Source organism: Dermacoccus sp. PAMC28757, from assembly GCF_014302635.1.
Classification (GTDB): Bacteria; Actinomycetota; Actinomycetes; order Actinomycetales; family Dermatophilaceae; genus Dermacoccus; species Dermacoccus abyssi.
On sequence record NZ_CP060292.1, the window covers coordinates 734,516 to 1,182,526 of the forward strand.

General features: G+C 68.5%; 432 protein-coding genes, 4 tRNA genes, 3 rRNA genes, 1 other RNA gene, 9 pseudogenes and 1 riboswitch (2 of these 450 only partly in view). Of the genes and pseudogenes, 242 read left to right on the forward strand and 207 right to left on the reverse strand.

Features of this window, described 5'->3' with window-relative positions; translation table 11 throughout:
• Positions 1-7, forward strand: the end of a protein-coding gene (locus H7F30_RS03540) for an SDR family NAD(P)-dependent oxidoreductase (protein ID WP_187036755.1). It extends 782 nt beyond the left edge of the window; 7 of the gene's 789 nt are visible here — the last part of the coding sequence; its start codon lies off the left edge, out of view; its stop codon occupies positions 5-7.
• Between the two features lie 1,396 nt (positions 8-1,403).
• Here the strand turns inward: H7F30_RS03540 and H7F30_RS15090 are convergent.
• Positions 1,404-2,204 carry a VOC family protein gene (locus tag H7F30_RS15090; protein ID WP_370562922.1) on the reverse strand — a complete coding sequence of 267 codons (801 nt, stop codon included), beginning with the start codon at positions 2,202-2,204 and terminating at the stop codon, positions 1,404-1,406.
• Between the two features lie 143 nt (positions 2,205-2,347).
• Here H7F30_RS15090 and H7F30_RS03550 point away from each other — a divergent pair, with 143 nt between their 5' ends.
• Positions 2,348-3,490 (forward strand): IS30 family transposase, encoded by a 1,143-nt coding sequence (locus H7F30_RS03550; RefSeq protein WP_187036759.1) that lies wholly within the window; start codon positions 2,348-2,350, stop codon positions 3,488-3,490.
• 59 nt (positions 3,491-3,549) lie between these two features.
• Positions 3,550-4,035: a DUF3995 domain-containing protein gene (locus H7F30_RS03555; protein WP_187036760.1), complete on the forward strand. Its 486-nt coding sequence runs from the start codon at positions 3,550-3,552 to the stop codon at positions 4,033-4,035.
• Positions 4,036-4,047: 12 nt separating this feature from the next.
• Here H7F30_RS03555 and H7F30_RS03560 read toward each other — a convergent pair whose 3' ends face one another.
• Together H7F30_RS03560 and H7F30_RS03565 are read right to left on the reverse strand one after the other, a co-directional pair.
• Positions 4,048-4,650 (reverse strand): alpha/beta fold hydrolase, encoded by a 603-nt coding sequence (locus tag H7F30_RS03560; RefSeq protein WP_255465004.1) that lies wholly within the window; start codon positions 4,648-4,650, stop codon positions 4,048-4,050.
• 42 nt (positions 4,651-4,692) lie between these two features.
• Positions 4,693-5,271, reverse strand: coding sequence for a hypothetical protein (locus H7F30_RS03565; RefSeq protein ID WP_187036764.1), 579 nt, complete (start codon positions 5,269-5,271; stop codon positions 4,693-4,695).
• 406 nt (positions 5,272-5,677) lie between these two features.
• Between H7F30_RS03565 and H7F30_RS03570 the strand changes: the two genes are divergently transcribed.
• Positions 5,678-5,926 (forward strand): hypothetical protein, encoded by a 249-nt coding sequence (locus H7F30_RS03570; protein ID WP_187036767.1) that lies wholly within the window; start codon positions 5,678-5,680, stop codon positions 5,924-5,926.
• A 75-nt stretch (positions 5,927-6,001) separates the two neighbouring features.
• Here the strand turns inward: H7F30_RS03570 and H7F30_RS03575 are convergent, their stop codons facing one another.
• A complete protein-coding gene (locus H7F30_RS03575) occupies positions 6,002-6,208 on the reverse strand; it encodes a hypothetical protein (protein WP_187036769.1) in 207 nt (68 codons plus the stop codon).
• 106 nt (positions 6,209-6,314) lie between these two features.
• Between H7F30_RS03575 and H7F30_RS03580 the strand changes: the two genes are divergently transcribed.
• A complete protein-coding gene (locus H7F30_RS03580; RefSeq protein WP_187036771.1) occupies positions 6,315-6,719 on the forward strand; it encodes a VOC family protein in 405 nt (134 codons plus the stop codon).
• Between the two features lie 396 nt (positions 6,720-7,115).
• Here H7F30_RS03580 and H7F30_RS03585 read toward each other — a convergent pair whose 3' ends face one another.
• Together H7F30_RS03585 and H7F30_RS03590 are read right to left on the reverse strand one after the other, a co-directional pair.
• Positions 7,116-8,258: an IS30 family transposase gene (locus tag H7F30_RS03585; RefSeq protein WP_187036759.1), complete on the reverse strand. Its 1,143-nt coding sequence runs from the start codon at positions 8,256-8,258 to the stop codon at positions 7,116-7,118.
• A 61-nt stretch (positions 8,259-8,319) separates the two neighbouring features.
• On the reverse strand, positions 8,320-8,832 hold the full coding sequence (locus tag H7F30_RS03590) for a MarR family winged helix-turn-helix transcriptional regulator (protein WP_255464945.1): 513 nt from the start codon (positions 8,830-8,832) through the stop codon (positions 8,320-8,322).
• A 75-nt stretch (positions 8,833-8,907) separates the two neighbouring features.
• On the opposite strand from H7F30_RS03590, the gene H7F30_RS03595 reads away from it, so the two are divergent.
• Both H7F30_RS03595 and H7F30_RS03600 read left to right on the forward strand, forming a co-directional pair.
• A complete protein-coding gene (locus tag H7F30_RS03595) occupies positions 8,908-9,807 on the forward strand; it encodes an EamA family transporter (RefSeq protein ID WP_187036772.1) in 900 nt (299 codons plus the stop codon).
• Entirely contained in the window at positions 9,804-10,124 is a 321-nt protein-coding gene (locus H7F30_RS03600) for an NAD(P)H-binding protein (protein ID WP_187036774.1), read from the forward strand. The genes H7F30_RS03595 and H7F30_RS03600 overlap by 4 nt, the downstream gene beginning before the upstream one ends.
• Here the strand turns inward: H7F30_RS03600 and H7F30_RS03605 are convergent.
• Positions 10,090-10,239 (reverse strand): hypothetical protein, encoded by a 150-nt coding sequence (locus H7F30_RS03605; RefSeq protein ID WP_187038132.1) that lies wholly within the window; start codon positions 10,237-10,239, stop codon positions 10,090-10,092. The two genes, H7F30_RS03600 and H7F30_RS03605, sit on opposite strands and share 35 nt — an antisense overlap.
• A 4-nt stretch (positions 10,240-10,243) precedes the next feature.
• On the reverse strand, positions 10,244-11,698 hold the full coding sequence (locus H7F30_RS03610) for an MFS transporter (RefSeq protein WP_187036776.1): 1,455 nt from the start codon (positions 11,696-11,698) through the stop codon (positions 10,244-10,246).
• Between the two features lie 62 nt (positions 11,699-11,760).
• Here H7F30_RS03610 and H7F30_RS03615 point away from each other — a divergent pair, with 62 nt between their 5' ends.
• Entirely contained in the window at positions 11,761-12,771 is a 1,011-nt protein-coding gene (locus H7F30_RS03615) for a YafY family protein (protein ID WP_187036777.1), read from the forward strand.
• 193 nt (positions 12,772-12,964) lie between these two features.
• Here H7F30_RS03615 and H7F30_RS14770 read toward each other — a convergent pair whose 3' ends face one another.
• The 3 genes from H7F30_RS14770 to H7F30_RS03625 form a co-directional block, all read right to left on the reverse strand.
• Positions 12,965-13,156, reverse strand: a complete 192-nt coding sequence (locus H7F30_RS14770) for a hypothetical protein (protein ID WP_222617842.1) — start codon at positions 13,154-13,156, stop codon at positions 12,965-12,967.
• Positions 13,146-13,391, reverse strand: a complete 246-nt coding sequence (locus tag H7F30_RS15095; RefSeq protein ID WP_370563173.1) for an SRPBCC family protein — start codon at positions 13,389-13,391, stop codon at positions 13,146-13,148. The genes H7F30_RS14770 and H7F30_RS15095 overlap by 11 nt, the downstream gene beginning before the upstream one ends.
• Positions 13,392-13,527: 136 nt before the next feature.
• Positions 13,528-14,550, reverse strand: a complete 1,023-nt coding sequence (locus tag H7F30_RS03625; RefSeq protein ID WP_255464946.1) for an SDR family oxidoreductase — start codon at positions 14,548-14,550, stop codon at positions 13,528-13,530.
• A 419-nt stretch (positions 14,551-14,969) separates the two neighbouring features.
• Between H7F30_RS03625 and H7F30_RS03630 the strand changes: the two genes are divergently transcribed.
• The 5 genes from H7F30_RS03630 to H7F30_RS03650 all read left to right on the forward strand — a co-directional run bounded on the left by H7F30_RS03630 (position 14,970) and on the right by H7F30_RS03650 (position 20,330).
• Positions 14,970-16,604: a nuclease-related domain-containing DEAD/DEAH box helicase gene (locus H7F30_RS03630; protein ID WP_187036779.1), complete on the forward strand. Its 1,635-nt coding sequence runs from the start codon at positions 14,970-14,972 to the stop codon at positions 16,602-16,604.
• A gap of 106 nt (positions 16,605-16,710) precedes the next feature.
• Positions 16,711-17,373 (forward strand): HEAT repeat domain-containing protein, encoded by a 663-nt coding sequence (locus H7F30_RS03635; RefSeq protein ID WP_222617844.1) that lies wholly within the window; start codon positions 16,711-16,713, stop codon positions 17,371-17,373.
• A gap of 132 nt (positions 17,374-17,505) precedes the next feature.
• Complete coding sequence (putP, locus tag H7F30_RS03640; protein WP_047310901.1) at positions 17,506-19,044, forward strand: sodium/proline symporter PutP; 1,539 nt, start codon at positions 17,506-17,508, stop codon at positions 19,042-19,044.
• 97 nt (positions 19,045-19,141) lie between these two features.
• The gene (locus H7F30_RS03645; protein ID WP_187036781.1) at positions 19,142-19,777 is read left to right on the forward strand and encodes a maleylpyruvate isomerase family mycothiol-dependent enzyme; all 636 of its coding nucleotides are present in this window, start codon (positions 19,142-19,144) and stop codon (positions 19,775-19,777) included.
• Between the two features lie 178 nt (positions 19,778-19,955).
• Positions 19,956-20,330, forward strand: coding sequence for an ectoine synthase (locus H7F30_RS03650; protein WP_118913605.1), 375 nt, complete (start codon positions 19,956-19,958; stop codon positions 20,328-20,330).
• 97 nt (positions 20,331-20,427) lie between these two features.
• Here H7F30_RS03650 and H7F30_RS03655 read toward each other — a convergent pair whose 3' ends face one another.
• Together H7F30_RS03655 and H7F30_RS03660 are read right to left on the reverse strand one after the other, a co-directional pair.
• A complete protein-coding gene (locus tag H7F30_RS03655; RefSeq protein WP_047310904.1) occupies positions 20,428-20,859 on the reverse strand; it encodes a pyrimidine dimer DNA glycosylase/endonuclease V in 432 nt (143 codons plus the stop codon).
• 40 nt (positions 20,860-20,899) lie between these two features.
• Positions 20,900-22,069, reverse strand: a complete 1,170-nt coding sequence (locus H7F30_RS03660) for a magnesium and cobalt transport protein CorA (RefSeq protein WP_082128684.1) — start codon at positions 22,067-22,069, stop codon at positions 20,900-20,902.
• 114 nt (positions 22,070-22,183) lie between these two features.
• Between H7F30_RS03660 and H7F30_RS03665 the strand changes: the two genes are divergently transcribed.
• Complete coding sequence (locus tag H7F30_RS03665) at positions 22,184-22,645, forward strand: phage tail protein (protein ID WP_187036783.1); 462 nt, start codon at positions 22,184-22,186, stop codon at positions 22,643-22,645.
• 124 nt (positions 22,646-22,769) lie between these two features.
• Positions 22,770-23,060: pseudogene (locus H7F30_RS03670) on the forward strand (3-hexulose-6-phosphate synthase); the annotation flags it as partial.
• A 579-nt stretch (positions 23,061-23,639) separates the two neighbouring features.
• On the opposite strand, the gene H7F30_RS03675 reads toward H7F30_RS03670, so the two are convergent.
• Positions 23,640-24,833: an alcohol dehydrogenase catalytic domain-containing protein gene (locus H7F30_RS03675; protein WP_047311246.1), complete on the reverse strand. Its 1,194-nt coding sequence runs from the start codon at positions 24,831-24,833 to the stop codon at positions 23,640-23,642.
• A gap of 225 nt (positions 24,834-25,058) precedes the next feature.
• On the opposite strand from H7F30_RS03675, the gene H7F30_RS03680 reads away from it, so the two are divergent.
• The 4 genes from H7F30_RS03680 (at position 25,059) to asnB (ending at position 30,727) form a co-directional block, all read left to right on the forward strand.
• Positions 25,059-27,737: an excinuclease ABC subunit UvrA gene (locus tag H7F30_RS03680; RefSeq protein ID WP_187036785.1), complete on the forward strand. Its 2,679-nt coding sequence runs from the start codon at positions 25,059-25,061 to the stop codon at positions 27,735-27,737.
• Between the two features lie 483 nt (positions 27,738-28,220).
• Complete coding sequence (locus tag H7F30_RS03685; RefSeq protein ID WP_187036787.1) at positions 28,221-28,769, forward strand: type 1 glutamine amidotransferase domain-containing protein; 549 nt, start codon at positions 28,221-28,223, stop codon at positions 28,767-28,769.
• Positions 28,770-28,776: 7 nt separating this feature from the next.
• A complete protein-coding gene (locus H7F30_RS03690) occupies positions 28,777-29,088 on the forward strand; it encodes a putative quinol monooxygenase (protein ID WP_047310908.1) in 312 nt (103 codons plus the stop codon).
• 136 nt (positions 29,089-29,224) lie between these two features.
• Positions 29,225-30,727, forward strand: a complete 1,503-nt coding sequence (gene asnB / locus H7F30_RS03695) for an asparagine synthase (glutamine-hydrolyzing) (protein WP_187036789.1) — start codon at positions 29,225-29,227, stop codon at positions 30,725-30,727.
• 28 nt (positions 30,728-30,755) lie between these two features.
• Here asnB and H7F30_RS03700 read toward each other — a convergent pair whose 3' ends face one another.
• On the reverse strand, positions 30,756-30,977 hold the full coding sequence (locus H7F30_RS03700; RefSeq protein ID WP_187036791.1) for a hypothetical protein: 222 nt from the start codon (positions 30,975-30,977) through the stop codon (positions 30,756-30,758).
• Positions 30,978-31,210: 233 nt separating this feature from the next.
• Between H7F30_RS03700 and H7F30_RS03705 the strand changes: the two genes are divergently transcribed.
• Entirely contained in the window at positions 31,211-32,482 is a 1,272-nt protein-coding gene (locus H7F30_RS03705) for an FAD-binding oxidoreductase (RefSeq protein ID WP_255464947.1), read from the forward strand.
• 68 nt (positions 32,483-32,550) lie between these two features.
• Here the strand turns inward: H7F30_RS03705 and H7F30_RS03710 are convergent, their stop codons facing one another.
• The 3 genes from H7F30_RS03710 to H7F30_RS03720 form a co-directional block, all read right to left on the reverse strand.
• The gene (locus H7F30_RS03710; RefSeq protein ID WP_187036793.1) at positions 32,551-33,606 is read right to left on the reverse strand and encodes an acyl-CoA dehydrogenase family protein; all 1,056 of its coding nucleotides are present in this window, start codon (positions 33,604-33,606) and stop codon (positions 32,551-32,553) included.
• Positions 33,607-33,609: 3 nt separating this feature from the next.
• Positions 33,610-34,773, reverse strand: coding sequence for an acyl-CoA dehydrogenase family protein (locus H7F30_RS03715; RefSeq protein ID WP_187036795.1), 1,164 nt, complete (start codon positions 34,771-34,773; stop codon positions 33,610-33,612).
• 160 nt (positions 34,774-34,933) lie between these two features.
• Positions 34,934-36,484 (reverse strand): MDR family MFS transporter, encoded by a 1,551-nt coding sequence (locus H7F30_RS03720; protein ID WP_187036797.1) that lies wholly within the window; start codon positions 36,482-36,484, stop codon positions 34,934-34,936.
• Positions 36,485-36,714: 230 nt separating this feature from the next.
• On the opposite strand from H7F30_RS03720, the gene H7F30_RS03725 reads away from it, so the two are divergent.
• The 3 genes from H7F30_RS03725 to H7F30_RS03735 all read left to right on the forward strand — a co-directional run bounded on the left by H7F30_RS03725 (position 36,715) and on the right by H7F30_RS03735 (position 38,977).
• Entirely contained in the window at positions 36,715-38,148 is a 1,434-nt protein-coding gene (locus H7F30_RS03725) for an LssY C-terminal domain-containing protein (protein ID WP_370562932.1), read from the forward strand.
• A 56-nt stretch (positions 38,149-38,204) separates the two neighbouring features.
• On the forward strand, positions 38,205-38,375 hold the full coding sequence (locus H7F30_RS03730) for a hypothetical protein (protein ID WP_187036799.1): 171 nt from the start codon (positions 38,205-38,207) through the stop codon (positions 38,373-38,375).
• Positions 38,376-38,545: 170 nt separating this feature from the next.
• On the forward strand, positions 38,546-38,977 hold the full coding sequence (locus tag H7F30_RS03735) for a universal stress protein (RefSeq protein WP_187036801.1): 432 nt from the start codon (positions 38,546-38,548) through the stop codon (positions 38,975-38,977).
• A 127-nt stretch (positions 38,978-39,104) separates the two neighbouring features.
• Here H7F30_RS03735 and H7F30_RS03740 read toward each other — a convergent pair whose 3' ends face one another.
• From H7F30_RS03740 to H7F30_RS03755, 4 genes are all read right to left on the reverse strand, one after another.
• Complete coding sequence (locus H7F30_RS03740) at positions 39,105-40,535, reverse strand: MFS transporter (protein ID WP_231579520.1); 1,431 nt, start codon at positions 40,533-40,535, stop codon at positions 39,105-39,107.
• Between the two features lie 167 nt (positions 40,536-40,702).
• Positions 40,703-41,557: an SDR family oxidoreductase gene (locus H7F30_RS03745; RefSeq protein WP_129665827.1), complete on the reverse strand. Its 855-nt coding sequence runs from the start codon at positions 41,555-41,557 to the stop codon at positions 40,703-40,705.
• 94 nt (positions 41,558-41,651) lie between these two features.
• Entirely contained in the window at positions 41,652-42,302 is a 651-nt protein-coding gene (locus H7F30_RS03750) for a bifunctional 2-polyprenyl-6-hydroxyphenol methylase/3-demethylubiquinol 3-O-methyltransferase UbiG (RefSeq protein ID WP_187036802.1), read from the reverse strand.
• A gap of 7 nt (positions 42,303-42,309) precedes the next feature.
• Positions 42,310-43,083, reverse strand: coding sequence for a GTPase domain-containing protein (locus H7F30_RS03755; RefSeq protein WP_187036804.1), 774 nt, complete (start codon positions 43,081-43,083; stop codon positions 42,310-42,312).
• Between the two features lie 154 nt (positions 43,084-43,237).
• Between H7F30_RS03755 and H7F30_RS03760 the strand changes: the two genes are divergently transcribed.
• Both H7F30_RS03760 and H7F30_RS03765 read left to right on the forward strand, forming a co-directional pair.
• Positions 43,238-43,438 carry a hypothetical protein gene (locus H7F30_RS03760; protein WP_047310919.1) on the forward strand — a complete coding sequence of 67 codons (201 nt, stop codon included), beginning with the start codon at positions 43,238-43,240 and terminating at the stop codon, positions 43,436-43,438.
• 98 nt (positions 43,439-43,536) lie between these two features.
• Entirely contained in the window at positions 43,537-43,863 is a 327-nt protein-coding gene (locus tag H7F30_RS03765; RefSeq protein WP_047310920.1) for a DUF3072 domain-containing protein, read from the forward strand.
• Positions 43,864-43,870: 7 nt separating this feature from the next.
• On the opposite strand, the gene H7F30_RS03770 is transcribed toward H7F30_RS03765, so the two are convergent.
• Entirely contained in the window at positions 43,871-44,527 is a 657-nt protein-coding gene (locus tag H7F30_RS03770; RefSeq protein WP_187036806.1) for an FMN-binding negative transcriptional regulator, read from the reverse strand.
• Positions 44,528-44,582: 55 nt separating this feature from the next.
• Between H7F30_RS03770 and H7F30_RS03775 the strand changes: the two genes are divergently transcribed.
• Together H7F30_RS03775 and H7F30_RS15100 are read left to right on the forward strand one after the other, a co-directional pair.
• Complete coding sequence (locus H7F30_RS03775) at positions 44,583-45,368, forward strand: alpha/beta fold hydrolase (protein ID WP_118913620.1); 786 nt, start codon at positions 44,583-44,585, stop codon at positions 45,366-45,368.
• 173 nt (positions 45,369-45,541) lie between these two features.
• A complete protein-coding gene (locus H7F30_RS15100; protein WP_370562937.1) occupies positions 45,542-45,790 on the forward strand; it encodes a hypothetical protein in 249 nt (82 codons plus the stop codon).
• A 55-nt stretch (positions 45,791-45,845) separates the two neighbouring features.
• Here H7F30_RS15100 and H7F30_RS03785 read toward each other — a convergent pair whose 3' ends face one another.
• On the reverse strand, positions 45,846-46,025 hold the full coding sequence (locus H7F30_RS03785; RefSeq protein ID WP_187036808.1) for a hypothetical protein: 180 nt from the start codon (positions 46,023-46,025) through the stop codon (positions 45,846-45,848).
• Positions 46,026-46,166: 141 nt separating this feature from the next.
• On the opposite strand from H7F30_RS03785, the gene H7F30_RS03790 reads away from it, so the two are divergent.
• A complete protein-coding gene (locus H7F30_RS03790) occupies positions 46,167-46,766 on the forward strand; it encodes a DUF1648 domain-containing protein (RefSeq protein WP_118913591.1) in 600 nt (199 codons plus the stop codon).
• Positions 46,767-46,822: 56 nt separating this feature from the next.
• On the forward strand, positions 46,823-47,662 hold the full coding sequence (locus H7F30_RS03795; RefSeq protein WP_187036810.1) for an alpha/beta fold hydrolase: 840 nt from the start codon (positions 46,823-46,825) through the stop codon (positions 47,660-47,662).
• On the opposite strand, the gene H7F30_RS03800 is transcribed toward H7F30_RS03795, so the two are convergent.
• Together H7F30_RS03800 and H7F30_RS03805 are read right to left on the reverse strand one after the other, a co-directional pair.
• A complete protein-coding gene (locus H7F30_RS03800) occupies positions 47,663-48,079 on the reverse strand; it encodes a GNAT family N-acetyltransferase (RefSeq protein WP_187036812.1) in 417 nt (138 codons plus the stop codon).
• Positions 48,080-48,124: 45 nt separating this feature from the next.
• Complete coding sequence (locus H7F30_RS03805) at positions 48,125-49,045, reverse strand: DUF2797 domain-containing protein (protein ID WP_187036814.1); 921 nt, start codon at positions 49,043-49,045, stop codon at positions 48,125-48,127.
• 205 nt (positions 49,046-49,250) lie between these two features.
• Here H7F30_RS03805 and H7F30_RS03810 point away from each other — a divergent pair, with 205 nt between their 5' ends.
• The 3 genes from H7F30_RS03810 (at position 49,251) to H7F30_RS03820 (ending at position 52,609) form a co-directional block, all read left to right on the forward strand.
• Positions 49,251-49,934 carry a type 1 glutamine amidotransferase domain-containing protein gene (locus tag H7F30_RS03810; RefSeq protein WP_187036816.1) on the forward strand — a complete coding sequence of 228 codons (684 nt, stop codon included), beginning with the start codon at positions 49,251-49,253 and terminating at the stop codon, positions 49,932-49,934.
• A gap of 157 nt (positions 49,935-50,091) precedes the next feature.
• Positions 50,092-50,511 carry a DUF6157 family protein gene (locus H7F30_RS03815; protein WP_118913589.1) on the forward strand — a complete coding sequence of 140 codons (420 nt, stop codon included), beginning with the start codon at positions 50,092-50,094 and terminating at the stop codon, positions 50,509-50,511.
• Positions 50,512-50,701: 190 nt separating this feature from the next.
• Complete coding sequence (locus tag H7F30_RS03820; RefSeq protein WP_129665847.1) at positions 50,702-52,609, forward strand: BCCT family transporter; 1,908 nt, start codon at positions 50,702-50,704, stop codon at positions 52,607-52,609.
• A gap of 79 nt (positions 52,610-52,688) precedes the next feature.
• On the opposite strand, the gene H7F30_RS03825 is transcribed toward H7F30_RS03820, so the two are convergent.
• From H7F30_RS03825 to H7F30_RS03835, 3 genes and pseudogenes are all read right to left on the reverse strand, one after another.
• Entirely contained in the window at positions 52,689-54,092 is a 1,404-nt protein-coding gene (locus H7F30_RS03825; RefSeq protein ID WP_187036818.1) for an NAD(P)/FAD-dependent oxidoreductase, read from the reverse strand.
• 5 nt (positions 54,093-54,097) lie between these two features.
• Positions 54,098-54,430 (reverse strand): annotated as a pseudogene (locus tag H7F30_RS03830) (GNAT family N-acetyltransferase); the annotation flags it as partial.
• Positions 54,431-54,463: 33 nt separating this feature from the next.
• A complete protein-coding gene (locus H7F30_RS03835) occupies positions 54,464-55,417 on the reverse strand; it encodes a pirin family protein (protein WP_187036822.1) in 954 nt (317 codons plus the stop codon).
• A 267-nt stretch (positions 55,418-55,684) separates the two neighbouring features.
• On the opposite strand from H7F30_RS03835, the gene H7F30_RS03840 reads away from it, so the two are divergent.
• On the forward strand, positions 55,685-56,152 hold the full coding sequence (locus H7F30_RS03840; RefSeq protein WP_187036825.1) for a carboxymuconolactone decarboxylase family protein: 468 nt from the start codon (positions 55,685-55,687) through the stop codon (positions 56,150-56,152).
• Here the strand turns inward: H7F30_RS03840 and H7F30_RS03845 are convergent.
• The 3 genes from H7F30_RS03845 to H7F30_RS03855 form a co-directional block, all read right to left on the reverse strand.
• Positions 56,103-57,503 carry a cytosine permease gene (locus H7F30_RS03845; RefSeq protein ID WP_222617845.1) on the reverse strand — a complete coding sequence of 467 codons (1,401 nt, stop codon included), beginning with the start codon at positions 57,501-57,503 and terminating at the stop codon, positions 56,103-56,105. The two genes, H7F30_RS03840 and H7F30_RS03845, sit on opposite strands and share 50 nt — an antisense overlap.
• A 232-nt stretch (positions 57,504-57,735) precedes the next feature.
• Positions 57,736-58,752 carry a glutathione S-transferase family protein gene (locus H7F30_RS03850; protein ID WP_187036829.1) on the reverse strand — a complete coding sequence of 339 codons (1,017 nt, stop codon included), beginning with the start codon at positions 58,750-58,752 and terminating at the stop codon, positions 57,736-57,738.
• Positions 58,753-58,829: 77 nt separating this feature from the next.
• Positions 58,830-59,093: a metal-sensitive transcriptional regulator gene (locus tag H7F30_RS03855; protein WP_047310930.1), complete on the reverse strand. Its 264-nt coding sequence runs from the start codon at positions 59,091-59,093 to the stop codon at positions 58,830-58,832.
• A 283-nt stretch (positions 59,094-59,376) separates the two neighbouring features.
• Between H7F30_RS03855 and H7F30_RS03860 the strand changes: the two genes are divergently transcribed.
• From H7F30_RS03860 to H7F30_RS03885, 6 genes are all read left to right on the forward strand, one after another.
• Complete coding sequence (locus tag H7F30_RS03860; protein WP_187036831.1) at positions 59,377-60,732, forward strand: rhodanese-like domain-containing protein; 1,356 nt, start codon at positions 59,377-59,379, stop codon at positions 60,730-60,732.
• A gap of 5 nt (positions 60,733-60,737) precedes the next feature.
• A complete protein-coding gene (locus H7F30_RS03865; RefSeq protein WP_187036833.1) occupies positions 60,738-61,535 on the forward strand; it encodes a sulfite exporter TauE/SafE family protein in 798 nt (265 codons plus the stop codon).
• 24 nt (positions 61,536-61,559) lie between these two features.
• Positions 61,560-62,120 carry a rhodanese-like domain-containing protein gene (locus tag H7F30_RS03870; protein ID WP_047310932.1) on the forward strand — a complete coding sequence of 187 codons (561 nt, stop codon included), beginning with the start codon at positions 61,560-61,562 and terminating at the stop codon, positions 62,118-62,120.
• Between the two features lie 37 nt (positions 62,121-62,157).
• On the forward strand, positions 62,158-63,177 hold the full coding sequence (locus H7F30_RS03875; protein WP_187036835.1) for an FAD-dependent oxidoreductase: 1,020 nt from the start codon (positions 62,158-62,160) through the stop codon (positions 63,175-63,177).
• A 147-nt stretch (positions 63,178-63,324) separates the two neighbouring features.
• Positions 63,325-64,695 (forward strand): NAD-dependent succinate-semialdehyde dehydrogenase, encoded by a 1,371-nt coding sequence (locus H7F30_RS03880; RefSeq protein WP_187036837.1) that lies wholly within the window; start codon positions 63,325-63,327, stop codon positions 64,693-64,695.
• Between the two features lie 46 nt (positions 64,696-64,741).
• Entirely contained in the window at positions 64,742-65,626 is an 885-nt protein-coding gene (locus H7F30_RS03885) for an SDR family NAD(P)-dependent oxidoreductase (protein WP_187036839.1), read from the forward strand.
• 147 nt (positions 65,627-65,773) lie between these two features.
• On the opposite strand, the gene H7F30_RS03890 is transcribed toward H7F30_RS03885, so the two are convergent.
• The 3 genes from H7F30_RS03890 to H7F30_RS03900 form a co-directional block, all read right to left on the reverse strand.
• On the reverse strand, positions 65,774-65,917 hold the full coding sequence (locus tag H7F30_RS03890; RefSeq protein WP_182434735.1) for a hypothetical protein: 144 nt from the start codon (positions 65,915-65,917) through the stop codon (positions 65,774-65,776).
• Between the two features lie 80 nt (positions 65,918-65,997).
• Positions 65,998-66,306: a hypothetical protein gene (locus H7F30_RS03895; RefSeq protein WP_187036841.1), complete on the reverse strand. Its 309-nt coding sequence runs from the start codon at positions 66,304-66,306 to the stop codon at positions 65,998-66,000.
• Between the two features lie 166 nt (positions 66,307-66,472).
• Positions 66,473-67,042, reverse strand: coding sequence for a dihydrofolate reductase family protein (locus H7F30_RS03900; protein ID WP_187036843.1), 570 nt, complete (start codon positions 67,040-67,042; stop codon positions 66,473-66,475).
• Positions 67,043-67,129: 87 nt separating this feature from the next.
• On the opposite strand from H7F30_RS03900, the gene H7F30_RS03905 reads away from it, so the two are divergent.
• The 9 genes from H7F30_RS03905 (at position 67,130) to H7F30_RS03945 (ending at position 76,939) form a co-directional block, all read left to right on the forward strand.
• Complete coding sequence (locus H7F30_RS03905) at positions 67,130-67,675, forward strand: hypothetical protein (RefSeq protein ID WP_187036845.1); 546 nt, start codon at positions 67,130-67,132, stop codon at positions 67,673-67,675.
• A 101-nt stretch (positions 67,676-67,776) separates the two neighbouring features.
• Positions 67,777-68,394, forward strand: coding sequence for a copper chaperone PCu(A)C (locus tag H7F30_RS03910; RefSeq protein WP_187036847.1), 618 nt, complete (start codon positions 67,777-67,779; stop codon positions 68,392-68,394).
• Positions 68,395-68,458: 64 nt separating this feature from the next.
• Positions 68,459-69,709: a Dyp-type peroxidase gene (locus H7F30_RS03915; protein WP_187036849.1), complete on the forward strand. Its 1,251-nt coding sequence runs from the start codon at positions 68,459-68,461 to the stop codon at positions 69,707-69,709.
• Between the two features lie 212 nt (positions 69,710-69,921).
• Positions 69,922-71,667, forward strand: coding sequence for a pyruvate dehydrogenase (locus tag H7F30_RS03920; RefSeq protein ID WP_187036851.1), 1,746 nt, complete (start codon positions 69,922-69,924; stop codon positions 71,665-71,667).
• Positions 71,668-71,756: 89 nt separating this feature from the next.
• The gene (locus H7F30_RS03925) at positions 71,757-73,043 is read left to right on the forward strand and encodes an ABC transporter permease (RefSeq protein ID WP_129665881.1); all 1,287 of its coding nucleotides are present in this window, start codon (positions 71,757-71,759) and stop codon (positions 73,041-73,043) included.
• Positions 73,044-73,120: 77 nt separating this feature from the next.
• The gene (locus tag H7F30_RS03930; RefSeq protein ID WP_187036853.1) at positions 73,121-73,786 is read left to right on the forward strand and encodes a DedA family protein; all 666 of its coding nucleotides are present in this window, start codon (positions 73,121-73,123) and stop codon (positions 73,784-73,786) included.
• 164 nt (positions 73,787-73,950) lie between these two features.
• Entirely contained in the window at positions 73,951-74,481 is a 531-nt protein-coding gene (locus tag H7F30_RS03935; RefSeq protein ID WP_187036855.1) for a hypothetical protein, read from the forward strand.
• Positions 74,482-74,520: 39 nt separating this feature from the next.
• Positions 74,521-75,525, forward strand: coding sequence for a methylenetetrahydrofolate reductase (locus H7F30_RS03940; RefSeq protein WP_222617846.1), 1,005 nt, complete (start codon positions 74,521-74,523; stop codon positions 75,523-75,525).
• 121 nt (positions 75,526-75,646) lie between these two features.
• Entirely contained in the window at positions 75,647-76,939 is a 1,293-nt protein-coding gene (locus tag H7F30_RS03945) for a lipase family protein (RefSeq protein ID WP_187036858.1), read from the forward strand.
• Between the two features lie 69 nt (positions 76,940-77,008).
• Here H7F30_RS03945 and H7F30_RS03950 read toward each other — a convergent pair whose 3' ends face one another.
• The 10 genes from H7F30_RS03950 to H7F30_RS03995 form a co-directional block, all read right to left on the reverse strand.
• The gene (locus H7F30_RS03950; RefSeq protein ID WP_187036860.1) at positions 77,009-77,392 is read right to left on the reverse strand and encodes a hypothetical protein; all 384 of its coding nucleotides are present in this window, start codon (positions 77,390-77,392) and stop codon (positions 77,009-77,011) included.
• Between the two features lie 118 nt (positions 77,393-77,510).
• Positions 77,511-77,672, reverse strand: coding sequence for a hypothetical protein (locus tag H7F30_RS03955; RefSeq protein WP_165357948.1), 162 nt, complete (start codon positions 77,670-77,672; stop codon positions 77,511-77,513).
• Positions 77,669-78,940: a threonine/serine exporter family protein gene (locus H7F30_RS03960; protein ID WP_222617847.1), complete on the reverse strand. Its 1,272-nt coding sequence runs from the start codon at positions 78,938-78,940 to the stop codon at positions 77,669-77,671. The genes H7F30_RS03955 and H7F30_RS03960 overlap by 4 nt, the downstream gene beginning before the upstream one ends.
• Positions 78,941-79,050: 110 nt before the next feature.
• Positions 79,051-79,953 (reverse strand): amidohydrolase family protein, encoded by a 903-nt coding sequence (locus H7F30_RS03965; protein ID WP_187036862.1) that lies wholly within the window; start codon positions 79,951-79,953, stop codon positions 79,051-79,053.
• A gap of 27 nt (positions 79,954-79,980) precedes the next feature.
• Positions 79,981-80,799, reverse strand: a complete 819-nt coding sequence (locus H7F30_RS03970; protein ID WP_255464948.1) for an FAD:protein FMN transferase — start codon at positions 80,797-80,799, stop codon at positions 79,981-79,983.
• Positions 80,796-81,314 (reverse strand): FMN-binding protein, encoded by a 519-nt coding sequence (locus tag H7F30_RS03975; protein WP_187036864.1) that lies wholly within the window; start codon positions 81,312-81,314, stop codon positions 80,796-80,798. The genes H7F30_RS03970 and H7F30_RS03975 overlap by 4 nt, the downstream gene beginning before the upstream one ends.
• 20 nt (positions 81,315-81,334) lie before the next feature.
• A complete protein-coding gene (locus H7F30_RS03980; RefSeq protein ID WP_187036867.1) occupies positions 81,335-82,789 on the reverse strand; it encodes a ferric reductase-like transmembrane domain-containing protein in 1,455 nt (484 codons plus the stop codon).
• 184 nt (positions 82,790-82,973) lie between these two features.
• Positions 82,974-83,705, reverse strand: coding sequence for a DsbA family oxidoreductase (locus tag H7F30_RS03985; RefSeq protein WP_187036869.1), 732 nt, complete (start codon positions 83,703-83,705; stop codon positions 82,974-82,976).
• Between the two features lie 129 nt (positions 83,706-83,834).
• Positions 83,835-84,572 carry an ABC transporter permease gene (locus tag H7F30_RS03990; RefSeq protein ID WP_187036871.1) on the reverse strand — a complete coding sequence of 246 codons (738 nt, stop codon included), beginning with the start codon at positions 84,570-84,572 and terminating at the stop codon, positions 83,835-83,837.
• Entirely contained in the window at positions 84,569-85,306 is a 738-nt protein-coding gene (locus H7F30_RS03995; protein ID WP_006945069.1) for an ABC transporter ATP-binding protein, read from the reverse strand. The genes H7F30_RS03990 and H7F30_RS03995 overlap by 4 nt, the downstream gene beginning before the upstream one ends.
• Before the next feature lie 39 nt (positions 85,307-85,345).
• Between H7F30_RS03995 and H7F30_RS04000 the strand changes: the two genes are divergently transcribed.
• The 3 genes and pseudogenes from H7F30_RS04000 to H7F30_RS14865 all read left to right on the forward strand — a co-directional run bounded on the left by H7F30_RS04000 (position 85,346) and on the right by H7F30_RS14865 (position 86,619).
• Entirely contained in the window at positions 85,346-85,939 is a 594-nt protein-coding gene (locus tag H7F30_RS04000) for a TetR/AcrR family transcriptional regulator (RefSeq protein WP_222617848.1), read from the forward strand.
• A 126-nt stretch (positions 85,940-86,065) separates the two neighbouring features.
• A pseudogene (locus H7F30_RS14860) lies at positions 86,066-86,128 on the forward strand (hypothetical protein); the annotation flags it as partial.
• Between the two features lie 20 nt (positions 86,129-86,148).
• Positions 86,149-86,619, forward strand: a complete 471-nt coding sequence (locus tag H7F30_RS14865) for a DMT family transporter (RefSeq protein WP_006945022.1) — start codon at positions 86,149-86,151, stop codon at positions 86,617-86,619.
• 392 nt (positions 86,620-87,011) lie between these two features.
• Here the strand turns inward: H7F30_RS14865 and H7F30_RS04010 are convergent, their stop codons facing one another.
• Genes H7F30_RS04010 through H7F30_RS04020 form a run of 3 tightly spaced genes read right to left on the reverse strand, consistent with a single transcriptional unit; the run spans position 87,012 to position 89,740 of the window.
• The gene (locus H7F30_RS04010) at positions 87,012-88,280 is read right to left on the reverse strand and encodes a hydroxyacid-oxoacid transhydrogenase (RefSeq protein WP_187036873.1); all 1,269 of its coding nucleotides are present in this window, start codon (positions 88,278-88,280) and stop codon (positions 87,012-87,014) included.
• Positions 88,281-88,335: 55 nt separating this feature from the next.
• Positions 88,336-88,773 (reverse strand): VOC family protein, encoded by a 438-nt coding sequence (locus H7F30_RS04015; protein WP_187036875.1) that lies wholly within the window; start codon positions 88,771-88,773, stop codon positions 88,336-88,338.
• 31 nt (positions 88,774-88,804) lie between these two features.
• Positions 88,805-89,740: a hypothetical protein gene (locus H7F30_RS04020; protein WP_187036877.1), complete on the reverse strand. Its 936-nt coding sequence runs from the start codon at positions 89,738-89,740 to the stop codon at positions 88,805-88,807.
• A 130-nt stretch (positions 89,741-89,870) separates the two neighbouring features.
• On the opposite strand from H7F30_RS04020, the gene H7F30_RS04025 reads away from it, so the two are divergent.
• Both H7F30_RS04025 and H7F30_RS04030 read left to right on the forward strand, forming a co-directional pair.
• Positions 89,871-91,241 (forward strand): hypothetical protein, encoded by a 1,371-nt coding sequence (locus H7F30_RS04025; RefSeq protein WP_187036879.1) that lies wholly within the window; start codon positions 89,871-89,873, stop codon positions 91,239-91,241.
• A gap of 62 nt (positions 91,242-91,303) precedes the next feature.
• Positions 91,304-91,993 carry an HAD family hydrolase gene (locus H7F30_RS04030; RefSeq protein WP_187036881.1) on the forward strand — a complete coding sequence of 230 codons (690 nt, stop codon included), beginning with the start codon at positions 91,304-91,306 and terminating at the stop codon, positions 91,991-91,993.
• A 3-nt stretch (positions 91,994-91,996) separates the two neighbouring features.
• On the opposite strand, the gene H7F30_RS04035 is transcribed toward H7F30_RS04030, so the two are convergent.
• On the reverse strand, positions 91,997-92,239 hold the full coding sequence (locus H7F30_RS04035) for a hypothetical protein (RefSeq protein ID WP_187036884.1): 243 nt from the start codon (positions 92,237-92,239) through the stop codon (positions 91,997-91,999).
• A gap of 175 nt (positions 92,240-92,414) precedes the next feature.
• Here H7F30_RS04035 and H7F30_RS04040 point away from each other — a divergent pair.
• Together H7F30_RS04040 and H7F30_RS04045 are read left to right on the forward strand one after the other, a co-directional pair.
• A pseudogene (locus H7F30_RS04040) lies at positions 92,415-93,773 on the forward strand (amino acid permease).
• 56 nt (positions 93,774-93,829) lie between these two features.
• Entirely contained in the window at positions 93,830-94,354 is a 525-nt protein-coding gene (locus tag H7F30_RS04045; protein ID WP_187036886.1) for a DUF1697 domain-containing protein, read from the forward strand.
• On the opposite strand, the gene H7F30_RS04050 is transcribed toward H7F30_RS04045, so the two are convergent.
• The gene (locus H7F30_RS04050; protein ID WP_187036889.1) at positions 94,345-95,727 is read right to left on the reverse strand and encodes a threonine/serine exporter ThrE family protein; all 1,383 of its coding nucleotides are present in this window, start codon (positions 95,725-95,727) and stop codon (positions 94,345-94,347) included. The two genes, H7F30_RS04045 and H7F30_RS04050, sit on opposite strands and share 10 nt — an antisense overlap.
• Positions 95,728-95,873: 146 nt before the next feature.
• Between H7F30_RS04050 and H7F30_RS04055 the strand changes: the two genes are divergently transcribed.
• Positions 95,874-96,473, forward strand: a complete 600-nt coding sequence (locus H7F30_RS04055; protein ID WP_187036891.1) for a TIGR00730 family Rossman fold protein — start codon at positions 95,874-95,876, stop codon at positions 96,471-96,473.
• A 26-nt stretch (positions 96,474-96,499) separates the two neighbouring features.
• On the forward strand, positions 96,500-97,444 hold the full coding sequence (locus H7F30_RS04060; protein ID WP_187036894.1) for an AAA family ATPase: 945 nt from the start codon (positions 96,500-96,502) through the stop codon (positions 97,442-97,444).
• Positions 97,445-97,494: 50 nt separating this feature from the next.
• Here H7F30_RS04060 and H7F30_RS14870 read toward each other — a convergent pair whose 3' ends face one another.
• From H7F30_RS14870 to H7F30_RS04075, 3 genes are all read right to left on the reverse strand, one after another.
• On the reverse strand, positions 97,495-98,919 hold the full coding sequence (locus tag H7F30_RS14870) for a GH25 family lysozyme (RefSeq protein WP_255464949.1): 1,425 nt from the start codon (positions 98,917-98,919) through the stop codon (positions 97,495-97,497).
• Positions 98,920-99,144: 225 nt separating this feature from the next.
• Positions 99,145-101,415, reverse strand: coding sequence for a hypothetical protein (locus H7F30_RS04070; protein WP_222617849.1), 2,271 nt, complete (start codon positions 101,413-101,415; stop codon positions 99,145-99,147).
• Between the two features lie 116 nt (positions 101,416-101,531).
• Positions 101,532-101,960 carry a hypothetical protein gene (locus H7F30_RS04075; protein ID WP_129665917.1) on the reverse strand — a complete coding sequence of 143 codons (429 nt, stop codon included), beginning with the start codon at positions 101,958-101,960 and terminating at the stop codon, positions 101,532-101,534.
• 138 nt (positions 101,961-102,098) lie between these two features.
• Between H7F30_RS04075 and H7F30_RS04080 the strand changes: the two genes are divergently transcribed.
• Both H7F30_RS04080 and H7F30_RS04085 read left to right on the forward strand, forming a co-directional pair.
• Positions 102,099-102,488, forward strand: coding sequence for a VOC family protein (locus H7F30_RS04080; protein ID WP_187036898.1), 390 nt, complete (start codon positions 102,099-102,101; stop codon positions 102,486-102,488).
• 32 nt (positions 102,489-102,520) lie between these two features.
• On the forward strand, positions 102,521-103,147 hold the full coding sequence (locus H7F30_RS04085) for a GNAT family N-acetyltransferase (protein ID WP_187036900.1): 627 nt from the start codon (positions 102,521-102,523) through the stop codon (positions 103,145-103,147).
• Here H7F30_RS04085 and H7F30_RS04090 read toward each other — a convergent pair.
• From H7F30_RS04090 to H7F30_RS04135, 10 genes are all read right to left on the reverse strand, one after another.
• Positions 103,129-104,856, reverse strand: coding sequence for an NAD-binding protein (locus tag H7F30_RS04090; protein WP_187036901.1), 1,728 nt, complete (start codon positions 104,854-104,856; stop codon positions 103,129-103,131). The two genes, H7F30_RS04085 and H7F30_RS04090, sit on opposite strands and share 19 nt — an antisense overlap.
• Positions 104,857-104,869: 13 nt before the next feature.
• Positions 104,870-105,247, reverse strand: coding sequence for a DUF6394 family protein (locus H7F30_RS04095; protein ID WP_187036904.1), 378 nt, complete (start codon positions 105,245-105,247; stop codon positions 104,870-104,872).
• 85 nt (positions 105,248-105,332) lie between these two features.
• Positions 105,333-107,123, reverse strand: a complete 1,791-nt coding sequence (locus H7F30_RS04100) for a DNA integrity scanning protein DisA nucleotide-binding domain protein (RefSeq protein ID WP_187036906.1) — start codon at positions 107,121-107,123, stop codon at positions 105,333-105,335.
• 183 nt (positions 107,124-107,306) lie between these two features.
• Positions 107,307-108,071 carry an antitoxin gene (locus H7F30_RS04105; RefSeq protein ID WP_187036907.1) on the reverse strand — a complete coding sequence of 255 codons (765 nt, stop codon included), beginning with the start codon at positions 108,069-108,071 and terminating at the stop codon, positions 107,307-107,309.
• Positions 108,072-108,334: 263 nt separating this feature from the next.
• Entirely contained in the window at positions 108,335-108,841 is a 507-nt protein-coding gene (locus H7F30_RS04110; protein WP_052946920.1) for a low molecular weight protein-tyrosine-phosphatase, read from the reverse strand.
• The gene (locus H7F30_RS04115) at positions 108,841-109,932 is read right to left on the reverse strand and encodes an LLM class flavin-dependent oxidoreductase (RefSeq protein ID WP_255464950.1); all 1,092 of its coding nucleotides are present in this window, start codon (positions 109,930-109,932) and stop codon (positions 108,841-108,843) included. Before H7F30_RS04115 ends, H7F30_RS04110 begins: the two co-directional genes overlap by 1 nt.
• Positions 109,933-109,976: 44 nt before the next feature.
• Positions 109,977-110,852: an SGNH/GDSL hydrolase family protein gene (locus H7F30_RS04120; protein WP_187036911.1), complete on the reverse strand. Its 876-nt coding sequence runs from the start codon at positions 110,850-110,852 to the stop codon at positions 109,977-109,979.
• Positions 110,853-111,176: 324 nt separating this feature from the next.
• Entirely contained in the window at positions 111,177-112,757 is a 1,581-nt protein-coding gene (locus H7F30_RS04125) for an SDR family NAD(P)-dependent oxidoreductase (protein WP_187037839.1), read from the reverse strand.
• Between the two features lie 139 nt (positions 112,758-112,896).
• Positions 112,897-113,646, reverse strand: a complete 750-nt coding sequence (locus tag H7F30_RS04130) for a response regulator transcription factor (RefSeq protein ID WP_255464951.1) — start codon at positions 113,644-113,646, stop codon at positions 112,897-112,899.
• A complete protein-coding gene (locus tag H7F30_RS04135; RefSeq protein ID WP_187036913.1) occupies positions 113,634-114,872 on the reverse strand; it encodes a sensor histidine kinase in 1,239 nt (412 codons plus the stop codon). Before H7F30_RS04135 ends, H7F30_RS04130 begins: the two co-directional genes overlap by 13 nt.
• A gap of 144 nt (positions 114,873-115,016) precedes the next feature.
• Here H7F30_RS04135 and H7F30_RS04140 point away from each other — a divergent pair, with 144 nt between their 5' ends.
• Positions 115,017-116,099, forward strand: a complete 1,083-nt coding sequence (locus H7F30_RS04140) for a CPBP family intramembrane glutamic endopeptidase (protein WP_187036914.1) — start codon at positions 115,017-115,019, stop codon at positions 116,097-116,099.
• Between the two features lie 126 nt (positions 116,100-116,225).
• Here H7F30_RS04140 and H7F30_RS04145 read toward each other — a convergent pair whose 3' ends face one another.
• A complete protein-coding gene (locus H7F30_RS04145) occupies positions 116,226-117,107 on the reverse strand; it encodes a Dyp-type peroxidase (protein WP_187036916.1) in 882 nt (293 codons plus the stop codon).
• Between the two features lie 210 nt (positions 117,108-117,317).
• Here H7F30_RS04145 and thiM point away from each other — a divergent pair, with 210 nt between their 5' ends.
• From thiM to thiD, 3 genes are read left to right on the forward strand one after another with little or no spacing between them, the layout of a single operon-like run.
• Positions 117,318-118,154, forward strand: a complete 837-nt coding sequence (gene thiM / locus H7F30_RS04150) for a hydroxyethylthiazole kinase (protein WP_187036918.1) — start codon at positions 117,318-117,320, stop codon at positions 118,152-118,154.
• A complete protein-coding gene (gene thiE, locus H7F30_RS04155) occupies positions 118,151-118,906 on the forward strand; it encodes a thiamine phosphate synthase (RefSeq protein ID WP_187036920.1) in 756 nt (251 codons plus the stop codon). The genes thiM and thiE overlap by 4 nt, the downstream gene beginning before the upstream one ends.
• A complete protein-coding gene (thiD, locus tag H7F30_RS04160) occupies positions 118,903-119,712 on the forward strand; it encodes a bifunctional hydroxymethylpyrimidine kinase/phosphomethylpyrimidine kinase (protein WP_187036922.1) in 810 nt (269 codons plus the stop codon). The genes thiE and thiD overlap by 4 nt, the downstream gene beginning before the upstream one ends.
• Positions 119,713-119,775: 63 nt before the next feature.
• Here the strand turns inward: thiD and H7F30_RS04165 are convergent, their stop codons facing one another.
• From H7F30_RS04165 to H7F30_RS04175, 3 genes are all read right to left on the reverse strand, one after another.
• A complete protein-coding gene (locus H7F30_RS04165; protein ID WP_187036923.1) occupies positions 119,776-121,374 on the reverse strand; it encodes a peptide MFS transporter in 1,599 nt (532 codons plus the stop codon).
• 95 nt (positions 121,375-121,469) lie between these two features.
• Positions 121,470-122,060, reverse strand: a complete 591-nt coding sequence (locus H7F30_RS04170) for a hypothetical protein (RefSeq protein WP_147362655.1) — start codon at positions 122,058-122,060, stop codon at positions 121,470-121,472.
• 100 nt (positions 122,061-122,160) lie between these two features.
• Positions 122,161-122,760, reverse strand: a complete 600-nt coding sequence (locus tag H7F30_RS04175) for a LysE/ArgO family amino acid transporter (protein WP_187036925.1) — start codon at positions 122,758-122,760, stop codon at positions 122,161-122,163.
• Between the two features lie 84 nt (positions 122,761-122,844).
• On the opposite strand from H7F30_RS04175, the gene H7F30_RS04180 reads away from it, so the two are divergent.
• Positions 122,845-123,732, forward strand: a complete 888-nt coding sequence (locus H7F30_RS04180; protein ID WP_129665947.1) for an ArgP/LysG family DNA-binding transcriptional regulator — start codon at positions 122,845-122,847, stop codon at positions 123,730-123,732.
• A gap of 209 nt (positions 123,733-123,941) precedes the next feature.
• Here the strand turns inward: H7F30_RS04180 and H7F30_RS04185 are convergent, their stop codons facing one another.
• The 4 genes from H7F30_RS04185 to H7F30_RS04200 all read right to left on the reverse strand — a co-directional run bounded on the left by H7F30_RS04185 (position 123,942) and on the right by H7F30_RS04200 (position 127,012).
• A complete protein-coding gene (locus H7F30_RS04185; RefSeq protein WP_187036927.1) occupies positions 123,942-124,994 on the reverse strand; it encodes a nitronate monooxygenase in 1,053 nt (350 codons plus the stop codon).
• 21 nt (positions 124,995-125,015) lie between these two features.
• Positions 125,016-125,246 carry a hypothetical protein gene (locus H7F30_RS04190; RefSeq protein WP_047310965.1) on the reverse strand — a complete coding sequence of 77 codons (231 nt, stop codon included), beginning with the start codon at positions 125,244-125,246 and terminating at the stop codon, positions 125,016-125,018.
• A 114-nt stretch (positions 125,247-125,360) separates the two neighbouring features.
• On the reverse strand, positions 125,361-126,599 hold the full coding sequence (locus H7F30_RS04195) for an MFS transporter (RefSeq protein WP_187036930.1): 1,239 nt from the start codon (positions 126,597-126,599) through the stop codon (positions 125,361-125,363).
• On the reverse strand, positions 126,599-127,012 hold the full coding sequence (locus H7F30_RS04200) for a DUF3592 domain-containing protein (protein ID WP_165357951.1): 414 nt from the start codon (positions 127,010-127,012) through the stop codon (positions 126,599-126,601). The genes H7F30_RS04195 and H7F30_RS04200 overlap by 1 nt, the downstream gene beginning before the upstream one ends.
• Positions 127,013-127,152: 140 nt before the next feature.
• Between H7F30_RS04200 and H7F30_RS04205 the strand changes: the two genes are divergently transcribed.
• Together H7F30_RS04205 and H7F30_RS04210 are read left to right on the forward strand one after the other, a co-directional pair.
• Positions 127,153-127,422 (forward strand): hypothetical protein, encoded by a 270-nt coding sequence (locus H7F30_RS04205; protein ID WP_187036932.1) that lies wholly within the window; start codon positions 127,153-127,155, stop codon positions 127,420-127,422.
• Between the two features lie 514 nt (positions 127,423-127,936).
• Positions 127,937-129,184 (forward strand): glycosyltransferase family 87 protein, encoded by a 1,248-nt coding sequence (locus tag H7F30_RS04210; protein WP_187036934.1) that lies wholly within the window; start codon positions 127,937-127,939, stop codon positions 129,182-129,184.
• Here the strand turns inward: H7F30_RS04210 and H7F30_RS04215 are convergent.
• The 3 genes and pseudogenes from H7F30_RS04215 to H7F30_RS04225 all read right to left on the reverse strand — a co-directional run.
• Complete coding sequence (locus H7F30_RS04215; protein ID WP_187036936.1) at positions 129,105-129,602, reverse strand: VOC family protein; 498 nt, start codon at positions 129,600-129,602, stop codon at positions 129,105-129,107. The genes H7F30_RS04210 and H7F30_RS04215 overlap by 80 nt on opposite strands.
• A gap of 66 nt (positions 129,603-129,668) precedes the next feature.
• Positions 129,669-129,968, reverse strand: coding sequence for a hypothetical protein (locus tag H7F30_RS14780; RefSeq protein ID WP_222617850.1), 300 nt, complete (start codon positions 129,966-129,968; stop codon positions 129,669-129,671).
• Between the two features lie 593 nt (positions 129,969-130,561).
• Positions 130,562-130,777 (reverse strand): annotated as a pseudogene (locus H7F30_RS04225) (IS1380 family transposase); the annotation flags it as partial.
• 140 nt (positions 130,778-130,917) lie between these two features.
• Here H7F30_RS04225 and H7F30_RS04230 point away from each other — a divergent pair.
• Positions 130,918-131,241, forward strand: a complete 324-nt coding sequence (locus H7F30_RS04230; protein ID WP_187036938.1) for a hypothetical protein — start codon at positions 130,918-130,920, stop codon at positions 131,239-131,241.
• Between the two features lie 692 nt (positions 131,242-131,933).
• On the opposite strand, the gene H7F30_RS04235 is transcribed toward H7F30_RS04230, so the two are convergent.
• The 4 genes from H7F30_RS04235 to H7F30_RS04250 all read right to left on the reverse strand — a co-directional run bounded on the left by H7F30_RS04235 (position 131,934) and on the right by H7F30_RS04250 (position 135,614).
• Entirely contained in the window at positions 131,934-133,004 is a 1,071-nt protein-coding gene (locus tag H7F30_RS04235) for an alkene reductase (RefSeq protein WP_187036940.1), read from the reverse strand.
• A gap of 5 nt (positions 133,005-133,009) precedes the next feature.
• On the reverse strand, positions 133,010-133,450 hold the full coding sequence (locus tag H7F30_RS04240; RefSeq protein WP_187036942.1) for a hypothetical protein: 441 nt from the start codon (positions 133,448-133,450) through the stop codon (positions 133,010-133,012).
• Positions 133,447-133,986, reverse strand: coding sequence for a TraM recognition domain-containing protein (locus H7F30_RS04245; RefSeq protein WP_222617851.1), 540 nt, complete (start codon positions 133,984-133,986; stop codon positions 133,447-133,449). The genes H7F30_RS04240 and H7F30_RS04245 overlap by 4 nt, the downstream gene beginning before the upstream one ends.
• A gap of 191 nt (positions 133,987-134,177) precedes the next feature.
• Entirely contained in the window at positions 134,178-135,614 is a 1,437-nt protein-coding gene (locus H7F30_RS04250; protein ID WP_187036944.1) for an IS1380 family transposase, read from the reverse strand.
• A 129-nt stretch (positions 135,615-135,743) separates the two neighbouring features.
• Here H7F30_RS04250 and H7F30_RS04255 point away from each other — a divergent pair, with 129 nt between their 5' ends.
• Positions 135,744-136,853, forward strand: a complete 1,110-nt coding sequence (locus H7F30_RS04255) for a hypothetical protein (protein WP_222617852.1) — start codon at positions 135,744-135,746, stop codon at positions 136,851-136,853.
• A 1,112-nt stretch (positions 136,854-137,965) separates the two neighbouring features.
• Here the strand turns inward: H7F30_RS04255 and H7F30_RS04265 are convergent.
• Together H7F30_RS04265 and H7F30_RS04270 are read right to left on the reverse strand one after the other, a co-directional pair.
• Positions 137,966-139,009, reverse strand: coding sequence for an IS30 family transposase (locus H7F30_RS04265; protein ID WP_187036951.1), 1,044 nt, complete (start codon positions 139,007-139,009; stop codon positions 137,966-137,968).
• A 210-nt stretch (positions 139,010-139,219) separates the two neighbouring features.
• Positions 139,220-139,687 (reverse strand): hypothetical protein, encoded by a 468-nt coding sequence (locus tag H7F30_RS04270; protein ID WP_129665965.1) that lies wholly within the window; start codon positions 139,685-139,687, stop codon positions 139,220-139,222.
• A 649-nt stretch (positions 139,688-140,336) separates the two neighbouring features.
• Here H7F30_RS04270 and H7F30_RS04275 point away from each other — a divergent pair.
• Positions 140,337-141,188: a PIG-L deacetylase family protein gene (locus H7F30_RS04275; RefSeq protein WP_187036953.1), complete on the forward strand. Its 852-nt coding sequence runs from the start codon at positions 140,337-140,339 to the stop codon at positions 141,186-141,188.
• Positions 141,189-141,342: 154 nt separating this feature from the next.
• Here the strand turns inward: H7F30_RS04275 and H7F30_RS04280 are convergent, their stop codons facing one another.
• On the reverse strand, positions 141,343-141,882 hold the full coding sequence (locus tag H7F30_RS04280; protein ID WP_187036955.1) for an N-acetyltransferase: 540 nt from the start codon (positions 141,880-141,882) through the stop codon (positions 141,343-141,345).
• 288 nt (positions 141,883-142,170) lie between these two features.
• Between H7F30_RS04280 and H7F30_RS04285 the strand changes: the two genes are divergently transcribed.
• The 4 genes from H7F30_RS04285 to H7F30_RS04300 are packed head-to-tail and all read left to right on the forward strand — an operon-like array spanning position 142,171 to position 145,888.
• Positions 142,171-142,812, forward strand: coding sequence for an ABC transporter permease (locus tag H7F30_RS04285; RefSeq protein WP_047310972.1), 642 nt, complete (start codon positions 142,171-142,173; stop codon positions 142,810-142,812).
• The gene (locus H7F30_RS04290) at positions 142,805-144,148 is read left to right on the forward strand and encodes an ATP-binding cassette domain-containing protein (protein ID WP_338067329.1); all 1,344 of its coding nucleotides are present in this window, start codon (positions 142,805-142,807) and stop codon (positions 144,146-144,148) included. The genes H7F30_RS04285 and H7F30_RS04290 overlap by 8 nt, the downstream gene beginning before the upstream one ends.
• Positions 144,145-144,885, forward strand: coding sequence for an ABC transporter permease (locus H7F30_RS04295; RefSeq protein WP_047310973.1), 741 nt, complete (start codon positions 144,145-144,147; stop codon positions 144,883-144,885). Before H7F30_RS04290 ends, H7F30_RS04295 begins: the two co-directional genes overlap by 4 nt.
• Before the next feature lie 4 nt (positions 144,886-144,889).
• Entirely contained in the window at positions 144,890-145,888 is a 999-nt protein-coding gene (locus H7F30_RS04300; protein ID WP_187036958.1) for a glycine betaine ABC transporter substrate-binding protein, read from the forward strand.
• Between the two features lie 122 nt (positions 145,889-146,010).
• Here the strand turns inward: H7F30_RS04300 and H7F30_RS04305 are convergent, their stop codons facing one another.
• Positions 146,011-146,340, reverse strand: a complete 330-nt coding sequence (locus H7F30_RS04305; protein WP_187036960.1) for a helix-turn-helix transcriptional regulator — start codon at positions 146,338-146,340, stop codon at positions 146,011-146,013.
• A gap of 58 nt (positions 146,341-146,398) precedes the next feature.
• Between H7F30_RS04305 and arsB the strand changes: the two genes are divergently transcribed.
• Both arsB and H7F30_RS04315 read left to right on the forward strand, forming a co-directional pair.
• Positions 146,399-147,496: an ACR3 family arsenite efflux transporter gene (gene arsB / locus H7F30_RS04310; protein ID WP_187037844.1), complete on the forward strand. Its 1,098-nt coding sequence runs from the start codon at positions 146,399-146,401 to the stop codon at positions 147,494-147,496.
• Entirely contained in the window at positions 147,493-147,912 is a 420-nt protein-coding gene (locus H7F30_RS04315) for a low molecular weight phosphatase family protein (RefSeq protein WP_187036962.1), read from the forward strand. Before arsB ends, H7F30_RS04315 begins: the two co-directional genes overlap by 4 nt.
• A 95-nt stretch (positions 147,913-148,007) precedes the next feature.
• Here H7F30_RS04315 and H7F30_RS04320 read toward each other — a convergent pair whose 3' ends face one another.
• Positions 148,008-149,696, reverse strand: coding sequence for a VWA domain-containing protein (locus tag H7F30_RS04320; RefSeq protein ID WP_187036964.1), 1,689 nt, complete (start codon positions 149,694-149,696; stop codon positions 148,008-148,010).
• Positions 149,689-150,636, reverse strand: a complete 948-nt coding sequence (locus tag H7F30_RS04325) for a MoxR family ATPase (protein WP_187036966.1) — start codon at positions 150,634-150,636, stop codon at positions 149,689-149,691. Before H7F30_RS04325 ends, H7F30_RS04320 begins: the two co-directional genes overlap by 8 nt.
• Before the next feature lie 216 nt (positions 150,637-150,852).
• Here H7F30_RS04325 and H7F30_RS04330 point away from each other — a divergent pair, with 216 nt between their 5' ends.
• Positions 150,853-151,914: a hypothetical protein gene (locus H7F30_RS04330; RefSeq protein WP_255464952.1), complete on the forward strand. Its 1,062-nt coding sequence runs from the start codon at positions 150,853-150,855 to the stop codon at positions 151,912-151,914.
• A gap of 77 nt (positions 151,915-151,991) precedes the next feature.
• Here H7F30_RS04330 and H7F30_RS04335 read toward each other — a convergent pair whose 3' ends face one another.
• The 5 genes from H7F30_RS04335 to H7F30_RS04355 form a co-directional block, all read right to left on the reverse strand.
• Complete coding sequence (locus tag H7F30_RS04335) at positions 151,992-152,381, reverse strand: hypothetical protein (protein ID WP_187036970.1); 390 nt, start codon at positions 152,379-152,381, stop codon at positions 151,992-151,994.
• Positions 152,382-152,662: 281 nt separating this feature from the next.
• Positions 152,663-154,834 (reverse strand): malate synthase G, encoded by a 2,172-nt coding sequence (locus H7F30_RS04340; protein WP_187036972.1) that lies wholly within the window; start codon positions 154,832-154,834, stop codon positions 152,663-152,665.
• Between the two features lie 97 nt (positions 154,835-154,931).
• A complete protein-coding gene (locus H7F30_RS04345) occupies positions 154,932-155,867 on the reverse strand; it encodes an alpha/beta hydrolase (protein ID WP_187036974.1) in 936 nt (311 codons plus the stop codon).
• 62 nt (positions 155,868-155,929) lie between these two features.
• Positions 155,930-157,216 carry a threonine ammonia-lyase IlvA gene (ilvA, locus tag H7F30_RS04350; protein WP_187037846.1) on the reverse strand — a complete coding sequence of 429 codons (1,287 nt, stop codon included), beginning with the start codon at positions 157,214-157,216 and terminating at the stop codon, positions 155,930-155,932.
• Positions 157,217-157,247: 31 nt separating this feature from the next.
• A complete protein-coding gene (locus tag H7F30_RS04355) occupies positions 157,248-157,409 on the reverse strand; it encodes a hypothetical protein (protein ID WP_182434808.1) in 162 nt (53 codons plus the stop codon).
• A gap of 163 nt (positions 157,410-157,572) precedes the next feature.
• Here H7F30_RS04355 and H7F30_RS04360 point away from each other — a divergent pair, with 163 nt between their 5' ends.
• Positions 157,573-158,640 (forward strand): hypothetical protein, encoded by a 1,068-nt coding sequence (locus H7F30_RS04360; protein ID WP_187036976.1) that lies wholly within the window; start codon positions 157,573-157,575, stop codon positions 158,638-158,640.
• 115 nt (positions 158,641-158,755) lie between these two features.
• Here H7F30_RS04360 and H7F30_RS15105 read toward each other — a convergent pair.
• From H7F30_RS15105 to H7F30_RS04375, 3 genes and pseudogenes are all read right to left on the reverse strand, one after another.
• Positions 158,756-160,170: pseudogene (locus H7F30_RS15105) on the reverse strand (catalase).
• Between the two features lie 197 nt (positions 160,171-160,367).
• Positions 160,368-160,826 (reverse strand): Fur family transcriptional regulator, encoded by a 459-nt coding sequence (locus H7F30_RS04370; RefSeq protein ID WP_187036978.1) that lies wholly within the window; start codon positions 160,824-160,826, stop codon positions 160,368-160,370.
• Between the two features lie 58 nt (positions 160,827-160,884).
• The gene (locus tag H7F30_RS04375; RefSeq protein WP_187036980.1) at positions 160,885-162,831 is read right to left on the reverse strand and encodes an alpha-amylase family protein; all 1,947 of its coding nucleotides are present in this window, start codon (positions 162,829-162,831) and stop codon (positions 160,885-160,887) included.
• Positions 162,832-163,143: 312 nt separating this feature from the next.
• Here H7F30_RS04375 and H7F30_RS04380 point away from each other — a divergent pair, with 312 nt between their 5' ends.
• Positions 163,144-164,142 carry a TerC/Alx family metal homeostasis membrane protein gene (locus H7F30_RS04380; protein WP_187036982.1) on the forward strand — a complete coding sequence of 333 codons (999 nt, stop codon included), beginning with the start codon at positions 163,144-163,146 and terminating at the stop codon, positions 164,140-164,142.
• 227 nt (positions 164,143-164,369) lie between these two features.
• On the opposite strand, the gene H7F30_RS04385 is transcribed toward H7F30_RS04380, so the two are convergent.
• Positions 164,370-166,160 (reverse strand): DUF2075 domain-containing protein, encoded by a 1,791-nt coding sequence (locus H7F30_RS04385; protein WP_187036984.1) that lies wholly within the window; start codon positions 166,158-166,160, stop codon positions 164,370-164,372.
• A gap of 280 nt (positions 166,161-166,440) precedes the next feature.
• On the opposite strand from H7F30_RS04385, the gene H7F30_RS04390 reads away from it, so the two are divergent.
• Positions 166,441-167,301, forward strand: coding sequence for a CaiB/BaiF CoA-transferase family protein (locus H7F30_RS04390; protein ID WP_187036987.1), 861 nt, complete (start codon positions 166,441-166,443; stop codon positions 167,299-167,301).
• Between the two features lie 21 nt (positions 167,302-167,322).
• Here H7F30_RS04390 and H7F30_RS04395 read toward each other — a convergent pair whose 3' ends face one another.
• The 4 genes from H7F30_RS04395 to H7F30_RS04410 are packed head-to-tail and all read right to left on the reverse strand — an operon-like array spanning position 167,323 to position 171,023.
• Positions 167,323-167,946 (reverse strand): class I SAM-dependent methyltransferase, encoded by a 624-nt coding sequence (locus tag H7F30_RS04395; RefSeq protein ID WP_222617853.1) that lies wholly within the window; start codon positions 167,944-167,946, stop codon positions 167,323-167,325.
• Positions 167,943-169,073 (reverse strand): prenyltransferase, encoded by a 1,131-nt coding sequence (locus H7F30_RS04400; RefSeq protein ID WP_187036989.1) that lies wholly within the window; start codon positions 169,071-169,073, stop codon positions 167,943-167,945. The genes H7F30_RS04395 and H7F30_RS04400 overlap by 4 nt, the downstream gene beginning before the upstream one ends.
• Positions 169,073-169,792 carry a class I SAM-dependent methyltransferase gene (locus H7F30_RS04405; RefSeq protein WP_187036991.1) on the reverse strand — a complete coding sequence of 240 codons (720 nt, stop codon included), beginning with the start codon at positions 169,790-169,792 and terminating at the stop codon, positions 169,073-169,075. Before H7F30_RS04405 ends, H7F30_RS04400 begins: the two co-directional genes overlap by 1 nt.
• Positions 169,779-171,023, reverse strand: a complete 1,245-nt coding sequence (locus H7F30_RS04410) for a glycosyltransferase family 4 protein (protein WP_187036993.1) — start codon at positions 171,021-171,023, stop codon at positions 169,779-169,781. The genes H7F30_RS04405 and H7F30_RS04410 overlap by 14 nt, the downstream gene beginning before the upstream one ends.
• 247 nt (positions 171,024-171,270) lie before the next feature.
• Here H7F30_RS04410 and H7F30_RS04415 point away from each other — a divergent pair, with 247 nt between their 5' ends.
• The 3 genes from H7F30_RS04415 (at position 171,271) to H7F30_RS04425 (ending at position 174,070) form a co-directional block, all read left to right on the forward strand.
• Complete coding sequence (locus tag H7F30_RS04415; RefSeq protein WP_187037850.1) at positions 171,271-172,596, forward strand: MFS transporter; 1,326 nt, start codon at positions 171,271-171,273, stop codon at positions 172,594-172,596.
• Positions 172,580-173,713 carry a CaiB/BaiF CoA-transferase family protein gene (locus H7F30_RS04420; protein ID WP_255464953.1) on the forward strand — a complete coding sequence of 378 codons (1,134 nt, stop codon included), beginning with the start codon at positions 172,580-172,582 and terminating at the stop codon, positions 173,711-173,713. The genes H7F30_RS04415 and H7F30_RS04420 overlap by 17 nt, the downstream gene beginning before the upstream one ends.
• Positions 173,714-173,917: 204 nt before the next feature.
• Positions 173,918-174,070, forward strand: coding sequence for a hypothetical protein (locus tag H7F30_RS04425; protein WP_187036997.1), 153 nt, complete (start codon positions 173,918-173,920; stop codon positions 174,068-174,070).
• Between the two features lie 20 nt (positions 174,071-174,090).
• Here the strand turns inward: H7F30_RS04425 and H7F30_RS04430 are convergent, their stop codons facing one another.
• Positions 174,091-175,188 carry a permease gene (locus H7F30_RS04430; protein ID WP_255464954.1) on the reverse strand — a complete coding sequence of 366 codons (1,098 nt, stop codon included), beginning with the start codon at positions 175,186-175,188 and terminating at the stop codon, positions 174,091-174,093.
• A gap of 209 nt (positions 175,189-175,397) precedes the next feature.
• Between H7F30_RS04430 and trxA the strand changes: the two genes are divergently transcribed.
• Genes trxA through H7F30_RS04445 form a run of 3 tightly spaced genes read left to right on the forward strand, consistent with a single transcriptional unit; the run spans position 175,398 to position 177,359 of the window.
• Positions 175,398-175,817 carry a thioredoxin gene (gene trxA / locus H7F30_RS04435; protein ID WP_187036999.1) on the forward strand — a complete coding sequence of 140 codons (420 nt, stop codon included), beginning with the start codon at positions 175,398-175,400 and terminating at the stop codon, positions 175,815-175,817.
• 5 nt (positions 175,818-175,822) lie between these two features.
• Entirely contained in the window at positions 175,823-176,386 is a 564-nt protein-coding gene (locus tag H7F30_RS04440; RefSeq protein WP_222617854.1) for a hypothetical protein, read from the forward strand.
• A 19-nt stretch (positions 176,387-176,405) separates the two neighbouring features.
• Positions 176,406-177,359: an aldo/keto reductase gene (locus H7F30_RS04445; RefSeq protein WP_222617855.1), complete on the forward strand. Its 954-nt coding sequence runs from the start codon at positions 176,406-176,408 to the stop codon at positions 177,357-177,359.
• A gap of 74 nt (positions 177,360-177,433) precedes the next feature.
• Here H7F30_RS04445 and H7F30_RS04450 read toward each other — a convergent pair whose 3' ends face one another.
• Both H7F30_RS04450 and H7F30_RS04455 read right to left on the reverse strand, forming a co-directional pair.
• On the reverse strand, positions 177,434-178,093 hold the full coding sequence (locus tag H7F30_RS04450; protein WP_187037002.1) for a response regulator transcription factor: 660 nt from the start codon (positions 178,091-178,093) through the stop codon (positions 177,434-177,436).
• Positions 178,094-178,127: 34 nt separating this feature from the next.
• Positions 178,128-179,450 (reverse strand): sensor histidine kinase, encoded by a 1,323-nt coding sequence (locus H7F30_RS04455; RefSeq protein WP_187037004.1) that lies wholly within the window; start codon positions 179,448-179,450, stop codon positions 178,128-178,130.
• Between the two features lie 154 nt (positions 179,451-179,604).
• On the opposite strand from H7F30_RS04455, the gene H7F30_RS04460 reads away from it, so the two are divergent.
• Both H7F30_RS04460 and H7F30_RS04465 read left to right on the forward strand, forming a co-directional pair.
• Positions 179,605-180,747 carry a Gfo/Idh/MocA family protein gene (locus H7F30_RS04460; protein WP_187037006.1) on the forward strand — a complete coding sequence of 381 codons (1,143 nt, stop codon included), beginning with the start codon at positions 179,605-179,607 and terminating at the stop codon, positions 180,745-180,747.
• Between the two features lie 98 nt (positions 180,748-180,845).
• Positions 180,846-183,197, forward strand: coding sequence for an excinuclease ABC subunit UvrA (locus tag H7F30_RS04465; protein WP_187037008.1), 2,352 nt, complete (start codon positions 180,846-180,848; stop codon positions 183,195-183,197).
• 188 nt (positions 183,198-183,385) lie between these two features.
• Here H7F30_RS04465 and H7F30_RS04470 read toward each other — a convergent pair whose 3' ends face one another.
• The 5 genes from H7F30_RS04470 to H7F30_RS04490 are packed head-to-tail and all read right to left on the reverse strand — an operon-like array spanning position 183,386 to position 190,019.
• On the reverse strand, positions 183,386-184,234 hold the full coding sequence (locus tag H7F30_RS04470) for an endo alpha-1,4 polygalactosaminidase (RefSeq protein WP_187037010.1): 849 nt from the start codon (positions 184,232-184,234) through the stop codon (positions 183,386-183,388).
• Positions 184,231-184,923, reverse strand: coding sequence for a spherulation-specific family 4 protein (locus tag H7F30_RS04475; RefSeq protein ID WP_160126260.1), 693 nt, complete (start codon positions 184,921-184,923; stop codon positions 184,231-184,233). Before H7F30_RS04475 ends, H7F30_RS04470 begins: the two co-directional genes overlap by 4 nt.
• A gap of 5 nt (positions 184,924-184,928) precedes the next feature.
• A complete protein-coding gene (locus tag H7F30_RS04480) occupies positions 184,929-186,257 on the reverse strand; it encodes a hypothetical protein (RefSeq protein WP_187037011.1) in 1,329 nt (442 codons plus the stop codon).
• Positions 186,248-187,798 carry a GT4 family glycosyltransferase PelF gene (gene pelF, locus H7F30_RS04485; protein ID WP_187037014.1) on the reverse strand — a complete coding sequence of 517 codons (1,551 nt, stop codon included), beginning with the start codon at positions 187,796-187,798 and terminating at the stop codon, positions 186,248-186,250. The genes H7F30_RS04480 and pelF overlap by 10 nt, the downstream gene beginning before the upstream one ends.
• A 13-nt stretch (positions 187,799-187,811) precedes the next feature.
• Complete coding sequence (locus H7F30_RS04490) at positions 187,812-190,019, reverse strand: hypothetical protein (protein WP_187037016.1); 2,208 nt, start codon at positions 190,017-190,019, stop codon at positions 187,812-187,814.
• Between the two features lie 515 nt (positions 190,020-190,534).
• Here H7F30_RS04490 and H7F30_RS04495 point away from each other — a divergent pair.
• Together H7F30_RS04495 and H7F30_RS04500 are read left to right on the forward strand one after the other, a co-directional pair.
• Entirely contained in the window at positions 190,535-190,999 is a 465-nt protein-coding gene (locus tag H7F30_RS04495) for a cysteine dioxygenase (protein WP_187037018.1), read from the forward strand.
• 59 nt (positions 191,000-191,058) lie between these two features.
• Positions 191,059-191,880 carry a crotonase/enoyl-CoA hydratase family protein gene (locus tag H7F30_RS04500; protein ID WP_187037020.1) on the forward strand — a complete coding sequence of 274 codons (822 nt, stop codon included), beginning with the start codon at positions 191,059-191,061 and terminating at the stop codon, positions 191,878-191,880.
• 94 nt (positions 191,881-191,974) lie between these two features.
• On the opposite strand, the gene H7F30_RS04505 is transcribed toward H7F30_RS04500, so the two are convergent.
• Both H7F30_RS04505 and H7F30_RS04510 read right to left on the reverse strand, forming a co-directional pair.
• Positions 191,975-193,648 carry a formate--tetrahydrofolate ligase gene (locus H7F30_RS04505; RefSeq protein ID WP_187037022.1) on the reverse strand — a complete coding sequence of 558 codons (1,674 nt, stop codon included), beginning with the start codon at positions 193,646-193,648 and terminating at the stop codon, positions 191,975-191,977.
• A gap of 81 nt (positions 193,649-193,729) precedes the next feature.
• On the reverse strand, positions 193,730-194,302 hold the full coding sequence (locus H7F30_RS04510; protein ID WP_187037024.1) for an NUDIX hydrolase: 573 nt from the start codon (positions 194,300-194,302) through the stop codon (positions 193,730-193,732).
• Positions 194,303-194,400: 98 nt separating this feature from the next.
• Here H7F30_RS04510 and H7F30_RS04515 point away from each other — a divergent pair, with 98 nt between their 5' ends.
• Complete coding sequence (locus H7F30_RS04515) at positions 194,401-196,446, forward strand: NAD(+) synthase (RefSeq protein WP_187037027.1); 2,046 nt, start codon at positions 194,401-194,403, stop codon at positions 196,444-196,446.
• Between the two features lie 96 nt (positions 196,447-196,542).
• On the opposite strand, the gene H7F30_RS04520 is transcribed toward H7F30_RS04515, so the two are convergent.
• Entirely contained in the window at positions 196,543-197,388 is an 846-nt protein-coding gene (locus H7F30_RS04520; RefSeq protein WP_187037029.1) for a siderophore-interacting protein, read from the reverse strand.
• Positions 197,389-197,541: 153 nt separating this feature from the next.
• On the opposite strand from H7F30_RS04520, the gene H7F30_RS04525 reads away from it, so the two are divergent.
• From H7F30_RS04525 to H7F30_RS04550, 6 genes are all read left to right on the forward strand, one after another.
• On the forward strand, positions 197,542-198,582 hold the full coding sequence (locus tag H7F30_RS04525) for an iron-siderophore ABC transporter substrate-binding protein (RefSeq protein ID WP_187037030.1): 1,041 nt from the start codon (positions 197,542-197,544) through the stop codon (positions 198,580-198,582).
• Between the two features lie 82 nt (positions 198,583-198,664).
• The gene (locus tag H7F30_RS04530; protein WP_255464955.1) at positions 198,665-199,669 is read left to right on the forward strand and encodes an iron ABC transporter permease; all 1,005 of its coding nucleotides are present in this window, start codon (positions 198,665-198,667) and stop codon (positions 199,667-199,669) included.
• Positions 199,666-200,742, forward strand: a complete 1,077-nt coding sequence (locus H7F30_RS04535; RefSeq protein ID WP_255464956.1) for an iron chelate uptake ABC transporter family permease subunit — start codon at positions 199,666-199,668, stop codon at positions 200,740-200,742. Before H7F30_RS04530 ends, H7F30_RS04535 begins: the two co-directional genes overlap by 4 nt.
• Entirely contained in the window at positions 200,739-201,527 is a 789-nt protein-coding gene (locus H7F30_RS04540; protein WP_187037034.1) for an ABC transporter ATP-binding protein, read from the forward strand. The genes H7F30_RS04535 and H7F30_RS04540 overlap by 4 nt, the downstream gene beginning before the upstream one ends.
• Positions 201,528-201,567: 40 nt before the next feature.
• Complete coding sequence (locus H7F30_RS04545) at positions 201,568-202,353, forward strand: hypothetical protein (protein ID WP_187037036.1); 786 nt, start codon at positions 201,568-201,570, stop codon at positions 202,351-202,353.
• A complete protein-coding gene (locus H7F30_RS04550; RefSeq protein ID WP_231579528.1) occupies positions 202,343-202,726 on the forward strand; it encodes a metallopeptidase family protein in 384 nt (127 codons plus the stop codon). Before H7F30_RS04545 ends, H7F30_RS04550 begins: the two co-directional genes overlap by 11 nt.
• A gap of 6 nt (positions 202,727-202,732) precedes the next feature.
• Here the strand turns inward: H7F30_RS04550 and H7F30_RS04555 are convergent, their stop codons facing one another.
• On the reverse strand, positions 202,733-203,398 hold the full coding sequence (locus tag H7F30_RS04555) for a 4'-phosphopantetheinyl transferase superfamily protein (RefSeq protein ID WP_052946891.1): 666 nt from the start codon (positions 203,396-203,398) through the stop codon (positions 202,733-202,735).
• Between the two features lie 110 nt (positions 203,399-203,508).
• On the opposite strand from H7F30_RS04555, the gene H7F30_RS04560 reads away from it, so the two are divergent.
• Together H7F30_RS04560 and H7F30_RS04565 are read left to right on the forward strand one after the other, a co-directional pair.
• Complete coding sequence (locus H7F30_RS04560; protein ID WP_255465007.1) at positions 203,509-206,850, forward strand: DEAD/DEAH box helicase; 3,342 nt, start codon at positions 203,509-203,511, stop codon at positions 206,848-206,850.
• 51 nt (positions 206,851-206,901) lie between these two features.
• On the forward strand, positions 206,902-207,645 hold the full coding sequence (locus H7F30_RS04565) for a trans-aconitate 2-methyltransferase (RefSeq protein ID WP_187037040.1): 744 nt from the start codon (positions 206,902-206,904) through the stop codon (positions 207,643-207,645).
• 3 nt (positions 207,646-207,648) lie between these two features.
• On the opposite strand, the gene H7F30_RS04570 is transcribed toward H7F30_RS04565, so the two are convergent.
• Positions 207,649-207,999, reverse strand: coding sequence for a DUF2200 domain-containing protein (locus tag H7F30_RS04570; protein WP_187037042.1), 351 nt, complete (start codon positions 207,997-207,999; stop codon positions 207,649-207,651).
• 59 nt (positions 208,000-208,058) lie between these two features.
• Here H7F30_RS04570 and H7F30_RS04575 point away from each other — a divergent pair, with 59 nt between their 5' ends.
• From H7F30_RS04575 to rrf, 5 genes are all read left to right on the forward strand, one after another.
• Complete coding sequence (locus tag H7F30_RS04575) at positions 208,059-209,126, forward strand: SDR family NAD(P)-dependent oxidoreductase (protein ID WP_222617856.1); 1,068 nt, start codon at positions 208,059-208,061, stop codon at positions 209,124-209,126.
• A complete protein-coding gene (locus H7F30_RS04580; RefSeq protein WP_118914704.1) occupies positions 209,126-209,791 on the forward strand; it encodes a response regulator transcription factor in 666 nt (221 codons plus the stop codon). The genes H7F30_RS04575 and H7F30_RS04580 overlap by 1 nt, the downstream gene beginning before the upstream one ends.
• A gap of 530 nt (positions 209,792-210,321) precedes the next feature.
• A 16S ribosomal RNA gene (locus H7F30_RS04585) occupies positions 210,322-211,844 on the forward strand.
• Between the two features lie 385 nt (positions 211,845-212,229).
• Positions 212,230-215,334 (forward strand): 23S ribosomal RNA (locus H7F30_RS04590).
• A gap of 87 nt (positions 215,335-215,421) precedes the next feature.
• Positions 215,422-215,539: ribosomal RNA gene (rrf, locus tag H7F30_RS04595) — 5S ribosomal RNA — on the forward strand.
• Together the 16S, 23S and 5S rRNA genes form the textbook arrangement of a ribosomal RNA operon.
• 264 nt (positions 215,540-215,803) lie before the next feature.
• Here the strand turns inward: rrf and H7F30_RS04600 are convergent.
• On the reverse strand, positions 215,804-216,838 hold the full coding sequence (locus H7F30_RS04600; protein ID WP_222617857.1) for a LacI family DNA-binding transcriptional regulator: 1,035 nt from the start codon (positions 216,836-216,838) through the stop codon (positions 215,804-215,806).
• A 212-nt stretch (positions 216,839-217,050) separates the two neighbouring features.
• On the opposite strand from H7F30_RS04600, the gene H7F30_RS04605 reads away from it, so the two are divergent.
• Positions 217,051-218,793, forward strand: a complete 1,743-nt coding sequence (locus H7F30_RS04605; RefSeq protein WP_255464957.1) for a long-chain-acyl-CoA synthetase — start codon at positions 217,051-217,053, stop codon at positions 218,791-218,793.
• On the opposite strand, the gene H7F30_RS04610 is transcribed toward H7F30_RS04605, so the two are convergent.
• The 4 genes from H7F30_RS04610 to H7F30_RS04625 form a co-directional block, all read right to left on the reverse strand.
• Positions 218,784-220,379, reverse strand: coding sequence for a fatty acyl-CoA synthetase (locus tag H7F30_RS04610; RefSeq protein WP_047313013.1), 1,596 nt, complete (start codon positions 220,377-220,379; stop codon positions 218,784-218,786). The genes H7F30_RS04605 and H7F30_RS04610 overlap by 10 nt on opposite strands.
• 80 nt (positions 220,380-220,459) lie before the next feature.
• Positions 220,460-221,134: a leucine efflux protein LeuE gene (gene leuE, locus H7F30_RS04615; protein WP_187037045.1), complete on the reverse strand. Its 675-nt coding sequence runs from the start codon at positions 221,132-221,134 to the stop codon at positions 220,460-220,462.
• Positions 221,131-221,637 carry an acyl-CoA thioesterase gene (locus tag H7F30_RS04620; protein WP_118914264.1) on the reverse strand — a complete coding sequence of 169 codons (507 nt, stop codon included), beginning with the start codon at positions 221,635-221,637 and terminating at the stop codon, positions 221,131-221,133. The genes leuE and H7F30_RS04620 overlap by 4 nt, the downstream gene beginning before the upstream one ends.
• Before the next feature lie 50 nt (positions 221,638-221,687).
• The gene (locus H7F30_RS04625; protein ID WP_118914266.1) at positions 221,688-222,527 is read right to left on the reverse strand and encodes a histidine phosphatase family protein; all 840 of its coding nucleotides are present in this window, start codon (positions 222,525-222,527) and stop codon (positions 221,688-221,690) included.
• Between the two features lie 48 nt (positions 222,528-222,575).
• On the opposite strand from H7F30_RS04625, the gene H7F30_RS04630 reads away from it, so the two are divergent.
• Positions 222,576-223,469: an alpha/beta fold hydrolase gene (locus tag H7F30_RS04630; RefSeq protein ID WP_129666930.1), complete on the forward strand. Its 894-nt coding sequence runs from the start codon at positions 222,576-222,578 to the stop codon at positions 223,467-223,469.
• Between the two features lie 244 nt (positions 223,470-223,713).
• Positions 223,714-224,043: a hypothetical protein gene (locus H7F30_RS04635; protein ID WP_187037047.1), complete on the forward strand. Its 330-nt coding sequence runs from the start codon at positions 223,714-223,716 to the stop codon at positions 224,041-224,043.
• Between the two features lie 92 nt (positions 224,044-224,135).
• Here H7F30_RS04635 and H7F30_RS04640 read toward each other — a convergent pair whose 3' ends face one another.
• A complete protein-coding gene (locus H7F30_RS04640) occupies positions 224,136-224,873 on the reverse strand; it encodes a transglycosylase family protein (RefSeq protein WP_187037049.1) in 738 nt (245 codons plus the stop codon).
• A 287-nt stretch (positions 224,874-225,160) separates the two neighbouring features.
• Here H7F30_RS04640 and H7F30_RS04645 point away from each other — a divergent pair, with 287 nt between their 5' ends.
• A complete protein-coding gene (locus H7F30_RS04645; protein ID WP_187037051.1) occupies positions 225,161-225,877 on the forward strand; it encodes a response regulator transcription factor in 717 nt (238 codons plus the stop codon).
• 10 nt (positions 225,878-225,887) lie between these two features.
• On the opposite strand, the gene H7F30_RS04650 is transcribed toward H7F30_RS04645, so the two are convergent.
• The 6 genes from H7F30_RS04650 to rraA form a co-directional block, all read right to left on the reverse strand.
• A complete protein-coding gene (locus H7F30_RS04650) occupies positions 225,888-226,178 on the reverse strand; it encodes a transglycosylase family protein (RefSeq protein WP_187037053.1) in 291 nt (96 codons plus the stop codon).
• A 283-nt stretch (positions 226,179-226,461) separates the two neighbouring features.
• The gene (locus H7F30_RS04655; protein WP_187037055.1) at positions 226,462-227,106 is read right to left on the reverse strand and encodes a hypothetical protein; all 645 of its coding nucleotides are present in this window, start codon (positions 227,104-227,106) and stop codon (positions 226,462-226,464) included.
• 119 nt (positions 227,107-227,225) lie between these two features.
• A complete protein-coding gene (locus tag H7F30_RS04660; protein ID WP_187037056.1) occupies positions 227,226-228,482 on the reverse strand; it encodes an acyl-CoA desaturase in 1,257 nt (418 codons plus the stop codon).
• Between the two features lie 14 nt (positions 228,483-228,496).
• Positions 228,497-229,579 carry a ferredoxin reductase gene (locus H7F30_RS04665; RefSeq protein ID WP_129666794.1) on the reverse strand — a complete coding sequence of 361 codons (1,083 nt, stop codon included), beginning with the start codon at positions 229,577-229,579 and terminating at the stop codon, positions 228,497-228,499.
• A gap of 88 nt (positions 229,580-229,667) precedes the next feature.
• On the reverse strand, positions 229,668-230,873 hold the full coding sequence (locus tag H7F30_RS04670; RefSeq protein WP_129666716.1) for a hypothetical protein: 1,206 nt from the start codon (positions 230,871-230,873) through the stop codon (positions 229,668-229,670).
• Between the two features lie 81 nt (positions 230,874-230,954).
• The gene (gene rraA, locus H7F30_RS04675; protein ID WP_187037058.1) at positions 230,955-231,470 is read right to left on the reverse strand and encodes a ribonuclease E activity regulator RraA; all 516 of its coding nucleotides are present in this window, start codon (positions 231,468-231,470) and stop codon (positions 230,955-230,957) included.
• A gap of 98 nt (positions 231,471-231,568) precedes the next feature.
• Here rraA and H7F30_RS04680 point away from each other — a divergent pair, with 98 nt between their 5' ends.
• Positions 231,569-232,462 (forward strand): hypothetical protein, encoded by an 894-nt coding sequence (locus H7F30_RS04680; protein ID WP_187037060.1) that lies wholly within the window; start codon positions 231,569-231,571, stop codon positions 232,460-232,462.
• 13 nt (positions 232,463-232,475) lie between these two features.
• Here H7F30_RS04680 and H7F30_RS04685 read toward each other — a convergent pair whose 3' ends face one another.
• The 3 genes from H7F30_RS04685 to H7F30_RS04695 all read right to left on the reverse strand — a co-directional run bounded on the left by H7F30_RS04685 (position 232,476) and on the right by H7F30_RS04695 (position 235,123).
• Positions 232,476-233,207: an AraC family transcriptional regulator gene (locus H7F30_RS04685; RefSeq protein WP_047312554.1), complete on the reverse strand. Its 732-nt coding sequence runs from the start codon at positions 233,205-233,207 to the stop codon at positions 232,476-232,478.
• 96 nt (positions 233,208-233,303) lie between these two features.
• The gene (locus H7F30_RS04690; RefSeq protein ID WP_187037062.1) at positions 233,304-233,960 is read right to left on the reverse strand and encodes a response regulator transcription factor; all 657 of its coding nucleotides are present in this window, start codon (positions 233,958-233,960) and stop codon (positions 233,304-233,306) included.
• On the reverse strand, positions 233,957-235,123 hold the full coding sequence (locus H7F30_RS04695) for a sensor histidine kinase (protein WP_187037064.1): 1,167 nt from the start codon (positions 235,121-235,123) through the stop codon (positions 233,957-233,959). The genes H7F30_RS04690 and H7F30_RS04695 overlap by 4 nt, the downstream gene beginning before the upstream one ends.
• Before the next feature lie 49 nt (positions 235,124-235,172).
• Here H7F30_RS04695 and H7F30_RS04700 point away from each other — a divergent pair, with 49 nt between their 5' ends.
• From H7F30_RS04700 to H7F30_RS04710, 3 genes are all read left to right on the forward strand, one after another.
• Positions 235,173-235,952: a GAP family protein gene (locus H7F30_RS04700; RefSeq protein WP_187037066.1), complete on the forward strand. Its 780-nt coding sequence runs from the start codon at positions 235,173-235,175 to the stop codon at positions 235,950-235,952.
• A gap of 98 nt (positions 235,953-236,050) precedes the next feature.
• Positions 236,051-239,659, forward strand: coding sequence for a proline dehydrogenase family protein (locus H7F30_RS04705; RefSeq protein ID WP_187037068.1), 3,609 nt, complete (start codon positions 236,051-236,053; stop codon positions 239,657-239,659).
• A gap of 142 nt (positions 239,660-239,801) precedes the next feature.
• Entirely contained in the window at positions 239,802-240,350 is a 549-nt protein-coding gene (locus H7F30_RS04710) for an LURP-one-related/scramblase family protein (protein WP_187037070.1), read from the forward strand.
• A 57-nt stretch (positions 240,351-240,407) separates the two neighbouring features.
• On the opposite strand, the gene arfB is transcribed toward H7F30_RS04710, so the two are convergent.
• Both arfB and H7F30_RS04720 read right to left on the reverse strand, forming a co-directional pair.
• A complete protein-coding gene (arfB, locus tag H7F30_RS04715) occupies positions 240,408-240,848 on the reverse strand; it encodes an alternative ribosome rescue aminoacyl-tRNA hydrolase ArfB (RefSeq protein WP_047312551.1) in 441 nt (146 codons plus the stop codon).
• A gap of 8 nt (positions 240,849-240,856) precedes the next feature.
• The gene (locus H7F30_RS04720) at positions 240,857-241,297 is read right to left on the reverse strand and encodes a MarR family winged helix-turn-helix transcriptional regulator (protein ID WP_047312550.1); all 441 of its coding nucleotides are present in this window, start codon (positions 241,295-241,297) and stop codon (positions 240,857-240,859) included.
• 110 nt (positions 241,298-241,407) lie between these two features.
• Between H7F30_RS04720 and H7F30_RS04725 the strand changes: the two genes are divergently transcribed.
• Complete coding sequence (locus H7F30_RS04725; RefSeq protein ID WP_187037072.1) at positions 241,408-242,583, forward strand: MFS transporter; 1,176 nt, start codon at positions 241,408-241,410, stop codon at positions 242,581-242,583.
• A gap of 14 nt (positions 242,584-242,597) precedes the next feature.
• Here H7F30_RS04725 and H7F30_RS04730 read toward each other — a convergent pair whose 3' ends face one another.
• Positions 242,598-244,094 carry a serine/threonine-protein kinase gene (locus tag H7F30_RS04730; RefSeq protein WP_187037074.1) on the reverse strand — a complete coding sequence of 499 codons (1,497 nt, stop codon included), beginning with the start codon at positions 244,092-244,094 and terminating at the stop codon, positions 242,598-242,600.
• 77 nt (positions 244,095-244,171) lie between these two features.
• On the opposite strand from H7F30_RS04730, the gene H7F30_RS04735 reads away from it, so the two are divergent.
• The 4 genes from H7F30_RS04735 (at position 244,172) to H7F30_RS04750 (ending at position 246,443) form a co-directional block, all read left to right on the forward strand.
• Entirely contained in the window at positions 244,172-244,462 is a 291-nt protein-coding gene (locus H7F30_RS04735) for a YciI family protein (protein WP_187037076.1), read from the forward strand.
• Positions 244,462-244,842, forward strand: coding sequence for a DUF488 domain-containing protein (locus H7F30_RS04740; RefSeq protein ID WP_187037078.1), 381 nt, complete (start codon positions 244,462-244,464; stop codon positions 244,840-244,842). The genes H7F30_RS04735 and H7F30_RS04740 overlap by 1 nt, the downstream gene beginning before the upstream one ends.
• Positions 244,839-245,864 (forward strand): alpha/beta fold hydrolase, encoded by a 1,026-nt coding sequence (locus tag H7F30_RS04745; RefSeq protein ID WP_187037080.1) that lies wholly within the window; start codon positions 244,839-244,841, stop codon positions 245,862-245,864. The genes H7F30_RS04740 and H7F30_RS04745 overlap by 4 nt, the downstream gene beginning before the upstream one ends.
• 75 nt (positions 245,865-245,939) lie before the next feature.
• Positions 245,940-246,443, forward strand: a complete 504-nt coding sequence (locus H7F30_RS04750) for a hypothetical protein (RefSeq protein ID WP_187037082.1) — start codon at positions 245,940-245,942, stop codon at positions 246,441-246,443.
• 44 nt (positions 246,444-246,487) lie between these two features.
• Here H7F30_RS04750 and H7F30_RS04755 read toward each other — a convergent pair whose 3' ends face one another.
• On the reverse strand, positions 246,488-247,210 hold the full coding sequence (locus H7F30_RS04755) for a hypothetical protein (RefSeq protein WP_187037084.1): 723 nt from the start codon (positions 247,208-247,210) through the stop codon (positions 246,488-246,490).
• A gap of 67 nt (positions 247,211-247,277) precedes the next feature.
• Here H7F30_RS04755 and H7F30_RS04760 point away from each other — a divergent pair, with 67 nt between their 5' ends.
• Positions 247,278-248,051: a polyprenol monophosphomannose synthase gene (locus H7F30_RS04760; RefSeq protein ID WP_187037086.1), complete on the forward strand. Its 774-nt coding sequence runs from the start codon at positions 247,278-247,280 to the stop codon at positions 248,049-248,051.
• A gap of 37 nt (positions 248,052-248,088) precedes the next feature.
• On the opposite strand, the gene H7F30_RS04765 is transcribed toward H7F30_RS04760, so the two are convergent.
• Complete coding sequence (locus H7F30_RS04765; RefSeq protein WP_052947117.1) at positions 248,089-248,601, reverse strand: GtrA family protein; 513 nt, start codon at positions 248,599-248,601, stop codon at positions 248,089-248,091.
• Positions 248,602-248,705: 104 nt separating this feature from the next.
• Here H7F30_RS04765 and H7F30_RS04770 point away from each other — a divergent pair, with 104 nt between their 5' ends.
• The 3 genes and pseudogenes from H7F30_RS04770 (at position 248,706) to H7F30_RS14875 (ending at position 250,952) form a co-directional block, all read left to right on the forward strand.
• Positions 248,706-250,385, forward strand: coding sequence for an FAD-binding dehydrogenase (locus H7F30_RS04770; protein ID WP_187037088.1), 1,680 nt, complete (start codon positions 248,706-248,708; stop codon positions 250,383-250,385).
• Positions 250,386-250,622: 237 nt separating this feature from the next.
• Positions 250,623-250,730, forward strand: a pseudogene (locus tag H7F30_RS15000) (TetR family transcriptional regulator); the annotation flags it as partial.
• A gap of 33 nt (positions 250,731-250,763) precedes the next feature.
• On the forward strand, positions 250,764-250,952 hold the full coding sequence (locus H7F30_RS14875) for a hypothetical protein (RefSeq protein WP_255464959.1): 189 nt from the start codon (positions 250,764-250,766) through the stop codon (positions 250,950-250,952).
• On the opposite strand, the gene H7F30_RS04780 is transcribed toward H7F30_RS14875, so the two are convergent.
• Positions 250,935-252,242 (reverse strand): ISL3 family transposase, encoded by a 1,308-nt coding sequence (locus H7F30_RS04780; protein WP_074045819.1) that lies wholly within the window; start codon positions 252,240-252,242, stop codon positions 250,935-250,937. The two genes, H7F30_RS14875 and H7F30_RS04780, sit on opposite strands and share 18 nt — an antisense overlap.
• 335 nt (positions 252,243-252,577) lie before the next feature.
• Here H7F30_RS04780 and H7F30_RS04785 point away from each other — a divergent pair, with 335 nt between their 5' ends.
• Positions 252,578-253,720, forward strand: a complete 1,143-nt coding sequence (locus tag H7F30_RS04785; RefSeq protein ID WP_187037090.1) for an AI-2E family transporter — start codon at positions 252,578-252,580, stop codon at positions 253,718-253,720.
• Entirely contained in the window at positions 253,717-254,223 is a 507-nt protein-coding gene (locus H7F30_RS04790; RefSeq protein WP_047312541.1) for an NUDIX hydrolase, read from the forward strand. The genes H7F30_RS04785 and H7F30_RS04790 overlap by 4 nt, the downstream gene beginning before the upstream one ends.
• A gap of 36 nt (positions 254,224-254,259) precedes the next feature.
• Here the strand turns inward: H7F30_RS04790 and H7F30_RS04795 are convergent, their stop codons facing one another.
• Both H7F30_RS04795 and H7F30_RS04800 read right to left on the reverse strand, forming a co-directional pair.
• A complete protein-coding gene (locus H7F30_RS04795) occupies positions 254,260-254,892 on the reverse strand; it encodes a response regulator transcription factor (protein ID WP_118914318.1) in 633 nt (210 codons plus the stop codon).
• Positions 254,889-256,178, reverse strand: coding sequence for a sensor histidine kinase (locus H7F30_RS04800; protein ID WP_187037092.1), 1,290 nt, complete (start codon positions 256,176-256,178; stop codon positions 254,889-254,891). Before H7F30_RS04800 ends, H7F30_RS04795 begins: the two co-directional genes overlap by 4 nt.
• A gap of 146 nt (positions 256,179-256,324) precedes the next feature.
• Here H7F30_RS04800 and H7F30_RS04805 point away from each other — a divergent pair, with 146 nt between their 5' ends.
• The 3 genes from H7F30_RS04805 (at position 256,325) to H7F30_RS04815 (ending at position 258,539) form a co-directional block, all read left to right on the forward strand.
• Positions 256,325-257,401 (forward strand): FtsX-like permease family protein, encoded by a 1,077-nt coding sequence (locus H7F30_RS04805; RefSeq protein ID WP_187037094.1) that lies wholly within the window; start codon positions 256,325-256,327, stop codon positions 257,399-257,401.
• Positions 257,398-258,087, forward strand: a complete 690-nt coding sequence (locus tag H7F30_RS04810) for an ABC transporter ATP-binding protein (protein ID WP_187037097.1) — start codon at positions 257,398-257,400, stop codon at positions 258,085-258,087. Before H7F30_RS04805 ends, H7F30_RS04810 begins: the two co-directional genes overlap by 4 nt.
• Before the next feature lie 128 nt (positions 258,088-258,215).
• Positions 258,216-258,539 (forward strand): ASCH domain-containing protein, encoded by a 324-nt coding sequence (locus tag H7F30_RS04815; protein ID WP_187037099.1) that lies wholly within the window; start codon positions 258,216-258,218, stop codon positions 258,537-258,539.
• A gap of 4 nt (positions 258,540-258,543) precedes the next feature.
• Here the strand turns inward: H7F30_RS04815 and H7F30_RS04820 are convergent, their stop codons facing one another.
• The 6 genes from H7F30_RS04820 to H7F30_RS04845 all read right to left on the reverse strand — a co-directional run bounded on the left by H7F30_RS04820 (position 258,544) and on the right by H7F30_RS04845 (position 265,862).
• Complete coding sequence (locus H7F30_RS04820) at positions 258,544-260,331, reverse strand: FUSC family protein (RefSeq protein WP_187037101.1); 1,788 nt, start codon at positions 260,329-260,331, stop codon at positions 258,544-258,546.
• Positions 260,332-260,449: 118 nt separating this feature from the next.
• Positions 260,450-260,977 (reverse strand): PadR family transcriptional regulator, encoded by a 528-nt coding sequence (locus H7F30_RS04825; protein WP_187037103.1) that lies wholly within the window; start codon positions 260,975-260,977, stop codon positions 260,450-260,452.
• 10 nt (positions 260,978-260,987) lie between these two features.
• The gene (locus tag H7F30_RS04830; protein WP_187037105.1) at positions 260,988-263,645 is read right to left on the reverse strand and encodes an ABC transporter permease; all 2,658 of its coding nucleotides are present in this window, start codon (positions 263,643-263,645) and stop codon (positions 260,988-260,990) included.
• 1 nt (position 263,646) lies between these two features.
• Positions 263,647-263,952 (reverse strand): hypothetical protein, encoded by a 306-nt coding sequence (locus H7F30_RS04835; RefSeq protein ID WP_187037108.1) that lies wholly within the window; start codon positions 263,950-263,952, stop codon positions 263,647-263,649.
• Positions 263,949-264,671, reverse strand: a complete 723-nt coding sequence (locus H7F30_RS04840) for an ABC transporter ATP-binding protein (RefSeq protein ID WP_187037110.1) — start codon at positions 264,669-264,671, stop codon at positions 263,949-263,951. The genes H7F30_RS04835 and H7F30_RS04840 overlap by 4 nt, the downstream gene beginning before the upstream one ends.
• A gap of 213 nt (positions 264,672-264,884) precedes the next feature.
• Positions 264,885-265,862, reverse strand: coding sequence for an NAD(P)H-quinone oxidoreductase (locus H7F30_RS04845; RefSeq protein WP_187037112.1), 978 nt, complete (start codon positions 265,860-265,862; stop codon positions 264,885-264,887).
• Between the two features lie 101 nt (positions 265,863-265,963).
• Here H7F30_RS04845 and H7F30_RS04850 point away from each other — a divergent pair, with 101 nt between their 5' ends.
• The gene (locus H7F30_RS04850; protein WP_047312532.1) at positions 265,964-266,473 is read left to right on the forward strand and encodes a ferritin; all 510 of its coding nucleotides are present in this window, start codon (positions 265,964-265,966) and stop codon (positions 266,471-266,473) included.
• A gap of 84 nt (positions 266,474-266,557) precedes the next feature.
• On the opposite strand, the gene H7F30_RS04855 is transcribed toward H7F30_RS04850, so the two are convergent.
• The 4 genes from H7F30_RS04855 to H7F30_RS04870 all read right to left on the reverse strand — a co-directional run bounded on the left by H7F30_RS04855 (position 266,558) and on the right by H7F30_RS04870 (position 268,906).
• The gene (locus H7F30_RS04855) at positions 266,558-267,139 is read right to left on the reverse strand and encodes a TetR/AcrR family transcriptional regulator (RefSeq protein ID WP_187037114.1); all 582 of its coding nucleotides are present in this window, start codon (positions 267,137-267,139) and stop codon (positions 266,558-266,560) included.
• A 790-nt stretch (positions 267,140-267,929) separates the two neighbouring features.
• A tRNA-Ser gene (locus H7F30_RS04860) sits at positions 267,930-268,019 on the reverse strand.
• Between the two features lie 81 nt (positions 268,020-268,100).
• Complete coding sequence (locus tag H7F30_RS04865; RefSeq protein ID WP_187037116.1) at positions 268,101-268,616, reverse strand: LytR C-terminal domain-containing protein; 516 nt, start codon at positions 268,614-268,616, stop codon at positions 268,101-268,103.
• Positions 268,613-268,906 (reverse strand): type II toxin-antitoxin system VapB family antitoxin, encoded by a 294-nt coding sequence (locus tag H7F30_RS04870; protein ID WP_047312530.1) that lies wholly within the window; start codon positions 268,904-268,906, stop codon positions 268,613-268,615. Before H7F30_RS04870 ends, H7F30_RS04865 begins: the two co-directional genes overlap by 4 nt.
• Positions 268,907-268,967: 61 nt before the next feature.
• On the opposite strand from H7F30_RS04870, the gene H7F30_RS04875 reads away from it, so the two are divergent.
• Positions 268,968-270,512, forward strand: coding sequence for a helicase HerA-like domain-containing protein (locus tag H7F30_RS04875; protein WP_187037117.1), 1,545 nt, complete (start codon positions 268,968-268,970; stop codon positions 270,510-270,512).
• A 92-nt stretch (positions 270,513-270,604) separates the two neighbouring features.
• On the opposite strand, the gene H7F30_RS04880 is transcribed toward H7F30_RS04875, so the two are convergent.
• Positions 270,605-271,411: a LytR C-terminal domain-containing protein gene (locus H7F30_RS04880; protein ID WP_187037120.1), complete on the reverse strand. Its 807-nt coding sequence runs from the start codon at positions 271,409-271,411 to the stop codon at positions 270,605-270,607.
• A gap of 146 nt (positions 271,412-271,557) precedes the next feature.
• Here H7F30_RS04880 and H7F30_RS04885 point away from each other — a divergent pair.
• Both H7F30_RS04885 and H7F30_RS04890 read left to right on the forward strand, forming a co-directional pair.
• Positions 271,558-271,647: transfer RNA gene (locus tag H7F30_RS04885), tRNA-Ser, on the forward strand.
• 106 nt (positions 271,648-271,753) lie between these two features.
• A complete protein-coding gene (locus H7F30_RS04890; RefSeq protein WP_187037122.1) occupies positions 271,754-273,091 on the forward strand; it encodes an MFS transporter in 1,338 nt (445 codons plus the stop codon).
• Positions 273,092-273,156: 65 nt separating this feature from the next.
• Here H7F30_RS04890 and ffs read toward each other — a convergent pair.
• Positions 273,157-273,255: signal recognition particle sRNA small type (gene ffs / locus H7F30_RS04895), an RNA gene on the reverse strand.
• A 133-nt stretch (positions 273,256-273,388) separates the two neighbouring features.
• On the opposite strand from ffs, the gene H7F30_RS04900 reads away from it, so the two are divergent.
• The 7 genes from H7F30_RS04900 to H7F30_RS04930 all read left to right on the forward strand — a co-directional run bounded on the left by H7F30_RS04900 (position 273,389) and on the right by H7F30_RS04930 (position 282,083).
• Positions 273,389-276,313, forward strand: coding sequence for a DNA polymerase III subunit gamma and tau (locus H7F30_RS04900; RefSeq protein WP_222617858.1), 2,925 nt, complete (start codon positions 273,389-273,391; stop codon positions 276,311-276,313).
• A 71-nt stretch (positions 276,314-276,384) separates the two neighbouring features.
• A complete protein-coding gene (locus H7F30_RS04905; protein WP_187037124.1) occupies positions 276,385-276,993 on the forward strand; it encodes a hypothetical protein in 609 nt (202 codons plus the stop codon).
• An 11-nt stretch (positions 276,994-277,004) separates the two neighbouring features.
• Complete coding sequence (gene recR / locus H7F30_RS04910) at positions 277,005-277,601, forward strand: recombination mediator RecR (RefSeq protein WP_047312527.1); 597 nt, start codon at positions 277,005-277,007, stop codon at positions 277,599-277,601.
• Between the two features lie 184 nt (positions 277,602-277,785).
• Positions 277,786-278,499, forward strand: coding sequence for an MBL fold metallo-hydrolase (locus tag H7F30_RS04915; protein ID WP_187037127.1), 714 nt, complete (start codon positions 277,786-277,788; stop codon positions 278,497-278,499).
• Between the two features lie 74 nt (positions 278,500-278,573).
• Positions 278,574-279,839, forward strand: coding sequence for an aspartate kinase (locus H7F30_RS04920; protein ID WP_118914340.1), 1,266 nt, complete (start codon positions 278,574-278,576; stop codon positions 279,837-279,839).
• A gap of 53 nt (positions 279,840-279,892) precedes the next feature.
• Complete coding sequence (locus tag H7F30_RS04925) at positions 279,893-280,936, forward strand: aspartate-semialdehyde dehydrogenase (protein ID WP_187037129.1); 1,044 nt, start codon at positions 279,893-279,895, stop codon at positions 280,934-280,936.
• Between the two features lie 31 nt (positions 280,937-280,967).
• Positions 280,968-282,083, forward strand: a complete 1,116-nt coding sequence (locus H7F30_RS04930; protein ID WP_222617859.1) for an aspartate-semialdehyde dehydrogenase — start codon at positions 280,968-280,970, stop codon at positions 282,081-282,083.
• A gap of 27 nt (positions 282,084-282,110) precedes the next feature.
• Here H7F30_RS04930 and H7F30_RS04935 read toward each other — a convergent pair whose 3' ends face one another.
• A complete protein-coding gene (locus H7F30_RS04935) occupies positions 282,111-282,515 on the reverse strand; it encodes a hypothetical protein (protein ID WP_187037134.1) in 405 nt (134 codons plus the stop codon).
• On the reverse strand, positions 282,512-282,895 hold the full coding sequence (locus H7F30_RS04940) for a hypothetical protein (protein ID WP_129664815.1): 384 nt from the start codon (positions 282,893-282,895) through the stop codon (positions 282,512-282,514). The genes H7F30_RS04935 and H7F30_RS04940 overlap by 4 nt, the downstream gene beginning before the upstream one ends.
• Positions 282,896-283,036: 141 nt before the next feature.
• On the opposite strand from H7F30_RS04940, the pseudogene H7F30_RS14880 reads away from it, so the two are divergent.
• The 3 genes and pseudogenes from H7F30_RS14880 to H7F30_RS04950 all read left to right on the forward strand — a co-directional run.
• Positions 283,037-283,810: pseudogene (locus H7F30_RS14880) on the forward strand (transporter substrate-binding domain-containing protein); the annotation flags it as partial.
• A gap of 66 nt (positions 283,811-283,876) precedes the next feature.
• Positions 283,877-284,500, forward strand: coding sequence for an amino acid ABC transporter permease (locus H7F30_RS14885; RefSeq protein WP_047312645.1), 624 nt, complete (start codon positions 283,877-283,879; stop codon positions 284,498-284,500).
• On the forward strand, positions 284,497-285,309 hold the full coding sequence (locus tag H7F30_RS04950) for an amino acid ABC transporter ATP-binding protein (protein WP_187037136.1): 813 nt from the start codon (positions 284,497-284,499) through the stop codon (positions 285,307-285,309). Before H7F30_RS14885 ends, H7F30_RS04950 begins: the two co-directional genes overlap by 4 nt.
• 73 nt (positions 285,310-285,382) lie before the next feature.
• On the opposite strand, the gene H7F30_RS04955 is transcribed toward H7F30_RS04950, so the two are convergent.
• On the reverse strand, positions 285,383-286,021 hold the full coding sequence (locus H7F30_RS04955) for a DsbA family protein (protein ID WP_187037138.1): 639 nt from the start codon (positions 286,019-286,021) through the stop codon (positions 285,383-285,385).
• 124 nt (positions 286,022-286,145) lie between these two features.
• Positions 286,146-287,327 carry an acyl-CoA dehydrogenase family protein gene (locus H7F30_RS04960; RefSeq protein ID WP_118915027.1) on the reverse strand — a complete coding sequence of 394 codons (1,182 nt, stop codon included), beginning with the start codon at positions 287,325-287,327 and terminating at the stop codon, positions 286,146-286,148.
• 103 nt (positions 287,328-287,430) lie between these two features.
• Between H7F30_RS04960 and H7F30_RS04965 the strand changes: the two genes are divergently transcribed.
• The 5 genes from H7F30_RS04965 (at position 287,431) to H7F30_RS04985 (ending at position 293,150) form a co-directional block, all read left to right on the forward strand.
• The gene (locus H7F30_RS04965; RefSeq protein WP_205744875.1) at positions 287,431-288,207 is read left to right on the forward strand and encodes a PaaX family transcriptional regulator C-terminal domain-containing protein; all 777 of its coding nucleotides are present in this window, start codon (positions 287,431-287,433) and stop codon (positions 288,205-288,207) included.
• An 18-nt stretch (positions 288,208-288,225) separates the two neighbouring features.
• Positions 288,226-289,854, forward strand: a complete 1,629-nt coding sequence (locus tag H7F30_RS04970) for an acyl-CoA dehydrogenase family protein (protein WP_187037141.1) — start codon at positions 288,226-288,228, stop codon at positions 289,852-289,854.
• 16 nt (positions 289,855-289,870) lie between these two features.
• A complete protein-coding gene (locus H7F30_RS04975; RefSeq protein WP_187037143.1) occupies positions 289,871-290,680 on the forward strand; it encodes a nitrilase-related carbon-nitrogen hydrolase in 810 nt (269 codons plus the stop codon).
• 127 nt (positions 290,681-290,807) lie between these two features.
• Entirely contained in the window at positions 290,808-292,496 is a 1,689-nt protein-coding gene (locus H7F30_RS04980; protein WP_187037144.1) for an NAD(P)/FAD-dependent oxidoreductase, read from the forward strand.
• 81 nt (positions 292,497-292,577) lie between these two features.
• Positions 292,578-293,150: a helix-turn-helix domain-containing protein gene (locus H7F30_RS04985; protein ID WP_047312513.1), complete on the forward strand. Its 573-nt coding sequence runs from the start codon at positions 292,578-292,580 to the stop codon at positions 293,148-293,150.
• A gap of 102 nt (positions 293,151-293,252) precedes the next feature.
• Here the strand turns inward: H7F30_RS04985 and H7F30_RS04990 are convergent, their stop codons facing one another.
• Positions 293,253-293,702 (reverse strand): hypothetical protein, encoded by a 450-nt coding sequence (locus H7F30_RS04990; protein WP_187037146.1) that lies wholly within the window; start codon positions 293,700-293,702, stop codon positions 293,253-293,255.
• 71 nt (positions 293,703-293,773) lie between these two features.
• Positions 293,774-295,264: a sodium:solute symporter gene (locus H7F30_RS04995; RefSeq protein WP_187037859.1), complete on the reverse strand. Its 1,491-nt coding sequence runs from the start codon at positions 295,262-295,264 to the stop codon at positions 293,774-293,776.
• A 247-nt stretch (positions 295,265-295,511) separates the two neighbouring features.
• On the opposite strand from H7F30_RS04995, the gene speB reads away from it, so the two are divergent.
• Together speB and H7F30_RS05005 are read left to right on the forward strand one after the other, a co-directional pair.
• Positions 295,512-296,534, forward strand: coding sequence for an agmatinase (speB, locus tag H7F30_RS05000; protein WP_187037148.1), 1,023 nt, complete (start codon positions 295,512-295,514; stop codon positions 296,532-296,534).
• Positions 296,531-298,267, forward strand: a complete 1,737-nt coding sequence (locus H7F30_RS05005) for a thiamine pyrophosphate-binding protein (RefSeq protein WP_187037150.1) — start codon at positions 296,531-296,533, stop codon at positions 298,265-298,267. The genes speB and H7F30_RS05005 overlap by 4 nt, the downstream gene beginning before the upstream one ends.
• Positions 298,268-298,675: 408 nt before the next feature.
• On the opposite strand, the gene H7F30_RS05010 is transcribed toward H7F30_RS05005, so the two are convergent.
• From H7F30_RS05010 to gabT, 3 genes are all read right to left on the reverse strand, one after another.
• Positions 298,676-300,085 (reverse strand): NAD-dependent succinate-semialdehyde dehydrogenase, encoded by a 1,410-nt coding sequence (locus H7F30_RS05010; RefSeq protein ID WP_187037152.1) that lies wholly within the window; start codon positions 300,083-300,085, stop codon positions 298,676-298,678.
• Positions 300,085-301,542, reverse strand: coding sequence for an NAD-dependent succinate-semialdehyde dehydrogenase (locus H7F30_RS05015; protein ID WP_187037154.1), 1,458 nt, complete (start codon positions 301,540-301,542; stop codon positions 300,085-300,087). The genes H7F30_RS05010 and H7F30_RS05015 overlap by 1 nt, the downstream gene beginning before the upstream one ends.
• Before the next feature lie 78 nt (positions 301,543-301,620).
• Positions 301,621-302,967 carry a 4-aminobutyrate--2-oxoglutarate transaminase gene (gene gabT / locus H7F30_RS05020; RefSeq protein WP_187037156.1) on the reverse strand — a complete coding sequence of 449 codons (1,347 nt, stop codon included), beginning with the start codon at positions 302,965-302,967 and terminating at the stop codon, positions 301,621-301,623.
• Positions 302,968-303,139: 172 nt separating this feature from the next.
• Between gabT and H7F30_RS05025 the strand changes: the two genes are divergently transcribed.
• Complete coding sequence (locus H7F30_RS05025) at positions 303,140-304,024, forward strand: LysR family transcriptional regulator (RefSeq protein WP_129664839.1); 885 nt, start codon at positions 303,140-303,142, stop codon at positions 304,022-304,024.
• Here H7F30_RS05025 and H7F30_RS05030 read toward each other — a convergent pair.
• Positions 303,993-305,612 carry an FAD-dependent oxidoreductase gene (locus tag H7F30_RS05030; protein WP_187037158.1) on the reverse strand — a complete coding sequence of 540 codons (1,620 nt, stop codon included), beginning with the start codon at positions 305,610-305,612 and terminating at the stop codon, positions 303,993-303,995. The two genes, H7F30_RS05025 and H7F30_RS05030, sit on opposite strands and share 32 nt — an antisense overlap.
• 6 nt (positions 305,613-305,618) lie before the next feature.
• Positions 305,619-306,536: a diiron oxygenase gene (locus H7F30_RS05035; protein WP_187037160.1), complete on the reverse strand. Its 918-nt coding sequence runs from the start codon at positions 306,534-306,536 to the stop codon at positions 305,619-305,621.
• A gap of 147 nt (positions 306,537-306,683) precedes the next feature.
• Between H7F30_RS05035 and H7F30_RS05040 the strand changes: the two genes are divergently transcribed.
• Positions 306,684-306,757: transfer RNA gene (locus H7F30_RS05040), tRNA-Pro, on the forward strand.
• Positions 306,758-306,825: 68 nt separating this feature from the next.
• Here H7F30_RS05040 and H7F30_RS05045 read toward each other — a convergent pair.
• On the reverse strand, positions 306,826-308,379 hold the full coding sequence (locus H7F30_RS05045; RefSeq protein ID WP_187037162.1) for a glycerol-3-phosphate dehydrogenase/oxidase: 1,554 nt from the start codon (positions 308,377-308,379) through the stop codon (positions 306,826-306,828).
• On the reverse strand, positions 308,376-308,966 hold the full coding sequence (locus tag H7F30_RS05050) for a TetR/AcrR family transcriptional regulator (protein ID WP_187037164.1): 591 nt from the start codon (positions 308,964-308,966) through the stop codon (positions 308,376-308,378). Before H7F30_RS05050 ends, H7F30_RS05045 begins: the two co-directional genes overlap by 4 nt.
• 63 nt (positions 308,967-309,029) lie before the next feature.
• Between H7F30_RS05050 and H7F30_RS05055 the strand changes: the two genes are divergently transcribed.
• On the forward strand, positions 309,030-310,736 hold the full coding sequence (locus H7F30_RS05055) for an FAD-binding oxidoreductase (protein WP_187037166.1): 1,707 nt from the start codon (positions 309,030-309,032) through the stop codon (positions 310,734-310,736).
• 4 nt (positions 310,737-310,740) lie between these two features.
• Positions 310,741-311,643, forward strand: a complete 903-nt coding sequence (locus tag H7F30_RS05060) for a diacylglycerol kinase family protein (protein WP_187037169.1) — start codon at positions 310,741-310,743, stop codon at positions 311,641-311,643.
• Here the strand turns inward: H7F30_RS05060 and H7F30_RS05070 are convergent.
• Positions 311,621-312,763 carry a metallophosphoesterase gene (locus H7F30_RS05070; RefSeq protein ID WP_255464962.1) on the reverse strand — a complete coding sequence of 381 codons (1,143 nt, stop codon included), beginning with the start codon at positions 312,761-312,763 and terminating at the stop codon, positions 311,621-311,623. The genes H7F30_RS05060 and H7F30_RS05070 overlap by 23 nt on opposite strands.
• A 36-nt stretch (positions 312,764-312,799) precedes the next feature.
• On the opposite strand from H7F30_RS05070, the gene H7F30_RS05075 reads away from it, so the two are divergent.
• Positions 312,800-313,255, forward strand: coding sequence for a GatB/YqeY domain-containing protein (locus tag H7F30_RS05075; protein WP_047312495.1), 456 nt, complete (start codon positions 312,800-312,802; stop codon positions 313,253-313,255).
• A 65-nt stretch (positions 313,256-313,320) separates the two neighbouring features.
• On the opposite strand, the gene H7F30_RS05080 is transcribed toward H7F30_RS05075, so the two are convergent.
• Positions 313,321-313,650: a WhiB family transcriptional regulator gene (locus H7F30_RS05080; RefSeq protein WP_187037171.1), complete on the reverse strand. Its 330-nt coding sequence runs from the start codon at positions 313,648-313,650 to the stop codon at positions 313,321-313,323.
• Positions 313,651-313,861: 211 nt separating this feature from the next.
• On the opposite strand from H7F30_RS05080, the gene H7F30_RS05085 reads away from it, so the two are divergent.
• The 5 genes from H7F30_RS05085 (at position 313,862) to H7F30_RS05105 (ending at position 318,621) form a co-directional block, all read left to right on the forward strand.
• Positions 313,862-316,225: a transglycosylase domain-containing protein gene (locus H7F30_RS05085; protein ID WP_187037173.1), complete on the forward strand. Its 2,364-nt coding sequence runs from the start codon at positions 313,862-313,864 to the stop codon at positions 316,223-316,225.
• Between the two features lie 81 nt (positions 316,226-316,306).
• On the forward strand, positions 316,307-316,462 hold the full coding sequence (locus H7F30_RS05090; protein ID WP_118914533.1) for a DUF4177 domain-containing protein: 156 nt from the start codon (positions 316,307-316,309) through the stop codon (positions 316,460-316,462).
• Between the two features lie 4 nt (positions 316,463-316,466).
• Positions 316,467-316,931, forward strand: coding sequence for a RidA family protein (locus H7F30_RS05095; protein ID WP_187037175.1), 465 nt, complete (start codon positions 316,467-316,469; stop codon positions 316,929-316,931).
• The gene (locus tag H7F30_RS05100) at positions 316,931-317,791 is read left to right on the forward strand and encodes an NUDIX hydrolase (RefSeq protein ID WP_187037176.1); all 861 of its coding nucleotides are present in this window, start codon (positions 316,931-316,933) and stop codon (positions 317,789-317,791) included. Before H7F30_RS05095 ends, H7F30_RS05100 begins: the two co-directional genes overlap by 1 nt.
• Positions 317,788-318,621, forward strand: coding sequence for an MBL fold metallo-hydrolase (locus H7F30_RS05105; protein WP_187037178.1), 834 nt, complete (start codon positions 317,788-317,790; stop codon positions 318,619-318,621). The genes H7F30_RS05100 and H7F30_RS05105 overlap by 4 nt, the downstream gene beginning before the upstream one ends.
• 80 nt (positions 318,622-318,701) lie before the next feature.
• Here H7F30_RS05105 and H7F30_RS05110 read toward each other — a convergent pair whose 3' ends face one another.
• Positions 318,702-319,379, reverse strand: a complete 678-nt coding sequence (locus H7F30_RS05110; RefSeq protein ID WP_047312491.1) for a Crp/Fnr family transcriptional regulator — start codon at positions 319,377-319,379, stop codon at positions 318,702-318,704.
• Between the two features lie 129 nt (positions 319,380-319,508).
• On the opposite strand from H7F30_RS05110, the gene nth reads away from it, so the two are divergent.
• Entirely contained in the window at positions 319,509-320,381 is an 873-nt protein-coding gene (gene nth, locus H7F30_RS05115) for an endonuclease III (RefSeq protein WP_187037180.1), read from the forward strand.
• Positions 320,378-321,031: a CoA pyrophosphatase gene (locus H7F30_RS05120; protein WP_187037182.1), complete on the forward strand. Its 654-nt coding sequence runs from the start codon at positions 320,378-320,380 to the stop codon at positions 321,029-321,031. The genes nth and H7F30_RS05120 overlap by 4 nt, the downstream gene beginning before the upstream one ends.
• An 88-nt stretch (positions 321,032-321,119) precedes the next feature.
• On the opposite strand, the gene H7F30_RS05125 is transcribed toward H7F30_RS05120, so the two are convergent.
• The 3 genes from H7F30_RS05125 to acs form a co-directional block, all read right to left on the reverse strand.
• Positions 321,120-321,524 carry a phage holin family protein gene (locus H7F30_RS05125; protein WP_047312490.1) on the reverse strand — a complete coding sequence of 135 codons (405 nt, stop codon included), beginning with the start codon at positions 321,522-321,524 and terminating at the stop codon, positions 321,120-321,122.
• A 135-nt stretch (positions 321,525-321,659) separates the two neighbouring features.
• Positions 321,660-323,036 (reverse strand): Na+/H+ antiporter NhaA, encoded by a 1,377-nt coding sequence (gene nhaA / locus H7F30_RS05130; RefSeq protein WP_255464964.1) that lies wholly within the window; start codon positions 323,034-323,036, stop codon positions 321,660-321,662.
• A 169-nt stretch (positions 323,037-323,205) separates the two neighbouring features.
• Entirely contained in the window at positions 323,206-325,152 is a 1,947-nt protein-coding gene (gene acs, locus H7F30_RS05135; RefSeq protein WP_187037184.1) for an acetate--CoA ligase, read from the reverse strand.
• Positions 325,153-325,306: 154 nt separating this feature from the next.
• Here acs and H7F30_RS05140 point away from each other — a divergent pair, with 154 nt between their 5' ends.
• The 8 genes from H7F30_RS05140 to H7F30_RS05175 all read left to right on the forward strand — a co-directional run bounded on the left by H7F30_RS05140 (position 325,307) and on the right by H7F30_RS05175 (position 330,885).
• Positions 325,307-326,149, forward strand: a complete 843-nt coding sequence (locus tag H7F30_RS05140; protein ID WP_129664887.1) for a Fic family protein — start codon at positions 325,307-325,309, stop codon at positions 326,147-326,149.
• A 381-nt stretch (positions 326,150-326,530) separates the two neighbouring features.
• Positions 326,531-327,337, forward strand: coding sequence for a hypothetical protein (locus H7F30_RS05145; RefSeq protein ID WP_187037185.1), 807 nt, complete (start codon positions 326,531-326,533; stop codon positions 327,335-327,337).
• Complete coding sequence (locus H7F30_RS05150; RefSeq protein ID WP_231579604.1) at positions 327,328-328,452, forward strand: TadA family conjugal transfer-associated ATPase; 1,125 nt, start codon at positions 327,328-327,330, stop codon at positions 328,450-328,452. Before H7F30_RS05145 ends, H7F30_RS05150 begins: the two co-directional genes overlap by 10 nt.
• On the forward strand, positions 328,449-329,150 hold the full coding sequence (locus tag H7F30_RS05155) for a type II secretion system F family protein (protein ID WP_187037188.1): 702 nt from the start codon (positions 328,449-328,451) through the stop codon (positions 329,148-329,150). The genes H7F30_RS05150 and H7F30_RS05155 overlap by 4 nt, the downstream gene beginning before the upstream one ends.
• A 119-nt stretch (positions 329,151-329,269) precedes the next feature.
• Positions 329,270-329,689, forward strand: coding sequence for a type II secretion system F family protein (locus tag H7F30_RS05160; protein WP_129664893.1), 420 nt, complete (start codon positions 329,270-329,272; stop codon positions 329,687-329,689).
• 95 nt (positions 329,690-329,784) lie between these two features.
• Positions 329,785-329,997 (forward strand): DUF4244 domain-containing protein, encoded by a 213-nt coding sequence (locus H7F30_RS05165; protein ID WP_052947104.1) that lies wholly within the window; start codon positions 329,785-329,787, stop codon positions 329,995-329,997.
• A 61-nt stretch (positions 329,998-330,058) separates the two neighbouring features.
• Positions 330,059-330,415, forward strand: a complete 357-nt coding sequence (locus tag H7F30_RS05170) for a TadE family type IV pilus minor pilin (protein ID WP_156170382.1) — start codon at positions 330,059-330,061, stop codon at positions 330,413-330,415.
• A gap of 134 nt (positions 330,416-330,549) precedes the next feature.
• Positions 330,550-330,885 (forward strand): Rv3654c family TadE-like protein, encoded by a 336-nt coding sequence (locus H7F30_RS05175; RefSeq protein ID WP_255465009.1) that lies wholly within the window; start codon positions 330,550-330,552, stop codon positions 330,883-330,885.
• Between the two features lie 112 nt (positions 330,886-330,997).
• Here the strand turns inward: H7F30_RS05175 and H7F30_RS05180 are convergent, their stop codons facing one another.
• Positions 330,998-333,415: a DEAD/DEAH box helicase gene (locus tag H7F30_RS05180; RefSeq protein WP_187037195.1), complete on the reverse strand. Its 2,418-nt coding sequence runs from the start codon at positions 333,413-333,415 to the stop codon at positions 330,998-331,000.
• Positions 333,416-333,535: 120 nt separating this feature from the next.
• On the opposite strand from H7F30_RS05180, the gene H7F30_RS05185 reads away from it, so the two are divergent.
• Both H7F30_RS05185 and H7F30_RS05190 read left to right on the forward strand, forming a co-directional pair.
• The gene (locus H7F30_RS05185) at positions 333,536-333,880 is read left to right on the forward strand and encodes an STAS domain-containing protein (protein ID WP_047312485.1); all 345 of its coding nucleotides are present in this window, start codon (positions 333,536-333,538) and stop codon (positions 333,878-333,880) included.
• Positions 333,881-333,924: 44 nt separating this feature from the next.
• A complete protein-coding gene (locus tag H7F30_RS05190) occupies positions 333,925-335,445 on the forward strand; it encodes a methyltransferase (RefSeq protein WP_187037197.1) in 1,521 nt (506 codons plus the stop codon).
• 84 nt (positions 335,446-335,529) lie between these two features.
• On the opposite strand, the gene H7F30_RS05195 is transcribed toward H7F30_RS05190, so the two are convergent.
• Together H7F30_RS05195 and H7F30_RS05200 are read right to left on the reverse strand one after the other, a co-directional pair.
• A complete protein-coding gene (locus tag H7F30_RS05195) occupies positions 335,530-336,186 on the reverse strand; it encodes a hypothetical protein (protein WP_187037199.1) in 657 nt (218 codons plus the stop codon).
• Positions 336,187-336,403: 217 nt separating this feature from the next.
• Entirely contained in the window at positions 336,404-337,219 is an 816-nt protein-coding gene (locus H7F30_RS05200) for a dioxygenase (RefSeq protein WP_187037201.1), read from the reverse strand.
• A gap of 175 nt (positions 337,220-337,394) precedes the next feature.
• Between H7F30_RS05200 and topA the strand changes: the two genes are divergently transcribed.
• Positions 337,395-340,220 (forward strand): type I DNA topoisomerase, encoded by a 2,826-nt coding sequence (gene topA / locus H7F30_RS05205; protein WP_187037203.1) that lies wholly within the window; start codon positions 337,395-337,397, stop codon positions 340,218-340,220.
• Positions 340,221-340,292: 72 nt separating this feature from the next.
• Here the strand turns inward: topA and H7F30_RS05210 are convergent, their stop codons facing one another.
• A complete protein-coding gene (locus H7F30_RS05210) occupies positions 340,293-340,853 on the reverse strand; it encodes a dienelactone hydrolase family protein (RefSeq protein ID WP_187037205.1) in 561 nt (186 codons plus the stop codon).
• Between the two features lie 56 nt (positions 340,854-340,909).
• Here H7F30_RS05210 and H7F30_RS05215 point away from each other — a divergent pair, with 56 nt between their 5' ends.
• From H7F30_RS05215 to H7F30_RS05245, 7 genes are all read left to right on the forward strand, one after another.
• Positions 340,910-341,479, forward strand: a complete 570-nt coding sequence (locus H7F30_RS05215; protein WP_187037206.1) for a hypothetical protein — start codon at positions 340,910-340,912, stop codon at positions 341,477-341,479.
• Positions 341,480-341,667: 188 nt separating this feature from the next.
• Positions 341,668-342,273, forward strand: a complete 606-nt coding sequence (locus H7F30_RS05220) for a hypothetical protein (protein WP_187037208.1) — start codon at positions 341,668-341,670, stop codon at positions 342,271-342,273.
• Positions 342,274-342,326: 53 nt separating this feature from the next.
• The gene (locus H7F30_RS05225) at positions 342,327-343,118 is read left to right on the forward strand and encodes a MerR family transcriptional regulator (protein ID WP_187037210.1); all 792 of its coding nucleotides are present in this window, start codon (positions 342,327-342,329) and stop codon (positions 343,116-343,118) included.
• A 194-nt stretch (positions 343,119-343,312) separates the two neighbouring features.
• A complete protein-coding gene (gene tmk / locus H7F30_RS05230) occupies positions 343,313-344,014 on the forward strand; it encodes a dTMP kinase (protein ID WP_187037212.1) in 702 nt (233 codons plus the stop codon).
• On the forward strand, positions 344,011-345,195 hold the full coding sequence (locus H7F30_RS05235) for a DNA polymerase III subunit delta' (protein WP_187037213.1): 1,185 nt from the start codon (positions 344,011-344,013) through the stop codon (positions 345,193-345,195). Before tmk ends, H7F30_RS05235 begins: the two co-directional genes overlap by 4 nt.
• Positions 345,196-345,212: 17 nt before the next feature.
• Positions 345,213-346,766 carry an alpha/beta hydrolase gene (locus H7F30_RS05240; protein ID WP_187037216.1) on the forward strand — a complete coding sequence of 518 codons (1,554 nt, stop codon included), beginning with the start codon at positions 345,213-345,215 and terminating at the stop codon, positions 346,764-346,766.
• Between the two features lie 136 nt (positions 346,767-346,902).
• Positions 346,903-346,976 (forward strand) — tRNA-Thr (locus tag H7F30_RS05245).
• 79 nt (positions 346,977-347,055) lie between these two features.
• On the opposite strand, the gene H7F30_RS05250 is transcribed toward H7F30_RS05245, so the two are convergent.
• The 4 genes from H7F30_RS05250 to H7F30_RS05265 all read right to left on the reverse strand — a co-directional run bounded on the left by H7F30_RS05250 (position 347,056) and on the right by H7F30_RS05265 (position 351,305).
• On the reverse strand, positions 347,056-347,715 hold the full coding sequence (locus H7F30_RS05250; protein ID WP_187037218.1) for a LysE family translocator: 660 nt from the start codon (positions 347,713-347,715) through the stop codon (positions 347,056-347,058).
• 19 nt (positions 347,716-347,734) lie between these two features.
• Positions 347,735-348,280, reverse strand: coding sequence for a helix-turn-helix domain-containing protein (locus H7F30_RS05255; RefSeq protein WP_187037222.1), 546 nt, complete (start codon positions 348,278-348,280; stop codon positions 347,735-347,737).
• Positions 348,281-348,438: 158 nt separating this feature from the next.
• On the reverse strand, positions 348,439-350,157 hold the full coding sequence (locus H7F30_RS05260; protein WP_187037223.1) for an AMP-binding protein: 1,719 nt from the start codon (positions 350,155-350,157) through the stop codon (positions 348,439-348,441).
• 149 nt (positions 350,158-350,306) lie between these two features.
• A complete protein-coding gene (locus H7F30_RS05265) occupies positions 350,307-351,305 on the reverse strand; it encodes a bile acid:sodium symporter family protein (protein ID WP_156170380.1) in 999 nt (332 codons plus the stop codon).
• Positions 351,306-351,444: 139 nt separating this feature from the next.
• Between H7F30_RS05265 and H7F30_RS05270 the strand changes: the two genes are divergently transcribed.
• The gene (locus H7F30_RS05270) at positions 351,445-352,794 is read left to right on the forward strand and encodes a nitrate/nitrite transporter (RefSeq protein ID WP_187037225.1); all 1,350 of its coding nucleotides are present in this window, start codon (positions 351,445-351,447) and stop codon (positions 352,792-352,794) included.
• Positions 352,795-352,831: 37 nt separating this feature from the next.
• Here the strand turns inward: H7F30_RS05270 and H7F30_RS05275 are convergent, their stop codons facing one another.
• The 3 genes from H7F30_RS05275 to H7F30_RS05285 all read right to left on the reverse strand — a co-directional run bounded on the left by H7F30_RS05275 (position 352,832) and on the right by H7F30_RS05285 (position 356,104).
• The gene (locus H7F30_RS05275; protein ID WP_255464965.1) at positions 352,832-354,001 is read right to left on the reverse strand and encodes an MFS transporter; all 1,170 of its coding nucleotides are present in this window, start codon (positions 353,999-354,001) and stop codon (positions 352,832-352,834) included.
• A gap of 155 nt (positions 354,002-354,156) precedes the next feature.
• A complete protein-coding gene (locus tag H7F30_RS05280) occupies positions 354,157-355,344 on the reverse strand; it encodes a CapA family protein (RefSeq protein ID WP_187037227.1) in 1,188 nt (395 codons plus the stop codon).
• A 169-nt stretch (positions 355,345-355,513) separates the two neighbouring features.
• Complete coding sequence (locus tag H7F30_RS05285) at positions 355,514-356,104, reverse strand: inorganic diphosphatase (RefSeq protein WP_187037229.1); 591 nt, start codon at positions 356,102-356,104, stop codon at positions 355,514-355,516.
• A gap of 83 nt (positions 356,105-356,187) precedes the next feature.
• On the opposite strand from H7F30_RS05285, the gene dacB reads away from it, so the two are divergent.
• A complete protein-coding gene (gene dacB, locus H7F30_RS05290; RefSeq protein ID WP_187037232.1) occupies positions 356,188-357,588 on the forward strand; it encodes a D-alanyl-D-alanine carboxypeptidase/D-alanyl-D-alanine-endopeptidase in 1,401 nt (466 codons plus the stop codon).
• Between the two features lie 36 nt (positions 357,589-357,624).
• Here the strand turns inward: dacB and H7F30_RS05295 are convergent, their stop codons facing one another.
• Positions 357,625-358,701: a hypothetical protein gene (locus H7F30_RS05295; protein WP_187037233.1), complete on the reverse strand. Its 1,077-nt coding sequence runs from the start codon at positions 358,699-358,701 to the stop codon at positions 357,625-357,627.
• 173 nt (positions 358,702-358,874) lie between these two features.
• On the opposite strand from H7F30_RS05295, the gene H7F30_RS05300 reads away from it, so the two are divergent.
• From H7F30_RS05300 to H7F30_RS05335, 8 genes are all read left to right on the forward strand, one after another.
• Entirely contained in the window at positions 358,875-359,930 is a 1,056-nt protein-coding gene (locus H7F30_RS05300; protein ID WP_187037236.1) for a zinc-dependent metalloprotease, read from the forward strand.
• A 10-nt stretch (positions 359,931-359,940) separates the two neighbouring features.
• Positions 359,941-361,008, forward strand: coding sequence for a tRNA lysidine(34) synthetase TilS (tilS, locus tag H7F30_RS05305; protein ID WP_187037238.1), 1,068 nt, complete (start codon positions 359,941-359,943; stop codon positions 361,006-361,008).
• A 65-nt stretch (positions 361,009-361,073) separates the two neighbouring features.
• The gene (gene hpt, locus H7F30_RS05310; RefSeq protein WP_047312626.1) at positions 361,074-361,625 is read left to right on the forward strand and encodes a hypoxanthine phosphoribosyltransferase; all 552 of its coding nucleotides are present in this window, start codon (positions 361,074-361,076) and stop codon (positions 361,623-361,625) included.
• Positions 361,626-361,754: 129 nt separating this feature from the next.
• The gene (ftsH, locus tag H7F30_RS05315; RefSeq protein ID WP_129664950.1) at positions 361,755-363,797 is read left to right on the forward strand and encodes an ATP-dependent zinc metalloprotease FtsH; all 2,043 of its coding nucleotides are present in this window, start codon (positions 361,755-361,757) and stop codon (positions 363,795-363,797) included.
• Positions 363,790-364,383: a GTP cyclohydrolase I FolE gene (gene folE / locus H7F30_RS05320; protein WP_187037240.1), complete on the forward strand. Its 594-nt coding sequence runs from the start codon at positions 363,790-363,792 to the stop codon at positions 364,381-364,383. Before ftsH ends, folE begins: the two co-directional genes overlap by 8 nt.
• Positions 364,384-364,388: 5 nt before the next feature.
• Positions 364,389-365,288, forward strand: coding sequence for a dihydropteroate synthase (gene folP, locus H7F30_RS05325; protein ID WP_255465010.1), 900 nt, complete (start codon positions 364,389-364,391; stop codon positions 365,286-365,288).
• Positions 365,289-365,312: 24 nt separating this feature from the next.
• A complete protein-coding gene (gene folK, locus H7F30_RS05330; RefSeq protein ID WP_187037242.1) occupies positions 365,313-366,284 on the forward strand; it encodes a 2-amino-4-hydroxy-6-hydroxymethyldihydropteridine diphosphokinase in 972 nt (323 codons plus the stop codon).
• A complete protein-coding gene (locus tag H7F30_RS05335; protein ID WP_187037244.1) occupies positions 366,281-366,814 on the forward strand; it encodes a DUF3180 domain-containing protein in 534 nt (177 codons plus the stop codon). The genes folK and H7F30_RS05335 overlap by 4 nt, the downstream gene beginning before the upstream one ends.
• 206 nt (positions 366,815-367,020) lie before the next feature.
• Here the strand turns inward: H7F30_RS05335 and H7F30_RS05340 are convergent, their stop codons facing one another.
• From H7F30_RS05340 to H7F30_RS05350, 3 genes are all read right to left on the reverse strand, one after another.
• Positions 367,021-367,887, reverse strand: coding sequence for a DUF6801 domain-containing protein (locus tag H7F30_RS05340; protein WP_187037246.1), 867 nt, complete (start codon positions 367,885-367,887; stop codon positions 367,021-367,023).
• 432 nt (positions 367,888-368,319) lie between these two features.
• Positions 368,320-369,486 (reverse strand): NADH-quinone oxidoreductase subunit D, encoded by a 1,167-nt coding sequence (locus H7F30_RS05345; RefSeq protein ID WP_118915078.1) that lies wholly within the window; start codon positions 369,484-369,486, stop codon positions 368,320-368,322.
• 254 nt (positions 369,487-369,740) lie between these two features.
• Positions 369,741-370,862 carry a DMT family transporter gene (locus H7F30_RS05350; protein WP_187037248.1) on the reverse strand — a complete coding sequence of 374 codons (1,122 nt, stop codon included), beginning with the start codon at positions 370,860-370,862 and terminating at the stop codon, positions 369,741-369,743.
• 81 nt (positions 370,863-370,943) lie between these two features.
• On the opposite strand from H7F30_RS05350, the gene H7F30_RS05355 reads away from it, so the two are divergent.
• Positions 370,944-371,489 carry a CGNR zinc finger domain-containing protein gene (locus H7F30_RS05355; RefSeq protein WP_047312464.1) on the forward strand — a complete coding sequence of 182 codons (546 nt, stop codon included), beginning with the start codon at positions 370,944-370,946 and terminating at the stop codon, positions 371,487-371,489.
• A 13-nt stretch (positions 371,490-371,502) separates the two neighbouring features.
• Here H7F30_RS05355 and H7F30_RS05360 read toward each other — a convergent pair whose 3' ends face one another.
• Positions 371,503-372,537 (reverse strand): SAM-dependent methyltransferase, encoded by a 1,035-nt coding sequence (locus H7F30_RS05360; RefSeq protein ID WP_255464966.1) that lies wholly within the window; start codon positions 372,535-372,537, stop codon positions 371,503-371,505.
• A gap of 78 nt (positions 372,538-372,615) precedes the next feature.
• Here H7F30_RS05360 and H7F30_RS05365 point away from each other — a divergent pair, with 78 nt between their 5' ends.
• The 5 genes from H7F30_RS05365 to H7F30_RS05385 all read left to right on the forward strand — a co-directional run bounded on the left by H7F30_RS05365 (position 372,616) and on the right by H7F30_RS05385 (position 375,821).
• Positions 372,616-373,179: an AAA family ATPase gene (locus H7F30_RS05365; protein WP_187037252.1), complete on the forward strand. Its 564-nt coding sequence runs from the start codon at positions 372,616-372,618 to the stop codon at positions 373,177-373,179.
• A gap of 88 nt (positions 373,180-373,267) precedes the next feature.
• Entirely contained in the window at positions 373,268-374,206 is a 939-nt protein-coding gene (locus H7F30_RS05370) for a Rossmann-like and DUF2520 domain-containing protein (RefSeq protein WP_187037868.1), read from the forward strand.
• Positions 374,203-375,057, forward strand: coding sequence for a pantoate--beta-alanine ligase (gene panC / locus H7F30_RS05375; protein ID WP_047312460.1), 855 nt, complete (start codon positions 374,203-374,205; stop codon positions 375,055-375,057). Before H7F30_RS05370 ends, panC begins: the two co-directional genes overlap by 4 nt.
• A gap of 83 nt (positions 375,058-375,140) precedes the next feature.
• On the forward strand, positions 375,141-375,404 hold the full coding sequence (locus tag H7F30_RS05380) for a hypothetical protein (RefSeq protein ID WP_047312459.1): 264 nt from the start codon (positions 375,141-375,143) through the stop codon (positions 375,402-375,404).
• 96 nt (positions 375,405-375,500) lie between these two features.
• Positions 375,501-375,821 (forward strand): Lsr2 family protein, encoded by a 321-nt coding sequence (locus tag H7F30_RS05385; RefSeq protein ID WP_047312620.1) that lies wholly within the window; start codon positions 375,501-375,503, stop codon positions 375,819-375,821.
• A 65-nt stretch (positions 375,822-375,886) separates the two neighbouring features.
• Here H7F30_RS05385 and ligD (H7F30_RS05390) read toward each other — a convergent pair whose 3' ends face one another.
• Both ligD (H7F30_RS05390) and ligD (H7F30_RS05395) read right to left on the reverse strand, forming a co-directional pair.
• Positions 375,887-376,768, reverse strand: a complete 882-nt coding sequence (ligD, locus tag H7F30_RS05390; protein WP_047312619.1) for a non-homologous end-joining DNA ligase — start codon at positions 376,766-376,768, stop codon at positions 375,887-375,889.
• Positions 376,761-377,708, reverse strand: coding sequence for a non-homologous end-joining DNA ligase (gene ligD / locus H7F30_RS05395; protein ID WP_187037254.1), 948 nt, complete (start codon positions 377,706-377,708; stop codon positions 376,761-376,763). The genes ligD (H7F30_RS05390) and ligD (H7F30_RS05395) overlap by 8 nt, the downstream gene beginning before the upstream one ends.
• 56 nt (positions 377,709-377,764) lie before the next feature.
• Between ligD (H7F30_RS05395) and H7F30_RS05400 the strand changes: the two genes are divergently transcribed.
• Positions 377,765-378,556, forward strand: coding sequence for a Ku protein (locus tag H7F30_RS05400; RefSeq protein ID WP_187037256.1), 792 nt, complete (start codon positions 377,765-377,767; stop codon positions 378,554-378,556).
• A gap of 27 nt (positions 378,557-378,583) precedes the next feature.
• Here H7F30_RS05400 and H7F30_RS05405 read toward each other — a convergent pair whose 3' ends face one another.
• A complete protein-coding gene (locus tag H7F30_RS05405) occupies positions 378,584-379,756 on the reverse strand; it encodes a hypothetical protein (RefSeq protein ID WP_187037258.1) in 1,173 nt (390 codons plus the stop codon).
• Positions 379,757-379,998: 242 nt separating this feature from the next.
• Between H7F30_RS05405 and H7F30_RS05410 the strand changes: the two genes are divergently transcribed.
• The gene (locus tag H7F30_RS05410) at positions 379,999-382,620 is read left to right on the forward strand and encodes an ATP-dependent Clp protease ATP-binding subunit (protein ID WP_129664972.1); all 2,622 of its coding nucleotides are present in this window, start codon (positions 379,999-380,001) and stop codon (positions 382,618-382,620) included.
• A gap of 85 nt (positions 382,621-382,705) precedes the next feature.
• Here H7F30_RS05410 and H7F30_RS05415 read toward each other — a convergent pair whose 3' ends face one another.
• Positions 382,706-383,611 carry a ketopantoate reductase family protein gene (locus tag H7F30_RS05415; protein WP_187037260.1) on the reverse strand — a complete coding sequence of 302 codons (906 nt, stop codon included), beginning with the start codon at positions 383,609-383,611 and terminating at the stop codon, positions 382,706-382,708.
• 90 nt (positions 383,612-383,701) lie between these two features.
• Between H7F30_RS05415 and H7F30_RS05420 the strand changes: the two genes are divergently transcribed.
• The gene (locus H7F30_RS05420; protein WP_118915065.1) at positions 383,702-384,202 is read left to right on the forward strand and encodes an amino-acid N-acetyltransferase; all 501 of its coding nucleotides are present in this window, start codon (positions 383,702-383,704) and stop codon (positions 384,200-384,202) included.
• 63 nt (positions 384,203-384,265) lie between these two features.
• Here H7F30_RS05420 and H7F30_RS05425 read toward each other — a convergent pair whose 3' ends face one another.
• The gene (locus tag H7F30_RS05425) at positions 384,266-384,634 is read right to left on the reverse strand and encodes a hypothetical protein (RefSeq protein ID WP_118915063.1); all 369 of its coding nucleotides are present in this window, start codon (positions 384,632-384,634) and stop codon (positions 384,266-384,268) included.
• A gap of 686 nt (positions 384,635-385,320) precedes the next feature.
• Between H7F30_RS05425 and H7F30_RS05430 the strand changes: the two genes are divergently transcribed.
• Both H7F30_RS05430 and H7F30_RS05435 read left to right on the forward strand, forming a co-directional pair.
• Positions 385,321-386,763 carry a gluconate:H+ symporter gene (locus H7F30_RS05430; RefSeq protein WP_187037262.1) on the forward strand — a complete coding sequence of 481 codons (1,443 nt, stop codon included), beginning with the start codon at positions 385,321-385,323 and terminating at the stop codon, positions 386,761-386,763.
• Between the two features lie 23 nt (positions 386,764-386,786).
• Positions 386,787-387,323: a gluconokinase gene (locus tag H7F30_RS05435; protein WP_187037264.1), complete on the forward strand. Its 537-nt coding sequence runs from the start codon at positions 386,787-386,789 to the stop codon at positions 387,321-387,323.
• Between the two features lie 74 nt (positions 387,324-387,397).
• Here the strand turns inward: H7F30_RS05435 and H7F30_RS05440 are convergent, their stop codons facing one another.
• The 5 genes from H7F30_RS05440 to H7F30_RS05460 form a co-directional block, all read right to left on the reverse strand.
• Positions 387,398-388,270 (reverse strand): A/G-specific adenine glycosylase, encoded by an 873-nt coding sequence (locus H7F30_RS05440; protein ID WP_240730164.1) that lies wholly within the window; start codon positions 388,268-388,270, stop codon positions 387,398-387,400.
• A gap of 4 nt (positions 388,271-388,274) precedes the next feature.
• Positions 388,275-389,354 (reverse strand): DNA integrity scanning diadenylate cyclase DisA, encoded by a 1,080-nt coding sequence (disA, locus tag H7F30_RS05445; RefSeq protein ID WP_187037266.1) that lies wholly within the window; start codon positions 389,352-389,354, stop codon positions 388,275-388,277.
• Between the two features lie 118 nt (positions 389,355-389,472).
• Positions 389,473-390,318, reverse strand: coding sequence for a CoA ester lyase (locus H7F30_RS05450; RefSeq protein ID WP_047312448.1), 846 nt, complete (start codon positions 390,316-390,318; stop codon positions 389,473-389,475).
• Between the two features lie 141 nt (positions 390,319-390,459).
• A complete protein-coding gene (radA, locus tag H7F30_RS05455; protein ID WP_187037268.1) occupies positions 390,460-391,878 on the reverse strand; it encodes a DNA repair protein RadA in 1,419 nt (472 codons plus the stop codon).
• Positions 391,879-392,135: 257 nt separating this feature from the next.
• Positions 392,136-392,981: a hypothetical protein gene (locus tag H7F30_RS05460; protein ID WP_187037271.1), complete on the reverse strand. Its 846-nt coding sequence runs from the start codon at positions 392,979-392,981 to the stop codon at positions 392,136-392,138.
• 148 nt (positions 392,982-393,129) lie between these two features.
• On the opposite strand from H7F30_RS05460, the gene H7F30_RS05465 reads away from it, so the two are divergent.
• From H7F30_RS05465 to H7F30_RS05535, 15 genes are all read left to right on the forward strand, one after another.
• On the forward strand, positions 393,130-394,005 hold the full coding sequence (locus tag H7F30_RS05465; protein WP_187037273.1) for a hypothetical protein: 876 nt from the start codon (positions 393,130-393,132) through the stop codon (positions 394,003-394,005).
• Positions 394,006-394,024: 19 nt separating this feature from the next.
• Positions 394,025-394,948: a Ppx/GppA phosphatase family protein gene (locus tag H7F30_RS05470; protein ID WP_047312443.1), complete on the forward strand. Its 924-nt coding sequence runs from the start codon at positions 394,025-394,027 to the stop codon at positions 394,946-394,948.
• Positions 394,948-395,763, forward strand: coding sequence for a sugar phosphate isomerase/epimerase (locus H7F30_RS05475; RefSeq protein WP_182434773.1), 816 nt, complete (start codon positions 394,948-394,950; stop codon positions 395,761-395,763). The genes H7F30_RS05470 and H7F30_RS05475 overlap by 1 nt, the downstream gene beginning before the upstream one ends.
• Positions 395,764-395,834: 71 nt before the next feature.
• On the forward strand, positions 395,835-396,749 hold the full coding sequence (locus H7F30_RS05480) for a hypothetical protein (RefSeq protein ID WP_187037275.1): 915 nt from the start codon (positions 395,835-395,837) through the stop codon (positions 396,747-396,749).
• A gap of 5 nt (positions 396,750-396,754) precedes the next feature.
• Complete coding sequence (gene proC, locus H7F30_RS05485) at positions 396,755-397,549, forward strand: pyrroline-5-carboxylate reductase (protein WP_187037277.1); 795 nt, start codon at positions 396,755-396,757, stop codon at positions 397,547-397,549.
• A gap of 116 nt (positions 397,550-397,665) precedes the next feature.
• Positions 397,666-398,223 (forward strand): N-acetyltransferase, encoded by a 558-nt coding sequence (locus H7F30_RS05490; RefSeq protein WP_047312616.1) that lies wholly within the window; start codon positions 397,666-397,668, stop codon positions 398,221-398,223.
• A gap of 5 nt (positions 398,224-398,228) precedes the next feature.
• Positions 398,229-399,425, forward strand: coding sequence for an acetoin utilization protein AcuC (locus H7F30_RS05495; RefSeq protein WP_187037278.1), 1,197 nt, complete (start codon positions 398,229-398,231; stop codon positions 399,423-399,425).
• Positions 399,426-399,790: 365 nt separating this feature from the next.
• Positions 399,791-399,889 (forward strand): 30S ribosomal protein bS22, encoded by a 99-nt coding sequence (locus H7F30_RS05500; RefSeq protein WP_003792170.1) that lies wholly within the window; start codon positions 399,791-399,793, stop codon positions 399,887-399,889.
• Positions 399,890-400,053: 164 nt separating this feature from the next.
• Positions 400,054-400,296: a glutaredoxin family protein gene (locus H7F30_RS05505; RefSeq protein WP_369798813.1), complete on the forward strand. Its 243-nt coding sequence runs from the start codon at positions 400,054-400,056 to the stop codon at positions 400,294-400,296.
• A 182-nt stretch (positions 400,297-400,478) separates the two neighbouring features.
• A complete protein-coding gene (locus tag H7F30_RS05510) occupies positions 400,479-401,159 on the forward strand; it encodes a redox-sensing transcriptional repressor Rex (protein ID WP_047312437.1) in 681 nt (226 codons plus the stop codon).
• A complete protein-coding gene (locus tag H7F30_RS05515; RefSeq protein ID WP_187037280.1) occupies positions 401,156-402,460 on the forward strand; it encodes a glutamyl-tRNA reductase in 1,305 nt (434 codons plus the stop codon). Before H7F30_RS05510 ends, H7F30_RS05515 begins: the two co-directional genes overlap by 4 nt.
• Complete coding sequence (gene hemC, locus H7F30_RS05520; protein ID WP_129665007.1) at positions 402,457-403,452, forward strand: hydroxymethylbilane synthase; 996 nt, start codon at positions 402,457-402,459, stop codon at positions 403,450-403,452. Before H7F30_RS05515 ends, hemC begins: the two co-directional genes overlap by 4 nt.
• 80 nt (positions 403,453-403,532) lie before the next feature.
• Positions 403,533-405,086, forward strand: coding sequence for a uroporphyrinogen-III synthase (locus H7F30_RS05525; protein ID WP_231579606.1), 1,554 nt, complete (start codon positions 403,533-403,535; stop codon positions 405,084-405,086).
• Complete coding sequence (gene hemB, locus H7F30_RS05530) at positions 405,086-406,063, forward strand: porphobilinogen synthase (RefSeq protein ID WP_187037282.1); 978 nt, start codon at positions 405,086-405,088, stop codon at positions 406,061-406,063. Before H7F30_RS05525 ends, hemB begins: the two co-directional genes overlap by 1 nt.
• Positions 406,064-406,247: 184 nt before the next feature.
• A complete protein-coding gene (locus H7F30_RS05535; RefSeq protein WP_187037284.1) occupies positions 406,248-407,228 on the forward strand; it encodes an endonuclease domain-containing protein in 981 nt (326 codons plus the stop codon).
• 84 nt (positions 407,229-407,312) lie between these two features.
• On the opposite strand, the gene H7F30_RS05540 is transcribed toward H7F30_RS05535, so the two are convergent.
• Positions 407,313-408,527, reverse strand: coding sequence for a PLP-dependent aspartate aminotransferase family protein (locus tag H7F30_RS05540; protein WP_187037870.1), 1,215 nt, complete (start codon positions 408,525-408,527; stop codon positions 407,313-407,315).
• 94 nt (positions 408,528-408,621) lie between these two features.
• Here H7F30_RS05540 and H7F30_RS05545 point away from each other — a divergent pair, with 94 nt between their 5' ends.
• Positions 408,622-409,149 (forward strand): Lrp/AsnC family transcriptional regulator, encoded by a 528-nt coding sequence (locus H7F30_RS05545; RefSeq protein ID WP_255464967.1) that lies wholly within the window; start codon positions 408,622-408,624, stop codon positions 409,147-409,149.
• Positions 409,150-409,251: 102 nt separating this feature from the next.
• Here the strand turns inward: H7F30_RS05545 and H7F30_RS05550 are convergent, their stop codons facing one another.
• Positions 409,252-409,782: a YceI family protein gene (locus H7F30_RS05550; RefSeq protein ID WP_187037286.1), complete on the reverse strand. Its 531-nt coding sequence runs from the start codon at positions 409,780-409,782 to the stop codon at positions 409,252-409,254.
• 212 nt (positions 409,783-409,994) lie between these two features.
• Between H7F30_RS05550 and H7F30_RS05555 the strand changes: the two genes are divergently transcribed.
• Genes H7F30_RS05555 through H7F30_RS05590 form a run of 8 tightly spaced genes read left to right on the forward strand, consistent with a single transcriptional unit; the run spans position 409,995 to position 416,928 of the window.
• Positions 409,995-410,459: a MarR family winged helix-turn-helix transcriptional regulator gene (locus H7F30_RS05555; protein ID WP_187037287.1), complete on the forward strand. Its 465-nt coding sequence runs from the start codon at positions 409,995-409,997 to the stop codon at positions 410,457-410,459.
• 45 nt (positions 410,460-410,504) lie between these two features.
• Positions 410,505-411,833: a glutamate-1-semialdehyde 2,1-aminomutase gene (hemL, locus tag H7F30_RS05560; RefSeq protein ID WP_187037289.1), complete on the forward strand. Its 1,329-nt coding sequence runs from the start codon at positions 410,505-410,507 to the stop codon at positions 411,831-411,833.
• Positions 411,834-411,835: 2 nt separating this feature from the next.
• A complete protein-coding gene (locus H7F30_RS05565; protein WP_129665019.1) occupies positions 411,836-412,522 on the forward strand; it encodes a histidine phosphatase family protein in 687 nt (228 codons plus the stop codon).
• Positions 412,522-413,136 (forward strand): TlpA disulfide reductase family protein, encoded by a 615-nt coding sequence (locus H7F30_RS05570; protein ID WP_047312427.1) that lies wholly within the window; start codon positions 412,522-412,524, stop codon positions 413,134-413,136. The genes H7F30_RS05565 and H7F30_RS05570 overlap by 1 nt, the downstream gene beginning before the upstream one ends.
• Entirely contained in the window at positions 413,133-413,900 is a 768-nt protein-coding gene (locus H7F30_RS05575) for a cytochrome c biogenesis CcdA family protein (protein ID WP_082128883.1), read from the forward strand. Before H7F30_RS05570 ends, H7F30_RS05575 begins: the two co-directional genes overlap by 4 nt.
• A complete protein-coding gene (locus tag H7F30_RS05580) occupies positions 413,900-415,612 on the forward strand; it encodes a cytochrome c biogenesis protein ResB (RefSeq protein ID WP_255464968.1) in 1,713 nt (570 codons plus the stop codon). Before H7F30_RS05575 ends, H7F30_RS05580 begins: the two co-directional genes overlap by 1 nt.
• Positions 415,612-416,679 (forward strand): c-type cytochrome biogenesis protein CcsB, encoded by a 1,068-nt coding sequence (gene ccsB, locus H7F30_RS05585; protein ID WP_118914205.1) that lies wholly within the window; start codon positions 415,612-415,614, stop codon positions 416,677-416,679. Before H7F30_RS05580 ends, ccsB begins: the two co-directional genes overlap by 1 nt.
• A gap of 3 nt (positions 416,680-416,682) precedes the next feature.
• The gene (locus H7F30_RS05590; RefSeq protein ID WP_047312426.1) at positions 416,683-416,928 is read left to right on the forward strand and encodes a DUF4229 domain-containing protein; all 246 of its coding nucleotides are present in this window, start codon (positions 416,683-416,685) and stop codon (positions 416,926-416,928) included.
• 21 nt (positions 416,929-416,949) lie between these two features.
• On the opposite strand, the gene H7F30_RS05595 is transcribed toward H7F30_RS05590, so the two are convergent.
• The gene (locus H7F30_RS05595) at positions 416,950-417,522 is read right to left on the reverse strand and encodes a vitamin K epoxide reductase family protein (protein WP_047312425.1); all 573 of its coding nucleotides are present in this window, start codon (positions 417,520-417,522) and stop codon (positions 416,950-416,952) included.
• Positions 417,519-418,175 (reverse strand): thioredoxin domain-containing protein, encoded by a 657-nt coding sequence (locus tag H7F30_RS05600; protein WP_047312424.1) that lies wholly within the window; start codon positions 418,173-418,175, stop codon positions 417,519-417,521. The genes H7F30_RS05595 and H7F30_RS05600 overlap by 4 nt, the downstream gene beginning before the upstream one ends.
• 76 nt (positions 418,176-418,251) lie before the next feature.
• Here H7F30_RS05600 and H7F30_RS05605 point away from each other — a divergent pair, with 76 nt between their 5' ends.
• The 3 genes from H7F30_RS05605 to H7F30_RS05615 all read left to right on the forward strand — a co-directional run bounded on the left by H7F30_RS05605 (position 418,252) and on the right by H7F30_RS05615 (position 420,339).
• Entirely contained in the window at positions 418,252-418,635 is a 384-nt protein-coding gene (locus tag H7F30_RS05605) for an ArsR/SmtB family transcription factor (protein ID WP_370563046.1), read from the forward strand.
• Between the two features lies 1 nt (position 418,636).
• On the forward strand, positions 418,637-419,557 hold the full coding sequence (locus H7F30_RS05610) for a cation diffusion facilitator family transporter (RefSeq protein WP_047312422.1): 921 nt from the start codon (positions 418,637-418,639) through the stop codon (positions 419,555-419,557).
• A gap of 65 nt (positions 419,558-419,622) precedes the next feature.
• A complete protein-coding gene (locus tag H7F30_RS05615; RefSeq protein WP_240730167.1) occupies positions 419,623-420,339 on the forward strand; it encodes a cation diffusion facilitator family transporter in 717 nt (238 codons plus the stop codon).
• A 72-nt stretch (positions 420,340-420,411) separates the two neighbouring features.
• Here the strand turns inward: H7F30_RS05615 and H7F30_RS05620 are convergent, their stop codons facing one another.
• Both H7F30_RS05620 and H7F30_RS05625 read right to left on the reverse strand, forming a co-directional pair.
• On the reverse strand, positions 420,412-421,296 hold the full coding sequence (locus H7F30_RS05620; RefSeq protein ID WP_118914204.1) for a 1,4-dihydroxy-2-naphthoate polyprenyltransferase: 885 nt from the start codon (positions 421,294-421,296) through the stop codon (positions 420,412-420,414).
• Positions 421,297-421,338: 42 nt separating this feature from the next.
• Positions 421,339-422,538 carry an AMP-binding protein gene (locus tag H7F30_RS05625; protein WP_187037290.1) on the reverse strand — a complete coding sequence of 400 codons (1,200 nt, stop codon included), beginning with the start codon at positions 422,536-422,538 and terminating at the stop codon, positions 421,339-421,341.
• A gap of 325 nt (positions 422,539-422,863) precedes the next feature.
• Between H7F30_RS05625 and H7F30_RS05630 the strand changes: the two genes are divergently transcribed.
• The 5 genes from H7F30_RS05630 (at position 422,864) to H7F30_RS05650 (ending at position 426,448) form a co-directional block, all read left to right on the forward strand.
• Positions 422,864-423,607, forward strand: a complete 744-nt coding sequence (locus tag H7F30_RS05630) for an SDR family NAD(P)-dependent oxidoreductase (protein ID WP_047312419.1) — start codon at positions 422,864-422,866, stop codon at positions 423,605-423,607.
• Positions 423,608-423,776: 169 nt separating this feature from the next.
• Positions 423,777-424,703: a DMT family transporter gene (locus H7F30_RS05635; protein WP_255464969.1), complete on the forward strand. Its 927-nt coding sequence runs from the start codon at positions 423,777-423,779 to the stop codon at positions 424,701-424,703.
• A 37-nt stretch (positions 424,704-424,740) separates the two neighbouring features.
• Entirely contained in the window at positions 424,741-425,700 is a 960-nt protein-coding gene (locus H7F30_RS05640; protein WP_187037292.1) for a 1,4-dihydroxy-2-naphthoyl-CoA synthase, read from the forward strand.
• A 71-nt stretch (positions 425,701-425,771) separates the two neighbouring features.
• Complete coding sequence (locus tag H7F30_RS05645; protein WP_129665027.1) at positions 425,772-426,122, forward strand: multidrug efflux SMR transporter; 351 nt, start codon at positions 425,772-425,774, stop codon at positions 426,120-426,122.
• On the forward strand, positions 426,119-426,448 hold the full coding sequence (locus H7F30_RS05650) for a multidrug efflux SMR transporter (protein ID WP_047312415.1): 330 nt from the start codon (positions 426,119-426,121) through the stop codon (positions 426,446-426,448). The genes H7F30_RS05645 and H7F30_RS05650 overlap by 4 nt, the downstream gene beginning before the upstream one ends.
• Here H7F30_RS05650 and H7F30_RS05655 read toward each other — a convergent pair.
• Together H7F30_RS05655 and H7F30_RS05660 are read right to left on the reverse strand one after the other, a co-directional pair.
• A pseudogene (locus H7F30_RS05655) lies at positions 426,417-427,117 on the reverse strand (SDR family NAD(P)-dependent oxidoreductase). The gene H7F30_RS05650 and the pseudogene H7F30_RS05655 sit on opposite strands and share 32 nt — an antisense overlap.
• A 16-nt stretch (positions 427,118-427,133) precedes the next feature.
• A complete protein-coding gene (locus H7F30_RS05660; RefSeq protein ID WP_187037294.1) occupies positions 427,134-427,637 on the reverse strand; it encodes a DUF4188 domain-containing protein in 504 nt (167 codons plus the stop codon).
• A gap of 64 nt (positions 427,638-427,701) precedes the next feature.
• Between H7F30_RS05660 and H7F30_RS05665 the strand changes: the two genes are divergently transcribed.
• Positions 427,702-428,280: a TetR/AcrR family transcriptional regulator gene (locus tag H7F30_RS05665; RefSeq protein ID WP_187037296.1), complete on the forward strand. Its 579-nt coding sequence runs from the start codon at positions 427,702-427,704 to the stop codon at positions 428,278-428,280.
• A 6-nt stretch (positions 428,281-428,286) separates the two neighbouring features.
• Here H7F30_RS05665 and H7F30_RS05670 read toward each other — a convergent pair whose 3' ends face one another.
• Complete coding sequence (locus H7F30_RS05670) at positions 428,287-428,736, reverse strand: SRPBCC family protein (protein ID WP_187037298.1); 450 nt, start codon at positions 428,734-428,736, stop codon at positions 428,287-428,289.
• 157 nt (positions 428,737-428,893) lie between these two features.
• Between H7F30_RS05670 and H7F30_RS05675 the strand changes: the two genes are divergently transcribed.
• The 3 genes from H7F30_RS05675 (at position 428,894) to H7F30_RS05685 (ending at position 431,101) form a co-directional block, all read left to right on the forward strand.
• Positions 428,894-429,256, forward strand: a complete 363-nt coding sequence (locus H7F30_RS05675; protein ID WP_129665039.1) for a TraR/DksA family transcriptional regulator — start codon at positions 428,894-428,896, stop codon at positions 429,254-429,256.
• 79 nt (positions 429,257-429,335) lie between these two features.
• Positions 429,336-430,340, forward strand: coding sequence for an o-succinylbenzoate synthase (locus tag H7F30_RS05680; protein WP_187037301.1), 1,005 nt, complete (start codon positions 429,336-429,338; stop codon positions 430,338-430,340).
• A gap of 83 nt (positions 430,341-430,423) precedes the next feature.
• Positions 430,424-431,101: an SDR family oxidoreductase gene (locus H7F30_RS05685; protein WP_187037303.1), complete on the forward strand. Its 678-nt coding sequence runs from the start codon at positions 430,424-430,426 to the stop codon at positions 431,099-431,101.
• Between the two features lie 88 nt (positions 431,102-431,189).
• Here the strand turns inward: H7F30_RS05685 and H7F30_RS05690 are convergent, their stop codons facing one another.
• Together H7F30_RS05690 and H7F30_RS05695 are read right to left on the reverse strand one after the other, a co-directional pair.
• A complete protein-coding gene (locus H7F30_RS05690; protein ID WP_129665061.1) occupies positions 431,190-431,957 on the reverse strand; it encodes an inositol monophosphatase in 768 nt (255 codons plus the stop codon).
• 165 nt (positions 431,958-432,122) lie between these two features.
• Positions 432,123-432,803, reverse strand: coding sequence for a DedA family protein (locus H7F30_RS05695; RefSeq protein WP_047312407.1), 681 nt, complete (start codon positions 432,801-432,803; stop codon positions 432,123-432,125).
• Positions 432,804-432,871: 68 nt separating this feature from the next.
• Here H7F30_RS05695 and H7F30_RS05700 point away from each other — a divergent pair, with 68 nt between their 5' ends.
• Both H7F30_RS05700 and fbaA read left to right on the forward strand, forming a co-directional pair.
• Complete coding sequence (locus H7F30_RS05700; protein ID WP_187037305.1) at positions 432,872-433,612, forward strand: TrmH family RNA methyltransferase; 741 nt, start codon at positions 432,872-432,874, stop codon at positions 433,610-433,612.
• Positions 433,613-433,721: 109 nt separating this feature from the next.
• Positions 433,722-434,813 (forward strand): class II fructose-bisphosphate aldolase, encoded by a 1,092-nt coding sequence (gene fbaA, locus H7F30_RS05705; protein WP_255464971.1) that lies wholly within the window; start codon positions 433,722-433,724, stop codon positions 434,811-434,813.
• 79 nt (positions 434,814-434,892) lie between these two features.
• Here fbaA and H7F30_RS05710 read toward each other — a convergent pair whose 3' ends face one another.
• The 5 genes from H7F30_RS05710 to H7F30_RS05730 form a co-directional block, all read right to left on the reverse strand.
• Positions 434,893-435,711, reverse strand: coding sequence for an energy-coupling factor ABC transporter ATP-binding protein (locus H7F30_RS05710; protein WP_187037309.1), 819 nt, complete (start codon positions 435,709-435,711; stop codon positions 434,893-434,895).
• Positions 435,708-436,487 carry a cobalt ECF transporter T component CbiQ gene (gene cbiQ, locus H7F30_RS05715; protein ID WP_187037311.1) on the reverse strand — a complete coding sequence of 260 codons (780 nt, stop codon included), beginning with the start codon at positions 436,485-436,487 and terminating at the stop codon, positions 435,708-435,710. The genes H7F30_RS05710 and cbiQ overlap by 4 nt, the downstream gene beginning before the upstream one ends.
• A 2-nt stretch (positions 436,488-436,489) precedes the next feature.
• Positions 436,490-436,858 carry an energy-coupling factor ABC transporter substrate-binding protein gene (locus H7F30_RS05720; RefSeq protein ID WP_187037313.1) on the reverse strand — a complete coding sequence of 123 codons (369 nt, stop codon included), beginning with the start codon at positions 436,856-436,858 and terminating at the stop codon, positions 436,490-436,492.
• On the reverse strand, positions 436,855-437,601 hold the full coding sequence (locus tag H7F30_RS05725; protein ID WP_187037315.1) for an energy-coupling factor ABC transporter permease: 747 nt from the start codon (positions 437,599-437,601) through the stop codon (positions 436,855-436,857). Before H7F30_RS05725 ends, H7F30_RS05720 begins: the two co-directional genes overlap by 4 nt.
• Before the next feature lie 48 nt (positions 437,602-437,649).
• Positions 437,650-437,716, reverse strand: a riboswitch (cobalamin riboswitch).
• A gap of 66 nt (positions 437,717-437,782) precedes the next feature.
• Positions 437,783-440,266: a phosphoketolase gene (locus H7F30_RS05730; protein WP_047312402.1), complete on the reverse strand. Its 2,484-nt coding sequence runs from the start codon at positions 440,264-440,266 to the stop codon at positions 437,783-437,785.
• Between the two features lie 159 nt (positions 440,267-440,425).
• On the opposite strand from H7F30_RS05730, the gene H7F30_RS05735 reads away from it, so the two are divergent.
• From H7F30_RS05735 to lysS, 7 genes are all read left to right on the forward strand, one after another.
• Positions 440,426-440,827, forward strand: coding sequence for a DUF3151 domain-containing protein (locus H7F30_RS05735; RefSeq protein WP_047312401.1), 402 nt, complete (start codon positions 440,426-440,428; stop codon positions 440,825-440,827).
• 252 nt (positions 440,828-441,079) lie between these two features.
• Positions 441,080-442,060, forward strand: a complete 981-nt coding sequence (locus H7F30_RS05740) for a response regulator transcription factor (RefSeq protein WP_047312400.1) — start codon at positions 441,080-441,082, stop codon at positions 442,058-442,060.
• A 154-nt stretch (positions 442,061-442,214) separates the two neighbouring features.
• The gene (locus H7F30_RS05745) at positions 442,215-443,498 is read left to right on the forward strand and encodes an adenylosuccinate synthase (protein ID WP_187037317.1); all 1,284 of its coding nucleotides are present in this window, start codon (positions 442,215-442,217) and stop codon (positions 443,496-443,498) included.
• Between the two features lie 506 nt (positions 443,499-444,004).
• Entirely contained in the window at positions 444,005-444,229 is a 225-nt protein-coding gene (locus H7F30_RS05750; protein ID WP_187037318.1) for a hypothetical protein, read from the forward strand.
• Between the two features lie 98 nt (positions 444,230-444,327).
• Positions 444,328-444,996, forward strand: coding sequence for a TetR/AcrR family transcriptional regulator (locus H7F30_RS05755; protein ID WP_187037320.1), 669 nt, complete (start codon positions 444,328-444,330; stop codon positions 444,994-444,996).
• A 9-nt stretch (positions 444,997-445,005) separates the two neighbouring features.
• A complete protein-coding gene (locus tag H7F30_RS05760; protein WP_187037322.1) occupies positions 445,006-445,515 on the forward strand; it encodes a DUF402 domain-containing protein in 510 nt (169 codons plus the stop codon).
• Positions 445,516-445,699: 184 nt separating this feature from the next.
• On the forward strand, positions 445,700-447,493 hold the full coding sequence (gene lysS, locus H7F30_RS05765) for a lysine--tRNA ligase (RefSeq protein WP_187037880.1): 1,794 nt from the start codon (positions 445,700-445,702) through the stop codon (positions 447,491-447,493).
• Positions 447,494-447,551: 58 nt separating this feature from the next.
• Here the strand turns inward: lysS and H7F30_RS05770 are convergent, their stop codons facing one another.
• Positions 447,552-448,011 carry the 3' portion of a polysaccharide deacetylase family protein gene (locus H7F30_RS05770; RefSeq protein ID WP_187037324.1) on the reverse strand. Its footprint extends 956 nt past the window's final position, so the window shows 460 of its 1,416 coding nt (coding positions 957-1,416); the start codon falls outside the window, past its right edge; the stop codon is at positions 447,552-447,554.

The window sequence follows — 448,011 nt, forward strand, 5'->3', positions numbered from 1 at the left end:
CGTCTAGCCGAAACGATCAGATACGCGGATCGACGGAGCTGGCGTTTCGACGGAGACGATCCGTTCGAGCCGACTGCTTTCATCGCACGAGTTGCCTGAACGCTTCCAGAGCCGGTCTGAGTCGACTTTGCGCAGGCGGGTGGCTCCGGGCCCGGCTGTGCAATGTTCGAGGCGTGTCGTGTGCAAAGTACGGCGCATCTCGACAAGACCGATGCCTCGGGATTGGGCCCGCTGGAGGCGATGTACACCATTGGTATCAACTACCCGATTCCCGATGAACACTCTGCCGGTCTGCGGTATCACGGGGCCGCCAAGATCATCTCGGCAATGCGGCACCACGAACAGATCGAAGCAACCGCGGTCAGCGAACGACAGGCATTAGAGGCCGGACGGTTGTCGCGACAGCCGTGCGCGCCCCGAGCATGCATCCCGTCAATTTCCGTGATCTCACTCACCTTATCGACGCCACCAGCCTCCGCATGGCCACCTACGGAGCCAGCGAGGGAGTGCTCATCGACATCCCCACGACACCAGAGGAAGCCCTCGTCTCCACGGCCGCCGCATGGACCCTGAACGCTGCCGTTCTTCTCCACTCACATGACGCCACCGATGATCAGCGCACTCAATTGAGTCTTGACGCCGGAACCACCATTCGCGTCCTTCCCGCACTCGCTCTCACAAATCGCCCTCGCCGCCCACGAATGACCGCTCTCACCGTCACCACCGCTGCCAGGGCAGCTTTCTCCAGCGGGGACCTGCAGTGTCCAAGGACGCTCGGCTCGTCGCTGCACAATCACATGACGCTTACAACACCACACCCACTCCTATCAACAGCGCAGCCGTCGAAAGAATCCGCGCAAACCTGATGGATGGCCTCGCTCTCACGCCTGGCAGCACTCTCGTCATCACTGACACCGATAACCCCACAGCAACAACCGTCGCCGCTCTCACAGCACTCGCCGCTGGCGCAACAGTCAGCTTTGATCCAGCCGACGCGGCGACACCCATAAACACGCCCGGAAGCACCTCGTCGTGTTCAATGGTTACCGCCCCTGCCTCGACTCAGCTCGGAGTGCAACCAGAGGCAAGGTAAGGCCCTCCCGAACCTCAATCCATCTACTATCTACTCTTCAACCGACCCTGAGGTAAGCAGGGACCTGGCAAGACAACACTCGTCCATCGAGCCGCCGGCTGGTCCACGAAGCGGTACTGACGCGTGCAAACAACTTGGCAGCTGACTACCGAGTTCAGAACGCCAACGTCCGGATCTTCCTGTTGATCATCGAGCAGCCCAGCCTGCGCCGCACTGTCCACTCCACGTGCGGGCTTCACCTCCGGCGACTCGTCACCCTCTGGCGGACCAACACTGCGGCGAGGTCGGCCAAGAGCGTGCACGTGAGGCGTTATTGGACCAACAGGCAGAAAGGGTGTCCGGCGGGATCTGCCATCACAAATAGCGGCTCGGAGTCGTCCCGCGATCGATCCCAGAGAACGCGAGCTCCCAGTTCTTCGGCGCGGACCCGATGCCGGTGGAGCGAGGCCACGGAGGGAACGCGGAAGTCCATGTGCATCTGCATGGGCACTTCTTCGGAAGGCCAGGTTGGCTGCCTGGTGTCTAGCTTCCTCTGAACCGCTAGAACGCGCTGACCAGAGGGAGTGACGAGAACGAGCCAATCGGCACTGTCTTTCCCTGACTCATCCGGCGGTTCATCTCCGTCACGGTAGCGAAGACCGAGCAGTCGCCTGTAGAACTCCGCGAGGCCGCGGCAATCGCGCGCATCGAGCGCCGTGTGCAGCAATGTTGGAAAGTCATCCATCGTGGAAACGCTTTCTATGTCGGCCCTGCTGTCCGAAGTATTCCAGACTGTGTTGCCCACCTGCGAGGTCGTGGCACCTGAGCAGGCGCAGGTGCGCGAGCACGTCGCGCTGGAGCGGGCCAGCTTCCGGGAACGCACGTCGCATTGGGTGCAGGACCAGCGGGCGGCCCTGGCGGTATGCCACGAGTGCGCATGCCGCTGGTGGGACGGTCTCTCTGCGGGCGAACGAGGCATGCGCCTGCAGCGGCTGGGCGCTGAATTCGAGGCCCTGAGTGTGTGTGGCAGCAACAAGCCCACAAGCGGCATCTCGAGGAACGCCGGGCGGGGTGTACCCCACCCCGCGCAAGTGGGAACCCACTCAGATGCGTACCTTTCACCACCGCGCATCTAGGGATATTCCTACTCACACAGTCGAGAGCTCAGATCAGGCGGGTCATCATCGAACCGGCAGGCAGCCCTAGCGGTGTAGCAGAAACCTTGGCGGATTCAACCGGTCAACGCACCACCACCGATAGGGGATCGTGGGTGTCATGGCCGGGTTGTCGAACGAGCAGCAGGAGAACGTCTGGGCGTTGTGGGCGAAGGGTGAGTCGGTCAGGCTCATCGCCCGCACGATCGGCGTCAGCCAAACCCCAGTCCGGACGCTGCTGCGCCGCCATGGCGGAGTGAAGCCGCCGCCGCGCGCCCGGAACCGGCGGCACCTGTCGCTGAGTGAACGTGAAGAGATCTCCCGCGGCCTCGCCGCCGGCTTATCGTGCCGTGTCATCGCCGCTCGGCTGGGACGGCATCACACGAGCATCAGCCGCGAAGTCGCCCGCCACGGCGGCCCCGGCACCTATCGCGCGGCCAGCGCTGACGCGGGCGCGTGGCGCAACGCGCGCCGCCCGAAACCCTCACGCCTCCACCGCGACCCGGCGCTGTCGAGCCTAGTCGCGGCGAAGCTGGAACGAGGGTGGTCACCCACCCAGATCGCCCACTGGCTACGGCGCGAACAGCAGGATTCGTTGTCGCACGAGTCGATCTACCACGCCCTGTACACCGGCCAGATCCGTGCGCCACGACAGGGAAGCCTCCTGCGATCAGGGCGATCCCTGCGCCACGCGCGCGTCGCGAAACCCCGACAACGCCGCGGCGTGTTGCGGAACATGGCATCCATCCACGATCGACCCACCAGCGTCGAAGACCGGGCCGAAGTCGGCCATTGGGAAGGTGACCTCATCATGGGCCAGCGCCCGTCCGCCGTGGCCACCCTCGTCGAACGCTCCACCCGCCTGGTGCGCGTCGTCGCCCTGCCCGACGGGTATAAGGCTGACGCCGTCAGGGACGCTCTCATCGAGAATCTCGCCGACGTGCCGCCGCAGTTTCGTCGGTCGTTGACGTGGGATCGCGGCAGGGAAATGGCCTTCCACGACCAGGTGACGCACGCCCTGGGCATGCAAGTGTTCTTCTGTGACGCCCGTTCGCCATGGCAGCGCGGCACGAACGAAAACACGAACCGGTTGCTGCGTCAGTACCTCGCGAAGAACGCCGACCTACGCTCCTTCACCCAGACCGACCTCGACACCATCGCGACGCGCATCAACGAACGGCCCCGCAAGGTCCTCGGCTGGGCCTCATCCCACGACGCCTTCACCGATAGCCTGAACACCATCAATGGTGCGTTGACCGGTTGAATCCGCCTTCGTTTGAGCTACACAGTCGGAGCGACTCTCGCACAGATACGGTTACGAGCGTGACCGAACCCGCAGCAGGCCGCCGCCACCGAGTGCCTGGCTGGTTTTCTCTGGCCGCTGTCGCCGGAACACTTCACACTGCCATCACCTTCTACTGGGCGCTTGGCGGGAAGGCGCTGCTTTGGACCATGGGTGAGAGCTTTATCGCGAAGTTCTCCGATGTCATGTGGGTGCTGTTCCCCCTGGCCATAGCCAAGGGGCTGGGGGCCTTCGCGCCGATCTGGCTAGTGCGGCGTGGCTGGCCCTTGCGCCGTCTAAGCCTGTTCGTGTGCTGGACGGGAAGCGCAGTGCTCATCGCATGGGGCGGGGCGAACACCCTCGTAGGCAATGCTGTTCTGCTTCGAGCGATCCACCCCAGCGGAGGATTCGATCGGTCGACGATGGTCGGTCACGCCTGGATCTGGGATCCGCTTTTCTTGGTGTGGGGCCTGGGTCTCGCGGTCGGGATGTGGGTCACTCGTGGAGACTCTGCCCCTGTGCGATAACGGTCGTTTGAGCTACACCAGCAGGAACGAGCCCAACACCGATGCGAGCTGATGCGGGTTCTCTTCAGCCATGTGGTGGCCCGACTCGATCACGGCCGTTCGAGGTGACTGCTCACACCAGGACTCCCAGATAGCACCTGGGTCTGCGTAGAGGTCTTCCATGTCGTCGTCGCGTGACCAGGCGACGAGGGTGGGGCAGGCGATGCGTCGGCCGGCGTCACGGTCAGCTTCGTCATGGCCGCGGTCGACGTGCAGGCCGGCGCGGTAGTCCTCGAGCATGGCCCGCACAGTTGCGGGGCTACTGATAGCGGCGACCATGTCGTCGTAGTTCTCTTGCCCCATGCGCCGAGCATCAGGGCGATACCAGGCCATCGGGTCTGCGGTGATCACACGTTCAGCTTGCTCGGTGGCGAAGAAGAACCAGTGCCACCACAATTCGGCGAAGCGAGCATCCGCGCGCTCCAGCGCCTCCACGATGGGGACACAGTCAAGGACGGCAAGTTTCTCCACCTGCCTGGGGTGATCGAGTGCCGTGCGGTAGGCGACGTAGCTGCCCCGGTCGTGACCGACGACGCTAAAGCGTTCATGCCCTAGCTGTTGCATGAGACTGGCGATGTCGCCTGGGAAAAGGGGTTTGAGGTGGCCGCGCTCAGGATGTCAGGACGGCGGAGCTGTTCCTGGGTCTGGCGTTTCACCACGCCGGGTGAGCTGGCCCTGGTTCCAGCGAGCACCGAAGGCGACAAGAGCGGTCATGGCGAGTCCGGCGAGAACAGCGAAACCTGCTCCCCATGGCGCTCCGACAGCTAGAGCGAGGATGAGGCCGATGGCTCCCAGTACGGCCATAGCTCCACCGAGGCGGAGGAAGAACGGGGCGTTGAAGGCATGGCTGAAGGGGAGGAAGTGCAGCCCGACAGCGAGAGCTACCAGGGCGGGGGTGGCGGCCTCGTGACGGGAGGAGGTCAGGACTCGACTTCCCAGCACGATGAGCAGAACCATTCCGAGGCATGCCAGGCCGTAAATCAACCCGGCACGTGGCCGTGGAGCGCGCAGGTTGTTCAACGGTTTGGGACGGATCCACACGTTCCAGATCGCTAGAGCGAGCAGGGCGGCCCACGCGAGGATCGCTGACCATGAAGCGGCTGCCGTCAGGGCAGCCTGATTGACCCAGACGAACACTGCGCCGCCGATAAGTCCGATGCTCGACCCGAGACGGTAGGCAGTGTGGGTGGAATGCATGGGCCGACAGTAACCGGTCAGCCCTGGGGACACGACTGGTAGCCCAGACGAAGGTTTGTGAGCCATCCACTCCGTACCGTGGCGTGCATCTGGGGTGTGAGTGTTAACGGTAGTTGGCGCTGTTCTGGTAGCAGAGCACGCCGGGGTGGTTGTGGCAGCTTGGTTTGGCCCCGTTGTGACGGCCTGATCTGGCCCCGCGTGCGACTTGCCGGGGTGTTGACGGTCTGAACTCGAGCGCGGCCTCATACGGCTCACCAGACTGAAGCAAGGGGTGTAACTCAAGGTTCGTTTGAGCCACATGATTCGCTGTCTGGCCGCCGCATCTAGGCGTTCGCCATGGCAGATTGCCGAGCGACCCGTGCGATGGTTGAAGTGGAAGCGATGTCCACCAGGCAGGAGCAACCCCATGAGCGAGCACCTCGCCAACCTCAAGCACAAGGTCTTCGGTGACCACAGGGACAAGACCACCGCGATCCATGAGGCGGGCTTCGAGAACGAAGCAGCTGCAGCTGAGTGGGCTGACAGCATCACCACCGAGCCACTGGCCGAGGTGACCGAGCCGGCGCTGATCAAACAGATCCGTGAAGCTCGCCCTGACCTCACTCTCGCGACGGCGAGCTACATCGCCCAACGCGCCAAGGCCCGAGCCGCCTGACAACTCGGCACCGCAGCGCGGCTAAAACGGCGGTGCCAGGTACTGCCCGACGTGGTGCACAACCCCTCGTTTGAGCTACCCCTGTCGGACGGCTTCGACGATGATGACGCAGGCAAGAACGGCGTAGACCGTGGCCGCAAGGTAGTTCAACGCGGCGCTAGCTCGCGGACTGCTAGTGAATCGCTCATGAAAAGTGCCTGCGAGAGCACCGATGGTGCTGTAGAGCACGAACTCGGTGCACACGTTGTCTGTGCCGAGCAGGGCCATCTGCGCTGTCGCCAAGCTGCTGTAGCTCCAAAGACTGTTTGAGCTGCACGACGCCGGGAGCCCTACCCCGTTCAGGCGGAGTCTCCTCGCTGCCCATGTCCTGCGATGACACAGTGGACTCATGGGTAAATCGGGTTTCCCACGACTACTGCACCCCACCGTCGACGCCGTCAACGTACGAGACGTCGCAGTCTTCTACGGCGAACTGCTGGGCCTTAACCATGACGCCGACGTTGCCGACGGTGAGCCGCAGTGGGTCGAACTCGTCGACTCGGCGGGAGCTGTCCGGCTGGCCGTGCAGCGTGTCGATTCCCTCACCCGGACCACCTGGCCTTCGCCAGACGTTCCGATGCAACTGCATCTTGAGTTCATCGTCGATTCTCGCGACGAGTTGTTGCGTCACGTGGAACGTGCGTGCGCTCTTGGGGCCATAGTGCTCATGGATCGTTCCGATGAAAGAGACGAACAGGTCTTCGTGCTGGCCGATCCAGCCGGCCACCCGTTCTGTCTGCTCTCTCGCGTCTAGCTGTACTGACCGGGGACGTTGATCGAGTCCCCTGCATGTGAGGCATCTCGGTTCCCAAGGAGCCCCTCCAGGACTGTCAGCTCGTCGGGGGTCAGGGCATGGAAGAAGGCATCACGCCCCTGGCGCAGGCGGGGCTGCAGTGGGTGGGTGCTCAGACGTATGGTCGAGGCCGTTGGACGGTCGGAGTGGTGAGCGCGGATCTCGAGCCTTGGCGTGTTGAACGACGCTTTGCTTTGTACCGGCGGGTGCCGGCTGAGGATGTCTCACGTGTCATGGCTGATCTGGCCAACAATGCCGAGTCGGGACGATTGCGGATCCCGCCTCGTAAGCGCCTGCGCAGGCAATGAAGCCGGGCGTGCCGCGTGACAATCCGGCGTAGCCAAAACGGTGGCGGATTCAACCGGTCAACGCACCATTGATGGTGTTCAGGCTATCGGTGAAGGCGTCGTGGGATGAGGCCCAGCCGAGGACCTTGCGGGGCCGTTCGTTGATGCGCGTCGCGATGGTGTCGAGGTCGGTCTGGGTGAAGGAGCGTAGGTCGGCGTTCTTCGCGAGGTACTGACGCAGCAGGCGGTTCGTGTTTTCGTTCGTGCCGCGCTGCCATGGCGAACGGGCGTCACAGAAGAACACTTGCATGCCCAGGGCGTGCGTCACCTGGTCGTGGAAGGCCATTTCCCTGCCGCGATCCCACGTCAACGACCGACGAAACTGCGGCGGCACGTCGGCGAGATTCTCGATGAGAGCGTCCCTGACGGCGTCAGCCTTATACCCGTCGGGCAGGGCGACGACGCGCACCAGGCGGGTGGAGCGTTCGACGAGGGTGGCCACGGCGGACGGGCGCTGGCCCATGATGAGGTCACCTTCCCAATGGCCGACTTCGGCCCGGTCTTCGACGCTGGTGGGTCGATCGTGGATGGATGCCATGTTCCGCAACACGCCGCGGCGTTGTCGGGGTTTCGCGACGCGCGCGTGGCGCAGGGATCGCCCTGATCGCAGGAGGCTTCCCTGTCGTGGCGCACGGATCTGGCCGGTGTACAGGGCGTGGTAGATCGACTCGTGCGACAACGAATCCTGCTGTTCGCGCCGTAGCCAGTGGGCGATCTGGGTGGGTGACCACCCTCGTTCCAGCTTCGCCGCGACTAGGCTCGACAGCGCCGGGTCGCGGTGGAGGCGTGAGGGTTTCGGGCGGCGCGCGTTGCGCCACGCGCCCGCGTCAGCGCTGGCCGCGCGATAGGTGCCGGGGCCGCCGTGGCGGGCGACTTCGCGGCTGATGCTCGTGTGATGCCGTCCCAGCCGAGCGGCGATGACACGGCACGATAAGCCGGCGGCGAGGCCGCGGGAGATCTCTTCACGTTCACTCAGCGACAGGTGCCGCCGGTTCCGGGCGCGCGGCGGCGGCTTCACTCCGCCATGGCGGCGCAGCAGCGTCCGGACTGGGGTTTGGCTGACGCCGATCGTGCGGGCGATGAGCCTGACCGACTCACCCTTCGCCCACAACGCCCAGACGTTCTCCTGCTGCTCGTTCGACAACCCGGCCATGACACCCACGATCCCCTATCGGTGGTGGTGCGTTGACCGGTTGAATCCGCCTTCGTTTGGGCTACACCTGTGAGGTCGGATCGAGCAGGAGCTGTCGCAGGAGCGAGCTGAGTTCCTCGCGCTGGCCCGCACTGAGGCTCGACAAGAGGTTTTCCTCGTTGGCGACGTGTTCGAGGAGGGCTTCATCGATGAGGGTCTTTCCCGTCTCTGTCAGGCAGATGCGCACCGAACGCCGGCTGTCAGGATCCGCCTCCCGCGAGATCAGCCCCTTGGCAACGAGGCGATCGGCTCGGTTCGTCATGGCTCCTGCGGTAATCATCGCCTGCGCAGCCAGTTCCCCCGCGCTCAACCCTGCACCCTCAGGGTCCGCCCGGCGCAGAGTGGCAAGGACATCGAACTCGCCCGGCTGTAGGTCGAACTGGGCGAAGACGCGCTGGAGCTGCCGATCATAAATGCGGGCCAGGCGTCCCAGCCTGCCGATCACGCCCATCGCGCTGACATCGAGGTCGGGGCGCACCTGCCCCCACTGGTCGATGATCCGATCCACGGCGTCCACCATCAGCCAACCCTTCAACGTTGAAGTATGCGCCCGGCTAGGTTAGCGTGGAGGAGTGTTCAACGTTAAAACGTTTTACGTGAAGGCATTTTCATGGGTTGGTTGAAAACGACCGCAGTGACCGCGATGGCACCAGCGATCTGGGGGACGACGTACATCGTCACCTCCCAACTTCTGCCGCCTGGCCATCCCTTGTTCGCATCGCTGGTGCGTGCCCTGCCGGCCGGTTTGATCGCGAGCCTCATTGCGCGTTCGGTGCCAACGGGCGGGTGGTGGTGGAAGAGTTGCGTGCTCGGGGTGCTCAACATGGGCGTGTTCTTTCCGTTACTGTTTGTCGCTGCGTACCGATTGCCAGGTGGCGTCGCCGCAACGCTCGGAGCGGGCCAACCCTTGATCGTCGCAATCCTCGCCGTCGCCCTACTCGGTGAAAGGCTCTCGTGGTGGCGCATCACCTGGGGCGTGGTGGGCCTCGCGGGTGTCGCTCTGGTCGTTCTGCGCTCATCCGCACGACTGGACGGGATCGGCGTCGCGGCCGGCCTCTTAAGCGCCGCGTCGATGGCCCTCGGCGTCACGCTGAGCAAGAAGTGGGGCCGCCCGAACTCAGTGCCAGCACTGGGCATCGCCGGATGGCAACTCACCGCGGGCGGCCTGTTCCTCCTGCCCCTCACGTTCATCTTGGAAGGAATGCCGCCAACACCCGATGCCCGCGCGGTCACCGGATACGCATGGCTCGGCCTGGTCGGCGGCTTGATCTCTTACGCCCTGTGGTTCCGGGGAATCGGACTGCTACCCGTCACCTCGGTAGCCATCATGGGCCTGGCCTCGCCGCTGGTCGCCGCCGCACTCGGCATGGCCTTTCTGCACCAAGCCCTCACCGGTTTACAGCTACTGGGGTTCGCTCTCGCCCTGACAGCCATGGTCGCAAGCCAGATCCCGCCAGAACGCCTCTTCCGAATTCGTCAATCCTACTCGGATCAAGGAGAACCCGCATGAACATCGCCATCCTCGGGGCCACCGGAATGGCTGGCTCCCGCCTCAACCTTGAAGCCATGCGTCGCGGACACGACGTCACCGCCTACGCCCGCAACAACCACGCCGTCGCGGAACGCTCGTACGACGTCGTCGCAGTCGAGGCAACTAGTCCAGCGGCGATGGAGCGCCTCGCACGCGACCACGACGTCCTCGTTCTCGCAACGCGGCCACACCCAGGAGAAGAAACTGACGCGGCCCTTGTCGCGACGACAGTGCTCGACGCCGCCTACGCCGGGCGGCGCGTCATCCCGATCCCGAGACCCCGGTCACCACGGTGAGCTGCTTCTTCGCGATGTTGACGTCGATATCGCGCAGGTTGTTCGTGCGGGCGCCGCGCACCCTGATGACGCCGCTGTCCGACATGGGCTGCTCCTGGTGGGTCTTGGGGGTCATCGGTTCAGTCCTGGTGGGTCGCTGCGGTCTTGGGCAGTGCGAGCATCGCGACGGCCGCAAGCAGGTAGGTGGCGACCTGCCAGGGCATCGCCTGGGCCAGTGCGTGAGCGAACAGCTCGGCCGGTGGGGTCGCTGTGCCGGCGCTTGAGGTGGCGTTGAAGAAGACGGTGGCGAGGACGGCGACGCCGACCGCTCCGCCGATCTGGTTGACGGTGGACAGCACCCCGCCGGCGGCGCCGGCGCGGCGGCCGGGAACGCCGGCCAGGACGACGTTGACCAGGATCGGCGCGGCCAGTCCCAGGCCGAGGCCGCCGAGGAACATGGCGGCGGCGAGGGGCCAGTAGCCGGGGGTGGCGCCGTCGCGGACGAGCCACCACAGCAGCCCCTGCGACGCGGCCAGAGTCAGCGACCCGGTGACGAGCAGGGCTCGCCCGGCCCTCGCGGCGAGGGCGACACCCGCACCGGAGGTGAGCATCGAGCCTAGGGCGTAGGGCAGGATCACCAGGCCCGTGTCCCAGGCCGAGCGGCCGGTTCCGGCCTGCAGGTAGATCGACAGGACGAGGAAGAACGAGGCGAGGCCACCGAAGAACAGCACCGACGCGCCCAGGCCGGCGACGAAGGGTCGGACCTTCAGCAGGTCGGGGGCGAGCACAGGCTCGCCGCCGCGGCGTGCGAGGGCGCTCTCGAAGCGCAGGAACCCGGCCAGGACGAGCACGCCGGCGCCGAGCAGAGCCCAGCCCCAGGTGGGCCAGCCCCAGTCGCGGCCCTGGACGAGGGGCAGCAGAACCAGCAGCACCCCGACGGAAGCGAGCAGGGCACCAGCGACGTCCAGGCGAGAGCGGGCCGCAGCGCGGGACTCGGGCAGGACCCGCCAACCCAGGACGAGCGCGACCAAGGCGACGGGGATGTTGATCCAGAAGATCGTGCGCCAGCCCAGGCCCGCCAGGTCGGCGTCGACCAGTGCTCCGCCGATCAGGGGTCCGGCGACTGAGGCCAGGCCCTGGACGGCGCCGTAGGCGCCGAAGGCCTTGGCCATCGCTGCTGGCTCGAAGGAGGAGCGGATGATCCCGAAGACCTGCGGGATCATGAACCCGCCCGCGAGTCCCTGGAGTGCCCGCACGGCGATGAGCGCACCTGCGGTCGGGGCGAGGGCGCATGCGGCCGACGCGACGGCGAAGGCGGTCAGGGCGGCCAGGAACACTCGGCGTCGTCCGTAGTCGTCACCGATACGCCCACCGGTGATCAGGCCGGAGCCGAGCGCCAGCGTGTACGCGGCGAGCATCCACTGCAGTTGCGCCGGCGACGCGTGCAGATCCGCTGCGATGTGCGGGGCCGCGACCGTGACGATGGTGACGTCGAGCAGGTCCATGAACGAGGCGAACAGCACGACTAGCAGCGCGAGCGAGGCCGCCCGGCCGCCGACCCGAGCATCCGCTGCGGTGTCTTGAGGAGAAGTCATGGCCTCACCGTGCCGTCGGTTCAGGACACCGAATGACCACAACTAGCGCCATGCTGGGGGGCATGGCCAATACCTCCGCCCGCATCTTGCGGCTGCTGTCACTGCTCGAGGCGCGCGTCGAGTGGTCAGGTGGCGAGCTCGCCGAACGGCTCGCGGTGTCGGCGCGGACCGTGCGCCGCGATATCGACACGCTGCGCGAGCTCGGCTACCCCGTCGAGTCCGTGACCGGTCCCGGCGGTGGCTACCGGCTCGGCGCCACCGGCAAGCTCCCGCCCCTGGTGCTGGACGACGACCAGGCCATCGCCATCGCGCTGGCCCTGCAGACCGCACCGGCGACCGTGACCGGAATCGACGACGCCGTCGCCAGGGCGCTGACGACCCTGCGCCAGGTCATGCCCGCGCGGCTGCGCGCCGCCAGCGAGGCCTTCGAGGTCACCGCATTGCGCAACTATTGGGAGTTCTCGGCGCCACCCATAGACGTCGCCACACTGCAGGCAGTCGGGTCCACGATCCGCACGAGCTCCTGCCTGCGGTTCGACTACGCCGACCCCGACGGGCGGGTCCCCGCGCCGGGCGACGCCGACTTCCGACCGCCCCACGACGTCGAGCCCCACCACCTCGTCGTGTGGGCCGGCCGCTGGTACCTCGTCGCCCGCGACCGCAACCACGCCACCTGGGGCACCTACCGGGTCGACCGGATCCGACCCAAGACCCCCGCCGGCCGCCCCTTCGCCCCCGCCCCTCTCGACCCCGAGGCCCTGAACCGGCTCGTCGTGCAGAACCCCGACCGAGGTGACACCCCCGGCCAGTGGCAGTGCGTCGGCACCGCAACGCTCGCGCTGCCCGCGAACGTCGTCGCCCGCTGGGCCCCCGGCGGGTCCGTCGTCACTCCCATCGACCGACATTCCTGCCGCCTGACGATCGGGGGGTGGTCCTGGGCCGGAGTCGCCGGCCTCTTCATCACCTTCGACACAGACCTCACGAATGTCGAGCCGTCCCAATTATGCGACGCCTTCGCGACCATCCGACGACGCCTGGAAAACGCCCCGCCGACGGGCCTACGCCAACAATGACCAGCACACACACCCAGCCCGAAGGGCCAGGGTTGTCCGTATCCTCTCGCACGAGGACGTCGTTGGCTCGCGCATAGCCGGTCGACCAACATCCGCGGTCAATACATCTAGCCGAAGCGATCGGACACGCTGATCGACGGAGCTGGCCGTTTCGATGGAGACGATCCGTTCGCGTTGCCCGTCGCACGATTGATCAACGCCGCCCGGCAGAAAGGCTAGAAGACGCCCCCTTCTGCCAAGACCTGTTGTCGAGCTGGGCCAGCAGCTGTTCGTGCGTGCGCCAGAAGATGTCTGGGGCCTTCTTGGCTTCCTTGATCCACAGCGGCCCCTGCATGGTTTCCTCGGTCCAGATGTGAGTGCCTTCGCGCTTGGAGTCAGTATCCATGCGTGGTAGCAGCGCGACTCGTCGGAGGCCTTGGGAAGGCGTACCAGGCGAGGCGATAGCGCTCGGTATCGAACTCATGGACGACACAGCGCATGTCCTGCCCTGCGAGGGTCGTCTCGAACTTCGTCCCCTCAGAGAGAGTCGCGCCGCCGTCTTCGAGACTCACTTCTTCGACCGAAGGGTAGAAGTTCGGCCACTTCGAGGTTTCGGTGAATGTGGCCCACACCTGTTCGATGCCGGCTGCACCTCAAGCTCATTCGTGAAGTGGATGGGTGAACGGTTGGGCAGCATCTCCTCGGGCCAGTCGATGACTTCAAACACGCTTCCCCCTGGTGGTTTACCTCGTTGAGGTGGTTGGTCTTGCCGGATGGTCAGGCGATGCGTGCGCCGCCGTCGACGTGGATGGTCTCGCCGGTTACGAACGACCCTTCGAGCAGCCACAGGACGGCACGTGCGATGTCGTCGTTCCGCCCTACTCGGCCGACCAGGGTCGCGCGCCCGGAGTCCTCGAGAAATTCGTGCTTCGCGTTGTCTCCCATCGCATCCCAGCTGCCGGAATCGATGATGCCGGGCGAGATCGCGTTGACCCTGATGGGAGCGAGCTCCTTTGCGAGATGCGTGACGGCGTAGGTGACCGCCCCGTTCGTGATGCCCATGACGGCGTATCCGGGCGACGGGTTCCACGCGGCGACGCCGGAGAACAGCAGAAGGCTGCCGTCGGGGCGAAGCGTCTTGGCTGCATGCTTCGCCAGCACCATCGGACCGATCACCTTGGCCTCGAAGGCGGAGACGACATGGTCGTGGTCGAGCTGCGAGACCGGCACGTTGTGATGCGCAGACGCGGTGGTGACGATGTGATCGAGTGGTCCGACCTCGTCCAGAGCGCGCACGATGCTGTCTTCGTTGGTGATGTCGATGCTGACAGCTCGCGCTCCGGGGATCCGCTCAGCGGCCTCGCGCGCTTTCACCAGGTCGCGAGCACCGATGACAGGTGTTGCGCCTGCTTCGTGGATGGCGTTCGCGATGGCGAACCCGATATCGCGCGCACCGCCGATGATGAGGATGTTCTGGCTGGCCAGGGGCAGGGTGGTACTCATGGGGTTCTCCCTTGCGTTGCGGTAATGAGACGCGTTATGCGGGGACCAGATGTGGCGACGCTCGCGCGCGTCCAGTCGCAGGGTGGCATACGCAAGGGCCAACCCCGCTGCGGTCATCATAGCGCCGACGATGTTGGCCGAGGCGTACCCGAAACCGGCCCCGATGGCGGCGCCAGCGAGCCACGCAGCCAATGGGTTTCCGAAGTTGAACGCGCCGATATTGATCGCCGAAGTCAGGGTCGGCGCATCAGAAGCGCGATCGAGGACGACCGTCTGCAGCGGAGGGATCGCTGCCATGCCCAGAGCGCCGATGACGAAGACGAGGACGACGGCCGGTCAGTACAAGTCGTACCGATCAGACACGCTGATCGACGGAGCTGGCATTTCGACGCAGACGATCCGTTCGAGCCGACTGCTTCCATCGCACGGGGTGCCTGAACGCTTCCAGGGCCGGTCTGCCTCGACTTTGCGCAAGCGGGTGGCTCCGGGCCCGACTGTGCGATGTTCGAGGCGTGTCGTGTGCAAAGTACGGCGCATCTCGACACGTGAAAAGGTCAGGTTGTGCGTGATGTTTCGTGCACAACCTGACCTTTCGGCGTCAGCCAACCCATCGGCCGGTTCAGCGTGAACTCCGCCCACCGCGTCAGCGCGTCGGTGAGACTGGTTGTCGGGACGCGCCGTGCCGGGCGTCCGCCCCGACGACGCCCGAGGTGACGATGACGACGCCGACGTTCACCACCGAATCCGAACGCCACGTCTGGCAGACGTTGACCGATGCGATGCCGCCCGACTGGCAGGTCGTCGCCAACGTGCGCCTCATGACGGAGCGGCGCGACCACGAGGTCGATCTCGTCGTCCTCATCCCAGACGCGGGCATCGTCGTTGCCGAAGTCAAGGGCGGCAGCGTCTACTACGAGGACGGTGGCTGGTGGCTCACCTCCGGTGGGCAGACACGCAGCATCGATCCCATGGGCCAGGTCTCCGACGGCCTCTACGAACTGCGGCGCTATGTCGAGGAGGACCCGCGGTGGTCCGGCGGCCGCGTGCGCTGGACGAAGGCGCTCACCGCTCCGTACACCGACTTCGCCGACGACTTCGCCGCCCCTGAGAGCCCGCGCTGGGCCGTCCACGGCCGCCGAGACATGGACGACCTCCCCGCTCGGCTCGAAGCAGCCGCGCGCAAGGGCGACCTGGCCGTGCCGAGCGCGGCGCAGTGTGACCTCCTCCGCGAGATCCTCGCGGGACGCAGCCTTCCCGTGCGTGACGTCGTCGCCCTCGCCGCCGAACACGAAGCGCGCGCCGAACGACTCACCGCCGAGCAGGCCACTCTGCTCAAGGTGACGCGCCTGCTCAACCGCGTCGAAGTTCGGGGTGGTGCCGGTAGTGGCAAGACCGTGCTCGCCCTCGCCCAAGCGCGCGAACTCGCGCGCGGCAGCGCCGAATCGCCCGCGCAGCGCGTCGCCCTCGTCTGTTACTCGATCGGCCTCGCCGCCCACTTCAAGCGGCTCACGGAGACCTGGCCGCGACGCCAGCGTCCCGCGTTCGTCGGCACCTTCGAGGAGCTCGGACGCTACTGCGGTATCGAGGAGTTCGGCGCTCGCGACAACCCCGACTTCTGGGAGCGCGAGCTGCCGGAACAGATCGCCGCAAAGGCCGCCGAGTTGCCCGACGGTAAGAGGTTCGACTCCTTCGTCGTCGACGAGGCGCAGGACTTCGCCGACCTGTGGTGGCAGCCCGTCGTCGCGCTCCTACGCGACCCCGACCAGGGCGGCCTCTACGTCTACTCCGACGAGAACCAGCGAGTCTTCGATCGCTTCGGTCGCCCGCCGATGGCGCTCGTTCCACTCGTTCTTGACCGCAACCTACGCAACACCAAACAGATCGCCGAGGCGTTCCGTCCCCTCGCGCCGGCGCGCATGTACGCCGGCGGCGACTCCGGGCCCGACGTGGAACTCGTCCGGTGCACGTCGGACGAGGCGATCAATGCCGCGGACGACGTCGTCGACAGCCTCTTCGAGGACGGTTGGGAGGCGACCGACATCGCGTTGCTCACCACCGGTCGGCGCCACCCCGTCCAGGTCGAACAGCAGGAATCGCTCGGCCAGGAAGGGTATTGGCGTTCGTTCTGGGACGGCGACGACGTCTTCTACGGCCACGTGCTCGGCTGCAAGGGGCTCGAGCGTCGCGTCGTCATCCTGTGCGTCAACGAGAAGGTCGGCCAGGAACGCGCCCGCGAACGCCTTTACGTCGGCATGTCACGTGCAACGGAGCAGCTCATCGTCGTCGGCGACCCGGACGTCATCGCCGAGATCGGCGGCCCAGGCGTCGCGGCGCGGCTCGGGTGCGGCTGATTGATCGCGAAAGTGTCAGGTTGTGCGTGATATTTCGTGCACAACCTGACGTTTCTGCGTCACTCGCCGGTGGGATCGTCGGCCGCGTTCGTGTCTACTGGGTCGCGTGAGTTCAGCCGAAGAGCACGATTACGCCGCCAGCATCGCCCGGGCGCTCGAGTCGCAGGACGAGTCGCTGCGACTGCGCGCAGCCCTCGCGGCGGGCACCCACCCGCATCCGAGCCTCGTCGAGCCCCTCGTGCGCCGGTGCGGAGTCGAACCCGACTTCTTCGTCCGCGAGAACCTCTCCTGGGCGCTCACGCGCCTGCCGGCCGACGACGTCCTGCCGCGCCTGCAGCGTGAACTCACGTCGAAGAACCTCTTCGCGCGCACCCAGGCCGTCCACACCCTGTCGAAGATCGGCGACCGCCGTGCCTGGCCGTGGATCACCGCCGACCTCCTCCACGACCCCGACGACGACCTCGCCCGCACCGCCTGGCGCGCCGCGGCTGCCCTCGTGCCCGACGACGAGGTGAGCGCCCTCGCCGACGAGCTCGTCAAGGAACTCGGCCGCGGTGACGACGGCGTCCGCATGGCCCTGAGCGTCGCGTTGCTCGGCCTCGGCGAGCCTGCCGTCACGCCCGTTCAAGCCGCCATGAAAAGCCCTGAGTCCGCCGTCGCGGAGCACGCCCGCGCCACGGAACTGATGCGCACGCGCCCCGACCTCGCCTTCGCCGGGGCCCTCGAGGAGGCCAAACGCATCATCGCCATGGGCGGCGCGACGGGCTGATTCACCCCTCGAGGCGCATAGGCTCACCCAACGGGCTTATAACGATTCGCCCTTTCGGGCGTGTGAAGTGTGATCTGCGCCATGACGCCTGGTTCTCTGTGAGAGTTCGTTTCTGCCTCATGAGAGATCCCCATGGACACCACGTACAAAATCATCGCGCTGACGATCTATTTCGGCGCGATGCTGGCCATCGGCCTGTTCGCCTTCCGCCGCACCAACGACGGTGACGACTACATGCTCGGCGGCCGTCGCCTCGGGCCGTTCACCGCGGCCATGTCCGCCGGAGCCTCGGACATGTCCGGCTGGCTCCTCATGGGCCTGCCGGGCGCGCTCTACATGAGCGGCCTCGTCGAGTCGTGGATCGCCATCGGCCTGCTCATCGGTGCGGCCGTCAACTGGCTGTTCATCGCCCCGCGCCTTCGTGAGTACACGGCTCTGGCGAAGAACTCCATCACCATCCCGAGCTTCTTCGAGAATCGTGTGGACGACCGTAGCCGCGCCCTGCGCGTCGCCGCGGGCCTCGTCACGCTCGTTTTCTTCACGTTCTACGTGGCTTCCGGCATGGTCGCCGGCGGCACGTACTTCGAGTCGACGTTCGGTGGCAACTACATGCTCGGCATGTTCCTCGTCGCCGGCGTGACGCTCGCGTACACCCTGTTCGGCGGCTTCCTCGGCGCCACCTACACCGACATGGTGCAGGGCCTCATCATGCTCGCGTCGCTCATCCTCGTTCCGCTCATCGCGATGTTCGCTGTCGGGGGCCCGGGCGAGATGTTCGACACCGTCAGCCAGATCAAGCCCGAGTTCACCTCCCTGACGGCGTCCGCCACCTTCATCGGTGTCGTCTCGTCGCTCGCGTGGGGCCTCGGCTACTTCGGTCAGCCGCACATCATCGTGCGCTTCATGGCGCTGCGCAGCTCGAAGGACGCCAAGGTCGGCACCGTCATCGGTATCGGCTGGATGCTCCTGTGCGTCCTCGGCGCGATCTTCACGGCGCTCGCGGGCCTCGCATACTTCCAGAAGCACAAGGACGCGCACCTCACCGACACGAAGAAGGGTGAGACCGTCTTCCTCGACCTCGCCCAGCAGGTGTTCCACCCGGCCGTCGCGGGCTTCCTGCTCGCCGCCGTGCTCGCCGCCATCATGTCGACGATCTCGAGCCAGCTCGTCGTCACGAGTTCCGCGCTCGTCGAGGACCTTGCCGGCATCCGTCAGAGCCGTCCGATGACGGCGAACCAGCAGCTGTGGGCCGGTCGCGCCGGCGTAGGCATCGTTGCCGTCGTCGCGATGCTGCTCGCGATGCAGCGCAACGACTCGATCCTCGAGCTCGTCGCGTTCGCGTGGGCCGGCTTCGGTTCGGCGTTCGGTCCTCTCGTTCTGCTGTCGCTGTTCTGGCGCCGCCTCAATCGTCAGGGCGCCCTCGCGGGCCTCGTGACGGGTGCGGTCGTCTCCTTCGTCTGGGGCAAGTTCGAGCTCGACACCAAGTGGGGCCTGTTCGGCGACCAGCACCTCTACGAGATGGTGCCGGGCTTCCTCCTCGGCCTGCTCGCGGCCATCGTCGTCTCGCTCGTGACGCCGGCGCCGTCCAAGGAGGTCACCGACACCTACGACGAGATGCTGCGTCTGCACCGCTCGCCGCGTACGGACGAGGAACTGGCCGCCAAGGCCTGACCCGTTCCGTTACGAATCGATCGGCGCGCAACCTGCATCGGGTTGCGCGCCCATCGGCGTCAACGGGGATGTCGGAGTCAGCCGGTAGGTTGCTCGCATGAGTGACATCTGGAGTCGTGTCCATGACGAGCGTCGGGCGCTCATCGCCGACCTCGCAGGTCTGCCCGCGCAGGCCTGGGAGCAGCCGTCGCTCGCGGCCGGGTGGACGATCCACGACGTGGCGGCTCACCTCGTCGACAATGCGAGGACGACCCCGCTGCGGCTGGTCGTCGCCATGGCCAAGGCGCGGTTCGACTTCGACCGGCAGAACGCGAACGGCGTCGCTGCTGCGAAGGGTTCGTCGCCGGAGGAGACGCTCCAGAGGTTGCGTGACGTCGCCTCCCGGCGTTCCGGACCGCCCGCGCCGAAGGCGAGCCGCCTCGTCGAGGAGATCGCGCACGGAGAGGACATCCGACGCCCTTTGGGTATCGAGCGTGACTATCCCGTCGCGTCCGTTCTCGACGCGCTGGACTATCAACTGCATACCCCGCAGCGCTTCGACGGGGCCAAGGAGTTGTTGGGTGACGTTCGGTTGGTCGCCACGGACGCAGACTTCTCCGCTGGCGACGGGCCGGTCGTCGAAGGCTCTGCGCTCGACCTGCTCATGGTGGCGACGGGCCGGGCACCTCGCACGGAGGGGTTGAGTGGTGCGGGTGTTGCGCGCCTCGTGGAGTTGGGCCGCGCGACAGCCTGACGAAGGCGAAGGGGCATCATGCCAAACGTCAACCAATATTGCCAATCGGCTGGGGTTCTGCCGCCGAGCTTGGCATGGTGGAACGCGAGCACGAACTTTCACCGGCCCTGCCAGCGCGCCGAAGCGGCTTGCGCGAGAGCTTGATTTCCTGCGGGGCTGACGACCCGAGGAGGAATGAATGTTCACGCGCTCCATGGAAGAAGTCGAAGCCGTCGAGTGGGGAAGTGGCACGAGCCACCGCCTCGTCACCGAGGGCGACAAGATGGGCTACGCGATCGCCCGCACCCTCGTGCGTGCAGGCACCGAGTCGAAGCTCGAGTACCGCAACCACCTCGAATCCTGTTACTGCATCTCGGGTTCGGGCAACGTCGAGGACACGAACGGCAACGTCTACGAGATCACGCCGGGCACGGTCTACGTCCTCGACAACCACGACCCGCACTACCTGCGGGCCTCCGAGCACGAGGACATGGAACTGCTCAGCATCTTCAACCCGCCGATCACCGGCAACGAGAAGCACACGCTCAGCCCTGACGGGTTCAGCTCCTACTGATCGGAGCCAGCGGACGTCGGACTCGGCGTTCGCTGACGAGGGCGAGCACCTCACCGCCGCGCAGCCGCGCGGGTGCGGTGCTCGTTCTCGTTCGGCGTCAGCGAACTTCCCAGGGCTCGACGTCGCCGGGCACGACGTCGAACAGCGGGTGCGGTTTTGGGCGCGCGGTGACGACGACCGCCTCGAACCACTCCGGGTCGCGAGTCTCGACCTTCGCGCGCAGGTGCTGCCACTCGTAGTCGAGTTGGCCGGCGGTGACGCTCAGGCGGAGGCCCTCATCGGCGGGGCGTGACACGCGGGAACGGTCGAACGAATAGCCGCGGGCATCGGCGTCGTCGGCGAGGGCGTGCAGGTAGGTCGCGATGGCGACGAGCGGGTCGTCGGTCGCCCGAAACCGTTGCAGCTGAGGGTGATGCGTGTATCCGCGCGTTCCACCGGCGAGCACCTTCTGCGCGAGCAGCGCCTCGCGCCAACCGGCCACGAGCGCGCGACGATCGAGCTGGGAGGGGTGCAGGCTCCACAGGCGCACGGCTACTCCTGCCGCCAGGTGAGCCGCGGCGACGCGGGCGTCACAGCCAGTCCTTGCGCTTGAACATGAGCCACATGACGGTCGAAACGGTCGCCATGAGCAGCAGCGCGAACGGGTAGCCGAAGAACCAATGGAGTTCTGGCATCTTGTCGAAGTTCATGCCGTAGATGCCGGCGACGATCGTCGGTGCGAAGAGGATGGCGGCCCATGACGAGGCCTTCTTCACTTCGTCGGCCTGCGTGTTGGCCACCTCGGCGAGCCGCTTCATGTCGTCGTTCTGCACCTGCGCGACGAGGATCGCGTTGAGCTGCAGGATCTCCGAGAGCGATTGGCGGAAGCCGTCGGAACGTTCGATGACGCTCGTGACGTGGTCGTGGACGTCACGCATGAGCGCGATGATCTCGGGGTCGGTGCCGTACTGCTCTGCGCCGCGCTCGAGGCCGGCAAGCACGCGGTGCAGCGGCTTCACGGCGCGCTGCAGCTCCATGACCTCCTGCGAGAGCTCATAGATGCGGCGCGACACGTTGGGATCGGACTCGAAAACCTGCGTCTCGATCTCGTCGATGTCGTTCTCGAGCCCGGAGAGCACCGGCGCGTAACCGTCGACGACGAAGTCGAGCAGGCCGTAGAGAATCGCCTGCGGGCCGGCCGCGAGAAGGTGCCGGTTCTTCTCGAAGCGCTGACGCACGGCACCGAGCTCGGGCTGCGCGGTGTGGCGGACGGTGATGACGAAGTCGGGCCCGATGAAGGCGTGCACCTCGCCGAACTTCACGGTTTCCGACGTGTCGTCGTAGGTGGCGGGGCGCAGGACGACGAAGAGGGCGCCGCCGTAGCGTTCCGCCTTCGGCCGCTGGTGCGCGACGATCGCGTCCTCGACGGCGAGAGGGTGCAGGTCGAAGATCTCCGCGACGGTCTGGACCTGGCGTGCGGTGGGGTGCGTCATGCCGATCCAGGCGACGGGGTTGCCGCGCCGGTCGGGCTTGCGCAGATGCTCGAAGGTCTCGCGGATCGAGGCCGGCTCCGCGAGCGTGTAGCCGTCGTCGTAGATGGTGCTCTGCACGATCGTCGACTCGGGCGGACGCTCGTCTTCGTCACGTACGGGTTCGAAGGGCGTGTTGTCGCGTTCGGTGCGCAGGGGCGTGCCGGTCTGCTCCGTGCGCAGGACGGCGAGCGGCCCCGCGGTGATCGGCTTTCCTCGCCAAGTGGGCATGAGGTGAATCGTAGTGCGCGCCCAACGTTCGAGTTCTCGGCGCTGCGCGTCGTCGGTGGCGCGGAAGGCGGGGTGGGTACCCTCGGCGCAATTGGAACTACGCGAGGAGTGGGTGTGGGTCAGGTCGTCGATTTCGTCGAGGTGTCGACCGAGGGGCTCGAGTCGTCGCCCGTCGCCGAGGCACTCGCGGGGCTGCGCGCCAACGAGGCGCGCTACGTCAACACGAAGTACAAGACGACGTTCGTCGTCGAGAAGGCTTCGGACGCAACAGAACTGCTGGAATGGGTGACGCGCATCCTCAAGGAGGAGCGCGACATCGTCATCGCGTCGCCCGCGCTCGAGGTGAGTGAGAACGACGTCGACGGCATCACATGGGTGCACGTGTTCTACGAGTCGGGTCTGTCGATCAAAGTGCTCTACACGCGTGAGGACGGCGGAAAGCGCGCCGTCGGGTTCAAGCTCAGCCAGGGCATGGAGGTGCCCGAGGAGCTCTCGAGCTTCAAGTTCGCGCGCCAGAAGTCGAAGCTGGCCGGCGAGATCCGCGGGTCGTACTTCGTCATCAAGGGCGAGTACTGATCCCAGCTGTCCACGTTTGCTGCGGTTGGTGACGTTCCGCCGTCACCAACCGCAGCAAACGTAGACACTCACCGCACGTCAGTGCTTCGTCTTGCCTCCGCTCGAGAGGACGAACTGCTGCTGGGGCGTGTCCGACAAGGCCGCACGGGCCCGAGAGGTCGTCGCCCTCTGCGCCGTCTTCGTGGAGATGCACGCCGGCCTCGATGAGCAGGCGGAGGACGGCTACAGCCTCGACGCCCTGCTCGCCGCCGGCGCGGCCGCCGGAGTTTCGTTCTCCGTCGCCGGCGGCGTCAGCGCGGACTCCGTCGAGGCCGTCCAGCGGGCGGGGGCAGACGTGGCCGTCGCGGGCAGCGCCATCTACAGCGCATCGGACGTCGCCGGCGCGGCCGCCGCCATCCGCTCCGCCATCAGGTGACCACCGCCCACCGCATCCCGTGGTGAGGGGCAGGTGACGGCACGCCCGGACCCTTTCCCCTCCCACCGGGTGCGGTGGACGCAGAAGCGCTCGATCCGCGTCATGGTGATCGTGATGTGCCGGGCGGCGCCGCGGCGCATCCCGACGGCCCCGCCGTGGGCGATGTCGCTGCGGTCCCCTCGGACCTTCTCCGCGCCGGACCCGTGGTGGACCGGCGCTCGTCCGCGTGACACCCCCGCTGGAGCTGCCCGCCAGGACCGGCGCCGGTGACACCGGTCCCTCCGCGACGTGCCCGAGCCGACGGCCCTGGCACCAGTGATCGTCCCCCCTCGCCCCGCGATGCGATCCGAATCGGGGGGTGAGGGGCGTCAGGAGCGTTGCAGCGACCTGCCCCCGTCTTCCCCGATCACACCCTCTACGCACTCGTCACCGCCGCTGAAGCTCCGGCATGCTGGCCCCACCGGCCAGGCCCGCCCCGGGCATCGTCCAGGACGGGATCGGCGAAGGATCCGTGCACAGAGCCGGCCCGCGACCGCCGCTGGAGCGACGATCGCGTGCCGGGTGCATGACGGCCCGGGATCAGGCGGGGATCATGCCGTGGGGATCGATGATGAACTTCTCCGAGACACCGGTATCGAACTTCGCGTAGGCGTCGGGGGCCTCGTCGAGGCTGATGACCTTGGTGTTGAGCATGTCGCTGAGGTAGGGCATGCGGTCCCACAGGATCGACATCATCAGCTCACGGTTGTAGTGCATGATCGGGGCCTGGCCGCCGGAGATCCGAGGCGACTTGATCCACGCCTTGCCGAAGTCGAGCGGGTAGGTGCCCTCCTGCTCGGCCTTGGACGAGGCCAGCGGGTCGGGGCCGTAGACGCCGACGATGCCGGTGGCACCGCCTGCGCGGGTGGCGTCCATGACCTGGTTGATGGCGTGTGCGGGGCTCATGTCCTTGGCCTCACTGCCGATCCCGTGGGCTTCGTTGCCGACGTAGTCGACGGCGCAGTCCACCATGGGTTCGCCGAGGATGGCCTCGATCTGATCGGTCAGCGGCACGTCCTGGTTGAGGTCGATGGTCTCGCAGCCGTTGTTCTTCATCAGGTCCAGCCGGTCCTGGTGGTAGTCACCGACGATGATGCAGGAAGCGCCCAGGAGGCGGGCTGCTGCGGCGCCACAGCGTCCCACAGGTCCGGCGCCGGCGATGTAGACGGTCGAGCCGGGCTTCGCCCCGGCTTCCATGAGGCCGTGGAACGCGGTGGGCAGGATGTCCGAGAGCAGGGCGAGGTCACGGATCTTCTCCATGGCCTGGTCCTTGTCCGGGAAGCGGAGCAGCTGGAAGTCGGCGTAGGGGACGAACAGGTACTCCGCCTGCCCACCCTGGAAGTCGCCCAGGTTGAACCCGTAGGCGCCGCAGGACACGTCGGGGTTCACGGTCTCGCACACCTCGGTGTGGCGGGCACGACAGTTGCGGCATCGGCCGCAGGCGACGTTGAAGGGAACCGAGACCAGGTCGCCCTCGGAGAGGAATTCGACGTCGGAGCCGATCTCAACGACCTCGCCGGTCATCTCGTGCCCCATCACCATGCCCTGGGGTACGGGGAAGGAACCGCGGTAGATGTGCAGGTCGGAGCCGCAGATGTTGGTGGCGACGATCTTGAGGATGACGCCGTGCGGGGCGCTCCTCCCGTTCGGCATCTCGAGCTTCGGGAAGTCGAGGGTCTCGACGCGCATGTCCTTGACGTTCTGGAACACGACGGCGCGGTTGCTGCTTGCCATGACGTTCTCCTCCAGTTGGGGATGGCCCGGTCGCGGAAGTGCCACGGTCATTTGGATGCCCGTCGTCCGCGACCTCGGCTCGTTTCGAGCATAGGACAGACGGAGCCCCGTGCTCCACCCTGGCGCCTGCCGCCGCTGCGGCGACAGGCGCCACGGGCAGGTGGGCCGTGGAGGACGGGGCCGTGCTCCGACCGATGGGTGGAACGCGTTGCTAGTGTCGCCGGCATGGTCGAAGCGCGCAGGTCCGCACCGTCGGACTCCACACCTGTTCAACCCGACGTGCAGGTTCTCGGCGCACGCGAGCACAACCTCCAGGACATCGACCTCACGGTGCCCCGCGACGCACTGGTGGTGTTCACCGGGGTCTCCGGCTCGGGGAAGTCGTCTCTGGCGTTCGGAACCCTGTTCGCGGAGTCCCAGCGCCGTTATCTCGAGTCCGTCGCCCCCTACGCCCGTCGCCTCATCGACCAGGCAGGCGTCCCGGACGTCGATTCCATCACGGGCATGCCGCCGGCCGTCGCTCTTCAGCAGCAGCGCGGGGGCCGCAGCGCGCGGTCCTCAGTAGGCAGCATCACCACGCTCTCGTCACTGGTGCGCATGCTCTACTCCCGGGCCGGCCACTACCCCGATGACCAGCCGATGCTCTACGCCGAGGACTTCTCCGCCAACACCGTGCAGGGCGCATGCCCGGAGTGCCACGGCATCGGCCGGGTGTACGAGGTCACCGAGGACACGATGGTGCCGGACCCCTCACTGACGATCCGCGAGCGGGCCATCGCCTCCTGGCCGACGGCCTGGCACGGTCATCAGCTGCGCGATGTGCTCGTCGCGCTCGGCTACGACGTCGATGTGCCCTGGAAGGACCTGCCGAAGGAGGATCGGGACTGGATCCTCTACACGGACGAGACGCCGTACGTCCCGGTCCACTCGCGGCTCACGCTCTCCGAGGCGCAGGCCGCGACCGCGGCAGGCGTGGAACCGAGCTACTCGGGCACCTTCGTCGGAGCTCGTCGGTACGTCCTGGACACGTTCGCGAACACCAAGAGCGAATCGATGAAACGGCGCGTGGCGCAGTTCCTCACGGTTGCTCCCTGCCCTGCCTGCCATGGGAAGCGGCTGAAGCCGGAGGCCCTGTCCGTGACGTTCGACGGCCTCGACATCGCCGATCTCTCCGCTCTGCCCCTCGCGGAGCTCTCGACGCTGATCGACCGGGCGGTCGAACGGGCCACCAGCGCTCTCGACAGGGCCGATTCGGCGGGCAGCACCGGTGGCCGGGCTGCCCGACGCGACGCCGGGCAGCGGGCCGACTCCGCGGGATCAGCGCCCGCGGCCGCCGACGGCGTGATCCCGGCGCCTGACCGCTCGGTCGAGAAGCTGGCAGCGACAGCGCGATTGGGCGCGGAACTCGTCAACAGACTGCGGCCGATCATCGATCTCGGTCTGGGGTACCTGTCCTTGGACCGCACCACACCCACGCTCTCCGGCGGGGAGCTGCAGCGACTGCGACTCGCGACCCAGCTGACCTCCGAGCTGTTCGGTGTGGTCTATGTGCTCGATGAGCCGTCCGCTGGGCTTCATCCGCAGGACGTCAACGCGCTGCTCGGCATCCTCGACGGGCTCAAGCGCCGGGGCAACAGCCTGTTCGTGGTGGAGCATTCGGTGGACGTGATGCGGCACGCCGACTGGCTGGTCGACATCGGGCCCGGCGCGGGTGAGCGCGGCGGCCGCGTCGTCTACAGCGGGCCCTACGAAGGGCTCGCCGAGGTGGAGGAGTCCGTCACCCGCGGATACGTCTTCGGGGGCAGTGGCCTGCCCCACCGGACGCCTCGCGAGCCGCAGGGATGGCTGAAGCTCGAGCACGTCACGCGCAACAACCTGCGCGACGTGTCGATCTCCTTCCCGCTCGGGGTGTTCACCGCCGTCACCGGAGTGTCGGGATCAGGCAAGTCCAGCCTGGTCAGCCAGGCCCTCCCCGCGCTGCTCGACGAACGGCATGGACGAGCTGACCAGGCGGAGGACGCTGACGCCGCCGAAGGGGACGAGCTCCTGCTGTCGGACGAGCCCGACGAGCTTGAGGGAGAGATCCGCGGCGACGTCGACGGGGTGCGCCGCGTCGTGAGCATCGACCAGAAGCCCATCGGGCGCACCCCGCGCTCGAACGTCGCCACCTACACGGGCCTGTTCGACCACGTGCGGCGGAGGTTCGCGGAGACGCCCGAGGCTCGCGCTCGCGGGTACAAAGCGGGCACGTTCTCCTTCAACGTCACCGGCGGTCGCTGCCCGACCTGCAAGGGCGAGGGATCCGTCATGGTGGAGCTGCTCTTCCTCCCCTCGGTCTACACCGAGTGCCCCGACTGCCACGGCACCCGCTACCAGTCCAGCACGTTGGAGATCGCCTGGCGCGGCCGCAACATCGCGGAGATCCTCGCCATGAGCGTCGAGGAGGCCCACGACTTCTTCCACGGCGAGTTCGACATCATGCGGTCGCTCGCGGCGCTGGTCGACGTCGGCCTCGGGTATCTCCGTCTCGGACAGCCGGCCACCGAGTTGTCCGGAGGTGAGGCGCAGCGGGTGAAGCTCGCCTCCGAGCTCCAACGATCCCAGCGCGGGGACACCCTCTACGTCCTCGACGAGCCGACGTCCGGGCTGCACAGCGCCGATTCCGATCGGCTCGTGACGCATCTCCAGGCCCTCGTGGACGCAGGCAACACCGTCGTCGCGGTCGAGCTCGACATGCGCATCGTCGCCGTGGCGGACCACGTCATCGACCTCGGGCCCGGGGCGGGGGACGATGGCGGCACGGTGGTCGCCTCAGGCACGCCCGCGCAGGTCGCCTCGTCCGGAGCCGGTGCGTCGGCACCGTACCTTGAGGCCGCGCTCCGGGAGGCCGCCTCCCGGACGTGAGCGTCGGACGGCTGCGACGGGGTCGATGACCTCGTCGCAGGGAGCGCATCGGACGAACAGGCTGCGTCGCCTGATCGGCGACCCTCGAACGACGCTGAACGGACGTCCTGCGGCGTCGTCGACGTCCTCGTGCCCCGACGTCCCGGCGTCCCGGCGTCCCGGATGAGATGGCCACGGGCGCCCCGTCGCTGACGTACGAGGTCTACACTGGCTGACGGGCCAGACGCTCACATTCGGCCAGGCCCCGGTGAAGAAGCCCCACCCTCGATGGCGGAACGTCAGCGACGACCTCCGGGCCGAAGGTTCTTCTCCGTCCCCCACCACCCGGCCCGAGAATCGGCAGCCACCACCTGCCGGTACCTCGATGAGCGCAACGACGACTGCACCCGAGTCGTCCTGCACCCGAACCACGCCGCCCGGTACGGACGGCGTGCGGCTCGCCCCCACGGGCGAGCCGTCATCTCTCGCAGAACGGAGCAGAACATGGCAGACGAATTGCATGGCAAGCGGATCGCGATCCTGGCCGCGGACGGCGTCGAGCGCGTGGAGCTCGAGCAGCCGCGACAGGCGCTTCAGGACGCCGGGGCCACGACCGTGCTGCTCTCGCTGCACGATGGCGAGATCAAGGCCCGCGAGAATGACCTGGACGAGGCCGGAACGTCCTCGGTCGACGCCCTGGTGAAGTCCGCCTCGGCCGACGAGTACGACGCCCTGCTGCTTCCCGGCGGCACAGTCAACCCCGATCAGCTGCGCATGGACGCCGACGCCGTCGGATTCGTGCGCGACATCATGGTCGCCGACAAGCCGGTCGCCGCGATCTGCCACGGACCGTGGACGCTGGTCGAGGCCGGTGTCGCGAAGGGTCGGACGCTGACCTCGTACCCGAGCATCCGCACCGACCTGCGCAATGCCGGAGCGAACGTCGTCGACGAAGAGGTGGCGCGCGACGGGAACCTGATCACCAGCCGCTCGCCCGAGGATCTCCCGGCCTTCAACGCCGCGATGGTCGAGCTGTTCAGCCAGGAGAAGTGAGGAAAACATGGTCAACGTTGCATTGTCGGTCGTCGTTCACGCCAAGCCGGGGAAGGAGCAGGACGTCGCGGACTTCCTCCGCAGCGCCCGCCCCATCGTCGAGCAGGAGGAGGGGACGCAGGCCTGGTTCGCCCTGCAGTTCGACGCATCGACCTTCGGGATCTTCGACGTGTTCCCCGACGACGAGGCCCGCCAGACCCACCTCTCGGGTGGCGTCGGTCAGGCACTCGCTGCGCAGGGAGCTGATCTGTTCAGCACCGAGCCGAGCATCCAGAACGTCGACGTGATCGCGTACAAGCTGCCCGGCGAGACCGCCTAGAGCATCAGCGTCGATTAACGATCTGGCCGCGATATCGCGGCCAGATCGCTATTTCTGCACCAGTCGCCCGGGCCACCTTGGGCGACCCACCGCAACGCGGCGCCGGGCAGCCCGCGGCTGCCTAGACTCACGGAGTATGTGCGGCATCGTGGCGATCCATGACCCAACCGGTCCGAACGAACAGATCGGGCGCGAGATGCTGGCCCGCATCCGCCACCGCGGCCCCGACGGCGTCGGCGAACACCTCGCCGGCTCCATCTGGCTGGGCCACGTGCGCCTCTCCATCGTCGACCTCGCGGACGGAGACCAGCCGCTCGGCCCGGCCGACGGCTTCTGGGCCGTCGTGAACGGCGAGATCTACAACCACCGCGAACTGCGCAAGGTCGAGGGCCTGCACTTCCGCCGCGACGCCACGGACTCCGACTCCGAGGCCGCCCTCGCGGCCGCCGTCGACGGTGACCTGGAGGCGCTCGCGGCCCTGCGCGGCATGTACGCCTTCGTCGTCGCGCACCCCGACGGGCGCGTCATCGCCGTCCGCGACCCGCTCGGCGTCAAGCCGCTCTACTGGGCGCACTTCGGCGGCGCGGTCTACTTCGCCTCCGAACTCGCGGCGTTCCCCGAGTCGATGCGCGGCGCCGTCGAGGACTTCCCACCCGGCTTCCGCTGGACGCCCGACGAAGGCCTCGTGCGCTTCCGTGAACTCCACATCGGCGGCGAGTTCGTCGCGTCGAAGGACGAGGCCCGCACCGCCATCCGCGACACCCTCGTCACCGCAGTGCGCCGCCGCATGATGGCGGACGTCCCGGTCGGCGTCTTCCTCTCCGGCGGCCTCGACTCGAGCCTCGTCGCAGCCATCATGGCGCGCTACGCCGATGACGTGCCCGGCCCGATTCACTCGTTCGCCGCGGGCACGGCGGGCAGCTCCGACCTCGCGGCCGCACGCCGCGTCGCCGAGCACCTCGGCCTCACCCACCACGAGCGCATCTACGACGCCGACGAAGTGGTGGCCGTCCTGCCCGAAGTCGTCACGTCGATCGAGTCCTACGAGCCGTCCCTCGTGCGCAGCGCCGTGCCCAACTACCTCCTCGCGGAGACGACCGCCGAGACCGTCAAGGTCGTGCTCACCGGCGAGGGCGCCGACGAACTGTTCGCCGGCTACGCGCACTACCGCGACATCGACGAGGCCCACGACCTCGCCGACGAACTGCGTCGCGGCATCAGCGGCCTGCACAACCTCAACCTCCAGCGCTGCGACCGCGTGTCGATGGCGCACGGCCTCGAAGCGCGCGTGCCCTTCCTCGACCGCGACCTCGTCAACCTCGCGGGCCGCATTCCGATCGAGTGGCGCCTGCCCGGAGAGCTCGGCCAGGAGAAGGCGCTCCTGCGCGAGGCGTTCACCGGCTGGCTCCCCGAGGATCTGCTGTGGCGGCCCAAGGAGCAGTTCGGTGACGGCAGTGGCACCGCTGACGTCATGACCGAACGCGCGGCCCACCTCGTGCGCGAGGACGACTGGGCCGACGAACGCGTCGCCGGCCTGCCTGCGCCGCGTACCCGCGAAGAACTCGCTTACCAGCGGATGTTCGCGACGCGCCTCGCCGGAGTGAACTCGCACGTCCTGGGCCGGTTCGCGACGGCGTGACGCGTGGCGCGTGGTGCGAAGCCCCGACTCACCGTGAGTAGCGGACTGCGGCGTCGGTGTAGCGATACCCGATAAGGAACTCGGTGATGATGACCCCGTTCGGGTAGTCCACGAGGACCTCGTCGGAGTACGCGTCCGCCTCGTCCGCGGTGGCGAAAACCCCGAGCACTGTGTTGTGAGGGGACTCGTCGTGCTGGACGATCCAGACGGAATCCGGCTTGCGTCCGGTCGGCCCGGTCGGTCTGCGCATGCTCGTCATGGTGGCACGCCGATGGCGGCGTAACACCGGCGAGCGCCCCACCCTGCGGGGTTCGATCCTGCGGTGGAAGCCACCCGATCCCTCCGTACTGAACGGTAGGTGCTCCGTGGGCGGCACCATGGCCTGAAGAGGTCGCTCGAGCACGCGAGTGACCTCCGGACGTCACGCACACACACCCGTGAGGCGTCAACCAACAGCTTCGACAACAAGGGGAGTTGGCTCAGTTGGCAACGGAATCCGCACACCGACCGGTCGAGAGCGCCGTCGTCGTCGGCGCTGGCATGGTGGGCCTGGCCACGGCGTGGCACCTTCAGGAACACGGTGTCGAGGTCACCGTCCTCGATCGCTCCGGGGTGGCCGCCGGCAGTTCGTGGGGCAACGCCGGCTGGATCTCCCCGGGCCTGTGTGTGCCGCTTTCCGACCCGTCGGTGCTCAACTACGGCCTCAAGTCGCTGCTTGATCCAGACTCGCCGCTCTACGTCCCGTTCAAGCCGGATCCGTCGCTCGCTCGCTTTCTCCTCGGCTTCGCGCGCCGATGCACGACGGGTCAGTGGAAGCGGACGATGGCCGCCTTCGTGCCACTCAACCAGCGCGCCATCGGCGCCTACGACACCCTCGAACGCGGTGGTGTGCAGGCGACCTCGCACGAGGCGCCGATCGTCGCCGCCTTCAAGAACCCGGATGACGCCGCGGGCCTCGAGCACGAGTTCGACATGATCCGCGGCGCCGGGCTCGACCTCGAGACGGAAGAGACGAGCCCTGACGTCCTGCGCCGCACGGTGCCGATCATCAGCGAGCACGTGCAGCGCGCGGTGAGCATTCGCGGGCAGCGCTTCATCAACCCCGGCGAGTACGCCCAAGCTGTGGCGGACGCCGTCACCGCCCGTGGCGGGCGTGTCATCACGGGCGCCAACGTGCGCGCTTTCCAGCACGTGCGCGAAGGCGTGCGCGTCGACCTGACCGCGGGTGAGCCGTTCACTGCTGACGTCGTTGTGGTCGCCACGGGCGCGTGGCTCCCGGAGCTGACGGCGGGCTTCGGTGTGAAGGTTCCCGTGCGCGCCGGACGCGGGTACAGCTTCAAGCTGCCCATCACCGACCCGGCAGCTCGCCCGGTCGCTCACCCCATCTACTTCCCGTACGAGCGCATCGCGTGCACGCCGATCGACGACGGCCTGCGTGTCGGCGGCACGATGGAGTTCTGCGACACGGACGACCCGCTCCACGTGGGCCGCGCCGACGCCATAGCCCGCAGTGGCCGCGACCTGCTCACCGGCGTCGACTGGGAGGCGCGCGACGACCTGTGGTGCGGCAACCGGCCCGTGCCGCTCGACGGCCTGCCGCTTGTCGGAGCGACCCGGGTGCCGGGCATCTACGTCAACGGCGGGCACGGCATGTGGGGTATCACGCTCGGCCCGCTCTCAGGCGAACTTCTCGCCGAACAGATCGTCACCGGACGCGTTGCCGACGAACTGCGTCCGCTCGACCCGCTGCGCTGACCACTCCGGACAGCCGAACGCGAAAAACGGTCCGCACCGAACCGGTGCGGACCGTTTCACGTGAAACGTCAGATGACGTCGACCGACTCGTGGTCGCCCACGCCCTGCGCGAGACGTGCGAGGTGGTAGCGGGTGTCACCGAAGGTGCGCTCGATCGATGCGAGGCGTGACGTGTAGTGACCGACTGCGTACTCGGCCGTCATGCCGATGCCGCCGTGCAACTGGATGGCCTCCTGCCCGACGAGGCGCCCGTAGGTGCCCACGAGATACTTCGCGCGGGAGACCGCGTCGACGTCGACCTCCTCGGCCAGCGCCATGGCGGCGAACAGCACGGCGCTGCGCGTCAGCTCGACGCCGACGTACATGTCGGCCGCGCGCTGCGTCAGCGCCTGGAACGTCATGAGCGGCACCCCGAACTGCTTGCGCGTCTTGAGGTACTCCACCGTCATGCCGAGGGCGGCTTCCATCGCGCCGATCGCCTCGCCCGACTGAGCGACGTTCCCCAGCGCCAGTGCGGCGTCGAGTACCTCGCGACCGCCGAGGCGAACGGCTGAGGCGCCGTCGAACGTCGCGACGGCCCGGTCGACCGAAGGCGCCTCCACGATGTAGATGCCGAGTTCGCCGTCAGCCAGCGCGGTCGTGACGACCGCATGTGCCTCGCTGAGATCGGTGTTGCCGACGCCGACGCCGCTCAGCGTGACGCCGTCACCCGAGCCCGTCGCCGTGCGCGTCGGCTGATCGGGCGCCCAGACGCCGCCCTTCTCACCGAAGGCGGTGAGAACAACCTTCTCGCCGCCGATGACATCGGCCAGCAGGTCGCTCCCCGCGGCGTCGAGCGCAGCCGCCGCAGCCATGGCGTCGGCGTACGGCAGAGCGACCCGGGCCTTGCCCAGCTCCGACGCGGCGAGAGCGACCTCGATCGACGAGGCGCCGAAACCGCCCGCGTCCTCGCTGAACGGCAGGCCGAGCAGGCCCATCTCCGCCATGCGCGACCACCCGGTGGGGTCGAACGGCTGCGGGCCCGTGGGGGCGCCGTTGCCGTCGTCCTTCGGCGTGAGGCTCGAGGCCATGTCGCGCACGGCCGAGGCCAGCGCGCGCTGTTCTTCGTTCGGCTTGAAATCCATGAGTCAGCCCCTCAGTCCGAGAATGCCGCCGGAGATGATGTTGCGCTGGACCTCGTTCGATCCCGAGTAGATCGAGGCCTTGCGGAAGTTGAGGTAGCGCGGCAGCGTCTCTCCACCCCAATCACCCGTGTGCCAGGTGAGCGCTTCGACGCCGGCGACGTCGACCATGAGCTCGAAGACCTCCTGCTGCAGTTCGCTTCCGCGCAGCTTGAGGATGGACGACGCCGGGTCGGGCCGGCCGTCACGCGAGTCGCCGGCGACGCGCAGCACCGTCAGCTCCAGGGCCATGACCTCGGCCTCGAGTTCGGCGAAGCGTGCGGCGAGCAGCGGGTCGTCGAGGGCGGTGCCGTTCGGCGAGCGGGTCTCGCGGGCGTGCTGCTTCGCCTGGGCGAGAGCGGCCTTGATCGAGCCGACGGGCGCGGCGGACGTGCGCTCGTTTCCGAGGAGGAACTTCGCGTAGTCCCAGCCCTTGTTCTCCTGGCCGACGAGCTGGTCGGCGGGCACGCGCACGTTGTCGAAGAACACCTCGTTGACCTCGACGCCGCCGTCGATCAGCTTGATAGGACGGACCGTCAGGCCCTCGCTCTTCATGTCGATGAGCAGGAACGAGATGCCCTTCTGCGGCTTGTCGGCCTTCGGGTCGGTGCGCACGAGCGTGAAGATCCAGTCACCGTACTGCCCGAGCGTCGTCCACGTCTTCTGACCGTTGACGACCCACTCGTCACCCTCTCGCACCGCCGTGGTGCGCAGCGACGCGAGGTCGGAACCCGAGTCCGGCTCGGAGAAGCCCTGGGACCACCAGATCTCGAGGCTCTTCGTCTTCGGGAGGAAACGCTCCTTCAGCTCCTGGGAGCCGAACGCCGCGATGACCGGCCCGACCATGTTGATGTTGAACGGCAGCGGGCTCGGCAGCCCGGCGCGCTGCAGCTCGGAGCGGTAGATGTGCAGTTGCAGCTCGTCCCAGCCGCGGCCACCCCACTCTTCGGGCCACTGTGGGGCGGCGAGGTTGTGCTCGTCGAGGAACTTCTGCGATTCACGCAGGATCTCGGGGACGGCTTCTCCGTCCTTCATGTAGCTGTTCTTGAGGTGGTCCGGCACCTCGTTCTCGAAGAACGCGCGCAATTCGTCCTGCAGCGCGACGTCCTCCTCGCTCAGTTTTCGCTCCACGGTGACTCCCTGGTGTGTTCGAGGCGAAAGGCGAACCTTCCCCATCCATGTCTACACCGTTGTTGAGCAATGCTCAATAAGCCGTCTGCGGCCTGGAACGCGAAAGCGGCCCGGAGCGTCCGTGACGGACGTTCCGGGCCGCTCGTGCGAGCGCTTCGGCTCAGTGCCCCATGGCAGGTTCGGCCGGCTTCTTGACGAAGAAGGTGAGCGCGACGGCGAGGCAGCAGATACCCGCGGCCGCCCACATCGCGAGCGAAACGCCACCGGAAACTGCGTCGGCCTGGTTCTCGCCCGCTTTCGCGAGCGACTCGGCGCGTGACGTCATCACTGTGACGGCGAGGGCCGTTCCGGCGCCGGCGGCCACCTGCTGCAGGGTGCCGAGGATCGACGAGCCGTGCGAGTACAGGTGACCCGGCAGCGAACCGAGACCCGCGGTGAACAGCGGCGTGAACATGAGCGCGAGGCCCAAGCTGAGCAGCGGGTGGATGAACAGGTAGACCCACCACTCGGCGTGCGGGGCGACGAGCCCGCCGAGCCCGGTGGCGACGACGACGATCATCGCGCCCGGTGTGACGAGGGGCTTCGGCCCGACCTTGTCGTAGAGGCGCCCGATACGGGGGCCGAGCAGACCCATCATGAGCCCACCGGGCATCATGACGAGGCCCGCCTCGAGCACGCTGAGGCCGCGGGTGGCCTGCAGCCACAGGGGCAGCAGGATCATCGTGCCCATCATCGCGAGCATCGCGATGCACATGACGGCGACCGCGATGCCGAAGCCGGGCGAGGCGAGGGCACGCAGGTCCATGAGGGGCGCGCCGCCGTTACGGGCCAGGCGCAGCTGACGCCACACGAGCACGGCGATGCATGCGGCGCCGACGATGACGGCCACCCAGGGGTCGACGACGGGCTCGGCGCCCGGCGTGTGCCCGCCGAACTGGCTCATGCCGTAGATGAGGCCGCCGAAGCCGACCGCTGCGAACGGGATCGAGATGAAGTCGAGCGTTCCGCCCGCCTGCGGTCCACTGCGCGGCATGAGGCGGAAACCGATGACGCCGCACACAACGGCGAGCGGCAGCACGAGGAGGAACAGCCAACGCCACGAGGCGAACTGGAGGATGAGCCCCGACGTCGTCGGGCCCAGGGCTGGTGCCACCGAGATGGCGAGCGAGACGTTGCCCATCGTGCGGCCGCGCTCGGCGAGCGGCACGATCGTCATGACCGTCGTCATGAGCAGCGGCATCATGATGGCCGTACCCGTCGCCTGCACGATGCGCCCGACGAGGATGACCCCGAAGTTCGGCGCGATCGCGGCGAGCAACGTGCCCAGCGCGAACGAGATCATGGCCGCGGCGAACACGGCGCGGCGTTCGAAGCGCTGCAGCATCCAGCCGGTCGTCGGGATGACGACGGCCATCGTCAGCATGAACGCCGTCGAGAGCCACTGCGCGGCGTGGGCCGTGACGTGGAGCGACGACATGAGCTGCGGAATCGCGTTGACCATGATTGTCTCGTTGAGGATGACGATGAAGGTGGCCACGGTGAGGATGCGCAGCACGAGCTTGTAGTCACCCACCGGCTCGGGGGCGCCGGGCGCGCTCACCGCGTCGCTCTCGGCGGCGTGCTCGGAGAACTCGTCGCTGGTGGCGGCCGGCGGCACGGGGGTGGGGATCTCGTCGGTTGCGGTTGCCGATGGCGTGGGGGTTTCGGGCATACGGGTGCTCCGGCATCGTGGAGGGTGGATTCCGGCGAAGGTGACGAGCGTCGAGGTCCGGAGAAAAGTCGGGCTTCATACTCTACGGTGAAGCGCGCCGACACAGCGAACGATTTTCGCGCCGCGGTGTGTGGTCTTCGTCGCGCCCCCACGAAACGGTTCCCTCACCGGACGGCTCGACGCCGCCCGTCGTCGACCCGGCAGACTGGGCGCAGTCGAAGGGACGAGGTGTGAGCACCGACCGCATGACGTGGGCCAGCCGGGGACGGCGAAAGCCGGTCTACCGCCACCCCGACAAGATCGAGCGCAGCGGACGCCATCTGGGGCGTGCGTGGGTGGAGAACGTCTTCTTCGTCCTCGTCATGCTGCTGTCGTTCGGCTTCGCCGTCCTGCTCCTGCTCGAGGTGCGCTGGTCGTGGTCGCTGCTGCTGTTCCTCGTCCTGTTCTGGGTCGTCATGGCTTACCTCGCGCTGCCGCGACTGCAGCGTGTGCTCACGTCGATCTACGTTCCCGACTACTTCATCGGCCGCAGCCGCACGAGTGACGGCCTGCTCGGCGATCCGCTCAACCTCGCCGTCATGGGCAGCGAGGAGCAGATCCACGAGGCGATGACGCGTGCGGGTTGGACGCGCGCCGACCCCGTCACGCTCGCCTCGAGCGCCCGGATCGTGTACTCCTCGCTCGCCCGACGCAGCTATGCCGCGGCGCCCGTGAGCCCGCTCGTCCTGTTCAACAAGACGCAGGCTTTCGCCTACCAGCAGGAGGTCGAGGGCAACCCGTCGCAGCGCCACCACGTGCGGTTCTGGCCGACGCCGGAGGGTTGGCTGCTGCCCGGCGGCACGCGCGTCGACTGGTTGGCTTCGGGTACGTACGACCGCGCGGTTGGTCTGTCGCTGTTCACACTCCAGGTGACGCACAAGATCGACCGCAACATCGACGTCGAGCGCGACTACGTCATCGGCACGGTGCTCCACGCCGTCGAGGAAGCCGACGTCCACGTCATCGAGAACTTCTCCACGGGGTACCACTCGCGCAACGGCGGCGGCGATGCCGTTCAGACCGACGGCAACCTGCCGACCCTGCACCTCGAGAAGGTGGAGGTGGCGCCCGAAGCCGGGGGATCGGTGGATGCGGTGTCGTCCGGCGCCACGAGGGTGCAGACATCCACTCCAGGCGACCGAACTCTCGAGGCGACCAACAGCGACAGCGCTCGCGACGTGCTGACGGAGGTCGGTCGACGGCCCATCCCGGTCGTCGCGGCCTTCGTCCTGACGGTGGCATCGGCGCTCCTGGCCATGGTCGGGTTGTTGTGGCGCGACCACGAGGCGCTCGGTGACAGCGGCCCGGACGTCATCAACGGGGTGCCCGTTGGTGTTTCCGAGACGACAGCGCTGTGGATCAGCGTGCTCGCCTACGCGCCCATCCTCTGGCTCGCGTGGCGCACGTTCCGAGGCGGCCTGTGGGCGCGGCTGACGATGATCGCGCTCGTCACGGCGTCCCAGGCGTGGCAGATGTGGCAGTACCTGCAAGGTGGACGCCCCACGATGACGGCGTTGCTCGGCCTCAGCATTGACCTGCTCATCGTCTACGCGCTCACGAGCCTTGCGTCGCGGGAGTGGGCGGAGACGGGGCGTGCCGCGTCCGAGGGCGTGTCCAGCGACTGAGTCCCCACCCCTACGAGGGCTGGCCGCCGTCGACCGACAGTGGCTAGATTCGAACCATGAGTGACAACGAGAACGAGACCTTCAAGCCCGACGTCGACCAGCAGGATGGCGGCCCCGGCGCACAGACCGGCGGCGACGGCGGCGAGTACAACGACACGGCCAGCGGCGGCCAGTCCGACGCCGGCAGCAAGGACGAGGGCCAGCACGGCGACGCCGACAACGCCTGATTCACCGCACGAGGGGCCACCGAGCAACGCGCTCGGTGGCCCCTCGTGCGTCGGGGGAGCCGCAGGCAGCGAGCAGGCTGGTTACGCGACTCACCGGGCCGAAGGTCCCTGAGCCTTCGGGGTGGCTGCGCCTAGCGTGGGAAGTGATCCTTCGAAGAAAGGCAGTCGCCATGTCAGAGCAGGAGCTTCGCCCCATCGTCGTCGGATTCGACGGCTCCGAGCCCTCCCACCGCGCACTCGCGTGGGCCACACGGCAGGGGCAGGTCACCGGCGCGCCGGTCGAGGTGTTGACGACGTGGCAGTGGCCGACCAACTACGGCTACGCGATGGCCTTCGAAACCACGTACCGCCCGGACGACGTGGCCCGCGAAATGGTGGCGGAGGTCGTGCGCAAGGCTGCGTCGGAGCACCGTGACGTGACGTTCTTCGCGCACATCGTCGAGGGCGAGCCGCGCAACGTTCTCGTCGACCGTTCCTCCGAGGCCGAGATGCTCGTGCTCGGATGCCGCGGCCACGGTGAACTCACCGGCATGCTGCTGGGCTCCGTGAGCGGCTACTGCGTCACGCACGCCCACTGCCCGGTGCTCGTCGTCCGCGACTGAGACCCTGGCCCCGACGACCGTCGGCCCCTGATCCGGTGGTCCGCCTCTTCCTGGGGGAGAGGCGGGCCACCGATGTTGAGCGCTGAGTGCGGCATGCGTGCCGCGTTCACCGCTCAACATCGCACGCTCAGGCGGCGGCCTCGGCGCGCTCGCGCTTGCGGTCGTACATGCAGAACGCGGTGGCCACGACGATGAGCACCATGATGAGGCCCATCGAGATGCGGAACGACGTGGGCCACGCCGTGCCACCCTCCGTCAGCGTGAACAGCACGCCGGGGATGAGCGCCGTGCCGACGGCCGTGCCGACGCGCTGACCGAGCGACAGCACACCGCCCGCGACGCCGCCGAACTTGGGGTCGACGGCATTGAGCGTCAGCGTCTGGTTGGGGGCGATCGTCATGCCCTGGCTGACGCCGATGAGCGTCAGCGGCACCGCGAATGCCCAGTACGGCAGGGAACCGGACTCGACGGGCCCCGCCACGAGAACGACGCCGAGCACCGCAATGAACGCGACGACGAAGCCCGCGATGACGAGGCGACGCCCGAGCGTCATGACGTAGCGCCCGGCGATCTGCGAGGAGACGGCGGCGCCCACGGACGAGGGCAGCCCGACGATCGACGACTCGAACGCCGAGTGGTGCAGGTGCATCTGCAGGTAGAGCGGGATGAGGATCCAGATGCTCGTCATGCCCATGAAGAACGCCGTGACGATGAGGATGCCGTTGCGGAACGACTCGGCACGGAAGATGTCGAGGTCGACCATCGGCGGGCGTCCACGGCCCTTGTACCGCTTCTCCCAGACGACGAACGCCGCCACGAGCGCGAGGCCCACCGGCAGGAGCGCCCAGACGGCAGCCCCGGCACCGCGCTCCATGAACGGCAGCATGATGACGAGCACCGCGACGGCGAGCAGCACGGTGCCGACAGGGTCGAGGTCGAGCTTCTGATCGGGTCGACGACGGTCGTTGGGCACCCAGCGCAGGCCGAGGAGGAGCGACGCGAGGCCGAGCGGCACGTTGATGAAGAACATCCAGCGCCAGCCGGCGTCGTTGCCGAGGATCTGGATGAGCAGACCACCGATGACCGGTCCGACGGCGGTGGCGACAGCGACCGTCGTCGCCATGAGAGCGAACGCCTTCGCGCGCTCCTGGCCGCGGAAGTGCTGCTGGATGAGCCCGATGGCCTGCGGGTTGACGAGGCCCGAACCGAGGCCCTGTACGACACGGGCGATGTTGAGGACGACGATGTCCTGCGCCAGGCCGGCCATGAGCGAGCCGAGCGTGAACAGTGCGATGCCGACGAGGAGCATGCGGCGCCGGCCGATGACGTCGCCGGCGCGGCCCGACGGCACGAGGAGGACGCCGAAGGCCAGTGCGTAACCGGAGATGACCCACTGCAGGCCACCCGAACTCGCGCCGGTGGACTCGCCGATCGCCGGGAGCGCGACGTTGATGACCGAGATGGCGACGAGCGCCATGAAGAGGGGGATGAGGAGCACCGTCAGGAGCCGACGGGGCCTGACCTCGGGGGTTTGTTCGGTCGTCCGTTCGGTGCTCACCGAACGACTGTACGCCCGCCCTCGTGCCGGTCTCTAGCAGACGTGGGCACGATCACTTTTCCGCGTGGTTCCGGGGGTTCCGGGCCACTTCAGGGATGAGATTCGCCCCGGCACACGACCGACCGCGAAGGGCGGATCGCGCACCGGGGCGAATCGAAGGGAGGCCGTCAGACGGCCGCGCGCACGACCTCCGTGATCGTCGTCGGTGCGTGACCCATGAGCTCCTCGAGGGCGTTCGAGTCGGTGTGCATCTCACCGGCGGCGATCGAACGGTCCACGCGTGCCTGGATGTTCGGCCACGTGGCGTCTTGGCCGTCGCTCGTCATGGTGGCGACGAGTTCGTCGGCGCTGACGACGCGGTGCACCACCGTCGTACCCGTGGCCTCGGTGATGGCCTCCGCCAGCTCGGTGAGCGTGAAGGCAGGGCCGCCCAGTTCGAACGTGCGCGACTCGGCGCCCGCGGAGCGCAGGGCGCCCACAGCGGCAGCGGCGAAGTCTGCGCGTGCCGCAGCGGAGATCGGGGCGTCGTCGGTGGCGCTGAGGATCTCGCCGGTGGCGAGGTACTGCGGCAGCTGCGTCGTGTAGTTCTCCGAGTACCAGGCGTTGCGCAGGACGGTGTGCGCGACGCCGCTGGCGGCAAGGACCTTCTCCGTCGCGATGTGCTCGTCGACGAGGGGGTTGCTCGAGGCGTCCGCGTTGAGGATCGAGGTGTAGACGATGTGAGCGACGCCGGCGTCCCTGGCCGCTTCGATGACGTTGGTGTGCTGCTCGACGCGCGCGCCGACGGCGTCGCCGGAGATGAGCAGAAGCCGCTCGACACCCTCGAGCGCCGTGCGCAGCGCGGCCGGGTCGGCGTAGTCGGCCTCGCGGACGGTGACGCCCTGCTCGGCGAGGCTCGCAGCCTTGGCGGGGTTACGGACGACGGCGACAACCTCGTCCGGTGCGGTGCCGCTCTCGAGGAGGTCGGCGACGACGAGGCGGCCGAGCGCTCCGGTGGCGCCGGTAATGGCGAGGGTGGTCATGGCAGGTCCTTTCCACGGGCGGATACTGCACATGCAACAGCGCCCCCACGCGGATGCTTCCGAGGCGCCGCCCGAGGACCAGCAGGTGGACGCGTCAGGGCTGCCGAACCGCGCGTACTACGGCGTCGACCCCGCCCATCTGGTCGTCGCGGCGGCGGTTCTCCAGGGTGACGATCTCCCACTCGTCGCCTCGTAGCGCGGCGCCCGCCTCGTCGATGCTCACCTGGTGCTGCCCTGCGGCACGGGTGGGTTCGCCCGTGGCCGGATCAACGCTCTGGTGGCCGACCATGAAGAGCGTCCCGCCGGGTGCGACGCCGCTGGCGAGGCGCGTGATCATCTCGGCCATGTCGCCGGCGCAGTGGACGTAGAGGCACAGGACGACGTCGTGCGCCCAGGGCTCGGGTGCCCAGACGCCGAGGTCCGCCTCGACCCACGTGATGCGCTCGGCGATGTCGGCCCCAGCCGCTGCGGCGGCGCGGCGTCCGAAGTCGAGTGCCGCGGGTGCGAAGTCGACGGCCGTCACGGCGCAACCGTGGGTGGCGAGCCACAGCGCCTCCGCACCGTGGCCCGCGCCGGCGTCGAGCACCGACAGCTCACCGTCAGAGCGTCGATCGGTGAAGAGCGCTTCGAGCTCGCCGGTCACGTAGGGGCTCGGCGGCTTGGTGGTGAGCATGTCGGCATGGGTGGCCATGACCTGCTGCCAACGTTGCTCCCAGCCGTCGCGGTCGAACGAGGGGTCGCTCATGCGTCGATCAGACGTGGCCGCTGAGCTGCGCCATGCGCGCTTCGAGGGTGACGAGCAGCGAATCGAGCTCCTTGGAGTTCTCGGCACTGACGGGCAACACGTCGACGGAGATCTTCGCGCCGCCTGCGAGGGCGCGCAGTTCGTCGAGCTTCGCGGCGAAGGGCGAACCGCTGCCGGGAGAGTAGTAGCGCACCGCCTCCTCCAGCCGGTCAGGGTAGAGATCGGCCTTCGTCACGGCGATGACGACCCACACGGGGCGCTCGCGACGCACCGCCATGGCGGCGATGCGGTGCGCGGTGATCGTCCAGTCCTCGAGCTCGGCCGCGAGCTGCTCCTCGACGCTCCGCTCCGGCGCACTACCGCTGACGCCGCCGCTGCGTCGGGGCGTGGCGTGGCCGTAGGCGACGACGTGGATGACCCCGTCAACGGGTGCCTCGTAGAAGACCTCGTCGAGGGCCGTCAGGCGCGTCGCCGCGTTGTCACCCGGCACCACGCGGAAGCGGAAACCCTTGAGTCGCGCGGATTTGGACGTACGGCGCTCCATCGTCGCCGACCCGTTCTCGGTGACGGCCTCCGGCGTCGTGCGTCGAGCAAGCCGGTCGACGAGACGTGTCTTGCCGACACCCGTCATGCCGGTGACGGCGACGGTCGGATAACGGCGGTGCAGCAGGGTCGACAACTTCTCCGGTGCCGTGGACACCGCGGTGAGAGCGCTTCCGGCGATGCTCGTGCCGATGGCGGCCTTGCCGGAGCCGCTCACGGCCTTTCCGATGGTATTCACGTTCTACCTCGCGTGACGTCGATGTACATCGGGGTCAACCTTACGGACGTCACCTGCGTACTCGTGCACGTCAGCGCGGCCACCGCGACAGCAGGGGACGAAACTCCCTCCAAGGGGTGGGGGTGCGAAGGGTTGTGCCGGTTAACGTGGGGGCATGACACGCGATGACATTCACGAAGCAGCCGAGAACGACGAGCCCAAGGGCGAGAAGCCGGGCTCCGGTGCCGAGCGTTCCGAGGGCGGGAGCGGGCTGAGCGGTTCCGACGCCGGCGCCGACGCCGTGCCCGAGAACACGACGGGTGGCACGAGCCCGCGCACGCCCAACCAGAGCGACTCGCCGAAGACCGCGAACTGAGCGCGCCGACCGGCGGGTAATGGCGTCGCGGCGCGCTCCCAGGGGTGAAATCCGTTGGGGGGTACCGGTTGTCGGAGGGCGTTGCTAGTGTCGCGAACATGACCGACATGAATGCACAGCAGCCGCCCACCGACCCCGACAGTGCCGCGGCGCAGGACGCTGGCGCCGCGCGTGAGCCGTCCGGCGCCCAGGGTGGCGCAGAGACGATCGGCGCCACGCCGAACAGCGACGCGGGCCGCAACGACGCGCTTCAGCGTGACCCGCAGGAGTGGGCCACGGGTGACGAGCCCATGACCGAGGCGCAGAAGTCGTACCTCGACACGCTGGCCAAGGAATCCGGCGAGCAGCTTCCGGCCGACCTCACGAAGGCCGAGGCGAGCGAGCACATCGATCGCCTGCAGGGTAAGAGCAACCGCGTCGACTGAGGTCGGCTCACTCCTCTCGCCGGGGCGGGTTCGTCATCGCCTCGGCGAGCTCGTCGTGCGCGTGTCCCTCTGACTCGCGCACGACGCCGTCCCGCGCGCCGAGCCGATCGGCGTCGGTGCGGTGCGAGCCCACCTTGAAACGGCCCTCGAAGCGTTCGATCGGCAGCGAGATGCCGACGATCTTCCCCAGCATCTCGTCGATGTAGTTGCCCGGCGCCTGGCCCATCCGCCACGGCTCTTCGCGCCCAGCCTCCATGACGCCGGTGAGTCGGGCAACGACGCCGCGCACCCACTTCGGGTCGTCGTGGACGACGAGTGTGCCCCACGCGTGGGCGACGAGATAGTTCCACGTCGGCACGACGCGGTGATGCTCCGCCTTGCTCGGGTACCAGGTCGGTGAGATGTAGTGCTCGCCGCCGCCGAACGTCGCGAGGCTCGTACCGACGTGGTGGCCGTCCTCCCACAGCGGATTCGCGCGAGCAACGTGGCCGATGAGCGTCTTGCCGCTCGGCGCATCGGCGTCGTCGACCACGAGCAGTGGCACGAGGTCAGCCTGCGGCGTCATGCCGTCGTGGGTGACGAGGGTGGCGAGGGGATGCTTCGCGACGAAGTCCACGAGGACGGCGACGTCGTCGACCCGGTCGTGGGCGGGGTTGTAGGCCATGCAGCGACCTTCTCAGGTGGACACGCTGCAGCCTCGCCGCCGTACCGTGACGATCATGAACATCGTTCGACACGGCCGCGGCACCCCGATCGTCCTGCTCCATGGCTTCGAGGCCGACCACCGCCTCGTCCTCTCCCTGGAGAGTGCCTTGCGCGCAGTACCGGGATGGCGCCGTCTGTACCCGGACCTGCCGGGTTTCGGGCGTACACCGATCGGCGACGTGGCGAGCACGGACGACGTCGTCGCCGAGGTGCTCGACCTCGTCGACGACGAGTTGGCCGGTGAGCAGTTCGCCATCCTCGGTGATTCCTTCGGCGGCATGGTGGCTCGCGCGGTGGCCCATCGACGGCGCGACAGGGTGCTCGGACTCGGACTGCTTGCGAGCGTGTTCGTCGCTGACGCGAGCGCTCGCGTGGTGCCGGAACGTGTCGTGCTCCACGAGGACACGGACGCCGTCGCCGTTGCAGGCGATTCGGCTGATGACTACGCGGACATCGCCGTCGTCCAGACGCGAGGGAACGCCGAAGCCTTCGTCGAGTTCGCCGCCCCGGGCGCGGAACTGGCCGACGGCGAGGCGATGAAGAAACTCTCGGAGAACTACCGGTTGAGCTGGGATCCTGAGGACTCCGAGCCGTTCACGCAGCCTTCCCTCATCATCACCGGGCGGCAGGATCACATCGTCGGCTACCGCGATGCCCTGAACAGGCTCGAGCACTACCCGCGCGCCACCTTCGTCACCCTCGACGAGGCGGGCCACAACGCTCACCTCGACCAGGACGCCCTCGTGGGCGCCCTCGTCGCGGACTGGCTGAGGCGGATGCGGCCCTACGACAAGCGCTGACGGCTGCGGCCTCACTAGGGTGAACCGCATGCGCAGCGTCCACCTGAGTACCGTCGTCCACCGCGACCCGCAGGTGGTCTACGCCTTCGCGCGCGACAGTCGAGAATCTGCCGCGGTGGGCGGCCGGGTTGGCCTCGTCCGAGGTTCATGCGGGCGAACGGGATGGCGAACTCGTGGCCGAATCCCCCATGGGTACAGTGCGGTTCACGTTCGTACCGGAGAATGCGTTCGGTGTGCTCGACCACGACGTCACGCTGCCGGACGGAACCGTGGTCCACAATCCACTGCGCGTGCTCGCCCACCCCGACGGGGCCGAGGTGGTCTTCACCCTGCGTCAGGCGGCGCTGACGACCGCAGAGCTCGACCGTGACGCCGCGATGGTCGAGGCCGACCTCGAGCGGCTGCGGTCCCTGCTGGAATGAAGAAGTCGGGGGTGTGTCGCGACCGACACACCCCCGACCCCTCATCGTCCGAGCGTCAGGACGCGCTCGGCTTGTCACCTTCCCACTCGCCCTCGTGGCCCTTCTCGCACCGGTACGTCCAGGGCTCGTCGGGGAGCTCCTGGCCGGCAGAGGAGCGCTTCGACGTGAACTGGGCGATCGGAGCCGAGCATTGGGGGCAGGTGCTGGGAACGTGCGGGGCAGCGTGATTCGTCATGGCACTACCTTCGAAGTATTCCCGCGCCGGCGCAAGACTTCAGGGCGTGCAGTCGCGTCGTCATCGAGGCGGGCCGAACGATCCCGGAACTCCGTCTCGCGACGGATACGCGGGTCACGCGGCCGACGCTAGCGTCGAGACATGAGCAAGAAGTCAGCGTTCGACGTCGGCCCGTCGCCGGAGGAGGTTCGTCGCGTCGCGCAGGAAGCACGAGACCTCCCGCGGGAACAGCTCGAACGGGGCGTGCTGGGATGTCTCGGGCTCGTCGTCGCGGTGTGGGCCGTGACGGTGGCGGTGGTCGCGACGAAGCTGCCGGAGCGGGTTCCGACGCACTGGTCGGGTGAGACGCCCGACGGGTGGTCGAGCCGCACGGGCGCCATCGCCCTGTTCGTTCTCACGCCCATTGCCATCTCGGCTCTGCTGGTGCTCGTCAGCGGGCTGGTGATGCGCTGGCCCCAGAGCATCAACGCGCCGCAGAAGGAGGAGTGGCTGCGCACACCGCAACGGTTGCGCACGCTCGAGCGGCTGATGCGGGAGGACATGGTGCTTCTGTCGGCGCTCATCTTCGCGCTCTTCGCCCTCATCACCGCGACGACGGGCTGGGCCGCACATCAACCCGGTGGCGCCATGCCCGGCTGGCTCATCGGCGGGGTGCTCCTCCTGTTCGTGGTGGGCATGCTCACCTTCCTCGTCACCCGGATGCTGGGCAGTCGCTACACGCCGACCGACACCGTCGACTGAGCACATGCGTCGCCCCAATCGCCCCGAGTGTCGGCGCGGCAGGGCACAGTGGGGGCATGGCTGAGATGTGGAGAGACGACGAACTCGTCGTGGGCGAGTTCACCTTCGACGCGCTGCGCTGCGGCCCGAGCGACGGCGAGACGATCCTTCTGCTGCACGGCTGGCCCGAGTCGAACGCCCAGTGGCGCGACGTGGGCCCGATTCTCGCCGAGGCGGGCTACGACGTCCTCGCCCCGAACCTGCGCGGCTACGCGCCCGGTGCGCGCCCCGCGGGCGTCGAGGCGTACGGCGTGGAGCAGCTCAGCGGAGACGTCGTCGGCATGATCGAGGCGCTCGGCACGGAGCGCGTGCACCTGGTCGGCCACGACTGGGGCGGCATCATCGGGTGGTTCGTTGCCGGCGGACACCCGGAGTTCCTCACGACGTACACCGCCGTCAGCACCCCGCACCCGCAGGCCGTCGTGCGCGCCACGATGGCAGACCCCGAGCAGCACGAGAAGCTGCAGTACATCAACCTCCTACGTCAGGAGGGGGTGGCCGAGGAGAAGCTCGCGGCCGACGACTGGGCGTACCTGCGCCGGATGATCGGCAACCTCGGCGGCGCGCGCCTCGACGAGCATCTGCGTCTGCTCGGCCAGCCCGGCGCCCTCACCGCCGTCCTCAACTACTACCGCGCCTACCGCCCCGAGACGGGCCTCGCGCTTGGCCCCGTCACCGTGCCGACGACGTACGTCTGGGGCAACACCGACGTGGCCTTCGGGCGCCGTGCCGCCGAGGGCACGGCCGACTTCGTCAATGCGCCGTACACCTTCGTCGAACTCGACGAGGGGCACTGGATCAGCGATTTGCAGCCGGAGCCGTTGGCCGACGCGATTCTCGCCCGGGTGCGCGGCTGATCAGCGCGGCAGCATCATGCCGAGCGAGTGCGGGGCCGTCTCGACGAAACCGAGCTTCGCGTAGAGCGGTCGCCCCGGCTCGTCGGCCATGAGCGTGACGTAGGGGCGAGGCGGCGCTTCCTCACGGATCTTCGCCAGGAGCGCTTCCAGTACCGCCTGCCCGAGGCCCTTCTTCTGGTGCTCGGGCAGCGTCGCCATGTCGGCGATGTGGAAGTACCACCCGCCGTCGCCGATGACGCGGCCCATCGCGACAACCTCGCCGCTCGCGCGGTGGCGCACGTGCACCCACGCCCACGAGTTAACGAGCGGCGGTTCGCCCTGGGCCTCGGTGACGGGTGACAGGCCCGAATCGGCGCGCAGCCGAAGGTAATCCGCGAGCGGCGGAGGCGAGAGCGTGAGGTCGTAGTCGGGGTGCACGGTGGCTCCTTTCGGGTCAGGGGGTCGTCGTGGTGAACAGTGGCATCAGAACAGGCTCTGCTGGCTCATCGTCTCCGGGGAGCGCACGTCCGCCGGGGCGATGCGTCGCCCGCGCAGCGCGTCGAGGTCAACGACGAGGGGGGCGTCGTCGTCATTCACGGTGGCGAGGGCGACCCCGCCGACAACGGCGGTCGGGGTGAGGCAGTGTGCGCCGCGGCTGAGGGGGTGCGGGTACGTGCCGAACACACTGTCACCGGTGAAGAACCCCGCGTGCTGCGCTGGTGGCTCCCACGGGTCGAGCGCGAGCTCGAGGCCACTGGCTTGGAGGAACGCGCGGGCGTGTTCGACCGCGTCGGCGTGCGCGCCGTCGAGGCGCTCGCGGGAGAGCGGTTTCGTGAGGGAGCCGGCCTTGCTGCTCCTGTGTTTCGTCTGCGGGATGCCGGTCTCGGCCGTCACCGCGTCCTCGTGCACGCGGACGGCGGTGCCGTCGGCTGCTCGGGCAATGTAGGTGGCACGCACGGCGCCCTGCTCGTCGAGGCGTGCCCTCCCGCGCGACGCCGACGCGGTGCCGACCTTGCTCGCGCCGTCCGCGAATGTCGCGATGTAGAGCCAATGCGGCCGCGCGAGATAGCCCGTCAGCGACTCGGGCACGTAGCCGCCGCGGTGCACGTGATGCATGAAGCGCGAGTCGTCGCGCTGGGCACACTGCTCGCACTGCACTCCGACGGTGACGGTGCGCCGCCCGTCGCAGGGCACGTAACGGGCGTCTCCGGGGCGGGCTGCGTCGAAGCGGCCGGTGCAGAAGCGGACGTCGGGCTGGACGCGGAACGCCATGCGGCGGTTCATGATCGGCGCGCGGAGCCGTTCGCCGTGGTCGGTCAGGACGACGAGGTGCGGCTCACCACCCGCCCACGAGGTGGTCTGCACGAGAGCAGGGGCGTCGGAGCGCCAGAAGTCGTCGTGCATGACGCCCAGCAAACCACGGTGGCGGTCGGGTCGAGTTGGCCGGTCGTCGCGGCTGACGCAGTTCGGCGCGCCTGATGCGTTGTGAGCGGGTTCAGAGTGCGTCACGTGCACCGAAGTGCATCAGCTGCCCGCGCGTTCGGCGGAACACGTGCGGCTCGTTCCCTGTTGTCTCCTGCGAACGACGACCCCGAACAAGGAGTTCGACATGTCGAAGATTCTCTTCGTCGTCAGCGCAGCCACGAACTGGACGCTCGCGGACGGTACGCAGCACCCCACCGGATTCTGGGCCGAGGAGCTGCTCGCCCCGTACCGCCTCTTCACCGAGGCCGGTGACACCGTCGAGTTCGCGACGCCCGGCGGCGTAGCGCCCGTCGCGGACGAGGCGAGCCTCGCCCCCGAGGTGAACGACGGCAACGACGTGCGACCCGAGCTCGACGCCATCGACGCGCTCAAGCAGCCGCTCAACCTGTCCGACGTCGCACTCGACGACTACGACGCCGTCTTCTACCCCGGCGGTCACGGCCCGATGGAGGACCTCGCGGTCGACGCCACGTCCGGCAAGCTCATCGCCGACACCCTCGCAGCGGGCAAGCCCGTCGCCATCGTCTGCCACGGCCCGGCGGCGCTGCTGCCCGCGCGGGACGAGAACGGCGACCCGGTCGTCAAGGGCCGCAAGCTAACCGCCTTCTCCAACGAGGAGGAGCGCGCAGGAGGCAACGCCGACAACGCCAAGTGGCTGCTCGAAGACCGCCTCCGTGAGGACGGCGCCGAACTCTCCGTCGGTGAAGCGTGGCAGCCCAACGTCGTTGTCGACGGCGACCTGCTCACCGGCCAGAACCCGGCCTCCAGCAAGCCCCTCGCCGAGGAGCTCAAGAAGCGCCTGGGCTGACGCGTCGCCGCGCCCGAACACTTGAGGGCGCTGGGTCGATCTCGGTGCGGTTGGGCAGGGTGTGCGACTACCCAGCCGCACCGAACTCTGCCCAAGGAGGCTCCGCACCCGAGGCGCGTGGAGTCACGTTGTGGGTGGCGGGTGTCATGCTCGATTCATGAAGACACCAGAGGGCGGGCACACCACCAACTACGCCGACACTCTCATCACGGTCGCGCCAGACACCCGCGCCGTGGCGGGCTCGCCGCCGCCCACCGGCAAGGGCAGCGTGGCCGAGCGTCAGTTCGCGCTGCTCCATGGGCATGACTACGAACTGACGAGCGACGACGTTCTGTTCACCGTGAGCGCCGATCGCAGCGGTGTCCCGGACGGCGAGCGTCACGCCGCACGCGAGGCCTTCTTCTCCAACGGCCAACCGTGCCTGCGCACGTCACCGCTTGCGAAGACGTACGGGTGGGGTTTCCACTTCGACGCCGACAGCCGCGTCGCGCTCGTGGCCGTCGACTCGCCCCGTTACGCCGAACTCGTCGAGGACGACGCCGTGACCAAGCACCCGGCCATGAAGTCGCGTCGTTGAGCGGTTTTCGAGCGCTCTCTGAAGCACCTCAGAGCCTCGAGGGGTGAGGAACCCCACCCCTTCCGTCTTGGGTGAACCGCACATCGGTGACAAGGTGGAAAGGCGAATCCGTTGCGGCAGTGCTTTCTTCGCCTTGCCTACGGGCCCGCTGTGGGGGGCTGCCGTGACCTGTTGACGACAAGGAGGTCACATGGCGAACTCATCCGACGCTCCGCCAGAGAGCGAAGCATCACAGGGCGCGTCCGCGTTCGACGAACACGCGTCCACTTACTCGTCCACCCTGCAGAGTTCCTTCCCTGAACTCGACGTCGAGGTGCGCGACTCGGCCAAGCCGATCGCCCCGCACCTGCAGATCGCGGAGGAGGACGACGACGAGACCATCACCGAGAAGCTGAAGCTCCAGGGAGTTCGCCTCGGCAAGGGAATGGTTTCCCCGCGGGTCTTCTGGCCGGCGCTCATCGTCATCCTCGCGGTCGCCGTGGTCGGCATCGCCGCCCCGGAATCGACGAGTGACGTCCTCGTCGACATGCAGTCGTGGATCGTCACCAACTTCGGTTGGTACTACATGCTCGCGATCGGCTTCTTCATCGCCTTCACGGCGTTCGTGGGCTTCAGCAAGTACGGCACCATCCGTCTCGGCCGCGACGGGGAAGACCCTGAGTTCGGGCTCCTGTCGTGGTTTGCGATGCTCTTCGCCGCCGGCATGGGCATCGGCCTCGTCTTCTACGGCGTCGGCGAACCGCTCACCTACGCGACGAGCGACCCGAAGCCGGGCTGGGAGGGCAGCGAGACGGAGAAGGCGCAACTCGCCATGGCGCAGACCTTCCTCCACTGGGGTCTGCACCCGTGGGCGGTCTACGCCGTCATCGGTCTCGCGCTCGCGTACGCCATCCACCGCCGTGGTCGTCCGATCTCGATCCGCTGGGCCCTCGAGCCCCTCTTCGGCGATCGGGTCAAGGGCTGGCTCGGCGACCTCGTCGACGTCCTCGCCATCTTCGGCACCGTCTTCGGTGTCGCCACGTCGCTCGGTCTCGGCGTGCAGCAGATCGCGTCGGGCATGAAGTCGATCGGCATCGTCGACAACACCGACAACGCCGTGCTCGTGACGCTCATCGTCGTCATCACGTTCCTGTCGACGCTCTCGTGCGTCTCGGGTCTCGGCAAGGGCATCAAGTACCTGTCGAACATCAACCTGAGCTTCGCGGGCCTGCTGCTCATCTCCATCCTGCTGCTCGGCCCGACGCTGTTCCTCTTCCAGAACTTCGTCGAGTCGCTCGGCGTCTACCTCGCCAACGTGCTGAACATGACGTTCGACGTCGGTGCTTACACGGGTGAGAAGGGCGCCACCTGGAACGCGAGCTGGACGATCTTCTACTGGGGCTGGTGGATCTCGTGGGCACCCTTCGTCGGTGTCTTCATCGCGCGCATCTCGCGCGGTCGCACGATCCGCGAGTTCATCGCGGGCACGCTGTTCGTGCCGACGATCGTCGGGTTCCTGTGGTTCTCCGTGCTCGGTGGCACGGGCCTCGACCGTGAGCTCTTCGGCAAGGGCGGTCTCGTCGACCCGAAGGAGGGCGTGGACGCCTCGACGGTGCTGTTCACCGTGCTCGAGGACCTGCCGCTCGGTTCGGTGCTGTCGATCCTCGCCATCGCACTGGTGGCGGTCTTCTTCATCACCTCCTCCGACTCGGGTTCGCTCGTCGTCGACATGCTGGCCTCCGGCGGTCACCCCAACCCGCCGACCTGGTCGCGTGTGCTGTGGGCCGTGCTCGAGGGTGCGCTCGCCATCGGTCTGCTCCTCGCGGGCGGTCTGAGCGGGCTGCAGTCCGCGGCGATCGCCACGGCGCTGCCGTTCAGCGCGGTGCTCATCCTCATGTGCTTCGCCACGCTGCGAGCGCTGCGTGCGGACCTGGCGCTGCGCCGTCGTGACGAGACGGCCGAGCGCATCCGAGCGCTGCAACAGGAGTTCCAGGAGAGCTTCGACCAGCACTTTGGCCGCCACGTCGAGCCGCGCATCGACTACCGCATCTCGCGGACGACGTCACCGCGCGGCGGCGGACGCGGCGTCCCGACGTCGCCTCCTCCCGAGGCCGACTGACGCTGCGGCACGCGAACGGCGGGCCACCCTCACGAGGGGTGGCCCGCCGTTCGTTGTGGGCGGCCGGATCGAACCCGCGTCAGCGCAGGTCGCGCGGGAGCTGTTCGAGCATGCGCAACCATAGCTCCGACGCCGTCGGGTAGCTCGGCACGGCGTGACGCAGCACGCTGACAGGCACCTCGCCGACGATGGCGATCGTCGCGGCGTGGAGCAGTTCAGCCGCGTCCGGGCCGACGAACGTGGCGCCCATGACGACGCCGCGACGGCGGTCGACGACGATCTTCGCGCGCCCGTCGGCATCGTCACGCAGCAGCGACGTTCCGGCGGCGGTGCCGAAGCCCACCTCGGAGGTGACGACGGCGTCGTCGCCCAGCGCGGAGCGCGCCTCGGCCTCGCTCTGGCCGACGGAGGCGACCTGTGGGTCGGTGAAGACCACCTGCGGCACCGGCACGTTCGCGGGAGCGGGAGCCTCGTCGGCACCCGCGAGCTTCGAGCCGAGCACGCGCGCCTCGTACTTGCCCATGTGGGTGAGCGGGGCGCCGGGGCCGGCGTCGCCGACGGCGTGCAGCCACTCGGGCAAGGTGCCGCTTCGCACGTCGTCGGCGGACAGACCGAGCGCGTCGAGGCCGACGTCGGCGAGGTTGGGGCGGCGTCCGGTCGCGACGAGAACCTCGTCAGCGGTGAACGTGCCCGACGCGGACGTCGTCACCGTCACCTCGCCGCCGTGGATGCGCCCCAGGCCCGTGCCGTCCGCGTGCTCACGCACCGCGGAGGTGACGTCGGCGCCGAGGACGACGGCGATGCCCGCCTTCTCGAGGGCGGAGCGCACGATGTCGCCCGCGAACGGTTCGTTCTTCTCGAGCAGTGCCGGGCCGCGCACGAGCATGCGCACCTGCGAACCGAGGGCCGCCATCCACGTGGCCGCTTCGACGGCGATGACGCCGCCACCGACGACGAGGAGCCGCTCGGGCACCTCGACGACGCCCGTCGCGTCACGCGAACCCCAGGGGCTCACGCCGTCGAAGACGGGCGGAACGACCGGCACCGAGCCGGTCGCGAGCACGACAGCGCGCTCGGCCGTGACGGTGCGCGTGCCGTCGGGGCCGCTGACCTCGACGCGCCTCTCCCCGACGATGCGGCCGTGGCCGCGCACGAGCGTGATGTCGGCGCCGTCGGCCCACTTCACCTGGCCGGAGTCGTCGTAGTGCGACACCCACGTGTCGCGGCGGGCGAGGAGCTCCTTCGGCTGGACGGCAGCGTCTTCGACGCCGGGCAGGTGCGCCGTCGTGTGGGCCACGTCGATGGGGCGCAGGAGCGCCTTGCTCGGCATGCACGCGTAGTACGAGCACTCGCCGCCGAGCAGTTCGCCCTCGACGAGCGCGGCGCTCAGGCCACCCTCGACGGCGTACTGGGCGACATTCTCACCCACCGGCCCGCCGCCGATGACGACGACGTCGGCGTTGAGTTCGTCAGTGTCAGTCATCCGGGTCAGTCCTTCGCAGTGGTGGCGGGGGCGTCGTAGACGAGCTCGACGTACTCGCGGTGACGACCGATCCAGCCCTTGATGAACGGGCACAGCGGCAGCACCTTGCGGGTGCCCTCGTCACGCACGTCGTCGAGCGCGAAACGGGCGATCTGCGAGCCGACGCCCTTGCCCTCGTAAGCCGGGTCGACCTCGGTGTGGGTGAACACGGCGAGCTCGTCGGTGAGCTGGTACTCGGCGAAACCGGCCAGCGCGTCACCGTCCCACGCCTCGTAGCGGTTGGCTTCGGTGTTGTGCTTCATGGTCAGGTCGGACATGGCGATCTCCTCGGGGGATCTGGGTGCGTCGGGACGGTCGGATCGGAGGCGGGGTCAGCCGCCGATACGGCCGCGACGGTTGCGCGGGCGCAGGTGGACAGGCGGGATGGGCGGTGCCGGAATGCGGTCGGTCTTGCCGGTGTAGCCCTCGACGTGGCCGAAGCGCGGGTCCCCGGCCTCGTACTGTTCACGGGCTTCGACAATCTCCTCGTGGCTGCGGCCGAGGAAGTTCCACCACATGACGATCTCCTCCTCGAACGGCTCGCCGCCGAGCAGAACGAGACGGGCGGGGAACTGGCCGATCGAGAAGTGCAGCTGCGAGCGGCCCGGGTCGAGGCACGCGAGGTCGCCGCGCTTGAGCTGCGTCCCCTCGAACGTCACGTCGCCGGAGTCGACGAGGACGGCGTGCTCGAACGACGAGTCGACGTCGAGGGTGAGTTCGGTGCCCGCCTCGAGGCGCAGCTCTGCGCCGAGCAACGGCGTGTACGTCGTCACGGGCGAGCGATCGACGCCGGGCAGCTCACCGAGGAAGACGAGCGCGACGCCGGCGAAGCCACCGTCGTCACCGGTGAGGTCGACGTCGTCGGGGGCGTGGTGCTCGAAGGCTCGTACCGTCTCGCGGTCGGCGTCCGGCAGCGCAACCCACAGCTGGACGCCGTGCAGTGTGTCGGTCTCCGGCGTCGAGACCTCCGAGTGGGCGATGCCGTGACCGCTCGTCATGAGGTTCATCTCGCCGGGGCGCACCATGCCGTGCACGCCGCCGGTGTCGCGGTGCTCGATCTCGCCGTCGAACAGCCACGAGACCGTCTGCAGGCCGGTGTGCGGGTGCGGCGGCACGTCCATGCCGTCGCGTTCGAGGTCGCGCACGGGCTCGGGGCCGTAGTGGTCGACGAAGCACCACGCGCCGACGAAGGAGCGATCCTTGTGCGGAAGGGTGCGGCGCACCTCGAGCGATCGCATGCCGCCGAGGGGCACCTGACGGGCCTCGAGTACCTGGACGTCGTTCATGCGAACCTTCGTTTCTCCTCGCGGTGCGTCGTCCTGGCGGACGGCGCGACGGGCACGTTCGGTGCAACGACTCGCGGCGCCTACCCCTTCCCGCACCCCGCTCGGGGCGCGTCGCGGACACGAGCGTGCATCTGAAACGTATGACGCCGTCGGCGCCCCGGCAACGTCGGTCAGCGTCTCGGGGGCCGACGGCCGTTAGGTTGGGCCCGTCCCTCGAACGATTCGGCCAGGCCGCCCACGGTGCGGTGCGGTGAGAAGGAGTCCGACATGAGCGGTGGCAACCCGGAGCGCCCCTACATCGACAAGGTTCAGCCCCTCACGCACGCGGCGATGATCGAGGCCGCGAAGAGCTCGCGCGTCGCGTCGAAGGAGGCCGGCGTCGACGTCGGGCTCATCGAGCTCGTCAACACGCGCGTCTCGCAGATCAACGGCTGCGTGACGTGCCTGAGCGTCCACGTGCCCGCCGCCCGCGACGCCGGCGTCGACCCGCTCAAGATCGACCTGTTGCCCGCGTGGCGTGACGCCGACCTCTACACCGACGTCGAGCGCGCGGCGTTGGAGCTGGCCGAGGCCCTCACCAACCCGCGCGAACTCGATCTGCGCGCGGCCATCGCTGACGCGTCGGACGTCATGTCGACGGAGGCGCTCGCGGCCCTCGAGTGGGCCATCGTGCTCATCAACGCGTTCAACCGCGTGTCGATCGCGAGCGCGCACCCGCCGCGCCGCCGCCGCTGATCTCGACGACGATCGTGGCGAGTGCCGCCACGCCGAACGCGACGAGGGAGGCGCTCAGCCACGTCGGTGCGCTGAGGCCGATGGCCTCGCCGATGGAACGCCACATGTCCGACCACGCGCCGAGCGTGCCGGGCGCGACGAGCTCGTAGGCGACGAACCCGGCTGCCCAGGCGACGAGCATGAGCGGACGCGAGGGAGCGTCGACCGTGGTGTTCCAGCGGTGACGCCCGCCGAACAGGTAGTAGTCGACGAGGAAGACGCCGAGCAGCGGCACGAACACCGAGCCGATGAGGGCGAGGAAGTGCGCGAAACCGTAGATGTCGACGGCGAGGGCGAGCACCGTCGAGGTGACGCCGAGCGCGATCGAGATGAGGCGACGGTCGAGGCGCGGCGCGATGTTCTGCAGGGACACCGTCGTCGAGTAGACGTCGACGAAGCACTGGTCGATCTCGCGCAGCGTCAGCACGAGGAAGCACAGCGAGCCGCCCGCGACGCCGAGGAAGATCGAGAACACGGCGTCGCCGTTGCCGCCGGCCAGCAGCAGGGTGATGATGCCGATCGAGTAGACCGCGATCTGGGTGACGCAGTAGCCGAGGTAGCTGCCGAGCACCGCGGCGCGGTGGGACGTCGAGTGGCGCGCGTAGTCGCCGGCGACCGGCACCCACGAGACGGACAGCGCGATGATCGCGTCGACGGCCACCATCCAGCCGCCCCAACCGTACCCGGCGTGGGCCGGCACGTCGCGGGTGAGCAGCTGCGAGGCGAGATAGATGAGCGTGACGATGACCGCCACCGTCACGTACTTGCGCAGCACCTTGACCCAACGCAGCGGGTAGAGCGCGAGCAGCGTCGTCACGGCGCCGATGACGACGACGATCGGCCAGCGCGGCAGCTCGGGCCACAGGGTGCGGGCGGCCATCGTCGTCGTGACGATCTCGAACGTGCCCCAGCCGAGGAGCTGGATCATGTTGAACACCGTCGGCACGTACGACAGGCGGCCGCCGAACAGGCCGCGCAGCATGACCATGGCGGGCTGACCCTGCTGCGACGACGCGAGGGCCATCGCGGAGACGCCGGCCGTGCCGACGAGGGTGCCGACGACGAGCGCGAGCACGGCCTGCCCCATCCCCATGCCGGGCTCGCCCAGGGGCTGCAGGACGACGATGGCGCCCGCGAAAGCGAGCAGGCTCATGCCGAGGTTGCCCCACATGCCGAGCTGGTCGAGCAGGCCGAGGTTGCGCGGGGCCGGCCCGCCCTCGAGGGTCGTGGGCACGTCGTGGAGGTCGTCCACGTCGGGGGTGCGTCGGGCGGCGGTGCCCTCGTTCTGCGTAGCGGCGCTCGCGGTACTCACTGGCGTGCTTCCCTTCTGCCGGGCTGCGCCGGGGGAGGCGGCTCGCGCGGGTCGTCGATGCGCCGGATGACGCATCGGCAGACTATCGGCGCGAAAGTGCCAGAAATTTCGTTTGGCACGGACGTGCCACGGCGGGTTGGGGACACGTTTGCCGGGTGGGTGGACCGATTCTGTAGACGTTCGGCGTCACAGACGACGCCGAACGTCTACAGAATCCGGCATTCGCCGCGCTTCAGCGGCCTTCGACGTGCAGGGGCGTGTTCGCTGGGCCGACGACCTCGGCCTTGAGCGGCGGCGGGGGAGGCGTGCCGCCGTCGCCCCACGTGTTGGCCTCGAGGTGGTCGCGTCCGTGCGGGGTGAGCCAGCCGTCCAACGCCGGACCCTTCGGGACGATACCCGCCGGGTTCACGTCGGTGTGGACGATGTAGTAGTGCTCCTTGATCTGCACGAAGTCGTTCGTGTCTCCGAACCCCGGCGTCTGGAACAGCTCTCGGGCGTAACCCCACAGGTTCGGCAGCTCGTCGAGCTTCTGCCGGTTGCACTTGAAGTGGCCGTGGTAGACGGCGTCGAAGCGCACGAGCGTCGGGTAGAGGCGAACGTCGGCCTCGCTGATGCTCGGGCCCATGAGGTAGCGACGCGACTCGAGCCGCTTCTCGAGTTGGTCGAGCGCTGACCAGAGTTCGTCGTAGGCCTTGTCGTACGCCTCCTGCGATGTCGCGAAGCCGCACTTGTAGACGCCGTTGTTGACGGTGTGGAAGACGAACTCCATGAGCTCGTCCATCTCCTCGCGCTGTGCCTCGGGGTAAAGATCGGGTGCGCCCGCGCGGTGGAATTCCTTCCACTCAGTGCCGAAGTCGAGCGTCATCTGGTTGAAGTCGTTCGTCACGACCTCGCCGGTGCGCTCGTCGACGATGGCGGGCACCGTGATGCCGCGCTCGTAGTTCGGGAAGCGCTTGTTGTAGGCGTCGCGCAGGAAGTGGATGCCGAGCACGGGGTCGACGCCGCCCGGGTCGAGATCGAAGGTCCAGCTGCGTTCGTCGTGGGTCGGGCCGGCCATGGCGACGGAGATGACGTCGTCGAGGCCGTAGAGGCGGCGCGCGATGAGCGCACGGTTCGCCCACGGGCACGCACGTGCCGCGGCGAGGCGGTAGCGGTGCGCCTCCACCGGGTAGCCGTCCTCGCCGTCGCGGGTGATGCGGGTCTGGATGTAGTTGGTGTCGCGCTTGTAGGAGCCGCTCTTGTCGGCCATGAGTCCCCACCTCTCATCGGATCGCCCTTCGACCGTAGCGCCCTGTGCGCCGCCGCGAACAGTCGCAGGCGTGTGGATCAGGAGAGCGTGAGGAAGAGTTTCTCGAGCGTCTTGGCGTTCTCCTCGCTGACGGAACCCTCCTCGGCGAGGCACTGCTGCAGCCCCGAGGAGAGGATGGCGAAGCCGGCCCTGTCGAGGGCGCGACTCGTCGCGGCGAGTTGCGTGACGACGTCCTGGCACTCGGCGCCACTCTCGATGAGTCGGATGACACCGCCGAGCTGACCCTGAGCCCGCTTGAGGCGGTTGAGCACGGGCGTCATGTCATCGGGTGAGAGCTGCATGGCAAGCCTTTCGGTTCGGTGGTCGCGGGGCCTCGGTGGTGCCCGAGGGAGACGGTGCCGCCCCGGCGACGCAGAGTCCCAGCATACGGGGTGGGGTATCGAATGTCGCTCCCGTCAACGTCGGGCGCTCCCAGGATCATCCGTAACGGAATCCGCGGAAATGCGGGCGAAGGCACCCCGCTTGATACGGGTGGGGGTATCTGTGATCTAATGAAGCCAGATACCCCATGGGGTATAAATCGAAGCGAGACGCGGCCCGGTGGTCGCGCGGAAGGAGGGCACGATGGTTGCCATCGTCCCGATCGACACGCCGTCACTCGGCGACCGCTCCTACTTGGCCCACGACGGCGAGGTCGCCCTCGTCGTCGACCCGCAACGCGACGTCGACCGCGTCCTCGCGGTGGCGGAGCGCGAAGGGGTGCGCATCACGCATGTCTTTGAGACGCACGTCCACAACGACTACGTCACCGGGGGCCGGGCGCTCGCGAACGAGACCGGCGCTACGTACCACGTCAACGCGGACGACGAGGTCTCGTTCGAGCGCGTCGGTGTGCGTGACGGTGATGTCGTCACCGTCGGCAGCATGAGCGTCACCGTCCTCGCGACACCAGGCCACACCTTCACCCACCTGTCGTACGCCCTCGCCGGCGACGAGGGCACGATCGGCGTCTTCTCCGGCGGATCGCTGACGTTCGGCTCGACCGGGCGCCCCGACCTGCTCGGCGATCAGAACACCGACGCACTCGTCCACCACCAGTACGACTCCGTCCAGCGCCTCGCCTCCGAACTGCCCGACGAGGCGCAGGTGCTTCCGACACACGGTTTCGGCAGCTTCTGTTCCGCGACGCAGTCCGACGCCGATTCCTCGACCATCGGCACCGAGAAGCGCACCAACCCGGCCCTGACGAAGAGCGAGGACGAGTGGGTCGAGGAGATCCTCGCCGGCCTGTCCGAGTGGCCCGCGTACTACGCGCACATGGGGCCGGCGAACGCCGACGCTCCGCAGGACGCCCCTGATCTCACCCTGCCCGCCACCGTCGACAAGGATGAGATCCGTGCCTCCCTCGAAGCCGGGGAGTGGGTCGTCGACCTGCGCAATCGCGAGGCGTACGCCAAGGGGCACGTCGGCCGCACGGTCAACTTCGGCGTCGACGGCCAGTTCGCCACGTACCTCGGCTGGATCATGCCCTGGGGCGCCTCGCTCACACTGCTCGGGGACAGCCCCGAGCAGGTCGCCGAAGCGCAGCGCGAACTCGTGCGCATCGGCATCGAGCGCCTCCGGGGGCAGGCCACGGGCGCTCCGCAGGAGTGGACCGACGAGGCGCTCCAGTCGTTCGAGCGCGCCACGTTCGCCGACCTCGCTCAGGTGCGTCACCACCGCGAAGTGACCGTCCTCGACGTGCGACGCGCCGACGAGTTCGGCCCGTCCCACATCGACGGCGCCGTCAACGTGCCGCTTCACGACGTGCTCGAGCGCCTCGACGAGATTCCTTCCGGCGAACTGTGGGTGCACTGCGCAGGTGGCTACCGCGCCTCGATCGCGTCCTCCCTCCTCGCAGCTGCGGGCCACCACGTGGTCGCTGTCGATGACAGCTTCGCGAATGCAGCCGAGACGGGCCTGAGCCTGGTGGCAGGCTGATCCTCGTGCTCATCGCTCTTGTCGCTGGGGTGGTCGTCGGGCTTCTCATCGGTGGCCTCGGCGGAGGTGGCGCCGTCCTCACCGTCCCGGTGCTCGTGTACGCGGTGGGCAAGGATCCGCACGAGGCGACGACGGCGTCGCTCGTCATCGTCGGTGTGAGCTCCCTCGTCGGTCTCGTGCCGCACCATCGTCGCGGCGCCGTGCAGTGGGGCCAGGGCCTGACGTTCGGTGTGCTGGGCGTCGGCGGCGCCTACCTCGGCACCCGCGCAGCGGCCGGGGTGGACGGCAACCTCCTGCTCGCGATGTTCGCCGGCTTGCTCGTCGTCGTCGCGGCACTCATGATCCGCAAGGCGCTCGTGGGTTCCGCAGACGTCGAGGGTCGGCCACGCGACGTGCTTCACTCCGACGACGAGGGCAGGCGTGACGTCGGCGGAATCGTGAAGCTCGTCGTGACGGCGACCGGGGTAGGGTTGCTCACCGGCTTCTTCGGCGTCGGTGGTGGATTCGCCATCGTCCCGGCTCTGACTCTGGTTCTCGGCTACGGCATGCCGTTTGCCGTCGGTACGTCGCTGCTCGTCGTCACGATCAACAGCGTCAGTTCGTTTCTCTTCCACTCCTCCGGTGGGAGCGTCATCGATTGGTCGATCGTGACGCCCTTCCTCGCCATGGCCGTCGCGGGTGCGCTCGTCGGTGGCCGACTCATGACGAAGATCCCGAAACGTACCCTGCAACTCGGGTTCGCGTCCTTCCTCCTCCTCGTCTCGTTCTACACGGCGTGGCGCAGCATTCCTCACCTGTTCTGATCAACCTCTCGAAGGAGAACCCCCATGACCATCACGCCCCGTATCGACGCCGCCGGCCTCGCCTCGGCGAACTCGGACGACCTGCTCCTGCTCGACGTGCGAACGCCTGCCGAGTACGGAACCGCCCACATCCCCGGCTCGATCAACGTGCCGGTCGATCTGCTCGACGCGAACGCCGCCGTCATCGGTGGTCGTATCGACAGGGACGCCGTGCTCATTTGCCGCGCCGGGCCACGCGCCGAGCGCGCTCAGCGAGCACTCGCCGGTGTCGGTGTCACCCGCACGTCGGTGCTCGAGGGTGGCTTCGAGGCGTGGCGTGACGCCGGCCAGGACGTCGAGTACGGCGAGGCACGCTGGGATCTCGAGCGGCAGGTGCGCCTCGTGGCGGGTTCCCTCGTCGCCACGGGTGTGCTGGCGAGCACGCTCGTGCCGAAGGCGAAATGGCTCTCGGGCGCGGTCGGCGGGGGTCTCGTCTTCGCGGCCCTGTCGAACACCTGCGCCATGGGCAACCTGTTGTCGAAGCTGCCCTACAACCAGGGTGCCGGCGCGCCGTCGGTGCGCCAGGTGACGGCTCAGCTGCGTTGAGGGCGGGCCCCTCACTCGTCCCGCTACCGTGTGGCGCATGAGTGACGTGCCCTCCGGACTGACCCGTGTCGCCGTCGTCGGCGGCGGAATCGCGGGCCTGACGTTGGCTGCGGCGCTCGACCCGTCGCGCTTCGACATCACTCTCGTCGAGGCCCAACCCGAGCGGACGACGGGTGCCGCGCTCGGCCTGTGGCCCGGCGCTCGCCGCACGCTCACGCGCCTCGGTGTCGCACTTCCCGCGCCGACGAAGGCCGACCACGGCGGCCTCTACCGCCTCGACGGCGCCCGCGTCGCGACGGTCCGCGGCCCGGATCTCGCCATGGTGATGCGCCCGGCCCTCATGGAGGCGCTCGCTGCGGCTGTGCCCGGAAGCGTTCGTCGCGTGATGGCCGAGGTCACTGATCCGAGCACCCTCGACGCCGACCTCGTCGTCGGCGCTGACGGCGTGCGCTCGCGGGTGCGGGGCCTCGTCCAGCCCGGCGCGGCCGAGCGTCGTGAGACGCCCTACGTCACGTTGCGTGGCATCGTGCCCGCCGGCGCTGCGGCCGACAGGTTGCGGCCACTGGTCGGTGAGTACTGGGGCGCCGGAACGCTGTTCGGGCTCGCGCCGGTCGGGGATGCGCTCTACTGGTTCACCGGACACGTGAGCGACCTCGGCCCGGAGCCGCTCGACGTGACGACCGTGGTCGCCGAGGCGCGCGAGCGCTTCGCCGCGGCTGCCCCGCATCTGCGGGAGGTGCTCGACGCCGCGGGCGATGACACACTCGCGACCCGCCTGTGGGTCACGCCGCCGATGCATCGCTACGTCTCGGGGCGGTACGTCGTCATCGGCGACGCCGCCCACGCCGCTCTGCCGAACCTCGGACGCGGTGCGAGTGACGCCGTCCTCGATGCGGCCTCCCTCGCGCGCATCCTGAACACCAATCGGTCGCTCGCATCGTGGCAGGCGCGCCGACTGCCCGTCACCCAGGTCGCCCGCACGGTGGCCGGGTGGGGAATGCGGGTTGCCCTGTCGCCCACCCGCGATCTCCTGTGGCGGCGGCTCGGCACGAAGTAGGCACCTGATCCCGTCGTGTGCCCCAGGGATGTTTCACGTGGAACCACACACCCCTGCGGGTTGAATCTCATTTGAACTGATTCTCGACGACCCGCTGTTCCCCCTCGTGAGAAGTGAGATCACTTCACGAAGCACGAAGGGAGATCCATGACCTACCGCATCGAGAACCCCGCCACCGGCGTCGTCGAGAAGGAGTTCGACTCCACCTCCGACGCCGACGTGCGCGCAGCCGTCGAACGTGCCCACGCAGCTTTCGACACTTGGCGTCGCGAATCGACTCAGACGCGCGCCGACGCCATGAAGCGCGTCGCCGATGCCTACGACGAGCGAGCTGACGAACTGGCGCGCACCATCGCGACGGAGATGGGCAAGCCCCTCACAGAAGCCAAGGGCGAGGTCGAGCTGGCCTGCTCGATCTTCCGTTGGTACGGCGAGCACGGCCCCGCCCTGCTCGAGGAGGAGAAGCTCGACATCGGTGACGAGGCGTCGTCCGTCGTCGTGACCGACCCGATCGGTGTGCTCATGGGCGTCACGCCCTGGAACTTCCCGCACTACCAGGTGGCCCGCTTCGCGGCGCCGAACCTCATGCTGGGCAACACGATTCTGCTCAAGCACGCGTCGATCTGCGGCTCGTCCGCTGTGCTCATCGGGGAGATCCTCCACGCTGCCGGGGTACCCGAGGACGCGTACATCAACCTCTTCGTCAGCAACGACCAGGTGACGAGCATCATCGAGGACTCGCGGGTGCGCGGCGTCTCCCTCACCGGGAGCGAGGGCGCCGGAATCGCCGTCGCGGAAACGGCGGCGAAGAACCTCAAGAAGAGCGTGCTCGAACTCGGCGGGTCAGACCCGCTCATCGTCCTCGACGACGTGGATGTCGCAGCGACGGCCGAGGCGGTCGCCAAGGCGCGGATGAGCAACGCCGGGCAGGCGTGCAACTCGCCGAAGCGAATCTTCGTGCCGCAGGCCAAGTTCGCCGAGTTCACCGACGTCGTCGTCACGACGGTCGGGGAGCTCAAGGTCGGCGACCCGCTCGACGAAGCCACCGAGATGGGTCCGCTGTCGTCGATCGAGGCGCGTGACGGCGTCGTCGAGCAGGTGCGCAAGGCCGTCTCCGAGGGCGCGACGCTGCGTGCCGGCCGTGATGCGCTCGACAAGGACGGCGCATGGATGGCGCCGACCGTGATCACCGGCGTCACGAGCGAGATGGACGCGTACGCCGAGGAGATCTTCGGCCCGGTCGCGATGATCTTCCCGTACAGCTCCGTCGACGAAGCCGTGCGCGTGGCCAACGACTCGTCGTTCGGCCTGTCCGGCTCCGTCTGGGCCAAGGATGTCGAGAAGGCTGAAGAGATCGCTCGGCGCCTCGAGGTCGGCATGACCTACGTCGACGAACACGGCACGACAAAGGCCGGTCTGCCCTTCGGCGGCGTGCGCCGCTCCGGGTACGGGCGCCAGCTCGGACGGTGGGGATTCACGGAATTCGCCAACACGAAGCTCGTCCGAGTCGCCTCCTGATCGAGGGTTCTTCGACGCTCCGGTCGCCGGCGGGGAGACTGGTGGCATGACTGCTGACACGCTCCTCATCGGCGCCGGCGATCTCGGCACCGAGATCGGCCTTCGTCTCGCTGCGGCCGGGCGCGGCGTCGTCGCCGTCCGACGACGGGCCGCACTCGTGCCCGCTCCGCTCGTCGGTGTGGCGGGCGACGTTTCGGACGGACTGCCTGATCTGCCCGCCTTCGACGGTGCTGGTGACGGTCCACGCCTCCTCGTCATCTGCCTCACCGCGGGCGGCCGAAGTGAAGAGCGGTACCGTGCCACCTTCCTCGACGGTGTCGACGCCGTTCTGCGTGACGTCGCAGCACGCGGCTGGGCGCCGGAGCGGGCCCTGTTCGTCTCGTCGACCGGCGCGATGGGGCATGCGCAGAACGGCGACGCGTGGGTCGACGAAACCTCGTCCGATGCGGCGGACACCCCCACGGGCCGCGTGCTCGCCGAGGCCGAGCAGAACTTCCTCGCGGGCCTGCCGGTGGGAACGCGGGGCATCGTCGTGCGCCCCAGCGGTCTCTACGGACCGGGACGCGAGTGGTTCATCGACCAGGTGCGTGCCGGCAACCTCGCCGACCCCGGCCGCATGACGAACCGCATCCACCGCGACGACGCCGCGGCGGCCGTCGTCCACCTGCTCACGGTGAGCGCCGAAGCCGACGAGCTGTACCTGCTCACCGACGACGCACCTGCTCCGGCGCGCGAGGTTGCGACGTTTCTCGCCCGCGAACTCGGCGTCGACACCGAGCCGTTCACGGAGCACGAGGGCGCGGCGCGCCCCTCGGCCACCCGGCGGCTGAGCAACGCGCGCCTGCGTGGAACGGGCTTCACCCTCACCTACCCGACCTTCCGCGAGGGCTACGCGAGCATCCTCGCCGGTGAGGGCGAGCGTCATCCCTGACTGATCGCCAACGTGCAGGTTGTGCGTGAAATATCGCGCACAACCTGACCTTTCCCGAATCACCTGGGCGCTCCGCGAGATTCAGGTGACGTGTGCTCGGTTCGCGCCGGATGGTTCCCCCTCATCCGAGGCAGCTGACGGTGTGGATCAGAAAACGCGTCGACGCGTTCCACCGATCGGCACGAGGTTGAGGATGAGGCCCACGACGATGAGGACGAGGCCGATGGTCCACAGGATCGACATCTTCGCGATGAGGCCGATGATGAGCAGGATGAGCCCGAGGGTGATCATGGCTGAAACCTTTCCGAGAAACGGATATCAGTATTACGTTACGCGGTTGACGGAATAGTCACCTACACCCATAAGGGTGCTTATTTGCGTGGGCGCTTCTTGCGTAACAGAGCGGCACTGAACAGCATCGTGGCGCCAAGGGTCGCTCCGAGAAGAATTCCCATGAGGACGACGCGGTTGAACATGCCGATGGGGGTGGGCGCGCCCAGGAAGTACCACGTGCCCGTGGTGAAGTAGATGTACGTCTTGTACGCGATGGCGAAGAGGATCCACGGGGAGGCCAGGATTCCGGTGGCGGCCAGCACCGAGGCGCCTGCGTTGCGCAGGGTCGCCTCTACGCGCACGACCGGGGTGGTCGATGCGCGTCGCTGGGCCAGCTGGGTCTTCATGAACTCAGAATAATAAGAGACCGTCTGGTTTCCTACTTTTCACGTCCCTAAGTTCGAGTTATGCGAGTTCCACTCGGCGGAGAAATGGTGAGTCAGACGACCGTCTTTTAATTTGTCGCGCCTGCGCCAGACGACGAAAATTCGTCGGCCTAAGCTGCGCGCGCCCTCACCGCACGACGTCGAACTCCGCGAGCCGGATGCCGTTGGAGTACGTCTCGGTGTTGCGAAGGCGAAGATTCGTTCGACCGATCCCGTCGGCCCACAGCCGTTTACCCGAACCGAGGACGACGGGGAACTCGAGCAGCGTGAACCCGTCGACGAGCCCGGCAGCCAACAGGCTCTGAACGAGGGCCGCCGAACCGTGGACGAGGATCGGGCCGCCGTCGGCCTCCTTGAGCTTTGCGACCTCGTCAAGTGAACGCAGCACGTGGCAGTCGGCCCAGTCGATGTCGGTGACGGCCGCATCGTCCAACGTCCGCGAGACGACGTACTTCGGCATGGCGTTGTACGTGGCGAAGTCGTCCATCGTCGGCCAGACGGGGGCGAACTCCTCGAACGTCACGCGGCCCAGGAGCAGCGCAGAGGCCTCCTCCTGTTCGCGACCCTTGACGGCGTAGGCCTCCGGGACGAACTCGATGTCCTTGAACGTCCAGCCCGCGTGCTCGTACTCACCGTCGCCGGGGGAGTCGACGACGCCGTCGAGGCTGATGAATTCGGTGACGACGATGGGGCGCATGGGGTTCCTCTCGGGCGGGGCGCTCGGCTCCGCCCAAGGCTGCCACGCGCCCGCAAACGCGAAAGGGCAGTGCAATAGGCTGATCGTATGAGCCTCGGGCCGACGACGACGGTGCGCCTTCTGCGCAGCCTGCTCGTTGCCGCCCTCACGGCCTGTAGCGCCGGCATCGCCCACGTCGTCGGGGGCGCCCACGAAGCGCCCGTCGGGCTGCTCGTCCTTCTCGCCGCCGTCGGCACGCCGATCATGTTCACGCTGAGCAGGCGCCGCTGGAGCTTCGTCCAGATCGTCGTCGTCATGGGCCTCGCGCAGGTTCTGCTGCACGCCGTCATGACGATGTCGATGCCGGCCGGGCACCATGTGCAACCGCAACTTGTCGAGGCCGACGAGGGCTGGACGCAGATGGCGGCCGCTCACATCGTCGCCACCGTGCTCTTCTCGCTGTGTCTCGCGTACGGCGAACGCGCACTCGCGTGGACACTGCGCCGCGTCCTGCCGTACCTCGTCGTCCCCGCCTGGGGCCAGTTCGTCGTCCGCCACACGGCTTTCGACGCCGTCCGAGTGCCTCGTCCGACGTTTGTGCGCAGCCCTCGCGCCTCCCGCGCGCCGCCTGCGGTTTTCGTTCTCTCGCACTGATTTCCACCCCACGCGCCCTCACCGGGACGCGCTACCTGCGCACCCCCGAGTGATCGAGGCGCCGCCGCCTGCGTGCGGCACGAGAAACGAAAGTCCTCACCATGATTCGCTCCACCCTGCCCACCGTTCGCCGAGTCGCCGCCACCGCGCTCATCGCCCCGCTCGCCTTCACGGCCGCAGCCTGTTCGAAGGACGACACTGCGTCGTCGAAGAGCCCCCAGAGCACGTCGTCCACTTCGTCGAAGGTGACGATGGCGACCTCCCTCAAGGCCTCAGACGGTTGGGCCAAGGCAGCCGAGAGCGGCATGAGCGCCGCTTTCGGCACCTGGAAGAACACGGGTAACGAGCCCGTCGTCATCACCGGCGCGAAGGGCAACGCCGGGCCCGTCCAACTCCACGTCACGACGAAGACCGCGAACGGCATGGAGATGAAGCAGACGTCGAACTTCACGCTGGCGCCCGGTGGCACCTTGAAGCTCGCCCCTGGTGGCAACCACCTCATGTTCATGAACCTGAGCAAGGCGCTCGCGGCCGGTGACGAGCAGCAGCTCACCATCACGTTCAAGGACGGTTCGAGCACGAAGCTGACGTTCCCCGTGCGGGCCTACGACGGCGCCAAGGAGAAGTACTCCGACGCCGGGTCGGGTGACGCGTCGCCGTCGTCCGGTGCATCGGGCACGTCAGAAATGCCCGGCATGACGCACTCGTCGTCGCACTGATCCCACTCGTCCCGACACGGCCGGGCGCGAGGCTTCACGCCCCGCGCCCGGTCCGGAGGAACCCATGGAGAACTTCTTCGCCGGCCCCTGCCCGGTGACGAGCGACGACGCAACGCCGGCAGTTCGTCCCACGCGACGAGGTGTTGTCGCCGGTGCGCTCTCCGGCCTCGGCGCCTTGGCGCTCACCGGTTGCGAGGCGCAGTCTCGCGGCTCGTCGTCGGCGGCGACATCGGCCCAACGCGCCAGCTGGACGGTGGCCTCCGGGCCGCCGCGTCAGAGCGGCGTCACGACGAAGCCCGGCACGCACGCGCACTGGGTCGGGCTCGACCTACCGGACGACGCGACGAAGGACGAACTGCGTCGCGCCCTCGTCGTCCTGGACGACGCGGCGGCGCGCTTCGTCAAGGGCGCGTCACCCCTGCCCGACGTTGCTCACGAACTGGCTCCACGAGCCGGGGACGTGGCGATAGCCGTCGGCCTCGGCCCCCGCGTCTTCGACCTCGACGGCATGCGGGCCGAGGCTCCCGCGTGGCTGAAGCCCATTCCGTCCATGACGATCGACGACTTCGAGAAGCCGTGGAAGCAAACGGATCTCGTCGTCCAGGTCGACACCGACAACCCGGTCACGGTGAGTCACGTCGTCGGTCAGCTAGTCAGCGCACTCAAGGGCACGGCAACCCCGCGTTGGCAGCAACGGGGGTTCGCCGCTGGAGCTCGCCCGAGCGACGGCGGGGTGACGCGAAACCTCTTCGGTCAGCTCGACGGCATGGAGCAGCCGAACGTCGCGGGCACCGAGGCGGGCCGCGTGTGGAACGCGGCCCAGCCCGGCGCGTCCTGGATGGAGGGGACGACCGGCATGGTCATCCGCCGCATCCGCATGGACGTCGACGTGTGGCAGTCGCTCGACCGCACGGCTCAGGAGAACGCGATCGGCAGGCGCCTGACGAACGGCGCTCCGCTCACGGGGACGAAGGCCACCGATCCGATCGACCTCGAGAAGACCGACGAGCTCGGCCTCACCGTCATCAACCCTGCGGCGCACGTGCCGCGGGCGATGCCGAAGAAGACGGGTGAGCGGATCCTGCGGCGTCCGTACAGCTACGAGGTCGCGCGTGACGACGGCACGAGTGATCGCGGGCTCGTGTTCGTCGCGTTCTGCGCCGACGTGGTCAGACAGTTCGTCCCCATCCAGCAACGGTTGGCCGAAGCCGACCTGCTCAACACCTGGACGACACCGATCGGCTCGGGGGTCTACCTCCTGCCTGCGGCGCCACGTCCGGGCCGCTACCTCGGCCAGGACATCGTCGAGGCCTGACGGCGCGCTTCCCGCCCACCCGCGTGGGCGGGAAGTTCCCCGTATGCCGGGAGCACGGGACGCGCTGGGGCCGCTTTCGCGCGCCGGCGGCGAGCGTCACACGTGCGAGCGGTTGACGCTATCGGTGGCTGGTACTTGACTGATCAGAGCTTTTAGGGTTTTTCCACGCCCCGCCAAGCGCGGGTGCGGCCCGTCGATGCCGAGGAGTACGGATGAAGCTGGCAGAGCAGATCGTCGAGCAGTTGCAGGCCGCAGGGGTGCGCCGCATCTACGGAATCGTGGGCGACAGTCTCAACCCGATCGTCGATGCGGTGCGTCGCACCGGCGGTGCGGCTCGCGGCGGCATCGACTGGATCCACGTTCGTCACGAGGAGGCCGCAGCCTTCGCCGCCAGCGCGGACGCGCAGGTGACAGGTGAACTCGCCGTGTGCGCGGGCTCGTGCGGCCCGGGGAACCTCCACCTCATCAACGGCCTCTACGACGCCAACCGCTCGGGTGCGCCGGTTCTGGCGATCGCCAGCCACATTCCCAGCGCCCAGATCGGCCAGGGCTTTTTCCAGGAGACCCACCCGGACCGCCTCTTCATCGAGTGCAGCGTCTACTCCGAACTCGTCAGCACACCGACGCAGAGCCCGCGGGTCGTGCAGGCCGCCATTCAGCACGCTGTGTCGATCGGAGGCGTCTCGGTCGTCACGCTGCCCGGTGACATCGCCGACGAGGAGGCCACGGCCGAGGTCACCCCCGTCGCCATCCCGACGAAGGGCGTCGTCATGCCCACCGACGACGTCGTGCGTCGGCTCGCGAGCGAGATCAACCGCGCTGAGACCGTGGCGATCTTCGGTGGGGCCGGGTGCGAGGGCGCGCACGCCGAGCTCATGGCGCTCGCGGAGAAGATCAAGGCCCCGATCGGGCACTCGCTGCGCGGCAAGGACTTCATCCAGTACGACAACCCGTTCGACGTGGGTATGACGGGTCTGCTCGGCTACGGAGCCGTCGCCGAGGGCATCGAGGACGCGGACCTCATGATCATGCTCGGCACCGACTTCCCGTACGACCAGTTCCTGCCCGACACACGTACCGTGCAGGTCGACACTCGCCCCGAACACCTCGGACGTCGTACGGCCGTCGATCTGCCGGTGCACGGTGATGTGAGGGCGACGCTCGCCGCCGTCCTGCCGCTCGTCGAGGAGAAGAAGAACTCGAAGTTCCTCGACCGCATGCTCAAGAAGCACGAGAAGCTCATGGACAAGGCCGTCGGCGCCTACACGCGCAAGGTGGAGAAGCACACGCCGATCCACCCGGAGTACGCCGCGTCGGTGCTCGACCGGACGCTCGCCGACGACGCGATCGTCACGGCCGACACCGGCATGTGCAACGTGTGGTCGGCGCGCTACATCCACCCGTCGGGTCGCGGACGGCTCATCTCGTCCGCGCTGCACGGTTCGATGGCCAACGCGCTGCCCCACGCGATCGGCGCTCAGTTCGCCTACCCCGAGCGGCAGGTCGTCTCCATGTCCGGTGACGGGGGGCTGTCGATGCTCATGGGCGACATGCTGACGGCGCACGCGTACGACCTTCCACTCACGGTCGTACTGTTCAACAACTCGACGCTGGGCATGGTCAAGCTCGAGATGCTCGTCGACAAGCTGCCTGACTTCGGTGTCGACGTGCCCGGCACCAACTACGCCGCCATCGCCGAGGCCATGGGCTGGCACGCGGTGCGCGTGGAGGATCCGAAGGACCTTGAGGCGGCCTACGCCGAAGCGTTCGCCCACAAGGGTCCGAGCCTCGTCGACGTGGTCACCGACCCAAGGGCTTTGTCGATCCCGCCGAAGATCACGAGCGACCAGGTGTTCGGTTTCGCGACGGCGATGAGCAAGATCGTCCTCAACGGTGGTGCCGGCGAGGCCGTCGCCATGGGACGCTCGAACCTGCGCAACATTCCGCGAAGCTGGTGACGTTCGTGTGAGTCGGCCGCCGACGCTGAGATTTCGGAGCGTCCGGAACAGGCATAGTGTGAGGTGTCCCGTTCTTGAGGAGTTCTCTCATGTCTCAACCCGCGTCGGTGTCCGCTCACAACGACCAAAGGCAGTTCGTCCGCTCGATGGTGCCGCGCATGATCATCCTGGCGTTCATGTGCATCCTCGTGCAGGGGCTCATGGGTCTTTCCTACATGGGCGCCTTCGGCAAGCCTGACGCGAAGAACGCGCCGTTCCTCGTCGTCAGCCACCACGAGGGCAACGCGGGGTACATCGCGAACAAGCTCAACGCCGTCGAGGGTCAGCCGGTGCGCGCCACGATCAGCACCGATGAGAAGGCGGCGCTTCAGCAGGTGCGCGAGGACAAGGTCGTCGGCGTCTACGTGTTCAACCCGTCGAAGACAGAGAAGAAGGGCAGCGACGATCTGTACTACGCCTCCGCTCAGGGCGCCTCGCGCGCCCAGGTCGCGCAGACGGTCGGCCGAAACGTCGCGGACAAGGCCGAACGCGGGTTGAAGACGCACGATCTCGTCAAGGCAGCGCCGGACGACGCTCGCGGTACGGCCTCGTTCTACCTCGTGCTCTCCTGGCTCGTGGGCGCCTACCTCCTGCCCTCGGCGATGACGACGGCCGTCGGCACTCGTGCGCGTTCCGCTCTCGGCGCGCGCATGCGCCTCCTCCTCTTCGCGGGTTACGCCCTCCTGTCGGGCGTCGTCGGCACGGCTATCGCGCAGTACGGCCTCGACGCGTTGCGCGGTGACTTCTGGCCCATTGCGCTCATGGGGGCGGCACTCGTCTTCGCCGTGAGCACGTTCACCTACGGGCTCACCTCGTTGTTCGGCACGATCGGTATCGGCCTGTCGATCCTCATCTTCGTCATCCTCGGAAACCCCTCGGCCGGTGGCGCGTTCGCCTACGACGTGCTGCCGGAGCCCTGGCGCACGGTCGGCCCGTACCTGCCCAACGGCGCGGGAGTCGACGCGGTGCGCTCCCTGTCCTACTTCGGGGGCGTCGACCTCGAACGCCCGCTGTGGGTCGTGCTGGCCTGGGCCGTCGCCGGTCTGTGGATGATCTGGATGGTCGGCAACAACACCTACCGCTTCTCGCCACAGGGTGTCAGCGAGATCGAGGACGACTCGGTGGGCGTCGTCGGCGAGTTCGTCGAGCACCACCTGCCGTCGCACAGTGAGGCCGATGCGAGCGAGGCGCGCGAGCCGGCTGAGAAGGACGCTGGCGATGCCGACACCGCTGACGACACGGACGTTGACGCCGACTCCGACGCGGGTGACCACCCGGCACCACGAGGGCGCCACGCGGCGCCGGAGCCGGACGAATCGCCGCGCCACGACGGCTGACACGCCTGGTGTGAGCAACGCGGCCGCAGCCCCGATGAATTTCGCTTCACCGTGGGGGAATTGAGAAACTGGCGGGTATGACGATCGTCCTCGCCGTCCAGCCCGCCGAGCGTGTCGAAGGTGGACCCACCTCCGGCATCGCCGGTTTCGCCGTCGACCTCATGGAGAGCATCGGCGGCGTGGGGGCAGGGCTGCTCGTCGCTGCGGAGAACCTCTTCCCGCCGATTCCCAGCGAGGCGATCCTGCCGATCGCGGGTTTCGCCGCGGCCCAGGGCGTCATCACCCTGTGGGGAGCCATCCTCTGGACGACGGCGGGCTCGGTCATCGGTGCACTTGCCCTGTTCTGGCTGGGCCGAGCCATCGGCCGCGAGAAGCTCGTGCGCATCCTGGATCGCATGCCGCTCATGAAGGTCGAGGATCTCGAACGTACTGAGCGCTGGTTTGCCCGCCACGGCGACAAGGCCGTGTTCCTCGGGCGCATGGTGCCCGTGTTCCGTTCGCTCATCAGCGTTCCCGCAGGATTCACCGGCATGGCCGTGTGGAAGTTCACCGTCCTGACGACGATGGGCAGCCTCCTGTGGAACACCGCTTTCGTCCTCGCCGGTTATGTCCTCGGAGCGAACTGGCCGGTGATCGAGCCGTACGTCGGCGTGGCAGAGAAGATCGTCATCGGGCTGGTCGTCGTGGCACTCGTGTACTTCGTTCAGCACCGTCTGAGGCAGCGTCCGAGCGCGTCCTCCTGACGATAGTTTCTTAATTCCATACCGTCTGTGGGCGATTTTCCCAACACGTGCATAAAGAGACTTTTCAACGAAAATCATTGCCGGGCAAAGCTATTCGCGCATTTGCGTGCGGTTACTTCTCTTAAATAGATGCCATGCACACCCATCATGCAGACGATCGATTTATGAACGACATCATGATCGAGTTGGGGGCTCGACGTCGGGGGGGCGAATCGGACGTCGAGTGTGCACAGGAGAGCCTGCGGTTCGCCGGCCTCACCGCAGATGGAGTGGAATCGTCGGCGCCGATGACCCGCGCGCCCCGGGTCGTGCTGGCGCCTGCACAATCGATGCCGGAGGGGGCGGCGCAGCTGGCGCGCGACATCGTGGGGGCGATGTTGCCGGCGCGCCTCGACGTCTGTGGCATCCTCGCGCTCGGTGACGGGCCCGAGGTCTTCCTCGCGTGTCTCGTCGAGCCCGATCCGGAGTTGGCCGAGGCCGTGGGTCGCCTGCGTGCTGCCGTGCCGGGCCTGCGCCGGGCCGTGTGGTTGCCGCACGTCACCGTCGCGCACCAGGTGCCGCGTCGCAAGGTGCCCGAGGCGATGGCCGAGCTGGGCGGAATCCCCGGTTCGTTCTTCGCCACGCAGCTGCGCTACGTCGACACGCGCGCACATGAGGCGCAGACGCTGGTGGGCGTCTCATCCTCCGTCCTGTGAATCGGTGACGCGGCGGGGTCGCCTCTAGGGTCGACACCCATGAGTGACCCTGCCGCGCCCTTCTCCGACCTCGTCTCCGGTGACCGCGAACTCCTGCTGTTCGCCATGACGCCACCGCGGCGCACGACGAGCGACGAGCGGGTTCAGGAGATCGCCGACGCAGCTCTCTCGCGCCTCGACAAACTGGATGTCGACGCGCTTATCCTTTACGACCTCGACGACGAATCCGACCGTGCAGGTGACGACCGCCCGTTCCCCTACCTCGAGACGATGGACCCTGCGGCCTTTCTCGCCGGGCCTCTGTCCGCGTGGCAGGGCAACGCCATCGTCTACCGCTGCGTCGGTAAGTACGAGGAGCAGGAACTGGCCTCGTTCCTCCACGAGTGCGCCGACGGTGACGCGACCGTCTTCGTCGGATCGAGTTCGACGGACAAACCCGTACGCACGAGTCTGCCGCGCGCCATTGAGGTGCACGCCGAGGTCGAGCGTGACGTGCTGCTGGGTGGCGTCGTCATTCCCGAACGGCACGCGCGGAGCAAGGACGAGCACGAGCGTCTGCTGCGCAAGCAGGACGGTGGGGTGGGCTTCTTCGTCAGCCAGGTCGTCTATGACACGGGCGAGGCGAAGGACGTGATCTCCGACTACGTCTATGCGTGTGAGGAGCGTGGCGTCGCGCCCGCGCGCCTCGTGTTCACCCTGTCGCTGTGCGGTTCGGAGAAGACGCTCGACTTCCTCCAGTGGCTCGGAGTCGACGTGCCGCGCTGGGTGCAGAACGAACTGCGCCGCAGTCACGACACGCTCGAGGCGTCGTACGAACACTGCATCGCGGCCGCGCACGAACTGGCGCGCTTCTGCCGGTATCTCGGGTTGCCGTTCGGCTTCAACGTCGAGAGCGTCTCGACTCGCAGGGTGGAGATCGAGGCCACGGTGCAGCTTGCGCAGGATGTCGCGCGCATTCTCGATCGGGGTCCGCAGGCCGGACCGGAGTCCAGTGTGTCCGGGGCTTCGCCGCGCTCGGCGTTCGCGCGGACCGGAGCGCGCTGACGCCGCGCGGTCGACGCCACGAGACGGACGAGCGACCTTTTTCGAGTTTCGGGAAGGGGCCCAATCGGGCGATCGGGCTGGCTACTGTGACGTAAACCACACCCCGAACGAAGGACCCGTCGTGCGACCCTCCCGTTTCACCGCCGCCCTCGGTCTAGCCTGTGCCGCCTCCCTCGGCCTCGGCGTCACCACGACCGCCACCGCCTCTTCCGCCTCCGCGGCGACGGGCGACTTCTACACGCCCCCGGCTGCTGTTCCGGCTCAGCCGGGCACCCTCATGAAGTCGGAGAAGTTCTTCACCGGCCTCAACATGTGGGGCAACACGACCCGCATCATGTACTCCTCCAAGGACGACAACGGGCAGCCCACGGCCGTCACGGGCGCCTACATCGAGCCGTGGGCCGCGTGGAAGGGCCCGGGTCCGCGCCCGGTCGTCGTCTACGGCGTCGGCACGATCGGCCAGGGCGACCAGTGCGCGCCGTCGCGGATGCTGGCGAGCTCCATCAACCTCTCGACGCCCGGGTCGCTCGGGGTCAACTACGAGACGCAGGGTATGAACAACCTGCTCGCCAAGGGCGTCGCCGTCGTCGTCACCGACTACATCGGGCTCGGTACGCCGGGCCGCCCGCACACGTACATGAACCGTGACGACCAGGCGCACGCCATGCTCGACGCCGCGCGCGTCGCGAGCAAGGTGCCCGGCGCCACCGTGAAGGCGAACTCCAAGGTCGCAACCTACGGCTACTCCCAGGGCGGCGGCGCCTCGGCCGCTGCCGTCGAGGCCGCGCCGACGTACGCCCCGGATCTCGACGTCGCCGCCGCCTACGTGGGAGCCCCGCCGGCCGACCTCGAGAAGGTGCTCGCCGGTGTCGACGGCAGCCCGATCGCGGGCGTCATCGGCTACTTCATCAACGGGGCGGCCAGCGCGAGCGCGGCCGTCAAGGCGTTCGCCGACGAGAGCGTCAACGCCACGGGCAAGACGATGCTCTCGCGCACGTCGGGTCAGTGCACGGTCGACACCGTCGTGTCCTACGGCTACCGCAAGACGAGCGACTTCACGGCCACCGGTGAGCCCATCGCGGCCGTCATGGCGCGCAACGAGGAAGTCACCGGGTTCGTGCGCGCGCAGCGCACCGGCACGATGAAGCCGACGGCGGCCGTGCGCGTCGCCACGGGCGTCGCGGACGACGTCGTCCCGCACGCTCAGTCGAAGCAGCTCGCACTCGACTGGTGTGGCAAGGGCGCGAACGTGACGTACGCGCCGATTCCGGGCCTCGCGCTCGGGCCGAAGTCGCTTCTCAACCACGCCAACCCGATGCTGGCCGACCAGCTCACCGCGCGTGACTGGGTCGTGCAGCGACTCTCCGGAGCGTCCGCGACGGGCAACTGCTCCACCGCGGCGGGCCTCAAGTAGCTCGTCCGGTACGCATGAAGGCGCCCACCCGTGAAGTCGACGGGTGGGCGCCTTCGTGCGCGCGGAGCGTCAGGCCTGTTCGACCCGGGCGCGGTGGATGAGCGCACCCGACCCGAGCCCGATGACGAGGCCCGCGAAGAACGCACCCATCGCTGGGTACTTGACGAAAACGACAGGCGACAGCGCGACGAGCACGAGGCACGCCGCGGCCACGGCGGCCGGCGGGATGCGCAGCAGCGCGCGGAAGGCGACGAAGCCGACGATGTTGCCGATGAGCCAGCCCACGACCGGGTCGATGAGCCAGCTCGGCTCGGGCAGGAGGCCCTTGTCCGGCTGGAAGATCCACAGGAGCAGGACGAGGACGCCGAGGGCGGCGACGTCGATCGCGATCCATGCGGCCGTCGAGAAGGTGATGTCACCGTCGACGCGGCGACGGTCGGTGTGGTTGGTCATGGCGGTTCCTCTCAGGAAGGGGTCTCCATCACTGTGCCCACGCGCCGTGAACATGCGTGCGTCACTGCGGCGAATGGAGACGAAACAGTTACCTGACAGTAATTTCCCGAGGTTGTGATCAGCGACCGGTCCGCATGCGGAACAGGACGAAGCAGATGAGCGCCAGGACGATGGCGACGACCGCGGCGAGTGAACCTCCGGACAGCTTGGCCAGCGCGATACCCAGGGTCACCCCGGCGAGGCCGAGCAGGAAGACGCGCAGACGCGGAGAGTTGCTCATTCCACCAGGGTAGACGCCGCGCGGCGGCGAAGGCCGCGGCGGATCGTGAAGCGCAGGGCTCGGGCGGCGCTCGTGCCGAAGACGAGGCCGAGGGCGATGGCGAGCACGACGCTCGTCGCGTTCATCGCCGTCGGCCACGACTCGCGCGGGTCGATGCCGAGCTGGGTCACCGTCACGAGGCCCAACGAGCCGGGAACGAGGAGCCAGAAGCTGGGCAGGAAGAGCACCATGCGCGACAGCGTCGGGCGGGCCAGGGCGATGACCCACGCGCTGAAGCTCGCGACGAAGGCGCCTGCGAGCGCGCCACCCCAGGCCGGGGCGTCGACCCAGTTCTGCACCGACCACTGCGTCACGTACGTCGAGGCGGTGACGAACAGGACCCCGGGCGCGAGGCGGCGCGGCACCGACTCCATGAAGCAGATGCCGAGGGTGAGCAGGAAGAGGCCGACGAAGCCCGCGAGCGGGCCGATCTCGTCGACGCGCGCGTTGGCGAAGGCCTCCGGGGGCACGTCGAGGAGGATGCTCGCGCCGGCGACCCCGGCTGCGAACATGACGAGCTGGGTCGTGCCGTAGGCGAGGCGTGAGGCGCCGGAGACCATGGCCCCGGCGACAAGTTCCGACAAGCCCGTGACCAGCAGGGCACCCGGCAACAGGACGGCCACGGGCGGCAACATCGTCCGCAGCGGGCTCGTGATGAAGCCCGCTTGGAACGCGGCGAAGGCCGCCGCGGCGACGAGGAATCCGGCGAAGAGCGGCAGGAGGGCGCTCGGTACGAGGCGTCGCCCGGTGAGGCGGATGAGGGCGATCGTGATGGGGCTCGCCACAGCTGCGAACAGCACGCTCGGCCACGTCGGTTGGAGGATGCCGGCAATGCCCGCCGCCACGGTGAACCCACCGAGGTACATGCCGGTGACGGGGAAACGGGCACGCTGCGCGCGCAGGCCCTTGAGAGCGTCGAGCGCGGCGGTCGGCGTCAGGGCGCCCGTCTCGAGGCCGTGCTGGATGCCGGCGACGCGGGCCGTCTGGTCGAGGCGCAGGGAGCCCTCGATCGACTCGAACGTCGCCGGGGCGCCGTGGCCGAGGCTGAGCGTGACACCGTCCGGGGTGGCGTTGATCTGCGCACCGGGGAGACCGATCGCGCGGGCTGCGCGCACGACGTCCTCGGTGGCCTCGTGGGCACCGGCGCCGCCGGCCATGTGCGCGGCCGCGAGGTAGACGAGCAGCTGACGCGTCTGGGCGTCAGTGAGGGCGTCGGGGCTCGCAGTCACCGGACGATGGTACGCGGGCCTTCACGTGCCGAGCCGCCCCTCGCGTTCGTGGTGACGTTCGTTGCGGTTGGTGACGTTGCACCGTCACCAACCGCAGCAAACGTCACCAGCTAGGAGCGGGGCTCGAGCAGTCTGGCGGCGTTGTCGTGGAGAACGCCGCGCATCCAGTCGTCACCGAGGTCGAGGCGCGCCAGGGCGTCGAGCTGGTGGATGTAGGGGTAAGGGATGTTGGGGAAGTCGCTGCCCAGCACCACCTTGTCGCCGATGTCGACGAGGCGCGGCAGATACTCGCGCGGGTACGGCGTGAGCGATTCGGTGAAGTCGGTGAACGCCATCGTCGTGTCGAGGTGGACGCGTTCGAAGCGTTCGGCGAGGTCGAGGAAGCGCCCGTACTCGGAGTTGCCCATGTGGGCGATGAGGAGCGTCAGCGCGGGGTGGCGCTCAAGAAGCGATTCGACGCGGTCAGGACCCGTGAACTCACCTGGCATCGGGCCGGAGCCGCAGTGGATGACGACGGGCGCGCCCTTCGCCTCGAGCTGTGCCCACACGTCGTCGAGGGTGGGATCGAGAGGGTCGTAGCCGCCGACCTGGATGTGCACCTTGAAGATCTGCGCACCCGCGTCGAGGGCCTCGGCGACGTAGGTGGGAGCCTCGGGTTCGGCGTAGAACGTGGCGCTCGGGATGGCCTCCGGCGTGTTCGCGGCGAACTCGCGCGACCAGGCGTTGAGCCATTCGGCCATGCCCGGCCGGTGCGGGTAATTGAGGGAGCTGAAGCGGGTGACGCCGAAGTCACGCAGGGTGGCAACGCGCTCGGCTTCGTCGGTGCGGTAGGTGATCGTCCACGGCCCCGCCGTGGTCTCGATGGCGTCGAAGTAGCCCCACACCTTGTCGAGCACGTTCTGCGGCATGAAGTGGGTGTGGACGTCGATGAGGCCGGGCAGACCCAGACGTTCGGCGTGCGCGCGCACCGCGGTGGCTTCGTCGTGTCGGCTCGGCGGGGTCAGGTTCGTCACCAGGCCAGAATGCCGCAGCCTGCGGGCTCAGTGGGTGAAGGCGGCCATCCGATAGCTCGCGGCCATGCGCGAGAAGGCCAGGGCGTCGGGATCGACGAAGGCCGCGGTCGCCCAGACATCGGCCCACGTGAGATCCGGGCCCACCACGGTCACCGAGGAGAAGGGTGATTCGGCGGGGCGCCCGCTGCGTGGGTCGAGGATGTGCGCCCCGCGTTGCCCGGTTCCGCTCGTGGCGAGCGCACCGTCCGTGAGATCGAGCGTTGTCGTGATGCGCCGCGCGTCGCGGGGGTCGGCGATGCCCACCCGCCACGTCCGCGCGATGCGCGCGTCGGCGCACGGGCCGCTCGCGGTCACCATGTCACCGCCGGCATTGAGGCAGAACACGATGCCCGGCACGGCGCGCAGGACGTCGGCGGCCCGTTCGATCGCCCACCCCTTGACGACGCCTGTCGGGTCGAAGCCGCGCGTCCCGTCGGGGCCGACGAGGTCGGCGGTGAAGAGCCCGCCTGTGACGCTCGTCGCCTCGTCGGCGACGGCGCGGATCTCGGCGAGCCACGGGTCGGCGTCGGCCTCGGCCAGTTCGCCGCGTCGCACCTGCATGAGGTCGGAGTCGGCGCGGTAGGTGGAGAACACGGCGTCCGCGCGGCGGAGGGCGGCGAAGGCCCGCTCGGCGGCGGCCGCGAACTCGTCGCTGCGTCGCTCGAGGTCGATGCTGAGCGCGCGGACGTGGAGTGAGATCGCCATCCCCATCGTGTGCTCGACGAAGGCACGGGTCGACCACGGCGCTCGGGTGCGCACGGCGTCGGTGGTGCGCACGGCGATGGGGGCGGTCACGGCGGTGGTCACAGGTTCGCCTGGTCGAGAGCCGACTGCAGCGACTCGATGTAGCCGTTCGACGTGTACGTCGCGCCGGAGACCATGTCGATGCTCGCACTCTGCGCCGTGACGGCCTCGTCGTTGAGCGTGGGCACGGCGACGGAGTTGATCTCCACGTCGCGTCCGTTCTCGGTCGGGTAGACGATGGCCTCGGACTTCGTCACCTTGCCGTTCGCCACGGTGATCTGCACCTGGACCGGGCCCCACCGGGTGTCCACCGACGTTCCTGTATAGGTCTTCGAAGCCGACGAGTCGGCCGAGGAGCTCGAGCTCGACGCGCTGGCCGTTCCCGAGGTTCCGTCGCCGCCCGACGAGCCGGACGTCGTCGTCGCGCTCGCCTGCGCCTGGATATCCGTGCTCGAACTTGTCTGCGGCACAGCGATATTGGTGCCGCCGGCGGCCACCGCTTCGGTGGAGGTGTGATAGCTGAAGAGCATGACGACGAGCGTCAGGGTGCTCATCGCCCACCAGAGGATGCGTTTCATGATGTCGGTTCCTCGTCGTGTCAGGAGGTGAAGTGTTCGATGTGGATCTGCTCGCTCGGAACTCCGAGCTCACGAAGGGCGGTTTCGACGCTCGCCATCCACCCGGGCGCGCCGCAGACGTAGACGTCGCGGTCCAGGACATCCGGGCACACGCGCAGGAGGGCGTCGGCGTCGCTGACCTCGGCGTACTGCTGCGGTAGCCAGCTGTCGCGACCGGGCACACGATGGCCGGCGAGCACGAAGTAGGCGGCGCCGCGCATCTGGGCGAGGTGCTCGATCTCGGTGTCGAGCACGAGGTCGGCGTCGTTCCGGTGCCGCTGGACGAGCGTGATGTCGCCGGGGCCGCCGGGCAGCGCTTCGAGCAGGGCCCGCATCGGGGCGATGCCGATGCCCGCGCCGAGCAGGAGGGACTTGCGCTGCGTGGCGGCGCCGGGATGCATGCGCCCGTAGGGGCCCTCGACGAGGACGCGGGTGCCCGGACGCAGCGTGGCGAGACGTTGCGAGCCGTCGCCGATCATGGCGGCGGTGAGGCGCAGTTCCGTCTCGCCGCGGGCGTTGAGACGTGGCGCCGCCGAGAGGGAGTACGGGTTGGCGCGTGACGAGCCGGGTCCGTCAAGGAAGCGCCACTGGAAGAACTGCCCGGCCTGGGCGTGCAGGCGGTGCGCGCCGCGTCCGCTCATCGTGACGCTCACGGTGCCCGGCCTCTCGAGCTCGACGGTCGTCACGCGCAGCCCGGCGCGCTGCGTCCGCACGAGCGGCAGGCCGACGCGGAAGACGATGACGGTGAGGGCGACCACTGCGTACAGCGACCACCAGAACGTCGTCGCCAGCGGGGATGCGAGGAAGTCGCGGCCCGTCCACAGCTGGTGCGGCAGGGCGAGACCGACGCCGAGGTAGGCGTAGAGGTGGATGAGGTGCCAGCTCTCGTAGCGCAGCTTGCGACGGGCGGCCCGGGCGCTGGTCGCGACGACCATGCACAGGGCGACGGTGCCCGCGACGGCGAGCAGCATGCCCGGATCGTTGAGCGTGACGTCGACGATCGTGCCCCACAGCCCCAGCGGGCTGTCCGCTGCGTAGCCGAGCAGGATGAAGCCGATGTGGGCCAGCATGAGGGTGAACGACGAGAAGCCCACGACGCGGTGGATGCGCGTCAGCCTGTCCTGCCCGAAGGCCTGCTCGACGAACGGCACGCGCGCCATGAGGAAGACCTGTAGGAGCAGCAGGTAACTGGCGAGCAACCCGGTGAGTCGGCCGGTCTCCGTGAGGACGCCGGCGGTCGTCGTCACGCCGGTGATGCCGCCGTTCATCACCCACAGGGCGACGACGAAAACCCCCAGCCCCCACGCTGCGCAGATCGAGGCGTCGCGCCACCAGGTGGGGATGGGGCGCGCCGACGCAGGCGTCGCGCTCGGGCGTGCAGCCGAGCGCGAACGGGGCGAGGTTCCTTGGGGCGCCGCGGGAGCAAGAGTGGTCATGCCACTGACTGTGCGCCCCGCACCCACCGTCGGCGTATGCGTCGGCTGTGGCGATCCTGTGAAGGTTTCGCGGCGCTCACGGTCGGTTCCCCGCAGCCGCTTTCCTGTCGGGAAACGACGGACGGCTCCAGCCGCGACGGATCGCCACCATCGCCGCGCGTCATGAGCTACGCGTCAGCGTGGCTCAGACGGAGCAGTGATCGCCCTCGCAGGACGGGCCGTGGTCGTGGTCAGCCTGAGCCGTGACGGCATCATCGCTCGTCGAAGCCGCGGTATCGCCGTGGAGCTCGTTCCACGTCTGTGCGAGAGCCTGCTCGAACAGCTCGACGGGCTGTGCACCCGAGATGGCGTACTTCTCGCCGAGCACGAAGAACGGCACACCGCTGATGCCGAGCGCGCGGGCCTGCTCCTCGTCACCGCGCACGTCGTCGGCGAAGTCGGTGCCCGCGAGCAGCGCTCGCACCTGGTCGGAGGGCAGTTCCAGCTCTTCGCCGAGGCGCTGCAGCTCGGTCGTGTCGCCGACCGCAACGCCCTCGGTGAAGTAAGCGCGCATGAGGCGCTCGTGCGCTTCGGTGGCGCGCCCGTGCTGGGCGGCCAGGTGGACGAGACGGTGAGCGTCGAACGTGTTGCCGAACCTGGCCTCACGCCAGTTGAACTCGAGGCCGACCTCGGCGGCGCGGGCCGCGATGTCCTCCTGGCTGCGCTGCGACTGCTCCGGCGTCATGCCGTACTTTGCGGCGATCTTCTCGACGAGCGTCGTGTCGGGCACGGCCTCGATCGTCGGGTCGAGCTCGTAGGAATGCCAGACGATCTCCACGTCGTCGGCGTGCTCGAACCCGTCGAGCGCGAGCTCGAGGTGGCGCTTGCCGATGTAGCAGAACGGGCAGACGATGTCGCTCCAGATGTCGATCTTCACGCGGGGTGAAACGTCATGAGCGTGAGTTCGATTCCTGGGTTCGACCGCCGGCTCGAGGTGTGAGGTACGGCCCGGTGTGTGAGCCGCGCTGCTCACGCCCCGGGCCGAAGCTCACAGATCGAAATCGGGTCAGGGTGTGCGCCGACGCAGGGTCAGAGCTCCGAGGGCGACGAAGCCGACGACGAAGGCCGCCACGACGCCGATATCGCTCGCGATGTCCCACGTCGCATCGCCTCTGCAGACGGCCGTCATCGCGTCCACGGCGTACGAGAGCGGTAGGACGTCGGAGACGAGTTCGAGCGCTCGCGGCAACTGATCGCGCGCCACGAGAAGCCCACACAGCAACATCTGCGGAATGACGAGGGCGGGCAGGAACTGCACGGCCTGGAACTCGGTGCGCGCGAACGCGCTGACGAAGAGGCCGAGGGCGGTTCCCAGCACGGCGTCGAGCACGGCGATCGCCCCGAGCAGCCAGACACTGCCGGCGATGTCGAGGCCGAGCGCGCCGACACTGAGGGCCACGGCTAGGGCCGCCTGCGCCCAGGCGACGACGCCGAAGGCCAGGGCGTAGCCGAGGATGAGGTCGAGCCGACCCATCGGCATCGCGAGGAGGCGCTCGAGCGTTCCGCTCGTGCGCTCGCGCAGGGTGGTCACCGACGTCACGAGGAACATGACGATGAACGGGAACAGCGCCAGCAGCCCTGGCGCGACGCGATCGAAGACGCCGCTGTCGGAGTCGGCGAAGATCCATGCGAGCAGCGTCATGAGAAGGCAAGGCATGACGAGGAGGAGCGCGAGAGTGCGGTGATCGCGGCGCAGCTGCGTGAGCACGCGTGCCGTGACCGCGAGGGTGACGCGGGGCGTCATCGAACGACCTCCAGGAAGGCGGATTCGACGGTGTCGCAGCCGGTCTCCCACTTGAGGCGTTCCGGCGTCGTGTCGGCGACGAGTGCGCCGTCACGCATGAGCAAGAGCGCGTCGCAGTGCTCCGCCTCATCCATGACGTGACTCGAGACGAGGAGTGTGACGCCGTCGTCCGCGAGTGAGCGGAAGAGGCGCCAGAGCTCCACGCGCAGCACCGGGTCGAGGCCGACCGTCGGTTCGTCGAGGACGAGCAGGGTGGGCGTGGCGAGCAGGGCCACCGCGAGGCTGACGCGGGAGCGTTGGCCGCCGCTCATGTCGCGGACGAGCTGGTCGCCGCGGGCGTCGAGGTCGACGGCGCGCAGAGCTCTCGCGACGGCGTCAGCATCCGCGCCGACGACCGCGGCGAAGAAGCGGAGGTTCTCCGTTGCGGTGAGGTCGGGGTAGACGCTGGCAGCCTGGGTGACGTACCCGATGCGTTGCCGCAGATCGGCCGCCCCTACCGGTTCGCCGAGGACGACGAGGTCACCGTTGACGTTGTCCTGGACGCCGACGACGGCCCGCATGAGCGTCGACTTTCCGCAGCCGGACGGGCCCAGCAGGCCCGTGATGCTGCCGGATGCGATCTCGAAGTCGAGACCGTCGAGGACGGTGCGCCCGCCTCGCTCCACGCGAAGGCCGCGGGCGGTGACGGCTGCGGGGCGGCTTCGGTGCGCCCCTTGGGTTGGATGCTCTCTCATAGCTCTGAGTGTGGGGTGCGGATGGGCGATAATGCGAAGGTGGTCAATTCTCGCCGCGGACGTCCGCCGGGCCGTAGCGATGCGCGTGAGCGCGTGATCGAGGCTGCGAAAACAGTGTTCATGGAAGTTGGTTACGCGCGGGCGTCGTTGCGGATGATCGCGCAGCTGGCCGGTGTTTCGCACTCGCTGGTCAATTACCACTTCGGCTCGAAGCAGGGTCTCTTCGGTGAGGTGATGTCGTTGACCCTCACGCCCTCGCAGGTCCTCGGTGAAGCGCTACGACAGCGGCCGGGTGAAACCCCGGCCATGCTCGCGCGACGGTTCGTGGGCACCGTCGTCACGGTGTGGGACGACGCGCACCTCAGCGACCCCTTCGTCGCGATGCTCCGTGAGGCGATGGCCGAAGAGAGCACGCGGAGCAACGTCGCCGAGTTCATGGAGCGGGAGGTGCTGGCCGTCGTGGCGACCCGCATCGGCGGACCGGATGCCACCGTCCGGGCCGCCGGAGTCGGCATGTGCATCGCGGGGCTCGTCATGGGGCGCTACCTGCTGCGGGTCGGTCCGCTCGCGGCGTTGTCGAAGGAGGAGATCGTGCGCGTGCTGGCGCCAATGGTGGCCGTGCACCTCCGCTGACGTCCGCCGCATCGTGGCGCCTGCCGGGCGCGCTGCCCAGCCGGTGGCACAGTGCCCATGAAGCGTGTTCCGACCTGGGTGCAGTTCGTCGCCCTGGCTTTCGCCTGGGGATCGAGCTTCCTCTTCATGAAGGTCGGATTGGAGGGGCTCTCGCCCGGGCAGGTGGTGCTCGCCCGCCTCGCGAGCGGCGCTGCGGTGCTGCTCGCCATGTGCGCCGTGAGGCGTCAGCCGCTGCCGAGGCGGAGGGCCGGGGCCATCTGCTCGTCGTCGGTCTCCTCCTGTGCGTTGTGCCCTTCCTCCTGTTCGCGTGGGCCGAGCGGCACATCTCCTCGAGCCTCGCGAGCGTCTACAACGCCACGACACCGCTCATGACGATGGCCGTGGCCATGCTCGTGCTGCCCAGCGAACCGCGCACATGTGGCAAGACGCTCGGACTCCTGCTCGGGTCCGTCGGCGTCATCGTGGTCCTCGCACCCTGGAACGGGTTGGGGCACAGCGGTCTTGCCGGCCAGCTGGCCTGCCTCGGCGCTACGGCCTGCTACGGCATGGGCTTCACCTACCTGCGCCGCTTCGTCACGCCGCTCGCCCTGCCGTCGGCCAGCGTCGCTGCGGTGCAGGTCTCGCTGGCCGCCGTCGTCATGCTGGCCCTCACGCCGATCGCCGCAACCGGCGCCACGTGACGTGGCGGGGCGCCGTCAGCATGCTGCTCCTCGGCGGCGTCCGAACGGGCCTGGCCTACCTGTGGAACACCACCATCGTGCGCGAGTGGGGCGCCACGACGGCCTCGACGGTGACCTACGTGACGCCCGTCGTCGGCGTCGTCGGCGGGCGTGCTGCTCCTCGGCGAATCCATGACGTGGACACAGCCTCTCGGCGGAGTCGTCATCGTGCTGGCCATCATGGCGAGCCGGTGGCTGTTGCGCCTGCCCGCGAAGGCGTAGAACACCTCGGTCGTCACTCGCCTCGCCGCTCAGTTACCAACAGGCTGTGCGAGTTCGGTGAGCCTGTGCGAGGTAGGAATCGCACAGGCTCACCGATCTCGCACGGTCGCGGCTAGGGCTTCGTCAGTTCGTCACCAGAGCGTCATCGACTCCCGCAGAACGCGCTCGACGTCGGCCGCCGTGATCTCGGCCGGCGCCGTGGCGAGCAGGCGCTGCTGCTTCATCGTGCCCTCGACGAGCTTGGCCACGTCGTTTTCCGAGTAACCCACGGCCGCGAGGCCGTTGGGGAAGCCGATGTCGCGCATGAGCCGACGCAGGGCATCCGGCAGCGCGTCGCGGCCGAGGTCGCGTGTGGATGTGTCCGGTTCGAGCAGCGCCGCCATCTCGTGGTGCCGCTCCGGGTTCGCGGGGTAGAGCAGTGCGAAGGCCGCCGGCGCCGTCAGCGCCACGGCCATGCCGTGCGGCACCATCGCGTGGTCGGCGTCGTACCCGTCAGGCCGGAAGTCGCGCACCATGCCAGCGATCGGATAGGCGTTCGCGTGCGGCAGGTGCACGCCCGCGTTGCCGAAACCCATGCCCGCGAACGTCGCCGCGAGCGCCATGGCCCCGCGCGCCTCGGCGTCGTGGCCGCTCTCGACGGCGGTGCGAAACGAGCCGGCGAGCAGACGTACGGCCTCGCGCGACCACATGTCGCTGATCGGGTTGGCGCCGCAGTACGGCACCCGCTCCTCGGCCTTCTTGCGGGCGAACTCGGTGTACGGCTTCGCTGTGTAGCTCTCGAGCGCGTGGCACAGGATGTCCATGCCCGACGCCGCAGTGACGCCGGCCGGCTGGCTGATCGTGAGGTCGGGGTCGATGACGGCCATGCGCGGGCGCAGCGCCGGGTGGCTGATGCCGGTCTTGACGTTCTGTTCGAGGACGTCGAGCACGCAGATCGTCGTCGACTCGCTGCCCGTGCCCGTCGTCGTCGGCACCGCGATGAGCGGCACGAGGGGCCTCGTCGGGTTCGCGCCACCGCCGACGGGCGCGTTGACGTAGTCCATCAGTTCGCCGTCGTTCGTCGTCATGAGGTTGATGGCCTTGGCGGTGTCGATGCTCGACCCGCCTCCGACAGCGACGATGACGTCCCACGGTCCGTGCTCGCGCGCCCACGCGGCGGCCTCCTCGAGGGAGGCGTCCGTCGGTTCGACGTGCGAGTCGGTGAAGACGTCGACCCGCACGCCCGCACCCTCAAGGGCCTCGACGACCGGGGTGACGATGCCCGCGGCCGCGACGCCGGGGTCGCTCACGACGGCGGCGGTCCGAGCGCCCAGCGTCGTCGCGTCGTGGCCGAGTTCGGTGACGGCTCCGGTGCCGTACTTCAGTTGCGGGCTGCCGTAGGTGAAGATCGTCTCGCTCATGGCACCGACGCTACGCGCGAGGCGAGCGCGTACACGGGTATCGGACCCCGGAAATTCAGCGCTTCGTCAGGTCCTCGGCCAACATGACGAGGATGCCGCTCGGCCCGCGCACGTAGGTGAGCGCGAAGACGTCCTGGTAGTTCGCGACGCCACGCAGCAGGTGGCAGCCGTGCCGCGCGGCGACGGCGAGCGCTTCGTCGAGGTCGTCGACGCGGAACGCCACACGGTGCATCCCGTTCTCGTGCGGCAGCGTCGGCTCGGTCGCGATCGCGTCGGGGTGGAGGTACTCGAACAGTTCGATGCGCCCCGAGCCGTCCGGCACCTCGAGCAGGGCGATCTTGGCGTGGTTGCCGTCGAGGCCGACTGCGGTGTCGGCCCATTCGCCGCTGACCTCGCCACGCCCGACGACGTTCAGGCCGAGGTCGGTGAAGAAGGCGACGGCGGCGTCGAGGTCGTCGACGGCAATGCCGACGTTGTCCAGGGTGATGGCCATGACCGACACGCTACCGAGGGGCGGCTGTTCCTCACGGTTCCTCGGGTGGACGCTCGTCGCCTGCTCGGGTCGAGCCGGTGCGCTGTGCGGCACCAGGCATGTCGCCTAGGCGCTCGCGGCGTCGGGCCTGGCGGGCCACCCGCGCTTGCGCTCGCTCGAGCGGCAGTTCCTGACGACGCACGCGCACCGCCTTCATCTGCTCCCGCACCGCCTCGCGCATCTGCTCGCGCGGGTAGGGGCGGCCGCCGATGATGTCACGGATGGCGTTCCAGCGCGCGTCGTACGTCGCGTCGAACCGGCGCTCGGCCCGTCGCGCGAGCCATCCGTCCTCCTTGTAGCGCCGCCGTGCCCACCATGACCCCGGCTTCGCCACGCGCACGGCGCCGATGATCCCGACGAGCGGCACGAAGACGCCGACGAGACCGGTGGGCAGCTTGCCCTTGAGAATCGTCACGACGACGAAACCGAGGTTGACGATGCCGAGCGCCGACAGCAGTGCGCCGGGCAGATCGTTGCCGGTGGGCACGACGTCGAGCGGGTTGGCGCCGATGACGAGCGCGGCCGTGATCGTCACCGCCACGATGAGCGCCGTCACCGACTGACGCCCCTCCTCCTGCCAGTACACGTCGTCGAGGTGGAGCCACATGGCGAACTCGTCGAGCGTGAGCGCCGCGCCCATCCCGAACAGGGCCGCGAGGACGTTGAGCGCGAGCCCCCGCTCGGGCAGGTAGGTGATGAGCAGCAGACCGCTGAAGAGCACCATGAGGATGCCCCACACCTGGTGGTGCACGTGGATGCCGGCGACGACGATGTTGCGGATGAGCCCGGGTTCGGCGTTCTCCTTGAGGTATGCCTCGGCGCGGTCGGCCTTGTGGCGGATGTAGCGCGTCGTCGTGCGGGTGGCCGCCGTCGTGAAGACGAACGCGATGAGCAGCCACAGGACGGCGTGGCGGCTCGGGTCGATCATGCTGCCATCGTAGGTCGGGGGCGAGTTGTGGCCCGCTGCGGCGGGTGTGGGCCGAACCGCTCCGTAGCGGGGGCGGGGCGAATATTCTCGCGGCATCGGACCGACCGAGCACCACCGACGGGGGAGCGTCATGAGCGACAACGACTGGACCAAGCGCGAGCAGGGCACGCCCGGGCAGGAGGACGACGCGACGCGTCAGTGGGGTGCCTCGCCGGCTCAGGGGAGCAACAACGCCGAGGCCCCGCACGACTCGTCCGAAGAGCGCACCCGCGCGTTCACCGCCCCCAACGAGTCAGGCGCCCAGAACACCGGCGCGACGGGACAGAACGACTCCTCGGAGGACCGCACGCGGGCCTTCACCGCTCCCAACGAGTCGGGCACCCAGAATGCCGGTGACCAGGCTCAGTACGGTTCGGCTCCCGCGGCGGGTGGCCAGAACGGGCAGCAGCAGGGTGGACAGTACGGCCAGTCTCCCTACGGCGCCAACGCTCAGGGCCAGCAGTACGGGCAGAACAACTCGTCGATCGGTCAGGGCTTCTCGAACGGACAGAACCAGTACGGCTCGCCCCAGTACGGCTCGGCGCCCCAAGGCGATGCGGGCTACGGCTCGTCGAGCCCGCAGAGCAACCAGAACCGGTACGACTCCGCCCCGCCGTCGAGTGGTCAGTACGGTCAGAACTCCTACGGTTCGACGCCGCAGGGTGGCCAGTACGGTCAGCCCAACCAGACCGAGAACGCGCAGTACGGCCAGAACCCCCAGGGTGCGAACTCGTCGATCGGCCAGGGCTTCTCGACCCATCAGAACCAGTACGACTCCGCCCCGCAGGGCGGCGGTCAGTACGGCCAGAATCAGTACGACTCAGCGCCCCAGGGCGGTGCGGGGTACGGCTCGTCGAGCCCGCAGGGAAACCAGAACCAGTACAACTCGTCCCCGCAGGGCGGGCAGTACGGCCAGAACCAGTACGGCTTCCCGGGTCAGAGCGGGCAGGGCCCCCAGAACGGTCAGCCTGGCCACAACGGACAGTACGGCCAGAACAACGCCTGGCGGGGCGGTGACGCGAACAACGCGAACAGCCCGTTCGGTGCCGGTGGCCAGGGTGCTGCCGCAGCCCTGCAGGTGAAGAACCCGGACGGGTCGCTGCGCATCGGGCGCGTCGGCTTGCTCGCCTCCCTCGCGGCGCAGTTCTTCGTCATCATCGGATGCCTCGGCCCGTGGGCCAGCGTGTGGGGCAGCTCGGTCTCGGGCATGAACGGTGACGGCGTCATCGTCCTGCTGCTGTCGCTCGCCATCATCGGCCTCGGTGTCGCGCACTTGCTCGGCAAGGTTCCGGCGAAGTTCCTGTGGGGCATCGTGGTCGCCGCGGCGATCTCCTTCATCGTCGGGCTCGTCGACTACGGCGATATCCGTGACGTCGCGTCGGTGGGCTGGGGCCTCGTGTTCGTCATCTTCTTCTCGCTCGTCTCCGGTGGCGCCGCGGCCCTCGCGGCTCTGCGCGACTGACGCCGTCACCCCTTCGGGCGTCCTGCCTTGCCGGGCGACCCGAAGGGCGGTTGGCTGATCGCATGAGTACGCACGATGAGGCCGCGGAGGCCATCGACACCGTCCTGTTCGACGTCGACGGCACGCTGATCGATTCCACCTACCACCACGCCGTCGCGTGGTCGCGCGCCTTCGCGCAGCACGACCTCCACCCGCCGATGTGGCGCATCCACCGCGCCGTGGGCATGGGCGGCGACCAGCTGGTGCCGAGCGTCGTCGGCGACGACGTCGAGGAGCGCCTCGGCGACGAACTGCGCACCGCGTGGGAGGGCGAGTACCGCCAGATGCTGCCCGACGTGCGGGCCTTCGACGGCGCGGCCGAAGCCGTGCGGGCCGTGCAGGAGAAGGGCTACAAGGTGGCGCTCGCGAGCTCGGGTAAGAGTGAGTTCACGGACGCCGCGCTCGAGAAGCTCGGGCTCACGCGGGACGACGTCGACGCCGTCACCTCCTCCGACGACGCGGACAACAGCAAACCGGAGCCGGACATCCTCGTCGCGGCACTCGAGGAGGCCGGTGGCCGACGCGGTGTGCTCGTCGGTGACGCCACCTGGGACGCCGAATCGGCCGGTCGCGTGCCGCAGCCGGGCATGCTCTGCGTCGCCGTCCGCACCGGCGGTTTCTCCGCCGCAGAGCTGAAGGACGCGGGCGCGGTGGCCGTGTACGACGCCGTCACCGACCTGCGCGACGGTGCGTGGATCGACGAACTCGCCTGAGGCTCACGGGTTGTCTCCGGTGCGTGGCATGGTGTGATGCATGGCCGACCTCACCGAACCCTGCCCCAACTGCGGAACGATGATGCGCTGGGAAACCTCCCACGAACGCTGCGACGGCTGCGGCTGGATCCGCCCGTGCTGCGAGGGCGCCCCCTGCCCGAGCTGATGCCGCACGCCGTCACGACGTGAGCCGATCGTGGCGTTCGAGTGGTGTTCACCGCCGCTGAGGAGGAAGGTGGACGCCATGTCGACTCACGAAGGCGGCGACGAACGCAGTTCGTCACCGAGTCCAGAGCAGCAGAACGACACCCGCCACGACGAGCCGGTGCGCACGTGTGCGTCGCCCCCGGAGGGGCCCGCGACGAGCACCGAGCCGGGCGCCGACCACCTCGAATCCGGCCTCAAGCCGCGTCACGTCACGATGATCTCCATCGCCGGCGTCATCGGCGCGGGCCTGTTCGTCGGGTCGGCGAACGCGATCAAACTGGCCGGGCCCGCCACCATCATCAGCTACGCGGCTGCAGGTCTCGTCGTCGTCCTCGTCATGCGGATGCTGGGCGAGATGGCCACGGTCAACCCCGACACCGGGTCGTTCAGCGTCTACGCCGACCGCGCGCTCGGCAAGTGGGCGGGCTTCTCCATCGGATGGCTCTACTGGTGGGCCTGGGCGCTCATCATCCCCGTCGAGGCAACGGCCGGGGCGACGATCCTGACGAACTGGATCGACTGGCCACAGTGGGTCTTCGCCTTCCTCATCACGGCGATCCTCACGGCCACCAACCTCGTGAGCGTCGGCAACTACGGCGAGTTCGAGTTCTGGTTCGCCCTCGTCAAGGTCGTCGTCATCATCGCGTTCATCGCCGTCGGTGTGCTCGCCATCCTCGGTCTGCTCCCGACGAGCGATGTCTCGGGCGTTCACGGCCTCACCGCCCACGGTTTCTTCGGTGACGGCCTCGGCGGCATCTTCGCCGCCATGCTCACGACGACCACCACCTACCTCGGCACGGAGATCGTGACGATCGCCGCGGCCGAGTCGAAGAACCCCGTCAGCGGCATTCGCCGCGCGGTCAACAGCGTCATCTGGCGCATCTCGATCTTCTACCTGGGCTCGATCTTCGTCGTCGTGGCTCTCGTCAACTGGCGCAGCCCGCAGCTCGCGGAGGTCGGTTCGTACCAGTTCACCCTCGAGACGATCGGCCTAGGGCAACTGACGACGGTCCTCGACCTCGCGATCCTCACCGCCGTCGCGAGCTGCCTCAACTCAGCGCTCTACACTGCGAGCCGCATGGCGTTCAGCCTCGGCCAACGCGGTGACGCTCCCGGCGCTTTCGGACGGACGAACAGCTGAGGCGTTCCTGTCGCGGCGATCCTCGCGAGCGTCGTCGTCGGCTTCGTCTGCGTCGGACTCAACTACGTCCTGCCGGACAAGATCTTCGGCTACCTCTTGTCGACGGCCGGCTGCGCGGCGCTCTTCGTGTACCTGTGCATCTCGTTCACGCAGCTGCGCTCGCGCCGTGCGATGGATGCCGCCGGCGTGGCCGTCCGGGTTCGCATGTGGCTCTTTCCGGGCCTCACGTATGCGACGATCGCGTTCATCGTCCTCGTGCTCGTCATGATGGCGTTCGACTCGGAGCAGAGCCAGAACCTGTGGTTCAGCCTCGCCGTGGCCGCCGTCGTCCTCGTGGCGTCGTTCGTGCGTCACGGGTTCAGCGGCGGTAGCGACCGCGAGATCGTCGAGGCCGCCGAGGAGGGCATCGCCGAGACCTCCGATTCGGTCTGACGACTGACACCGACACCGCGACCCCACAAACTCGTGGGACGCGGCAGACTCGACCCATGAGCACCTACGTCATGTTCCTGCGCGGTATCAACGTCGGCGGCATTCGCGTGCCGATGCCCGAGTTGCGGAAGGTGCTCGCCGACGCGGGGTGCCGCGACGTGACGACGTGGCTCGCCACGGGCAACGTCCGCCTCGACTTCGACGGCAGTGCCGAGGAGCTCAAGCAGGTGGCCGAGCGGGCCATCGGGGACGCGTTCGACTACGAGGCGTACGTGCTCGTGCGTGACGCCGAGTCGCTGCGCGAGCTCGTCGAGAGCTGGCCGTTCACGCCCGACGAGGCCCACCACCGCTACATCGTGCTGGGCGGTGGCAGTGCCTTCGAGGCAGCCCAGGCTGCGATCGATGCGGCGCCCACCGACGAGCACGTCGCGGCGTTCGGGGAAGACCTCTACTGGCGTTGTCTCAAGGGCTCGACGACCTCGACGCCCGTGGCGAAGCTGCTCGCGAAGCGGGAGTACAAGGCGACGACGACCACGCGCAACCTCAACACCCTCGAGAAGATGGTGCCCGATCAGGCCTGACGGTGGAAGGGGCGTCGGAAGTCGGGAGTCGTCAGGCCCTGCGCCTCGAACTCGGCCTCGGCGATCGACGTGCCGTCACGCTTCGCGAGGTGGTTGACCTGCGCTCTGCGCGCCTGCCACAGCACACGACTCGAGACGAACTGCCCCAGCACGGCGCCGGCGCCGATGGCGATGGACGTGGCAAGGCCCTCGAAGAGATGGGCCGCCGCACTGGCATCGTGGTTCACGAACCCGGCCAGAGCCTGGTAGAAGGCCATTCCCGGCACGAGGGGGATGACGGCGATGTCGAGGGCCCCCGAGGCAGGCCAGTTCATGGGGCGAGCGAGGAGGACCGTGAGGATGCCGAGCACAGTAGCGGCGGCGGCCGTAGAACTCATGCCCGAGACACCCGAGCGATCGGACACGGTGTAGACGAGGTGCCCGAGGGCGCCGAGGAGGGAGAACAGAATGATGCTGCGCGGCCCCGCCTGGCAGTACACGGCGTAGCCGGCGGCGATGAGGACGGCAGCGACCGACGTCTGGGAGAGATCCAACGCCGGCTGCACGGCGGTCAGTTCGAGCGATTGTCCCGCCTTCTCGGCAAGGGTGAGGCCACCCATCGTCCCGACGACGAGTCCCGTGGTGAGCAGGGCGGCTTCGATGAGTCGGCCACATGCGGTCAGGAGCCAGCCGGTGAGGAGATCCTGCACGGCGCTCACGGAAGCGCTGCCGACAAGTTGCGTGACGATGGACGCCGTGATGACGACACCGGGCTGCGTGAGCGGTGTCAAGGCGAGCGCGAGGCTGGCTGCACCGACGGCGAGGACGCTGCTCAGCACACGCGCGTAGAACGGGGGGAGCATGATGCGGCTCGCACCGGTCGAGAGGAACTCGGTGAGCACCGCCGTCGCGGCCGCCACGATCGCAGCGGCGAGATCCGCCCCGAGCAACCACGCGAACCCCATCGCCATGAGGAAGGCCCCCATCAACCGGAGGGTCAGACGAGAGCGACCGTGGTCGATGATGAAGTTGAGCTTCTCGAACGCTTCCAGAACACCGACGCGCCCCGTCACCGTCTCCCCCACGAGGTCCTCGATGGCCGTCAACGTGGGGATGTCGAGTTCGACGGATCCCACGTTCTTGACGAGGGTCACCGGTTGCAGTGTCTCGGACGGTACGTAGCCCAGCGTGATCTGCCCCATCGTCACGTTGACCGTGCAGTCGGGGTAACCGTTGGTGCGCGCCAGTGCGAGGAGGGCCCGTGTGACGACCTCCGAGGACGCGCCATTGCGCAGGAGTGACTCCCCGATCCGCAGAGCGAAGGAGAAGAGGTCGTCAGCGCTCGCCGTCGCTGAACTGCGCGCTGTGCGCTCGGGAGGGCTGGAACTGGGCAAGGATGTCACCGTCTCGACGAAGGTTGGGTCGGCCGGGGTGCCGTGGCATGCCGCGGCACTGGAGTCGTGGTTGCCGACCTCATCGCAAGGGTAGGGCCACGACGCAGCATCGGGCCGTGTCGGACCGGCCCGTTAGGGTGTGCCGCATGCCGACGTCATCCCAGTCACCGCTTCGCAGCGTCGCCGTCTTCTGCGGCTCCACGCCGGGCAAGAATCCCGGCCTCATGGACGCCGCCTACGAGGCGGGGCGCGTCATCGCCGAGCGTGGCCTCGTGCTCGTCTACGGCGCGGGCGGCGGGGGTCTCATGGGCGCGGTGAGCCAGGGTGCCCTCGACGCCGGCGGCGAGGTCGTCGGTTTCATCCCGACGCTCATGGTCGAGCGCGAGTGGGGTCGCAGCGACCTCACGGAGTTCCACGTGGTCGACACGATGCACACCCGCAAGGCAGGCATGGCCGAGCGGGCCGACGCCTTCCTCGCCCTGCCCGGCGGCCTCGGCACGCTCGAGGAGATCTTCGAGGTGTGGACCTGGCGCACCATCGGTTACCACTCGAAGCCCGTCGGCTTCCTCGACGTCGACGGTTTCTGGCGGCCGCTGCTCGACGCGCTGCGGGGCATCAGTGACGCAGGGTTCGTGCGCGGCAGCGTCATCGACGACGCCGTCGTCGAGCCGACCATCGAGCGGGCCCTCGACGCCCTCGCCGCGCGATGCACGGTGACCGGCCAAGAACTGCGCCCCGGTTTCTGAGCACGGTCGCCTCAAGGAGGGGTCTCATGAGTGACGAGGAGTGGGTGCGCTCGCGCCTTCCCGTGCGCACCATCGAGGCCTGGCCCGAGGTCCGCGAGCGGCTCATCGCGCACTCGCTCGAGGACGATGAGGTCGTCGAGTGGCCCGGCGAAGAAGCCGACGACTCACCCGAGACCGCCGGGACGCCCGAGCCGGCAGCGGCCGAGCAGGCCGCCGAACCCGACGACGGCCTCACCGACTTCCAACGTCAGTGGTTGTCGCTGGAGGAGCCCGAAGAGGACGAGTCCGAAGCGCCGCTCGAACCCGGCTACCACTGGTGGGAGGGCATCCCCGCCGTCCGTCAGTTCCTGCTCGAGGGGTTCACGCCCGGCCCCGCAACGGTGCTGCTCGGCGAGAACGGCAGCGGCAAGTCGACGCTCGCCGAGGGCATCGCCATGGCCTACGGCCTTGCGCCCGAGGGCGGTTCGACGGGCAGCAGGCACCGCACGCGCAACACCGAGGCCGGTCTCGGTGATCAGCTGCACATCGTGCGCAACGCCGGTGCGGGCAAGGGCGGCTACTTCCTACGCGCCGAGACGATGCACTCGTTCTTCAGTTACCTCGAGGACAACCCGGGCAAAGATCCCGAAGAGCCGCTCTTCCACCAGCTCAGCCACGGCCAGTCGTTCGTCGCGCTCGTGGAACTGAGGTTCAAGCCGAAGCGGCCCGGCCTCTACGTGCTCGACGAGCCGGAGTCAGCCTTGTCGTTCGACAACCAACTGCGCCTCCTGCGTCACCTCACCGCGCTCATGGGCACGGGCAGGCACCAGATCCTGCTCGCCACCCATTCACCGATCCTCGCGGCGCTGCCGGGCGCCACCATCATCGAACTCGACGATCGGGGCTTGCGCGAGGTCGATCACGACGACGCCGGGCTCGTGCGGCAGTGGCGTCACTTCATGAACGATCCGGCTTCGTTCCTCGAGTCCTGACGCAGGCGAGCGGCGCCCGAGCGAAGGCCCGGGCGCCGCTCACGCGGGGATCAGAGCTTGCCGGTGGTCGCGTAGGCACGCAGCTGCGTCAGCGAGCCGTTGAAGATGTTCGTGTCGTAGCCCTTCGCATCCAGCGCGGCGTTCTGCCAGATCGCGTGCTTGCGGTTCTGTGACGACCACATGGTCGGCAGCGGGCCGACCGAACTGCTGTAGCGCGCGAGCCACAACGGGTTCTGGGCGAGAACGGAATCCTTGACGACGACGGCCTGCTGCGTCGTTCCGGTCTGCGGGAGCGTCCCGTTCGAACCTGCGGCACTCGCATCGGTGCCGACGCAGCGGTTCCACCAGATCGAGGCGGTGTAGATCATCGGGTTCACGCCGGTACGCGTGCGGTACTGGGTGACGAAGTCGTTGATCCACGTGCGCATCTGCGTCTGGGTCATGTCGAAACACATGGAGCCGTAGGGGTTCCACTCCATGTCGAGGGCCCCGGGCAGGGTCTTGCCGTCGTTCGACCACCCGCCGCCGTTCGACACGAAGAAGTCGGCCTGCTGCGCTCCGGTGGCGGACGAGGGATTCGCGAAGTGGTAGGCACCGCGGATGATGCCGTTGTCGTACGCGCCGGTGTACTGCGAGGCGAACTTGGGGTTCTTGTAGTAGTCGCCCTCGGTGGCCTTGGTGTAGAGGAAGGCCGCCCCGGCTTCCTTCCACCCGGCCCAGTCGGACAGGACCGTGTGGCCGCTGATGTCGATGCCTGCGACGCTGGTCGGCTCGCTCGGCGTCACATCGCCGCTCGGGGGCGTGACGACGGTGGTGCCGCCGGTGGTGGCATCGGTGGTGGCATCGGTGGTCGGGTTGGTCGGGATGGGCTTGACGACACCGAGCGAGGGGGAGGTCACGTTCGGCTTCTGCGAGATCTCGATGTGGCCGGAGAACAGCGGCACGCGAGAGTTGTAGTCGATCTCGTACTGCCACTTCTTCGTCACCGCGTTGAGCTTCACGCCGGAACGCCACGTCACCTTCGCGCCGAAGGTTCGTGCCTGGAGCGAGGCGACCCGCGCCTTCTCGACGGTTTCGGCTTCGGCCTTCGTGGAGTAGGAACCGTTCACCTTGAACGAGTGCGCACCGGCGATGAGCGGTGCGGGTGCGACGCCCAGCTTGGTGTCCCCGTTCCAGATGGCACGCGCCCGGTTGTAGCTCACGTCGTAGAGGTAGCCGGTCTGACGGCCGGCACCCGTGCCGGCGTCGATGCGGTGGCAGGCGCCGGCCTTGATGCTCGTGCCCTTGTATTTCTTGATCGTGGAGATGGCTGACGTGCGGGCCTTCTCGCAGGCGGCCAGCGTGCTCGAGTGCGACTGCTGGTACAGCCCGTGACGGAAGGTGTAGTTGGCAGCGGCCTGTGCGGGCGCTGCGGCGGGGACGAGCAGACCGAGGCTCGCGGTGGCGAGCACGACGGAACGGGAGAATGACGGCACGGTGAGAGGCTTCCTCGTCAGGGGCGGGGGAAGAGATCCGTCGCCCACATGAATCGCAGTGGGAAGGCTGCGGATTCGAAGGTAGGGATCGCGTGCGCCCAAAGAGACCCAACGGTTTGAATCGTTATCGAGGCGCGATGTGATCGAGACCGTAGCGCGACAGTCGGTAGGCAGACCGAATGGGTGGCCAGGCACCTCGGCCGACCCTTCGGGCCCTTCGGTGGCTCAGCTCGCGCTACTGGCGGCCTTCGAGGGCGGGCGCAGTTCGTAGACGGAGACCGTGGGCGAACTGAAGATCGTGGTCGTGAGGTCGGCCAACTCCGGCGAGACCCTCGACGCGCGGGAGTCGGCGTAGAGGTATCGCACTCCCCGTGCGGCGAGAGCGTCGAGCACCTGACGATCCGGAGCCGAGAACGCTCGCTCGTTCTGGGCGAACGCCGTCGTGTCGTAGTACGGCTGGTACATGTAGCGGTAACCGCCCACACCGTTCCGGATCCGGGCGCTGGAACTGTAGGCCCAGGCCCCGATGTCGACCGGCGAACGCGTGATGGCCGACACCCAGAAACCCCGTGCATCGCAGTGATCGACGGTCACGACGGCCGCACAGTGCACGTTGGTCGCCACGAGTGACGACTCCGGGTTCGCCTGCGCAAGGGCGCGACCCGCCTCGAGTTCGTCCTCGGTGAGTGGAGAGGTGGCGGTCGGCGGATTGGCGGGCTTGACCACCGGGGCGTATTCGGGGGTCATCGTGTACGCAGTGGCAAGGACGGGGGCAGCCAGGCTGTAGCCGAGAACGGAAGCCCCCAGTGCGAGTGCGGCCCGCGGGTGCCGCTTGCGGCGCGCGAGCAACACGATGCTCACGAGGGCGAGCAGGAGGACAACACCGGCGATCGGGGCCATACGCGACATCCGAAGCGGCGCGAGGTGCTCGTAGACGGACGTGCGTTGCCACACGAGGGCCACACCGAACGAGGCGCCGCCGATGATTCCAGCGGCTAGGGCCACCGCCCGCGTGTCGGAGCGTCTGCGTGCCCCGTTGACCAACGCGACGAACCCCCAGGCGATGAAGACCGCCGACACGGGCTGCAGCCCGCGCATGAAGTAGACCTGCGACAGGGAGGGGTGAGCGAGCGCGAACATGGCCGCCACGGCTACCAGGAACATACCGATGAACATCGAGCGCGCCACGACGTCGTCGATCGCCGCCACGAAGAGGATGACTGCGTAGGTCGCGAGCAACGCCACGACGAACAGAGCGAGCACGTCGAAACCTGGCTCGCGCCCCATCTTCTGAAGGGCTCTCCACGGCCGCAGCTGGCGGGCGGTGGCACCGAGCAGGAAGATCGAACCACCGCCGCCGCCCGCGAAGAGAGGCGCCGTGCCGACGACGACGGCGCCGCCGACTGCCCCCAGGACGACCGGCCGGACGACACCGCGGCGTCGCCATATGGCGTGGAGGGTGACGACGCCCAAGCCGCCCATGAGCGTCGGCAGGATCGAGACCTTTGTGCCTGGCCCCATGAGCGCCAGCAGCAGGCCGAGCCCCGCGAGGGGCACCGGAACGCGAGGCGCTCGCAGGATGACGATGACGACCCAGGTGAGCAGCAGGCACAACGGCAGGCTGAACACGTGCGATGGACTGGCCCAGAGGAGCGCGGTCGTCGCACCGGTGTTGATGGCCTTGCTGAACAGCGCCACGGGAGGGACGGCGATGAGCACGGGTGCGAGGGCGGCGACGAGCGCCGAACGGGAGAGGGCGAGACCCATCTCGTAGGCCAGGCCCAGCGTCGCAAGAGCGACGGGGATGAACCAGACCACGACGGAGACGGCGTCGACGTCTACGCCGCCGGCGAGGCTCAGGGCGGCTCCGTGGGCGTTACTGAACCAGTGGTAGGAGAGCATCCCCTCGGCCGCAGACTGCGGGTCGGTGGGTGGAACCTGGTTCATGGCGGCCGCAGAGATCGCGACGTGCCACTCCATGTCCTGGTACCAGCGCAGGTGATGATCGAGGGGCGTGATGCGCCAGAGGGAGACCGCCAGGGAGCGCACGGCCACGGCGCTGCTCACGAGGAGAGCGCCGATGGCCCACCAACGGGTGCGGGGCAGCGGCGCGGCCGGCACGTCATCGGACAGGGGGTCGAAGCGCCGGAAGATGACCTCCCACAGCGCCGCGAACGCCAGGGGCGTCGCGAGGACGAGCCACGTCTGCCCGGTTGCGACGCCGACAGCCCAACCGAGAAGCTGCGCGGCCAGGCCGGTGGTGAAGGCGACGCTCCACCGTCCGACGCGCGTGAGCGTGGTGAAGCGGCGTGTGATGACGAGACCGGGACCGAGAACGGTGAGGCCGTAGGCGAGGACGAGACGTGCGATGTCGGGCCAGGAAACACCCGCCCGGTTGACGATGTACGCCCCGGCGAGAAACGTGAGGGCACCCACAGCATCGGCGGCGTCGGGACGGCGAGAAAGTCGGCGCGAGCCAGGGGTTTTCACGGACACACACCGCAGTATAAGAATTGCCATCGCGGCGTTCCTGCGTCGGCGCGCCGCCACCCGGAACGCACTCGAGCGCCCCCCGGGGACGGGGGACGCTCGAGTGACGCTGACGGGGGAGGTCAGCCGGCGTGCTTCTGCAGCGTGGCTCCGATGGCCGGCAGCGATTCCTTGATGAGGTCGGCGGCCTTGCCGCGCATGCTGCCGTAGACCTTCGAGATCTGGTCGCGGCTCGTGGCCTGAGCGCGGGCGTCGGCAACCTTGAGGATGTCGGCGGTCACCTCGTCGCCGCGGCCGGCGAGGTAGGCGCCGAAGTCGCCCTGGCCGCCGAACTGCTCCCAGTACGGGTCGAAGATGGCGGTGATCTGCTCGAGGTTCTCGTTGAGCACCTTCGGCACGTCGGCCTTCTTCTTGGCGGCGGCGTAGCCCGTCTTGATGGCGGCACCGGAGAGGCCGCGCTTGTTCGAGACCTCGGTGTCGATCGTGGCCGCGAGGTCGGCGGAGACAGCGGGGCGCACGGCGGGGGCGAGGAGCTTCTCGGACAGAGACATGGGATGCCTTTCTGACGGGGTAAACACTGCGCTCACCATAGCCGCCGCGGGTGACAGCGCCGTCGCGGGTGAGGCGCGCGGTCGAACGCGGCTCGGCGGAACGCCGCGGTTGTCACCGGGCCGTGGCAGTCTTGATTCATGACGACGAGAACAGCGAACTTCTGCATTGACTGTGCCGACCCGCGGGCCTTGGCCCTGTGGTGGGCCGACGTGGTCGACGACTTCGAGGCCGGCGAGCAGGACGAGTGGACCGACGAGGAGGCCTGGTTGGCCGGCCCCGTGGGGCGAGACCTCGTGTTTCTCAAGGTGCCCGAACCGAAGCAGGTCAAGAACCGCATGCACGTGTGCGTTCGCCCGGTCGACACCACGCGTGACGAGGAGGTTGAGCGTCTGCTCGCCCACGGCGCCACGATGGTCGACGATCTACGTCAGCCTGACGAGGGCTGGGCAGTGCTCGCCGACCCGGAGGGCAACGAGTTCTGCGTCCTCACCGCGGACGCGGAGCGCTGTGGCGTAGCTCAGGGCTGAAACGCTTGGGCCACTCGTGGCACAGTGACGCCATGAGCGCGCTGCCGAGTTTCGTGCCGAGCACACCCGTCGAGACGTCGCGCCTGCGTCTGCGCCCGATGACGAGCGACGACGTCGCGGCGGCCGCGGCGATTCGCGCCCAGCCCGAGGTCTGCGCCTACCTGAGCCACGGTGCGCTTACGCCCGCCCAGCTCGAGGCCAGGCTGCGTCTCCGGATGGCCCGCACGAACCTGGCCAACGACACCGAGTCCGAGGTGCAACTCGTCGTCGAGGCGCTCGGTGAGGAAGGCGACGCGGCCGTCGTCGTCGGCGACTGCGGCTTCAAGGTGGCACGCGCCTGGACGCAGAACGACGCACCTACCGAGAGCCTCGTTGCGCGCATCCACTACGCGATGTCACCCCTCGTGGCAGGGCGCGGTCTGGGCACGGAACTCGTCGGAGCGCTGGTCACCCACCTGTTCGCCGAGCCGCACGTGCACCGCATTCAGGCCGACGTGTTCGCCGACAACGTCGCGTCGCGCACCGTGCTCGAACGCAACGGTTTTCGTCAGGAGGGCTACTTCGTCGACGACGGCATCATCGACGGCAAGTTCGTCGACGCGTGCCTCTACTCGCTTCTGCGCCGTGAGTGGGAAGGCGGTCAGGCCGCGGGGCGGTGACGCTTGAGCTTGCGCCACAGCCACGTCTCCGGCACGTGGGCGCCGGTCGCGATGTACTCCGCCGCAGCGTCCGAGTACTGCGTTTCGTGCAGCGCGAGCAGCCCCGAACGGTGCCCGACGACGAGCAGGTGGTCGTCGGTCGTCACGGCCGTCGACTCGTCGGGCGCGAAGATGTGTTCACCGTTGCGCACGAGGACGAGCGGTACGAGCGGGAGGTGCTCGTCGCGGCCGTCGGGGCTCTTGAGGATCTGCCCGACGGTGAGTTCGTCGTGCAGCAGCCAGCGGTGAAGCGCGGGTGAACCCTGCGCGGACAGGTCGACGAGCAGGCGCTCCTTGCCTGTGTGGCCGCAGTGCGCGGTGAGGCGGGCCATGATGCCCTCGGCGAACTCGTTGGGCTGCTGAACGGCGTACTCGACGAAGCTCCAGAACAGCGGCGTGATGACGCGGGCGAGGCTCTCCTGGGCGACGAGCTCCGTGGGCGTGAAGACGGAGTCGATGTCGAGCGCACTCACGAGCGAGGCGCGGGCGTCCGACTGCTGCAGCACGGCGACGAAGAGGTCGGAGCGCTCAATCTTGGCGCGCTCGGCGAGTGCGAGGTTCGTCGTGTCGTTGTTCGTGCCGACGACGAAGCCGTTCGCGTTCGACACGTCAGGGTGGCCGTCCTTGGGGTCGACCACGGTGACCTTCATGCCGGCGCGCGTGAGGTCGTTCGTCACTTCCTCGGAGAACTCACCGTCGGCGCACACCACCCAGCTGCCGCCGGGTTGGGGCAGGAACGGCTTAGGCATCTCGTCGTCGCGCGGGTCCATGAGCCACTTCACGAGGGCGTACGTGGCAGGGCGCTGCAGCGCGAGAACGAGGTAGGCGCCGTACCGGTCGCTCGGGTTGATGACGGCATTCGGCGCGAAGTCATCCATGCGTTCCTCGACGACGCGGTCCATGCAGCGTGCGATGACGCTCGTGCCGGGGCGCAGCAACGTCGTCGCCATGACGACGGCGAGGTTGTCGGTGTCGTCGTCGGTGAGGGCCAGCACGCCCTCGCAGTGCAGATTGGCGAGCCCGGCCATGCCGAGCACGCTGGGCAGGCTCGCGTCGGCCTCGAGCGCAGGGACGTCGCTCTGCAACTCGTCCGTGGCGATCCGCTGGATGCGGTCCTCGCTGCGGTCAATGACGACGAAGCGCCGCCCCGCCTCGTCGAGTTCGCGGCAGACCTGACGCCCGGCCTGACCGTACCCGCAGACGATGAGGAACGGCTCGCGGATGCGCTTGACCTTGCGGCGGAAACGCTGCATCGCGACGGCGTCCTGGAAGCTCGCCGATTGAAGCAGCGACAGCAACGTACCGATGGCGTACGCCCAGCCGACGACCGTCATGAAGATACAGACCGTCACCCACATCCGCTGGGCGGTGGTGAAGGGCACGATCTCGCCGAAGCCAATCGTCGAGGCGGTGTAGGAGATGAAGTAGAACGCCTCGAACGGCGACAGGTGGGTCGCGTTTCCGTTCGCGTCCTTGCCCGGGATGATCGACAGCCCCAGCACGGAGATGGCGAACACCGTCGTGATGAACACGAGCGGCGAACGCATCCGGCGGATGACGATGAAGATCGCGTCGGTCGACGGTGCCTCGTCGGGGATGCGCACGGGCCGCCGCAGCCGGGTGCGGTGCCGGTGGCTGTGACGGGCGAAGAAAGCGAGCATCGCGCTCATGGGGCGCAGGGATTCAGCGTCGGCGGTAGGAGATGGTCTCGGACACGAGCAGCACGACGCTGACGACGTTCGCCAGGAGCGCGCCACCGGAGAGCGAGACGATGCTGGCCGTCGTGCCGGGGTCGTTCTCGTATCCGCCGGCGAGGACGTAGAACGCTGCGGCAGAAGCGAGCTGGAGGACGGCGACGAGCGACGTGGCGAGGTGGATGGCGCCGATCTGCGTGCGGTCGCCGAACTTCAGTACGAGCGCGATGAGGTTGACGAAGATCGCGACGTACAGCTCGTTGACGTTGTGCAGCTTCGGGTCGCTCATGTCGCCGATGAAGAAACCGAAGTTCATCGTGGCGGCCAGCAGCACGAAGAAGCCGAAGACGACTTTTTCGAGGTTCATGCCTGAAAGCGTACGGCGTCGAACGGTCCGCCCTCTAGCGCGGTGCCGATGGGAAGGTTCCTCACGGTGGGCTCGCGCTCGCGGGCTACTGCTCCGGGGTGACGAAGTAGGAGTCGTCCATCGCAGGGTGCGGCGCGATGGGAACGACCTGCATGCGCACGCGCTCCTCGGCCCACCGTCGCTGCTCGACGGTCTCGCGTGCGTCGTTGACGGCCTCGCACTGCTCGGCGTCGAGGTAGAACTCGAACTGCGTGGCGCGGGCGTCGAGGCGCGCGAACTTCTCGTAGTCGTGCCCCTCGTGGGCTGCCGTGACGAGCTGTTGGACGACACGCTCGATCGTCGAGCGGCGCATTCGACGAGCCAGCTGCGGCAGGATGTCGATGCGCCCGTCCTCGCTCACGATGATGACCATCGAACCCTTGCCGCGCCCCGCGAGGTAGCGGATCGCCGAGTTGTACCGAGCGCCGCGCGAGATGTCGCCGGTGCCCGTGGCGGCGCCGTCGAGGATGACGCCGACGGCGTGGCAGTGACCCTCCGGGCTGACGAGCACCGCGCCGTCGATCTTCGTCAGGGCGTGGAACGCGTTCGGCCCGAGGCGGGTCGGCTCGACGGTGTACGCCTGCGGGAGAAGGCGTTCGCCCTCGGCGCGAGCATCGGGGTGGACGACGAGCATCGTGCCGTGCTGCTGACGGATGCAGGCCTGGGCCATGTCCCACAGGATGTTCGCGTGCTGGTCGGTGGCCTCGGGGAAGACGCGCCGCACGGTGTGCACGAACGTGTCGGCGTCGACGAGGTCGCGAGGCAGCGTGGGCTGGCCGTTGTCGACGCGAAGGAACGGCGTCGTCGCGTGCCACAACTCCCACGAGCCGTTACCGACGACACGCACGGTGAAGCAGCGCTCGTCTGCCGGGTCGTAGGAGTCTACGAGGGTGCCGAGGCCGTACACGTTGCGCCCGTCGCACAGGAGCTCGAGGCCCGGGCCCGTCATTTCGAGGGCCTTGCGGAAGGCGCGGGGCACGGACACGGCCACCTCGTGCTCGAACGCGACATCGCAGCGAACGGCCCCGTGGCCGGGTTGGGCGAGCACGAGGGTGCCGAGGCTGGCGCGCCCCTCGTAGGTCTGAGCCGAGACGGCGTCGAGGGCATCACGCAGGCCGAGGGCGAACTCCTGCCCCGCGCGCGACGCGCACCCGTTGACGAAGGTGTCTGCGGCAGAACGCAGCACGGCACCTGCGTCGATGCCGATGAGGGAGACGGGGTGCTTGCGGTCGAGTTCGTGGCTGGCCGCGCGCAGGACGTCGTCGATGACGGCTTCGGGAAAACAGGCCGCGGCCGCGAAGCCGTCGATCGTCGTGGTCGACAGTTTCGGCAGTTCGGCCCACGGCTCGCTCGACACGGCAAGCACGGGGAAGACGCGGTGGTCGTCGACGACGACGCTCATCCCGACGAAGAGCCTGCGGTCGTCGAATCGCGCTGCGGCCTCGAGTGCTTCGAGGAGCACCTGACGGCGGCAGCCCTCCCGCAGCGCGGTGAGGTAGTGCTCGGGATGCCATTCCTCGTCGGCGGCGTGGGGCACCCCGGCCGCCACCGAACGGGCCTCGGGGCAGGAGGCCGGGCAGGTTGTTCGGCGCTGCTCCTCGAAGAGCGCGTCGGCGCGGCCGAGGAGTCCGGCGAGCGGTTCGACGTCGAACGCGTTGCGCTCGGGCTCGACGAGGACGGCGTCGCTGCCGTCGACGGGGAAGCCGATGAGGAAGCCACGTGGGTCGAGTTCGACGCCGGCGCGGTCGAGCGCTTCGTCGGCGAGTCGTTCCATCGACCACCGAAGCTCGCCCTGATCACCCCACAGGGACGCAGCACCACCCCGAACTGCTTCCATGGCAGGCATTTTCGCACGCCGATTTCGGTGCGAAGACCCGCGTCCCACGCGGTGGATCCCGGTGGGCTCCGGCATCGGTCAGAGAACGGCCCCCGGCTCGCGGCTACCAGGTGCGAAGAACCAAAACTGCGCGCGTCCCAGGCGAACCCGGGACGCGCGCAGCGTCAGTCGTCGTGCGTGCGGTCAGCGCAGCGTGTCGCCGTGGGGACCGTCCTCCGGGAGGCCGTCACCCACGCGGCGCACCGCGTTCTCCTGCTCGGCCTCGCCGCTGAGGGCGGTGACCTCCGGGTGGGCCAGTGCCTCGCCCGTGTCCGCGTCGTCACCGAAGTCGCCGTTCACGGAATTGATCTCGGGATCGGTCACGGCTGCGTTGTCGATGTCGGCGTTGCGTACGTCGCGCGCGCCGGCGTCGTCACCGAAACCGTCGGTGGTGGTGCGGTTCTCGCCGAGACCGTCGGCCTCGCCGTGGACGGAGTTGATCTCCGGGTCCGTGACAGGCTCGTTGTCGTCGACGGAGTAGGCGGTGTTCGGGTCGAGCGAGCTCGTCGGTGCGTCGGCGCCGACCGCACGATCGACGGCGCTCTCGCCGCCGAACTGGTCGTCGGCCGTCTGCAGGCCGTCCTGTCCGATGGCGCGGTCGATGGCCTCTTCGCTGCCGACCGCCGTGTCGCCGAAGTCACCGGTCGTCGTGCCTGCAGCGCCGGTGGCGGCGCCCGTGGCAGACACCTTGTCGACGCCGGTCATGGCGGCATTCTGCGCCTTGGCGACCTTGTCGGCGTACTTGCCGCCGGTCTTGTCGTTGACGGTGGCGCCGGCCTTCTGGACGGCCTCGGCGATCTTCTCGCGGTTGCCGTCGGCCGCGGCGGCGGCCTTCTCCTTGGCGAGCTGAGCCTTCTGGTCGAGGCCGAGTTCGGCTGCCTTGGCCCTGAGCTTGTCGGTGAATCCCATGATCGTCTCCCTGGTGGGTTCGATGGAAGGTCTTACCTGTCGTAACGAACCCTGCCACGCGGATGTTCCGGGCACCAGAGGCAATTGGCCGGGATGCCGGGCCGGACGGACGATGCGCCGACACCAGCCGACGCAGGTCGCTGCCGGCGCCGCCTGCAACGGATCTCGACTGGTCGATGGCTCGGTGCATTCGTCGGCCCGGCGCCCGCGGCGATGACGGCCCGAGCCACCCGCATCGGGGGCGCCAGGGGCGGGCAGCAGCGTCAGTCGAGCTCGCGCACCGCATCGGCAAGGGCGGGCATGGCCCGCTCCATCGTCGCGAGCGTCGTGACGAAGCCGTCCTGACCGCCGTACCAGGGGTCGGGCACGCCGTCGCCGGGCTCGGCCTCGGGGTCGTAATCGGTGAGGAGGACGACGTGGTCAGGCAGGTCCCCGCCGTAGATGTCGCGCATCCGGTCGAGGTGGATGTCCTCCATGGCGACGACGAGGTCGTTCTCGTCGATCTCGTCGCGCGTGATCTGGTGCGCGCTGTGATCGTCGGCGTCGTAGCCGGCCTTCTTCAGTTCGGTGACGGCGCGAGGGTCGATCGGGTTGCCGATCTCCTCGGTGGACGTCGCGGCGCTCGTCAGCTCGACGTCGCCGAGGCCGTGTTCGGCGAAGTAGGTCGCGGCGACGCGCTCGGCCATCGGCGAGCGGCAGATGTTCCCCCAGCAGACGAACACCACCCTCCGAATGGGCGCCGCGGTGCCGGTGTCGCGTTTCCCAGGCATCATCGAATGCTGGCGACGATCTCGAGAGCGCGCTTCTGGGCCTCGAGGCCGCGGGCCGCGTTCGTCATCATGAGCTCGTCGGCCATGGCGTGCTCGGCGAACTGTTCGAGGTAGGCGCCGACGCGCTCGGGCCCGCCGATGGCGGTGTACGTGAGCATGTGCTTGGCCTGCTGGCCGGCGGGGGAGTCGAGAAGCATCTCGATCTCGTCGTCGCTGAGGCGGCGGTCGGCAGCGCCGAAGCGGGTGGCGAGGGAGCGAACGCGGGCGCGCAGGACCTCCTCGTACATCGTCGCCGCGGCGTCGTCGGTCTCGGCCGCCACGACGTTGAGGGCCGCGATGACGTGCGGCTCGGCCAGTTGCTCGGAGGGGCGGAACTCGGTGCGGTAGGCGTGAACCGCGGCCTGCAGCGCGTCGGGCGCGAAGTGGCTCGCGAAGGCGTACGGCAGGCCGAGAGCGGCGGCGAGCTTGGCACCGAACATGCTCGAGCCGAGGATGTAGAGAGGCACGTGGGTGCCCTGGCCGGGCACGGCCTCGATGCCGGCGAGGGGGCTCTCGTCGGAGAGCAGGCCCTGGAGTTCGACGACGTCCTGGGGGAAGCGGTCGCTGGCGTGCGGGTCGCGTCGCAGGGCCTGCCAGGTCCGCTGGTCGGTGCCGGGCGCCCGTCCGAGGCCGAGGTCGATGCGGCCCGGGTGCAGTTCGGCGAGGGTGCCGAACTGCTCGGCGATGACGAGCGGGGAGTGGTTCGGGAGCATGACGCCACCGGAGCCGACACGGATCGTGTTCGTGCGCGCCGCGACGTGCGCGAGCAGCACCGACGTCGCCGCGGACGCGATGTGTTTCATGTTGTGGTGCTCGGCGAACCAGATGCGCTCGAAACGGCCCGTCGCCTCAGCCGCCTGGGCGAGTTCGACGCTCGCGTTGATGGCGTCGCCGACGCTCTGGCCGCCGCCCACCTGGGCGAGGTCGAGGATCGACAGGGGGATGTCACCGGCCTTCTTGGCGAACGACACGGTCTCGATCGTGGTGTCGTCCGGCGAGGAGCTCGCGCGGGTCGTCGGGTCGGTCGGGTGGGATGCGCCGTTGTCACTCACGTTTGGGTCAACGCCCGGCGTCGGGGCCGGCATTCCCCGGCGGCTCAGCTCGCTTCGGTGAGCAGGTGCGTGTCGGTGGGTCGCTTGGGTTCGGCGATGAGGGCGTCGAGGCGTTTGGCGAGCTTGCGGTGCAGCCAGGCCGAGGGGTGGAAGCCGTCCTCGGCGAAGGCCCTGCCCTTCTCGAGCAGTCCCGAGTCGGTGAGCAGGTAGTGCTGCACGTTGGGGTACGTGGCGATGACGTCGGCCGCGACGGCGTCGAAGCGCAGCGCGCGTTCGCCGAGGGTGTGGCCGAGGAACGTCGGCATCGAGGGGAACTCCTGGATCGGCGGCACGCCGAGCACGACGACCTGCACGAGCGGGTTCACCTCGGTGATCGTGTCGAGCAGCGTGCGCAGGCTGGTGCGCCAGGCGTCCTCGGTGCGTAGGTTCTTCACGTCGTTGATGCCGACGCTGACGACGACCGCGTCGGCGCGCGCGAGTTCGCTGCGGACTGCGTCGGTGCCGGCGAGGAGGCTGACGTCGTGGGCGTCGGCGCCGGAGCGAGCGATGACGTGCCAGGCGACGGGGTGTTCGAAGCGCTCGGACATGCGGCAGGCGAGACGCCCGGCGATGCTGTCGCGGTGGTGTTCGATGCCGACGCCGTCGGCCACGCTGTCGCCGAGCACGACGAGGTGATGGTCGTCCTCGGGCTCGAAGTGGGAGCCGTTCGGCACGGTACTGGCCACGCCCTCACGCGCGGTGGCGCTGGGCAGCCGGGCGATGTCGTGACGCACACGTCGCCCCTGGACGATGAGCGCGGGCGCGCGCAGGAGAAGCGTCGGCAGCGAGCACCCGGGTGCTCGGGAGGAGACCTTCGAGCGGACGCGGCGGACGGCGCGGGCGACCCCGGACGAGCGGCGTTCGGCTAAGAGGTCACGCATGGCGCCCATGGTTGCCGATTTCACGAAGATGACGCCACGCCGACGCGACTCGTTCACCCAACCGTTAGGTCGCTGTGACCTGCGGGTGAGCTACCTCACCCGATGAGTGCCGCGCACGCGTCGCGGCGACGTTGCCCGGACTAGGGGGCTCTGCGACGCGAACCGCCGCCAGTCTTTGTGACTTTAGGGCCCTAAAGTTACAAAGACTGCTTGGGACCGCTCACTTAGAAATGATCTGGCGACCGTCTGATCTGACACAGATCGCCCCATGAGCCGATGGCAGCGGCACGAAGCCAGCCGATGGAGTCCGGCCGCACGTCGGCGTCACCAAGGGTGCTCGGCGAAGTCCTTGAGGAAGATGCCGTACTGGTCGACGCCGTTCTCGCCCATGACGATCGGGTCGTAGACGCGGGCGGCGCCGTCGACGAGGTCGAGCGGCGCGTGCCAGCCCTCCTCAGCGATGCGCAGCTTCTCGTGGTGCGGGCGCTCGTCGGTGATCCAGCCCGTGTCGACCGCCGTCATGAGGATCTTGTCGGTCGTGAACATCTCGCCCGCCGACGTGCGCGTCATCATGTTGAGCGCCGCCTTCGCCATGTTCGTGTGCGGGTGCCCGGGCCCCTTGTAGCGGCGCGAGAACTGTCCCTCCATCGCCGAGACGTTGACGACGTAGGCGCGCCTCGCACCGTTCTTCACCGCCTGACGCATCGACGGCCGCAACCGGCTCACGAGCAGGAAGGGCGCCGTCGAGTTGCACAGCTGCACCTCGAGAAGCTCGAGCGGGTCGACCTCCTCGACCTTCTGCTTCCAGCTGTTGACGCGCTGCGTGTCCGGCAACAACCCGCCCGCGTCGACGGCCGTACCCGCCTGGTACGCATCGAGACTCGCGTGCCCGGCCGACAGGGCGAGCGACGTCATCGCCGCCGCCGACTGCGCCTCAAGCTCGGACGCCCGGGCTCCCGCCTCGTCATGGTTCTCGTCGTCCGCCGCGTGCGTGTGCTTGTGCGCCGCGAGCGTGCCCGCGAGGTTGGCCGGGTGCGCGTCGCTGATGCGATCGAACTGCACGATCTGCGGCAAGGCGATGTCGCGCGGCAGCGGCAGCTCCTCACCCGCGACGAGGTTCGAGTACGCGCCGGGCGTGCGCCGCACCGTCTGCGCCGCGTTGTTGATGAGAATGTCGAGCGGCCCCGCCTCGGCCACCTCGTCGGCCAGGGCGATGACCTGCGTCGGGTCGCGCAGGTCGATGCCGACGATCTTGAGCCGGTCGATCCACTCCGGCGAGTCGGCGAGCTCCGCGAACCGGCGGGCCGCGTCACGCGGGAAGCGCGTCGTGATCGTGAGGTGCGCGCCGTCACGCAACAGCATGAGTGCGATGTACATGCCGATCTTCGCGCGCCCGCCCGTCAGCAGCGCGCGCTTGCCCGTGAGGTCGACGCGCTGGTGACGCTTGGCGTGGCTCATCGCCGCGCACTTCGGGCAGAGCCAGTGGTAGAACGCGTCGACGGTCGTGTACTTCTCGTGGCAGATGTAGCAACCGCGCGGCGTGTGCAGCTCGCCCGCGATGTCGCCGACCGTGCTCGACGTCAGGGGGATGCCCTTCGTCTCGTCGTCGATCCGAAGCGGCGAACCGGTAGCCGTGGACTCGAGCACCTTCGTGTCGTGGGCGCGCAAGGGCCCGAGCTCGGCCTCGCGCGCCTCGTTGCGCCGCGCCTTGCGTACCCGCTTGTACATCGTGCCGGTGGCGCGCTTGACCCGCTGGATGTCGGGGTGGCCCGCCGGCAGTTCGTGCAGCATGCCGAGGACGCGCAACGTCGTCGCCATCTCGTCGGCGTCGATCGCGGTCTCGGCGAACAGCTGCTCCTGCTCGGGCGTCAGCGCCTCTTCGTGCACGTGCTCAGGGGCTGCCATGTCGTCCGAATCCACCCGGCAAGTGTAGGCGGGGTGGTGAGGGGCCACCCCAGCGGTGGACCCAGCCGGTGACGTTCGTTGCGGTTGGCTACGTTGCACCGTCACCAACCGCAAGAAACGTGGCCAACGTCGAGGTTGGCTACGTTTCGGACAGCTCGAGCACCCGGATGGCCAACTGGACGCGGTTCGTCACGCCGAGCTTGTCGAACAGTCGGCTCGTGTGGGTCTTGATCGTCGGCATGCTGAGGTACAGCTGCTGAGCGATCTCGGCGTTCGTCAGGCCTTGAGCGATGAGCTGGGCCACCTCCCACTCACGCTCCGTGACGCCGGACGGCGCGGGGGCGGGTGATGGCTTCGCTGACGGCGCGCCGGGGGCTGAATCCCCGACCGAACCGCCGCCGAGTCCGATGCCGTCGGCCGACTCAGCACCCGCACCTGCAGGCTTGTCCGCAGCCAAGCGCACGAGCCGCGCCAGCACCGACGGCGAGAACCGTGCACCGCCGCGGGCTGCGTCGAGCACGGCTTCGACGACGGCCTCCGGGGGAGAGTCCTTGAGCAGGAACGACACCGCCCCGCCGCGCAGCGCGTCGAGCAGGTAGTCGTCGGTGTCGAACGCGGTGAGGACGACGACGCGCGCCCGTGCCCCTTCGTCGGCGAGCGCCCGGGTGGCGTCGAGCCCGTTCATGCGCGGCATGCGAACGTCCATGAGGACGACGTCCGGGTCGAGTTCACGCGTGAGCGTGACGGCTTCGGCACCGTCGGCGGCTTCGCCCACGACCTCGATGCCGCGAGCACCGTCGATCATGAGCCGCAGCCCGGCGCGCATGAGGTTCTCGTCGTCGGCGACGAGCACGCGAACGCGGGCGTCGGGGTCGGTCAGCTGCGCCACGGAATGCGCACCTCCACAGTGAAGTAGCCGGGTGTCTCGCGTCGGTTCATCGTGCCACCGATCAGACGCACCCGCTCGCCCACCCCGACGAGTCCGAGACCGGTGCTCAGGGCCTCCGACGACGCGGCCGTGGGGTTGGTGCTCACGACGACCAGCGTGTCCTCGTCGCGTCGGAACGTGAGTGCGAGCGGAGCGTCGGGAGCGTGCTTGCCCGCGTTGACGATGAGTTCACTGACGATGCGGTGCGCTGCCGCGCCGTTGGTACCGGTCAGCGTCCCGAGGTCGGTCTCCTCCAGGCCCGCGAAGCTGACGGTGACGAGGCGGCCCTGCGCACGAGCGTCCTCGACGAGCGTGAGGACATCACGCGCCGACGGGAGGGGCCGCGCATCGGGTGTGGCGCTGCGCAACGCGGAGAGCACCTCGCGCAGTTCGGCGTTCGCGGTTCCCGCAGCGTCGCGCAGGGTGCGGGCGGTGGCGCGCATCTGCTCCGGCGAGAGGTCCTCACGGTAGGCGAGCGCGCCGGCGTGCATCGCGATGAGGGAGAGGTGGTGCGAAAGGCTGTCGTGCATGTCGCGCGCGATGGCGGTGCGTTCCTCCGAACGGGCACGCTCCGCGTCGATCTGCTTCGAGCGGGCCAGGGCAGCGTGTTCGCGTTCGATGGCCGCACGCTCGCGCTGGGCGGCGATGGCCTGCGCCTGCCACGACGCGAGCAACTCCGCCCGCTCGGCCCGCGAACGTCCCCAGGCGAGGAAGGCGTAGCCGATCGGCACCATGATGAGCGACCACAGGAGGGTCGACCAGTCGAGGGACAGCCGCTGCTCGGTCAGTGCCGTCTGGACAAGACCCGTCGCGACGAGAAGAGCGAGCACCGCGACGTCGTCCCGGCGACGGCGCAACCCACCGAGTCGGACGACGGCGACCAGCGCTGCGGGTGTTGCGAACGCGCTGACGGCGGAGGCGAGCAGGAGCAGGTAGTTCCACCGCCCCGCGCGAGACATCGGGCCCACAGCGATCACCGCGACGAAGCCGACGAGGAAATCCCAGAGGAGCAGCCCGTTCTCGTAGGAGGAAAGACCGTCCTCCTCGAGCGTTTCGATCTGGATGCCGAAGATCACGACGCCGAGGACGAAACAGGCCGCGCTCACCGCGAACGGACGCCAGCGCCGCCGGCCGGCGAGGCGTTCGTTGTTCGAGGTGGCCAGCGACGTGCCGGCGGAAAGTGGCATACCGCCATCGTAGGAACGCGCGAAGGGATCACGGTATCGGCCGAAGGTCGCTCCCTGACGCGGTACGTCAGCCCAAAGAATGAACCTCGACGACCATGCCCTGGGCCGATGCGTCGGGCATGCTCGAACGACGAGGGTTGAGGCATGGAACGAGACGAGACGCGGCCACAGCCGCAGCACACGACGCCGGTGGGCGTCGGGCACGACGAGCCGCACACGAGCACCCTGCCCGTCCGCCCGGTCGGCCTCGATGCGGGGGCTCCGGCGCAGCCGGTTCTGCCGACGACCCAGGCTCCCGACGAGGCCATGGCGGCTTCCAGCACAGAGCCTCGCTGGGCGAACCTGCCTTACCACCGGCTCGCCCACGTCACACCGAGTTCCAGGCGGTGGTGGCGGCCGCTCGTCATGCTGCTCATGTTCGTCGTCACGACGCTCGTCGTCGCAGCCGTGGCCACGGGCCTTGCCTTCGCGGTCCACGCGATCTTCCCGGAACTGCGTCGACCCACCGAAGACCTCGGGGACTCACGCAATCCGGCTGACTTCTTCTACGGGTTCCTCTCCGTCGCGCTCTTCCTGCCGGTCGTGTGGGTGGCTGTCCGCGTCGGTGGCCGACGTGGCACGATCCACTCGGTGTTCGGCCATTACCGCTGGGAGTTCATGGCGCGCGCAGCCCGCGTCGTCGTGCCCGTCTCCGCAGTGGCCGTCCTTGCGCCGATCTTCCTCTTCGACGCGGACACCCTCACGACGACCACGCGGTCGACGACGCTGTGGATCCTCCTCTTCGCCGTCGTTCTCGTGCCGTTGCAGGCCGCCGCGGAGGAGTACGTCTTCCGCGGACTGCTCCCGCAGATGATCGGAACCTGGCTGCGTTCGCCGGTGTGGGGCGTGCTCGTGGCGGCGCCCCTGTTCACCGTGCTGCACGGGTACGACGCGGTCGGTCTCGTCGACATCGCCCTCTTCGCCGTGTGTACCGCCTACCTGGCGTGGAAGTCCGGCGGACTTGAGCTGCCGGTGCTGCTGCACGTGTCGAACAACCTGTTCATCGGGCTCATCACGCCGTTCGTCCCGGATGCCCTCGCGCAGGGTGAGACGGAGTTGTGGTCCGTCGTCTGGTCGGCCGTCACCACGCTCGTCCTCACCGTCTGGACGAGCCGCTTCGTCGACCGCGAGTACGGCCTGACGCGCTTCCAGCCCGTCGTCCGTCCCGCCCTGACGAGGGCCGTCTGACGCCGAGGCACGTCCCCAGCCGGTGACGTTTGCTGCGGTTGGTGACGGTGCAACGTCACCAACCGCAACGGCCGTAGCCAACGTCAAAGTCGGCTACGGCCGCTCGGCGTGCGTGGCGGCGGAGCGTCAGCCCTTGAACGCGTCCACCGGGGGGATGACGTAGTACGAACCGGTCTCGGCGTTCGAGTACTTCGTCAGGGCGTCGCGGGGGTAGTCGCCGACGCCGGCCATCGACTCGAGCATGTCGTGCAGACGCTTCTGCTCGCACGCGAACCCGACGAACATCGTGCCGTGCGAGCTGACGTCGCCGTAGGGCATGTTGCGGCGCACGATGTGGCCGAAGTCGTCCTGGTCGGTGCGCTCTGCGTGGCTCGTCTCCGGCTTGTCCTCGAGCTCGACGGAGTCGACCTTCGTACGGCCGATGACGCCCTCCTGCTCCTCGGTGGAGAGCGACTCCCAGGCCTTCTGCTTGTGCGGCCACTTCTGCAACAGCAGCACGCTCGAGCCCCCACCGGGCTTGCCGTCCGCGACGACGGCCTCGTCGTACTGCTCGATCGTCGTGGGGTTCTCGGTGCCGTCGACGAACCCCGTGAGGTCACGGTTCGTCTGGTAGACCCAGCCCTCCGTCTCGTCGACGACGCGGATACCCGGCACCACCTCGCGCGCGATGGCAAGCAGCTGACGCGTCGCGTCGAACACCTTGTCGCGCGCACCGCCGAACACCCAGAAGACGAGGTCGCGCTGCGTCGCGGGGATGACGTAACCGTCGGCTCCGACGACGTCATCGGCGAAGTCGTGCACGTTCTCGGGCGTGTGCTTCCGCGAGATCTCCTTCATGAGCGAGGGGCGCACACCGACGACGAAGTTGACGCCCACGTCGTCCTGCTCGGCCTCGAAGAGCGGCAGCAGCTGCGAGAGCGAGGTGAGCGAACCGGGCGCGACCTCGAACTCGATGTACTCGCTCGACGTCGCACCTTCGACGAAGATGCCGGTCTGGGCCTGGGGCATGCTCAACAAACTCCTTGGGAAGGGGTGTACCTGTCTGCCTCCAGGCTATCGACCCCCTCGCCCCGCGGCGCCAGGGGAATCGGTAGATTGGTGAGCGTCCCGCGGGAGCCTTCGAGCTGAGAGACGCCAAGTGTGCGTCGACCGCCAGATCCACCGTCATCGGTGGGCACACCTGATCCGGGTAATGCCGGCGTAGGAAGGAGACGCGCGATGATCGCGCCCCGAAACACCCCTGCCCCCACACGACCTCGCGCCGAAGTCGACGAGATCGCAGCCGTGGTCGACGCCGTCCGCGTGGCCGCACCACTCACGCAGTGCCTGACGAACTCGGTCGTCACCGGTTTCACGGCGAACGTGCTCCTCGCGGTCGGAGCGTCACCCGCCATGGTCGATTCGCTCGAGGAGGGTCCGATCTTCGCTGATATCGCCGACGGTCTGCTCATCAACGTCGGCACCGTCAATGCCATGACCGTCGACTCGATGCTCGCCACCGCTGCCGCGCGCGAGGATGCGGGCCGGACATGGTGTCTCGATCCGGTCGCCGTGGGTGCTCTCCCCGTCCGGACGGCGCTGGCCCGCGACCTGCTCGAACACCGCCCCAGCGTCGTGCGTGGCAACGCCTCCGAGGTGCTCGGCCTCGTCGGCGAGACGGGCGCGGGGCGCGGCGTGGACGCCGGCGACGACGTCGACTCCGCCCTCGACGTGGCGGCCGCACTGGCCGCTCGCACCGGGGGAGCGGTTGCCGTGAGCGGGGAGGTGGACGCCGTCGTCGCGACCGACACGCCTACCCTTCGCATCGCGAACGGCCACCCGATCATGACGAAGGTGACTGGCGTCGGGTGCGCCCTGGGAGCCATGGTCGCTGCGTACCTGCCCGTGGCCAGAACGCCGCACCTCGCGGCTGCAGCCGCCACCGCGGCCCTCACCGTCGCCGCCGATGACGCGGCGTACCGGGCCAGTGGCCCCGGCAGTTTCGCCGTCGAGTTGCTGGACGCCCTCGCCCGGGTCGACGCCGAGGCCGTCGCCGCGAACCTGGACCTGCGATGACGCCGCGGACCGCGACCACGACCACCACGTCGACCGCGACCTCGCAGGCGGCTCTGCCCGATCGGCGCTCCCTTCGGCCGCGCCTCTACCTCGTCACCGACACACACCTGTGTGGCGGCCCACGGGGCGTCGTCGAGACGGCACTCGCCGCCGCGAAGCACGGCGCGGACATCGTCCAACTGCGTGACCACGACGCCACGACACGCGAACTGGCCGCACTGGCAGCCGAACTGGTCGAGGCGCTCGAGCCGACCGGCGTACCGCTCGTCATCGACGACCGCCTCGACGTGGCGCTCGCGGCGGGTGCCGCGGGCGTGCACCTCGGTCAGAGCGATCTCGATCCCGTCGCCGCACGGCGAATCGCCGAGGCCCTCGGGCGCCACGACTTCCACATCGGATGGTCGGTCTCTCGCGCCGACGAGATCAGGGCGGTGGACGCGATGCCGCCCGGCACGCTCGACCTGATCGGCATCGGCCCCTACCGGGCCACGCCGACCAAGCCGAACGCTCCGGAGCCGCTCGGCGCCGACGGCGTCGGCGCTCTGGTCTCAGTGGCCCGTGCGGGCGGTGTTCCGGCTGTCGTCATCGGTGGCGTCAAGCAGGCAGACGTCGGCGGCCTCGTCCGGGAAGGTGCGCGAGGTGTTGCTGTCGTCTCGGCGATCTGCGGCCAGCCCGATCCCGCCTCGGCCACCCGCGACCTGCGGGTTGCGCTCGACGAGGCGCTGGCTCGCGACGCGGGTGAGCCGGCATGAAGACGCGCATCCCCAACGTTCTGTCGATCGCCGGCACCGACCCGAGTGGCGGGGCCGGCATCATGGCCGACCTCAAGACCTTCGGTGCCCTGGGCGCCTACGGCTGCGGCGTCGTCACGGCGGTCGTCGCGCAGAACACCCAGGGTGTGGAGGCCGTCGGTCTGCTGACGCCCGACCAGGTGCGTACCCAGATCCAGAACCTTCTCGCCGACGTGCGCATCGACGCGGTCAAGATCGGGATGCTCGGCTCCGCCGCCGTCATCGAGACCGTCGCCGACGCGCTCGAAGCACACCCCGAGGTGCCGTGGCGCGTGCTCGATCCCGTCATGGTCGCCTCGAGCGGGGATCGATTGCTCGACGAGGACGCCGTCGACGCGCTGCGCTCGCGCCTCGTGCCGATGGCGGACGTCATCACGCCGAACCTCGCCGAGGCCGCGGTCCTGCTCGATCTGCCCGAGCTCCCGCCGGAGCCGACCGAAGATCTCGCCGCACGGCTGGCGCAACTGGGGGCGGGCGTCATGCTCAAGGGCGGTCACGGGACGGGCGATTTGAGTGAGGACGTCCTCCTCGTCGGCGGCGACGTCACCCACCTGTCGGCGTCGCGCATCGCGACGCGGAACACCCACGGCACCGGCTGCACGCTGAGCGCCGCCATGGCCGCGTTGCGTCCCCAGCGTGACGGATGGGCGGAAGCGACCCGTGACGCCAAGGACTACCTGACGCAGGCCCTCGCCGCGAGCGAGCGTCTCGATGTCGGAGCCGGCACGGGGCACGGGCCCGTCCACCACTTCCACGCCTGGTGGTGAACGGGCGAACGCCCGACTCCGAGGAGGGAGCCGGGCGTTCGTGCCGTCACGGGACGTGTCACGTCATGCCGTGGTGACGCGCTCGTCGACGTCCTTGATGTGTCGCGCGATCCACGGCGTCAGGGCCATGAGAACGAGCGAGAACCCGGCCGTGATGAGGCCGAGGGTGAGGAAGAACGTCGTGTCGCCCATGCCCTCCATGAGGCGAATCGCCTGCGCGGCGGCCGACTGGCCGACCGCGGACGCGAGGAACCACAGCGCCATGCTCTGCGTCGTGAACGCCGCGGGTGCGAGCTTCGACGTCGCAGAGATGCCGACGGGCGACAGGCACAGCTCACCGATCGTCTGGATGACGAAGACGCTCGCCAACGCCCACATCGGCGCCGTCGGGCCGTTCGGCCACAGGTGCGAGTAGTAGGCGAGGAGGACGAACGACAGGCCGGCGAGGAGCACGCCGATGGAAAACTTCGCGCCGGTGCCCGGGAAGCGTCCGGCGCGCTTCATCCACAGCGCGGCCGTGACCGGCGCGAGCAGGACGATGAAGAGCGGGTTGACGCTCTGGAAGAACTCGGCGCTCACACCGATGCCGAACACCTCGCCGAGGTCGGTGCGATCGGCGGCGAAGGCCGCCATCTTGCTCGCGGCCTGCTCGAAGATCATCCAGAACAGCACCGCACCGATCCACAGGGGCACGTAAGCCTGCAGGTGCGAACGCTCGCGCGCCGTCACCTTGGGGCTCTTGAACATCGTGACGAAGACGCCGAGCGCGGTGATGACCGACAGCGCCGTCACGCCGTTGATGATGGCGGTCGGGTTGTCCGCCGAGACGGCGAAGCTGATGCCGAACACGGCGGCGATGACGACGGCCGAGCCGCCGACGAGGCGCACGACGCCGGGGATCTCCTCGCGCGTCAGCGGGTTCGTCGGGCGCGAACCGGCGCCGCGCAGCTTCTTGCGGAAAAGGAACATGCCGATGAGGCCGAGCGCCATGCCGATGGCCGCGGCGGAGAAGCCGGCGTGGTAACCCCATCGGTCCTTGAGGAAGGTGACGACGAACGGAGAGAAGAAGGAGCCGATGTTGATCGACATGTAGAAGATCGAGAAGCCGGAGTCCCGTCGCCCGTCCTGCGGGTCGTACAGCTGCCCGACGACGGACGAGACGGACGCCTTCTGCAGACCCGTTCCGAGCGCGACGACGGCGATGCCGAGCCACGAGAACGCTTCGGCGGGCACGGAGAGGAAGATGTGGCCCGCCATGATGACGATGCCGCCGAACAGGGTCGCCTTGAACGCTCCGATAACGCGGTCGGCGAGCCAGCCGCCGAGCACGCTGAGCAGGTACACGGAGGCGCCGTACGTCGCGACGATGGCGAGGGCGATCGACTGCTCGACGCCGAGGCCGCCGTTCGTGGCGGTGTCGTAGAGGTAGTACGCGAGGATCGCGCGCATGCCGTAGTAGCTGAAGCGCTCCCACAGCTCGGCGTTGAACAGCGTCCCGAGCCCGGCAGGATGTCCGAGGAATCCGCGGTCGGGCAGCGACGGCTCGGTGCGGCCGCTGGAGATGGCCTCCCGCGTTGCGGGATCGTCGAGGTCGACGTCGGTGACGTTCGCCGGGGAGTCACCGACCGGTGAGTCCTGGTGTGGTCGTGAGGAATCGACCATGAGGGGGTCGCCCTTCGGTAGGGGGACACCGTCGTCGGGGTGATGACAACGGCCGCACCTGGCAGGTGCGGCCGTCAATCATAGTCTTGCGATGCTTAGGCGGGCGCCGTCGGTTCCGGGTCCAGGTCGGCCACGGCGGCGCGGGCTTCCTCGATGGCCTCGAGCACCTCGGGCAGGTCGAGCAGCGAGTGGATCTCGGCGCTCGGCATGACGTCGGAGAGGTTGGCCACCCGGTCACGGTTGAGCCACACCGTGAGCCAGCCGCGCTCAGCAGCGAGATCGAAGGCTGCGACGTTGTTGCTGATGAGCACGATGTGGTCGACGGGCTTGCCGGTCTCGGCGACCACGGACTCGATGCGATCGAGCGTCTCGATCCAGTTGAGGTGGTTCTCGGTGGTGTGGAGTTCGGGTGCGGCGTTGCTCGGAGCGTGCGGACCGTCGACGCGGGCCTTGAACGGAGGCAGGAGGCACTCGTGCCCCTCGGGCATCGGGGCGTAGTCGATGAGGTTCACCGTGCCCGTCTCGCTGAGGCCCACCATCGTGGGCAGGACATCGGCAAAGAGTTCCGGCTCGCGCTCGTCGGAGCGTCCTCCAGCCCGAGCCCCCTGCTCGAGTAAACCGGTCAACATGTATCCCCGTCGATCCCACAGGGTTTCGTCGCCATCGAACCAGACAGAAATGGTCACCTGATCAGCGTGACAGATGGAGGTGTGATTCTCCTAGTCGAGCCGCGGAATCTGGCCCTCAGGGGTGAAGCGCTGCTCCCGCCCGAGGGGGTGTGTGCGCTCAGGTGGTGACGAGCATCCCGGCGAAGCCGAACATCATGACGCCGACAACGGTGTCGATGACCTGCCAGGTGCGTGCCTTGCGCACGAGCGGGGTGAGCGCGCGGGCGCCGTACCCGAGGGCCGCGAACCACAGGATGCTGGCCGCCACCGAGCCGGCGTAGAACCACCACCGTCCTTCGGGGCCACGCGAATTGGCGAGCGAGCCGATCATGACGACGGTGTCGAGGTGGACGTGCGGGTTGAGGAACGTCAGGCCGAGCACGGTGAGGACCGCGGTGCGCCGGCTCACGGGCGGCGCGTCGGCCGGGCTGAGCGAGCTGGCCCGGCGGGCGCTGCGCAGGGCGTTGAGGCCGAACCAGACGAGGTAGGCGGCGCCGAACCACTTGAGCGCCTTGATCGCCGTCGGGTGCGCTTCGACGACGGCGCCCATGCCGAGCACGCCGGCCAGTTCGAGCGCGATGTCACCGAGTGCGCAGACGACGACGATGAGCGTGACGTGCTGACGCAGCAGGCCCTGGCGCAGGACGAAGGCGTTCTGGGAGCCGATGGCGACGATGAGGCCGAGGCCCGTGAGGAAGCCGGTGAGCAGGTGCGTCATGGCTCGAGCGTAGGAATCGCGCCCTCTGTAGAACAGTTCATGTTTCTACAGATACCTAAGCAGTGCTTCATCTACGGTGGGGCCATGCGCGTGCGCGACGACCACTTCAAGGCCCTTGTCGCCTGCGTCGACGAGGGCACCTTCGACGGCGCGGCCGCGGTGCTGCGCATCACGCCGTCGGCGGTGTCACAGCGGGTCAAGGCCCTCGAACAGGAACTCGGGCAGATCGTTCTCGTCCGGTCGGTGCCGGTGCGTCCGACGCCCGTGGGCGAGATCGTGCTGCGCACCGGCCGCCAGCGCGCGCTGCTCGACGCCGAGCTCGTCCGGGCGCTCGGGGGCGGCGGCAGCGAGCGCGGTGTCAGTGCCCCCGTCGTCGACCTGCCCGTCGCCGTCAACGCCGACTCGCTCGCCACGTGGTTCGTCGAGGTGCTCGAGACGGTCGGCGAATGGGGTGACGCTCGGCTGCGTGTCTTCGTCGAGGATCAGGACCACTCCGCCCAACTGTTGCGCGACGGTTCGGTCATCGGCGCCGTGACGGCGAGCGACGTGGCGGTGCAGGGGTGTTCGGTTCAAGAGCTGGGCGTCATGCGCTACGTCGCGCGGGTGCGGCGCTCGCAGTGGGAGGCGTGCGGGCGCTCACTGAAGCGAGTACCGACGGTGCGCTTCAACGATCGTGACGACCTGCAGCGCGGCGTGCTACGGCGCCGGGGGCTCGGCGAGCCTCCGTTGGAACACGTCGTGCCGTCGGCGGAGGGCTTCTCGGCCGCCGTCCGTGCGGGCCTCGGGTGGGGCATGATCCCCGAGGGTCTGGAAGGCCCCGCCGGGAGGGGCGGCGGGCGCGACGAGCTGATTCCGGTGCCCGGCGTCGAACCGCTCGACGTCCCCTTGTACTGGCAGTGCTGGCGCCTCGACGCTCCGTCGCTGGCGCGCCTCAGCGACGAGGTGACGTCCGCCGCCCACGCTCTGCGATGACCCGACCGCGCACGAAAAATCTCATTTACGACACTTCGGCGTGCCCTAATTGCCAAAAGCCCCGAAGCAAAGGTTAGGCTTACCTCATCGCGAACATTCTCCCGTGAGGAAGGGGAGCCGTCTGCTCTGAGTCGATTCGTTGCCAAGCACACGCGCCAAGGCCGCGTCCGGAGGTTGCCACCTCGAACCGGACGCGGCCTTCGCCTGTGTCAGCTCTCGCGACCGGCCAGCCAGCGCGTGATGCGCCCGGCGTCGCCTTCGATGACTCGCCCCGGCATGGCGGCCGCGCTGCGGCGCCAGCCCTTGCCGGCCCACAGGTGTGTCCACTGCGGGTCGCCGGTCTCCGCGGCCTTCTTGCGCAGCGGGGCGAGCAGGCGGTTCACCTCGGGGTAGGCGGCCGGCGTGACGGCGGTGATGCCGTCGAACATCGCCATGAACTCGTTGGCGAGACCCCGGGCGTAGCGACCGGAGAAGGCGCGCGTCAGGCCCGTCTCGGAGAAATCGTCGGAGGCGAGAGCCAAACGGTGCGTCAGCGACGAACCGGCTGACGAGGAGCGCAGGTAGGCCGTTCCGGCCTGGACGGCGACGGCGCCGGCATCGAGCGCGGCCTGCGTGTCGGCGGGCGTGGCGATGCCACCGGCTGCGAGCAGCGGTACGTCGACGGCGCCGCGCACGTCGTCGAAGAGCTGCGGCAGGGCGACGTCGCTCGGCTCGGCGTAGAGGTCGAACGTGCTCTGGTGGCCGCCGGCGTCGGGGCCCTGAACGATGAGGAAGTCCATGCCGCGCTCGACGGCGGCGCGGGCGTCCTCGGGGGAGGTGACCATCGCGCCGAGGCTCGTGCCGACGCCGCGCAGCGCCGTGACGTCCTCGGCCGACGGCAGGCCGAAGGTAAAGGTGACGACGTCGACGGGGTGGGTGACGAGCCAGTCGAGCTTGGCACCGTAATCGTCGTCGTCCCAGGAGGGTTCGCCGAGTTCGACGTCGAACTTCTTGGCGATGGGGCCGAGCTTCTCGCGCAACCCGGCGAGCGCCTCGGCGTCCGTGCTCTGCGGGCCGGGGATGAAGAGGTTGACGCCCGCAGCGACGCCGGCGTCCTGCACGTCGCGCACCTCGCGGGCCATCGTGTCGACGTCCTTGTTGCCCCCGGCGAGCACGCCCCAGCCACCGGCCTTCGAGGCGTCGATGACGAGTTCCGTGGTCGTGGGGCCGCCTGCCATGGGCGCTGCCACGACGGGCAGTTCAAGACTTTCGAACGAGAACATGCCCTCAGTGTCCCAGGTTGGTCAGCGCTTCGGCTTGTCGCCGCCGGAGGCGAGCACCTCGTGCACCCACTCGGGGGCGGTGGTGCCGCGCGCCTCGTGCGCGGCGATGACGCGGCGGGCGCGCTCGCGGCGCAGGCGACGCTTCGGGTCGCTCGCGGGCACGTGCTGGGCGGGGCCGAAGACGGAGACACCGATGTACTCGAGGCGCCAGCCCATGCGGTAGCCGATGCTCAAACCGGTGTTGTCCTTCATTCCATCTCCTCGTCGGGGCGCGGGTGCGCCGAACGGTCCTGCGGCGAGCCTAGCGCGACTTCCCTGAGCGTTTCTCGGGGTGCGTAGGGTCCTTCGTCCCGTGAACGAGCTTCGTCACTCGGGGCGGGTCGTACTCGCCTCGGAGCCGTGACGATCACGCATACCCCACGCGAGCAACGGCAGCCCGAACGCCGTGACGACGGCGGCGAACAGCGGCAGCCTCGTGGCGGCCATCGTCAGGATGAGCACGCTGCCGATGTACGCACCGAGACTGATGCCGATCTGGAACGCGACGACGTAGATCGGCGTGGCCGCGTCGTTGTGACCGGGTGTCGTGGCGAGCACGCGCGTCTGCATGGCGACGGGCAGGACGCCGAACGATCCTCCCCAGACCACGGCGGCGACGGCGCCTGTCGCGGTGCCGGGCAGGAACGTCAGGGCGAGCAGCGCAAGGATCATGCAGGTGAGCGCGATGGTCGTCACGCGGCGCGGGTGGGCGTCGAGGTGACGGCTCGCGAACGCCGTCGTGAGAGCGCCGGCCAGCCCGTAACAGAACAGTTCGACGGCGTACGCGGTGCCGGAGATGCCGCGCGCTTCGAGGATCGGGGCGATGAACGCCCAGGCCGCGTTGTGTGCCGTGACGATGAGGGCCGTCACGCCGCAGAGCGTGTAGAACGGCACGCGCATCGACGCCGGGATGCGGAGCGAGAACGCGCCGCCGGAACGCGCTTCGAGCGGCGGCAGCTTGAGCTGGCTGGCCATCGCGACGAGCAACGCGATGACGGCGATGACGCCGCTCGCGAACCGCCACCCGACGTGCTCGCTCACGGCGGCGACGAACGGCGGACCGGCCACGACGCCGACGCTCGCACCGAGGAACGCGCCACCGACGGCTTTCGCCTCCGCGCCCTTGCGGGCCAGGCTCGCGGCAGCGACCGGCACGACGGCGAAGATGCCACCGTGTGCGATCGCGCCGATGAGTCGCGCGATCGTCACGACGAGGAGATTCGGGGCGATCGCCGAGAGAGCCATCGAGACGAACAGTGCGAGCAGTGACCCGACGATGACGAGCCGCCGCGAGAGGGCCCGTGTGGCCATGACGACGGGGATCGTCGCCACTCCGACGCCGATGGCGTACCAGGCGACGAGGCGCCCGACGGCGGATTCGGATTCGCCGAGGTCGCGCGTCATGTCGGGCATGGCGCCGACCGGGTACATCTCTGCGGTGAGGAAGACGAAAAGCCCCGCAGCGAGGAGGAAGAGCCGCGTCGTGCGCAGCCGGTCGTCCTCGCCGGCCCCCGGTGCGTTGGGGGAGGCGCCGTCGCTCGGCGCGGCGGCGGAGGGCTGCGTCATCAGCCGAGCACGCGCACGAGCACGAACACCGCGAAGACGACGAAGAGCAGCAACGTGACGACCATGCAGCCCATGGTCGCGAGGGTGCCGTTGGCGGCCTTGGGCACAGCGTTGGCCGGGTCGCTCGGGTCGACCGACAGCGGCAGCCGCTGGCCGTCGCGACCGTTCGTGCTCATGCCGCCGGTCTTCGTCTCCAGGACGTGACGCCCACCGTCGGGGGCCGTGTAACGAATGCGTGCGAGGGAGTTCTTGCGCCCGTCCTCGCCGGTGGCGAGCTGGACGACACCGTCGACGACCGGCCAGCTGCGGCGGCGCACAGCACCCACGATGCCCTTGAGCAGGGCGGCTGCGAGCGCGAGGCCGAAGACGAGTATGACGACGGCGGCAGCAACGGGCACGAATCCACTCTTCACCCGACGAGCGTAACGAGCACCGCGCAATCGGGCTGTCACGGGGCGTGGGCGCAGCGGTCGGCGAGCAGCACGCAAACCCCGTAGGGGTGTCACACGCGTCGCACAGGAACCCCATAGCAACGCGGCGTTGAGTCAGGGCCATGAACACCACACAGAACACCTCGTCCCAGGCCGCCACCTCCCGCTTCGGCTCGCTCAGGAACCTCGGCCGCGGCATCGCCGTCAGCTCCGCGGTTGCCCTCCTGGGCGTCTCGACGATGAGCGCCGCCGACGCCTCGGCAGCCGGCGTGGCCACCGGCATCCGGTACGCCGGCAACGCCGCCGAGGTCGTGAAGCCCGCCCCGACAAACCTGGCCGTCGAGTCGAACGCCCGCTACGCCGTGCGCGACGGCAAGCTCGTGCGCCTGTAGGCCCACCTCGAAGACTCCTGCGGCCGGCCGTTCACGCAGATCGTGACGCCGCGCTGGGCGCCTCACGCCGCGCGACGTTCGTGGTGTTCGGCGCGCCATCCGCGCCCAGCGGGCCGGTTGCAGGCTCACGTGACCTGCGCGCTCATCTCCTCGCGCGGTTCACCCGGTGCCGCGAGCTCCCGACACTCGCGGGCGCCGGCGCGAAACCCGCCACGAACCGTCCTCGTGGCGGGTTTCGTGCGCTCTGGGTCGGACGTCCGATGCGTCATCGGTCACACCCGGCGAAAAATGTTGCTGGAAGTCTTTCCAGAAGGTGAAGTCTCCGCTAATAATTGCTCTTAGCCCCCGGCTACCTGATGACCCCAGAGCACCAGGCAGTCGGGGGATCCAACGTTTCTGGGGTCTTTGCCCGCTGACGCCGCTGCCCGCACCCCGCGCGGCAGCGAGCGCGACACGCGCGAAATCCCCGGCCTGCCGCCGGAGACACCGGGGGAGCAACCGTTAAGGTGAGCGCGTGATCGAGCTCGCCGTCCCGGTGTCCCGCGACGGTGCGTCCCTTCCGTTCTACCGCCGCCTCAACGTGCTCTGGCCGCTCACGCGCGTCATCATGCTCGCGCTGTGCGCCCTCTACTCGGGCATGCGTGGCGACCTGCGCTACTACTACGCGCAGGCGGGCCGTTCCGACGTCATGTCGTCGATGGCCGAGTACCCCTTCCCTGTGGCGCTGTGGATCATGGCCGCCGCGCGCACCCTGCCGTACGCGGGCTTCGTCGCGCTCTTCGTCGTCACCGCCATCGCGTGTGACGCCGTGGCGACGCGGCTGTTCGACCGTCACTTCGGGCGCGAGGCCGCGCTGCGGTGGACGTTGTTCGTCGGGCTCCTCGGACCGTTGCTCTACATGCGCTTCGACCTGTACGCCGCGTTCGCGCTCGTCCTGCTGCTCGTCTTCAACGACGGCGCGGCTCATTCGCGCAGCCGATCGGTGCTCTCCGGGCTCGCGGTCGCGATGGGCTCGGCCGTCAAGCTGTGGCCGGCCGTCTTCGGCCTCGGCCTGCTCGGCCCCACGCGCCGCCGCGTCACGCACATGGTCGCCGCGATGGCAGGCGGCATCGCCTGGGTCGGGACGACGGCGCTGTTGGCCGGGCCGCAGCGCGTCACGTCACCGTTGTCCTGGCAGGGTCAGCGCGGCTTCGAGGTGGAGTCGCTGTGGGGTGCCTGGCTCGGTTTCGCGCGGATCTTCGGTTCCACGCCCGTCTCGCTGGAGAAGCGTCAGGGCTCGTGGGAGTACACGGGCGAACTCGCGAACTCCCTTATGTGGATGGTGAAGCCGACGCAGTACGTCGGCTACGTTCTCGCGCTGTCGCTGCTCGCCCTCGGCTGGCGGGCCGGGCGTGACGAGCGCGTCACCACCCTCGCGCTGACGATGACGTGCGTCATCTCGGTGCTCATCCTGTCGAGTCCGGTGCTGAGCCCGCAGTACCTCATCTGGCTCATTCCGGCGCTCGTGCTCGTCGACGACGCCCGCCTGCGCCTGCTCGGCGCGGTGACGCTCGTGCTGACGCAGCTCGAGTTCCCGTTCCTGTTCGACGGGATCTTCTCCGATCACACGCTGTTCGCGCTGACGACGCGCGTCGTCATCCTCGTGCGCAACATGCTGCTCGTGTGGCTGACGGTGCGGGCCGTCATGCTCCTCGTGCAGCGCGCTCGAGTTGCTCGACGTCCAGCTTCTGCATCGAGTACATCGCCTGCGACACTCGCGTGACGACCTGCGGGTCCGGGTCGCTCATCAGTTCGTAGAAGCGGCGGGGGATGACCTGCCAGCTCACGCCGAACGGGTCCTTGCACCAGCCGCACTGGCTCTCGGCGCCGCCGTTCGCGGTGAAGCCGTTCCAGTAGTGGTCGACCTCGGCCTGGTCGGCGCACATGATCTGGAAGCTGACGGCCTCCGTTTGCGGGAACTGCGGCCCTCCGTTGAGGAGGGTGAACGGGTTGCCGTCGAGCTCGACCTCCTCCATGAGCACCTGCCCGGCCATGTGCGCGTTCGGGCCGAGGGCAGCCTCGTCCGTGGGGTAGTGGACGGTGCTCGTGCGCTTCGCGTTGGGGAAGAGTGACAGGTAGAGGTCTGCCGCGGCCTGAGCGGTGCCGTCGAGCCAGATGCAGGGCGTGATGTTCGTCGTCATGGGTTCATCATGACCGGTTGGCGCTGCACCGGGGGGGCGCGAAGGACCTCCTGACGGCGGCTGAAGCTATGCGCGCGATTCGTAGCCGAGGTTTTTGCAGCGGGTCTTGATCTGCTTGATGGCGTCGGTGTCGTTGGTGTCGCTGCTGCCGGGGTAGATGCGGTTCGCTTGCTTCTTGAGTTCGGCGTCGGTGGGTTGGTGGCGCACGTTGTAGACGGTGCGGGCGTTGTTTGCGTGCGCTGCGTTGCAGACGCTTTGGTCGCCAGCGGGAAGGGGGCGGGGTTCGTCCTTTGTGCATGCTGTGGTGAGGGAGAAGGCGCCGAGTGCTGTGAGTGCGACGAGGCTCCTGTGGAGGGTGGGGCGCATGTCGGGCCTTTCGCAAAGCGAGTGAATAACGGTTGAGTAACGGTCCGCGTGGCGTGGTCTGCCAAGGAGTCTACGCGGGGGAATGTGTCCTTGCTCACGTCTGTGTGCCTCGTCGTGTTCTCTTGGTCGGACACCCTTATGCCTGCTGGCGGCAGTTCCTCGTTCTTCCTCGGCCGTGATCGTGTTCGTTCGCCGTGGCGTTGGCTCGCGTGGGCGTTGTGCGCTCTGATCGGTGTGACGTTCTCGATTGAGGCGTCGCCTGTCGCTACGGCGGCTGGTGCGGTGAAGCCTGCGTTTGGGGAGGCCAAGAAGCAGGCGAAGGTGTCGTCGCGTCCGGATGAGATGTCGGCAGCGGTCTCGGCGCGTGCGCAGGGGTCGCCTGTTGAGGTCGAGTCGTTGCGTTCGGAGACCTCGCAGACGTTCGCGAACCCGGACGGGACGATGACGACGAAGGCGACGTCGGCACCGACCCGGTTCAAAGACGATCAGGGTGCGTGGAAGAACATCGACCTGACGCTTGAGGAGCAGGCTGACGGTTCGGTTACACCAAAGTCGGTGAAGAACGAGATCACGCTGGGTGCGGGGGATGCCTTGGAGTCCGCACCGGCGAGCATCCCGCCCACCAGCGAGGCGACCTTCAACCCGGCGTTGGCGCCCTTGTCGCCCGGGACGCTCAGGTGCTCGTCAGCCAGCCGGCGCAGCCCGGCCGACTCGGCCAGAGCCAGGAGAGGGACCAGCCCGCCGGACACCACGAGATTCGGATCATCGAACGCCACCGACGTGCGGGACAGAGTGTGGGAGAGTTGCATCTACGAGATGCCCTTCGTTGCAGTGGATTTGGGACCTTCGACAAGTCCAATCTTCCTGCCACGCAAGGGCATTCTCATGCTCCGCCACGCCCACCCCACCAACCCACCGGTGGATCCGGGCTAAGCCCGACGCCGAACAGATGTTCGTCATCGCACGGTTAGGCCACCTCCTCGGAGCGGCGCTTGTGGACGCGGAGCTGCACGAACGCGACCGCCGCCTCGCCCTCGAACTGGACGCGGCCAACACCGAGAGGGCGCGCAGCGTGGCCGCCCTGAACCATCAGGAGGCGGTGCACGAGGAGTTCACCCGCCTCGCCGCGACGGGAACCGAGCTGGACGTGGCCACCTCATTGAGCCGACTCACAGATTCCACCGTCGTCCTGCATGACCGCTTCGCGCACGAGACGACACGAATCACGGCGGCCGGTAAGTCACCCCCCGGTCGGCGAGCGAGCCTCGCTTGAGGCGGTGATCGGCGGACGCCCAGAACTCGGCACGATCGAACTGGAGATGCGTGCGGGCCAAGGGCGAGACGACGCAACATTCGCTTGCAGTACGCCAGCGTCGCTCTGGGACTGCTGAGGGCCCATGCCGCAGCGATGAATGAGATGGAGAACCGACTAAGTCGAGACCTCCTCGACGACCTCCTCGAAGGGATCCCGGCCGACGTTGCCGCGGACCGGGCATCGGCGCAGGGCCACGACCTTGGCGTTCCACACGACCTGATCTTGTGTGCGTGGTCCTCCGACACGGGTCCCGGTGTCACGACCGGGACGTCGATCATCTCCGACGGCCATGGCTCATCAGCGGCTGCCCTGCGTGGATGCGGCAAGGCAGGTCGTTGAGGCCGCCGAGACGCGAGCAGCGGCTCTCGCTGACGGAAAGGGCGAGCAATTGGGTGCACTCCTGCACGAGGACTTCAGGTGGACGTCTTACGTGGGCGAGACCCACGACCGCAACGAGTACATCGGAACACCAAGGGTCAGATTCGATGACGGTCGCAAGAGTTGGGGCACCCCGAGGTCGTGGTCGGCGAGACTGCGGTGCTCTACGCCGAGGTCGCTGACGTCATCGTGCACCCGGGCGGCGAGTTGGGACGTTCCGAATGCCGATGACCTAGGTCGGGGCGAAGGTCGGAAGTTCCGCTCGGGTCAGATCAACTGTCCAGGAACGGGTAGTCGGTGTAGCCCTCGGCGCCACCGCCGTAGAAGGTGTCGGGGTTCGGCTCGTTGAGCTCCGCGCCGGTGCGCCACCGGGCGGGCAGGTCCGGGTTGGCCAGGAAGGGTCGCCCGACGGCGACCGCGTCGGCGAGGCCCTTGTCCAGAATCTCCTGCGCCGACTCGCGCGTGGTGATCTGGCCGAAGCCGTCGTTGGCGACGACGACGCCGCCGAAGGAGCGGCGCAGCTCTTGGACCAGGTCCTGCTTCGGGTCGGCGAGAATGCTCAGGTAGGCCAGGCCGAGCGGAGCCAGGCCCGCGACCAGGAGCCGGTAGGTCGCGGCGACGTCGACGGGATTCTCCTCGGTGGCGCCCTGGATGTTGTGGGCCGGCGAGATGCGGATGCCGACCCGGTCAGCGCCGATCGCGTCGGCGACCGCACGCGTGACCTCGAGGGCGAAGCGGACCCGGTTCTTGGGCGATCCGCCGTACTGGTCGGTGCGATGGTTGGAGCCGGGCGCGAGGAACTGGTGGATGAGGTAGCCGTTGGCGCCGTGCACCTCGACGCCATCGAGCCCGGCCTCGATCGCGTTGCGGGCGGCCTGCACGTAGCCCTCGATGATTGAGGGGATCTCCTCGACGGTGATCTCTCGTGGGGTCGGATACGGCTTCATCCCGTCTGCGGTGAACATCTCGTCGGGAGCCGCCACCGGGCTCGGCGCGATGATCTCCTCACCGCCGGTGTTGTCGGGGTGGGAGATGCGGCCGACGTGCATCAGCTGTGCGACGATGCGGCCGCCGTTTGCGTGTACGCCGTCGGCCACTCGCCGCCACCCGGCGAGCTGCTCCTCGGTGTGGAAGCCGGGCGTGTTCAAGTAGCCCTGGCCCTCGGCGGTGGGCTGGCTGCCCTCGGTGATGATCAGGCCGGACGAGGCGCGCTGGGAGTAGTACTCCACCGCGAGGTCGCCCGGCACAGTGCCCTCGGCGCGGTTGCGGGTCAGCGGTGCCATCACGAGCCGGTTCGGGAGCGTCCAAGCGCCAACGGTCAGGGATTCGAAGAGATTAGCCATGTCTCCTACAGCGCTCCGGCCCCCCATTCTTGTTCCAACCGGCATCGGTGAGGAGACTCACAGCTTGATCTGGCAGCGGGCATCGCCAGGCCGGCTCGTCGGCGCTGGTCCGACAGGACGGCGACCTCGTGGACCAGGTGGGGGTGCAGCGGCCAGCAGCTGGGGATGAGCCCCGCGACGTCCCAGGAGTAGTCGTGGTTGAGCCAGATCACAACGTCCTCGAGCCACTCCCACAGCCCGTGTCGCAGATCGGGGTCCAGGCAGCTCGCCGGCTCCCACGGTCGCGGCAGCAGTGCGTGGTTGCCCAGCGCCTTCTTCTGCTCCTCGGAGCCGTTGAGGGCGATGTGGAGCTCGCGATAGGCCAGCCGGACCGCCTCCCCCGGGGCCGGGAACGCGCCCACCATCGGCGCCGGCGGCGTACGACGGCAGTGCTGAGGACTGGTCACCGGTCGCTCCTCGCCCAGCTGTCGGCGCGGTTGTCTCCGGGGTCGAGGCTCGTCGAAGTGTGGTCCGCGTCGTCGTCGACGAAGCCGAGGCGCCTTGCCTCGGCCAGGGCGGCGGCCGCCCGGGCGTCGGGGGTGACGACCATGCGGCGGTCGCTGGTCAGCTGCTCGCGCAGCGTCCGCTGATCGGCGAGCAACCGGGCTCCGGCCTTGCCTTCGACGCAGCGGTGGAGCTTCGCGATGATCGGCTTGCCGTTCTCCGCGATCACGAGCGCCTGGCGCTCGGGCAACTGGCCAACCTCCTCGGGTCGCATGATCGGGATGTCGTCCCCGGAGTAGCTGCGGCCGCCGCCGTGGGTCCCACCGACATGATGGGTTACGCGGCCGACGCAGACCGTGCCGAGGAGGTCGGAGATCTCCTGGTTGAACTGAACGTCCTTGGACCCGCCGAACATGACGAGCGTGTTAGTGAGGCCGAGCAGCGCGCGGGCCTCGTGCTCACCGAAGATGCTGGTCAGCTGGGGCCGGGGCTGCTGCATCGCCCCTACGGCAATGCAGACCGGACACACGGTCCAGTGCCTTAGCCCGGATCCACCGATGGGTTTATGGCGCCTGTGGGTTTCGGTTGCTCGGGCAGTTCGTGGTTGAGGGCGTGGTGGTCCGCCGGACCTCGCTGTCCGGGTGTTCCAACTCGTCCTCTGGTCGTGCAGTGGGGACTGCTGCTGGGTGGTCAGGCCGCAAGGGCCGGTGGTGGGTCGGCCACTCGGTCGAACAGGGCGGTCCATGCGGTTTCCCAGGGCCAGTCCTTGGGCAGGTGCACGGTGATGCAACGGGCGGAGGTCGCCATGCGTGCCGGGACGGTGATCAGCTTGCGTCGGATCGTGGCGGTGGTCGCCCGCGCGAGGTCGGGCGCCGCGACGGCGCCGGCCGCGCGGGCGAGGTTGAATGCGATGACTGCCAGGACGAGCCAGGCCGCGTTGGCGGTGAAGAGCCCGGAGGGCAGGTGCGCCAGCGCGGAAGCCTTCAGGTCGGCGTGGACCTGCTCGATGACTGCGTGATGGCGGTGGGTCGCATCGGCGGCGACAGTGTCGAGAACGTGCGGGTCGGCGGTGGTGAAGAAGGCGTGGAAACGCCAGGTGTTGAACAGGCTGTCCTGCCCGACGGCCTTGCGGGCCTCAGCGTTGATGTCGGGGATGCGGCCCACCACCAGCCGTCCGGCCACGGCGTCGGCCTTCTTGCGGCCGGCGAACGCGGTGAAGGGCACCTCGGCGACCTCGGCCCGAGAGGTCCACTCGCCACTGTTCTCGTCGAAGGTGGCGTCTGGGTACTCGATCGTGGTCCACGCGCCCTCCTCGATGGTGGCGATGGCGGCCTTGATGGGCGTGTTCATCCGGACGGTGACCGACACCTCGGCGCCACCGGCCAAGGCGGCGTGGACGGGCCCGCGGCCGTAGAACGCCGAGTCCATGCGGACCAGGACCGGCTGACTGGCCCCGAGCAGTCGCCGGCTGGTGGTCACTGCGTCGGCGACCAGCCGCTTCGCCCCGCGCGGGGAGCCGGTCGAGCCCTTGCGCAGCCGTTGGGCCACGACCACCGGTGCGCTCGAGGCCGTCGTGAGCGTCGCGATCAGGGCGTTCAGGCCACGGACTCCGGAGTAACCGAACCCGGCGCCCTGTTTGGCGTACCCATGGACTTCGATGATCGTGTCATCCACGTCCAGCAGCACGTAGTCATCCTCGCCCTCCTGGGTCCGGCTCGCTTGAGCAGGCCGGTTGGCCAGGAGCGGGGCGCGCTCGGCCAGGGCGGTCAGGAACCGCGATGCGATGGCATCCAGCTGGCGCACGTGCCCAAAGGTGAACGCCCGCAGGAACGAACCCAATGTCGAGGGCGCGTACGCCCGCGCGAACAGGCGGCCCATCCCGCCATGGCGCAGCAGGCCCATGTCATCGATGGAGTCCGCACCGGCGAGCATCCCGCCCACCAGCGAGGCGACCTTCAACCCGGCGTTGGCGCCCTTGTCGCCCGGGACGCTCAGGTGCTCGTCAGCCAGCCGGCGCAGCCCGGCCGACTCGGCCAGAGCCAGGAGAGGGACCAGCCCGCCGGACACCACGAGATTCGGATCATCGAACGCCACCGACGTGCGGGACAGAGTGTGGGAGAGTTGCATCTACGAGATGCCCTTCGTTGCAGTGGATTTGGGACCTTCGACAAGTCCAATCTTCCTGCCACGCAAGGGCATTCTCATGCTCCGCCACGCCCACCCCACCAACCCACCGGTGGATCCGGGCTTAGGCAGGTGCTCGACGCGTTCGGTCGGCAGACGAGCATGCCGAAGGCCGACACCCCGAACCCAGGCGCGGGTGACGTGACGCTCGGCTACTACGTGGACGACTCGATTCAGAAGATCAGCCAGGGCGGCACGAGCACGACGTTCACGCTGGATTCGGCGGGGCGGCGGAAGGCGCAGACGTCGACGCCGAGTAGTGGCGCGGCGTCGACGGTGACGCGTCACTACACCGATGACTCGGACAACCCGTCCTGGGTGGAACTCAGCGGCGGCGGGATCGAGCGGTACACCGACTCGGTCAGCGGCATGTTGGGTGCGATGCTCGACGAGACCGGTAAGGCGAAGATCGCGCTGCTCGACCCGAACGGCAACACCGCCACGAGCATCGAGATCGCGGCCGTGAACGGCACGAACACGCCCGCAACGTCGATCACGGACTGGAGCGCATACAGCGAATACGGCCAACCCACCACCGGCGGAGCGACCGGCGTGAATGCGAGCAGTGGTGTCCTCGGGTACGGGTGGCTCGGCGCGCACCAGCGCGCCACCACCCCGGACACCGCTGGCCTGACCCTCATGGGAGCCCGCGTCTACAACAACCAACGCGGACTCTTCACCAGCCTCGATCCCGTCTACGGAGGCAACGAGACCAGCTACGCATACCCGAACGACCCGCTAAACTTGCGGGATACGACAGGCCTGCACCGCTCTGTCGAAGGCGGAGGTTTTGTCGCGCCGGGAAGGGCCGGCCAATATGGTCAGCGTGGCTCAGCTCCTCGCGCTTACAAGCCGCCTAAGAATGCTATCGCTAAGCCCAAGAAAACTCGAAAATCGCTACTCCGCCGTGAATATTTCATCTACGAGATTCAATTTTTAGGTGGAGTTTTTTGGCGAACTTGGAAGTATGGTATTTCGGGGGTTAGTTGGAAGCGTGCCCAAAATCAGATATATGCCTGTCAAGCCGGGGGTAGAACCATTTGCAAACGGCGAAAGATGGGCATTAGATACTCTTACTACGAGGCAAGAACCGTGGAGATGACGTTGATAGCAAAGTATTACTATAGAAATGGAAAGTGCCCACCCGGGCATAAGACTGGAAGCAGTAAGGGGTGTTCTTGATGTCCAAGCTTCGCGTGGTAACGATTGACGACAGGCTTCCACCGGGAACTGTAGAATTGCCCCGAGAGGCGTTCTGGTTAGCCGCGATCGCTGCGGGTCACGTAACGGTGGAATTGGCGAACCTTGAGCGGCCTCTGGTGGGGCCCAGAGGCTACCTGGTTGCAGACATGACTGATTCTAGGGCGCTGATAGAGTCGCGGCTGAGTGATATGACGCTGTCTTCAGGGCCGACGTCGCCTCCTTACCTAGTGCAAATTGTCGAAGGGATTGGGCGACTGTCGAGTGGCAACTTGGCGGAGCTTAAGAGCCGACTTGAGGGCGTGGAGCAGGATTTCTTCCGCTTGGATTTCCCCGTCAGGAAGAGTAGATCTATTCTGGAAGCTAAGCTCACGTGGACGATAACTTCGACCGAGGGGCCCAGTTTTATGCTTTCGGTCAAACACTCGGATGGCCTCTCTCTGTATTCATTGCCCGATGGTTACGCAGAGTACGTCTTGGCAAAGGGAGTTGCGCGGTCTATCGTCGCGGACGATTCATGCCCCTTGTTTGAAGATTCTCATCGCAACGGATACTTTAAGTCCGCGCCCTCCTATGAGGTCGCCGGCGACTATTTCGAACTCCCGACTTCGTTCTTTTTGACCGGTGGTTCAAGGCCTCGGTAGTGGGCCGACGCTTGGTAGCTGATGGTCTGGGGCTGGCGCCTGAAGGTATCTGTCTTGAGGAGAGTTAGGTTGATATGGGTGGTCAAGTTCCTGAATCCGAGCGCGCTGCCGCGTAGGGGGTTCGAGGAATGCGTTGGTCGTTTCTGTCAGGTCGTTACCGCTTGCCGGGGCACTCGAAGTGGATCCAGGACGTCGGCGGCCAACTCTTCAGGCTCCCGCCGACGTCCGCCACCTCGATCAGCGCGCCGGCGTCCCGCAGGCGCGGAGTTAACCATGACCAATGGCCCGTGTCGGTCCGATCCTGTCAACGGTAGGCGACGAGCAAGCGCTGGTCGAAGCCTTGGTCGTTCCCATCTCGGCGTGCACCTTGTCGATGACGTAGGATCCGCGGGCGTCGATTTTCGCGTTGCCGAGGTGAAGGCCGCTGATGCCGCGCATCGCGGGGCGGTGTCAAGGCGTGGAAGCAACGTGGGGTTGTCCGACGAGGAGTCGTTGGAAGGATTCTCGGGGTGTGAGGTAGCCGAGCGTGGCTCGGGGGCGTTCGTTGAGTTCGCTGCTAATGGCGCGTAGGTAGGGCTGGTGCGCGGGGATGGCCTCGCCCTTGGGTAGGTACTCGCGGATCAGCCGGTTCGTGTTCTCGTTGCTCGGGCGCTGCCACGGCGATCTGGGGTCGGCGAAGTAGACCGGCAGAGCAGTGGCCAGGCTGAGCGCGGCGTGGCGGGCCATCTCACTGCCTTGATCCCATGCCAGCGACGCGCGCATCATCTCGGGCAGTTCGCGGGTGTGTTCGATGAGGATGTCCGCGATGCTGGCGCTGTCTTTGCCCATCGGGCAGGCCAGGATCGTGACGTAGCGGCTCATGCGCTCGACGAGGGTGATCGCGCACGTGGCACCGTTCTTGCCGATGATGAGGTCGCCTTCCCAGTGGCCCGGGACGCGCCGTTCGAGCGCGCTCAGGTCGCGTTCACTCAAGGGCGTCATTCCGACAATCGGGGCCTTCTTCGTCCGCGAGCCCGGCTGTGGGCGTGTGTGGCGACGCGTGCGTTTGGACTGCAAGAACACGCCATGCTTGACCAGCTCCGCGCGGGGCATGGCGTAGATGAACTGGTAGATCGCCTCATGGCTGGCGACGTGCCCGTCGGCTGGTAGCGAGTTCGGCATGCGTTCAACGCTCGCGTCTGCTGCTTCGAGGCGCAAGCGGCCCGCGATCTGGCGTGGGGTGCGTGACTGGCGTAGATCTGCCAACACGCGCGCACGCAGCACCGGACACGAGGCGACCTTCGCATCTTGCGGGCGCGTCCTGCGACGCTCGGCCTTCACGTCGGCGCCGACGGCACGATAGGTGCCATCAGCGTTGCGGTTGCGGCGTATCTCGCGGCTGATGACGCCTGGATCACGCCCCAGATGCCGAGCGATCTTGCGCACTTCCCAGCCGGCCTTCACCCCTGTCGAGATCTCGATCCGATCCGCGATCGTCAACACCCGACGCGCCACCCGCACTCCTCGACCACCACCAGCACGCCACCCGCACTGTTGCTACGACGCTATGACACCACCCGCCACTGCCGGCGCGTACCCGCCGGCGCCGCTGATTCTTCTGGCTTTCGTCGGGCGCTTCACACTGAGCATCCGAGAGGACTTGAAAAGGTGAAACGGCATGATCGTTTCAAATCCCGCCGCCGAAATTTGTCAGACACGCCCTAGTCACTCAGTGGGATTGCGCCAGGATTCCAAATCACGTTTTTGCTGGACGTACTCCCGTGCATTGTCCGTCTCTTGGAGGAGGCGGTCGAGACCGCGCAGCGCAACAGCCTTGCCTTCATCGTCTATCTGGCCAGTGAGCCTCAGCAACGTAAAGGCTCGCGCCACCACCCATGTAGCCTCGTCGTCGGTGTCGAGCGGTGACGTACCGATCTCGCTCACCGACTCTTGCCAGTCCTTTTCGGAGTCATACATGTCACGCAACCGCGTGGACGATGTCAGCGCGTCGCGACGTTCCTCCCACTCGGCAAGGACGTCGGCAGCCTCGTCGCTGCCGAACGGCGCCCACTCATCAGCCGGATCGTTGTACATCGGATCGGTGAAGTGCGCCGCAAAGCTTGGATGCGCTGGCTGCATCCCCCACTCCTCCGTGCCACCGCTGCCGCCCACTTCGACACCCTGAGTATTCATAGCTCAAGCCTACTCGATCGCATCTCTGACACTCATCTTCCAACTCGCGCGCCGCACGACGGTGGCTCGCCGCTCCGGACTCGCAGGCTGAAGTGCCCCAGACGCACTGTGCGAAGACCTTGTGCGACGCCCATCGCGACGACCCAGAGTTCGGCCACCTACATAAGGAAGCAGCAAACAAGAGGATCAGATGTGGGTCTGCCCCGGGTTTAGTCGCCAATCGACCGAACGAGGTGTGGTCGAGCGCTATCACGAAGCTTTGAACGGACCGGGAAAGCGGTGCCTATATGCTGTCAAGGATGAGTAACCAGAGGCCGCATCAGGGGCTACTCGATCAGTGATCGGATGCAGTCCAGTTTAGCTGTCTCCGCACTCGATTCCACCGTCGCCCGCCGGTGACCTGGCGGCGCCGGGGCCGCATCGTCCATGCGGATCGCTGCTCGCAATTGCACAGCCGACTCAACTAAACCTTCAGCAGACCCAGGCGTCTGCACTCCACTCTTGAGATAATGACCCCGGTGGAGTTCGAGCAAGCCCACTACGCGGCCCTCATCCGAGAGCCGCAACCCGTATAGGAGCGGCGCAGAACCTGGGGCGCTTCACTGCGCGCGGTAGGTGCCGCCACGGCGGTCGTGGGAAACTGTCGCGCGTGTCGACCATCGTCTTCTTCCACGCCCACCCCGACGACGAAGCCAGCCAGACCTCCGGTGCCATGGCGCGCGCCGTCGAGGAGGGCCACCGCGTCGTGCTCGTGTACGCCACGAACGGTGACCACGGTTCGCCCGCCGAAGACATGGCCGAGGGGGAGACCGTCGTCGAGCGGCGCCGCAAGGAAGCGGCCGAATCCGCTCGGGTGCTCGGCACGGCGCGCGTCGCGTGGCTCGGCTACGCCGACTCGGGCATGACGGGCTGGGAGCAGAACGACGTCGACGGATCCTTCCACGGCGCCGACCCCGTCATCGCCGGGCAGGCGCTCGCCGACATTCTCGACGAGGAGAACGCCGACGTCGTCGTCGGCTACGACTGGCACGGCAGCTACGGCCACCCCGACCACGTCAAGGTGCACAACGTGCTCCACCGCGCGGTCTCGCTGGCGAAGAGTTCGCCGCGCGTGTTCGAGTCGACGATGAACCGTGACGCCCTGCGCGAGCAGATGCGTCAGGCCCGCGAGGCCGGGCTCATCCCCGAGGGCGAGGGCTTCGACCCCGACGCCGGCGGCGACGACGGCAACCCCCTCGGCATGGCCGAGCGCGACATCAGCTTCCGCGTCGACGTCAGCGCCTACCTCGACAAGAAGCGCGCCGCGCTCGGCGCGCACGCGTCGCAGCCCGACGCCGCAGGCATCCTCGCGATGCCCGCCGCGGCGTTCAACGCCGGCTTCGGCACCGAGCACTACATCGACGTCGCCGCCATGCAGGCCGGCGGCCTTCCCGCGACGGACGGCCGCGGCCACGGCGCGCGCCCCGAGGGCCAGCCCCTGCCCGACGGCTGGTTCTTCTGAGCCGCTGACGCTCGGTCGGCCCGCTCGCTCCGGCCATGCCGGTGGGTGCGCGAGTGCCGTCACGCCGCGTTGTGTCCTGAGGGTCCCGGTTTGAGATGTCGACGTGCCACCGGGGCACGTTGTGTCCTGAACAGGTCGTCGCCCCGTCGCGAGCTCAGAGCGTCAGGACGTACTCGTCCTCGTCGCCCGGGCACTCTGACGACGGCGGGTTCACCTGCGTGAACCCGTGCCGCACGTACGCCGCCGCGGCCCGCTCGTTCGCGCCGAACACGTGGAGCGCCAGCGCCGTGTAACCCAACTCGCGTGCCCGCTCGACGAGTGCTTCGACAAGGTCGTCGACGACGCCGGTGCCGCGCCGACCCGGCTCCACCCACACCTGGACGACGAAGGCGAGACGCTCCGGGTCGTCCGTCAGCGTCCGAGCGCTCTCCACGTCGTCGAGATAACCGGAGGCGGGAAAGAGGCCCGCCAAACCGTCAGCACGCGGCGCGACGCCGCTCGAGGCATCCGGCTCGTCGTCAGCCACCCACAGCAGCGTTCCGGGGTTCGACGCGCGCTCGACCCACCGCTCGTCGGGGAAGGCCACCTCGCGCTCGAACGACGAGCCGAACGCCTCCGGATTGGTGCCCAACGCACGCAGGCGCACGTCACGGTAGGTCTGCCACGGAAGCTGCGACGAGGGGTGCACACTCATGACGGTCATCCTCCCGATCCCGAGGGGCGCAATCGACCGATTTGCCCGCACTGTCGCAATATTCAGGGATTCGTGAGCCATTCGTTATCAACTGTGAATTCCCTCTGTCATGGCAAGGAGAACGGCGCGCGCGACCGTCGGCCATCGAGCGCCGGCGGGGCCCGCGCGCCCCGGGAAGCCGCGGTCTGACGCGGCTGCGCACCTAGGATGAGCCAAACGAAGCCCGCCTACTCCCGTGTGCCGCACGGGGCGTCGGCGGGCACATTGTGGAAAGGGGGATGACGCCTCGTGTGGGAATTCATCGCTGAGCGATGGCAGGACATCGCCTATCGCAGTTACCAGCACACCTCGCTCGTCGTCCAGGCCGTCTTGCTCGCCACGATCATCGCGCTCGTCCTTGCGGTCATCGTCATTCGGAACAACAGGCTCAAGGGCTTGGCCAACATCTTCTCGGCGGTCGGTCTGACCATCCCGTCGTTCGCGCTCCTCGGCGTGCTGCTGCCGCTCGTGGGCATCGGTGCCCTGCCGTCGGTGCTCGCAGTCTGCTTCTACGCCGTTCTGCCGATCCTGCGCAACGCGGTCGTCGGCCTCGAGTCGGTCGACAAGAACCTGCTCGAAAGCGCGCAGGGCATGGGCATGAGCAAGGCGGCGACGCTGCTCAAGGTGCGCCTGCCCATGGCGTGGCCGGTCATCCTCGCCGGCGTGCGCACGTCCACCCAGATGTCGTTCGGCGTCGGCGCCATCGCCGCCTACGCCCTCGGCCCCGGCCTCGGTGGCTACATCTTCACCGGCCTCGCCCAGGTGGGCGGCGCCAACGCGCTCAACTACGCGCTCGTCGGCACCATCGGTGTCGTCGTCCTCGCGCTCCTTCTCGACCTCATTCTTGTCGGCGTCGGCCGACTGACGATTCCCAGGGGGATCCGTGCCTGACAACACCACCGAAGCCCAGGGCGCCACGCCGGTCGAGCGCGCTGACGACGTCAACACGGACGTCAACACCGACGTCGACGCCACGAGCTCCCAGCGCAGCGAAGTCACGGGCGCCGAGATCGTCTTCGACAACGTCGTCAAGAAGTACCCCGGCCAGGCGAAGGCCGCCGTCGGCGGCATGTCGCTGCGCATCCCCGCCGGTGAGACCGTCATGTTCGTCGGCCCGTCGGGCTGCGGCAAGACGACCTCGCTCAAGATGATCAACCGTCTCATCGATCCGACGAGCGGCACCATCACGATCGACGGCAAGCCGATCTCCGAGTCGAAGGCCGACGACCTGCGCCGGCGCATCGGTTACGTCATCCAGGGTGGTTCACTCTTCCCGCACATGACGGTGGCCGACAACATCGCCGTCGTCCCTGGTCTGCTCGGCTGGGACAAGGCCAAGACGACCAAGCGCGTCGACGAGCTGCTCGACATGGTCGGCCTCGACCCGGAGCGCTACCGCGACCGCTTCCCTCGTGAGCTCTCCGGCGGTCAGCAGCAGCGTGTCGGTGTGGCCCGCGGCCTCGCCGCCGACCCGCCCGTCATCCTCATGGACGAGCCCTTCGGCGCCGTCGACCCGATCACGCGTACGCGCCTGCAGGACGAGATGCTCAGCATCCAGCGCCAGCTGCGCAAGACGATCATCTGCGTCACGCATGACATCGACGAGGCTCTCAAGCTCGGCGACCGCATCCTCATCCTTTCCGAGGGCGGCAAGATCGAGCAGTACGACACCCCCGAGAACATCCTCGCGGCCCCGGCCAACGAGTTCGTCGAGGACTTCGTGGGTGCCGGTTCGGCCCTCAAGTCCCTCGCCCTCTCGCGCCTCGACGATGTCGAGATCGCCGACGCGCCGACGGTTCGCGTGGGTGACTCCATCGTCGACGTGCAGCGCAACGCCACCGCGTCCGGTGTGCGCAACGTCGTCGTGCTCGACGAGCGTGGTCGTCCGGTCGACTTCGTCACCGCCGCCAAGCTGCGCGGCGAGCGCGTCGAGAACCGTCGCCGCGAGGCACTGCAGACGGTCGACCACCGCGCCACGCTCAACGACGCCCTCGACGCCATGCTCAGCTCGAGCCACGGCGCCGTCGTCGTCACCGGTGGGCGCGGCGAGTACCGCGGTGTCGCGTCGTTCCAGCAGATCATGACGCACATCCAGGACACCCACGAGGCGGCCGAGTCGCGCCGTCACGGTGCCGACGCCGAGGCCACGCCCGATTCGGTGGCTGTGGCGAACACCTCGAGCCACACCGACTTCCGCGAGCAGGCCGAGGAGGGTGAGGAACAGTGAAGGGCCGTATCGGACGCGAGCAACTCGGTCTGATCTTCGGGCTGCCCGTCCTCATCCTCGTCATCTTCGGCGCCTGGGTCATCTGGCGTCAGACCGCCGATCTCGACCCCATCGAGGCGCGTCAGCTCGACTGGTCCGCGCTGCGCAAGCTCGGGTGGGAGCACATCAAGGTGACGTTCGTCGCCACCTTCTTCGTGCTCGCCACGGCGCTGCCCATCGGTGTCGCCCTGACCCGTCCCAAGCTGCGCCGCTTCTCCGGGCCCGTCGTCGCGTTCGCCAACGCGGGCCAGGCGACGCCGGTCATCGGCCTCATCGTGCTGCTCGCGCTGTGGATCGGCTTCACCTTCTGGGTGGCCGTTCTCGCTCTCGCGATCTACGCGTTCCTGCCGGTGCTGCGCAACACGATCGTCGGTCTGCAGCAGGTCGACCCGACGCTCGTCGAGGCGGCCCGCGGCATGGGCATGAGCCAGATGAAGACGCTCGCGACGGTCGAGCTGCCGCTCGCGGCGCCGGTCATCATGGCCGGTGTGCGCACCGCGCTCGTCCTCCTCGTCGGTACGGCGTCGTTCGCGACGTTCATCAACGCCGGCGGTCTGGGCGCGCTCATCCAGGCGGGCATCAACCTGTTCCGCTACCCGATCCTCGTCAGTGGCGCGATCCTCATCGCCCTGCTCGCGCTCGTCTTCGAGTGGGCCGGGCGTGTGCTCGAGGCCATCGTCACCCCGAAGGGGCTGTGATCGCATGACGCACAAGTTGATTCGTACTCCGCGGGCCAGGCTCGCCGGCGTCGCCGGAGCGGCGGCAGCGGGTTCGCTGCTGCTCAGCTCCTGTGGCCTCGGTACCTCGGCCGGCATCTCGCCCTCGGGTGAACTGGGGCCGAAGCTCGCCTCCGTGAAGAAGCTCGACGGCGCCGAGATCGCCGTCGGTTCCAAGCAGTTCACGGAGCAGCAGATCCTCGGAAAGATGGCCGTCATCCTGCTGCAGTCGGCCGGGGGCAACGTGAAGGACTTCACGACGATCCCCGGTTCTGCGGCGGCTCGTGAGGCGCAGATCCAGGGCCAGACGACCTTCTCGTGGGAGTACACGGGCACGGCGTGGATCACGTACATGGGGCACACGAAGCCGATTCCGGACCCGCGCAAGCAGTTCGACGCCGTCAAGGCAGAGGACGCGAAGAACGGTCTGACGTGGCTGCAGTACGCGCCGATGAACAACACCTACGGGTTCGCGGCGAAGGAAGCCACGGCGAAGAAGTTCAACGTGAAGTCGTTGTCCGACCTCAAGAAGGTGCCGAAGGCGCAGCGCACGCTGTGCGTCGACACCGAGTTCGCCAACCGTGACGACGGCCTCGAGCCGATGCTCAAGGCCTACGGCATTCCGCTCGGCAGCGAGATTCCGCGTAACCAGATCAAGAAGCTCGAGTCGGGTGCGATCTACGCGGCTACGAACAACGGGCTGTGCAACTTCGGTGAGGTCTTCACGACCGATGGCCGCATCAAGGCGCTGAAGCTGCAGGTGCTCGCCGACGACAAGAAGTTCTTCCCGCTCTACAACGTCGCCCCGGTGTTCTCCACCGAGACGCTGGAGAAGAACCCGCAGTTGTCGGACCTGTTCGGCCCTGTGTCGAAGAAGCTGACGAACGAGACGATGATCGAGCTCAACGCCAAGGTCGACGTCGACGGTGAGAACCCGTCCGACGTGGCGTTCGACTGGCTCAAGAAGGAAGGCTTCATCAAGTAGCCCCCTGACGTGACGCCCGGCCCCTCGAAGCGCGAGAGGCCGGGCGTTCGCGTATCCGGGGAACTTCTGTCGATCTGGTGGCGGCATATCGCGGCCACATCGACACATCTGCACCGGCTGGGTCAGAGCTCGAGCGTTGACCGAGCTTCGTCGAGCCGCGACCGGACGACGGTGTAGTGCGCCCACCGTCCGCGCTGTTCGCGCATGAGGAGCCCGGCGTCCGTCAGCTTCTTGAGGTGATGGCTCAGGGTCGGCTGGGTGATGCCCAGTTGCCTCGGCAGGTGGCAGGCGCACACCGTGCCGTCGGGGGTGGCTGCGAGGTAGGTGAGCAGACGCAGCCGCACCGGATCGGCGATCGCCTTGAGGAGCTCGGCCCGGCGATTCGCGTCGTCGAGCGGCAGCAGCGCCGCGTCGGCGGCGGGAGCGCAGGTGAACTCTGCGGGGGTGGACATGTGGCTCACCCTACCGACACATTGACAAACATCAATACGTTGGCCAGAGTTCATGACGATGAAGACCGATGACACTGGCTCCGCCGAGCCCACGCAAGCCCCTGTTGCCGCGCGCCTTTCGACGCTCGATCGCTTCCTGCCGGTCTGGATCGTCGCTGCGATGGCCGTCGGTCTCCTTCTCGGACGGCTCGTGCCGGGTCTCGACGACGCGCTCTCCGCCGTCGAGGTCGAGGGTGTCTCGCTGCCGATCGCCATCGGCCTGCTCGTCATGATGTACCCGGTGCTCGCGAAGGTTCGCTACGACCGCCTCGACACCGTGACGGCCGACAAGCGGATGCTCGGTGCGTCGCTCGTCCTGAACTGGCTCGTCGGGCCCGCCGTGATGTTCGCGCTCGCGTGGATCTTCCTGGCCGACCTGCCCGCCTACCGCACGGGCCTCATCATCGTCGGGCTCGCCCGGTGCATCGCGATGGTCATCATCTGGAACGACCTCGCCTGCGGTGACCGCGAGGCCGCGGCCGTGCTCGTCGCGCTCAACTCGGTCTTCCAGGTCATCGCCTTCGCCGGCCTCGGGTGGCTCTACCTGTCGGTGCTGCCCGGGTGGCTCGGCCTCGAGCAGACGAACCTCGACGTGTCGCCGTGGCACATCGCCGCGTCCGTGCTCGTCTTCCTCGGCGTGCCGCTGCTGGCCGGTTTCCTTTCACGCCGTGTCGGCGAGAAGCGTTGGGGCCGCGACGCGTACGAGGGGTCGTTCCTGCCTCGCGTCGGGCCGTGGGCCCTCTACGGGCTGCTGTTCACCATCGTCCTGCTCTTCGCGCTCCAAGGCGACGCCATCACGCGCAACCCGCTCGACGTCGCCCGCATCGCCCTGCCTCTGCTCGTCTACTTCGCCCTCATGTGGGGCGGCGGCTACGTTCTCGGCAAGGCGCTCGGCATGAGCTACGAGCGGACGACGACGCTCGCCTTCACTGCGGCCGGCAACAACTTCGAGCTCGCCATCGCCGTCGCCATCGCGACCTTCGGGGCAACGTCCGGCCAGGCGCTCGCGGGCGTCGTCGGGCCCCTCATCGAGGTGCCCGTGCTCGTCGGCCTCGTCTACGTCTCGCTCGCGCTGCGCGGGCGCTTCCCCCAGGTGCCGAAGGAGACCCGAGCATGAGCGAGCCCCGCCCGAGTGCCCTGTTCGTCTGCGTCAAGAACGCCGGAAAGTCGCAAATGGCGGCTGCCCTGACGCGCCTGCACGCCGGCGACTCCGTCGAGGTGCACTCGGCCGGCACGCACCCGGGATCGAAGCTCAACGAGGAGTCGCGAGCGGCCGTCGAGGAGGTGGGCGCCACGTTCGAGGGCGAACACCCCAAGGCGATCGACGTCGATCTGCTGCGCCGCGCGGACCGCGTCGTCGTCATCGGTGGCGAAGCGCAGGTCGAACCCGTGGAGGGAATGCGAACCGACATCGAGCGCTGGACCACCGACGAACCGTCGCTGCGCGGCATCGAGGGCGTGGAGCGGATGCGTCTCGTGCGCGACGACATCGACGCGCGGGTACGCGCCCTCGTCGCCGACCTGACGGGCTGAACGCGCCAGCCGATCTGGGGAACTTTTGTGGATCTGGCTGCGACATATCACAGCCAGATCCACACAGCTGCACCGGATAGCCGACGCTCAGGGCATCAGAGGGCCTTCGTGACGAAGTCGCGCAGGTCGGTGATCGTGCGGCACTCGTGCATGTCGATGATCTCGGCGTACTTCGTCGCGACAGAGTCACCCGTGCCCCACTGCGATTCGGCCTCCGGGTTGAGCCAGAACGCGTGACGTGCCTCGTCCACGATGGTGCGCAGCGCGTCGTAGCGCGGGTTCGTCGAGTTGGTGCGAGCGTCGCCGAGGACGAGCAGGGTGGCACGCGGCGTGACGGCGTCGAGGTGGTGGGCGACGAAGTCGACGAACGTCATGCCGTAATCGGAGTTGCGGTGCCCGCGCTGCATTCGAGTGTTGCCGCGAAGCGCCTCGATGAGGTCGCCGTCCGCGCCCACGGAGCGGACGGTCTCGGTGAGTTCGTCCACGGTGTTGACGAACCCGAAGACGCGCACGCGCGCGAACTGCGCCTGCATCGCCTGCATGAGCAGGATCGTGAAGCGGCTGAAGCCGGAGACGCTGCTGCTCATGTCGGCGAGGATGACGAGCTCGGAGCGGTTCGGCGTGCGGTGGTCGTAGACGGGCGCGATAGGAACTCCGCCGGTGGACATCGACGCACGAAGCGTCTTGCGGATGTCGATGCGCCCGTGACTGGCGCGGCGTCGTTTCGCCGCCATGCGGGCCGCGAGTTTGCGCGCGAGGGGCTCGACGACGCGACGCATCTGGGCGGCGTCGATCGCGTAGGTCTGACTGAAGTCGCGCCGCTCGATCGGCGTGGTGACGGCGTAGGTCGCCTGGCTCGCCCTGCCGCGGATCTCGGCGTTGCGACGGCGGGACTCGGTCTCGATGCGACGCCGGAACCCCGCGACGCGCGTACGGATCTCGTCGCGGTCGAAGCGCTGGACGAACGGGTCGGGCTGCCACCCCTCGAGTGGGGCTGCGGCCTGACCGCCACTGCCGACGCCACCGCCGCCCTCGGAGGTGCCGACGCCCTCGTCGGCGAGACCGGGGGAGCCGCCGCTGCCCTCGAGGGCGTCCGCCTCCTGCTCGGCTCGCAGGCGGCGCAGGTACTCGTCGTGCTCGCGCAGAAGCTCCGTGGCCCGCGCAACCGCGAGGTTCGGTTGGAACTGGTCGATGGCCTGGTTCGCGGAGAACCCCTCGTCACCCGCGCGACGCAGGCGCCCGAACTCGTCGACGACGACGCCCGCGAGCGTCTCGAGGGCCTGCTCGTCGTTCTCGGCGAGAGCCCTCGCAAGCAGTTCGGTGAGGGCCTTGGCGCGTTCGCGCAGCTCGGCGGCATCGGCGTTCTCCGCGTCGAACTCCGGTAGCTGGGCGAGCAGGTCGTCGGCGCCGAGATCGCCTGCCGCAGTGCGTCGTCCGAGCGCAGCGGGGAAGAAGATGTCGAACAGATCGTCGAAGACGCCGCGCTGCTCGCCCCGGCGCACCAGAGCCGCTGCGAGCCCCTCACGCAGGCGCTCGCGGTTCTCGAGACCGAGGGCGCCCGCGACGTGCCCGGCATCCACGACGTCACTCGTTCCGACGACGACGCCGTGGCGGCGCATCGCGTCGGCGAGGGCAACGAGGCGGCGTCCGAGGGGGCCGATCACCGCGGGTGTCTGCGTGTCCTCGCCACGCGGCGCAGCGTCGTCGAGCGGTTCGTGACGTTCGGGCTGCCCGGCCGAGGGGCGGTTGTGGAACGCCCCCGGGAAGTGGTGCTCGTCAGGCATTGAGCTTGAGCAGCGTGGAGGCGCGCTCGATGTCGTCCTGGTGCTTGAGCAGGACGCCGAGGTTGGCGCGCAGCACGGTGGGGTCGAGGTCGTCGGAGCTGTCGGCCCCGAGTGCGACGAGGGTGCGCGCCCAGTCGACGGTTTCCGCGATGCTGGGCGCCTTGCGCAGCGGCATCTCGCGCAGGCGCTGCACGAGCCGGACCACGGACTCGGCGAGCGCCGCGTCGAGGCCCGGCACCTTGAGGGCGACGATGCGCTGTTCGAGTTCGGCGCTGGGGTAGTCGATGTGGAGGAAGAGGCAGCGTCGGCGCAGAGCCTCCGACAGGTCGCGCGCGGCGTTGGAGGTGAGGACGACGAACGGGCGCTGCGTCGCGGCAAGGGTGCCGAGTTCGGGCACGGTGACCTGGAAGTCGCTCAGCACCTCGAGGAGGAGGCCTTCGACCTCGACGTCGGCCTTGTCGAGCTCGTCGACGAGCAGGACGGTGGGCTGCTCGTTGCGGATGGCGCGCAGCAGCGGCCGGGTGAGGAGGAACTCGTCCGTGAAGATGTCGGTGGCGAGGGCCTGCCAGTCGTGAGCGACCTCGTCGTCGGTCGCCTGCGCGGTGGTCCCTGTCGCGTTCGTCTGTGCCAGCGCAGTGTTGGCGGTGATGCGCAGGAGCTGCTTCGCGTGGTTCCACTCGTAGAGGGCGCGGGCCTCGTCGATGCCCTCGTAGCACTGCAGGCGCACGAGGTCGGCGTCTTCGCCGGTGGTCGCGGTGAGCGCGCTCGTGACGGCCTTGGCGAGCTCGGTCTTGCCGACGCCGGCGGGGCCCTCGACGAGCAGCGGCTTACCGAGTGCGTCGGCGAGGAAGACCGTCGTCGCGATGGCGTCGCTCGCGAGGTAGCCGGCCTCGGCGAGGCGGTCGCGGACGTCGTCGACGGATTCGAAGTGCGCAGTCACCGTGCCATTGTCGCGGATGGCTCAGGCCGCGATCGGTGAAAACGCAGAACGGGTTGACCGGGTGGGCCCTCCGAACGATCCGATGTGACGCTGGCCCCACAGCTCGCGCACACTTCGCAGTCAGGTGTACCTTTAAACATAGATAACCTAACTAAACGAAGGGAAGAGATGTCCACCGCGCATCCGCCAACCGCGCAGGCCCCGATGAGGACGGTCTTGTCGCACGTCATCGTTCCGATCCTCATGGGTCTCATCATGTGCGCCGCCTACCTCGGTGGTTTCCACAAGCCGTCGCCCCACCACGTGCCCGTCGCCGTCGTCGGTCAGGCTCAACAGGCGGGCCCGCTGGCGGCCAAGGTGCAGGACGGGTTCGGCGACGAGGCGGACGTCCGCACGATCGCGACGCCCGAGCAGGCGACGGATCAGCTGAAGCACCTGAAGATCTCCGCGGCCTACGTCCCCGGTGACGGCAAGGCCGAACTGCTCACCGCCGGTGGCGCGTCCGACACGACGAAGTCCGTCGTCGAGAAGATGTTCCGCCCCGTCGCGGAGAAACAGCACGATGCGCTGACCGTCAAGGACGTCGCGCCCCTCACCGCGGACGACCCCGCCGGCCAGAACGGTTTCTTCTTCCTCGTCGCCCTGACGGTCGCCGCGTACGCCACGTCGATCGCCATCGGCGCGGCGGCTGCGAGCCGCCCGTTCGCCCAGCGCATCGCCCTCGCCGCCGGCGCCGCCGTCGTCATCTCGACGATCGAACTCGCGATCGCGGCGTGGGGTTACGACATGTTCGGTGGGCACGCGCTCGCAACGTGGGCGCTGTCACTGCTCTACACGGCCGGCGTGCTGACGGTCGGTGTCGGCCTGCACCCGATCATCGGACGGTTCGCGACGCTGCTGTACTCGGCGATCTTCGTCGCGCTCAACTTCACCTCGTCCGGCGGCGTGTTCGCGCCCGTCATGCAGCCGAGCTTCTTCGGTTGGCTGCACGACTTCTGGATCGGCTCCGGCTTCGTCGAGGCGCTGCGTCGCATCATCTACTTCCCGGACGCCTCGATCGCCGGCCCGCTCACCATCTTGTTCGGCTGGCTGGTCGTCGGGTTGCTCTGTCTCGCAGCCGGATGCGCGGTCGAACAGCGACGTGTTGTGCGAGCCCGTGAGCTCGAGGAAGCTGCGTCCCGCCCCGTCGGACGTCACGCCGAGCACGCGCATCAGGACGAGCGCGACGAGCTCGACACCGAGACCGAGGAGGAACTCGAGGAGAACGTCGCCGTCTGACGTCCTCTCTTTGCGCCCAGATGCACCCGGGTGCATGTGGGCGCACAGAGAAGCCACCAGGGGTGTGGACCGGTGCCTCACGAGCTGCGAGCAAGGCGATGAAGAGCCCACCATGCGACGGGTCGATAGGCGTGCCCGACGAGAGGCGGCAGATCCATCGCCATGTGGCAGCGGCACCCGCTCCGACGAACCTCGACGCGGTGCTCGCCCGTCGTCGTCAGCCCCAGGACGCTGACGCGCCAGTTCCACGTCCTCGCCACCGCATCGACGTCGGTGATGACGAACCGCCCCACCGTCACCGGCCCGAAACGCCACCGTCCTTCCGCGCCGGGACGGATCACCACGGCATCCGCCTCGACCGGCGGCATGTGCGGCGACCAGTCACGCCACCGATCGACGTGCACGTAGGCCTGCCACGCCGCGTCGACACTCGCGGGCCCGTCAGCATGGACGTCGATGCGCTTCATGTCCGAATGCTAGGCGTTCCAACGGAACCCAGGTCGCGCACAGCCCTCGGGCGCCCCGCGCCGACCCCAGCGCGCACGATGGCGCGTAACTCACACGTAGGCGTGCAGTTGCGTGCCTACCCGTGAGTTACGCGCCATCGTGAGGGTCAGGCGACCCTCGACTCCGTTCGCTTGATCCTCAGCGCGCGGACTACTCATTGGCTCAGTTCCTCAGCGCCCGATTCGGCAGGGCCGGGCCTTCGCACGCTCCGGCGCGAACCTACCTCGGTCGGGCTTGATCGTCACTGAGCTTTCTTGTCTCGCCGACGACGGTGCAGGATCGGCTCGGTGTAGCCGTTCGGCTGCTTCGCGCCCTCGAGGATGAGCTCCTTCGCGGCGTTGAACGCAATGCCGTCGAAGCCGGGAGCCATCGGCTCGTAGGCCGCATCGCCCTCGTTCTGCTTGTCGACGATCGGCGCCATGCGCTTGAGCGACGCGACGACGTCGTCCTCGCTCACGATGCCGTGCTGCAGCCAGTTAGCGAGCAGCTGCGACGAGATGCGCAGCGTGGCGCGGTCCTCCATGAGCGCGACGTCGTGGATGTCCGGCACCTTCGAGCAGCCGACGCCCTGGTCGATCCAGCGCACGACGTAGCCGAGGATCGACTGGCAGTTGTTGTCGAGTTCCTCGCGCTTGTCGGCGTCCGACCAGTCCGTGTTCTCCGCGAGCGGGATCTGCAGGATGTCGTCGACCGACGCGGCCTTGCGCTTCGCGAGCTCCTCCTGCACGGCGAACACGTCGACCTGGTGGTAGTGCAGCGCGTGCAGCGTCGCGGCGGTCGGTGACGGCACCCAGGCCGTCGTCGCGCCGGCCTTCGGCTGGCCCACCTTCTGCTCGAGCATGTCGGCCATGAGGTCCGGCATCGCCCACATGCCCTTACCGATCTGAGCCTTGTGCTGCAGGCCGTCCCTCAGGCCCACGTCGACGTTGTTGTCCTCGTACGCCTTGATCCAGGTCGACCCCTTCATCTCGCCCTTGCGCACCATCGGGCCGGCGAGCATCGAGGTGTGGATCTCGTCGCCCGTGCGGTCGAGGAAGCCGGTGTTGATGAAGACGACGCGCTCCTTGGCGGCCTCGATGCAGGCGGAGAGGTTGACCGTCGTGCGACGCTCCTCGTCCATGATGCCGACCTTCACCGTGTTCTCCGGCAGCCCGACGAACTGCTCGACGCGGGCGAAGAGTTCGTTCGTCAGCGCGACCTCCTTCGGGCCGTGCATCTTGGGCTTCACGATGTAGATCGAGTTGGTGCGCGTGTTGCTCACGCCGTCCTTGCCGGCGAAGCCGTGGATGGCGGCCGGGATGGTGACGAGCGCATCGAGCAGGCCTTCGCCGACCTCGTTGCCGTCGGCGTCGAGCACGGCGTCCGTCGTCATGAGGTGGCCGACGTTGCGCACGAACAGCAGCGAACGGCCGGGCAGCGTGAGGTGGTCGCCGCCGGCGGCCGTGTAGGTGCGGTCGGGGTTGAGTTCGCGCGTGAAGGTCTTGCCGCCCTTCGCGATCTCCTCCTTGAGGTCACCCTTGTTGAGGCCGAGCCAGTTCGTGTAGCCGAGCACTTTGTCCTCGGCATCGACGGCGGCGACGGAATCCTCGAGGTCCATGATCGTCGTGACAGCCGACTCGACGAGGACGTCCTTGATGCCGGCCGGGTCGGTCGCGCCGATCGGGGACTCGGCGTCGATCTGGATCTCCAGGTGAAGACCGTTGTGCTTCAGCAGGATTCCCTCCGGCTGCGCAGGCAGCCCGACGTATCCGGCGAACTCGTCGGCGTTCTTCAGCGACGTCGTGCGCTCACCGTCGAGGTGGACGACGAGCTCGCCGCCGTCGACGCCGAAGCCGGTGACGTCGGTGTAGGAACCCTCGGCGAGCGGGACGGCAGTGTCGAGGAAGTTCTTCGCGAACGAGATGACGGCGTCGCCGCGCACCGTGTTGTACGAGGTGCCCTTCTCCTTGCCGTCGGCCTCGTCGATCGCGTCGGTGCCGTAGAGCGCGTCGTAGAGCGAACCCCAGCGGGCGTTCGACGCGTTGAGCGCGAAGCGGGCGTTGAGGATCGGCACGACGAGCTGCGGGCCGGCGGTGTCGGTGATCTCGCGGTCGACGTTCTCCGTCGTGATGGAGAAGTCGGCCGGTGCGTCGACGAGGTAGCCGATCTCGGTGAGGAAGGCCTTGTACGCGTCGAAGTCGGGCTTGCCCGGGTTGTCGCGGTGGTAGGCGTCGATCTTCGCCTGGAGCTCGTCACGCTCGGCGAGGAGAGCCTTGTTCTTGGGTCCGAGGTCGGTGATGACCTCGGCGAAACCCTTCCAGTATGTCTCCTGGTCGACGTCCGTGCCCGGCAGGACCAAGTCGTTGATGAAGTCGTACAGGACGGTGGCGACCTGGAGTCCGTGCACCTCGGTGCGCGGCGTGGTGTCAGTCATGTGCTTCCTTTCGTCGCATGCAGAGGGCTCCTTCTCTCCAACGCTACGCGTCAGTAGACCGGTTGCGGCAGGTTTGAGGGCGCCGAAGTGACACGCGTCACGCGTCGTGCGGAAGGCGCGCCTCGATCCACGCGAGAACGTGGGCCGTCACGTCGTCGCGGTTGGTCTCGTTGAGCAGTTCGTGGCGCGCGCCGGGGTAGAGCATGAGCGTCACGTCCTCCACGCCGCCCTCGCGCAACATGGCCGCGGCCGCCTCGACACCGCGACCGTCCCCGCCCGCCGGATCGGCGTCGCCGGACACGACGAGGATGGGCAGCTTCGCTGGTGTGGCCGCGACGAAGGACGGGGTGTTGACGAGGCGCAGGCCGCCGAGCATGTCGACGTAGAACCCTGCGGTGGCGATGAACCCGCACTTGTCGTCGGCGACGTAGGCGTCGACCTCGGCGTCGTCCCGGCTCAGCCAGTCGAAGTCCGTGCGCGCCGGCTTGAACGCCTTGTTGAACGCACCGAACGAGAGTTTGTCGAGAAGCTTGCTCGGGTGCTTCGCGCCGCGCAGGCGCGCCTCGGCGGCGGCCACCTTCGACCCCACGAGCCCCAGCGTTCCCGCGTCGGCGGGCGTGCCCGACAGGACGAGGGCCGTGAGGCGTTCACCGTGACGCACCGCGTACGTGCGCGCGAGCAGCGAGCCCATGCTGTGGCCGAACAGGACGATCGGCGCGTTCGGGTGCTCGGCGCTCGCGTGCGTGACGACGGTGTCGATGTCGTCCGTGACGCGGTTCCAGCCGTCGGACTCGGCGAAGTACCCGAGGGTTCCGCCTTCAGCGGTGCGTCCGTGGCCGCGGTGGTCGGCGGCATAGACGGCGAACCCGGCACCGTTGAGGGCGTCCGCGAAGCGGGCGTACCTCTCGCCGTGCTCGGCCATGCCGTGCGCGATGACGACGACCGCGCGCGTCGACGCTTCTTCGGCCACCCAGCGGCGGCCGCGCAGCGTCGTGCCGTCAGGGGCAGTGAGGTCGAAAGGCTGGGGCTGCACGGGTTCTCCTCGAGGCGGGTGGCTGAACTACCGCTATCCTGCCCGGTCGGAGCCCTGAACAGTCACAAAACCATGCGGAAAAGCGGCGAGTCCGGGTCGACGCGCTCGGTGCGCATCGCCGACTCCGCCATGCGCTCGAGCAGCGGCTCGAGACCGGCGGGCTCGCCGAGTTCGAGGCCGACGAGCGCCGGCCCGGTCTCACGGTTGGAGCGCTTCGTGTACTCGAACAGCGTGATGTCGTCCTCCGGGCCGAGGATCTCGTTGAGGAAGCGGCGCAACTGGCCAGGCTCCTGCGGGAACTCGACGAGGAAGTAGTGCTTGCGCCCCTCGTAGACAAGCGAGCGCTCGACGACCTCCGCGTAGCGCGAGACGTCGTTGTTGCCGCCGGACAGGATGGCGAGGACGAGTTCGCCGTCGGCGATCTCGACGTCGTCGAGCGCTGACGAGGCCAATGCCCCTGCAGGCTCGGCGATGATGCCGTCGCTCTGGTACAGGTCGAGCATCTCGGTGCAGATGCGCCCCTCGGCGACGCTGAAGCAGGGCACCCCACCCGCCGCGATGACCGGGTAGGTGTGCGCGCCGAGGAGGCCGACGGTGGCGCCGTCGACAAAGGGATCGGTGACCGGCACCGAGACGGGGCGACCCGCCGCGAGCGCGGCCTGCAGGGAGGGGGCGCCCACCGGCTCGACACCGACGATGCGCGTGTTCGGGTGGCGTTCACGCACCCACGCCGTGGTGCCGGCGAGCAGCCCGCCACCTCCGACGGGCACGACGACGACGTCGGGCACCCGGCCGTGCTGGATCTCGCACTGGGCGAATGCCTCGCGCGCCACCGTGCCCTGTCCGGCGATCGTGCGCACGTCGTCGAAAGCGGGTACGAGCGTTGCCCCGGTCGTGGTGGCGAACTCACCGGCGGCTGCGGCCGCCACGTCATAGGTGTCGCCCTCGACGACCGTCGTCACCCACGGGCCGCCGAGCACGCGCACGCGTTCACGCTTCTGACGCGGCGTCGTGCGCGGCAGGAAGATCGTCGCCTTCACCCCGAGGCGCGCACACGCATAGGCGACGCCCTGGGCGTGGTTTCCCGCGGACGCGCACACGACGCCGGCGGCGCGAGCGTCGTCGTCGAGTTGCGAGATGAGGTTGCTGGCCCCGCGAATCTTGTACGAGCGCACCGGCTGCTGATCCTCACGCTTGAGGACGACGGTGGCGCCGTACTTCGCGCTCAGGCGGCCGCTCTCGGTGACGGGCGTCGGAGCGAGCAGGCCCTCGAGGCGCGCTGCGGCGGCGTCGACTGCTGCTGCGTCGACGCCGGGGGTGGGGATGGTCGTGCTGGTCACGGCGTCCAGACTCTCATGCGCCGCGCGAGAGCCGCGTGGCCTACTCGGATGACGGATAACGCGCCTCGCGGGCCTGTTGCACCTTCGCGTGCCGCGAGCGGTCGAGGCGGAGCGTCAGGGCGATGACTCCCACGAGCAGGAGCCCGCACACGGCACCGAACAGCGCTGCCATGACGACGACGCCGACGGGATCGTTGTTCACCGGGCCACCGTGTCATCCCGACCTGTGTCACCACTGGGAACCCTCGGCGAAAAAGCATTGTTGTCGAATCGTGTTCTCACGTGTGAACCACGTGCCTCCTTCGTGCGTCAGACATGGCAGAGTCGATGTGAGGGCGCTCGACACGAGCAACGAGGGGAGCGGAATGCAGCACGACAAGCGGCACTGCGCCGAATGTGGGGAGCAGGTCTCGGGGCCGTTCTGCAGCAACTGCGGCACGCGCACGGCCGTGGGGGCCACGGCCGGCGCGAACACGAGCGGGGCGTTCTTCGACGAGGAACCCACCCGTCTCGGTGCTGACCGCGCCGCGGATCAGCCGTACAACGGTTACGCCTCCGACGACGCGGACGAGTACGGGGGCGGCGTGCCCCCGGTGGAGCCCGCGGCGACGTCGTCCGCCCGGCCCGCCAAGACGAACCAGATGCTCGTGGCGCTCATCGCCGTTGTCGCGCTCGCCGTCGTCGGAATGCTCGGCTACCTCTTCACGAACGGTCGCGGAGACGACAAGGCTGATCCGCCGCTGGTGAGCGACTCCTCCACCAGCGCACCGACGAAGAGCACGTCGTCCTCGACGTCGTCCTCGACGTCGTCCTCGACGTCGTCGAGCACGACACAGAGTTCGACGAGCAGCCCTGACCCCTCCACGACACAGGGCAACTCGAACGGTGGCAACAACGGCGGCGGGGGAGCATCTGCGCCTGCACCGTCGCAGACCACCGAGGAACCTGCCCCTGCACCGAGCCCGAGCACGACGGGTGTCAGCGAGCTTCCCGGCCTCGTCAAGACGACGAGCATGGGCGGTTCGGACTACGCGATGACCCGTGAGGGCAACACGGTCACGGTCTGGCGGGCCGGAAGCGAGGGCGCCAGCCGAATCGGCTCCTTCACCCTGCGTGGCGGCGGAGGAAGCAACGGACTGGACTTCATCAACCTGCCCGGCTGCAGCGCGCCGGTCGTCGCGTGGAACGCAGCGAGCGCGAGCGGGTCGGCTGCGTACGGCTACGACGGTTCGGGCTACCAGGCGTACGTGGGCAGCTCGAGCGGCAGCATGTCGCCGAGCGGTGGATCGCCGAGCTCGTACGGCGTCAACGCCTACAACGGCATGCTGGAGATCCGTGACAGCTCCAAGCAGAAGGCACGTGGTTCGGGTAACCACTTCGACAGCTGCGAGAGCGCCTCACCGGACGTGCTGCACATGGTGAGCGGCGGCTGACACGTCCGCCGTCACGCGGGGCGGCAAGACGCTCGCGGAGGTCGCAAAGGGGCCGGGCCCGAAACCACGAGATGTGGTTTCGGGCCCGGCCCCTTTCGTGCTGGTGGCCTGAGGGTCAGACCTCGAGCGCGCCGTTGGCGATGCACGCCTTGCGGACGCCCTCGCCGTAGGCCGGGTCGGCCTTCGTGCAGTTCTCGATGTGACGCTCGATCGTCTGCGCGGTCGCGCCCTTGATGGCGGCGGCCGTGTTGGCGAACAGCGCGTGCTGCTGCTCGGGCGACATGAGGCGGAACAGGTTGCCCGGCTGCTCGTAGTAGTTGTCGTCGTCCGCGCGGTAGTCCCAGTGGTCGGCGACGTGCGCCATCTCCTGATACTTCGCCATGTCGGACGCCGGCTCTGCGTAGGAGGGCTGCTCCTGCATCGCGCCGTAGCTGTTCGGCTCGTAGTGCGTCTCACTGCCCTTGTTGCCGTCGACGCGCATCTGGCCGTCGCGGTGGAAGGTGTGCACGGGGCACTTCGGCGCGTTGACCGGGATCTGGTGGTGGTTGACGCCGAGGCGGTAGCGCTGCGCGTCCGTGTAGCTGAACAGGCGGGCCTGCAGCATGCGGTCGGGCGAGACGGAGATGCCCGGCACGAGGTGCGACGGCGCGAACGCGGCCTGCTCGATGTCGGCGAAGAAGTTGTCCGCGTTGCGGTTGAGCTCGAACTCGCCGACCTCGATGAGCGGGTAGTCCTTCTTGCTCCACACCTTTGTCAGGTCGAACGGGTGGAAGCGGTACGTCCTCGCGTCTTCCTCCGGCATGATCTGCACGTACATCGTCCACTTGGGAAGTCACCGCGCTCGATGGCCTCGTAGAGGTCGCGGCCCGAGGACTCGCGGTCTTCGGCGATGACCTGTGCGGCCTCGTCGTCGGTGAGGTTCTCGATGCCCTGCTGGGTGCGGAAGTGCATCTTGCACCAGAAGCGCTCGCCGGCCTCGTTGATGAACGAGTAGGTGTGCGAGCTGAAGCCGTGCATGTGGCGGAACTTCTTGGGGATGCCGCGGTCACTCATGACGATGGTGACCTGGTGCAGCGCCTCGGGCAGCGACGACCAGAAATCCCAGTTGTTCTCCGGGCTGCGCAGGTTGGTGCGCGGGTCACGCTTGACGGCGTGGTTGAGGTCGGGGAACTTCATCGGGTCGCGGAAGAAGAAGACCGGCGTGTTGTTGCCGACCATGTCCCAGTTGCCCTCTTCGGTATAGAACTTCAGGGAGAAGCCGCGGATGTCGCGCTCGGCGTCGGCCGCGCCGCGCTCACCGGCGACGGTGGAGAAGCGGGCCATCATCGGCGTCTGCTTGCCGACCTCGGAGAAGATCTTGGCCTTCGAGTACTTCTGGATCTCGGGGCTCGTCACCGTGAACGTGCCGTGCGCGCCCGAACCCTTGGCGTGCATACGACGCTCCGGGATGACCTCACGGTCGAAGTGGGCGAGCTTCTCGATGAGCCACAGGTCCTGCAGAAGGATCGGGCCACGCGGGCCGGCCGTCATCGAGTCCTGGTTGTTGACGACGGGCGCTCCCGCAGCCGTCGTCAGCGGGGGTGCTCCTGGTTGCGGCCCTGCTCGTTGTCGACCATGAGGTGCTCCTTCGGTTGGTCGGGTGTGATCGGTCAGGAGGGAGGTGCTTCGGTTCTCACCCTAGGCGCTGCCACTGACAACGGACAGGGTGAAGCGGGTTCGTCCGGACGTCAGCCCGGCGGAGTCGTCGCGCGGCATTCGGCGCAGACGCCCCAGTAGGTGACCTCGGCTTCGTCGATCTCGAAACCGGCGCTCAGATCGCTCTCGTGTGCCGCTGTGAGGCACGGGGTTTCGCCCACGGCGCACGGGATGTCGACGATCGTCGCGCAACGGCGACACACGAGGTGGTGGTGGTTGTCGCCGATGCGGCGTTCGTACAGCGCGGACTGCCCCGCCGGTTCGATACGGCGGATGATGCCGTGAGCCGTCATGGCGTGCAGCGCGTCGTAGACCGTCTGCATCGAGACGGCGCCGTACCCCTCGCGCACCGCCTTGAGGACGGTGTCAGCGTCGGAGTGCGGCCGGTTCTCGAGCGCTTCGAGGATGGCCAGGCGCGGACCCGTGACGCGCAGGTTGGCCTCGCGCAGCATGGTGCGCGGGTCCGGCGTCGAGGTCTGGGTCGTGGTCATGCCTCTATGGTGACGCGCTTTCTGGAATGAATCAAGATAAGCGCCGGACCAATGTCAGTTAGTCACCCGCGACGAGCCACAGCACACCCCACGGCGGAAGGTGGATGTCGCCGTCCGCATCCGAGTGTACGACCCGGGCCGTGAGGGCGTCCACGAGCGTCTCGTCACCCTGGCCAGAGGTGCACGCGCCGAGCGTGAAGCCGCCCAGCCACTCGGCCGGCCACGTCTGCTCGGAGTCCGTGACGTTGTAGAGCTGGACCATGTCGCCCGCGGCGTGGCGGCGCCCGACGGCCAGCACGCCCGGATTCGCGACAGGCAGCACCTCGGAGGCGATCTGCCCGTCGAGCTGAGGCAGCCGCGCGCGCACCTGCCCGACGGAGCAGTGCCATTCGAAGATCGCGCCGGTGACGCTGCCGTGATCGTGACGCTGGGCGAGCGCAGTGTCGGGCAGAGCCGGGCGGTGAGCCCAGCGGTTGTCGTCGGCGTGGGTCGGGTCGCTTGCCCACTCGGGGTCGTTGGGCAGGGCGAGTTCGTCGCCCGACCAGATGACGGGCAGGCCGCCGGTGCCGTACGTGGCGGCGACGAGAAGCTTCATCCGCGCCATGCCGGTTGCCTTCAGGTGAGGGTTGTACGACTCGCTCGCGCCGGTCAGCGACGCCATCGTGCCGGAGATGCGTCGGTCGCCTGTCTGCGGATTCGCCTGGAAGACAAGGCCGTCCGAGAACGAATCGAACGATTCGCCCGCGTAGAAGTCGGAGAGGAACGCGCGGTGCAGCGGGCCGGAGAGGCCGACGGCGGCGGCGTCGCCGTCGTCGATGGCCCAGCCGATGTCGTCGTGGCAGCGGATGTAGGAGATCCAGGTGGCGCCCTCGGGCGTCGGCGGCAGTCCGCGGAGCGTGTGCACCGCGAGACGCGTGTCCTGGGCGGCGATCATCGACCACAGCTGCACCATCCAGGTGTTGTGGTACGCCAGATCCGACAGGCGCTCCTCGTACTCGCCGAGACCGAGGTACTGCACGAGGTCGTGCGGCCCGACGATGGCCTCGGCCTTGAACGCGAGGCCGGGTGCCGCCATCCGCGCGACGGCACGCAGGATCGACGTCAGCGCGTGCACCTCGGGCTGGTTCTGGCAGTTCGTGCCCATGCGCTTCCACATGAACGCGATGGCGTCGAGACGCAGCACCTCGACGCCCTTGTTCGCGAGGAACAGCATGATGTCGGTGAACTCGGCCAGCACGTCGGGGTTGGACCAGTTGAGATCCCACTGGAATGCGTTGAACGTCGTCCACACCCACGCCTGGGCCTTCTCGTCCCAGGTGAAGTTGCCCGGCGCGAAGTCGGGGAAGATCTCGGGCAGCGTGCGCTCGTAGGCGTCGGGCACGGAGCGGTCGGGGAACATGTGGAAGTAGTCGCGGTACTTCGGGATGCCGGCGCGCGCCTTCGTCGCCCACTCGTGCTCCTCGGCGACGTGGTTGAGGACGAAGTCGAGCACGAGGCTGATGCCGCGGTGACGCAGCGTCGTCGCGAGGGCCTCGAGGTCGGTCATCGTGCCGAGATCCTCACGCACCTCGCGGTAGTCGACGACGGCGTAGCCACCGTCGCTGTCGCCGGCGCGGGTGCGCAGCAACGGCATGAGGTGCAGGTAGGTGACACCGAGTTCGTCGAGGTAGGCGGTGCGTTCCGCGACGCCGGCGAGGGTGCCGCCGAAGCGTTCGGTGTAGGCGGCGTAGCCGATCATGCGCGGCGACGAGAGCCAGTGCGGGTTGGCTTCGCGACGACGGTCGAGGTCGTGGAGTTCCTCGGGGCGCTCGAGGAAGCGGCGCGCGGCGATCTCGACGAGGTCGCCCGCGATCTCCTCGACGCGCTGGGGGTGGACGACACGCAAGCCGTCACGCAGGGCAGGCCAGTGGGCGCGAAGCCGCGCGATGAAGACGTCGCTCTGCCAGGGGGAGGCCGGCGTGAGGACGGACGAAGCGCGTTGGATCACCGACACGGGAAGGGGCATGGGTGCCATTGTCCCCGACTCGGAGGTGACCGGTCGGTAGGCCTCACCGGCCGGACGTTCCGGACACGTCGGCGGCGCCTCGTGGAACGCGCCACCACGGCCTGTGAGGTGCAGCGAGGGGGCGGGAAGCGTTCTCGTTGTTTGGGTTCGGTGTGAGCCCTTGGTAGGCTTGGAGCTTGAGGGGAGTACTTCCCACGTTCCGATTTCGGTCAATACGAGCGCGCCGAGCCGCGCTCCCGTGCGGAAGCGGCGACAGCGTCGTCGTGAAGGAGACCTCAGTTCAAGACGTATGCGAACTGAGGTGTTCTCATCATGGAAACCATTGCCACACCGGCGCTCTGGACGACCACGATCGTCGGTGTTCTTGTTCTGTTCGTCCTCGACTTCATCGTCACGCGCAAGCCGCACGAGGTCTCGATGAAGGAAGCGACCGGGTGGTCGCTGTTCTACATCGGTCTGCCGGTGGCGTTCGGTGGGTGGCTCTGGTCGCAGCACGGCAGCCAGATCGGCACCGAGTACTACACGGGTTACATCGTCGAGAAGTCGCTGTCGGTCGACAACCTGTTCATCTTCATGCTGCTGCTCGCGGCGTTCGCGGTGCCGAAGGCCTATCAGCAGCGGGTGCTGCTCATCGGTGTGGCGGGCGCGCTCGTCATGCGCGCCATCATGATCGCGATCGGCGCATCGCTGCTCACCAAGTTCTCGTGGATGTTCGTCATCTTCGGTCTGTTCCTGCTGTGGACGGCCGTCAAGGTCTGGCGTGACACGCGCAGCGACGAGGACGAGGAGATCGACCCGAGCGAGCTCGGTTCGGTGAAGTTCCTGCGCCGCTTCTACCCGGTGACCGACGACTACCGCGGCACCAAGATGAGCGTCGTCGAGGCCGACAAGACCGGCAAGAAGCGCCGCATGCTGACGCCGCTCGCCGTCGTCACGGTGGCCGTTCTCGCCGCCGACGCGATGTTCGCGCTCGACTCCGTGCCGGCCGTCTACGGCATCACCGGCGACCCCTACCTCGTCTTCGTGACGAACGCGTTCGCGCTGCTCGGCCTGCGCGCGCTGTACTTCCTCGTCGAGGGCGTGCTGAGCAAGCTCGTGCACCTCGGGTACGGCCTCGCCGTCATCCTCGCGTTCATCGGCTACAAGCTCATCGCGCACTGGGCGCACGACGTCTGGCACTGGGTGTGGACGCCGTCGACGGCCGTGTCGCTGTCGGTCATCATCGTGTCGCTGCTCGCCGTCACCGTCTCGAGCCTCGTCGTCACGCGCCGGCAGGAGCGCGAGGAGGCCGCAGCCGACTCGCAGAACTGACGCTTCACCCTTCGTCACAGCGCACCCGCCTCGTCCTTCGGGACGGGGCGGGTGCGCTGTGTCGTGTCTGCGTCACTCCTTCGGCGAGTGGGTTCGGTCGTAGTACGCGGCGTACTCCTCGGCGGTGAAGAGAAAGCTCGTCATGGCATGCGTCTTCCGTGATGGTCACGGGGGAGGCATGTCCCGGTCGGAAGCCTGTCGATCCGTAGGTGGGTTTCGGTGGCGGTTCAATTGACGAGTGAGTGCAAGAACTCTCGGGTCTGCGGGTCGGTGGAGTAGATAGTGACGCGCTGCATCCCGCGTGTCAGGAGCACCTTGTAGACGTTGCGGATGAGCTTGTCGAACAGTTCGTCGTCGACGGTCTTCCGCGACTTGAAATCCGGGTCGCGATTCGCTTCGCGAACGCTGACCCAGCGCCCGTCACGGCGCACAAGATCAGGGCCGAGGATCACGCCGGCGGCGTCGTACTCGAACCCTTGCGCCGTGTAGACGCAGCCGACCTGTCCAAAACCGGCGGAGTCGGATGCCCAGAGCGCGGCCGGCGGTGCTCCACCGACGGATCTGTCACCGCGCAGGTTCCATGGCCGGCTCCAACCGTCGATCGAGACGTCCGGTACGAGCGAACCGTCCTGTGCTGGGTCGCTCCAGGGCCAGCAGTACCCAGCGGCCATCCGCGCGTTTAGCCCGGTGTCGATGAATTTCTGCAAGTGAGCCTCCAACTGCGACGGTGAGTCGACTACCTCGACCTCGAAGCCGTCGTCACCGCTCCACTCGATCGGCCCGCCTTCCTCGAGGTCGAGCAGACGGAGGACCCAATCGACGTAGAGCTGGCTTCCTCCACACCGGAACTGGGCATTGAGGTCGATCTTCTCGACGTGTATGCCGAGCGCCTCTGCGTGAGCCTCGATGTCCGCTGCGGTGCCCATCTCGCCCGGGCGCACAACCTGGTACTCGTCGAGGAGGAAGACTGGCACACGAGCAGCCTCAAGCAACTCGACAATCTGGGGTCGCGCCCGAGCGCGATCTTCCTTCCTCGTGTATCTCTGCACGCTGGTCTCGCGCATACGGTGCGCCTCATCAAGAATCAGGCAGTCGAGATCGTTCGGCTCTGCCGTCATGAATTGGTTGAAGTATCCGAACAGCTTGGCCACGCGAGGGTTACGCTTCCCGGCGACCTTGCGCAGGGTCGTTGTGAAGCTTCGCGAACCGGTCGCATGCATGAGGGTTCGGCCCTGGCGAGACAACTCGCCCATGAGCGACAGAGCGATCACGGATTTTCCGCTGCCCGGGCCGCCGCTGATGATCACAGCAGTCTTGGTGTTCGCCCGTCGGGCTCGTTCGACAGAGTGGAGGACGTACTCGTAGGCCGCGCGCTGTTCGTCGAGAAGGACGAACTGTTCGCGCTGCTGAACCTCCTCGGCTGCCAGCGTGAGGAGTTGTTTGCTCGGTTCGATCTTGCTGCTGACGAGGGCATCTGCCGCGTCCCGGCCCGGCTGGTCCGCGGCCAACTGTGAGCTGAGGAAGTCGACGAAGTCGCTCCGTCGTTGACCGGTGAACACGCGAGAGATATCGTCCGGCGCCCTGACGAACAGGTCCGCGACGCCGGCGTCGGTGGCGTTGTGAAGGTACGCGGCTCCGCTGAGGTGGTGCGGTGTCGTCGCGAGGTAGGACGAGAAGTCGGTGAGGTAGTCGCAGTATCCGGCGACCTGAAGGCCAGGGTGGAGGTGTGCACTGCGCCCGTACGCGGCAATGGAGACGAGGGTGTCGCTCTCCTCGAATCGAGCCGCGTCGCTCCACTGCTTCAACTCGACGACGACGTACGAGGGGCGCCGCGTCGTGGGGTGGACGCCGGCGAGAACAACGTCGGCTCGTTTGCTCGTGAGCGGCAGTTGATACTCGAGGAGCATCTCGACATCGTCGAGTCCGGCATCACGGAGATCTTGAACCAGCGCGGGAAGGCTTCGAGCCCAGGACTTCTTCTCACCCGAACTGGGGCGCTGGTTGGTCTGAACGAACATCTGTTCCGTTAGGAGATCGACAAGGGTGTGCTCGACAGACGAATACCCTCGTACCGACGTTCGGTAGAGATGCAAGAAAGCCCCCAGGCAGCACGAAACTCGTGCGGTGGGGGCATGTTCTTGCGCGAAAGCCCGTCGTCTCCGCTATGACGTGGATCAGCCTAACCGCGAGGAGCGGCTGAGTGGTGGAGCGGCCGCGCGTCTCGTGATCGGGCTAGGTCGCAGTGCGCTACCCGGCGTCGGCCTCCATCAGGGCTGGTCGCGTGAGAGAGTCCCAACCATGAGCACATCTCCCCTCACCGGCGTCCGCGTCGTCAGCCTCGCGCCGAACCTGCCCGGGCCCGCGGCGGCCATGCATTTCGTCCGGCTCGGGGCGCAGGTGACGAAGGTCGAGCCGCCGAGTGGTGACTTCATGGAGGCCGCCGCGCCCGCCTACTACCGTGAACTCACCGAGGGGCAGGAGATCGTCACGCACGACCTCAAGTCCGACGAGGGCAAGGCAGCCGTTGCGGAACTGCTCGCCGACGCCGACATCCTGCTCACCTCGTCGCGCCCGTCGGCCCTCACCAAACTCGGCCTCGGCTGGGACGCCCTGCACGCCGCCCACCCGCGGCTCGTGCACGTCGCCATCGTCGGGCACCCCGGCGACGAAGCCGAGATCGCCGGCCACGACCTCACCTACCAGGCCGTCAACGGAACCCTCGACCCGCCGTCGCTTCCCCGCGTCCTCATGGCCGACCTCGGCGGCGCCGAACGCGCCGTCTCCGCCGGCCTCGCCGCCCTCGTCGAACGCTCCCGCACCGGCACGGGCAGCTACTGCGAGGTCGCCCTCAGCGACGTCGCCTATGACTTCGCCGCCCCCGCCCGTCACCGCATGACGACGCCCGACGGCCCACTCGGCGGCTCGCTGCCGCAATACGCGCTCTACCGAGCATCCGACGGCTGGGTCGCCGTCGCCGCCCTCGAGGGCCACTTCTGGGCCCGCCTACGCGACGCCCTCGACCTGCCCGACGGGCCGGACGCAGCCAGCGCGCTGAGCGCAGCCCTCGCCACCCGCACCGCCGCGGAGTGGGAGGAATGGGCGCGCGAACGCGACATCCCGATCGCCGCCTGCGCGGCACCGTCGAAGGGGCAGCACTGATCCGCTGACCGGGCGCGGGCGTCAGGCGCGTCGGAGCACCCGCAGCGAGCCGGTCACACTGACTTCCTCGAAGCCCTCGGCCAGCGCCCGCTCCACGACGTGCCAGGGCGCCTGACCGCCGTCATTCGGGTCGGGGAAGACGTCGTGGACGGCGAGCAACCCGCCCGGCGCCACGTGCTGCGCGAACGCCGCATAGTCGTGCTGCGCCATCTCCTCGACGTGGTTGCCGTCGAGGAAGAGGAACTCCACGGGAGTGCTCCACCACGCGGCCACCTGCTCCGTCGTCGCGACGACGGCCGAGACGACGTCGCGGACGTGGTTGTCCCAGGTGCGGCGGAAACTCGGCAACGTGTCGAGCAACCCCGAGTGCTCGTCCACCATCGACGTGTCGTGCCACTCCCACCCCGGCTGGTTCTCCTCGCTGCCGTGGTGATGATGGACCGTGACGATCTGGGTACCGCCCACCTCGCGGGCCGCCTGCGCGAGCAGCACCGTCGACTTGCCGCAGTAGGTGCCGATCTCCAACCACGCGCCGGGGCGAGCGGTGCAGGCCGCCTCGAAGAGCGCACGGCCCTCGTCGAGCGGCATGAAACCCGTCGTCGCGTCGAAGGCGTCGAGCACGTGTTGGGGCAGTTGCGGGGTCATCGTGTCTCCTGCATCGAACGGGGGAGGGCTGAGTCGGTCGAAGGGGCGGACGCTGCGTCACCGGTTGCGGGCCACGTCATCGCGTGGAAGAAGTTCGCCGCCGGCGTGAGGCCGTCGAGGGCGTCGGCGGCGAGCAGCACCGCCCCGGCGGTCCAGCCGGTGCGTTCCTCGGGCCAGATGGCGTCGTCGTCGACGACGTAGCCCGTCCAGTACGCGCCCTCGTCGTCGCGCAGCTGCTGGATCTCGGCGAACACCTGGCGCGCCCGCTCCCTGGCCTGCGTTTCGTGCGGGGTGTCGTCGAGGCAGCACATCGCCATGACGAGCTCGGCGCTCTCGCCGCCGGTCACCCACGGCCGATCGTCGACGCAGCGGACGCCCTCGCCGACCCAGACGAACCGGGCCCAGTCGGCCTCCAGCCGCGCCCACGCGGCGTCACCCGTGAGCGCGCCGCCGAGGACGGGGTAGAACCAGTCCATCGAAAAGCGGTCACGGTCGGCGAAGGCCTCGGGCGCGCGCCGCACCGCCTCAGCAAGCCGGCGTGCGGCCTCGTGCCACTCACCCGGCTCGTGACCCAGACGCCGCGCCAGTGCACACGCCGCCCACAACGACTGCAGGATGCTCGCGTTGCCCGTCAACAGGGCGTGATCGCCCAGGCCGCCGCGCTCGTTGATTGCCCACGCGATCGTGCCGTCGTCACGCTGCGCCGTCAGGACGTGGTTGATCGCATCGCGCACCATCGGCCAGTAGCGCGCGTCGACCTCGTCGTCACCGGTCGCGAGCACGTAGTGCCAGACGCCGACGGCCGGGTAGGCGCACTGGTTCGTGTCGCTCTCGGCGTGGACGACGATGCCGTCACGCACCTCCATCGGCCACGACCCGTCAGGACGCTGGGTGTGCGACAGGTGCTCCAAACCCGCTCGGGCGCAGGCGAGCAGCCGCTCACCCTCCACCTCGTCGGTCGCGTCAACGACGACGCCCGAAACCGTCAGGCCCATGAGCGCCTCGGTGTGGTTCCACGCGTCCCACTGCCCGCCGGGAAACCACGGTAGCGCGCCGTTGTCACCCTGCATCCGGGCGAGAAACGCGCCGGTCTCGGCGATCTGCGCTGCGGTGAGGGCGGGCGGCATCAGACCTGGGCGGGCTTGCGCAGGTAGACGACGAAGCTCTTGCCCATGACGGGGTTGAGCGCCTTCTCGGCGGTGCGCGTCAGCTTGGGCGCCTTCATCATGTCCCACACGAGCAGGCGGTGGTACGCCTTCACCGCGGGGTTGGTGTCGTTGTCGACCCCCACGGCGCACTTGAGCCACCAGTACGGCGAGTGCAGCGCGTGCGCGTGGTGCGTCGCGAACGCCTCCAGCCCCTGACGCTCGAGTCGCTTCGTCAGCTCCGAGCCCTTGTTGATGCGCACGTGGCCGCCCTCGACCTCGTGGTAGGGCGTCGACAGCATCCAGCAGATCTTCTCCGGCCAGTACCGCGGCACCGTCACCGCGACGAGCCCGCCGGGCTTCGTCACGCGCGCGATCTCGGCCATCGCGCTCTCGTCGTCGACGATGTGCTCGATCACCTCGGAGGCGATGACGCGGTCGAAACTCGCGTCATCGAACGGCATGCGGCGGGCGTCACCGGCCACCGTGCGGTAAGCCGCGGACGAAGCCACCTCACCCTCGGCGTCCATCGCGCCGAACATCGTGGCGACCTCGGCGAGGTCGTCCTCGTTGAGGTCGAACGCTGTGACGTCGCCGCCGCGGCGCAGGGCCTCGTAGCTGTGACGGCCCTGGCCGCACCCGACGTCGAGCACGCTCATCCCGGGCTCGACGGGGAAACGATCGAAATCAACGGTCAGCACGGGCGATCTCCTGCTCGTAGACACGGACGGTGGCGCGGGCGACGGCCCGCCAACTGTACGTGGATTCCGCACGGGCGCGCCCGTGCATCGCGAATTCGTCCCGCAGGGAGGGATCCGCGAGAAGGCGTTCGATGCCCTCGGCCAGGGCCGTCGTGTCACCCGGCTCGACGAGCAGACCGGCATCACCGCACTCGTCGTCGGGCGTGCCTTCGACGAGCTGCGGCAGTGCACCGACGCGGGAGGCGACGAGCGGCGTCCCGCATGCCATCGCCTCGACGGCCGGCAGCGAGAAGCCCTCGTAGAGGCTCGGCACGACGTGGACCTCGGCGCTCGCGATGAGCTCGGCGAGCTCCTCGTCGCTGATGCCGCTGACGAAGCGGACCTTCTCCTCGATGCCGTGACGCGCGAGCCGCCGTCGTGCGGCGCCGTTCGCCGTGCCGACGACGACGAGTTCGCTCCAGGCCTCCGCGGGCAGCTGCGCCACGGCGTCGAGAAGGACGTCGAGACCCTTGAGCGGCACGTTCGCGCTCGTGATCGTGGTGAGTCGCCCCGCCACCTTCTGCTCCGGCCTCGGCGTGAAGACCTCGACGGCCACGCCCACCGGGACGACGTGGAGGCGCTGCGGGTCCACACCGAATTCGCGGACGATGTCGTCGCGGCTGCCGTCACTCACCGTGATGACGCGGCTGCTCGCGCGGGCGACGCGGGCCTGCATCGGTACGAACGAGTACCAGCGCCACTTCGTGTACTTGCGCCACGGCGTGCGCGCATCGGCGATCTCGAGGCGCCGGTCGGCGCTGATCGGGTGGTGGATCGTCGTGACGACCGGCAGCCCGGCGCGTTCGATGGCGAGAATGCCGGGCGCGAGGGTCTGATTGTCGTGCAGGACATCGAACTCGCGGACGCGCGGTGTGAGAAGGCGACGCAGGCGACGCCCGAAGGTGCGCGGCTCGGGGAAGGTGCCCGAGAGCATCCCGGCGAACTCGGCGACGTCAAGGGCGTCACGGAACTCCGAGCGCGCGGGGCGGCGGAATGGGTTCTCGTCGTTGTAGAGGTCGAGGCTCGGCACCTTCTCGAGGCGCACGCCCTCGTCGAGCTCGGGGTAGGGCTGGCCGGAGAACACCGTCACCTCGTGGCCGAGCGCCACGAGCTCGCGGCTGAGGTTGCGCACGTAGATGCCCTGCCCGCCGCTGTGCGGTTTGCTGCGGTAGGAGGACAGGGCGATGCGCATCGTGACGAGTCCTTCGGCCGTGGGGGACGGGTGGCTTCGCACGTACTGTACGGCGCCGCAACCGAGCCGGATGTCAGGGCCGGCATTCTCCGACGGGCCGGAGAAACCCACCGGGCGCCAAACCACTGTCGACTCGATCGTCCGGATAGCCTCTCGATGGTTTTCAGGTCACCCATGTCAAGGAGCGTCCGTGTCGTCAGCGTCAGCACCCGCCACGCCGAGCGGGCTCGCCCCGAGGAACTCGGTGATGAGCAACATCGCCCGCGGCAGCCTCGGCAACCTCATCGAGTGGTTCGACTTCTACAACTACGCCGTCTTCACCACCTACATCGCGAACAACTTCTTCGCGAAGGGTGACGAGACACAGGCGATGCTCGACACCTGGGCCGTCTTCGCCATCACCTTCCTCATGCGGCCGATCGGCTCCTGGTTCTTCGGCCGCTTCGCCGATCGCCGCGGGCGCCGCGCCGCCCTGACGACGTCGGTGCTCCTCATGGCGCTCGGCACCCTCCTCATCGGCGCGGCGCCGACGTACGAACAGATCGGTATCTGGGCCACGTTTCTCCTGTGGGTGGGACGCGCGATCAGTGGCTTCAGCGTCGGCGGTGAGTACGGCACCACCGCGGCGTACATGTCGGAGATCGCCACCCCGAACCGTCGCGGCTTCTACTCGAGCTTCCAGTACGTCACCCTCGTCGGAGGGCAGGTGCTCGCCGCACTGCTGCAGGTCCTTCTCCTCCAAGTCCTGACGAAGGATCAGATGCACGACTGGGGTTGGCGCATCCCGTTCTTCATCGGAGCCGTCGGCGCGCTCGCCGTCCTGTGGCTGCGTCGCGGCATGGACGAGACGGCCACGGCCGCCGTCGAGGGCCAGGCCAAGCAGCCGGGATCGCTCGGCGTCCTGCTGCGCGAGTACTGGCGTCCGTTCGTCATCGTCATCGGCCTGACGATCGGCGGAACGACCTCGTTCTACGTCTACACGACGCTCATGCAGAGCTACATGAAGAAGGTGGCCGGCCTCGACGCTGAAACCGTGGCCACCGTCAACCTCTGCGCACTGGCGATCTTCATGGTCATCCACCCGTTCTACGGCATGCTGTCGGACCGCATCGGACGCCGCACGATGCTGCTCATCTTCGGCGTCGGCTCCCTGCTCATCACGTGGCCGGTGCTCGGCGCCATCCGCTCGGTCGAATCGGCCCTCACGGCGTTCGGGCTGCAACTGTTCGCGCTGCTCGTCGTCGGGTTCTACACGTCGGTCAACGCCGTGGTGAAGGCCGAGCTGTTCCCGACGCGCATCCGCGCCCTCGGCGTCGGCCTGGGCTACGGCCTCGCCAATGCGCTCTTCGGCGGTACGGCGCCGTACATCGGCACGTGGTTCGCCTCGAACGGCAACGAGAAGGGCTTCCGCGTCTACCTGCTGTGCTGCGTCGCCGTGTCGCTGGCCGTGTTCTTGTGGGGCCTGCGCAACAAGGAGTTCAGCCATCTCGACCGCGACTTCGGTTCGGCGTGGGGGCATGACGCCGACGGTCGTCGGGGTGAGCAGGAGGCATCAGGTGTCTCGACGCGCTGACGTCCCGAACGCACCCGGCGCTCTCGACGGGTTGCTCATCGCCGACTTCGGGCGAGTGCTCGCCGGGCCGTACGCGACGATGCTGCTCGCCGACCTCGGCGCCGACGTCGTCAAGATCGAACGCCCGACCGGCGGTGACGACACGCGCTCGTGGGGCCCGCCGTTCACCGACGACGGTGAGGCGACCTATTTCCTGAGCGTCAACCGCAACAAACGCAGCGAGTTCTGGGATCTGCGTGACGACGACGATCTCGCCGCCGCGCGCGATCTCGTCACGCGCGCCGACGTCGTCGTGGAGAACTTCCTGCCCGGCACGATGGATCGGCTCGGGCTCGGCTACGACGACGTCGTGGCGCTCAACCCGGACATCGTCTATGTCTCGATCACGGGTTTCGGCGACTCGGCGCTGCCCGGGTGCGACCTGCTCGTGCAGGCGGTGGGCGGTCTCATGTCCGTGACCGGCACCCCCGAGGCGCCGACCAAGGTCGGTGTCGCGATGGTCGACGTCGTCACCGGCCTGCACGCCGCCGTCGGCATGCTTGCCGCACTGCGCCACCGTGACGCGACGGGGGAGGGCCAGCGCGTCGAGGTGTCGCTGCTGTCGTCGTTGCTCTCGGCGCTCGTCAACCAGTCCGGCGCGCACGTCATGACGGGCGCCGTGCCGCGCGGCATGGGCAACCGACACCCGTCGCTCGCGCCGTACGAGATCTTCGCGACGGCCGGGCGCCCGCTCGCGATCGCGGTCGGCAACAACACGCAGTTCGCGGCCCTCAGCGCGACGCTCGAGCACCCCGAATGGGCGAGCGATCCGCGGTTCGCGACGAACGCCGCTCGTGTCGAACACCGCGACGAACTCTTCGCGCTGCTCGAGCGAGCGCTGGCCGGCGCCGACGCCGAGACATGGGCCGCGCGGTTGGCGGACGCCCGCGTGCCGGCGGGGCCGGTCAACGATCTCGCCCAGGCGTTCGACCTCGCCGACGAGGTCGGGTTGCCGATGCGGGTCGACGTCGACGGGCTCGCCCAGGTCGCCAACCCCATTCGCATGTCGGCGACGCCCGCGACGTACCGCTCGCGCCCGCCCCGGATGCGACCAGGTCCAGGAGGCCGGGAACAGTGATGAAGAATCTCACTCAGAGCGCCGTCGCGGCGGCTGCAGGAGGCGCGCTCGGGTCGTTGCCGTTCGGTCGGATGCAGGGTGCGGCCAAGGTGGCCTACATCGCCGTCCCCGGCGCCCTCGGGGCGGGAGTCGCGTGGCTCTCACCCCCAGGACGAACGGGCGGCGACCCGTGCCAAGGTCGCCGCCATCGTGGCGGGGGCCGTCATGAGCGGGCAGGCGCTGTCCATCACGCTCGATCGCGCGACGACGACGTGGTTGGCCCGTCGCGGAGTGACCCGGCCACGCTTGGTGATGGCCGCCGTCGCCGCGGCGGCAGCCGGCCTGTCGCAGTACCGCGGGGCGGGTGACGCCGGCTGAGCGGCCGGGCGCTCTCAGGATCAAGCGATGGCGGTGAGCACCGCGGCCGCCACGAGTCCTCCGGTGATGACCCACGCGGTCACACCGAGCGTCGTCCTGACGCCGAAGCTGCGAGCCACCATGACGAGCGACGGGACGCTCAACGCGGGCAGGGTGATGAGAAGGACCCCGGCCGTGCCGAAGCCGACTCCCGCAGCGGTGAGACCTGCAATGACGGGAATCTCACCCCCGGTAGGGATGACGAGCAGGGCGCCGACCACGCCGACGATCACGAGGGCCAGCAGCCCGGCACGGTCGCCGAGGTGCGCGAAGTCGGAAAGCCACCCGGAGAACAATCCCGTCAGGACGACGAGTAGAAGGTATTCCGGAATGACGATGACGAGGTAGCGCGCGAGCGCCTTGAGGAAGCGCACGGGCATCTGGGCGACACTGCGCGGGTCACTGTCGACGTCGAGGAGTTCGCTGGGGTCGACCGCCCGTGCTCGGCGCTGCGCGATGAAGGCGGCGCCCACGACGACGAGGACGCCGACGGCGACGCGCGTGGAGACCATCTGCCACGACATCGTCAGCCCGAGGAAGAGCAGGACGGCCGGGTTGAGCAGCGGGTTCGCGAGCCAGTACGCCATCGTGGCGCCGGCGGGGGCTCCTCGTCGGCGCAGTCCGATGGCGACCGGGGCGGTGCAGCAGGTGCACATCATGCTCGGCAGGGCCAGGAGGCCGCCGCTGACGCCCTGAGCCCAGGAGCTACGCCGGTTCATGGCATCGAGGATGAGGCGCTTCGGGACGAACGCTTCGAGCGCCGACGCCACGAGGATCGCCACGAGAGCCGCTTTCCACACTGCGGTGACGTAGGCGCGCGTGAACTCGACGGCGCCGTGCCAGCTCGGGGCGTCACCCGGCTGACCCGCCTTGCCGAAGATCGCCTTCCCGCTCCACGTCCCGGACTCGGCGAGGGCGCGGGCCTTGGCGTCGTAAGGAATCCACTTGGCCCACGCGAGGCCCACGACGAGGACGACGAGGGTGAGCGCCACTCCCACCACGGTGGTGGTGCGCCCTGGCCCACGCAACGGATCACGCCCGGCACCTGTTGGTTGCGTCGAGGCGAGAATTGCGTTCACGGGGATGTCCTTGAGGTGAAGCGGGTGGATGGCTTCCTCATGTCGGTAGGGCGCCGGCACGGGCTCCCAGAATAGGTTGCCGTACCGCGCCCACGACCCCCGGGCAGGGTGGACGGCGCGCATCCGGCGCGCGCCGCAGGGGGAAGGAATCGGCGGGGTCGAGTGTTTGAATGATCGACGTCCCGCACCCTTCACAAGGAGCAAGGCCTGTGGCCACCATCGAACTGACCGGTGAGAAGTTCACCGAGACCATCGAGAACAACGACATCGTCCTCGTCGACTTCTGGGCGGCCTGGTGCGGCCCGTGCCGTCAGTTCGCGCCCGTCTTCGAGGCTGCGAGCGAGAAGCACGACGACGTCGTCTTCGCGAAGGTCGACACCGACGCCGAGCAGGAGCTAGCCGCCGCGGCGAACATCCAGTCGATCCCGACGCTCATGGCGTTCCGTGACGGCCTCATGGTGTTCTCCAACTCCGGCGTCCTTCCCGCAACCGCGGTGGACGACCTCATCCGTCAGATCCGTGAACTGCCCATGGACGACATCCGCGCCCAGATGCAGGCCCAGGCGGCCGGTCAGGGTGGCGGCGGCTGCGGCTGCGGCGGCTGCAACTGCGGAGCCAACAACGGCTGACCTCGATGGTCCTTTCCGACGATGAGATCGCGGCGCTCAGCACGGCTGAGCGCCGCGATCTCATCGAACGCCTGCAACGTCCGATGAACGACGTTCTGCCCACGCACATCCGCACGATCCGCAGGGTCCGCCTCGGCCTCATGATCAGTGGCGCCATCGTGCTCGTGCCGTGGGTGCTCTACCTCAACCTCACGCTGCCGGTGCAGTACCGGGCACACAACTGGCGCTACACGTGGGTCGGCTTCGACCTGCTCCTCGCCACGCTCATGGCACTCACGGCGTACTGCGGATGGCGCCGCAAGCAGGTCTTCATGCCACTCTCGTTCGCCACCGGCGTTCTGCTCGCGTGCGACGCCTGGTTCGACGTCATGACGGCGGCCCCCGCGGAACGCGCCGAATCCCTCCTGTCGGCGGGGTTGCTCGAACTGCCGCTCGCGTTCGTCATGATCGCCGGTTCTCTGCGTCTGCTTCGGGTGGGCGCGCTGCGCAGCTACCGCCTCGACGAGAGCGAGTCGCTGTGGAGCCTCACCATCCCCGCGGCCTGGATCGAGCGAACCCCCCGCCGTTGAGGCGTGCCAGGATGGCGGGATGACCTCGGCATCACCGATCGCACCCCACCTCGTCCTCGGCACGATGTACTTCGGCACGAAGACGGACGAGGCCACCTCGTTCGCGCTGATGGACCGCTACGTCGAGGCCGGTGGCACCGTGCTCGACACTGCGAACTGCTACGCGTTCTGGGCGAATCCGACGGGCGCCGGCGGCCAGAGCGAAGCCACGATCGGTGCGTGGCTCGCCGCCAATCCGGGCGTTCGTGACGGGCTGACGATCGCGACGAAGGTGGCACAGGAGCCGGTGCGCCCCGGCGACTTCACCGAGTGGGAAGGCCTCGCGCCGGAGGTCATCGCCACGCAGTTCGAGCGCAGCCGTGAGCGGCTCGGTATCGACGTCGTCGACCTGTACTGGGCGCACGGTGAGGACCGTTCGACCCCGATGGCCGACGTCGTCGCGGCCATGGGCGCGCTCGTGGCCGACGGCGCGGTGAAGCGCCTGGGCGCCAGCAACCACCCGACGTGGCGCGTCGAACAGGCGCGCATGCTCGCCGAGCAGCAGGGCGTCGAGCCGTGGACGGCGCTGCAGCTGACGACGAGCTACGTGCGTCCGCGCCCCGACACGCAGGTGCCGGGCAAGGATCACCGCTTCGGTTTCGTCACCGACGAGACGATCGACTACCTGCAGACCCACCCGGAGATGGAGTGCTGGGCCTACAGCCCGCTCGTGCAGGGCAGCTACGACCGTGCCGACCGGCCGTTCCCGGACGTCTACGACCACCCCGGGACGACGGCGCGTCTCGCGGCGCTGCGTGAGGTGGCGCAGGCGCGTGGCGCCAAGCCGGGTCAGATCGTGCTCAGCTGGCTCGTGCAGAGCAGCCCCTCGATGCGCCCCATCGTGGGCGTCAGCTCGGTGGAGCAGCTCGACGAGGCACTTGCCGCCCCGCATCTGTCACCGGAGGAAATGGCCACCCTCGACGCCGCGATCTGACGCACGTCGAGCCGAAGGTGCGTCGTGTGCGCGCCACATGCGGCGCGCCGACACCGCACCATCGGTGAGCGGGGCTATTCCGCGCGGGCGACCGTCGTCGCGATGCCCACGCGACCCTCGACGCCGGGCTTGCCCTGGACGGCGGCGACGTACTGCTTGACGCTGCTCTCGCTGACGAAGAGCTGCTTCGCGATGGCCGGGTTGCTCAACTCCTGCGCCACGAGCATCGCGACCTCCCGCTCGCGGTCGGTGAGCGCCTCGAGCAGTGCCCGGGCGCGTCCGCGCGCCTGACCCCCACCGTCGAGATAGCCGCTGCGAAGGTGCCCGACGCTCTGAGGCGACATCGGGCTGGCGCCGGCGTGTGCATCGCGAATCGCGTCGTACAACGCCTTGCTGGCCGCCGACTTGAGGATGAAACCTACTGCCCCGGCGTCCATCGCCCGCGGCACGTACTCCTGCTCGTCGAACGTCGTGAGAATGATGACGCGGGGCGCGGCAGGCCGCTTCATCAGCGCGGCGGTCGCGTCGATGCCGCCCAGACGCTTCATCCGCACGTCCATGAGCACGACATCCGGGTGATGCGCCGTGACGGCGTTGATCACCTCGTCGCCGTCGCTCGCGGTCGCGACGAGGTCGATGTCGGGCGCCGCCTTCAGCATGACGCGGATGAGGTCGAGCACCATCGGGTCGTCGTCGACGGCGAGGACGCGGATGGGCTGTTCGGCGTTCGTCATGGGCGTTCTCCTCGCGTCGGGGGTGTGCGGATCGTCATCGGGGCAGGTGCCACGGCAGCTTCGCCGTGGCGGTGTAGGTGCGTCCGTCCAGGCTCGGCCCGGCCCAGAACCGGCCACCGAGGTCGTTGGCACGCCGACCGATGCCCGCCAACCCGCTCTGGCTGCCCGTGCCCGAACCGCCGGACCCGAGCGGGTTCTCGGTCGAGATGACGAGCCCGTCATGCGGGTTGCCGTGGATGTGCAGGCGCACGAGGTTGCCAGGGGAGTGCTTGCGGGCGTTCGTCAGCAGCTCGGTGGTGATGCGGTAGGCGCTGCGCGAGACGACCGGGTCGAGGGGGCTCGACTGGTCGACGAAGACGTTCGACGAGACGGGGGTGCCCGCATCGATGCACTCGGTGACGAGCGTCGCGATATCGGCCAGCTCGTAGGGACGCTCGCCGGCCTGGGGCCCGTGACGCAGGATCGCCAGCAGCGAGCGCAGGTCGGTCATCGAACCGGCCGCGCCCTGCTGGATCTGGCGTGCGCGCTCCTGGACATCAAGCGCACCGGAGGCCTGCGCCTCGATCTCCAGAGCGTTGGCCTGCATGGCGAGGATGCTGAGGCGATGCCCCAGCACGTCGTGCACCTCCCGCGCCAGGGCTTCGCGCTCGTCCTGCTCGGCCAGGCGCCGCCCCAGATCCTGCGCGCGCGACTGTGCCTCGGCGGCGTGGGTGCGGGCCTGATGCGCTTGTCGTTGGGCCTGTGCGGCGCGGGCGTGCTCGCGCGTCACGTCCCGACGGCTGCGCCGCAGCAAAGCCACACCCGCGAAGGCCGCGACGAGCAACGCGGTGATGAGTGCGACCTGCCACAGCGGCATCGGCTCCCACGTGCCGGGGCTGCCGTCGGGATGTTCGAGGCTGTTCCAGAAGCTCGTGTCGTCGCGCGTTCCCCTCGAATCACGCCACACGGCCACGAACGTCGCCAGCGTCGCGCCCGCCGCCACACCGACCCGAGCGCGCACGTCGGGATGCCACACGATGACGCTCGCCATCGCGATGAGCGCCGGAAGGCTGTCCGCCGGCAGGAACAACGGCGGAAGACAGGCGATGACGGCGGTGACGAGGAGGGCAGCCGTCGAACGAAACCGCCAGCACAGACCCGCACACACCGCGAGTGAGGCGAAGAACGCGGCAGCAGTCAGGTCGCCGATGGTCTCGCCGGCGCGGTGACCGTAGAGGCGGGTGTCCGCATACCCGGCGGCCAGCGCCGCCGAGAGGAACGTCGCGACGGCGATGCCGACGTTCGCCCACACCCGTCGCCGCTTCGACGAATCCCCGACGGGCAGCGTCGAACTCGAAGCGGGCGCGGGGGAACTCACGGCGTCACTGTAGAGGCAGGAGGGTGGTCATCGGCCGGAACTGCCGGGGACGATCCTTGAATCCCGCCTGCGGGAGCCGGCCGCGACGAGCCGGTGCACACCCACCCGTAAGGCCCCTGCCGCCCGCCGGGCAGGTGTGCCTAGTGTGGAAAGCATGACGATCAACGCCGAAGAAAACGCAAAGAACACCGAGGAGAAGCGGGCGCTCCGCTGGGCTGTCGTGGGAGGCGGCCAGATCTCCCAGCAGGCGTTCATGCCGGCGATCGGCCGTACGGAGAGCTCCGAGCTGGTCGCCCTCGTCTCCGGTGACGAGGAGAAGCGCGACCGGCTCGCCGGGCAGTACGGCCTTGCGGCCTACAGCTACGAGCAGTACCCCGAACTGCTCGCCTCGGGCACCATCGACGCCGTCTACGTCGCCACCCCCGTCTTCCGCCACCGCGAGTTCGCCGTCCCGGCGCTCGAGGCCGGCATCCATGCGCTCGTGGAGAAACCGTTCGAGGTGAGCGTCGAAGCCGCCCAGGCGATCATCGACGCGGCCGAGCGTGGCGGGGCAACCCTCATGGCCGCCTACCGCCTCCACCAGGAGCCGGGCACGGTGGCCCTCGTCGAGGCGGTGCGCGGGGGCGCGGTCGGTGAACCCCGATTCTTCTCGAGCGTCTTCGCCCAGACGATCGACGAGCGCAACCACCGATCCAACAACGGCTTCTGGGGTGGGCCGGTGGCCGACATGGGCACCTACCCGCTCAACGAGGCCCGCATGCTCTTCGACGCGGAGCCGATCGAGGTCAGCGCTCACGGTGTGCGCACGAGCGATCGCGACTTCCCCGACACGGTGGCCGTCACGCTCGTCTTCCCGGACGAGCGGGTCGCTCAGTTCACCGTTTCGTACTCGACGGCGTACACCGAGAGCTTTACGCTGGCGGGCAGCGAAGGCATCATGACGTCCTCGAGTTGCTACGACTGGGGCGGCGACGTCGCCATCACCTGGACGACGACGGATACCGACGGCAACAGCAGCGAGCACCGATACGACCCCGTCGACCAGTTCGCCGGACAGGTCGAATACTTCGTCGACTGCGTTCGCGCCGGGTCCGAGCCCGAGCCCTCGGGTGCCGAGGGCCTCTGCGACGTCAGGGTGCTCGCCGCCATCGAGAAGTCGCTCGAGTCGGGTGAGGCCGTGAGCCTCGAGCCCTACGAGCGCACGTGGCACGTGACGAATGAGCAGGTGCGCTCGGTTGCCCCGGGTCACGACCCGGGCGACGACGAGATGGTCTCCGTCATCACCCAGAACCCGTGACGCCTCCGGGTGTTCACGGGCGCGCCATGCGCTGATCTTGGGGGTTGTCGGTGCCGCGCGGCACAATCGGCAGCAGTCCCCTCGATCAGGAGTGCGCCATGACCGACGAACACCCCGCTGACGCCCACGAGATCATCCGCGTCGCCGGTGCTCGGGAGAACAACCTCAAGGACGTCAGCGTCGAGCTGCCGAAGCGCCGGCTCACGGTCTTCACCGGCGTCTCCGGTTCGGGCAAGAGTTCGCTCGTGTTCAAGACGATCGCGGCCGAGAGCCAGCGCATGATCAACGAGACCTACTCCTCGTTCGTCCAAGGCTTCATGCCGACGCTGGCGCGCCCCGACGTCGATCTCCTCGAAGGGCTCACGACGGCGATCATCGTCGACCAGGAGCGTCTCGGCGCGAACCCGCGCTCGACGGTCGGCACGGTCACCGACGTCAACGCGATGCTGCGCATTCTCTTCAGCCGCCTCGCCACCCCGAGCATCGGCGGTCCGCGCGCGTATTCGTTCAACGTCGCCTCGGCGAGCGGCGTCGGCTCGCTCAAGAAGGCCGACGGCACGCGTGAGGTGCGTCAGTTCAGCGTCACGGGCGGCATGTGCCCGCGTTGCGAAGGGCGCGGCAGCGTCAGCGATTTCGACCTCGACGAACTGTTCGACGCGGAGAAGTCGCTACGCGAAGGTGCGCTGCGGGTGCCGGGCATGACGATGGACGGCTGGTACGGGCGCATCTTCGAGGGCTCGAAGTACTTCGACATGGACAAGCCGCTCAAGAAGTACTCGAAGAAGGAGATGGACAACCTCCTGCACAAGGAGCCGACGAAAATCAAGGTCGAGGGCATCAACCTCACCTACGAGGGCATCATCCCCCGCATCCAGCGCTCGATGCTCAGCAAGGACGTCGAGGCGATGCAGCCGCACATCCGCGCGTTCGTCGAGCGGGTCGTCGTGTTCCGCACGTGCCCGGAGTGCGAGGGCACCCGCCTCACCGAGGGCGCTCGCGCGTCGAAGATCGGCACGTACTCGATCGCCGACGTGTGCGCCATGCAGATCACCGACGTCGCCGAGTGGGTGCGCGGCCTCGACGAACCCTCGGTCGCGCCGCTGCTCACAGGCCTCACCGAGACGCTCGACGCCTTCGTCCAGATCGGGCTCGGCTACCTCTCACTCGAGCGGCCCTCCGGAACGCTCTCGGGTGGCGAGTCGCAGCGCGTCAAGATGATCCGGCACCTCGGCAGCTCGCTCACCGACGTCACGTACGTCTTCGACGAGCCGACGGTCGGCCTGCACCCGCACGACATCGAGAACATGAACGACCTGCTGCGTCGCCTGCGCGACAAGGGCAACACGGTGCTCGTCGTCGAGCACAAGCCGGAGACCATCGCCATCGCCGATCACGTCGTCGATCTCGGCCCGCGAGCCGGTAGCGAGGGCGGCGAGATCATGTTCGAAGGCACCGTGGAGGGGCTCTCCGACTCGGACACCCTCACCGGTCGCCACCTACACGACCGCGTGAAGCTCAAGGAATCGGCACGAAAGCCCACGGGGCAGCTCGAGATCCGCGGCGCGAGCAGCCACAACCTGCAGGACGTCGACGTCGACGTGCCCACCGGCGTCCTTGTCGTCGTCACGGGTGTGGCCGGTTCGGGAAAGAGCTCGCTCATCCATGGCGGCCTCGGCGCTCGCGACGACGTCGTCGCCATCGACCAGGGCGCCATCAAGGGCTCCCGCCGCTCGAACCCGGCCACCTACACGGGTCTGCTCGACCCGATCCGCAAGGCGTTCGCGAAGGCCAACGGCGTCAAGCCCGCCCTGTTCAGCGCCAACTCCGAGGGTGCGTGCGAGGCGTGCAAGGGCGCCGGCGTCATCTACACCGACCTCGGCATCATGGACACCGTCGAAACCCCCTGCGACGAATGCGAGGGCAAACGCTTCAAGCCGGAGGTGCTCGAGTACACGTTCGGCGCGAAGACCATCAGTGACGTGCTCGGGATGTCGGTCGCCGAGGCGCTCGCCTTCTTCGCCGAGGGCGACGCGAAGACGCCTGCTGCCGCGAAGATCCTGCAACGCCTCGACGACGTGGGCCTCGGGTACCTCACGATCGGGCAGCCGATGACGACGCTGTCCGGCGGCGAACGTCAGCGCCTCAAGCTCGCGACGCACATGGGCGACAAGGGCGGCACGTACATCCTCGACGAACCGACGACCGGCTTGCACCTCGCCGACGTGCAGCAGTTGCTCGCCCTGCTCGATCAACTCGTCGACGCAGGCAAGAACGTCATCGTCATCGAGCACCATCAGGCCGTCATGGCGCACGCCGACTGGATCATCGACCTCGGCCCGGGCGCCGGGCACGACGGTGGTCGCGTCGTCTTCGAGGGCACCCCGGCCGGCCTCGTCGCCGATGCCACGACGCTCACCGGCGAGCACCTCAAGGCCTACGTGGGCGCCTGAGACGCGAGAACGCGGCCGGGTTTCACCCCATTCGGCGTGGGGACCCGGCCGCATCAGCCGGGCGTGCGCCGAGTCGACCGACCGCCCGCATCCTCACGCTAACGACGGCAGCAGGCCGTGAGCTCTCCAGCCCGCACGCATAACGCGTGCGCTCAGGCCCGCACGTCCGAGGCAGCCCCGAGCGTACGTCAGCAGGCGGTGCGCTTGGCCGTCAGCTCGAGGGGCTTGATGATCGTGCTCATGCCCTTGGGCACGCGCGAGCACACGCTCGCCGTCGTGCCGGAGTACTCGACGTTGAAGACGGGCTTCTTCGCCGCGAGCATCGGCGCGTAGCTGTCGCACTCGTCGTAGGCGACGCACTCCTCGTTGACGGCGAAGTCGATGCTTGTGTGAAGCTGCGGGAGGATCTCGAGGCTGTTCTTGAGGCCGATCGCAAGGCCACGCTTGTGTGCGTCGGCGATGAGTTGACGCTGGTAGGCGACGGCGTCGGACTGCTTGATGGGGAACCCGCTCGTCGCGGCGTACCCATCCAAGTTGTCGGGGTCGACGGCGTCGAAGCCCTTCGCCTTGCACACGTCCATGCGCTTGGCCATGATCGGCGCCAGCTTGGCGCGCTGGCGCACGTCGAGCCAGCGCTCGCCCGGCCAGTCATCGAGCGGCTTGCCGAGCGTCGACGCGGGCAACGCCTTCGCGTCCGGCCGCCACTGCTCGTAACCGCCGGCGTTGATGTAGCAGATCACCTTGATGTTGCGCCGGTGCAGAGCGGTGACGGTCTTCGTGCTCGTCTCCTCCCAGTCGAGGTTGTAGACCGATGCCTTGACGGAGGTGTCGAGCGCGCCGCTGTACTGGATCTGCCAGCTCTGCCCACGCGCGGGCTTCCACCACGTGGCGCCCGGCTTGCCGTTCGACGTTGCGGCGCTCGAGGCTGTTCCGGCGGCACTCGCGGACGACGGAAGGGCCTGGTCAGCCGTGGCCGCGCACGCACTCGTCGTGAGCGCGAGCACGAGCGCGCCCGCTGCGGGGAGCGAGGTCTTCATCGTGCCTTCACGAGTTCAGGGTGACAGTCGGCGTACGGCGCGGGCAGCACGTCCCACGGGTTGGGCAGGCCACGGTCGGTGGCCCAGCTGAAGTGCGCACCGCGGCTCGCGGCCAGGGCCGGCACGGAGGCGAGGTGCTCGGGTGGCACGCCGTGCACGAGGTGCCACTGCTTGTGCGGGCTGACCGCCTGCAACCACTCGGGCATCTGCAGGTGGGCGTAGTCCTGCCAGGCAGCCTCGGCCACACAGGTGACGTCGGCCGTCTCGACGAGGCGTCGCGTTGGCACGACGCCGGGGTTGGCGATGACGTGCTCGACCCCGGCACGCCGCAGCGCGTCGATCCACTCGACCGACCAGGCGCCCTGACGATCCTGCGACGGGACGCAGTCGAGCATGACATCGTGGATGCCGTACCACCGCTGCCACTGTTCGACCTGCTCGAGCACGTCACCCCAGGGGCGCTGGCCGTAGCCGACGTTGACGTACCCGACCGTCGTCGTGGCGAGCCCGCGCGCGAGCGGTTCGCGGTAGTAGGGATCCTGCGGTCCGCGGCCGGGCCCGTTCTCGATGTTGACGACGACGAAGCCGAAACCGAACGCGCCCTCGGCGAGGCGCTGCCAGGCGAGCGGAGCCTGCGCGGGGTGGATGTACCAGGGCACGGCCGGGGTGGGTTGAAGAACGTGGAACACGGGGGTCACCAATTCGCGGAGTGGGAGGTGCGTCGGGCCGTGACGGCGCTGACGGTGACGAAGAGGACGAGCGAGGCCAGGAGGAGGCCGACGGCGTCGCCGCCGGGCAGGCAGACGAGGACGACGGCGAGGCTGCCCGCCGCCACTGCGGCCGCGCCGGGGGCGTTGCCGGTGCGCAGTTGAACGCCGGAGCCGGTCGTGGCGAGGGCGGTGATGAGCACGGCGGGTAGGAAGACGTGGGCGTCGTTGCGGTCACCGCCCGCGGCAGCGAGCATGCAGAACGCGGCGATGAGCCCGACGCCGCAGACGAGGCCGACGGCGAGAATGCCGAGCCCGGCCGTCATCCACCGCAACTGACGCCAGCTGTCCGTGAGGAACGCGAGGCGCTTCGCGCCGAGCAGGGCACTGTCGAGCACCGGTTCGCAGGCCGCGGAGGCCGCGAGACCAGCGATCGCCATCGGCAGCGTGAACGCGTTGCCGACGTGGGCGACGAGCACCATCAACTGGGTGATGAGCGCGAGCGTCTGAAGGGTGCTCCAAGCCAGGACGGGATGGAGCACCTCGCGCGCCAGACTTCGCGCGCGCTGCTGTTGCTCCCGGGCTGCGCTCGCGACGATGTACCCCGTCACCGCGGCGAACCCGACCACGATGACGCGGCTGACGACCGTGGCCGCGCCCGGTTCGACGACGAGCAGTACCCCCGTCAGCGCGGCGCAGGGCAGGACGGCGACGAGAAGCTGCACGGGCGAACCGATGACGACGAGAGCCGAGATCGCACAACTCCACAGGGCCCACAGCAGCGGCACCCACGAATCCACGACGAGGCAGGCGCCCGCGGAGAGCAAGAGGGAGACGGAGCCGACGCAGGCGCCGTTCACCTTCGCCTTGAGGCGACTCGCGGAGGACAGCCCCTGCCACATCGTCGCGCTGACGAGCTGCCCCGCGAGCCAGCCGACGGCGCCCGCCGTGAAGACGGCGTTCGTGTTGTGCGACGTGATCGTCGCGATGCAGATGAGGACGCCGCACAGCATCGTGAGGGATCGGGCGAGCGCCTGGCTCCAGGCCCGCCTCCACGTGCGCACCTCGTCCGTGCGCTCGTGGCCCGTGAGGACGACGGCGCCGGCCAGGCGCGTGCGCACGAGCGCGTCAGCGTGCGCGAAGGTGTTCGCATAGCCGTGGCGCACCGAGCTGCGGCCCCCGAACCCCATCGATTCGAGGTGAGCGGCGGCGTCGAAGAGGTCGACGGTGTTGTCGACCGAGGCGGCGAGCTCGGGGTGCGTCTCGTCGTCGCCCGTCGCCCTCGTCCCGGTCGCCTCCTTGAGCGTCATCGACACGACTCGGCCTCCGTGGTGGTGGGTGCGGCGTGGGTCGCGGCGGCGTACTCACGTGTGGCGCTCGAGTCGGCTGCCTCGAGGGCGCGGCGGACGTCGTCGAGGTCTGCCTCGGGCACCGTGGCGGCGCTGCGCTGGTAGATGCACCGGTAGCGTGCGGTGAACTTCGCGAGGTCGAACGTCGACAGGGCGCGCTCGCGCGCACGGCGTCCCATGGCTTGCCGTTCCGCATCGTCGACGAGCAGGCGCACGCGCGCCTCACCCAGGGCCTGGGCGTCGCGTGGCGGTACGAGCAGCCCGCACGTCTCGTCGCGCCCGACGCACTCGTTGACTCCTCCGACGTCGGTGTTCACGGTCGCGCGGCCGCACATCATCGACTCGATGACGGTGTAGGGCAGCCCCTCGGAGATGCTGGACAGGGCGACCACGTGGCCCGCTTCGATGGCGGGTCGGGCCGAGGGCACCGCGCCCTCGAACGTCACGCTCGCCTCGAGGCCGCATGCGACGACGAGCGCGTCGAGTTCCGCCCGGTAGGCCTCGTTGCCGGCTGGCGTCGGGCCGAAGAGCCGCAGGCGGGCATCCGGTACCGAGTCGCGCACGATCGCGAACGCCTCGATGAGGGTGGCCAGGTCCTTGAGCGGGTCGATGCGACCCACGAAGCTGACGGTCGGCACGTCCGGCTCGCCCTCGACGGGTGGGAAGGCCGTGGCGTCGACGGCGTTGGGCACGGTGATGACGCGCTGCGCCTTCGCTCCGAGCTCGCGCTCCCATCCTGCGTTGAACTCGCTCACGGGCGTCATGAGTTCGCAGTGGTTGTAGACGGTCTGGCAGACGGCGCGCGTCATCGCCATAAGGGCGTAGCGCACGGTCCAGGGGAAGTTCGCGGCGCGCAGCGCGAGGTAGCGCTCGCGCAGGTGCACGCCGTGCTCGGTCAGGACGATGGGTGTGCCGTCCCGCCAGTGCCGGCCGAGTGCCATGAGCCCTGCCGGACCGTTCGTCGTGGCGTGGATGAGGTCGACGCTCGGCCATGACACGTTGAGCACCGCGAGAAAACGGTCGACGTGCCGCGAGACGTCCGCCGCCTGCGACCCCGACAACGGTGGTAGGCCCGTGCCCTTCACGTGCGACGCCCAGGCGCCCATGAGCGCCTTCGTCCCCAGGCCGCCCGTGAAGTGCGCCATGAGGGGTTGGGCGTACTCGGCAGCGAGGACGCGCAGCCCGGCCGTCGCCGCCTGCAGGTCGACCGATCGACCTGCAGGCGGCAACACGGCCGACCACAACTGGCGGTAGGCGGAGTCGATCGCCGACGACTCACCCCAGGCTCGCAGCGCCTCGAACGACCACCGACGCCTCACCTCACCCCACATGGGTTTGGCCTGGAACGAGCGGACGTTGGAGGGCAGCGGCCACACGCTCTCGTGCTGCGTGCCGGTGAGCGTCACGATGGAGAACTCGTGTTCGGGTAGGTTCTTCACCAACTGGTCGCACCAGGTGCTGACCCCGCCGTGCACGACCGGATACGTCCCCTCGTTCAGCAACGCCACGTGCATGCGGGTCTCAGCCGGCGGCCGCGATCAGGTCGCTGTCGGCGACCGGCTGGACGATCTCTCGCGTCGACGTGCCGTCCTTCGCCGTGCCCGGTGTGAGGGCAGGCGCGCTCGGGGTGGCGGGCGTCGCGGCGGCGGAGGTGTCCCACGAGGCGCTCGTGGCGAAACCGGTCGCGGTGGGCAGGGTGAACGTCTTGAGGCCGAGGCCGCTCAGGCGCACCCAGTCGGACGACTGCCCGCCGTAGCTCTGCCCGAACGTCGAAAGGCCCGAGCGGGTGCCGGACGGTGCCGTCACGGGCACGTCGATCGCAGAGAAGGAGTTGTTGAACAGCTGCAGCTTGGTGCCGGAGATCGTCGCCTGCACCTGCGAGCTCCTGGCCCGCCACGTCTGCTGACGCACGAGCTGCGTGCCCGCTTCGGCCGTCGTGACGTTGACGATGGGAGCGTTGTCGGCGTAGACGCCGCGGTAGGAGCCGAGAATGCTCTCGACGACCGGGTAGAGGATGCGGTCGCCCGTCAGGTTGCTCTGGTGGGCGTAGTGCGGGCGGGCGTCGTTGTCGAGCACGTGCCCCAGGGCGATCTGCTTCTCCTTGGGCACGATGTAGGAGTCGAACCCGTCCTGCGTCAGCGGCGTGATGCACGTGCTCGTGGCCGGGTTGTCCTCGCACAGCCCGGATCCGCCGTCGGCGCGGCTCGTGTAGAGCCAGTTGTACTCGTCGACGGCGTTAGCCTTCGTCGAGGTGTTGTAGTAGATGTTCATCGGGTGGCGCGGCACGGTCGTCGCGGAGCCGAGGACGCGCGGTTCGCTCTCGCGCGAGGCGTCCGACGCGATCCACTTGATGCGCTGCTGCGTCAGGGCGGGCGCGAGGTAGGGGTTGTCGGCCGGCATCTGCGGCAGCGACTTCAAACCCGAGTGCTCGCCGGTGACGAGGCTCGCGGCGTCGAAGTTGGGCAGCGTGTTCGTCTTGGCGTACGCGACGTTCTTGCTGATCTCGGAGGCGATCGTGGCCTGCGAGGCCCAGTTGATGCCACCCGTCGACGTCTTCGCGCACTGCCACGGCGTCGTCGAGTCGTCGTGAACACAGCCGAGGTAGGGGTGCGACCACGTGTGGTTGATCCAGCGGAACTCGTTCTTGTTGGCCAGCAACGACGCCTCGAGGGCGTCGGAGCCGGTCTCGGCCTTCTGGTCGGCCGCACCCGCGCCGTTGAAGGCGACGTCGAGCTTGACGCCGTTGGTGCGCTGCCAGGCGGCGAGCTGGTCGACGTCCTGGGCCGTCATGCGCGAGGTGGCGCCGGGCGCCGTCTCCGGGTAGGTGGCGGGGTTGCAGTCGTCGCCGACGGTGCAGTTGCCCTCGGCGTTCCACTCGGCGTCGGGCAGCAGGACGTCGTCGACCTGGACCGCAAAGAAGTTGCGCGAGTAGGACGTCGAGATGCCTCGGGTCAACCACGAGACGATGCCGTGCGAGAGCACCTTCCAGTGCTGCTGCGACGCGTTGGACGCGACGGTGCTGATGAGCTGCTCGCGACCGCCCTTGGCATAGACGCCGAGGAGGGAGCCGCTGTTGCCCGTGCCGGGCACGGGAAGCGTGAGGTACGGGGTGTAGGTGGCGCCGTCACTGAGGGCCGCCGTCTTCGCGATGTAGCCGTAGCTCTCGGCGACGCTGGGGGAGAGGTCGTCGAACGTGACCGAACCCTTGAGGTAATCGAAGCCGTTGGTCTTCGCCGCGCCGGAGAGGTCGCCGGTCATGCCATCGACGGCACCGCTGTACTGATTCTCCAGGCCGATGCCTGTGCTCGGCCAGTTGTAGGCGCTGAACTCACGCACCTTGAACGTCGTCTCGTACCGGGCCAGGGTGGCGCGTTCGGCGTCGGAGAGGCTTGCCGGTTCGGCACTGGGCGTGACGACGCCCATGAACTTCGCCCGGGTCGTGAGCAACCCCTGACTCGCGAAGAAGGACGGCGTCAGCTGCGGGCGGGACGCGGAGGTGAGGTCGACCTTCTGGTAGGCGACTCCCTCCTTGCTGAGGCGGTCGACGATGGCGCCCACCATGGGCTGTCCGTCGTCGAGGACCAGGACGGTGGCCTGGATCTCGACGGGGCGGGTGGCTGCGGCAGCGGGCGTGGCCAGGGCCGCGCCTCCCGTGGCGAAAAGGGCCATGGCGGCCGTCGTCGCGATCGTGGTGGTGCGCAGGTGTGCGCGAACCGGGCGAGCGTTCATGTACTTCTGTTTCCTTGCGGCTGGCCGAGATGCGGCTGCGATCGTGTCGGGCTGAGGCCGGACCGAGGGTGAGACCCGCCCCTATGATAGGTGAAATATCAGACCGAGATCTCACCCACAGGGATCAAGTGGCTGCGCGGAGACGGGTGGGGGCTCCACCGCCGAGACGCTGGTGGGTGTGTCCGCACGTTCGGTGAGGCGTCTGCCCCGTCCTGGCGCCTAGTCGGACGTACGTTCAATTGTCCCGCCCATAGATGGTACGTCGCGAATGAGATTTCTGTCACTGTTCGACCGGGCGTGTGACGGCCCGGGTTGGACTCGGGCGCCACTGTGGCCGGGAGCGGCTCGTGCTCCGCGGGTGATCGATGAGGACGCCCGGTCGCGCACCATCTCGGGTTTCAGAGGGATTTCACAGCTTTGCTGGCGCCCGGTCGTCGGTGACGAGTGCTTCGCTGGACGAGTCGGTGCGAGAATGCGCGCGCACCGGCCGACCGATTCCAGACGACGGAGACCTGATGGCGACCCAGGATGCCCCCGGCATCACCACCTTCACCGACGAGCAACTCGTGCGCATGGCACAGCTCTTCGCGAGCGACGACTCGCTGGCCGCGCATCTCGACGAACTGCGCCCGGGCGAACGGCGTCATCGCGTCTCCCTCGCCGCCACCGCCCACCTGGAGATGTGGGCCATCACATGGCCGCCGTTCGCGACGAGCGGGTGGCATGACCACGGCGCCGCCTCCGGGGCGTACGTCGTCGTGCGCGGTGTCCTGCTCGACGAGGTCCTCCTGCCCTCCGGCGAGCGGGCCACACATCTCGTGGGGGAGGGCGAGCACCGTTCGTTCGCACCCGGTCTCGTGCACACGACGACGGCCTCCGGTGACGACCCCGTCCTCACCGTCCACGCCTACGCGCCCTCGCTGGCCGGCGCGCGATCATACGAACTCGTCGACGGCACGCTCGTCGAGGCTCGTCCATGACGCGGCGAATGCCGCTCGATCCGCAGGTGGGGCGGGCCTTGGTCTCGTACGCTGGCGCAATGGCGAATGTGGAGACGACGATCACCGGGGGCATCGCCCACGTCAAGCTCAACCGACCCGACAAGCTGAACGGCCTCACCCTGCCGATGCTCGGCGAACTCGTGGCCGCCGCGCATCACGTGCGTACCAACAAGGCGGTGCGCGCCGTCGTCATCTCGGGCGAAGGGCGCTCGTTCTGCGCCGGTCTCGACTTCGGTTCGGTCAACAAGGCGCCGGCGAAGATCATCCCCGCGTTCATCCCGCGCCTCTGGCGCGGCACGAACACCTTCCAGGAGGCGTGCTGGGCGTGGCGCCGCGTGCCGGTGCCCGTCATCGCCGCCGTTCACGGCCACTGCTACGGCGGCGGTCTACAGATCGCGCTCGGCGCCGACTACCGCTACACGACCTCCGACTCCGAGTGGTCGGTGCTCGAGGGCAAGTGGGGTCTCATCCCCGACATGTCGGGCGTGCAGTCCCTCAAGGAACTCGTCGGCATCGACGTGGCGAAGAAGCTCACGATGACGGCCGAGATGTTCTCCGGCGAGCGCGCCGTCGAACTCGGCCTCGCCTCCGAGGTGAGCGGTGACCCCCTCGCGTCGGCCATGGAACTCGCTCACGACCTGACGACGAAGTCGCCCGATCAGCTCGCCGCCGCGAAGCGTCTGTTCAACCGCTCGTGGAACACCTCGCCGCGTACGACGTTCCGCCGGGAGCGCGCCGAGCAGCTCGTGCTCCTCGTGTCGCAGAACACGGCGAAGGCTCGCAAGGCAGCGTTCGCCAAGGCGGGTGCTCGCGCCGAGGCGCGCGCGGCCGTCAAGTACAGCCCGCGCGTCCTGCCGTAAACGCGGGCAGGGATGAAGTCCGCCCTTCGTGTGCCCAAGCCGAGGGCTTGTGCGCAGGAAGGGCGGATTTCATCCGTAGAGGGGTGGACGCCTGTCAGAACAAGCCGGTGACGGCGCCGTCGGAATCCACGTCGATGGCGAGTGCGGCCGACTTCTTCGGCAGGCCCGGCATCGTCATGAGCGAGCCGCAGACGAAGACGACGAAGCCCGCACCGGCGGCCAGGCGCACCTCGCGCACCTCGACGACGTGGCCCGACGGGGCGCCGCGTTCGGCGTCGTCGGTCGTGAACGACTTCTGCGTCTTCGCGATGCACACGGGAAGGTGGCCGTAACCCTCGTCCTCGAACTGGGCGATCTGCTTGGCGACGGCCGAGGGGATCTCGAGTCGCTCCGCGCCGTAGATGCGCTGCGCGACCGTCTCTGCCTTCGCCGCGAGCCCGAGGTCGTCGCCGTAGGTGAACGACAGCTCGGGCTTCTGGCCGGACGTGATCTCGACGAGGGCCTTCGCGAGCCCCACCGCGCCCTTGCCGCCGTCGGCGAAGTGGGTGCAGATCTCCACCTTCACGCCGAGCCCCTCGACGTGTTTCGTGAAGGCCTCGATCTCGGCGTCGGTGTCACTCGGGAAGCGGTTGACGCCCACGACGACGGGCAGGCCCCACACGTCGCGGATGTTCGCGAGGTGGCGCTCGATGTTGCTCATGCCGGCGAGCATCGCCTCGACGTTCTCCGTCGTGAGGTCGGCGACGGCCACGCCGCCGTGGTACTTCATCGAGCGCACCGTCGCGACGAGGACGACGGCGTCCGGGCGCAGGCCGGTGAAGCGGCACTTGAGGTCGATGAACTTCTCCGCGCCGAGGTCGGCGCCGAAGCCGGCCTCCGTCACGGTCCAATCGGCGTGAGCGAGGGCGGTCTGCGTCGCCGTCACCGAGTTGCAGCCGTGCGCGATGTTGGCGAACGGGCCGCCGTGGACGAAGGCGGGGTTGCCCTCGAGCGTCTGGACGAGGTTGGGCGCCAACGCGTCGGCGAGAAGAGCCGCCATGGCGCCGTGGACGCCGAGGTCGCTCGCGGTCACGGGTGCCTTCTCGTAGGTTCGCGCGACAACGATGCGACCGAGGCGCTCCTTGAGGTCGTCGATCGACGCGGCAAGGCAGAAGATGGCCATGACCTCGCTCGCGACGACGATGTCGAAGCCGGATTCTCGCGGCACGCCGTTCGTCGGGCCCCCGAGGCCGATGACGATGTCGCGCAGCGCGCGGTCGTTCATGTCGAGCACGCGTTTGAAGGTGATGCGGCGCGGGTCGATGCCGAGCGCGTTGCCCTGCTGCAGGTGGTTGTCGAGCACCGCTGCGAGCAGGTTGTGTGCGGCGGCGATGGCCGCGAAGTCACCGGTGAAGTGAAGGTTGATGTCCGTCATCGGGTTGAGCTGGGCGCGCCCTCCGCCGGCGGCCCCGCCCTTCATCCCGAAGACGGGCCCCATGCTCGGCTCACGCAGCGCGGCTGCGGCGGACTCGCCGATCTGCGCGAGCCCGTCGACGAGGCCCACCGTGGTCGTCGTCTTGCCCTCGCCGGCCGGCGTCGGGCTCGTCGCGGTGACCAGCACGAGCTTGCTGCCCTCACGCCGGTCGCGCCCCTGAACGTACGGCAGCGAGACCTTGGCCTTGTGCGGGCCGTAGCGGAAGATCTCGGACTCGGGAATGCCGATCTTCGCCGCGATGTCCTCGATGGGTTGCATGGGGTAGGCGGCTGCAATCTCGACGTCGCTGGGCATGTCGTTCCTCGTGGGTTCGGCTGATCGCGCTCGCGAGTGTGGGCACCGTCACCGACGTTACCTGTTGCGCAACCCCTGTTGTCACAACCGCCCGAGGGTAGCCGCAGCGAACATGAGGGCAGCGAGTGTCTCGCCATCGGTGATCTCCCCGTCGGCGACGAGACGCGTGAGGTCGCGCCACGGAACGGCTCGAACGGCGGAGATCCCTTCGGCCTTCTGCTCACGGGCTGCCCTCTCGGCGTCCTCGACACTGGCCGGGGCCTGCAAGCCCGTGGCGAGAAAGACGTGCTCGGGGGCGTCGCACACTCCGTTGAGTGCGTTCATGCGCCCGATTTCGCGCCACTCGCGGGCCGTGTAGCCGGTCTCCTCGACGAGCTCACGCTGCGCTGCGAGCAGCAGGTTCTCACCGTCGCTGCCGCCGGCCGGTACCTCGAGTGACATCGCCTGGGTGGGGTAACGGTAGAGCGAGACCATGAGGACTTCGTCCTCGTCCGTCATCGCCACGACGAACACGGCCGGATTGCGCATGGTGACGACGCCGTACACGCCTTCGCCGCCGTCGGGGCGCACGACGGCGTCCTCCCGGACGCTGATCCACGGGTTGGTGTACTTCGGGGTGCTCGAGCGCGTGGTCCAACAGCCGGAGTGCGTCATGACTAGACCGTAGCCAACGGCCCCCGCCGTGGCGTCACCGCGGGGCGCCGGCACCTTCCTCACAGGCGTCCTCGGTGGGTTCTGACATGCTGGGAACCATGAACTTCCGTTCCCTGTACGCGCACGGATTCGCCCGCGTCGCGGCGGTCACTCACCCCATTGCGCTCGCCGACCCGATGACGAACGCCGAGCGCGTTCTCGAGTCGATGCGTGAGCTGCACGACGAGGGTGTGGCGGCCGCGGTCTACCCCGAACTCAACCTCTGCGGTTACAGCGTCGAGGACCTCGTCATGCAGGACGTGCTGCTCGACGACGTGCTGCGCGCGATCGCCGCCGTCGTCGACGGTTCGCGCGGGCTCACGCCCGTCGCCGTCATCGGCGCGCCGATTCGTAAGGGCCAGCGCCTCTACAACTGCGCCGTCGTCGTCAAGGAGGGTGAGGTGCTCGGCGTCGTCCCGAAGAGCTACCTGCCCAACTACCGCGAGTTCTACGAGAAGCGCTGGTACGCGTTCGGCGAGGATCAGCGCGGCGAGCACGTCGACCTCGGCGAGGAACTCGGCGAGGTGCCCTTCGGCCCCGACCTCGTCTTCCGGGCGCTCGACCTGCCGGACCTCGCGATCCACGTCGAGATCTGCGAGGACGTGTGGGTGCCCATCCCGCCCTCGTCCGAGGCGGCCCTCGCGGGCGCGAGCGTCCTCATGAACCTCTCCGGTTCACCCATCACGGTCGGCAAGTCGGCGCAGCGCAGCCTCGTCGTCCAGAGCCAGTCGTTCCGCACCCTCGCGGCCTACGTGTACGCCGCGAGCGGTGAGGGTGAATCGACCACCGACCTCGCCTGGGACGGCCAGACGATGATCTACGACCAGGGCACCCTGCTCGCCGAGACGCAGCGCTTCCCCGAGGGCCCGCGCTCCAGCGTCGCGGACATCGACCTCGGTGCCATCCGCCAGGCGCGCCAGCGCTACGGCAGCTATGACGACAACCGCCTGAGCTTCGGCCCGGCGCGACCGCTGCGCGAGGTGCCGTTCGAGCTCGGTGTGCCGGACGCCGACCTCGGTCTCAAGCGCGAGATCGAGCGCTTCCCGTTCGTGCCCGCCGACGAAGCCCGCCTCGCCCAGGACTGCTACGAGGCGTACGAGATCCAGGTCAGCGCACTCGAGCAGCGCATGCGCTCGATCGGCCAGCCGAAGATCGTCATCGGTGTCTCGGGTGGTCTCGACTCGACGCACGCGCTCATCGTCGCGGCCAAGGCGATGGACCGCCTCGGACGCCCGCGCACCGACATCCTGGCGTACACGATGCCGGGCTTCGCGACGAGCGACCACACGAAGTCGAACGCGTACAAGCTCGGCGAGACGCTCGGCGTCACGTTCGAGGAGGTCGACATCCGCCCGATGGCCACGCAAATGTTGAAGGATCTCGGCCACCCGTTCGGGCGCGGTGAGGAGGTCTACGACGTCACGTTCGAGAACGTCCAGGCCGGTCTGCGCACCGACTTCCTCTTCCGTATCGCCAACAGCAAGGGCGGCATCGTCCTCGGCACGGGTGACCTGTCGGAGCTCGCACTCGGCTGGTGCACCTACGGCGTCGGTGACCAGATGTCGCACTACGGCGTCAACGCCGGCGTCCCGAAGACGCTCATGCAGCACCTCGTGCGCTGGGTGGCTTCGAGCGACCAGTTCGACGAGCGCGTCGGCGAGACGCTGTTGTCGATCCTCGACACCGAGATCACGCCCGAGCTCGTGCCGACGAAGGAGGGCGAGACGCCGCAGTCGACCGAGGCGAACATCGGCCCGTACAACCTGCAGGACTTCACGCTCTACCACGTGCTCTCGCAGGGCTTCCGCCCGAGCAAGATCGCGTTCCTCGCCATGCACGCCTGGGACGATGTCGACGACGGCCGCTGGCCCGCCGGTTTCCCGGAGGACAAGCGCCCGGTCTACTCCCTCGAGGAGATCCGTCACTGGCTCGAGGTGTTCTACAAGCGCTTCTTCAGCCAGCAGTTCAAGCGCTCGGCGCTGCCGAACGGACCGAAGGTGAGCGCCGGCGGTGCATTGTCTCCCCGCGGCGACTGGCGCATGCCGTCCGATGCCTCGGGCAAGGCCTGGCTCGACGAACTGGAGCGCAACGTCCCGAAGGCCTGAACGCTGGCCTCACGGGCCGGACGTGAAGACGAACTGCCCACGCTCCCGAGGGGGCGTGGGCAGTTCGTTTCGCTTCGTGGGCGGGCCGGCCGCGCGTCAGCCGGCGAGCGCTTGGTCGGCTTCCTTCGGCGGCAACCAGTAGCCGAGCGTCTTGATGCAGTCGCGACGAAGGCCTGCCGCGCGCAGCTTCTTCGTCAGGGCGCGGGTCGTGACAGTGTCGCAGGCGCCCCACGCGAACAGCCGCGTGCAGGTGGCCTCGGGGGCGTGCAGGTTCGTGCGTTCGCCGGGCGCCCCGTCTGCAGCGACGAACGCGGCGATCTCCGCATCGACGGCGTCGAGCAGGCCCTGACCGTTGTCGGTGCGACGCACCCAGCGCAGCGAATCCTGTGCACGTAGGCGAACAGGCAGCGCACGGTCCTCGGGGTGCACCCACTCGAGGACAACAGTGGTCGGCGCGGCGCTCACGGCGTCGAGGAGCGAGTTGATCGCCGGCAGGGAGGCGGTGTCTCCGACGAGGAGGTGACGGTCGACGTCGTCGCAGTCGGGCAGGGACGGTTCCGACCCGTAGAGGCTGGCCTCGATCTCGTCGCCGGGGACGGTCTGCTGCGCCCAGCGGGCGGCAGCGCCGTCGTGGATGGCGAACTCGAGCCAGAAGGTGTCGGTCTCGACGTTGGGGTCGACGAGCGTGTAGGCGCGCTGGTGGCCGGCGCCGTTTCCCGTGGGATCGGTGAACCACAGGCGCACCCACATCGTGGGGTACGGGGCATGAGTGCGCAGGAATCCGTTGCCTGCGCAGCGCACGCGCTGGTAGGTGTCGCTGACGCGCTCGGTTTCGAGGACGGTGAAGACGAAGTCCTGCGCGCGAAGGTCGGCCAGGATCCGGCCGGCCTCACCGCGATCGACTGGGCGCAACGCGCGAGCGCGTGCGGTGGTCGGGGTCATCATCGACGCCTTCCGTCTCGACTGCGGGTGCGGGCGTTGCATCGAGCAACACATGTGAGGTTAGCATTGCCTAACTCACGTTGCTAGGCATTGCGTCACGTCGACGTGACGTAACTGCTTATCTGCTGTTGTCCCTTCATCGAAAGGTCCCCCGTGATCAACCGCCGTGGTTTCCTCGCCCTCGCCACCGCAGGCACTGCCGCCACCGCCCTGGCCGCCTGTGGCACCGGCTCGTCGTCCGACGAATCGTCGGAGAGCAAGAGCTCGGGTGGGGGCGCCGGGTCTGGCTTCCCCGTCGAGGTCAAGCACGCCTTCGGTACGACGAAGATCGAGAAGGCCCCGACGAAGGTCGTCGTCGTCGGGTGGGGTGACGCCGACGTCGTCGCCGCCCTCGGCGTCGCGCCGGTCGCGGCACCCGAGGTGACGTGGGGCGCCAACGCGAACAAGTCCACCGACTGGCTCGACGCTCAGCTCAAGAAGATCGGGGGCAAGGCTCCGGCGCGCTTCAGCGACAAGGACGGCACGCCCGTCGACAAGATCGCGACGTACCAGCCCGACCTCATCCTCGGAACGAACTCGGGTCTGACGAAGGAGCAGTACGACAAGCTCTCGAAGATCGCACCCACGGTCGCGTACCCGAAGGTCGCCTGGGGCACGTCCTGGCAGGAGTCGACGACCATGATCGCGACCGCTCTGGGCCAGAAGGCCGAGGGCGAGAAGCTCATGGCCGAGACCAAGAAGAAGATCAGCGACGCCGTCGCCAAGTACCCCGAGCTCAAGGGCAAGACGGCCTCGTGGGTCTACTTCACGCCGACGAACCTCAACACGGTGGGTGTCTACACCCCGAGCGACAACCGTCCGCGCACCCTCGCCGAGTTCGGCCTGCCCGACGGTGACGGAATCGCCAAGCAGACGAAGAGCAGCAAGTCGTTCTTCGTCGACCTCTCTGCCGAGAAGGCCGCGCAGATCGACTCGGACATCGTCGTGTTCGACGAACTGCAGGGCGCCGAGCCGAGCAAGATCAAGAGCAACGCCCTGCTGGGCAAGATCCCGGCGATCAAGAACGACACGTTCGTCTCGATCAAGGAGCAGAAGCCGTCCGCGGCGATGTCCGGCCCGACCGTGCTGTCGATCCCGGTCGCTCTCGAGACGTTCCTGCCGCAGCTCGCCGCCGCGGCCAAGAAGGTCAAGTAAGAACCTCGAATGACGGCTGCGCGCGTTCCGCATCGCGGTGCGCGCGCAGCCGCATTCGATGTGGTCACTAGCCTCGATGCCGATGTATTCCACCACGTCACGCCCTGACGCGCAGGCACCGAGCCGATCGCGGCTCGTCGCCGGTGGCCTCGTGCTGCCCGCGCTCCTCGCGGTCGCCGTCGTCGTGTCCCTGCTCGTCGGGGCCACGGCGCTCACCTCGGGTGACCTCGGCGCGCTCCTGTCTGCACGCGGCGACCGTACGGTCGTCGGCATCCTCATCGGGGCGGCTGTCGCGATGTCGGGTGCCGCGATGCAGGGCATCACTCGCAACCCTCTCGCCGACCCGGGCATTCTCGGCATCAACGCGGGGGCATCACTGCTCGTCGTCGCGGGCATCACGTGGTTCGGCATCAACTCGCTTCTCGGCTACATCGGTTTCGCGCTCGTCGGCGCCGCGCTCGCCGCGGTGGCCGTGACGGCGCTCGCGACGGCGGCCTCACGCGGATTCGGGGCGTCAAGCAGCGGCCCGCTGTCGATGGCGCTCGCCGGCATGGTCTTCACGGCCGGCGCGACGTCGATCGCCTCAGCCCTGCTCATCGCCGACGGAAAGTCCCTCGACGTCTACCGCTTCTGGCAGGTCGGCTCGGTCGCCGGTCGCGAGATCGGCGACATCGTTCCGGTGCTGCCGTTGCTCGCGCTCGGCTTCGGCGTTCTGCTCGTCGCGGGACGGCGCCTCGACATCCTCGCCATGGGCGATTCCGTGGCGCGCGGCCTCGGCGAGAAGCCCGAGAAGCTGCGCTTCGTCATCGGCGGTGCTGCAGTGGCACTCGCGGCAGGGGCCGTGGCCGTCGCGGGGCCGATCGGTTTCGTCGGGCTCGTCGCGCCCCACCTCCTGCGTCCCCTCATCGGGACGTCGTACCGCGTGCTTCTCCCCGCATCAGCCTTCGTCGGGGCCAGCCTCGTTCTGCTCGCCGACACGCTCGGCCGCGTCGTCTCCCCGCCCGGCGAAGTGCAGGTCGGCATCATGACGGCCGTCCTCGGCTGCCCGGCCCTGCTGTGGGTCGTCGCGAGGATGCGATCGCTGTGAACGAGACGACATCGACTTCTCCCTCCGCGACGCAGATGTCCCCGACGACTCTCGAGCGGTCGCGCGTCGACACCGATCCGCGCAAACGGCGCCGCCTCGTCGCCCTCGGCGCACTGATCGTCGCGACTCTGGCGATCTTCCTCGTCCGGGTTCTCCTCGGCGACTTCACCTTCACCATCACCGATGCCGTGCGCATCGTCCTCGGTGAGCAGATCGACGTGAGCGGCGCGAACTACGTCCTCATGGAGTCGAAGCTGCCGCGGGCCGTGGCAGCCCTCGTCGGTGGGGCGCTCTTCGGCGCGGCAGGTGCGGCGATGCAGTCGCTCGTGCGTAACCCACTCGCGAGCCCTGACGTCCTCGGCATCTCGCTCGGCTCGAGTACAGCGGCCGTGTTCTGTGTGACGTTGCTCGGATGGTCCGGTTGGCCGATCCTCTTCGTCGCCGTGCTGGGTGGCTTCGCCGTCTCCGGCGTCATCCTGGCTCTCGCCAAGGGGCAGACGGCGCGCATGATCCTCGTCGGTATCGCGATGGCTGCGGGTCTGCAGTCGGTGATCCAGTGGATCCTGCTCAAGTCCAACGCCTTCCAGGCGCAGGACGCGATGGTGTGGCTCGCCGGTTCGGTCTCGGACGTCACGTGGCCCGAGATCGCACGGCTCGCGGGTATCGGGCTTCCGATGCTCGTCGTGCTCGCCGTCCTGGCTCATCGCCTGCGCGTGCTCGAACTCGGTCGCCCGCTCGCCGTCGGCCTCGGCGTTCCCGACGGCGCCACACGAGCCTTCGTCTTCGTCACCGTCGTGCTCGGCATCGCCGTCGCGACGAGCGTCTGTGGCCCGGTCGCCTTCGTCGCCCTGCTCGCCGGCCCGATCGCCCGTCGTCTCATGGGGCGCACGAGCATCGTCGCTGCGGCTCTCGTCGGAGCGAGCATCACGATTGCCGGCGACTACGTCGGCGCCTACCTCATCCCCGGCGGCGGCAAGCTGCCCGTCGGCGTCATCACCGGACTCGCCGGCGCGCCCGTGCTCGCCTGGCTCCTCGTCGCATCGCAGCGAGGCCGATCGAAAGGAACGCGATGACACGGCTTCGCACCGAAGAACTCGTGCTGCGCTACGGCTCGGGCCGAGGCGCCGGGCCCGACGTCGTCCGTGACGTCTCGCTCGAGGTGCCCGACGGGCAGGTCACCGTCCTCATCGGCGCCAACGGCTGTGGCAAGTCGACGCTGTTCGCGGGCCTCACCCGACTCATGACGCCGGCGTCCGGGCGGGTGCTGCTCGACGACGCCGACGTCGCGTCCGAGCCGACGCGTGACGTCGCGAAGAAGGTGGCGCTCCTGCCCCAGAACCCGCTGGCTCCCGAAGGGATGAGTGTCGCGGAACTCGTGCGTCAAGGGCGCACCCCGCACCTCGGTTTGCTCGGGCGCGGTGGCCCCGAGGACGACGAGGTGGTCGCCGAGGCGATGCGCGTCACCGGCGTGGACGACCTCGCCGAGCGACCGGTCGAGGAGCTCTCCGGCGGTCAGCGTCAGCGGGTGTGGCTCGCACTCGCACTCGCCCAGGACACGGACATCTTGCTGCTCGACGAGCCGACGAGCTTCCTCGACATCGGTCACGCAGTGGAGTTGCTCGACGTCGTGCGGCGCCGCAACGCCGAGCGTGGCACGACCGTCGTCATGGTGCTGCACGACTTGTTCCTCGCGGCGCGTTACGCCGATCATCTCGTCGCGATGTCCGACGGGAAGATCGTCGCGCAGGGCGTGGCGGCGGAGGTTCTCACCGCCGAACTGGCGAAGCGTCTGTACGGCATCGAGTGTGTGGTTCTCGAGGATCCCTCCACGGGTCGTCCGGTCGTCCTGCCGCGCTAGTGTGAGCCTCACAGTCGGCAGTGTTCGGGAGGGGTTCGTCATGAAGTCGCTCAGGGTGGGCACGGCAGGGCTCGCGCTCACCACGGTGCTCGCCGGGTGCGGCACGTTCGGTGCGGAGGGCACCTCGACGAGCAGTTCCTCGTCGCAGAGCTCCAGTTCGACGAGCGACAGTTCGCCGTCGGAGTCGTCGTCGAGCGAATCGTCCGCGACGGAGTCGTCCACCTCGTCCGAATCGTCCTCGTCGAGCTCGTCCCCGACTTCCTCCTCGAGTGCCTCGTCGAGTGATGCGGGCAACGCCGCTCTGCCGGCCGGCACAAAGCTCGTCACGGCTCCTGACGCCGGGATGAGCTTCGCCGTGCCGTCGGGCTGGCAGAAGGTCGAGGCGTCGCTTCTCGACAACCCGCGCTCGAAGAAGAACATCGAACCGCTCGCGAAGAAGTCCGGGCTCACGCCCGAGCAGATGGTCAAGCAGTTCGAGACCCAGGCCGACATCGTCGTCATCGATCTGTCCGGCACGTCGAACTTCGCCGACAACGCGAACGTCACGAAGGGCGCCATCCCCGTGAAGCCCACGAAGGGCCAACTCGACTCGTCGTTCGACCAGATCGGCGGAAAGCCCGTCTCCTTCAAGGAGATCGAGACGCCGCTCGGACAGGCTGTGCAGTACGAGTACAGCCTGCCGGTAGCCGAGACCACCGTCCGCGGCGTCGCGCTCTACGTGCCGGACGGCAAGGGCTCGTACCGCAACATCACTGTCAGCTCCGGCACGGCCGAGCGGGCACAGAAGCTGGCCAAGGACATCGTCAGCAGCCTGCGTGAGTCCTGACCCTGTGTGGTTGTCGCGCCAGGAGTTCGAGGACGCCGTCGGTGACGCGCTCGACGCGGTGCCGACGCAGTTCCTCGACCGCCTCGACAACGTCGTTTTCCAGGTCGAGGACGAGCCCACGCCCGAGCAGCTCGCCGACGTCGACGGTGGGGAGCTGCTCGGTCTGTACGTGGGCGTCGCGTTGCCTGACCGCGGAGATGGCTATGGATGGGGCAGCTTGCCCGATCGCATCTACCTGTTCTCCGGTCCGATTCAGCGACTCTCGAGGACGCGGGAGGAAGTCGTCGAGCAGATCCGCGTCACGTTGCTGCACGAAATCGGCCACTACTTCGGCATCGACGACCACCGCTTGCACGAACTCGGGTGGGGCTGAGCCGGCTCAATCGCTGAGAGCCCATGCCCCGACGACGTCGGGGCGATCGGTCTCCCACATCGCCACCGTCCACCCGGGGATCGGGCGGGCACGCACGTCGCTGACGTCGTCGCGGTCCAGCGGCACCGTGATGCCCTCGCCCGTTCCCTTCAGGAGCGCCTCCTTGCGCGTCCAGATCTCGGTGAAGACGCTGCACGCCGCCCGCGAGGACGTCTCGAGCGCTGCGGTGACGGCAGCCCGCTCGCGCAGGTGCAGCTGCGTCGCCACGTCGCGGACCACGTCGAGCTCGGCCACCTCCTCGAGGTCGAACCCGACGGGACGTTCGGCGAGGGCGAGCGCGACGACGGGACGCGGGCCACGCACGCTGGTCACCGAGAAATGCAGATCGGCTGCACGCGGATAGGGCCGTCCGTGCGGGCCGCCGCACTGCACACACGGACGGTGGTCGATGACGATCTCGGCCGGAGACCCGCCGAGACGCGCAGCCAGTTCGGTGCGCAGCAGGGCCCGGCGGGCGACGAACATGCGGTGGGTCTCGCCGTCGCGCAGCGTGTTCGCGTGGTGAAGCTCGTCGGGGGAGAGACACGCACGTTCCGCGTCGAGGTCGTCGGTCGGGGCAGGCGTGCGCAGGATGATCGTCGGGGGCGTGATGGGCTGACGCTCGCGGCTCACAAGCTCATCGTAGGCGGGTTGCGAGATGGGTGCCTCGGTCCCGGTCCGCACCTCGCACGGGCGGAGCTCCGGCGTTGTCGGTGGGCTGCGTTAACCTCGCGCACGTGACGATGAAGTTCGAGCCGGACGAGGCCACGTGGGTGCTGTCGAGCACCGATGTCGGTCTGGCGGCCGTCGTCGGGGAGGGTGCGTTCAGCCGGGGCCTCGACTATGCCATCGGCGGCAAGGTCGTCGCGCTGGCCACGGCGGACCGTGGGCGGGTGCTCATGGGTACCGTCACCGGCAACGGGCTCGCCCCGTACCAGTGCCTCGTCACGCACAAGGGCGAGGCGGCCAACGGTGAGCCGCTGTGGGTTTCGCGGTGCACGTGCCCTGTCGCCACCGAGTGCAAGCACGCCGTCGCCGCCATCATCGCGGCGCGCCGTGCGATTACCGACGGCGTGGGCAAGGGTTCGGTCTCGCGCACCCCCGCACGTTCGAGCGCCCAGTCCAACGTCGTGCCCCTCTTCGGCGGCGGCGGCGTGGCCACCGCGTCCTGGCGGGCACGGTTGTCGGAATCCCTCGGACCCTCGGAGCCCGAGCGGGTGGAGAAGCGGGTCGAGAGTCCCACGAGCAGTTCGTGGCGCGCCCAGCTCGGTCTGCAGTTCGAGGCCAAGGCTCGGCCCGCGTCGATGTCGGACTCGACGCCGGTGCAGCGCCTCGAGCTCAAGCCGACGAAGCTCATGCGCACCGGGCGCTGGTCGCGTACGGCGACGTGGGTCGACGTGCGCAGCAGCGCGGGTATCTCCGAGGCCGAAGAGCATCAGCAGGAAGTGCTCAAGCGCTTCGTCGCGGCGCACAAGCCCCAGGTCGGCAGCGGTCAGACGGTCTACCTCGACGAACTCGGCCCGGGCGTCTGGCCGGGGCTTCGCGAGGTGGCCGACGCCGGCATCACGCTCATGCTCGCGGCCACGCCCGGTGAGGGCGTCACGCTCGCCGAGCCCGCGGAGGTCACGCTCGGCATCCACCGCAGCGAGGCCGGGCTCGTCCTGACGGCCGACGTCGTCGGCGTCGACCTCGAACCCGAGTTCGGTACGGCCATCCTCATCGGCGAGCCGGCTCACGGCGTCGCCGTGCTCGACCGCGGCAGCCTGCGGCTCGTACCGTTCCACGAGACGCCGCACTCGGTGCTCCAACCGCTCCTGCTGGGCGACGTCATCGAGATTCCCGAGGACGAGATCCCCGAGTTCGAGAGCGAGTTCCTGCCCCGCCTGCGTCGTCACACAAGCATCAGTGACGTCACGAACACCCTGAGCGATCCGGTCGAACCGCGTCTGCTCCTCGTCGTCACGCCGAAGACGGTGGGCAAGGTCGAGGTCGAGACGTTCTTCACCTACGGCGACAAGCGAGTCACGTCGACGCCGGTGGGTCGTGGGCGTCAGTTCTCGAGCGAGAGCGCCGTCATCGCCCGCGCCGCCGTCCTCCTCGGGCGTCTGCGCCTCACACGTTCGGTGCCCGGCTTCGATCTGTGGGTCAAGCCGAAGGCCGAGCTCCTCGGCATGGAGGCGGTCAAGCTCGCCGACGCCGTTCCCGAACTCAAGGCCGTCGACGGTGTCGACGTCGTCATGGCGGGTGAGCTGCCCGTCTACGAGGAGGCCGAGGACGATCCCATCATCGAGGTGGGCGTCAACGAGGCCGGCAACAAGCCGGACTGGCTCGACCTGCAGATCACCATCAGCGTCGACGGCCAGGAGGTGCCCTACCCCAACCTCATCGAGGCGCTGCACCGCGGCGACGAGACGATGATGCTGCCGTCGGGCACGTACTTCCGGCTCGACTCGCCCCAGCTTCGTGACATCTCACGCGTTCTCGAGGAAGCCCAGGAGCTCACCGACAAGACCTCGGAGAAGCTGCAGATCAGCCGCTACGACATCGGCCTGTGGGACCAGCTCGTGGGGCTCGGGGTTGTCGAGCAGCAGCGCACGGCATGGCAGGAGGCCGTCGAGGGCCTGACGAAGCAGGGCTGGAACCCGCGGGCGGTCGAGACGCCGGTGGCGTTCGATGCCACGTTGCGGCCCTACCAGCTCGAGGGCTACGCCTGGCTCGCCAATCTGTGGGACGCGCGTCTCGGCGGGGTCTTGGCCGACGACATGGGCCTCGGTAAGACCATCCAGACGCTGGCGATGCTCGAACGGGCCCGCGCGGCAGGGGAACTCGACGACGCTCCGGCCCTCGTCATCGCGCCCACCTCGGTGTTCGGCGTGTGGGCTCGCGAGGCGGCGCAGTTCACGCCGAAGCTGCGTGTCAGTGTCCTCAACGCCACGTCGAAGAAGCGCGGCACGGAGGTGGCCCAGGAGATCCGCGACGAGCGTGCCCATGTCGTCGTGACGAGCTATGCGGTGGCCCGCCTCGATGCCGACAACTTCCACGCCTGCTCGTGGCGCGCCCTCGTGCTCGACGAAGCCCAGATGGTCAAGAACCACACGTCGCAGACGTTCCAGGCCATCAAGAAGATCGGGGCGCCGTTCGGCCTGGCCATCTCGGGCACACCGCTCGAGAACTCCGTCATGGATGTCTGGTCGCTGTTCAACCTCGTCGCGCCGGGTCTCTTTCCCCGCCCGGAGGACTTCATCCGGCGCTACCGCAAGCCGATCGAGCAGGGCGAGGGGCACGTCGTCACCGACGCCCTGTCGGCGCTGCGCCGCCGCATCGGCCCGCTCATGTTGCGTCGGCGCAAGCAGGACGTGGCCCCCGACCTTCCCGAGAAGCAGATCCAGCGGGTCGATGTCGCGCTGTCGCCTCAGCACGAGCGCGTCTACAAGCGGCACCTTCGCCGCGAGCAGCAGCGCGTCATGGGGTTGCTCAAGGATCCGGACGCCAACCGCGTCGAGATTCTCGCGGCGCTCACGCGCCTTCGCCGACTCGCGCTCGACCCGGCGCTCGTCGACGACGAGTTCTCTGGGCGGAGCGTCTCGCGCAAGGTCGAGGCCGTTGTCCAGCAACTCGCCGACATCGCGGGCGAGGGGCATCGTGCGCTCGTCTTCAGCCAGTTCACCGACTTCCTCACCATCGTGCGTGAGGCCGCGGCGGATGCCGGTGTTTCCACGGCCTACCTCGACGGCTCGACCCGCAACCGGCAGCAGGTCGTCGACGAGTTCAAGGACGGCGACGCCGACGCGTTCTTCATCTCGCTCAAGGCGGGCGGCACCGGGCTCACGCTCACCGAGGCCGATTACGTCATCGTCCTCGACCCGTGGTGGAACCCGGCCGCCGAGGACCAGGCCATCGATCGCGCCCACCGCATCGGGCAGACGAATCCGGTCATGGTCTACCGCTACGTCAGTGCCGGAACGATCGAGGACAAGGTCGTCGAGCTGCAGGAGAAGAAGCGCAAGCTCTTCGAGGACGTCGTCGACGCAGGGGCGGGCGGTGGTCGCCTGAGCGGCGCGGACATCGCAGCCCTTCTCGAATGAGAACCAATCAAGTATCTTGATGTCAAGATACTTCGACGGAAGGTGCCGGCGATGACCCGAGAGTGGAACGCCAAGGTCTACGACGAGCTGCCGCTGCCGCACGTCGCCTGGGGCAAGCGCACGATCGAGCGTCTGCACCTCGCCGGCACCGAGCGCGTCCTCGACGCCGGCTGCGGTACGGGCCGCGACGCCGAGGAGCTCCTGCGCCGATTCCCGGATGTCGAGCTCGTCGGTATCGACGGGTCGGCGCAGATGGTGGAGCAGGCCCGCGAGCGCTTCGCCGGTCGACCTGCCGAGCGTGCGAGCTTCCACGTGCGCGACCTCGAGCAGCCGCTCGACCTCGACGGCTCCTTCGACGCCGCGATGAGTGTGGCCTGCTTCCACTGGATCGCCGACCACGACGCGCTGTTCGCGAATCTCGCCGAGGTGATGCGTCCCGGCGCCCGCCTCGCATCCGATTCGGGCGGCGAGGGCAACATCGCCATCGTGGAGGCAGCCATTTCCGACGTTCGCGGCGTGCCGAACGAGCCGAAGGGCTTCGTGGGGCCGCAGGAGACGAAGGAGCGCCTGGAGCGTCACGGCTTCGACGTCGAGCGCGTCGAACTGCGCCCCAGCCCGGTGCGCATCGACGACCCGGCCACGATGGAGCGTTACCTCGCCACGATCTGTCTCGGCGGCTACCTCGACGGCATGACGGATGACGCGGCCCGCGATTTCACCCGGGCCGTGCGGGAAGCAATGAGCGAGCCGGTGCTCGACTACGTCCGCCTCGAGATCGACGCCCTGCGCCGCTGACGTTCAGCGGCGCAGGATCGAGCTCATCTTCTTTTCGCGGGCGAGTTCGTCGACGAGCTTGTCGAGGTAGCGGATCCGCTGCATGAGCGGGTCCTCGATCTCCTCGACCCGGTGCCCGCAGATGACGCCGGTGATGAGTTCCGCGTTCGTGTTGAACGCCGGGGCCTCGTCGAAGAAGCCCTGCATCGTCACCTCGCCGTCGATGACGCGGCGGATGCCCTCGTCGTCATACCCCGTGAGCCACGTGATGACCTCGTGCAGCTCGGCGACGCTGCGCCCCTTGCGCTCCACCTTCGTAACGTAGTGCGGGTAGATGCTCGCGAACGGGGTGTCGAAGATGCGGTGGCCTGCCATGGCCACGAGTATGCCGGTTAGCGCACCGACGGAGACGATGCGCCCGTACGGTCGGGAGCATGATCGGTTTCGGACGGAAGATGCGCAATTACTCGGGCGCGTGCGCCCTCGTCACGGGCGGCGCCTCGGGGCTCGGTCTCGAACTCGTGAGGCTCCTCGCCGCTGACGGCGCGCGAGTGCTCGCCACCGACATCCACGAGAACGTTGACCCCTCCCTCCTGCCGAACGGCGTCGACTACCTGCGCCTCGATGTCCGCAGTGACGACGACTGGGCGGGTGCTCGTACCTGGGTGCAGTCGCACTGGGGCCACCTCGACCTTCTCGTCAACAACGCCGGTATCGCCGTCGGCGGTCGCATCGAGGCCGCGGGCATGGCCGAGTGGGACCGCGCCCTGGGCATCAACCTCATGGGTGTCGTGCGGGGATGCCACACGTTCACGCCGATGATGAAGGAACGCCGCAGCGGCCAGATCGTCAACACCGCCTCCCTGGCCGGCCTCGTTCACGCGCCTGCAATGGCCACGTACAACGCGACGAAGGCCGCCGTCGTTGCGGTGAGCGAGACGGTCTCCCACGAACTCTCGCCCTTCGGCGTCGACGTGAGCGTCATCTGCCCCTCGTTCTTCCGCACGAACCTTGCGAGTTCCCTCGAGGGCGCTGACCGGGAGATGGAGGAGAGCGCGACGAAGCTCATCGACGAGGCGCCGCGCTCGTCCGCGCAGGTCGCCGCTGCTGCGTTCGCAGGCATGAAGGCGGGCAAGCACGTCATCCTCACCGAGCCCGACGGGCGCGTGGCCTACGGGGCGAAGCGATACGCACGCCCGCTCTACGACCTGGGCATGAAGTCCGCGGCAAAGCGTGTGGCAAGGGGGAAGTCGCCCCAGCCCGGTGCGATGCAGGTGGCCGACAGGTTGGCTCGAGCTCGCGCCGCCAAGTCCTGGCCGGCCGCGGCAATCCGGGCGTTGTCTGACGCTCGTGACCACCCGCTGCACCCGACGCCTGTGGCCGCCGTTGTCAGCCGATTCGTGGGAACGCCGAATCACGTTGGCAAGCGGAACTCTTCACCAACTTCACACCCACAGGGGTGGGTTCGCCGCGGGGGTGAAGGTCGTAGCCTCAAGGGGTGATGAACGCTAACCCGATCCGTTTGGCCGTCGTCGACGACTACGAAGTGGTGGTCAACGGCCTGGTCAAGATGCTCGAGCGGTACAAGGACCGTGTCGTCGTGGTCGAACTGGACACCACGCCCCAGGAGCCGGAGGTCGCCGAACAGTGCGACATCGTCCTGTACGACACGTTCGGCCAGGCTCACGGTGACGAGGTCACGCTGTCGCACCTCATCGGCGCCCCGAACGTTGGCGACGTCGTGGTCTACACCTGGAACTTTCAGCCGGATCTTGTGCGCCGCAGCCTGGAGGCCGGCGTGAAGGGCTACCTGTCGAAGACGCTCCCGGCCTCGGAACTCGTCGCAGCGCTGGAGCGGGTCCACGCCGGGGAGACGATCGTCTCCGCCGAAGTGGGTACGGGGCCGATCGCCGGTGAGTGGCCCGGGCGCGAAGAGGGGCTCACGCCTCGTGAGGCCGAGGTGCTCGCGCTCATCACACAGGGGCTGTCCAACAACGAGATCGCAGCCCAGACTCACCTGTCGATCAACTCGGTGAAGAGCTACATCCGCACGGGCTACCGCAAGATCGGGGTGACGAGCCGGAGTCAGGCTGTTCTGTGGGGAGTGCGCCACGGGTTCGAGCCCGACCACCGACGCATCGTTGCCGGCTCGCAGAACGGCCTGTGACCACCAGGCGCTGACGCCGAAACCGGCCCCCGACGAGCGTGCGCCAGTTCACACGCCCTCGATTTGCCCGACACTCTCCGGTCGCCTAATGTTTACGGAGTCAGCCCGGAAGGGCATCGCGGCAGGAGCCGCTCACGCTGACTTTGGTTGGTGGTTGAGTGTGCGGGTCGGGTGCTTGGGTTTGATGGATTTGTCTGGAGCCAAGTGCGCGAGATGAAGATCCTCACTGGTCACGGTTGTGGCGGTGGCGGGTTGGATTTGACGCCCAAGAGCCGGATGGATTAAGTTAGAGAAGTTGCCCCGGAAACGGGCCGCCACACAGTGTGTGGGGCTTGTTGATGGTGTGTGATGGTGTTTTGAGAACTCAACAGCGTGCCGATGTGATCATCGCCAAACAACAATATTTGCTGGCCTTATGGCTGGTGTTGTTCTGGCTGATGTTTGATGGATGGATACAAGACACACGATCACCTTTTTGTGGGTGGTGGTGTGGTGTCACCGTTTGATTTCGGCTGGGATACAGATTTTTTTTGACGGAGAGTTTGATCCTGGCTCAGGACGAACGCTGGCGGCGTGCTTAACACATGCAAGTCGAACGATGAAGCGCCAGCTTGCTGGTGTGGATTAGTGGCGAACGGGTGAGTAACACGTGAGTAACCTGCCCCCTACTCTGGGATAAGCCTGGGAAACTGGGTCTAATACTGGATATGACCAATCACTGCATGGTGTGTTGGTGGAAAGATTTTTTGGTGGGGGATGGACTCGCGGCCTATCAGCTTGTTGGTGGGGTAATGGCCTACCAAGGCGACGACGGGTAGCCGGCCTGAGAGGGCGACCGGCCACACTGGGACTGAGACACGGCCCAGACTCCTACGGGAGGCAGCAGTGGGGAATATTGCACAATGGGCGAAAGCCTGATGCAGCGACGCCGCGTGAGGGATGACGGCCTTCGGGTTGTAAACCTCTTTCACCAGGGACGAAGCTAACGTGACGGTACCTGGAGAAGAAGCACCGGCTAACTACGTGCCAGCAGCCGCGGTAATACGTAGGGTGCGAGCGTTGTCCGGAATTATTGGGCGTAAAGAGCTTGTAGGCGGTTTGTCGCGTCTGCTGTGAAAGACCGGGGCTTAACTCCGGTTCTGCAGTGGGTACGGGCAGACTAGAGTATGGTAGGGGAGACTGGAATTCCTGGTGTAGCGGTGAAATGCGCAGATATCAGGAGGAACACCGATGGCGAAGGCAGGTCTCTGGGCCATTACTGACGCTGAGAAGCGAAAGCATGGGGAGCGAACAGGATTAGATACCCTGGTAGTCCATGCCGTAAACGTTGGGCGCTAGGTGTGGGGCTCATTCCACGAGTTCCGTGCCGCAGCTAACGCATTAAGCGCCCCGCCTGGGGAGTACGGCCGCAAGGCTAAAACTCAAAGGAATTGACGGGGGCCCGCACAAGCGGCGGAGCATGCGGATTAATTCGATGCAACGCGAAGAACCTTACCAAGGCTTGACATACACCGGAATCATGCAGAGATGTGTGCGTCTTCGGACTGGTGTACAGGTGGTGCATGGTTGTCGTCAGCTCGTGTCGTGAGATGTTGGGTTAAGTCCCGCAACGAGCGCAACCCTCGTTCCATGTTGCCAGCACGTGATGGTGGGGACTCATGGGAGACTGCCGGGGTCAACTCGGAGGAAGGTGGGGATGACGTCAAATCATCATGCCCCTTATGTCTTGGGCTTCACGCATGCTACAATGGCCGGTACAGAGGGTTGCGAAACTGTGAGGTGGAGCTAATCCCAAAAAACCGGTCTCAGTTCGGATTGGGGTCTGCAACTCGACCCCATGAAGTCGGAGTCGCTAGTAATCGCAGATCAGCAACGCTGCGGTGAATACGTTCCCGGGCCTTGTACACACCGCCCGTCAAGTCACGAAAGTTGGTAACACCCGAAGCCGGTGGCCTAACCCTTGTGGGGGGAGCCGTCGAAGGTGGGACTGGCGATTGGGACTAAGTCGTAACAAGGTAGCCGTACCGGAAGGTGCGGCTGGATCACCTCCTTTCTAAGGAGCACATGAGCTCTTGCATCACCGCGTGTGTGATGGGAGTGTGCTGGGTGGAACGATGATCATGGTGCACGTACTGCTCGCTCGAGCAAGCTCAAGTACGACACATGCAACGAGGACTCCTTCGCGGGAGTGATCGCTGTGAGTGTGGGGAACGGGCTGGCCGAGGTGGGGTGGTGGGTGTGATTGGCGCGTTGTTGGGTTCTCAGGACATGCATCATGCGTGTTCTGGGGTTTGGCTGGCACTGACAGCCCGGCCACGAACGATCGGATCTGTAGGGACCAGGATTGGTTGCTGCGGGTGTGGTTGTGGTGGGTTGGTTGGTGTGTGGCGTGTTGTTTGAGAATTACACAGTGGACGCGAGCATCTAGTATCTGTGATCTTTAAGTTTTTAAGGGCACACGGTGGATGCCTTGGCACCAGGAACCGATGAAGGACGTTGTAATCTGCGATATGCCTCGGGGAGTCGATAAACAGGCTGTGATCCGGGGATTTCCGAATGGGGAAACCCGACCAGAATCATGTCTGGTCACCTGCACCTGAACACATAGGGTGTTGGGAGGGAACGTGGGGAAGTGAAACATCTCAGTACCCACAGGAAGAGAAAACAAGAGTGATTCCGTGAGTAGTGGCGAGCGAAAGCGGATGAGGCTAAACCATGATCGTGTGAGACCTGTCAGGGGTTGCGGTTGTGGGGTTGTGGGACAGTGCTGACCTTGTCTGACAGCAGGGTGCGCAGTAAGAAACCAGTTGTGTAGTCGAACAGTTTTGAATGGCTGGGCGTAGAGGGTGCGACTCCCGTAGACGAAACATAGCTGGCTGTGTTGTGCTGTTTCCCAAGTAGCACGGGGCCCGTGAAATCTCGTGTGAATCTGGCAGGACCACCTGCTAAGCCTAAATATTCCCTGGTGACCGATAGCGGACTAGTACCGTGAGGGAAAGGTGAAAAGAACCCCGGGAGGGGAGTGAAATAGATCCTGAAACCGTGTGCTTACAATCCGTCGGAGCCTCTGTGTGGGGTGACGGCGTGCCTTTTGAAGAATGAGCCTGCGAGTTAGTGCTCAGTGGCGAGGTTAACCCGTGTGGGGTAGCCGTAGCGAAAGCGAGTCCGAACAGGGCGTTTGAGTCGCTGGGTCTAGACCCGAAGCGGAGTGATCTACCCATGGCCAGGTTGAAGCGCCGGTAAGACGGCGTGGAGGACCGAACCCACTTAGGTTGAAAACTGAGGGGATGAGCTGTGGGTAGGGGTGAAAGGCCAATCAAACTCCGTGATAGCTGGTTCTCCCCGAAATGCATTTAGGTGCAGCGTCGCGTGTTTCTTGCCGGAGGTAGAGCTACTGGATGGCTGATGGGCCCCACCGGGTTACTGACGTCAACCAAACTCCGAATGCCGGTAAGTGAGAGCGTGGCAGTGAGACTGCGGGGGATAAGCTTCGTAGTCGAGAGGGAAACAGCCCAGATCATCAGCTAAGGTCCCTAAGCGTGTGCTAAGTGGGAAAGGATGTGGAGTTGCTGTGACAACCAGGAGGTTGGCTTAGAAGCAGCCACCCTTTAAAGAGTGCGTAATAGCTCACTGGTCAAGTGATTCTGCGCCGACAATGTAGCGGGGCTCAAGCACATCACCGAAGCTGTGGCAATGACACACATACCCTTAACGGGGGTGTTGTTGGGTAGGGGAGCGTCGTGTGGCGAGTGAAGCGGCCGAGTGATCGAGTCGTGGATGCTACACGAGTGAGAATGCAGGCATGAGTAGCGAATGACGGGTGAGAAACCCGTCCGCCGAATAACCAAGGGTTCCAGGGTCAAGCTAATCTGCCCTGGGTAAGTCGGGACCTAAGGCGAGGCCGACAGGCGTAGTCGATGGACATCCGGTTGATATTCCGGAACCGGCGAAGAACCGCCCATACTGAACCACGGGATGCTAACCACCCGAACCATGAACGCCGAGCCTTCGGGCTCATTGTTCATGGGGAGCGTGGGACCCGATCGTGTAGTAGGTAAGCGATGGAGTGACGCAGGAAGGTAGCCTCCGCGGGGCGATGGTTGTCCCCGTTCAAGCATGTAGGCCGAACGTCTAGGCAAATCCGGACGTCGTATTGGCTGAGATGTGATGGTGACCACGTATGTGGGAAGTAGGGTGATCCTATGCTGTCGAGAAAAACTTCTAGCGAGGTTCGAGCCGCCCGTACCCCAAACCGACTCAGGTGGTTAGGTAGAGAATACTAAGGCGATCGAGTGAATCGTGGTTAAGGAATTCGGCAAAATGCCCCCGTAACTTCGGGAGAAGGGGGGCCCAAGCCTTGAAGCACTTGCGTGCTAGGGGTGAGGGTCGCAGAGACCAGGGAGAAGCGACTGTTTACTAAAAACACAGGTCCGTGCGAAGAAGTAATTCGATGTATACGGACTGACGCCTGCCCGGTGCTGGAAGGTTAAGAGGACTGGTTAGTCACTTTGTGTGGCGAAGCTGAGAATTTAAGCCCCAGTAAACGGCGGTGGTAACTATAACCATCCTAAGGTAGCGAAATTCCTTGTCGGGTAAGTTCCGACCTGCACGAATGGCGTAACGACTTCTCCACTGTCTCAACCACGAACTCGGCGAAATTGCAGTACGAGTAAAGATGCTCGTTACGCGCAGCAGGACGGAAAGACCCCGGGACCTTTACTACAGTTTGGTATTGGTGTTCGGTACGGCTTGTGTAGGATAGGTGGGAGACTGTGAAGCATTGGCGCCAGCTGGTGTGGAGTCATTGTTGAAATACCACTCTGGTCGTATTGAGCTCCTAACTTCGGTCCGTGATCCGGATCAGGGACAGTGCCTGATGGGTAGTTTAACTGGGGCGGTTGCCTCCCAAAGGGTAACGGAGGCGCCCAAAGGTTCCCTCAGCCTGGTTGGCAATCAGGTTTTGAGTGTAAGTGCACAAGGGAGCTTGACTGTGAGACAGACATGTCGAGCAGGCACGAAAGTGGGGACTAGTGACCCGACGGTGGCTTGTGGAAGCGCCGTCGCTCAACGGATAAAAGGTACCCCGGGGATAACAGGCTGATCTTGCCCAAGAGCTCATATCGACGGCATGGTTTGGCACCTCGATGTCGGCTCGTCGCATCCTGGGGCTGGAGTAGGTCCCAAGGGTTGGGCTGTTCGCCCATTAAAGCGGTACGCGAGCTGGGTTTAGAACGTCGTGAGACAGTTCGGTCCCTATCCGCTGTGCGCGTAGGAAACTTGAGAAGACCTGTCCCTAGTACGAGAGGACCGGGATGGACGAACCTCTGGTGTGTCAGTTGTTCTGCCAAGGGCACGGCTGATTGGCTACGTTCGGAAGTGATAACCGCTGAAAGCATCTAAGCGGGAAGCACGCTTCAAGATAAGGTTTCCATGACACTACGGTGTTGAGAGGTTCCCTAGAGACGATGGGGTTGATAGGCCGGATGTGGAAGCTCAGTAATGAGTGAAGCTGACCGGTACTAATAAACCGACAACTTAAAACATCACCAATTGTTCTGGTGCTCGCGTCCCTGTGTAATTCTGAAACAACAACCACATCTCGTCAGATGAGTTGGTTAGTTTCATAGTGTTACGGTGGTTATAGCGAAGTGGGAAACGCCCGGTCACATTCCGAACCCGGAAGCTAAGCCCTTCAGCGCCGATGGTACTGCACTCGCCAGGGTGTGGGAGAGTAGGACACCGCCGGACTCCTTCAAAAGAGAAGGCCCTGAACCAAGACGATCACGTCATGTGCAGTGTTCCTCGAAGCCCCCATCAATCGGGTTGGCTCGGAGCACACAACATGACCAGTCGGGTTCAGGGCCTTCCGCATGCCCAAAAGCAAATCCTCGATCCGTGTGCGTCGAGAACATCTCCCGTCGACTTGCTCAGCTCGAGAAGTGGGTAGCAGAAAGGCCCCCGTCGCCGACGGGGGCCTTTGCTGCGTTCCGGAGGGGGAGCGTCAAGCAGATGTCACGCGTGGGCGTGCTGCGGGGGAGCGTCCGTCGACGTGCCCTGGACGAGAGTGAACGAATGCTCACGGTTCTCCCGCGTACCTGCCAGAGCGGATGTCACCATGTCCGCAATAGTGCGGCCCTTTTCCTGGCCACGCTGGTCGATCGTGGTGAGGGTGCCCACCAGCCAAGGAAGGTCGATGCCGTCGAAGCCGGCCACACTGATGTCGGCTGGTGTGGAGAGGCCGTGTGCGCCGATGCTTCGGATCGCTCCCACGGCCATCAGGTCGGACTGCGCCGCGATAGCTGTGAAGGGGTGACTGTCGGAGAACAGGCGTTCGCTGGCCTCGTAGGAACTCTCGCCCGCTGTGATGACGACGGCTTCGGGGAACACCTCGAGGAAGCCTGCAGTGCGATCGAGCGCCTCGGGGTTCATGACGTCTCGCTGAGCGTTGGGCTTGGCGCCGGGAAGCTGGATGAGTGCGACGTCACGATGCCCGAGGTCGTAGATGTGCTGCGCGATCGCCCGAGCGGCTCCGCGCTCGTTCATGCGGAGGTGCAGGACGTCGTCTGCCTCGGGGTAACCGGTGCCCACGAGCGGGATGCGACGGTGACGCAGATGCTCGAGGAGCGCGGAGGAGACATACCCGCCGAGCGGGAAGACCACGGCGTCGAGCGGGATGCCCGCTGTGCGCCGCACGAGTTCGTCCTGGCCGGCGCCCTGTGCCGGCATGAGCAGGATGCCGGCGGAGTTCTGCCCGAGGTGCTGAGCCAGGCCGTCGAGGATGCTGACGACGAAGGGGTCGCTGAAGGAGTTCATCAGACGTCCCTCGGCGAAGACGCCGAGGATGCCCGAGCGTCTTTGTCGCAGTGACGACGCGAGGGGGTTGGGCCCGCCGTAGTCGAGGTCGGCCGCGGCCTTCAGCACACGCTCGCGCGTGGGCTCGGCCACGGGACCCTTACCGCTGAACACGAGCGAAGCCGTCGAGATGGCGACACCTGCGCGATCGGCGACATCGTTGAGCGTGTATCGAGGCTCGAGAGGGGCTGGCATACTCACGTTTCTTCAGGTTGGGAGCGGTGCTTCGCCCAGACGGACGTTCGGCAAGCGCATGTGTGGGGCCCTCGTCCTCTGCAGTACCCGGCTATGGCAATTTCCATGAAGTTCGAGTACGCCGCTGCTTTGTTACTTCCGCGTAGGTAGGGTTTACGCCAGACCCCGACTCGAGGAACAAGGAAGTGATTTGCGTGTCGACGCGTCGCCGAGTGACTGTGCTGGACATGGCCCGCGGGATGGCCCGCATGACCCCAGAGCTGGGGCAGGTGGCTCGCAACGCCCCTGGTCTGCTCGTGCGGCGGCCGACGACGAAGTCCTCCATCGGGGCCGTCTTCCAGGATCTTGCGGGCAAGCAGCCCGAGCGCACCTTTGTCATCGCCGACGAGGGCCGCCTCACCTACGGCGAGGCCAACGAACGCGTCAACCGGTACGCGTCTGTGCTGCGCGACGCCGGGGTGAAGCGCGGGGACGTCGTGGGGCTGCTCTCCCACAACTCCATCGACATGCTGCTCGTCATGCTCGCGACGGTGAAGCTCGGCGCGGTGAGCGGCCTGCTCAACTACAACCAGCGCGGGGACGTACTCGACCACAGCCTCGGCATTCTCGACGCCCGCGTCGTCGTCCTCGAGGAGTCGCTGCGCGAGAGCCTCGAGACCGCGCCCTCCGCGGGGCAGCAGAACGTCATGACGCTCGACGAGATGCGCGCCGCCGCCGATGGTGCGCCCGCACCTGCCGCGCAGAACCCGTCCGAGTGCGCCGAGACGCGTGGCCACGAGAAGGCCTATTACATCTTCACGTCGGGCACGACGGGCATGCCCAAGGCCTCGATCATGAGCCACCACCGCTGGCTCAAGTCCTACTCCGGTCTCGGCGGTCTCGGCGTGCGCCTGCGACCGGACGACACGCTCTACTGCTGCCTCCCGCTGTACCACAACAACGCCGTGACGGTCGCGCTCGGTGCGGTGCTCAACGGCGGCGCGTCCATGGCCATTGCGGGCAAGTTCTCGGTCTCGAACTTCTGGGACGACATCGTCCGCTTCGACGCGAGCTCGTTCGTCTACATCGGTGAACTGTGCCGCTACCTGCTCGGCCAGCCCGAGCGTCCGATCGAGCGTCAGCACCGCGTGCGTGTCATCGTCGGCAACGGTCTGCGCACCGACATCTGGCGCGAGTTCCAGGAACGGTTCGGCATCGAGCGCATCGCCGAGTTCTACGGCGCCAGCGAGTGCAACATCGCGTTCATCAACGCCTACAACCTCGACGAGACCGCCGGCACGTGCCCGCTGCCGCACAAGGTCGTCCGCTACGACCCGGACACCGGCGACGCGCTGCGCAACGCGAAGGGCCGCCTCGAGCAGGTCAAGACCGGCGAAGCCGGCCTCCTACTCGCCAAGGTGACCTCCGGCCAGCCGTTCGACGGCTACACCGACGAGGGTGAGACCGAGAAGAAGCTGCTGCGTGACGGCTTCCGCAAGGGTGACTGCTGGTTCGTCACCGGCGACCTCGTGCGCCGTCAGGGCTTCCAACACGTGGCCTTCGTCGACCGCCTCGGCGACACCTTCCGCTGGAAGGGTGAGAACGTCGCGACGACCGAGGTCGAGGCTGCGCTCGAGCGCCTCCCGCAGGTGCAGGACTGTGCCGTCTATGGCGTCGAGGTTCCGGGGAGCGACGGCCGTGCGGGCATGGCTGCCGTCGTCCTGCGCGAGGACTTCGACTCCAGTGACGTGGCCGGCCGCCTCGCCGAGATGCTGCCCAAGTACGCCGTGCCATTGTTCGTGCGTGAGGTCGAGTCGCTCGAGCAGACGTCGACGTTCAAGTCGCGCAAGGTCGAACTGCGCGACGCGGGCTACGCCGGTGCGGGCGACGACCGCGTCTGGGTGCTGACGAAGGAGGGCTACGTGCCGTTCTACGAGGGCTACCCCGAGGACGTCGCCGGCGCGCGTCAGCCCTGAGGCACGTCCAGCGGCTGCGCCTGGGCGTGCTCCTGACGTAGGTCACGCTTGAGGATCTTGCCGCTCGCGTTCTTCGGTAGCGCATCGACGATGACGATGACGGTCGGGGTCTTGAAGCCCGCCAGCCGTTCGCGGCAGTAGGCGCGCAACTCCTCGACCGTCACGTCGTGGCCCTCCTTGGGCGTGACGGCAGCGGCGACGGTCTCGATCCACGTCGGGTGCGGCACACCGAACACCGCGACCTCCGCGACGGCCGGGTGGGTGTAGATGGCTTCCTCGACCTCGCGGCTCGCGACGTTCTCGCCGCCGGTCTTGATCATGTCCTTCTTGCGGTCGACGATCGTGATGTAGCCCTCGTCGTCACGCGTGCCGAGATCGCCCGAGTGGAACCAGTCGCCCTCGAAGGCTGCGGCCGTCTTCTCCTCGTCGTTCCAGTATCCCCACGTCGCGTGCGGGCTGCGGTGGACGATCTCGCCCACCTCTCCGGGGGCCACGTCGTCGCCGGCGTCGTCGATCAGGCGCGTCTCGACGTAGATCGCCGCACGACCGGCGGATCCCGGCTTGCGCAGTTGGTCCTCCGGGCCGAGGACGAGGGCGAGTGCACTCATCTCCGTCTGGCCGTAGAAATTGAACAGGTCGATGTTCGGCAGCCGCTTGCTCAGCTCCTTGACGATCTCAACCGGCATGATCGATGCGCCGTAGTACCCACGCTTGAGCGACGACAGGTCACGCGTGTCGAAATCCGGGTGACGCAGGAGCGAGATCCAGACGGTCGGCGGGCAGAACAGGCTCGTGGCGCCGTGCCGCTCGATCGCCTCGAGCAGCGCGCCCGGCTCCGGGCCGTCGAGGACGACGTTCGTCGCGCCGAGGGAGGCGTACGGCGTCAGCATGCAGTGCTGTGCGGCCACGTGGAAGAGCGGCAACGCGTGCAGGGCGACGTCGTCACGCGAGAAGCGCCCTTCGACGATGCAGCTCACGTACTGCGCAAGCAGGCTGCGGCTCGTCATGATCGTGCCCTTGGGGCGCGATTCGGTGCCGCTCGTGTACATGAGCTGCAGCGGGTCGTCGTCGGCGATGTCGACGACGGGTTCGCTCGTGTCCTCGTGGGCGAGCAGCGTGTCGCTCGCCTCCCAACCCTCGGGAGCCGCGGCGCCGATGACGACGCGTAGGCCGATGTCGGTGCTCGCCTTGCCCATGGCGCGCTCCGCCGTCCGCACGAGAGCGTCCTCGACGATGAGGCCGCGGGCGCCCGAGTGCTCGAGGATGTAGGCGACCTCGTCGGCGTTGAGCATGAAGTTGACCGGAACGCAGATGGCGCCGAGCTTGGCGAGCGCGAACGTCACGACGACGAACCCGGCGTTGTTGTGCGACAGCAGGGCGACGCGCTGGCCCTTCGTCACACCGCGTTCGGCCAAGGCGTTCGCGCACGCGTTGACACGCTCGTTCAGCTCGGCGTAGGTGTAGCTCGTGTCGCGGTGGACGAGCGCGAGCTTGTTCGGCTCACGCGCAGCGCTGCGCCGCAGCACGTCTCCGAGGGCGTTACGACGGGCGGTGGCGACGGACTCGGACACGGCGGCGCTGAACATGGCGGACCTCTCCACGGGGACGTGACCCGAGTCACATTACCGAGCGGCCTCGCCGTGCGGGCACCCACGCCGCAACCGTCTCAGAACGAGGCGGAGGCCAGCTTGATGGCGAAGAGGCAGAAGGCCGTTCCGGCGACGAGGTGAGCGCCGATCGCCAGGCCCGGGCGGCCGTTCGCGCGGTGACCCAGCCGCGCACTCACCGCGATGACGGTGGCGAGGTAGGCGGCGCTGATGCACTGCATGATGACGGCCAGCACGCCGAAGTTGCTCCACAGGTGCGGATCGTCGGGGTGGACGAACTGCACGAAGAACGCCGCGAAGAAAAGGATCGCCTTGGGGTTGAGCAGGCTCGTCGCGAGCGAACGGCGGAACGGGCAGTAGCGCGCGTCGTGCATCGTGAGCGTCGTCTCCGTCGGCTCTGCTCCTGTCGCCGCGGCAGAAGGGCGAGCTTCGCGGCGCAGGGCGATGCCCTGGCGGATGAGACCGAAACCCAGCCACGCGAGGTAGGCGCCACCTGCGAGCGTCAGGAGGCGGAAGAAGACCGACCCGCCGGCCAGCAGCGTGCCGGCGCCGAGCACGGCCAGCACCATGAGCACGCCGTCACCGATGAAGACGCCGAGAGCGGCACGCCATCCCGCGGCGCGGGAAACCTTTGCGGCCGTCGTCGCGACGAAAAGGGAGTTCGGGCCGGGCAGCAGGACGATGAGAACCGCCCCGAGCGTGAACTGTGCGAGCTGCGTCAGGGTGAGCGTCATGGACGCTCGAGCGACGCCTCGCCGGCGCCCAACTCCTGAATGGCCGAACGGCGTGCCAGGCGGTGCTCGCGACGCAGTTCGGCTGCGCGGTAGCGGCGGCGGTCCTCGTCGGTCTCCGGCACGAGTTCGGGCACGGTGCGCGGCGCTCCGTTCTCGTCGACCGCCACCATGACGAGGAAGGCCGTGGCGACGTGGACGGGTGCGGTGAGCTCGTCCCAGCGTGTCGTCTCGACGCGCACGCCCACCTCGACGGAGGTGCGGCCCGCCCAGTTGACCTGCGCCTTCACGGTAAGGAGATCACCGACGCGAACCGGCGCGAGGAACACCATCTCGTCCATCGCGGCCGTCACGGCGGGACCGCCGCTGAACCGGGCCGCCGTGGAGCCGGCGGCCTCGTCGACGAACTTCATGACGTTGCCGCCGTGCACCGTTCCGAGAAGATTCGTCTGCTGCGTCCCCATCATCTGGGTGAGCTGGAGCTGGGTCGTCGACGGTGCGGTCATGCCGCCATTGTCGCGCACCCGAACCTGGGCTCGGACAGGGCGTTCACCGCTCAGCGGTTCGTCACGAGATCCGGGCCGTCGAGGTGGGTGAACTCGTTGAACGTGAGCACGTGTGGGCCGTGACGGTCGATCGTGATGCGGGTGACGCCGGTGTTGACCGCCGCGAGGGTGAACTGCTTCCACGCGTCGAGGCTGTCGGCCGCGGCGAGGTGCGCCATCGTCCAGCACACCGGACCCGCCGACGTCACGACGACGACGTGCTCTTCGGTGCCGTCGACGATCGAGCCGAGAGCATCGTTGATGCGCGTCGCGAACTCGGTGAAGCTCTCCGGGTAGTCGTGGTCGAAGTCGCCGCTGCTCCAGCGGTCGACGGCCTTGGCGAAGGTGTCCTCGAAGGCGATGCGGGGGCGCAGCGTGCGCACCATGTCGGCCTTGAGCACGAGCATGTTCTTGTACGCCGGCTTGTAGGCCGTGAGCAGTGCGCGGTGGTCGAGCTCGTTCCACCGCTCGTCGAGGCGCCGACGAAGAACGGGCGGGGCGTGCGTGACGCTGATGTCGGCACCGAGGTCGGGAACGTCCGTCGTGGCGGACTTGGCCCTGTCGGCTTTGTCCTTCTTGGTCTTGTCACCCTTGGCCGATGCTTCGGCCGTCTCGGTGTCGTCCGTGACGTCGGTGAGCGTCCACCCTGCGCCGGCGGCGATCTCCGCGAGCGTCTGGCGATGCCTCTTCATGGATCCGCTCACGAGCAGGGACGGCGTGATGCCGCGGCGGGCGAAGTCCTTGCCGAGCAGGTAGGCCTGCTCGTGCCCGGCCTCGGAGAGGTTGTCGTAGTCGGACTTGCCGAACGACGCCTGCCCGTGGCGCACGAGCCACAACGAACGCGTTTCCATGACCCAATCTTGTCTCATGCCATGTGACTCGTCGGTAATGTTCGGCGAGTGAAGCTGGAATGGGCGCCCGGAGAGCACGTCGAGGTTACGTTCACCCCCGCCGAGGACGAGGCCGCACCGCTGCTCGTCGTCTGGCCGGCGTTCGGAACGCCCGCTCGCTTCTACCGTCATCTGGCGCCGGCGCTTGCCGCCGCGGGCCTCGCGAACGTCGTTGTCGAGTACCCGGGCCGGGAGACTCCGCGCGGCGTCGGGCGTCATTCCTCCTACGGGTACGACGCGCTCGCGACGAAGGTTCACGAAGCAGTGATGACGTACGCGCACCGGGAGCGCCCCGAGGCACCCGTCTACATCCTCGGTCACAGCCTGGGAGCCCACATCGCACTGTTCGCAGCGGCGATGCACGCCGGCGACGACGCCACCCGGGCCGGCTTCTCGCCGCGTGGCCTCGCCCTGGTCGCGACGGGCAGCCCCTACTGGCGAGGCTTCGAGCGCAACGGGTTCCTGCGCTCCTACCTGGGCACGGGTTTCATGGCGTTCGTGGCGCGCACCGTGGGGTACTGGCCCGGCGACCGACTCAAGTTCTGGGGGCGCCAGTCGGGCGTTCTCGTCGCGGATTGGGCCCGGCTGGCCCGAACGGGGCACGTGCGGCCCAAGGGCGCCGAGCGCAGCTACGACGATGCCCTCGCCGCCTACACCGGTGACGTGCTGGCCATCTCGTTGCCCGAGGACCCACTCGCGCCCGTCACGGCGCTCGAGGAATTGTTGAAACTCGTGCCGCGAGCCCGGGTGACGCGCCGTCACGCCGCCATCCGCGTCGGGCACATCCAGTGGGTGCGCCGCCACGAGGAGATCGTCGGACTCATCGCCGAGTGGGTGCGCACCCAGGAAGCCGAGCAGAGTCCGAACGCTCGGGCAACGACGGGCGTCGACGCGCAGGTCTGAACCGCGTCGCCCGATCCGCCATTCGCGCGGTCTTGTCCTCGCCGGAGTCAAGGATTCGAACGACCCGTGCTCGATGCGTGGTCAGAAATGGAATTCAGACTCGAAGAGCGGTGGTTCGTCATCTCGGATCCGGGCGGCGAGCCGTGGGCTCTCATACGGCAACTCCCGAACAGCAACATCGAGCGCTACCTGCCCGGGCGCGGTGTGTGGGTGCCTCGTCAGGAGATGGCCGATTACCTGTTCGGTGAGCCCGGAGCGCCAGGTACTGCCGGAGAACTGGGAACTCGCGAAGAAGATTTCCACGCTGGTCGACGGTGTGGATCCCGACGCCGAGCCGAGCGAGAGCCCCGCGCCGGCGCCGCAGTCGAACCTCGCCCCCGAGTTCGTCGACGAGCGCGGGAGCGCGACCTCAGGTGGAAAGGTCCATCCGAACGCGCAGTCGCTCGGGGAGATGGAGTCGGGGCCGCAGTCCGCGGACGAGGGCGGATTCAGCGAGGAGTACATGCGTGTCATCAGCGGGGACATGACGCACGAGGAGTACACCGAGTGGTACGAGTCGACGCGTCGAGACTGACGCGCGTCCCCGCCTGACGCGGCGGGTCCCGCCGACCCGCGTCCTGCCCTCGGGGGCGAGCAGGGGCGCGAGCCGGCGGGGGCCGGTGAACGTCAGGCAGCGGCCTGTTCCGGGGCGTGAGCTGCCTTCGGCGACAGCGTGTTCGACGCCTTCTTCGCCGGCTTTGGCGTGTTCGGCTTCGCGTGGTGCTTGCCACCGTGCGCGTGCGGCGCGTGCTTGTTCGCGTCCTTGCCGTGCGGCTTCGCAGCCTTCTTCGCGGGGGCGTGGGCGTGCTTGGCCCCCGGCTTCTGGGCCTTCGGGGCGTGCGGCTTCGCGGCCTTGCCCGTTTGCGTCGTCGGCGAGGTGGACGACGTGGAGGAGGCCGCGGTCGTGCCCGTGGTCGCAGCGGTCGATGCGCTGGAGGCCGCAGTGGTGTTCGCGCTCGCGGTCGTGCTCGTCGACGACGTGGTCGGCGCGCTCGTCATGCTCGACCAGCAACTGCTGCTCGCGGCCCAGGGCGAGGTGCCCATCTGGGCGTAGAGCTCCTGAGCCGCAGCGTCCTGCACGGAGGCAGGCGCCGACGCGGCCGTCGAGTAGCCGGACGCGGCCGAGAGGCTGCGCCACGTCGAGTCGAGGAATTGGTAGGCGCCGGACGCGCCGCTCGAGGCGTTCACGGCCTGGTAGTTGCCGCCGCTCTCGCAGTACTTGATCTTGGCGAGCGTGGAACTCGCGGACGACGTGGTGGCGGCGTTCGCGGTGCCGGCGAGGCCGGCTCCGGTTGCACCGAGCAGGGCGATACCACCGGAGACCGTCATGGCTCGAACTCGCATGGGCTTCTTCATGGGGGACATCTGGTGTTCCTTTCATCGGTTGACGTCATCAACCGTGACGAGGCTTCGTTGCCCCCGCCTGACGTCCGGATGTCGCCGCCGACACGCTGTGTGCCTTCTGTGAGCAGCCGCGAGGCAGCGGGAGTGTGGCCGAAGTGGAGATGAAACCCGTTGATCCGCAGTGATTTACGTGGGAAGGGCGCCGTCCGAGTGACGCCTTCGCAGCCCCGCCTCGCCGCCCGACGGCGCCCCTCAGCACGGCGACCGTTCTTATCGAACTCAAAGCCGTGCTCCCTACGTTCTGCGGCATGAAAGCACTCATCGTGGACGAAGGCGGCCGTGTGGCCGAACGACTGCATCCAGCCCTCGAGCAGGAGGGGTACGTCGTCGAGTCGGCGCGGGCGCGGGGCGAGGCGTTGTGGCTGGCGGGCGAGTCCGACGTCGACGTGGTCGTCGTCTGCTCCTCACGCCCGGGAGTTCACGACGTGCCCACGATTGCGGCGCTGCGCGAGGAGGGCGAGAGTGCGCCGATTCTCGTCATGGCTCGCCGCGGCAGCAGCAACGAGACGGTCGCGGCCCTCGATTCCGGCGCCGACGATGTCGTCGTCTCACCCGTGCCATTCGCGGAGGTGGCGGCACGCCTGCGAGCTCTGACGCGCCGCCCGCCGACGCTTCTGCCGGACGACCTCACCCTGGGCGACCTTCGCCTCGATCGCGCGGCACGCTGTGCCGTCCGCGAGGATAAGGGTGAGCCCGTGACGATCGCGCTGTCGGCGCGTGAGTTCGCCTTGCTCGAACTCCTCATGCGTCATCCCGGCCAGGTCATCTCGCGCGCTCGGATCGCCGATCACGTATGGGGCGCGGGCCACGAAGCGGGCTCCAACGTCGTCGACCAGGTCGTCAGTCACCTGCGTGCGAAGCTCGACCGTCCCTTCGGGCGTCGCGACATCGTCACGGTGCGTGGCGCGGGATACCGCATGACGAACGGCGCCCATCCCGCATCGGGGATGAGCGCCGCATCGTGAAGCGAGGGCTTTACTTGGCCCAGCAGCTGCTGCTGGCAGCCCAGGGCGAGGTGCCCATCTCGTTGTAGAGCTCGAGAGCAGCGGCGTCCTGCACCGAGGCCGGCGCGTACTTGGCCCGGGAGTACCCGGCCGAGGCGTCGAGGCTCTGCCACGTGGTGTCGAGGAACTGGTAGGCGCCCGAGGCGGTGCTCGTCGGGTTCTGTGCCTGGTAGTAGTTGGAGCTCTCGCAGAACTTGATGGCGTCAAGCGTCGGCTTGGCCTGGCTCCACGTAGCGGCGTTCGCGCCGCTCGCGAGACCCATGCCCGCCGTGCCGAGGAGGGCAAGGCCTCCGGCGACTCCGGCTGCGCTGACGAAGATTTCGGCTCGAGTGGAACATGCGTCACCTCTCGTGTCGACGATGGGGGTGGAAGGGCACGTTCGCCCTCCCGGCTGATCTTCCTTCTTAACAAGGGCGCGGGGCGTGATGCAAAGGCAACTGCTACCGAACAGCCACCACACCCCGTGAGAAACCCGCCCTGGCGCGGCAAACACAAGGTGGCGCCCGGCCGAAGCCGGACGCCACTTGCTCGCGTGGAGCAACCGATCAGCGCATCGCGCGACGACGTCGGGCGACGAGGACGACGCCGGCACCTGCGATGAGCGCTGCCACGGAGCCCGTGGCGGTCAGGGCGGTGGTGTTGGACGACTGCGTGACGACGCGGTCGGTCTGGACAATGGGGCCGGCGGCCGGCGGGGCCGTCTCGGCGGGCTGCGACGGGGTGGCACCGGGAACGCTCGGCATCTCCCCTTCCATGCCGATGAGCTTGGTGAACCAGGCCTCCCACTCGGCTTCGGAAGCGTCCATGGAGGGCAGAGCCGGCAGACCGAACATCTTCGCGACCTTGTTCGCCCACGCCTCGAACTCGGCGTCGGAGGCGTTCATGGCGGGCAGGGCCGGCAGGCCGAACATCTTCACGACAGCGTTGACGAAGGCGTAAGCCTCGGCCTCGGTGGCGTCGGCGCCCGGGAAGGCCGGCAGACCCATGGTCTTGACGGCCTGCGTCAACCACGCCTCGATCTCGGCGTCCGTGGCGTTCTCACCCGGGAACGGGGGAAGCTTCGTGGCGGCCTGGGCGACGGCCGGAGGCACCGTGGGCGTCGGCGTCGGAGCAGCGACGGCGGGGGCGGCGAAGGAGAGGGCGACAGCAGCGGTGCCGAGGCCCGCGAGCGCACGGGTCTTGAGCGACATGGGAGTCAACTTTCGTCGGGGCCCATATCGTTCCGATCGGAGCATGCGGGCGTGATACAGGTCATTATGCGGTACGCCACAGGAATTGTGCGATTCCTGTGGCGCGCCGATCGGGGAAATCAGGCAGCCCGGTAGGCGGCCCACTCCTCGCGGGTCGGCACGGCGAGCACGCAGATGTTCTTCCACGTCGAACCGAGCTGACGGCCGAAGCGTCCGGTGTTGTAGGGAAGCCCGTAGCGGCGGCAGATGTCGCGCACCTTCGGGGCCACCTCGATGTAGCGGTTGCTCGGCAAGTCCGGGAAGAGGTGGTGCTCGATCTGGTGGCTGAGGTTGCCGGTGAGGGTGTGGAAGACGCGGGTGCCGTCGATGTTGGCCGAGCCGAGCATCTGACGCACGTACCAGTCACCGCGCGTCTCTCCGTCGATCATCTCCTCCTCGAAGGTGTCGACGCCGTCGGGGAAGTGCCCGCAGAAGATGACCGAGTGCGCCCACACGTTGCGCAGCGCGTTGGCGGCCACCGTGCCCCCGAGGGCACGTGCGGCGATCGACGCGAACCGTGCGGGGCGTCCGAACGCCTTGCCGACGACGGCGCCGACCGCTGCTGCCGCGAGCGGCGTCGCGATGTAGTCCTTGAGCACCATGCCGACGGCCTTGTCGCGCAGGTCGCGCAGGTCGGACATCATCTGCTCGCGGGTCTTGTACCCGGCCTTGTACTGATCCCATTCGATGTCGTAGCTCGCGATGCCCCACTCGAACGTGGGCGCGAGCAGCGCGTTGACGAGTGGGTTGAAGACGTCGCGCGGCTTCCATGGCTGGTCGTCGGAGACACGCAGGATGTTGTAGCCCACGTCGCGGTCCTTGCCGATGACGTTGGTCCACGTGTGGTGCAGGTCGTTGTGCGTGTGTTGCCAGCCCTTGGCCGGCGCCACGAAATCCCACTCCCACGTCGTGGAGTGGATGTCGGGGTCGCGCATCCAATCCCACTGCCCGTGCAGGATGTTGTGCCCGAGTTCCATGTTGTCGAGCACCTTGCCGAGCGCGATGAGCCCGACGCCCGCGCTCCACGCGATACGGCTGCGCGCACCGATCATGGCGACTCGGCCGGCGAGCTCTGTGACGCGCTGGATCTTGACCATCTTCTTGATGTAGGCCGCGTCCTTGGCGCCGCGCTGGGCGAGAACCTCGTCACGGATGGCGTCGAGTTCGGCGCCCAGGCGCTCGACGTCCTCGTCGGACAGGTGCGCCGCCGTCGGCGGGCGGACGGCGACGTGGCCGCTCGTGGGCAGAACGCCGGTACGACGTTCGGGGTTCGCCGCGGCGCGACCCGTTTTGCGGTCGAACGCCCCGGCCTTGGGCTGGGTGGTCGTGGCAGTCATGACAACTCCTGAACTTACGCGTCGAGGTGCACAGGCCCAACGGCTGCGCTGATGCAGGTCTGGATGAGTTCACCTTCGTCGGAACACAGTTCGCCCGAAGCAAGGTTACGGACGGTGCCGCTGACGAGCGGCGTGAGGCACGTGCGGCAGATGCCCATGCGGCACCCGGAGGGAAGCAGGACGCCGGCGTCCTCGCCGACCTCGAGGAGGGAGGTGTTGCCCTCCGCCGTGGCTTCCTTGTCGGACTTCTCGAACGTGACGAGCCCGCCACGCGCGTTGGGGTCGGCGAACAGCGTCGGCATGAAGCGCTCGACCGTGAGCTCGTGCGGCAACTCTTCGGTGTGCCAGAGCTTCTCGGCGTCGTCGAGCATGGCTTGCGGGCCGCAGACGAACGTCTTGCGGGAGCGCCAGTCAGGGCACAGCTTGTCGAGCTCGTGCGTCGTCGCGAGATCGAGACGCCCCTCGTGTGCGGTGAAGCGGTGCACGAGCGTCAGGCTGTGGTGCTCGTCGTTCATGCGCTTCAACTCGTCGAGGAACAGCGTCTCGTCCGGCGTGCGCGAGGAGTGAACGACGACGACGTCCGCGTCGTGCCGCTTCGGCAGCAGGGTGCGCAGCATCGACATGACGGGCGTGAGGCCACTGCCGGCCGTCAGCATGAGGAGCGGACGCGGGCCGCTGGGCAGAAGGAAGTCGCCCTGCGGCGGTGCGAGGAAGAGCACATCACCGCGCTTCGTCGTGCGGACGAGGTGCGTCGACACGCGACCCACCGCGGTGACGGTGATGGCCGGGTCGTGGCCCTCGGCCGTGACGAGGGAGTAGGAGCGCCAGTTACGGGCACCGTCGATCTCGACGCCGATGCGCGCGTATTGACCGGCCTTGTGCGGATCCCACCCGCCGCCCGGCTTGAACTCGATGGTGGCGGAGTTCGGCGTCTCGTGACGTACGGCCGTGACGACGCCGCGCAGCTGGCGGCTCGAGACGAGCGGGTTGAACAACCGCGCGAACTCCTGCGGCGGTACCGGCGAGGTGAAGACCTCGGCGGCACGCCAAGCGGCCCGCCGGAAGCGGGCAGGCTGCTGCGAAGCCGAAGGAGTCACTGAACCATTGTCCAGTACGTCAGGATCAAATTCCTCCGAGGAGGGGGTAAAACGCACTGGGCTTTTCCTCCCTTGAGGACAACCGGGGTCAGCGTCCGGTGCGTGCTCGCCACTCACGCCGCGTCTCACCGGGCCGAGGCAGGTCATCGGAGGAGGCGTCGGTTTCACCCTCGCTCGCACTGTCGTCGTGGCTCTCCGAGAAGCCCGACTCAGGACCCGCAGGGGCATCGGTCGGCGGGGGAGCGCTCGACGTGCTCTGACCCTCGACGGTTTCGGGAGCCTCGGGGTCGACCTCGAATTCGGGCACCTCACGGCGGGCATCGAACTCGTCCTCGGGGGAGGCGGGGTCGCGGGTGTCACGTGAGACGCCTGCCGGCGGGCGGGAACCCGCCTCGGTGTCACCGCCCTTCCAGGCGCGGTGCTCCTCGTCGGTGCGCACGACGCCGTCCTCGCCGAGCACGAGACCCTCGGGCAGGTCTTCGTCGGCAGGCGGCAGGTCGGAGGGAATCTCGGGCTCTTCGTCGCGGAAGGTGGGGCCGACTCGCTCGTCGGGTGCCTGGTAGCTCGAGGTGTCTGCGACGCCGAACGGCGGGAACCCCGCGAGCAGTTCGACCTGACCCACGACGACGGACCCCGGCGTCGGGGCGCCTTCGAGAGGCAGCGGGGTGCACAGGTCGACCTCACCGCACACCGTGGCGATGCGCGAGACGAGGAACTCGTGGCCCGTCAGGGAGTTCTTCTGCACCTCGGCGAACTGGACGGTGCCGCTCAACGTGGCGAGCGCGTCATCCGCGTTGTCGCTCGGGAGGAAGGTCTCGATCTCCATCGTGGGCGGCCACGCGAGCCCGAACTGCTTGACCTCGGCGGGCGGTTCGCCCTCGAAGCCGGGTAGTGCGCTGCGGGGCGAGTCGAAGAAGTCCTCGGCCGTCGGGAAGAACTCGGTGTCGATACCCATGGCCACGAGCGCCACACGTCCGACGGGCGCCCAGCCGACGGTGTAGCGGTTGTTGGGCACAACCGTGAACGGGTCGAGCTCGAAGCCCGAGACATCGGTGAAGACGACCTGCGCGAGGCCGTTCTCCATCGGCGTGATGCCGCGGTACGGCGTGCGAACGGGCGTTGAGAAGCCGGGGCGCGCGTACTGCGCGTTGCGGTCGAGGAACAGCGTTGCGCCGCTGGAGTCGACCCAGAGGTTGGTGCTCGACAGCTCGTGCACCGGCTCGCCCTTCTCACGGACGATGCTCGCCAACGACGAAGGGTCGGTGAAACCGATGCACGCGACTGTGGAACTCATGGTCCAAAGGTAGGCGAGCGCCGTGCCCGGTGCCACCTATCGAGGGGCGATCAGTCGAGTCGCAGGGCGCGCCGGTCGGTGTCAGGCGATGGTGGAGAGGCGCTTCGCGTTCTCTGCTGAGGTGACCACGACGCCGTCCTCGTCGCTCCACAGGTGATCGCCCGGGGTGAACGTGGCGCCGCCGAAGCTGACGGGTACGTCCTTCTCGCCCTCGCCGGCCTTGGCCGACTTGCGCGGGTTGGTGCCGAGCGCCTTGACGCCGAGGTCGAGCTCGTCGACGGCAACGCTGTCGCGGATGGCTCCGTTGATGACGACGCCCGCCCAGCCGTTCTTCACCGCGGCCTCGGCGATCATGTCGCCCATGAGGGCGCTCTCGACGTTGGCGTCGCCGTCGACGACGAGCACCTTGCCCTCGCCGGGGGAGTTGAGGGTCTCCTTGACGATCTGGTTGTCGCGGAAGCAGCGGACCGTGACGATCGTGCCGTGGAAGCGGGCCTTGCGTCCGAAGCGGCGGAACTGCGTCGAGCACGAGTCGAGGGCGTCCTCGAGTTCGTCGTAGAGGTCAGCGGTCGTGATTCCGGCGTTCGTCTCGGACATGGGTGCCTCTCGTGTGGGTGCGGCCTGACGTGGGTACCACCCTAGAAGTCGAGCGCTCGTGATGGGGCGCAGTGCGCGCGGTCGGTCAGGATGGTGACGTGACCCACTCGTCCGACGCACAGCTGCGTGCCCAACTCTTCGCTTCCGGCGTCCCGATGTTCGTGCGGCCGAAGGACCGGCTTCGGGGGCTGTCCGGGCGTTGCGCCGCGCCCTTGCTCACCGTGCTCGTCGTCCTAGTTGCTCTTGGACACCTCGTGGGCGTGGCGGAGGGTCTCGGGTCGACGCCTGTCGAGCAGGTCGCGGGGAGCACGCAGGCCGACATCCTCGTGACCATGAGCGTTCTCGTGCTTTCGCCTGTGTGGCTCGCCGTGTTCGCCTGGGTGGCTTCCTTCCCCGAACGGCTCGTCCTCGTGATCCTTGTTGTGCTCGCCGCCTACGTCGGAGCCGGCGCCGTCGGCCTGTGGGCCCTGCGATGCGTGGGGCGCGAGCTCGGCACCCTCGGAACGATGGTCGGACGCGTCCTTCCGGTGATGACGCTCACGACGCTCTTCATGTTCTTCAACGCCGAGGTGTGGCAGGTCGTCCGCCACCTCTCGATGGGCAGGACGTGGCTGTTGGCGCTCGTCGTCAACGGATTGGGCGTGGTGTTCGCACTGTTCGTCTCACGCGACGTGCTCGGTGACCTTCAGGACCGTTTCGCGCGAGCCGAGCCCGGCGCCCCGCGCCTGCGTCCCGGCGAGCGAATCAACGTGCTCGTCCTCGGTTTCGTCGTGACACTCGTGCAGAACGTCCTGCTCGCTGCCGTCGTCTTCTGCTTCTTCACCGCCGTCTCCACGAGCGATGCGACGTACCGCCGAACGTTCGTCGACCCCGCCTTCGAGGAGGTCGAGGAGGCCCTGCGGGTGCGTCACGCCTATCTCGCGACGGGTCGCGACGACAACCCCGGCGCCCCCGACAACCCGGACAACATGGCCGAGAACTCGGCGTCGTGACGCCCGTTCGGCGTCACATGGACTTGCGGTAACGGCCCGGCGGGATGCCGACGAGGCGGGTGAACGTACGGCTGAACCCCGCCTGGTCGGCGTAGCCGCAGAGGTCGGCGATCTGGGCGAGCGGCATGTCGGAGCCGGTGAGCAGCCCGCGGGCCACGTCGATGCGCGTCGAGAGGATGAGTTGGCCGGGCGAACGCCCGAACACCCGACGGCAGCGGCGTTCGAGGGTGTCGACCGAGCACCCCGCCACGCGGGCGAGATCCTGGGACGTGACGTTCTCGCCGAGATGGGCGCGGATGTGCGCGACGACGGCGCCGAGCGACGTCATCGTCCGGTCGTCCGCCGCACCCTCCCCGACGTCCTGCGACATGCTGACGACGCCCGTCACCCGCCCGTCCTCGTCACGCAGCGGCACCTTGGCGGTGACGTGCCAGCGGAACGGGCCGCCCGGTGCGCGGATGAGTTCCAACTCGTTGAACAGGGGGCGTCCGCTCGAGTGGACGCGGGCGTCCTGCTCCTCGTAGCGGTCGGCGAGTTCGGCGACGAACAGTTCACCGGCCCGGCGCCCGAGCACCTCGGCGCGGGAGCGCTTGTTCGTGCGTTTGACGAAGGTGGGGTTGACCGCGATGTAACGGCCGTCGGCGCCCTTGACGCAGAACATCGTGCCGGGAAGGTGGTCGACGAGTTCGAGCACCGCGGGCCCCAGAGCGCCTGCGAGGGCGCTGAGTTCGGGGCCGTCGGGCATGGATCAAGAATACGGGTGCTTCAGCCCGGGATTTTGTAGACGTTCCGCGCTGTATACGACGCCGAATGTCTACAGAATCACCCGGACGCGACGCGCTCAGGGGACGAGGCCGGCGCGGCGGGCCGCAATGGCGGCCTGAACCCGGGTGGTGCACCCCAGCTTCGTCAGGATGCGCGAGACGTGGGTCTTCACCGTCGACTCGGCGATGAAGAGCGACGACGCGATGTCGGCGTTCGACAATCCCTCGCCCAGCGCTGCGAGGATCTCGCGCTCGCGGTCGGTGAGATCGCTTGGCAATGTTGATCGTTCGTCAACTGTAGGCGGGCGCTCGGTCGCGACGAAACCCGTGATGACGCGGCGCGTCACCTCAGGCGAGAGCACGGCTTCACCGGCGGCGACGCGACGCACCGCGTCGGCGAGAGGGCCGGCGTCGATCGTCTTGACGAGATAGCCGTCGGCGCCGGCGCCGAGGGCTCCGACGACGTACTCGTCGATCTCGAAACTCGTGAGCACGAGAACGCGTGACCAACCGTTCGCGACGATCTCGCGGGTCGCCGCGATGCCGTCCGTGCCCGGCATTCGCACGTCCATGAGCGTGACGTCGGGGCGCAGGCTGCGCGCCTGCGCGATGGCGACGGCGCCGTCGCGCGCCTCGCCGACGACCTCGATGTCGTCGCATCCGTCGAGGATGAGGCGCAGCCCGGAGCGGATCGCCGTGTGGTCGTCGGCGAGCAGGACGCGAATGTCGGTCATGCCACCACCTCACCAGAGTCGAGCGGAATGACGGCGTGAACGCGCCACCCTCCGTCGTGCGGACCGGCCTCGAAAACGCCGCCGAGCGAAGTGACACGCTCCGACATCGACGTGAGGCCGTACCCGCCGTCGCTCCTCGGACCGACTCCACACGGCGAGTCGACGGTAATGGTGAGGTCGCCGTCACGCGTCACGACGAGCTCGGCTTGCCCTCCGGGGCAGTGACGCTCGACGTTGGTCAGCGACTCCTGGACGACCCGGTAGGCCGCGTGCGCGACCTGGGGTGGCAGATCGCCGAGAAGTGCCGGCTCGTACCGGGCATCGATCTCGAGGCCGCGACCGCGGGCTGCGTCCACCGCATCCTCGAGGTTCGACGGTGGCGTCGACGGGCCGCCGTCAGGCCGCAGAACGGCGAGCATCGAGCGCAGTTCGCCCATGGCCTGCTTCGACGTCGTCCGGACCACCTGCAGAGCCTGCGGTGCGACCTCCGGATTCGCGAGGCCCGCCTCGGCGTGGATCGTGATGGCCGCGAGGTTGCCCGACAGTGCGTCGTGAATCTCGCCGGCCATCGCCTCGCGCTCGCCTCGACGGGCCTGCTCCTCGCGAAGCGCCGCCATGCGCGCCAGATCCTCGGCGCGAGCTCGTTCGGCCTCGACGAGGTCGGCCTGCTGCTTCGCCGACTCGCCCCACCAGTACGACGTGCCGAGGACCGCGAAGACAGTGAGCGCCGCCATGATGGCGACGCGTAGGTCGCGGGTCGCCACGAGCGTCAGCACACCGACGGCTGCGATGACGGCGACGATGACGTGGGCGAGGCGGTCGGCGATCCGGCCTCGTCCGTAACGCCCGGCCGCGTGGACGAGTTCGATGAACACGAGCAACGACGCGAGGCTCCCGCCGAAGAACCCCTCGGCGACGAAGACGAGAACGCCGACGCCGAGCGCGGTGAGCGGGCGCCCACGCCGAACGGCCATGAGCGCACAGAGCACCGCGAGGGGTGCGAGATGCCACCACCGTTCGAGTGTCCACGGCGTGTCCGTCCACGTCTCGACAAGACCGATCGGCACGAGGGCGACACCCAGCGCGAACATGCCGAATGCGCCGCGCAGGTCACGGCTCGTCACGGGAGCTGATGCAGGTTCGGCGGGGGCCACGTCAGTCATTGCAGCACGCCACCGGCCCTCATGCGTCCGTCGAAAGGATGACGCCGGTGTGCGCGAACGGCACTTCCTGCCGACGCGCGAGTACGGCTCGCGCGAGCACGCTGAACGCATGGACCTCGAACTCGCTCTCACCCTCGTCGTGCTGGCGCTCGTCGACGCGACGAGTCTCGGCACCCTCGTCATCCCGGTGTGGTTCCTCCTCATGCCCGGGCGGCCCCGCGTGGGTCGGATGCTCACCTACCTTGCGGCGGCCGTCGGCTCGTACGTCCTGCTCGGTTTCGCGTTGCTCGCCGGTGCCCTCGTCTTCCTCGAACGGATCTCGGCCTGGTTCGCAGGGTCGAGCGGCGCGCACGTTCTGCTCGCCGTCGGAGCCGCCATGTTTCTCGTCGGCGTGTGCATGCCGACGAAGAAGGACGCCGAACCGGGCCGCCTCATGCGCAGGATCACCACCTGGCGCGACCGGGCGATGGGCGCCGACGGCGACGCCGGCGTCAAGGCCGTCGTGGCGCTCGCCGTGGTGGCCGTCCTCGTCGAAGCGGCGTCGATGGTGCCCTATCTCGCGGCGATCGGTCTGCTCTCGGCGGCACCGATGTCGACGCCGGAGCGGGGCCTCGCGCTCGTCGCGTACTGCCTCGTCATGGTGGTGCCCGCCCTCCTGTGCCTGGCGGCGAGGCTCATCCTGCACGAGCGCATCGAGCGACCGCTCCAGCGCTTCGGGGCCTGGATCGAACGCACGAGCCACGAGAACCTCGCCTGGGCGCTCGCGATCATCGGGTTCCTCCTCGTGCGCCACGCGTGGATGGCCGGCGCCCGCCCGCCCTGGATGTGACCGGAACATTCGCTTCTGCCCCGTCATTGCGCGCAATCCGCGGCCACGCTGCGGCATTCGGGCAAGACATACGGACCGGTAGGGCGAACACTGACGGTATGAGCCAGATCACTGACGCGCCGCACACCCCCGCGGTGCCCGACACCGACCCCACCGCCGTCCTGCGCGAGCTCACGGACGAAGCCGTCGCCCTCGCCAAGAAGTGGGGCGACGCCACCGAAGCCGGCCAGACGAAGGCCGAGAAGCGCACGAGCGATCAGCTCGGCGCGCTGCTGCGTGACGAGAAGGGCCTCGACCTCGCGGTGAAGTTCGTCGACCGCGTCGCCCGCCCCGAGGACAACACGGCGGCCGCACGCGAACTCGCGCGCCTGTCCTCCAACGAGGCCACCGGGTTCATGGGCCGCATCGACGCCGCGCTCATGGGCATCGGCTCGCGCGTCGCCACCCTCGCGCCGCCTGTCGTCGTGCCCGCCGCGCGTAAGCGCCTGCGTCAGCTCGTCGGCCACCTCGTCGTCGACGCGAGCGACCCGACGCTGGGCAAGCACCTCGCCAAGGCGCAGGCGGACGGGTTCCGCCTCAACATCAACCTGCTCGGCGAAGCCGTGCTCGGTGAGGCCGAGGCCGCTCGTCGCACCGAGTCGACCCGCAAGCTGCTCGCGCGCGACGACGTCGACTACGTCTCGATCAAGATCAGCTGCCTCGTCTCGCAGATCTCGACCTGGGACACGGAGGGAACGGTCGAGCGCGCCCTCGAGCGCCTGCGCCCGATCTACCGGGTGGCGAACGAGGCCTCGCCCAAGAAGTTCGTCAACCTCGACATGGAGGAGTACCGCGACCTCGACCTGACGATCGAGCTGTTCACGCGACTCCTTTCCGAGCCCGAGTTCCATGACCTCGAGGCCGGCATCGTGCTGCAGGCCTACCTGCCCGACGCCGTGCCCGCGCTCGAGCGACTCATCGACTTCGCGAAGAAGCGCAAGGCGGCCGGTGGCGCCGGCATCAAGGTGCGTCTCGTCAAGGGGGCCAACCTCGCGATGGAGCGCGTCGAGGCCGAGGTGCACGACTGGGAGCAGGCACCGTACACCTCCAAGGAGGACGTGGACGCCAACTACCTCGCCTTCATCGAGCGCGCCACGCGCCCCGACGCGATGGAGGTCTGCCGACTCGGTGTCGCCTCGCACAACCTCTTCGACGTCGCCGTCGCGCACTTGCTGTCGGAGAAGCGTGGCGTGAGCGACCACCTCGACGTCGAGATGCTGCAGGGCATGGCGCCCTCGCAGGCGCGCGCCGTCAAGGCCGACGTGGGCACGGTGCTGCTCTACACGCCGGTCGTGAAGTCGGAGGACTTCGACGTCGCCGTCTCCTACCTCATCCGCCGTCTCGAGGAGAACGCGGCCGAGCAGAACTTCCTGCACGCCATGTTCAGCCACGACGACGAGGCCGACGACAAGTACAAGTACGTGCGCGACGGCCTCACCGGCACAGGTCGCCTCACGCCCATGGAGGATCAGGAGCGTCGTTTCCGCGAGTCCGTGGACGCTCTGGCCTCGACGCCCGTCGGGCCGCGCCGCAGCGCCGAGCGCAAGCCGATCGGTGACTACTTCGAGAACACCGCCGACTCCGACCCGGCGCTGCCGGCCGTGCGTGAGTGGGCGCTCGCGGCAGTGACGCGTGAACCTGCGCCGCTGACCTCGCCCGAACTCACGTCGCTCGAGGCCGTCGACGAGGTCGTGAGCCGTGGCGTCGGCGCGCACGAGGCCTGGTCCGCTCGCCCCAACGCGGAGCGTGCCGCGCTGCTGCGCGAGGCCGCACGCGAACTCGAGAAGCGTCGTGGTGACCTCATCACCGTCGCGGCCGCCGAGGGTGGCAAGACGATCGATCAGGTCGACCCCGAGGTCTCCGAAGCCATCGACTTCGCGCGCTACTACGCCGACAGGTGCGAAGACCTCGTCCGCGAAATGGCCTCGGACGGAGCGCGATTCGAGCCTCACAAGCTGACGCTGGTCACGCCGCCGTGGAACTTCCCCGTCGCCATTCCTATCGGTTCCGTGCTCGCGGCGCTCGCGAGCGGATCGGCCGTCATCATCAAGCCGGCGCCGCAGACGGTCGGCTGCGTCGAGGTCGCGATGGAGGCCCTGTGGGCCGCCGGCATCCCGCGCGAGGTGGCCCAGGTCGTGCGCGTCGAGGAGAACGAGAACGGCAAGGCGCTCGTGTCCCACGAGGACGTCGACACCGTCATCCTCACCGGCTCGATCGAGACGGGGCGCCTGTTCGCCGGCTGGCGTTCGCGTCACGCCGGTGGCCCGCGCGTGTTCGGCGAGACGAGCGGTAAGAACGCCCTCGTCGTCACGCCTGCGGCGGACCTCGACCTCGCGGCCGCCGACCTCATGAAGTCGGCGTTCGGCCACGCCGGGCAGAAGTGTTCGGCGGCCTCGCTCGGTATCCTCGTCGGCTCGGTCGGCTCCTCGCGTCGTTTCCGTGAGCAGCTCATCGACGCCGTGGAGTCGCTGCGCGTCGGCTGGCCGAGCGACCTTGGCACGACGATGGGCCCGGTCATCGAGCCGCCGTCGGGCAAGTTGCTCAAGGCGCTCACGACCCTCGAGGAGGGCGAGACGTGGCTCGTCGAGCCGAAGCAGCTCGACGAGACGGGTCGCCTGTGGTCGCCCGGCCTCAAGGACGGCGTGAAGCCCGGCTCCTTCTTCCACATGACCGAGGTCTTCGGGCCCGTGCTCGGCCTCATGCACGCCGACTCCCTCGAGGAGGCGCTCGAACTGCAGAACGCGACGCAGTTCGGCCTCACGGCAGGCATTCACAGCCTCGACGAGGACGAGATCGAGTACTGGCGCGAGCACGTCGAGGCCGGCAACGGCTACGTCAACCGGCACATCACCGGCGCCATCGTGCAGCGTCAGAGCTTCGGTGGCTGGAAGGAATCGGTCATGGGCCCGGGCGCCAAGGCCGGTGGCCCCAACTACGTCGCACAGTTCGGTACGTGGGTGGCGGACGGCGTTGCCCGTCAGGGCGCGCCGGTCATGCCCCGCGTGCGGGACCTGCAGGAGATCCTCGCGCCCCTCGCGCGCACCGAGGACGATGCTGCGTGGCTGCTCGCGTCGCTGCGTTCGGACGCCTACGCGTGGCGTGAGGAGCTCGGCATCGAGTCTGACCCGTCGTCGCTGCGCGCGGAGAGCAACATCTTCCGTTACCGCCCGCAGCCGCGCGTCGTCGTGCGCGCGGAACTCAGCGAGGGTCTCGACGCCGATGACCGGGCAGCCGACCGCACCCTCGTCGAGGTGGCGCGTCTCGTGCTGGCCGCGCACCTCGTCGGTTCGTCGGTTCGCCTGTCGTGGGACATCGCCCTGCAGCCGGCGCTCAAGCGACTCGAGGAGACGGGTGAGGGCCGCCAGGCGCTCGCGTGGCTCGACCGCGTCGGCGAGGTGGAGAGCTCCGCGCAGTTCGTGTCGTGGGCTCGCGCGCAGGCGCTCGACGGCGAGTCGCTGCGTATCCGCATGGTCGGCGCGGACGCCGACGGTGAGACCGCTGCGGCGCTCGCCGAGGCACCTGCTGACGACCAGGGCGCCAGCATCACGCCGCTGTTCGGCGAGGTGCTCTCGACCGGCCGTCGTGAGCTGCTGACGTTCCTGCGCGAGCAGGCGATCAGCCGCACCCTGCACCGCTTCGGTCACGTGCCGCCGGAGCTCGTGCGCTGATCGACGCCACGAGAGGACGCGCCTCGCAGCCGACGCTGTGGGGCGCGTTCTCGTGTCATCGGCCCGGTGTCGCGGCGTCGGGGAGTGACGGTGGCAGCCGCGCGGCCACCATCTCGTGTCGGGAATCGGGCACCATGAATCCGTGGCACTTCTTCAGTCGGACGTTCTCGTCATCGACCAGGTCACGAGCTTCATGGGTAACGACTTCGCCATCATGGACGCCGGTGGGCAGCCGATCGGGCGCATCCGCACCGACGGTGGTGCGCTGAAGCGCTTCGCCCTCGGCAACCGCGAACTCACCATTCTGGATACCGACGGCTCCCTGTTCATGCGCATCGACGACGTGATGAACTTCGGGCGCGACCGCTACGTGCTCTTAGACCCAAGCGGTCAGCAGTTCGGCGAGGTGGTCAAGGAGTTCACGTTGTTCTCCAAGCGGCTCACCGTGAACCTCCCGGACGCGACGCTGCAGTTGTCGGGCAGCTTCTTCGAGCGCGAGTTCGAGGTGGTCGGCCCCGGTGGACCGGTGGCTCGCGTGTCGCGCCGGTGGCCGGGCATCGGCGCGGCGTTCCTCGGCAAGGAGCGTTACGTCCTCGGGCTCACGCCGGGGGTTCCCGGCCCGACTCGCGCCGCGACACTGGGCGCGGTCGTCGCGCTCGACCTCATCCGAGCCAAGGGCCAACAGGGTTAATCCGGCTTCTCCTCGGCTGAACCGGGTGAGCGTCCCCCGGGCGCCGGGTCAGGCGTCTCAGTCGAGGCCGGGCTTGCGACGCTGCTGCTTCGTCACGCTGCGCTGCTTCTTCGCCTCGAGGCGCCGCCGCTTCGAACCGCGCGTCGGCTTCGTCGGCCGGCGAGGCACCGGTGGGGCGAGCGCCTCACGCAGGAGGGCAGCCAGGCGCTCGCGGGCGGCTGTGCGGTTGCGGCGTTGCGAGCGGTGCTCGGCTGCGGTCACCGTCAGTACCCCGGCCGCGAGCCGCGCGTCGAGGGCTGCGAGCACGCGGGCGCGCTGGGTGTCGTCGAGCGCGCTCGTTGTCGTGAGGTCGAGGCTGAGCTGCACGCGCGAGTCGGTGGTGTTGACGCCCTGACCGCCCGGGCCGGAGGCGTGGGAGAACTGCTCCTGCAGCTCGGCGGCGGGGACGCGCAGGCCACGCGGGGCTCCAGGCCCCGGCATCACCGACAGATCGTCCACGTCAGAAGTCAGTGCTTCTCGACGAAGGCGACGAGGTCGGCGAGTTCTGGCTTTTCCCGGGCTGATTCGAGCGAGGCGGCGAGGACACGGTCGTGCGTGGGGCGGGCCTTCTCGTAGGCGGCGCGACCTTCCGGCGTCAGCTCCGTGTAGATGCCGCGCCGGTCGTCCGCGCAGATGATGCGCGTGAGGTAACCGCGGTCTTCGAGTCGGTTGACGAGCCTCGTCGTCGCGGAGGGGGAGAGGGCTGCTGCGCGCGCCACCTGCGCCATGCGGAGGTGGAACGTGCCGTCCTGGCGCGACAGGGCGTCGAGCACCGTGTACTCCACGACGGTCAGGCCGTGGCCCGCGACGAGCTCCTTCTCGAGACAGGTCTCGATGTGTCCGTGGAGTGCGGCGAGCGTGCGCCAGCCCGAGGCGCGGACCTCGACGGCGGTGTCAGCGATACCCATGAATTTAGTGTACGCCGCTTGCAATAGAGCGCGTGTGCAACTAACGTCACGCAAGTTAGTTGCACGCGCGGTATGTTGCCGCATGGAATGAACCTCGAAAGGGTGCACTCATGCCTGTCGGACTGCTCGCCCTGGCCCTCGGTGGCTTCGGCATCGGGCTCACCGAATTCGTCATCGCCGGCCTGCTCACCCCGGTCGCGAACGACCTCGGGGTCTCCGTGCCCACGGCCGGCTACCTCGTGAGCGGTTACGCCCTCGCGGTCGTCTTCGGTGCGCTGGCGCTGCCGCCGCTCCTCGCGAAGTGGGCGCCGAAGCGTGCGCTGCTGCTCCTCATGGTGCTGTTCGTCGTGGGCAACGCGATCTCGGCACTGGCACCCGGCTACGCCGCGCTCCTCGCCGGACGTGTCGTCGCGGCCCTCGCGCACGGCGCCTTCTTCGGCATCGGGTCCGTGCTCGCCTCGGCCCTCGTGGCCAAGGAGAAGCAGGCCAGCGCCATCAGCATCATGTTCGGTGGGCTGACGCTTGCCAACGTCCTCGGCGTGCCGATGGGCACCTTCGTCGGTCAACAGTGGGGCTGGCGGGCGACGTTCGCCACCATTGCCGTCGTCGGGGTCGTCTCCTTCGCCGGCATCGCAGCGCTCGTTCCGGACGCCCACGCCGAGTCGTCCGAACGTAGCCTCCGGGCCGAACTGGCCGTCTTCTCCCGGGCCCAGGTCTGGTACTCCCTCGGCATGACAGTGCTCGTCTTCGGCGGCATGTTCGGTGCGTTCATGTACATCGAGCCGCTGCTGACTCGCGTCACCGGTTTCGACGACGGCGCAGTGCCGTGGCTCCTCGTCCTCTTCGGCGTCGGGCTCTTCGGCGGCAATCTCCTCGGTGGGCGCCTCGCCGACGCAGCCCTGCGCCGCACCCTGACGACGTGGACGCTCGCGCTCGGCATCGTTCTCGTGGTCTTTGCGCTCGTGCCGGGCAACAAGGTGGCGGCGGCAGCACTCCTGCTCGCCATGGGCTTCTTCGGGTTCGGCACGGTGCCCGGCCTGCAGATGCGTGTCATGCGCTACGCCGACGAAGCGCCGACGCTCGCGAGCAGCGCGAACATCGCCGCGTTCAACGTCGGCAACTTCCTCGGCGTGTGGATCGGCGGCCTCGCCATCGCGGCCGGCCACGGCTTCGGTTCGCCGCTCTGGGTCGGCGCAGCCTTCGCGTTCGCGGGCCTCGGGGTGCTCCTGTTCGCCGACGCCCGCAGCAGCGCCCGCTCGACGGCAGCGCCGGCAGTGGCCTGCTGACCGCCGAATTGTGCCTACTGGCGGCGAAGCTTGCCCTCGGCGAGTGCAATGCTCTGATGATCCTGCGGCGAGCAGCGCTGCGCTCTCAGCTCGAGCACGAGGCTGCGCACCCCCGTGACGTCGAGCGAGAGTGCTTTCGCCTTTTCGCTCGAGAAGTTCACGGTCTGCTTCGTGTCGCCGTCCATGCGCACGACGACGGTGCCGGTGTCCCCCGAGGGGTTGGGGCGCGCGCTGAAGCCAGCGAGCAACTCCATCTGAGTGAACTCACCGTCGAGGGTGAAACGCACCGGACGGGTGCAGGTGGGGGGCGTGAGATCGCGGGCGACGACGGCGTCGTCGAAGTCACGCCCGTCGATCGCGGCGCTGTTCTTCTCCGCCTCCGAGCCGGCGAGACGACTGGACAGTGGAACCACCGTCGGTTGCGCCCGTGTCGTCGACGAGGAGGTGGTGGCCGATGGTTTCGACTTCGTCTGCTCCGAGCCGGTGTCGCGCAACAACAGCCACGCGACGAGCGCGACGAGGCACAGCCCGACGACGAGCCCGACGCCGAGCGCGATGCTGCGACGGTGCGACGTGCTCTCGTCGTCATCGTCGGAGACGGTCTCGGGAGAGCTTCCGGAGGTCGGCAGTGCCGAACCGATGAGTCGCGTGGGGGGAGAGGCGTGCAGGGGAGCGGGGGCCGGCATCCCGGCGAAGCGCGGCACCATGTCGGCCAGCTGCGCCGCGACGGCGGAGGCGTCGTCGGGCCTGTCTCCCGGGTTCTTCGCCATGAGCGCCGCGACGAGGTGCCACAGCTCGTCCGGCATGCCGTCCGGGCGTCCGGGCGCGTGGTCGGCGTGCATCCGCAGGAGCGCGACCGGCGAATCGGAGCTGAACGGCACGATGCCGCACGCCATTTCGTACAGCGTGATGCCGAGGGCGTAGAGGTCGCTGGCACGTCCGCTCGGCAACCCGTCGCCGAGCTCGGGCGCGAGGTACTGCGGGGTGCCGATGACGTTCGCCGTGCCGACGTGCCCCGTCGCCGTCACGGCGAGCGAGGCGATGCCGAAGTCCGCCAACTTCGGCTCGAGGCCGTTCGGGGTTTCGTCGAGAAGCACGTTCTCGGGCTTGAGGTCGCGGTGCAGGACGCCCGCGCCGTGCACCGCTGCGAGGCCGGCCGCGATCCGCGAACCGAGGGACGCCACCTCCGCAGGCGGAAGATTGCCGCGCTGCTGGAGCAGGCCGCGCAACGACGGCCCGCCGATGTAATCCATGACGATGGCGAGGCGCGGGCCCTCGACGACGAGGTCGTGCACGCGGATGACGTGAGGGCTGCGCAGATTGACGAGCAGGTTGCGTTCCTGGAGGAAACGCGCGACGACGGTGGGGTCGTCAGCCATCTCGGGGCGCAACAGCTTGAACGCGAGGGGGCGGCCGTCGACATCGCGACCGGCCCACACCTGACCCATCGCGCCCGCGCCGATTCGACGTTCGAGCACGTACCGGCTGCCCAGCTGCCAACTCTCCGACACGTGGTTTCCCTCCCTGCCCCGATCGCCTCGATCTTATGGTCTGCCCGGTGTCACTGGTGGCGAGTAGGCTCGAAGGCATGGCGATTTTCGCGGTCTCCCACCGCTACAGCGACGACGTCGCCGCGCGCGACACCCACCGCCCCGAGCATCGCGAGTTCCTCGCGCAGTGCGAGGGCCTCCTGCTCTCCGGGCCGCTCACCGACCCGGCCGGCGCGCTGCTGCTCGTCGCAGCCGACAGCGCCGAGCAGGTCGAGCAGCGTCTCGACGGCGACCCGTTCCGCCGTGAAGGGGTCATCGTCGAACGCGTCGTCCGCTCCTACGACCCGGTGCTCGGCAGCCTCGCGGACGCCGTCGCCGCCCACCGCTGATGGCCACCCCCGACATCGAGGTGGGCAAGGTCCACACCGCGCGTGACGGTGAGGCGATGCGCGTGCTCGTCGACCGGTTGTGGCCCCGCGGAGTCTCGAAGGAACGAGCAGACCTCGACGAGTGGGCGAAGGACACCTCCCCGAGCACGGACCTGCGCAAGGAGTTCCACGGCGGAGATCTGAGCTTCGAGCAGTTCGCCGACCGCTACCGAGCCGAGCTGGCCGACGGTGACGGTGCCGACGGGCTGGAGAAGCTCGCCGAGACCGTTTGCGGCGCCGACGGGCGCGTCCTCCTCCTCATCGCCGGTGACCCGACCGGTGACAACCACGCTCAGGTGCTCGCGCAGGCGCTGCGAGAGCAGATCGGAGAGAGCTCGTGAGTCCCGCCTCAGAAAACGAACCGGGCAACTCGAGCGCAGCTCTGGCCGCCGACGTCGACGTTCTCGACGCTGCCGCGGCCGAGGCGCTGCTCGCCGAGTCTCTCGCCACGAACGTCGACGAACCCGAACCCGACCTGCCGCCCATCACGACCGTCGAGGTCGACGGCGTCACGGTGCATCACCGCGACAGCGGCCACAACGTCTCGGGGCCCACCTACGTCCTCGTCCACGGTCTCGGCGGGAGCCTCGCGAACTGGGAGCCCGTCTGGCCCTACCTCGCGCGCCTCGGGCGGGTACTGACACCCGACCTCGCCGGCTTCGGGCGCACCGAGGCCGACGCCGGCCGTTCCGCGGTCGGCGACAACGTCGACCTGTTGAGCGCCTACCTCGACGTCGTGGACGCGCGAAACGTCGTGCTCGTCGGCAACTCGATGGGCGGGATGATCTCGCTGCTGCTCGCCGCGAAGGGCCACCCGCAGCTCGAGCGGCTCGTGCTCGTTGACGCGGTCGTGCCGTTCGGCCCCAAGGTGCGTCCGAACCCCCGGGTCGGTCTCACCTTCGCGCTCTACATGTGCCCGCCCCTCGCGCGCTTCGTCGTGCCGCGCTACGTCCAGCGTCGCGGCACCGACCAGATGGGCCTCGACGGCGTACTTGTTGTGGTGGCCGACCGTCGTCGCGTGCCGCGCTGGGTGTGGCGCCGGGCCGTCGAGGAGGCGCGGGCACTCACCGAGATCCAGAGCGCGGTGCCCTCCCTTGTGCGTGCTGCGCAGTCGATCGTCATCGCAGGAGCGTCGCGAAGCTACCGCCGCGCGCTGGCCGAGGTGACGGTGCCCGTCACGTTCCTCCAGGGAGACGCGGACGCGCTCGTGCCTGCCCGCGGCGTGCGCGCGGCGCTCGCGAGGGTTCCGGAGTGGAACTACGTCGAGGCCGAGGGCGTCGGTCACGTGCCGATGTTCGAGGCTGCGACCTGGACGGCTGCCGTCATTGCGGGCCGGATTCGCGGAAAGATCACGAATATGTAACGGTGGGTGACTCGTGGGCGATGAACCCATGACCGACCGAGAGGCCAGAACCACGGGCCCGACGAGAGGAAAACCGTGCACCACCACGCTTTCACCCGAACTCGCCGCATCCTGCCGGCAACCGCGGCGAGCCTCGGGCTCGCGGTGACGATGGCCGCCTGCGGCAGTGCGAACAGCGACGACGCCAGCCCCACTGTCACGACCTCCAGCGCGACGACGAACGCGGGCAAGCCCGGCGCGACGCCGGCCCTGCGCGCAGCCTGCATCGACACGAACGAGAAGGTCGTCTCGGCCAACTCCACCTGGAACAAGGCTGTCGACTCGCGCAAGGCGGCCGACCTCATCAAGGCGTCGACCTCGATGGGCAAGCTCGCGGACGAACTGCGCGAGCAGGGCAAGAAGTCCGGTAACGCCAGCTTCAAGCAGAAGGCGGACGCCGTCGCCAAGAAGGTTGACACGCTGACGAAGGCCAAGACGCCCTCGAAGACCGTCGACACGAACACCTACAACGACGCGGTCGACGACCTCACGTCCTACTGCGGCCAGATGTTCCCGTCGGCGACGAAGAAGTCGGCCTGACGCACTTCATCGGGCAGAGTTGAGCCGCTCGATTCCCGGGCCCCTCACCTCTCGTCGAGGGCTCTGACGCGAGTCTCCGCCGCCGCGAGGGCGGCCTGTGCGCTGTCACGGGCCGCCTTCGCGGCGTCATAAGCGTCTACCGCAGCGCTCAACCGGCGGCGGGCCCGCTCGACCTCCTGCATCGCCGTGCGACGTTCGGCGTCCCGCGCGGCAGCCTCTCGCTCGGCCTCCCGGTCGGCTGAGTCGGTGTTCACGATGCGAAGAGCGGCACGGCCGCGCGCGGCTGCGTCCCGATGTGCGAGCGCGTCCGACAGGTCAACCTCACCCCACCCCGAATAGCGCAGGCCCCGCACCAGGGTGCGGCTCGCGACGGCGGCCTCGGCGCTGGGGTCGGCTGTCGCGGCGAGCAGCGTGCAGCGAACCTCGTCGCGCACCGCCGGTGAGACGGAGACGGTTGCGAGGACGGCGTCGAGCAGGCGGTGACGTTCGGACGTGAGGCGTTTCATCTCGTCGGTGTCGAGGCGCGTCTGAGCAGCCCGTAGGGCGGTGCCGACGGCGAGGAGTTCACCGAGCGGCTGATCCTCCAGGTGATTGACGGTCTCCGCGGCCACCGTGGGTTTGCGCAGCGCCGTGATCGCGCGGGCGACATCGGCGGCGCCCTCACTCTTCGCCCGAGCCGCGAGTTCCTTGCGGACCCTCACGAAATCGGCTGCCGGTCCGTCGTAGAGGCGACGGACGGCGTCATCGAGGCTGATCGGCGCGGGCATGCTCACCATTGTGCGGCCCATGAGTTACGTTTGCTGTCTCGTCCCCGTCGCCTGACGAAAGTTACCCATGCCCGCGTTGCCCTCTGCGCAGGAGCGCCCCGCGATCGATCGCGTGCTCGTGCTCCTGCCGACTTACGACGAGCGCGAGAACCTTCCCCGGATCCTCGAGCGCGTCCATGCCGCTGTTCCGCATGCGGACATCCTCGTCATCGATGACAACTCGCCCGACGGCACCGGTGAGATGGCCGACGATTTCGCCGCCTCGAGCGCGCACATCCACGTGCTGCACCGTCGGGGCAAGGAGGGGCTCGGGAAGGCGTACCTCGCAGGATTCGCCTGGGGTCTCGAACGCGGTTACGACGCTCTTGTCGAGATCGATGCCGACGGCTCGCACCCCGCAGAGGAACTACCGGCGATGCTCGAGCTGGCTCGCCAAGCCGACCTCGTCATCGGCTCGCGCTGGATCAAGGGCGGGTCGGTGGTCAACTGGCCCAAGCAGCGCGAGGTCCTCAGCCGAGGAGCCAACCTCTACGTGCGCGCGTTGCTCGGTACGCACGTCCACGACGCTACGGCCGGGTACCGCGTGTACCGCGCCCCGATGTTGCGGGCCATCGACCTCGACGGGATCACGACGAGCGGATACGGCTTCCAGGTCGACCTCACCCTGCGTGTCCTTGAGGCCGGCGGCGTCGTCGTCGAGCACCCGATCCGCTTCGCGGAGCGAGAGTTCGGCGTCTCGAAGATGTCGCGCGACATCATCGCCGAGGCCTTCACGCTCGTGACGATGAGCGGTCTGCAGCATCGAGCCCGTCAGATGAAGGCGCTCCTGCCGGGACGCTGATCGCGGTCGCCGGGTGCAGGTAGCGGCTGCGTCGCGGCTACTTCTCGTGTGCGTCGCGGTGCGTGGGCGGTGCACCCTGTTCGGCGGCCTTGCCGAAGACGACCGTGCGGTAGAGCACGAACCGCATGAGCGTGCCCAGGCCGATGCCCAGAACCACGTGCACGTTGACCCAGAACGGCTTCGTCACGTCGAGGACGTAGTGGGCGAACGCGACCCACGCCGAGGTGACCGCGAGCGCGACGCCGTTGACGCCGAAGAACAGGGCCACCTCGTGATGGACCGGGCGCCCCTCGCGTTCGCGGAACGTCCAGTACCGGTTGCCGAGCCAGGCGAAGACGGTGGCGACGGCACCCGAGAGGATCTTCGCCGTCGTGTACTTGTCGCTCAGCGCACCGTGGATGAGGACGTTGAACAGACCGAGGTCGATGACGGCGGCGAAGGCGCCGACGAAACCGAACGTGCTTACCTCGCGCCAGAACGTCGACAAGGTGGACGACGAGGGCTCCTGTTCCGCTTCGGGTTTCGAAGCCGCGGTGTCCTGGGTCGTCATGGTGCCCGAGTCTAGCGGCGCCCCCTCGGCTCGACGGTAAACGGCCCGGGTGACAGGAGGCCTCAATTATCGTGACGGCAACGATGCAGAGGGAGTGATGGGGCATGACTGAACGAACGTTCGACACGATCGTCGTGGGAGCAGGGCTCGCCGGTCTCGTGGCGGCCGCGGAGCTGACGGCGCGAGGGCGCCGCGTCGCCGTCGTCGAGCAGGAGAACCGGGCGAACCTCGGTGGGCAGGCTCACTGGTCCTTCGGCGGTCTCTTCCTCGTCGACTCTCCTGAGCAGCGTCGCCTGCGTGTGCGCGACAGCCTCGAGCTGGCGTGGGCCGACTGGTGCAACAGTGCTCAGTGGGACCGCCTCGACGGCGAGAACGCCGAGGACACGTGGGGGCGCGCCTGGGCTCGTGCCTACGTCGAGTGGGCGGCCGGCGGCAAGCGCGAGTGGCTGCGCGAGAACGGCATCAACCTCACGCCGATGGTCGGCTGGGCCGAGCGCGGTGAAGGGCGTGCCGACGGCCACGGCAACTCGGTGCCGCGCTTCCACATCGCCTGGGGGACGGGCACGGGCGTCAGCGGGCCCTTCGTCGAGAAGGCACTCGACGCCGAGAAGCGCGGGCTGCTCACCTTCTTCCACCGCCACCGCGTCGACGAGCTCGCGACGACGAGCGGCGCCGTCACCGGTGTGCGCGGCACGGTGCTCGCGCCGGACGACGCCGAGCGCGGCGTCGCCTCGAACCGCGATGCCGAAGGTGACTTCGAGCTCGAAGCACCCTCTGTGATCGTGGCGAGCGGCGGAATCGGTGGCAATCACGACCTCGTGCGTCGCTGGTGGCCCGAGAGCCTCGGCACCCCGCCGTCGTCGATGATCACCGGCGTGCCGGAATACGTGGACGGACGCATGCTCGACGTGGCCGAGAGTGCCGGCGCGCGCCTCGTCAACCGTGACCGCATGTGGCACTACACCGAGGGCATCCGCAACTGGAACCCCGTGTGGCCGCAGCACGCCATCCGTATCCTGCCCGGCCCGTCGCCGTTGTGGTTCGACGCGATCGGCCGACGCATGCCGCAGCCCTGCCTGCCCGGTTTCGACACGCTCGGCACGCTGCGCCACCTGCGTACCGACCCTGCGATCAGCGCGTTCGACCACTCCTGGTTCATCGTGACGAGCAAGATGCTGGAGAAGGAATTCGCGCTCTCGGGTTCGGAGCAGAATCTCGACCTCACCTCGGGCAGTCGCAAGGAAGTCGTCAAGGCCCGCCTGGCCTCCGGCGCGCCGAAGGCCGTGGCCGACTTCGTCGAACACGGCGCCGATTTCGTCGTCGCCGACACGATCGACGAACTCGTGGCGAAGATGAACACACTCACGGACGAACCGCTGCTCGACGCCGACGCTGTGCGCACGCAGATCGAGGAGCGGGACCGGCAAATGGGCAACCCGTACTCCAAGGACGTTCAGGTCATGACGATCCACAACGCCCGCAACTACCTTGGTGACAAGCTCGCCCGGGTGAGTTCGCCGCACCGGGTTCTCGACCCGAAGGCCGGCCCACTTGTCGGTATCAAGCTGCACGTCCTGACCCGCAAGAGCCTCGGCGGCATCCAGACCGACCTGCAGTCTCGCGTGTTGGACGCCGACGGGAACGCCGTCCCGGGTCTCTTCGCGGCCGGTGAAGCCGCTGGGTTCGGAGGTGGAGGCGTGCACGGATACAACGCACTCGAGGGGACGTTCCTCGGCGGCTGCCTGTTTTCCGGGCGCGCGGCCGGGCAAGCGGCGGCGGGGTGATTCGGCCTTCGGTCTATCTGTCTCTAGAAGTCTTTTTTACGACTTCAAACGCGTATGACAGGCGTCCGACTTGTCCTTTAATTTGCACTACGCTGCGTAATTCAGGAATGGGGAGGTCGTGGATCACATGTCACGTCGCGAAATAAAACAGGATCGAGCCCATGAGATTCGAGCGCGAATTCTCAAGGGTGCCAACGACGGGTCGGAAAGCGGCACACACAGGCCCGGGCTGCTGAAGCATTCGCAGAGCGCGGGTTCGCCGGCGCGACGGTTGCTGACATTCTGAAGGGGTCCGGAGTCACCAAGGGCGTCCTGTACTTCCACTTCGAGACGAAGGAAGAAGTCGCCGACGCGGTACTTGCGGCCCACGGAGATTGGATGGTGAAGGCCGCCGAGTCGGTGCCCGGACGCGGCTTTCAGGCCACGGCCCGGCTCGCCGTCGAGCGTGAAACCTACGGCGAGGGACGCCCGGCGTCCTTCCACATGTGGGAGTCGATGGCGCGCCACATGATCGAGAGCCTGGACTGCGACGGCGCTTTTGCCGGCTCTTCACAGATGAGGGTGTAGTTGGGGTCTGAATCCCCCGGCTTCCAGGAGTGCTCGGGCGATGTAGTGGGTGAGGTTGCGGAAGCCGAGGGCGAGCCCGCGTAGGTGCTCAAGGCGTCCGTTCACGGCTTCGGTGGGTCCGTTGCTGGTGCGCGGCCGGTCGAAGTAGGCCAGGACGTCACAGACGCGTCTGGCCAGGGTGCGGCCCAGCTTGCGCAGCTCGACCAACGCCGTGGGCACACCATCGGCGAGGGCGTCGATCACGGAGCTCATCTCGACGCGGCCGACGCTCCGGTCGTGGTGACGGTAGGCGGAGATCATGCGCTGATAGATCCCCCAGGTGCACTCGACCTGGATGTGGCGTTCGTCGGCGAAGAGGGACTCGAGGCGCTCGTGTTGGCGGCCGGTGACCAGGTCGGCACCGGTGTGCAGAGTCCGCCGCGCGGTGTAGAGCGGGTCGCCCTTGCGTCCGCGGTGTCCGTGGAGCTCTTGCTGGACCCGGCGGCGGCAATCGTCGAGGGCGTCGCCGGCCAGGCGGACCACGTGGAAGGGGTCCATCACGCAGACGGCGTCCGGCAGCTCTTCGGTGGTGGCGGTCTTGAACCCGAAGAAGCCATCCATCGCGACGACCTCGATACCCCTCCGCCAGGCTTGGTCCCGCTCGGCGAGCCAGTCCTGGAACGCCTTCTTCGAACGGCCATCGAGCATCGCCAGCAGGCGGGAGGGGCCGGTGCCGTCGCGCACCGGGGTGAGGTCGATGATCACAGTGACGTACTTGTCGCCCTTCCTCGTGTGCCGCCAGACATGCTCGTCGACCCCGACCACGCGGACGCCGTCCAAGCGGGACGGGTTATCGATCAGCAGGCGTTGACCTTCGGCCAGAACAGCGTCGTTGGCGGTATTCCACGACACCGCGAGTCCTTCGGCGACGCGGGCCATGGACAGGTGCTGGACCACGATCGCGACCAGGCCCCAACGCAGCCCGGCGCGGGAGATCTTCGCCCGCGGCTCGGCCGCGGCGGTGGTGTCCTGACGCCACACGTGAGCGCACTCGGCACACCGGTACCGGCGCACGGTGACCAGCAAGGTCGTGGGGCGCCACCCGAACGGCTCGTGCGCCAGCTCCCGGGTCACGGTGTCCCGGGATACCCCTCGGCAGCCACACCGGCGGCACCAGTCGTCCGGTTCGACGACCCGGCAGGCCAGCACCGCACGATCCGGCTCGAGAAGTTGCCCGGTGATCTCCAGGCCAAGGTCGTCAACGCGCGTGAAGGTGGTCAGGTCAGGGCACGTGAAGGTAGCGTCAGGCAACGTCGAGGTCTTTCGGATGGCTGCGTGTAGGAACCTCCATCTTCGGAAGACCTCGACACCTACCTCCGGACCGACGCGCCAGCGCCGACTACACCCTCATCTGTGAAGAGCCCTTTTGCCAAAAGGATCGACGCCGAACGCATGGCGCGGATGCTCACCGGGGCCCTGCTCGGGTTGCACCTCACGTGGCAGGCCACCGGGCACGAGCAGGGCCTGCACGAGGAAGTGGAGTACTTCTGGCGAACCATCGCCCCGGTGCTCATTGCCCCCCTCCGAGTACGAGGCCCTCGAACTGAGCCGTCCGGCCTGAGCGCTCGACGTGGGAAACTGGCCCGATGAACGAGCCGGTTTCCCCTGACAAGGCGCGCGCGAGCGTCCCCTTCGGCATCCGCCTCGCGGGTGCCTGGTCGGGTTACCTCCTGCTCGTCGCAGCCGCAGTGGCGCTCGTGTTCTGGGCCCTGGCAAAGCTCGGCCTCGTGACCGTTGCGCTCGTCACCGGCATCATGGTGGCGGCGCTCCTGCAGCCGCTCGTGGCGTGGCTCGTGCGCCGAGGCCTCGGGCGCGGGCTCTCGGCCGTCATCTCCTTTTTCGTCGGATTCGGGTTCATCGCGCTGCTCGTGTGGTTCGTCTGGGCCCAGGTGGCCGGTTCCAGCGGCGAGTTCGCGAGTCAGTTCGGCGGCGCCCAGCGCGGTGCGCGTGACTGGTTGGTCGACGGTCCGCTCGGCCTCGACCCGGCCACTGCGAACACCTACACCGTCGATCTGGCCAAAACGGTGAGCGAGCACTCCGGCGACATCACCGCACAGGCCGGCGGCTATCTCGGTCAGGCGGCAGGCGCGCTGTCGGGTTTCGTCCTGACGCTTTTCTGTGTTCTCTTCCTTCTCGCCGACGACGGCTCCATCTGGCGCTGGTGCGTGCGGGTGCTCCCGCGCCCCGCCCACAACTATGCGGATCTCGCCGGCGCGGCAGCATGGAGGACGCTCGTCGTCTACATGCGATCGCTCGTTCTGCTCGCCGTACTCAACGCCGGGGCGATGCTGCCGGTCATGTGGATCGCCGGTGTCCCACTGGCCGTCCCCCTCACCGTGGCGCTGTTCCTCGGCTCCCTGGTGCCGCTCGTCGGCGTGCTCGTCGCGGCGGTCCTGCTGTTCGTCATCGCTCTCGTCAGCAAGGGCATCGTCACCGCGATCGTGATGATGGTGGCGCTCGCCCTCGTCATCCAGCTGTTCGGCAATCTCGTCAACCCGATCATTCTGGGCAAGTTCGTCGATCTCCACCCGCTCGTCATCCTGCTCGGCGTCACCGCCGGCACCGTGCTCGGAGGGGCTTTCGGCGCCTTCACCGCGGTGCCGCTGATCGCCGTCGTCAACAACATGGTCAAGGTGATGCGCCGCTACCACGTCTCGGGAGAGGCGGACGAGGACCTCGACCACGTCCCGGAGGCGCGCCTTGAGAACCTCGTCGAGGAGTCACTGTGAACGCTGCGAACCCTTCACCACTGCGGATGGCGGCGCTGCGCCTCTACAAGTGGCTGCCGGTCGGCATCAGCCACCGCATCGTCCACGCGATCCAGCCGACGTTCACGGCGGGTGCCGTTGCGATCATCGAGTACGACGGTCGGGTGCTCGCGCTGCGTCAGGTGCACCGCAAGGGCTGGTCGCTGCCCGGCGGGCTCATCGACGGCGGTGAACAGCCGCGCGACGCCGTCATCCGTGAGGTGCGCGAGGAGACCGGCCTGACGATCGAACCGGGCGGCGCGATGGCCACGTACTTCGTGCCGGAGATTCGGCACATCGACGTCATTTTCCGCGTCCACTGCGAAACGAAACCGCACGTCGAGGTGGCCAGTGAGGCCCTCGAATCGGGCTGGTTCGCCCTCGAGGAACTGCCCGAACCCGACGACTCGACGCGCCGCATCCAACACGCCGTGAAACTCGCGCGCGTGGCTCCGCAGCCGGGTCACCTCGTCGACCCCTCCTGAACTGACATGGTGATTGCCTCACCACACCGAATTCCGTCAGCGCAGGATGCCGGCAGTGCGGGCCTTGGCGACGGCGTCCGTGCGGGAGGTGGCCCCGAGCTTCTCGTTGATGTGCACGAGGTGGGTCTTCACGGTGGCCTCGGAGACGAAGAGTGCCTTGGCGATCGCGCGGTTCGTCGCGCCGTCGGCGACCCGTTCCAGAACGTCCACCTCGCGCGCCGTGAGAGAGGCTGTCGGCTGCGCGAGGCGGGTGACGAGGCGCTGCGCTACGGCCGGTGCGAGCACCGTCTCGCCGCGTGCCGCGCGGTGGACGGCGTCGACGAGGGTCTCCGGTGGGGCGTCCTTGAGCAGATAGCCGCCGGCGCCCGCCTCGACGGCGCGCAGGATGTCGGTGTCCGTGTCGTAGGTCGTGAGGATGAGCACCGCGGGGGCGCATCCGCGGCCACGGATGGCCGCCGTCGCACTCACACCGTCCATGCCGTCGCCCATCTGCAGGTCCATGAGGACGACGTCGGGCGGTGTTCCGGTGGCCGTGAGCCGATCGAGTTCGGCGATGGCCTCCGCGCCGTCACTCGCTTCGGCGAGAACGTCGATGCCCGACGCCACGAGCAGGGCCCGCAGGCCGGCGCGGACCACGGGATGGTCGTCGGTGAGCAGCACCGTGGTCACAGGGCGCCTCCGTTCGTCGTGACGGGCGATGGTGCGGCAGGCGAGGTGGCCGTCGGGATCCTGACGAAGAGCGCCGCCCCTTCACCGGGGGCCGACTCGACCTCGAGCTGCCCGCCGAGTTCGACGAGGCGCTCGCGGATGGCACGCAGGCCGAATCCGCTGCCACCGAGCGGGGCGCGCTCGACGGCGGCCTCGTCGAAGCCGACACCGTCGTCGATGATCTCGAGCGTCACGTCGGTGGGCGAGTAGGCGAGCGTCACCCCGGCGCGCGAAGCCTGGGCATGGATGCGCGAGTTGGCGAGACCGCTCTGTGCGATGCGCAGCAACGCGACCTCGACGGGGGACGGCAGCGGGCGGGCCTCTCCGTCGCACGTCGTGGACACTGCGATGCCGGTCTGTTCGCCGAGGCGCTCGGCGAGGCGGCGGATGGCCGCGAACAGGGGAGCATCGGCGAGTTCCGTCGGAGCGAGGGCGTGGACGACCTCGCGGGCCTGCGTCAGCCCTTCCGCGGCCTGTTCCTCGATCTGACGCAGCAGCGTGCCCTCGCCGTCCTCGCGCGCCAGCCCGGCACGCGAGAGGAGCAGGATGCTGGAGAAGCCCTGGGCGAGGGTGTCGTGGATGTCGCGGGCGAGTCGCTCGCGCTCGGCGAGGACCCCGGCGCGGTGCTGCGCGTGCGCCAATTCCTCCTGGGCGGCGAGGGCGTCGTCCTGCGCAGCGACGAGTTGGTCGACGAGGAGGTTGCGGGCGTCGTTCTCCCGCCGCAGTTGGACGTACACCCATGCGATACCGAGGGCGACGAGCATGCCCATGAACGGGCCGATGAGGCTGCCCGGTCCCCGCGTCGAGTTCGAGCTCGCGAGAGCGACGACGCTCGCAACGAGCACGACAGCGACCAGGGCCGCGGCGAGCGCGCGTCGCGCGACGTAGAGGACGAGGAAGTAGAACGCGAACGCCAGCCACGCGAAGTCGGCAGCCACGGCGAGCAGCGCGATCCACGCCACGACGAGCGCTGAGATCCACACCTGGGCGAGCTGTTCGCGGCGCGCGTCGGAGACCGGACGGCGCTCCAGCGTGAGGCCGAAACAGTAGAGGCCCATGAACAGCGCCGACGCGACGAACAGGAGCGCGAGGTGCGGCGCCGTCGTCGTCTGCGTGAGAAGCGCACGCGCGAGCCCGACGACGAAGAGCAGGACGAAGAGCACGTGCATGGCGGCCTGCATGGCGCGGATTGCGCGCGCCGTCTCGGGGCGTCGGGCTGTGGCGGACGGTGGCGGGTGGGCACTCATCGTCCCTTCATTCTGCCTTGGCAAGGCGCGCGGCGGTATCAACCGAACGGTTGAGGCGGGCCTCGCCGAGCGGTCGATGTGTGCGCGCGGGAACGGCGATGGAATGGAGGCATTCACTCCCGCACCTCTTGTTCGGAAAGGCTGAGATGTTTCTCGGATCCCGCGACCTGCGCCACGCCAAGGGCAGGTTCGCGCTCATCGGCGGCGTGGTCGCTCTCATCACGCTGCTCGTCGTCATGCTGACGGGGCTCGCGGCGGGCCTCGGGCGTGAGAGCGTTGCCGCCGTCTCGACGATGCCGGATCGCGGCGTCTCCCAAATCGCCTTCTCGCAGCCGGCCCAGGGGCAGAAGGTCGGCTTCGACTCCTCTCGCGTCGCGTCGTCCGCGGTGAAGGACGCGGCCGACCAGCCCGGCGTCACGGAGGCGACGTCACTGGCGATCGCGCAGAGCCGCGTCAGCGTCGACGGTGTCCGCTCGGCCGTCACGGTCTTCGTCGTCGAGGACGGATCGTTCGCCGCGCCGTCGGGCGTTCGTCCCGGCTCGGTCGTCGTCGGTTCGGGCCTCGGCAAGGACGCGAACGTCGCGGCCGGTGACTCGATCACGTTCGGCGACAGATCGGTTCGCGTGCAGGCACTGAGCGACGATGCGTCCTACCAGCACGTTCCCGTCGTCTGGATGACGCAGACCGACGCCAAGGCCGCGGGCGTCCAGACCGCGGGCGGCACCTCGCTCGCCCTGCTGAAGACGGACGGTTCGTTCGATGCGGCAGCGTTTGAGAAGCAGAGCGACCTCGTGGCGATGACACCGAACGATTCCCTGTCCACCATCTCCGCCTACCAGGCCGAGAACGGTTCGCTCACGCTGATGCGCGTCATGCTCATGCTCGTCTCGGCCCTCGTCGTGGGAGCGTTCTTCACGATCTGGACCATCCAGCGCACGCCGGACCTCGCTGTCCTCAAGGCGATCGGTGCCCGCACGAGCTACCTCGTGCGTGACGCCCTCGGTCAGGCCGCGATTCTCCTCCTCATCGGCGGTGGCCTCGGCACGCTCATCGCGACCGTCGGCGGGTTGCTCGCCCGAGACGTCGTCCCCTTCGTCGTCAGCCCGACGACGACCCTCGTCCCCCTCGTCCTTCTCGTGGTTCTCGGTCTGCTCGGCGCGCTCGTCAGCCTGCGCCGCATCGCGACCGTCGACCCCAACTCAGCGCTAGGAGCTGCACGATGAGCCTCATCGTCGATGACGCCGTTCTCACCTTCCCCGACGGCGCCGGCCGCATCACCGCGGTCGACCACGTCAGCCTCAGCGTCGAACCCGGCGAGTTCGCCGCCGTCACCGGCCCGTCCGGTTCGGGTAAGTCGTCGCTCCTCGCCGTGGCGGGTCTGCTGCAGACGCCGGACTCGGGCAGAGTCGCGATCGGTGGCCGTGTCGTCTCCGGCCTGTCGCGCAAGGACGCGGCCGCGGTGCGCCTGTCGTCGATCGGCTTCGTCTTCCAGCAGAGCAACCTCATCGCGTCGCTCATCGCCGCGGAACAACTCGAAGCCGTGGCCCGCCTCGACGGGCGCAAGGGCAAGGCCGTCCAGGATCGCGCGATGGAACTGCTCGAGGCAGTCGACCTCAAGGACGCCGCGAGCCGTCGTCCGGCGCAGCTGTCGGGCGGTCAGCGTCAGCGCGTGGGTATCGCCCGGGCGCTCATGAACTCACCCGAGCTGCTCCTCGTCGACGAACCGACGTCGGCGCTCGACTCCGAGCGCAGCTCTGCCGTCATGCGCCTCATCGGCGACGTGACGCGTGACTCCGGCGTCGCGACGCTCATGGTGACGCACGACCTGCCGACGCTCACCGCCGTCGACTCCGTGTACGAGATGGTCGACGGTCGGCTGAGCCGCTCCGAGCGGGCCGAGGCCGCCTGACGTACGACGAGTTCACAGGCGCACCGTACGCGCCGGAAGCGATGGTCGCTTCTCGCGCGTTCGTGCATCGGTCGGGAACACGTCGGGATCTCGCCCACCTCGTGGGCGCCGAGTGCCATCCTGGCGGCATGCAGCAGGTCGACTTCGCCGAGGGATACTTCGACGCCGTGAGCGTCGGCACGAAGGCCACCACCGTGCGATGGAAGGAGAACATCGCACCCGGCGCTGCCCGGTTCGCCTTCGGTGCTCGCAGTCTTCGTGGCCGGGTCGAGTCGGTCACGAGCCACGCGGCAGCGACCCTCACGGCCGAGCAGGCGGACGCTCCGCCCGGCACCGACATGCGGGAGTTCGTGGAAGCTCTGCGACGTAACTACTACGCCGAGATGCCGGACGACGCGTTGGTCGAGGTCGTACGGTTCGTCGTCGAGAGGGACGACGAGAACTCCGGGTAGCGCGTCAGCTGCGGCGCGCGAGCCCGACCGCGAGCACCTCGTCGAGGCCGGTGGCCACCGTGGTGGAGTTGACGACCTGCGTCGAGATCGGCGGCAGATCGTGGATGAGGCGCGTGAGGCGGGCGCTCATCGCTTCGGCGTCGAGCAGCTTGAGTGGGTCCGCGGTCCAGCACGCGGCGAGCGTCACGTAGGACGTGGAGTTGAGGCTGGCCTCCACCTCCTCCCACGTTCCGAGGGTGTGCGGCAGATCGGTGGCCGCCATCGCGAGCACGTGGTCGGCCTCGAGCTGTTCGAAGACGAGATCCCGCCGGGCGGCGACGCCCCGGTCCGAATCCTGCTGGCCGTCGGCCATGAGCACGAGCACGCGCTGAAGCGCTCGCAGCGAGCGGCGGAACTGCCTGCGCACCAAACGGATCGGCAGACGTCGCGCGAACGCCCACAAGATGACGACACAGATGGCGCACGAGAGCGCCGTCTCGAAGACGCGGTCGAGCATCAACTCGGTCGTCGGTGCGTGCGACGAGCCGACGGAGGCCACGAGCAACGCCATCGGTGTGATGAACATCGAACCGAGCGCGTAGTTGCTCACGACCGACCACTGCAGGAGGAAGACGCACACGAGCGCGATGACGATGACCCACCAGTCGGTCGGCCCGGCCAGGCTGACGAGGAAGAACAGACCGACGCCGACGACGGTGCCGACGAAGCGGTGGCCGGCGCGGTGCGTCAGCGAGAGTCGGTCACCGTTGAGGGAGACGAGCAGCGCCGTTGTCATGACGGCCCAGTACGGGTGTGAGACGCCGAGGGCGTACGCGATGACGCAGGTGGCGAGCACCGCGAGCGCGGCCCGGCGCGCGATGAGCGAGGGCAGGGAAGAGCGGGACAGCCCCCAATCGAGCAGGTAACGCCGCGGCGGACGCCCGAGGTAGCGCGCCTGGAGCATCGTGGGGACGGCGATGTCGGCGTCGGGCAGGCGGGTGGCGGCGGTGCGTTGGACGACGGCGATGTGCATCTTGCGCACCTGCGCCGTGAGATCACGCAGGTGCGGGTTGCGGTTGCGGCGTCCTGCGGCCAACGCGACGGCCCACGCGGCGTTGAAGATCGAGCCGTATGCGGCGTCGCGCAGGCGGCCCGTCTCGACGAAGTCGCCGTCGGGGTCGGTGGCGAAGTATTCGTCACACGCCTCTTGCGCGTCCTCGACGGCTTCGTCCTCGGGAGTGTGCCGGAACGGCCACTGCAGGGCGAGGCTGAGCACGCTCGACATCACGGCGCCGAGCGACGCGGCCAGGACGAACGTCGAGCCGGACACGCCCGTGGTGGGCAGGTAGGTGCCGATGGCCGGGCCGATCGTGAGGAACACCGGCCCGGGCGGGTCGCCGACGAGCGCGTGGTAGAGCAGCACACTGACGCCCGTGATCGCCGTCAGGGCGAGGGTGGTGAGAAGGGCGTTGCCCGCGACGCTCACGCCGATGGTCAGGGCGAGGGCGTAGGCGAGTGTCATCGAGGCGAGGATCGTGACGCGGTGGCGCCACGTGCGTCGCACGCTGACGGTGCACAGGAACGTTCCGGTGAGGCCGAGCAATCCCATCTTGGGACCGAAGATCAGCGACAGCGTGAGCACGGTGAGCGTCACGCAGGTCGTGATGTGCGCAGCCACCTTCCAGCGTCCCGGAGAGGGCTTCACCTCGACGAAGGTGTGTAGCTCGTCGGCCACGCGCCTCTTCGTCACGCCACGGCGTCGCGCGACGCGCCGCACCTCGGGCGGGACGAGGAGCATGGTCAGCCGGGACATGACTCCTATTTTGTCGGCCCGGCGCCGTGCACGGCCACCGAGCGTGCGCCGGATACCGAACACACGAACGCGGGCCCGGTGTGACCCGGACCCGCGCACGGTGTGGTTCGAGCAGGGGTCAGCTGCGCGCCAGTCGCTCCTCGACGTAATCGAGCCAGCGCAGTTCGGCCTCGTCGGCGAAGATGAACGACTCGAGGACGAGCTCGTCGGCGCCCACACCAGGCGGGGTCTCACCGAACGACCGGCGCGGTTTCGAGCGGTTGAGTTCGCGCAGGTGCGTCAACGTCGCCGCCCGTTGCGCCGAGACGATAGCCCGAACGTCGACGCCCGGCATCGTCACGGCGAGGGCCAACTTGATGGCCAGTTCGTTGCGGGGCGTGACGTCCCGCGGCACCGCCTGATCCCACCAGCCGAGCACCTCGGCGCGGCCGGCGTCGGTGAGCCGGTAGGGGATGCGCCCGTCGGCGTCCGGCGTACCGGCGCCCTCGACGAGACCGTCGCGCTCGAGGCGCCCCAACGTCGTGTAGACCTGACCGATGTTCAGCGGCCACTGACCGCCGGTGCGAGCCTCGAACTCGGCCTTGAGCTGGGCGCCGTACATCGGCTGGGAGTCGAGAAGGGCGAGAAGACTGTTACGAACACTCATGACAGCCTCCTCATGCTTCGCGGCGGGTCAGCGGCGGCGTGCGCCGGGCGAACGTCATCGAGATCGCCGCGGCGAGCAGGGGCACGCCGACGAGCAGGATGAGCAGCAGCCACCAGGGAACCACATAGGTTCCGGGGACGCTCGTGGCGCCGGTCTCGGTGTAAGCCGTTCCGGTGGCGTCCCGCGCCAGGATGAGGCCAGGCACGATACCGATGGCGATGCCGACCACACTGCCGATGAATCCGATCGCCGCGGCGTGGGCGCCGACGATGCGGCGGCGCATCCCCAGCGGTGCTCCGACCGTGGCGAGCGTGGCCGCGTCGGCGCGTGACTCGGCATCGTTGAGCAGGGTCGAGATGACCGTTGTGATGATGACGAGCAGTCCGGCGAGCACCGTCAGCGCGAGCAGAATCTGACTCATGGGGCTCGAGTAGCCGCGCTCGACATAGAGATCCAGGCCGAACGGGGCTGCAGCTTTGAGCTGCGCTTCCATCCGCGTGTCGATACCTCCTGCCGGCGCGACGTTCAGGGCATAGATCTCCGTCGGCACCTCGTGCTTCTCGGCGGTCGAACGCAACATGATCGCCGTGGTGTCACGGTCGGTCTTCATCGTGTCGTTGATCCGCTTCTCGGGAATCGGGGCCGCCTTGAGCGAAACCGGCGTGCACGAGCTGGTCTTGGTTCGGCCGGTGTCGGTCCACTCGGCCACGAAGCGCTTAAGCGTGATGGTGTGGGGGCCCTGACGGGCCGGAGTCAGGATCTTCGCCGAGACCGAGCTCTTGGCCCCTGTCGAGAGCAGTACCCCGCCGCTCTCAAGGACCGAGCGCTGGGTCTCGCTCAGACCGAGGCGGTCCATGCCGCTGGCGTCGATGTACGTGGTCTCCAGCGACGCCGAGTCGAGGTAATCACCGGCCGTGGGACAACTCTCGGCGAAGCCGATGAATTTCTCCCCGTTGTCCCTGTTCACCCACAGGGGGACGATCGGCGACGCGATGCGGCGTGCCGCGGCCAGGCCTGCGTCGACCTCCGCTTGCGTGCGGGGTTGTGTGCCGATGCCGCTGTAGTTCGTGAACTGTCCGGTCCCCATCGGGACGCTCGGCGTGTACGTGGCGCGCTCGTGCGCGTCAACGCTGGACGCGAGGACGGTGACGCCGGTGCACACGGCCACCGTGGCCAGCACGGCACCCACGGACGCCGTGGCCCGTGTGCGCTGACGGCTGACGTCACGCACGGCGATGCGTGCCGTGAGGGGAAGGTGCCCCGCCAGTTTGCCGGCGGCCATGAGAACGTACGGCACGGCGAGGACGGCGCCGCCGAAGAACAGTGGCACGCCGACGTAGGCGAGGAGCGTCTGCTGAGAGGTGTCGTCATTGTCGAGCGTGACGGCCCGGTAGAGGCACAGCGTCCCGAGGACGACACCGATGACGCCGACGACCGGCAGGCGTCGCTTGACCGTGCGCGACGAGACCTGGCCGCGCAGAGCCGCGAGAAGGTTGGTGCGGCCGGCTGCCATCGCCGGTGCGAATGCCGCGACGAGCGAGGCGAACGTCGCGACGAGGACGATCCCGACCATCCAGCTGACGCGGATGTCGATCGGTGGAGTGATGCCGTAGAAGCGGACCCGGCTGAAGTGACCGGCAGCGGCGCCCAGCGCGGTGCCGAGCAGCGTGGCCACCACGGCCGTCAGGGCGCCGAGGAGCATCGCCTCGGCCATGACCATGCGGCGCAACATGCCGCGCGTACCACCGTTGGCGGCGACGAGCCCGAGCGTGCGGCGTTGACGCGTGGCACTCGCAGCGAAGGCGGGAGCGGCGAGCAGCGCCGTCACGGCGACGAACGCCATCGTGCCGACGGCAATGCCGAGAGCCATACCGGGGTCGGTGGCCGTGGGTGCGACTTCTTCCTCGATGGCGGTACCCGGTGCGCTCACGGTGAGGCCGTACTTCTGCCACGACCGAGCTTCTGAAGAACTCCACGCCCGGGAGTCGGAGACGAGGAAGCTCACGTTCGTCGGACGAACGCCCTCGGGTGCCGGCCCGACGACGGCGACGCCGGGCACTCCGGCGCTGGTCACCCCGACCACTGTCACGGGGCTGGCGCTACCGTCGTGCACGCGCATGCCCAGCGGGCCGCTGGTGGGCAGGCCGATGATCCGTCCGTAGTCGGTGATGACGACCTCACCCGGCCGTTGGGGAGCCCGCCCCTCCTTGATCCTGAACTGCTGGCGCAGGATGGGGCTGGTGAGGTCGGTGAGCACCACCGAGCCTCTCGTGGCCGTGAAACCTGACCCGTTCGGTACCGGCGAGAAGACGCCGTACTCCTCGCTGAGGCCGATGGCAGGCGCGTCGGCCTGGCGCGAGATCTCGGTTGCAGTGGGGGGCTCGGCCTGCGTGACTTTGCGACCCGAGGCCGGGAAGGCCGTGATCGCCCGCGCGCCGGATGCCTGCTCGTCGTTGACCGTCACGACGGCACTGACCCCCCGGGAGCGCATCGCGGCGTCCTCCCCGGGCGAGATGTCCACCGTTGCGATCGCCGCGAGTCCCGCGGCCATGACGAGAACGGGCAGAAAGATGAGCAGGGCAGCGAGGGCCGAGCGGCCCTTGTAGCGCTTGAGGTCGCGCGCGGCGAGGCGGAGCGGTAGGCGCCAACCGCTGAGGGGAGCAGACATGTCAGCCCTCCTTGCGGGTGGCGGCCCGGGCCGCCATGACGAGAGCGCCGGCGGCGGACGCAGCGAGCACGATCTGAGCCCTCGTGTAATCGAAAAGCACACCGTCGAGGCAGGCCGTGTCCTCGGCCGTCGCCGCCGACGGCGTGCCGTGGGTCGGTGCCCACGTGCTCACGGCGACGGGCCCGGCAGCCTCGGCGTGGGAGGGCTCGGCGCTCGCGGTAGCGACCTGGGCGCCGGCGCCCATCAGGGTGAGCAGCAGCGATGCGGCGGCGATGCGGCGGGCCGGGACGCGGGAGGACTTCGTCATGACGTCACCTGCTCGCTCGTCTCGGCGCCCTCCGGGAGGTCGCCCACGACGTCGACGACGGCACCGTCACGCAGGTTGACGATGCGGTCGGCCCACGAGGCGTGACGAGAGTCGTGGGTGACGAGCAGAACGGCAGCGCCCGCGTCACAGCGGTCACGCAGCACCATGAGCACCTCTTCGCCGGTGACGGAGTCGAGGGCACCGGTCGGCTCGTCGGCGAGCACGAGGCTGCGGTCGCCGACGAGCGACCGAGCGATCGCGACGCGCTGCTGCTGGCCGCCCGACATCTCCTCGGGGTAGCGGTCGGCGAGATCCTCGAGGCCGACCGACGCGAGCGCAGCGATGCCGGCCTTGCGGGCGTCGCGGGTGCTGAGGCCGTCGAGTTCGAGAGGCAGGGCGGCGTTCTCGGCGGCGGTCAGTGCCGGGACGAGGTTGAGGTCCTGGAAGACGAATCCGACGCGCGTACGGCGAAGCGCCGCCATCTCCCGCTGCGGCAGCCCGACGATCGAGGTGCCGCCGACGAGTACGTCACCGGACGACGGGGCGTCGAGGCCTCCGGCCATGTTGAGCAGCGTCGACTTGCCCGAGCCCGACGGCCCCATGACGGCGACGAGCTCGCCCGGGTAGAGCGCGAGGTCGACCTCGCGCAGAGCATAGACGTCACCGGCCGGTGACGTGTGGGTCTTGCTGACGTGTCGCAGCTCGAGTGTCGGCTTCATCTTCGTTCCCTCCGTGAGGATCGGTCCGGTTCGCCGTTCTCTCCCCGAGACGACGAACCGGACCTGCTCCCGTTCCGTCCGCGCATACGCAGTATGTATACCCGGTATGGAGATGTATACCGGGTATGTCGATGAGGGCGCAAGGGCGACACGCACGAGCCCACGGCGAGCAATGCGCTCGTCGTGGGCTCGGTCAACGGAGTGGCTGTGCGATCAGACGGTGAGGAGCACCTTGCCGATGTGCTGCGACGCCGCGAGCTCGCGGTGGGCGTCAGCCGCCTGGGTGAGGGGATAGGTGGCGTGCACGATCGGACGCACCGCGCCGGATTCGACGAGCGGCCAGACGTTTTCGCGCACGTGCGCGACGATGGCGGCCTTCTCCTCGCGCGGGCGTGAGCGCAGACCCGTCGCGGTGATCTGCGCACGCTTGGCGAGCAGCTTCGACAGGTCGAGTTCGGCCTTCGTCCCGCCCTGCATGCCGATGACGACGAGCCGCCCGCTTGGCGCGAGAGCCGCGATGTTGCGTTCGAGGTACTTGGCTCCGACGACATCGAGGATGACGTTCGCACCGCCTTCGGCGTCCATCGCGTCGACGAAGTCGTCCTCGCGATAGTTGATGAGAATGTCTGCTCCGAGCGCCTTGCAGGCGGCGAGCTTCTCCGCCGAGCCGGCCGTCACGGCGACGCGGGCGCCGGACGCCTTGGCGAGCTGGATGGCCATCGTGCCGATGCCACTGCCGCCGCCGTGGACGAGGACGAGTTCGCCGGGTTGGAGGTCGGCCGTGAGGAAGACGTTCGACCAGACGGTGGAGGCAACCTCCGGGAGCGCTGCTGCGGTGACGAGGTCAATGCCGTGGGGGACCGGCAGGATCTGGCCGACCGGGGCCACGACGTACTCGGCGTAACCGCCTCCGGCAAGGAGCGCGCAGACCTCGTCGCCGACCTTCCACCCCAGCGTGTCGGTTCCGACGGCCTCGATCGTGCCGGAGACCTCGAGCCCCGGAAGCTCCGATTCGCCGGGCGGCGGCGGATAGAAACCCTGACGCTGCATGAGGTCCGCGCGGTTGACGCCTGCAGCCGCGACGCGGATGAGCACCTCGTCGCCGGCGAGGTCTGCGGGGCTGGGCGTGTCGACGTCGGCGGGAGTGAGGACGCTCTCGTCACCGAACTCGGGCAGCGTGATAGCGAGCATGTTTCGAGCCTATGTGACGAAGCTCCGCGCGGGACGGGGCGGTTGGTCAGGCTTGCCTCGTCTCACCTGCGCCACGCCGAATGAAGTGGCACGATGCAGATATGAAGCTCAGCGCAGATCTCGAAAAGGCATTCAACGACCAGATCACCCTCGAGTTCGAGGCCTCGATCGTCTACCGCCAGCTCGCCATCGAGCTCGACGCTATGGACCTCCCGGGCATGGCTGCGTGGCTGCGGCACCAGGCGGACGAGGAGATCGTCCACGCCAACAAGTTCATCGACCACTTGCTCGACCGCGACAACCACCCGAAGATCGGCTCCCAGATGGCTCCGAGCGTCGAGGTTTCGACCGTGCTCGACGCCTTCGAAGCGGCCTACGCGCACGAGAAGAAGGTCTCGGAATCGATCCGCGAGCTGTACCGCTCCGCCGATTCCGAGGGTGACCTCGACTCGCGTCCGCTGCTCAACTGGTTCCTCACCGAGCAGATCGAGGAAGAGGCGACGGTCAGCGAGATCGTCGGTCGCGTCGAACTCATCAAGGACGACGGCCCCGGCCTCCTGCGCCTCGACGAGGAGCTCGGCCAGCGCCCCACGCGTTCGACCGAGGGCTGATCCGAGGTTCCTCCGGACGCAGAAAGCGGCCGGTACCTGCTCATCCGAGCGGGTACCGGCCGCTTTTCACGTGCCGGAGAGGCGTCAGGCCGTGGCAGCCACGTGCACGCGGGGAAGCGTGCGTGCCTGATCGATGAGGTGGTGCTCGACGGTGTCGAGCGATGCAGCCGTGCGGGCTGCGCGTGCCACGGTCGTGGCACCGTTGAGGGAGCAGAAGGCGAGGGTGGCGAAGGAGCGGGCAGCCTCGGGCTCGACGCCGCACTCGCGGAGGCCGTCGCTCAGGGCGTCGACGAACGTGGCGAAGACCACGGCGCATCGGTCGAGCTGTTCGGTGTTCTCCGCTGCGACGGTGACGGCGGTGGCGGAGCAACCCACTTCGAATTCGCCGTCGAGAACGTACGCGCGGTAGCCGTCGAGCACCGAACGAACGAACTGCTCGGGGTTGACGCGGCAGATGGAGCCGATCCACTCCACGAAGGACTCCGCGCTTGCATCGAGAGCAGCAAGGACGAGTTCCTGCTTTCCCCCGGGGAAGTGGTGGTAGATCGAGCCGCGCGGGGTGCCCGTTGCCTGGGTGACCTCCGCGAACGAGGTGGATTGGAGGCCGCGTCGCGACAACAGGTCGCAAGCGCCCACGATCATGCGCTGACGCACGTTCTTGGCCATGAAACATCCTCCTGTGGGGCTTGCAGTGCGGTCGTGCCGCCTGCGAGCGATCATGCTGACTGGTGGTCCCACGCCGAGTGCCGTTGGCATGGCACACGATACGCGAATATTTGGACGGTCGTCCGAATCCCTGTTGGGTCCCGGGCCCTGGTCGAACAATGGGTGGCAGCCCGATCGCAAGGCTCTGAAGAAACCAGATGGTTGATTGTTGGTCAATATACCGGACGCCCCCGGGTTGGCGGGCGGAAGAGAGTACAGTGACTTCTTGCTGAGATCGCCCGGATGCGCTGCGAAACGGGTTCCGTTTCGCGAAGTTGGAAAATCGTCCAACTGTGGTGAGGTGGCCCGTTTTGCCCGTCACGTCGGGGGATTGTCGGCCCCGAGTGCGCGCAAAGCGGCGTGACGGGACCTTGGTCCCCACTTTTCGATCTGGTGGAAATGAGGGGCACTTTGGGGTGTGTGGCCCCTCCCTGTGGGTGGAGGGTGCGTCCTCAGTGGCTGGAGTGGGCGTCATCGGTTCGTCGAGTGGTCCGACCGACAGGCGGTGGGCCTTCTCCCCCGTGCTTCATCAGATACGAATGGACCCCCACCCAGGGCGACTTCGTCGCTGGTCCTGGGCGGGGGTCCATTCGTATCTGGCGGTGGCGGTGGGAGCCGTCGTGACGCGCGGGGCTCGCTGTCGCTCGCTCGCGCGTCACTCCTCCCAAATCCCCCGTGCTTCATCAGATACGAATGGACCCCCACCCAGGGCGACTTCGTCGCTGGTCCCGGGTGGGGGTCCATTCGTATCTGGCGGTGGCGGTGGGATTTGAACCCACGGTGGAGTTACCCCCACACACGCTTTCGAGGCGTGCTCCTTAGGCCGCTCGGACACGCCACCGCCAGAAAGATTACAACAGTGGGTCACTGAGTCAAAAACGGGATGACCGGGGCGTGAGGAATGTCGGAAGCCCGCTGGTGATCAGGAGCAACTGGGTGAGGCGGACGGCTTCTCCGCGGCCTTCTCGAGCGTCGGGAACTGCGGGCCGACGACAACATCGACACCAGCGCCGTCGCGCCCATCCTGGACGAGCTTCGCGCCCGGGACGCGTGGCTCGACGTACTTCTTGGCGTTCTGGGCTCCGCCCGGACCGAACCGAATCTCGCCCACGTCCGAGATCTTCTTCTTGTACGGGTCGTTGCTCACCGTGCCGACATTGAACTCGTACGTTCGCAGGGCGTCGGCGGCGTCACCCGCAGCGCCCTTCGGCCCACCCGCGTTGTAGACGTTGACGGGGAACGTGGCCTGAGGCGGCAGCGATGTCGTCGTGCCGCTGGGGCACTCGCCGGCCTTCGGCTTGCTCGGCTGGGACATGAACGTGGCGGCGAAGACGACGGAGCCGATGACCAGGAGGGCGCAGAGCGTCAGGATCGCCAACGAGCGCCGCTCGCGCCGACGGCGGGCACGCTCGAGACCGTTGTCGCGGACGTAGCTCACAGCGAAAGCACCCTGGCGTGGAAGGTGGAACGCTGCTGCAACGCGGCGCGCAGGGCGCGGTGCAGGCCGTCCTCGAGGTACAGCTCGCCGCTGTAGGCAACGACGTGCGCGAAGATGTCCCCGTAGAAGGTCGAATCCTGCGAAAGCAGCGCCGAGAGATCGAGCGTGGCGCGGGTGGTCGTCAGATCTGCGAGGCGGACGACACGCGGCGTGATCGGCGACCAGTCCTTGGGCGTCACGAGGCCGTGGTCGGGGTAGGGGCGCGAGTCGCCGACGGCCTTGAAGATCACGGGCTCATTTTATGCGCGTCGTCTACTGCGCGTGCACACACGCGCCGGATATTGTCGCCGCGTGAGCGAAAACAATCAGCTTGAAGCCATCCGCACGGGTTACGCCTTCGAGGGCGGCTCGCTCGACCTCGGCGCTGCCGTCGACGCAGGCGCTGCAGCACCAGACGTCCAGGTACGTCTGCCGCTCGCGATGATGAACCGTCACGGACTCATCGCGGGAGCCACCGGTACCGGTAAGACCAAGACCCTCCAGCTCATGGCCGAGCAGCTCGCCACGAACGGCGTGCCCGTCTTCATGGCCGACATCAAGGGCGACCTCTCGGGTCTGGCCGAGCCAGGCGAGTCGAACGACAAGGTCGCGCAGCGTGCGTCCGACGTGGGGCAGACGTGGGAGGCGAAGGGCTTCGAGGTCGAGTACCTCGCGCTGGGCGGTCAGGGCAAGGGCGTGCCGGTTCGTGCCACGGTCACATCGTTCGGCCCGACGCTGCTGTCGAAGGTGCTGGGCCTCAACTCGACCCAGGAGTCGAGCCTCGGGCTGATCTTCCACTATGCCGACAGCCAGGGTCTCGCACTGCTTGACCTCAAGGATCTGCGCGCCGTCATCACTCACCTCACGTCCGACGAGGGGAAGGCCGACCTCAAGGAACTGGGCGGTCTCTCGTCGGCCACGGCCGGAGTCATCCTGCGCAATCTCATCGCTTTCGCCGACGGCGGCGCCGAGGCGTTCTTCGGTGAGCCGGAGTTCGAGACCTCGGACCTGCTGCGTACTGGCGCCGACGGTCGCGGCATCATCACCTGCCTCGAACTGCCGAGCGTCCAGGAGCAGCCGACGCTGTTCTCCACGTTCCTCATGTGGATGCTCGCCGACCTGTTCCAGGAGCTCCCGGAAGCCGGCGACCTCGACAAGCCGAAGCTCGTCTTCTTCTTCGACGAGGCGCACCTGCTCTTCGACGAGGCGAGCAAGGCGTTCGTCGACCAGATCGAGCAGACCGTTCGTCTCATCCGCTCCAAGGGCGTCGGTGTCTTCTTCGTCACGCAGACCCCGAAGGATGTCCCCGCCGGCGTTCTCGGTCAGCTCGGTAACCGGGTGCAGCACGCGCTGCGCGCTTTCACGCCGGACGATCAGAAGGCGCTCAACGCCACCGTACGTACCTTCCCGAAGAGTGGGTACGACCTCGAGGAGCTCCTCACGACGCTCGGCACCGGCGAGGCCGTCGTCACGGTGCTCTCCGAGAAGGGCGCGCCGACGCCCGTCGCGTGGACCCGCATGCTCGCACCGACGTCGAAGATGGCCCCGGCGAGCGAGGAGACGATGGACCGCGTCATCGGCGCCTCCGCCATCGCCTCGAAGTACTCCGAGGCCGTCGACCGCGAATCCGCGTACGAGCGTCTTCAGAACAAGTTCGCCCAGGCTCCCGCCGAGGGTGACAACGCCGAGGAAAAGCCCAAGGCCGCTCCGAAGGAAGCAGCGAAGCCGAAGGAGGAGCCCGGCATGGTGAGCCAGGTCGTGCGCTCCAGCGCGTTCAAGTCGTTCATGCGCTCCGCGGGCACACAGATCGGCCGCGAGATCACCCGCAGTCTGTTCGGTACGGGCCGCCGTCGCTGACGCGCCTTCCCCACGGACGAAGCGGGCCGCACCTTCGGGGGTGCGGCCCGCTTCGTTGGTTGAACCGTCGAGGTGAGGCGTGAACGGCGACCTCAGCAGCTCGGTGTCGGTGAGGAGCCCGGAGCCTTCGTCGCCTGCGAGAGCGGGGCCACCTTGCCGCCCTTGAGCCACTTCGACCCGAGGTAGAGGCGCACGTCGCGACCCGTCATGCTGACGTTCGCCTTCTCGTCCTGCAGAAGTCGCGAGCCGGGGATGCTCATCTGGACGCGCTGGGCGTCGGGCAGGCCCTCCTCGTCGTAGACGATGACGGCCGTGTCGTCTGGGTAGTAGGCGCGATCGTTGGCCTTCGCCTCGCTGTGAAAGCCCTGCTTGGCCAGCTGGTTGCTCACCGTCGCAGCGAGTCCGCTCTGGAAGGTCGTGTTGAACACGGCCACCTTGACGTCCTTGATGGGGCGCGGCGGCTGCGGCGTCAGCGTGAAGTCGTTGCCGATGACGACGTCGACCGTCGGGTCGGCCCGTTCGTCCTGGTAGAGGTTGGCGTGCGGGATCTGAGTGGCCAGGTTGAGGGCGATCGTGCGCCCGGACTTGCCGTACCGGATCTCCGCGTACTTCGGTGTCGGCCGGTCGTCGGCGAGCGGGTCGTTCGCCACCTCGAGCAGATTGAGTCCTCGCCATCCGAGGCGCCTGGCGACTGTGGCCGCCTCACCCTTGGAGTCGCTCGCGTTGTACACGTTGGCGTACATCGTCGGCCAGGCGACGGCGCGAGACGGCTTCGGGTTGCCGGCCGGGCAGGTGGGCGCAGCCTTCTTCTTCGGCTCTTCCTTGCTGCTGCAGGCCCCCAACGTCACCGTGAGCGCCATGGCGAGGCAGGCGGCGCCCGCAGCGCGGTAACGAGGCATCGGCAGGCTCCTGATCGACCTTGGAGGGGCGGGTGTCATCGCACGCGCGATGCGTCGTCAGTCTACCGGCCCCAGGAGCGCTTCCCCGGGTGCGCCACGGCGGCACGATTGGGAGTTGAACGCAGGTTTGCAGTAAGGTTTCCGGCGGAGGATTCGCATAGTGGCCTAGTGCGCACGATTGGAAATCGTGTTGGGGATGAAACCCCTCATGGGTTCAAATCCCATATCCTCCGCCACACAGCGATTGGCCCCGAGACTTCAGAGTCTCGGGGCCTTCGCGTGTCTTGGGGCGACGTGGGAGCCGGGTGTCGCCAGAGGTCGCGGGGCTGGCACCATTGGTCGGTGCCCTCCGCTTCGATGTTCCGCGACTTGCCACGCCCCGCGAAGTGGATGCTCACCAGTCTCGTGTTCGACTTCGTCGGCACCGGCCTCATCATGCCGTTCGCCGTCGTCTACCTCCACGAGGTGCGCGACTTCTCACTCCAGACGGCCGGTGTTCTCCTCGCGCTACCCGCCATCGTCGGGTTGCTCGCTGTCGGACCGGGCGGTGTGCTCATCGACCGCTTCGGTGCGCGCCGCGTCGTCATCGCCGCGGTGTCGCTCGAGATCGTGGCGCAGGTGCTCATGGCCAACGCGCTCACCGTGCCCGTGGCCGCGACGTCGCTCGTCTGCTCCGGTTTGGCTACAGGCGTCATCTTCCCGGCGGTGCAGGCGATGGTCGCCACCGTCATGCCCACCCACCAACGTCAGCACTACTTCGGGCTCAGCTTCACGCTGCTCAACCTCGGGCTCGGCATCGGCGGGATGCTGGGCGGCGCCGTCGTCGACGTGGAGCGCCCCGGGACGTTCGAGCGCATCTACTACATCGACGCGGTCACGTTCCTCATTCCGCTGATGCTCTACCTCGGCCCGCTGCGGCGCTACGGCGGCCCGGTGGCGCACGGCGCTTCGTCGGGCGACGACGGCGCGATGCCGGTCAGCGGCGGGTACCGACTCGTGCTGCGCGACCCGGCGATGCGGCTGCTCGTCGTGCTCGGGTTCGTCACGGCGTTCATCGGTTACGCCCAGTTCGGCGTCGGGTTCCAGGCGTTCTCGCGGACGGTCGCGCACATCTCCACCCAGGTGCTCGGGTGGGCGTACGCCGCCAACACGGCCGTCATCGTCGTGGCGCAGCTGTTCGTGCTGAAGTTCGTCGCCGGACGCCGACGCACCCGCGCGCTGCTCGTCATGTGTGTGCTGTGGGCGATCTCGTGGAGCGTGCTCGGCGTTGCCGGCCTGGCGGGGGAGTCGAACGTCGTGCTCGCCTCGGTGCTCGTGTGCGCGTCGGCCGCGATCTTCGGCGTCGGTGAGACCTTCCTGCAGCCGACGCTTCCCGCGATGGTCAACGACCTCGCCCCCGACCACCTGCGCGGCCGCTACAACTCGGCCTCCGCCGGTGCCTTCCACATCGCGGAGATCGTCGGTCCGCCGTTCGCCGGCCTGCTCATCGGGCACGCATTCGCCGGGTGGTACGCCGTCGCGCTCGTCGCGGGATGCGCCGTGGCTGCGTGGGTGACGATCGTCGTCGAGCGACAGCTGTCGCCGAAGGTCAACGGCGTCGGCGTGAGCGCGCCGGAGGAGATCGACGTCGAGGGCGAGATGGGGCTCGAGGTGCAGCGCGCGAAGCTGTCGACGGAGTGACGTTCGGCGTTGCCGCAGTGCGAGGCCAGGGCGGCGTGTGCGCTCGCGCGGGGAGTCTGCCGGGGCATGTAAGCGCCCCCCACGTACCTGGAAGAGCTCTCCTACCCTTGCTGCATTCCTGCCCTGGGGGAGTTCGGAGAGGTACCACCACGTGGGGGGCTTGCTCGTACTCTACCGGGCACCCGGCGGCGTCCGCGAATCGCATTCCCCGCCCCGATGATGAGCGGTCGCCGCGGCCCCTGTGCCCGCATGTCCAGGAAACATCGGGTTGTCGGTGGCCACTACTAGGCTGACGCCATGACAACGGCCCTCTACCGCCGCTACCGCCCCGAGACGTTCGCCGACGTCATCGGCCAGGAGCACGTCACCGAACCGCTGATGCAGGCACTGCGCACCGGGCGGGTCAATCACGCCTACCTGTTCTCCGGCCCGCGCGGGTGCGGAAAGACGACGTCCGCGCGCATCCTCGCGCGCTGCCTCAACTGCGAGCAGGGCCCCACGCCCACGCCGTGCGGGGTGTGCGATTCGTGTAAGGCGCTGGCGCGCGGAGGTGCGGGTTCGGTCGACGTCATCGAGATCGACGCCGCGTCGCACGGTGGTGTCGACGACGCCCGCGACCTGCGTGAGCGCGCGTCGTTCGGTCCGGCGAGCAGCCGTTTCAAGATCTACATCATCGACGAGGCGCACATGGTGACGCCGCAGGGCTTCAACGCCCTGCTCAAGATCGTCGAGGAGCCGCCGGAGCACGTGAAGTTCGTCTTCGCGACCACGGAGCCGGAGAAGGTCATCGGCACCATCCGTTCGCGCACGCACCACTACCCGTTCCGGCTCGTGCCGCCGAAGAAGCTCACCGATTACATGGAGCAGCTTCTCGACGCCGAGGGCGTGGCTACGGAGCCGGGCGTGCTGTCGTTCGTCACGCGCGCGGGCGGCGGTTCGGTGCGTGACTCGCTGTCGGTGCTCGACCAGCTCATCGCGGGCTCCGGGCCCGAGGGCCTCACGTACTCGGGTGCTGCGGGCCTGCTGGGTTTCACCGACGACGAGCTGCTCGACGGCATCATCGAAGCCTTCGCGGCGGGCGATTCCGCGGCCGTGTTCCGTCAGATCGACCGCGTCATCGAGTCGGGTGCCGACCCGCGCCGGTTCGTCGAGGATCTTCTCGAGCGCCTGCGTGACCTCATCGTCGTGCGGGCCGTGGCCGAGGGGGCGGGCGCCGTTCTGCGTGCCGTCCCGGAGGACCAACTCGAGCGGATGCGCAGCCAGGCGGCGTCCTTCGGCGACGGCGCGCTCTCGCGGGCGGCCGACGTCATCAACGCGGGGCTGAGCGAGATGACGGGTGCCACCTCGCCGCGTCTGCAGCTCGAACTCATGTGTGCGCGCGTTCTGTTGCCGGGCATCGCGGGGCTCGACGGTTACGCGGCGCGCCTCGACCGCATGGAACGACGCCTCGACATGGGCGAACTGCCGCCGCGCTCGCCGGCCGGCCCGGTGCAGCACGCGCCGGCTGTTTCGCCCGGTGGCCCGGCTCCTGTGCGTCCGCCGAGAGGTGCTGCCGCTGAGGCACCGTTGGCTGTGCCGAGCGAAGAGCCACGCACCCGAGCCGACCAGGCCGATCGGGGCGCTGCCTCGCGTGACGAAGTCATGCGCGGTTCGGGCGACGAACGCGGGGGTGAGGCCGAGCGTCAGGGCCAGCGGGCTCAGGCCGCTGCGCGCGACGACGAGGCCGCGGGTGCTCCGTCGGGCACGAGCGGCGGTGTCGACGAGACCGAGCGCGAGCAGGTGCAGCGTCAGTTCGAGCAGTCCCAGCGGGCCGGTGGCCCGGGGTGGCAGGGCGAACAGGCGCAGCAGGCATCGCAGCCCCAGCAGTCGCAGGCGCCGCAGCAGCCGACGTCGGCATCCGGCGGCGGGCGCGGTGGCATGTCCACCGACGACATCCGTCGCACATGGCCGGACGTACTCGATCGCATCTTCCGCATCAAGCGCGTCACGTGGACACTGCTGAGCCAGAACGCGCAGGTGCTCGAGTTCGACGGCGCTCGCCTCGTGCTCGGAGCGTCGAGCAGTGGCCTTGCGGCCACCATGTCGCGCGGGCAGCACCCCGAGGTCGTGCGTCAGGCCCTCATCGAGGCCATCGGTGTCGACGTCACGGTCGAAGCGCGCGCGATGAACGGCGGTGCGCCACAGGCGCAACCGCAGAGTGAGCAGCCCGCCGAGCCGTGGCAGTCGCCGTCACAGGGCGGGGGCTCGCAGGCACAGCGGGGGGCCGCCCAGTGGAACTCGCCGTCGGCGGGCTCCGACCAGGGCGGCCAGTGGAACTCCCCTTCGCAGGGCGAGCAATGGATTTCGCCGAGCGACGGCGCTCAGGCACGTGGGCAGCAGCCTGCTCCGGCCGAGCCGCCCTCGAGCGCCCCGGCGCAGTCGCAGGGCAAACCCGGCGGTTGGCGCGAACGGACGGGCTACCAGGGTTCGGGCACGACAGGTCACGTTCCTGTCGATCCCGCGCAGGCCGGTGACCTGCCCGCGCACGGCACACCGCGTGAGGCGGCCACGCCGTCACAGGACGCCGGTCTCGCCACGGCGGCCGCGCGCAGCAGCGCGTGGGGCTCCGACTCCGACGGCGACTGGTCGTCGCAGGCCGCGCCCGCACCGGAATGGGCAACCGGTAACGACGGGCCGGCGCAGCCGTCATCGACTGCCTCTGCCACGCCCTCACCGGCGCCCGAGGTCGACGCGGGCCCCGCTGACGCCGACGAGCCGACTCCTGACTGGATGGAGGAGGAGCCCGAAACCGACGTCGAGGCGGTCTACGACCCGCTGCCGCCCAAGTCGGAGCTCGGGGCCGGAGCCGCGCAGGAGACTGCTGGCGGCGAACCCTCCGGTGACTCGGCGTCCGACGAGGCGACCCCCGACGGTCAGGCGGCTGCCGCAGCCGACCCTCAGGCCACCGGGCACCTCGCGTCTCCCACGCCCCAGCCCACGCAGGGCGCGGTCGACGACGGACGAACTCTCACGCCGCGTCAGCGCGCTGAGAAGGCAGCCCGGGAGGCAGCGCAGAAGCAGGAGGATGCGCGTCGCGTCAACGGCGGCTCGGCGTACGACGACACGTCGGCGAGCATCGACGACGAGGACATCGAGAACTCCGATGCGGTCGGCCTGCCCGTCATCAAGTCGGTGCTCGGCGGCACGGTCATCAAGGAGGAAGGCCCCGACCAGGGCTCGTGATGATGATGTCCGGGCGGCTCGGCACGCGGTTGATCGGAAGTCGGCGCAATCGTTCGCGCCGAACTGACCCTGTGAGGGGCAGAACCGATGCTCTGCTGCGCGACCGGGATGACGGCGGCGGCCCGCACGCGTGCTTTCCCAAAGCGGCTTTCACGTTCACGCTCGAGTGCGACCTCCCCGCGCCGGAGGCGTGGAGCCGTGTGGCCGACAGCGAACGTCACGGTGTGGCGGTGCCGTTCACGAACGTGAGCGGCCCGAAACCTGAGAACCTGCGCGTCGGTTCGCGGCTCGTGGCACGAACGGCGCTCGGTCCGTGCGGCTTCGACGACGTCATGATCGTGCGCGCCGCCGAACCCGGGCGCCTGCTCGTGTTCGAGAAGGTCGGCCGAGTCATCGGGGGAGTGGTCGACGTCCGTTTCACGCCGCTTCCCGCCCTTACCGATGCCCGCGGCATGACCCGTCCGGTTTCCACGGGCGGTGTTCGCCCGGACGCTCCGAGCGCTGACGGCGGGAACGAGCTCACCCGCGTCGAGTGGAGGCAGACGATCGCTGTGCCGTGGCTGCGAGGTCCGCTCACCCCGCTCGGCACGTTCGCGGCCACCCTGGCTTCCCCTCTCGCACGGCGGGGTTACGAGCGCGTCGTCGCGCGGGTGCTCACGGGTGTCGGTGGCGGCGCGTAACCTTTCTCCTTGTGTACGAAGGCGTTGTTCAAGACCTCATCGACGAGCTCGGTCGTCTGCCCGGCGTCGGCCCGAAGTCGGCTCAGCGCATCGCGTTCCACCTGCTCGAGGCCGACGAGGACGACGTGCGGCGCCTCGCCGAGGTGCTGTTACGCGTCAAGGAGACGGTGCACTTCTGCGAGATCTGCTTCAACGTGGCCGAGAGCAACCTGTGCCGCGTGTGCGCTGATCCGCAGCGCGACACGACGATGATCTGCGTCGTCGAGGAGAGCAAGGACGTCGTCGCCATCGAGCGCACCCGAGAGTTCCGTGGGCGCTACCACGTGCTCGGCGGCGCACTGAACCCGATCGAAGGCATCGGGCCGGGCGACCTCCACGTCACCGAACTCATGGCGCGACTCGGCGACAGCACGCTCACCGAGATCATCATCGCGACCAACCCGAACCACACCGGCGAAGCGACGGCGAGCTACCTCGCGCGCCAGATCGGGCCCATGGGCATCAAGGTGAGCAGGCTCGCGTCCGGCCTGCCGGTCGGCGGTGACCTCGAGTACGCCGACGAGGTGACGCTCGGCCGCGCTTTCGAGGGCCGACGCGTCTTCGCTTGACGTTCCCCGAACCCTTCCGTTCGCGGACTTCCGCCGGTGTTGGCATCCGCGTTCTCGGGCGACCGATCGCTTACGCCCCTTCGAGGCACCGCGAACTCGTAGGTTGAGGTCAGGCGCGTCCGATCGGAGTGACGCATCTCGCACCCCGGGGGTTGTCGTGGAACAAATCGCCGACGGTATGTGGATGGGGCGCGGCACCGACGTCAACTGGATGCTCGTACGCGACGGCTCCGATCTCACCCTCGTCGACGCCGGGTACCCCGCAGACATCGCGCGCCTCGAAGCGGACCTCCGCAGCATCGGCCACGGCCTCGGCGACATCGGTGCCGTCCTCGTCACGCACGCGCACATCGACCACATCGGTGGGCTCCAGGGCTTGCTGAGCCGGCACGACGTTCCCGTCCTCATGGCCGCGCAGGAGCTACCGCTGGCCACCGGCGAGCAGGAGAAACCCGGCTCGCGCTCGGAGCTCATGCGGATGGCGTGGCGCCCCAACGTCGCCATGTGGCTGGGGCGTGTCATGCGAAGCGGCGCGCTCCACGAGGAGCCCCTGCGGGGAGCACAGACGTGGAGTGACGCCGGTCCGCTCGACCTTCCCGGACGGCCGGTGCCCGTCGCGTCACCGGGTCACACGCCGGGTCACACGGCGTACTTCTTCCCCGAACACGGCGTCCTCGCGACGGGTGACGCCCTCGTCACGGCACACCCGCTCACCGCGGCGCACACCCCGCACCTCCTGCCGTCCGTCTTCAACGCCTCCGACGCCGGCGCTTTGGGAGCGCTGGACGCCCTGGCAACCGTCGACGCGGACGTCATCGTCCCGGGCCACGGCGACGTGTGGCGGGGCCCGATCGCCCGTGCCGTCGACCTGGCCCGTTCCGTACCAACCAGCATCTGAGCGTCGAAAAACCGCGCGGGGCGCCATCACTACACTCGAAAGCGCCCGAAGCAGTCGACCCCCGGAGCAGCACTGTGAGCCTCGTCGTCCAGAAGTACGGCGGTTCGTCATTGGCGGACGCCGAGAGCATCAAGCGCGTCGCCCGCCGCATCGTCGACACGAAGAAGGCCGGCAACGACGTCGTCGTGGTCGTCTCGGCCATGGGTGATACGACGGACGAACTGCTCGACCTCGCCGCCGAGGTCAGCCCGGCGCCGCCGAGCCGCGAGATGGACATGCTCCTCACCGCCGGCGAGCGGATGTCGATGGCGCTCGTGTCGATGGCCATTTCCAACCTCGGCCACAGCGCACGCAGCTACACCGGTAGCCAGGCCGGCGTCATCACCGACGCGCAGCACGGCAAGGCCCGCATCATCGACGTCACGCCGGGCCGCATCACCGAGGCCATCGGCGAGGGCCACATCGTCATCGTCGCGGGCTTCCAGGGCGTCAGCCAGGCCACGAACGAGATCACCACCCTCGGCCGTGGCGGCTCCGACACCACCGCCGTCGCGCTCGCCGCCGGCATCAAGGCCGACGTGTGCGAGATCTACACGGACGTCGACGGCATCTTCACCGCTGACCCGCGCATCGTGCCGACGGCCCACAAGATCGACCGCATCACCAACGAGGAGATGCAGGAACTCGCCGCGTCCGGCGCGAAGGTGCTCATGCTCCGCTGCGTCGAGTACGCCCGCCGCTTCGACCTTCCCATCCACGTGCGCAGCTCGTTCAGTCATCACGAGGGCACGTGGGTCGTGAACCAGAAAGAAGGAGACTCCGTGGAAGACCCGATCATCGCCGGTGTGGCTCACGATCGCAGCGAAGGCAAGATCACGATCGTCGGCATCCCGGACAGCCCCGGCCGCGCCGCCGCCGTGTTCAAGGCGATCGCCGGTGTCGGCATCAACGTCGACATGATCGTCCAGAACGTCTCGGCCGGTACGGAGAAGAAGACCGACATCTCCTTCACGGTGCCCAAGGAGGACGCCGGGCGCGGCGTCGAGGTGCTCAAGGCGATGCAGGACGAGCTCGGTTTCGAGCAGCTGCAGTACGACGACCAGGTCGGCAAGCTCTCGCTCGTCGGCTCCGGCATGCGCAGCAACCCGGGCGTCTCGGCCACGCTGTTCCAGTCGCTCGCCGACGCCGGCATCAACATCGAGATGATCTCCACGTCCGAGATCCGCGTCTCCGTCGTCACGAGTGACGACGAACTGGACGAGGCCGTGCGCGTCGTCCATAGCGCCTTCGGCCTCGACGCCGACGGCGAAGCGGTCGTCTACGGCGGCACCGGCCGCTGAGGCGCCCACCCCAAGACTTGTGTGAGGGCGCGTCGCGCCCGGAGGAGAAGGAAATGGCGAAGGAACTCAACGTCGGCGTCGTCGGTGCCACCGGCCAGGTGGGCGGCGTGGTGCTCGAACTGCTCGAGGAACGAAACTTCCCGATCAAGAGCCTGCGCCTGTTCGCGTCGGCGCGCAGTGCGGGCAAGCACGTCACCTTCCGCGGCGAGGCCGTGACGATCGAGGACGCCGCCACGGCCGACCCGAGCGGCCTCGACATCGCCATCTTCTCCGCAGGTGGCGGTACGTCGAAGGAACTCGCGCCGAAGTTCGCGGCAGCGGGCGTCACCGTCATCGACAACAGCTCGGCGTGGCGCCTCGACCCCGACGTTCCGCTCGTCGTCTCCGAAGTCAACGGCAAGGAGATCGCGAACGCGGCGAAGGGCATCATCGCCAACCCGAACTGCACGACGATGGCTGCGATGCCCGTGCTCAAGCCGCTGGCCGACGCCGCCGGCCTCAAGCGCCTCGTCGTCTCGACCTACCAAGCCGTCTCCGGCTCCGGTGTCGCGGGCGTGCGCGAGCTCGCCGAGCAGATCCGCAAGGGCGCGGAGGCCGACCTCGAGAGGCTAGCTCTCGACGGTGAGGCCGTCGACCTCGGCGCGCCGAACAAGTACGTCGCCAACATCGCCTACAACGTTCTCGCGATGGCCGGCTCGGTCGTCGACGACGGCACGAACGAGACGGACGAGGAGCAGAAACTGCGCAACGAGTCGCGCAAGATCCTCGGCCTGCCCGACCTCGCGGTCGCCGGCACCTGCGTGCGTGTGCCCGTGTTCAGCGGCCACTCGCTGTCGGTCAACGCCGAGTTCGAGCGCGACATCACGCCCGAGCAGGCGCGCGAACTTCTCGCCGACGCCCCCGGCGTCGAGTTGACCGAGGTGCCGATGCCGCTCGTCGCCGCGGGTAAGGACGCGAGCTACGTCGGGCGCATCCGTCAGGACGGTTCGGTCGACGGCAACAAGGGCCTCGTGCTGTTCATCAGCAACGACAACCTGCGCAAGGGTGCCGCGCTCAACACGGTGCAGATCGCAGAACTCATCGCTGCCGGAGAGTAGTTTCCCAGGCTGCGCGCCTATGCTCGAAGGCGTGAACTCGACTCAGCCGCAACGTCCCACCCTGGCCGTCGTCGGCCCCACGGGGCTGGTCGGTCAGGCCGTGCTCGAGATCCTGTCGACCCGCGTCGACGCCTGGGAGGACGTGCGTTTGCTCGGCTCCGACAAGGACGCCGGGCGTCGCCTGCTCGTGGGTGCCGAGGAGGTCGAGGTCGAGGCGCTCGACAGTGAGAGCTTTTACGGCGTCGACGTCGTCATCTTCGCCACGCCGCCCGAGGTCTCGGCCAAGTGGGTGCCGTTCGCGACGGCGGCGGGCTCGCTCGTCGTCGACACGTCCGAGGCCTTCCGTGACGACCCCGAAGTGCCGCTCGTCGTGCCCGAGGTCAACGCGCGCGCCATCGACAACCGGCCGCGCGGCATCGTCGCGATGCCCTGCGGCCCGGCCATCATCATGCTGCCGGTGCTCGCCACGCTGCACGAGCACTGGAATCTCACGCACGTGACGGCGACGTCGCTGCAGGCCGTCACGGGTGCCGGCCGCGCGGGCGCCGAGCGGCTCTTCGCGGAGGTGGGCGCCCTCACCGGCAAACCGCGCGTAGGGCAGATGCCCGGCGACGTGCGCCGATACGTCGCCGATCTACCGGACGACTCGCCGTTCCCGGCGCCCATCGTGAGCAACGTCGTGCCGTGGATCGGGCGACACTCCGGCCGCGGGTGGGCCAGCGAGGAAACCGACATCAAGCACGAGCTGCGTCATGTGCTGCAGCTGCCGAACCTCAAGGTGGCGGTGACGTGCGTGCAGATCCCGATCGTCACGACCCACATGTCGACGCTGCACGTCAGTTTCGACAAGAAGGTGACGCCGAGTGACGCTCGTCGTGCCATTACCGAGGGCGCGAACGGCGCCATCGTCATGCCCGACGAGGAGGGCGTCGACTGGCCCACGCCCGTCGACGCGATCGGTACCGACCCGGTGTGGGTGGGGCGCGTGCGGCAGGTGGAGAACAACCCGCACACGCTCGACTTCATCGTCTGCGGCGACAACATCCGCAAGGGCGCTGCGCTCAACGCGCTGCAGCTGGCCGAGATGCTCATCGGCGTGGGCCCGTACGCCGTGCGTGAGGACGACGGAGCGCCGACGGCTCACTGAGCGGCGTCGCTCGCAGGTACAACCGCGTCAGGTCAGGTCAGTCTCCGGCGTTCGACCGAGTTGCCGTTCGAGTGAGCGCTGACGCCACAGTTGCCAGAACACGAACGGGGCGAGCGCGAGAACGATCACGGCCAGTGCGTCCCGCAGACCGAAGCTCTCGCCGCCGGCGACGGTGGTCACCAGGCTGAAAAGCATGACGAGAGGGCCGAGCACCAGTGTGATTGCGGTCAGTCGCCGCGAACCGCGCTCCTCGAGGAGCACGGCGCGCTGAAGGTCGCGCTCATGCGGATCGTCGAGCCTGCGACCCGCGTGCGTTGCCCTCATGATGCGCTTGCGTTCTGCGGTGGGCATCGCGTCGCGTTCACCGAGCAACCGCGACGCCTCCATCCGCGTCATCTCGCGGGGTGGGGTGGTGCCGTTCTCGACGGTCATCTGAAGTACTCCTTCGTCAGCCCGAGCTTGCGCTCGAGGGCGTTCCGGCCAGCACCTTCTCGGTGGGTGAAAGCGGCCACGCCCATCATGCTTACGAAGGCGATCCACGCGGGGACGTCGGTCGGGTCCAGAGCGACGCGCCCGACCTGCAGCACCGCGAGGACGAGGAACACCCAGCGAGCCCAGATGCGCCACCAGCGGGCCTTTCCGAGAAGAGCGATCTGAGTGCGCAGATCGTCGGGGTCCGTGAGCACCTCACCGCGATTCAAGGCCCGGTTGATGCGGCCTTTCGTCGCGCTGTCCGCGCACGTGAATTCGTACTGAAGCGTGGCGATCTCGCCCTTGGACAACTGGGGGAGATTCGGTGGGGCGTCTCGCATGCCTCGACCATAGGCCCACGTCCTCGCTCAGAGCAGGCCCCCGTCCAGAGACTGCGGTTCGAGGTGCGCCTCCCATAACGTCACGTTCTCGCATCTCAAATAGGAGATATGGGCGTGCGAGCGTACTCTCGACGGGTGAGAATGGCCGACCGTGACGGCCTCGGGGCGCTGCGAGCCCGAGGCATCTTCGTCGCGCTTCTGAGTTTCGTCGCAGCGATCCTGTTCGCCGGAGCGGCTGCTCCCGCAGCCCACGCCGCGGAGAACGACCAGCTGCCGAAGACGCTGCGCGTCGGCACCGAGGGTGTCTACCCGCCGTTCAGCTTTCACAAGGGTGGCGAACTGACGGGCTACGACGTCGATTACTTCCGCGAGGTCGGTAAGCGCCTCGGCGTGAAGGTGCAGTTCGTCGAGACGCCCTGGGATTCGATGTTCGCCGGCCTCAACTCGGGCCGCATCGACATCATCGCCAACCAGGTGACGAAGAACGAAGAGCGCATCGCCCAGTACGACCTGTCGTCGCCCTACGTCACGACCACGGGTGTCGTCGTGACCAAGAAGAGCGACAACAGCGTCAAGAAGCTGGCGGACCTCAAGGGCAAGAAGTCGGCCCAGAACATCACCTCGGACTGGGCCAACACGGCGAAGGGCGCCGGCGCGAACATCGTGTCGGTCGAGGGCATGGACAAGGCCGCCGCTCTCGTCGAACAGGGGCGGGCGGACGCCTTCGTCAACGACGAACTGGCCGTGAAGTACTACCTCGCCACGCACCCGAACTCGGATCTGAAGATCGCCCTGACGACCGAGGACAAGAGCGAGTCGGTCTTCACTGCCCGCAAGGACACGAACATCACTCCGGCCGTCAGCAAGGTCATCGACCAGATGGAAGCTGACGGCACGTCGAAGAAGCTCTACGACAAGTACTTCACGACGAAGGCCACCGGTCAGTCGACGTGGGACGTCATCAAGGAGAACTTCGGCTCGATGCTCCTGGCAACGGTCAAGGTGACGATCCCGCTCACCGCCGTCGCGTTCGTCGTCGGCCTCGTGCTCGCGCTTGGCGTCGCCCTCGCACGTCTCAGTTCAAACGCTGCCATCTCCTGGCTGGCCCGCGCGTTCATCTCGATCTTCCGCGGGACGCCGCTGCTCGTGCAGTTGTTCATCATCTTCTTCGGCCTGCCGGAGCTCGGCCTCAAGCTCAACCCGTGGATCTCGGCCGGGATCGCCCTGTCTCTCAACGTGGCTGCCTACGCCGCCGAGATCATCCGCTCGGCGATCCTGTCGGTGCCCAAGGGGCAGTGGGAGGCCGCGGAGACGATCGGCATGAGCCGCTCCACGGCACTCAAGCGCATCGTCCTGCCGCAGGCGTCACGCGTTGCTGTTCCGCCGCTGTCGAACACGCTCATCTCGCTCGTCAAGGACACGTCGCTCGCCGCGACGATCGGCGTGACCGAGGTGTTCCACCAGTCGCAGATTGCGGCCGCTCCGACGGGCAAGTTCCTCGGTCTCTACATCACGGCTGCACTCATCTACTGGGTTCTCTGCTTCGTCCTCAGCATCGTGCAGACGAGGCTCGAAGACCGACTCGGAAGGCACGTGGCCCGATGACCGAACACACGACCACCCAGGCGACCGGCCCCCTCGTCGAGATCACCGGTCTGCGCAAGGCCTTCGGTGGCACCACGGTGCTGCGCGACATCGACTTCACGGTGCCCAAAGGCTCGGTGACGGTGCTCCTCGGACCGTCCGGTTCGGGCAAGACGACGGTGCTGCGCTCGCTCAACGTGCTCGACCTGCCGGACGCCGGCGTCGTGCGCATCGGCGACGCAAGCGTCGACTTCTCGGCGGTGACGCGGGGACGTGACGGCCGCGCCCGCGGCGAGTCGGCCAAGAGCGTCGCCGCACTGCGCCGTCAGAGCGGAATGGTCTTCCAGCAGCACAACCTCTTCCCGCACAAGAGCGCGCTCGAGAACCTCATCGAGGGCCCGGTCGTCGTGCAGGGTGAGCCGGTGCGCGAAGCCGAGGAGCGCGGACGGGAACTGCTCGCCAAGGTCGGCCTGGCCGACCAGGCGGACAAGTACCCGTACCAGCTCTCGGGCGGTCAGCAGCAGCGCGTCGGCATCGCCCGGGCGCTCGCCCTGCGACCCGAGCTGCTCCTCTTCGACGAGCCGACATCGGCCCTCGACCCCGAACTCGTCGGGGGAGTGCTCTCCGTCATGCGTGAACTCGCCGACGAAGGGCGCACGATGTTCGTCGTCACGCACGAGATCCGCTTCGCCCGCGACGTGGCCGACCAGGTGCTCTTCATGGATGGCGGCGTCGTCGTCGAGCGCGGAACGCCCGCCGAGGTCATCGACGCCCCGCGGATGGAGCGCACGCAGACGTTCCTCAAGCGCATCCTCGACCCACTCAGCTGACGCTGCGCTGGTACGCGAACGCCCCGACCCTGCTCGAACGAGCGGAGTCGGGGCGTTCGCCGGTGCCAGAGGATCAGAGGCCCTCGGTGCTGGCCGTGTCCGGGCCGCCGCCCGGACGCGAGCGCTTGAGCTCGTAGAACGACGTCACCGGGGCGAGCGTGGAAAGGCCGTCCCAGATGGCGAGGCCCTCCTCCTCGTTCGGCATCGCGTTGAGGACGGGGCCGAAGTAGCCGCGGCGCTCGCCGTCGTCGTCGGTGAAGACGATGACCGGAACGCCGGTGTCGTCGCCGACGGCGTCGAGCGCGGACTGCATCTCGCTCTCGAGGTGGGCGTCCCACGACGTGTCCTCCGCGGCCTTCGCCAGGTCGGCGGGCAGACCGGCGTTGGAAAGGACCTCGGTGACGAGGGCGTCGTCGAACTCACGGCCAGCGGTGTGCACCTCACGGCCGAAGGCCGAGTACAGGTCGATCGTCGAGGCGCCCTGCTCCGCGGCCGCAGCGATGATGCGGTGAACGCGGTGGCTGCCACGGTGACCCTCGGAGTGCGGGTTCTCGTTGGGGCCGTTCTCGTCCAGTTCGTCGTTCTTGATGGCGAGGCTGAACGGGCGCCACGTGATCTCGAGGTCGCGCTGCTTCTCGACCTGGAGGAGCCAACGGCTCGTGATCCAGCAGAAGGGGCACGAAGGGTCGAAGTAGAAGTCGATGCGCTGCATGCTCGTGAGACTAGCAACGCCGGCTGAACGTGCCGACCGCTCTAAGCCTGTGAGCTTTGGCCCGATCTGTGAGCTGCGCAGCTCACACACCGGACCGCAACTCACATGTCGAGGTGAGCCACTGTCAGCGGAAGGCCGGCTCGCCCGTCAGTGCGTTGCCGATGACGAGCTGGTGCACCTCGCTCGTGCCCTCGTACGTCATGACGGACTCGAGGTTGCCGGCGTGACGGATCGGCGAGTACTCGGTGGAGATGCCGTTCGCGCCGAGGATCGTGCGGCACTCGCGCGCCACGGCAATGGCCTCGCGGCAGTTGTTGAGCTTGCCGAGGCTGATCTGCTCGGGCGTGACGCCGTCGCCGTCCTTGAGGCGCCCGAGGTGCAGCGCGAGAAGCATGCCCTTGCTCACCTCGAGCGTCATGTCGGCGAGCTTGCCCTGCGTCAGCTGGTAGCCGCCGAGCGGCTTGCCGAAGACCTTGCGCGACTCGGCGTAGTCGATGGCGGTCTCGAGGCTGTCGCGGGCCGCGCCGATCGATCCGAAGACGATGCCGAAACGCGCCTCCGACAGGCAGGAGAGCGGGCCCTTGAGACCGCGCACCTCGGGGAAGACCGCGTCGGCGGGCAGGCGGACGTCGACGAGCGACAGCTCGGCGGTCACCGAGGCACGCAGCGACATCTTCTTCGTCACCTCGGTGGCCGTGAAGCCGGGAGTGTCGGTGGGCACGACGAAGCCGCGGATCTTGTCGTCCGTCTGCGCCCAGACGACGGCGACGTCGGCGACGCTGCCGTTCGTGATCCACATCTTCGTGCCGTTGAGCACCCAGTCGTCGCCGTCGCGCTTGGCGAAGGTGCGCATGCCGCCGGGGTCGGAACCGAAGTCCGGCTCGGTCAGGCCGAAGCACCCGATGGCCTCGCCCGCGGCCATGCGGGGCAGCCACTCGTTCTTCTGCTCCTCGCTGCCCCAACGCCAGATCGCGAACATCGCGAGGCTGCCCTGCACCGACACGAGCGAGCGGATGCCGGAGTCGGCCGCTTCGAGCTCGTGGCAGGCGATGCCGTACGTCGTCGCCGTCGAACCCGCACAGCCGTAGCCCTCGAGGTGCATGCCGAGCAGACCGAGATCGCCGAGGCCCTTCGCCAGTTCACGCGCAGGCACGGTGGCCTCGTCGTACCAGGTCGGCAGGTGCGGGCGCACCTGGTCGTCGCAGAAGCGACGCACGAGGGCCTGCACCTCACGCTCGTCCTCGGTGAGCAGACCGTCGATGCCGAGGAGGCGGTTGAGCTGGGGGTTGCGCGAGAAGTCACTCATGAATCCATCGTGCCTCACCTCACCTCGACGCCGCGGCGGACTTCTTCGCCCGATTGGTGTTACACCCTTGTCACGAGCGTTGGTGAAACGTAATACTTGGACCGTGAGTGAGACCGCGAGTGCCGAGGCCTGGGTGCGCGACCTGCGTCCTCTCAGCGCGCGCTCCGCTGCCCTCAGCCTGCTGCTCGGCGCGGAGCCGCCCGAGCTTCGCGGCGCCGACCTCGTGCGTCTCGGGGAGACCTTCGGCATCAGTGGCCCGACGATGCGCGTCGCGCTGTCGCGGCTCGTCGCCGCCGGTGAACTCACGACGGCCGACGGCGTCTACGCCCTCACCGACCGGCTCGCCGCGCGCCAGAAGGCGACGCTCGCGCAACTCGCCCCGGCGACAGAACCATTCGACGGCGGGTGGGTGACGGCCGTGGTCGTCGGGGCCGGCAGTCGAAGCGCGAGCGATCGGGGAGAGCTGCGTCGGGCCATGAGCGCGGCGCGCTTCGGTGAACTGCGTGAGGGCGTGTGGATGCGCCCGGACAACCTGACCGGGGCCCGCGTCGAGCGCGACGAACTCGTCCACCTCACTGCCATTCCCGATGGCGGTGAAGTGGCCGCGAAGGCCCTCGTCGCCCGCTTGTGGAACCTCGACGAGTGGGCCGCTCGCGCCGAGGCACTCGTCCGCGCCTTCGAGAACCCCGACGTCGACGAGGCCACGCGTCTCGCCGTGGCTGCGGCCACCGTCCGCCATCTGCGCAGTGACCCGATGCTGCCCGAGAGCCTGGCCCCGAAGAACTGGCCGGCGCAGCGTCTGCGTCGCACGTACGACGCCTACCGCGCCGAACTTCGCCGCACCGTCGGCCTCAGCCCCCACCCCTACGCCGCCGCCTGATCCGAACGAGGAGAGACCATGCAGACCCACGAGGTGCTCAACCAGTCCACGCCGCTCGAGGACTACAACCCGGCGGCCTACCCCGTGCTGCGCGAAGCGCTCGAACGGGCGGATGCGGGCGAGTCGCTCGCCGAACTCGACGAGGTCGGTGCGCTCGCCGGTTCGAGTGAGGCACTGCGCTGGGGCGACCTCGCCGAGCGCAACGTGCCGCGGCTGCACACGCACGACCGGTTCGGCAACCGCATCGACGAGGTCGAGTACGACCCGGCCTACCACTCGCTCATGGAGCACGCGACGCGCTTCGGCCTCCACGGGGCGCCGTGGGCCAGCGACGACCCGAACGCGCACCTCGTGCGCGCGGCGAAGTACTCGGCCTGGATCACCGCCGACGCCGGGCACGGCTGCCCGATCACGATGACGTACGCCGCCGTCCCCGCACTGCGCGCCGACGAGGAACTGGCCGCGCGCTACACGCCGCTGCTCACGGCCCGCGGCTACGACCCGAACCTCGCCTACGCGCCGACGAAGCCCGGAATCATCGCCGGAATGTCGATGACGGAGAAGCAGGGCGGCTCCGACGTGCGCGCCAACACGACGAGCGCCACACCGCAGCCCGACGGCACCTACCGCCTCGTGGGCCACAAGTGGTTCACGTCGGCCCCGATGTCGGACATCTTCCTCACGCTCGCCCAGGCACCCGGCGGCATGACCTGCTTCGTCGTGCCGCGCGTGCTCGAGGACGGATCGCGCAACCCGATCCGCATCCAGCGCCTCAAGGACAAGCTCGGCAACCACTCCAACGCGAGCAGCGAGATCGAGTACGAGAACGCCGTCGCCTACCGCCTCGGCGACGAGGGCCGCGGCGTCCGCACCATCATCGAGATGGTCAACGTGACGCGCCTCGACTGCGTGATCGGCAGCGCGACGATCATGACGCAGGGCATCCAGCGCGCCGCCCACCACGTCACGCACCGTGCGGCGTTCGGCAAGTCGCTCATCGATCAACCGCTCATGCGCAACGTCATCGCCGATCTCGAGATCGAGGCCGAGGCCTCCCTGACGGTGGCGCTGTGGCTCGCAGGCCTCACTGACAAGGCCCACGCCGGCGACGAGCGCGCGGCCATGCTGCGCCGCATCGGTCTCGCCGTGAGCAAGTACTACGTGTGCAAGCGCGGGCCGTCGCACGCCGTCGAGGCGCTCGAGTGCTTCGGTGGCAACGGCTACGCAGAGGACTCGCGGATGCCGCGCCTGTTCCGTGAGTCGCCGCTGCTGTCGATCTGGGAGGGAAGCGGCAACGTCGCCGCGCTCGACACGTTGCGCGCCATCGCCCGTCAGCCCGAGTCGCTCGAGGTTCTCTTCGACGAACTCGACGCCGCTGCCGGAGGCGACGCCCACTTCGACGCCTACGTCGCCGAGCTCAAGAACGAGTTCGCCGACACCGGCGAACTCGAGTACCGGGCACGCACCGTCGTCGAACGCCTCGCACTCGCGCTGCAGGGCTCGCTGCTCGTGCGTTTCGGTCACCCGGCAGTGGCCGACGGCTTCACCGGCTCGCGCCTCACCGGCGTCGCAGGCAACGCGTTCGGCACCCTCGGACGCGGCATCGACACCGCGGCGATCATCGAGCGGGCGACGCCGAAGGTCTGACGCTTAGGCTCACACCATGCGAATTGCGGTGATGCAGGCGAACGCGAACGTCGGGGATCAGGCGGCCAATCTGCGGGCGATCGACGAGGCCGCTGCGCGGGCGGCCGGTGACGGCGCCGACGTCCTCGTCACGCCGGAGCTGTTCGTCAGTGGGTACGCGCCGCTGCTGCTGCGCACCGTCGATCCCGACGCCGAGCACGGCATCCTCACGGAGCTGGGACGCATCGCGAAACACCGCAAAGTGGCACTCGTCGCGAGCTACCCGCAGGTCGAGGAACTCTCCGAGAACAAGCGACGCCAGTACATCGGCGCCGTGCTCTTCGACGCGAACGGTGAACTCGCGCTGACGTACCGCAAGGTGCACCTGTTCGGCGACGACGAACCGCGGGCCTTCGCCTGCTCCGAGGCCCCGCCGACGACGGTGGAGCTCGCGGGTCTGCGGGTGTCACTGCTCATCTGCTTCGACGTCGAGTTCCCCGAGGCCGTGCGCGCCGCCGCCGTGGCCGGGGCCGACGTCGTCCTCGCACCGACGGCGCTCGCGGCCGGCTTCGATGACGTACCGCAGGTTCTCCTACGCGCCCGCGCCCTCGAGAACGGCGTCGCGCTGGCCTACGCCAACCACACGGGGGAGGAGGACGGGCTCGTGCTCGGTGGCGGCAGCGTCATCGTCGGGCCCGACGGCGGTCTGCTCGCGGAGGGCGACGACGCACCCCGCATCATCCTCGGCGACGTGACGCGCGACGACATCGACGCCGCTCGCCGTGAGGTGGACTACCTCGGCCGTCGCCGCCCGACGACGTACGCCGCCTGGGAGCGCGACGGCTGAGCTTCTCGGACCTCACATTCGAACAGGTTGAAGACGATGGTTGCTTTCGGAGCAACGTCCGTCGCCTCCTTGTGGCATCGTGGGTTCGCGCGGATCGGCAGTCGACCGCCGAAGGGGTGAAGGTGACATGACAGCAGTGACCGAGTTTCCGAGTGACGGGGCCGCGAAGCAGCCTCCGATCACGATGCTGAACCCTGATTTCCCCTTCAGCTACGACCACTTCCTCGCACACCCTGCCGGCCTCGGCAGCGTGCCCGAGGAGATGTACGGCACCGAGGTTGCCGTCGTCGGTGGCGGTGTCTCGGGCCTCGTCGCGGCCCTCGAACTCATGAAGATGGGCCTCAAGCCCGTCGTCTACGAAGCCGACCGCATCGGCGGGCGCCTGCGCTCGGAGAGCTTCGCCGCCGCGAAGGACGTCACGGTCGACCTCGGCGGCATGCGCTTCCCCGAGTCGAGCAAAGCGCTCTACCACTACATCGACATGGTCGGCCTCGAGACGGAGGCGTTCCCCAACCCGCTCTCGGAGGTCACGCCGAGCACCGTCGTCGAGCTGGGCGGCGTGAAGCACTACGCCGAGACACCCGCCGACCTGCCCGAGTTCTTCACCCACGTGGCCGACGCCTGGCGCGCCGCGGTCGAGGACGACGCGCAGTTCCTCGAGATGCAGACCGCCATCCGTGAGCGAGACGTGCCCACGATCAAGCGCATCTGGAACGAGCTCGTGCCGCGCATGGACGAGCAGACGTTCTACGGCTTCATCGCGGCGAGTGACGCGTTCAAGAAGGCGGGTTTCGCGGCGCGCGAGGCGTTCGGCCAGGTCGGGTTCGGCACGGGTGGTTGGGACACCGACTTCCCCAACTCCATCCTCGAGATCCTGCGCGTCGTCTACACCGACGCCGACGACCGTCACCGCCGCATCCTCGGTGGCGCCCAGCGTCTGCCGGAGGGGCTGTGGGCGTACGAGCCGGCCGAGATGAAGCACTGGCCGGCCGGCACGTCGCTGCGGTCGCTGCACAACGGAGCTCCCGCGGGGGAGGTGCGCCGCATCCGCCGCGCGGAGAACGGCGACATCGAGATCTCCGAACGCTGGGGCCGCAAGGCGACGTACAAGGCGGCCATCACGAGCTGCCAGTCGTGGCTGCTGTCGACGCGCATCGACACCGAGGAGGCCCTGTTCTCCCCGGAGATGTGGATGGCGCTCGAACGCTCGCACTACATGCAGAGCTCGAAGACGTTCGTCATGGTCGACCGGCCGTTCTGGAAGGACAAGGACCCGAAGACCGGCCAGGACGTCATGTCGATGACGCTCACCGACCGCCTCAACCGCGCCACGTACCTGCTCGACGACGGCCCGGACAAGCCTGGCGTCATCCTGCTGTCGTACACGTGGAACGACGACGCGATGAAGTGGCTGTCGCTCGACGCGACGCAGCGCATGGAGCTCATGCTGCACTCGCTCGCGCAGATCTACCCGGACGTCGACATCGCGAGCCACGTCGTCGGGCAGCCGATCACGGTGTCGTGGGAGTCGGACCCGAACTTCATGGGCGCGTTCAAGGCGAACCTGCCGGGGCACTACCGCTACCAGCAGCGGCTGTTCACGCACTTCGCGAAGGACGACCTGCCCGAGCACCAGCGCGGCCTCTTCCTCGCGGGCGACGACATCTCGTGGACGGCCGGCTGGGCCGAGGGCGCCGTGCAGACGGGCCTCAACGCCGTCTGGGGTGTCATGAAGCATCTCGGCGGCGAGTGCAGCCCGGAAAACCCCGGACCGGGCGAACTGCTCGGCGAGTACGGCCCGATCAGCCTGGACTGAAACCGAATTCGGACGGTCTCCCTCGGTGGAACAGCGAACGGGTAGGGTTTCGCGCAACTCAACTCGGGACGAGAGGCGCGCATGAAGTCGCTACCGGTTCAAGGCCTGCGCGAGAGCGTGGCCGTCGGCGCGCGCCTGCGTAACGCCCGCCTGGCCCGCCGCTACACGCTGGAGCAGACGGCTCAGCTCGCCGGCATGACGAAGGGTTTCCTCTCCCGGGTGGAGCGCGACCTGACGTCGCCGTCCGTGGCGTCACTCGTCACGCTGTGTCAGGTGCTGCAGATCGACGTCGGCTCGCTGTTCACGGCGCCGCGCACGTCGCTGGTGCGGCTCGAGGAGGCCTCGCCCGTCGACCTGGGCGGAAACGGCATCGACGAGCGCCTCGTGACGAGCCGCGAGGAACGTGCCGTGCAGGTGCTGCGCGCGGTCATCGCGCCGGGAGGCGCGGGAGAGAACGAGCTCTACGCCATCGACTGCGACGTCGAGGTGTGGCACGTCGTCACCGGCCGACTCGAGGTGCGTATGCACGACGAGACCTTCGAAGTGGGCGAGGGCGACACGCTCACCTTCCCCGGCCGCGAGCCGCACACGTGGCGCAACCTCCACGACGAGGAGACGCTCGTCCTCATGACGCTCGTGCCCGACAGCCGCTGATCGTCCCCACATGCGCGACATGCCGCGCTTGTGGGGAAATCTGCGCACGAGAACGCCCCATGGGCGCGACATGTCGCACTCATGGGGCCTTCTTGGCGTCGATTACCAGGTCTGGCGCTTGGCCTTGCGCTTGTGCGATGTCAGCAACAGGTAGGCACCGAGGGCCGGGACGCCGACGAAGATGGCCATGCCGATGAACCAGCCGATCGTGTAGGCCGCGCCGCTTCCGTAGGGCGGGTTCTGGGCCGTCGAGCCCAACGCACCCAGTGCGATGATGCCGGCGACGATGGCGAGGATGATGCCGAACGTCGTCGCGACGCCACTGCGCTTCGGCGCCATCTGGCCGTACGGCTGCTGGCCGTACTGCTGGCCGAACTGCTGCGGCTGCTGGTAGCCGCCGTACGGAGGCTGCTGCGGCGCGCCGTAGCCCTGCTGGCCGTACCCGCCAGGCTGCTGGAGGTTCTGCGCACCGTAGGCGCCGGTCTGCCCGCCGTACTGCTGAGGGTTCTGACCCTGCTGCGGGTCGCCGTAAGGGTTCGGATTCTGGGTCATGCATCAAGCAAACGGCGCCCGGCGGTGAGATGCAAGTCACCGTCGGGCGCCGTTCGACGCGTTCGCCTCGATCAGGAGGTGCGAACACCTTCCGTCTCGATGCGACCGCTGACGCGAGCGTCCCACGCCTCGCGCACCTCGGGGCGCACGGGCTTCGTCGCGAGCGAGACCGCGACGAACGTGACGAGGGAGGCGAGCAGGCCGAAGTAGATCGGCTTGTTGTCGAGGATGCCGAGCAGCGGGTCGCCCAGCTGAACAGCGAGAACGGCCATCGTGCCGAGCGTGACCACGGTGCCGACGATCATCGACGCCGCAGCGCCCTGGCCGTTGCCACGCTTCCACACGAAGCCACCGAGGATCGCGATGAGCAGACCACCTACGAGGATGTCGTACGCGATCGTCAGGGATGCGACGACGATGTCCCCGCCGGCCTTGAGGGAGCTCATCCACGCCGCAATGGCGATGATGACGATGCCCAGGCCGAGCACCCAGGTGCGGTTCTCGCGGATGTTCTTGTCGCTGTGCGGGTCCTCGGCCGACTCACCGGTGGCCTTGGCCTTGCCGGTGATCATCGGCACGACGTCGTTGCGGGCCACGGTCGCGGCGGCGATGAGCGCGCCGGACGCGGTCGACATCATGGCGGCGACGGCGGCGGCGAGCACGAGACCGCCGATGCCGGCGGGCAGGATCTTGTCGGCCACCTCGGCGTAGACGTCGTCCTTCACCTTGATCTTGTCGCCCAGCGAGGCGTGGGCCGCCATGCCGATGACGGCGCCGGCCGCACCGTAGAAGATGCAGTAGATGCCGGCGGCAGCGCCACCCCAGCGAGCGACCTCGGGGGAGCGGGCCGTGAACACGCGCTGCCAGATGTCCTGGCCGATGAGGAGGCCGAGGGTGAAGACGACGAACCAGGTGAGGATCGTCTGCGGGTCGGCGCCGAAGTTCTTGTCGCCGACGAGGTTGAACGCCTGGTCACCCATGCGCTCACGGATGCCGTCGAAGCCGCCGGCCTTGCTCAGCGTGAACGGCAGCATGAGCGCGAAGATGCCGATCGTCTTGATGATGAACTGCACCTGGTCGGCCAGCGTGATCGACCACATGCCGCCGATGACGGAGTAGACGAGCACGACGCCACCGCCGACGACGATGCACAGCCAGCGGTCCCAGCCCAGGAGAACGTGGAGGACGGTTGCGTAGGCGCCCGTCGACGTCACCGAGAGGAAGATCGTGTAGGCCAGCATGACGATGCTGGACGCGCCGGTGGCCTTGTGGCCGTAGCGCAGGTCGAGCATCTCGCTGACGGAGTAGACGCGCAGCTTCTGGATCGTGCCGGCGAACAGGAGCGAGAGCAGCAGAACACCGACGCCGATGGCGACGACGAGCCACATGCCCGACAGGCCCATCTTGTAACCCAGGCCGACACCGCCGACGGTGGAGGCGCCACCGAGCACGACGGCCGCCATCGTTCCGGTGTAGAGGAAGTAACCGAGGCGACGCCCGGCGACGAGGTAGTCCGAACTGTTCTTGGTGCGCGAGCGACCCCAGAACCCGAACGCCAGCATGGCGACGAGATACAGGACGACGATCGCGAGGTTGAGGTCCACGGAAAGGGCCTCCTTCGCTGGATGGGTGGCACGGCACGGTGTGTCGTCTGCGTCACATGGAGTGGGGGTTCGACCAATGTAAGAGATCGACTCTTAACAAACAACGGATTCCCCTGGGTAAACACGTCCGTTAACCTGATTGTGATCGAACGCACGTTACCTGGGCGTCGCCCGATAACCCGGGCCGACCCAAGGAGCTCACGACATGGACCACCCCCGCGTCGAGACGAACGGCCGCATCGGCCCGGTCAACGCCGCCCTCACCCCGCGCTACGCGGGCCTGGGCACCTTCGCGCGCCTGCCGCGCATCGAGGACGTGTCCAAGGCGGACGTCGCCGTCGTCGGCATGCCCTGGGACTCGGGCGTCTCCTACCGCCCCGGTGCGCGCTTCGGTGCGACGCACGTGCGTGAGAGCTCGCGCCTCCTGCGTCCGTTCAACCCCGCGCAGTCGGTCTCGCCGTTCGCGGAGCTGCAGGTCGCCGACGCCGGTGACGTGGCACTCAACCCGTTCAACATCGACGAGGCGCTCAAGACGGCCGAGGAGGCCGCGGCGCAGTTCGTCAGCGACGACACGTCGCTCATCACGATCGGCGGCGATCACACCCTCGCCCTGCCGCTGCTGCGCGCGCACGCCAAGAAGCACGGCCCCGTCGCGCTGTTGCACTTCGACGCCCACCTCGACACGTGGGACACCTACTTCGGCGCCGAGTACACGCACGGCACGCCGTTCCGTCGCGCGTTCGAGGAAGGCATCATCGACTCCTCGGGCGTCTGCCACGTCGGCACCCGCGGCCCGCTCTACGGCACGCAGGACCTCGAGGACGACGCACGCTTCGGCTTCGGTGTCGTGACGAGCAACGACGTCGTGCGCATGGGTGTCGACGAGGTCGTCGGCTTCCTGCGTGAGCGCGTGGGCGACCGTCCGCTGTACGTCTCGCTCGACATCGATGTTCTCGACCCGGCCCACGCGCCCGGCACCGGAACGCCCGAGCCGGGCGGTCTGACGTCGCGCGAGCTGCTCGAGATTCTGCGCGGCCTGCGCGGCACGAACCTCATCGGCGCCGACGTCGTCGAGGTCGCCCCGCCGTACGACCACGCCGAGCTCACGGGCCTTGCCGCCGCGAACGTCGTGTACGAGTACATGTCGCTGCTCGCCCTCGGCAAGGACGCCCCCGCGGGCGGCCCGGCCTACGGCGAGTCCAACACGACCTACGGGGAGAACAAGTGAGCGAACAGATCCGTTCGACGGCGGCAGGGGAAGCCGCTCCGAAGATCCGCAACGGTGGCGACCTCGTCGTCGAGACGCTCGAGGCGCTCGGCACGACGACCGTGTTCGGCATCCCGGGCCAGCACGCGCTGGGCCTGTTCGACGCGCTGCGCCGTTCGGGGCTGCACTTCATGAGCAGCCGCGTCGAGAACAACGCTGCTTTCGCGGCCGACGGGTACTCGCGCGTCTCGGGCAAGCCGGCGGCGCTCTTCCTCTCCACCGGCCCCGGCGCGTTGACGGCGCTTCCGGGTCTGCAGGAGGCGTACGCCACCTCGGTTCCGATGGTCGTCGTCGCGTCGCAGGTGCCGGTCTCCGGCCTCGGCGGCGCGCGTCGCGGCATGCTTCACCAGCTCGACGAGCAGCGTCGCGCCGCCATCGACGTCACGAAGTCTCAGCGCACGGTGACGCACCACGCCGCCATCCCGACGGCCATCGAGTCGGCGTGGCTGGAAGCGATGACCTACCCGCGTGGGCCGGTCTGGGTCGAGGTGCCGCAGGACGTCCTGCTCGCCAAGACGGAGATCCCGCCGATCCGCACGGCCAACGCCTCCCCGACGCCCGAGGGGCCGCGCCCCGAACTCGTCTGGGCCGCAGTGCAGTTGCTCGCTTCGGCGAAGCGTCCCGCCATCGTCTCCGGTGGTGGTGTGCGCCGCGCCGGTGCGGAGAAGGCGCTGCTCACCCTCGCCGAGAAGCTCGACGCCCCCGTCGTCTGCTCGCCGGGCGGCAACTCGGGCTTCCCCGTCGAGCACCCGCTGTCGATGGGGTCGTGGGTCGAGGACCGTGCGGTCACCGACCTGCTCGCCGACGCCGACGTCCTGCTCGCCGTCGGCACGTCGCTCGGTGAGGTGACGTCGAACTACTTCACGCTCGAGCCGTCCGGCAAGCTCATCCACGTCGACGCCGAGCCGCGCGTGCTCGAGTCGAACCACCCCGCACTCGGTATCGCGTGTGACGCGAAGGCCGCGCTCGAGGCGTTCGTTTCGGCTTACCCCTCGCAGCCGACGGAAGGTCGCGAGTCGGGCGCCGAGCGGGCCGCGGAGGCGCGCAAGGCCATCGTCGAGCGCCTCGACGGGCAGGACCTCGCGCACGAGCGCGCGTTCATGGACGCCATCCGTGCAGGCATCCCCGACAATGTGCCGACGTTCTGGGACATGACGATCGCCGCCTACTGGGGCTGGAACTGCTGGGACGGCCGCACCGGCGGCTTCCACTCCGGCCAGGGCGCCGGCGGCCTCGGCTTCGCGTTCCCCGCAGCCCTCGGCGGCGCCGTGGCGCTCGCGGAGAAGCGCGGGCTGAAGCTCTCCGACGTCGACGCGGAGTTCTCGGTCGGCGGCAGCGAGCGCGTCGTCGCCGTCGCGGGTGACGGTTCGGCGATGTACTCGATCTCGGAGCTGGCCACCGCTGTGCAGCACGGCATCCCGGTGACGTGGCTCATCGTCGACGACGGCGGCTACGGCATCCTGCGCGAGTACATGGTGGCCACCTTCGGGCAGGCCACCCACACCGGGCTCGCCCGCCCGGACTTCATCACGCTTGCCAAGGCGTTCGGCGTCGAGGCGCAGGAGGTCTCGGTCGGTGACGACGCGGGTTACTCGGAGCTCACCGACGCTCTGCGTGCGACGTTCGACGCGTCGGTCACCGGCCCGCGAGTCATCGTCGTCAAGACGCACCTCGAGATGTTTGCCATGAGCTGACGATCCGTCTCGGGTCGTGCCGCCCGTCGCCTCGCTGATCAGCGGGCGGCGGGCGGTTCGTCGTTGGTGCGGACGTTTGGCGCTGGGCAGGCTTTCCTGCGATTGGGTAGGGGCCGCCTCGGCCCAGCCGAGTGTGACGGCCGACGAGCCGGCCGAGCTGGCGACGGTCGGCGCCCGCTGACGGGAGTCGCTCGTCGTCGCTGGGCAGACTTCCCTGCGGTTGGGTAGTGGTTGCCTCGGCCCAACCGCAGGAAACTCTGCCCAACGGTTGCCGGCACCGCGAGGGCGACCATCGCACCGCACCGAAACGAAACGTCCCCACGTGCGCGAGATGTCGCGCATGTGGGGACGTTTCGTTGTCGACTTTCCCCGATCGCGCGATATCTCGCGCAAGCGGGGAAACCGGCGTCACTCGGACGAGGCGGCCGCCTTGTCGCCGGCGATGCGGATCATCCGGTGGTTGCTGAACTCCTCGAACCCGTACGTGCCGAGCTCGCGCCCGAAGCCCGAGCGCTTCACCCCGCCGAACGGCAACTCGGATGACGAGCCGGGCGGCTCGTTGATCGACACCATGCCCGACTCGAGCTGGTCGGCCACGCGCATCGCGGCGTCGACCGACGCCGAGTGCACCGAGGCGCCCAACCCGAACAGAGTGTCGTTCGCAATGCGTACCGCGTCGGCCTCGTCCTTCGCCTTGTAGACGACGGCGACCGGGCCGAAGATCTCCTCCGACCACGCGCGCATCTCGGGCGTGACGTCCGTGAGGACCGTCGGCGTGACGAACGAACCCGCGTGGTCGGGCCGCGTGCCACCGGTGATGACACGAGCGCCCGCCTGCACGGCGTCGTCGATCTGCGACTGGATGCCCTGGGCCGCGTCCTCGTTGACGAGCGGGCCCACGTCGGTCTTCTCGTCCGCCGGGTCGCCCATGACGAGCGCCTCGACGGCCTCCGAGAAACGCGACACGAACGAGTCGTACGCCTCGTCGCCGATGACGATGAACCGCTTCGCCGCGTTGCACGCCTGCCCCGAGTTCTCGAAGCGCCCGGAAACGCCGTCCGCAACGGCCTTCTCCAGGTCGGCGTCCGGCAGCACGATGCACGGGTCGGAGCCGCCGAGTTCGAGCACGGCCTTCTTGAGGTTGCGCCCGGCGTTCTCGCCGACGGCCGAACCGGCCCGCTCGGAACCGGTGAGCGAAACACCCTGCACACGCGGGTCCTCGATGAGCGAGGCGATTTGCTCGTTCGTCGCGTACAGGTTGGTGTAGACACCCTCCGGCACGCCGGCCTCGCGATAGATTTCCTCGATGACGGCCGCGGAACGCGGGCACTGCGGCGCGTGCTTGAGCAGAATCGTGTTGCCCAACAACAGGTTCGGCGCCGCGAAGCGAGCCACCTGGTAGTACGGGTAGTTCCACGGCATGACGCCGACGATGACGCCGATCGGCTCCTTGCGCATGAACGCGCGCCCGTCCCGCTCGCCCAGGTCGAGCTCGACGTCGGCCAAGGCCTCGGCAGCGTGCTTCGCGTTGAACCGGTGGATGTCACCGGCCAGCCACACCTCACCCGTCGCGTGCGAGGAGGGCTTGCCCATCTCGACGCCGATGATGCGGGCCAGCTCGTCCTGGCGTGCGTCGTAGAGGTCCGCGACGCGGTTCATCACCGCGACCTTCTCCTCGAGCGGGGTGGCACGCCAGGACGCACGCGCCTCGTACGCAGCCTCGAGCGCGGCCTTGACCTGCTCGTCACTCGCCGTCGGGAAGGTCTCCTCGACCTCACCCGTCAGCGGGTTCGTGACCTTGTAGATGGCGTCCGACATCAGATCGTCATTCCCACGTACTTCGTCTCGAGGTACTCGTCGATGCCGTCGAAGCCACCCTCGCGACCGAAGCCGGATGCCTTGACGCCACCGAACGGTGCGGCCGCGTTGGAGATGACGCCCGCGTTGACGCCGACCAAGCCGTACTCGAGCTTCTCGGACACGCGCATGGCGCGAGAGAAGTCGGTGGTGAAGAAGTACGCCGCGAGGCCGTACTCGGTGTCGTTGGCGCGCTTGATGACGTCGTCCTCGTCGGTGAACGTCTGGATCGCGGCCACCGGGCCGAAGATCTCCTCACGCACGATGTCCGACGTCGGCGAGACGTCCGTGAGCACCGTCGGGGCGACGAAGTGACCGCCGGCGGGCACCTCGTCGTCGCCGCACACCTTCGTCGCGCCGTCGCCGACGGCCGACTCGATGAGGCGCTTGACGTTCTTGACGGCCTTCTCGGTGATGAGCGGGCCGACGGTGACGCCCTCGTCCATGCCGTTGCCGACCGTCATCGCCTTCATCTTGGCGGAGAACTTGTCGCCGAACTCCTCGGCCACATCGGCGTGCACGTAGATGCGGTTGGCCGCGGTGCAGGCCTCACCGATGTTGCGCATCTTGGCGGCCATGGCGCCTTCGACGGCGGCGTCGAGGTCGGCGTCGTCGAAGACGATGAACGGCGCGTTGCCACCCAGCTCCATCGAAACGCGCAGCAGCTGCTCGGCGCTCTGCTCGACGAGCTTGCGGCCGACACCGGTGGAGCCGGTGAACGTCAGCTTGCGGGCACGCGGGTCACGGATGAGCGGCTCCATGACGCCACCGGAGTCGGTGGTCGTGATGACGTTGACGACGCCCTTCGGCACACCGACCTCCTCGAGCAGCGCAGCGAGCGCGAGCATCGTCAGGGGCGTCTCCGAAGCGGGCTTGATGACCATGGTGCAGCCGGCCGCGAGGGCCGGGCCGATCTTGCGCGTACCCATGGCGAGCGGGAAGTTCCACGGCGTCACCATGATGCACGGGCCGACGGGCTGCTTCATCGTGAGCAGGCGCGAGGCACCGTTCGGCGCGGGCATGTACGTGCCCGAGATGCGCACGGCCTCCTCGGCGAACCAGCGGAAGAACTCGGAGCCGTACCTCACCTCACCCTTGGCCTCGGCGAAGGGCTTGCCCATCTCGAGGGTCATGAGCGCGGCGAAGTCGTCGGCGCGCTCGGTGATGAGCTCGAACGCCTTGCGCAGCAACTCCGAACGGTCGCGGGCCGGGGTGGCGGCCCACTCGGCCTGCGCCTCGGCGGCCGCGGTGAGGGCGGCGTCACCGTCGGCGGGCGACGCGTCGGCCACCTTCGCGAGCACCTCGCCCGTGGCGGGGTTCGTGACCTCGAGGGTCTTGCCACCCTCGGCGTCACGCCACTCGCCACCGATGAACAGGCCGGTGGGAACCGAGCCGATGAGCTTCTTGACATCAACCATGGAACGAATCTCCTTGTCTGGAGCGAAGAACGAGGTCGGACCTGCCCTTCACGCTAGTGGGCAGGTCCGACAAAAGGGTCAGGAGAGAGCGGAGTCGAACGAGGCCGCGATGATGTCGAGGCCCTCGCCGAGCAGCGCGTCGTCGATGACGAGCGGCGGAAGGAAGCGCAGGACGTTGCCGTACGTGCCGGCTGTCAGGGTGACGACGCCCTCGCTGTTCGACAGGCCTGCGACCTTCTTCGTGAGGTCGGCGTCGGGCTCCTTCGTGCCCGGCTTGACGATCTCGACGGCCATCATGGCGCCGCGGCCACGGATGTCGCCGATGACGTCGTGCTTCTTCGCGATCTCGCCGAGGCGCTCGCGGAAGATCTTCTCGATCTCCTTGGCGCGCGCCGGCAGGTTCTCGCTCTGCATGGTCTCGATGGCGCCGAGCGCACCGGCGCAGGCGACGGGGTTACCGCCGTACGTACCACCGAGGCCGCTGGCGTGGACGGCGTCCATGATCTCGGCGCGGCCCGTCACGGCAGCGAGCGGCAGACCGCCCGCGATGCCCTTGGCCGTCGTGATGAGGTCGGGGACAACGCCCTCGGCCTCGCACGCGAACCAGTCGCCGGTGCGGCAGAAGCCGCTCTGCACCTCGTCGGCGATGAAGACGATGCCGTTCTCGCGGCACCATTCGGCGATCTTCGCGAGCCAGCCTGTCGGCGGCACGATGAAGCCACCCTCACCCTGGATGGGCTCGATGATGACGGCGGCGACGTTCTGCTCGCCGACCTGCGCGTGAACGGCCGAGGTGAATGCCTCGAAGGCGTCCTCGACGATCGTCTCGGGGTTGCCGGGCCAACGGAAGGGGTAGGCCATGGGCATGCGGTAGACGTCCGAGGCGAACGGGCCGAAGCCCTGCTTGTACGGCATGTTCTTGGCCGTGAGCGCCATCGTCAGGTTGGTGCGGCCGTGGTAGGCGTGGTCGAACGCGACGACGGCGGTGCGGCCGGTGTGGTGGCGTGCGATCTTGATGGCGTTCTCGACGGCCTCGGCGCCCGAGTTGAACAGCGCCGAACGCTTCTCGTGATCGCCGGGGGTGAGCTCGTTGAGCTTCTCGCAGACGGCCGTGTACTCCTCGTACGGCGTCACCATGAAGCAGGTGTGAGTGAAGTCGTCGAGCTGGTTCTTGGCCTTCTCGACGACCTTCGGGGCCGAGTTGCCGACGCTCGTGACGGCGATGCCGGAGCCGAAGTCGATGAGCTGGTTGCCGTCGACGTCGACGAGGATGCCGCCGCCCGCACGCTCGACGTACACCGGCAGGCCGATGCCGACGCCCGCGGAGACTGCAGCCTTCGTGCGCTGGTGCAGCTCCTGGCTCTTCGGGCCGGGGATCGAGGTGACGAGCTTGCGCTCCTGGGGGATCTGCGAGGACGTGGTCATCGTCGGCTTCCTCTCGAAGGTTGGGGCCACCGCCGTCGTGCGCGGTGGTGGACACAAGGGTCTGAGGCCAACTCTCGCCGCTCGCACCTATGCTGTCCAATATCAGTTTTCGATGATTGGCATTCCAATCTGGAATGACCCTGCGAGGGGTTCGTCGGCGTGAGGTGAGGGCATGGAACTGCGCGCGGTGCGTTGCTTCGTCGAGGTGGCCGACGCCGGCACGGTGACGGCCGGCGCGGAGCGTCTGGGGGTCGGCCAACCCGCCGTGACGCGGCAGATCCAACAACTCGAACGGCAGTTGAAGATCCGGCTCTTCGACCGTGAGGACGGGCGTCTGCGTCTCACCTCCGCGGGGCGCGACGTGCTGCCCGTGGCGCGCCGACTCCTGCGGCAGGCGGAGGACGTCAGCACTGCCGCCAGGGGAGTGGCGGCCGGTCGGTTGCAGCACGTGCGTCTCGTCGCGCCGGGAACGACGCGTGACGACGTCCTGGCGCCGTGGGTGGCGACGTGGGGCGCGGACGCGCCGTTGCCACGTATCGACGAGGCGCAGGTCGACGGCATCTACCAAACACTGCGACGCGGGGCCGATCTCGTCGTCGCACCTGTCGCGCCGCCGCGGGACTTCGCCTCGAGCATCGTCGCCGAGCTGGGGTTGTGGGCGTACGTGGCGCCGACGCATCCGTGGGCTTCTCGCGAAGGCGTCGACCTCACGGAGTTGGCCGAGGCCGACCTGTTGCTCCTCGAGCGCAGCTTCCACGCGCGGCGCATCTTCGACGCCTCGATGAACGCAGCCGGGCTCGGCGTGGAGCCGACGGCGCAGTTCGGTTCACCCGTCGTGGCGCAGGCCGTCGCGGCATCCGCGCGCGGCGTCTGCGTGCTCACCGACGACCCGCGCTTCGGGCTCGTGCCACTGGCCATCCATGACGACGACGGGCGGGCCCTGACGGTGCGTCTGCACGCCGCGTGGCAACGCGGGCATCACGCTGCAGCGACGCTCGAGCGTCTGGCGGGCGACCTCGCGTCGTTCACCCGCGAGCGCTACGGCCGCGGACGCTGAGGCGACGCCCGCGGGCCGCCGTGCGAGCGAGCTCGTCGGTCGTCACGAACTTCACGCGCGGACGGTCGGCGGCCTCACCGCGTGAGCGCTCGGCGCGGTCGATGGCGCGGGCGCCGCGGGCGTCGGTCGTCGAGATGCCCTTGAGGCGCAACGCATCGCGCAGGGTGTCCCGGGTGCGCTTCGGCGAGACGATGACGCCGCCCGCCACGTCGTCGACGAACGTCTGGACGGTTTCGGCGGCGCACAGCCGGTTCGCGCCGATGCCGCCGCGCGCTCCACGTTTCGCCCAGCCTGTGACGTAGATGCCCGCGCCGTCACGCACGGCACCGGTGGTCACCACGCGCCCGCCCTCGTGGCGGTAGGCGCCGGTGGCTGGGTCGTGGGGGAGCCCGAGCGTCGTCGCTCCCTCGGCGTCCACGTCGTAGCCGAGCGACGTGATGACGACGTCCGCGTCGAGTTGCGCCGGACCGTCAACGCGCTCCACGCGTACGCCGACGTGCCCCCCGTGGTCGACGAATTGTTCGATGCGGGAGCCGAACACGACGGTGATCCGTGCGCCGGCGTGTGGTTCGAACGAGGGAGTCGGTTCCTCGGCGTCGACCAGGCGCACTGTGAGGCCGGGGATGCGGTCCAGGGCTCGGAACTCGGCTTCGGTGTACGCCGCGTGGGCCGCGTCGCCGCGTCCGAGCAGGACGACGTCGTCGAGCCGGTGGACGCGCAGCCAGTCGAGGGTGCGGTCGGCGACGTCGGTGCGGCCCAGCTCGTCGGGAGAGAGCGTGAGCAGGCGCGCGAGGTCGAGCGCGACGTTGCCGGTGCCGACGACGACCGCGCGGCCGAGGTTCGCCTCCGGCAGCGGCGAGGTGTCGAAGCCCGGCACGCCGCCACTCCAGCGGACGACGTCGAGCGCGCTCGTGACGCGTGGCGCGTCCTCGCCGTCGATGCCGAGTCGACGCGCGGCGTCCGCCCCGGTGGCGAGGAACACGGCAGCGAACTGCTCGCCGAGTTCCGCGAGCGTCACGTCGCGCCCGAGTTGAACGCCGCCGAGGAACTCGACGCGCGGGTGGCGCAGCGCGAGGGCGAAGGCGCGCTCGATCTGCTTCGTGTGGGGGTGGTCCGGCGCGACGCCGCTGCGTACGAGACCGCCGGGCGTGAGGTGCTCGTCGATGAGGGTGATGCGCGCTTCGGTGCGCGCGAGCAGTTCGTTGACCGTGTACATGCCGGCGGGGCCGGTGCCGACGACGGCGACGTCGAGATCGTCGGCGACGTGACGTCGCTGCGAAGCAGCGGCACCGCCCGGGTCGGGGCCCGCCTCGTCGGAGCCGGTTGAGCCGCTTGAACCCGAGTAATAGGCGGCATTGATGTCGGCGTAGATCGCGTCGTGCGCGCCGAGGCGGTCGACCGGGAAGATCGCACCGACCGGGCAGGCGTCGGCGCAGGCCCCGCAGTCGATGCACGAGGCGGGGTCGATGTGAAGGATCTCGCTCGTGCCGAAACCCGGCTCACCGGGCGCTGGGTGGATGCAACCGACCGGGCAGACGCGCACGCAGGCGGCGTCGGTGCAGCAACTGTTCGTGATGGCGAAGGGCACGGCGCCTCAGATGACGTGGATGCGCTGGTAGATGCGCACGGCGCGCGACGTGAGGAGGCCGCACTCGTCGAGGAAGTCGACGAGGTGGGTGCACGACGAGCGCAGCATCGAGTGGAAGTGCGTGTTGGCCTTGGCTTCGCGGACGGCGCGGGCCGGGTCGAGGCCGGCGTCGGCGTAGGCCTGCGGGCTGATGAGGGAGCGGACGATGAAGTACGCGACGGTGGCGATGAGGTTGCCGGACGCGCGACGCCGGGCGGCGCTCGCGTTGGCCAGGGACGCGCGCATCTCCTCGCGTGCGAAGTGCATATGGCGCGATTCCTCGAGCACGTGGATCTCGTTGACCTTGCGCACGAGCGGCAGCACGCGCTCGTCGGCCATGACGCCGCGCTGCAGGACGTCGAGGATCTCCTCGGCGACGAGGATCGAGCCGTACGCCCACTCGCCGCCCGCGACGTGGCTGAGCAGGCGCGAGAGGTGCTGCACGTGGGCGGGTGGGTAGTAGCTGGTGCCGGTGATGCGCTCGGAGGCGCGCGCGAACATGATCGAGTGACGGCACTCGTCGGCGATCTCGGTGAGGGTCCACTGGAACTCGGCGTCGTGGTAGCGGCCGAGGAACTGGTCGCGCAGCATCATCTGCTGGAGCACCATCTCGAACCAGATGCCCATGCTCATGACGGAGGCGGCCTCGTGACGCGTGAGGCGCACCTGTTGTTCGGGTGTGAGCTCGTCCCAGTAGTCGGTGCCGAACAGCGAGCTCCACTCGGGCGAGAAGCCGTGCTTGTCGGCGTGCAGGGGCGCGTCCCAGTCGATGTCGACGAGCGGGTCGAAGCTCTTGATCTCGGCGCTGCGCAGGAGGCGTTCACCCACTTCGGTGGGGCCCGTGTCGACGCGGGACGTGTGCGGCGACTGCAGTTGTGCGGTCATCGTGAATCACCTCGGGTGCGGGAGCCGATCTGGATGTGATGCCGGTTACGTCACCGTAGCCCATGGCGGATTCGCGTGCTCCGATTCGCCCATGTACAGTGTGGTGTCGCTGCCGAACGTGTTCGGTGGCGACAATGACGAGAGTCGCGGGGTGTGGCGCAGCTTGGTAGCGCGCGTCGTTCGGGACGACGAGGTCGCAGGTTCAAATCCTGTCACCCCGACATCGTGAAAAAGTCTGAGGGGCTGCACTGATCAGTGCAGCCCCTCAGACTTTCTGTCGTCCCTGCCGTCAGTCGGTGACGCCGGCTGCTTCCAGCAACTCCTGCGCCGTCTCGGTCGCCTCGGGCACGTGGGCGTCCACGAAGCTGACGCGGGTGCGGCGGTCCACGAGATCCCTCGGCAGCCGCGCGCCCTCGTGGGAGATGGCGTACGCGAACTCCGCGCGGGTCGTCGCGCACCCGTCAGCCACCGGCCGCGCCAGGGACGGGTCGACGCACACGAGCTCGTCGAGTTGTGACGCCAGCGTCCCGTACCGGCGCACGTAACGCGGCGTCGCGGAGGAGCGGGCCAGCGCGTCACGCGGTGCAGCGCCGAGCAGCGGCAGCTCTGTCGTGCGGCAGTCGCGCACCTGTGTCGATGTGTCGACGCGCTTCGCGACCGCGTCCACCGCGTCCTCGGCCATGCGCCGGTACGTCGTGAACTTGCCGCCCGTGATCGTGATCGGCCGACCCGGCTCGTCGAGCAGCAGGTGCTTGCGCGACGCGTCCGCCGTCGGGGCATTCCCGCCGGCAACCGCGCTCGACAGCGCAACGAGGGGACGCAACCCCGCGAAGCGGCCCACGACGTCCGCCGAAGTGAGCGGCCGCTCCATCGACGCATTGATCGTCTCGAGCAGGAACCGCTCGTCCGCATGGGGCACCGAAGGCGCGAGCGGGTCCGCGTTCGCATCCAGCTCGTCCGTCAGCCCCAGCAACACGAGCTCGTCGCCAATCGGGACGGCGAACACGAACCGTCCGAAGTGACCCGGCACCGGCGCGTTGAGCTGCGCCGTCGGATGCCCCAACGCCGCCGCGGGCAGCACGAGGTGCGAGCCGCGCGACGGCGTCACACTGATCGCGGGCTCCGTCTCGCCACTCCATACACCCGTCGCGAGCACGACGTGCCCGTGCGCGACGAAACTCTCACCAGTCAGTTCGTCCGTCAGCTCAACGCGGTCCGCGTCGAGCGGCACTGCGCCACACCGCGTCACGACATCGGCGCCGTGCGCGGCCGCAGTCCGCGCCAGCGTCGCGACGAAGCGCGCGTCGTCCTCGAGCTGACCGTCCGTGAAGCGGATCCCGCGCGTCCCGGCGCGAACACCCGGCACGAGGCGGCGCGCGGCATCTGCGCTGACGCGCCTCGGCCGCGGCAAGAGTGACGACGGCGTCCCGGCCGCGCGCCGCAAGCCATCGGCTAGCAGGATGCCGGTGTCGGCCAGCGCACTCTCGGCGGGGGAGGTGTCCGGCGCGATGTTGGCGAGCGGGCGCGTGAGGTGCGGCGCGATCGTCGTCATGAGGTGATGACGTTCGCGCGCCGACTCGTACGCGATCGGCAGATCTCCCTTCGCGAGGTATCGCAACCCACCGTGGACGAGCTTGCTGCTCCATCGGCTCGTCCCCGCCGCCAGGTCGACCCGCTCGACGAGCGCCGTCCGCAAACCGCGCGACGCCGCGTCGAGCGCGACGCCCGCCCCCGTCACACCTCCGCCGACGACGATGACGTCGTACCGCTCGTTCGCCAGGCGCTGCAGGGCCGCGGCACGCTGCGCAGCGTTGAGGGCACTGCGATCGATCGGCGTGCTCATGCGGGCTCCTTCGGGGCGAGGTAGGCGTCGAGCAAGTGGGCGGCCTCGTCGAGCCACATCTCGTGCGGCGCAACGCTTTCGAGCACCCGACGGCTCACGACGAACGGCGTGAGTGCCTGGAGCGCGCCGACGGCGAGTACCCGCGGGTCTGCAGCCCGGACGCTTCCCTCCAACTGGGCTTCGCGTAGCGCGTTCTCGAACCCGGCGACGAGGATCTCCTGGCTGCGCCCGAGCCGATCGACGAGATACGGCAGCAATAACTCGGGGTCGTGGTCGAGCAGCGCGCGCAACAGCGCGTCCTGGCTCAACTTCTCGAGAATCGCGCGTGCGAGCCGGACGATGTCGGCCCGTGTCGTGCGTTCACCGGCGGCATGGGCCACGTCAGCGAGTTCTCCGGCCACGCGCGCGTAGTCGTCGACCAGCGCGTCGCGCACGAGTTCGTCGAGTGACGTAGCGCGTCGATAGAGCGTGGCCCGACCGATGCCGGCCCGTTTGGCGATCGACGTCATCGTCGCCCTGCGCAGGCCGAACGCGACGACCTCGGCGCGTGTCGCCGCGAGCACGCGCTCGTCGATGCTGTCCTCCACGACCACTCCTGAGACATTGAGACATCTGTTGTCGAAGTGTCTCACATCGGGCATGATGTGGCCATGGCGAATCTCCTGACGCAGCTCCCGCAGCGCTCGATCTGGCACGGCTGGGGCGACCCCGAGGCGAAATCGGTGCTGCCCGGCTACGTCTGGCGCGCCCTCAAGCTGGTGCGCGGCGTCGAGCCTGCCGCCGTCAACACCCCGCCCGTCACCCTCGACGACGTTCGTCTCCCTGAACCGGCCATTGACGCCGGCGCCCTCGAGGCGCTGCGCTCGGCCGTTGGTGCGGAGCACGTCAGCACCGAACGACTCGACCGCGTCGAGCACGCCGGTGGCAAGAGCTACCCGGACCTCTACCGCCTGCGTACCGGCGACGGCAGCCACGCGCCCGACGCCGTCGTCTTCCCCGGAACCTCCGACGAGGTTGTCGCGGTGCTGCGCACGGGCGCCGCGCACGACGTCGCGGTGGTGCCCTTCGGCGGCGGCACGAGCGTCGTCGGCGGCGTCGACCCGGTGCGTGGCCGCTTCGCCGCCGTCATCAGTCTCGACCTGCGGCGCCTCAACCGCCTGCTCGACCTCGACGAGACCTCGATGACGGCCGTGCTACAGCCCGGCATGCGCGGCCCCGAGGTCGAGGCGGCCCTCGAGCCCCACGGCCTGACCCTCGGCCACTTCCCGCAGAGCTTCCAGCAGGCCACCGTCGGTGGCTTCCTCGTCACGCGCAGTTCCGGCCAGGCCTCGAGCGGTTACGGCCGTTTCGAGGAGAACGTCGTCGCCGTGAAACTCGCGACGCCCGAAGGCGAGCTCAGCCTCGGTGGGCGGACGCCGACGTCGGCCACCGCAGTCGGCCCGAAACTCATCGACGTTCTCATCGGCAGCGAGGGCACGCTCGGCGTCATCACCGAGGTGACGATGCAGGTGCACCCCGCTCCGACCGAATCCGAACAGGCCACCTGGGCCTTCCCGACCTTCGAGCAAGGCCTCACCGCCTTCCGCCGTCTCGCGCAGGAACTCGGCCACGGCGTCATGCCCGACGTCAGCCGACTCTCGGACGTCGAGGAGAGCCTCATCGTGCTCGCCCAGGCGAGCACCGGCATCCCGGCCATGGGTTACCTCGGCCTGCGCGGCATGAAGCACCCCTGCCTCGGCGTCCTCCAGTGGGAGGACACCGACGCCGCAGACCTCGCCGCGCGCCGCAAACGTGCCGAGCGCATCCTCAAGGCCGAGGGCGGGCGCAAGGCGCCGTCGAGCATCGCCGAGCACTGGATGTCGCACCGCTTCCGCGGCCCCTACCAGCGCGATCACCTCATGGATCGCGGCATCTTCGTCGAGACGCTCGAGACCGCGACGATGTGGAGCAACATCCCGTATCTCTACGCGAAGGTCGTCGCGGCGATCCACGCGTCGGTGGGGGAGAAGGCCGTCGTCCAGGCCCACGTCTCGCACCTCTACGACGGTGGCGCATCCCTGTACTTCACGTTCTTCTCCGCCGCCGAGACCGACCCGCTCGCGCAGTGGAGCCGCGTCAAGTGCACCGTCGGTGACGCCATCGCCGCCGCCGGGGGCACGATCAGCCATCACCACGCCGTCGGCACCGACCACCGCCCGTGGGCGGGCGAGGAGATCGGCGACCTCGGCGTGCGCATCCTGCGCGCCGTGAAGAACGAGCTCGATCCCAGCGGCATTCTCAACCCGGGCAAGCTCCTGCCCGACGCCGGCAACACTCCCGATTCAGCCGCATCACCGGGCCCAGCGGAACGAGACTGACGTCATGGCCGCACGCAGAACGCTCCTCGTCGTCAACCCCGCGTCGCGCGGCGGGCGGACGCGGGCGCTCGTCGACCCGACGCGCGACATCCTGCGCTCGCACGGGTGGGACGTCGAGGTCGTTGTCACGGAGTCGGCCGAGCACGCGACGCAGGTCGCCGCCTCGGTCGACCCCGACACCCTCGTCGCTGCGCTCGGCGGCGACGGCCTCTTCGCACGCGTCGCCGCCGGCGTACTGACCAGCGGTGCACTCATGGCGCCGCTGCCTGCTGGCCGTGGTGCCGACTTCGTCCGTGCCCTCGGGGCGCCGCGCGATCTGCGTGAGGTCGCCTCCCGACTCCCGCTGGCGACCGAACGCCGCGTCGACGTCGGCATGTCCGGTGACGTGCCGTTCCTCGGCGTCGCGACGCTCGGCTACGACTCGCTCGCCAACACCTACGCCAACGACGCGCCCTCGTTCGTTCCGGGTGCGCTCGTCTACGCCTACGGCGGCGCGCGGGCGCTCGTGCGCATGGATCCGCACCGCATCAGCCTGCGCATCGACGGGGAAACGTTCGACTTCACCGGGTGGAACGTCGCCATCGGCAACTCGGGACGCTACGGCGCGGGGATGCGCGTCAACCCCGAGGCCTCGATGGACGACGGGCTGCTCGACGTCACCGTCGTCGCCGACATGCCGCGCCATCGCTACCCGGCCATGCTTCCGAAGCTGTACTCGGGCACCCACGTCGACGGACGATCCGTGCGTGCCTACCGCGGCGCCGTCGTCGAGGTGCTCGAACCGACCGGCGCAGATCTCTACCTCGACGGCGACCTCGCGGCACCCGCCGAGGGCGTCCGCACGTTCACGGTGAAGCCCGACGCCCTGCGCGTTCTCGCGCCGGTCAGTCCCGCGCCGTCAGCGTGAGGAGGGTCGCCTCCGGGCGGCAGGCGAAGCGGATCGGCGTGTACTTGTTGTGGCCGAGCCCGGCCGAGACGTGCATCCAGGCCGCGTCGTCCGGCGCCTTCGACGACGGCAGAGCCGTGCGGCGCCGCTGACGCGCCGACTCCTCCGCGTGCGAGACGCCGCTGCTTCGCACCGTGTGTGCTTCGAGGACGTCGAAACGGTCACCGATCTCCTCGGCGGTGCGCAGGGGCGAGCCGTCGAGGCTTCGAGCATCCGGCCCGAGAGTGACGCGCTGTGTCGAGTCGACGCCCGACGCCCCCGGCCACCAGCGCGAGACGCCCTTGACGCGGGAGACGTCGAGGTCGCAGTTCGTCACGAGCGCGCCGTAGAACGGCACCGCGAGCTGCCCGCCGTGCGTGTGCCCCGCGATGATGGCGTCGGCGCCGTCGGCTGTCATCGCATCGAGCACCCGGGTGTAGGGGGCGTGGACGACGCCGAGCGTCGCGGCCACCTCACCGCGCCGCGACGCCGCCTCGGCGGACACCGTGTTGTACTCGTCGTACTCAAGATGCGGATCGTCGACCCCGACGAGTTCGAGCGGAACCCCCGCCACCTCGACTCGCTCGCGTCGATGGGTGAGGTCGAGCCATCCGCCCCCGGTGAACCCGGAACGCAGCGGCTCGACATCGAACCTGCCCACGCCCATCTCTTCGCCCTTCGCGTGCGAGTCGTCGAAGTAGCGCAGCGGGTCCTTCAGCTTCGGGTAGAAGTAGTCGTTCGAGCCGAAGACGAAGGCGCCGGGGAACGCCATGAGCGGTTCCATCGCGCGCAGCGCCGATGGGATGGCGTCCTCGTCACTGAGGTTGTCACCGGTGTTGATGACGAAGTCGGGCTCCAGACGGGCCAGTTCGCGCACCCACTGAATACGTCGCTCCTGACGCGGCACGATGTGAAGGTCGCTCACGTGCAGCACCCGTAGCGGAGCACTGCCGGGCGCGAGCACCGGCATCTCGAACCGGCGCAACGCGTACCAGTTGCGCTCGACGAGCGTGCCCCACGCGAGTGCCCCGACGCCTGCGGCCACCGCGCCTGCGGCGGTGCGGAGAGCGGCGTTCGAGGTCGAGGGGCAGTGAAAACTCATGCCGGGATTCTCTCACCGGGGTGAAAGAATGGCCCCATGAGCGAATCCTTCAAGGCCCGACTGCAGAGCGACCTCACCGACGCGATCCGTGAGCGGGACGGCGTGCGCAGCTCCACCCTGCGGATGGTCCTCACGGCCGTCTCGAACGCTGAGGTGGCCGGCAAGGAGCACCGCGACCTCACCGACGACGAGGTCATGGCCGTCGTCGTCAAGGAGGCGAAGAAGCGCCGCGAGGCCGCCGACGCGTTCATCGGCGCCGGGCGCACCGAGCTCGCCGAGAAGGAGCAGGCCGAGCTCGCCTGCCTCGAGGGCTACCTGCCCAAGCAGCTGTCCGACGAGGAGATCGACGCCGTCGTGGCCGAGGCCGTCGCCGCCACCGGAGCGTCCGGCATGAAGGACATGGGGAAGGTCATGGGCGTCGTGAAGCCCAAGATCGGCGACCAGGCCGAGGGTGGTCGCGTCGCTGCCGCCGTCAAGAAGGCTCTTGCCTGACGCACGCTCCTGGATACGCGCGAGGCCCCGCACCCATCGGTGCGGGGCCTCGTCGTTTCGGCCGGTCAGGCGCTGCGGTTGATGCCGGCAGCGACCTCGTCGGCGCGAGCCATCCTGAAGAGCGTGGTCCACGACTTCACGTCAGGGCGACGGCGCAGCAACGCGCGACGCTCACGTTCCGTCATGCCGCCCCAGACGCCGTACTCGGTGCGGTTGTCGAGCGCGTCCGCGAGGCATTCCGCGACGACCGGGCAACGCTGGCAGATCACCTTCGCCGTCTGCTGAGCAGCCCCCTTGGCGAAGAGATCGTCCGGCGCGGTGGCCGCGCACTGGGCGCGAGCCGCCCAGTTCTCGTCCCAGACGGGCGTCTGGGTTTCCTCGGTCATGATCGTCATCTGTGCCTCCCCTGTTGGTGCGGATGACGCTGTGGCGTAGACCACGTCGTTGTTGAGCTATACGCAGACTAGGCAAAGTTACTGGCGAGTTTCCATGGCTTCGGTGTGCTAAATCGCCGTAGTACATCGGTGCGAAGACCCTGCCGATAGGGGTGGGCGCGCCGCATCGGCCTCGACGAGATTCCCAGAAGGCCCCGGTAGTCTGGCGTGCATGCGTGGAAAGCCCTCTGCCGCAGCGGCCGGTCCTGCTGCGAAGAAGAAGCGCCGGAGCAATTCGACGACGAGCAACGTCCTCAGCCTGCTCGGCGCCTTCGTCGCGACCTCCGTGGCCCTCGGCCTGCTCCTGGCAGGCGTTCTCCTGCCGGTCACCGGCATGGGTGGCGCGGGCGTCAAGAGCGGCGTCAAGATGTTCAACAACATCCCCTCGGAGTTCGCCGAGAACGCTCTGAGCCAGCAGTCCAAGATCCTGGCCAAGGACGGCAGCGTCATCGCGACCCCGTACGACGAGAACCGCATCGTCGTCGCGAGCAGTGCCATCCCGAAGGTCATGAAAGACGCCCAGGTGGCCATCGAGGACGAACGCTTCTACCAGCACGGGGCCCTCGACAAGAGAGGTATCGCGCGAGCCATCGCCTCCAACCTGTTCTCCTCGAGCACCCAGGGCGCCTCGACCCTGACGCAGCAGTACGTCAAGGTGGCCGCCCAGCGTCAGGCGCTCGACAGCGGCGACAAGGAAGCCGCCAAGGAAGCGGTGGCCCAGAGCGGTGCCAAGGCCTACATCCGCAAGCTCAAGCAGCTCAAGTACGCCGTCGACCTCGAGAAGACGCACTCCAAGGACCAGATCCTCACGAGCTACCTCAACCTCGTGTACTTCGGTCAGCTGCAGTACGGCATCGAGGCGGCCTCGCGCTACTACTTCGGTCAACCGGCCAAGGACCTCACGATCGCCGAGGCGGCCACGCTCGCCGGCGTCGTCAACCTGCCGGACACGACCAACCCGGTGAAGAACCCGGAAGCCGCCGTCAAGCGTCGCAACATCGGCATTCAGAAGATGATCGACCAGGGCTTCATCACCGAGGCTCAAGGGCGCGCGGCCATCAACTCGCCGCTCAAGCTCAAGCTCGAGGAGAACTCCTCCGGCGGCTGCGCGACGAGCAAGTACCCCTACTACTGCGACTACGTGACGCAGTGGATCGCCCAGCAGCCCACCCTCGGCAAGACGCGCAAGGAGCGCCTGGGCAAGCTGAAGACCGGCGGCCTGATCATCCAGACGTCGCTCGACCCCAAGAAGATGGCCGCGCTCGATTCGAACCTCAAGAAGCGTGTGCCGGTCGAGAACGGTGCCGACGTCCAGGCTGCCGGCGTCATCATCCAGCCGGGCACCGGCTACGTCGAGGCGATGGCGCAGAACACGAAGTACTCGGTTGCCGGTACCGACTCGTTCAACACGTCCGTCAACTACCCGCGCTCGGGTTTCCCGATCGGTTCGACCGCGAAGATCTTTGCCATCGTCGAGGCCATGCACCAGGGCCGCGCGGTCGACTCGACGGTCAACGTCCCCCGGATGAACAGCACCAAGGGTGGGCACCCGGTCTACAACTTCACGTCCCAGAACTTCCCGGGCAAGTGCGGCCAGGGCGGCGGCGTGTGGTCGGTCGGCAACGACCACCAGGTGCCCGCCGGCCCGATGTCCTTGTCCAAGGCGACCGCTGAGTCGGTCAACACGGCGTTCGGTGTGCTCGTCGCTCAGCTCGGACCGTGCAACGTTCGCGGCGCCTTCAAGCGTCTCGGTGTCTACGCGGCCGACTTCAAGACCGGCGGCTGGTCGGAGATCAAGCCCGACCCCTCGTCGATCGTCCTGGGCTCCGGCTCGTCGAGCCCTGTCATGATGGCGAACGCCTTCGCCACCGTCGCGGCCGACGGCAAGTACTGCGAGCCCCGCCCGGTCGTCTCGATCAAGCAGGCGAACGGCCGTCCGATCAAGCTGGCCCCCAACCCGTGCAAGCAGGTCATCCCGACGCAGGAGGCCCGCGGCGTCGCCAAGATCTTCAAGTCGGTGCTCGGCCCCGACGGTACGGCCAAGGCTGCCGCGCTCGCCGGAGGCCGCCAGGCGTTCGGTAAGACCGGTACGGTCGACGGTTCGCTGCACACGTGGTTCGTCGGTGCGACGCCGCAGTACTCGACCGCGATCTGGGTCGGACGCGGTGGCGAGAACACCAACCCGATCAAGAACGTCACGATCGGTCCCAAGCGCGTCGGTGACTTCCTCTACGGTGGCGACATCGCCGCGCCGGTGTGGAAGGAGACGATGGACGCCATCAGCAAGGGCCTTCCGAAGGAGAAGTTCCCCGAGCCGGGCTCGGCCACGATCAAGGGTGACCAGATTACCGTCCCGGAACTCAAGGGACGTAGTGAGGCCGACGCCAAGTCGGAGCTGTCGCGACTCAAGCTGCAGGCCGGCGTGGCGAAGCAGGAATCGGGTGAGGTCGCCTCGGGCCAGGTCGTCCGCACGGAGCCGCAGTCCGGTCAGAAGATCGGTGAGGGCAAGAAGGTCACCCTCTACATCAAACCCTGATCGCGCGTGAAGCCCGTTCCACACGAGATGTGGGGCGGGCTTCGTAGTCGCCGTGAGGCGGGCGCGGGCTACGGTGGGGGCATGCAGAAATGGGAATACTTCACCGCGCCGATCATGATCCACGCGACGCAGCAGATCCTCAACAACTTCGGTGAGGACGGCTGGGAACTCGTCCAGATCGTTCCCGGCCCTGACGGCAACGGCCTCGTCGGCTACTTCAAGCGCCCGAAGGCCTGATCCGATGTCGCAGGTCGAGCAGAATCTTTCGCAGCTCGGACTCGAGGTGCCGGAGGTCGCCAAGCCGGTGGCCGCCTACGTGCCCGCGCTGCGCGAGGGCAACCTCGTCTACACCTCGGGTCAGCTGCCGATGGTGGCGGGCAACCTCGCCGCCACGGGCAAGGTCGGTGCCGACGTCACGCCCGAGCAGGCCGCCGAACTCGCGCGCACGTGTGCCCTCAACGCCATCGCCGCCGTCAAGAGTGTCGTCGGTGACCTCGACACGGTGACGCGCGTCGTCAAGGTCGTCGGCTTCGTGGCCAGCGACCCCTCCTTCACCGGTCAGCCCGGTGTCATCAACGGCGCCTCCGAGCTGCTCGGTGCGGCCTTCGGTGACGCCGGTGTCCACGCCCGTTCGGCTGTGGGCGTCGCGGTACTCCCGCTCGACGCGCCGGTCGAGGTCGAGATCACGGTCGCCGTCGCCGACTGATGAGCGACATCCCGAGGCAGCCTCGCGACTTCCCGATCGGTCCCTTCGCCGAGGCAGCCGAGCGCTGGTTCGACGACACGCAACCGCGCCCGGAGCCGACAGTTCCGGCGCAGGCCGCCACCGTCCTGTTGGTGCGCGGTGAGCCCGTCGAGGTCTTCATGATCGAACGCGCCGCGACGATGGATTTCGCGCCGTCCACCTGGGTCTTCCCGGGTGGACGCGTCGACCCCGCCGACCTCGGCGTCGACGACGCTCCGGCGCACCGCCTGCGCAGCCCCGCGGGTGGCGAGCAGGCGTGGGCCGATCGGCTCGGCGTCGGGCACGACGAGGCGCTCAGTGTGCTCGTGTGCGCGTTGCGCGAGCTGTTCGAGGAGGCCGGAGTGCTTCTCGCGTCCGAGGGGGACGGCGACGCGATCGTCGATGTCGCCACCGACGAGTGGAGGGCGCGCCGCACTCAGGTCGAGGCTCACGAGGTCTCGTTCACCGAGGCTGCTGCGGGCCTGACGCTGCGTGGAGACCTCGTCGAGGCCGTCGACCGGTGGATCACGCCCGCGTTCGAGAGCCGCCGCTTCGACACCTGGTTCCTCACGGCGCTGCTGCCGGGCGGTGCCACTGCCGATGCCGTGTCGCGTGAGTCGCAGCGAGGTCAGTGGGTTCGGCCCGGAGCCATGCTGGCAGAAGCCGAGGCTGGGCGAGCCCGCCTCCTGCCCCCGACGCGCACGGCGCTCGAGCGCCTCTCCCGGGCGTCGAGTGCCACCGAGGCGCTCGAGCAGGCACGCGGCTTCCACTTCCTCCCCACGCGCCCCGAACTGCTGAAGGGCCCCGACGGGCCCTACGTTCACGCGGAGGTGAACCTGTGACCGATCAACTCGACCGACTCCCCAGCGGCGTGCGACACCTGCGCTGCGACAACCCCGGCCCGATGACGCTCAACGGCACGAACACGTACGTCATCGCCCTGGAGGAAGCTTCGGGCGGGGACGGCTCGCTCGTCGCCGTCGTCGACCCGGGGCCCGAGGATGCCGGCCACCGTGACGCGATCATGGACGCCGTGCGGGGCGCCGAGGCCACGCGTGTCGTCGTGCTGCTCACCCATCACCACGACGACCACGAGGGCGGTGCGAGCGCGCTCGTCGAGGCGCTTCGTGGGCGCGGCCTCGCGGTCGCGTTGCGTGGCGGCTCGGGTGGCGACGCCTTCACCGACGGCGAGATGATCGGCGACCTCCAGGTGCTGCTCGCGCCGGGCCACACGCGCGATTCAGCCGCCTTCGTCCTCCAGCGCGACGGCGTCGACGTCCTCTTCAGCGGCGACACGATTCTCGGCGAGGGCAGCAGCTTCGTCGCCTACCCCGACGGCGATCTCACGGCCTACCTCTCGACGCTCGACGTCCTCATGGCGCTCGTCGCGCAGGCGGGGGAGCGAGTCGTCGTCCTGGCGCCGGGGCACGGACCTGTCGGAGCCGACGCCGCTCCCGTCGTCGAGCGATACCGCGCCCACCGTCAGGAGCGCCTCGACGAGGTGCGGACCGTGCTGGCCAACGTCGACTCCGAGAATGGCGACTCGCCGGCGCAGGGTGACGAGCTCGTCGGCCCCGTCGTGGACGGCGCCTACAGCGACATCGGCCCGCAGCTGCGCCCGGCGGTGGAGGCCGTCGTCAAGGCGCAGCTGGCCCATCTCGGCCGCCTCTGAGAACAGCCCCACGACACAGCGAAGCGCCCGTCCCTTCGCAAGGGACGGGCGCTTCGCTGTCAACCGAGGTGAGTGCGGCCTCAGCGGGCGCGGCGCTGAAGGCGCTCGACGTCGAGCAGCGTCACGGCGCGGGCCTCGAGCTTGAGCCAGCCGCGGCTGGCGAAGTCGGCGAGAGCCTTGTTCACGGTCTCGCGGGAGGCGCCGACGAGCTGAGCCAGCTCCTCCTGCGTGAGGTCGTGCGCGACGAGGACCCCGTCGTCGACCTGACGCCCGAAGCGGCTCGCGAGGTCGAGCAGAGCCTTGGCGACACGGCCGGGAACGTCGGTGAAGACGAGATCGCCGAGCGCTTCGTTCGTGCGACGCAGGCGGCGAGCGATGGAGCCGAGCATCTTGACGGCCACGTCGGGGCGCGACGAGACGAACTCGGTGAGTTCGGTGTGACCCAGCGCGACGAGGTCGGTGCCGGCGACGGCCGTAGCCGTGGTCGTGCGGGCGCCCGGGTCGAAGAGGCTGAGCTCGCCGAACATCTCACCGGGGCCGAGGATCGCGAGCAGGTTCTCGCGACCGTCGGGGGAGCGGCGGCCGAGCTTCACCTTGCCGGAGGTGATGATGTACAGGCGATCGCCCTCCTCCCCTTCTTCGAAGAGGATGTCGCCGCGCTCGATACGGGCGCGCGACATGCGCTGCAGAAGAGCCTGGGCGTCTTCGTCCGTCAGCGCGGCGAAAAGGGGAGCTTGACGCACTACTTCAATGTCCACGCCTCCATCCTGCCACGTTTCGGGTGACGCTCCACACAGTTCACTCCCAGGAAAGCGCGGAAAAAGGCGCTCGTTCGTCCAGCAGATGAGGTGCTCGGTGGTGTCGGTGGGGCGTTCTAGGGTGTGGGCATGACCTCCGAAACCGTGACGCCGCCGAAGCGGGCCGCGCGCGTGCCCGAGACCGCCACGGGGCGGGTGCGTCAGGCACGCCGCATCTACCGCAGACTCGTGGAGCAGTACCCGTACGCGCGAGCCGAACTCGACTTCGAGTCGCCGCTCGAACTCCTCGTGGCCACCATCCTCTCGGCGCAGACCACAGACGTCGGGGTCAACAAGGTCACGCCGGTGCTCTTCGGTCGCTACCCGGACGCTGCGGCACTGGCGTCGGCGGAGCCGAGCGAGATGGAGGAGATCCTGCGTCCCACCGGGTTCTACCGGGCGAAGACGCGCTCGGTCATCAAGCTCGGTCAGGAACTCGTCGAACGTTTCGACGGCGAGGTGCCGGGCAAGCTCGCCGACCTCGTGACGCTGCCGGGCGTCGGACGCAAGACGGCCAACGTCGTGCTCGGCAACGCGTTCGGTTTTCCGGGCATCACGGTCGACACCCACTTCGGGCGCCTCGCGCGCCGCTTCGGCTGGACGACGTCGACCGACCCGGTCGCTGTCGAGGCCGAGGTGGGCGAGATGTTCCCGCGCAAGGACTGGACGATGCTCAGCCACGTCGTCGTCTTCCACGGCCGACGTATCTGCCACGCCCGCAAGCCCGCATGCGGCGTTTGCCCGGTGGCGCAGTGGTGCCCGTCCTTCGGTGACGGCGAGACCGACCCGGACAAGGCGCGCGCCCTGCTCAAGTACGAACTCGCGGCCCCGAAGGGTGGTGAGGCGCCGGTGCCGCTGCTCGTCGACGGGGGAGTGCCCGACGCCTCCTTCTCGACCGGGCATCGAGGAACGCCGGTCGTGCCACGTCACTCCGGTGCAGGGGCGCAGGACGAGGCCCGATGAGCGTGCCGGTGGGCGACGCCACGCCTCCGCCCTGGCTGAACACGGTGCTCGACGCCGGTCGCCGCGGCGACCTGTGCGCGGGGTGGCCGCGTCCCGAGCAGGGCTCCAAGGCCTCTGCCATCCTCATGCTCTTCGGCCCGAACGACGACGGCGGGGAAGACGTGGTGCTCACCGAGCGAGCCACCAACCTGCGCAAGCACGCGGGGCAGGTGTCCTTTCCCGGTGGTGGGGTCGAACCGCAGGACGTCACGTTCACCGACACCGCGCTGCGTGAGGCCAACGAGGAGATCGGGCTCGTGCCCGAGGGCGTCCACGTCATGGGTGAACTGCAGCCGGTCGCGTTGCCCGTGACGAACTACGAGGTCTGCCCCGTGCTCGCCTGGTGGAACGTACCGTCCGACATCTCGGTGCTCGACCCCGTCGAGGTCGCTCGCGTCGCGCGCATCTCCGTCCGCGATCTCGTGGACCCGGCGAACCGCCACACGGTCACACACCCGCGCGGCTTCAAGGGGCCGGGGTTCGAGGTCGACGGTTTCTACATCTGGGGCTTCACGGCGTTCGTGCTCGACGCGGTCCTGACCACCGGGGGCGTCGCGCGCTCGTGGAACCGCGACGACGAGCGTCAGGTGCCCGATCGCTTCCTCAGCTGAACGCCCGGCCGGGGACATGAGGAAGGCGAACATGACGAAGGCGGCCCACCCTCGAGGGTGAGCCGCCTTCGTGCGGCAGGTCAGAACGTCACTTGGCGGGCTTGATGGCCGCGACGGTCTTCTGCGCGTTGTCGATCGTCTTGACCGGCTTGCCCTTGACCTTCTTGATCGACTTGATACCGACGAGGGCGAGGATTCCGGCGACGAGCGCGAGGATGCCCGCGACGATGAGGAAGCCGGCCCAGTTCGGCCAGTCGAGAACCTCCGAGATGGCCCAGGCGAGGGCCGTCAGGAGGAAGCCGACGAAGAACAGGGCGACGACACCGGCGGCAGCGAGCATGCCGCCACCCTTGCCGGCCTTCTGCACGTCAGCCTTGATCTCGATCTTCGCCAGGTCGATCTCGCCCTTGACGATGTTCGAGAGGTCAGCGGAAGCGTCCGAAACGAGCTGACCGAGCGTGCGCTCGGAGCCCCGGGGGGTGTTGAGGGCCATGGTTATCTCCTGTTCAGCAGGCGGCGTCACCTCGTCGAGGTGACGGCCGTCCGTCGCATCACACGTTTTCTATTCGATGGACACACTACCGATATCGGCCGATTCGCGCCTACCGGCTCCTCGGTTCGGTGCGGTTCAGGCCGGTTCGGGGCGCTGGTAGACGTCCGGCACACCGTCTTGGTCGGCGTCGCGCGTCTCCTCTTCCTCGATGCGGCGGTAGATGCGGTTGCGGCGTCCGAGCACGATGCTCGCGAGGAGCGCGGACAGGAGGCTGCCGAGCAGCACGCCGACCTTGACGTGGTCGTCCTTGACGCTTCCGGTGCCGAACGCGAGCTCGCCGATGAGGAGGCTGACGGTGAAGCCGATGCCACCGAGGAGGCTGAGGCCGAACACGTCGGCCCACGAGAGGTTCTCGTCGAGCTTGGCCTTCGTGAACTTGCTGACGAGGAACGTGCTGCCGAAGATGCCGACGACCTTGCCGAGCACGAGGCCGGCGATGACGCCGAGCGTGACGGCGTCCGCAAGCGTCTCGGTGATGCTCGTGCCGACGACGGTGACGCCGGCGGAGAAGAACGCGAAGACCGGCACGGCGAACCCTGCCGAATAGGGGCGCAGACGGTGTTCGATGCGGTGGGCGAGGGCGTGCTTGCCCTTGACCGGAACGACGAGGCCGAGCAGCACGCCGGCGATCGTGGCGTGAACGCCGGACTTGTACATGAAGACCCACGCCACGATCGCGAGCGGCGCGAGGATCGCCCAGTGCTTGATGCCGCGCTGGGTGAGGAAGCCGAAGACTGCGACGACCGCGATCGAGGCGAGCAGCCAGCCGAGCGAGAAGCCCTTGCTGTAGAAGATCGCGATGATCGTGATGGCGATGAGGTCGTCGACGACGGCGAGCGTCAGGAGGAACGAACGCAGCGCCGTGGGCAGGTGCGAACCGATGACGGCGAGCACCGCGAGGGCGAACGCGATGTCCGTGGCGGCCGGGATGGCCCACCCCTTGAGCCCTTCGCCGCCGGCTGCGGCGTTGATCGCGACGTAGACGAGCGCAGGCATTGCGACACCGCAGACGGCAGCGATGACGGGCACTGCGGCGGCTGCCGGGTTGCGCAGGTCGCCGGCGACGAACTCGTGCTTGAGTTCGAGCCCGACGACGAGGAAGAACACGGCGAGCAGGCCGTCGGCGGCCCAGTGCGCCACCGACATGTTGAGGCCGAGGAAGCCGGGGCCGACATGTGCGTCCCGCAGGGCCTCATAACCGTCACGCCAGGGCGAGTTCGCCCAGACGATCGCGGCGACCGCAGCGGCGAGCAGGATGAGGCCGCCGATGGTCTCGGTGCGCAGCAGTTCCTTGACGCGCTGGGCCTCGGGCCACGTGCCGCGGGTGAAGAGGCGGCGGGTCAGCCGTCCTGCGACGGCGACGGGGGCGACGTGCGCGGCTTCCTTGAACTCTTCGAAGCTCGGCTGTTCGTCCTTCATCGGCGGAAGGCTGTTCTTGTGGCGCTTGGCCATGGTGAATCTCCTCGGGCAGGGGTGGTCGTCGTCATCCGCGCCTCACGCGAACGGCCGACCAGACTTCCCGGCACACCGCCCGCGATTTTACCGGCTGTCGTCGTTCTCGCGAAAAGATGCGCGGGCGGGGCGCCTGCCCCACCCGCGCATCGTCGGATCGCTCTGCTGCTTACTTCTTCAGACCTGCCTGGATCTTCTCCATGACGCTCGGGTCGGCGAGCGTCGTCGCGTCACCGGCCTCGCGGCCCTCGGCGACGTCCTTGAGCAGGCGGCGCATGATCTTGCCCGAACGTGTCTTCGGCAGCTCGTCGACGACGAGGATCGTCTTCGGCTTCGCGATGGCGCCGATCTGCTTGCCGACGTGCGTGCGCATCGCCTGGACGAGCTCCTCGCGCCTGTCGTCGTCGGCGGCCTGGTCGCGAGCCTCCTCGCGCAGGATGACGAAGGCGCACACGGCCTGACCGGTCGTCTCGTCGGCGGCGCCGACGACTGCGGCCTCCGCGACGGCGTCGTGCGAGACGAGCGCCGACTCGATCTCCGACGTCGACAAGCGGTGGCCCGAGACGTTCATGACGTCGTCGACACGACCGAGCACCCAGATGTTGCCGTCCTCGTCACGCTTCGCGCCGTCACCGGCGAAGTACATGTCCTCGAAGCGCGACCAGTAGGTGTCCTTGTAGCGCTGCAGGTCGCCCCAGATGCCGCGCAGCATCGACGGCCACGGGTCGCGGATGACGAGGTAACCGGTCTCGCCGTTGCCGACGGACTTGCCCTCCTCGTCGACGACGTCGGCCGTGATGCCGGGCACCGGCGCCTGGGCCGAACCGGGCACGAGCGACGTGACGCCGGGCAGGGCCGACATCATGATGGCGCCCGTCTCCGTCTGCCACCACGTGTCGACGATCGGGGCAGAACCGGCGCCGATATTGTCGCGGAACCACATCCACGCTTCGGGGTTGATCGGCTCACCGACGCTGCCGAGCACACGGACCGACGACAGGTCGTACTCGGCGGGGATCTCCTTGCCCCACTTCATGCAGGTGCGGATGGCCGTGGGCGCCGTGTAGAAGATCGAGACCTTCTTGTTCTGCACGATCTCCCACCAGCGGCCCTGGTGCGGGCTGTCCGGCGTGCCTTCGTAGAGCACCTGCGTGACGCCGTTGGCCAGCGGGCCGTAGACGATGTAGCTGTGGCCGGTGACCCAGCCCACATCGGCGGTGCACCAGTAGACGTCCTCGCCCGGGTGCACGTCGTGGACGACGGCGTTCGTGTACGCCGCCTGCGTGAGGTAGCCACCGGTCGTGTGGAAGATGCCCTTCGGCTTACCCGTGGTGCCGGAGGTGTAGAGGATGAAGAGCGGGTGTTCTGAATCGAAGGTGTCGAAGTCGACCGCGGGTGCGGCGGCCTCGAGTGCCTCGTCCCACCAGACGTCCTTGTCGGTCATCTCCGTCTCGTCACCGGTCCGCTTGACGACGATGACCTTCTGCACCGTCGTCTCACCGCTGACCGCCTCGTCGACGGCCGGCTTGAGTGCGCTCGGCTTGCCGCGGCGGAAGCCGCCGTCGGCCGTGATGACGACCTTGGCCTCGCCGTCGGCGATGCGGGTGCGCAGGGCGTCGGAGGAGAACCCGCCGAAGACGACCGAGTGGACGGCGCCGAGACGCGCGCAGGCCAGCATCGAGATGACGGCCTCGGGGATCATCGGCAGGTAGAGGGCGACGCGGTCGCCCTTCTCGACACCCGCGGCCTTGAGCGCGCCGGCAGCCTTCTGCACGAGTTCGGTGAGTTCGGCGTACGTGATGTCGCGCTCGTCGCCGGGCTCACCGACGAAGTGCAATGCGACGCGGTCACCGTTGCCGGCCTCGACGTGACGGTCGGCGCAGTTGTAGGCCACGTTGAGCTCGCCGCCCACGAACCACTTGGCGACGGGGGCCTCGCTCCAGTCGAGCACCTCGTCGAAGTCCTTGGCCCAGGTGAGGCGCTCGCGCGCCTGCTTGGCCCAGAACGCCTCGCGGTCGGCGTCGGCCTCTTCGTAGAGCGACTTCTGCCCGACGGCCTGCTGGCTGAACTCCGGGCTCGGCGGGAAGGGGCCGTACTCTTCGGCGGTCTCGGACATGTCTTGTCTTCCTTCCGTCGGCTTCGACCACGCCGAAACGAGGCGTAGGTCACAACACTTGGCTGCTTTTCTACCCCATCGTCGCGTGGGGTTGGGAAGTCAGGGGTGGATACTCGCCGGTAGTTTCCGTCGGCGTCCAAGTACGCTGATGCCCATGCCCGGCACCCTCGAAGCTCTGCAATCGCTCGCGACGATCCCCGAGGTCGAGGCGGGCCTCACGCGAGCCCGCGAGGCGTGTACCCAGCTGCGCTGGCACAACGCGTTGCGCCGACGGACGGCGCAGGCCGCCGCCGAGTCGCGCGTGCGTGGCGCCCGGGCCGGCGCGGCGCTGGAGGGCGCCGAGGTCTCCGTCGATGTCGTGCGTGAACTCGTCATGGGGATGACCGAGTGGCCGCCCGAGCCCGACCCGCTCGAGCGAGTGCTTCGTGCGAGTGTTCAGGGGACGCTCGAGAGTGAGCACGTTCGTTCGATCATCCTGTCGTCGCCCGCGCAGGCGTTGGCGCGTCTGCACGTGGCCGCCGGTTCGCAACTGCTCTCCGCCGACGAGGTGGGGCGCCCGCGGTCGCCGGGGGAGACGTGCGAGGAACTCGTCGAGGCCGGCCCGGCGTGCGACCCGCTCGACCTGCCGGGGCGTCTGGCCGGGCTGTACGAGGTGGTGGCGTGCCACGAGAAGGTGCCGGCCCTCGTCGTCGGGGCCATTGCACATGCGGAGATCGCCGTCATGCGTCCGTTCGCGCGCGGAAACGGTGTGGTGGCAAGAGCTTTCGAGCGTGCGCTCGTCCAGTCGTGTGGGCTCGACCCGACGGGTGTGGCCGTGCCCGAGGTGGGCTACCTGCGTGAAGCGAGCGCGGGATATGCGGGCGCCCTGGCCGCCTATGCCTCGGGAACGCGCGACGGCGTGGCCCTGTGGCTGCAGTTCAGCGCTGGGGCGCTGGAGCGGGGCGCCGCCGAAGGAGGCGCCATTTCGGACGCCGTTTTGGCGGGCCGCCTGCGATAAGAACAAATAAAAAACGTCCGGCGAGTCGGTTTCTCATTTATCGAACCGTTGCTACTGTATTGGCCGGGTATGTGCGGGCCGGTTGCAACGTGTGGCCACTCATGGCACATTAGGGGCGTGCGCTCCCTTCGGGTCGAGCGCTGACGTGCATACCGCACCCCCAAGGGTATGCACGTAAAGACAGCCCCCACCGTCCCCCCGGTGGGGGCTGTCGTATGTCCTGCACCTACTCCCGTGCGGCCGCGGTGGCCCCCGGCACGGGGGCCGTCGTCCACATCTGCGACGCGGTGAGCGCCGTTTCGGTAGTTCAGGCGGCCCCGTCCACAAGGTCGTCCGACGCGTCGTGGACGGTGTCGAGGTTGTGGGCCGACGCTGGCGTGCATGGACGAGTTCGACGCCGACTTCTTCGGCCCACCAGCCCCCGACGAGGTGGGCAGCGAGCGCGGCGAACTGCGCCGTATCGGGGTGGTCTGCCCCGATTCAGCCGCCGACGCCGCGTACTTCGCCTGTGCCGTGGCACGGCATCTCGCACGGTCTCGAGGTACGGATCGAACGGCGCAGGACCGCGGCCCGGTCGTCCTCGTCGACGGACAACCGGGCACAGGTGGTCTCGACGTCGTCCTCGACCTCGACCGTGAGGCGGGCGCACGCTGGGACGCGCTGCGAGGCGCCGGCCCCGACATCGACGCGCAGAAGCTCCTCGCCGCACTGCCGGAACGTGACGGGGTCCGGGTGCTCTCGCACGGACGAGGTGCACCCCGTCTTCACGATCGCCTCGTGCGGAGCGCAGTACTCGGGGCGCTCGCGGGCGAAGCGGCCTGGTCGGTCGTCACGTTGGCCCCCCACGAGCCGGCAGAACCGACGGAGTGCGACGTCATCGTCCTCCTCGTGCGCGGAACCGTGTGCTCCATGGCAGCCGCCCAGCAGTACGTCGACAAGCTGGACGGAGAGCTCATGCCGGTGCTCGTCACGCTCGAGGCCGACGCCCGGGCTCGTGTGGCACTCGGCGAGTCGCTCGACCTGGAGGTCGTGACGTCCGGGCCCACCCGATGGCGTCTGGGGCACCGAGCAGCCGACGACGTGCTCGCCGGCCGTTGGCCGGGCGAGGGCGAGCGGACGATGACTCGTCTCGTTCAGGATGTCGTCATCTATGTCCGCTCGCGTGGACGGAGCATGGCATGGGCGTAGCAGAAGGCATGTGGAAGGAGATCTACGCCGGACGGGCACCGAGTGCTGCGGCGCTCGAGGCGATCGTCGATGCGGACGCTCCCGTGTACTCACGAGCGCAGACCTCCGTGCTGGGTGAGCGCCTCGGAGCTGACGTGCTCGGGGCCGGCCCGCTCCAGGGGGTCATCGAGATCGAGGGAGTCACCGACGTCCTCGTCAACGGTTGTGACGGGGTGTGGATCGACCGCGGAGAAGGTCTCGAGGAAGTCGGGGTCGACCTCGGGGACGCGGAGGCGGTGAGGCGTCTCGCGGTACGGCTCGCCGCGGTGGCCGGGCGGCGGCTCGACGACGCGAGCCCGTTCGTCGACGCCGTACTGCCCGGCGGTGCTCGGTTGCACGCGCTGCTGCCACCCCTCGTCGAAGGCGCTGCCCACCTCAGCCTGCGTGTGCCGGCGAGTGAACGACCGCTGCTCGAGGACCTCGTGCGGCTCGGGAGCGTTTCCCCCGAGGTCGAGAGCCTGCTCACGCGACTTGTGACGAGCCGAACGGCCTTCGTCGTGAGCGGAGGCACGGGAACCGGCAAGACGACACTGCTCGGCGCAATGTTGGCCCGTGTGCCGATCTCGGAGCGCATTCTGCTCGTCGAGGACGTCCGTGAACTGTCTGTTGCCCATCCTCACGTGGTGCGGCTCGAAGCACGACGTCCGAACGTCGAGGGCGTCGGCGAGGTCAGCCTCACCACGCTCGTGCGCCAATCGTTGCGGATGCGCCCGGATCGCATCGTCGTCGGCGAGGTACGTGGCGCGGAGGTGCGCGAACTCATGTCTGCGCTCAACACCGGCCACCAGGGTGGATGCGGCACCGTGCACGCCAACGCGCCACGTGACGTCCCCGCCCGGTTCGAAGCGCTCGGCGCGCTGGCCGGGTTGAGCCCCGAGGCCGTGCGTACGCAGTTGCGCTCCGCGCTCCGGGTCGTGGTGCACCTCGAGCGATCCGGCGGGCTACGTCGGGTGGGGAGCATCGGGGTCCTCGACGGCGATCACCGCGGCCTCACGGTGCGCAGCGCCTGGAGAGGTGGGCGCCGTGGTGAGGCGTGGGACGAACTCGGCGCGCTCATGGACGGAGCGGCGTCATGACGTGGCCGTCCGACACCGCCCTGTGGTGGTGCGCGCTCGCGCTCGCAGTCGCCGTTGGGCTGTGGCCCGCCCCGAGATGGCTCGCGCTGACGCCCACCCCGCGAACCGGGTCGCGCTTCGGTCTGCTCGCTCGTAGTAATCCCCAGGCCGAATGTCTCGCCGTTCTCGATGCGCTCGGTGCCGTTCTGCGAGCCGGTGCTCCCACGTCGAATGCTGTCGAGCTCGTTGTCGCCCCCTACGCAGACGGGGGCACCCACTCGAGCCAGGGGTGGCAGCGGTTGCGTCACGCGGCCCGCTCCGGTGGAGATCTCGCGGACACCTGGCGCGAACTGGGCGTCATGTGGAGGCTGCCGGCGTGCGCTGACATTGCGGCGGCGTGGGAGATGTCCGATCGACACGGGTGTCCGCTGGCCGACGCCGTGACGAGTGCGGCAGCGGACCTACGGGCACGCCGTCGCCACGATCGAGCCCTGGAGGCAGCGACCGCGGGCGCCAAGGCCACGATGGGTGTCCTCGTCCTCCTGCCAGTTCTGGGCATGGCGCTCGCGTGGATGCTCGGCGTGGATGTCTTCGAGATCTACAGCGGCACATCGGGCCTGCTCACCCTGTGGCCCGGGTTGGCCCTCTTGTGGGGCGGCTCCACCTGGTCGCAGCGCATGGTTGCCTCGGCTCTCAAGCCTCCGGCGGTGACGCCGTGATCGCCCTCGCACTGGTTCTTCTCGCCGTTGGCGTCTGGCCCGCTCGGCCCCTGACCGAACGTGCCTTCGGTGCATCCCGACGGGAGGCGAAGCAACGCGACACGGTCGAGGAGTCGCCGATGGTCGTCGCCCACGCGATGGACCTGCTCGCCCTGGCGCTCGCGGGTGGAGCCCCCACCGTCGCAGCCCTCGAAGCCGTGTCCGCGGCAACCGGGCCGGGCGTCCGCGAGCCGCTGGCCCGTGTGGCTGCCGCGATGCGCTGGGGCGTCGACGGAGACGGTGCCTGGGCCGGCGCCTCCTCGGCCTGGCGTCCGGCCGCAGGAGCCTTCGCGCTCGCTGCTCGGGCGGGAGCTCCGCCGTCCACCCTTCTGCGGCGGGCCGCTGATGACCTGCGCGTCGGCGAGAGCGAGCGCATCGCTGTCGCCGGAGCGAAGGCCGGAGTCCGCATCGTCCTGCCGCTCGGTTTGTGTTTCCTGCCCGCCTTCGTCCTGCTCACCGTCGTCCCCCTCGTCATGGGTCTCGTCGAACCCCTCGGCTGACACCTGGCATCGGGCACCCCCGAACCCCGCCGGAACCCCGGCGGCGCGCCCTCCGGCGCACCACTCGAAAGAACTCAACCCCTGAGGAGATCGCCATGATCGCTGTGACCCGTCGTACCCGTAATGCCCTGCTGCGCCGCTGGCAAGCGGCCGCCGAACGCGCCGAGGCCGGCATGTCCACGGCCGAGTACGCGGTGGGCACCATCGCCGCGGTTGCTTTCGCGGCCGTGCTCATCGCCGTCGTGAAGTCCGCGACCGTGCGCTCGGCCCTCGAGGGCATCATCTCGTCGGCTCTCTCGACCCGCTGACGTGACGATGACACGAGCGCGCCGCAGGCACGGAACGCACGAACGTGACGGCGAATCGGGCATGGCAACAGCCGAATTCGCCGTGGCCTTGCCTGCGGTTGCGCTCGTGCTCGCCTTCGTCGTCGGTCTTGCCCAGTTGCTGCTGCTGCACCATCGGGCGTGGCATGCCGCGTCCGTGGGCGCGAGGGTTGCCGCCCGGGCCGAGAGCGACGATGCCGTGCGCGCGGCCGTCCGCCAGAGCGGTGTCTCCGGAGCCACGTCGATCACGCGGAGCTCGCAATGGGTGCGCGTGGCCGTCTCCGTTCCCGCTCCACGCGGGTTCGGGTGGGCGCTCGGCGACATCACCGCCGGCGCGGTGGCTGCCGCGGAACGCGGGGACGAGGGTGACGCTGCGAACAGCTCGGGAGGCTCGCCGTGACCGGGTGGTCCGCGCGGGGTCGCACGCGTCCACTGCGGGCTCGTGAACGCTGGTTGAGCCGACTCGGCCGGGTGCGAGACGGTCACGTCGGGGGAGGTCAGGGATCTCCGAAGGCCCGGAACGACAGCGGCTCGGTGACGGTGACGATGCTTGGCGTCATCGTCGTGGTCGTCCTGCTCGCCGGTGTGATGGTCACGTACGCGCGCACCGCGATCGACACCGAGCGCACCCGCCTCGCGGCCGATCAGGCAGCACTCGCCGCGGCCAGTGTACTGCTCGGCTCGTCGGCGCAACCGGGGTCGTCGCCCTGCGCCCTGGCCGCCACGACGGCCGAGCGCAACGGTGCGCGCGTCACGTCGTGTGTCGTGCGCTCGACGTCGGTGCAGGTCGCGGTCACGCGCGCCGCGCCGCTCGGACGCGAAGCACGCGGTCTCGCCCGCGCCGGCGCCCCCGAGGGGCGTGGACCATGACGGGGGCAGCGAATCGACGCCAAGGTGTGAGTTTCGGCCCGGTGTGTGACCGGCGCCGCTCACAGATCGGACCAGAGCTCACATCCTGCGTCGAGCACGGGGCAGCCACGCGTCAGTTGGCCGGGTCGTCGTAGGCGTCGCGCAACAGCAGGTCGAGCAGAGCGATCGCACCGTGCTTGTCGAGGGGGCTGTTGCCGTTGCCGCACTTCGGCGATTGGATGCACGCCGGGCAGCCCGACTCGCACGCGCACGTCTCGATCGCTTCCTTCGTCGCCGTCAGCCACTCCGTGGCCCGCGCGTAGGCGCGCTCGGCGAAGCCCGACCCTCCGGGCAGGGCGTCGTAGACGACGACCGTCGGCATGTCCGTGTCCGGATGCAGCGCCGTCGAGACGCCGCCGATATCCCACCGATCACCCTGCGCCACGAGCGAGATGAGACCGATCGAGCAGTGCTCGGCGGCGTGAAGGGCGCCCGGGGCCACGTCGGGGGTGATGCCTGCGTCGGCGAGCTCGTCCTCGGGCAGGGTCCACCACACGCCCTTCGTCACGAGGGTGCGCTCCGGCAGATCGAGCGGGTGCTCGCCTATCACCTCACCCGACGGCAGACGCCGCAGGAAGGACGTGACGCGCGTCGTCACCCGGATGTCGCCGTAGTGCAGTGTCGCAGCGCCCCACGCACGGCTGGCGCTCGAGCCGATGATGTCGAACGCGCTGACGGAGCGAGCGGCCGTCGACCACCCGGGGTTGCCGCGCACGACGTGCGCGCTGCCGTCCTCGAGGTCCAACTCCGTGGAGACGTACGAGACGCCCTGGTGCACGTAGACCGCGCCCTTGAAGACGCTCGAGTGCGCCCGTTCGCCGTCGACCGTTCCGAGCACTCGGCCGGTGCGCGATTCGACGATGCGCACGTCGTCGCCACCCTCGCCGCGCAGCGACACGTGGTCGCCGGGGCGGTCGTCGCGGGCCCAGTACCAACCGGTCGGGCGTCGCCGCAGTACGGTGCGCTCCACGAGCGAGTCGACGAGCGGCCACATGCCCTCCCCGAAGAGGACCTCGTCGTCTTCGTTGAGCGGCAGCTCGGCGGCCGCGCACGCGAGCTGCGGAGCAAGGACGTAGGGGTTCGTCGGATCCATGACGGTGGCCTCCACCGGACGGCCGAAGAACACATCGGGGTGGTGGACGAGGTAGGTGTCGAGCGGGTCGTCGGCGGCCACGAACAGGGCCAGGGCGTCTCGCCCCGAGCGTCCGGCCCGGCCCGCCTGCTGGTGCAACGACGCCACGGTGCCCGGCCAACCCGCGAGGAGCACGGCGTCGAGCCCGCTGACGTCGATGCCGAGTTCGAGCGCGCTCGTCGCGGCGATGCCCCGCAACGTTCCCGTGCGCAGTCCGCGCTCGAGGGCGCGGCGCTCCTCGGGCAGGTATCCGCCGCGGTACGCGGCCACGAGGGATTCGTCGAGCCCCTCGTTCCACAGCCGCTGACGGGCCATGTCGGCCACCACCTCGACGCCGACCCGCGAGCGCGCGAAGGCGAGCGTCTGTACCCCGGAACCGACGAGCGCGCCGAAGAGGTCACCGGTCTCTGCCACGGCGCTGCGGCGGCCGAGATCGTCCGTGACGTCGGCTGAGGAATCGGCGGGGTCATCCGAGCCGCGAGCTCCGTCGAGCGCTGCCGAGACCTCGTGCTCGGCCTTCGCGCCCGGCGGCGGCCCGGGCTCCCACAGGCCGAATGTCAGCGCCGGGCGCGGCGAGCCGTCGTCCGTGACGGCGGTGACGTCGAGCCCCGTGAGCGCGCGAGCGTGTCTGGCAGGGTCGGCTGCTGTCGCCGAGGCGAGCACGAACGTCGGCTCGGCCCCGTAGCGGGCCGCGATACGCCGCAGCCGTCGCAGCACGCCGGCCGTGTGCGCCCCGAAGACACCTCGGTAGATGTGGCATTCGTCGATGACGACGAGTCGCAACGAGCGCCAGAACATCGACCACCGTTCGTGCGCGGGCAGCATCGAGTGATGGAGCAGGTCGGGGTTGGTGAGGATGACGTTGGCGTGGTCGCGGATCCAACGTCGTTCGTCGGGAGGCGTGTCACCGTCGAGGGTGGCCAGGCGCGCGCCCGGCACGGCCAAGGCTTCGAGGCGGGTGCGCTGATCGGCTGCCAGCGCCTTCGTCGGCGACAGGTAGAGACTCGTCGCGCCGCGCAGCGAGGCGAACATCGAGGCGGACACCGGGTCGAGCGCACCGGTGGCGGCGGACAGCATCGGCACCTGGTAGGCGAGGGACTTTCCCGACGCAGTGCCCGTCGCGACGACGACGTGCTCACCGGCCATCACCCGAGCGATGGCCTCACTCTGGTGCGACCAGAGTTCGTGGATTCCGGTGCCCTCGAAAGTCGACCGCACGAGAGCCGGAACAGAGTCCGGCCACGGCGCCGTCACGGCCTCGCGAGCGGGCCGTCGACGTACGTGACGCAACTCCCCGGTGCCCTGCCCGGCGAGGATGTCGAGCATCTGATCCGGGGAGCACCGGGCGTCGTACGTCATCGCGAGCGTCCCTCCCCAGGGCCCAGAAGCGGTGCCGGGCGTTGACTTTCGGTGGCCAGATGACAAACTAACGCTCGACGCACCCCTGCCAGACCACGACCGAACAGGAGGGTCGCGCACGTGGACCTCAAGGTGAACATGCACCGCGAAGGTGACGTGGTCGTCGTTGCCTTCGACGGTGAGGTCGACGTGTACACGGCACCCACGGTGCGTGACGCGATCTCGAAGGTACTCGCGGCCGGGCACCACAACATCGTGGCCGACCTGCGTGACGTGGGCTTCCTCGACTCCACCGGCCTCGGCGTCCTCGTGGGACGCCTCAAGGCCGTCCGCCTGCTCGAGGGACAGATGCGCGTCGTCATCACCAACCCCCACGTGCTGCGCAACTTCAAGATCACGGGCCTCGACAACATCTTCGCCATCGACACGGACGTCGATTCGTCGGTCGCCGCCATCTCGGCCTGAGCCGCGCCGCGTTCGACCGGAGACGGCAACGCCATACTGGGGGCATGTCTTCCCGGATGCCCGTCCCCGACGCAGAAGCCACCGACCTCGTCGAAGCGCTGAGAGACGACCTCGTCGTCGCCGATTACACCGTCGAGCACGTCGCAGAGCTTCTCGGCCCGGGCGCGTCCGCCGCGTTGCACCGGGAGCAGCCTCTTCCCGCGCGTCGTGCCCTCGCAGGCAGCGACGACCCGGTGGCCACGATGGTCCGCTTCTTCACCCTCGGCGAGACTCACACCCTCGACGCTCTCGACGCGGCCTTCCCGTCGCTACGGGCCAAGGGACTCGAACGTCTCGGTCTCGCGGTTCCGGCCGACTCCGGGCTGCGCTCGGCCGTCGACCTGCGCCCCTACGGCGACGAGAACTCCTCGTGGTGGCTCGCCTCCGACCTGTCGGAGCTCGCGACGGGCAGCGTCCTCGCCACCGATCACGTGCTCGGCATCGGCGGTGCGTCCACGACGCTCGCGCGTTGGACCCCGCGCCGAGAGGTGGCCGCTGCTCTCGACCTCGGCACTGGCTGCGGCGTCCAGGCCGTTCACCTCGCGGGGCACGTGCAGCACATCGTCGCCACCGACCTCGCGACGCGCGCCCTCGACTTCGTTCGTTTCAACGCCGCACTCAACCGCCTGCCGCTCGAAGTGCTCGCCGGCTCGATGCTCGAGCCCGTCGCGGGCCGCCGCTTCGACCTCGTCGTGAGCAACCCGCCCTTCGTCATCACGCCACGCGCCGAGGGCATGCCCGGCTACGAGTACCGCGACGGCGGCGCTGTGGGTGACGGCGTCATCCGCGACCTCGTGCGTTCCGTGGGTGATCACCTCGAGCCCGGCGGTATCGCACAATTCCTCGGTAACTGGGAGATGCGCGAAGGCCACGGGTTCGAGCAGGTTTGGACCGAATGGCTCGAGGGCACCGGACTCGACGCGTGGGTCGTCCAGCGCGAGGTTCAGGATCCGTTCGAGTACGCCGAACTGTGGGCCCGTGACGGCGGTGCCGGCGTCAACTCACCCGAGTACGGTGCCATGTACGCGGCATGGCTCGACGACTTCGCGGCACGCGGAGTCGAGAGCATCGGATTCGGCATCGTGACGCTGCAGCGGCCCGAGTCCGAGCGCGATCCCTTCGTCGACCTCATGGACGAGCGCGGCCCGGTGGCATCGGCCATGGGCCCGACGATCGACGCCGGGCTGCGAGCCCGCTCCTGGCTGGCCCAGACGAGCGACGACGACCTCCTCGACGGCACGTGGCAGGCCGCACCCGACGTCACCGAGGAGCGCCACACGAAGCCGGGCGCGGACGACCCGAGCGTCATCATGATCCGTCAGGGCGGTGGGCTGGGCCTCTCGATCCAGGCCGACACCGTGCTCGCGGCGTTCCTGTCGGTCTGTGACGGCTCGATGAGCGCCCGCACCGCACTCGTCGCCATCGCCTCGCTCGTCGGCGTGCCGGACGACGAGGTCATCGCCGGGACGCTGCCGTTGCTGCGCCGGCTCATCGCCAACGGGATGCTCGAACGCGTGGAAGGCTGACCGGCCGCGCCGAGAGCCCGCAGGACGAGCGACGGCCCCGCCCCTCGATGTGAGGAGCGGGGCCGTCGGCCGTGCTTGAGGTGATCAGTCGACCGAGACCTTGACCGACTTCTCGGCGATCTGGGTGCCGTTCTTCTTGTAGGTGACCTTGTAGTCACCCGAGACGCGCATCGGGACGTAGACGGCGACCGTGGCGCTGTCCCCGTTGTTGAGGTTGGTCGACGGGAGCGACTTCGTCTGCGACTGCTGGCCGTTCGAGACGGTGTAGCTGTACGTGGCGCCCTTCTCGTACTTCGTGGCCAACGTGACCCACAGCTGCTGACCCTTGTAATCGGCCGTGATGTCCTCGTGGTCGGAGCCGCAGAAGCGGGCCGTGCCGTTGTAGGCGATGTCCTTGATGGCGCAGGCGCGGACGGCGTTCGTCGAGGCGTAGTTGCCGAGCTCGCTCGACGAGAGACGCTTCGACGACGAGGAGCCGTCAGAGCTCGGGCTGTCAGAGGAGCTGGGGCTCTCGGACGACTCTTCCGACGACTCCTCGGAGCTCGGGCTCTCGGTGGAGCTGGGGCTCTCCGACGACTCTTCCGACGACTGCTCCGACGAGCTGGGCGACTCGCTCGACGACTGGGACTGAGTGGACGAGCCGGAGCTCGACTTGCCCTCGGAACCGACGTTCATCGTGCAGCCGGAAAGGCCGACTGCAGCAGCGAAGGTGAGCGGCAGTGCCTTGCGAATGAGGGACATGGGATTCCTCCTTGTGGGCGGTGTCAACTGCTCTTGTGACGGAGCCCAGAGGCGTTCGGTTCCATGTTTCTTCGAGGCGTTCACCCTGCACCTTGGAAAAAGTTCTGAATCCCCTGGACATCTGAGAAGAACAGTACGTCCTCTCGGGTGCCCCTGGTGTGGTTTGCCACCCAATGTTCTTGCGGAAGTTCGAGGTTCGTCGCCCACCCGCCGCACCTCAGTCGAGCTGCCAGCTCCGCTTGCTCAGCCCGTGCCAGAAGCCGTCGATGCTCGTGCGTGATGCGGCGCTCGCGGCTCCGTCGGGGTTCGCCGCGCCGATGGCGACGTAGAGCGGTGCCCAGTGCTCGGTGCGCGGGTGCGCCTCGTGAGCAGCCGGGGCCTTGTGGATGAAGTCGAACAACGCGTCGAGGTCGCCGCTCGCCATCGTCTCCGCAGCCCAGTGGTCGAACTCGACGGACGGCGAGGGGGCGGGCGAATCCGCCACGGGGTTGAACCACGACAGGTTGTGCGTCGTGAACCCCGAACCGACGACCAGGGTGCCCTCGTCACGCAGCGGCGCGAGCTTGCGCCCGAGCTCGAAGAGCTCACGCGGGTCGAGCGTCGGCATCGACATCTGCAGGACGGGAACGTCGGCGTCTGGGAACATCTCGACGAGCGGCACGTAGGCGCCGTGGTCGAGGCCGCGCGAGGTGTCCTGGTAGATCGGGGTGTCGGGCGTGCCGAGGAGGCGCGCCACGGATTCGGCGAGCTCCGGCGCCGCAGGCGCGTCGTAGGTGACCTCGTAGTACTTCTGCGGAAAGCCCCAGAAGTCGTAGACGAGGGGTGCACCGGTCGTCGAGGAGACGGTGACGGGGGCGTTCTCCCAGTGCGCCGACACCATGAGGATCTGCTTCGGCTTGGTGAACGCGCCTGACCACGAAGCCAGTTCGCGAGTCCACGTCGCGTCGTCGGCGAGCGGGGGAGCACCGTGGCTCAGGTAGAGAACGGGCGGTCGTGAGTCGGACGAGGGCGGCGTGGCCACGGGCGATGTCATGACGGTGCAACACCGTTGAGCGTTCAACTGTTCCACCCTCAGGCAGGGAACGGCGTGTCGTCCGGGCGATCGGCCTGTTCGGGCACTCGGAGGCGTCGGGTACGGTCATAGCGATCGCACTGGGGCGGCGCCGACGAATCCGGCGCCCGCGCGATCGACAGCAAAGGAGCAACACGTGTCGTCAGGCCGCAAACTCGTCATCGTCGAGTCGCCGAACAAGGTCAAGAACATCGCCGCGTACCTGGGGGACGAGTACGTCGTCGACGCCAGCGTCGGTCACATTCGTGATCTGCCCACGCCGAGCGAACTCCCGGCCGACATGAAGAAGGGGCCGTACGGCAAGTTCGCCGTCGACGTCGACAACGGCTTCGACGCGTACTACGTCGTCGACGCGGACAAGAAGAAGAAGGTGGCCGAGCTCAAACGGGCCCTCAAGGACGCCGACGAGCTCTACCTCGCCACCGATGAGGACCGCGAGGGCGAGGCCATCGCGTGGCACCTGTACGAGACGCTGAAGCCGAAGGTGCCCGTCAAGCGCATGGTGTTCCACGAGATCACCAAGGAAGCCATCCAGCGTGCCGCGAACAACACGCGCGACCTCGACATGCAGATGGTCAACGCGCAGGAGACGCGCCGCATCCTCGACCGCCTCTACGGCTACGAGGTCTCGCCGGTGCTGTGGCGCAAGGTGCGCCGCGGGCTGTCGGCAGGTCGTGTGCAATCGGTCGCGACGCGCATGGTCGTCGAGCGTGAGCGCGAGCGCATGGCCTTCCGCGCAGCGTCCTACTGGGACGTCGAGGGCGAGTTCGAGGCGAAGGCCGGCCAGTCGTTCGTCGCCAAGCTCAGCTCCGTCGACGGCGAGCGCGTGGCCTCCGGCCGCGACTTCGGTGACGACGGTGTGCTCAAGAGCAAGGGCGTGCGCCACCTCGACGGCGCTGCCGCCGAGAAGATCGCGGAGTCGACGCGTTCGTCGCACGCGAGCGTCTCCGCCGTCAGCGAGAAGCCGTACTCGCGCAAGCCGAGCGCGCCGTTCATCACCTCGACGCTGCAGCAGGAGGCGAGCCGCAAGCTGCGCCTCGGCTCGAAGGACACGATGCGTGTCGCGCAGCGTCTCTACGAGAACGGCTACATCACCTATATGCGTACCGACTCGGTGACGCTGTCGGAGTCGGCCATCAGCGCTGCGCGCCAGCAGGCACGCGACCTGTACGGCGCCGAGTACGTGCCGGACGCGCCGCGTCGCTACGCGGGCAAGGCAAAGAACGCGCAGGAAGCCCACGAGGCGATCCGTCCCGCGGGTGACCGCTTCCGCACGCCGGCGCAGGTGGCCGGCCAGCTGCGCGGCACCGAGTTCGCGCTCTACGAACTCATCTGGAAGCGCACCGTCGCCTCGCAGATGGCTGACGCCAAGGGCTCGACGGCTTCGGTGAAGCTCACCGTGCCGGTCGAGAGCTCCGGCGTGGCCAAGCAGGCCGAGTACTCGGCCAGCGGCACCGTCATCACCTTCCGCGGATTCCTCGCCGCGTACGAGGAGGGGCGCGACGCCGACCGTTACTCCAACGACGACTCGGAGCGTCGCCTGCCGAAGCTCTCCGAGGGCGTTTCCCTCGACGTGCTGCGCGCCGAAGCGCTCGGCCACGAGACGTCGCCGCCGGCTCGTTTCACCGAGGCCACGCTCGTCAAGGCGCTCGAGGAACGCGGCATCGGCCGCCCCTCGACGTACGCCGCCACCGTCGGCACGATCCAGGACCGCGGTTACGTGCGAACGCGCGGCAGTGCGCTCATCCCGACGTGGCTCGCGTTCGCCGTCACGAACCTGCTCGAGACGCACTTCCCGAGCCTCGTCGACTACGACTTCACCGCCTCGATGGAGGAGGGCCTCGACCGCATCGCCGCCGGTGACGAGGAGCGCGCCCGCTGGCTGTCGCGCTTCTACTTCGGTGACGAAGGCGCATCGGCCGAGGGCCTGCGTCAGCTCGTCGATGACCTCGGCGAGATCGACGCCCGCGGCATCTCGACCATTCCGATCGGTGAGGGCTACGTCGTGCGCGTCGGCCGTTACGGGCCGTACGTCGAGCAGGACGTGCCCGAGGGCGTCGACCCGGCCACGGGCGAGGTCAAGGACGGTGCGGACGCGCAGGCCGCTGCGTCGGCGACGCCGCGCCGCGCGTCGATCACCGACGAGATCGCGCCGGACGAGATGACGCCGGCGAAGATCCGCGAACTGCTCGAAGCGGCCGACGATGACGGTCGCGTGCTCGGACAGGACCCGGAGTCGGGCCGCGACATCGTCGCGAAGGCCGGTCGTTACGGCCCGTACGTCACGGAGGTGCTCGCCGACGAGGCCCCCGCCGCCGACGAGAAGCCGAAGAAGAAGGCTGCCAAGCCGAAGCCGCGCACGGCGTCGCTGTTCAAGGACATGGACCTCGCGACGATCGACCTCGAGACCGCGCTCAAGCTGCTCTCGCTGCCGCGCGTCGTCGGCGTCGTCGAGGAGAAGAAGACGGCTGACGACGGCACGGAGAAGACCGAGAAGGTCGAGATCACCGCGCAGAACGGCCGGTACGGCCCCTACCTCAAGAAGGGCACCGACAGCCGCTCGCTCGAGACGGAGTCGCAACTGTTCTCCATCACGCTCGAGGAGGCCGAGGCGATCTACGCCCAGCCGAAGCAGCGTGGCCGCGCGGCTGCGAAGCCGCCGCTCAAGGAGTTCGGCGCCGACCCTGCGTCGGGCAAGCCGGTCGTCGTCAAGGACGGTCGCTTCGGTGAGTACGTCACCGACGGCGAGACCAACGCGACGCTGCGCAAGGACGACGACGTCGAGACCCTGACGGCCGAGCGGGCCTTCGAACTGCTCGCCGAGAAGCGGGCGAAGGGGCCGACGACGCGCAAGAAGGCAGCGAAGAAGTCGACCAAGAAGACCGCCAAGAAGACGACGGCGAAGACGGCCACGAAGAAGACGGCCGCCAAGAGCGCGGCGAAGACGGCCAAGAAGGCCTGAACCGAACGTCACGACGAAGAGGTCGCCTCCCCGCTCGGGGAGGCGACCTCTTCGTTCGCTCTGACGGAAGGTTCAGCCGTTGAGCAGCGCGGCGATGCGTTCGAGCGAGGTACGGGTGGCGTCAGCGTCGCCGTCCGGGGTGCCGGCGTCGGTGAACAAGTGACCGCGGCCGGGCACAACGATGTCTTCGAAGGACGCCCCCGAGGCCTCCACCGCTTCACGCAGCGCCGCAACGTCGGGTTCGTCGATCCAGTGGTCCTCGGCGTAGCGGTGCACCTGCACGGGCACACCGTTCCACTCACCCTGGGGCGGAGCCACGCTGTGCAGGAGGAGAGCGGCGCGGGCGTCGGGCCGTTTGGCAGCGAAAGCCTGTGCGAAGAACGCTCCGAGGGAGAAGCCGCCGAGAACGGCGTCCTCAGGCAGCCCGTCGAGGTAGCCCTTTGCCCGCTTCATCAGCGTGGGAACACCGACCTCGTCGCGGTAGGCAATGCCGTCGCGTTCGGAGTCGAAGACGTGGCCGTCGTAGTAATCGGGGGTCTCGACGGTGTGCCCGAGGTCGCGCAGGTCGGCAGCGAACTCGTGGACGGCCGAGCGCAAGCCGAGTGCGGAGTGCAGGAGCAGGACGTGTGCCATGCGTTCACCGTGGCACATTCGGGCACCGCACAGGCGGATGTGACAGAACGAGGCGCATGGACACCGGGGAACGAACCGAGACGGCGGGCGCCACGCGCAGGGCCGATCTTCTGCTCGCCGGAGCGGCTGCCGTCGCTGCGGTCGGGTGGGGCGTCGTGGCCGTGACGGTCGTGGGCTTCACCCTCGGCACGAACTTGGGCCTCGGCACTCAGGCTGACGGGCGCTTTTCCGGGGGTGAACTCGCCCGCTCGGCGCTGTGGGTCGCCGTGCCTTGCGCACTGGTGGCGTGGGTTCTCGGATTCGTGTCGCTCCGCTCCACCCGCGGTGCGAGCGCGGGCGGACGCGTGCTGTCGATGGTGCTCTGGACGGCGGCGAGCCCGGTCATCTGCGCGCTCGTGTTCACCGGGTGGCTCGCGACCGGATCGTCAGACGGAGGAGGTCTCACGGCGATCGGTCTCGGGATCGGAATGAGTGCTGCTGGGGTGGCGATGTGGTGCGTCACCCCAGCACCGCTCGTCGTCGCGTTGGTGGTCCGGGGATCGCTGTGTCGTCACCCCGTGACGCAAGAGGAACCCGGTGCCGACCCGTCATCTCCCCAGACAACCGGGGCGACAACAGGCCCCTGAGCGTCCGGTCGAATGGCTCTGGTTGGCATCGTCTTCCGGCGAGGCGTTCGGATGGCTCGGCTGCGCCCGGGGCGGACGGTGGCGTCCCCTCCGACGTGCGTGTCTGAACGAGCCGCGGCGGCTGTTCGTCACCGAACCGTTGTGGAAACACACTCGTTCGGCCTTCGTCGACGGTGAACAATGTCGCCGTGGGAACGGGAACTAAGACCGAGCAGCAGACTGATCGCACGGCGCCGCTGAGTGCCGACCTGACGAAGGCGGCCGCCATCGGTGTCGGCACCGTGGCGGCGAGCAGCGTCGTCGGGGTGCTGTGGCTCCTCGTCGTCCTCCTGGCGGGGCAAGCGGGGGCGTTCGGCGACGGCCCGTCGGGTGACGGCTGGAGCGCCGGCGCGGTCTTCATCGCTGCGGCCTGGATCGTCGGCGTGCATGCCCTCGCCGCAACGGGCCTGGCGCTGGTGGCGCTTCGGCGTTCGGCCGGGTTGTCGCTCGGCGACCGTGTCACGGCGTGCCAGCTGTGGTGCGCGCTGAGTCCCGTCGTCTGGACGCTCGTGTCGGTGGTTCGCCTCGGCCTCCGGGACGGCGCGTGGTCCGCGGCCCTCATGTTCGGTGTCATCGGAACGATCGGCAGCATCATGCTGTGGTTCTTCGTGCTCGCACCGATCTTTCTTCACGCCATCGCCAAGCCACTCCTGCGGCGCGATGCCGCGACCGGCGTGACGCCTCCCAGCTACCGGGGGTCGGTCTACGGCCTCGACGAGCAGGCCGAGGACGCCGAGATCGGCTACGCGCAGTGACTTTCCGCGCCCGTGTTTGACCCTCACGCTGCGTGAGGCGGTGGGGTGGTGACATGACCGACGACCTGTTGACGGTGGGCCAAGTGGCCGAACGCTTCGGCATCACGGTGCGCACCCTGCACCACTACGACGCGATCGGCCTCGTCACGCCGAGCGAGCGCAGTTGGGCCGACTACCGGCTGTACTCGCCGGGCGACGTGCAACGTCTCGCCCGCGTCGTTTTGCTGCGGCGTCTCGAGATGCCACTGGCGGACATCGGCGCCGTGTTGGCGGACGACGATGCGCTCACCGAGCAGCTTCGCCGACGCAGGGAGGCGGTCATCGCCAGGCTCGACGAGCTGAACGGGCTCGTGCGGGCCATCGACACCGCATTGACGAAGGAGGAACCGATGAGTGACTACGCCATCACCGAAGGCGAGATGAAGGAGATCTTCGGCACCGGCTACGACGAGAGCTACGACGCGGAAGCCGAGGCCCGCTGGGGCGAGACCGACGCGTACAAGGAGTCGCAGCGCCGCGCGAAGTCGTACACGAAGGAGCAATGGGTTCGCATCAAGGCCGAGGGCGACGCCGTCATGGAGCGGTTCGCGCAGGCCAAGCGTGACGGCGCGGAACCGGGCTCCGAGCAGGCGGACGCCGCGGTCCAGGCGCACCGCGACCACATCGAGACGTGGTTCAACGACGTCCCGCTGCCGATGCTGCGCGGCATGGGTGAGATGTTCAGCGCTGACCCGCGGTTCGCGAAGACCTACGACGACGTCGAGCCCGACCTCGCGCCGTACGTCACCTCGGTGATCACGGCCTACTGCGCCAAGCGGGGTGTGGACGAGAACTGCGGTTCGTGAATTTCTCGGGCGCGGGGTGAGGGCGGACCTCCGCAGGCGTCGGGTGCGGGCGGGGCGCCGTGGCACCTTGCGTCCCCGTAGCGGGGTGGCTGAGGTGCCGACGAGGCGCTCAGGCGCGTTGTGTCCTGACGCGTCGGGCCGCCGCGACCGAGCGGCGATCCGGCGTTGTCGGTGCGCCTCGGTAGGGTGTGCGCATGGCTGACGACGTGCGTGACGAGGAACTGCTCGCCCCCGTGCCCGGCGCGGCCCGCGATGGTGTCAGTGGCAGCGCACGCGCAGGTCTTTTCGTCACGTTCGAAGGCGGCGACGGCGCCGGCAAGACGACGCAGATCGCGCTCGCCCAGGCCTGGCTCGAGGAGCAGGGCCACGCCGTCGTCACGACGCGCGAGCCGGGCGGCACCGAACTCGGAGTCGCGATCCGGCAGCTCATCCTCCACGGCGACCACGTCGCGCCCCGCGCCGAGGCGCTGCTCTACGCGGCCGACCGGGCCCACCACGTCGAGACACTCGTGCGCCCGGCCCTGGAACGCGGCGACGTCATCCTGCAGGACCGGTACATCGACTCGTCCATCGCCTACCAGGGCGCGGGCCGCGCGCTCGACGCCGCCGACATCGAGTCCATCTCACGCTGGGCCACCACCGGCCTCACACCCGACCTCACGGTGCTGCTCGACGTCGACCCGGCTGACGGCCGCGCCCGCCGTGGTGGCCGCGGCGGCGAAGACCGGCTCGAACGCGAGGCTGACGACTTTCACGCGCGCGTGCGCGAACACTTCCTCGCACTCGCCGCTCGCGACGGGGAGCGTTACCTCGTCCTCGACGCTTCGCTGCCGCGTGAGGACATCGCAGCTGCGGTTCGCACCCGACTCGAACAGACCTTGGCGGCGCGTCGATGAGCGTGCAGGCGCCCGAGGTGCGCTCCGTTCCCGGCATTGGCGAAGGCGTGTGGCGTGACCTCGTCGGTCAAGACGACGCCGTCCGCACACTCTCGGAAGCGATCGCCGACCCGCGCCGCATGACGCACGCGTGGCTCCTCACCGGCCCGCCCGGCTCGGGGCGCTCCAACGCGGCCCGCGCGTTCGCGGCCGCGCTCGAGTGCCCACAGGGCGGGTGTGGTGAATGCCGCGAATGCCGCACCACGTTCGACGGTTCTCACGCCGACGTCCAGATCGTCTCGACGAAGGGTCTGACGATCCAGGTCCGCGAGGCCCGCGACCTGGCGCTCGCGGCACAGTCGTCGCCGTCGGTGGGGCGCTGGCGCGTCATCGTCATCGAGGACGCCGACCGCCTCACCGAACGCGCCGCCGACGCCCTGCTCAAGGCCCTCGAGGAGCCTGTGCCGCGCACCGTCTGGCTGCTGTGTGCGCCGAGCGTCGAGGACGTCATCGTCACGATCCGCAGCCGGTCTCGTCACGTGCGCCTGCGCATCCCTCCGGTCGAGGCGGTGGCCGAACTTCTCGTGCGCCGCGACGGAGTCGACGTGGCCATGGCCACGTACGCGGCCCGCGCCGCGCAGTCGCACATCGGCATCGCCCGCCGACTCGCGCGTGACGAAGGCGCTCGGATCCGCCGACGGGAGACCCTCCTGCTCGCCCTGTCCATCCGCGGGCTCGGTGACGCACTCAAGGCCGCCGCCGACCTCGCGTCGATCGCCGAGGACGAATCCGGCGCGTCGTCGGGGGAGCGCAACGCCCAGGAGAAAGCGAAGCTGCTCGAGCAGTTGGGCGCCGACACGTCGGCGAGAACCCAACCCCCGCACGTGCGTTCGGCGATCAATCAGCTCGAGAAGGAGCAGAAGACGCGGGCAACGCGATTCGCGCGTGACGTCGTCGACCGCGCCCTCATCGACCTCGCCTCGATGTACCGCGACGCCATGGTCGTGCGCTGGGGTAAGCCGGTCGACCTCGTCAACGCCGACATCGTCGGTGAGGTCGAACAGCTCGCGCGGGCGCTGACACCCGAGCAACTTCTGCTCGCCCTCGACGCCATCGCCACCGCACGCGAACGCATCGCCGCCAACGTGCCGCCTCTGCTCGCGCTCGAAGCCATGTGCATCGCGCTCGAACTTCCCCTGTAACGCCCCGAGGAGACCCCATGACCCGACGTTCCACCTCCCGCTCGCTGCGCGTGGCCCTCGCGGCGGCCGGCGCGCTGACGCTGGTGGCCGGTTGTAGCTCGTCGTCGTCGCACTCCGAGGCAACCGGGGCGGGCAGTGCCACCACGTCGGCATCGAAGGCCGGGCCTGCTCCGTCGGGTCTGCAGTCGTTCTACTCCCAGAAGCTCGAGTGGGAGAAGTGCGACGAGGGCGAGTGCGCGAAGCTGCGCGTGCCCATCGACTACGCCAAGCCGAGCGGTGCCACGATCGAGATCGCGGTCAACCGCCAGAAAGCCACCGGCACGAAGAAGGGGTCGCTCGTCGTCAACCCGGGTGGACCCGGCGCCTCGGGTGTCGACTATGCCGCGGCCGCCGACAGCATCGTCAGTTCGGGCGTGCGCGAGAGCTTCGACGTCGTCGGCTTCGACCCGCGGGGCGTTCAGCGTTCGGCGGCCATCACGTGCGTCGGCGACGCCGAGCTCGACGATCTTCTCGGTGCCGATCCGTCACCCGACAACGCGGCAGAGCAGAAGGAACTGCTCGCCGCCGACAAGTCCTTCGCCGACGCCTGCAAGAAGAACGCCGGCCCGCTGCTCGGCCACGTCTCCACCGAGGAGGCGGCCAAGGACATGGACGTTCTGCGCGCGGCCCTCGGCGAGGACAAGCTCGACTACCTCGGAAAGTCGTACGGAACGTTCCTCGGAGCCTCCTACGCCGAGCAGTTCCCGAAGAAGGTCGGGCGCATGGTGCTCGACGGGGTGCTGCCGCCCGACCTCACGATGGCCGAGCTCAACGCCGGACAGGCCAAGGGATTCGAAACGGCACTGGACGCCTACCTCGCCTCCTGCACGAAGGAATCCGACTGCCCCCTCGGTTCGGAACCGGCGGCCGGCAAGAAGAAGCTCCAGGAGTTCCTCGCGGGCCTCGACGACAAGACCGTTCGCGCCGAGGGTGACTCGCGCATCGATCGACTCACCGAGGGGTGGGCCGTCAACGGCATCGCCGCGGGCCTCTACGACGAGGCCAGCTGGCCGGGCCTGACGGATGCGTTGCGCGGGGCGATGAACGGTGACGGGACGCTCTTACTCGCCTCGGGCAAGCAGTACGCCGAGCGCAACGACGACGGCACCTACAACGGCAACATCATGCAGGTCATCAACGCCGTCACCTGCCTCGACCGCCCGGCCCCGACGGGCGGCGTCGCGACGTACGAAAAGGAAACGAAGGCGCTCGCCAAGGACGCCCCGACCTGGGGCTCGCAGCTCGCCTGGGCCGGCGCCATCTGCGCGGACTGGCCGGTCAAGGCCACGGGTGAGGCCAAGTCGGTCAAGGCGGCGGGCTCCGGACCGATCGTCGTCGTCGGCACGACCCGCGACCCGGCCACGCCGTACGAGTGGAGCGAGCGCCTCGAGAAGCAGCTCGAGAACGGGCGTCTCGTGAGCTACGACGGTGACGGTCACACGGCCTACGGCCGCGGCTCCGAGTGCGTCGACTCAGCCATCGACTCCTACCTGCTCGAAGGCAAGAACCTTCCGGAGAAGACCACCTGCTGAGGGTCGTCCTCCGGCTCTTTTCGCGACACCCGTTCGACGGGTGGGCGAGCGCGTGGAGGGCCCCCGCAATTCGCGTTCGCCTGCGTCCTCGTGTAATGTCTAGCCTCGCTGCCGGAGATTCTCCGAGCCCAGCGGTGCCGCTTTAGCTCAGTCGGCCAGAGCGTCTCACTCGTAATGAGAAGGTCGTCGGTTCGATTCCGACAAGCGGCTCAGCGCACGAAAGCCCCCAGGTCTCACCTGGGGGCTTTCGTCATGTCGGGGCAACCGCCTCCGTCCGCTGCGGCGAAGCTCACGCCTTCGCGGCGAGCGAGACGCCGATGACGGTGAACACGCCACCCACCGCGCCGTCGATACGGCGGGCTGCGCGGCGATAGCCGTTCGCGACGCGTTCGCCGGACGCAATCCACGCGAGGCTCGCGAACCACGCGAACGTGACGCCGACGATGGTGGCGAAGACCTCGAGCTGGGCGAGCAACGGCGAACCGTGCGGCACGATCGAGGCGAGCAGGGCGCCGAAGAAGACGAGGGCCTTCGGGTTGGCCACGTTCGTCACGAGGCCGATGCGGTACGCCTTCCACACGCTGCGGGTCGCGAGGGGTGCTGACGCAGCGGCCGCATTGGCTGCGGGAGTCTCGTCGTCGTCATCGTTGTTGTTGCTGCTGCGGCGCAGGCTCCACAGGATGCGCAGGCCGTACCCGATGAGGAACGCCGCGCCCAGGTAACGCACGACCTTGTAGGCGGCCTCGTACTGGGCGAAGACCACGGCGAGGCCGGTGAGGGCGAGCACGACCCACAGGGCGATGCCGGTCGTCACGCCGGCGGCGACGAACAGCCCTTTACGGCGACCCGAGGTTGCCGAGGTGCGCATGACGGCGAGGAAGTCGGGCCCGGGGGAGGCGACGGCGACGATCCAGGCCGACAGCAGGGTGAGCCAGGTGGCGAGGGACAAGGGTGCTCCTTCTGGGTGATCAGCCGAGCGTGGGCGTGGCGAAGACGAAGTGCATCTCGGCCCCCTCGGGGCCGGCGATGTAGCGGTGGGGTGCGTCCCCGGGGAACGCGACGAGGTCGCCGGGCTCCAGATCGACGGGGGCGTCCGTGGGGCCGGCCCGCAGCGAGCCGCTCACGAGGATGATGTGTTCGACCGTGCCGGGAGTGTGCGGAACGCCGTCGAAGACGTCGCCGGGCGGCATGTGCAGACGCCAGATCTCGAGGCTGCGGCCTCCGCCGACGCGCGCGAGGAACTGACGGGTGAACTCGTCGTGTGGTGCGGGTTCGGCGCGCACGACGGTGACCTGGCCGGTGGGCTGAACCGTGAGCAGGTCGGTGAGCGGGATGCCGAGGGCTCGCGCCAGGGCGTCGAGCGTGTCGAGCGTCGGGTTGCCGCGCCCCGCCTCGAGATTCGACAGGGTGCCCTTGCCGAGATCAGCGCGTCGCGCGAGCTCGGTGAGGGAGAACCCTCGCTGCTCGCGGCGCAGCTTGATCTGCGCTCCGACGCGTTCACTCAGGTAGGCCATGTGTTCACTTTAGCGAACGTTTCGTTCGGCGGATAGTGCGATCTGTGTGTGATGGGTCTCGTCATGTGGCGCGTTGGCACCTCAGTCGGCGCCGGGCGTAAAGCGACCCTCCCCCGAGCCGTCATCCGTGGCCCGGGGGAAGGGTCGCCGCAGCGCCGTCAGCCGCGCAGGCTGGGGAAGTCCTCGTCGCGGAACTCGCCCTCGGGCCGCTCGTGGGCGTCGGCCAGCTCGTTCTCGCGGCCGCGTAGTTCGACGCGTCGGATCTTGCCCGAGATCGTCTTCGGCAGTTCGGCGAACTCGAGGCGACGCACGCGTTGCCACGGCGCCAGGCGCTCGCGGGCGAACGCGAAGATGCTCTCCGCCGTCGCCGCGTCACCGTCGTGACCGTCGACGAGAACGAGGTAGGCCTTCGGGACGGCAAGCCGCACCGCATCCGGTGCCGGCACGATGGCTGCCTCGGCGACCGCCGGGTGCTCGATGAGCACCGACTCCAACTCGAACGGGCTGATCTTGTAGTCGCTCGCCTTGAACACGTCGTCGGTGCGCCCGACGTAGCTGATGTAGCCCTCGTCGTCGATCGTCGCGACATCCCCGGTGTGGTAGTAACCGCCCTCCATCGCCTCGGCGTTGCGCTTCTCGTCGCCGAGGTAGCCGGTCATGAGCGAGAGCGGCCGGTCGGACAGGTCGAGGCAGATCTCGCCCTCGCCGGCGCCCTCGACGCGCTCACCCGTCATCGGGTCGACGATGACGACCGGGATGCCCGGCAGCGCCCGGCCCATGGACCCCGGCTTCACCGTGGAGCCGGGGGTGTTGCCGACGGACGCCGTCATCTCGGTCTGGCCGTAGCCGTCGCGGATCGTGAGACCCCACGCCTTCTCGACGCGGGAGATGACCTCCGGGTTGAGCGGCTCGCCCGCGCCGATGAGTTCGCGCAGCGATCCCTTGCCGCCCGAGAGGTCGGCGTTGATGAGCATGCGCCACACCGTGGGAGGCGCGCAGAACGTCGTCACCTCGCGGCTGCGCAGCTGCTCCAGCAGGGCGCCGGGGGAGAAGCGCGTGTAGTTGTAGACGAAGATCGTCGCCTCCGCGATCCACGGCGCGAAGAAACACGACCACGCGTGCTTGGCCCACCCCGGACTGGAGATGTTGAGGTGCACGTCGCCCGGTTCGAGACCGAGCCAGTACATCGTCGACAGGTGACCCAGCGGGTACGACGACTGCGTGTGCTCGACGAGCTTCGGCCGGCTCGTCGTGCCGGACGTGAAGTAGTAGAGCAGCGGGTCGCTCGGCGCGGTGCCCGGGTGCTCGAGCGGGGTGGCGCCCTCGACGTTCGCGTAGGCGGCGCGCATGTCCTGCCAGCCGTCGCTCTCGCCGACGGAGATGCGCGTGTACGTGCCGGGCACGGAGGAGAACTTGTCGGTGTCCGCAGCGTTCGCGATGACGTGCTTGACGCCGCCGCGCTCGATGCGGTCGACGAGATCGCTCGGCCCGACGGCCGTCGTCGTCGGCATGATGATGGCGCCCAGCTTCATCGCGGCGAGCATGACGTCCCACAGCTCGACCTGGTTGGCGAGCATGACGATGACGGGGTCGCCCCGGCGTACGCCTCGTTCGGCGAGCCACGCCCCGATGGCATCGGAGCGGCGCGCCATCTCGTCGAACGTCGCCTCCTGCGACGAGCCGTCTTCCTCGAGGATGACGAGTGCCTTCGCGTCGTTGCCGCGCGCGACGACGTCGAACCAGTCGTGCGCCCAGTTGAAGCGCTCGCCCAGGTCGGGCCACGTGAACGAGGCGGCGGCTTCGTCGTGCTTGCCGCGAAGGGCCAGCAGCTCGTCCCGGGCCTGGCGATAGCGGGTGGTGGCAACGTTCTCGCTCATGCTCGGCACCTTGCCAAAGCCGGAATGGGTTACGGGCGAGTACACGTGAGGTGAATCACGTCGGCCATGGCCCGGTGTGTGAGCTCCGGTCCGTCCGGTGACCAGCGCAGCTCACAGAACGAGTCACGACTCACATCACGGTCGGGTGCTCAGTCGCGCACCGGCCGGCGCGCGAACCACGCGGCGAGCACGGCGCCCGAGACGTTGTGCCACACGGAGAACACGGCCGACGGCAGCGCGGCGAGCGGGGAGAAGTGCACCTTCGCCAGCGTCGCGGCAAGGCCGGAGTTCTGCATGCCCACCTCGAAGGCGAGCGCGCGGCGGGCCTTCGCGTCGAGGCCCGCGAAGCGCGCTGCGAGGTAGCCCAGGCCGAGCCCGAAGCCGTTGTGCAACACGACCGCGAGGAACACGATGCCGCCGACGGAGGCGAGCTTGCCGGCGCTTCCTGCAACGACGATCGCGACGATCCAGGCGATGACGACGGCGCTCACCCACGGCAGGGCCGGAGCGATGGCGCGCACGCCGGCGTCCTTGATGACGAGACGGACGACGACGCCGAGCACGATCGGCACGAGCACCGTCTTGACGATGTCCACCATCATCGAGCCTGCGTCGACGTGGAGGTACGACCCGGCGAGCAGCGCCGTCAGTGCAGGCGTGACGACGGGTGCCACAAGTGTCGAGACGGTGGCCACCGACACACCGAGCGCGACGTCGCCCTTCGACAGGAACGTCATGACGTTCGACGCCGTGCCGCTCGGCGCACATCCGACGAGGATGAGACCCACGGCCAGCTCCGGTGAGAGCGCGAGCGCGTGCGCGATGACCCACCCGGCTCCCGGCATGATGACGTAGTGGGCCACCAGCCCGATGAGCACGGCCCAGGGGCGGCGCATGACGGCGGCGAAGTCGTGTGGTGTGAGCGTGAGACCCATCGTGAACATCACGACGCCGAGCAGGTACGGCACCCATGTGGCGTGCGGCGTGAAAAGGCCGGGCTGGGTGTAGCCCCACGCGCCTGCGATGACGACGACAATCGGCAGGGCCGTCACCGCCACGAGTGCGGCGCGACGCTGCTTCGGCGTCTCGACGGCGGCCGCCCCGGAGGTCGAGGAGGGCGCGTTGCTGCGCTCGGAGGCCATCGTCATCCCATCGGTCGTCGGGCATATGCCGAACCGGGCACACGCGGGGTGGCCTCGTTCCACCCGATCCACCGCGTGCGGGCGCATCGGGTGCGCTGAGACACTGACGCGAGAATATCGGAAGGCGAACTAAGGTGGAGGCGTCATGACGAGCACGCCCGCACCCGCCCCCGAACCCCGCCTCCTCGCACCGCTCGGCGGCCGACGCGCGTGGGCGATCTGGGGAGCGGCGGTCGCCGTCTATGTGCTCGCTGTCTTCCACCGCACATCGCTCGGGGTGGCGGGCATCATGGCGGCCGAGCGGTTCGGCATCAGCTCCTCGCAGCTCGCGACCTTCGCCATGGTCCAACTGCTCGTCTACGCGGCGATGCAGGTGCCCGTCGGGGCCGCGCTCGACCAGTACGGCTCACGCATCCTCCTGGCCGCCGGTGCCCTGACGATGACGGCCGGGCAGGCCTGGTTCGCCTTCGCTCACACCTTCGCGGCAGGGTTGGGCGCCCGCGTCCTCGTCGGCATGGGCGACGCGATGATCTTCGTCTGCGTCCTGCGCATCGCCGCGCTGTGGTTCCCGCCGATGCGAGCGCCGCTCGTCACCCAGATCACCGGTTTCGCCGGCCAGATCGGTGCGTTGCTCGCGGCGGGTCCGCTCGCCGCGGCGCTCCACGCGCTGGGGTGGGAGACGACCTACCTCATCGCCGCTGCCCTGGGTCTCGTGCTCGGCCTCGTCATGTGGTTCGTCGTCGTCGACAGCCCGAACCTCGACAAACGGCGCGACACCGTCAGGCTGCGGGCGGTTGCCCGGGTGCTCGGCGAGGTCTGGCGCGAGCCGGGCACACGCCTGGGCCTGTGGACCCACTTCACCGCACAGTTCGCGATGAACGTGTTCGTCCTCCTGTGGGGTTTCCCGTTCCTCACGAAGGGTCAGGGCCTGTCCGAGGCGACGGCGAGCACATTGCTGTCCCTCATGGTCGTGACGATCATCGTGGCGAGTCCGGTGCTGGGCATGTACACGGCGCGGATGCCACACCGTCGCTCCGTCGTCGTCATGACGCTCATCGGCGTCATCATCGCGCTGTGGAGCGTCGTGCTCGCGTGGCCCGGGAGGGCGCCGCTGTGGCTGCTCGTCCTGCTGTGCATCGCCGTGTCGCTCGGCGGGCCGGGCTCCATGGTCGGCTTCGACATGGCCCGCTCCTTCAACGCGCCCACCCGCCTCGGCAGTGCCAACGGCATCGTCAACGTCGGCGGCTACGTCGCGTCCGTGACGTGCATCGTCCTCATCGGCCTCGTGCTCGACCACGTCGCCCCCGGCGGCCCGGCGACGTACGACGCGGGCTCCTTCCGCGCAGCGATGAGCGTGCAGTATCTCGTCTGGGCCTTCGGCCTCGCGATGATGTGGCGCTCGCGGCGTCGCACGCATGCCGTCGTCCTCGCCGATGACGCCTACGCCCACCTGCGTGCGGGCGTCCCGAGCAGGCGGCGACGCACGGGCGCCTGACCCGCCATCGGCGCGGGCCCACGTCGGCCGCACAGACTCAGGCGAGCTCGTCGTCGACGTATCCCGAACGGGCGAGCACCAGTCCGGCGGCGGTCATGATGACGCCGGTCCCCATGAGGAGCAGCAGGACGAGGGTCCATCCGCCGACGAGTTCGTGCACGATTCCCACAGCCACGGGCCCGACGCCGGCGATGACGTACCCGATGGGCTGGACGAAGCCGCTCACCTGGGCGGTGATGCGCGGATTGCGGGTGCGTGCGGTGATCATGGCGATGGCACCGGGGAAGCTCCACCCGGAGATGCCGAGCATGAGCGCCCACAGCCACGGGGTGCTGGCCGGTGCGAGGAGCAGCCCGAAGTAGCCGCCCAACAGGAGCGCGCCGAGAACGAGCACCATCACCGTCATGAGTCCACGTCGGTTGACGACGCTGGGCATGATGAGCCCGCCGAAAATGCCGAGCGAGGCGATGAGCGCGAGCCAGGATCCCGCTTCGACGTTCGACAGGCCGGCGTCACGCCACACCTGCGGAAGCCACCCGAACTGGACGTAGGCATTCATCGACTGCATCCCGAAGTACACGCACATCAAGACGGCGGTGCGCGAGGCTCGCAGGCGGACCGGGGGCGCCGCCGGCGGCACGGTGTGATGGGCGAACGTTCGTCGCTCGCGCCCGGTCAGGGCCAGCCAGGGGATGACGGCGATGCCCGCGACGAGGCCCCACAGCGCCAGGGATCCTCGCCACCCGCCGGGCGCGCTCTGGGCGACGGGCGCGGCGAAAAGCGAGCCGAGCGAGCCGCCGATCGCCAGGCCGGTGCTGTAGATCGTCATGCCGCGGGTGCCGCCGTCGCTCGAATGCCGCTTGATCCAGGCCGGCGCGAGGATGTTGCCGAGGGCCATGCCGGCGAGCGCGAGCGTCGACAACAGGAGGAAACCGACGCCGTTGCCCGTGAGGGAACGCAGAAGGAGGCCGGTCGTGATGGCGACGAGGCCCGCAGCGACACCCGCCGTCACGCCGATGCGCTTGGCCAGCGTGACGGCGAGCGCGCCGACGAGGCCGAAGCACAGGCAGGGCAGAGCCGTCATGAGCCCCGCGACGGTGGCGCTGAGCCCGACGTCGTCACGCACCTCCTCGAGGACCGGTCCGACGGAGGCGGCCCCGGGGGGGAGGTTGATCGAGACGAGAGCGACGCCGAGCGTCCCGAGCACGCCGACACCGGTGATCGCCAGCCGGGAGCGTCTCGCGATGATCTCGGGTTAGCGGTGGTCGGCGCTGCTCACCCGCTCAATGTTAGGCGAGCGGGTGCTCGCCGTCGGCGCATTCCATAGCGTGGGTAAGGATCTGGCCCCGGTGACCTGCCGGCTCAGCTCGCGGGCTTCGCGTCACAGCTCGGCAGGGCCGACATCGTCGACGTGACGCGCTGGTAGGCCTCGGGGTTCTGCGTCGGCGTCGCGAGCTGCACCTCGTAATCGCCGATGCGCACGTGCGTCGGTGAGTAGGTGAGCTTCTGCGCGAGCTTGCCGTCCTTGCCGCGGCTGAGAGCGACGTCGACGATCATGCCGTCCTGCGTCGCCGGCTTGAGCGAGGGGTTGACGCTCGGGCTCTGATTGCTGATGAAGTTGCCCATGCCGTAGACGACGTACTTGCCGTTGATCTTCTCGCAAGGCTGAGCGACGTGGACGTGCGTGCCGAGGATGAGGTCCACCTCCGGTGACTCGAGGAGCTTCTTGGCCAACTCCCGCTGCTCCGGGCTCGCGTCCGAGCTGTACTCCGGGCCCCAGTGCATGCTGAGGACGACGACGTCGGCGCCGTCGGCCTTCGCCTTGCGCGCGTCGGCGAGGATGCCCTCGGCCTTGACGACGGGGAACTGCCAGTACTTGAACCACGGCAGATCCGCGGGCACGCGCGTGTTGGACGCGGCCTCGTTGCCCGTCGTGTACGAGTAGGCGAGATGGGCGACCTTGAGGCCCTTGACGTCGTAGGTGACGGGCTTCTGGGCGTCGGTGTTCTCCGGTGACGGGCCCTGGTTCTTCAGCCCGGCGTCGTCGAGCACCTTCTTCGTCGATGCGACACCCGCGAGGCCGCGGTCGACGACGTGGTTTCCGACGCGGTCGCAGCCGTCGAAGCCGGTGCGCTTGAGCGTGCCGGCCACCTCGTGCGGCACGTTGAACGACATCGTCGCCGGAATCGAGAGGTTCGTGTTGTCGACCGACAGCGGCGTTTCCATGTGGCAGATCGCGAGGTCGAGGTCGCTGATCGGCTTCTTCACCGCGGCGAACATCGGGTCGAAGTCATAGCCCGACCCACCCGCGTTGGCCTTCGCACGATCACGCACCGGTGTGTGGACGAGAATGTCGCCCGAGCCGCCGACGTGGACGACCTCGCCGTGCGGCAGGCCCGCGCTCGACGATGACGCCGAGGTGTTCGTCTCCGATGATGTGTTCGTGCCGTCACCGGAGCGAGCGGTATCCGCGCCGTCGCCCGAAGTGCAGGCGACCGTCAGTGCGAGGACGGCCGTGGACATGATGATGCTGCGTGTCGTTCTCCCCATACCTGAAGGCTACGGATCTTCGGTGACGGGGGAAGGGTTGAGGCGCAAGAGATGTCGGGCGGCCAATCCGGATCGGCCCCGTCGGGCCATGCGCGCCCCAACGAGCGACGCGGGGTGCCCCTCATCGATGAGGGGCACCCCGCGTCGTCGGTGCAGCGAAGACGGCGGGTCAGGCCTCCGGCTTGTCCGCCTGGCTGTCGCCGGGTGCCTTGTCGATCGAGCGCTCGGTCTCGTGGGCGCCGTGACCCGGCATCGCCCAGCGGGCCGTCGTCATGCCCTCGGCCTTGGCGCGCTTGAGAGCGTCCTCGACCGTCTTGGCAGCCTCGTCGGAACCGACCCAGTGCGAGCCCTCCTCGACGGACTTGCCCGGCTCGAGCGCCTTGTAGGTCTCGAAGAAGTGCTGCATCTCGCTGAGCGTGAAGTCCGAGATGTCCTTGATGTCCGTGACGTGGTCCTGACGCGGGTCACCCGCGGGCACGCACAGGATCTTGTCGTCGCCACCGGCCTCGTCGACCATCTTGAAGACGCCGATCGAGCGGGCACGCACGACACAACCGGGGAACGTGGGCTCGTCGATGAGCAGCAGCGCATCCAGCGGGTCGCCGTCCTCGCCGAGGGTGTCCTCGATGTAGCCGTAGTCGGCCGGGTAGTGCATCGCCGTGAAGAGGATGCGGTCCAGACGGATGCGACCGGTCTCGTGGTCGATCTCGTACTTGTTGCGCGTGCCGCGCGGAATCTCGATGGTGACGTCGAACTCCATGGTTCGTGGCCCTCCGATAGCTGGTGTAATAGTCCCTGCTCAGTGTTCCGTACTGGGACGGCGAATGGGAAACGAGGGTGTCGATGTCGGCGAAGAAGTGGGCGAGCGCTGGGCTCGTCGTCGCACTTCTCGGCGGGTACGCCACTCTGGACGCCTTCGATGTGGCGCCTGGCGTCCTCACTCTCGAGCGTGGCAACGAACCGCGCACCGTCACCCACGAGGGCACGACGTACGAGCCTGTGCGCGGCGTCTCGTCGGCGCCTGCGCTGCCCACCGCCGCGAACGGCCCGGCGCCGTCGGCCGATGCAGTCAAGAGGAGCGTCGAGACGTCCCTCAAGAGCACGTGGTTGGGGCCGACGACGGCCGTCACGGTGCGGGACGCCGACACGGGTGAGGTTCTCTACGAGCACGATTCGAACAAGGCGACGACGCCCGCGTCCGTGACGAAGCTGGCGTCGGCGTTCGCCGTCGCTCACAGCGACCTTCCCCTCGAGAAGGGGCTGAAGACCCGCACCACACTGAGCGGGACGACCCTGACGCTCGTCGGCGGCGGCGACATGGTTCTCGCGCCGGGTGCGGGCGACGGCTCCAAGATCGCAGGGCACGCGGGGCTCGGCGATCTCGCTGCGTCGACGGCGGCGCAGCTGAAGAAGCGCGGCCTGACGTCGGTCACCCTCGACACGAACACCTCCTACGCCGACGGCCCCGACACGGCGAAGGGGTGGGAGGAAGGCTTCCTCTCCTACGGGTTCACCGCCCGCATCTCCACGCTCGCGCTCGCGGACGACCGCGCCGACAACCGCACGCCGGCCGTGGCCGACCCGACGAAGAACGCCGCCGACGCGTTCACGCGTGAACTCGCGAAGCGCGGCATCAAGGCCACCTACGGCAGGAACGTGAAGACCGCGACGAGCGGCACGGAGCTCGCGTCCGTGGAATCGGCTCCTGTGCTCGACCTGCTCGGGCTCGCACTGCAGGACTCGGACAACGCGATGACCGAATCCCTCGCGCGCCAGGCCGCGGCAGCCGAAGGAGTCCACGGCGACAGCACGGTTGTCGGAACCTGGGTGACGACGAAGTTGAAGGACGCGGGTGTCGACGTCTCCGGCATGAAGCTCGCCGACGCGAGCGGTCTCTCCAAGGGGACGACGCTGCCGGTGCGCATCATCGGCGACATCCTGTCGCGAGCCACGAGCGGCAAGGATGCGAAGTACGCGGAGGTCGTCTCGCGGCTGCCCGTGTCGGCGTGGAACGGAACGCTGCACGACCGCTACACGCGTACCGAGTCCGAGGCCGGCGCAGGCCTCGTGCATGCGAAGACGGGCTCGTTGACGGGCGTCTCGTCGCTGGCCGGTGAACTGCGTACGGTCGGTGGTCACCGTCTCGTCTTCGCCGTGACGACGAACGGTGACTTCCCCGAGGGGCCGGTGGGCGCGAAAACGGCCGTCGACCACCTCGTCGCCCAGTTGACGACATTGAAGTGATCGACGGCCGTTCGTGCGTGGCCCTCGAGGCGAGGGTCAGCCGCGGCGGCGGCGAGTGGCGAAGGCTCCGGCTCCGATGAGACCGGCTCCGGCGAGGGCGCCGACGCCCCAGACCGTCGAGTTGTCACCGTCGTTGTAGTCGGTGTTCACCTTCGGGCCCTCCGAGGCCTTCGGCGCGGAACCCTGCGCGGGGGCAGCGCCCGACTTCGTCGGCGTCGAACCCGTGGGGGCCTGCGGCGTCGTGGTCGAGCCGCCGTTCGTGGCACCGGGGATCGTCACGTTGACTGATCTGCTGATCTGCTGACCGGCGCCGCCGGTGCAGACGGTGGCGTTCAGCGTCACCCTGTAGGTGCCCGGGCCGGCGAAGCGGAAGGTGGCGGGGTCACCGGTCAGCGCCGACGTGTTCATCGGCACCGAACCCGACGTCGTGCAGGCGGCAACGCCGCTGTCACCCGCCGCATTGCCGGTGATCTGGGTCGCACCCTTGGGCGCCACCAGGCTGAAGCTGATTGGCAGGGCCACTCGTTCGCGCTTCCCCCCGATGAGCATCTCGTGCTGGGTGCCGGTGAGGTAGGGCGTGAGCGTCGCGGTGTTGCCCTTGACGGTGTAGCGGATGTGCGGGGTCACGCCGACCTTGGCCGGCGTGGTCGTCGTCGTACCGTCGGCTCCGACGGTGACCTTGTACTTCTTCGTCAACCCGTCGTTGCCCGTGGTGCCGCAGTAGTAGCCGGTGACCGTGATCGTGTACGTTCCCGGCTTCGCGTAGGTGTGCTTGAGGCCCGTGACCTTGTCCTTGAACGTGGTCGTCTCACCGGACGAAGCGCAGGTCGAGCCGCCCATGCCGTCGCCTCCGGTGACCGGCGTACCGTCGCCGTAATCGATGTCGAAGCCCGCGGACTCACCGTCCGAGTAGGCCTTGCCGTCGGCCATCTTCATGAACTGGGAGCCCTCGCCGAGGTAGGTGAGGGTGACGGTGTTTCCGCTGACCTTCGTGGTGACTTCCACGTTGATGCCGGGAACGTTCGTACCTGCGTGAGCCGGAGCGGCGAGGGCCATGATTCCCATGGCGGACGCGGCAGCGACGGTGGGGGCCATGCGCGATGTGCGGAACATGATGACTCCTTGGGTTGGGAGCGGCGCCTTGTGCGTCGGCTACAGGAGTGAGACGCGACACACTCGTGGTCGGGTTCCGTCGAAAGGCGGAGATTTTCGGCAGGCGATCCGGGGCGGCCCTCGAAAACAGCGTGATTCCGGGGTCGTCAGGGCTTCGCGCTAGCCTGAGATTCATGGCAGACCCCACGTACATCGACTGGCGATTCGCACGATCGTCGGGCCGCCGACTGAGCACGGCAGGGCCCCGGCTCGAGGCGAACGAGATGGCCGAGGTCGTTGCCGAGCTGCGTGACGCTGCCGTGCGTGCGCACGATCCGGTCGCCGAAACGGCGCAGCTCGGCACAGATGGTGACCTGGGGCCGGTGCGCATCGTCGACAGGGCCACGTGGATCGACGTCAATGTCGTCTCGCTCGAGGGCATGCTGACGCCGGTCGTCGACAAGATCACGGCCAAGCGCCTCGCCGGACCGGTTTCCCGCGCGGTGACGGCGAAGGTCAGTGGCGGCGAACTCGGCGGCCTCATGGCGTTCATGTCGAGCAAGGTGCTCGGCCAGTACGACATTGCACCGGGTGGCACGCCGTCACTCATGCTCGTGGCCCCGAACGTCGTCGCGGTGGAACGCGAACTCGATGTCGACCCCCACGACTTCCGTCTCTGGGTGTGTCTGCACGAAGAGACCCACCGGGTTCAGTTCACGGCCGTGCCGTGGCTGCGCGAGCACGTCGTGAGCGGAGCCCGCGATCTCCTCGTCGAGATGGCGCCCACGCCCGAGGAGATGGCCGAGCGTGTCGGCGAGATGGCCAATCGGCTGCCCGAGGTTTTCCGCGAGGGCTCGATGGGCCTCACGGATCTGTTCGCCACGCCGGAGCAGCGTGAACGTATGGCCCAGCTGACGGCCGTCATGTCGTTGCTCGAGGGGCACGCCGACGTCGTCATGGACGACGTGGGTCCGCAGGTCGTGCCGAGCGTCGAGACCATCCGCGCCCGGTTCGGTGAGCGTCGTGACGGCCTCGGCAATGTCGATCGCCTGCTGCGCCGCCTCATGGGACTCGAAGCGAAGATGCGTCAGTACAAGGACGGTGCGGCGTTCGTGCGATCGGTGCAGAGCAAGGTTGGGGTCGAGGGTTTCAACGCTGTCTGGGCGGAACCGGTCAACCTGCCGACGCCCGCGGAGATCCAGCGCCCGCAGCTGTGGGTCGAGCGCGTCCACGGCTCCCTGTTCAAGTAGGTCAGCTTCCATGCCCGGCCCCCATCCCGCTGTCGCGCTGACGCGCCTCGCCGTTCGTCACGGGCTGCGGCGTGCTTTCGCGCGTCACAACCCGCGCCACGGAGTGCCGCGCGTCGTCGTGGGCGTGAGCGGGGGAGCCGACTCCCTTGCGCTGGCAGCGGCGCTCGCGTTCGAGGCGCCCAAGCAGGACGTCGAGGTCGACGTCGTCATCGTCGATCACGGGCTGCAGAAGGCTTCGGCCGAGGTGGCAGCTCGAGCGGCGAACGCGTGCACCGAGAAGCTCGGGTACGCGCCGGAGCGGGTGCGTGTCGTGCGGGTCGAGGTCGACGCATTGTCCGCTGACGGGCCCGAGGCCGCCGCCCGCATCGCTCGTCACGAGGCGCTCCTGAGCGTGGCCGACGAGGTCGGTGCCGCGCGCGTCGTCCTCGCTCACACGGCCGACGACCAAGCCGAACAGGTGCTTCTTGCGCTGTTGCGGGGCAGCGGAACCACCGCCCTCGCCGGCATGCGCCCCGACCGTGACGGTCTGCTGCGCCCCTTCCTTCTCGGCTCCGACGTCGTGCCCGGCGGCCCTGTCACCCGGGAACACACGGAAGCGGCCTGCGTGGCACTCGATCTCGAGCCGTGGCACGACCCCCACAACGACGACCTGCGCTACGCCCGCGTCCGGGCCCGGCGAGCGCTCGGCCTGCTCGAACGCGACCTCGACGCCCCGACGCTGCGCCGCAGTCTCTTCCGGAGCGCGGCCGCGGCCGGTCGTGACGCCGACCTGCTCACCCGCCTCACCGACGAGGCCCTCACCCGTCTCACGGGAACCCCGGACGAGACGCAGTGGCCCGCGCACTGGCCGGTCGAAGCGCTCGGCGCACTCGACCCCGCGCTGCGCATCCGTGCCCTGCGTCGGTTGCTCGTGTTGCACGGTGCACGCTCGAGTGAGCTCGCTCAGCATCACCTCGCCGACGTCGAGCGGCTGCTCGTCGCCTGGCACGGTCAGGGCCCGATCGACGTGCCCGGCAACGTCGTCGTCAGCCGAATCGGGGGCGAGGTCGTCATCGGCCCGCGCAATGTCGGACAATGACTGGAGCACGCCACGTGGGCGTGCCCGCATCGAGCATGAGTCGCCACGAGCACAAGGAGCCTTCGATGGACTCTTCCCACATGGGAAACGACCTCGAGAACGTGCTGTTCACCGAGGAGCAGATTCACCAGCGTCTGGACGAACTCGCCCAGGACATCTGGCGTGACTACGAGGGCAAGGACGTTCTGCTCGTCGGCGTGCTCAAGGGCGCCATCCTCGTCATGGCCGACCTCATGCGCGCCCTTCCGGGCAGCGTTCCCATGGACTGGATGGCCGTCAGCTCCTACGGCTCCGGCACGAAGAGTTCCGGGGTCGTGCGCATCCTCAAAGACCTCGACACCGACATCACAAACAAGCACGTGCTCATCGTCGAGGACATCATCGACTCGGGCCTGACGCTGAGCTGGATCCGCAGCAACCTCGAGTCGCGCAGCCCCGCGTCCGTCGAGATCTGCACGCTGTTGCGCAAGCCGGAGGCCGCGAAGGTCGAGATCGACTGCAAGTACGTCGGTTTCGAGATCCCGAACGCCTTCGTCGTCGGCTACGGCCTCGACTTCGACGAGAAGTACCGCAACCTGCGCGACATCGGCACGCTCGCCCCGCACGTCTACTCCTGACCTGCGCATCCGATCGACCCGTCCGCCGGCATCGGTGTGGGCATGTTCGGAACAACCGGCGCACACCACACGTTGACGACGTGTTGACACGCATTCTCGACGAGAGGATCGGGGCCCGCCCCGCATCACATGAACGGTAAGAAGCTCCTCCGGGCCCCCGGCCTGTGGATGATCGTGGCGCTCGGTGCTGCCCTGCTCTTCTACATGGCGAGCAACATCGGCGGGTACTCGCGCATCGACACGTCCCAGGCTGTGTCGCTCATCAACAGCGACAAGGTCGAAAGCGCCAAGGTGACGCCCGACAGCGTCAGCCTCACGCTGAAGCAGAAGCAGGACATCGGCAGCCTCAAGGGCGTCGAGCGGGTCGAGGCCGACTACGTCGACGCTCGTGGCGAGCAGATCGTCAACGCGCTCAACGCCCACCAGCCGCCCAAGGGCTTCACCGACGACCCGCAGCGCCAGGGCATCTTCGTCAGCCTGCTGATGAACCTGCTGCCCATCCTGCTGCTCGTCGGTCTGTTCTGGTTCTTCATGAGCCAGGCGCAGGGCGGCGGCTCCAAGGTGATGCAGTTCGGCAAGTCGAAGGCCAAGCTGCACAGCAAGGACATGCCGACGACGAAGTTCGCCGACGTCGCCGGTGCCGACGAGGCCGTCGAGGAACTCAAGGAGATCAAGGACTTCCTCGCCGACCCGGAGAAGTACGAGCGCATCGGCGCCAAGATTCCGCGCGGTGTGCTGCTCTACGGTCCTCCCGGAACGGGTAAGACGCTCCTCGCGCGCGCCGTTGCCGGTGAGGCCAACGTGCCGTTCTACACGATCTCCGGCTCCGACTTCGTCGAGATGTTCGTCGGTGTCGGTGCGAGCCGTGTGCGTGACCTGTTCACGCAGGCCAAGGAGAACTCGCCCGCGATCATCTTCGTCGACGAGATCGACGCCGTCGGTCGTCACCGTGGCGCCGGCCTCGGCGGTGGCCACGACGAGCGCGAGCAGACGCTCAACCAGCTGCTCGTCGAGATGGACGGCTTCGACGACCGCACGCGCGTCATCCTCATCGCCGCGACGAACCGCCCCGACATTCTCGACCCGGCGCTGCTGCGCCCGGGCCGCTTCGACCGTCAGATCGCCGTCGAGGCCCCCGACATGGGCGGGCGCCACCACATCCTGCAGGTGCACGCACAGGGCAAGCCGATGGCCAAGGACGTCGACCTCATGTCGGTCGCACGCCGTACGCCGGGCTTCTCCGGTGCGGAGCTCGAGAACGTGCTCAACGAGGCCGCGCTGCTCACGGCGCGCACGAACGGCACGATCATCACGAACGAGGCACTCGACGAGGCCATCGACCGCGTCATGGCCGGCCCGCAGAAGAAGTCGCGCCCGATGAGCGCCAAGGAGCGCAAGGTCACCGCGTACCACGAGGGTGGACATGCGCTCGTCGCCGCGGCGATGAACAACACCGACCCGGTCAGCAAGATCACGATCATGCCGCGTGGCCGCGCCCTCGGTTACACGATGGTGCTGCCCACCGACGACAAGTACTCGACGACGCGCAACGAGCTGCTCGACCAGCTCGCCTACGCACTCGGCGGTCGCGTCGCCGAGGAGATGGTCTTCCACGACCCGTCCACCGGTGCGAGCAACGACATCGAGAAGGCCACGAGCATTGCCCGCAAGATGGTCACGCAGTTCGGCATGAGCGAGAACGTCGGCGCGGTGCACCTCGGCAACTCCGGCGGTGAGGTCTTCCTCGGTCGCGACATGGGCGGCAACAACCGCGAGTACTCCGAGGACATCGCTTCGGTCATCGACCGTGAGGTCCGCAAGCTCATCGAGGCGGCGCACGACGAGGCGTGGCGCGCTCTGGGCAACAACCGCGACATCCTCGACGCGCTCGTACTCGAACTGCTCGAGAAGGAGACCCTCGAGGCCGAGCGTCTCGCCGAGATCTTCGCGAACGTCCGCAAGGAGCCGAAGCGCGACGTGTGGCTCTCGAGCGCCGACCGTCACGTGAGCACCCGTGGCCCGGTCATGACGCCTGCCGAGGAGCGTGCGCTCGCGGCGGGCAAGAACATCGACGACAACGAGCCCAAGGACGAGGTCACCCTCTACCCGCCGCAACCGCCGGCCGGCCCCGGAACGCAGGGGCCCACGGACACGGATCCGGGTCTTGGCTGACAGGAACGCCGTGCCGAGCGGCGAGGTCGACCTTCCGCGGATCGAGGCTGCGGTTCGGGAGATCCTCGCCGCTGTCGGTGAGGACCCGGATCGTGAGGGTCTGCTCGACACTCCGGCCCGCGTCGCCCGCGCCTACGCGGAGACCTTCGTCGGCCTGCGCCAGACGCCGGCCGACGTCCTCGACAAGACGTTCGACGTCGAGCACGAGGAGCTCATCCTCGTGCGGGACATCGAGGTCTACTCCACGTGCGAGCACCACCTCGTGCCGTTCCACGGCGTCGCGCACGTCGGCTACATCCCGTCGCCCTCGGGGCGCGTGACGGGCCTGTCGAAGCTCGCACGCCTCGTCGACGTGTACGCCAAGCGTCCGCAGGTGCAGGAGCGCCTCACGACGCAGATCGCGGACGCCCTCGTCGAGCACCTCGACGCGCAGGGCGTCATCGTCGTCATCGAGGCCGAGCACCTGTGCATGTCGATGCGCGGTATCCGTAAGCCGGGTGCGCGCACCATCACGTCCGCGGTGCGCGGGCAGCTGCGCAACACGGCCACGCGCGCTGAGGCAATGAGCCTCCTCATGGGCAAGTGACGACGATGTCCTCGTTGCCACGACCGGGGGCGTCCGGGCGCCCGCTCGTCATGGGTGTCGTCAACGTGACGCCCGATTCGTTCAGCGACGGCGGGCGCTGGTTCGACACCGCGGCCGCCGTGGTGCACGGGCAGGAACTGCTCGAGCAGGGCGCGGACATCCTTGATGTCGGCGGTGAGTCGACGCGCCCCGGCGCGAAGCGCCCCGACGAGGACGAGGAACTGCGCCGGGTCGTTCCCGTCGTGCGTGAACTGGCCGCCGCGGGCGCGTGCGTCAGCGTCGACACGATGCGCGCGAGTGTGGCGGAGGCCGCCGTGGAGGCGGGTGCCGCCGTCATCAACGACGTGAGCGGGGCCTTGGCCGACGCCGCGATGCCGAGTGTGGCCGTGCAGGCCGGGGCGGCGTTCGTCGCGATGCACTGGCGGGGGCACTCGGTCGACATGCAGCAGCGCACCGTCTACGCCGACATCGTCGCCGACGTCGTCGCGGAGCTGACAACGAGCGTCGAGACGCTGCTCGACGCAGGGGTGGCCCGCGAGAAGCTCGTCGTCGATCCCGGTTTCGGGTTCGCGAAGACGGGCGAGCAGAACTGGGAGCTGCTCTCGCGCATGGGGGAGTTCGACGTACTCGGCCTGCCGGTGCTGTGGGGCACGTCGCGCAAGACGTTCCTCGGACGTGTCGGGCGCTCGCCGGCGCTGGTGACTGAGGACGGCGCCGTCCAGCCTGCGGAGCGTGACGCCGCGACGGCCGCGACCAGCCTGCTGGCAGCCCAGCACGGCGCGTGGGGTGTGCGCGTCCATGACGTTCCCTCGACGCTCGCCGCCCTCGACGTCGCGGTCGCGGCAGGGCAGATTGGCGTTCTGGGCCGCTCGTCGAGCCGCGGCTCAGCGCGATCACTGGCATGACGAAGACGCACGGAAGGTAGGGCGATGAGCGACACGATCACACTCACGGGGCTCGCGATCAGCGCACGCCACGGCGTGCTCGACTTCGAGAAGCAGGTCCCGCAGCCGTTCGTCGTCGACCTTTCGCTCGAAGCCGACTTGGCGCCCGCGGGGCGTAGCGACGACCTCACCGCCTCGCTGTCGTACGCCGACGTCGCGGCGCGCGTCGTCGAGGTAGCCAGCGGAGAGCCCGTCGACCTCATCGAAACTCTCGCCGAGCGCATCGCCGACGCCGGCCTCGAGTGGGCGTTCGTCGAGGCCGTGGACGTGATGGTGCGCAAGCCGCACGCGCCCGCTGGGGTGCCCTTCACGCCGACGACGGGCGTCATGGCCGGGCCCGCTGTGTCGGTGCGCCGCGAGCGACGTCGTGCGGTCGTCATTGCGATGGGAACGAACCTCGGGCGTCGGGTGGCGACCATGCGTTCTGCGCTGGAGTCGCTGCGCGCTCTCGACGGTCTCGACGTCGTGCACGTGTCGCCGCTCGTCGAGACCGACCCGGTCGGTGGCGTCGAGCAGCCTGACTATCTCAACGCCGTCGTCGTCGGGTTCACGCGCCTCACGGGGGAGCACCTGCTCGCCGAACTGCATCGCATCGAGGCCGAACACGGCCGTCGACGCGACGTGCGTTGGGGTGCGCGCACCCTCGACCTCGACATCATTTCCTTGGGCACGCCGGGGGAGTCGGACGAGGTGCGTGCCGGTGGCGAGCGTGACGGTGTGACGGCCGGCGCCGCGGAGGCGTCGCAGTCGCCGCTGGCGTTGCCGCATCCGCGAGCCCACGAGCGGGCGTTCGTCGTCGTGCCGTGGTGGCAGGCGGCGCCGTGGATGACGCTGCGGACTCCCGAGGGCGTTGTCGCGCTCGACGACCACGTGCGCGCGCTCGACGTCGCGGGGGTACGTCGCGGCCCGGCATGGGACGCCGAGGAGTACCTCGACCTCGAAGGAGGCCTTCGATGAAGCCGCTTGCACCGCGCTCCGCGCTGATCGCGGGCGTCGTCGTCACGGCGGTGACGGCGCTCGCCATGCAGCTCGTGCGCAACGGCGGGAACGCGCTGCCGCAGCACAGCTGGTGGGAGATGCTGCTCGTCGCCGCGCTCTCGGGGGCGCTCGTGGCGGGCGGGTGGCGCGTGCGCGACCAGGTGCGCACACGGACGAAGGCAAAGCGCGAGGCCGACGCCCGACTTCGCGCGGGCCAGGATGAAGCACTGGCCCGCAGCGCTGCGGCCGGCGTCATGCAAGGCCACGAGGGGCCGAGCGCCGACACGGCGCGTCGCGTCGTCGTGTTCTCGCAGGCGGCGGCAATCGGTGGTGCAGTGCTCACGGGCTGGTACGCGGGGCAGGCCGTCGTGCAGTTCGGACGCCTGCATATCGCGTCGGTACGCTCCGCGGTGATTCTGCTCGGCGCGCTCGTCGTCGCGTCGGTGGTGCTGTCCGTGCTCGGTTTCGTCGTACAGAAGTGGTGCACGATTCCCGACGACGAGCGCTGACCCGGCAACCACTTCGTTCACGGCCCCGCCCGTCACCGAGCGTGCGGCTCACGGACGGAGCCGCACGCCTTGATGGCAGGTTTGGCTGAAGATGGCGCCGATGTCGTCCGCATCTTCGACCAAACCCACCATCTTCGATGGCGGGCACAAGCATGAGGGTCGCCCCGGAAGCTCCCGGGGCGGCCCTCGCCGTGCGTCAGTTGTGATCAGCCGCGGCGGCGACCGACGACGACAGCGCCACCGAGTGCAGCGATGCCGGCGGCAGCGAACGCGAAGCCGGCGAGGTTCGTCGGCTGCGACATGTCGGCGTAGTCGGTCTCGACCTTCGGGCCCATCGTCGTGCTCGGCGAACTGGACGGCATCGGCGACGTCGTCGAGGAGTCTGTGGGCTCCGAGGTGGGCGTCGTGGGCTCACTCGTCGGTGTCGTCGGGTCCGTCGTCGGCGTGGTGGGGTCGGTGGTCGGAACGCTGCCGACCTGGATCGTGCCGATCGTCGTGTCCGCGCCGGCGGCGGCCTTGCAGCCGATGTGGAGAACGAAGCCGGAGTCCGTCGTCAGCGTGGCGGTGAAGCTGCCCGCCTTGACGGCGAGCGCACCGGCCGTCGTAGGCGCCGTGAACGACTGGCCGGAGCCCTTCGCCACCGTGGTGAGGTTGCCCGACGCCGGAACCGGCGTGTTCGCGACCGTGAGCTTCGCGGTGCCGTCGGTGTCGCCGACCGAGTAGTTGGCCTCCGAGGTGCCCTCGACCGTCTTGATGTTGAGCGAACGCATCTGGGCTGTTGCGTCGTCACCCGTCGTCACGTTGGCCGTGATCGAAGGTGCCGGAACCGTGGCGCCGGGCTCGACGCTCGCGGGCAGGTCGGTCGTCATCGACACGGTCCACGGCTGCTGGAACGTGATGCCGAGGTCGGTGACGGAGCAGGAGTAGTTGACGGTCTTCGTTGCCGCGGACGCACCTGGCGAACTGGCGAGCGCGAAGGCGCCGCCGGCGAGGGCGAGGCTCAGTGCACCGGCACCGGCGAGGCCACGACGGGCGGCAACAGGCGCTGCGTGACGGGGGGAGGGCTTGCTCATGGGAGGACTCCTCAGGCGTTTATCAGGGACGTATTGCCCGGTGAAGGGTTGCGGGCAACACGTGCCCTACCTTTGAGAGTAGAGCGTTGTGACCTGCTTCACAGTCAAAACGGGCAATGAGGTTACGCCGACGTAAGCGACGAGGGTTCGGCCGATGCGACTCGATCCAGGGGATGCACCCTGCCGTGGGCAGAATCCTCCGCAGGCTCTGGGTCCTACCAGTCGCAGGGGCTGTTCCTACTTGTCGATGTCCCTTGCTCCAAGGAGAAACACCCCGCGGCTGGCAGAACCCTCCGCAAGCTCCGGGCCCTACCAACCGCAAGGGCTGTTCCTACTTGTCGATGTCCATTGCTCCAAGTGAGAGCACCCCGGGCGTGCCGGAAGCCGTCCTCGCTGCGCTGCGGCGATTCCCAGCACGCCCAAGGGCTGCACTCACTTGTCGATATCCCCAACCACAAAGAACATCGACCCCAAAATCGCCACCATGTCCGCGAGGAGCTCGCCCTCCATCACCTCGCCCAAGCAACTCATGTTGTTGAACGAGGCCGACCGCAGCTTCAGACGCCATGGCGTCTTCTCGCCGCGCGACACGAGGTAGTACCCGTTGAAACCGAGCGGGTTCTCCGTCGCCGCGTAGCCCGAACCCTCGGGCACCTTGAGCACCTTCGGCAGCTTCACGTTCACCGGGCCCTGTGGCAGCGACCGCAGCTTCTCGATGCAGGCATCCGCGAGGTCGAGCGAGACGTGCGTCTGGTCGAGCAGCACCTCGAGTCGCGCCAAGGAATCGCCCTCCGGGCGCGTGATGACGCGGCCCGGGCCGCCCGGGGAGAACAACTCGCCGTAGGCGAGGTAGGGGTCGTCGCGGCGCAGGTCGACGTCGACACCCGCGGCGCGCGCGATCGGCCCCGAGATGCCGTACTGCTCCACCATCGCCGGCGTGATGACGCCGACGCCCTTCGTCCGGGCGTTGAGGATCGGGTTGCCGACGATGAAGCTCTCGATCTCCGGCATGCGACGGCGCACCGTCGCGACGGCCTCGGCGGCACGGTCGAGCCAACCTGCGGGGATGTCGTCGCGCAGCCCGCCGATGCGGTTGAACATGTAGTGCAGGCGGCCGCCGGCGATCTCCTCCATGACGGCCTGCAGTTCCTCGCGCTCGCGGAACACGTAGAACATCGGTGTGATAGCGCCGAGCTCCAACGGGTACGAGCCGAGGAACATGAGGTGGTTGAGCACCCGGTTCAGTTCGGAGAGCAACGTGCGCGTCCACGTCGCGCGCTCGGGCACCTCCATGCCGAGTGCCCGCTCGACCGCGAGGCACACGCCGATCTCGCTGCTGAACGCCGAAAGCCAGTCGTGACGGTTCGCCAGCACGAGGATCTGCCGGTAGTCGCGCACCTCGAACAGCTTCTCCGCACCGCGGTGCATGTACCCGACGATCGGTTCGCACTTCGTGATGCGCTCGCCGTCGAGGGTGATGCGCAGGCGCAGGACGCCGTGCGTGGCCGGGTGCTGCGGGCCGATGTTGAGCACCATGTCCGACGTAGCGAGACCCCCGGCTCCCATGCCGACCGTCAGTTCGCGCGCGCTCGTAGACATGCGGTCAAGTCTGCCAAAGCGGGACGGCAGTCGTCGGGCGCGCCACGCGCCGGACGGCGAGCGGTCGCCGAGGCGGGCGGTGCGTCGGCGGCGCAGGGGAACCAGGTGCGCTGACGCCGCCCTCGCACGAAGAGTTCTACACCCCGGGCGTTGAGGTGCGCGCGGGGCGTCCTGTCCCTTGTGTCCTCATGTCTCGCCCCGTAGCGACGAAGGTGCGCACCGTGCTCGTCGCACGGTGCGCACCTTCGAGCCGATCAGGAGCGGGCGGCCTCGCGCAGAGCGGTGGCGCCGCCGGCGTGCTCGTCATCGACGAGGGGCGCCTGGGCTTCGTCGAGCCAGCGCGTCACCTCTTCGTCGTGCTCGGCGGCGACGACCGGTCCGAAGGCCTCGGCGTGACGCGACTCGTCGACGCGCACGAGCACCACGCCGCCGACGATGAACAGTCCGCCGACGGCCTGCACGAGCGTCGGCACCTCGCCGACGATCATCCACGCGAACGCGACGGCGAAGAGCACCTCGAGCAGCGAGATGAACGACGCGACCGTGGAACCGAGCACGCGTGCGGCGTAGATGCCGGTCGCGTAGGCGATCGCCGCCGCGATGACGGCGAGGCCGAGCACCGGAACCCAGAAGGGCACGTGACTACCGGCGAAGGCGACGTCCTGCGTGCTGACGGCGGTGGGCAGCGCCTGCACGGCGCACATCGCGAGCAGGATGAGCGCGCCGACGATCATGCCGCCGCCGGCGAGTGCGATCGACGGCAGGTTCGTCTCGTCGTCACTGGCGATGATGAAGTACACGACGAGGCACAGTGCTGCGCCGAGCGCCCACGCGACGCCGACGAGGTCGACGGTGAACCCGTTGAACACGTCGAGGACGAAGAGCAATCCGACGACCGCCGCGAGCGTGCCCGCCACCGTGAGGCGACGTGGGGCGCGACCGTAGCGGGCCCACGCCCAGCCGACGAGCAGCACCGGCGCGAGGTACTCGATGAGCAGCGCCACGCCGACGCTGACGTGGGTCACGGCGTTGAAGTAGAAGAGCTGGCAGCCCGCGACGCCGAAGATGCCGTAGAGGACGATCGGCTTCCAGTTCTCCGCCACCGTGTGCCAACGACCGCGCAGGGCGAGCGCCGTCGGAACGGCGAGCACGAACGCTGCGATGGTGATGCGGGCGGCGACTGCCGTCACCGGCGTCCAGCCGGAACCGAGCAGCGCCTTGGCGAAGGAACCCGACGTTCCGAACGCCGCACACGAGACAATGGCGACGATGAGTCCCATGCTCGTATGTGACATCGCACCTTCGCGTCGGCCGAACCGCTTGCGGGTCGGAACGGGAACGGGGTGGATGTCGTGCGCGACCTGGGTGGGAGCCATGGGAACACCTCCAACTCTCGTGTAAGTGGTAAAAAGTAAGTTGAGTGGTTACATTAAGTCGTCACAAGGTCAGGAGTCAAAATGGCGTTTGGTCATGACACGGAGGATTCGCTGCTCTCCGCGGCGGCCCTCGTCAACACGTTGACTCCGGAGGACTCGCTCGAAAACGTCGGGGATCTCGACGAATTCGTGCGCAGCTGGGCCTACACGGGTGCTCACACGCACACCCGAGCGGAGCTCGACGAGGTGCGTGCGCTGCGTCCCCGCTTCCTCGAAGCGTGGTCGATGTCACGTGACGACCTCGTCACGTTCGTCAACGACGTGCTCCTCCAGAACGAGGCCCTGCCGCAGCTCGTGCGCCACGACGGGTGGGATTATCACCTCCACGCGACGCCGTCCGACGCGCCGCTCGCGAGCCGCATCGCGGTGGAATCGGTCATGGCGTTCATCGACGTCATCCGCGCCGACGAACTCGAACGACTCAAGATGTGCGCCGGCGACTGCGGGGGAGTGCTCGTGGATCTGTCGAAGAACCGCTCACGCCGATACTGCGATCGCGGCTGCGGCAACAGGGCCAACGTCGCGGCCTACCGTGCGCGCAAGGCTGCGGCGGCCGAAACCGACTGAAGCCTGCCGAAGGTCAGCGGATCTCGCGCACCCACCAGAAGAACGCGCCCAAACCGTCGGGGCTGACGGCGGCCGCCAGCGCCGAACGTACCGCCAGCCGTTGCAGGTAGGCCGGGGGGGCGGTGTGCGCCAGATCGAGCGGCACCGGCTCGAGGGGCTCCTCGCCGAACAGATCGAGCATGACGGCGCGCTGCGTCGTCACGTGATCGGCGTCGAGGGAATCGACGGCCACGTGGGCCGTGACGTCGCACGAACCGTCCGGGATCGGAGTGCACTCGGCGCCTTCGCGGAACCCGGTGAGTGTGCCGAGCGGTGGCCGCGTCGCTCTCGTGTGGCCGTAGTCCACACCGACGAGAACGCTGCCCGGCGTGGCGTGGCGTGACACGTTCTCGATCAGGTACGACCACGCGCGGTCACGGGTGAGGCCGACCTCGACGCGCTCGCCGGGGAGGTGGGTCTCGGCAGCGTCGGGGCCGGGAGACGACGTGTCGTCCGAAGTATCGTGCTGCGGCCGCCACCAGCGTCGGACCCAGTCGAGCTCGGGCTCGGTGAGCGGCTCGCCGACTGACTCAGTGCCGTCGTGTGCGACGAGAACGCTGCGCAGGAGGCCGTCGTCGTCCGCTTCGGCGACCGTGCACGGCACGACGTCGAGCCACTCGTGAGCGACGACGAGCGCGCGGCGTCCGTCGAGGAAATCGAAGTCGGGAACGGCGGCCGCACCCGGTGACTGCACCCACGCGATGCGGTCGCTCACGGCGTCCGGCCGAGCGACGACATCGACGCCGATGAGCTCGAGCGACGGGTCAGCGAACCGTGCGAGAGCCTCGAGGAGTTCACCGCGCCCGCATGCGAAGTCCACGACGACCTCGGCGTCGCAGCGCTCGGCGTAGGCGAGCACCGCCTGAGCCAGCACATCGGCGACGCCGGGAATGCCCTGCGCCGAGGTGGCGAAGTGGCCCGCCGGCCCCTCGTCGCGTCGATAGAAACCGGCTTCGCCGTAGAGCGCATCGTGCCAGGCGTCGAACCAGGGCCGGGGGTGGGTGCTCACGCTCCCATTGTCGCGATGTTTCCTCAAGAACGCGGCACCCGTGCCGCGGCGCCCGCTCATCATCGGGAGAATGGGCGGATGCCGATCATCGATGTCGACGAGTTCGTGAGCCGCACATCGCGCGAACCGGCCCGCCGCGTTCTCGTCGCGGGCACTTCCGGCTCCGGGAAGACAACCCTCGCCGCCCGCATCGGCGACGCGCTCGGCATCGAACACGTCGAGATCGACGCTCTCTTCCACGGCCGGAACTGGACCCCGCGCGCCACCTTCCTCGACGACGTCGAGCGCTTCAGCGCAGGCGCGGCCTGGGTCACCGAATGGCAGTACAGCCAGGTGCGCCCGCTCCTCGCGCAGCGCGCCGACCTCATCGTCTGGCTCGACCTGCCGCGCCACGTCGTCATGCGACAGGTCGTCGCGCGCACGGTGCGACGGCGTCGGCACCGCGAGGAGCTGTGGAACGGCAACGTCGAAGGCCCCCTGCATGAGGTTTTCACCGACCCCGAGCACATCGTCCGGTGGGCCTGGGCGACGTACGACCGCAACCGCAGCCTCGTCCAGGAGATGGCGAGAGCGCGCCCCGGCCTCCCGATCGTCAGGGTGCAGAACCGCACGGACGCCGCCCGCCTCGTCGACGCGTTGTGATGTTGCCTGCGTAACGAGGCGCCGGTGCCGCGGCGCCCGGTCAACATCGGGGATGCGGATCGCAGGTAGCGTGGGGCGAGTGAGTGAAATGGGGCCGCCGAGCCTTCGCGTCGGCGTCATCGGTGCCGGACGCGTCGGTGCCGTCCTCGCTGCCGCGTTGCGCAAGGCCGGGCACGAGGTCGTCGCGGCGTCCGGCGTCAGCGACGCGAGCCGTGAGCGCGCCGAGGCGCTGCTGCCCGCCGTGCCGCTCCTCCAGCCACAGGAGGTCGCCCAGCGTGCCGACCTGCTCCTGCTCACCGTCCCCGACGACGAACTGGCACCGCTCGTCGCGGGACTCGACTTCCCGGGCGCTCTCGGCGCCCGCATCGTCGCTCACACGAGCGGTGCGCAGGGCCTGGCCGTGCTCTCCCCGGTCGTCGAGGCGGGCGGCGTGCCCCTCGCCATCCACCCGGCGATGACGTTCAGCGGCACCGACGCCGACCTGCCGCGCCTCTCCGGATGCCCCTTCGCCGTCACGGCGATGCCCGACCACCGCATCGTCGCGGACGCCCTCGTCCTCGACATCGGCGGGGAGCCGTTCACCCTCGACGAGGCCGACCGCACGCAGTACCACGCAGCGCTCGCACACGGCTCGAACCACCTCGTCACCCTCGTCGCGCAGGCCGCCGAACTGTTGCGCCGCATCGACGTCGACGACCCCGGACGCCTCCTGCGGCCGCTACTCGAAGCCGCCCTCGACAACGCCCTCGAGCGTGGCGACAAGGCCCTCACCGGCCCCGTCGGCCGTGGCGATGCGGGCACGCTGACGCGTCACCTCGCGATGCTCGACGCCCTCGCAGCCGACGGTGTCGCCGGCGACATCCCGCCCACCTACCGCGCCCTCGCGCTCGCCACGGCCCGCCGTGCGGGATCGCGCGGGGCGCTGACCCCGATCCAGATCGACGCCGTCCTCGGCGTCCTCGACCCGCCCGGTGTCGCGGGCCCCTCCGACACCACCGAACCGCCAGCACCAGGAGAACCCCGATGAGCGCACCCGTCGTCGCCCACACCCGAGCCGAGTTCGCCGACGCCCGAGCGAAGCTCGACGGCAGCGTCGCCGTCGTCATGACGATGGGCGCCCTCCACGAGGGCCACGCCACCCTCATCCGTGAAGCACGCGCCGCCAACGACAACGTCATCGTGACGATCTTCCTCAACCCGCTGCAGTTCGCCGCTGGTGAGGACCTGTCTCGTTACCCGCGCACGCTCACGAGCGACCTCGAGATCTGCGAGCGAGAGGGCGCTGACCTCGTGTTCGCCCCCAGCCCCGACGTCGTCTACCCCGACGGCGAGCCCGGCGTCCGCATCTCCGCCGGCCCGCTCGGCACCGTTCTTGAGGGCGCATCGCGCCCCGGTCACTTCGACGGGATGCTCACCGTCGTCAACAAGTTGCTCAACATCGTCGGCCCGACCCGCGCCTACTACGGGCAGAAGGACGCGCAGCAGCTCCTGCTCATCAAGCGCATGGCGCGCGACCTCGACATGCCCGTCGAGATCGTCGGCGTCCCGACGGTGCGCGAGCACGACGGCCTCGCCCTCTCCAGCCGCAACGTCTACCTCAGTGAGCACGACCGCGAGGTGGCCCTGTGCCTGTCGAAGGCACTCAAGGCCGGGGAAGCTGCACGCAACTCCGGCCCGGCCGCCGTTCGGCGTGCGGCCCGTGAGGTGCTCGTGCGTGAGCCGCTCGCGCTCGTCGACTATCTCGTGCTCGTCGACCCGGTGACGCTCGAACAGGTGCCCGAGTACTTCCGCGGAGAGGCACTGCTCGCCGTGGCCGCGAAGGTGGGGACGACGCGCCTGATCGACAACATCCCGCTGGTCATCGGCGGCGATCGCTGACGTGGGCGCCCGCCTCGGAGCGGGCAACCGTAGAATGAAGGCTCCGAGCGCCGCGCTCGGATTCGACGAAAGGACGTGAAGTCGTGGACACCCTGTGGCCGGCCATTCAGACGCTCGTGCCGTCCATCGGCATCCTCGGTCTCTTCTACGTCATCATGCGCCACATCATGGAGGGCGACCGCCGCGAGCGCATCGCCCAGCAGCAGTGGGAACGTGATCACGACCTTGCCAAGGGCACCGTCGCGCCGAAGGAAGCAGACGCAGTTCTGCAGAATGCGCACCTTCCCAAGTCGGCACCTGGAACGATGGATAGCCGAATTGATCGCTCGGTCGATCGTGATAACTAGATTTTCGTTTTTCTTAACCCTTTCGTTAGGCTTGCCTTGTTGAAGTGACCGAGCGCAGTGCTCGGCGCAATGAAATGGCCTGAAGGGGTGCACAACATGGCGCAGCGTGTACACGTGACGCTTGAGGACGACATCGACGGTTCAGAGGCCGCGGAGACCATTCAATTCGGTCTCGACGGCGTCAGCTACGAGATCGACCTCTCTGACGCGAACGCCGCGCAGTTGCGCGACTCGCTCTCGAAGTGGGTCGGGCACGCGCGTCGTGTCGGTGGCCGCAAGCAGCAGGCTCGCACGACGTCAGCTCGTAACGATCTGAACGAGATTCGCGAGTGGGGTCGTGCGAACGGTTACAAGGTCAGCGACCGTGGTCGCGTTTCGGCCGACGTTCTCAAGGCGTTCGACGCCGCCAAGGGCTGAACTGAACTCGGTGAACAAACCAAAGGGCTCGTCATTTCATCCAATGGCGGACCATTTGGTTTGTTTTATCCTCTTTTCAGGATGTTCATAGGATCTTCCGAGTGCATTCTGTGATCGAGCACCTCGTCGAGATCGATCTGTTCCAGAGTTCCGGGGCTGTCCGCCGCGTTGCTGATCTCGTCCCACGTGCGCGGCAGCGCAACGAAGGGCCGGTTCCTTCCGCGCAGTGACCACGGCGTGATGGTCGTCTTCGCCGCCACGTTCTGCGACCAATCGATGAATACCTTTCCCGGGCGTAGGGATTTGGTCATCTTGGCCGTCACGAGATCAGGTTCGAGCTCGGTGAGTTTCTCCGCGACGACGCGGGCGAACTCGCGGGCCTCGTCGCTCGAGCGTTTCCCGTCGAGGGCCGCGTAGACCTGCATCCCCTTGCTGCCCGAGGTGACGGGTACGCAGGCCCACCCGAGGGAATCGAGCAGGTCCTTCATGACGAGGGCCACGCGCGCGCACTCGTCGAGGCCCGCGGGTGCGCCGGGGTCGAGGTCGAGCACGAGGCGATCGGGAGCCCGGCGCTCGCCGTTCTCCCAGCGCCACTGCGGCGTGTGGAACTCGAGCGACGCGAGATTGGCGAAGTAGGTGAGCGCCGCCGTCGAGTCGACGAAGGGGTAGCGCACGCCGTCGATGTCGTGCGCCGTCAGCCACGTGGGTGCGCCGCCGGGCACGTTCTTCTCGAAGAAGTTGAGGTCGCCCACGCCGTGGGGGAAGCGGACGCGCGTCACGGGGCGCCCGGCCATCTGCGGCAACAGGCGCGGTGCGACAGCCGCGTAGTAGTGGAGCACCTCGCCCTTCGTCGTCTCGGTGGCGGGGTAGAGGAGCTTGTCGAGATTCGTCAGCTTCAGGCGCCGCCCGTCGACCTCGGCGACGGTGACCGTCGGTTCGTCAGCCACGCGCACCTCCGATGTCGAGGCGCAGACCCTTGTAGGACGGCTGACGCAGGCGCCCGCCGGCGCTGCGGCCGAGGTGGGTGACGTCGACCGTGATCTCCGGGCGCACCCAGTGCGTGCCCTCGAGATCCTCGGGCGGCAGGTCGTCGGCGGTGAAGGGGCACTGTGGCATCGGCGTGAGCCACTCGAGCAACGCCCGACCGCTGGAGGCGGAGAAGCCGGTCCCCACGCGGCCGCGGTAGCGCAGGCCGTCGTCGGTCACCTCGCCGACGAGGATCGCACCCACCTGCGCGAGCGAACCCGCGACCGGCCGCCAGCCTCCGACGACGAAGGAGTCGGCCTGGCGATGGACGCTCTTGAGCCACTCCTCGCTGCGCACGCCGGGTCGGTACGGAGCGTCGACGCGCTTGCTCACGATGCCTTCCACGCCCTGTTCGAGCGTCGCGGCGAAAAGGGCCGCGCCGTCCTCGTACGCCTCCGGCACCTCGACGGCGACGCCGTCAGCCACGCCCGCCCCCTCGAGCAGGGCGCGCCGGGCGCTCCACGGCATCGTGACGACGTCGTGGCCGGCGGCGCGCAGGACGTCGAAGGCCATGAATCGCACGGGGGTTCGGGCCATGCGCCGGGCGTCCTCGGGCGAGGTTGCCGACATTCGCGAGCGGCCACCCCCGGGAGCGAGCCGGTGCATCACCGTGCGGAAGTCGGGTGCTCCGTCGACGAGGGCGACGATCTCGCCGTCGAGCACGATGTCGTCGAAGTCGGCTAGGTGCGAGCCGGTGATCTCGGGGAAGCGAGCCGTGGCGTCGGCGCCGGACCGGGTGGCGATGCTCATCTCGCCGCCGCTCACCGTGACGATGGCGCGGATGCCGTCCCACTTCACCTCGTGGCGCCACGACGGCCCCGTCGGCGGCGCTGCTGCGGGTGAGGCGAGCATGGGGCGCATAGGCTCACCCTAGACGCGGTGTGCGGGCCACACGCAGCCCGCGAGGAAAGGACGCCATGCGAGCCATCTGGAAGGGCGCGGTCAGCTTCGGCCTCGTCAACGTGCCGGTGCGGTTGTACTCCGCCACCGAGAACCACGACGTTCAGTTCCGTCAGGTCCACGCCGAGGACGGCGGGCGCATCAAGTACCAGCGGGTGTGCAGTCTCGATGGCGAGAAGGTGGCCTACAGCGACATCGCGAAGGGCTACGAGACCGACGAGGGTCAGATGGTCGTGCTCACCGACGCCGACCTCGCCGAGCTGCCCCTGTCGACGAGCAAGGAGATCGCAGTCGACCGCTTCGTGCCGGCCGAGCAGATCAGCCCGCTCGTGCTCGACAAGGTCTACTACCTCGAACCCGACAAGGCCGCGATCAAGCCGTACGCCCTTCTGCGCAGCGCGCTCGAGGAGAGCGGTCGCGTCGCCGTCGTGACGGTGGCCATCCGCACGCGCGTGACCGTGGCGGTGTTGCGCGTTCACGAGGACACCCTCGTGCTGCAGACGCTGTTGTGGCCCGACGAGGTGCGCGAGCCCGACTTCGCGGTGCTCGCCGAGAAGAGCGAGGTCACCGACGCCGAGCAGGCGATGGCCGCGATGCTGGTCGAATCGCTCTCGGGTGACTTCGACCCGAGCGCCTATGAGGACGAGTACGAGCAGGCCGTCAAGCAGCTCGTCGAGGCCAAGCTCGCCGGGGGAGAGGTCCACGAGCCCGAGGCCGAGAAGGAGGAGAGCGCCCAGGTCGTCGATCTTCTCGCGGCTCTGCAGGCCAGCGTCGACCGGGCGAAGAAGGCGCGCGGCGAAGCGGTCTGACGCTGCGGCTCGCCGGTCGCGACTCCGCTACTCGACCGGGCGCAACACCCCGTCGGCGAGCATCTGGACGAGGGTCTCCTGCACGAGGGCCGTGGCGTCCGGGTGGTCGCCGAGCTCCGCGACGCACTGCGCCGTGAGCTGCTCGAGGTCGCGCGGCTCGGCGCTCGCGTCCCACACGAGTGTCGCGAGCCCCGACATCCGCACCGGCGCCGCGCCGAGCAGAACGATGGCCTCCATGACCTCGTCGTCGACGAGGGCGTCGACGAAACGTGCGCGCTCGACCTCGAGGCCCTCCGCCACTCGATCGGGGTCGACGGGAAACTGCTCCGGCGGAAGGTAGGGCGAGGTGTCACCCCACGCGCCGGGCACGTGGCGCCAGAACGGCTCCAGCGGTTCGAGCGCGAGGGCCCTCCGCAGGAGGTGCTCGGTCTCGGCGATTTCCCGGTAGTGCATCTCGTGGATGCCCCCACCCCCCTGGGCGAGCCGCGCGAGGACGTCGAGCGAACCGGGAATCTCCGGCATGGCCGACGACTGAGGGAGAACCTGAGCGAGGCCGTCGAAGAGATGAATGTGCTCCAGGCGGGCGACGTCGCCCGACGCCTCCTCGCCACGCTCGCGGACGAGAACGACGAGCGGTCCGAGCGTCAGCGGCCCGGCCGGAGGGAACGCGAGCCCCACCTCGCCAGGGTCGTGCTGTGTCTTCTCGTACGGCTCGCTGGGGTCGATGACGACCGACAGCGGCTTCGGGTAGGGCATGACCGTGCGGGCCTCGCCGATAATGAGCGACTCGTCGCTGACGTAGCCGTAGCCGCGGGAGCAGAAGTGGCGGGTGGCCGTCGTCTTACCCGTACCTGATGCGGCGACGAACCCGGCGACTCGGCCGGTCTCCGGCTCCGCGACGCCGCCGGCGTGCAGCATGACGAACTGGGCTGCGCGGCGTCCGATTGCCTCGCGGGTGATGCTCGTCGTGAGGTTGTAGTCGGCGATGTGGTCGTCCGATTCGCCGTCGGCGCCGCGCGTGACGGTGAGGGGCTCGTCGTTGAGCTCGGGCGCGCCCGGCAGCGGCGCGATGTCGCGCTGGGCAGGCGAATCGGGCAGACACCACGCCCACTGCGAACGGATCGACTCCGCTCGCTCCGCGGGCACGTCGACATCGACGTCGAGGCCGAAGACACGGAGGCGGAGCGTGACGGTTTGCACGTCGGCCAGCGTAGCGACGAGGCGAGCCGCGACCCGGTTGGTTTCACGCATCAAACCCACGCAGGACATCGGGCTCGGTTCCGCCCACGGCGAACGCGTGCCACTTCCGGCGTCGATGCGGAACAGGATGACGGATCGAGGCGTTGGCAACGTCAAAGCCCGGCGAGCCTCGAACGCGCGAAACGTGCGATCTCGGCGCTCCCGGCTAGCATCGAGTGAGATCTCGGCATCGAGGAGATGACATGTTCGAACGGTTTACCGACCGTGCCCGCCGTGTGGTGGTGCTCGCGCAGGAGGAAGCGCGCATGCTCAACCACAACTACATCGGCACGGAGCACATCCTCCTGGGCCTCATCCACGAAGGCGAAGGCGTTGCCGCCAAGGCGCTCGAGTCGCTCGGCATCTCCTTGGACGCCGTGCGTGAACAGGTTCAGGAGATCATCGGCCAGGGGCAGCAGACGCAGTCCGGCCACATTCCCTTCACGCCCCGCGCGAAGAAGGTTCTCGAGCTCTCCCTGCGTGAGGGGCTGCAGCTCGGCCACAGCTACATCGGCACCGAGCACATCCTGCTCGGCCTCATCCGCGAGGGTGAGGGCGTTGCCGCGCAGGTCCTCGTCAAGCTCGGCGCAGACCTGTCGACGGTGCGCACCACCGTCATCCAGCTCCTTTCGGGCTACCAGGGCAAGGGTGAGCCGGCCGGTGCCGGCGTCGGCGCGTCGTCGTCCGGCCCCGCCGAGGGCACGCCCGCGGGTTCGACGGTGCTCGACCAGTTCGGTCGCAACCTGACGCAGGCCGCCCGCGAGGGCAAGCTCGACCCGGTCATCGGGCGCGAGAAGGAAATCGAGCGCGTCATGCAGGTGCTGTCGCGTCGTACGAAGAACAACCCGGTTCTCATCGGTGAGCCCGGTGTCGGTAAGACGGCTGTCGTCGAGGGCCTGTCCGCCGCGATCGTCGCGGGCGACGTGCCCGAGACGCTCAAGGACAAGCACGTCTACTCGCTCGACCTCGGCTCGCTCGTCGCCGGTTCCCGCTACCGCGGTGACTTCGAGGAGCGCCTCAAGAAGGTGCTCAAGGAGATCCGCACGCGCGGCGACATCATCCTGTTCATCGACGAGATCCACTCGCTCGTCGGTGCAGGTGCCGCCGAGGGGGCGATCGACGCCGCGTCGATCCTCAAGCCGATGCTCGCCCGCGGTGAGCTGCAGACGGTCGGTGCGACGACGCTCGACGAGTACCGCAAGCACATCGAGAAGGACGCGGCGCTCGAGCGTCGTTTCCAGCCGATCCAGGTCAACGAGCCGTCGATCCCGCACGCGATCGAGATCCTCAAGGGTCTGCGTGACCGCTACGAGGCGCACCACCGCGTGACGATCACCGACTCCGCGCTCGTCGGCGCCGTCAACATGGCCGACCGCTACATCACCGACCGGTACCTGCCGGACAAGGCGATCGACCTCATCGACGAGGCCGGCGCTCGCCTGCGCATCCGTCGCATGACGGCTCCGCCGGAGCTGCGCGAGTTCGACGAGAAGATCGCGCACGTGCGTCGCGAGAAGGAATCGGCCATCGACGGCCAGGACTTCGAGAAGGCCGCCTCCCTGCGCGACGACGAGCGCAAGCTCGTCGAGGAGAAGGAAGCCAAGGAGAAGGCCTGGAAGGCCGGCGACCAGGACGTCGCGGCCGTGCTCGACGAGGAGCTCGTCGCCGAGGTTCTCGCCGCGTCCACCGGCATCCCGGTGTTCAAGCTGACCGAGGAGGAGTCCTCGCGACTGCTGCGCATGGAGGACGAGCTGCACAAGCGCGTCATCGGCAACGACGACGCCATCAAGGCGCTGTCGCAGGCCATCCGTCGTACGCGTGCGGGCCTCAAGGACCCGCGTCGTCCCGGTGGTTCGTTCATCTTCGCCGGCCCGACCGGTGTGGGTAAGACCGAGCTCGCCAAGTCGCTCGCCGAGTTCCTCTTCGGTGACGAGGACGCGCTCATCACGCTCGACATGTCCGAGTACGCGGAGAAGCACACCGTCTCGCGTCTGTTCGGTTCGCCCCCCGGCTACGTCGGGTACGAAGAGGGCGGCCAGCTGACGGAGAAGGTGCGTCGCAAGCCGTTCTCGGTCGTCCTGTTCGACGAGGTGGAGAAGGCTCACGCCGACATCTTCAACTCGCTGCTGCAGATCCTGGAGGACGGTCGCCTGACCGACAGCCAGGGCCGTGTCGTGGACTTCAAGAACACCGTCATCATCATGACGACGAACCTGGGTACCCGCGACATCGCGAAGGGCGTCACGCTCGGCTTCGCAGCCGGCAACGACCAGCGCAGCAACTACGACCGGATGAAGGCGAAGGTCTCGGAGGAGCTCAAGCAGCACTTCCGCCCCGAGTTCCTCAACCGCGTGGACGACACGATCGTGTTCCCGCAGCTGTCGCAGGAGGAGATCGTGCAGATCGTCGACCTCATGGTCGCGAAGCTGGACGAGCGCCTCAAGGACCAGGACATGGCGATCGAGCTCACGCAGACCGCCAAGAACCTGCTCGCCAAGCGCGGCTACGACCCGGCTCTCGGTGCTCGTCCGCTGCGTCGCACGATCCAGCGCGAGATCGAGGACCAGCTGTCGGAGAAGATCCTCTTCGGCGAGCTGTCCAAGGGCGACCTCGTGCTCGTGGACGCCGACGGTGAGGGCAAGGACGCGAAGTTCACGTTCTCCGGCACGCCGAAGGCGCTCTCGGAGCACACGCGAGCATCTGACCAGGTCGACACCGACATGAAGGGCGCTGTTCCGTTGTCGGACGACCTGTCCGGTCCGATGGACTTCGGCGGCCCGGTCGGTGGCAACACCGGCGGCGGCGAGGGCACGGCCACGGCCTGACGCTCTCGCTGAGCTGACAACGAAGCGGCGGCCCGCTTCCCTTCGGGGAGGCGGGCCGCCGCTTCGTCGTGTGCTGGGGGCGCTCTCAGCTGGACTGTTGCGGCTGCAGGCGCGTCATGACGTCACGGATGACGGGGGTGTCGATGCCGTGACGCTCCCCGGCGCGCAGGAGGGCGCCGCCGATGGCGTCGATCTCCGTGGGACGGCCGGCTTCGGCGTCACGCAGCATCGAGGACTTCGCGGCGTTTCCGAGCGCTTCCGCCAGCTGTCGGGCTCGTTCGTCGAAGCGGGCGCCGCACTCGGCGGAGCTCACGAGGGCGGCTTCGTCGATCATGGCGTCGAGCTCGTCGGCGTGCTCGGTGCGCACGACGCCGATGGGCGCGCGGTTCACCGTCGTCGACAGGGCGAACGGGCCGAGGAAGGAGAGCTTGGCCCAGAGCATCTGCGCCTCGTCGTCGAGGACGCGAACGCCGAGTCCGATCGCGTTCAGCGTGGCGGCGGCTTCGTCGAGGCGGGCCCGGTCGGTGGTCGCGCTCGCGAGGTCGATGTCGGCGAACGAACTGGCGTGCTCGACGATGCCCGGCCGCGGGCGCGTGGCCTCCACGCGGATGACCCCGCCCGTCACCTGCTCGGGGGAGTAGCGCTCGCGCAGGAGCGTCATGTGGTCGACGCCGTTGAGCAGCGGGACGATGAGCGCGCCACCGATGGCGTCGGGGTCGAGGCGATCGAGCGCCGCCTCGAGGCTCGTGGCCTTGACGGTGACGAAGACGAGGTCGGCGGGCTCACGCAGCGTCGTGTCGGCTTCGACCGGCGCGGTGAAGTGGCCGAACTGCGCACTGCTGACGGCGATGCCGTCGCGGCGCAGAACGTCCGCCGTCGACTCGGACGCGAGGCACGTGACGCGGTGCCCGGCGCGCGAGGCGAGGGCCGCGATGAGGCCACCGACACCGCCGGGGCCGAGGACGACGATGTGCTGGGGTGAGTTCTCCACGGGGTGCCTGGCGCTTTCCGACTCGGGGGCGTGAGTCTCTCGATCCAATCACGGCGAACCCCGCGTTCGGCGGCGTCGTAGGCTGAAGGAATGACCTCCCCGCAGTTGCGCAACGCCCGCACGCCCGATGTGCGGGGCATTCGGACGCTCGTGGGGCCGTACGTCGAGTCGAAGGCCATCGTCGACAAGCCCGTCGTGTCGTACTTCGAGTCGCTGTCGGAGTTCGTCGTCGTCGAGCTGGACGGCGAGATCGTCGGCTGCGGCGCCCTGCACGTCATCTGGGAGAACGTGGCGGAGGTTCGCACGCTCGCGGTGTCGCCGACGGTCAAGGGCCGTGGCATCGGCTCGATGATTCTCGACGAGCTCGTGCGCCGCGCCCGCGCCGTCGGCGTGAGCCGCGTGTTCTGCCTGACGTTCGAGACGGCCTTCTTCGGTCGCCACGGTTTCGTCGAGATCGAGGGTGCGCCCGTCACGCGCGAGGTGTACGCGGAGTTGCTGCAGTCATACGACGAAGGTGTCGCCGAGTTCCTCGACCTCGATCGGGTGAAGCCGAACACGCTCGGCAACACGAGGATGCTGCTGCAGCTCTGAGGGGTGTGTCCTTGTCCTCTGGCGTCGACGCCGGCCCAGCGCTGTGCGCCGGGCCGGGCCGGGTCAGTGGCCGGTGACGCGGAGGGCGTCGACGATCTGCCGAGCCCGCTCCATGGTGTCCACGACGACGCCGTAACGGCGAGCGTCGCTCGTCACGATGTCGACGCGAGCCTGCCCGCCGGTGTTGAGGCGCACGCCGCCGGATGAGTTCTCCCGGCCGACGACGAACCAGTTGAGGGCGCCGTGGTTGCGACCGTCGTCGGGGTGGGCCTCGGCGGATGCGATGTCCCGCAGCGGAATCGAGCGACGGTAGAACGGAGCGCGCAGCGTGACGTGCGTGCGGTCGGCGTCGACCTCGACGACGACCTTCTGGCCCATCGACGCGACTCGGTTCCCGAGGGCCGTGATGCGAAGCGCAGCAGGCTCGTTCATGTCGACAACGGTACGAGAACGGGTGGGGAAGCAGGTCAGTACAGCCCACTGTGCGGGCGAACCGATCAGGCGTGGAGGACACTGGAGCAGTGAACGTGACGATCGCGGGTGACGACGCCACGCGTCGGCAGGTGTACCGCGTGCGATGCCGTTGGTTGCCGTGGGAGCCGGGCACACCACGCGTCGCCGAACTGCTTCTGGGTTTCGTCGCAAGAGCGACACCAGGAGTCTCGGTGGGCTCTCCGGCGATGCAGGGGCGGTCGTCCTGGTTGTTCTCCTCGTGCCTCTAGTCGTGGCGGCAAGTCTCGTCATGGGCGAGCTGGCACTGCTGCTCCTGACTCTTCCGCTTCTGGCCCTTTGGCGCGTCCTTCTGCGCCGGCCGTGGCCGGTCTACGTCGCGCGCAACGGCGGAGTGATTCACGTCGAGCGGGCGTCGACGTTCACGGCGGCCCGCAAGCGCCGGAACGAGATCGCTGCAGGCATCGCGAGCGGTACGTGGCAGGCGTTTGCGCCGCAGCCGCGTCACTCACGGGGAGCCGAGGGGGCGAGCGGGCCGGTGAAAGATCGTGACTCAACCGGAACCGATCCGGGGGCTTGGCCGCCGTGGGGGAGTCCTACGGTGAGGTGACGTCGGCCCGCGTGCGACCGGTACGTCGTTTCACCCACCTCCGTTCGAAGGACACCTCATGGTCCACTTCCTGGCAGCCGACGCTGCCGAGCCGCTCTCGAGCGCGTCGTCCGGGCAACTCGCGCTCGCGGCGCTCGCGGGCATCGCCGTCGTCGTCCTCGGCATCACCGCCGCCAAGCTGCACCCGTTCCTCGCGCTCATCCTCGGAAGCGCGGCGCTTGCGCTCGTGGCGTGGGTGCCCGGCGAGGCCGCAGTGAAGAGTTTCACCACCGGGTTCGGCACGACGGTCGGCTCGGTCGGTCTGCTCGTCGCGCTCGGCGCCATGGTCGGCCAGCTGCTCGCGGACTCCGGCGGCGGCAACGCCATCGTCGACAAGCTCGTCTTCGGCGTGAAAGCAGCCGCGCTGCCGTGGATGATGGCGCTCGTCGCGGCCATCATCGGTCTGCCGATGTTCTTCGAGATCGGCGTCGTCCTCCTCATCCCGGTGGTTCTCTCAGTCGCGCGCCGCGCCAAGCAGCCCGTGCTGCTCGTCGGCATCCCGGCGCTCGCAGGCCTCTCGGTGCTCCACGCACTCGTGCCGCCGCACCCCGGCCCGGTGGCTGCCATCGAAGCGGTCAAGGCCGACACCGGCCGCACCCTGATGTTCGGCGTGCTCCTCGCCATCCCGACGCTCATCATCGCGGGCCCGCTGCTCGCGCGTCTCATTGCCCGACTCGTGCCGGTGGACGCTCCCGCCGAACTCGCTGCTGACGCAGGTTCGCCCGGTGCGGCCGTCGGGGACTCCGACCTGGCCGAGGAGTCGGCGGACGGCAAGGCCGCCTCGCCCGCCACGAAGCGCCCTTCGTTCGGCGCGGCCATCGGCTGCATCCTGCTGCCTGTCGTGCTCATGCTGCTCGCATCGATCACGGAGATCTTCCTGCCCGACTCGGGCACGTTCCTCACCGTCGTGAAGTTCTTCGGCACGCCGTCGGTGGCACTCATGCTGGCCGTGCTCGTCGCCCTGTTCGCGCTCGGTAAGGGCAGCGGGATGTCGCTCGCGACCGCCAACGGCGTCATGAGCAACGGCCTGCCCGCCGTCGCCGGCATCATCCTCATCGTCGCTGCCGGTGGTGGTTTCAAGACGCTGCTCGTCGACGCCGGTGTCGGCAACGTCATCAAGGAATGGGCCGAGGGCAAGAACCTTTCGCCCCTGCTCATGGCGTGGCTCGTCGCCGTCGGTATCCGTCTCGCGACGGGTTCGGCGACGGTCGCGACCATCACTGCGGCCGGCATCGTCGCGCCGATGCTCACCGGCCTCGACGCCAACCAGCTCGCCCTCGTCGTGCTGGCCATCGGGTGTGGCTCGGTGTTCTTCAGCCATGTCAACGATGCGGGCTTCTGGCTCGTCAAGGAGTACTTCGGGCTCACGGTCGTCCAGACGCTCAAGTCGTGGTCGCTCATGGAGACCGTCATCTCCGTCGCGGGCTTCGCGTTCTGCGCCATGGCCTGGATGCTCGTGTGAGCGCCGGGTCTAGGGTGATCCGTATGACTTCTCCCAGTGCACCGCAGTTCGTCATCGTCATGGGCGTCTCCGGCTCCGGCAAGACCACCGTGGCCGAGGGTCTCGCGGAGCACCTGGGGTGGACGTACGTCGAAGGCGACGACCTGCACCCCGTGGCGAACGTCGAGAAGATGCGCAACGGCATCCCGCTCACGGACGAGGACCGCTGGCCGTGGCTGCGCAAGATCGGTGAGTGGATCGACGAGCACGAGGGCGAGGGCAAGAGCGCCGTCATCACGTGCAGTGCGCTCAAGCGCACATACCGCGACCTGCTGCGCGAGGGGCGCCCGGGCGTGACGTTCTGCCACGTCGACGTGTCGCGTGAGGAACTCGAGCGCCGCCTCGCCGAGCGCAAGGGTCACTACATGCCGGCGTCGCTCCTGCAGTCACAGCTCGACACGCTCGAGGAGCTGAGCGAGGACGAGCCCGGCGTCATCGTCGAGTCCACGGGCGGCCAGGAGGCCGTGCTCCGCGAGGTGCTCAAGGCGCTGAACCTCCACGGCGAGGGCTCCGCCACCTGACCAACGCTCTGGTTGGCTGAGTTCGTTGCGGTTGGTGACGGTGCACCGTCACCAACCGCAACGAACGTCACCGGCTAGGCGTGCCCCGGCAGGGCGAACGAGTCGTCGCCCACGAGGTCGACGAGCCCGTCGGCTACGAGCGAGTCGAGGCAGCGCTCACGCTGCACCTCGTCGTCCCAGACCTGACGCAGGTCGTCGTGCGGCACCGCGCCGTCACGCTCGCGCAGGACGGCGAGCAGTTTGCCGCGAACCATGCGATCCGTTCCGGCCCAGGCCTGTCCGCGTCGTGCGGGGCCGTCGTACGCCGGAGCGCCGGCCTGCTGCCACGCGCACAGGTCGAGGACCGGGCACTCGCCGCAGGCAGGCGCCTTCGCGGTGCACACGACCGCACCGAACTCCATCGACGAGGCGTTCCACAACACGTGGTCCTCATGCGGGAGCAGTTGAGCGGCCAACGCCCGCTCGGCAGCGCTGAGGCTGGGGCGCGGGAACTGAACACCCGTGACGGCGCGCGCTTCGACGCGTCGGATGTTCGTGTCGATGACAGGAATGCGCTCCCCGAACGCGAACGCCGCCACCGCGGCTGCCGTGTACTCGCCGACCCCCGGAAGTGCGAGAAGCTCGTCGGACGTGGACGGCACGTCGCCGTCATGTCGCTCGACCATCGCAACGGCCGCCGCGTGCAGACGCAGCGCCCGGCGCGGGTAGCCGAGGCGACCCCAGTGACGGACGGCGTCGCCGGCCGGTGCGGCCGCGAGGTCCGCGGGCGTGGGCCAGCGATCCATCCACTCCTGCCACAGCGGCGCGACGCGGGCGACGGGGGTCTGCTGGCTCATCACTTCGGAGAGGAAGATGCCCCAGGGCGTCGTGCCGGGCTCACGCCACGGCAGCGGGCGCGAGTGGGCGAGGAACCAGTCGTTCAGCCGGACGACGAGGTCGGTGCTCACGCGCTCAGACGTAGCGTTCGAGGATGCTGCTCTCGGCGAGGCGGGAGAGCCCCTCGCGCACAGCGCGTGCGCGGGATTCGCCGACGCCGTCGACCTGAAGCAGGTCGTCGAACTCGGCGCCGAGCAGAGCCTGCAGGCTGCCGAAGTTGTCGACGAGGCGCTCGATGATGGCGCCCGGCAGGCGCGGCACCTTCGACAGCAGGCGGTATCCGCGAGGCGTGACGAGCGCGTCGAGGGAGTCACCGACCACGGCGAAACCGACGGCGCGGGCGTTGGCGGAGATGTCGATGAGGTCCGCGGAGCTGAGGGCGGCGAGGTTGGCGTCGGCCTGCTCGAACGTGAACCCGTCACGGGCCGAGGCGACGTAGTCGCGGATGACGAGCTCACGGTCGTCACCGAGGGAGCCGACGAGTTCCTGCAGCTGCAGGTCGATGAGGCGGCCGTCGGTACCGAGTTCGACGACGTACTCGGAGATCTCGTCGTTGATCCGGCGCACCATCTCGAGGCGCTGGAGCACCTGGGCGACGTCGCGCACGGTCACGAGGTCTTCGATCTCGAGAGCGGAGAGCGAGCCGGTGACCTCGTCGAGACGCTTCTTGTACCGCTCGAGCGTCTGCAGGGCCTGACCGGCGCGCGACAGGATGGCGGGGGAACCCTCGACAACGTGACGCAGGTTGCCGACGTAGACGGCGATGATCTGCATCGACTGGCTCACGGAGATGACGGGGTAGCCGGTCTGCTTCGCGACGCGCTCGGCGGTGCGGTGACGCGTGCCGGATTCGCGGGTCTCGATCGAGCTGTCCGGCACGAACTGGATGGCGGCGCCAATGATGCGTTCGAGACCCGACGAGACGACGATGCCGCCGTCCATCTTGGCCAGCTCGCGAAGTCGCGTGGCCGAGAACTCGATGTCGATGGGGAACCCCCCCGTGGAGATCGAGTCGACCACGTCGTCGTGCCCGACGACGATGAGTGCGCCCGTGCGGCCACGCAGGATGCGCTCCAGGGCGTCACGCAACTCCGTGCCGGGGGCGATGGCCGCGAGGGTCTCCCACAGGAGCGTCTCGTCGGAACGCTCAGCCACGCTCTTCTCCTTCACACCGGGCGGTGAATCACCATGTTGAACATAACGTGCCGAGGCGGTTCGGACGCACGTCGTGACACCTTCGTGACGTGCGTCCGAGGCCGCGTTCACCGGACGGTCAGGACGTCCACAGACCGTAGGACTCGCCGAGGTTGCGGATCTTCTGGGCGCGGGCCAGACGCGGGGCGTAGCTGCCGTCACGCGAACCGCCGCCGTGCTCGTGCTCGTCGAGCAGTTCGGCGGCCCACTTGATCTCGGTGTCGCTCGGGGCGAGGCCGTGGTTGATCGTGTCGGTCTGCTCGGCGCGCAGCGTCAGCTTGCCGGTCATACCCATGCTCTGCGTGACCTTGCAAGCCTCGAGGAGTGCGTCGTCGGAGTCGGTCAGCGTGGGACCGTCGATCGGGCCGGGCAGCTGGCCGACGCGGGAGGCCACGACGAGTTTGGCGCGCGCGTAGGCCAGGGCCATCGGGTCGTCGCTCGCGCCGGTGTCACGACGAAAGTCGCCGACGCCGAAGGCGAGGCGGAACGTGCCCGGGGCCGAGGCGATTGCCGTGGCGCTCTCGACGCCGAGGGCCGATTCGATGAGCGCGAGCACCGGGGTGCCGGCGGCCAGGCGCATGGCCGTGAGCGTGACGTGCTCCGGCTTCTCCGTCTTGGCGAGCATGACGCCGCGCAGTCCGGGTACGCCGTGGAGCGCCTCGAGGTCGTCGGCCCAGTACTCGGTGTTTATGTCGTTGATGCGCACCCAACCGGTCATGCCGTCGCGCAGGGCGTTGACCACCGCGTCACGGGCGGAGGACTTGTGCTCGGCCGGCACCGCGTCCTCGATGTCGAAGATGACCGAGTCGGCCTCGGATGCCAGAGCGGTGTCGAACAGCTCGGGCTTCATAGCACTGGCGAGCAGCCAGCTACGGGAAAGGGTGGCCGGGAGGGCGGCCGCGCGGGCATTGCGTCCGGAAAACACGTCTTGTTTCGTTCCTCAGTCGTCGTCGGTTTCGTCGGCGCGGCCGGAAAGGCGCGCTCGACGTACATCACCCTAAGGGTCGGCGGGGTGTACTCCGCAGTACGAATGGGCCGCGGTGGACACGTTCGCGTGTCGGAAGAGTCAGCCGGGGGAGGGCGCCGCGTCGGCATCGGCCGACGGATGGGATGCGGAGGAGGCCGTGCCGACAGCGCGCATGGCCGAGCCGAGGTCGGCGCATTCTGCGATGCGCATGCCGGCCGGCGGCTTCTCGGTGCCGAGCGAGCCGGCAGGGATGATCGCCTTGTCGAAGCCGATGCGTGCGGCCTCGGCGAGTCGACGCGCGACACCGCTGACAGCCCGGATGTCGCCGGAGAGCCCCACTTCTCCAACGGCGATGAGGCCGCCGGGTAGCGGCTTCTCCTGCGCCGAGCTGAGCAGCGAGAGCGCGACGGCGAGGTCGGCCGCGGGCTCCGTCAGCCGTGCGCCGCCGACGGTGGAGACGTAGCAGTCAGCCCGGCTGACCGGCGCGCCTGCGCGGCGCTCGAGGACGGCGAGGATCATCGCGGTGCGCGAGGAGTCGACGCCCGACGTCGTGCGTCGCGGCGACCCGCCGGCCGACGGTGCGACAAGGGCCTGCACTTCGGTGACGAGCGGCCGACGGCCCTCGAGCGTCACGGTGACGCACGTGCCCGCGACGGGTTTGTCGCGGGCCGTGAGGAACAGCGAACTCGGGTCGGCAAGACCTTCGATGCCGCCGTCGGACAGGTCGAAGCAGCCCACCTCGTCGGTGGGGCCGTAGCGGTTCTTCACCGCTCGCACGAGGCGCAGCCGCGAGTGGCGTTCGCCCTCGAAGGTGATGACGACGTCGACGAGGTGTTCGAGCAGACGCGGGCCGGCGATGGAGCCGTCCTTCGTCACGTGCCCGACGAGCACCGTGGAGATGCCGCGCGCCTTGGCCACCTGGATGACGGCGGCGGCCACCTCGCGGACCTGCGAGACGTTGCCCGCGCTGCCCTCGATCTCTGCGCTTGCGATGGTTTGCACCGAGTCGATGACGAGGAGGGTGGGGGAGACGGAGTCGATGTGGGCGAGCACGGTGGCGAGGTCGGTTTCGCTCGCGAGATAGAGCGTGTCGGCCACGGCGTCGGTGCGGTCGGCGCGCAGACGCACCTGAGCAGCGGATTCCTCGCCGCTGACGTAGAGCACCTTCGCGCCCGTACGCGCGGTGCGGGCGGCGACGTCGAGCAGCAGCGTGGACTTGCCGATGCCGGGCTCACCTGCGACGAGCATGACGGCCCCCGGTACGAGGCCGCCGCCGAGGACGCGGTCGAACTCGCCGACGCCTGTTGTCGTGACGGCGGCACGCGTGGCGTCGACGTCACCGATCGGCTTGGCCGGGTTTATCACCTTCGCGGCCGGCTGCGTGCGCACGGCGACGGCGCCCGTCTCCTCGACGGTTCCCCACGCCTGGCACTCGCCGCAGCGGCCGACCCACTTCACGGTCTGCCAGCCGCACTCGGTGCACCGGTACGTCGGTCGCTTCGAAGCCTTGCTTGCCATGGCTCAAACCCTAGAGCCCGCCACCGACAACCCCGTCGTGACGAGGTGGTGCCGGTGGTCGACCGACCGGGCGAGCGACGAGCACGATGTCTTGATCTCGTGCACCAACTCCCGACGTCGGTCGGGGTGGCCGCCACAGGCGTGCTCGCAGAGAAACACCCAACCTTGGGAGTTTCGCGGCCAACGGTCGCTGCTTCGGCCGAAGAACTCCCAACGTCGGGCGTTCCACAGCCCAGCGGCGACGCCTGCGCGGAGCCTCAGCGCCCCTCGGCCTCCAGCGTCGCGGGGTGGACGTAGAGCGGCAGCAGGTCGCGACCCGCCGGTGTCACGGCCAAGGCCCGGGCGGCGGCGAGGTGTGCATCGCAGTACTCGGCGAGGACGTCGTAGGCCTGCTTGCCCATGAGTTCGACGAGTTCGGGCTTCTGCGAGACGTAGACGGGGTCGGCGCCGATGTGCGCCTCGGAGTTGCCCGAGCAGTACCAGTCGAGATCGTGACCGCCCGAGCCCCAACCGCGCCGGTCGTACTCGGCGATCGTCGTCTCGAGGTACTCCTCGCCGTCGGGCAGCGTCACGCGCCGGTACGAACGGCGGATCGGCAGTTGCCAGCACACCTCGGGCTTCAGCGTCCACGGCTCGACGCCGGTCGCCCACGCCTTCTGGTGCAGCGCGCACCCGAGCCCGGGGGCGCCGTTGTCGACGTCGTCGTCCCCGCCGTCCACGGCCTGGCCGAAGCCGGGCCGGTTGAGGAACACGCAGGCGCCCTCGACGACGCGTGTCTTGCGGTCACCTTCGTCGTCGGTCTCCACCCACCCGGCGTCCGAGACGATCTCGTCGTAGAACTGGACGTCGTCCGGCGTCAGCGTCGCGACGACCTCAGCCACGTGCTTCTCGTCCTCGTCACCCGTGAAGTGGGCGCCCAACACGCAGCACCCGAAGTCGGGCTTCGACGCGTCGATGCCCGCGCAGCCGGAACCGAACGTGCACGTCCAACTCGACGTCAGCCACGTGAGGTCGCACCGGAAGCGTTCGACCGCGTCGGGCTCGCTCGCCGGATCGTCGAACTCCACCCACGTGCGCGGGATCTCGAGGTCACATTCAGTCACTGCACGATCTTAGGTGGCGTGTTCGTCGCCTCTTCCGAGCAGAGCCGGAGCGGGCTGTCAGGGGCGGGCTCTACTGTGGTGACGAGCCGGCCCGCCCGGCCCCGGACGCCCGGCGAGCAGCGCGTTCGAACCCTGAAGCGAGGAAGGCATGCCGATGCGACGACGAGTGCGTGCGGGTGTCACCGCAGGCGTCCTCGCGGCGAGCCTCTTCGTGTCGGGTTGTGACGCCGTCCGTCACGTCCTGGATCAACAGGCGGAGCGGTCGTCGTCGCCCTCCACCACCCAGCCCGTCACCGACCCGGCGCAACGCGTGCGTCAGAGCGATCTCGAGACCAAGGTCGGCGCGGGCATGAACGCACGCACGCCGGGCGGCGCGATGATCGTCGCCTCCAACGGCACCCGGATACCGAACGGAATCGTCGAGGCCAGCGCCAAGGCCGCGGCGTCGGTACGCGCCCTCGACCCGCAGGCCTCGAAGAATGCCCTCCTCGTCCTCGTGCCGCGCGACAACGCCGAGTTCAAGGAGTACACCGGCCAGGAGGCAGCCTCTCAGCTGGCCAACACGGTCACCGGTGGCGGGCGCCTGCCGTTCGTCGTCATGAGCGACTGGACGACGAAGAATCCTGACACCCTCACCACGCGCGAGACTCTCGCGCACGAGGCGTTCCACGCGCTCACGCTCGAGAAGCTGGCCACCGAGCGTCCGCTCTGGCTGCTCGAAGGGTGGGCCGAGTACGTCGGGCAGCGCACCGTGCCCCAGGCGCCGCACAAGCGCGACGACATCTCGCCCCACGTGCCGAGCGACGAGGAACTGCGCGGAGCGAACGCCGCGGACGCCTACTACACGGCCTTCACATTCGCCCGGTACCTGCGCGACACCCACGGACACGACAAGGTGATGGCCTTCTACTCCGAGGCCGTGCGCACGAAGGAACCGCTGGAGGCCCTGCTGAACAAGCACTTCGGTAAGGGCCTCACGGCGCTGGAGTCCGGATACGTGGCCTGGTATCCGACGTTCCGCTGAGACCGATAGCCTGCCAACCATGCGCCTCGGAGTGATCGACGTGGGATCGAACACGGTCCACCTCCTCGTGGTCGACGCCCATCCCGGGGCTCAGCCACTTCCTGCCACGTCCCACAAGCGTCTGTTGCGCCTGTCCGAGCACGTGACGGCCGACGGGCTCATCGACGACGAGGGCATTCGTGACCTCACGCAGTTCGTCGGTGAATGCGTCCAGATCGCAGAGGACCTCGGCATCTCCGAGCTCATGTCGTTCGTCACCTCCGCCATCCGCGAGGCACCGAACGGCCAGGCCGTTCTCGACCACGTGCGCGACGTCACCGGGCAGAGCCTGCGCGTCCTCACCGGCGAGGACGAAGCCCGCGTCACCTTCCTCGCCACCCGCCGCTGGTTCGGGTGGTCGAGCGGACGCCTGTTCGGCATCGACATCGGCGGCGGTTCGCTCGAACTCGCCACCGGCATCGACGAGACGCCCGACACCGCCATCAGCCTTCCGCTGGGTGCCGGCCGCCTCACGCGCACTCTCGACGGCGACCCGCCGTCGGCCCAGGACCTGCGTGCCGTGCGTGCCCAGGTGCGCACTCAGATCGCGTCGTCGGCTCGCACCCTGACGCGCTGGGGCACGCCCGATCGGTACGTCGGTACGAGCAAGACGATCCGATCGCTCGCCCGCATGTGTGGGGCGGCGCCGTCGAGCGACGGCCCGTTCGTGCACCGCAGCCTCGAACGCGCGGCGCTCGCCGACCTCGTTCCGCGCCTCGCGAGCATGACCGCCGAGGAGCGCACCTCGCTGCCGGGCGTCTCGCCCGAGCGCTCGGCCCAGGTTCTTGCCGGCGCCGTCGTCATCGAGGCCACGATGGACATCTTCGGCGTCGAGCGCCTCGACGTTTGCCCGTGGGCCCTGCGCGAGGGCCTCATCCTGCGCCGCCTCGACGCCCTGGAGTGATGACGGTGCCCGCACCCATCCGCGTCGGCCTGTCGACGGCGTCGTGCTACCCGCTCGGCACCTCGGCGGCCTTCCGTATCGCCGCCGAGCTCGGTTACGACGGCGTCGAGGTCATGGTGTGGAACGAGGCGGCGAGTCAGGACCCCGAGTTCCTGCGGGATCTCGTCGAGCGCTGGGGTGTGCCCGTATTGTCGGTCCACGCGCCGACGCTCCTGCTCACCCAGCGCGTCATGGGCAACGAGCCGTGGGGCAAGGTCGACCGCTCCGTGGCGCTCGCGCGTGACGTCGGTGCGTCCACCGTCGTCCTGCACCCACCGTTCCGGTGGCAGAAGGAGTACGCGACGGGCTTCGTCGAAGGTGTGGCGCAACGCGAACGCGAGCACCCGCAGATCCGCCTCGCCGTCGAGAACATGTTCCCGTGGCGGGCCCGGGGCCGCGAGGTTCAGGCCTACCTGCCGCACTGGGATCTGCGGCGCAACCACTACTCCCACACCACTCTCGACCTCTCGCACACGGCCACGTCCGGTAGCGATGCCCTGGCGCTCGCCGACGAGCTCGGTGACCGCCTCACGCACATCCACCTCGCCGACGGCTTGGGCTCGTACAAGGACGAACACCTCGTGCCCGGCCGAGGTAACCAGCCGTGCGCCGAACTGCTCCAGCACCTGTCTCGAACGGGCTTCAGCGGGGACGTCGTCGTCGAGGTCGGCACCCGGCGCCTTTCGGACGAGGACAGGCTCATCGATCTCGCCGAGGCCCTCGCCTTCGCCCGCCTCCACCTCGCCATCGGAGCGGGGGAGGCGTCCGCACCCTGAGGGCGCCGTGCCCCGTACACGCCGCCGAGTAGGCTTGAGCGAAATCGCGCTATGGAGACGACACCTTTGCCATGGACCCTCGTTCACTGACACCTCGCCTTCCCGCCGCGACCTCGCGTGTGCTGGCGCTGACGTCGCGTGGGCCGATCGCGCGTGCGGCCTCGAAGGTGCTCGTTGCGGGGGAGAGCGTCGACGATGCCATCCGCGTCACCGGTGAGGTCGTCGTCGGTGGGCAGCGCGTCTCGTGGATGCCGTTGCTCCCCCACGCCGCGAGCCCGGACGACATCATCACCGCACGCCAGGAGACGATCGGCGCCCTCAACTGGCTCGCCGCCGCGGGCACCGAGGCGCCCGACCTGACACTCGACGTCGCGACCTTCGGTGTGCTCGCGCCCGATGTCACGCCCGGCATTCTGCTCAACGCGCTGCGCGAGGTCGGTCAGGCGGCGCGCAACGCCGGCGTCAGCCTGACGCTCACCATCCCCGATGCCGCGCTCATCGAGGCCGTCCACGTTCTCGGTCACGAGCTGCGTCAGGACTTCCCGGAGGTCGGTATCGTCCTGCCGACGCGTCTTCGCCGCCTACCCACGGAGGTCTCCGACTTGGCGCGTGAGGGGCAGCGGGTGCGCCTCGCCACCGGTCGCCTCGACGCCGCGATCGGCCTCACGTCGGCGCGCGAGAGCGGCGCGGCCTTCGTCGACATCACGAAGCAACTGCTGGCCGGCGGCGCGCAGGTCAGCTTCGACACCGACGACGCGCTGCTGCTCGACATCGTGGGCTCGTTGGTGCAACGGTACGGAGCGGAAGGCGCCGAGGTCATCGCGCCCTTGGGTACCCAGAGTGCGCGTCAGCGCGAGATCGACACGCTCGCCACCCGCGTGCTCGTGCCCTACGGCCCTCGGTGGGCCGAGTACGTCGCGAACCTCGTGGCCGCGCGCCCCTCGCTGGCGCTGAGCCTGCCGAACCCCATTCGAGGAAAGGGCTGATCCCCATGACCATCGCATTCATCGGTACGGGCAACATGAACGAGGCCGTCATGGCCGGGGCCCTCGCGGGCGGTTACGACGCCGCCGACGTCGTCGCTACCGCGCGCCGTGACGAGCGCATCAGCGCGCTCAAGGAGAAGTTCGGCGTCGAGGCGACGAACTCCAACACCGAGGCCGTCGCTGACGCCGACACCGTCGTGCTCGGCGTGAAGCCGTACCAGCTCGACGACATCCTCACCGAGATCGGCGAGCACCTCAGGAAGGACGCTGTCGTCGTCTCCTTGGCCGTCGGCCGCACGCTCGAGTCGATGGAGGCCAAGCTGCCCGAGGGCGTCGCCGTCGTGCGCGTCATGCCGAACACCCCCTCGATGGTCGGCAAGGGCATGCACGCCGTCACGCCGAACGAGGCGTGCACCGACGAGCAGTTGGCCCGTACGAAGTCGCTCCTCGCGGCCTCGGGCGACGTCGTGACGGTGGCCGAGAAGGACCACGACGCCGTCACCGCCGTCTCCGGAAGCGGCCCGGCGTACCTGTTCTACATCGCCGACGCCATGATCGAGGCGGGTGTGCTCCTCGGCCTCCAGCGTGACGTCGCTCACCGTCTTGCCGTCCAGACGATCGTCGGAGCGGGTGCGATGCTGGCCGAATCGGGCGACTCCCCGGTGCAGCTTCGCGAGAAGGTCTCGAGCCCCGGCGGCACGACGATCATGGCGCTCGCAGAGCTGGATCGACGCGCCGTACGGGCGGCCATGGTGGCCGCGATGCAAGCCTCGCACGACCGCTCGGCATCGATGAACTGACGCCGCGTCGCCTTCAGCCGATTCCCAGTTGTCGCCCGGCGAACTGTGTGCCCGCGATGTGATGCGGAAGGCGCTTCAAGAGGCCAAGCGACGTTCAAACGTGATTCGATATGGCCATGACTGCGTTGACTGTACGTACCCTCGGTGAAGACGAGTGGGAGACCTATCGCGACGTTCGCCTCAGCGCGCTGAACGAATCCCCTGAGGCGTTTGCGGCCACGGCGTCGGGTGAGAAGCAGATCGACGAGGACGAGTGGCGCTCGCGTATGCGCCGTTCGCGTCGCCTTCTCGCCGAGAACGAGGCCGGCGAGCGCGTGGGCATCGTCTCGCTGCGCACCCACAGCAACGACGAGGTCGACCAGCCCTACGGCGAGCTCTTCGGCCTGTGGGTCGCTCCCTCGCAGCGCGGCACCGGCGTGGCCGTCAACCTCCTCGAGGCGCTCCTCGAGCAGGCTCGCAAGGACAACCTCGGAGCCGTTCTGTACTGGGTCGGCACCGACAACGCCCGCGGTGTGGCCTTCGCGTCCGGTCACGGTTTCCGGCCGACCGACTACCGCCGTCCGATGAACCCGGCGTCCCCCGACACCGAGTCCACCGAAGAGATCGCCTTCGTCTACCCGATCACCACGGACCCGGAGCACGTTCCGAGCGCCGTCCTCGACTCCCGTCACTGACCGACATGGACGACACGGCCCTCGTCATCTGGGACCCCGCGCTCGTGGGGTACGACTTCGGCGAGGGCCACCCCATGAACCCTCTGCGTCTCGCCCTCACGGCGAAGCTCGCAGAGGGTCTCGGCGTTTTCGAGCACGTTCGCATCGAAGCGCCGTCGCTGCCCGACGGGTCTGACGCCTTCCTCGAGACCGTTCACTCGCGTGAGTACCTCGACGCGGTGCGTGCGGCGTCGCAGAACCCGGTGTCGGCCGATCAAAACTTCGGTATCGGTACCGAGGACGACCCGGCGTTCGCGGGCATGCACGACGTGTCCGCGCTGATCGCCGCCGGCACGCTGCAAGCCGTGCAGGCCGTCCATTCAGGCGAGGCGCGCCACGCGGTCAACTTCACCGGGGGCCTGCACCACGCCATGCCCGACAAGGCGAGCGGTTTCTGCATCTACAACGACGCTGCGGTCGGCATCCAGTGGCTGCTCGACCAGGGCGTCGAGCGGGTCGCCTACGTCGACATCGACGTTCACCACGGTGACGGCGTCGAGAAGGTCTTCTGGAACGACCCGCGGGTGCTCACGATCTCGATCCACGAGTCGGGCACCGTTCTCTTCCCGGGCACCGGCTTCGCCCGCGACATCGGCGGCCCCGACGCCGAAGGCAGCGCCGTCAACATCTCCCTGCCGCCCGGTACCGGCGACTCCGACTGGCTGCGCGCCCTGCACGCCGTCGTCCACCCCGTCGTCACCGCGTTCAAACCGCAGTTCATGGTCACGCAGCACGGCTGCGACTCGCACTACTCCGATCCCCTCGCGCACATGGTGCTCACCGTCGATGCGCAGAAGATGGCGCACCGCTCGCTGCACGAACTCGCGCACGACGTGTGTGACGGACGCTGGGTCGCCCTCGGTGGCGGCGGCTACGAACTCGTCGACGTCGTGCCGCGCTCCTGGACGCACCTCACGGCCATCGCCGCCGACCGGCCCATCTCTCTCGAAACCGAGACGCCCGCGGAGTGGCGCGCCCATGTCGAGGAGATCACCGGCCGCACCGCGCCCATCCGCATGGGTGACGGCGTCGCCGAGAAGGACGACGTCTGGTTCCAGTCCTGGGCTTCCGGAATGCACCCCGAATCCACCGTCGACCAAGCCGTCATGGCCACCCGCGAAGCCGTGTTCCCGCTCCACGGACTGGACGTCTGGTTCGACTAGCCGCGTAGCGGCTCCCCTGATCCGATGTTGAGCGGGGGAGTGGGCAACGGTCCCGCGAATCTGAGGCAACATCGCGGGTAGTGAGCGGTGATCCGCTGCGAAAGCCGCAGCCCTTTTCGGTGACGTAACCACGCTGGAAGCGGACGCCCCGCAGCCCTGTCGCACCGAACTCGGCGACCGAGCCTGCGAGGTCGCCGAGTCGGAAGACGGGGCAAGGGAGCATGGCGATTTCGCGCGACAAATCGCCTGACGATAGGATGGTGCAGATATTCCCGTGGCCGGGCGTCCTCGTGGCGCCGCTGGTATTCATCGGCGAATGTCGGCCCGGGCATCGCCAAGGACACAAGGTAAGGAACGGTTCACTCATGGGCTCCGTCATCAAGAAGCGCCGCAAGCGCATGGCCAAGAAGAAGCACCGCAAGCTGCTTCGCAAGACGCGTCACCAGCGTCGCAACAAGAAGTGACCTGATCACTTCGAGCACTCGGGCCCCTCACGCACTCGTGGCGTGCAGGGGCCCTTGCGTATCGTCGAGGCGATAGGAATGCCCCGCGCCTCGCCCGAACAGCGTGTGCCGTGGACGTCGGCGGCACATGGACGAGCGGTGACCAGGAGGTAGCTGTGAGAAGAATTACATTGATCGGCAAGCCCGGATGCCACCTCTGCGACGACGCCCGCGCCGTCATCGAGCGCGTGGCTCGTGAGGAGGGCGTCGAGTGGGAGGAGCTCAACATGCTCGACGATCCCGAGCTGGTCGCCCGCTATGCCGAGCAAATCCCCGTCACGCTGGTCGACGGACGCCAGCACGACTACTGGCGCGTCGATGAGAACCGGCTCCGCAAGGCACTGTCCGCGCCGCCGAGGGGCGCATAGGGACGAAGGTCCCTTGTCCAGTTCGGTGCCACGTTTGGGGCGCCATTCCGCCCTAAAGGGGGTCCGGTCGACTTTGTGAACGGTTGCACTAAGTCCTAAGCTCGGGGGGTCCTGCAGAGCCTTCTGCAGACGTTTGGTATACGCGCCGAGAGGCGCAGACGCCGACGAAAGGTAGCGCCGCCGTGAGCACCGAGCAGGCCGCAGCGCGCCGGGATATCCCGGACGCGACTGTGAACCGCCTACCGGTGTACCTCCGGGTGCTGCGCGAGGTGGCCACCGACGGCCACACCACCATCTCCTCCGAGACGCTCGCCGAGCAGTCCGGAGTCTCCTCCGCGAAACTGCGCAAGGACCTTTCCGCGCTCGGCTCCTACGGCGTGCGCGGCGTCGGGTACGACGTCGCCACCCTCGCCGGTCACATCACCGGAGCCCTCGGCCTCGAGCGGCAGTGGGCCGTCGCCATCGTCGGTATGGGAAACCTCGGCCGCGCGCTCGCCACGTACGGCGGCATCGGCGTCAAGGGTTTCGAGATCAAGTGGCTCATCGACGACGACCCGCGCGTCGTCGGTTCCGTCGTTGGCGGCCAGAAGGTCGTCCACTTCGACGCGCTCGTACCGCAGGTGGACGAAGGCGTCATCGGCGTCATCGCGACGCCGGCGCCGTCCGCTCAGCAGGTCGCCGACCGCCTCATCGCCGCGGGGGTACGCAGCATCCTCAACTTCGCGCCGGCGGTGCTCACCGTGCCCTCCGACGTGCAGGTGCGCGGCGTCGACATGGCAACCGAACTTCAGATCCTCGCGTTTCGTGAACAGAACGCGCGAGGGCCACAGGGGGATCGCGAGATGAAGGAGCTCATGGTTTGAGCGTCATTGTTCTGGGGCTTTCCCACCGCTCGGCCCCGCTCGCCGTGCTCGAGAAGGCCTCCCTCAACGCCGAGGGCCAGGCCGATCTGCTCGAGCGCCTCGGCAAGGGCGAGAACCTCACCGAGCCCGTCGTGCTGTCGACGTGCAACCGCGTCGAGGTCTACGCCGACGCCACGACGTTCCACGGTGCCGTCACCGAACTCGGCGACGCCCTCGCCGACGTCACCGGCATGCCGATGGCCGACCTGCGCGACTACCTCTACGTCCACTTCGACGAGCGTGCCGTCGCGCACCTGTTCAACGTCGCGGCCGGCCTCGACTCGCTCGCCGTCGGAGAGAGCCAGATCCTCGGCCAGATGCGCGACAGCCTGCGCGAAGGTCAGGAATCAGGCCGTATCGGCCCCGTCATGAGCCGCCTGGTGCAGCAGGCGCTGCGCGTCGGCAAGCGCGTGCACTCCGAGACCGGCATCGACTCCGTCAGCCGCTCGCTCGTCGAGCGGGCACTCGAACTGTCGGGCAACATGCTCGGTGACCTCACGCGGGTGCACGCCGTCGTCGTCGGTGCCGGCGCGATGAGTTCGCTCGCCACGCACACGCTCGTGCGCCACGGCCTCGGCTCCGTCACCGTCGTCAACCGCACGTACGACGCGGCTCGTCGTCTTGCGGACGCCGCTGGGTGCGACGCGCGCCCCATCGAGGAGCTCGACGCGGCCCTCGCCTCCGCCGACCTCGTCGTGTCGTGTACGGGCGCCGTCGGTCACGTCATCGACGCGACGATGGCCGCCCGCGCCAACCCTGACGGCCGCCCTCAGGTTTACATCGACCTCGCCCTGCCGCGTGACATCGCCGACGAGGTCGCGGCCGTTCGCGGGGTGGCCGTGCTCGGATTCGAGGATCTCGGCCCGCAGGTCGAGGGCCAGCCCGGCGCGGAGGCCGAGATCAAGGCGGTCCAGGACCTCGTGACGAGCGAGGTGGCCGACTTCGTCGTCGCCCGTCGCGCCGAGCGCGTCGCCCCCACGGTGGCGGCGCTGCGCGCGAACGCCGCGGAGATCGTAAGCGCCGAGCTGAGCCGCCTCGAGACCCGCGTACCCGACCTCGACGAGACCACCCGCGCCCAGGTGCAGCTCACGGTGCACCGCGTCGTGGAGAAGCTGCTCCACACGCCCACAGTGCGCATCAAAGAGCTTGCCGGCCAGGGCGGAAACGTCGGCGAAAGCGACTACGCGGCAGTTCTTTCCACGCTTTTCGACCTCGACCCGGCGCAGACGCGCGTCGTGTCCGTTCCCCCGGAGCTGCCATGAGTGCCCCCCGCCACGAGCGCCCGATCCGACTCGGAACGCGGCGTAGCCACCTCGCGGTGACCCAGTCGACCCACGTCGCGGACGCCCTGCGCGCTCACGGCCACGAGGTCGAGCTCGTCGAGGTCACGACCGAGGGCGACATCAACCTGGCCCCGCTGGCCCAGATGGGTGGCACGGGCGTCTTCGCCGCCGCACTGCGTCAGGCACTGCTCTCGGGCGAGGTCGACATGGCCGTGCACTCCCTCAAGGATCTGCCCGTCGCACCCGAGCCCGGCCTCGTCGTCGCCGGTATCCCGACGCGTGAAGACCCGCGTGACATCCTCGTCGCCCGCGACGGCCTGACGCTCGGTGAACTGCCGGCGGGTGCCGTCGTCGGAACCGGATCGCCGCGACGTGCGGCCCAGCTGCAGGCCCTCGGCCTCGGACTGGAAATCCGTGACATCCGCGGCAACATCGACACCCGCATGGGCTTCGTGACCAAGGGTGAGATGGACGCCGTCGTCCTCGCTCGCGCCGGCCTGGCCCGCGTGGGCCGCACCGACGAGGCGAGCGAGACCATCGACCCGCTGCAGATGTTGCCGGCCCCCGGCCAGGGCGCCCTCGCGCTCGAGTGCCGCGAGGACGACGAGGTCACGCGTGCCGTGCTCGCCGAGCTCGACGACGCCGACACCCGCGCAGCCGTCACGGCCGAGCGAGCCGTGCTCGAAGCCCTGGAGGCCGGCTGTGCCGCACCTGTCGGTGCCCTCGCCGAGATCGTCGAGGAGCCCGACGGCACCCTCGAGATCTCGCTGCGCGCCTTCGTCGGCGCCACGGACGGCTCCCTCGAGCTGCGCCGCAGCGAAGTCGGCCCCTACGACGATCCGCAGGGCATCGGCGAGCGTCTCGCCCGCACCCTGCTCGACGACGGCGCGGCCGCCGTCATCCCCCCACGCGAACCGCGGCAGCAGACGCCGCGCGTCGAAACCACCACCGAATCGGAGCGATCCAAGTGAGCACCGCAGCCAAGCAGGCCAAGTCGGCCACCCGAGTCGCGTTCGTCGGCGCCGGGCCCGGCGATCCCGGCCTGCTCACGATGCGCGCGGCGCAGCTTCTCGCCGAGGCGGACGTCGTCGTCCTCGATCAGCTGTGCCGTGAGCAGTTCGTCGCATCCCTCGTGAGCGACGGTGTGGAGTTCGTCGACGGCGGGTACGGCGAGGCCGGCACCGAGTTGACCAACGCCAGCCGCGCGAAGCTTCTCGTCAAGGCCGCCAAGGCTGCGACGGAGGGCCACGACGACGGGCGCGCCCTCGTCGTGCGCCTCATGGACGGCGACCCGGCCACCTTCCACGGCCTGGCCGAGGAGGCCGGCGCCTGCGCGAAGGCCGGCATCGAGTTCGAGATCGTTCCGGGCGTCTCGGCCGTCTCCGCGGTTCCCGCCTACGCGGGTGTGCCGCTCACCGACAGCAAGGCCCGCAACATCCACGTCGTCACCGCCGGCGACCCGAAGGTCGACTGGGCGCGTTCAATCGACGCCTGCACCACCGTCGTCGTCCTCGGCCAGGCCGACCTGCTGCGCGACTCGCTCGTCGAACTGCGCGCTGCCGGCCGCCGTGGCAACACGCCGGTCGCGCTGACGCAGAACGGCACGACGATCACCCAGGAGACGACGACGCTGACGCTCGACGAGGTGCCCGCGGCACTGCGTCGCGCCGAGTTCGACGGGCCCGTCATGGCCATCGTCGGCTCGACCGTGGGTCACCGCACCGCCCTGTCGTGGTGGGAGAACAAGCCGCTGTTCGGCTGGAAGGTTCTCGTGCCGCGCACCAAGGAGCAGTCGGGTTCCATGACGCGCCGCCTCACCGAGTACGGCGCGAGCAGCGCCATCGTGCCGACGATCAGCGTCGAGCCGCCGCGTACGCCGGCGCAGATGGAGAAGGCCGTCAAGGGTCTCGTCACCGGCCGCTACGAGTGGGTCGGCTTCACGTCGGTCAACGCCGTGCGCGCCGTGCGTGAGAAGTTCGCCGAGTTCGGTCTCGACGTGCGTGCCTTCGCGGGCCTCAAGATCGCTGCCGTCGGTGGCGTGACGGCGGACGCTCTGCGCGAGTGGGGCATCGAGCCCGACCTCATGCCGAGCGGCGAGCAGTCGGCCAAGGGCCTGCTCGAGGTGTGGCCCGACTACGACGAGCAACTCGACCCGATCAACCGCGTCTTCCTGCCGCGCGCCGACATCGCGACGGAGACCCTCGTCGCCGGCCTCGAGGAGATGGGCTGGGAGGTCGACGACGTCACCGCCTACCGCACGGTGCGCGCTGCGCCGCCGGCGCCCGAGGTGCGTGAGGCGATCAAGTCCGGCAAGTTCGACGCCGTCTGCTTCACGTCGAGTTCGACGGTGCGCAACCTCGTCGGCATCGCCGGCAAGCCGCACGCATCCACCGTCGTCGCGTGCATCGGCCCGGCCACCGCGAAGACGGCGGAGGAGCACGGTCTGCGTGTCGACGTCCTCGCGACCGAGGCCTCTGCGGCTGCGCTCGTCGATGCGCTCGCCGCTCACGGTCAGTGCCTCGCCGCCGCTGCGGCGGAAGCGGGGGAGAAGGTGCGTCGTCCCAGCGAGCGTCGCGGGGCGGCCCGTCGAAAGGTGAAGGCCTGATGAGCACGTACGACCTGCCGCACCGTCCGCGCCGCCTGCGCACGTCACCGGTCATGCGCAACATGGTGGCCGAGACGTCCGTGGCGCCGTCCGACCTCATCCTGCCGGTGTTCGTGCGCGAGAACGCGACCGAGAACACGCCCATCAGTTCGATGCCGGGCGTCGTGCAGCACACGCTCGACTCGCTCGTCGAGGTCTCGAAGCAGGCGCGCGACGCGGGCGTTGCGGGCGTCATGCTCTTCGGTGTTCCGGAGACGAAGGACGCCCAGGGTTCGGGTTCGATCGACCCCGACGGCATCCTCAACGTCGGCTTGCGCGCCGTGCGTGACGCCGTGGGCGACGATCTGCTCGTCATGGGCGACCTGTGCCTCGACGAGTTCACCGACCACGGTCACTGCGGCGTGCTCGACGCGCAGGGTCGTGTCGACAACGACGCGACGCTCGATATCTACGCGCAGATGGCCGTCGCTCAGGCTCAGGCGGGCGCTCACGTGCTCGGCCCGAGCGGCATGATGGACGGCCAGATCGGCGTCATCCGTGCGGCGCTCGACCTTTCCGGCCACGACGACGTCGCCGTCATGGCGTACTCGGCGAAGTACGCGTCGGCGGCTTACGGTCCGTTCCGCGAGGCCGTGCAGAGCTCGCTCCAGGGCGACCGCGCGACGTACCAGCAGGACCCGCGCAACCGCACGGAGTCGCTGCGCGAGGCGATGCTCGACGAGGAGCAGGGCGCCGACATGCTCATGGTGAAGCCTGCTCTGCCGTACCTCGACGTGCTCTCCGACGTCGCCCAGGCCGCCACGGTGCCTGTCGCGGCGTACCAGGTCTCCGGCGAGATGGCGATGATCGAGGCGGCCGCCGCGAACGGCTGGATCGACCGCGAACGCATGATCCGCGAGACCCTCACCAGCATCAAGCGCGCCGGCGCGTCGATCGTCCTGACGTACTACGCGCTGGAGTTTGCCCGCGGCCTCTGACGCGCGGCGTTAGACGTAGGACGGGCTGATTTCTTCCCTTCTTGTGCGCAAGGGGTTCGATTGCGCACAAGAAGGGAAGAAACCTTCCCGAATAGTGGTGGGCGCTGTCTTTCGTGCGGGATGCTCCCCTCGTTCCTGTGGATAACTTTCGAGCCGGATCCGCTCCGCGCGTCAGGCTGAGGGCATGGTCACCTCGAACCGGCGCCACGAGAGTGTGCTTTCCAGGCGAGCTGCTGCCGTCGCCACGCTGGACGGATGCTTGTTCACCGCCGCCGAGGCTCGTGCCGCCGGGCTGACGATCAACGATCTGCGCAGTGACGCTGTCGTCGCGCTCCGACGCAATGTCTACGTCACCGCCACGACACCGATCACCCTCGGGCTGCGGTGTGGAGCGGCGCTGCGCGTCACCAAGTCCGACGCCCGCGTCGCCCACGTCACCGCCGCGCGGCTGTGGGGCCTTCCCGTCCCGGAGACGGACCGACTCCATCTCAGCTACGAGCGAAGGCCGAACAAGACGCTCGTCGGCACGATCGCTCATCGGCATCCAGCAGGAAGCCTGGCGAGATCGGTGTTTGTCGCCGGTGTAGGTCGTTTGCCGGTTTCCGACCCGACGGGCGTCGTCACCGAATGCGCCGACTCGCTGGGGCTCGTTGATCTCGTCGTCCTCGCAGATGCGGTGCTCAACCGTCACGATGTCGATGCCGGGCGAACCATTGATGTGTGGAAGCACGGTGCAGGCCCGCATTCGGCAGTGCTGCGTGAGGTCGCCCGCCGCGCGCGGGAAGGCGCTGAGTCGCCACCGGAGAGCCGGACGCGCCTCCTTCTCGTTCTCGCGGGTTTGCCCGAGCCCGTTGTGCAACACGAGGCTTTCGTGGCCGGGCGGCGACGACGATTCGATCTCGCCTACCCCGAGCTCAAGATCGCCGTGGAGTACGACGGCTCCTACCACTACGCGAGTGAGGCACAGAAGCAAGCTGACATCGTGCGCGAGGATGAGCTTCGCTCCGCAGGATGGATCGTCATCCGGGTGGTTTCGGTCGGGATCTTCCGGGATCCGGCATCGACATTGGCTCGAGTGGCGGACGCGCTGACTCAGCGGGGTGTGAAAGTCGCACCCAACACCGCATGGCGGCAGCACTTCGTCCAGCTCGCGCCGGTGGCGTGACACGAGTGGGGGTGTTTTCTTCCCTTCTTGCGCCTCAAGAGACCCCTTGCGCACAAGAAGGGAAGAAAACGCCCCTTGTGGTTGCTAGGCGCGGACGGCGACGCGCAGGTTCGGTTCCTCCCGCGCAGGCTCGGGGGAGAGCTCCCGGGCCCCTTCGAGGGCCTGACGCAGGTCGGCGATGACGTCGTCCGGGTTCTCGAGACCGATCGACAGGCGCAGGACGTCATCGCCGGGCTTCGCCTCGGACGCGACCGGTCGGTGGGTCATCAGTGCCGCCGGGTGCTGGATGAGCGTGTCCACGCCGCCCAGAGACACCGCATTGACGACGAGGCGCACGTGCTCCGCCACGGCGGCAGCGGCGTCGAAGCCGCCCTTGACCGCGAACGCCATCATCGCGCCCGGGCCTGCCATCTGCCGTGCGGCGATGCCGTCGGGGTCGCCCCCGGGAAGCCCGGGGTAGCGCGCCCACTCCACGAGGTCGTGCTCGGCAAGGAAAGCCGCGACCGGTCGCGCGTTGGCCTGCTGCTGCAGCACCCGGACCGGCAGGGTCTGCAGCCCGCGGTGCAGTTGGTAGGCGGACGTCGGCGCGAGCAGGCCACCCGTGATGGCGCGCACCTGACGCAGCCGCGTGGCCCACTCCGTGCTCATCGCGACGACACCGCCGAGCAGGTCGCCGTGCCCGCCGATGTACTTCGTCGCCGAGTGCAGACTGATCGCAGCGCCGAGCGCCAGCGGCTGCTGCAGCACCGGAGTGGCGAACGTGTTGTCGACGGCGACGGGCACGTCGCCCGCCTGGCGCGCCACGTCGGCCATGTCGATGAGGTCGATCGTCGGGTTGCCGGGCGACTCGATGAGCACGAGGCCCGTGTCTGCCTCGATCGCGTCCGCCACGGCATCGGGCGTCGTGAACGTCACGCGGGTGCCGAGCAGGCCGGTGGCAAGTAGGTGGTCCGTGCCGCCGTAGAGGGGGCGGGCACCGACGATGTGAGGCTTGCCCGCCGCAACGCAGGCGAGCAGGACGGCGCTGATCGCTGCCATCCCGGTCGAGAACGCGACGGCTTCCTCGGCGCCCTCCATCGTGGCGAGCCCGCGCTCGAAGCGGTCGACGTTCGGGTTCCACAGACGCTGGTACACGTACGAATCACCGGGGCGCGGGCGACCACCGGTTGCCATCTGCTCGTACGAGTCACCGCCCTGCGTCACGCCGGTGACGGGGTAGGTGGTCGACTGATCGATTCCTGCGACGTGCACCCCGAGAGCCGTGAGGTCTTCCCGGCCGGCGTGCACGGCGTTCGTCATGAGCGAAGATATGTGGTTCACATCACATAGTGTGTGGAGTCCGCGGAATCATGGCAATGAGGCCGCCGATCCCCCGAAAAGAGGTGTGTCTGAGGTGGAAAGCACGAATTCCCGGTTGAGTTCGGCGGGTGACTCGCAGGTTCGACGACCGTTGCTCGGCCCCGCGTGGAGCCCTGACGCCGTCGATCGTCGGCTCGTCGAGCTGCTCCTCGACGACGGGCGGATGCCGAACGCGGAATTGGCGCGGCGCGTCGGCGTTCCGGAGTCGACGTGCAGCGGTCGCCTTCGGGTGCTGCGTGAGCGAGGCGTCATCGCCGGGGTGCACGCCGACGTCGATCTCGGCTCCCTCGAGTTACCGCTGGAGGCGATGATCGCGCTGCGCTTCACGGGCCACACGCGTGACGACATCGACGGCTTCCGCGCCGCAGTCGCCGATGTGCCCGGCGTCCTCGCGGTCTTCCACGTGACGGGGGAGAACGAGTTCCTTGTCCACGTCTGTACGCAGTCTCCCGACGCCCTGCGCAACATCGTGCTCGACCACCTCGCGGTGCTGCCCGGCGTCGTGCACGCCGAGACGAGCCTCATCTACGAACGCATTCGCGGTTCCCGCCCTCTCGGCTGAGGCGCGACGGCACGCGATGAAGGGCGAGCGACGAAGGGCGATTCACGAAGAGGCCGCGGTACCCGAACGGGTGCCGCGGCCTCTTCGTGAAGGCCGGTGTGATCAGGCCTTGGCGAACTCGAGGTCGAGGTTGATCTTGATCTTGTCGGAGACGAGCGCGTTGCCGCCGGGGGCTGCGGCGTCGAAGCTGAGGCCGAAGTCCTTGCGGTTGATCTCGCCCTGGGCCTCGAAGCCGGCGCGGGTGCCGCCCCACGGGTCGTCGGAGATGCCGTTGAACTCGTAGTCGAACGTGACGGGCTTCGTCACGTCCTTGATCGTCAGGTCGCCCGTGATGGTGTCGTCGCCGATGTTCGTGGCCTTGAACGTCATCGTCGGGTACTGCTCGACGTCGAAGAAGTCAGCGCTCTTGAGGTGACCGTCGCGGTCGGCGTTGCGGGTCTGGACCGATGCCGTCTGCACGGTGAACTCGAGCGTCGAGTTCTTGCGGTCCTCGGCGGCCTCCGCGTTGACGCTGACGTCCGTGAAGCGACCCTTCACCTTGGTGACGGCGAGGTGGCGCGCGACGAAGCCGATCTCCGTGTGGTCGGCGTCGATGTTCCAGGTGCCGGGAGCGATGTCGTTGAGGGAAACCATGGTTGTGGTCCTTCCGTTGCGATGTGTGGTCGGTACTGAAATGACGATACACGCAGATAGTTGAACATTCAACTACACTGAAGGAACGTGGACGGAAACAAGATGTCCACATGAAAGCGTTGACACTGAACGAAACGTGAATCAACCCTCCGGTCGGACACCGGACGGTAGGGGCGCGCGACGGTGGCGAAGCACGAAACGGACGGTGGAGGATGACGAAAGAGACGCGCTGGCTCGATGAGGACGAGCAGACGGCATGGCGTCACTACCTGCGGGCATCGCGCGCGCTGAGCCTCGCGCTCGATCGCGAACTCCTCGACCACGGCATGTCGCTGGCCGAGTACGAGATCCTCTCGATGCTGTCCGAGGCCGAGGGACGTCGTCTGCGGATGGGGGCGCTCGCCGACCTCGTCGTCCAGTCCCGCAGCCGCATCACGCACACCGCCACGCGCCTGCAGCGACGCGGGTGGGTGACGCGGGAGTTGTGTTCCAGCGATTCGCGTGGGGTCGAACTCGTCCTCACCGACGGCGGCTACGACGCCCTCCTGCTCGCAGCCCCCGTTCACGTCGCGAGCGTGCGTCGATACTTCGTCGACACCATGGATGGCGACCAACTGAGCATCGTCGGTGACGGCATGCGCCGCGTGCACGAGGAAGTCGGTGGCGAGCGGGGCTGAGGCCCGCCAAGGGCGTTGTCAGGGGGCGGTGGGAGAATGGACAACATGAGTGGAAGCACCTCGAAGTCCGCAGAACTCCTGGCCCACGCGCGCACGGTGACGCCCGGCGGGGTGAACTCGCCGGTGCGCGCCTTCCGCGCCGTCGGCGGCACGCCGCGCTTCATCCGGCAGGCGAAGGGTCCGTGGCTCACGGACGTCGACGGCAACCGCTACGTCGACCTCATCTGCTCGTGGGGGCCGATGATTCTCGGCCACGCCCACCCCGACGTCATGGCCGCCGTTCAGGACGCGGCCTCGCGTGGCTTCAGCTTCGGTACGCCGAGTGAGAACGAGGTCGCCCTCGCCACCGAGATCGTGCGTCGCGTCGAACCCGTCGAGCAGGTACGCCTCGTTTCCTCCGGCACGGAGGCGACGATGTCCGCCATCCGTCTCGCGCGTGGCGCCACGGGCCGGAGCAAGATCGTGAAGTTCGCGGGCTGCTACCACGGTCACGTCGACGCGCTGCTCGCCGCGGCCGGCTCCGGCGTCGCCACCTTCGCCCTGCCCGACACGGCCGGTGTGCCGAAGTCGAGCGCCGGCGAGACCATCGTCCTGCCGTACAACGACGTCTCCGCGCTCGAGGCCGCCTTCGCCGAGCACGGTGACGAGATCGCCGCCGTGATCACCGAGGCATCGCCCGGCAACATGGGCGTCGTGCCGCCCGCAGCCGGTTTCACGAAGGCGCTGCGCGACATCACGACCAAGCACGGCGCCCTGCTCGTCTCCGACGAGGTGATGACGGGCTTCCGCTGCTCCGCCGCCGGCTGGTTCGGCCACGAGGGCCAGCAGGGTGAGAGCGCCCCCGACCTGTTCACCTTCGGCAAGGTCATGGGCGGTGGCTTCCCCGCGGCCGCCTTCGGTGGCCGCGCCGACCTCATGGGCATGCTGGCGCCCGACGGTCCCGTCTACCAGGCGGGCACGCTGGCGGGTAACCCGGTGGCCACGGCCGCCGGCCTCGCCACGCTGCAAGGCTGCACCGACGAGGTCTACGCCCACCTCGACTCCACGGCGCACGCCATCGCCGACGCCGCCTCCGCCGAACTGACGAAGGCCGGGGTGCCACACACCGTGCAGTGGGCGAGCTCGATGTTCTCGATCTTCTTCCGTGACGGAGCGGTCACGAACTACGACGACGCGAAGGACCAGGACACCGAGGCCTTCTCGCGCTTCTTCAACGCGATGCTCGACCAGGGCGTCCACCTGCCGCCGTCGGCCTACGAGTCGTGGTTCGTCTCCGCGTCGCACGACGACGAGGCCGTCGCGCATGTGATCGACGCCCTGCCCGCCGCCGCGCGAGCCGCGGCCGCTTCCACAGACTCGTCTGCGACACTCTGACCATGACGAACGACGTCCCGCTTTACCCGTCGACCGAGGCCCCCACCCCCACGACGAAGACGCTGGTGCACCTCGTGCGTCACGGCGAGGTGTTCAACCCGAAGAAGGTGCTCTACGGGCGCCTCGACGGCTACCACCTCTCCGAGCTCGGCCGTGAGATGGCCGAACTGACGAGCCAGTGGCTCGCTCCGCGCGACATCACCTACCTCGTCAGCTCGCCGCTCGAGCGTGCGCAGGAGACGGCCGCGCCGCTCGCCGAGAAGCTCGATCTGCCCGTCGTCCTCGACCCGCGCGTCATCGAAGCCGGGAACGATTTCGAGGGCCTGACCGTTGGATCGAACCCCAAGCAACTGCTCCAGCCCCGCTTCTGGCCGAAGCTCGTCAACCCGCTGCGGCCGAGCTGGGGAGAGCCGTACCAGGAGATCGCCGAGCGCATGTACACCGCCATCCTCGACGCCCGTGACGCCGCGGCCGGGCACGAGGCCGCCGTCGTCAGCCACCAGCTGCCCGTGTGGACGGCCCGTCGCTTCGCCGAGGGCAAGCGCCTGTGGCACGACCCGCGATCGCGTGAGTGCACGCTCGCGTCGGTCACGACGATCGAGTTCACCGGTGACGAGATCACCGGCGTCCAGTACGCCGAGCCCGCGGGTCGCCTGCTGCCCAACTCGACACAGTCGGTGGGTGCCTGATGGCGCGCCGTGCCCGATCGCTCAAGGCAACCGCAGCGACGTCGCTCGCCCTTGCCGTCACCCTCGGTCTGAGTGCGTGCGGTAGCGAGCAGAACGACAGCATCAGCAAGCAGGCCCAAGCCGGCGACAACAAGGGCTACGTGGCCGGTGACGGTTCCGTCGAAGAACTTGCGGCCGCCAAGCGTGCCGAGCCCGTGCAGCTCACCGGCGAGACGCTGGACGGCAAGAAGTGGAACGTGGAGTCCGAGCGCGGCAAGGTCGTCGTCCTCAACGTGTGGGGTGCGTGGTGCGGCCCGTGTCAGGCCGAGACGCCGCACCTCGAGAAGGCGTGGAAGAACTACGACAACGCGAACAAGCCCGTCGTGTTCATGGGCCTCGACCAGCGTGACTCCGACGCCGTCGCCAAGTCCACGCTCAAGAAGTGGGGCGCCACCTACCCGTCGCTGAAGAACGACGACGGGCAGAACCTGCAGGGTCTGCAGCGCAAGGTCGTCGCAACGCCAACGACGCTCGTGCTCGACAAGCAGGGGCGCATCGCGGCACGCGTCTCCGGTTCCACCACCGAGACCACGGTGCGGAACATGGTCGACAAGGTGCTCGCGGAGAAGGCTTGAGCTCCAGCGTTGCGGCGCTCGCTCACCTGACGAGTTCCCCCGAACAGATCGTCGCGAACGGCGCGTTGCCGCTCGCGATCTTCTTCGCTGCGCTCGCGGGGGTCGTCTCGTTCGCGTCGCCGTGCGTGCTGCCGCTCGTGCCGGGCTTCCTCGCCTACGTCACGGGCTTGACGGACGAGAAGCGACGCACCCGACTCGTGCTCGGCGCGTGCCTGTTCGTGCTCGGATTCTCCGTCGTCTTCGTCGGCATCCAGGCCGCCGTCAGCCTCGTCTACGACACGGTGGGCGCTCACCGCAGCCTGCTCACGCGCATCGGCGGCGTCATCGTCATCCTCATGGGGCTCATGTTCCTCGGCGTCGTGGGCCAGCGAGGCTTCACGGTGCGCTGGCGCCCGGCCGCGGGCCTCGTCGGGGCACCGTTGCTCGGTGCCGCGTTCGGTCTCGGGATGGCTCCCTGCATCTCGCCGGTTCTCGGCACGCTGGTGGCGGCCAATACGTCCCTCAACGCGGACAGCCAGGGGAGGGCTCTGTTCCTCACCGTCTGTTACGCGCTCGGCATGGGCCTGCCGTTCATCCTCATCGCCGCTGGGTGGAGCCGTGCCGAGAAGGCGTCGAAGTGGCTTCGTGACCACCACCGTCCGATCCAGATCGTCGGCGGCACTCTCATGATCGCCATGGGCTTGCTCATGGTGAGCGGGCTGTGGGAGGAACTCATGGCCCTCGTCCAGTCCAACCTCGTCAACCAGTTCGAAACGGTGATCTAGTGGCAGCCAAGAAGGCCCCGGGCAACAACGGGCCCGAGACCAGCGACGACGCAGCGAAGGGCGCAGCCGCCAAGAAGTCGCCGCGAGGCGGCGCGAAGGCCGGTGGCAAGTCCGGCACGTCGGGCAAGGCGGGCGCGAGCATCGGTGTCGTCGGCATGCTGCGCTGGTTCTGGCGCCAGCTGACGACGATGCGCACGGCGCTGTTCCTCCTGCTGCTCGTGGCCATCGCGGCGGTTCCGGGCTCGATCTTCCCGCAGCGCTCGATCGACGCCACCCGCGTCACCCAGTACGAGCAGGACCACCCCGACCTGTTTCCGTGGCTCGATCGCCTCGGGATGTTCAACGTCTACAGCACGCCGTGGTTCGCCGCGATCTACCTGTTGCTCGCCGTCTCGCTCATCGGCTGCATCATCCCGCGCACCAAGGTGCACTGGAAGGCGATGCGTTCCGGGCCGCCGAAGATGCCGCGCAACATCAAGCGCCTGCCGGCTCACCGCAACGAGACGCTCGACGCCAGCCCCGAGGCCGTCGCGCAGGCCGCGCGCGAGGTTCTCCGACGCAAGCGCTTCAAGATCCGCAAGGACACGGGCGACCTCGAGGTTGCCTCCGAGGGCGGCATGCTGCGTGAGACCGGCAACCTGCTGTTCCACCTCAGCCTCGTCGGCATCATCGTCGCCGTTGCCGGTGGACACGTGTGGGGTTGGCGCGGCGACGTCATCGTGCCCGACAAGAGTGGGTTCACCTCGACGATGACCCGCTACGACACCCTCAAGCTCGGCCCCTGGGTCGACCTCGAGGAGGATCTGCCCGACTGGTCGCTGAAGATGGACAGCCTCAAGGTCACCTTCGAGGACAAGGTCGACCCCACGAGCCCGCAGTGGGGGCAGCCGCGTGACTTCACCGCGGACGTCCACTTCAAGGAGTCGCCGGAGGCGAAGTGGCAGCAGGACCAGATCCGCGTCAACCACCCGCTCAAGGTCGGCGGCGGCGAGGTCTACCTCCTGGGTAACGGCTACGCGCCGAAGATCACGTACAAGGACGCAAAGGGCAACGTCCTGTACGACCAGTCGACGCCGTTCCTCGCCGTCGACAACCAGTACAAGTCGACGGGCGCGTTCAAGATCCCCGGCGCCTCGCCGGACCAGGTGGGTCTGTTCGGCTTCTTCCTGCCCACGGCCTACGTCGACCCGAACAAGGGCCCGAGCTCGGCCTTCCCGGACGCGAAGGCTCCCGCGCTCTACCTCGGCGTCTACAAGGGTGACCTCTACCCGAACGGCCGCCCGCAGTCGGTCTTCAGCCTCGACACCGAGAAGATGACGCAGGTCAAGGACGAGAAGGGCCAGCCCCTTCGTCTGCAGATCGCACTCGGTCAGACGGTGAAGCTGCCGAACAACATGGGTTCGGTCACCTTCGAGTCGGTGCCGCGTTGGGCGGGTCTCTCGATCCGGCACGACCCGGGCAAGCTGCCCGCTCTCATCTTCTCCGTCACGGCCCTCGCAGGCCTCGTGCTGTCGCTCATGATTCGCCGCCGCCGCGTCTTCGTCCGGGTGCGCCCGGCCTCGGACGCAGACGGTTCGGGCGCCCCGCGTACAGTGGTGGAGATCGGTGGCCTCGCCAAGGGCGAGGACCCCAGGCTCGCTCTCGCGGTCGACGAAATCTTCGAACGCATCCAGGCTCGCGCCGTCACGACCGGAACGACAGGTAAGGCATGATGTCCGCTTTCGCACTCATCGACGAGGCCAACAGCGCCCTCGCCCAGAACTCGACGTACGCCGTCTACGCCTCCGGGCTCGTCCTGACGTTGGCCATGCTGGCGTTCTGTGTCGACCTGGCACAGACCCCGGGCCGCAAGGAGCGTACCGGCGAAGCCGCTGCCCATACCGGGGACGAGGACGCCGCTGAGGGTGCATCCACGACCTCGAGCAGGGAGAAGTCGGCGGGCGGCGCCACGGCCGTCCTCGAGCGTACCGAGACCCACTCCTCCAAGCGTGACCTCGACGGCGACGGCGGGAGCGATCTTCCTGCCGACCCGGCACCGCGCAAGTGGGCCGGCACGGGCATGGCCCTGACGTGGCTCGGAACGGCGGCGCTCGTCCTCGGCATCGCGCTGCGCGGATTCGCCGTCGGTCGCCCGCCGCTGGGCAACATGTACGAGTTCGACCTCGTCGGCACCGCGTTCCTGCTCGTGTGCTTCCTCGGCTGGAGCCTGCGCAAGGACGTGCGCTGGCTCGGTGCGTTCGTCACGCTCCCCGCCGTCCTCTTCATCATGCTCGCGGCCCTCGTGTACTACACCGAGGCGAGCAAGCTCATGCCGTCGCTGCAGTCGTACTGGCTGTCGATCCACGTGACGGTGGCAACGCTGTCGATCGGTCTGTTCACCATCGGCTTCGTCATCACCTGCCTCTACCTCGCGCAGCTCAACCGTGAGGAGAAGGGCAAGACGGGCGGCTTCCTCAAGGCCCTGCCGGATTCCAAGACCCTCGACCGTCTCGCGTACGGCGTGCACATCATCGCGTTCCCGCTGTGGATGTTCACGATCCTCGCCGGCGCCATCTGGGCCCAGGAGGCCTGGGGCGCCTACTGGAACTGGGACCCGAAGGAAGTGTGGTCCCTCGTCATCTTCATCGTGTACGCGGCCTACCTGCACAGCCGCGTGACGGTCGGGTGGAGCGGTCGCAAGGCCGCCGTCGTCGTCATCATCGGCTTCGCCTGCATCCTCATCAACTACGGCGTCGTCAACGTGTACTTCGTCGGCCAGCACTCCTACTCGGGGCTCTGATCCATGGCACCTGTCGCGCGCTACACCGTCCTGCGCCTCCTCGTCTTCTTCGGCTGCCTCAGCGTCGGCTGGCTCGTAGGGCTCCGTGGTTTCCTGCTGCTCATCGTGGCGGCCATCGCCTCGACGGTCATCAGCTTCTTCGCGCTCAACCATTTCCGTCAGGAGACGGTCGACGTCGTGGAGAGCCGCGTCGAGCGTCGCCGCGAGCGCTCCAAGGAACTGCGCGAGGCCGAGGACAACGACGAGTAGTTCGTCGGACTCATCCACCCGTCACACCAGGGTCAGCCAGTAGTCCTGGAATCGTAGGAAGATGGCGAGCACGAGGAGTGCGAGCCACATGACAGCTGCGCTGGGTGCCCAGCGGCTGACCGCCGCGGGTACCGCGCCTTCCGAGGCGCCGGCCCGAACTGCGACGGTGACCAACGCGAGCATGACGACCCACACCACCATGCAGTAGGGGCAGAGCGCCCCGATCACGGTGAGGCTCTGCCAGATGAGCCAGTGGACGAAGGCAAACCCCACGAGGACGCCGGCGAGCAAGCCGACCCAAACCCAGCGGCTGAAGTGGAGGCCGCCCGCGCCCAGGGCGCCGGCGGTCATCACGATGCTGAAACCCACGATCCCCAGTACAGGGTTCGGCAGGTCTGCCACGACACTTGCCTGCCACGAGGTGATGACCGAGCCGCAGGCGACGACGGGATTGATGCTGCAACTCGGGACGTGCTCCGGATCGGCCAGCAGTGCGAGCTTTTCCATCAGGAGAATGACGGAGCAGACGAGGCCGACGGCAGACAGGCCGACGAGGGCGATGCTCTGCCGCCGCTCGCCCGCGGAGCTGCTCACTTCACCGCTTCATCGATGAGGGAACGGAAAGCCTCCATGGAGTCGACGGTGACCTTTTCGCCGTCGAGGAAGAACGTCGGGGTGCCTTCGACGCCCGCTTCCAGGCCGGCTTTGTAGTCCTTCTCGACGCGGGCCTTGGTGGCGGGGGACGCCACGGCCCTGTCGTAGGCGGCCATGTCGAGGCCAAGTTCTTGCGCGTAGCCTCGGAACACGGAGGCTTGGGATGTCTGCTTCTCGCCCCACTGTGTCTGACGTTCGTACATCGTGGAGTACATCTGCTGGAGTTTGCCCTGCTGTGCCGCGGCCTCCACAGCGAGCGCGGCGGTCATGGAGTTCTTGTGGCCCGGCAGCGGGAAGTAGCGGATGACGAAGGTGACCTTGCCCTTGTAGTCCTTGCGGAGTTCCTCGACGAACGGGTATGCGGCGCGGCACGCCTCGCATTCGAAGTCGAGGAATTCGACGAGGACCGGTGAGCCGTCGGGTGCCTTTTGCAGCCGGTGGCTGTCAGGGGCGGCGAGGTTGGACACGGCCGTGTCCCCGGATGCGGACGGCGTCGGCTTCGGTTCTGGGGTCCTGTTGAGGAATATCACTGCGACGATGACGGCGGCAACGATCGCGACGACAAGTGCGGCGGCGAGGGCGGGCTTCTTCATGCTCATCCTTGTACGGCGGGCGACAGTGGGATTACGCTAACATCTGTTCAATTGATCAGATGTTAAGGAGTTGCTCGTGTCGTCGAATGTCGAAGCGCTCGATGCTTGTGCGCCGGGGGCCGACTGCCCCGACAAGGTCGCTTTGGCGATGGAGGCATTGCCGCCGCTCGAGGTGAGCGAGGAGATCAGCAGCGTCTTCAAGCTGCTTGGCGATCCCACTCGAACCCGTCTGCTCTACACACTGCTCGACGCGGGGGAGCTCTGCGTCTGTGATCTCGCGGAGGCGACCGGGGTGACGGAAACGACTGTCTCACAGGCTTTACGTCTGATGAGGTCGTCCGGGGTTGTCATCGGTCGTCGAGCGGGCCGAAACGTCTTCTACCGCCTTTCGGACGGCCACGTGCGCATGTTGCTCGACGTGACGCGGGCGCACATCGATCACGACACGAGTAAGTCCTGAGATGGGGCACGGTCACTCGCACGGCCCCACGGCCGCTGAAGGCACTTCGGCCGCAGGGCGTCATCGGTGGCGCCTGGCGGTCTCGTTCGGCCTCGTTCTCGCGTTTTTCGTCGTCGAACTCGTCGCAGGTCTGCTCTCGGACTCACTGGCTCTGATCAGCGACGCCGGCCACATGGCCGCCGACGTCGTGACGTTGGGTGCGGCGCTCGTCGCCACACGCATCGCGACACGGAAGGACACGACAGGCCGCCGCACGTTCGGCTCCTACCGCGCTGAGGTCTTCGCCTCCGGGTTCGCAGTGCTCGTCATGCTTGGCGTGTCGATCTACATCGCGGTGGAGGCGATCGGACGTTTCGGGTCCCCGGGCGAGCCGGCTTCGGGCGTCATGCTCGTCGTCGGTGCGATCGGGCTGGTCATCAACCTCATCAGCATCGCGCTGTTGCGCGCCGGGGCGAGCGAGAGCCTGAACGTGCGCGGCGCCTACCTCGAGGTTCTCGCGGACAGCCTGGGCTCCGTCGGGGTCATCGCCGCCGCACTTCTCGTTCGATTCACCGGCGCAACGTGGTGGGACACAGGAATCGCCCTCGCCATAGCGGCCTTCGTTGCCGTACGCGCGGTGATGCTCGGGCGTGAGGTGCTCGCTGTGCTGGGCCAGCACGCTCCTGCCGACGTCGAGCCGCGCGAGATCCTCGAGGCGCTCGAAGCCCTCGGGTCGGTCGAGGACGTGCACGACCTGCACGTGTGGCAGCTCACGAGCGGAATGAATGTCGCTACAGCTCACGTCGTCGCCTCCCCAACGGGTGCCCGCGACGGCGTAGCCCTGCGAGAAGCGAGCGACCTGCTGCGAACGAAGTTCAGCATTGCCCACGCGACGCTCCAGGTGGAGACCGGCGTCGAGAACTGTGAAGGGGCGGATTGGTGACGACATTGACTGCTGAACGTCGGGCCGCCCTCGGGCGCCGGGCGCAGTGGCTTGCGCTCGCGACGGTGCTCTACAACACCGTCGAAGCGTTCATTGCCATTTCCGCCGGCAAGATTGCGGGCTCGGTGGGTCTTGTCGGTTTCGGTCTCGACTCGATCATCGAAGTGTCAAGCGGCCTCATCATCCTGTGGCAGTTCCGTCATGCCATGCCAGAGTCCAGGGAGCAGACCGCGCAGAAGGCGATGGCCTTCGGGTTTGCTGCGTTGGCGCTGTTCGTCGGCTACGAAGCCATCTCGGCGCTCGTGCGGCGGGAGGCGCCGGATGTCTCGTGGGTCGGCATGCTACTCGCGGCGTTGAGCGTCGTGATCATGCCGTTCCTGTCTTACGCCCAGCGATCCACGGGTCGAGAGCTCGGTTCGGGATCGGTTGTCGCCGATTCGACACAGACGCTGCTGTGCACGTATCTGTCGGTCGTGCTCCTCGTGGGACTCGGGCTCAATGCACTGTTCGGATGGTGGTGGGCCGATCCGATCGCGGCCCTCGCCCTGGCTGCGGTCGCCGCCCGGGAGGGTTGGCAGGCATGGCACGGGGAAGGCTGCTGTGCCGTTGGGAACTCAGGTACCCCTTGCTCGGCAACCCCCACGGTCGACGACTGCTGCTCCGGCAACGTTGCCACCGGACCCGAGCGTGTCGATGCCTGCGCAGACGGCTGCTGCTCGGGTGAGCACTCGAAGTCGTCCACGCCGCAGCTCGTGCAGTTGGGGCGCAGCTCTGACGCGTGAAGTCCGCGGATGACGATCGGGCCGGGCACTCTCCATTGAGGTGCCCGGCCCGATCGTCATCGGTGACCGTGGTCAGTTCATGAAGTGCGCGGCGAGGAGACCCCCGCCGAGCAGGATGCCGTAGGCGAGCTGGAAACGTCCGGTGCCGGCGAGGGCGGGTACGAGGTCGCGGCCCGTGGCCCCGCCGAGAACACGACGCAGTGGCGGCACCGCGAGGACGAGGGACACGAAACCGGCGGCTGCGGGCAGGTGGTAGACGGCGCAGACGCCGACGGCGAGGGCCGCGACAGCCACAAGGACGGCGTAGAAGATGCGCGTCGGGCGGTCGCCGAGCCGGACGGCGAGGGTGTTCTTACCGACCTCGGAGTCCGAGGGGATGTCGCGCAGGTTGTTCGTCACGAGGATCGCGCAGGCGATGGCACCGACGCCGACAGCGCCGGCGATCGCCGGAACGGAGATCTCCTTGGCCTGGGTGTACGTGGTGCCGAGCACTGCGACGAGGCCGAAGAAGATGAACACGAAGACCTCGCCGAGGCCCTGGTAGCCGTACGGGTTCTTACCGCCGGTGTACTTCCACGCGGCGATGATCGCGGCAACCCCGACGAGCAGCAGCCATGGGGTGTTGGCCAGCGTGATGAGCGCGAGCCCGACGAAGGCGGCCACGAAGAAACTGGCGAACGCGGCGAGCTTCACGTTGGACGGGTTCGCGAGGCCCTGACCGACGAGTCGAACGGGCCCCACACGGTCCTCGTCGGTGCCGCGGATGCCGTCGGAGTAGTCGTTGGCGTAGTTGACGCCGATCTGGAGGAAGAGCGCCACGAATAGCGCGAGCAGCGCGAAGCCGGCGTTGCCCCGGTCCAGCGCGTACGCGGCGCCGGTGCCCACGGCGACCGGTGCAACGGCGGCGGGCAGGGTGCGGGGGCGTGCGCCTTCGACCCATTGGTTGAGCGTGGCCATCGGTGTCTTTTTCTCCGTCGGATCGGCAAGGAAGCAGAAGTGCTAGCGCAAATTCTGCCACTGGTCATGGCGAGCGACGAACGCGCGATCCGGCTTGCCCACGCCCGTCAGCGGCAGGGCCTCCTCGTAGCGGACCAATCGTGGAACCGCGTACGGCGGCAACAACCTTCGGCACTCGATGAGCAGACGTTCGGAGAGTTCCTCGGTTGCATCGACGGCCGCGTCCGTGACGATTGCCACAGCGACGGTCTGGCCCCAACGCTCGTGCGGGCGGGCGACAACCACAGCGTCGCGTACTCCGGGCACGCGTTGGACGGCTTCCTCGACGACGCGCGGGCTCACCTTGTAGCCACCCGTCGTGATGACGTCGTCGATGCGTCCGGTGATGGCGAGGGTGCCGTCGAAGCTGCCGAGGTCGTCGGTGAGGAAGTGACGTGTGCCGGCCTCGTCGACGAACGTGGCTCCGGAGCGCTCGGGGTCTCCGAGGTATCCGGCGGCAAGCGTCGGGCCCGTGAGGGCGATGCGACCGACACCGTCGTCGTCGGGCTCGATGACGCGTACGCCGACGCCGTCCAGCGGGGTGCCGTCGTAGACGCAACCGCCGGAGGTCTCGCTCGAGCCGTACGTCGTGACGACGGAGAGGCCCGCCTCACGGGCCCGCTCCAGCAAGGCGCGGGGTGTGGCGGAACCGCCGACGAGGATGCTGCGGTACCGCCGGGCCGCGGCGAGGGCGCGCGTGTGTGTTTCGTCGTCACCGTCGAGCAGGTCGCGCAACTGAGTGGGCACGAGGCTCGTGTGGATCGGCGAGAACGGGGGAGCGTTTCGGGCGACGAGGCCGGTCGCCTTCGTGAAGCCCTCGAGGCTCCAGTCGTCGAGGACGGTGGGCGTCGTGCCGGAGACGATGGAGCGGACGATCACCTGGGTGCCCGCGATGTGGTGCGGCGGCAACGGCAGGAGCCACGTTCCGGCGCCGATGCGGTCGTGGGTGGCGGTAGCACTCGCGACGAGGGCGCCGCGTGTCAGCATCGCGCGTTTGGGAGTGCCGGTGGAGCCGCTCGTCGCGACGACGAGGGCGAGGTCGTCCGGTGCGGCGGCGAGTGCGGCGGCGTCGAACTCGGGTTCCGGGGTGCCTGCTTCGTACGGCGCGAGGGCAGGTCCTGAGCCGTCGAGGGCGGCGGCGAGGGCCTCGTAGTAGCCGGTGATGTCGGCGCGGTCGACGGGGAACGGAACGAGCTCGGGCATGTCCTTCACCCTAGCCAGGCCGGTCGGCGAGCCCGCGCAGGGCACATGGTGACGGTTGGGGTAGTTGGTGACGCTTGACCGTCACCAACTACCCCAACCGTCACCAACTGTGGGAGGGGTCAGTCTCGTCGGGCCTGAAGGAGGCCCCACAGGCCCAGGCCGACGACGATGACGGCGACTCCGATACGGACCATGGCTCCCCTTCAGGCGTTGAGTTCATCGCCTGCGGAGGATCGCGTGGCGCACAGTTCTGACCGTACTCATCTGCAGCCCTCCACCGCGGACCTGAGCGCTCATTGTGGAGACCACGCGACACAATGAGCCCATGACGAATCGCAAGGTGGCAGTGGTGACGGGTGCGAGCAGCGGCATCGGGCGGGCCAGCGCCCGCGCGCTCGCGGCGAAGGGCTACGAGGTCGTGTGCGCGGCCCGTCGCCTCGATCGCATCGAGGAGCTCGCTCGCGAGATCGACGGCCGCGCCGTCCAGTGCGACGTGACGAACCGCGAGGACGTCGAGCGTCTCGCCGCCGAGGCCGGGCCCCGCGTCGACGTCCTCGTCGCGAACGCCGGGGGAGCGTTCGGCACCGACCCCGTGGCGAGCGCCGACCTCGACGACTGGCGTCGCATGTACGAGATCAACGTGCTCGGCACGCTCTCGACGATCCAGACGACGCTGCCCGCCCTCGAAGCGGCGCACGGCGTCATCATCACGATCGGCTCGACGGCCGGGCTCGTCTCGTACGAGGGTGGCGGCGGGTACTGCGGCGTCAAGCATGCGGTGCGCGCCATGATGGGTTCGCTGCGCCTCGAACTGTTCGACAAGCCCGTGCGCGTGTGCGAGATCGACCCGGGCATGGTCAAGAGCGACGAGTTCGCGCTCGTGCGCTTCGACGGTGACGAGGAGAAGGCCGCAGCCGTCTACGCAGGTGTCGAGGCGCCCCTGACGCAGGAGGACATCGCCGACGCCGTCACATACATCGCGGAGCTGCCGGAGCATGTCAACATCGACCAGATGGTCGTGCGCCCGCGCGCTCAGGCGGCCCAGCACAAGGTGTTCCGCACGTCTTGACCGGCGCGCCCGACGCGCGTTCCACCCGCCGAACTGCTCGGCGGGCGGACCCTCGTCCAACGCGGCATGCCGCGGCTCTACGGTGGGTGAATGCGGCCCGATCGGATGGCCGCATTCATGACTGATCGGGTCCACGCGTCGGCCCGAAGCGCTCTCAGGAGGTGGCTCGTTGTCGACCCCACGTCTGCGCACCCGGGGCGGCACAGCCCCCGCGGTGCTCATGGTCGTCGGATCCTGCGCGTCGCTGCAGTTCGGTGCCGGCCTCGCCGTCCAGCTCTTCCCGGAGATCGGCGCCGCGGGTGTGACGACGTTGCGTCTCGGCTTCGCTGCCGTGCTCCTGCTGCTCGTCACCCGTCCGAAGCTGCGTACCTGGACGAAGCAGCAGTGGTTCGCCGTCGTCGCGTTCGGTCTGTCGTTGGCCGGCATGAACGGCCTGTTCTACGAGGCGATCGCGCGTATTCCGCTCGGTCCGGCCGTGGCCATCGAGTTCCTCGGTCCACTCGGTCTCGCGGCGGTGCTCTCACGCAAGCTGCGCGACTTCGCGTGGATCGGCCTCGCACTCGCCGGCGTCGCGATGCTCGGTCTCGACGACGGGGGCGGCTCGCTGGACCCGGTGGGCGTCGCGTTCGTGCTCGGCGCGGGCTTCTTCTGGGCCCTCTACATTCTGGCGAGCGAGCGCGTCGGCTCGCTCCTCGACGGTGCGGGTGGTCTCGCGATGGCACTCGTCATCGGCACGCTCGCGATCATGCCGTTCGGTGCTCCCGGGGCCGTCGAGGGCCTCACGGACACCCACTTCTTCATGCTGGGGCTCGGCGTCGGCATGCTGTCGTCGGTCATTCCGTACGGCTTGGAACTTTCTGCGCTGCGTCTGTTGCCGAAGGCGGTGTTCGGGGTGCTGCTGGCGCTCGAGCCCGTCATCGCGGCGCTCGCCGGGTGGCTGTTGCTCGATCAGGGTTTCGGCATGGTCAGTGCTCTCGCGGTGGCGCTCGTCGTCATCGCCGGCGCCGGCTCCGCCATCACTGCGTCACGCTCGGCCAGCACCATCACGCCGCCGGAGGACACCCCCGACGAGGTGACGGCGTCCGTTCACGCGTGACGCACCACGCCCAGTAGGCACCGATAGGCTGACCGGCGTGAGTGACGAGACGCAGAAGCAGCCGGGCAACCCGTTCGACCCCACGGCCTGGAAGGTCGTCGAGGGGTTCGAGGATCTGACGGACATCACCTACCACCGCAGCGTCGAACTCGGCTGCGTGCGCGTGGCGTTCGACCGCCCTGAGGTGCTCAACGCGTTCCGCCCGCACACCGTGGACGAGCTGTACCGCGTGCTCGACCACGCGCGTCGCACGCCGGACGTCGGCGTCGTCCTCCTCACCGGCAACGGCCCCGGCCCGGAGGGCACCGGCAGCGCCGGCAAGTGGGCGTTCTGTTCGGGCGGCGACCAGCGCATCCGCGGCCGCTCGGGCTACCAGTACGCCGCCGACCACGACGGCGACCAGACGGCGTCCGGCGTCGACGAACTACGCGCCAAGGCCGAGGGTGGGCGTCTTCACATCCTCGAGGTGCAGCGCCTCATCCGCACGATGCCGAAGGTCGTCATCTGCCTCGTCAACGGGTGGGCAGCCGGTGGCGGCCACAGCCTCCACGTCGTCTGCGACCTGACGATGGCCTCCCGCGAACACGCGCGCTTCAAGCAGACCGACGCCGACGTGGGTTCCTTCGACGGCGGCTACGGCTCCGCGTACCTCGCGAAGATGGTGGGCCAGAAGTTCGCGCGCGAGATCTTCTTCCTCGGCCGCACGTACACGGCCGACGACATGCACCGCATGGGCGCGGTCAACATCGTCAGCGCGCACGACGAACTCGAGTCGGATGCCCTCCAGGCGGCCCGCGAGATCATGAGCAAGTCGCCGCAGGCGCAGCGCATGCTGAAGTTCGCGTTCAACCTCTCCGACGACGGCCTCATGGGCCAGCAGGTCTTCGCCGGCGAAGCCACGCGCCTCGCGTACATGACCGACGAGGCTGTCGAGGGGCGCGACCAGTTCCTCGAGAAGCGCGACCCCGACTGGTCGGGCTTCCCCTGGTACTTCTGATCGGCATTTCGTACTGCCCTGTCGGACAAGCGAACCAGCGAGAAATCGACGCCGAGGGAGACACTGGAGCGGTGAGAGCATGGTGGTTGCTGGCCGTTGCGGTCGCGTGTGAGGTCTCCGGTTCGCTTGCCATGAAGGCGGCTGTCGATGTGCCCGCCTGGTACGTCCTCACCGCCGTCGGGTACACGGCGTCACTCGCTCTGCTCGCGCTCGTGCTGCGTACGGGAATGACCGTCGGCAAGGCCTACGGCATCTGGGGCGCCACGGGCGTCGCACTCACCGCCGTTCTCAGTGCCGCCATCTTCGGTGAACCTCTGACGCCCCTCATGGGCCTCGGCGTGCTCCTCGTCATCGCAGGTGTTCTGCTCGTCGAGTTCGGCTCGCGCCCCAAGGCGAGCGACACGGTGGAGGCAGCGTCGTGAGGTGGGCTTACCTGGCGGTCGCCATCATCTGCGAGGTGACGGCAACCCTTTCGCTGCGGCAGGCCACCGTCACCGGGCGTCGGCGCTGGTACGCCTCCGTGGTGGCGGGATACCTCGCCGCGTTCACCCTGCTCGCCCTGACGCTGGCCGCAGGCGTCCCGCTCGGCGTCGCCTACGGAACGTGGGCCGCCTGCGGCGTCGCGCTCACGGCGCTCGCGAGCCGCGTGCTCTTCGACGAGCCTCTCACCCGGACGATGTGGGTCGGCATCGGCTGCATCGTCGTGGGTGTGCTGCTCATCGAGCTCGGCGCCAGCGGCGCGCACTGAGCCGGCTTTCCTCTCGCGGGGACCAACGCCAGTGTGGCGAGCCCGAAGGCATCGTCGCTCGCTGCGGTGCGGGGTCGGTCGAGCCGATCAGGCCTGCGTCCAGGGCATCGTCATACCGAGAACCCGCGAGCCGTCGAGGTCGCCGAGCGACACCCCGGCGAACGTCGCGGCAGCGTCGCTCGTCTGCCAGCGGAAGCGGTACTCGTCGGCGAGGGCCGCGCCCGCGATCGCCTCGCCGGCGCTCTCCGCCGACTGCGCGTTCGCGAACGCCGACGTGAGCGGCGACGGTCGAGAGCGACTGCATGAAGCCGTCGACGGCGAACTTCGCGGCGCAGTACGCGTCGGCGAACGGCTGTCCGACCACGCCGCCGACGGAGGTGACCGTGACGATCGTTCCGCGTCGTGCCTCGCGTTGTTGACGAGGATGTCGAGGCGTCCGTGATCGCGCACGACCCCCTCGACGAAACGGGCGTTCGCGGCATGGTCGGTGACGTCGAGTTCACGGATGTCGAGTGTGACGTCGGCGCCGGCCGCCGCCTCTTCGAGCGCAACGGCGCGCTCCTTCGAGCGGACCGTTGCGACGACGGTGCACCCCGCCTTCGCGAGGGCCACGGCGGCGTGCAGGCCCATACCGCTGGAGGTTCCGGTGACGACGGCGACGCGATTCATGCCCCCAGTGTGAGCCCTATCGGATCTCGCCGTCAGCGGCGTCCACAGGTGCCCCGGTCTGCGCCAGGCGCTGACGGGCCGTTGCCAGGCCCGGTCCGACCGGGACGGTGCCCAGCGCCTTCCCGAGGCCGAACTCGGGCATGTAGACGTACACCGACTCGTACCCCTCGGGCGGGCACACGTAGGTCTCGTGCCAGATGCCCACGTGTCCCTCGCGCCCGAGCTTGCGGAAGTCGCGCCACGGCTTGAGGTGGGGAGCGTCGGCGTCCGCGGCGAAGGCGTGAAGGTGTTCAGGGGAACGCCAATACTGCACCGAGATCGTGGTGCGCCCGAACCACTGTTCGTGGTGGAGCAAACCGGCGTCCGGGTCCCGCACGTGGTGGTTCAGCATCCGGGGCATCGCGACGGCGACAGGCTCCCAACGGTCAGGGCGCCACAGCGAGTTGAAGCGCATGCCGATGAGGAAGACGGTGACGTCGCCGTCCGTCGTCGCCGTCGTGCGAGCAGTGTTGATGGTCATGGCAGCCTCCGGTCGCCGAGTTCCGTAACAATGTTATAAAACGATGTTTTGTTACCGTCGTCAAGTGCCTCGACCCAAGACCTACGACGACGCCGACCGTGCGCGCATCGTCGAACGCGCTGCCCGTGTCATCGCGACGGAGGGCGCCTCGGGACTCTCGTTGCGCTCCCTTGCCGCCGACTCCGGCGTCTCGACCACGGCGGTCTACTCACTCATCGGGGGCAAGGACGCCGTCATCGCAGCCGTCGTTCACGAGGCCACTCTGTCGTTCGCCACAGCGCAGGCGAATGCCGTCACGGGCGAGGATGCCCACACCGACTTCAGGCGTCTCGGCGTCGCCTACCGGGCATGGGCGATCGAGCATCCGAGCCTGTACGCCGTCATCTTCACCGGCCGCGCAGGCAGCGCCGGCGAGACGCACGAAGCGGCGGCATTCGAGCCCCTGCTCGACACCGTGACGCGATTGTCGGAGGTGGGGCGACTGCACGGCGACGACCCGCAGGCGGCGGCGCTCGCCATCTGGGGCTCGGTGCACGGCGCCGTGTCGCTCGAACTCGAACTGTGGCCCGATCAGCCGAAGGCGGAGTCGGCTCGCGCGTTCGACGTCATGCTCGACGCCGTCGAACGCGCGTGGGTGCGCTGACGCGCTTCACGCGGTGCGGGTCGACGCCTGCGCTTCGCAGTAGTCGCGAAGCTGTGCGGCTTCGGCGTTCAGCTTCTTCTCGAGCAGCGGGCCGCTCATGGACGCGTTCACCTTGGCGAATGTGCTGTCCATGCGCAGCAGGAAGTGGACAGCGACGCGACGCTCGTCCACCTGGCGCAGCGTGTACTCGAACGTGACGGCGCCGCCGGTGGTCTCCGCGGAGTAGGTGAGGCGTTCGTTCGGCCGGTAGTCGTGGATCGTGAGGCGCTGATTGTCGAAGCGCCACCAGGCCTGGGAGGCGCTGTACCGAGCGCCGGGCCCGGGGGCCGTCGTACCGTCCTCAGGTTTCACGTCGGTGAGGTCATCCATCCAAGCCACCCAGTTCTGCGGGTCGCCGAGTGCGGCCCAGACCGTCGCGAGGTCCGCGTGAATTTCCTGCGTTGTCGAAAACTCCATGACGATTGCTCCCTGAGATGGTCGTTCCCCGATGACAAGAACCTAAATGCGTATGACGCGCCGTGACGCGGTCGAAGGCGTTGTTCACCAGAACGTCACCCGGACGGCGGCCGACCTCCCACGTGGTTCGACTGCGGCGCCTGTCTACGCTGACGGTATGACGTTCGATGCACGCGCCGCGCTGCTCGCCAAACGTGCCGAGACGACGCAGCGGCTCAAGGGGCTCGACGAGAGCTTCGCCGACATCGTCGAGTCGGTGCGCGACAGCAACCTCGACGACGAGCACGATCCGGAGGGCTCGACCGTGGCCGTTTCACGCGCCCAGGTCGCGTCGCTCGCGCAGGAGGGGCGCGAACAGCTGCGTGAAATCGAGGCGGCCCTGCGGCGTCTGGACGACGGCGCGTACGGCACCTGTGCCCGCTGTGGTGGGCCGATCGGCGATGCGCGCCTCGAAGCGCGGCCGACAGCGACGCTGTGCATCGGCTGCGCGCAGCAGGAGAACGCGAGCCCGCGCCGATGACGCCGGGCAGCCACGTTCGCACTGGAGCGGGCGTCGGGTCCCACGGGCCGCGCATCTGACCTGGTCCTAGGCTTTGATCATGGCGTTGCCCCCGCTCTCCGACCTGCTCGACGGCCTCAAGGTCGTCTCACTGCCGCTCAACACGCGCTTTCGCGGCGTGCAGCACCGCGAGATCGCCTACATCGAGGGGCCGTGCGGCGTGGGGGAGTTCGCCCCGTTCCTCGAGTACGAGCCGGACGAGGCATCACGATGGCTCGCGGCCGCCGTCGAGGCTGCATACGTGGGGTGGCCCGAGCCGGTGCGTGACGTCGTCGCCGTCAACGCCACCGTGCCGGCCGTCCCGGCGGCCGACGTGCCGCGGGTGCTCGCGCGCTTCGACGGCTGCTCGACGGCCAAGGTCAAGGTGGCGGAGAAGGGGCAGGCGCTCGACGACGACGTTGCCCGCGTCGCCGCGGTGCGTGACGGGCTGGGGCCCGAAGGCAGAGTGCGCCTCGACGCGAACGGCGGCTGGGGCGTCGACGACGCCGTCGCAGCCATCACGCGGCTCGCGGCTTTCGACCTCGAATACGTCGAGCAGCCCGTCATGCCGGTCGACGACCTGGCGCGCGTGCGCCGAAGCCTCGCCGCATCGGGCGTCGACGTGCGCATCGCCGCCGACGAATCCATCCGCAAGGCCGACGACCCCCTGCGCGTCGTCGAACTCCATGCCGCTGACCTCGCCATCGTCAAGGTTGCACCGCTCGGCGGGGTGACGGGCGCGCTGCGCATCGCGGAGGAGACGGGCCTGCCCATGGTCGTCAGTTCCGCGCTCGATTCGAGCCCCGGCATGGCGGCGGGCCTGGCGCTCGCGGCCGCACTGCCGGGGCTCGAGCACGCGTGTGGCCTCGGCACGATCAACCTGCTCGACGGCGACGTCGTCGAGCGATCGCTCGTGCCGGTGGGCGGCAACCTCACGGTCGGGCAGTTCGACGACGCCCGCCGTCTCGATCCAGAACGCCTCGAGCGTTACCGGGCGAGCGCCGAGCGCGAGGCGTGGTGGCGCGAGCGCGTCGCCGCGAGCTACGAGGTGCTGGCCGCTTACTGAGCGAGCGAATTGACGGCGTGGGCATAGACACGGCACCGTCGCCGTTGTCAGGAAGGACCAAAGCAATCGACCGAGGAGGTCCCGTGGCACACGTCGGAATCGTCGGAGGACACGGCAAGATCGCACTGCTCACCGCACCGCTGCTCGTCGAGGCAGGGCACGAGGTGACGTCCATCGTGCGCAACCCTGACCACGTGGGCGACGTCGAGGCGACCGGAGCCACTGCGCTCGTCGCCGACATCTCCGCCCTCAGCACCGAGGAGATCAAGGAGCTCTTCACCGAGCAGGGCTTCGACGCTCTCGTGTGGTCGGCCGGTGCCGGAGGAGGTGACCCGGAGCGCACCATCGCCGTCGACCGCGACGCCGCGATCCGCACGATGGACGCTGCGTCCGCCGTCGGGCCCGAGCGCTACGTCATGGTGTCCTACCTCGGCGCATCGCTCGATCACGGGGTGCCCGAGGACAACGACTTCCACACCTACGCCCAGGCGAAGGCGGAGGCGGACGAGCACCTGCGCGGCACGTCGCTGAAGTGGACGCTCGTCGGGCCGACGTCGCTGTCGCTGGACGAGCCGAGCGGTTCGATCGAGATCACGACGACGCCCGGCGACGTGAAGGCGTCGCGCGCCAACGTGGCCCGCGTCATCGCCGCGGTGCTCGCCGACGACTCCACGATCGGCAAGGCGCTGCCGTTCACCGACGGTGACGTGCCGATCGCCGAGGCCGTCGCCCAGGCGCCGGCGTCTGAGCGGCTCGCCTGAGCGTCCACCCAGGAAAACCCGCGATGACGACGAAGGGGCGAGGACCGTGGTGGTCCTCGCCCCTTCTTCTGTCTTCGCTGGCGCCGAGTCAGAGGTGTGAGCGCAGGCGCTCGTGCAACTGCGGGTCGGCGGCGACGAGCAGCGGCGTCGGAGTGCGCTCGAAGCGCGGGTCGTAGTCGGTGCCGTCGGCGTAGGCGGAAACACCACCCGATTCGCGGATGAACAGCGCGCCGGGTGCGTGGTCCCAGGGCTTCGTCGTGACGTAGAGGATGTAGTCGGCGCCGCCGGAGGCGATCTGGGGGTAGTCGACGGCACAGCACACCCAGGAGAGCTTGAGCGGCGGCAGGCCGTCGAGCGACTCACCGACGCGGGTGGGGCGCGACGTGACGCCCTGGGCAACCTCGCCGACGGTGCGCGGGGCGATGCGCTCGCCGTTGCGGAACGCCCCTGCGCCCTTCTCCGCGACGTAGGCGACTCCGTGCTGCGGCTGCCACATCCAGCTGCGGACGACGTCGCCGCCGCGCATCTCGGCCACCATGACGCCGTGGTCGGGGGAGCCGTGGACGAAGTTCTTCGTGCCGTCGACCGGGTCGACGGTGAACCAGTGATCGGCGTGCTCGGTTCGGTCGAGGATGCTCGGGTCGGCGGCGACCGCTTCCTCGCCGACGATGAGTGCGTCCGGGTAGGCGTCCAGCAGGCGGGCGGTGATGGCGACCTCGGCCTCGCGGTCGGCGACCGTCACGAGGTCGCCGGGGTTCTTCTCCATCACCTCGTGTCGGGCGAGGGATTCGAATCGGGGGTTGATGAACTCGTCGGCGGCTTCTTGCAGCATGGTCAGGACGGCCTGGGTATCCACGCGTCCGATCCTAGTGGCCCCGGTGGGCCCGCGATGTCGCCGTCGTGAGCGTGCAACACGGAACGACGGCCTCTCCCGAACCGTGTCGTATCGCGCGAGAAAACCTCAGGCCCCCGAGAACCTTCTCGGGGGCCTGAGGTCGAGCCGCACAATGCGGCGAGGAAGTCAGTTCGTCGGGTCGTGGTCGATGATGTCGCCGGCTTCCTTGACGAGAGCCTTGGTGCGACGGCGGTGGGCGAACCACTCGTAGGCCATCGGCAGCACGCTGACGAGGACGATGGCCATGATGGCGATGTCGATGTTCTTGCCGAGGCCGGGGAAGGCCTTGCCGAGGAAATACCCGGCGAACGTGATGGAGAAGACCCACAGCACGGCGCCCACGGCCGACCACGTGAAGAAGCGCTTGCGCTCCATGTGGCTGGCGCCGGCAACGACGGTGATGAACGTGCGCACGATGGGCACGAATCGGCCGATGACGAGGGCCTTGTTGCCGTGCTTGTCGAAGAATGCGTTGGTCTGTTCGAAGTATTTCTTCTTGAGGATCTTGCCGTCGCGTTCGTACAGCGGTGTGCCGAGCAGGCGTCCGAGTTCGTAGCCGACGACGTTGCCGAGGAACGCTGCGATGCACAGCGCGGGCAGCGAGACGTAGAGCGGGATGTCGAAGCCGCTCGTCGCCGACGTCGCGGTGAACATGCCGATGGCGAAGAGCAGGGAGTCGCCGGGAAGGAGCGGGAAGAACAGTCCGCACTCGACGAAGACGATGGCGAGGGAGACCCAGAAGAACGCTCCGCCGAAGTGGCTGAGGAGGTAGTTCGGGTCCATGAAGTCGGGGCCGAGGGCATGCATCACGTTGTCGAGCGTACCGGGGTGGCCGGTGTGGGGCCTGTGAGCAACGCCGCGGCGGTGAGGGGCAAATGAGAGGTTCGCGCGGGCCGCCGGGGCGGCCACTACCCTTGACGCTCGTGGGTGAAGCGATCGAGGAACGTCCGGATCACGTCGTCGGGGTCGGACCGTGGCAGGGGCCGTGGCCGCTCGATGACGACGGTGAACTCGACGCTCGCTTCGACCCGGAACTCCTGCGTGACGGCGACCGCCGCAACGTCGAGGACCGGTTCCGATACTGGCGCCACGACGCCATTGTCAGGCACCTCGACGAGTCGCGGCACGACTTCCACGTGGCGGTGGAGAACTGGGAGCACGACTTCAACATCGGCTCCGTCATCCGCACGGCCAACGCGTTCAACGCCAAGGCGTTCCACATCGTCGGCCGGCGCCGGTGGAACCGCCGGGGCGCGATGGTGACCGACCGGTACCAGCACGAGATGCACCACACGTCGGTCGACGACCTGCTCACGTGGGTGGCGACCGCGGGCCCGGCTGACGCCGCGGGTAACGCGACGCGCATCCCCGTCTACGCCATCGACAACGTCGCGGGCAGCGTGCCCCTCGAGACGTTCGACCTGCCGCGACACTGCGTCCTGCTGTTCGGTCAGGAGGGCCCTGGCGTCAGCGCGGAAGCGCTCGAGAAGGCCGACGCCGTTCTCGACATCGCGCAGTTCGGCTCGACGCGCTCGATCAACGCCGGCGCCGCGGCCGCCGTCACGATGCACGCCTGGATCCGTCGGCACGTGTTCGGCCAGCGCATCGGCGAATGACCCCGCAGTGTCAGTGTCCGAAAGCTGAGCATCGCTGCTCACTCCTCGGCCCGTCCGGCGCCGTAACGCCCACGTCCGTGTGGTGCGTGAAAGGATGAATCGGACGGCCGTGCCAGCACCCGGTACGGCCCGCGAACCGCAGATCGACAAGGGAGTGGACATGCCCATCGCAACCCCCGAGGTTTACCGCGAGATGCTCGACCGTGCGAAGCGTGAGGGCTTCGCGTACCCGGCCATCAACGTTTCGTCGTCGCAGACGCTGAACGCCGCCATCCGTGGTTTCGCCGAGGCCGGTTCGGACGGCATCATCCAGGTTTCCACCGGTGGCGCCGAGTACTTCTCGGGCCCCACGGTGAAGAACATGGTCACCGGCGCCCTCGCGATGTCGGCCTTCGCCCACGAGGTGGCGAAGAACTACGACGTCAACATCGCCCTGCACACCGACCACTGCCCGAAGGACAAGCTCGACAGCTTCGTCCGCCCGCTCGTCGACGCCTCGATCGAGCGCGTCAAGGACGGCGGTCAGCCGTACTTCCAGTCGCACATGTGGGACGGTTCGGCCGTTCCGCTCGAGGAGAACCTCGAGATCGCCAAGGAGCTGCTCGACAAGTGCCAGCAGGCGAACATCATCCTCGAGATCGAGGTCGGTGTCGTCGGCGGTGAAGAGGACGGCGTCGACAACGAGATCAACGACCAGCTGTACTCCACGCCCGAGGACGCCATCGCCACGGCCGAGGCTCTCGGCGCCGGTACCGACGTGTACTACATGACGGCCCTCACCTTCGGAAACGTGCACGGCGTCTACAAGCCGGGCAACGTCCAGCTGCGCCCGTCCGTGCTCAAGGACGCGCAGGACGCCGTCAAGGCCAAGTTCTCCGAGGCCGAGGACAAGCCGTTCCACCTCGTCTTCCACGGTGGCTCGGGCTCGTCGGAGGAGGAGATCAAGGAGGCCGTGTCGTACGGCGTCGTCAAGATGAACGTCGACACCGACACGCAGTACGCCTTCACCCGCCCGATCGCCGGCTGGATGCTCGGCAACTACGAGGGCGTCCTCAAGATCGACGGCGAGGTCGGCAACAAGAAGCAGTACGACCCGCGCGCCTGGGGCAAGGCTGCCGAGGAGGGCATGGCCAAGCGCGTCGTCGAGGCGTGTGAGCACCTCGGCTCCGCCGGCAAGAGCCAGGGCGCCAAGAAGGCCTGACGCCTCACCCGAGTCGTTCGACGCGAGCGGCCCGTCCACGAACAATCGTGGGCCGGCCGCTCGTTTCGTTGTGCGGCGTTCAGCGGTGGAGGGCTGCCGCCAGAACGTCAGCGCGGGAACGCGGGCGGTCGGCTGCCGAGACGGGGAGGCCTGCGGCGTCGAGCAGGTCCGCCTGCCACGGTCGATCGAGCTGCGCGTGACGCAGGAGGTCGGCGTCGCCCAGGAGGGCGCCGGCGTCGTCACTGACAGCACGCCCGGCGTCGAGCAGCGTGACGGTGTCGGCCCACTCCCACACGAGCGCCATGTCGTGGGTCGACAGGACGACGGTCGTGCCCGCGCCTTCGAGCCGCTCGAGACACGCGAGGAGAGCAGCGCATCCGGCGGGGTCGAGGCCGGCCGTCGGCTCGTCGAGCAGGAGGAAGCGCGGTTGCATCGCCACGGCGCCGGCGAGGGCGACGCGTTTGCGCTGGCCGTACGAGAGGTGATGCACGGGGTGGGTGAGCAGCTCGGTGATGCCCAACAGTTCAGCAGTCTCTGCCACCCGCGCACGGACGGCGTCGGGGTCGAGTCCGAGGTTGGTGGGGCCGTAGGAGATCTCGGCGTGGACATCGGCGGAGAAGAGCTGATCGTCCGGATCCTGTAGGACGAGCTGCACGGCGCGGCGGTGGGCGGTGAGTGCTGTGCGCTTGAAGTTCAGGGGCGTCTCGTCGACGAGGACCTCGCCGGCGGTGGGCCGCAGGCTGCCGCTCAAGGTCCGCAGGAGCGTCGTCTTGCCCGCACCGTTGGCGCCGATGAGCGCGAGGCGACGGCCCGCCTCGACCTCCACGTCGGCGTCGCGCAGCACCCACGCGTCGCGGCCGTACCGGACGCTGACCCCGTGCAGGGCGAGCGCACTCATCGGGTCATCACCGCGACGACGCCGAGCGCGAGGACCACGCAAGCGCTGAGGCCGACGAACGGCACCGAGACGTTCTGCGCCCGGGGCGTGACGACGAGCGCGCCGTCGAAGCCGCGCCCTTCGAGCCCTTCGCCGAGACGCTGAGCCCGCACCCAGGCCGTTCGGAGCGTGGCGGACAGCAACGACGCGACGCTGGCCCGGGCGATGCGCGCCGATGCGTACCCAAGGCGGGCCTCCTGCGTCGTGCGGACGTTGCCTGCCACGTCGAGGAGGACGAAGAGCATTCGGTAGACGAGGCCCGCGATTTCCACCATCGTCGCGGGCACCTTGGCGCGACGGGCCGCCGTCAGGAGGTCGGTCATCGGGGTGGTGAGGGCAAGCATCATGAGGGCCGAGGCCGCCGCGAGTGAGCGGCCGACTGTCTCGACGGAACGCTCGATCGACGCCGGCGCCGACCAGAACGGGCCGAACGACCACACGGCGTCAGGAGCGGGGTGGCCGATCGACACCGCGGCAGCGAGTGCCCCGAGGACGATGAACGTCACCGGAAGCGTGAGGACACGCGCTGCGAGGCGCGGCTCGACGCGAGCGCCAACGAGGATCGCGGCGAGACAGACGGCGACGAGTGCGGCGTGCAACCACAGCGGCCGCGTCGCCATGGCCACGACGAGCAGGCCGAGACTGAGTACCGCCTTCTCGAGAACGGAGCGATCGCGCCACCTGTTGCTCCAGGCGGCGCGATCGACGGCCGGGCCGGAGCCCGTCCTGGCTCCCACGGTCAGCTGCTGCGGGTTGTCGACTCGGGGGTGCGTGCGGCGTTCTGCGGGGAGTCGTCGGCGTTCGGCGCCGTTTCCGTCGAACGCTTACGGCGCTCGCGGAACGTGCCGAGCACGAAGCCGAGAATGCCGGCGCCGATGGCTGCCTGCAGCGCGAAGAGGCCGGATTCGACCTCGCCGCCGGGCTGCTCCCAGATCGGCGAGAACCACGGCTCGTAGTCCTTGTTCGAGGCCTCGATCTGCTCGGAGGCGGCGGCATCCGTCCCGCCGAACTCACCGCCGGAGTGGGTGCCCATGAGCAGTGCGATAGCGAACACGACGGCCGCCAGGGCGAGAAGTGCGACGTTCTTCCACACGGTCGAGCGCTTCATCGGGCACCTCCGGCGGGCGTGTTGAGGGTGTCGTCGGTCTTGGCGGGAGTGTCGGATTCGCCAGGCTCGTCGTCGAAGACATCGCGGCGGCCCTTGCCGAAGCCGAGGCCCTGCAGCTGCGGGCCCGCCCACGAACGCAGGGCGTTCATGAGGAGCACGCCGACGAGGCCCTCAACGATGGCGAGCGGAATCTGAGTGAGCGCGAACAGGCCGAGGAAGCGCGACCATGCGCCGAAGAAGCCGCTCTGGGCGTCGGGGAACGCGATGGCCAGCTGCGTGGCGGTGACGACGTACGTGGCCAGGTCGGCCAGGGCGACGGCGAAGAAGACGGCCACCGAGAACGGCGCCCGGCCCAGGAGGCGGTAGGTGCCGTAGGCGACCCACGGCCCGACGATCGCCATCGAGAACACGTTGGCGCCCAACGTCGTCAGGCCGCCGTGCGCGAGCAGCAACGCCTGGAAGATAAGCACGATCGTGCCTAACGCGGCCATGACGGGTGGCTTGAAGATGACGGCGCCCTCACCCGTGCCCGTCGGGTGCGACGAACTGCCCGTGACCGACGGCAGCTTGATGGCCGACAGCACGAACGAGTAGGCACCGACGCCGGCGAGCAGGAGTTTGGAATCAGGGTGTTCACGCGTGATCTGCGTGATGCGGCGGACGCCGTGAACGACGAACGGCGCGGAGACGGCCGTCCAAGCGGCCGCGTGGAGGGGTGGCAAGAAGCCCTCGGCAATATGCATGGCAATGCACCTTCCCGGGATGACGCGTCCCGACAATGCTTCGCCCTCGAGTTCCTGACTCGCGGAAAACCCGCTCACAGTGGCGCGACCGTCCCGGACTCTCACCGGGTTCCTCGATCTTGAGGCGACGACGGGAGCCTAGCAGCGCCCGCCGTCGCCGTGGGGCGCAAGCACCCGACGATCAGCCGTTGTCGCCACCGGTATCCTGCTGGGGACCGCCGCGCTCGGTGGCGGTGTCGCCGGCGTCCGACCACACCCACTTCGCCACGACCGGGATGTCCTCGCCGTTCTCGTACGCATACGCGCGTGCCTCCAGGCGGGCGTCCTGCATCTCCTGGCGCAGACCGGCCGTACGGGCTCCGAGCCCCTCGACGCGATCCAGCACGTCCATGACGAGGTGGTACCGGTCGAGGTTGTTGCGCATCACCATGTCGAACGGCGTCGTGGTGGTGCCCTCCTCGATGAAGCCGCGCACGTGCAGGTTCGCGTGGCCGGTGCGTCGGTAGGTCAGACGATGGATGAGCCAGGGGTAACCGTGGTAGGCGAAGACCACCGGCTTGTCGGTGGTGAAGATCGCATCGAACTCGCGCTGCGAGAGGCCGTGCGGGTGCTCCTCGGACGACTGCAGACGCATGAGGTCGACGACGTTGACCACCCGAACCTTCAACTGCGGCAGCCGGTCCTTTAGGATGCCGGCGGCCGCCAGCACCTCGACCGTCGGGATGTCACCCGCGCAGGCGAGGACGACGTCGGGTTCCCCGCCCTCATCCTCGGTTCCGGCCCATTCCCAGATGCCGAGGCCACGCGCGCAGTGGCGCACCGCCTCGTCCATCGACAACCACACCGGGTTCGGTTGCTTGCCCGCGACAACGACGTTGACGTACTGCGACGTGCGCAGGACGTGGTCGAACGTCGACAACAGCGTGTTCGCGTCCGGCGGCAGGTAGACGCGCACGACCTCGGCCTTCTTGTTCACGACGTGGTCGATGAACCCCGGATCCTGATGGCTGAAACCGTTGTGATCCTGACGCCACACGTGGGAGCTCAAGAGGTAGTTGAGCGAGCTGATGGGGCGCCGCCACGGGATCTCGTTCGTCACCTTGAGCCACTTGGCGTGCTGATTGACCATCGAGTCGACGATGTGGATGAAGGCCTCGTAGGAGGACATCACACCGTGACGACCGGTCAGCAGATAACCCTCGAGCCAGCCTTGGCACTGGTGCTCCGAGAGCATCTCCATGACCTTGCCGACACGCGCCATGGGGTCGCCCGAATCGTTCGGCTCGTAGTCACCGAGCCACTGCTTGGGGGACGTCTCGTAGACGCCCTGCAGACGATTGGAAGCCGTCTCGTCCGGGCCGAAGAGTCGGAAGTTGTTCGGGTTCGCAGCCATGACCTCGGCCAACCACTCGCCCAGGACGCGTGTGCCCTCCGATGTCACCGAGCCACGCTCGTCGTCGCCGCTGCGCTCCACGGCGTGATCGCGGAAATCGGGCAGGTCGAGGTCGACGCGCAGCTCACCGCCGTTGGCGTACGGGGTTGCGCCCATGCGCAGTTCGTCCGCGGGTGCGAGACCACGAATGTCCTCGGCCACGCAGCCGGATTCGTCGAACAGGTCGTCGGGCCCGTAACTCGAGAGCCACTTCTCGAGATCGTGCAGGTGCTCGTCGGTGTCGCGGGCGCTCGACAGCGGCACCTGATGGCTGCGCCAGTGCCCCTCGGTGATCTTGCCGTCGATCGTCTTCGGGCCGGTCCATCCCTTCGGCGTGCGGAAGACGATCATGGGCCAGCGCGGACGTTCGGCCTTCTCCGCGCCGACCTCGTGCGCCTCGCGCTTGATGCGGGCGATCTCGTCGAGCACCTCGTCGAGAAGCTGCGCGAAGCGCCGGTGCACCGAGGTGTGGTCCTCGTCGTCGAAGCCTGCGGTGAAGACGAACGGGGTGTGGCCGTATCCGCGCATGAGCGCGTCGAGTTCGGCGTCGTCGATGCGCGCGAGCACCGTGGGGTTCGCGATCTTGTAGCCGTTGAGGTGCAGCACCGGCAGGACGACGCCGTCCGTGACCGGGTTGAGGAACTTGTTCGAGTGCCACGAGGTGGCGAGCGGGCCGGTTTCGGCCTCACCGTCGCCGATGACGGTGAACGCGAGAAGGTCGGGGTTGTCGAACACCGCGCCGTAGGCGTGGCTGAGTGCGTAACCGAGTTCACCGCCCTCGTGGATCGAACCGGGGGTCTCCGGGGCGGCGTGGGAGGGGATGCCCCCGGGGAAACTGAACTGCTTGAACAGCCTCTGCAGGCCCGCCTCGTCGAGCCCCACACGCGGGTAGATCTGCGAGTAGGTGCCCTCGAGGTAGGTGTTCGCCACCATGCCGGGGCCACCGTGGCCGGGGCCGGTGACGTACAGCGTCGGCTGCGAGCGCTCGGCGATGACGCGGTTGAGGTGGGCGTAGAGGAAGTTCAGGCCGGGCGTCGTGCCCCAGTGGCCGAGCAGGCGTGGCTTGACGTGCTCCGCCTGCAGCGGCTCACGCAGCAGGGGGTTGTCCAGGAGGTAGATCTGACCGACCGAAAGGTAGTTCGCGGCGCGCCACCACCGGTCGATGGATTCCAGTGTTCGCTCGGCGATCTCGCCCGGCCCACTGCGCCATTCGTGTGTGCTGTCGCTGCTCATACCTCGAGTATGGCGGCGATCACTGACAACGGCACCACCCTGTGGGGGACGTTCCGCTCGGGGCCACACGGCATTCATGACAATGCCCGGGCGGGAAGTCCCCGCAACCGCACCCGACGGTGCAGCAGCGTTGTCGGAACCCGATGCTTGAATGGCCTCATGGACAATCTTCTGGGCATCCCCGAGACCAAGCTCGACGTCGACCCGGCTGCCGCCAAGCTCGACGCCGGGGTCCACCCGCGTGACGTGGCCCGTATGTACCCGGCGAGCTCGCTGGTGTGGGCGCAGCTCGCCGAAGACGCGTTCGACGACGGTGAGACCGTCGAGGCGTACGCCTACGCACGCACCGGCTACCACCGCGGGCTCGACTCGCTGCGCAAGGCCGGGTGGCGCGGTCAGGGCCCTGTGCCGTGGGAGCACGAGCCCAACCGCGGCTTCCTGCGCGCCCTCGCAGCGCTGAGCAAGGCGGCCGGCGACATCGGCGAGACGGATGAACAGCGTCGCTGCGCCGATTTCCTGCGTGACTCCTCCACGACGGGCGCTCGCGAACTCGGTCTCTGACCCGAGCAGGTGGGAGCGGTCCGCCACACGCGGCGCCTGCTTTCGCGACGTCGCGGCGAATCGAGGGAACCAACCAGCACCGACGCGCGTCACAGCTGTGCGATGGCGCGTTCAGGGAGCGTTCGTCTCCGGGGGACGAGCGAACGAAGAGGGAACGACGCGTGCATCGTTCGCCGCCGTCCGCGGTGGCGGGGACGAGGGGGGCATGGCCGGGAGGGGTCATGTCCCCTTCGTCTGTCCTAATGTGGACGCGTGAACAGCCTCGCCGTCCTCGGCCTCGACGACCTTGCCGAACAGCTCTACCGCCAGGTGCTGCGCGATCAGGCGCGTCCCGCGTCCGTGTATGCCGCGCGCCTCAACCGGTCCACCGCCGAGATCGATGACGCCACAGAGGCGCTGCGCGCCATGCGGCTCGTCCGGATCAACGAGGAAGGGCTCGTCCAGGCCGACCACCCGCGCGCCGGCCTCGAACGCATCCTCTCGGCCGAGGAGGCGCGCCTCGCGGAGCGACGCCGAGACCTCGCCCGGCTGCGTGACGCCATCGACGGATTCGCCGGCGACCACCGTGCGGGGCAGGAGCACTCGTCGTCCGACGAGCCGGCCCGCGAGTACATCGACGCCTCCGGCCTTGCCGACGTCATGGAGCACCTCGCGGCGTCGACGTCCGGCCCCATCCGCATGACGCACACCGACGCCGTCGCCTTCACGCCCGACGAACAGCCCGTCCTGTGCCGCCTCGTCGAGGAGGGGCGCGGGCTCTACGGACTGCACGAGTTCGACGCCGCGAGCAGCCGCACCCTCGAGGTGGCCCAGTGGGCGGCCATGGGGGAGAGTCAGCGCCTCGCCAACCACATTCCGAACGAATTCGTCTGTTACGGCACCGATCTCGTCCTCGCCAACACCGAGTGGGGTGGTGACGAGGGCCGATACGCCGTGCTGCGGGACCCGGTCGTCGTGCGGGCCTTCGTCGAACTGTTCGACCGCCTCTGGGCAGCCTCGACCACCGTCGACGACGGCGTCGACACGACATCGGAGCGTCTCGTCGAGCTCATGCAGGCCGGCCTCAAGGACGAGGCCATCGCCCGCGTGCTCGGCGTCAGCCTGCGCACCGTCCGCCGTCGGATCGCTGCCCTCATGGACGAGTGCGACGTCGAGACACGCTTCCAGCTGGCGGTCGAACTGACCGAGCGCGGAATCGTCGGCTCAGGTCAGCGAAGAAGCTCCGGAGCCTGAACGTCCCCATGCCGCCGTGAGCGTCATCACGGCCCCGACGGGGCGAGCGGGTACCCTTGGGCGGTAAGAGTCGACGCCCCGCGCGGGTGTGCCGCACGGCACGCGCCGCGCCCGAGGGCGTCGGCCCAGCAGCAACCAAAGGCAGTTGATCCGCATGCCGGCAATCGTGCTCGTCGGTGCCCAGTGGGGCGACGAAGGCAAGGGCAAGGCCACCGACCTCCTCGGAAGTCACATCGACTACGTCGTGAAGTTCAACGGCGGTAACAACGCCGGCCACACCGTCGTCGTGGGCGGCGAGAAGTACGCCCTGCACCTGTTGCCCTCGGGCATTCTGACGCCGGGCGTCACGCCCGTCATCGCCAACGGCGTCGTCGTCGACCTCGGCGTCCTCTTCGAGGAGCTCGACGCTCTCGAGGCCCGCGGCGTCGACACGTCCAAGCTCGTCGTGTCCTCCAACGCGCACCTCATCCCGCGCTACAACAAGGTCATCGACCAGGTCTCCGAGCGCTTCCTCGGCCAGCGCAAGATCGGCACCACCGGCCGCGGCATCGGCCCCACGTACGCCGACAAGATGAACCGCATCGGCATCCGCGTGCAGGACATCTTCGACGAGTCGATCCTGCGCCAGAAAGTCGAGGCGGCGCTCGAACTGAAGAACCAGCTGCTCGTCAAGACGTACAACCGCCGCGCCATCGAGGTCGACGAGGTCGTCGAGGACCTGCTGCTGTACGCCGAGCGCCTGCGCCCCATGGTGGCCGACACGTCCCTGCTCCTCAGCAAGGCACTCGACGCCGACGAGGTCGTCCTCTGCGAGGCCGGCCAGGCCACGCTGCTCGACGTCGACCACGGCACCTACCCGTACGTGACGTCGTCCAACGCCATCTCCGCGGGCGCCTGCACCGGCGCCGGCATCCCGCCCACGCGCATCGACCGCGTCATCGCCATCCTCAAGGCGTTCACAACGCGCGTCGGCGAGGGCCCGTTCCCCACCGAATTGCACGACGAGGTCGGCGACACCCTCCGCGAGATCGGCCACGAGTTCGGCACGACGACCGGCCGCCCGCGCCGCGTCGGCTGGCTCGACGTCGTCATCGGCCGCTACGCCGCACGCGTCAACGGCGTCACCGACTTCGTCGTGACGAAGCTCGACAACCTCGACACCTTCGACGAGATCCCCGTCTGCGTCGCCTACGAGGTCGACGGCAAGCGCTTCGACGAGATGCCCGAGAACCAGACCGACTTCCACCACGCGAAGCCCGTCTACGAAATGCTGCCCGGTTGGAAGCAGGACATCACCGGCTGCCGCACCTTCGAGGACCTGCCGGAAAACGCGCAGAAGTACATCCTCTTCGTCGAGGAGCAGATCGGCGCACGCATCTCCGCCATCGGCGTCGGCCCCGGCCGCGACGAGATCATTCAGCGCCACGAGCTGGTGTAATCCCTCGCCCCGTCTTCCGGCGAAGGCCCCCGAACTGCGAGCGAGCTCGCAATTCGGGGGCCTTCGCTCGGTGCGACAGGGCTTCGGGCCGTGAGGTCGGGCGCGGGGCTCGCACCGGCTTCGCAAGCTCAGCCGCTGCTTTGCGCCGCGCTCGACCTCACGGCGTCCGCTTCCAGCGTGGTGCCGTTCTGGGGGAGGGTTTCGGCTTTCGTTGCTGCTCGGACGTGACCTCGTCCGCGTCTACGGGACATGGCCTGCGTCGCGTCGGGTCGGGTCGGTCCGAATTGGGATGTTTTCTTCCCTTCTTGTGTCCAAGACGTCTGCTTGCGCGCAAGAAGGGAAGGTCTCTTCCCTCGTGGTGTGCAAGGCGCTTGCTTGCGCACACGTGGGGAAGATTTCTGTGCTTGTGGTGGGCGGGGCATCCGGTCGCGCAAAAGAAGGGACGATTTCGGGTCCGTGATCAGTGAGCGCGACGGCGCCGGGCGGCCAGGCGGCGCACTCCGACGATGGTGAGTCCGAGCATCAACCCCGAGCCAGGCAGCGGGCGCACCGACCTCGAGCGCCGCAAACCACGCCGTCGGCGTATATGTCCTGAGACCGACGGCGAGTCCGACCACTGCGCCGAGAGCGCCGAGTCCTCCGCTCAGGATCGCCACGAGTCGAGCGTCGTTCCGCGAGAAGCCGTGCGAGGGGTGCGTCGGACGCGTCGTACCCGAGGTGACGTGCTGTGACATGGCGTTCCGCCCTTCTCCGCAAATTCGAGCGGTTGCTCAATTGCTGATGTAGGGCTCATTGAGCGACTGCTCAAGGGTTTCGGGGGAGGAGTTCCATGGCGAGGGAAGCAGCCGCACTCACCCAGCGTCGTCTCCGTGCAGCCGTCGTCACGATCGTCGGACGGCGCGGACTCGCCTCCGTCACGGCGCGATCCGTGGCGGCCGAGGCAGGCGTCAACCAGGCGCTGATCTTCTACCACTTCGGCACCCTGGGCGACCTCGTCGCGGCCGCCTACCGCGAGTCCGTCGACGAGGCGTTTGAGCGGTACCGCGAGGCCCTCGCCTCGGCCCACGGGCTCGGCGAGGTCCTCGACGCCGTGAAGGCCGAACTCGGCACCGACCGCGCTGACGGCGGTGCGGCGCTCGTGGCTCAGCTCCTCGCCGCTGCGGGGCAGGACAAGGCGCTGGCGAAGCTGGCGCGGGAGTTGCTCGGCGAGTGGCGCACGGTCGTCGGCGAGGCGCTCGAGCGAGCGATGGTCGACAGTCCCGTCGAGGGGCTCGTCTCGCCCGCGAGCGTCGTCGAGGCAGCCCTGTCGGGCATGCTCGGCACAGTGCTCGTCGACGGCGCCGAACCGGGCGCGCTGTCGGGCTCCTTCGCCACACTGCGCGAACTCGACCGAACCCTCGCGCGGTTCTCCCGGCTGCCCTCACCCGTTCGTCGTGCCGTCCGGTCCGTCATCGCGCCGAAGTTCGCATCGGACGCCCCGAACGCCCCCTCTCGGTAGGCTGACGACGTGGCGCGCGAGAAAACACGACTTCAATTCGGCAAGTACAACGGCGACGAGCACTGGGGCAGCGAACTGGAGATCCTCGGCCAGGACGCCAACGGCCTGTGGCTCGGCGGGCGCAAGGGCACCGAGGTGAGCAAGCCCGGCACGAGCCAGAAGGTGCCGTGCAACCACGTCGTGCTCATTCCTGACGAGCAGTGGTGGGTCGCCACGTTCAACGCCGAACCCGCCGGGCGCAGCCGCACGATCGAGGTCTACGTCGACATCACGACGCCGACCACCGTCAACCAGGGCGAAGCCTTCACGCTCGACCTCGACCTCGACGTCATCAAGCGGACGACGGGCGTCGTCGAGATCGACGACGAGGACGAGTTCGAGGCGCACACGCGCGACTTCGCCTACCCGGCACGGCTCGTCACGGCTGCTCGCGAAGCGGCCGACGTCGTCCGCTCGATGATCGAGAACGGTGAAGCGCCCTTCGACGGCTCCCACCGAGCCTGGCTCGCCAAGATCTGAGCCGAGTACGCCCGCTCGACGCCCTCGGCGCTGGGCAGACTTCCCTGCGGTTGGGTAGTCGCTGCCTCGGCCCAACCGCAGCAAACTCCGCCCAACGGCATGAGGTCACCCCTCCGTCGCCAAACGCGCCGAAACCCGGTCGAGCCGCCGCGCCGCCGCCCTCTAAACTGGCCGGGTGACTACTGTGCTGCCGCCCGACGCCGACTGGGTTTCCCGACTTGCCGACGAGACGATCGCCGAGGCCGAACGCCGCGGCACGAAGGTCGTCGTCGCCTCCGGCATCAGCCCCTCTGGCCCGGTGCACCTCGGCAACCTGCGCGAGGTCATGACCCCGCACCTCGTCGTCGACGAGATCCGCCGCCGCGGCGTCGAGTGCGAGCACATCATCAGCTGGGACGACTTCGACCGCTACCGCAAGGTGCCCAACGTCCCGAACGTCGACGACTCCTGGCAGCAGTACATCGGCATGCCGCTCACGCGCGTGCCTGCGCCGAAGGGTTCCAGCGCGTCGAGCTGGGCCGAGCACTTCCGCACCGAGTTCGAGGCTGGCCTCGACGCCCTCGGTGTCGTCTACCGCGGCATCAGCCAGACCGAGCAGTACACGTCCGGGGCCTACACCGACGAGATCCTCTTCGCGATGAGCAAGCGCGACGAGCTCGACGCCATCCTCGCCCGCTACCGCACGCTTCCCAAGGACGACGCCGCTGCGAAGCCCGTCAAGGGTGGCAAGAAGGCGCCCGTCCTGTCGGAGGAGGAGCAGGCCGCGGCGGCCGAGGCAGAAGAGGGCTCCGGCGCGGCCGGTGAGGACGACGGCGGCAGCTCGAGCGGCTACTACCCGTACAAGCCCTACTGCTCGAAGTGCGGCACCGACTTCACGACCGTCACCGCCTACGACGACGAGACCACCGACCTCACCTACACGTGCCGCTGCGGCCACGAGGAGACGGTCGTTCTGCGCGAGCACCACAACGGCAAGCTCGTGTGGAAGATCGACTGGCCGATGCGCTGGAAGTACGAGGGCGTCGTCTTCGAGCCCTCCGGCGTCGACCACCAGAGCCCCGGCAGTTCATTCGTCGTCGGCAAGGACGTGGCACCCATCTTCGGGTGGGAGCGTCCCCTCGGCCCGATGTACGCCTTCGTGGGCATCAAGGGCATGGCGAAGATGAGCTCGTCCAAGGGTGGCGTGCCGATTCCCACCGACGCCCTGACAATCATGGAGCCCGCGCTGCTGCGCTGGCTGTACGCGCGCAAGAAGCCCAACCAGAGCTTCACCGTCGCGTTCGACTCCGACGTGCAGCGCATGTACGACGAGTGGGACGCGCTCGTGGCCAAGGTGGGCTCCGAGAAGGGCCAGCCCGGTGACGTGGCTGCGCTCGTGCGCGCCTCGACGACGGCCGAGGGCGAGCTGCCCTCCACGCCGCACCCGGTGGCCTACCGCACCCTCGCGAGCATCAACGACATCACGACGGGCGATGAGGAGCAGACGCTTCGCATCGTCGGCAACCTCGACCCGGCGAACGCGCCCTCGAGCCTCGACGTCCTGCGTCCGCGCCTGAGCTGCGTGGAGCGCTGGGTCGAGCGGTACATGCCCGACGACGAGCGCACTGTCGTGCGCGAGACGAAGGACGAGGCAGGCATTGCCGCGGCCACCGACTCGCAGCGCGAACAGCTTCGGATCCTGCTCGACGGCAAGGACGTCGACGGCGCCGAGGGCCTCGGCCGCATCGAGGACGCGTGGACGCTCGACGGACTCACCACGCAGGTCTACGGCGTGCCGAAGGTGCAGGCGGGCAAGGACGCGAACTTCCGCCCCGACCGCAAGGCCGACCCCGAGACGGCCGCCGAGCTCGGTGCGAGCCAGAGGGAGTTCTTCAAGCTGCTCTACAACCTGCTCATCGGCAAGGACACGGGCCCGCGCCTTCCCACGCTCCTGCTGGCCGTCGGCCCGCAGCGTCTGCGCGAACTCGTCACGCCCTGATCGAGCCGTGACGAAGCCCGCTCACCTCACGAGGTGAGCGGGCTTCGTCATGTCGTGCCTACTTCGTCGGCGCGCTCGAGTAAACGCCGTCCTTCGTCATCGACGGGATCAGCTCGTCGATCGTGACGAGGGTGTAACCCTGCTTCTGCAGCTCGTCGACGATGCCGGGCACGGCCTTCGCCGTCGACGGGTGAATGTCGTGCATGAGGACGATGGCGCCCGGGTGCGCGCCGTCGACGACGCGCTTCGTCGTCGTGTCGGCGTTGCGGTTCTTCCAGTCCTCGGTGTCGATGTCCCACAGTACGAAGGGGGCGCCGGCGTGCGGCGTCGCCTCGGTGTAGGCGCCGTAGGGCGGGCGAACGGCGACCGGGTCACTGCCCGTGATCTTCTTGAGAACGTCGGCGGTGCGGGTGATCTCGCTCGTCACCTGGGCGTCGGTGAGGGTGGTGAACTGCGGGTGCGACCAACTGTGGTTGCCGACTCCCATGCCGAGCTTCACCATGCGCCGCACGGTGGCG

Coding starts and splice junctions, on each gene's coding strand:
- H7F30_RS15090 (WP_370562922.1), bottom strand. CDS start 2,204: ATGCGCGGTGGTGAAAGGTACGCATCTGAGTGGGTTCCCACTTGCGCG.
- H7F30_RS03550 (WP_187036759.1), top strand. CDS start 2,348: ATGGCCGGGTTGTCGAACGAGCAGCAGGAGAACGTCTGGGCGTTGTGG.
- H7F30_RS03565 (WP_187036764.1), bottom strand. CDS start 5,271: ATGCATTCCACCCACACTGCCTACCGTCTCGGGTCGAGCATCGGACTT.
- H7F30_RS03570 (WP_187036767.1), top strand. CDS start 5,678: ATGAGCGAGCACCTCGCCAACCTCAAGCACAAGGTCTTCGGTGACCAC.
- H7F30_RS03580 (WP_187036771.1), top strand. CDS start 6,315: ATGGGTAAATCGGGTTTCCCACGACTACTGCACCCCACCGTCGACGCC.
- H7F30_RS03585 (WP_187036759.1), bottom strand. CDS start 8,258: ATGGCCGGGTTGTCGAACGAGCAGCAGGAGAACGTCTGGGCGTTGTGG.
- H7F30_RS03595 (WP_187036772.1), top strand. CDS start 8,908: ATGGGTTGGTTGAAAACGACCGCAGTGACCGCGATGGCACCAGCGATC.
- H7F30_RS03600 (WP_187036774.1), top strand. CDS start 9,804: ATGAACATCGCCATCCTCGGGGCCACCGGAATGGCTGGCTCCCGCCTC.
- H7F30_RS03605 (WP_187038132.1), bottom strand. CDS start 10,239: ATGACCCCCAAGACCCACCAGGAGCAGCCCATGTCGGACAGCGGCGTC.
- H7F30_RS03610 (WP_187036776.1), bottom strand. CDS start 11,698: ATGACTTCTCCTCAAGACACCGCAGCGGATGCTCGGGTCGGCGGCCGG.
- H7F30_RS03615 (WP_187036777.1), top strand. CDS start 11,761: ATGGCCAATACCTCCGCCCGCATCTTGCGGCTGCTGTCACTGCTCGAG.
- H7F30_RS14770 (WP_222617842.1), bottom strand. CDS start 13,156: ATGGATACTGACTCCAAGCGCGAAGGCACTCACATCTGGACCGAGGAA.
- H7F30_RS03625 (WP_255464946.1), bottom strand. CDS start 14,550: ATGGCAGCGATCCCTCCGCTGCAGACGGTCGTCCTCGATCGCGCTTCT.
- H7F30_RS03630 (WP_187036779.1), top strand. CDS start 14,970: ATGACGACGCCGACGTTCACCACCGAATCCGAACGCCACGTCTGGCAG.
- putP (WP_047310901.1), top strand. CDS start 17,506: ATGGACACCACGTACAAAATCATCGCGCTGACGATCTATTTCGGCGCG.
- H7F30_RS03645 (WP_187036781.1), top strand. CDS start 19,142: ATGAGTGACATCTGGAGTCGTGTCCATGACGAGCGTCGGGCGCTCATC.
- H7F30_RS03650 (WP_118913605.1), top strand. CDS start 19,956: ATGTTCACGCGCTCCATGGAAGAAGTCGAAGCCGTCGAGTGGGGAAGT.
- H7F30_RS03660 (WP_082128684.1), bottom strand. CDS start 22,069: ATGCCCACTTGGCGAGGAAAGCCGATCACCGCGGGGCCGCTCGCCGTC.
- H7F30_RS03675 (WP_047311246.1), bottom strand. CDS start 24,833: ATGGCAAGCAGCAACCGCGCCGTCGTGTTCCAGAACGTCAAGGACATG.
- H7F30_RS03680 (WP_187036785.1), top strand. CDS start 25,059: ATGGTCGAAGCGCGCAGGTCCGCACCGTCGGACTCCACACCTGTTCAA.
- H7F30_RS03685 (WP_187036787.1), top strand. CDS start 28,221: ATGGCAGACGAATTGCATGGCAAGCGGATCGCGATCCTGGCCGCGGAC.
- H7F30_RS03690 (WP_047310908.1), top strand. CDS start 28,777: ATGGTCAACGTTGCATTGTCGGTCGTCGTTCACGCCAAGCCGGGGAAG.
- asnB (WP_187036789.1), top strand. CDS start 29,225: ATGTGCGGCATCGTGGCGATCCATGACCCAACCGGTCCGAACGAACAG.
- H7F30_RS03700 (WP_187036791.1), bottom strand. CDS start 30,977: ATGCGCAGACCGACCGGGCCGACCGGACGCAAGCCGGATTCCGTCTGG.
- H7F30_RS03710 (WP_187036793.1), bottom strand. CDS start 33,606: ATGGATTTCAAGCCGAACGAAGAACAGCGCGCGCTGGCCTCGGCCGTG.
- H7F30_RS03720 (WP_187036797.1), bottom strand. CDS start 36,484: ATGCCCGAAACCCCCACGCCATCGGCAACCGCAACCGACGAGATCCCC.
- H7F30_RS03730 (WP_187036799.1), top strand. CDS start 38,205: ATGAGTGACAACGAGAACGAGACCTTCAAGCCCGACGTCGACCAGCAG.
- H7F30_RS03735 (WP_187036801.1), top strand. CDS start 38,546: ATGTCAGAGCAGGAGCTTCGCCCCATCGTCGTCGGATTCGACGGCTCC.
- H7F30_RS03745 (WP_129665827.1), bottom strand. CDS start 41,557: ATGACCACCCTCGCCATTACCGGCGCCACCGGAGCGCTCGGCCGCCTC.
- H7F30_RS03750 (WP_187036802.1), bottom strand. CDS start 42,302: ATGAGCGACCCCTCGTTCGACCGCGACGGCTGGGAGCAACGTTGGCAG.
- H7F30_RS03760 (WP_047310919.1), top strand. CDS start 43,238: ATGACACGCGATGACATTCACGAAGCAGCCGAGAACGACGAGCCCAAG.
- H7F30_RS03765 (WP_047310920.1), top strand. CDS start 43,537: ATGACCGACATGAATGCACAGCAGCCGCCCACCGACCCCGACAGTGCC.
- H7F30_RS03770 (WP_187036806.1), bottom strand. CDS start 44,527: ATGGCCTACAACCCCGCCCACGACCGGGTCGACGACGTCGCCGTCCTC.
- H7F30_RS03775 (WP_118913620.1), top strand. CDS start 44,583: ATGAACATCGTTCGACACGGCCGCGGCACCCCGATCGTCCTGCTCCAT.
- H7F30_RS03785 (WP_187036808.1), bottom strand. CDS start 46,025: ATGACGAATCACGCTGCCCCGCACGTTCCCAGCACCTGCCCCCAATGC.
- H7F30_RS03790 (WP_118913591.1), top strand. CDS start 46,167: ATGAGCAAGAAGTCAGCGTTCGACGTCGGCCCGTCGCCGGAGGAGGTT.
- H7F30_RS03795 (WP_187036810.1), top strand. CDS start 46,823: ATGGCTGAGATGTGGAGAGACGACGAACTCGTCGTGGGCGAGTTCACC.
- H7F30_RS03805 (WP_187036814.1), bottom strand. CDS start 49,045: ATGCACGACGACTTCTGGCGCTCCGACGCCCCTGCTCTCGTGCAGACC.
- H7F30_RS03810 (WP_187036816.1), top strand. CDS start 49,251: ATGTCGAAGATTCTCTTCGTCGTCAGCGCAGCCACGAACTGGACGCTC.
- H7F30_RS03815 (WP_118913589.1), top strand. CDS start 50,092: ATGAAGACACCAGAGGGCGGGCACACCACCAACTACGCCGACACTCTC.
- H7F30_RS03820 (WP_129665847.1), top strand. CDS start 50,702: ATGGCGAACTCATCCGACGCTCCGCCAGAGAGCGAAGCATCACAGGGC.
- H7F30_RS03825 (WP_187036818.1), bottom strand. CDS start 54,092: ATGACTGACACTGACGAACTCAACGCCGACGTCGTCGTCATCGGCGGC.
- H7F30_RS03835 (WP_187036822.1), bottom strand. CDS start 55,417: ATGAACGACGTCCAGGTACTCGAGGCCCGTCAGGTGCCCCTCGGCGGC.
- H7F30_RS03840 (WP_187036825.1), top strand. CDS start 55,685: ATGAGCGGTGGCAACCCGGAGCGCCCCTACATCGACAAGGTTCAGCCC.
- H7F30_RS03850 (WP_187036829.1), bottom strand. CDS start 58,752: ATGGCCGACAAGAGCGGCTCCTACAAGCGCGACACCAACTACATCCAG.
- H7F30_RS03855 (WP_047310930.1), bottom strand. CDS start 59,093: ATGCAGCTCTCACCCGATGACATGACGCCCGTGCTCAACCGCCTCAAG.
- H7F30_RS03860 (WP_187036831.1), top strand. CDS start 59,377: ATGGTTGCCATCGTCCCGATCGACACGCCGTCACTCGGCGACCGCTCC.
- H7F30_RS03870 (WP_047310932.1), top strand. CDS start 61,560: ATGACCATCACGCCCCGTATCGACGCCGCCGGCCTCGCCTCGGCGAAC.
- H7F30_RS03875 (WP_187036835.1), top strand. CDS start 62,158: ATGAGTGACGTGCCCTCCGGACTGACCCGTGTCGCCGTCGTCGGCGGC.
- H7F30_RS03880 (WP_187036837.1), top strand. CDS start 63,325: ATGACCTACCGCATCGAGAACCCCGCCACCGGCGTCGTCGAGAAGGAG.
- H7F30_RS03885 (WP_187036839.1), top strand. CDS start 64,742: ATGACTGCTGACACGCTCCTCATCGGCGCCGGCGATCTCGGCACCGAG.
- H7F30_RS03890 (WP_182434735.1), bottom strand. CDS start 65,917: ATGATCACCCTCGGGCTCATCCTGCTCATCATCGGCCTCATCGCGAAG.
- H7F30_RS03895 (WP_187036841.1), bottom strand. CDS start 66,306: ATGAAGACCCAGCTGGCCCAGCGACGCGCATCGACCACCCCGGTCGTG.
- H7F30_RS03900 (WP_187036843.1), bottom strand. CDS start 67,042: ATGCGCCCCATCGTCGTCACCGAATTCATCAGCCTCGACGGCGTCGTC.
- H7F30_RS03905 (WP_187036845.1), top strand. CDS start 67,130: ATGAGCCTCGGGCCGACGACGACGGTGCGCCTTCTGCGCAGCCTGCTC.
- H7F30_RS03910 (WP_187036847.1), top strand. CDS start 67,777: ATGATTCGCTCCACCCTGCCCACCGTTCGCCGAGTCGCCGCCACCGCG.
- H7F30_RS03915 (WP_187036849.1), top strand. CDS start 68,459: ATGGAGAACTTCTTCGCCGGCCCCTGCCCGGTGACGAGCGACGACGCA.
- H7F30_RS03920 (WP_187036851.1), top strand. CDS start 69,922: ATGAAGCTGGCAGAGCAGATCGTCGAGCAGTTGCAGGCCGCAGGGGTG.
- H7F30_RS03925 (WP_129665881.1), top strand. CDS start 71,757: ATGTCTCAACCCGCGTCGGTGTCCGCTCACAACGACCAAAGGCAGTTC.
- H7F30_RS03930 (WP_187036853.1), top strand. CDS start 73,121: ATGACGATCGTCCTCGCCGTCCAGCCCGCCGAGCGTGTCGAAGGTGGA.
- H7F30_RS03935 (WP_187036855.1), top strand. CDS start 73,951: ATGAACGACATCATGATCGAGTTGGGGGCTCGACGTCGGGGGGGCGAA.
- H7F30_RS03940 (WP_222617846.1), top strand. CDS start 74,521: ATGAGTGACCCTGCCGCGCCCTTCTCCGACCTCGTCTCCGGTGACCGC.
- H7F30_RS03950 (WP_187036860.1), bottom strand. CDS start 77,392: ATGACCAACCACACCGACCGTCGCCGCGTCGACGGTGACATCACCTTC.
- H7F30_RS03955 (WP_165357948.1), bottom strand. CDS start 77,672: ATGAGCAACTCTCCGCGTCTGCGCGTCTTCCTGCTCGGCCTCGCCGGG.
- H7F30_RS03975 (WP_187036864.1), bottom strand. CDS start 81,314: ATGAAACGCATCCTCTGGTGGGCGATGAGCACCCTGACGCTCGTCGTC.
- H7F30_RS03980 (WP_187036867.1), bottom strand. CDS start 82,789: ATGACCACTCTTGCTCCCGCGGCGCCCCAAGGAACCTCGCCCCGTTCG.
- H7F30_RS03990 (WP_187036871.1), bottom strand. CDS start 84,572: ATGACGCCCCGCGTCACCCTCGCGGTCACGGCACGCGTGCTCACGCAG.
- H7F30_RS03995 (WP_006945069.1), bottom strand. CDS start 85,306: ATGAGAGAGCATCCAACCCAAGGGGCGCACCGAAGCCGCCCCGCAGCC.
- H7F30_RS04010 (WP_187036873.1), bottom strand. CDS start 88,280: ATGAGCGAGACGATCTTCACCTACGGCAGCCCGCAACTGAAGTACGGC.
- H7F30_RS04015 (WP_187036875.1), bottom strand. CDS start 88,773: ATGGCCATCACCCTGGACAACGTCGGCATTGCCGTCGACGACCTCGAC.
- H7F30_RS04020 (WP_187036877.1), bottom strand. CDS start 89,740: ATGATCGACCCGAGCCGCCACGCCGTCCTGTGGCTGCTCATCGCGTTC.
- H7F30_RS04025 (WP_187036879.1), top strand. CDS start 89,871: ATGAGCGACAACGACTGGACCAAGCGCGAGCAGGGCACGCCCGGGCAG.
- H7F30_RS04030 (WP_187036881.1), top strand. CDS start 91,304: ATGAGTACGCACGATGAGGCCGCGGAGGCCATCGACACCGTCCTGTTC.
- H7F30_RS04035 (WP_187036884.1), bottom strand. CDS start 92,239: ATGGCGTCCACCTTCCTCCTCAGCGGCGGTGAACACCACTCGAACGCC.
- H7F30_RS04045 (WP_187036886.1), top strand. CDS start 93,830: ATGAGCACCTACGTCATGTTCCTGCGCGGTATCAACGTCGGCGGCATT.
- H7F30_RS04055 (WP_187036891.1), top strand. CDS start 95,874: ATGCCGACGTCATCCCAGTCACCGCTTCGCAGCGTCGCCGTCTTCTGC.
- H7F30_RS04060 (WP_187036894.1), top strand. CDS start 96,500: ATGAGTGACGAGGAGTGGGTGCGCTCGCGCCTTCCCGTGCGCACCATC.
- H7F30_RS04075 (WP_129665917.1), bottom strand. CDS start 101,960: ATGTCTCTGTCCGAGAAGCTCCTCGCCCCCGCCGTGCGCCCCGCTGTC.
- H7F30_RS04080 (WP_187036898.1), top strand. CDS start 102,099: ATGACGACGAGAACAGCGAACTTCTGCATTGACTGTGCCGACCCGCGG.
- H7F30_RS04085 (WP_187036900.1), top strand. CDS start 102,521: ATGAGCGCGCTGCCGAGTTTCGTGCCGAGCACACCCGTCGAGACGTCG.
- H7F30_RS04090 (WP_187036901.1), bottom strand. CDS start 104,856: ATGAGCGCGATGCTCGCTTTCTTCGCCCGTCACAGCCACCGGCACCGC.
- H7F30_RS04095 (WP_187036904.1), bottom strand. CDS start 105,247: ATGAACCTCGAAAAAGTCGTCTTCGGCTTCTTCGTGCTGCTGGCCGCC.
- H7F30_RS04100 (WP_187036906.1), bottom strand. CDS start 107,123: ATGGAAGCAGTTCGGGGTGGTGCTGCGTCCCTGTGGGGTGATCAGGGC.
- H7F30_RS04105 (WP_187036907.1), bottom strand. CDS start 108,071: ATGGGATTCACCGACAAGCTCAGGGCCAAGGCAGCCGAACTCGGCCTC.
- H7F30_RS04110 (WP_052946920.1), bottom strand. CDS start 108,841: ATGCCTGGGAAACGCGACACCGGCACCGCGGCGCCCATTCGGAGGGTG.
- H7F30_RS04120 (WP_187036911.1), bottom strand. CDS start 110,852: ATGCGTGACCTCTTAGCCGAACGCCGCTCGTCCGGGGTCGCCCGCGCC.
- H7F30_RS04125 (WP_187037839.1), bottom strand. CDS start 112,757: ATGGCAGCCCCTGAGCACGTGCACGAAGAGGCGCTGACGCCCGAGCAG.
- H7F30_RS04135 (WP_187036913.1), bottom strand. CDS start 114,872: ATGCCACTTTCCGCCGGCACGTCGCTGGCCACCTCGAACAACGAACGC.
- H7F30_RS04140 (WP_187036914.1), top strand. CDS start 115,017: ATGGAACGAGACGAGACGCGGCCACAGCCGCAGCACACGACGCCGGTG.
- H7F30_RS04145 (WP_187036916.1), bottom strand. CDS start 117,107: ATGCCCCAGGCCCAGACCGGCATCTTCGTCGAAGGTGCGACGTCGAGC.
- thiM (WP_187036918.1), top strand. CDS start 117,318: ATGATCGCGCCCCGAAACACCCCTGCCCCCACACGACCTCGCGCCGAA.
- thiE (WP_187036920.1), top strand. CDS start 118,151: ATGACGCCGCGGACCGCGACCACGACCACCACGTCGACCGCGACCTCG.
- thiD (WP_187036922.1), top strand. CDS start 118,903: ATGAAGACGCGCATCCCCAACGTTCTGTCGATCGCCGGCACCGACCCG.
- H7F30_RS04165 (WP_187036923.1), bottom strand. CDS start 121,374: ATGGTCGATTCCTCACGACCACACCAGGACTCACCGGTCGGTGACTCC.
- H7F30_RS04175 (WP_187036925.1), bottom strand. CDS start 122,760: ATGACGCACCTGCTCACCGGCTTCCTCACGGGCCTCGGCCTCATCGTC.
- H7F30_RS04180 (WP_129665947.1), top strand. CDS start 122,845: ATGCGCGTGCGCGACGACCACTTCAAGGCCCTTGTCGCCTGCGTCGAC.
- H7F30_RS04185 (WP_187036927.1), bottom strand. CDS start 124,994: ATGTTCTCGTTCGAAAGTCTTGAACTGCCCGTCGTGGCAGCGCCCATG.
- H7F30_RS04190 (WP_047310965.1), bottom strand. CDS start 125,246: ATGAAGGACAACACCGGTTTGAGCATCGGCTACCGCATGGGCTGGCGC.
- H7F30_RS04195 (WP_187036930.1), bottom strand. CDS start 126,599: ATGACGCAGCCCTCCGCCGCCGCGCCGAGCGACGGCGCCTCCCCCAAC.
- H7F30_RS04205 (WP_187036932.1), top strand. CDS start 127,153: ATGAACACCACACAGAACACCTCGTCCCAGGCCGCCACCTCCCGCTTC.
- H7F30_RS04215 (WP_187036936.1), bottom strand. CDS start 129,602: ATGACGACGAACATCACGCCCTGCATCTGGCTCGACGGCACCGCTCAG.
- H7F30_RS14780 (WP_222617850.1), bottom strand. CDS start 129,968: ATGCGCCCCACCCTCCACAGGAGCCTCGTCGCACTCACAGCACTCGGC.
- H7F30_RS04230 (WP_187036938.1), top strand. CDS start 130,918: ATGTTCGTCATCGCACGGTTAGGCCACCTCCTCGGAGCGGCGCTTGTG.
- H7F30_RS04235 (WP_187036940.1), bottom strand. CDS start 133,004: ATGGCTAATCTCTTCGAATCCCTGACCGTTGGCGCTTGGACGCTCCCG.
- H7F30_RS04245 (WP_222617851.1), bottom strand. CDS start 133,986: ATGCAGCAGCCCCGGCCCCAGCTGACCAGCATCTTCGGTGAGCACGAG.
- H7F30_RS04250 (WP_187036944.1), bottom strand. CDS start 135,614: ATGCAACTCTCCCACACTCTGTCCCGCACGTCGGTGGCGTTCGATGAT.
- H7F30_RS04270 (WP_129665965.1), bottom strand. CDS start 139,687: ATGAATACTCAGGGTGTCGAAGTGGGCGGCAGCGGTGGCACGGAGGAG.
- H7F30_RS04280 (WP_187036955.1), bottom strand. CDS start 141,882: ATGAGTGTGCACCCCTCGTCGCAGCTTCCGTGGCAGACCTACCGTGAC.
- H7F30_RS04300 (WP_187036958.1), top strand. CDS start 144,890: ATGACGCACAAGTTGATTCGTACTCCGCGGGCCAGGCTCGCCGGCGTC.
- H7F30_RS04305 (WP_187036960.1), bottom strand. CDS start 146,340: ATGTCCACCCCCGCAGAGTTCACCTGCGCTCCCGCCGCCGACGCGGCG.
- arsB (WP_187037844.1), top strand. CDS start 146,399: ATGAAGACCGATGACACTGGCTCCGCCGAGCCCACGCAAGCCCCTGTT.
- H7F30_RS04315 (WP_187036962.1), top strand. CDS start 147,493: ATGAGCGAGCCCCGCCCGAGTGCCCTGTTCGTCTGCGTCAAGAACGCC.
- H7F30_RS04320 (WP_187036964.1), bottom strand. CDS start 149,696: ATGCCTGACGAGCACCACTTCCCGGGGGCGTTCCACAACCGCCCCTCG.
- H7F30_RS04335 (WP_187036970.1), bottom strand. CDS start 152,381: ATGAAGCGCATCGACGTCCATGCTGACGGGCCCGCGAGTGTCGACGCG.
- H7F30_RS04340 (WP_187036972.1), bottom strand. CDS start 154,834: ATGACTGACACCACGCCGCGCACCGAGGTGCACGGACTCCAGGTCGCC.
- H7F30_RS04360 (WP_187036976.1), top strand. CDS start 157,573: ATGCAGCACGACAAGCGGCACTGCGCCGAATGTGGGGAGCAGGTCTCG.
- H7F30_RS04370 (WP_187036978.1), bottom strand. CDS start 160,826: ATGACCACGACCCAGACCTCGACGCCGGACCCGCGCACCATGCTGCGC.
- H7F30_RS04375 (WP_187036980.1), bottom strand. CDS start 162,831: ATGCCCCTTCCCGTGTCGGTGATCCAACGCGCTTCGTCCGTCCTCACG.
- H7F30_RS04380 (WP_187036982.1), top strand. CDS start 163,144: ATGGAAACCATTGCCACACCGGCGCTCTGGACGACCACGATCGTCGGT.
- H7F30_RS04385 (WP_187036984.1), bottom strand. CDS start 166,160: ATGTTCGTTCAGACCAACCAGCGCCCCAGTTCGGGTGAGAAGAAGTCC.
- H7F30_RS04390 (WP_187036987.1), top strand. CDS start 166,441: ATGAGCACATCTCCCCTCACCGGCGTCCGCGTCGTCAGCCTCGCGCCG.
- H7F30_RS04395 (WP_222617853.1), bottom strand. CDS start 167,946: ATGACCCCGCAACTGCCCCAACACGTGCTCGACGCCTTCGACGCGACG.
- H7F30_RS04400 (WP_187036989.1), bottom strand. CDS start 169,073: ATGCCGCCCGCCCTCACCGCAGCGCAGATCGCCGAGACCGGCGCGTTT.
- H7F30_RS04410 (WP_187036993.1), bottom strand. CDS start 171,023: ATGCGCATCGCCCTGTCCTCCTACCGCAGCAAACCGCACAGCGGCGGG.
- H7F30_RS04415 (WP_187037850.1), top strand. CDS start 171,271: ATGAGCAACATCGCCCGCGGCAGCCTCGGCAACCTCATCGAGTGGTTC.
- H7F30_RS04425 (WP_187036997.1), top strand. CDS start 173,918: ATGAGCGGGCAGGCGCTGTCCATCACGCTCGATCGCGCGACGACGACG.
- H7F30_RS04440 (WP_222617854.1), top strand. CDS start 175,823: ATGGTCCTTTCCGACGATGAGATCGCGGCGCTCAGCACGGCTGAGCGC.
- H7F30_RS04445 (WP_222617855.1), top strand. CDS start 176,406: ATGACCTCGGCATCACCGATCGCACCCCACCTCGTCCTCGGCACGATG.
- H7F30_RS04450 (WP_187037002.1), bottom strand. CDS start 178,093: ATGACGAACGCCGAACAGCCCATCCGCGTCCTCGCCGTCGACGACGAC.
- H7F30_RS04460 (WP_187037006.1), top strand. CDS start 179,605: ATGACGATCAACGCCGAAGAAAACGCAAAGAACACCGAGGAGAAGCGG.
- H7F30_RS04465 (WP_187037008.1), top strand. CDS start 180,846: ATGACCGACGAACACCCCGCTGACGCCCACGAGATCATCCGCGTCGCC.
- H7F30_RS04470 (WP_187037010.1), bottom strand. CDS start 184,234: ATGAAGACCTCGCTCCCCGCAGCGGGCGCGCTCGTGCTCGCGCTCACG.
- H7F30_RS04490 (WP_187037016.1), bottom strand. CDS start 190,019: ATGAACGCTCGCCCGGTTCGCGCACACCTGCGCACCACCACGATCGCG.
- H7F30_RS04495 (WP_187037018.1), top strand. CDS start 190,535: ATGGCGACCCAGGATGCCCCCGGCATCACCACCTTCACCGACGAGCAA.
- H7F30_RS04500 (WP_187037020.1), top strand. CDS start 191,059: ATGGCGAATGTGGAGACGACGATCACCGGGGGCATCGCCCACGTCAAG.
- H7F30_RS04505 (WP_187037022.1), bottom strand. CDS start 193,648: ATGCCCAGCGACGTCGAGATTGCAGCCGCCTACCCCATGCAACCCATC.
- H7F30_RS04510 (WP_187037024.1), bottom strand. CDS start 194,302: ATGACGCACTCCGGCTGTTGGACCACGCGCTCGAGCACCCCGAAGTAC.
- H7F30_RS04515 (WP_187037027.1), top strand. CDS start 194,401: ATGAACTTCCGTTCCCTGTACGCGCACGGATTCGCCCGCGTCGCGGCG.
- H7F30_RS04520 (WP_187037029.1), bottom strand. CDS start 197,388: ATGACCCCGACCACCGCACGCGCTCGCGCGTTGCGCCCAGTCGATCGC.
- H7F30_RS04530 (WP_255464955.1), top strand. CDS start 198,665: ATGTATTCCACCACGTCACGCCCTGACGCGCAGGCACCGAGCCGATCG.
- H7F30_RS04540 (WP_187037034.1), top strand. CDS start 200,739: ATGACACGGCTTCGCACCGAAGAACTCGTGCTGCGCTACGGCTCGGGC.
- H7F30_RS04545 (WP_187037036.1), top strand. CDS start 201,568: ATGAAGTCGCTCAGGGTGGGCACGGCAGGGCTCGCGCTCACCACGGTG.
- H7F30_RS04560 (WP_255465007.1), top strand. CDS start 203,509: ATGAAGTTCGAGCCGGACGAGGCCACGTGGGTGCTGTCGAGCACCGAT.
- H7F30_RS04565 (WP_187037040.1), top strand. CDS start 206,902: ATGACCCGAGAGTGGAACGCCAAGGTCTACGACGAGCTGCCGCTGCCG.
- H7F30_RS04570 (WP_187037042.1), bottom strand. CDS start 207,999: ATGGCAGGCCACCGCATCTTCGACACCCCGTTCGCGAGCATCTACCCG.
- H7F30_RS04575 (WP_222617856.1), top strand. CDS start 208,059: ATGATCGGTTTCGGACGGAAGATGCGCAATTACTCGGGCGCGTGCGCC.
- H7F30_RS04580 (WP_118914704.1), top strand. CDS start 209,126: ATGAACGCTAACCCGATCCGTTTGGCCGTCGTCGACGACTACGAAGTG.
- H7F30_RS04600 (WP_222617857.1), bottom strand. CDS start 216,838: ATGCCAGCCCCTCTCGAGCCTCGATACACGCTCAACGATGTCGCCGAT.
- H7F30_RS04610 (WP_047313013.1), bottom strand. CDS start 220,379: ATGTTCAGCGCCGCCGTGTCCGAGTCCGTCGCCACCGCCCGTCGTAAC.
- leuE (WP_187037045.1), bottom strand. CDS start 221,134: ATGACGCTCACCCTGACGCAGCTCGCACAGTTCACGCTCGGGGCGGTT.
- H7F30_RS04620 (WP_118914264.1), bottom strand. CDS start 221,637: ATGACCGCACCGTCGACGACCCAGCTCCAGCTCACCCAGATGATGGGG.
- H7F30_RS04625 (WP_118914266.1), bottom strand. CDS start 222,527: ATGGAAACGCGTTCGTTGTGGCTCGTGCGCCACGGGCAGGCGTCGTTC.
- H7F30_RS04640 (WP_187037049.1), bottom strand. CDS start 224,873: ATGTCCCCCATGAAGAAGCCCATGCGAGTTCGAGCCATGACGGTCTCC.
- H7F30_RS04645 (WP_187037051.1), top strand. CDS start 225,161: ATGAAAGCACTCATCGTGGACGAAGGCGGCCGTGTGGCCGAACGACTG.
- H7F30_RS04650 (WP_187037053.1), bottom strand. CDS start 226,178: ATGGGTCTCGCGAGCGGCGCGAACGCCGCTACGTGGAGCCAGGCCAAG.
- H7F30_RS04655 (WP_187037055.1), bottom strand. CDS start 227,106: ATGTCGCTCAAGACCCGTGCGCTCGCGGGCCTCGGCACCGCTGCTGTC.
- H7F30_RS04660 (WP_187037056.1), bottom strand. CDS start 228,482: ATGACTGCCACGACCACCCAGCCCAAGGCCGGGGCGTTCGACCGCAAA.
- H7F30_RS04670 (WP_129666716.1), bottom strand. CDS start 230,873: ATGAGTTCCACAGTCGCGTGCATCGGTTTCACCGACCCTTCGTCGTTG.
- rraA (WP_187037058.1), bottom strand. CDS start 231,470: ATGTCCGAGACGAACGCCGGAATCACGACCGCTGACCTCTACGACGAA.
- H7F30_RS04685 (WP_047312554.1), bottom strand. CDS start 233,207: ATGCCCGACGGCCCCGAACTCAGCGCCCTCGCAGGCGCTCTGGGGCCC.
- H7F30_RS04690 (WP_187037062.1), bottom strand. CDS start 233,960: ATGACCGACATTCGCGTCCTGCTCGCCGACGACCACACGGCGATCCGC.
- H7F30_RS04695 (WP_187037064.1), bottom strand. CDS start 235,123: ATGACTGACGTGGCCCCCGCCGAACCTGCATCAGCTCCCGTGACGAGC.
- H7F30_RS04705 (WP_187037068.1), top strand. CDS start 236,051: ATGAGCCAGATCACTGACGCGCCGCACACCCCCGCGGTGCCCGACACC.
- H7F30_RS04720 (WP_047312550.1), bottom strand. CDS start 241,297: ATGGGTATCGCTGACACCGCCGTCGAGGTCCGCGCCTCGGGCTGGCGC.
- H7F30_RS04725 (WP_187037072.1), top strand. CDS start 241,408: ATGCCTGTCGGACTGCTCGCCCTGGCCCTCGGTGGCTTCGGCATCGGG.
- H7F30_RS04735 (WP_187037076.1), top strand. CDS start 244,172: ATGGCGATTTTCGCGGTCTCCCACCGCTACAGCGACGACGTCGCCGCG.
- H7F30_RS04740 (WP_187037078.1), top strand. CDS start 244,462: ATGGCCACCCCCGACATCGAGGTGGGCAAGGTCCACACCGCGCGTGAC.
- H7F30_RS04755 (WP_187037084.1), bottom strand. CDS start 247,210: ATGCCCGCGCCGATCAGCCTCGATGACGCCGTCCGTCGCCTCTACGAC.
- H7F30_RS04760 (WP_187037086.1), top strand. CDS start 247,278: ATGCCCGCGTTGCCCTCTGCGCAGGAGCGCCCCGCGATCGATCGCGTG.
- H7F30_RS04765 (WP_052947117.1), bottom strand. CDS start 248,601: ATGACGACCCAGGACACCGCGGCTTCGAAACCCGAAGCGGAACAGGAG.
- H7F30_RS04770 (WP_187037088.1), top strand. CDS start 248,706: ATGACTGAACGAACGTTCGACACGATCGTCGTGGGAGCAGGGCTCGCC.
- H7F30_RS14875 (WP_255464959.1), top strand. CDS start 250,764: ATGGTGAAGGCCGCCGAGTCGGTGCCCGGACGCGGCTTTCAGGCCACG.
- H7F30_RS04785 (WP_187037090.1), top strand. CDS start 252,578: ATGAACGAGCCGGTTTCCCCTGACAAGGCGCGCGCGAGCGTCCCCTTC.
- H7F30_RS04800 (WP_187037092.1), bottom strand. CDS start 256,178: ATGAGTGCCCACCCGCCACCGTCCGCCACAGCCCGACGCCCCGAGACG.
- H7F30_RS04805 (WP_187037094.1), top strand. CDS start 256,325: ATGTTTCTCGGATCCCGCGACCTGCGCCACGCCAAGGGCAGGTTCGCG.
- H7F30_RS04810 (WP_187037097.1), top strand. CDS start 257,398: ATGAGCCTCATCGTCGATGACGCCGTTCTCACCTTCCCCGACGGCGCC.
- H7F30_RS04815 (WP_187037099.1), top strand. CDS start 258,216: ATGCAGCAGGTCGACTTCGCCGAGGGATACTTCGACGCCGTGAGCGTC.
- H7F30_RS04820 (WP_187037101.1), bottom strand. CDS start 260,331: ATGTCCCGGCTGACCATGCTCCTCGTCCCGCCCGAGGTGCGGCGCGTC.
- H7F30_RS04825 (WP_187037103.1), bottom strand. CDS start 260,977: ATGAGTGTTCGTAACAGTCTTCTCGCCCTTCTCGACTCCCAGCCGATG.
- H7F30_RS04830 (WP_187037105.1), bottom strand. CDS start 263,645: ATGTCTGCTCCCCTCAGCGGTTGGCGCCTACCGCTCCGCCTCGCCGCG.
- H7F30_RS04835 (WP_187037108.1), bottom strand. CDS start 263,952: ATGACGAAGTCCTCCCGCGTCCCGGCCCGCCGCATCGCCGCCGCATCG.
- H7F30_RS04840 (WP_187037110.1), bottom strand. CDS start 264,671: ATGAAGCCGACACTCGAGCTGCGACACGTCAGCAAGACCCACACGTCA.
- H7F30_RS04845 (WP_187037112.1), bottom strand. CDS start 265,862: ATGCTCGCTATCACGCTGCCCGAGTTCGGTGACGAGAGCGTCCTCACT.
- H7F30_RS04850 (WP_047312532.1), top strand. CDS start 265,964: ATGAAGCTCAGCGCAGATCTCGAAAAGGCATTCAACGACCAGATCACC.
- H7F30_RS04855 (WP_187037114.1), bottom strand. CDS start 267,139: ATGGCCAAGAACGTGCGTCAGCGCATGATCGTGGGCGCTTGCGACCTG.
- H7F30_RS04880 (WP_187037120.1), bottom strand. CDS start 271,411: ATGCCTCGTTACCGCGCTGCGGGCGCCGCCTGCCTCGCCATGGCGCTC.
- H7F30_RS04900 (WP_222617858.1), top strand. CDS start 273,389: ATGACAACGGCCCTCTACCGCCGCTACCGCCCCGAGACGTTCGCCGAC.
- H7F30_RS04915 (WP_187037127.1), top strand. CDS start 277,786: ATGGGGCGCGGCACCGACGTCAACTGGATGCTCGTACGCGACGGCTCC.
- H7F30_RS04925 (WP_187037129.1), top strand. CDS start 279,893: ATGGCGAAGGAACTCAACGTCGGCGTCGTCGGTGCCACCGGCCAGGTG.
- H7F30_RS04935 (WP_187037134.1), bottom strand. CDS start 282,515: ATGACCGTCGAGAACGGCACCACCCCACCCCGCGAGATGACGCGGATG.
- H7F30_RS04940 (WP_129664815.1), bottom strand. CDS start 282,895: ATGCGAGACGCCCCACCGAATCTCCCCCAGTTGTCCAAGGGCGAGATC.
- H7F30_RS14885 (WP_047312645.1), top strand. CDS start 283,877: ATGCTCCTGGCAACGGTCAAGGTGACGATCCCGCTCACCGCCGTCGCG.
- H7F30_RS04950 (WP_187037136.1), top strand. CDS start 284,497: ATGACCGAACACACGACCACCCAGGCGACCGGCCCCCTCGTCGAGATC.
- H7F30_RS04955 (WP_187037138.1), bottom strand. CDS start 286,021: ATGCAGCGCATCGACTTCTACTTCGACCCTTCGTGCCCCTTCTGCTGG.
- H7F30_RS04960 (WP_118915027.1), bottom strand. CDS start 287,327: ATGAGTGACTTCTCGCGCAACCCCCAGCTCAACCGCCTCCTCGGCATC.
- H7F30_RS04970 (WP_187037141.1), top strand. CDS start 288,226: ATGCAGACCCACGAGGTGCTCAACCAGTCCACGCCGCTCGAGGACTAC.
- H7F30_RS04975 (WP_187037143.1), top strand. CDS start 289,871: ATGCGAATTGCGGTGATGCAGGCGAACGCGAACGTCGGGGATCAGGCG.
- H7F30_RS04980 (WP_187037144.1), top strand. CDS start 290,808: ATGACAGCAGTGACCGAGTTTCCGAGTGACGGGGCCGCGAAGCAGCCT.
- H7F30_RS04985 (WP_047312513.1), top strand. CDS start 292,578: ATGAAGTCGCTACCGGTTCAAGGCCTGCGCGAGAGCGTGGCCGTCGGC.
- H7F30_RS04990 (WP_187037146.1), bottom strand. CDS start 293,702: ATGACCCAGAATCCGAACCCTTACGGCGACCCGCAGCAGGGTCAGAAC.
- H7F30_RS04995 (WP_187037859.1), bottom strand. CDS start 295,264: ATGCTGGCGTTCGGGTTCTGGGGTCGCTCGCGCACCAAGAACAGTTCG.
- speB (WP_187037148.1), top strand. CDS start 295,512: ATGGACCACCCCCGCGTCGAGACGAACGGCCGCATCGGCCCGGTCAAC.
- H7F30_RS05010 (WP_187037152.1), bottom strand. CDS start 300,085: ATGTCGGACGCCATCTACAAGGTCACGAACCCGCTGACGGGTGAGGTC.
- H7F30_RS05015 (WP_187037154.1), bottom strand. CDS start 301,542: ATGGTTGATGTCAAGAAGCTCATCGGCTCGGTTCCCACCGGCCTGTTC.
- gabT (WP_187037156.1), bottom strand. CDS start 302,967: ATGACCACGTCCTCGCAGATCCCCCAGGAGCGCAAGCTCGTCACCTCG.
- H7F30_RS05025 (WP_129664839.1), top strand. CDS start 303,140: ATGGAACTGCGCGCGGTGCGTTGCTTCGTCGAGGTGGCCGACGCCGGC.
- H7F30_RS05035 (WP_187037160.1), bottom strand. CDS start 306,536: ATGACCGCACAACTGCAGTCGCCGCACACGTCCCGCGTCGACACGGGC.
- H7F30_RS05045 (WP_187037162.1), bottom strand. CDS start 308,379: ATGAGCACGCCGATCGATCGCAGTGCCCTCAACGCTGCGCAGCGTGCC.
- H7F30_RS05055 (WP_187037166.1), top strand. CDS start 309,030: ATGGCGAATCTCCTGACGCAGCTCCCGCAGCGCTCGATCTGGCACGGC.
- H7F30_RS05060 (WP_187037169.1), top strand. CDS start 310,741: ATGGCCGCACGCAGAACGCTCCTCGTCGTCAACCCCGCGTCGCGCGGC.
- H7F30_RS05070 (WP_255464962.1), bottom strand. CDS start 312,763: ATGAGTTTTCACTGCCCCTCGACCTCGAACGCCGCTCTCCGCACCGCC.
- H7F30_RS05075 (WP_047312495.1), top strand. CDS start 312,800: ATGAGCGAATCCTTCAAGGCCCGACTGCAGAGCGACCTCACCGACGCG.
- H7F30_RS05080 (WP_187037171.1), bottom strand. CDS start 313,650: ATGACGATCATGACCGAGGAAACCCAGACGCCCGTCTGGGACGAGAAC.
- H7F30_RS05085 (WP_187037173.1), top strand. CDS start 313,862: ATGCGTGGAAAGCCCTCTGCCGCAGCGGCCGGTCCTGCTGCGAAGAAG.
- H7F30_RS05090 (WP_118914533.1), top strand. CDS start 316,307: ATGCAGAAATGGGAATACTTCACCGCGCCGATCATGATCCACGCGACG.
- H7F30_RS05095 (WP_187037175.1), top strand. CDS start 316,467: ATGTCGCAGGTCGAGCAGAATCTTTCGCAGCTCGGACTCGAGGTGCCG.
- H7F30_RS05100 (WP_187037176.1), top strand. CDS start 316,931: ATGAGCGACATCCCGAGGCAGCCTCGCGACTTCCCGATCGGTCCCTTC.
- nth (WP_187037180.1), top strand. CDS start 319,509: ATGACCTCCGAAACCGTGACGCCGCCGAAGCGGGCCGCGCGCGTGCCC.
- H7F30_RS05120 (WP_187037182.1), top strand. CDS start 320,378: ATGAGCGTGCCGGTGGGCGACGCCACGCCTCCGCCCTGGCTGAACACG.
- H7F30_RS05125 (WP_047312490.1), bottom strand. CDS start 321,524: ATGGCCCTCAACACCCCCCGGGGCTCCGAGCGCACGCTCGGTCAGCTC.
- nhaA (WP_255464964.1), bottom strand. CDS start 323,036: ATGGCCAAGCGCCACAAGAACAGCCTTCCGCCGATGAAGGACGAACAG.
- acs (WP_187037184.1), bottom strand. CDS start 325,152: ATGTCCGAGACCGCCGAAGAGTACGGCCCCTTCCCGCCGAGCCCGGAG.
- H7F30_RS05140 (WP_129664887.1), top strand. CDS start 325,307: ATGCCCGGCACCCTCGAAGCTCTGCAATCGCTCGCGACGATCCCCGAG.
- H7F30_RS05145 (WP_187037185.1), top strand. CDS start 326,531: ATGGACGAGTTCGACGCCGACTTCTTCGGCCCACCAGCCCCCGACGAG.
- H7F30_RS05150 (WP_231579604.1), top strand. CDS start 327,328: ATGGGCGTAGCAGAAGGCATGTGGAAGGAGATCTACGCCGGACGGGCA.
- H7F30_RS05155 (WP_187037188.1), top strand. CDS start 328,449: ATGACGTGGCCGTCCGACACCGCCCTGTGGTGGTGCGCGCTCGCGCTC.
- H7F30_RS05160 (WP_129664893.1), top strand. CDS start 329,270: ATGGTCGTCGCCCACGCGATGGACCTGCTCGCCCTGGCGCTCGCGGGT.
- H7F30_RS05165 (WP_052947104.1), top strand. CDS start 329,785: ATGATCGCTGTGACCCGTCGTACCCGTAATGCCCTGCTGCGCCGCTGG.
- H7F30_RS05170 (WP_156170382.1), top strand. CDS start 330,059: ATGGCAACAGCCGAATTCGCCGTGGCCTTGCCTGCGGTTGCGCTCGTG.
- H7F30_RS05180 (WP_187037195.1), bottom strand. CDS start 333,415: ATGACGTACGACGCCCGGTGCTCCCCGGATCAGATGCTCGACATCCTC.
- H7F30_RS05190 (WP_187037197.1), top strand. CDS start 333,925: ATGTCTTCCCGGATGCCCGTCCCCGACGCAGAAGCCACCGACCTCGTC.
- H7F30_RS05195 (WP_187037199.1), bottom strand. CDS start 336,186: ATGTCCCTCATTCGCAAGGCACTGCCGCTCACCTTCGCTGCTGCAGTC.
- H7F30_RS05200 (WP_187037201.1), bottom strand. CDS start 337,219: ATGACATCGCCCGTGGCCACGCCGCCCTCGTCCGACTCACGACCGCCC.
- H7F30_RS05210 (WP_187037205.1), bottom strand. CDS start 340,853: ATGGCACACGTCCTGCTCCTGCACTCCGCACTCGGCTTGCGCTCGGCC.
- H7F30_RS05215 (WP_187037206.1), top strand. CDS start 340,910: ATGGACACCGGGGAACGAACCGAGACGGCGGGCGCCACGCGCAGGGCC.
- H7F30_RS05225 (WP_187037210.1), top strand. CDS start 342,327: ATGACCGACGACCTGTTGACGGTGGGCCAAGTGGCCGAACGCTTCGGC.
- tmk (WP_187037212.1), top strand. CDS start 343,313: ATGGCTGACGACGTGCGTGACGAGGAACTGCTCGCCCCCGTGCCCGGC.
- H7F30_RS05235 (WP_187037213.1), top strand. CDS start 344,011: ATGAGCGTGCAGGCGCCCGAGGTGCGCTCCGTTCCCGGCATTGGCGAA.
- H7F30_RS05240 (WP_187037216.1), top strand. CDS start 345,213: ATGACCCGACGTTCCACCTCCCGCTCGCTGCGCGTGGCCCTCGCGGCG.
- H7F30_RS05255 (WP_187037222.1), bottom strand. CDS start 348,280: ATGGCCTACCTGAGTGAACGCGTCGGAGCGCAGATCAAGCTGCGCCGC.
- H7F30_RS05260 (WP_187037223.1), bottom strand. CDS start 350,157: ATGAGCGAGAACGTTGCCACCACCCGCTATCGCCAGGCCCGGGACGAG.
- H7F30_RS05265 (WP_156170380.1), bottom strand. CDS start 351,305: ATGACGATGGCCTCCGAGCGCAGCAACGCGCCCTCCTCGACCTCCGGG.
- H7F30_RS05270 (WP_187037225.1), top strand. CDS start 351,445: ATGACGAGCACGCCCGCACCCGCCCCCGAACCCCGCCTCCTCGCACCG.
- H7F30_RS05280 (WP_187037227.1), bottom strand. CDS start 355,344: ATGGGGAGAACGACACGCAGCATCATCATGTCCACGGCCGTCCTCGCA.
- H7F30_RS05285 (WP_187037229.1), bottom strand. CDS start 356,104: ATGGAGTTCGACGTCACCATCGAGATTCCGCGCGGCACGCGCAACAAG.
- dacB (WP_187037232.1), top strand. CDS start 356,188: ATGTCGGCGAAGAAGTGGGCGAGCGCTGGGCTCGTCGTCGCACTTCTC.
- H7F30_RS05295 (WP_187037233.1), bottom strand. CDS start 358,701: ATGTTCCGCACATCGCGCATGGCCCCCACCGTCGCTGCCGCGTCCGCC.
- H7F30_RS05300 (WP_187037236.1), top strand. CDS start 358,875: ATGGCAGACCCCACGTACATCGACTGGCGATTCGCACGATCGTCGGGC.
- tilS (WP_187037238.1), top strand. CDS start 359,941: ATGCCCGGCCCCCATCCCGCTGTCGCGCTGACGCGCCTCGCCGTTCGT.
- hpt (WP_047312626.1), top strand. CDS start 361,074: ATGGACTCTTCCCACATGGGAAACGACCTCGAGAACGTGCTGTTCACC.
- ftsH (WP_129664950.1), top strand. CDS start 361,755: ATGAACGGTAAGAAGCTCCTCCGGGCCCCCGGCCTGTGGATGATCGTG.
- folP (WP_255465010.1), top strand. CDS start 364,389: ATGTCCTCGTTGCCACGACCGGGGGCGTCCGGGCGCCCGCTCGTCATG.
- folK (WP_187037242.1), top strand. CDS start 365,313: ATGAGCGACACGATCACACTCACGGGGCTCGCGATCAGCGCACGCCAC.
- H7F30_RS05335 (WP_187037244.1), top strand. CDS start 366,281: ATGAAGCCGCTTGCACCGCGCTCCGCGCTGATCGCGGGCGTCGTCGTC.
- H7F30_RS05340 (WP_187037246.1), bottom strand. CDS start 367,887: ATGAGCAAGCCCTCCCCCCGTCACGCAGCGCCTGTTGCCGCCCGTCGT.
- H7F30_RS05345 (WP_118915078.1), bottom strand. CDS start 369,486: ATGTCTACGAGCGCGCGCGAACTGACGGTCGGCATGGGAGCCGGGGGT.
- H7F30_RS05350 (WP_187037248.1), bottom strand. CDS start 370,862: ATGGCTCCCACCCAGGTCGCGCACGACATCCACCCCGTTCCCGTTCCG.
- H7F30_RS05355 (WP_047312464.1), top strand. CDS start 370,944: ATGGCGTTTGGTCATGACACGGAGGATTCGCTGCTCTCCGCGGCGGCC.
- H7F30_RS05365 (WP_187037252.1), top strand. CDS start 372,616: ATGCCGATCATCGATGTCGACGAGTTCGTGAGCCGCACATCGCGCGAA.
- H7F30_RS05370 (WP_187037868.1), top strand. CDS start 373,268: ATGGGGCCGCCGAGCCTTCGCGTCGGCGTCATCGGTGCCGGACGCGTC.
- panC (WP_047312460.1), top strand. CDS start 374,203: ATGAGCGCACCCGTCGTCGCCCACACCCGAGCCGAGTTCGCCGACGCC.
- H7F30_RS05385 (WP_047312620.1), top strand. CDS start 375,501: ATGGCGCAGCGTGTACACGTGACGCTTGAGGACGACATCGACGGTTCA.
- ligD (WP_187037254.1), bottom strand. CDS start 377,708: ATGCGCCCCATGCTCGCCTCACCCGCAGCAGCGCCGCCGACGGGGCCG.
- H7F30_RS05400 (WP_187037256.1), top strand. CDS start 377,765: ATGCGAGCCATCTGGAAGGGCGCGGTCAGCTTCGGCCTCGTCAACGTG.
- H7F30_RS05410 (WP_129664972.1), top strand. CDS start 379,999: ATGTTCGAACGGTTTACCGACCGTGCCCGCCGTGTGGTGGTGCTCGCG.
- H7F30_RS05420 (WP_118915065.1), top strand. CDS start 383,702: ATGACCTCCCCGCAGTTGCGCAACGCCCGCACGCCCGATGTGCGGGGC.
- H7F30_RS05425 (WP_118915063.1), bottom strand. CDS start 384,634: ATGAACGAGCCTGCTGCGCTTCGCATCACGGCCCTCGGGAACCGAGTC.
- H7F30_RS05430 (WP_187037262.1), top strand. CDS start 385,321: ATGGTCCACTTCCTGGCAGCCGACGCTGCCGAGCCGCTCTCGAGCGCG.
- H7F30_RS05435 (WP_187037264.1), top strand. CDS start 386,787: ATGACTTCTCCCAGTGCACCGCAGTTCGTCATCGTCATGGGCGTCTCC.
- radA (WP_187037268.1), bottom strand. CDS start 391,878: ATGGCAAGCAAGGCTTCGAAGCGACCGACGTACCGGTGCACCGAGTGC.
- H7F30_RS05465 (WP_187037273.1), top strand. CDS start 393,130: ATGCCGATGCGACGACGAGTGCGTGCGGGTGTCACCGCAGGCGTCCTC.
- H7F30_RS05470 (WP_047312443.1), top strand. CDS start 394,025: ATGCGCCTCGGAGTGATCGACGTGGGATCGAACACGGTCCACCTCCTC.
- H7F30_RS05475 (WP_182434773.1), top strand. CDS start 394,948: ATGACGGTGCCCGCACCCATCCGCGTCGGCCTGTCGACGGCGTCGTGC.
- H7F30_RS05480 (WP_187037275.1), top strand. CDS start 395,835: ATGGACCCTCGTTCACTGACACCTCGCCTTCCCGCCGCGACCTCGCGT.
- proC (WP_187037277.1), top strand. CDS start 396,755: ATGACCATCGCATTCATCGGTACGGGCAACATGAACGAGGCCGTCATG.
- H7F30_RS05490 (WP_047312616.1), top strand. CDS start 397,666: ATGACTGCGTTGACTGTACGTACCCTCGGTGAAGACGAGTGGGAGACC.
- H7F30_RS05495 (WP_187037278.1), top strand. CDS start 398,229: ATGGACGACACGGCCCTCGTCATCTGGGACCCCGCGCTCGTGGGGTAC.
- H7F30_RS05500 (WP_003792170.1), top strand. CDS start 399,791: ATGGGCTCCGTCATCAAGAAGCGCCGCAAGCGCATGGCCAAGAAGAAG.
- hemC (WP_129665007.1), top strand. CDS start 402,457: ATGAGTGCCCCCCGCCACGAGCGCCCGATCCGACTCGGAACGCGGCGT.
- H7F30_RS05525 (WP_231579606.1), top strand. CDS start 403,533: ATGCGCGCGGCGCAGCTTCTCGCCGAGGCGGACGTCGTCGTCCTCGAT.
- hemB (WP_187037282.1), top strand. CDS start 405,086: ATGAGCACGTACGACCTGCCGCACCGTCCGCGCCGCCTGCGCACGTCA.
- H7F30_RS05535 (WP_187037284.1), top strand. CDS start 406,248: ATGGTCACCTCGAACCGGCGCCACGAGAGTGTGCTTTCCAGGCGAGCT.
- H7F30_RS05540 (WP_187037870.1), bottom strand. CDS start 408,527: ATGACGAACGCCGTGCACGCCGGCCGGGAAGACCTCACGGCTCTCGGG.
- H7F30_RS05550 (WP_187037286.1), bottom strand. CDS start 409,782: ATGGTTTCCCTCAACGACATCGCTCCCGGCACCTGGAACATCGACGCC.
- H7F30_RS05555 (WP_187037287.1), top strand. CDS start 409,995: ATGACGAAAGAGACGCGCTGGCTCGATGAGGACGAGCAGACGGCATGG.
- hemL (WP_187037289.1), top strand. CDS start 410,505: ATGAGTGGAAGCACCTCGAAGTCCGCAGAACTCCTGGCCCACGCGCGC.
- H7F30_RS05565 (WP_129665019.1), top strand. CDS start 411,836: ATGACGAACGACGTCCCGCTTTACCCGTCGACCGAGGCCCCCACCCCC.
- H7F30_RS05570 (WP_047312427.1), top strand. CDS start 412,522: ATGGCGCGCCGTGCCCGATCGCTCAAGGCAACCGCAGCGACGTCGCTC.
- ccsB (WP_118914205.1), top strand. CDS start 415,612: ATGTCCGCTTTCGCACTCATCGACGAGGCCAACAGCGCCCTCGCCCAG.
- H7F30_RS05590 (WP_047312426.1), top strand. CDS start 416,683: ATGGCACCTGTCGCGCGCTACACCGTCCTGCGCCTCCTCGTCTTCTTC.
- H7F30_RS05600 (WP_047312424.1), bottom strand. CDS start 418,175: ATGAAGAAGCCCGCCCTCGCCGCCGCACTTGTCGTCGCGATCGTTGCC.
- H7F30_RS05610 (WP_047312422.1), top strand. CDS start 418,637: ATGGGGCACGGTCACTCGCACGGCCCCACGGCCGCTGAAGGCACTTCG.
- H7F30_RS05620 (WP_118914204.1), bottom strand. CDS start 421,296: ATGGCCACGCTCAACCAATGGGTCGAAGGCGCACGCCCCCGCACCCTG.
- H7F30_RS05625 (WP_187037290.1), bottom strand. CDS start 422,538: ATGCCCGAGCTCGTTCCGTTCCCCGTCGACCGCGCCGACATCACCGGC.
- H7F30_RS05630 (WP_047312419.1), top strand. CDS start 422,864: ATGACGAATCGCAAGGTGGCAGTGGTGACGGGTGCGAGCAGCGGCATC.
- H7F30_RS05660 (WP_187037294.1), bottom strand. CDS start 427,637: ATGACCATCAACACTGCTCGCACGACGGCGACGACGGACGGCGACGTC.
- H7F30_RS05670 (WP_187037298.1), bottom strand. CDS start 428,736: ATGGAGTTTTCGACAACGCAGGAAATTCACGCGGACCTCGCGACGGTC.
- H7F30_RS05675 (WP_129665039.1), top strand. CDS start 428,894: ATGACGTTCGATGCACGCGCCGCGCTGCTCGCCAAACGTGCCGAGACG.
- H7F30_RS05680 (WP_187037301.1), top strand. CDS start 429,336: ATGGCGTTGCCCCCGCTCTCCGACCTGCTCGACGGCCTCAAGGTCGTC.
- H7F30_RS05695 (WP_047312407.1), bottom strand. CDS start 432,803: ATGCATGCCCTCGGCCCCGACTTCATGGACCCGAACTACCTCCTCAGC.
- H7F30_RS05700 (WP_187037305.1), top strand. CDS start 432,872: ATGAGAGGTTCGCGCGGGCCGCCGGGGCGGCCACTACCCTTGACGCTC.
- H7F30_RS05710 (WP_187037309.1), bottom strand. CDS start 435,711: ATGAGTGCGCTCGCCCTGCACGGGGTCAGCGTCCGGTACGGCCGCGAC.
- H7F30_RS05720 (WP_187037313.1), bottom strand. CDS start 436,858: ATGAAGCGCTCGACCGTGTGGAAGAACGTCGCACTTCTCGCCCTGGCG.
- H7F30_RS05725 (WP_187037315.1), bottom strand. CDS start 437,601: ATGCATATTGCCGAGGGCTTCTTGCCACCCCTCCACGCGGCCGCTTGG.
- H7F30_RS05730 (WP_047312402.1), bottom strand. CDS start 440,266: ATGAGCAGCGACAGCACACACGAATGGCGCAGTGGGCCGGGCGAGATC.
- H7F30_RS05735 (WP_047312401.1), top strand. CDS start 440,426: ATGGACAATCTTCTGGGCATCCCCGAGACCAAGCTCGACGTCGACCCG.
- H7F30_RS05745 (WP_187037317.1), top strand. CDS start 442,215: ATGCCGGCAATCGTGCTCGTCGGTGCCCAGTGGGGCGACGAAGGCAAG.
- H7F30_RS05750 (WP_187037318.1), top strand. CDS start 444,005: ATGGTGAGTCCGAGCATCAACCCCGAGCCAGGCAGCGGGCGCACCGAC.
- H7F30_RS05755 (WP_187037320.1), top strand. CDS start 444,328: ATGGCGAGGGAAGCAGCCGCACTCACCCAGCGTCGTCTCCGTGCAGCC.